The organism is Pseudomonas sp. SB113 (assembly GCF_040754745.1).
Classification (GTDB): domain Bacteria; phylum Pseudomonadota; class Gammaproteobacteria; order Pseudomonadales; family Pseudomonadaceae; genus Aquipseudomonas; species Aquipseudomonas grimontii.
Genome location: NZ_JBFMHW010000001.1, coordinates 171,070 through 607,565 on the forward strand (window position 1 = coordinate 171,070; position 436,496 = coordinate 607,565).

At 60.5% G+C, this 436,496-nt stretch carries 401 protein-coding genes, 1 other RNA gene, 4 pseudogenes and 1 riboswitch; of the genes and pseudogenes, 182 read left to right on the plus strand and 224 right to left on the minus strand.

What is annotated here, in order from left to right:
• Positions 1-45: 45 nt before the first annotated feature.
• The 15 genes from AB1462_RS00800 to AB1462_RS00870 all read right to left on the minus strand — a co-directional run bounded on the left by AB1462_RS00800 (position 46) and on the right by AB1462_RS00870 (position 16,240).
• Complete coding sequence (locus tag AB1462_RS00800; RefSeq protein ID WP_090408608.1) at positions 46-372, minus strand: hypothetical protein; 327 nt, start codon at positions 370-372, stop codon at positions 46-48.
• Positions 369-1,274: an alpha/beta hydrolase gene (locus AB1462_RS00805; RefSeq protein WP_090408611.1), complete on the minus strand. Its 906-nt coding sequence runs from the start codon at positions 1,272-1,274 to the stop codon at positions 369-371. The genes AB1462_RS00800 and AB1462_RS00805 overlap by 4 nt, the downstream gene beginning before the upstream one ends.
• A 27-nt stretch (positions 1,275-1,301) precedes the next feature.
• Positions 1,302-2,579, minus strand: coding sequence for a flavohemoglobin expression-modulating QEGLA motif protein (locus AB1462_RS00810; protein ID WP_090408614.1), 1,278 nt, complete (start codon positions 2,577-2,579; stop codon positions 1,302-1,304).
• Positions 2,580-2,600: 21 nt separating this feature from the next.
• Positions 2,601-3,161 (minus strand): hypothetical protein, encoded by a 561-nt coding sequence (locus AB1462_RS00815; RefSeq protein ID WP_146371469.1) that lies wholly within the window; start codon positions 3,159-3,161, stop codon positions 2,601-2,603.
• Positions 3,162-3,176: 15 nt separating this feature from the next.
• A complete protein-coding gene (locus AB1462_RS00820; protein WP_025855094.1) occupies positions 3,177-3,893 on the minus strand; it encodes a TetR/AcrR family transcriptional regulator in 717 nt (238 codons plus the stop codon).
• 106 nt (positions 3,894-3,999) lie between these two features.
• Positions 4,000-5,502: a lysine--tRNA ligase gene (gene lysS, locus AB1462_RS00825; RefSeq protein ID WP_367245978.1), complete on the minus strand. Its 1,503-nt coding sequence runs from the start codon at positions 5,500-5,502 to the stop codon at positions 4,000-4,002.
• Positions 5,503-5,580: 78 nt separating this feature from the next.
• Positions 5,581-6,676 (minus strand): peptide chain release factor 2 gene (gene prfB / locus AB1462_RS00830; protein ID WP_108240705.1). Its coding sequence is split into 2 segments (ribosomal slippage): positions 5,581-6,603 and positions 6,605-6,676, totalling 1,095 coding nucleotides; the frame shifts between segments, so codons are not numbered across the junction.
• A gap of 216 nt (positions 6,677-6,892) precedes the next feature.
• A complete protein-coding gene (locus tag AB1462_RS00835; protein WP_090408618.1) occupies positions 6,893-7,894 on the minus strand; it encodes a PleD family two-component system response regulator in 1,002 nt (333 codons plus the stop codon).
• A 51-nt stretch (positions 7,895-7,945) separates the two neighbouring features.
• Positions 7,946-8,956 carry a chemotaxis response regulator protein-glutamate methylesterase gene (locus AB1462_RS00840; protein WP_090408622.1) on the minus strand — a complete coding sequence of 337 codons (1,011 nt, stop codon included), beginning with the start codon at positions 8,954-8,956 and terminating at the stop codon, positions 7,946-7,948.
• On the minus strand, positions 8,953-11,235 hold the full coding sequence (locus tag AB1462_RS00845) for a hybrid sensor histidine kinase/response regulator (RefSeq protein WP_367245979.1): 2,283 nt from the start codon (positions 11,233-11,235) through the stop codon (positions 8,953-8,955). Before AB1462_RS00845 ends, AB1462_RS00840 begins: the two co-directional genes overlap by 4 nt.
• Complete coding sequence (locus tag AB1462_RS00850; protein ID WP_259192814.1) at positions 11,232-11,933, minus strand: chemotaxis protein CheW; 702 nt, start codon at positions 11,931-11,933, stop codon at positions 11,232-11,234. Before AB1462_RS00850 ends, AB1462_RS00845 begins: the two co-directional genes overlap by 4 nt.
• Positions 11,930-13,183, minus strand: a complete 1,254-nt coding sequence (locus AB1462_RS00855; protein WP_367245981.1) for a CheR family methyltransferase — start codon at positions 13,181-13,183, stop codon at positions 11,930-11,932. Before AB1462_RS00855 ends, AB1462_RS00850 begins: the two co-directional genes overlap by 4 nt.
• Entirely contained in the window at positions 13,180-13,692 is a 513-nt protein-coding gene (locus AB1462_RS00860) for a chemotaxis protein CheW (protein WP_259192816.1), read from the minus strand. The genes AB1462_RS00855 and AB1462_RS00860 overlap by 4 nt, the downstream gene beginning before the upstream one ends.
• Positions 13,692-15,314 carry a methyl-accepting chemotaxis protein gene (locus tag AB1462_RS00865; RefSeq protein WP_367245983.1) on the minus strand — a complete coding sequence of 541 codons (1,623 nt, stop codon included), beginning with the start codon at positions 15,312-15,314 and terminating at the stop codon, positions 13,692-13,694. Before AB1462_RS00865 ends, AB1462_RS00860 begins: the two co-directional genes overlap by 1 nt.
• Positions 15,315-15,532: 218 nt before the next feature.
• A complete protein-coding gene (locus AB1462_RS00870) occupies positions 15,533-16,240 on the minus strand; it encodes a tellurite resistance TerB family protein (RefSeq protein ID WP_259192818.1) in 708 nt (235 codons plus the stop codon).
• 191 nt (positions 16,241-16,431) lie between these two features.
• Here AB1462_RS00870 and AB1462_RS00875 point away from each other — a divergent pair, with 191 nt between their 5' ends.
• The 8 genes from AB1462_RS00875 (at position 16,432) to AB1462_RS00910 (ending at position 26,629) form a co-directional block, all read left to right on the plus strand.
• Positions 16,432-17,343 (plus strand): LysR family transcriptional regulator, encoded by a 912-nt coding sequence (locus tag AB1462_RS00875; protein ID WP_367245984.1) that lies wholly within the window; start codon positions 16,432-16,434, stop codon positions 17,341-17,343.
• Between the two features lie 130 nt (positions 17,344-17,473).
• Positions 17,474-18,931, plus strand: coding sequence for a gamma-aminobutyraldehyde dehydrogenase (locus tag AB1462_RS00880; RefSeq protein ID WP_186731496.1), 1,458 nt, complete (start codon positions 17,474-17,476; stop codon positions 18,929-18,931).
• A 71-nt stretch (positions 18,932-19,002) separates the two neighbouring features.
• On the plus strand, positions 19,003-20,154 hold the full coding sequence (gene ydcS, locus AB1462_RS00885) for a putative ABC transporter substrate-binding protein YdcS (protein ID WP_090408649.1): 1,152 nt from the start codon (positions 19,003-19,005) through the stop codon (positions 20,152-20,154).
• A gap of 182 nt (positions 20,155-20,336) precedes the next feature.
• A complete protein-coding gene (locus AB1462_RS00890; RefSeq protein ID WP_090408653.1) occupies positions 20,337-21,371 on the plus strand; it encodes an ABC transporter ATP-binding protein in 1,035 nt (344 codons plus the stop codon).
• Position 21,372: 1 nt separating this feature from the next.
• Entirely contained in the window at positions 21,373-22,302 is a 930-nt protein-coding gene (locus tag AB1462_RS00895; protein ID WP_090408657.1) for an ABC transporter permease, read from the plus strand.
• Complete coding sequence (locus tag AB1462_RS00900; RefSeq protein WP_090408659.1) at positions 22,292-23,101, plus strand: ABC transporter permease; 810 nt, start codon at positions 22,292-22,294, stop codon at positions 23,099-23,101. Before AB1462_RS00895 ends, AB1462_RS00900 begins: the two co-directional genes overlap by 11 nt.
• Before the next feature lie 169 nt (positions 23,102-23,270).
• Entirely contained in the window at positions 23,271-24,695 is a 1,425-nt protein-coding gene (locus AB1462_RS00905) for a gamma-aminobutyraldehyde dehydrogenase (protein ID WP_090408662.1), read from the plus strand.
• 308 nt (positions 24,696-25,003) lie between these two features.
• Entirely contained in the window at positions 25,004-26,629 is a 1,626-nt protein-coding gene (locus tag AB1462_RS00910) for a glucan biosynthesis protein D (RefSeq protein ID WP_065926500.1), read from the plus strand.
• Positions 26,630-26,653: 24 nt separating this feature from the next.
• Here the strand turns inward: AB1462_RS00910 and AB1462_RS00915 are convergent, their stop codons facing one another.
• The 3 genes from AB1462_RS00915 to AB1462_RS00925 form a co-directional block, all read right to left on the minus strand.
• Positions 26,654-26,839, minus strand: coding sequence for a hypothetical protein (locus AB1462_RS00915; protein WP_090408665.1), 186 nt, complete (start codon positions 26,837-26,839; stop codon positions 26,654-26,656).
• Positions 26,840-27,106: 267 nt separating this feature from the next.
• Positions 27,107-28,213, minus strand: coding sequence for an NADH:flavin oxidoreductase/NADH oxidase (locus AB1462_RS00920; RefSeq protein ID WP_259192820.1), 1,107 nt, complete (start codon positions 28,211-28,213; stop codon positions 27,107-27,109).
• 236 nt (positions 28,214-28,449) lie between these two features.
• Entirely contained in the window at positions 28,450-30,351 is a 1,902-nt protein-coding gene (locus tag AB1462_RS00925; protein WP_090408671.1) for a potassium transporter Kup, read from the minus strand.
• A 414-nt stretch (positions 30,352-30,765) separates the two neighbouring features.
• Here AB1462_RS00925 and AB1462_RS00930 point away from each other — a divergent pair, with 414 nt between their 5' ends.
• From AB1462_RS00930 to tsaA, 7 genes are all read left to right on the plus strand, one after another.
• A complete protein-coding gene (locus tag AB1462_RS00930) occupies positions 30,766-31,089 on the plus strand; it encodes a type II toxin-antitoxin system RelE/ParE family toxin (RefSeq protein ID WP_259192822.1) in 324 nt (107 codons plus the stop codon).
• Positions 31,086-31,421: an addiction module antidote protein gene (locus AB1462_RS00935; protein ID WP_367245988.1), complete on the plus strand. Its 336-nt coding sequence runs from the start codon at positions 31,086-31,088 to the stop codon at positions 31,419-31,421. Before AB1462_RS00930 ends, AB1462_RS00935 begins: the two co-directional genes overlap by 4 nt.
• A gap of 193 nt (positions 31,422-31,614) precedes the next feature.
• Positions 31,615-32,943 (plus strand): 30S ribosomal protein S12 methylthiotransferase RimO, encoded by a 1,329-nt coding sequence (gene rimO / locus AB1462_RS00940; RefSeq protein ID WP_169850727.1) that lies wholly within the window; start codon positions 31,615-31,617, stop codon positions 32,941-32,943.
• Positions 32,944-33,043: 100 nt separating this feature from the next.
• Positions 33,044-33,517: a GNAT family N-acetyltransferase gene (locus tag AB1462_RS00945; RefSeq protein WP_259192823.1), complete on the plus strand. Its 474-nt coding sequence runs from the start codon at positions 33,044-33,046 to the stop codon at positions 33,515-33,517.
• Between the two features lie 71 nt (positions 33,518-33,588).
• The gene (locus AB1462_RS00950) at positions 33,589-34,299 is read left to right on the plus strand and encodes an rRNA pseudouridine synthase (RefSeq protein ID WP_315335507.1); all 711 of its coding nucleotides are present in this window, start codon (positions 33,589-33,591) and stop codon (positions 34,297-34,299) included.
• Positions 34,300-34,367: 68 nt separating this feature from the next.
• On the plus strand, positions 34,368-34,829 hold the full coding sequence (locus tag AB1462_RS00955) for a DUF1456 family protein (RefSeq protein ID WP_053137413.1): 462 nt from the start codon (positions 34,368-34,370) through the stop codon (positions 34,827-34,829).
• Between the two features lie 70 nt (positions 34,830-34,899).
• Complete coding sequence (tsaA, locus tag AB1462_RS00960; RefSeq protein WP_090408681.1) at positions 34,900-35,595, plus strand: tRNA (N6-threonylcarbamoyladenosine(37)-N6)-methyltransferase TrmO; 696 nt, start codon at positions 34,900-34,902, stop codon at positions 35,593-35,595.
• Positions 35,596-35,680: 85 nt separating this feature from the next.
• Here tsaA and fpr read toward each other — a convergent pair whose 3' ends face one another.
• A complete protein-coding gene (fpr, locus tag AB1462_RS00965) occupies positions 35,681-36,460 on the minus strand; it encodes a ferredoxin-NADP reductase (RefSeq protein ID WP_024073760.1) in 780 nt (259 codons plus the stop codon).
• A 124-nt stretch (positions 36,461-36,584) separates the two neighbouring features.
• Between fpr and AB1462_RS00970 the strand changes: the two genes are divergently transcribed.
• On the plus strand, positions 36,585-37,511 hold the full coding sequence (locus tag AB1462_RS00970) for a LysR family transcriptional regulator (RefSeq protein WP_167361133.1): 927 nt from the start codon (positions 36,585-36,587) through the stop codon (positions 37,509-37,511).
• 3 nt (positions 37,512-37,514) lie between these two features.
• Here AB1462_RS00970 and AB1462_RS00975 read toward each other — a convergent pair whose 3' ends face one another.
• The 3 genes from AB1462_RS00975 to AB1462_RS00985 form a co-directional block, all read right to left on the minus strand.
• Complete coding sequence (locus AB1462_RS00975; protein ID WP_065938722.1) at positions 37,515-37,877, minus strand: diacylglycerol kinase; 363 nt, start codon at positions 37,875-37,877, stop codon at positions 37,515-37,517.
• A gap of 75 nt (positions 37,878-37,952) precedes the next feature.
• Positions 37,953-38,603 carry a response regulator transcription factor ErdR gene (gene erdR / locus AB1462_RS00980; RefSeq protein WP_131697345.1) on the minus strand — a complete coding sequence of 217 codons (651 nt, stop codon included), beginning with the start codon at positions 38,601-38,603 and terminating at the stop codon, positions 37,953-37,955.
• Positions 38,604-38,855: 252 nt separating this feature from the next.
• Entirely contained in the window at positions 38,856-39,575 is a 720-nt protein-coding gene (locus AB1462_RS00985) for a tRNA-uridine aminocarboxypropyltransferase (protein WP_259192829.1), read from the minus strand.
• Between the two features lie 179 nt (positions 39,576-39,754).
• Between AB1462_RS00985 and AB1462_RS00990 the strand changes: the two genes are divergently transcribed.
• Together AB1462_RS00990 and AB1462_RS00995 are read left to right on the plus strand one after the other, a co-directional pair.
• Positions 39,755-40,195 carry a PA3611 family quorum-sensing-regulated virulence factor gene (locus AB1462_RS00990; protein ID WP_090408696.1) on the plus strand — a complete coding sequence of 147 codons (441 nt, stop codon included), beginning with the start codon at positions 39,755-39,757 and terminating at the stop codon, positions 40,193-40,195.
• A 377-nt stretch (positions 40,196-40,572) separates the two neighbouring features.
• Positions 40,573-41,685 (plus strand): TIGR00730 family Rossman fold protein, encoded by a 1,113-nt coding sequence (locus tag AB1462_RS00995; protein WP_090408698.1) that lies wholly within the window; start codon positions 40,573-40,575, stop codon positions 41,683-41,685.
• Positions 41,686-41,907: 222 nt separating this feature from the next.
• Here the strand turns inward: AB1462_RS00995 and recX are convergent, their stop codons facing one another.
• From recX to AB1462_RS01045, 10 genes and pseudogenes are all read right to left on the minus strand, one after another.
• On the minus strand, positions 41,908-42,375 hold the full coding sequence (recX, locus tag AB1462_RS01000; RefSeq protein ID WP_090408701.1) for a recombination regulator RecX: 468 nt from the start codon (positions 42,373-42,375) through the stop codon (positions 41,908-41,910).
• A gap of 8 nt (positions 42,376-42,383) precedes the next feature.
• Entirely contained in the window at positions 42,384-43,442 is a 1,059-nt protein-coding gene (gene recA / locus AB1462_RS01005) for a recombinase RecA (RefSeq protein WP_048720087.1), read from the minus strand.
• An 83-nt stretch (positions 43,443-43,525) separates the two neighbouring features.
• On the minus strand, positions 43,526-44,026 hold the full coding sequence (locus AB1462_RS01010) for a CinA family protein (RefSeq protein ID WP_090408704.1): 501 nt from the start codon (positions 44,024-44,026) through the stop codon (positions 43,526-43,528).
• An 80-nt stretch (positions 44,027-44,106) separates the two neighbouring features.
• On the minus strand, positions 44,107-44,607 hold the full coding sequence (locus AB1462_RS01015) for a lysis protein (RefSeq protein WP_259192831.1): 501 nt from the start codon (positions 44,605-44,607) through the stop codon (positions 44,107-44,109).
• On the minus strand, positions 44,595-45,152 hold the full coding sequence (locus AB1462_RS01020; protein WP_367245992.1) for a glycoside hydrolase family 19 protein: 558 nt from the start codon (positions 45,150-45,152) through the stop codon (positions 44,595-44,597). The genes AB1462_RS01015 and AB1462_RS01020 overlap by 13 nt, the downstream gene beginning before the upstream one ends.
• A gap of 22 nt (positions 45,153-45,174) precedes the next feature.
• On the minus strand, positions 45,175-46,185 hold the full coding sequence (locus AB1462_RS01025; protein ID WP_090408715.1) for a contractile injection system protein, VgrG/Pvc8 family: 1,011 nt from the start codon (positions 46,183-46,185) through the stop codon (positions 45,175-45,177).
• A gap of 9 nt (positions 46,186-46,194) precedes the next feature.
• Complete coding sequence (locus AB1462_RS01030) at positions 46,195-46,407, minus strand: tail protein X (protein WP_259192833.1); 213 nt, start codon at positions 46,405-46,407, stop codon at positions 46,195-46,197.
• Entirely contained in the window at positions 46,400-46,783 is a 384-nt protein-coding gene (locus tag AB1462_RS01035; protein WP_090408720.1) for a phage tail protein, read from the minus strand. Before AB1462_RS01035 ends, AB1462_RS01030 begins: the two co-directional genes overlap by 8 nt.
• Positions 46,783-47,151 (minus strand): hypothetical protein, encoded by a 369-nt coding sequence (locus tag AB1462_RS01040; RefSeq protein WP_244176416.1) that lies wholly within the window; start codon positions 47,149-47,151, stop codon positions 46,783-46,785. The genes AB1462_RS01035 and AB1462_RS01040 overlap by 1 nt, the downstream gene beginning before the upstream one ends.
• A gap of 7 nt (positions 47,152-47,158) precedes the next feature.
• A pseudogene (locus AB1462_RS01045) lies at positions 47,159-47,257 on the minus strand (chemotaxis protein); the annotation flags it as partial.
• Between the two features lie 209 nt (positions 47,258-47,466).
• Here AB1462_RS01045 and AB1462_RS01050 point away from each other — a divergent pair.
• Positions 47,467-47,799 (plus strand): hypothetical protein, encoded by a 333-nt coding sequence (locus AB1462_RS01050; protein ID WP_090408723.1) that lies wholly within the window; start codon positions 47,467-47,469, stop codon positions 47,797-47,799.
• A 288-nt stretch (positions 47,800-48,087) separates the two neighbouring features.
• Here the strand turns inward: AB1462_RS01050 and AB1462_RS01055 are convergent, their stop codons facing one another.
• The 8 genes and pseudogenes from AB1462_RS01055 to AB1462_RS01090 form a co-directional block, all read right to left on the minus strand.
• Complete coding sequence (locus AB1462_RS01055; RefSeq protein WP_090408727.1) at positions 48,088-49,050, minus strand: hypothetical protein; 963 nt, start codon at positions 49,048-49,050, stop codon at positions 48,088-48,090.
• Between the two features lie 11 nt (positions 49,051-49,061).
• Positions 49,062-49,247: a Com family DNA-binding transcriptional regulator gene (locus AB1462_RS01060; protein WP_090408730.1), complete on the minus strand. Its 186-nt coding sequence runs from the start codon at positions 49,245-49,247 to the stop codon at positions 49,062-49,064.
• Positions 49,248-49,626: 379 nt separating this feature from the next.
• A pseudogene (locus AB1462_RS01065) lies at positions 49,627-49,798 on the minus strand (baseplate J protein); the annotation flags it as partial.
• The gene (locus AB1462_RS01070) at positions 49,795-50,127 is read right to left on the minus strand and encodes a phage baseplate protein (RefSeq protein WP_367245994.1); all 333 of its coding nucleotides are present in this window, start codon (positions 50,125-50,127) and stop codon (positions 49,795-49,797) included. The pseudogene AB1462_RS01065 and the gene AB1462_RS01070, both read right to left, overlap by 4 nt.
• Before the next feature lie 9 nt (positions 50,128-50,136).
• On the minus strand, positions 50,137-50,748 hold the full coding sequence (locus AB1462_RS01075) for a phage baseplate assembly protein V (protein ID WP_367245995.1): 612 nt from the start codon (positions 50,746-50,748) through the stop codon (positions 50,137-50,139).
• Between the two features lie 3 nt (positions 50,749-50,751).
• Positions 50,752-51,267, minus strand: a complete 516-nt coding sequence (locus tag AB1462_RS01080) for a hypothetical protein (protein ID WP_367245996.1) — start codon at positions 51,265-51,267, stop codon at positions 50,752-50,754.
• A 20-nt stretch (positions 51,268-51,287) separates the two neighbouring features.
• A complete protein-coding gene (locus AB1462_RS01085) occupies positions 51,288-51,632 on the minus strand; it encodes a phage holin family protein (RefSeq protein WP_012722501.1) in 345 nt (114 codons plus the stop codon).
• A gap of 596 nt (positions 51,633-52,228) precedes the next feature.
• Positions 52,229-52,972 (minus strand): XRE family transcriptional regulator, encoded by a 744-nt coding sequence (locus tag AB1462_RS01090; RefSeq protein WP_186731501.1) that lies wholly within the window; start codon positions 52,970-52,972, stop codon positions 52,229-52,231.
• Positions 52,973-53,148: 176 nt separating this feature from the next.
• On the opposite strand from AB1462_RS01090, the gene AB1462_RS01095 reads away from it, so the two are divergent.
• From AB1462_RS01095 to fdxA, 3 genes are all read left to right on the plus strand, one after another.
• Positions 53,149-53,370: a hypothetical protein gene (locus AB1462_RS01095; RefSeq protein WP_090408749.1), complete on the plus strand. Its 222-nt coding sequence runs from the start codon at positions 53,149-53,151 to the stop codon at positions 53,368-53,370.
• 232 nt (positions 53,371-53,602) lie between these two features.
• Positions 53,603-56,194: a DNA mismatch repair protein MutS gene (gene mutS, locus AB1462_RS01100; RefSeq protein ID WP_367245997.1), complete on the plus strand. Its 2,592-nt coding sequence runs from the start codon at positions 53,603-53,605 to the stop codon at positions 56,192-56,194.
• Positions 56,195-56,336: 142 nt separating this feature from the next.
• Positions 56,337-56,660, plus strand: a complete 324-nt coding sequence (gene fdxA, locus AB1462_RS01105; protein ID WP_003208688.1) for a ferredoxin FdxA — start codon at positions 56,337-56,339, stop codon at positions 56,658-56,660.
• Between the two features lie 496 nt (positions 56,661-57,156).
• On the opposite strand, the gene apbC is transcribed toward fdxA, so the two are convergent.
• Positions 57,157-58,251 carry an iron-sulfur cluster carrier protein ApbC gene (gene apbC / locus AB1462_RS01110; protein ID WP_090408758.1) on the minus strand — a complete coding sequence of 365 codons (1,095 nt, stop codon included), beginning with the start codon at positions 58,249-58,251 and terminating at the stop codon, positions 57,157-57,159.
• Positions 58,252-58,423: 172 nt separating this feature from the next.
• On the opposite strand from apbC, the gene metG reads away from it, so the two are divergent.
• The 8 genes from metG (at position 58,424) to AB1462_RS01150 (ending at position 65,057) form a co-directional block, all read left to right on the plus strand.
• Positions 58,424-60,475: a methionine--tRNA ligase gene (metG, locus tag AB1462_RS01115; protein ID WP_090408760.1), complete on the plus strand. Its 2,052-nt coding sequence runs from the start codon at positions 58,424-58,426 to the stop codon at positions 60,473-60,475.
• Between the two features lie 103 nt (positions 60,476-60,578).
• Positions 60,579-61,145 carry an Rnf-Nqr domain containing protein gene (locus AB1462_RS01120; protein ID WP_367245999.1) on the plus strand — a complete coding sequence of 189 codons (567 nt, stop codon included), beginning with the start codon at positions 60,579-60,581 and terminating at the stop codon, positions 61,143-61,145.
• Positions 61,142-62,104 (plus strand): electron transport complex subunit RsxB, encoded by a 963-nt coding sequence (gene rsxB, locus AB1462_RS01125; protein WP_090408766.1) that lies wholly within the window; start codon positions 61,142-61,144, stop codon positions 62,102-62,104. The genes AB1462_RS01120 and rsxB overlap by 4 nt, the downstream gene beginning before the upstream one ends.
• Positions 62,094-63,050, plus strand: coding sequence for an RnfABCDGE type electron transport complex subunit D (locus tag AB1462_RS01130; RefSeq protein ID WP_315335522.1), 957 nt, complete (start codon positions 62,094-62,096; stop codon positions 63,048-63,050). The genes rsxB and AB1462_RS01130 overlap by 11 nt, the downstream gene beginning before the upstream one ends.
• A complete protein-coding gene (locus AB1462_RS01135) occupies positions 63,047-63,616 on the plus strand; it encodes an RnfABCDGE type electron transport complex subunit G (RefSeq protein ID WP_315335523.1) in 570 nt (189 codons plus the stop codon). Before AB1462_RS01130 ends, AB1462_RS01135 begins: the two co-directional genes overlap by 4 nt.
• On the plus strand, positions 63,609-64,103 hold the full coding sequence (locus AB1462_RS01140) for an Rnf-Nqr domain containing protein (protein ID WP_090408773.1): 495 nt from the start codon (positions 63,609-63,611) through the stop codon (positions 64,101-64,103). The genes AB1462_RS01135 and AB1462_RS01140 overlap by 8 nt, the downstream gene beginning before the upstream one ends.
• Positions 64,104-64,128: 25 nt before the next feature.
• Positions 64,129-64,767, plus strand: coding sequence for an endonuclease III (gene nth, locus AB1462_RS01145; RefSeq protein ID WP_315335524.1), 639 nt, complete (start codon positions 64,129-64,131; stop codon positions 64,765-64,767).
• Between the two features lie 107 nt (positions 64,768-64,874).
• Positions 64,875-65,057, plus strand: coding sequence for a PA3496 family putative envelope integrity protein (locus AB1462_RS01150; RefSeq protein ID WP_090408779.1), 183 nt, complete (start codon positions 64,875-64,877; stop codon positions 65,055-65,057).
• An 84-nt stretch (positions 65,058-65,141) separates the two neighbouring features.
• Here the strand turns inward: AB1462_RS01150 and AB1462_RS01155 are convergent, their stop codons facing one another.
• The 3 genes from AB1462_RS01155 to AB1462_RS01165 form a co-directional block, all read right to left on the minus strand.
• Entirely contained in the window at positions 65,142-65,774 is a 633-nt protein-coding gene (locus AB1462_RS01155) for a response regulator transcription factor (protein ID WP_090408782.1), read from the minus strand.
• A 622-nt stretch (positions 65,775-66,396) separates the two neighbouring features.
• The gene (locus tag AB1462_RS01160; RefSeq protein WP_012722490.1) at positions 66,397-67,614 is read right to left on the minus strand and encodes an argininosuccinate synthase; all 1,218 of its coding nucleotides are present in this window, start codon (positions 67,612-67,614) and stop codon (positions 66,397-66,399) included.
• A 129-nt stretch (positions 67,615-67,743) separates the two neighbouring features.
• A complete protein-coding gene (locus AB1462_RS01165) occupies positions 67,744-68,652 on the minus strand; it encodes an OmpA family protein (RefSeq protein WP_053133441.1) in 909 nt (302 codons plus the stop codon).
• Positions 68,653-68,808: 156 nt separating this feature from the next.
• Here AB1462_RS01165 and pyrC point away from each other — a divergent pair, with 156 nt between their 5' ends.
• Both pyrC and rnt read left to right on the plus strand, forming a co-directional pair.
• Entirely contained in the window at positions 68,809-69,855 is a 1,047-nt protein-coding gene (pyrC, locus tag AB1462_RS01170) for a dihydroorotase (protein ID WP_090408784.1), read from the plus strand.
• On the plus strand, positions 69,852-70,529 hold the full coding sequence (gene rnt, locus AB1462_RS01175; RefSeq protein WP_090408787.1) for a ribonuclease T: 678 nt from the start codon (positions 69,852-69,854) through the stop codon (positions 70,527-70,529). Before pyrC ends, rnt begins: the two co-directional genes overlap by 4 nt.
• Before the next feature lie 64 nt (positions 70,530-70,593).
• Here the strand turns inward: rnt and AB1462_RS01180 are convergent, their stop codons facing one another.
• Positions 70,594-71,196 (minus strand): peroxiredoxin, encoded by a 603-nt coding sequence (locus AB1462_RS01180; protein ID WP_003172097.1) that lies wholly within the window; start codon positions 71,194-71,196, stop codon positions 70,594-70,596.
• A 244-nt stretch (positions 71,197-71,440) separates the two neighbouring features.
• Here AB1462_RS01180 and AB1462_RS01185 point away from each other — a divergent pair, with 244 nt between their 5' ends.
• A complete protein-coding gene (locus AB1462_RS01185; protein ID WP_090408790.1) occupies positions 71,441-71,659 on the plus strand; it encodes a bacterioferritin-associated ferredoxin in 219 nt (72 codons plus the stop codon).
• 200 nt (positions 71,660-71,859) lie between these two features.
• Complete coding sequence (gene bfr / locus AB1462_RS01190) at positions 71,860-72,330, plus strand: bacterioferritin (protein WP_090408793.1); 471 nt, start codon at positions 71,860-71,862, stop codon at positions 72,328-72,330.
• Between the two features lie 69 nt (positions 72,331-72,399).
• On the opposite strand, the gene grxD is transcribed toward bfr, so the two are convergent.
• Together grxD and AB1462_RS01200 are read right to left on the minus strand one after the other, a co-directional pair.
• Complete coding sequence (grxD, locus tag AB1462_RS01195) at positions 72,400-72,738, minus strand: Grx4 family monothiol glutaredoxin (RefSeq protein WP_090408796.1); 339 nt, start codon at positions 72,736-72,738, stop codon at positions 72,400-72,402.
• Between the two features lie 86 nt (positions 72,739-72,824).
• The gene (locus tag AB1462_RS01200) at positions 72,825-74,933 is read right to left on the minus strand and encodes a molybdopterin oxidoreductase family protein (RefSeq protein ID WP_367246003.1); all 2,109 of its coding nucleotides are present in this window, start codon (positions 74,931-74,933) and stop codon (positions 72,825-72,827) included.
• Between the two features lie 431 nt (positions 74,934-75,364).
• Here AB1462_RS01200 and argF point away from each other — a divergent pair, with 431 nt between their 5' ends.
• Together argF and AB1462_RS01210 are read left to right on the plus strand one after the other, a co-directional pair.
• Positions 75,365-76,285 (plus strand): ornithine carbamoyltransferase, encoded by a 921-nt coding sequence (argF, locus tag AB1462_RS01205; protein WP_090408807.1) that lies wholly within the window; start codon positions 75,365-75,367, stop codon positions 76,283-76,285.
• The gene (locus tag AB1462_RS01210; RefSeq protein WP_090408811.1) at positions 76,282-77,391 is read left to right on the plus strand and encodes an ABC transporter ATP-binding protein; all 1,110 of its coding nucleotides are present in this window, start codon (positions 76,282-76,284) and stop codon (positions 77,389-77,391) included. The genes argF and AB1462_RS01210 overlap by 4 nt, the downstream gene beginning before the upstream one ends.
• A gap of 147 nt (positions 77,392-77,538) precedes the next feature.
• Here AB1462_RS01210 and ybaK read toward each other — a convergent pair whose 3' ends face one another.
• Positions 77,539-78,009, minus strand: a complete 471-nt coding sequence (ybaK, locus tag AB1462_RS01215; RefSeq protein WP_090408814.1) for a Cys-tRNA(Pro) deacylase — start codon at positions 78,007-78,009, stop codon at positions 77,539-77,541.
• A 326-nt stretch (positions 78,010-78,335) separates the two neighbouring features.
• Between ybaK and AB1462_RS01220 the strand changes: the two genes are divergently transcribed.
• The 11 genes from AB1462_RS01220 to AB1462_RS01270 all read left to right on the plus strand — a co-directional run bounded on the left by AB1462_RS01220 (position 78,336) and on the right by AB1462_RS01270 (position 90,727).
• Positions 78,336-79,190, plus strand: coding sequence for an MIP/aquaporin family protein (locus tag AB1462_RS01220; protein WP_027604596.1), 855 nt, complete (start codon positions 78,336-78,338; stop codon positions 79,188-79,190).
• Positions 79,191-79,267: 77 nt separating this feature from the next.
• A complete protein-coding gene (glpK, locus tag AB1462_RS01225; protein WP_090408817.1) occupies positions 79,268-80,773 on the plus strand; it encodes a glycerol kinase GlpK in 1,506 nt (501 codons plus the stop codon).
• A gap of 95 nt (positions 80,774-80,868) precedes the next feature.
• Positions 80,869-81,624: a DeoR/GlpR family transcriptional regulator gene (locus AB1462_RS01230; RefSeq protein ID WP_027604598.1), complete on the plus strand. Its 756-nt coding sequence runs from the start codon at positions 80,869-80,871 to the stop codon at positions 81,622-81,624.
• A 234-nt stretch (positions 81,625-81,858) separates the two neighbouring features.
• Positions 81,859-83,397, plus strand: a complete 1,539-nt coding sequence (gene glpD / locus AB1462_RS01235; RefSeq protein WP_367246006.1) for a glycerol-3-phosphate dehydrogenase — start codon at positions 81,859-81,861, stop codon at positions 83,395-83,397.
• Between the two features lie 314 nt (positions 83,398-83,711).
• Positions 83,712-84,638, plus strand: coding sequence for a glutamate/aspartate ABC transporter substrate-binding protein (locus AB1462_RS01240; RefSeq protein WP_090408822.1), 927 nt, complete (start codon positions 83,712-83,714; stop codon positions 84,636-84,638).
• 196 nt (positions 84,639-84,834) lie between these two features.
• Positions 84,835-85,581: an amino acid ABC transporter permease gene (locus tag AB1462_RS01245; protein WP_024073702.1), complete on the plus strand. Its 747-nt coding sequence runs from the start codon at positions 84,835-84,837 to the stop codon at positions 85,579-85,581.
• Complete coding sequence (locus AB1462_RS01250; RefSeq protein WP_090408823.1) at positions 85,581-86,252, plus strand: ABC transporter permease subunit; 672 nt, start codon at positions 85,581-85,583, stop codon at positions 86,250-86,252. The genes AB1462_RS01245 and AB1462_RS01250 overlap by 1 nt, the downstream gene beginning before the upstream one ends.
• Complete coding sequence (locus tag AB1462_RS01255; RefSeq protein WP_065926530.1) at positions 86,249-86,983, plus strand: amino acid ABC transporter ATP-binding protein; 735 nt, start codon at positions 86,249-86,251, stop codon at positions 86,981-86,983. The genes AB1462_RS01250 and AB1462_RS01255 overlap by 4 nt, the downstream gene beginning before the upstream one ends.
• Positions 86,984-87,153: 170 nt before the next feature.
• Complete coding sequence (locus AB1462_RS01260) at positions 87,154-89,055, plus strand: sensor histidine kinase (protein ID WP_090408824.1); 1,902 nt, start codon at positions 87,154-87,156, stop codon at positions 89,053-89,055.
• Positions 89,052-90,389: a sigma-54-dependent transcriptional regulator gene (locus AB1462_RS01265; RefSeq protein ID WP_367246008.1), complete on the plus strand. Its 1,338-nt coding sequence runs from the start codon at positions 89,052-89,054 to the stop codon at positions 90,387-90,389. The genes AB1462_RS01260 and AB1462_RS01265 overlap by 4 nt, the downstream gene beginning before the upstream one ends.
• Positions 90,389-90,727: a GlpM family protein gene (locus AB1462_RS01270; protein ID WP_315335530.1), complete on the plus strand. Its 339-nt coding sequence runs from the start codon at positions 90,389-90,391 to the stop codon at positions 90,725-90,727. Before AB1462_RS01265 ends, AB1462_RS01270 begins: the two co-directional genes overlap by 1 nt.
• A 124-nt stretch (positions 90,728-90,851) precedes the next feature.
• On the opposite strand, the gene AB1462_RS01275 is transcribed toward AB1462_RS01270, so the two are convergent.
• The 6 genes from AB1462_RS01275 to AB1462_RS01300 are packed head-to-tail and all read right to left on the minus strand — an operon-like array spanning position 90,852 to position 98,211.
• Entirely contained in the window at positions 90,852-92,249 is a 1,398-nt protein-coding gene (locus AB1462_RS01275) for a sigma-54-dependent transcriptional regulator (RefSeq protein ID WP_367246009.1), read from the minus strand.
• A complete protein-coding gene (locus AB1462_RS01280; protein WP_090408830.1) occupies positions 92,239-94,008 on the minus strand; it encodes a HAMP domain-containing sensor histidine kinase in 1,770 nt (589 codons plus the stop codon). Before AB1462_RS01280 ends, AB1462_RS01275 begins: the two co-directional genes overlap by 11 nt.
• A complete protein-coding gene (locus AB1462_RS01285; protein WP_259192887.1) occupies positions 94,008-95,132 on the minus strand; it encodes a GNAT family N-acetyltransferase in 1,125 nt (374 codons plus the stop codon). Before AB1462_RS01285 ends, AB1462_RS01280 begins: the two co-directional genes overlap by 1 nt.
• A gap of 31 nt (positions 95,133-95,163) precedes the next feature.
• Positions 95,164-96,123 carry a carboxylesterase gene (locus tag AB1462_RS01290; protein ID WP_259192888.1) on the minus strand — a complete coding sequence of 320 codons (960 nt, stop codon included), beginning with the start codon at positions 96,121-96,123 and terminating at the stop codon, positions 95,164-95,166.
• Positions 96,120-97,514 carry an aminotransferase class III-fold pyridoxal phosphate-dependent enzyme gene (locus AB1462_RS01295; RefSeq protein ID WP_090408839.1) on the minus strand — a complete coding sequence of 465 codons (1,395 nt, stop codon included), beginning with the start codon at positions 97,512-97,514 and terminating at the stop codon, positions 96,120-96,122. Before AB1462_RS01295 ends, AB1462_RS01290 begins: the two co-directional genes overlap by 4 nt.
• Positions 97,507-98,211 carry an MtnX-like HAD-IB family phosphatase gene (locus tag AB1462_RS01300; protein WP_090408840.1) on the minus strand — a complete coding sequence of 235 codons (705 nt, stop codon included), beginning with the start codon at positions 98,209-98,211 and terminating at the stop codon, positions 97,507-97,509. Before AB1462_RS01300 ends, AB1462_RS01295 begins: the two co-directional genes overlap by 8 nt.
• A gap of 228 nt (positions 98,212-98,439) precedes the next feature.
• Between AB1462_RS01300 and AB1462_RS01305 the strand changes: the two genes are divergently transcribed.
• A complete protein-coding gene (locus AB1462_RS01305; RefSeq protein WP_367246011.1) occupies positions 98,440-99,195 on the plus strand; it encodes a MipA/OmpV family protein in 756 nt (251 codons plus the stop codon).
• A gap of 116 nt (positions 99,196-99,311) precedes the next feature.
• On the opposite strand, the gene AB1462_RS01310 is transcribed toward AB1462_RS01305, so the two are convergent.
• The 5 genes from AB1462_RS01310 to AB1462_RS01330 form a co-directional block, all read right to left on the minus strand.
• Positions 99,312-99,716: an EamA family transporter gene (locus tag AB1462_RS01310; protein WP_259192889.1), complete on the minus strand. Its 405-nt coding sequence runs from the start codon at positions 99,714-99,716 to the stop codon at positions 99,312-99,314.
• Positions 99,713-100,093: a transporter gene (locus tag AB1462_RS01315; protein WP_367246013.1), complete on the minus strand. Its 381-nt coding sequence runs from the start codon at positions 100,091-100,093 to the stop codon at positions 99,713-99,715. The genes AB1462_RS01310 and AB1462_RS01315 overlap by 4 nt, the downstream gene beginning before the upstream one ends.
• Positions 100,090-101,010 carry an arginase gene (locus tag AB1462_RS01320; protein WP_259192891.1) on the minus strand — a complete coding sequence of 307 codons (921 nt, stop codon included), beginning with the start codon at positions 101,008-101,010 and terminating at the stop codon, positions 100,090-100,092. Before AB1462_RS01320 ends, AB1462_RS01315 begins: the two co-directional genes overlap by 4 nt.
• 179 nt (positions 101,011-101,189) lie before the next feature.
• Entirely contained in the window at positions 101,190-101,843 is a 654-nt protein-coding gene (locus AB1462_RS01325) for a DsbA family oxidoreductase (protein ID WP_367246015.1), read from the minus strand.
• 55 nt (positions 101,844-101,898) lie between these two features.
• On the minus strand, positions 101,899-102,918 hold the full coding sequence (locus AB1462_RS01330; protein WP_259192893.1) for an alpha/beta hydrolase: 1,020 nt from the start codon (positions 102,916-102,918) through the stop codon (positions 101,899-101,901).
• 182 nt (positions 102,919-103,100) lie between these two features.
• Between AB1462_RS01330 and metR the strand changes: the two genes are divergently transcribed.
• A complete protein-coding gene (gene metR / locus AB1462_RS01335) occupies positions 103,101-104,018 on the plus strand; it encodes a transcriptional regulator MetR (RefSeq protein ID WP_090408854.1) in 918 nt (305 codons plus the stop codon).
• A gap of 114 nt (positions 104,019-104,132) precedes the next feature.
• Here metR and AB1462_RS01340 read toward each other — a convergent pair whose 3' ends face one another.
• From AB1462_RS01340 to AB1462_RS01350, 3 genes are read right to left on the minus strand one after another with little or no spacing between them, the layout of a single operon-like run.
• Positions 104,133-104,639 (minus strand): GNAT family N-acetyltransferase, encoded by a 507-nt coding sequence (locus tag AB1462_RS01340; RefSeq protein ID WP_090408857.1) that lies wholly within the window; start codon positions 104,637-104,639, stop codon positions 104,133-104,135.
• A gap of 5 nt (positions 104,640-104,644) precedes the next feature.
• On the minus strand, positions 104,645-105,058 hold the full coding sequence (locus AB1462_RS01345; protein WP_090408860.1) for an NUDIX domain-containing protein: 414 nt from the start codon (positions 105,056-105,058) through the stop codon (positions 104,645-104,647).
• A gap of 32 nt (positions 105,059-105,090) precedes the next feature.
• Positions 105,091-106,407: an HD domain-containing phosphohydrolase gene (locus AB1462_RS01350; RefSeq protein WP_090408864.1), complete on the minus strand. Its 1,317-nt coding sequence runs from the start codon at positions 106,405-106,407 to the stop codon at positions 105,091-105,093.
• A gap of 219 nt (positions 106,408-106,626) precedes the next feature.
• Here AB1462_RS01350 and AB1462_RS01355 point away from each other — a divergent pair, with 219 nt between their 5' ends.
• The 8 genes from AB1462_RS01355 to AB1462_RS01390 all read left to right on the plus strand — a co-directional run bounded on the left by AB1462_RS01355 (position 106,627) and on the right by AB1462_RS01390 (position 118,749).
• Positions 106,627-108,501 (plus strand): bifunctional diguanylate cyclase/phosphodiesterase, encoded by a 1,875-nt coding sequence (locus tag AB1462_RS01355; RefSeq protein WP_259192895.1) that lies wholly within the window; start codon positions 106,627-106,629, stop codon positions 108,499-108,501.
• 26 nt (positions 108,502-108,527) lie between these two features.
• Complete coding sequence (locus tag AB1462_RS01360) at positions 108,528-109,496, plus strand: cytochrome-c peroxidase (RefSeq protein WP_367246017.1); 969 nt, start codon at positions 108,528-108,530, stop codon at positions 109,494-109,496.
• Between the two features lie 10 nt (positions 109,497-109,506).
• Entirely contained in the window at positions 109,507-111,321 is a 1,815-nt protein-coding gene (locus tag AB1462_RS01365) for a DAHL domain-containing protein (RefSeq protein ID WP_259192899.1), read from the plus strand.
• On the plus strand, positions 111,318-112,697 hold the full coding sequence (locus AB1462_RS01370) for an ATP-binding protein (protein WP_259192905.1): 1,380 nt from the start codon (positions 111,318-111,320) through the stop codon (positions 112,695-112,697). The genes AB1462_RS01365 and AB1462_RS01370 overlap by 4 nt, the downstream gene beginning before the upstream one ends.
• 161 nt (positions 112,698-112,858) lie before the next feature.
• Positions 112,859-114,490, plus strand: coding sequence for a glucan biosynthesis protein (locus AB1462_RS01375; protein WP_367246019.1), 1,632 nt, complete (start codon positions 112,859-112,861; stop codon positions 114,488-114,490).
• A gap of 17 nt (positions 114,491-114,507) precedes the next feature.
• Positions 114,508-116,751 carry a glycoside hydrolase family 3 N-terminal domain-containing protein gene (locus AB1462_RS01380; RefSeq protein WP_367246021.1) on the plus strand — a complete coding sequence of 748 codons (2,244 nt, stop codon included), beginning with the start codon at positions 114,508-114,510 and terminating at the stop codon, positions 116,749-116,751.
• 81 nt (positions 116,752-116,832) lie between these two features.
• Positions 116,833-118,452 (plus strand): FMN-binding glutamate synthase family protein, encoded by a 1,620-nt coding sequence (locus AB1462_RS01385; protein WP_259192909.1) that lies wholly within the window; start codon positions 116,833-116,835, stop codon positions 118,450-118,452.
• 12 nt (positions 118,453-118,464) lie between these two features.
• On the plus strand, positions 118,465-118,749 hold the full coding sequence (locus tag AB1462_RS01390; RefSeq protein WP_090408874.1) for a putative quinol monooxygenase: 285 nt from the start codon (positions 118,465-118,467) through the stop codon (positions 118,747-118,749).
• A 72-nt stretch (positions 118,750-118,821) separates the two neighbouring features.
• Here AB1462_RS01390 and AB1462_RS01395 read toward each other — a convergent pair whose 3' ends face one another.
• From AB1462_RS01395 to AB1462_RS01405, 3 genes are read right to left on the minus strand one after another with little or no spacing between them, the layout of a single operon-like run.
• A complete protein-coding gene (locus tag AB1462_RS01395; RefSeq protein ID WP_367246023.1) occupies positions 118,822-120,303 on the minus strand; it encodes a glucosyltransferase domain-containing protein in 1,482 nt (493 codons plus the stop codon).
• Entirely contained in the window at positions 120,300-121,283 is a 984-nt protein-coding gene (locus AB1462_RS01400) for a glycosyltransferase family 2 protein (protein ID WP_090408876.1), read from the minus strand. The genes AB1462_RS01395 and AB1462_RS01400 overlap by 4 nt, the downstream gene beginning before the upstream one ends.
• A complete protein-coding gene (locus AB1462_RS01405; protein WP_090408877.1) occupies positions 121,280-121,654 on the minus strand; it encodes a GtrA family protein in 375 nt (124 codons plus the stop codon). Before AB1462_RS01405 ends, AB1462_RS01400 begins: the two co-directional genes overlap by 4 nt.
• 221 nt (positions 121,655-121,875) lie before the next feature.
• Here AB1462_RS01405 and AB1462_RS01410 point away from each other — a divergent pair, with 221 nt between their 5' ends.
• A complete protein-coding gene (locus AB1462_RS01410; RefSeq protein WP_367246024.1) occupies positions 121,876-123,009 on the plus strand; it encodes an OpgC domain-containing protein in 1,134 nt (377 codons plus the stop codon).
• Between the two features lie 70 nt (positions 123,010-123,079).
• Complete coding sequence (locus tag AB1462_RS01415; protein ID WP_367246026.1) at positions 123,080-129,577, plus strand: NEL-type E3 ubiquitin ligase domain-containing protein; 6,498 nt, start codon at positions 123,080-123,082, stop codon at positions 129,575-129,577.
• 42 nt (positions 129,578-129,619) lie between these two features.
• On the opposite strand, the gene AB1462_RS01420 is transcribed toward AB1462_RS01415, so the two are convergent.
• Positions 129,620-131,038 (minus strand): amino acid permease, encoded by a 1,419-nt coding sequence (locus AB1462_RS01420; RefSeq protein WP_090408882.1) that lies wholly within the window; start codon positions 131,036-131,038, stop codon positions 129,620-129,622.
• A 376-nt stretch (positions 131,039-131,414) separates the two neighbouring features.
• Between AB1462_RS01420 and AB1462_RS01425 the strand changes: the two genes are divergently transcribed.
• Together AB1462_RS01425 and AB1462_RS01430 are read left to right on the plus strand one after the other, a co-directional pair.
• Complete coding sequence (locus AB1462_RS01425) at positions 131,415-134,513, plus strand: transglycosylase domain-containing protein (protein WP_367246028.1); 3,099 nt, start codon at positions 131,415-131,417, stop codon at positions 134,511-134,513.
• 145 nt (positions 134,514-134,658) lie between these two features.
• Positions 134,659-139,824: a DUF6543 domain-containing protein gene (locus tag AB1462_RS01430; protein ID WP_367246030.1), complete on the plus strand. Its 5,166-nt coding sequence runs from the start codon at positions 134,659-134,661 to the stop codon at positions 139,822-139,824.
• Between the two features lie 66 nt (positions 139,825-139,890).
• Here the strand turns inward: AB1462_RS01430 and AB1462_RS01435 are convergent, their stop codons facing one another.
• The 5 genes from AB1462_RS01435 to AB1462_RS01455 all read right to left on the minus strand — a co-directional run bounded on the left by AB1462_RS01435 (position 139,891) and on the right by AB1462_RS01455 (position 145,586).
• On the minus strand, positions 139,891-140,373 hold the full coding sequence (locus tag AB1462_RS01435; protein ID WP_090410129.1) for a CS1 type fimbrial major subunit: 483 nt from the start codon (positions 140,371-140,373) through the stop codon (positions 139,891-139,893).
• Positions 140,374-140,378: 5 nt separating this feature from the next.
• The gene (locus AB1462_RS01440; RefSeq protein ID WP_315335543.1) at positions 140,379-141,140 is read right to left on the minus strand and encodes a molecular chaperone; all 762 of its coding nucleotides are present in this window, start codon (positions 141,138-141,140) and stop codon (positions 140,379-140,381) included.
• A gap of 61 nt (positions 141,141-141,201) precedes the next feature.
• Positions 141,202-142,446 carry a hypothetical protein gene (locus AB1462_RS01445; protein WP_367246031.1) on the minus strand — a complete coding sequence of 415 codons (1,245 nt, stop codon included), beginning with the start codon at positions 142,444-142,446 and terminating at the stop codon, positions 141,202-141,204.
• Between the two features lie 5 nt (positions 142,447-142,451).
• Positions 142,452-144,971 (minus strand): CS1-pili formation C-terminal domain-containing protein, encoded by a 2,520-nt coding sequence (locus AB1462_RS01450; protein ID WP_367246113.1) that lies wholly within the window; start codon positions 144,969-144,971, stop codon positions 142,452-142,454.
• A 114-nt stretch (positions 144,972-145,085) separates the two neighbouring features.
• Positions 145,086-145,586 (minus strand): CS1 type fimbrial major subunit, encoded by a 501-nt coding sequence (locus AB1462_RS01455; RefSeq protein WP_315335545.1) that lies wholly within the window; start codon positions 145,584-145,586, stop codon positions 145,086-145,088.
• Between the two features lie 499 nt (positions 145,587-146,085).
• Between AB1462_RS01455 and AB1462_RS01460 the strand changes: the two genes are divergently transcribed.
• Both AB1462_RS01460 and AB1462_RS01465 read left to right on the plus strand, forming a co-directional pair.
• Positions 146,086-146,625 (plus strand): PadR family transcriptional regulator, encoded by a 540-nt coding sequence (locus AB1462_RS01460; RefSeq protein ID WP_090408900.1) that lies wholly within the window; start codon positions 146,086-146,088, stop codon positions 146,623-146,625.
• Positions 146,622-147,389: a siderophore-interacting protein gene (locus AB1462_RS01465; RefSeq protein WP_367246032.1), complete on the plus strand. Its 768-nt coding sequence runs from the start codon at positions 146,622-146,624 to the stop codon at positions 147,387-147,389. Before AB1462_RS01460 ends, AB1462_RS01465 begins: the two co-directional genes overlap by 4 nt.
• Before the next feature lie 19 nt (positions 147,390-147,408).
• On the opposite strand, the gene AB1462_RS01470 is transcribed toward AB1462_RS01465, so the two are convergent.
• The 11 genes from AB1462_RS01470 to AB1462_RS01520 all read right to left on the minus strand — a co-directional run bounded on the left by AB1462_RS01470 (position 147,409) and on the right by AB1462_RS01520 (position 156,445).
• Entirely contained in the window at positions 147,409-148,365 is a 957-nt protein-coding gene (locus AB1462_RS01470) for a fimbrial protein (RefSeq protein ID WP_090408902.1), read from the minus strand.
• A gap of 119 nt (positions 148,366-148,484) precedes the next feature.
• A complete protein-coding gene (locus tag AB1462_RS01475; protein WP_090408905.1) occupies positions 148,485-149,033 on the minus strand; it encodes a fimbrial protein in 549 nt (182 codons plus the stop codon).
• 11 nt (positions 149,034-149,044) lie between these two features.
• Positions 149,045-149,524: a fimbrial protein gene (locus AB1462_RS01480; RefSeq protein ID WP_090408918.1), complete on the minus strand. Its 480-nt coding sequence runs from the start codon at positions 149,522-149,524 to the stop codon at positions 149,045-149,047.
• Positions 149,525-149,537: 13 nt separating this feature from the next.
• Complete coding sequence (locus AB1462_RS01485; RefSeq protein WP_090410133.1) at positions 149,538-150,032, minus strand: fimbrial protein; 495 nt, start codon at positions 150,030-150,032, stop codon at positions 149,538-149,540.
• A gap of 10 nt (positions 150,033-150,042) precedes the next feature.
• Complete coding sequence (locus tag AB1462_RS01490; RefSeq protein WP_367246034.1) at positions 150,043-150,624, minus strand: fimbrial protein; 582 nt, start codon at positions 150,622-150,624, stop codon at positions 150,043-150,045.
• Positions 150,625-150,645: 21 nt separating this feature from the next.
• Positions 150,646-151,407, minus strand: a complete 762-nt coding sequence (locus AB1462_RS01495) for a fimbria/pilus periplasmic chaperone (protein ID WP_090408922.1) — start codon at positions 151,405-151,407, stop codon at positions 150,646-150,648.
• Entirely contained in the window at positions 151,404-154,007 is a 2,604-nt protein-coding gene (locus tag AB1462_RS01500) for an outer membrane usher protein (protein ID WP_367246035.1), read from the minus strand. Before AB1462_RS01500 ends, AB1462_RS01495 begins: the two co-directional genes overlap by 4 nt.
• Before the next feature lie 19 nt (positions 154,008-154,026).
• Positions 154,027-154,587, minus strand: a complete 561-nt coding sequence (locus tag AB1462_RS01505; RefSeq protein WP_090408925.1) for a fimbrial protein — start codon at positions 154,585-154,587, stop codon at positions 154,027-154,029.
• A gap of 50 nt (positions 154,588-154,637) precedes the next feature.
• Positions 154,638-155,147 (minus strand): fimbrial protein, encoded by a 510-nt coding sequence (locus AB1462_RS01510; RefSeq protein WP_090408928.1) that lies wholly within the window; start codon positions 155,145-155,147, stop codon positions 154,638-154,640.
• A 436-nt stretch (positions 155,148-155,583) separates the two neighbouring features.
• Entirely contained in the window at positions 155,584-156,207 is a 624-nt protein-coding gene (locus tag AB1462_RS01515) for a Pr6Pr family membrane protein (protein ID WP_090408944.1), read from the minus strand.
• A gap of 4 nt (positions 156,208-156,211) precedes the next feature.
• Positions 156,212-156,445: a VF530 family DNA-binding protein gene (locus tag AB1462_RS01520; RefSeq protein ID WP_016977534.1), complete on the minus strand. Its 234-nt coding sequence runs from the start codon at positions 156,443-156,445 to the stop codon at positions 156,212-156,214.
• A gap of 151 nt (positions 156,446-156,596) precedes the next feature.
• Between AB1462_RS01520 and AB1462_RS01525 the strand changes: the two genes are divergently transcribed.
• The 3 genes from AB1462_RS01525 to AB1462_RS01535 all read left to right on the plus strand — a co-directional run bounded on the left by AB1462_RS01525 (position 156,597) and on the right by AB1462_RS01535 (position 162,307).
• Positions 156,597-158,615 carry a TonB-dependent receptor gene (locus AB1462_RS01525; RefSeq protein ID WP_259192934.1) on the plus strand — a complete coding sequence of 673 codons (2,019 nt, stop codon included), beginning with the start codon at positions 156,597-156,599 and terminating at the stop codon, positions 158,613-158,615.
• Between the two features lie 381 nt (positions 158,616-158,996).
• On the plus strand, positions 158,997-161,408 hold the full coding sequence (locus AB1462_RS01530; protein ID WP_090408950.1) for a glucose/quinate/shikimate family membrane-bound PQQ-dependent dehydrogenase: 2,412 nt from the start codon (positions 158,997-158,999) through the stop codon (positions 161,406-161,408).
• A 263-nt stretch (positions 161,409-161,671) separates the two neighbouring features.
• Positions 161,672-162,307 carry a hypothetical protein gene (locus tag AB1462_RS01535; protein WP_367246036.1) on the plus strand — a complete coding sequence of 212 codons (636 nt, stop codon included), beginning with the start codon at positions 161,672-161,674 and terminating at the stop codon, positions 162,305-162,307.
• Here AB1462_RS01535 and AB1462_RS01540 read toward each other — a convergent pair.
• The 9 genes from AB1462_RS01540 to AB1462_RS01580 all read right to left on the minus strand — a co-directional run bounded on the left by AB1462_RS01540 (position 162,304) and on the right by AB1462_RS01580 (position 172,820).
• Complete coding sequence (locus tag AB1462_RS01540; protein WP_367246038.1) at positions 162,304-164,646, minus strand: putative bifunctional diguanylate cyclase/phosphodiesterase; 2,343 nt, start codon at positions 164,644-164,646, stop codon at positions 162,304-162,306. The genes AB1462_RS01535 and AB1462_RS01540 overlap by 4 nt on opposite strands.
• Before the next feature lie 212 nt (positions 164,647-164,858).
• Positions 164,859-166,031 carry a PotD/PotF family extracellular solute-binding protein gene (locus AB1462_RS01545; RefSeq protein ID WP_090408959.1) on the minus strand — a complete coding sequence of 391 codons (1,173 nt, stop codon included), beginning with the start codon at positions 166,029-166,031 and terminating at the stop codon, positions 164,859-164,861.
• Complete coding sequence (locus AB1462_RS01550) at positions 166,028-167,002, minus strand: GTP-binding protein (RefSeq protein ID WP_367246039.1); 975 nt, start codon at positions 167,000-167,002, stop codon at positions 166,028-166,030. Before AB1462_RS01550 ends, AB1462_RS01545 begins: the two co-directional genes overlap by 4 nt.
• A 2-nt stretch (positions 167,003-167,004) precedes the next feature.
• Complete coding sequence (locus AB1462_RS01555; protein WP_315335549.1) at positions 167,005-167,319, minus strand: hypothetical protein; 315 nt, start codon at positions 167,317-167,319, stop codon at positions 167,005-167,007.
• Between the two features lie 13 nt (positions 167,320-167,332).
• The gene (locus AB1462_RS01560) at positions 167,333-168,082 is read right to left on the minus strand and encodes an SDR family NAD(P)-dependent oxidoreductase (protein ID WP_367246040.1); all 750 of its coding nucleotides are present in this window, start codon (positions 168,080-168,082) and stop codon (positions 167,333-167,335) included.
• Positions 168,083-168,447: 365 nt separating this feature from the next.
• Positions 168,448-169,209 (minus strand): SDR family NAD(P)-dependent oxidoreductase, encoded by a 762-nt coding sequence (locus AB1462_RS01565; RefSeq protein WP_259192090.1) that lies wholly within the window; start codon positions 169,207-169,209, stop codon positions 168,448-168,450.
• A gap of 10 nt (positions 169,210-169,219) precedes the next feature.
• Positions 169,220-170,560, minus strand: coding sequence for an MFS transporter (locus AB1462_RS01570; RefSeq protein WP_090408974.1), 1,341 nt, complete (start codon positions 170,558-170,560; stop codon positions 169,220-169,222).
• A gap of 38 nt (positions 170,561-170,598) precedes the next feature.
• On the minus strand, positions 170,599-171,477 hold the full coding sequence (locus tag AB1462_RS01575; protein ID WP_003234086.1) for a polysaccharide deacetylase: 879 nt from the start codon (positions 171,475-171,477) through the stop codon (positions 170,599-170,601).
• Positions 171,478-171,488: 11 nt separating this feature from the next.
• The gene (locus AB1462_RS01580; RefSeq protein ID WP_367246041.1) at positions 171,489-172,820 is read right to left on the minus strand and encodes an amidase; all 1,332 of its coding nucleotides are present in this window, start codon (positions 172,818-172,820) and stop codon (positions 171,489-171,491) included.
• 336 nt (positions 172,821-173,156) lie between these two features.
• Here AB1462_RS01580 and AB1462_RS01585 point away from each other — a divergent pair, with 336 nt between their 5' ends.
• The 6 genes from AB1462_RS01585 (at position 173,157) to cmoB (ending at position 179,797) form a co-directional block, all read left to right on the plus strand.
• A complete protein-coding gene (locus AB1462_RS01585; RefSeq protein ID WP_090408980.1) occupies positions 173,157-174,146 on the plus strand; it encodes a GntR family transcriptional regulator in 990 nt (329 codons plus the stop codon).
• 207 nt (positions 174,147-174,353) lie between these two features.
• Positions 174,354-176,774, plus strand: a complete 2,421-nt coding sequence (gene lon, locus AB1462_RS01590) for an endopeptidase La (RefSeq protein WP_090408983.1) — start codon at positions 174,354-174,356, stop codon at positions 176,772-176,774.
• A gap of 243 nt (positions 176,775-177,017) precedes the next feature.
• A complete protein-coding gene (locus tag AB1462_RS01595; protein WP_090408986.1) occupies positions 177,018-177,407 on the plus strand; it encodes a protease inhibitor I42 family protein in 390 nt (129 codons plus the stop codon).
• Position 177,408: 1 nt separating this feature from the next.
• Positions 177,409-178,065 (plus strand): lysoplasmalogenase, encoded by a 657-nt coding sequence (locus AB1462_RS01600; RefSeq protein WP_367246043.1) that lies wholly within the window; start codon positions 177,409-177,411, stop codon positions 178,063-178,065.
• Positions 178,066-178,100: 35 nt separating this feature from the next.
• Positions 178,101-178,844 carry a carboxy-S-adenosyl-L-methionine synthase CmoA gene (gene cmoA / locus AB1462_RS01605; protein ID WP_090408992.1) on the plus strand — a complete coding sequence of 248 codons (744 nt, stop codon included), beginning with the start codon at positions 178,101-178,103 and terminating at the stop codon, positions 178,842-178,844.
• Positions 178,841-179,797 carry a tRNA 5-methoxyuridine(34)/uridine 5-oxyacetic acid(34) synthase CmoB gene (gene cmoB, locus AB1462_RS01610; RefSeq protein WP_367246045.1) on the plus strand — a complete coding sequence of 319 codons (957 nt, stop codon included), beginning with the start codon at positions 178,841-178,843 and terminating at the stop codon, positions 179,795-179,797. Before cmoA ends, cmoB begins: the two co-directional genes overlap by 4 nt.
• Before the next feature lie 171 nt (positions 179,798-179,968).
• Here cmoB and tadA read toward each other — a convergent pair whose 3' ends face one another.
• The 10 genes from tadA to lptF all read right to left on the minus strand — a co-directional run bounded on the left by tadA (position 179,969) and on the right by lptF (position 190,396).
• The gene (tadA, locus tag AB1462_RS01615; protein ID WP_367246046.1) at positions 179,969-180,466 is read right to left on the minus strand and encodes a tRNA adenosine(34) deaminase TadA; all 498 of its coding nucleotides are present in this window, start codon (positions 180,464-180,466) and stop codon (positions 179,969-179,971) included.
• Positions 180,466-181,842 carry a multicopper oxidase family protein gene (locus AB1462_RS01620; RefSeq protein ID WP_143513906.1) on the minus strand — a complete coding sequence of 459 codons (1,377 nt, stop codon included), beginning with the start codon at positions 181,840-181,842 and terminating at the stop codon, positions 180,466-180,468. The genes tadA and AB1462_RS01620 overlap by 1 nt, the downstream gene beginning before the upstream one ends.
• Before the next feature lie 193 nt (positions 181,843-182,035).
• A complete protein-coding gene (gene pdxJ / locus AB1462_RS01625; protein ID WP_090409006.1) occupies positions 182,036-182,779 on the minus strand; it encodes a pyridoxine 5'-phosphate synthase in 744 nt (247 codons plus the stop codon).
• A gap of 52 nt (positions 182,780-182,831) precedes the next feature.
• Positions 182,832-183,521: a DNA repair protein RecO gene (recO, locus tag AB1462_RS01630; protein ID WP_259192131.1), complete on the minus strand. Its 690-nt coding sequence runs from the start codon at positions 183,519-183,521 to the stop codon at positions 182,832-182,834.
• Positions 183,522-183,662: 141 nt separating this feature from the next.
• Complete coding sequence (gene era / locus AB1462_RS01635; RefSeq protein ID WP_090409012.1) at positions 183,663-184,565, minus strand: GTPase Era; 903 nt, start codon at positions 184,563-184,565, stop codon at positions 183,663-183,665.
• The gene (gene rnc, locus AB1462_RS01640) at positions 184,558-185,247 is read right to left on the minus strand and encodes a ribonuclease III (RefSeq protein ID WP_027604662.1); all 690 of its coding nucleotides are present in this window, start codon (positions 185,245-185,247) and stop codon (positions 184,558-184,560) included. The genes era and rnc overlap by 8 nt, the downstream gene beginning before the upstream one ends.
• 147 nt (positions 185,248-185,394) lie before the next feature.
• On the minus strand, positions 185,395-186,249 hold the full coding sequence (lepB, locus tag AB1462_RS01645; RefSeq protein WP_090409015.1) for a signal peptidase I: 855 nt from the start codon (positions 186,247-186,249) through the stop codon (positions 185,395-185,397).
• 5 nt (positions 186,250-186,254) lie between these two features.
• Complete coding sequence (lepA, locus tag AB1462_RS01650) at positions 186,255-188,054, minus strand: translation elongation factor 4 (protein WP_027604664.1); 1,800 nt, start codon at positions 188,052-188,054, stop codon at positions 186,255-186,257.
• A gap of 151 nt (positions 188,055-188,205) precedes the next feature.
• A complete protein-coding gene (gene lptG / locus AB1462_RS01655; RefSeq protein WP_090409017.1) occupies positions 188,206-189,285 on the minus strand; it encodes an LPS export ABC transporter permease LptG in 1,080 nt (359 codons plus the stop codon).
• Positions 189,278-190,396: an LPS export ABC transporter permease LptF gene (gene lptF, locus AB1462_RS01660; RefSeq protein WP_090409020.1), complete on the minus strand. Its 1,119-nt coding sequence runs from the start codon at positions 190,394-190,396 to the stop codon at positions 189,278-189,280. The genes lptG and lptF overlap by 8 nt, the downstream gene beginning before the upstream one ends.
• Before the next feature lie 283 nt (positions 190,397-190,679).
• Between lptF and AB1462_RS01665 the strand changes: the two genes are divergently transcribed.
• The 5 genes from AB1462_RS01665 to rlmF all read left to right on the plus strand — a co-directional run bounded on the left by AB1462_RS01665 (position 190,680) and on the right by rlmF (position 197,450).
• Complete coding sequence (locus AB1462_RS01665; protein ID WP_090409025.1) at positions 190,680-192,170, plus strand: leucyl aminopeptidase; 1,491 nt, start codon at positions 190,680-190,682, stop codon at positions 192,168-192,170.
• Positions 192,171-192,321: 151 nt separating this feature from the next.
• Complete coding sequence (locus AB1462_RS01670) at positions 192,322-192,750, plus strand: DNA polymerase III subunit chi (protein ID WP_090409028.1); 429 nt, start codon at positions 192,322-192,324, stop codon at positions 192,748-192,750.
• Between the two features lie 4 nt (positions 192,751-192,754).
• Complete coding sequence (locus AB1462_RS01675) at positions 192,755-193,150, plus strand: DNA polymerase III subunit chi (RefSeq protein ID WP_090409031.1); 396 nt, start codon at positions 192,755-192,757, stop codon at positions 193,148-193,150.
• Positions 193,151-193,348: 198 nt separating this feature from the next.
• A complete protein-coding gene (locus AB1462_RS01680; protein ID WP_367246048.1) occupies positions 193,349-196,195 on the plus strand; it encodes a valine--tRNA ligase in 2,847 nt (948 codons plus the stop codon).
• Positions 196,196-196,433: 238 nt separating this feature from the next.
• Positions 196,434-197,450 carry a 23S rRNA (adenine(1618)-N(6))-methyltransferase RlmF gene (gene rlmF, locus AB1462_RS01685; protein WP_090409037.1) on the plus strand — a complete coding sequence of 339 codons (1,017 nt, stop codon included), beginning with the start codon at positions 196,434-196,436 and terminating at the stop codon, positions 197,448-197,450.
• Between the two features lie 67 nt (positions 197,451-197,517).
• On the opposite strand, the gene AB1462_RS01690 is transcribed toward rlmF, so the two are convergent.
• Positions 197,518-197,799: an HU family DNA-binding protein gene (locus AB1462_RS01690; protein WP_090409040.1), complete on the minus strand. Its 282-nt coding sequence runs from the start codon at positions 197,797-197,799 to the stop codon at positions 197,518-197,520.
• A gap of 396 nt (positions 197,800-198,195) precedes the next feature.
• Between AB1462_RS01690 and yejK the strand changes: the two genes are divergently transcribed.
• Together yejK and AB1462_RS01700 are read left to right on the plus strand one after the other, a co-directional pair.
• Entirely contained in the window at positions 198,196-199,200 is a 1,005-nt protein-coding gene (yejK, locus tag AB1462_RS01695) for a nucleoid-associated protein YejK (protein WP_012722392.1), read from the plus strand.
• Positions 199,200-199,550: a glutaredoxin family protein gene (locus AB1462_RS01700; RefSeq protein ID WP_367246049.1), complete on the plus strand. Its 351-nt coding sequence runs from the start codon at positions 199,200-199,202 to the stop codon at positions 199,548-199,550. Before yejK ends, AB1462_RS01700 begins: the two co-directional genes overlap by 1 nt.
• On the opposite strand, the gene AB1462_RS01705 is transcribed toward AB1462_RS01700, so the two are convergent.
• The 5 genes from AB1462_RS01705 to AB1462_RS01725 are packed head-to-tail and all read right to left on the minus strand — an operon-like array spanning position 199,551 to position 203,313.
• The gene (locus tag AB1462_RS01705; protein WP_090409046.1) at positions 199,551-200,528 is read right to left on the minus strand and encodes a FecR family protein; all 978 of its coding nucleotides are present in this window, start codon (positions 200,526-200,528) and stop codon (positions 199,551-199,553) included. It abuts the gene before it with no gap.
• A complete protein-coding gene (locus AB1462_RS01710; RefSeq protein WP_090409049.1) occupies positions 200,525-201,103 on the minus strand; it encodes an RNA polymerase sigma factor in 579 nt (192 codons plus the stop codon). The genes AB1462_RS01705 and AB1462_RS01710 overlap by 4 nt, the downstream gene beginning before the upstream one ends.
• 9 nt (positions 201,104-201,112) lie before the next feature.
• On the minus strand, positions 201,113-201,439 hold the full coding sequence (locus AB1462_RS01715; RefSeq protein WP_367246051.1) for a DUF3325 domain-containing protein: 327 nt from the start codon (positions 201,437-201,439) through the stop codon (positions 201,113-201,115).
• Complete coding sequence (locus AB1462_RS01720) at positions 201,440-203,014, minus strand: PepSY-associated TM helix domain-containing protein (protein WP_367246052.1); 1,575 nt, start codon at positions 203,012-203,014, stop codon at positions 201,440-201,442.
• Complete coding sequence (locus AB1462_RS01725) at positions 203,011-203,313, minus strand: DUF3649 domain-containing protein (RefSeq protein ID WP_090409059.1); 303 nt, start codon at positions 203,311-203,313, stop codon at positions 203,011-203,013. The genes AB1462_RS01720 and AB1462_RS01725 overlap by 4 nt, the downstream gene beginning before the upstream one ends.
• A 170-nt stretch (positions 203,314-203,483) precedes the next feature.
• Here AB1462_RS01725 and AB1462_RS01730 point away from each other — a divergent pair, with 170 nt between their 5' ends.
• The 3 genes from AB1462_RS01730 to fecA all read left to right on the plus strand — a co-directional run bounded on the left by AB1462_RS01730 (position 203,484) and on the right by fecA (position 207,340).
• Entirely contained in the window at positions 203,484-203,972 is a 489-nt protein-coding gene (locus AB1462_RS01730; RefSeq protein ID WP_090409062.1) for a sigma-70 family RNA polymerase sigma factor, read from the plus strand.
• The gene (locus AB1462_RS01735) at positions 203,969-204,910 is read left to right on the plus strand and encodes a FecR domain-containing protein (RefSeq protein ID WP_315335565.1); all 942 of its coding nucleotides are present in this window, start codon (positions 203,969-203,971) and stop codon (positions 204,908-204,910) included. Before AB1462_RS01730 ends, AB1462_RS01735 begins: the two co-directional genes overlap by 4 nt.
• Before the next feature lie 90 nt (positions 204,911-205,000).
• Positions 205,001-207,340 carry a TonB-dependent Fe(3+) dicitrate receptor FecA gene (gene fecA, locus AB1462_RS01740; protein ID WP_367246053.1) on the plus strand — a complete coding sequence of 780 codons (2,340 nt, stop codon included), beginning with the start codon at positions 205,001-205,003 and terminating at the stop codon, positions 207,338-207,340.
• A 164-nt stretch (positions 207,341-207,504) separates the two neighbouring features.
• On the opposite strand, the gene AB1462_RS01745 is transcribed toward fecA, so the two are convergent.
• Positions 207,505-208,377: a LysR family transcriptional regulator gene (locus AB1462_RS01745; protein ID WP_090409071.1), complete on the minus strand. Its 873-nt coding sequence runs from the start codon at positions 208,375-208,377 to the stop codon at positions 207,505-207,507.
• Between the two features lie 105 nt (positions 208,378-208,482).
• Between AB1462_RS01745 and AB1462_RS01750 the strand changes: the two genes are divergently transcribed.
• Positions 208,483-209,994 (plus strand): MFS transporter, encoded by a 1,512-nt coding sequence (locus AB1462_RS01750; protein WP_367246055.1) that lies wholly within the window; start codon positions 208,483-208,485, stop codon positions 209,992-209,994.
• 52 nt (positions 209,995-210,046) lie between these two features.
• On the opposite strand, the gene AB1462_RS01755 is transcribed toward AB1462_RS01750, so the two are convergent.
• Entirely contained in the window at positions 210,047-210,457 is a 411-nt protein-coding gene (locus tag AB1462_RS01755; protein WP_027604683.1) for an HPF/RaiA family ribosome-associated protein, read from the minus strand.
• 666 nt (positions 210,458-211,123) lie between these two features.
• Here AB1462_RS01755 and AB1462_RS01760 point away from each other — a divergent pair.
• The gene (locus tag AB1462_RS01760; protein WP_090409077.1) at positions 211,124-211,441 is read left to right on the plus strand and encodes a DUF3509 domain-containing protein; all 318 of its coding nucleotides are present in this window, start codon (positions 211,124-211,126) and stop codon (positions 211,439-211,441) included.
• On the opposite strand, the gene AB1462_RS01765 is transcribed toward AB1462_RS01760, so the two are convergent.
• Positions 211,438-211,926, minus strand: coding sequence for a phosphate-starvation-inducible PsiE family protein (locus AB1462_RS01765; RefSeq protein WP_027604688.1), 489 nt, complete (start codon positions 211,924-211,926; stop codon positions 211,438-211,440). The two genes, AB1462_RS01760 and AB1462_RS01765, sit on opposite strands and share 4 nt — an antisense overlap.
• Before the next feature lie 248 nt (positions 211,927-212,174).
• On the opposite strand from AB1462_RS01765, the gene AB1462_RS01770 reads away from it, so the two are divergent.
• Positions 212,175-212,435: a YebG family protein gene (locus AB1462_RS01770; protein ID WP_012722374.1), complete on the plus strand. Its 261-nt coding sequence runs from the start codon at positions 212,175-212,177 to the stop codon at positions 212,433-212,435.
• A 55-nt stretch (positions 212,436-212,490) separates the two neighbouring features.
• Here the strand turns inward: AB1462_RS01770 and AB1462_RS01775 are convergent, their stop codons facing one another.
• Positions 212,491-213,510 carry a Glu/Leu/Phe/Val dehydrogenase dimerization domain-containing protein gene (locus tag AB1462_RS01775; RefSeq protein WP_090409122.1) on the minus strand — a complete coding sequence of 340 codons (1,020 nt, stop codon included), beginning with the start codon at positions 213,508-213,510 and terminating at the stop codon, positions 212,491-212,493.
• A 185-nt stretch (positions 213,511-213,695) separates the two neighbouring features.
• On the opposite strand from AB1462_RS01775, the gene AB1462_RS01780 reads away from it, so the two are divergent.
• Positions 213,696-214,499 (plus strand): SirB1 family protein, encoded by an 804-nt coding sequence (locus AB1462_RS01780; protein ID WP_367246057.1) that lies wholly within the window; start codon positions 213,696-213,698, stop codon positions 214,497-214,499.
• Positions 214,500-214,579: 80 nt separating this feature from the next.
• Here the strand turns inward: AB1462_RS01780 and AB1462_RS01785 are convergent, their stop codons facing one another.
• The 4 genes from AB1462_RS01785 to hmgA are packed head-to-tail and all read right to left on the minus strand — an operon-like array spanning position 214,580 to position 219,225.
• A complete protein-coding gene (locus AB1462_RS01785) occupies positions 214,580-215,950 on the minus strand; it encodes an MFS transporter (protein WP_367246058.1) in 1,371 nt (456 codons plus the stop codon).
• A 53-nt stretch (positions 215,951-216,003) separates the two neighbouring features.
• Positions 216,004-216,639, minus strand: coding sequence for a maleylacetoacetate isomerase (maiA, locus tag AB1462_RS01790; protein WP_259192167.1), 636 nt, complete (start codon positions 216,637-216,639; stop codon positions 216,004-216,006).
• Positions 216,640-216,651: 12 nt separating this feature from the next.
• Positions 216,652-217,938 (minus strand): fumarylacetoacetase, encoded by a 1,287-nt coding sequence (fahA, locus tag AB1462_RS01795; RefSeq protein ID WP_090409133.1) that lies wholly within the window; start codon positions 217,936-217,938, stop codon positions 216,652-216,654.
• A 3-nt stretch (positions 217,939-217,941) separates the two neighbouring features.
• Positions 217,942-219,225, minus strand: coding sequence for a homogentisate 1,2-dioxygenase (gene hmgA, locus AB1462_RS01800; RefSeq protein ID WP_259192169.1), 1,284 nt, complete (start codon positions 219,223-219,225; stop codon positions 217,942-217,944).
• Positions 219,226-219,345: 120 nt separating this feature from the next.
• On the opposite strand from hmgA, the gene AB1462_RS01805 reads away from it, so the two are divergent.
• Positions 219,346-220,125, plus strand: a complete 780-nt coding sequence (locus AB1462_RS01805) for an IclR family transcriptional regulator (protein WP_367246059.1) — start codon at positions 219,346-219,348, stop codon at positions 220,123-220,125.
• Position 220,126: 1 nt separating this feature from the next.
• Here the strand turns inward: AB1462_RS01805 and dacB are convergent, their stop codons facing one another.
• The 7 genes from dacB to AB1462_RS01840 form a co-directional block, all read right to left on the minus strand.
• Positions 220,127-221,572 (minus strand): D-alanyl-D-alanine carboxypeptidase/D-alanyl-D-alanine-endopeptidase, encoded by a 1,446-nt coding sequence (dacB, locus tag AB1462_RS01810; RefSeq protein WP_367246060.1) that lies wholly within the window; start codon positions 221,570-221,572, stop codon positions 220,127-220,129.
• 206 nt (positions 221,573-221,778) lie between these two features.
• On the minus strand, positions 221,779-224,196 hold the full coding sequence (locus tag AB1462_RS01815) for a TonB-dependent siderophore receptor (protein ID WP_367246062.1): 2,418 nt from the start codon (positions 224,194-224,196) through the stop codon (positions 221,779-221,781).
• A gap of 109 nt (positions 224,197-224,305) precedes the next feature.
• The gene (locus AB1462_RS01820) at positions 224,306-225,241 is read right to left on the minus strand and encodes a glutathione S-transferase family protein (protein ID WP_367246063.1); all 936 of its coding nucleotides are present in this window, start codon (positions 225,239-225,241) and stop codon (positions 224,306-224,308) included.
• Positions 225,242-225,316: 75 nt separating this feature from the next.
• Complete coding sequence (locus AB1462_RS01825; protein ID WP_090409144.1) at positions 225,317-225,592, minus strand: GIY-YIG nuclease family protein; 276 nt, start codon at positions 225,590-225,592, stop codon at positions 225,317-225,319.
• A 36-nt stretch (positions 225,593-225,628) separates the two neighbouring features.
• Positions 225,629-226,099 carry a nuclear transport factor 2 family protein gene (locus tag AB1462_RS01830; RefSeq protein ID WP_090409147.1) on the minus strand — a complete coding sequence of 157 codons (471 nt, stop codon included), beginning with the start codon at positions 226,097-226,099 and terminating at the stop codon, positions 225,629-225,631.
• 97 nt (positions 226,100-226,196) lie between these two features.
• Positions 226,197-226,832 (minus strand): response regulator transcription factor, encoded by a 636-nt coding sequence (locus AB1462_RS01835; protein WP_259192175.1) that lies wholly within the window; start codon positions 226,830-226,832, stop codon positions 226,197-226,199.
• A 206-nt stretch (positions 226,833-227,038) separates the two neighbouring features.
• On the minus strand, positions 227,039-227,464 hold the full coding sequence (locus tag AB1462_RS01840) for a hypothetical protein (protein ID WP_090409153.1): 426 nt from the start codon (positions 227,462-227,464) through the stop codon (positions 227,039-227,041).
• A 450-nt stretch (positions 227,465-227,914) separates the two neighbouring features.
• Here AB1462_RS01840 and AB1462_RS01845 point away from each other — a divergent pair, with 450 nt between their 5' ends.
• The 8 genes from AB1462_RS01845 (at position 227,915) to AB1462_RS01880 (ending at position 235,595) form a co-directional block, all read left to right on the plus strand.
• A complete protein-coding gene (locus tag AB1462_RS01845; RefSeq protein ID WP_259192182.1) occupies positions 227,915-228,532 on the plus strand; it encodes a DUF1120 domain-containing protein in 618 nt (205 codons plus the stop codon).
• 35 nt (positions 228,533-228,567) lie between these two features.
• Positions 228,568-229,182 (plus strand): DUF1120 domain-containing protein, encoded by a 615-nt coding sequence (locus AB1462_RS01850; protein WP_259192184.1) that lies wholly within the window; start codon positions 228,568-228,570, stop codon positions 229,180-229,182.
• A gap of 32 nt (positions 229,183-229,214) precedes the next feature.
• On the plus strand, positions 229,215-229,835 hold the full coding sequence (locus tag AB1462_RS01855; protein ID WP_259192185.1) for a DUF1120 domain-containing protein: 621 nt from the start codon (positions 229,215-229,217) through the stop codon (positions 229,833-229,835).
• 81 nt (positions 229,836-229,916) lie between these two features.
• Positions 229,917-230,540 carry a DUF1120 domain-containing protein gene (locus tag AB1462_RS01860; RefSeq protein ID WP_090409165.1) on the plus strand — a complete coding sequence of 208 codons (624 nt, stop codon included), beginning with the start codon at positions 229,917-229,919 and terminating at the stop codon, positions 230,538-230,540.
• A 28-nt stretch (positions 230,541-230,568) separates the two neighbouring features.
• Positions 230,569-231,264 carry a fimbria/pilus chaperone family protein gene (locus AB1462_RS01865; RefSeq protein WP_090409168.1) on the plus strand — a complete coding sequence of 232 codons (696 nt, stop codon included), beginning with the start codon at positions 230,569-230,571 and terminating at the stop codon, positions 231,262-231,264.
• A gap of 80 nt (positions 231,265-231,344) precedes the next feature.
• A complete protein-coding gene (locus tag AB1462_RS01870; protein WP_367246064.1) occupies positions 231,345-233,765 on the plus strand; it encodes a fimbria/pilus outer membrane usher protein in 2,421 nt (806 codons plus the stop codon).
• Positions 233,766-233,774: 9 nt separating this feature from the next.
• Positions 233,775-234,926, plus strand: coding sequence for a DUF1120 domain-containing protein (locus AB1462_RS01875; RefSeq protein ID WP_367246065.1), 1,152 nt, complete (start codon positions 233,775-233,777; stop codon positions 234,924-234,926).
• An 18-nt stretch (positions 234,927-234,944) separates the two neighbouring features.
• Positions 234,945-235,595, plus strand: a complete 651-nt coding sequence (locus AB1462_RS01880; RefSeq protein ID WP_315335574.1) for a DUF1120 domain-containing protein — start codon at positions 234,945-234,947, stop codon at positions 235,593-235,595.
• On the opposite strand, the gene AB1462_RS01885 is transcribed toward AB1462_RS01880, so the two are convergent.
• Together AB1462_RS01885 and AB1462_RS01890 are read right to left on the minus strand one after the other, a co-directional pair.
• A complete protein-coding gene (locus tag AB1462_RS01885) occupies positions 235,592-236,857 on the minus strand; it encodes a CynX/NimT family MFS transporter (RefSeq protein WP_090409177.1) in 1,266 nt (421 codons plus the stop codon). The genes AB1462_RS01880 and AB1462_RS01885 overlap by 4 nt on opposite strands.
• Positions 236,847-237,506: a FadR/GntR family transcriptional regulator gene (locus AB1462_RS01890; protein ID WP_090410142.1), complete on the minus strand. Its 660-nt coding sequence runs from the start codon at positions 237,504-237,506 to the stop codon at positions 236,847-236,849. Before AB1462_RS01890 ends, AB1462_RS01885 begins: the two co-directional genes overlap by 11 nt.
• Positions 237,507-237,797: 291 nt before the next feature.
• Here AB1462_RS01890 and AB1462_RS01895 point away from each other — a divergent pair, with 291 nt between their 5' ends.
• Positions 237,798-238,280, plus strand: a complete 483-nt coding sequence (locus tag AB1462_RS01895; RefSeq protein WP_367246066.1) for a type II toxin-antitoxin system MqsA family antitoxin — start codon at positions 237,798-237,800, stop codon at positions 238,278-238,280.
• Positions 238,281-238,330: 50 nt separating this feature from the next.
• Here AB1462_RS01895 and AB1462_RS01900 read toward each other — a convergent pair whose 3' ends face one another.
• From AB1462_RS01900 to AB1462_RS01915, 4 genes are all read right to left on the minus strand, one after another.
• Positions 238,331-239,095, minus strand: coding sequence for an amino acid ABC transporter ATP-binding protein (locus AB1462_RS01900; RefSeq protein WP_003171943.1), 765 nt, complete (start codon positions 239,093-239,095; stop codon positions 238,331-238,333).
• A gap of 11 nt (positions 239,096-239,106) precedes the next feature.
• Positions 239,107-240,204: an amino acid ABC transporter permease gene (locus AB1462_RS01905; RefSeq protein ID WP_090409184.1), complete on the minus strand. Its 1,098-nt coding sequence runs from the start codon at positions 240,202-240,204 to the stop codon at positions 239,107-239,109.
• Between the two features lie 10 nt (positions 240,205-240,214).
• On the minus strand, positions 240,215-241,396 hold the full coding sequence (locus tag AB1462_RS01910) for an amino acid ABC transporter permease (protein WP_184744597.1): 1,182 nt from the start codon (positions 241,394-241,396) through the stop codon (positions 240,215-240,217).
• A gap of 72 nt (positions 241,397-241,468) precedes the next feature.
• On the minus strand, positions 241,469-242,500 hold the full coding sequence (locus AB1462_RS01915) for an amino acid ABC transporter substrate-binding protein (protein WP_090409190.1): 1,032 nt from the start codon (positions 242,498-242,500) through the stop codon (positions 241,469-241,471).
• Positions 242,501-242,845: 345 nt separating this feature from the next.
• Here AB1462_RS01915 and AB1462_RS01920 point away from each other — a divergent pair, with 345 nt between their 5' ends.
• Together AB1462_RS01920 and rhlB are read left to right on the plus strand one after the other, a co-directional pair.
• Entirely contained in the window at positions 242,846-243,502 is a 657-nt protein-coding gene (locus AB1462_RS01920; RefSeq protein WP_090409193.1) for an alpha/beta hydrolase, read from the plus strand.
• Between the two features lie 96 nt (positions 243,503-243,598).
• A complete protein-coding gene (gene rhlB, locus AB1462_RS01925) occupies positions 243,599-245,062 on the plus strand; it encodes an ATP-dependent RNA helicase RhlB (protein WP_367246114.1) in 1,464 nt (487 codons plus the stop codon).
• Positions 245,063-245,190: 128 nt separating this feature from the next.
• Here rhlB and moaE read toward each other — a convergent pair whose 3' ends face one another.
• The 5 genes from moaE to AB1462_RS01950 form a co-directional block, all read right to left on the minus strand.
• Positions 245,191-245,640: a molybdopterin synthase catalytic subunit MoaE gene (gene moaE, locus AB1462_RS01930; protein ID WP_367246067.1), complete on the minus strand. Its 450-nt coding sequence runs from the start codon at positions 245,638-245,640 to the stop codon at positions 245,191-245,193.
• A 2-nt stretch (positions 245,641-245,642) separates the two neighbouring features.
• On the minus strand, positions 245,643-245,885 hold the full coding sequence (moaD, locus tag AB1462_RS01935; protein ID WP_090409202.1) for a molybdopterin converting factor subunit 1: 243 nt from the start codon (positions 245,883-245,885) through the stop codon (positions 245,643-245,645).
• Positions 245,882-246,355: a cyclic pyranopterin monophosphate synthase MoaC gene (moaC, locus tag AB1462_RS01940; RefSeq protein WP_027604721.1), complete on the minus strand. Its 474-nt coding sequence runs from the start codon at positions 246,353-246,355 to the stop codon at positions 245,882-245,884. The genes moaD and moaC overlap by 4 nt, the downstream gene beginning before the upstream one ends.
• Before the next feature lie 96 nt (positions 246,356-246,451).
• Complete coding sequence (locus AB1462_RS01945; protein WP_032877681.1) at positions 246,452-247,846, minus strand: PhoH family protein; 1,395 nt, start codon at positions 247,844-247,846, stop codon at positions 246,452-246,454.
• A 347-nt stretch (positions 247,847-248,193) separates the two neighbouring features.
• The gene (locus AB1462_RS01950) at positions 248,194-249,318 is read right to left on the minus strand and encodes a polysaccharide deacetylase family protein (protein ID WP_367246069.1); all 1,125 of its coding nucleotides are present in this window, start codon (positions 249,316-249,318) and stop codon (positions 248,194-248,196) included.
• Between the two features lie 119 nt (positions 249,319-249,437).
• Here AB1462_RS01950 and yaaA point away from each other — a divergent pair, with 119 nt between their 5' ends.
• From yaaA to AB1462_RS02015, 13 genes are all read left to right on the plus strand, one after another.
• Positions 249,438-250,217 (plus strand): peroxide stress protein YaaA, encoded by a 780-nt coding sequence (gene yaaA, locus AB1462_RS01955; RefSeq protein ID WP_367246071.1) that lies wholly within the window; start codon positions 249,438-249,440, stop codon positions 250,215-250,217.
• 903 nt (positions 250,218-251,120) lie between these two features.
• On the plus strand, positions 251,121-252,437 hold the full coding sequence (locus AB1462_RS01960) for a nucleotide sugar dehydrogenase (protein ID WP_090409211.1): 1,317 nt from the start codon (positions 251,121-251,123) through the stop codon (positions 252,435-252,437).
• Between the two features lie 83 nt (positions 252,438-252,520).
• Positions 252,521-254,002, plus strand: a complete 1,482-nt coding sequence (alg8, locus tag AB1462_RS01965) for a mannuronan synthase (protein ID WP_167654758.1) — start codon at positions 252,521-252,523, stop codon at positions 254,000-254,002.
• Between the two features lie 38 nt (positions 254,003-254,040).
• On the plus strand, positions 254,041-255,207 hold the full coding sequence (locus AB1462_RS01970; RefSeq protein WP_146371482.1) for an alginate biosynthesis protein Alg44: 1,167 nt from the start codon (positions 254,041-254,043) through the stop codon (positions 255,205-255,207).
• A gap of 2 nt (positions 255,208-255,209) precedes the next feature.
• Positions 255,210-256,601, plus strand: a complete 1,392-nt coding sequence (gene algK / locus AB1462_RS01975) for an alginate biosynthesis TPR repeat lipoprotein AlgK (RefSeq protein ID WP_090409216.1) — start codon at positions 255,210-255,212, stop codon at positions 256,599-256,601.
• Positions 256,598-258,085: an alginate export family protein gene (locus tag AB1462_RS01980; protein WP_090409219.1), complete on the plus strand. Its 1,488-nt coding sequence runs from the start codon at positions 256,598-256,600 to the stop codon at positions 258,083-258,085. Before algK ends, AB1462_RS01980 begins: the two co-directional genes overlap by 4 nt.
• Positions 258,085-259,653, plus strand: a complete 1,569-nt coding sequence (gene algG / locus AB1462_RS01985) for a mannuronan 5-epimerase AlgG (protein WP_090409222.1) — start codon at positions 258,085-258,087, stop codon at positions 259,651-259,653. The genes AB1462_RS01980 and algG overlap by 1 nt, the downstream gene beginning before the upstream one ends.
• Positions 259,654-259,664: 11 nt before the next feature.
• On the plus strand, positions 259,665-261,113 hold the full coding sequence (locus AB1462_RS01990; protein ID WP_090410146.1) for an alginate O-acetyltransferase: 1,449 nt from the start codon (positions 259,665-259,667) through the stop codon (positions 261,111-261,113).
• A gap of 8 nt (positions 261,114-261,121) precedes the next feature.
• Positions 261,122-262,231, plus strand: a complete 1,110-nt coding sequence (locus tag AB1462_RS01995; RefSeq protein ID WP_090409225.1) for a mannuronate-specific alginate lyase — start codon at positions 261,122-261,124, stop codon at positions 262,229-262,231.
• Positions 262,232-262,446: 215 nt separating this feature from the next.
• Entirely contained in the window at positions 262,447-263,979 is a 1,533-nt protein-coding gene (locus AB1462_RS02000) for an MBOAT family protein (RefSeq protein WP_065938586.1), read from the plus strand.
• An 11-nt stretch (positions 263,980-263,990) separates the two neighbouring features.
• Positions 263,991-265,166: an alginate O-acetyltransferase gene (locus AB1462_RS02005; protein WP_259192204.1), complete on the plus strand. Its 1,176-nt coding sequence runs from the start codon at positions 263,991-263,993 to the stop codon at positions 265,164-265,166.
• A gap of 16 nt (positions 265,167-265,182) precedes the next feature.
• Entirely contained in the window at positions 265,183-265,836 is a 654-nt protein-coding gene (locus AB1462_RS02010; RefSeq protein WP_259192205.1) for an alginate O-acetyltransferase AlgF, read from the plus strand.
• A gap of 105 nt (positions 265,837-265,941) precedes the next feature.
• On the plus strand, positions 265,942-267,393 hold the full coding sequence (locus AB1462_RS02015; RefSeq protein WP_027604735.1) for a mannose-1-phosphate guanylyltransferase/mannose-6-phosphate isomerase: 1,452 nt from the start codon (positions 265,942-265,944) through the stop codon (positions 267,391-267,393).
• A gap of 130 nt (positions 267,394-267,523) precedes the next feature.
• On the opposite strand, the gene AB1462_RS02020 is transcribed toward AB1462_RS02015, so the two are convergent.
• Positions 267,524-267,835 carry a hypothetical protein gene (locus AB1462_RS02020; protein WP_367246072.1) on the minus strand — a complete coding sequence of 104 codons (312 nt, stop codon included), beginning with the start codon at positions 267,833-267,835 and terminating at the stop codon, positions 267,524-267,526.
• A gap of 361 nt (positions 267,836-268,196) precedes the next feature.
• Here AB1462_RS02020 and AB1462_RS02025 point away from each other — a divergent pair, with 361 nt between their 5' ends.
• The 9 genes and pseudogenes from AB1462_RS02025 (at position 268,197) to AB1462_RS02065 (ending at position 274,393) form a co-directional block, all read left to right on the plus strand.
• Positions 268,197-268,661, plus strand: a complete 465-nt coding sequence (locus tag AB1462_RS02025) for a multidrug transporter (protein WP_090409233.1) — start codon at positions 268,197-268,199, stop codon at positions 268,659-268,661.
• Between the two features lie 14 nt (positions 268,662-268,675).
• A complete protein-coding gene (locus AB1462_RS02030; RefSeq protein ID WP_259192207.1) occupies positions 268,676-269,488 on the plus strand; it encodes an SDR family oxidoreductase in 813 nt (270 codons plus the stop codon).
• Between the two features lie 91 nt (positions 269,489-269,579).
• Positions 269,580-270,911 carry an AAA family ATPase gene (locus AB1462_RS02035; protein WP_259192208.1) on the plus strand — a complete coding sequence of 444 codons (1,332 nt, stop codon included), beginning with the start codon at positions 269,580-269,582 and terminating at the stop codon, positions 270,909-270,911.
• On the plus strand, positions 270,904-271,533 hold the full coding sequence (locus AB1462_RS02040) for a retron system putative HNH endonuclease (RefSeq protein ID WP_090409241.1): 630 nt from the start codon (positions 270,904-270,906) through the stop codon (positions 271,531-271,533). The genes AB1462_RS02035 and AB1462_RS02040 overlap by 8 nt, the downstream gene beginning before the upstream one ends.
• A 13-nt stretch (positions 271,534-271,546) precedes the next feature.
• On the plus strand, positions 271,547-271,960 hold the full coding sequence (locus AB1462_RS02045) for a DUF4440 domain-containing protein (protein WP_090409244.1): 414 nt from the start codon (positions 271,547-271,549) through the stop codon (positions 271,958-271,960).
• Positions 271,961-272,095: 135 nt separating this feature from the next.
• Positions 272,096-273,397, plus strand: a complete 1,302-nt coding sequence (locus AB1462_RS02050; protein WP_367246073.1) for a hypothetical protein — start codon at positions 272,096-272,098, stop codon at positions 273,395-273,397.
• A gap of 67 nt (positions 273,398-273,464) precedes the next feature.
• Positions 273,465-273,548: pseudogene (locus tag AB1462_RS02055) on the plus strand (DUF4440 domain-containing protein); the annotation flags it as partial.
• Between the two features lie 105 nt (positions 273,549-273,653).
• Positions 273,654-273,878: pseudogene (locus tag AB1462_RS02060) on the plus strand (NAD synthetase); the annotation flags it as partial.
• A 245-nt stretch (positions 273,879-274,123) separates the two neighbouring features.
• Entirely contained in the window at positions 274,124-274,393 is a 270-nt protein-coding gene (locus tag AB1462_RS02065) for a hypothetical protein (RefSeq protein ID WP_244176430.1), read from the plus strand.
• A 67-nt stretch (positions 274,394-274,460) separates the two neighbouring features.
• Here AB1462_RS02065 and AB1462_RS02070 read toward each other — a convergent pair whose 3' ends face one another.
• From AB1462_RS02070 to AB1462_RS02085, 4 genes are read right to left on the minus strand one after another with little or no spacing between them, the layout of a single operon-like run.
• Positions 274,461-275,321 (minus strand): HlyD family secretion protein, encoded by an 861-nt coding sequence (locus AB1462_RS02070; RefSeq protein ID WP_259192211.1) that lies wholly within the window; start codon positions 275,319-275,321, stop codon positions 274,461-274,463.
• A 10-nt stretch (positions 275,322-275,331) separates the two neighbouring features.
• Positions 275,332-275,532 carry a DUF1656 domain-containing protein gene (locus tag AB1462_RS02075; protein ID WP_027604741.1) on the minus strand — a complete coding sequence of 67 codons (201 nt, stop codon included), beginning with the start codon at positions 275,530-275,532 and terminating at the stop codon, positions 275,332-275,334.
• A complete protein-coding gene (locus AB1462_RS02080) occupies positions 275,522-277,699 on the minus strand; it encodes an FUSC family protein (RefSeq protein ID WP_367246074.1) in 2,178 nt (725 codons plus the stop codon). The genes AB1462_RS02075 and AB1462_RS02080 overlap by 11 nt, the downstream gene beginning before the upstream one ends.
• A gap of 10 nt (positions 277,700-277,709) precedes the next feature.
• On the minus strand, positions 277,710-279,245 hold the full coding sequence (locus AB1462_RS02085) for an efflux transporter outer membrane subunit (protein WP_259192213.1): 1,536 nt from the start codon (positions 279,243-279,245) through the stop codon (positions 277,710-277,712).
• A gap of 183 nt (positions 279,246-279,428) precedes the next feature.
• On the opposite strand from AB1462_RS02085, the gene AB1462_RS02090 reads away from it, so the two are divergent.
• The 5 genes from AB1462_RS02090 (at position 279,429) to AB1462_RS02110 (ending at position 283,898) form a co-directional block, all read left to right on the plus strand.
• The gene (locus AB1462_RS02090; RefSeq protein ID WP_259192220.1) at positions 279,429-280,397 is read left to right on the plus strand and encodes a LysR family transcriptional regulator; all 969 of its coding nucleotides are present in this window, start codon (positions 279,429-279,431) and stop codon (positions 280,395-280,397) included.
• A 193-nt stretch (positions 280,398-280,590) separates the two neighbouring features.
• Complete coding sequence (locus tag AB1462_RS02095; RefSeq protein ID WP_090409267.1) at positions 280,591-281,565, plus strand: D-glycerate dehydrogenase; 975 nt, start codon at positions 280,591-280,593, stop codon at positions 281,563-281,565.
• 92 nt (positions 281,566-281,657) lie between these two features.
• The gene (locus AB1462_RS02100; protein WP_090409269.1) at positions 281,658-282,560 is read left to right on the plus strand and encodes a chemotaxis protein CheV; all 903 of its coding nucleotides are present in this window, start codon (positions 281,658-281,660) and stop codon (positions 282,558-282,560) included.
• A 3-nt stretch (positions 282,561-282,563) separates the two neighbouring features.
• Complete coding sequence (locus AB1462_RS02105) at positions 282,564-283,046, plus strand: GNAT family N-acetyltransferase (RefSeq protein ID WP_259192229.1); 483 nt, start codon at positions 282,564-282,566, stop codon at positions 283,044-283,046.
• 108 nt (positions 283,047-283,154) lie between these two features.
• Positions 283,155-283,898, plus strand: a complete 744-nt coding sequence (locus AB1462_RS02110) for a YkgJ family cysteine cluster protein (RefSeq protein WP_259192231.1) — start codon at positions 283,155-283,157, stop codon at positions 283,896-283,898.
• Positions 283,899-283,941: 43 nt separating this feature from the next.
• On the opposite strand, the gene AB1462_RS02115 is transcribed toward AB1462_RS02110, so the two are convergent.
• Both AB1462_RS02115 and AB1462_RS02120 read right to left on the minus strand, forming a co-directional pair.
• Positions 283,942-284,724, minus strand: a complete 783-nt coding sequence (locus AB1462_RS02115) for a transporter substrate-binding domain-containing protein (RefSeq protein ID WP_367246075.1) — start codon at positions 284,722-284,724, stop codon at positions 283,942-283,944.
• A gap of 165 nt (positions 284,725-284,889) precedes the next feature.
• Positions 284,890-285,123: a hypothetical protein gene (locus AB1462_RS02120; RefSeq protein WP_090409281.1), complete on the minus strand. Its 234-nt coding sequence runs from the start codon at positions 285,121-285,123 to the stop codon at positions 284,890-284,892.
• Positions 285,124-285,340: 217 nt separating this feature from the next.
• On the opposite strand from AB1462_RS02120, the gene AB1462_RS02125 reads away from it, so the two are divergent.
• The 6 genes from AB1462_RS02125 to AB1462_RS02150 all read left to right on the plus strand — a co-directional run bounded on the left by AB1462_RS02125 (position 285,341) and on the right by AB1462_RS02150 (position 294,888).
• Positions 285,341-286,507, plus strand: a complete 1,167-nt coding sequence (locus AB1462_RS02125) for an efflux RND transporter periplasmic adaptor subunit (protein ID WP_367246077.1) — start codon at positions 285,341-285,343, stop codon at positions 286,505-286,507.
• The gene (locus AB1462_RS02130) at positions 286,504-289,593 is read left to right on the plus strand and encodes a multidrug efflux RND transporter permease subunit (RefSeq protein WP_367246079.1); all 3,090 of its coding nucleotides are present in this window, start codon (positions 286,504-286,506) and stop codon (positions 289,591-289,593) included. The genes AB1462_RS02125 and AB1462_RS02130 overlap by 4 nt, the downstream gene beginning before the upstream one ends.
• 31 nt (positions 289,594-289,624) lie before the next feature.
• The gene (locus tag AB1462_RS02135; protein ID WP_024073527.1) at positions 289,625-290,302 is read left to right on the plus strand and encodes a heavy metal response regulator transcription factor; all 678 of its coding nucleotides are present in this window, start codon (positions 289,625-289,627) and stop codon (positions 290,300-290,302) included.
• On the plus strand, positions 290,292-291,656 hold the full coding sequence (locus AB1462_RS02140; protein ID WP_090409289.1) for a heavy metal sensor histidine kinase: 1,365 nt from the start codon (positions 290,292-290,294) through the stop codon (positions 291,654-291,656). Before AB1462_RS02135 ends, AB1462_RS02140 begins: the two co-directional genes overlap by 11 nt.
• 322 nt (positions 291,657-291,978) lie before the next feature.
• Positions 291,979-293,307: an OprD family porin gene (locus tag AB1462_RS02145; protein WP_090409292.1), complete on the plus strand. Its 1,329-nt coding sequence runs from the start codon at positions 291,979-291,981 to the stop codon at positions 293,305-293,307.
• Positions 293,308-293,394: 87 nt separating this feature from the next.
• Positions 293,395-294,888 carry a sensor domain-containing diguanylate cyclase gene (locus AB1462_RS02150; RefSeq protein WP_315336754.1) on the plus strand — a complete coding sequence of 498 codons (1,494 nt, stop codon included), beginning with the start codon at positions 293,395-293,397 and terminating at the stop codon, positions 294,886-294,888.
• Positions 294,889-295,001: 113 nt separating this feature from the next.
• On the opposite strand, the gene lpxC is transcribed toward AB1462_RS02150, so the two are convergent.
• The 18 genes from lpxC to rsmI form a co-directional block, all read right to left on the minus strand.
• The gene (lpxC, locus tag AB1462_RS02155) at positions 295,002-295,913 is read right to left on the minus strand and encodes a UDP-3-O-acyl-N-acetylglucosamine deacetylase (protein ID WP_003171886.1); all 912 of its coding nucleotides are present in this window, start codon (positions 295,911-295,913) and stop codon (positions 295,002-295,004) included.
• 112 nt (positions 295,914-296,025) lie between these two features.
• Positions 296,026-297,222 carry a cell division protein FtsZ gene (gene ftsZ, locus AB1462_RS02160; RefSeq protein ID WP_053131424.1) on the minus strand — a complete coding sequence of 399 codons (1,197 nt, stop codon included), beginning with the start codon at positions 297,220-297,222 and terminating at the stop codon, positions 296,026-296,028.
• A 74-nt stretch (positions 297,223-297,296) separates the two neighbouring features.
• A complete protein-coding gene (gene ftsA, locus AB1462_RS02165) occupies positions 297,297-298,559 on the minus strand; it encodes a cell division protein FtsA (RefSeq protein ID WP_027604757.1) in 1,263 nt (420 codons plus the stop codon).
• Between the two features lie 15 nt (positions 298,560-298,574).
• Positions 298,575-299,444, minus strand: coding sequence for a cell division protein FtsQ/DivIB (locus AB1462_RS02170; protein ID WP_090409297.1), 870 nt, complete (start codon positions 299,442-299,444; stop codon positions 298,575-298,577).
• A gap of 4 nt (positions 299,445-299,448) precedes the next feature.
• Positions 299,449-300,405 carry a D-alanine--D-alanine ligase gene (locus tag AB1462_RS02175; RefSeq protein ID WP_090409300.1) on the minus strand — a complete coding sequence of 319 codons (957 nt, stop codon included), beginning with the start codon at positions 300,403-300,405 and terminating at the stop codon, positions 299,449-299,451.
• Complete coding sequence (gene murC / locus AB1462_RS02180; RefSeq protein WP_090409303.1) at positions 300,402-301,847, minus strand: UDP-N-acetylmuramate--L-alanine ligase; 1,446 nt, start codon at positions 301,845-301,847, stop codon at positions 300,402-300,404. Before murC ends, AB1462_RS02175 begins: the two co-directional genes overlap by 4 nt.
• A complete protein-coding gene (murG, locus tag AB1462_RS02185; protein ID WP_090409306.1) occupies positions 301,840-302,910 on the minus strand; it encodes an undecaprenyldiphospho-muramoylpentapeptide beta-N-acetylglucosaminyltransferase in 1,071 nt (356 codons plus the stop codon). The genes murC and murG overlap by 8 nt, the downstream gene beginning before the upstream one ends.
• Positions 302,900-304,123, minus strand: coding sequence for a putative lipid II flippase FtsW (ftsW, locus tag AB1462_RS02190; RefSeq protein ID WP_053131437.1), 1,224 nt, complete (start codon positions 304,121-304,123; stop codon positions 302,900-302,902). Before ftsW ends, murG begins: the two co-directional genes overlap by 11 nt.
• Positions 304,120-305,466, minus strand: coding sequence for a UDP-N-acetylmuramoyl-L-alanine--D-glutamate ligase (gene murD / locus AB1462_RS02195; RefSeq protein ID WP_315336765.1), 1,347 nt, complete (start codon positions 305,464-305,466; stop codon positions 304,120-304,122). The genes ftsW and murD overlap by 4 nt, the downstream gene beginning before the upstream one ends.
• Before the next feature lie 6 nt (positions 305,467-305,472).
• Positions 305,473-306,555, minus strand: a complete 1,083-nt coding sequence (gene mraY, locus AB1462_RS02200; RefSeq protein WP_003171875.1) for a phospho-N-acetylmuramoyl-pentapeptide-transferase — start codon at positions 306,553-306,555, stop codon at positions 305,473-305,475.
• Entirely contained in the window at positions 306,555-307,925 is a 1,371-nt protein-coding gene (murF, locus tag AB1462_RS02205; RefSeq protein ID WP_367246080.1) for a UDP-N-acetylmuramoyl-tripeptide--D-alanyl-D-alanine ligase, read from the minus strand. Before murF ends, mraY begins: the two co-directional genes overlap by 1 nt.
• On the minus strand, positions 307,918-309,381 hold the full coding sequence (locus AB1462_RS02210; RefSeq protein WP_367246082.1) for a UDP-N-acetylmuramoyl-L-alanyl-D-glutamate--2,6-diaminopimelate ligase: 1,464 nt from the start codon (positions 309,379-309,381) through the stop codon (positions 307,918-307,920). Before AB1462_RS02210 ends, murF begins: the two co-directional genes overlap by 8 nt.
• Positions 309,381-311,123, minus strand: coding sequence for a penicillin-binding protein 2 (locus AB1462_RS02215; protein ID WP_164673122.1), 1,743 nt, complete (start codon positions 311,121-311,123; stop codon positions 309,381-309,383). Before AB1462_RS02215 ends, AB1462_RS02210 begins: the two co-directional genes overlap by 1 nt.
• Positions 311,123-311,416 carry a cell division protein FtsL gene (ftsL, locus tag AB1462_RS02220; protein ID WP_003216203.1) on the minus strand — a complete coding sequence of 98 codons (294 nt, stop codon included), beginning with the start codon at positions 311,414-311,416 and terminating at the stop codon, positions 311,123-311,125. The genes AB1462_RS02215 and ftsL overlap by 1 nt, the downstream gene beginning before the upstream one ends.
• Entirely contained in the window at positions 311,413-312,354 is a 942-nt protein-coding gene (rsmH, locus tag AB1462_RS02225) for a 16S rRNA (cytosine(1402)-N(4))-methyltransferase RsmH (RefSeq protein WP_367246116.1), read from the minus strand. The genes ftsL and rsmH overlap by 4 nt, the downstream gene beginning before the upstream one ends.
• Positions 312,355-312,356: 2 nt before the next feature.
• Positions 312,357-312,812: a division/cell wall cluster transcriptional repressor MraZ gene (gene mraZ / locus AB1462_RS02230; RefSeq protein WP_003171868.1), complete on the minus strand. Its 456-nt coding sequence runs from the start codon at positions 312,810-312,812 to the stop codon at positions 312,357-312,359.
• A 354-nt stretch (positions 312,813-313,166) separates the two neighbouring features.
• Positions 313,167-313,520: RNase P RNA component class A (gene rnpB, locus AB1462_RS02235), an RNA gene on the minus strand.
• Between the two features lie 96 nt (positions 313,521-313,616).
• Positions 313,617-314,489 (minus strand): 16S rRNA (cytidine(1402)-2'-O)-methyltransferase, encoded by an 873-nt coding sequence (gene rsmI, locus AB1462_RS02240; protein ID WP_090409320.1) that lies wholly within the window; start codon positions 314,487-314,489, stop codon positions 313,617-313,619.
• Positions 314,490-314,698: 209 nt separating this feature from the next.
• On the opposite strand from rsmI, the gene AB1462_RS02245 reads away from it, so the two are divergent.
• The 4 genes from AB1462_RS02245 (at position 314,699) to AB1462_RS02260 (ending at position 318,145) form a co-directional block, all read left to right on the plus strand.
• A complete protein-coding gene (locus AB1462_RS02245; RefSeq protein WP_090409323.1) occupies positions 314,699-316,510 on the plus strand; it encodes a penicillin-binding protein activator in 1,812 nt (603 codons plus the stop codon).
• Positions 316,510-316,881: a YraN family protein gene (locus tag AB1462_RS02250; protein WP_367246084.1), complete on the plus strand. Its 372-nt coding sequence runs from the start codon at positions 316,510-316,512 to the stop codon at positions 316,879-316,881. Before AB1462_RS02245 ends, AB1462_RS02250 begins: the two co-directional genes overlap by 1 nt.
• A gap of 92 nt (positions 316,882-316,973) precedes the next feature.
• Positions 316,974-317,567, plus strand: coding sequence for a phosphoheptose isomerase (locus AB1462_RS02255; RefSeq protein ID WP_007904374.1), 594 nt, complete (start codon positions 316,974-316,976; stop codon positions 317,565-317,567).
• Positions 317,564-318,145, plus strand: coding sequence for a BON domain-containing protein (locus tag AB1462_RS02260; RefSeq protein ID WP_027604770.1), 582 nt, complete (start codon positions 317,564-317,566; stop codon positions 318,143-318,145). The genes AB1462_RS02255 and AB1462_RS02260 overlap by 4 nt, the downstream gene beginning before the upstream one ends.
• Before the next feature lie 73 nt (positions 318,146-318,218).
• Here the strand turns inward: AB1462_RS02260 and AB1462_RS02265 are convergent, their stop codons facing one another.
• The 3 genes from AB1462_RS02265 to AB1462_RS02275 are packed head-to-tail and all read right to left on the minus strand — an operon-like array spanning position 318,219 to position 321,772.
• On the minus strand, positions 318,219-319,853 hold the full coding sequence (locus AB1462_RS02265) for a GMC family oxidoreductase (RefSeq protein ID WP_259192270.1): 1,635 nt from the start codon (positions 319,851-319,853) through the stop codon (positions 318,219-318,221).
• On the minus strand, positions 319,850-320,368 hold the full coding sequence (locus tag AB1462_RS02270; protein ID WP_259192272.1) for a sorbitol dehydrogenase family protein: 519 nt from the start codon (positions 320,366-320,368) through the stop codon (positions 319,850-319,852). Before AB1462_RS02270 ends, AB1462_RS02265 begins: the two co-directional genes overlap by 4 nt.
• Before the next feature lie 3 nt (positions 320,369-320,371).
• Complete coding sequence (locus AB1462_RS02275) at positions 320,372-321,772, minus strand: cytochrome c (protein ID WP_090409336.1); 1,401 nt, start codon at positions 321,770-321,772, stop codon at positions 320,372-320,374.
• Between the two features lie 415 nt (positions 321,773-322,187).
• Between AB1462_RS02275 and AB1462_RS02280 the strand changes: the two genes are divergently transcribed.
• Positions 322,188-323,828 (plus strand): methyl-accepting chemotaxis protein, encoded by a 1,641-nt coding sequence (locus AB1462_RS02280; protein WP_259192275.1) that lies wholly within the window; start codon positions 322,188-322,190, stop codon positions 323,826-323,828.
• Between the two features lie 64 nt (positions 323,829-323,892).
• On the opposite strand, the gene AB1462_RS02285 is transcribed toward AB1462_RS02280, so the two are convergent.
• Complete coding sequence (locus tag AB1462_RS02285; RefSeq protein WP_367246086.1) at positions 323,893-324,666, minus strand: OmpA family protein; 774 nt, start codon at positions 324,664-324,666, stop codon at positions 323,893-323,895.
• A gap of 216 nt (positions 324,667-324,882) precedes the next feature.
• Positions 324,883-325,527, minus strand: coding sequence for an MBL fold metallo-hydrolase (locus AB1462_RS02290; RefSeq protein ID WP_259192277.1), 645 nt, complete (start codon positions 325,525-325,527; stop codon positions 324,883-324,885).
• A gap of 144 nt (positions 325,528-325,671) precedes the next feature.
• Between AB1462_RS02290 and AB1462_RS02295 the strand changes: the two genes are divergently transcribed.
• Genes AB1462_RS02295 through AB1462_RS02310 form a run of 4 tightly spaced genes read left to right on the plus strand, consistent with a single transcriptional unit; the run spans position 325,672 to position 329,117 of the window.
• Positions 325,672-326,262, plus strand: a complete 591-nt coding sequence (locus AB1462_RS02295) for a paraquat-inducible protein A (RefSeq protein WP_315336778.1) — start codon at positions 325,672-325,674, stop codon at positions 326,260-326,262.
• The gene (locus AB1462_RS02300; protein WP_259192281.1) at positions 326,259-326,903 is read left to right on the plus strand and encodes a paraquat-inducible protein A; all 645 of its coding nucleotides are present in this window, start codon (positions 326,259-326,261) and stop codon (positions 326,901-326,903) included. Before AB1462_RS02295 ends, AB1462_RS02300 begins: the two co-directional genes overlap by 4 nt.
• Positions 326,884-328,539, plus strand: coding sequence for an MlaD family protein (locus tag AB1462_RS02305; protein ID WP_315336781.1), 1,656 nt, complete (start codon positions 326,884-326,886; stop codon positions 328,537-328,539). Before AB1462_RS02300 ends, AB1462_RS02305 begins: the two co-directional genes overlap by 20 nt.
• A gap of 17 nt (positions 328,540-328,556) precedes the next feature.
• Positions 328,557-329,117, plus strand: a complete 561-nt coding sequence (locus AB1462_RS02310) for a membrane integrity-associated transporter subunit PqiC (RefSeq protein ID WP_137211554.1) — start codon at positions 328,557-328,559, stop codon at positions 329,115-329,117.
• Between the two features lie 12 nt (positions 329,118-329,129).
• On the opposite strand, the gene AB1462_RS02315 is transcribed toward AB1462_RS02310, so the two are convergent.
• From AB1462_RS02315 to AB1462_RS02335, 5 genes are all read right to left on the minus strand, one after another.
• Positions 329,130-331,859: a LuxR C-terminal-related transcriptional regulator gene (locus AB1462_RS02315; protein WP_367246087.1), complete on the minus strand. Its 2,730-nt coding sequence runs from the start codon at positions 331,857-331,859 to the stop codon at positions 329,130-329,132.
• Between the two features lie 242 nt (positions 331,860-332,101).
• Complete coding sequence (locus AB1462_RS02320; RefSeq protein ID WP_095183861.1) at positions 332,102-333,466, minus strand: DUF1329 domain-containing protein; 1,365 nt, start codon at positions 333,464-333,466, stop codon at positions 332,102-332,104.
• 42 nt (positions 333,467-333,508) lie between these two features.
• Complete coding sequence (locus AB1462_RS02325; protein WP_367246088.1) at positions 333,509-335,401, minus strand: DUF1302 domain-containing protein; 1,893 nt, start codon at positions 335,399-335,401, stop codon at positions 333,509-333,511.
• 330 nt (positions 335,402-335,731) lie between these two features.
• Entirely contained in the window at positions 335,732-337,414 is a 1,683-nt protein-coding gene (locus AB1462_RS02330; RefSeq protein WP_090409362.1) for a fatty acid--CoA ligase, read from the minus strand.
• Positions 337,415-337,679: 265 nt separating this feature from the next.
• Positions 337,680-338,312: a LysE family transporter gene (locus tag AB1462_RS02335; RefSeq protein WP_223012944.1), complete on the minus strand. Its 633-nt coding sequence runs from the start codon at positions 338,310-338,312 to the stop codon at positions 337,680-337,682.
• Between the two features lie 84 nt (positions 338,313-338,396).
• Between AB1462_RS02335 and AB1462_RS02340 the strand changes: the two genes are divergently transcribed.
• From AB1462_RS02340 to AB1462_RS02350, 3 genes are all read left to right on the plus strand, one after another.
• Positions 338,397-339,362 (plus strand): 2-hydroxyacid dehydrogenase, encoded by a 966-nt coding sequence (locus AB1462_RS02340; RefSeq protein ID WP_259192296.1) that lies wholly within the window; start codon positions 338,397-338,399, stop codon positions 339,360-339,362.
• Between the two features lie 30 nt (positions 339,363-339,392).
• Positions 339,393-340,391, plus strand: coding sequence for a methyltransferase (locus tag AB1462_RS02345; RefSeq protein ID WP_367246090.1), 999 nt, complete (start codon positions 339,393-339,395; stop codon positions 340,389-340,391).
• Between the two features lie 51 nt (positions 340,392-340,442).
• Positions 340,443-340,562, plus strand: a riboswitch (yybP-ykoY riboswitch).
• Positions 340,563-340,651: 89 nt separating this feature from the next.
• The gene (locus AB1462_RS02350; RefSeq protein ID WP_005784895.1) at positions 340,652-341,236 is read left to right on the plus strand and encodes a TMEM165/GDT1 family protein; all 585 of its coding nucleotides are present in this window, start codon (positions 340,652-340,654) and stop codon (positions 341,234-341,236) included.
• Positions 341,237-341,378: 142 nt separating this feature from the next.
• On the opposite strand, the gene AB1462_RS02355 is transcribed toward AB1462_RS02350, so the two are convergent.
• The 4 genes from AB1462_RS02355 to AB1462_RS02370 form a co-directional block, all read right to left on the minus strand.
• The gene (locus AB1462_RS02355; protein ID WP_090409371.1) at positions 341,379-342,197 is read right to left on the minus strand and encodes a M48 family metallopeptidase; all 819 of its coding nucleotides are present in this window, start codon (positions 342,195-342,197) and stop codon (positions 341,379-341,381) included.
• A 153-nt stretch (positions 342,198-342,350) separates the two neighbouring features.
• Positions 342,351-342,971 (minus strand): SOS response-associated peptidase, encoded by a 621-nt coding sequence (locus AB1462_RS02360; RefSeq protein ID WP_090409374.1) that lies wholly within the window; start codon positions 342,969-342,971, stop codon positions 342,351-342,353.
• Between the two features lie 37 nt (positions 342,972-343,008).
• Positions 343,009-343,269: a DUF2007 domain-containing protein gene (locus tag AB1462_RS02365; protein WP_027604786.1), complete on the minus strand. Its 261-nt coding sequence runs from the start codon at positions 343,267-343,269 to the stop codon at positions 343,009-343,011.
• Positions 343,270-343,280: 11 nt separating this feature from the next.
• Positions 343,281-343,463 (minus strand): CPXCG motif-containing cysteine-rich protein, encoded by a 183-nt coding sequence (locus AB1462_RS02370; protein ID WP_053131495.1) that lies wholly within the window; start codon positions 343,461-343,463, stop codon positions 343,281-343,283.
• A gap of 133 nt (positions 343,464-343,596) precedes the next feature.
• On the opposite strand from AB1462_RS02370, the gene AB1462_RS02375 reads away from it, so the two are divergent.
• Positions 343,597-344,760 (plus strand): 1-acyl-sn-glycerol-3-phosphate acyltransferase, encoded by a 1,164-nt coding sequence (locus AB1462_RS02375; RefSeq protein ID WP_367246091.1) that lies wholly within the window; start codon positions 343,597-343,599, stop codon positions 344,758-344,760.
• A gap of 123 nt (positions 344,761-344,883) precedes the next feature.
• On the opposite strand, the gene AB1462_RS02380 is transcribed toward AB1462_RS02375, so the two are convergent.
• Positions 344,884-345,141, minus strand: coding sequence for a hypothetical protein (locus AB1462_RS02380; RefSeq protein WP_090409381.1), 258 nt, complete (start codon positions 345,139-345,141; stop codon positions 344,884-344,886).
• Between the two features lie 183 nt (positions 345,142-345,324).
• Between AB1462_RS02380 and AB1462_RS02385 the strand changes: the two genes are divergently transcribed.
• On the plus strand, positions 345,325-345,534 hold the full coding sequence (locus AB1462_RS02385) for a hypothetical protein (RefSeq protein WP_090409383.1): 210 nt from the start codon (positions 345,325-345,327) through the stop codon (positions 345,532-345,534).
• A gap of 57 nt (positions 345,535-345,591) precedes the next feature.
• On the opposite strand, the gene AB1462_RS02390 is transcribed toward AB1462_RS02385, so the two are convergent.
• The gene (locus AB1462_RS02390) at positions 345,592-346,179 is read right to left on the minus strand and encodes a YajG family lipoprotein (protein WP_053131509.1); all 588 of its coding nucleotides are present in this window, start codon (positions 346,177-346,179) and stop codon (positions 345,592-345,594) included.
• A gap of 194 nt (positions 346,180-346,373) precedes the next feature.
• Between AB1462_RS02390 and AB1462_RS02395 the strand changes: the two genes are divergently transcribed.
• Together AB1462_RS02395 and mqo are read left to right on the plus strand one after the other, a co-directional pair.
• A complete protein-coding gene (locus AB1462_RS02395) occupies positions 346,374-346,607 on the plus strand; it encodes a hypothetical protein (protein ID WP_367246092.1) in 234 nt (77 codons plus the stop codon).
• A 728-nt stretch (positions 346,608-347,335) separates the two neighbouring features.
• Complete coding sequence (mqo, locus tag AB1462_RS02400) at positions 347,336-348,844, plus strand: malate dehydrogenase (quinone) (protein WP_367246093.1); 1,509 nt, start codon at positions 347,336-347,338, stop codon at positions 348,842-348,844.
• Between the two features lie 69 nt (positions 348,845-348,913).
• Here mqo and AB1462_RS02405 read toward each other — a convergent pair whose 3' ends face one another.
• The 4 genes from AB1462_RS02405 to AB1462_RS02420 form a co-directional block, all read right to left on the minus strand.
• Complete coding sequence (locus AB1462_RS02405) at positions 348,914-349,201, minus strand: PA4642 family protein (RefSeq protein WP_003188614.1); 288 nt, start codon at positions 349,199-349,201, stop codon at positions 348,914-348,916.
• Positions 349,202-349,328: 127 nt separating this feature from the next.
• Positions 349,329-349,814 (minus strand): hypothetical protein, encoded by a 486-nt coding sequence (locus AB1462_RS02410; protein WP_090409391.1) that lies wholly within the window; start codon positions 349,812-349,814, stop codon positions 349,329-349,331.
• A 35-nt stretch (positions 349,815-349,849) separates the two neighbouring features.
• The gene (locus AB1462_RS02415) at positions 349,850-350,317 is read right to left on the minus strand and encodes a WbuC family cupin fold metalloprotein (protein WP_090409393.1); all 468 of its coding nucleotides are present in this window, start codon (positions 350,315-350,317) and stop codon (positions 349,850-349,852) included.
• 3 nt (positions 350,318-350,320) lie between these two features.
• Positions 350,321-350,878 (minus strand): hypoxanthine-guanine phosphoribosyltransferase, encoded by a 558-nt coding sequence (locus tag AB1462_RS02420; protein WP_090409397.1) that lies wholly within the window; start codon positions 350,876-350,878, stop codon positions 350,321-350,323.
• Between the two features lie 163 nt (positions 350,879-351,041).
• Here AB1462_RS02420 and upp point away from each other — a divergent pair, with 163 nt between their 5' ends.
• Both upp and AB1462_RS02430 read left to right on the plus strand, forming a co-directional pair.
• A complete protein-coding gene (gene upp, locus AB1462_RS02425) occupies positions 351,042-351,680 on the plus strand; it encodes a uracil phosphoribosyltransferase (RefSeq protein ID WP_027604798.1) in 639 nt (212 codons plus the stop codon).
• A 2-nt stretch (positions 351,681-351,682) separates the two neighbouring features.
• A complete protein-coding gene (locus tag AB1462_RS02430) occupies positions 351,683-352,957 on the plus strand; it encodes a uracil-xanthine permease family protein (RefSeq protein WP_090409400.1) in 1,275 nt (424 codons plus the stop codon).
• Positions 352,958-353,019: 62 nt separating this feature from the next.
• On the opposite strand, the gene hisC is transcribed toward AB1462_RS02430, so the two are convergent.
• The 10 genes from hisC to AB1462_RS02480 all read right to left on the minus strand — a co-directional run bounded on the left by hisC (position 353,020) and on the right by AB1462_RS02480 (position 361,050).
• Complete coding sequence (gene hisC, locus AB1462_RS02435; RefSeq protein WP_367246094.1) at positions 353,020-354,072, minus strand: histidinol-phosphate transaminase; 1,053 nt, start codon at positions 354,070-354,072, stop codon at positions 353,020-353,022.
• 3 nt (positions 354,073-354,075) lie between these two features.
• Positions 354,076-355,395 carry a histidinol dehydrogenase gene (hisD, locus tag AB1462_RS02440; protein ID WP_053131525.1) on the minus strand — a complete coding sequence of 440 codons (1,320 nt, stop codon included), beginning with the start codon at positions 355,393-355,395 and terminating at the stop codon, positions 354,076-354,078.
• Between the two features lie 128 nt (positions 355,396-355,523).
• A complete protein-coding gene (hisG, locus tag AB1462_RS02445; protein WP_003188599.1) occupies positions 355,524-356,159 on the minus strand; it encodes an ATP phosphoribosyltransferase in 636 nt (211 codons plus the stop codon).
• A 213-nt stretch (positions 356,160-356,372) separates the two neighbouring features.
• A complete protein-coding gene (gene murA / locus AB1462_RS02450; RefSeq protein WP_024073479.1) occupies positions 356,373-357,638 on the minus strand; it encodes a UDP-N-acetylglucosamine 1-carboxyvinyltransferase in 1,266 nt (421 codons plus the stop codon).
• 23 nt (positions 357,639-357,661) lie between these two features.
• Positions 357,662-357,901: a BolA family protein gene (locus AB1462_RS02455; RefSeq protein ID WP_027604803.1), complete on the minus strand. Its 240-nt coding sequence runs from the start codon at positions 357,899-357,901 to the stop codon at positions 357,662-357,664.
• A gap of 114 nt (positions 357,902-358,015) precedes the next feature.
• Positions 358,016-358,321, minus strand: a complete 306-nt coding sequence (locus AB1462_RS02460; RefSeq protein ID WP_090409404.1) for an STAS domain-containing protein — start codon at positions 358,319-358,321, stop codon at positions 358,016-358,018.
• Positions 358,318-358,965: a phospholipid-binding protein MlaC gene (locus AB1462_RS02465; protein WP_090409406.1), complete on the minus strand. Its 648-nt coding sequence runs from the start codon at positions 358,963-358,965 to the stop codon at positions 358,318-358,320. The genes AB1462_RS02460 and AB1462_RS02465 overlap by 4 nt, the downstream gene beginning before the upstream one ends.
• An 11-nt stretch (positions 358,966-358,976) precedes the next feature.
• Positions 358,977-359,444: an outer membrane lipid asymmetry maintenance protein MlaD gene (mlaD, locus tag AB1462_RS02470; RefSeq protein ID WP_003171814.1), complete on the minus strand. Its 468-nt coding sequence runs from the start codon at positions 359,442-359,444 to the stop codon at positions 358,977-358,979.
• The gene (gene mlaE, locus AB1462_RS02475; protein WP_090409407.1) at positions 359,444-360,241 is read right to left on the minus strand and encodes a lipid asymmetry maintenance ABC transporter permease subunit MlaE; all 798 of its coding nucleotides are present in this window, start codon (positions 360,239-360,241) and stop codon (positions 359,444-359,446) included. The genes mlaD and mlaE overlap by 1 nt, the downstream gene beginning before the upstream one ends.
• The gene (locus tag AB1462_RS02480; protein WP_003171811.1) at positions 360,241-361,050 is read right to left on the minus strand and encodes an ATP-binding cassette domain-containing protein; all 810 of its coding nucleotides are present in this window, start codon (positions 361,048-361,050) and stop codon (positions 360,241-360,243) included. Before AB1462_RS02480 ends, mlaE begins: the two co-directional genes overlap by 1 nt.
• Before the next feature lie 311 nt (positions 361,051-361,361).
• Here AB1462_RS02480 and AB1462_RS02485 point away from each other — a divergent pair, with 311 nt between their 5' ends.
• The 10 genes from AB1462_RS02485 (at position 361,362) to AB1462_RS02530 (ending at position 368,383) form a co-directional block, all read left to right on the plus strand.
• Positions 361,362-362,336, plus strand: coding sequence for a KpsF/GutQ family sugar-phosphate isomerase (locus AB1462_RS02485; protein ID WP_090409409.1), 975 nt, complete (start codon positions 361,362-361,364; stop codon positions 362,334-362,336).
• Positions 362,337-362,861, plus strand: a complete 525-nt coding sequence (locus AB1462_RS02490) for an HAD family hydrolase (RefSeq protein WP_090409411.1) — start codon at positions 362,337-362,339, stop codon at positions 362,859-362,861. It abuts the gene before it with no gap.
• An 8-nt stretch (positions 362,862-362,869) separates the two neighbouring features.
• Positions 362,870-363,442 carry an LPS export ABC transporter periplasmic protein LptC gene (gene lptC, locus AB1462_RS02495; protein WP_090409415.1) on the plus strand — a complete coding sequence of 191 codons (573 nt, stop codon included), beginning with the start codon at positions 362,870-362,872 and terminating at the stop codon, positions 363,440-363,442.
• Positions 363,429-363,962: a lipopolysaccharide transport periplasmic protein LptA gene (gene lptA / locus AB1462_RS02500; protein WP_027604809.1), complete on the plus strand. Its 534-nt coding sequence runs from the start codon at positions 363,429-363,431 to the stop codon at positions 363,960-363,962. The genes lptC and lptA overlap by 14 nt, the downstream gene beginning before the upstream one ends.
• On the plus strand, positions 363,962-364,687 hold the full coding sequence (lptB, locus tag AB1462_RS02505; RefSeq protein WP_016974288.1) for an LPS export ABC transporter ATP-binding protein: 726 nt from the start codon (positions 363,962-363,964) through the stop codon (positions 364,685-364,687). The genes lptA and lptB overlap by 1 nt, the downstream gene beginning before the upstream one ends.
• Before the next feature lie 197 nt (positions 364,688-364,884).
• Positions 364,885-366,378: an RNA polymerase factor sigma-54 gene (locus tag AB1462_RS02510; protein WP_017526133.1), complete on the plus strand. Its 1,494-nt coding sequence runs from the start codon at positions 364,885-364,887 to the stop codon at positions 366,376-366,378.
• A gap of 75 nt (positions 366,379-366,453) precedes the next feature.
• A complete protein-coding gene (gene raiA / locus AB1462_RS02515; protein WP_090409416.1) occupies positions 366,454-366,759 on the plus strand; it encodes a ribosome-associated translation inhibitor RaiA in 306 nt (101 codons plus the stop codon).
• A gap of 10 nt (positions 366,760-366,769) precedes the next feature.
• The gene (ptsN, locus tag AB1462_RS02520; protein WP_027604813.1) at positions 366,770-367,234 is read left to right on the plus strand and encodes a PTS IIA-like nitrogen regulatory protein PtsN; all 465 of its coding nucleotides are present in this window, start codon (positions 366,770-366,772) and stop codon (positions 367,232-367,234) included.
• Positions 367,235-367,236: 2 nt separating this feature from the next.
• On the plus strand, positions 367,237-368,094 hold the full coding sequence (gene rapZ / locus AB1462_RS02525; protein ID WP_027604814.1) for an RNase adapter RapZ: 858 nt from the start codon (positions 367,237-367,239) through the stop codon (positions 368,092-368,094).
• Positions 368,095-368,110: 16 nt separating this feature from the next.
• Positions 368,111-368,383: an HPr family phosphocarrier protein gene (locus AB1462_RS02530; protein ID WP_047283939.1), complete on the plus strand. Its 273-nt coding sequence runs from the start codon at positions 368,111-368,113 to the stop codon at positions 368,381-368,383.
• Positions 368,384-368,403: 20 nt separating this feature from the next.
• Here AB1462_RS02530 and AB1462_RS02535 read toward each other — a convergent pair whose 3' ends face one another.
• The 6 genes from AB1462_RS02535 to pmbA form a co-directional block, all read right to left on the minus strand.
• On the minus strand, positions 368,404-369,297 hold the full coding sequence (locus tag AB1462_RS02535; RefSeq protein ID WP_259192353.1) for a ZIP family metal transporter: 894 nt from the start codon (positions 369,295-369,297) through the stop codon (positions 368,404-368,406).
• A 33-nt stretch (positions 369,298-369,330) separates the two neighbouring features.
• Positions 369,331-369,942 (minus strand): superoxide dismutase, encoded by a 612-nt coding sequence (locus tag AB1462_RS02540; RefSeq protein ID WP_090409420.1) that lies wholly within the window; start codon positions 369,940-369,942, stop codon positions 369,331-369,333.
• Between the two features lies 1 nt (position 369,943).
• The gene (locus AB1462_RS02545; protein WP_315336827.1) at positions 369,944-370,372 is read right to left on the minus strand and encodes a hypothetical protein; all 429 of its coding nucleotides are present in this window, start codon (positions 370,370-370,372) and stop codon (positions 369,944-369,946) included.
• A gap of 27 nt (positions 370,373-370,399) precedes the next feature.
• Complete coding sequence (locus AB1462_RS02550) at positions 370,400-371,776, minus strand: lyase family protein (RefSeq protein ID WP_090409425.1); 1,377 nt, start codon at positions 371,774-371,776, stop codon at positions 370,400-370,402.
• Entirely contained in the window at positions 371,769-372,164 is a 396-nt protein-coding gene (locus AB1462_RS02555) for a FagA protein (RefSeq protein ID WP_090409426.1), read from the minus strand. The genes AB1462_RS02550 and AB1462_RS02555 overlap by 8 nt, the downstream gene beginning before the upstream one ends.
• 146 nt (positions 372,165-372,310) lie before the next feature.
• Complete coding sequence (pmbA, locus tag AB1462_RS02560; RefSeq protein ID WP_090409428.1) at positions 372,311-373,657, minus strand: metalloprotease PmbA; 1,347 nt, start codon at positions 373,655-373,657, stop codon at positions 372,311-372,313.
• Positions 373,658-373,765: 108 nt separating this feature from the next.
• On the opposite strand from pmbA, the gene yjgA reads away from it, so the two are divergent.
• On the plus strand, positions 373,766-374,287 hold the full coding sequence (yjgA, locus tag AB1462_RS02565) for a ribosome biogenesis factor YjgA (protein WP_017138246.1): 522 nt from the start codon (positions 373,766-373,768) through the stop codon (positions 374,285-374,287).
• Between the two features lie 45 nt (positions 374,288-374,332).
• Here the strand turns inward: yjgA and tldD are convergent, their stop codons facing one another.
• From tldD to mreB, 8 genes are all read right to left on the minus strand, one after another.
• Entirely contained in the window at positions 374,333-375,775 is a 1,443-nt protein-coding gene (tldD, locus tag AB1462_RS02570; protein ID WP_090409429.1) for a metalloprotease TldD, read from the minus strand.
• Between the two features lie 16 nt (positions 375,776-375,791).
• Positions 375,792-376,640, minus strand: a complete 849-nt coding sequence (locus AB1462_RS02575) for a carbon-nitrogen hydrolase family protein (protein ID WP_259192377.1) — start codon at positions 376,638-376,640, stop codon at positions 375,792-375,794.
• A gap of 48 nt (positions 376,641-376,688) precedes the next feature.
• A complete protein-coding gene (locus AB1462_RS02580; RefSeq protein WP_367246097.1) occupies positions 376,689-380,504 on the minus strand; it encodes a YhdP family protein in 3,816 nt (1,271 codons plus the stop codon).
• A gap of 76 nt (positions 380,505-380,580) precedes the next feature.
• Entirely contained in the window at positions 380,581-382,038 is a 1,458-nt protein-coding gene (rng, locus tag AB1462_RS02585; RefSeq protein ID WP_010213134.1) for a ribonuclease G, read from the minus strand.
• A gap of 70 nt (positions 382,039-382,108) precedes the next feature.
• Positions 382,109-382,705 (minus strand): nucleoside triphosphate pyrophosphatase, encoded by a 597-nt coding sequence (locus AB1462_RS02590; protein ID WP_259192389.1) that lies wholly within the window; start codon positions 382,703-382,705, stop codon positions 382,109-382,111.
• A 51-nt stretch (positions 382,706-382,756) separates the two neighbouring features.
• Positions 382,757-383,245: a rod shape-determining protein MreD gene (gene mreD / locus AB1462_RS02595; RefSeq protein ID WP_027604826.1), complete on the minus strand. Its 489-nt coding sequence runs from the start codon at positions 383,243-383,245 to the stop codon at positions 382,757-382,759.
• A complete protein-coding gene (gene mreC, locus AB1462_RS02600; RefSeq protein ID WP_367246117.1) occupies positions 383,245-384,354 on the minus strand; it encodes a rod shape-determining protein MreC in 1,110 nt (369 codons plus the stop codon). The genes mreD and mreC overlap by 1 nt, the downstream gene beginning before the upstream one ends.
• Before the next feature lie 138 nt (positions 384,355-384,492).
• Entirely contained in the window at positions 384,493-385,530 is a 1,038-nt protein-coding gene (gene mreB / locus AB1462_RS02605) for a rod shape-determining protein MreB (RefSeq protein WP_015093487.1), read from the minus strand.
• 210 nt (positions 385,531-385,740) lie between these two features.
• Between mreB and gatC the strand changes: the two genes are divergently transcribed.
• The 6 genes from gatC (at position 385,741) to AB1462_RS02635 (ending at position 390,980) form a co-directional block, all read left to right on the plus strand.
• Positions 385,741-386,028, plus strand: a complete 288-nt coding sequence (gatC, locus tag AB1462_RS02610) for an Asp-tRNA(Asn)/Glu-tRNA(Gln) amidotransferase subunit GatC (RefSeq protein ID WP_003171764.1) — start codon at positions 385,741-385,743, stop codon at positions 386,026-386,028.
• A gap of 16 nt (positions 386,029-386,044) precedes the next feature.
• The gene (gatA, locus tag AB1462_RS02615; RefSeq protein WP_259192453.1) at positions 386,045-387,496 is read left to right on the plus strand and encodes an Asp-tRNA(Asn)/Glu-tRNA(Gln) amidotransferase subunit GatA; all 1,452 of its coding nucleotides are present in this window, start codon (positions 386,045-386,047) and stop codon (positions 387,494-387,496) included.
• Positions 387,497-387,506: 10 nt separating this feature from the next.
• Positions 387,507-388,952, plus strand: coding sequence for an Asp-tRNA(Asn)/Glu-tRNA(Gln) amidotransferase subunit GatB (gene gatB, locus AB1462_RS02620; protein ID WP_090409438.1), 1,446 nt, complete (start codon positions 387,507-387,509; stop codon positions 388,950-388,952).
• A 174-nt stretch (positions 388,953-389,126) separates the two neighbouring features.
• Positions 389,127-389,498, plus strand: a complete 372-nt coding sequence (locus tag AB1462_RS02625) for a septal ring lytic transglycosylase RlpA family protein (RefSeq protein WP_090409440.1) — start codon at positions 389,127-389,129, stop codon at positions 389,496-389,498.
• A 58-nt stretch (positions 389,499-389,556) separates the two neighbouring features.
• The gene (locus tag AB1462_RS02630) at positions 389,557-390,603 is read left to right on the plus strand and encodes a calcium/sodium antiporter (protein ID WP_090409442.1); all 1,047 of its coding nucleotides are present in this window, start codon (positions 389,557-389,559) and stop codon (positions 390,601-390,603) included.
• Positions 390,600-390,980, plus strand: coding sequence for a carboxymuconolactone decarboxylase family protein (locus AB1462_RS02635; protein ID WP_065924306.1), 381 nt, complete (start codon positions 390,600-390,602; stop codon positions 390,978-390,980). The genes AB1462_RS02630 and AB1462_RS02635 overlap by 4 nt, the downstream gene beginning before the upstream one ends.
• Here the strand turns inward: AB1462_RS02635 and AB1462_RS02640 are convergent.
• From AB1462_RS02640 to kdgD, 5 genes are all read right to left on the minus strand, one after another.
• On the minus strand, positions 390,977-391,918 hold the full coding sequence (locus AB1462_RS02640; RefSeq protein ID WP_090409445.1) for an AEC family transporter: 942 nt from the start codon (positions 391,916-391,918) through the stop codon (positions 390,977-390,979). The genes AB1462_RS02635 and AB1462_RS02640 overlap by 4 nt on opposite strands.
• A gap of 176 nt (positions 391,919-392,094) precedes the next feature.
• A complete protein-coding gene (garD, locus tag AB1462_RS02645) occupies positions 392,095-393,648 on the minus strand; it encodes a galactarate dehydratase (RefSeq protein WP_090409447.1) in 1,554 nt (517 codons plus the stop codon).
• 11 nt (positions 393,649-393,659) lie between these two features.
• Complete coding sequence (locus AB1462_RS02650; RefSeq protein WP_090409449.1) at positions 393,660-395,024, minus strand: MFS transporter; 1,365 nt, start codon at positions 395,022-395,024, stop codon at positions 393,660-393,662.
• A gap of 98 nt (positions 395,025-395,122) precedes the next feature.
• On the minus strand, positions 395,123-396,568 hold the full coding sequence (locus AB1462_RS02655; protein WP_027604836.1) for an aldehyde dehydrogenase family protein: 1,446 nt from the start codon (positions 396,566-396,568) through the stop codon (positions 395,123-395,125).
• A gap of 54 nt (positions 396,569-396,622) precedes the next feature.
• On the minus strand, positions 396,623-397,534 hold the full coding sequence (kdgD, locus tag AB1462_RS02660) for a 5-dehydro-4-deoxyglucarate dehydratase (protein ID WP_053131601.1): 912 nt from the start codon (positions 397,532-397,534) through the stop codon (positions 396,623-396,625).
• A gap of 243 nt (positions 397,535-397,777) precedes the next feature.
• On the opposite strand from kdgD, the gene AB1462_RS02665 reads away from it, so the two are divergent.
• Entirely contained in the window at positions 397,778-398,932 is a 1,155-nt protein-coding gene (locus tag AB1462_RS02665) for a phospholipase (protein WP_367246100.1), read from the plus strand.
• Positions 398,933-399,484: 552 nt separating this feature from the next.
• Here the strand turns inward: AB1462_RS02665 and AB1462_RS02670 are convergent.
• Positions 399,485-400,231: a FadR/GntR family transcriptional regulator gene (locus AB1462_RS02670; RefSeq protein WP_090409452.1), complete on the minus strand. Its 747-nt coding sequence runs from the start codon at positions 400,229-400,231 to the stop codon at positions 399,485-399,487.
• Between the two features lie 277 nt (positions 400,232-400,508).
• On the opposite strand from AB1462_RS02670, the gene AB1462_RS02675 reads away from it, so the two are divergent.
• Positions 400,509-402,098: a glucan 1,4-alpha-maltotetraohydrolase domain-containing protein gene (locus AB1462_RS02675; RefSeq protein ID WP_367246102.1), complete on the plus strand. Its 1,590-nt coding sequence runs from the start codon at positions 400,509-400,511 to the stop codon at positions 402,096-402,098.
• A gap of 61 nt (positions 402,099-402,159) precedes the next feature.
• On the opposite strand, the gene AB1462_RS02680 is transcribed toward AB1462_RS02675, so the two are convergent.
• From AB1462_RS02680 to rplM, 7 genes are all read right to left on the minus strand, one after another.
• Positions 402,160-402,579: a ClpXP protease specificity-enhancing factor gene (locus tag AB1462_RS02680; RefSeq protein WP_090409456.1), complete on the minus strand. Its 420-nt coding sequence runs from the start codon at positions 402,577-402,579 to the stop codon at positions 402,160-402,162.
• A gap of 17 nt (positions 402,580-402,596) precedes the next feature.
• Positions 402,597-403,214 carry a glutathione S-transferase N-terminal domain-containing protein gene (locus AB1462_RS02685; RefSeq protein ID WP_027604841.1) on the minus strand — a complete coding sequence of 206 codons (618 nt, stop codon included), beginning with the start codon at positions 403,212-403,214 and terminating at the stop codon, positions 402,597-402,599.
• A 148-nt stretch (positions 403,215-403,362) separates the two neighbouring features.
• Positions 403,363-404,139: a cytochrome c1 gene (locus tag AB1462_RS02690; protein ID WP_259192493.1), complete on the minus strand. Its 777-nt coding sequence runs from the start codon at positions 404,137-404,139 to the stop codon at positions 403,363-403,365.
• The gene (locus AB1462_RS02695) at positions 404,139-405,350 is read right to left on the minus strand and encodes a cytochrome bc complex cytochrome b subunit (protein WP_003171746.1); all 1,212 of its coding nucleotides are present in this window, start codon (positions 405,348-405,350) and stop codon (positions 404,139-404,141) included. The genes AB1462_RS02690 and AB1462_RS02695 overlap by 1 nt, the downstream gene beginning before the upstream one ends.
• A complete protein-coding gene (gene petA, locus AB1462_RS02700; protein ID WP_027604843.1) occupies positions 405,350-405,943 on the minus strand; it encodes a ubiquinol-cytochrome c reductase iron-sulfur subunit in 594 nt (197 codons plus the stop codon). The genes AB1462_RS02695 and petA overlap by 1 nt, the downstream gene beginning before the upstream one ends.
• A 267-nt stretch (positions 405,944-406,210) precedes the next feature.
• The gene (gene rpsI, locus AB1462_RS02705; RefSeq protein ID WP_003171743.1) at positions 406,211-406,603 is read right to left on the minus strand and encodes a 30S ribosomal protein S9; all 393 of its coding nucleotides are present in this window, start codon (positions 406,601-406,603) and stop codon (positions 406,211-406,213) included.
• Positions 406,604-406,617: 14 nt separating this feature from the next.
• Positions 406,618-407,046, minus strand: coding sequence for a 50S ribosomal protein L13 (gene rplM / locus AB1462_RS02710; RefSeq protein ID WP_003171742.1), 429 nt, complete (start codon positions 407,044-407,046; stop codon positions 406,618-406,620).
• Between the two features lie 248 nt (positions 407,047-407,294).
• Between rplM and AB1462_RS02715 the strand changes: the two genes are divergently transcribed.
• On the plus strand, positions 407,295-408,335 hold the full coding sequence (locus AB1462_RS02715; protein WP_090409464.1) for an NADP(H)-dependent aldo-keto reductase: 1,041 nt from the start codon (positions 407,295-407,297) through the stop codon (positions 408,333-408,335).
• Positions 408,336-408,455: 120 nt separating this feature from the next.
• Here AB1462_RS02715 and AB1462_RS02720 read toward each other — a convergent pair whose 3' ends face one another.
• A complete protein-coding gene (locus AB1462_RS02720) occupies positions 408,456-409,592 on the minus strand; it encodes an acyl-CoA dehydrogenase family protein (RefSeq protein WP_090409466.1) in 1,137 nt (378 codons plus the stop codon).
• A gap of 220 nt (positions 409,593-409,812) precedes the next feature.
• On the opposite strand from AB1462_RS02720, the gene AB1462_RS02725 reads away from it, so the two are divergent.
• Positions 409,813-410,733 (plus strand): GlxA family transcriptional regulator, encoded by a 921-nt coding sequence (locus tag AB1462_RS02725; protein WP_259192641.1) that lies wholly within the window; start codon positions 409,813-409,815, stop codon positions 410,731-410,733.
• A gap of 110 nt (positions 410,734-410,843) precedes the next feature.
• Here AB1462_RS02725 and zapE read toward each other — a convergent pair whose 3' ends face one another.
• The 3 genes from zapE to AB1462_RS02740 form a co-directional block, all read right to left on the minus strand.
• Positions 410,844-411,938, minus strand: coding sequence for a cell division protein ZapE (zapE, locus tag AB1462_RS02730; RefSeq protein WP_367246105.1), 1,095 nt, complete (start codon positions 411,936-411,938; stop codon positions 410,844-410,846).
• 79 nt (positions 411,939-412,017) lie between these two features.
• Positions 412,018-413,373: a tryptophan--tRNA ligase gene (locus AB1462_RS02735; RefSeq protein ID WP_090409472.1), complete on the minus strand. Its 1,356-nt coding sequence runs from the start codon at positions 413,371-413,373 to the stop codon at positions 412,018-412,020.
• Between the two features lie 24 nt (positions 413,374-413,397).
• Positions 413,398-414,027 (minus strand): alpha/beta fold hydrolase, encoded by a 630-nt coding sequence (locus tag AB1462_RS02740; protein ID WP_090409474.1) that lies wholly within the window; start codon positions 414,025-414,027, stop codon positions 413,398-413,400.
• Between the two features lie 147 nt (positions 414,028-414,174).
• Between AB1462_RS02740 and AB1462_RS02745 the strand changes: the two genes are divergently transcribed.
• A complete protein-coding gene (locus tag AB1462_RS02745; protein ID WP_003171734.1) occupies positions 414,175-414,612 on the plus strand; it encodes a YhcB family protein in 438 nt (145 codons plus the stop codon).
• Between the two features lie 69 nt (positions 414,613-414,681).
• Here AB1462_RS02745 and AB1462_RS02750 read toward each other — a convergent pair whose 3' ends face one another.
• From AB1462_RS02750 to AB1462_RS02760, 3 genes are all read right to left on the minus strand, one after another.
• The gene (locus AB1462_RS02750) at positions 414,682-416,406 is read right to left on the minus strand and encodes an ABC transporter ATP-binding protein/permease (protein WP_259192501.1); all 1,725 of its coding nucleotides are present in this window, start codon (positions 416,404-416,406) and stop codon (positions 414,682-414,684) included.
• 100 nt (positions 416,407-416,506) lie between these two features.
• A complete protein-coding gene (locus tag AB1462_RS02755; RefSeq protein WP_003171731.1) occupies positions 416,507-417,067 on the minus strand; it encodes a response regulator transcription factor in 561 nt (186 codons plus the stop codon).
• On the minus strand, positions 417,060-418,322 hold the full coding sequence (locus AB1462_RS02760) for an ATP-binding protein (protein ID WP_090409478.1): 1,263 nt from the start codon (positions 418,320-418,322) through the stop codon (positions 417,060-417,062). The genes AB1462_RS02755 and AB1462_RS02760 overlap by 8 nt, the downstream gene beginning before the upstream one ends.
• Before the next feature lie 248 nt (positions 418,323-418,570).
• On the opposite strand from AB1462_RS02760, the gene AB1462_RS02765 reads away from it, so the two are divergent.
• The 11 genes from AB1462_RS02765 to AB1462_RS02815 all read left to right on the plus strand — a co-directional run bounded on the left by AB1462_RS02765 (position 418,571) and on the right by AB1462_RS02815 (position 435,542).
• Positions 418,571-419,281 (plus strand): SIMPL domain-containing protein, encoded by a 711-nt coding sequence (locus tag AB1462_RS02765; protein ID WP_090409480.1) that lies wholly within the window; start codon positions 418,571-418,573, stop codon positions 419,279-419,281.
• A gap of 192 nt (positions 419,282-419,473) precedes the next feature.
• Positions 419,474-422,821, plus strand: a complete 3,348-nt coding sequence (locus AB1462_RS02770) for a DUF6543 domain-containing protein (protein WP_367246106.1) — start codon at positions 419,474-419,476, stop codon at positions 422,819-422,821.
• A 120-nt stretch (positions 422,822-422,941) separates the two neighbouring features.
• On the plus strand, positions 422,942-424,543 hold the full coding sequence (locus AB1462_RS02775; RefSeq protein WP_367246107.1) for an ABC transporter substrate-binding protein: 1,602 nt from the start codon (positions 422,942-422,944) through the stop codon (positions 424,541-424,543).
• Between the two features lie 258 nt (positions 424,544-424,801).
• Positions 424,802-426,430: an ABC transporter substrate-binding protein gene (locus tag AB1462_RS02780; RefSeq protein ID WP_090409486.1), complete on the plus strand. Its 1,629-nt coding sequence runs from the start codon at positions 424,802-424,804 to the stop codon at positions 426,428-426,430.
• A gap of 303 nt (positions 426,431-426,733) precedes the next feature.
• Positions 426,734-428,338, plus strand: a complete 1,605-nt coding sequence (locus tag AB1462_RS02785; protein ID WP_090409489.1) for an ABC transporter substrate-binding protein — start codon at positions 426,734-426,736, stop codon at positions 428,336-428,338.
• Between the two features lie 171 nt (positions 428,339-428,509).
• A complete protein-coding gene (locus AB1462_RS02790; RefSeq protein WP_367246109.1) occupies positions 428,510-429,907 on the plus strand; it encodes an OprD family outer membrane porin in 1,398 nt (465 codons plus the stop codon).
• A gap of 80 nt (positions 429,908-429,987) precedes the next feature.
• The gene (locus AB1462_RS02795; protein WP_090409493.1) at positions 429,988-431,583 is read left to right on the plus strand and encodes an ABC transporter substrate-binding protein; all 1,596 of its coding nucleotides are present in this window, start codon (positions 429,988-429,990) and stop codon (positions 431,581-431,583) included.
• Between the two features lie 76 nt (positions 431,584-431,659).
• On the plus strand, positions 431,660-432,670 hold the full coding sequence (locus AB1462_RS02800; protein WP_003171721.1) for an ABC transporter permease subunit: 1,011 nt from the start codon (positions 431,660-431,662) through the stop codon (positions 432,668-432,670).
• 10 nt (positions 432,671-432,680) lie between these two features.
• Positions 432,681-433,592, plus strand: a complete 912-nt coding sequence (locus AB1462_RS02805) for an ABC transporter permease subunit (RefSeq protein ID WP_027604858.1) — start codon at positions 432,681-432,683, stop codon at positions 433,590-433,592.
• A gap of 10 nt (positions 433,593-433,602) precedes the next feature.
• Entirely contained in the window at positions 433,603-434,571 is a 969-nt protein-coding gene (locus tag AB1462_RS02810) for an ABC transporter ATP-binding protein (RefSeq protein WP_090409495.1), read from the plus strand.
• Positions 434,571-435,542, plus strand: a complete 972-nt coding sequence (locus tag AB1462_RS02815; RefSeq protein ID WP_017138288.1) for a peptide ABC transporter ATP-binding protein — start codon at positions 434,571-434,573, stop codon at positions 435,540-435,542. Before AB1462_RS02810 ends, AB1462_RS02815 begins: the two co-directional genes overlap by 1 nt.
• Positions 435,543-435,735: 193 nt before the next feature.
• Here AB1462_RS02815 and AB1462_RS02820 read toward each other — a convergent pair whose 3' ends face one another.
• Complete coding sequence (locus AB1462_RS02820; RefSeq protein ID WP_090409497.1) at positions 435,736-436,002, minus strand: hypothetical protein; 267 nt, start codon at positions 436,000-436,002, stop codon at positions 435,736-435,738.
• 98 nt (positions 436,003-436,100) lie between these two features.
• Positions 436,101-436,346: a hypothetical protein gene (locus AB1462_RS02825; protein ID WP_259192519.1), complete on the minus strand. Its 246-nt coding sequence runs from the start codon at positions 436,344-436,346 to the stop codon at positions 436,101-436,103.
• Positions 436,347-436,496 lie beyond the last annotated feature (150 nt).

The window sequence follows — 436,496 nt, forward strand, 5'->3', positions numbered from 1 at the left end:
CTGTGGTTTCTTAAGCGATATGGTTCCAGATATGACCGCTGCGAACTACTGCTGCAATTGCGGGGTTTCCTGCCCCATGCAACGGACTGCCTGCTTCTTGTTGTTTACCAGCACACCGCTGAGGCCTTTCTGCTCGGTGTCGAACATCACTAATACGCCATCGACGCACTGTGCCACTTGGGCGGCTGGCGTCAGGGAGATTTTGTACTCCTCTCCAGGCACGGTCTTGAGCATGGTGAAGTCGCTGAGCAGCAGTGCATCTTCCGGCTTGGCGAAGTGCAAATAGCCGTAGTACCACAGGCAGCCGACGGTGCCGATGATGGTGCCAATGCCGGTGAGAATCAGCGGGATCATGTTGCGTTCTTCGCTCATTGCGGGCTCTCTGATGAATCAACTTTAGGAATGGGATAGTTCGGAATCTCGCCCAGGCGGCGCAGACCGTTGAAGTGCTGCGGGTCGTCCAGGTAGCGCAGCATCACGGTTTGCCAGGTCTTGTCGGCAAAGGTCTGCACGTGGCCGCCCCGGGTCAACTGCAACACCCGTGGCGGTGGCGCGGCCTGATACAGGCGGATACCGTTGGCCACGGGCACGATTGGGTCATCCAGGCTGTGGAACAGCAATTTCGGCACGCCGGTCAGTTGCGGCATGGCGTTGATCGCGCTGTCGGCGTCGGGCACCAACCAAGACAACGGCACCTGGAATGGCCATGTTAACCAGGAGGTGCTCAGGGCGAATTGTCCTACGTCACGATAACTGGCGGGCACACCATCGAGCACCAACGCCTTGAGTTGGGACTGACGCTGCGGGTGTTCCGCCAGGTAATGCACCGCCAGCGCACCGCCGAGGCTTTGACCGAGGACGATCAACGGTTGGCCCTGGGTTTGCGGGGCTTTGTCGAGCCAACTGAACGCCGCATCCACATCCTGATAAATCGCCGGCAACGAAGGCTTGCCTTCCGACAGTCCATATCCGCGATAGTCCAGCAGCAGTACCTGGTAGCCCTGCTCCGGCAACCACCAGCTGCCGCCCAGGTGCCAGGCCAGGTTACCGCCGTTGCCGTGCAGGTGCAGCACCGTCCCCTTGACGGGCACTCCGGCCTTGGCCGGCAGCCACCACGCGTGCAGCTTCACGCCGTCGGCGGTGGTGAGGGTGACATCGCGGTATTGCAGGTGCGCTTTTTCGGGCGTGAACGGCAGGCCGGGCTCGGGGTAGAACAGCAGGGAGCTGCAACCGTTCAATGTGAGTAGCAGGCAAAGAATGCCGAGGATTCTCATCCGTTGAAGCCTCGTGAATAACAGCGTTTAAAGGATATTCGAGTAATCCGCCTCGATCCGGTCCAGGCTCAAGTGGTTGAGGAAGTTGGAGAAGCACATCCACGCCGCCAGTGCGTTCATGTCGCGGAACTGTTCAGGCAGGTACTTGGGTGGCACCACCAGGCCTTCGTCCACCAGTTGGCGCAAGGTGCGCATGTCTTCCAGGGTGGTCTTGCCGCAGAACAGCAGCGGCACTTGCTCCAGCTTGCCTTTGCGCACGGCCAGCTGGATGTAGTTGTAAACCATGATAAAGCCCTTGAGGTAGGACAAATCCTTGGTAAACGGCAGACCGTTCGGCACCGAGCCACGGAATACCCGGCTGGCGTTGCCATAGCTTTCGGCCATTTCAAAGCCTTGCTCGCGGAAGAACTCGAACACCTGCAGGAAGTCGGCGCCCTCTTCCACCATGTGGATGGCACGGGTGCGGTTGGTCAGTTTGCGCAAGCGGCTCGGGTAGGAGGCGAACGTGATGATCTCCATCAGGATCGCCAGGCCTTCCTGGGTCACGGTGGACGACGGCGGCCCCTTGGACAGGAATGTGCAGATCGGCTGGTTCTGACCGTTGAGCGTGGTACCCACATGCACCAGGCCTTCGTGGACTTCCAGCGCACGCACGTCGCGGTCGTTGAACATCGCGTCGGCGCGGATCTTGATGTAGTCGGCGCCCGCCGCGGCATCTGCGACGATGCCGTCTGATTCGAACACGCGGATGGTTTCTTCGGCTTCGCCAAACACCTTGTTCAGGCGGGTTTGCAGCAGGGCCACGGCGTCCTTGGCGGTCAGGGTCTTGGCTTCGTCCTTGAGGTCGCCACGGCCGTCGATATTGTTCAGGTAGTCGGAAAGCATCAGGCCCAGGTCAGCCAGGGTCGGGTCGCCGGCGTGGAAGGCATCGGAGGCGGCGCCGTACAGCTCCTGGGAAATCAGACCAAAGTCCTCGGTGCCGCGCGCTTCAAGCATGCGCACCACCATGCGGTATTCACGGCACATGCGACGCATGATCTGCCCCACCGGGCTGAACTGGCCGAGGCGGCGAGTGATGTCACGTTCGATGTTCTGGAATTCCAGCTTCACCGCACTGGAGTCGAACGACAGCGGCCGGTTCAGGTAATAGTCGCGGTCCACGGCGGGCATTGCCTTGCCCTTGGCCTTGAGGAATCCCTGGCGAATGTTGTCGTCCCACTTCACAGCGTCGAGGACGCGAATCGGTGTTTGCGCCAGCACAATGCGATCGGACAAGGTGCGTATCGTCTGCTGGTAATCGTCCACCCGGTGCTTCCTCTTTAAACGTTATTTGCCCGCACGCCGGTAGCGCACGGCTTCAACGAACACATCGGCATTGGCCGGGTCATCCAGGTAGGCAAACACCTGGCTCATGGCGCTGTCGACCAGTACGCCGGCGCCTTCGACGGTTTCCACGGTGCTGCCGTGCAGCACCTGTTGCCCGATGGCCTGGTGAATCTGGTCGAGGTCGAGGTTATAGACCACCAATTCGTGCTTATCGTCGCTCCCCCCCTCAAAGTCGAACCCTGCCAGGAAGTAATGCCCTCCGAACTTGGCCGGCAACGGTGCCGACAGGTACCAGCGGCTGCCATGACGCGAAACGGTAAACAGGTACTCATCGCGCTGGGCCGGCGTGGCTTTAGGGTAGCTCACCGCCTTATAGCGGTGCTCACCGGCACCGCTGATTTGCAGATCGAGCGGTTCGCCCCAGGCATTCTTGCTGGTCCAATGGCCCAGCAATTCATCCGGCGCCGCCTCATGGGCGGGCAACGGGTCCTTGAACGTTACCAGGCAACCGCTGAGCAACAGGAACGACAAGGCAATTACCGCCACACGCCAGGTTTTCATTGGACTCCCCCGGTGTCAGACCGAGGCCAACACCAAATGCATGTAACGCTTGAGGATCTCAAGCATCTCTTCACCGGTCAGAGGCTCTGCGCCGCCCAGCAGGCCCTGATATTCCATCCGACTGATAATCGCCGTCAACACCTTGGCGTCCTGTTGCGGCTCGCGGGAGCCCAATACCTGGAAAAACTGGCCCGTGCCCTGCAATAGAATCTGCTGGTGGGAGCGCACCAGCTCGGCCAGGCGCGGATTCAGCAGCGCTTCCTGGCGAAAGGCCTGTTCGGCCATCAGGTGCTCGCGACGGTTGGTCAGTTGGCGCAGCACATAGTCGGCGGTCAGCCGCGCGATGTCATCGGCCAGTTGCGAGCGCGATTCCGGGCTGCCATCGCCATAGGCGACCATCTCGCGCAGCAGCCCTTCGTTGCGCACCCACAGCTTGCCCATGAAGGCGGCGCTGCGTTCAACGTACTGGGCGAAGGTATCGGTGAGCAAGTCATCGATGTCCTTGAAGTAATAGGTAGTGGCTGACAACGGCACCCCCGCCTCCGCCGCCACTGCGCGATGGCGCACGGCTCGCACACCCTCGCGCACCACGATGCGCATGGCCGCATCGAGAATGTCTTGCCTGCGTTGCTCGCTGCCCCGACGACTGGCCTTACGGCCCTGGTACTGGACGCTTTCAGCCACGGCAGCGGCAATGCCGGCGGCGCCTTCTTGAGCGGTTACGCGGTTCACGACACACATCCTTGAATAGATCAAAACCTGGCGCTGTTTGCTTGACGCTTAAAAACGCCACATAAAAAAGCCGCCTTATAAAAGGCGGCTCTGGATTTCGCTGAGGTTACGCTTGTGGCCGCATGTGCGGGAACAAGATCACGTCGCGGATCGACGGCGAGTTGGTCAACAACATCACCAGGCGGTCGATACCGATACCTTCACCGGCCGTTGGCGGCATGCCGTATTCCAGCGCGCGTACGAAGTCTGCGTCGTAGTGCATGGCTTCGTCGTCGCCAGCGTCCTTGTCGGCCACCTGGGCCATGAAGCGCTCGGCCTGGTCTTCGGCATCGTTAAGCTCGGAGTAGGCGTTGGCGATTTCGCGGCCACCGATGAACAGCTCGAAACGGTCGGTGACGTTCGGGTTGTCGTCGTTACGACGGGCCAGCGGCGACACTTCGAACGGATACTGGGTAATGAAGTGCGGCTGCTCCAGCTTGTGCTCCACCAGCTCTTCGAAAATCATCACCTGCAGTTTGCCCAGGCCTTCAAAGCCCAGCACCTTGGCGCCAGCTTTCTTGGCGATGGCGCGGGCCTTGTCGATGTCGTTGAGGTCGTCGGCGGTCAGCTCAGGGTTGTACTTGAGGATCGAGTCGAATACCGACAGGCGCACGAACGGCTCGCCGAAGTGGAACACCTTGTCGCCGTACGGCACGTCGGTGCTGCCCAGGACCAGCTGCGCCAGCTCGCGGAACAGTTCTTCGGTGAGGTCCATGTTGTCTTCGTAGTCGGCGTAGGCCTGGTAAAACTCCAACATGGTGAATTCTGGGTTGTGACGGGTCGAGACGCCTTCGTTACGGAAGTTGCGGTTGATCTCGAACACCTTCTCGAAGCCGCCGACAACCAGACGCTTGAGGTACAGCTCCGGCGCGATACGCAGGAACATTTCCAGGTCCAGCGCGTTGTGGTGGGTTTCGAACGGCTTGGCTGCGGCACCACCCGGGATGGTTTGCAGCATCGGGGTTTCCACTTCCAGGAAGTCACGCTGCATCAGGAAGCTGCGGATGTGCGCGATGACTTGCGAACGCACGCGGAACGTCTGGCGCACGTCTTCGTTGACGATCAGGTCGACATAACGCTGGCGGTAGCGCTGCTCGGTGTCGGTCAGGCCGTGGTGCTTGTCCGGCAGCGGGCGCAGGGATTTGGTCAGCATGCGCACGCTGGTCATTTCCACGTACAGATCGCCCTTGCCGGAACGGGCCAGGGTGCCTTCGGCGGCGATGATGTCGCCCATGTCCCAGGTTTTCACCGAGGCCAGGGTTTCTTCAGGCAAGGTCTTGCGGTTGACGTAGACCTGGATACGCCCGGTCATGTCCTGGATGACCATGAACGAGCCACGGTTGAGCATGATGCGACCTGCCACCTTGACCGGGATCGCAGCCTCTGCCAGCTCTTCCTTGGTCTTGTCCACGTACTGCTTCTGCAAGGCATCGCAGTAGTTGTCGCGGCGGAAGTCGTTGGGGAAGGCATTGCCCTTGGCGCGCTCGGCAGCCAGCTTTTCCTTGCGCAGGGCGATCAGGGAGTTTTCTTCCTGTTGCAGGGCTTGCGGGTCGAGTTGTTGGTCGCTCATGTCTTTAAATTTTCCATCAGGTTCGTTGTCCCAGGCGTAGGCCGGGGATCGCCGGCATGCCGGCTCCTACAATCTTTATTACAAGCCGGACTTCAGGCTGGCTTCCAGGTATTCGTCGATGTCACCGTCGAGTACCTTGTCGCAGTCGCTGCGTTCGATGTTAGTGCGCAGATCCTTGATCCGCGACGCATCGAGCACATAAGAGCGGATCTGGTGACCCCAACCGATATCCGACTTGGTGTCTTCCAGCGCCTGGGAAGCGGCGTTGCGCTTCTGCATTTCCTGCTCGTACAACTTGGCCCGCAGCATTTTCATGGCGGTGTCCTTGTTCGCGTGCTGGGAACGTTCGTTCTGGCAGCTCACCACGGTGTTGGTCGGTACGTGGGTAATACGGACGGCCGAGTCGGTGGTGTTTACGTGCTGGCCACCGGCACCGGAGGAGCGGTAGGTGTCGATCCGCAGGTCGGCCGGGTTGATCTCGATTTCCACCTTGTCATCGATCTCCGGCGAGACGAACACCGCAGAGAACGAGGTGTGGCGACGGTTGCCGGAGTCGAACGGGCTCTTGCGCACCAGACGGTGCACGCCGATCTCGGTACGCAGCCAGCCAAAGGCGTATTCACCCTTGATGTGCACGGTCGCGCCCTTGATGCCGGCGACTTCACCGGCCGACAGTTCCATGATGGTGGCATCGAAACCGCGTTTGTCGGCCCAGCGCAGGTACATGCGCAACAGGATGTTGGCCCAGTCCTGGGCTTCGGTGCCGCCGGAACCGGCCTGGATGTCCAGGTAGGCGTTGTTCGGGTCCATTTCGTGGCTGAACATGCGACGGAATTCAAGCTTGGCGAGGTTTTCCTCGAGACGGGCCAGCTCGGCGACGACATCGCCCACTGCGCCTTCGTCATTTTCTTCGACGGCCATGTCCAGCAGGTCACGGCAATCGCCCAGGCCGGTGTTCAGTTCGTCGAGGGTGTCGACGATCTGCGCCAGCGCAGAGCGCTCGCGGCCCAGTTCCTGGGCGTATTCAGGTTTGTTCCAGACACTCGGATCTTCAAGCTCGCGATTGACTTCGGTCAGACGCTCATGCTTTTGATCGTAGTCAAAGATACCCCCGAATAGTTTCGGAGCGCTCGGACAGGTCCTTGATGGTGTTAAGGATCGGGTTGATTTCCATGGCGGGCAGCACTCGTTGGCGAACTTTTGAAAGCCGGCGAGTATAACGGCAAACGGGGGGGAGCGGCAGCCCGCCTGGCGAAAAGGCAGACTACGCAGGGTTAAATGTGGGAGGGGGCTTGCTCCCGATGGCAGCCTGTCAGCCAATGATGGTGTGACTGACCCACCGCTATCGGGGGCAAGCCCCCTCCCAGATTGAATTGGGTGCGGCCTCAGGTCACTCGATGCCGACCAGATTGCGGCCGTTGTGCTTGGCCGTATACAAACCCTTGTCCGCCGCCATGATCAACTGGCGGCAATCCGTACCCTGCACCGGCGTCATGGTCGACAGGCCGATGCTGATGGTCAGGCTGGAGCCTTCCGCCGGGGCAATATGCGGGATTTTCAGCGCGGCGACGGCCATGCGCAGCTTTTCCGCCACCAGCCGTGCGCCACCCGGCGAGGTGTTCGGCAGCACCAGGGCGAATTCTTCGCCGCCGTAGCGCGCCGGCAGGTCCGAGGGGCGGCTGCTGGCTTCGCGAATGCTGTTGGCAACTTTGCGCAAGGCTTCGTCGCCTTCGACATGGCCGAAGCTGTCGTTGTAGGTCTTGAAGAAGTCCACGTCGATCATCAGCAGCGACAGTTGGGTCTGGTCACGCATGGCGCGGCGCCATTCCAGCTCCAGGTATTCGTCGAAGTGGCGGCGGTTGGACAGCCCGGTCAGGCCATCGGAGTTCATCAGCCGTTGCAGCACCAGGTTGGTGTCCAGCAGTTGTTGCTGGCTGACCCGCAGCGCACGGTAGGCGGCATCGCGCTGCAACAGGGTCATGTAGGAGCGCGAGTGATAGCGGATGCGCGCGACCAGTTCGATGTTGTCCGGCAGCTTGACCAGGTAATCGTTGGCCCCCGCCGAGAACGCCGCGCTCTTGATCAGCGGGTCCTCCTTGGTGGAAAGCACGATGATCGGGATGTTCTGCGTGGCCGGGTGGTTGCGGTATTCGCGCACCAGGGTCAGGCCGTCGAGGCCGGGCATCACCAGATCCTGCAGGATCACCGTCGGTTTGATACGGATGGCCTGGGCAATCGCCTGGTGCGGGTCGGCGCAAAAGTGGAAGTCGATGTTTTCTTCATGAGCCAGGCCACGCCGTACGGCTTCGCCGATCATGGCCTGGTCGTCGACCAGCAACACCATGGCGGCGTTTTCGTCGGTCTTGAAGCCGTCGATCTGTAAATCATTCATGTGCAGTCACCTGAATTACTGCCTGCAAGCCAGCACTGCTGAAGGTCATGATCATTTTGCAAAGACCTCCAGCAATCGGGGCGCAATTCTGTCCAGTGGGCGAATTTCAACAGCAGCATCAATCGCCGCCGCCGCTTTGGGCATGCCATACACCGCCGAGCTCTGCTGATCCTGGGCGATGGTCAAATAACCTTGTTCACGCATTAACTTGAGCCCCTGGGCCCCATCACGGCCCATACCGGTCAGCAGTACGCCGACGGCGTCGCCATTCCAGTGGCTGGCCACGCTTTCGAAGAACACGTCGATCGAAGGCCGGTAAATCTCGTTCACCGGCTCTGCGGTATAGGCTAGCGTGCCATTCTTCAATAAACGAATGTGGTGATTGGTGCCGGCCAGCAGGACCACCCCGCTTTGCGGCGGCTCGCCTTCGCGGGCCAGGCGCACCGGCAGGCCGGAGGCACTGCTCAGCCACTCGGCCATGCCGGCGGCGAATACCTGGTCCACATGCTGCACCAGCACAATGGCCGCGGCAAAGTCCCGGGGCAAACCCTTGAGCAGGATTTCCAGGGCAGCCGGGCCGCCCGCCGAAGAACCGATAGCCACCAGGCTCTGGCGTTTGCCGGTGCTGCGCTCAGGCGCGGTTTCGGCACGCACACGGCTGCCGCGCTGGCCGATCAGCCAGCCGATGTTGAGGATCTTGCGCAACAACGGCGCCGCCGCATCCTTGGGGTTGCCCACGCCGAGCGCCGGCGTGTCCACCACATCCAGGGCGCCGTGGCCCATGGCTTCGAACACCCGGCTCATATTGGCCTGGCGGTCGACGGTCACCAGCAGGATCGCGCACGGCGTCTCGGCCATGATCTGCCGCGTGGCCTCCACGCCGTCCATCACCGGCATGATCAAGTCCATCAGGATCAGGTCCGGGGTCAGCTCGGCACAGTGCTGCACCGCGTCCAGACCATTACTGGCCACCCACACCACCTGGTGCGCGGGCTCGAAGCTCAACGCGCGGCGCAAGGCCTCCACGGCCAGGGGCATGTCATTGACGATCGCAATCCTCATGCCCGCGCGCCTCCAATCAGCTCCACCACGGCATCCAGCAGCGCGTCATCGTGGAAGCTGGCTTTGGCCAGATAATAATCGGCGCCAGCGTCCAGCCCGCGACGGCGGTCTTCTTCACGGTCTTTGTACGACACCACCATCACCGGCAACGATTGCAGGCGACTGTCACGGCGCAAGAGTGTGACCAATTCAATACCGTCCATACGAGGCATATCAATGTCAGTGATAAGCAGGTCGAAGTCTTCGGAGCGCAAGGCGTTCCAGCCGTCCATCCCGTCGACCGCGACGGCCACTTCGTACCCACGATTGAGCAGCAATTTGCGTTGCAACTCCCGCACGGTGAGCGAGTCGTCCACCACCAGTACGCGTTTGCGCGGTGCCTCGGTGGCCTGCTGGCTGCGCCGGGCGATGCGTTCCAGGCGCCCGGTGTTGAGCAGCTTGTCCACCGAGCGCAGCATATCTTCCACGTCGACGATCAATACCACCGAGCCGTCGTCCAGCAAGGCCCCGGCGGAAATATCCTGGACCTTGCCCAGGCGATCGTCCAACGGCAACACCACCAGGGTGCGCTCGCCGATAAAGCGTTCCACGGCGATACCGTAAACCGCATCGCGCTCGCGGATCACCACCACCTTCAAGGTTTCGTCATTGTTCTGCCCGGGTGGGCGCTGCAACAACTGGCTGGCGGCAACCAGCCCGACATGCCGACCTTCGTGCCAGAAATGCTGGCGGCCTTCCAACTGCACAATGTCGTCGGGCGCCAGGTCGCACATGCGCTCGATATGCGCCAGCGGGAACGCATAGGCTTCTTCGCCGACTTCCACCACCAGGCTGCGCACCACCGACAGGGTCAGCGGCACCTCCAGATGGAAGCGACTGCCCTGCCCTGCCGTCTGCTCCAGCACCACCGCGCCGCGCAGTTGGCGGACCATATGCTGCACCGCATCCAGCCCGACACCGCGCCCGGACACCTCGGTGACCTTGTCGCGCAGGCTGAAACCCGGCAGGAACAGGAACGTCAGCAGTTCCTCTTCGCTCAGGTTCAGGGCCGTGTCCAGGGTCGAAAGATGCCGATCGACAATGGTGCCGCGCAGGCGCTCCAGGTCGACGCCATTGCCGTCGTCGCTCAGTTCCAGTACCAGCAAACCGGCCTGATGGGACGCGCGCAGGCGGATCAACCCTTCGGCAGGTTTGCCTGCCAGCAGGCGTTGGTCGGGCATTTCGATGCCGTGGTCGACGGCATTGCGCAATAAATGAGTGAGTGGCGCTTCAAGTTTTTCCAGCACGTCGCGATCGACCTGGGTCTTTTCGCCCTCGATCTCCAGGCGCACTTGCTTGCCCAGGCTGCGACCGAGGTCGCGCACCATGCGCACCTGCCCGGCCAGTACATCGGCAAACGGGCGCATGCGACAGGCCAGCGCGGTGTCGTAAAGCACCTGGGCACGCTGGCCGGCCTGCCAGCCAAACTCATCCAGCTCGGCAGTCTTTTCCGCCAGCAGCGCCTGGGCTTCGCTCAGCAGGCGCCGGGTATCGGCCAGGGCTTCCTCGGCTTCGAGGCTCAAACCCAGGGTCTTGAGCTGGCTATCGAGAGTATCCAGGGCGCGTACGCTCTGGCTTTGAATTCGTTTGAGACGCTGCATGCTGGCCAGGTATGGCTTGAGCCGCTGGGTTTCCACCAGGGACTTGCTCGACAGGTCCAGCAGGCTGTTCAAGCGCTCGGCGGTCACGCGCAATACGCGCTCGCCCCCTTCGGTCATGCGCTTGCCCTGACGCGGCGGATCGCTGGCGACGGGCGGTGCGGGCTCGGGTTCCGGTGGCAGTTCTTCGATGAGCGGTGCCGGGTCTGGCTCAGGTGCGGCAGGCAGTGGCGCGACGCTGGCGGTGGGCTGCGATGAATCCAGCAGGCGCTCCATCAACGCCACATAGGCGTCGATGTCCGCCGGGCCAACGTCGTTGCCAGGGGTGGCGATACGCATCAGCAGGTCGGTGCCTTGCAACAAGGCGTCGATATGTTCGGGTTGCAGGTACAGGCGACCTTCCTGGGCGCTGACCAGGCAATCCTCCATGACATGCGCCACGCTGACCCCGGCGTCCACCCCGACGATTCGCGCCGCGCCCTTAAGCGAGTGCGCGGCACGCATGCAGGCTTCCAACTGGTCGGCCTGCGTAGGGTTGCGTTCCAGGGCCAGCAGGCCCGCGCTCAGCACCTGGGTCTGCGCATCGGCCTCCAGGCTGAACAGTTCCAGCAGCGAGGCGTCGCGCATCTGGTCGGGGGTCATGTGAGGCTCCGGGTCACGGCGGATAACAATTGCGCCTCGTCCAGCCAACGCAGGCTACGGCCTTTCCACTGCAACACACCTTGGGTGAAGCGCGCGCTGGCCTGGGTGCCCGAGGCCGACGCCGCCTTCAAGGCGCGCTCATCGATGGCATGGATGCCGTCCACTTCGTCCACCGGCACCACCACCGGGCCATCCTGCGCAGCGATGATCAACATGCGCGGCATGATCCGCCCACCGCTGGCGCCCTGATTGTTTGTTTCCAGGCCGAGCAACTCCACCAGCGACAGGCACGCCACCAGCGCGCCACGCACATTGGCCACGCCGAGCAAGGCACGGGAACGCTGGTGCGGCAGCGAGTGAATCGGTTGCAGCGGGGCCACCTCCACCAGGCAGCGGGTGGCGATGCCCAGCCACTCTTCGCCGAGGCGGAACATCAACAGCGAGCGGGTGACGATCTTTTCGTCAACCTCGGCGGCCGTCACCGCACGGCGGTCGTCCTGCTGCAAGGCATAGCGGTCCAGCAAACGCGTGGCGGCAGCCGAGTACACCGAACAGTTGCGGCAGTGAATATGCTCTAACAGCAACGGGCACGACTTGTCGCCATGGATACCGATACGGTTCCAGCAGTCGTCGATGGCTTGGCTGTCGGCCAGGGTCAGGCCCATGCCTGCGGTGTTGAGCGCCTCGGTGTTACTCATCGTTTGGACTCACTGTCTGCGCGCTCGCTACGGGCGGCCCGCGCCTGCAAACGGCGCGCCCCCGCACTGTCGCCCTGGGACTCGAACAAGGCGGCCAGGTGCATCAAGGCCTGCGGATGCTGGGGTTCCAGGTACAAGGCTTTTCGATAAAACCCCTGGGCTTCCAGGGCGCTGCCGGCCACGTCGCTGAGCAGACCCAGCCAGTAGAACACCTGGGCGGCCGGCGGGTGATTGTTCAAATACTGCTCGCAAGCGGCACGGGCCTCGGCACTTTTGCCTTCGTTGGCCAGGGTGGCGATGCGGCTGAGCAAGGTGCCCGCATCGGAGGGCGGCGCCTTGATCGGCACCACCTGGGTGCTGGCCGTGCTGAACGGTCGCGGCTTGACCGGAATCGGCGCCGCGCTGCGCGGTGGCGTCGGCATGGGCACGAATACCGGCTCAGGCTTCACCGGCTCGGCATGCCGGCTGAAGGCAAATGACTGCGGTACACCAATCGAGCGCATACCGTGGCGCCCCAGCAAGCTGCCCTCGGCGGGGCCGATAAACAGCACGCCGTCCACATGGGTCAGGCCCTTGAGTACATCAAAGACTTGCTTCTGGGTCGGCTGGTCAAAGTAGATCAGCAGGTTGCGGCAAAACACAAAATCGTAGCTCGCCTCGTTCGCCAGCAGCGCCGGGTCGAGCAGGTTGCCCACTTGCAGGCGCACCTGTTCGCGCACGCGGTCGGCGATATGGAACCCGTCGCCATGTTCAGTGAAGTGGCGGTCGCGAAAGGCAATATCGCTGCTGCGAAAGGAGTTCTTGCCATACACCCCGCGACGGGCGCGCTCCACCGACAGCGGGCTGACGTCCAGGCCCAACACCTTGAACTGGTGCGGCGCCAACCCGGCGTCAAGCAAGGCCATGGCAATGGAATAGGGTTCTTCGCCGGTGGAACACGGCAGGCTGAGGATGCGCAGCGCGCGCATCTGCTTGATCTCGGCCAGGCGTGCAAGCGCCAGTCGGGCCAGGGTCGCAAAGGATTCGGGGTAACGAAAAAACCAGGTCTCGGGGACGATCACCGCTTCGATCAGCGCTTGTTGCTCGTCCTCGGAGCTTTGCAGGTGCTGCCAGTATTCACACGGCGTTTGCGCCTGCACGGCCTGGCTGCGCTGGCGCACGGCGCGCTCGATGATGGCCTCGCCGACCGACGCGACGTCGAGGCCGATACGTTCTTTCAAGAAGGCAAAGAAACGCGGGTCGTTGCTCATAGGCTCAGCTCGGCAGAAAACAACAGGGCGCGCACGTCATCGGTGAGCACGTCATTCACGCCAATCCATTGCATCAGGCCCAGGGCATCCTCGCGCACCGGCCCCAGGTACGGCGCCTGGCGGTTATCCAGGCCGTAAGGCTGGAATTCGGCCGGGTCGCAACGCAGGGTGTCAGTGGCCTGCTCAAGGATCAGCCCGAGCCAGCGCGATTCGACCCAGGCATGCGGCTGGTAATTGACCAGCACCAGACGCGTACTGGTACGCGCCCGGGCGGCTGTACCGAAGGTCAACTCGCTCAGGTCGATGACCGGCACCAGCGCCCCGCGATGGGCAAAGATGCCCGCCACCCACACGGGCGCATGGGCAATGGGCTTGAGCGGCAGGCGTGGCAGCACCTCGGCCACCTCCGTGGCCTTGAGCGCAAAACGTTCGCTGCCGATGTGAAACACCAGGAACAACGCTTTTTTCGCTGCCGGAACGGCGCCGCGTTTAGACGCAAGGTCGCTCATCAGACTTTGAAACGCGACACGCCGCTGCGCAGACCCACCGCAACCTGGCTCAGTTCATCGATGGCAAAGCTGGCCTGGCGCAGGGACTCCACCGTCTGACTGCTGGCATCGCCCAGTTGCACCAGGGCGTGATTGATCTGCTCGGCCCCGGTGGCCTGGGCCTGCATGCCTTCGTTGACCATCAACACCCGAGGCGCCAGGGCCTGTACCTGATGGATGATCTGCGACAGCTGCTCGCCCACTTGCTGCACTTCGAACATGCCTCGGCGCACTTCCTCGGAGAACTTGTCCATGCCCATCACGCCTGCGGAAACCGCTGACTGGATCTCACGCACCATTTGCTCGATGTCGTAGGTGGCCACGGCGGTCTGGTCGGCCAGGCGGCGCACTTCGGTAGCCACCACCGCGAAACCGCGACCGTACTCACCGGCCTTTTCGGCTTCGATGGCGGCATTCAGGGACAGCAGGTTGGTCTGGTCGGCAACCTTGACGATGGTCACCACCACTTGGTTGATGTTGCCGGCCTTCTCATTGAGGATCGCCAATTTGGCGTTCACCAGGTCGGCGGCGCCCATCACCGAGTGCATGGTTTCTTCCATGCGCGCCAGGCCTTGCTGGCCGGAGCCGGCGGCCACCGAAGCCTGGTCGGCGGCGGTGGATACCTCGGTCATGGTGCGGACAAGGTCCTTGGAAGTGGCGGCGATCTCCCGCGAAGTAGCACCGATCTCGGTGGTAGTCGCGGCAGTTTCGGTGGCAGTGGCCTGTTGTTGCTTGGAAGTCGCGGCAATCTCGGTGAGCGAGGTGGTGACCTGTACCGAAGAGCGCTGGGCCTGGGAGACCAGGGCCGTGAGTTCGGTCATCATGTCGTTGAAGCCGGTTTCCACCGCGTTGAATTCGTCCTTGCGCTCCAGGTTCAGGCGCTTGCTCAGGTCACCGGCGCGCATGGTTTCGAGGATCTCGACGATACGTTGCATCGGCGCCATGATCGCGCGCATCAGCAGCAGGCCACACAGGCCGGCGGCAAGGATCGCCACGGCCAGCGACAGGAACATGCTGACCTTGGCCGAGGCAACGGCGTCGTCTATAGCGGCCGTTGCCCTGTCAGACACACCCTTGTTTTCAGTGATGATGTCATTGAGCCTCATGCGCCCTTCGATCCAGATCGGCGTCAACTGCTCATCCAGCAGTTCGTGCGCGGCCGGCAGGTCATTGGCTTCAATGCGGTCAATCACCTGGACCAGGACCTTGTTGTAATTGAGGTGAGCGGCCTTGAAGTTATCGAACTCCATGCGATCGGCCTGGCTAGTCACGGTTTTTTCGTAATTGGCCATCTGCTGTTCGATACGCGACTCGAAGGCCTTGTAGTCCGACTTATCGCCAGCGGTGAGGGTTTTATCCTCGCGCAGGCCAATGATATCGATGGTCTGCAAATAGCTGTCGACCCACGCGCTGCGAATCATCGAACTGAGGTAAACACCCGGCACCGCATCGTCACGGACCGCTTCCTGGCTGGTTTCGATTTTCAGCAACCGTGAATAGGAGACCACAACCATCAACAGCATGATCGCGATAATGACCGCAAAGCTCGCCAAAATTCGCTGGCGCAAGGTCCAATTCTTCACAGTACTTCCTCGAAGGGCCATTCAAATGGAGGGGAGTATAGCTGAGCAGAAGCCCTCATTTATCAATGGGTTTCGATGTAGCACAGACAGATTGCAAAAACATCCGTGGGAGGGGGCTTGCTCCCGATAGCGATGGGCCAGTCGCAGATATTTCAACTGGACTAACGCTATCGGGGGCCGGCCCCCTCCCTCATTTTGGTTTTGCGTCCCCTCGGTGGTTATTGGTTAAGCCGTACCTGCTTTTCCAGTTCCAACTTCAAGCCGGGCTCGAGTTTCAGTTGGCGCGCCAATTCATCCAGATACGCCTTCTCCATAAAGTTCTCCTCATCCACCAGCATCACGCTGGCGATGTACATCTCGGCGGCCATTTCCGGGGTGCCGGCGGCGCGGGCGACGTCGGCCGGGTCCAGCGGTTTGTTGAGCTCGGCGTGCAGCCAGCTTTGCAGCTCGCGGTCGTTGTCCAGCTTGGTGAATTCACCTTCGATCAGTGCGCGCTCACGCTCGTCCACATGCCCGTCGGCCTTCGCAGCGGCTACCAGAGCCTTGAGAATCCCCTGGCTGTGCTGCTCGACCTGGGCCGGCGGCAGGCGGTCGATGGTTTGCGGCTCGCCCTGAGGCGCGTTGGCCTGGCTGGCCTGCCAATTGCCATAGGCTTTGTAGGCAATCACGCCCAACGCGGCCAGCCCGCCGTAGGTCAGGGCCTTGCCGCCAAAGTTGCGCGCCTTCTTGTTGCCCAGCAACAGGCCCATGGCACCCGCCGCCAGCGCTCCGCCGCCCGCGCCACCAAGCAGGCTGCCCAGCCCGCCACCGCCGAGCAGCCCACCGAGGGCGCCTTTATCATCCTGCTTGCGCTGGCCGCCGGTCTTGTTCTGCAACATGTCCTGGCCGGACTTGAGCAACTGATCGAGCAATCCACGGGTATTCATTCGTAGCCTCCAGACACTAGGGTTCATAGGACCAATAGGCCCTCAGCGTAAAACTAAGTGCCAAAAAGCCGCGATCTAGAGTGCTTCCAGATGTAACGCCGCGCTGGCCGCTTGTAGCTTGTCGCTGCCGTTCGCTAAAACCGATATACACTCGAACACATCTATAAAAGCACCCCACTGGTAATTCCAGCATGATGACCTTGCGTCAAATCCGGCATTTTATCGCCGTGGCCGAGACCGGCTCGATCTCCGCCGCCGCGCAAACCGCATTCATTTCCCAGTCCACGCTGACCCTGGCGATCCAACAACTGGAACAGGAAATCGGCGTCACCCTGTTCAACCGCCACGCCAAGGGCATGACCCTCACGCACCAGGGCCATCAGTTTTTGCGCCAGGCGCACTTGATCCTCGCCACCGTCGACAATGCCACGCGCAGCCTGCAACAGAGCACCAACCAGGTCGCCGGGCAGTTGATCATCGGCGTGACCAGCCTGGTCGCCGGCTATTACCTGGCGGATTTGCTCACTCGTTTCCAGCGTGCCTACCCCAACGTGGAAATCCGCGTGATGGAAGACGAGCGCCCGTATATCGAGCATTTGCTGGTCAGCGGTGAAATCGATGTGGGGGTGCTGATCCTCTCCAACCTCGAAGATCGCCACGCCCTGCAGACCGAGGTCCTCACCCACTCGCCCCACCGCCTGTGGCTGCCGGCGCAACACCCGCTGCTGGAGCACGACAGCATCAACCTCGCCGATGTAGCAAGCGAGCCATTGATTCAACTGAACGTCGACGAAATGGGGCATAACGCCCAGCGCATGTGGGCCGGTGCCGGCCTGCAACCGCGCGTGACCCTGCGCACCGCCTCCACCGAAGCGGTGCGAAGCCTGGTGGCCGCGGGCCTGGGCGTGTCGATCCAACCGGACATGACCTACCGCCCCTGGTCCCTGGAGGGCGACATTATTGAAGCGCGGCCGATTGCCGACCTCAGCCAGACCTTGGACGTCGGCCTGGCCTGGCGTCGGGGCACGGCGCGACCGGCATTGGTGGACCCGTTCCTCACCGTCGCGCGCGAACAGCCACACCCACGCAAGCCATCTATTTAATCGAATGCTGCATTCAGTATTTAGTATTTGTTGACCTCGTGCCTGACCTCTAGTCTCTCTACCCATAGGAGAAGGTCCGGCGCCTTGTAAGAGAACGCCCATGACCACCCAAGAAAAGAGATCACGAAAAATGTCCGGCGCGCCCACCCCGCTGCTCACTGCGTTGCTGATCGACGGCGAACTGGTCCAGGGCCAGGGCGTTGCCGAGCCGATCCTCAACCCGGCCACCGGCGAAGTGCTCACCCAGATCGCCGAAGCCAGCACCGAGCAGGTCGAAAGCGCCATCCTTGCCGCCCACCGCGCCTTTACCGGTTGGTCGCGGACCACGCCGCAGCAACGCTCGAACATTCTGCTGGGCATCGCCGACGCCATCGAGAAACAAGCCGACTACCTGGCCCGCCTGGAATCGCTGAACTGCGGCAAGCCGTTGCACCTGGCGCGCCAGGACGACTTGAGCGCCACCGTCGATGTGTTCCGCTTCTTTGCCGGCGCCGTGCGCTGCCAGACCGGCCAGCTCAGCGGCGAATACCTGCCGGGCTACACCAGCATGGTGCGCCGCGATCCGATTGGCGTGGTCGCCTCGATTGCGCCGTGGAACTACCCGCTGATGATGGCCGCGTGGAAGATCGCCCCGGCGCTGGCGGCCGGTAATACCTTGGTGTTCAAGCCGTCGGAACACACGCCGCTGTCGATCCTCGCGCTGGCCCCGGTCCTAAAGGATTTGTTACCACGCGGGGTCATCAACATTCTGTGTGGCGGCGGCGAAGGCGTCGGCAGCCATTTGGTCAGCCACCCCAAAGTGCGCATGGTCTCGCTGACAGGCGACATCGTCACCGGCCAGAAAATCCTGCAAGCCGCGGCCAAGACACTCAAACGCACACACCTGGAACTGGGCGGCAAAGCGCCGGTGATCGTGTGCAACGACGCCGACCTGCACGCCGTGGTCGAAGGCGTGCGCACCTATGGCTACTACAACGCCGGCCAGGACTGCACCGCCGCGTGCCGCATCTACGCCCAGGCGGGCATCCACGACAAATTGGTCGCCGAACTGGGCGCGGCGGTCAGCAGCCTGCGTTTTGCCGGCAAGCGCGACGCCGATAACGAACTCGGCCCGCTGATCAGTACACGCCAGCGCGACCGCGTGGCCAGCTTTGTCGAACGCGCCCTCGGCCAACCGCATATCGAGCGGGTCACGGGGGCCGCCGTGCATTCCGGGGCCGGCTTCTATTACCAGCCGACACTGCTCGCCGGTTGCAAACAAAACGATGAAATCGTCCAGCGCGAAGTGTTCGGCCCGGTGGTCACCGTGACTCGCTTCGACGGACTGGAACAGGCAGTGGACTGGGCCAACGATTCCGAATACGGCCTGGCCTCCTCCGTTTGGACGCAGAACCTGGATAAGGCCATGCAGGTAGCCGCGCGCCTGCAGTACGGCTGCACCTGGATCAACAGCCATTTCATGCTGGTCAGCGAAATGCCCCACGGCGGCTTGAAGCGCTCGGGGTATGGGAAAGATCTGTCCAGCGATTCACTACAGGACTACAGCGTGGTACGCCACATCATGGCCCGCCACGGCCAGCACCTTTAAAACAACAACTAAGCTCATGCGTTACGGCTTCACACACTGCCCCGACCATAATTAAAGAAGAGGGAACCCCCATGTCCGCGCACAAGACCGCACTGCTCAGTGCCCTGACCACCGCGCTGTTGGCCAGCGTCAGTATCCAGGCCGCCGAACCGCTCAAGGCGGTGGGCGCTGGTGAAGGCCAGCTGGATATCGTCGCCTGGCCCGGCTATATAGAACGTGGCGAAAGCGACAAAGCCTACGACTGGGTCAGCGGTTTCGAGAAGGAAACCGGCTGCAAGGTCAATGTGAAAACCGCCGCCACCTCTGACGAAATGGTCAGTTTGATGGCCAAGGGCGGGTATGACCTGGTCACCGCGTCGGGCGATGCGTCGCTGCGGTTAATCGTCGGTAAGCGTGTGCAGCCGATCAACACCGCACTGATCCCTAACTGGAAGAACATTGACCCACGCCTTAAAGATGCGCCGTGGTACGTGGTCGGCCAACAAACCTACGGCACCCCGTACCAGTGGGGCCCGAACGTGCTGATGTATAACACCAACGTGTTCAAGACCGCGCCCACCAGTTGGAACGTGCTGTTCGATGCGCAGAACCTGCCGGACGGCAAGCCGAACAAAGGTCGTGTGCAGGCCTATGACGGTCCGATCTACATTGCCGATGCGGCGCTGTACCTCAAGAGCACCAAGCCGGAACTGGGCATCCAGAGCCCCTATGAACTGACCGAAACCCAGTACAAGGCCGTGCTCGACCTGCTGCGCGCCCAGCAACCGTTGATCCACCGCTACTGGCACGACACCACCGTGCAAATGAGCGACTTCAAGAACGAAGGCGTGGTCGCCTCCAGCGCCTGGCCGTATCAGGTCAACGGCCTGCAAAACGAGAAGCAGCCAATTGCCTCGACCATCCCCAAGGAAGGCGCCACCGGCTGGGCCGACACCACCATGTTGCACAGCGAGGCCAAGCACCCCAACTGCGCCTACAAGTGGATGGACTGGTCGCTGCAGCCGAAGGTCCAGGGCGATGTCGCCGCCTGGTTCGGATCGCTGCCGGCGGTGCCTGCGGCCTGTAAGGAAAGCGAACTGCTCGGCGCCGAGGGTTGCAAGACCAACGGGTTCGACCAGTTCGACAAGATCGCCTTCTGGAAAACCCCGCAGGCTGAGGGCGGCAAGTTCGTGCCGTACAGCCGCTGGACCCAGGATTACATCGCGATCATGGGCGGGCGCTAAGCCATCTGACCCTCAGGGGCCGCTTCGCGGCCCAACGCAGCCTCGTGCCTCGGCAGCTGCTACGGATCTTTACTGCTCCTACACCGTTGGTAGGAGCTGTCGAGTGAAACGAGGCTGCGATTTCTGAGCACCTCCTACGATTTTATTTTTATCCAAAACGCGCCTTTTTGGAGCACCGCCCCATGACGCTTGCAGTCCAATTCACCCACGTTTCCCGTCAATTCGGCGAAGTGAAAGCCGTTGACCGGGTTTCCATCGATATTCAGGACGGCGAGTTCTTTTCCATGCTCGGCCCATCCGGCTCGGGCAAGACCACCTGCCTGCGCCTGATCGCCGGCTTCGAACAGCCGAGCGCAGGTTCGATCCGGATTCATGGCGAGGAAGCCGCCGGCTTGCCGCCGTATCAGCGTGATGTAAACACTGTGTTCCAGGACTACGCGCTGTTCCCCCATATGAATGTGCGCGACAACGTCGCCTATGGCCTCAAGGTCAAAGGCGTGGGCAAGACCGAACGCCGCAACCGCGCCGAAGAAGCCCTGGCGATGGTGGCCCTCGGCGGCTACGGCGAGCGCAAGCCGGTGCAGCTCTCCGGCGGCCAACGCCAACGGGTGGCCCTGGCCCGCGCACTGGTCAATCGCCCGCGCGTGTTGCTGTTGGACGAACCGTTGGGCGCCCTCGACCTCAAGCTGCGCGAACAAATGCAAAGCGAGCTGAAGAAACTGCAACGCCAGCTCGGCATTACCTTTATCTTCGTCACTCACGACCAGACCGAAGCGCTGTCGATGTCCGACCGTGTGGCGGTGTTCAACAAAGGCCGTATCGAACAGGTCGACACCCCGCGCAACCTGTACATGAAACCGGCCACCGCGTTCGTCGCCGAGTTCGTCGGCACCTCCAATGTGATTCGCGGAGAACTGGCCCAGCGCCTCAGCGGCAGCGTGCAGCCGTTCTCGATTCGCCCGGAGCACGTACGTTTTGCCGAGGGCCCGCTGGGCGCTGGCGAAGTGGAAATCAGCGGCTTGCTGCACGACATCCAGTACCAAGGCAGTGCCACCCGCTATGAACTGAAACTGGAAAACGGCCAGGCGCTGAATATCAGCCAGGCCAACAACCAGTGGCTGGACATCAGCAGCGGCCATCAGGTCGGCCAGTCCATTACCGCCCGTTGGGCACGGGAAGCCATGACGCTGCTGAATGAAAGCACAGGCGAGGTGTGACATGAGCCTGGCCCTTTCCCAACCGCCGATGCGCAGGTTTTCCAACCTGCTGTACCGCAAGCCCAACCTTTACCTGGCGATGCTGCTGATACCGCCGCTGATCTGGTTCGGCGCGATCTACCTGGGTTCGTTACTGACCCTGCTGTGGCAAGGCTTCTATACCTTTGACGATTTCACCATGGCAGTCACGCCGGACCTGACCCTGGCCAACTTCGCCGCGCTGTTCCAGCCGTCGAACTTCGACATCATCCTGCGCACCCTGAGCATGGCGATTGTGGTGTCGATCGCCAGCGCCATCGTCGCCTTCCCCATCGCCTACTACATGGCGCGCTACACCACGGGCAAGACCAAGGCGTTTTTCTATATCGCGGTGATGATGCCGATGTGGGCCAGCTATATCGTCAAGGCCTACGCCTGGACCTTGCTGCTGGCCAAGGGCGGCGTGGCGCAATGGTTCGTGCAGCACCTGGGCCTGGAGCCGGTGTTGCAGTTCGTGCTGGGCATTCCCGGCGTGGGCGGCAGCACTTTGAGCACCTCGCACCTGGGGCGCTTCATGGTGTTCGTCTACATCTGGCTGCCCTTCATGATCCTGCCAATCCAGGCCTCGCTGGAGCGTTTGCCGCCGTCGCTGCTGCAAGCCTCGGCCGATCTGGGCGCCAAGCCACGCCAGACTTTCATGCAGGTGATTCTGCCGCTGTCGGTGCCGGGGATTGCCGCCGGTTCGATCTTCACGTTTTCGCTGACCCTGGGCGACTTCATCGTGCCGCAACTGGTGGGCCCGCCGGGCTACTTCGTCGGCGGCATGGTGTACGCCCAGCAAGGTGCCATCGGCAATATGCCCATGGCGGCGGCGTTCACCCTGGTGCCGATCGTGCTGATCGCGGTTTACCTGTCCATCGTCAAACGCCTGGGGGCCTTCGATGCACTCTGACAAATCCAGTTTGAGTTTGAAGATCGCAGCCTGGGGTGGGTTGGTGTTTCTCCATTTCCCGATCCTGATCATCTTCCTCTACGCCTTCAACACCGAAGAAGCCGCGTTCAGCTTTCCGCCCCAGGGCTTTACCCTGAAGTGGTTCAACGTGGCCTTCGCCCGGCCGGACGTGCTGGAAGCGATCAAGCTGTCGCTGCAGATCGCCGCCATCGCCACCCTGATTGCCATGGTGCTTGGCACCCTGGCTTCGGCGGCACTGTATCGCCGCGAGTTCTTCGGCAAGCAAGGCGTGTCGTTGATGCTGATCCTGCCGATTGCGCTGCCGGGGATCATCACCGGTATCGCCTTGCTGGCGACCTTCAAGACCCTGGGCATTGAGCCGGGGATGTTCACCATCATCGTCGGCCACGCGACCTTCTGCGTGGTGATCGTCTATAACAACGTGATCGCCCGTCTGCGCCGCACCTCCCACAGCCTGATCGAAGCCTCCATGGATCTGGGCGCCGACGGCTGGCAGACCTTCCGCTACATCATCATGCCCAACCTCGGCTCGGCATTGCTGGCCGGCGGCATGCTGGCGTTTGCGCTGTCATTCGACGAAATCATCGTCACCACCTTCACCGCTGGCCACGAACGTACGTTGCCGCTGTGGCTGCTCAACCAGTTGAGCCGGCCACGGGATGTGCCGGTGACCAACGTAGTCGCGATGCTGGTGATGCTGGTAACGATGTTCCCGATCCTGGGTGCCTATTACCTGACCCGCGGCGGTGAAAGCGTGGCGGGGAGTGGTGGTAAATAATTTTTTATTGAAGACACCGAGCTCAAATGTGGGAGGGGGCTTGCTCCCGATAGCAGTGTGTCAGTTGTAGATGATGTGACTGAAAGACTGTCATCGGGAGCAAGCCCCCTCCCACATTCAGAGCCGGTTTACTCAGTGACATAACGATCGCTTTTTGGAGGACTGAACCATGCAAACCAAACTCTTGATCAACGGCCACCTGGTCGAAGGCGAAGGCCCGGCGCAAGCGGTGTTCAACCCCGCACTCGGCCGCGTGCTGGTGGAAATCAACGAAGCCAGCGAAGCCCAGGTGGATGCCGCGGTGCGCGCCGCCGATGCGGCCTTCGAAGGCTGGTCGCAAACCGCGCCCAAGGATCGCTCGCTGCTGCTGCTGAAACTGGCCGACGTGATCGAAGCCCATGGCGAAGAGCTGGCCAAGCTGGAATCGGACAACTGTGGCAAACCCTACAGCGCCGCGCTGAACGACGAGATCCCGGCGATTGCCGACGTGTTCCGCTTCTTTGCCGGCGCCAGCCGCTGCATGAGCGGTTCGGCCGGTGGTGAATACCTGCCTGGCCACACCTCGATGATCCGGCGCGACCCGGTGGGCGTGATCGCGTCCATTGCACCGTGGAACTACCCGCTGATGATGGTCGCCTGGAAAATTGCGCCGGCCCTGGCCGCGGGTAATACCGTGGTGCTCAAGCCGTCGGAACAAACCCCGCTGACCGCGTTGCGTATGGTCGAGCTGGCGTCGGAGATTTTCCCGGCCGGCGTACTCAACCTGGTGTTCGGCCGTGGGCCTACCGTGGGCAGCCCGCTGGTGAGCCATCCGAAAGTGCGCATGGTGTCGTTGACCGGCTCCATCGCCACCGGCGCGAATATCATCTCCAGCACCGCCGACAGCGTGAAGCGCATGCACATGGAGTTGGGTGGCAAGGCACCCGTGATCATCTTCAACGACGCGGATATCGATGCGGCGGTGGAAGGCATTCGTACCTTTGGCTTCTACAACGCGGGTCAGGACTGCACTGCCGCGTGCCGCATCTATGCCCAGGCGGACATCTACGACGCCTTTGTCGAGAAGCTCGGCGCAGCGGTCGCCAGCATCAAGTACGGTTTGCAGGATGACCCGACCACCGAACTGGGCCCATTGATCACCGCGCAACACCGCGACCGTGTCGCCGGGTTTGTCGAACGCGCCGTGGCGCAGCCGCATATCCGCCTGGTCACCGGTGGCAAGGCGGTGGAAGGCAATGGCTTCTTCTTTGAGCCAACCGTACTGGCCGATGCGCAACAGGATGACGAGATCGTGCGCCGCGAGGTGTTCGGGCCGGTGGTGTCGGTGACCAAGTTCACCGATGAGGCGCAAGTATTGGGCTGGGCCAATGATTCGGACTACGGGTTGGCGTCGTCCGTATGGACCGCCGACGTAGGACGTGCCCACCGCCTGGCCGCGCGCTTGCAGTATGGCTGCACCTGGGTGAATACCCATTTCATGCTCGTCAGCGAAATGCCTCACGGTGGTCAGAAACTGTCGGGGTATGGCAAGGATATGTCCATGTACGGCTTGGAGGACTACACCACGGTTCGGCATGTGATGTTCAAGCACTGACGCTTTTGGCAACGGGCCTGCTCGCGATAGCGATTTATCTGTACCCACGCTATCGCAGGCAAGCCCGCACACATTTGATCTTCATAATGTTCAAGTACCGTGTTCACCTGTAGAGCCGGAAACGTCTTGTTTCATATGCAGCGCTATCACCCAGCCATCAATCAATTTTCCTACACCATCGAACCGCTTAAGCTATCCGGCGTCTGTTTAATGTCCGTTGTGTTTGGCCGAAGGCATGTCCGAACCGTAATTTCTGATCCAGCACGTGCCAGGAACGGCGCGGGATTTGCTCACGACAGGTTGTCTCTATGCACCGCAGGAATTTACTCAAAGCGTCCATGGCCATTGCGGCTTATACCGGTTTGTCGGCCAGCGGCCTGCTTGCCGCGCAGGCCTGGGCCGGTAACCGAGCCGCCGATGGCAAAGCCGTGGCGTTCGATTTTGAAACGCTCAAGGCCCAGGCCAAACAGCTCGCCGGGACCGCGTATAAAGACACCAAGCAGGTGCTGCCGCCGACCCTGGCGACCATGACTCCGCAGAATTTCAATGCCATCGGCTACGACGGCAACCATTCGCTGTGGAAAGAATTGAACGGCCAACTCGACGTGCAGTTCTTCCACGTCGGCATGGGCTTCAAGACGCCGGTGCGCATGCACAGCGTCGACCCCAAGACCCGTGAAGCCCGTGAGGTGCATTTCCGCCCTTCGCTGTTCAACTATGAAAAAACCACCGTCGATACCAAACAGCTGACCGGCGACTTGGGTTTCTCCGGCTTCAAGCTGTTCAAGGCGCCGGAACTGGATCGCCATGACGTGCTGTCGTTTCTCGGCGCCAGCTACTTCCGTGCGGTGGATTCCACCGGCCAGTACGGCCTTTCCGCACGTGGCCTGGCGATTGATACCTACGCGAAAAAACGCGAAGAGTTCCCCGACTTCACGCAGTTCTGGTTCGAGACCCCGGACAAGAACGCAACTCGCTTTGTGGTCTACGCCCTGCTCGACTCGCCGAGCGCCACCGGTGCTTATCGCTTCGATATCGACTGCCAGGCCAACCAAGTGGTGATGGCCATCGACGCCAACATCAATGCACGTACCGCCATCGAACAGTTGGGCATCGCCGCCATGACCAGCATGTTCAGTTGCGGCACCCACGAGCGCCGCATGTGCGACACCATCCACCCACAGATCCACGATTCGGACCGCCTGGCGATGTGGCGTGGCAATGGCGAGTGGATTTGCCGCCCATTGAATAACCCGGCCAAGCTGCAGTTCAACGCGTTCGCCGACACCGACCCGAAAGGTTTCGGCCTGGTGCAGACCGACCATGAGTTCGCCAGCTACCAGGACACGGTCGACTGGTACAGCAAACGCCCAAGCCTGTGGGTCGAACCCACCACCGCCTGGGGCGAGGGCTCGATCGACCTGTTGGAAATCCCCACCACTGGCGAGACCCTGGACAACATCGTGGCCTTCTGGACCCCGAAAAAGCCCGTGGCGGCCGGCGATTCACTCAACTATGGCTACAAGCTGTACTGGAGCGCCCTGCCCCCGGTCAGCACGCCGCTGGCACAAGTCGACGCGACCCGTTCCGGCATGGGTGGCTTTACCGAAGGTTGGGCACCGGGCGAGCACTACCCGCCGGTGTGGGCGCGTCGGTTTGCCGTGGACTTCAAGGGCGGCGGCCTGGACCGCCTGCCAGCCGGCACCGGCATTGAGCCAGTGGTGACCTGCTCCCACGGCGAAGTGAAAGACTTCAGCGTGCTGGTGCTCGACAACATCAAGGGCTACCGCATTCTGTTCGACTGGTACCCGACCAGCGACAGCGTGGAGCCGGTGGAACTGCGGCTGTTTATCCGCACCCAGGACCGCACCTTGAGTGAAACCTGGTTGTACCAGTATTTCCCGCCCGCGCCGGAGCAGCGTAAGTACACCTGACAACCTGGCAGGGGCGGTGCGGCATCAAAACCGCGACACACTCTTCATCGCCCCAATCAGATACCGCATCGCCACCTGATCGCTTTCGGTCAGGGCGCGATACTGCGCCAGTAACTCGGCTTCGTCCGAACTCAACCTGCGACCACGCAATGACACCCTGCGGCTGAAAAAAGACGCCACCGCACCCGCTACACCATAGGACTTGGCCATGGACTGTTACTCCTGATATCGATCAAAGACTCCTGTGCCCACAAACCGTTTCCCGTGGAGCGCAATGCCCCCGTGGACAAACAGACTGACTCCCTGGGCCAGAAATCAGTCCTATCCTAAGCGTAGAAACAATCTCGTTACGTGTGGGATTTTTTTAGAGCATTCACTTAAAAAATCACTTCGGTAACAAATACCTACAACCCCATCCCACAGCAGGCAAAAAAAACCCACCGGCTCAAGGTGGGTTTCGATGGCGCTGGTGCAGGATCAATCCCTCAAGTCAGACTCATGAATCGGTTGGTCCCGATGGGTCGCCCGTTGGTACTGAGCCGGCCAAATGGCCTTGCGTCCGCCCAGATCATCATCGGCATGCAACGGCCAGTAGGGATCACGCAGCAGTTCACGGGCCAGGAAGATGATGTCGGCCTGGCAGGTACGCAGGATGTGCTCGGCCTGGGCCGGTTCGGTGATCATGCCGACGGTGCCGGTGGCGATGCCCGACTCCTTGCGTACACGCTCGGCGAAGCGCGTCTGGTAGCCGGGGCCGGTGGGGATTTCGGCGTTGGCGGCAGTGCCACCGGAGGACACGTCGATCAGGTCCACGCCCAGGTCTTTGAGGCGGCGCGCCAGTTCCACGGTTTCATCGGGGTTCCAGCCGTCTTCCACCCAATCGGTGGCCGACACCCGCACGAACAGCGGCAGCTCCTGGGGCCAGACTTCGCGCACCGCTTCGGTCACTTGCAGAACCAGGCGGATACGGTTCTCGAAGGAGCCGCCGTACTGGTCCTGACGCTGGTTGCTGATGGGCGAGAGGAATTGATGCAGCAGGTAACCATGCGCGGCGTGGATTTCCACCACTTCAAACCCGGCGGTCAGGGCTCGCCTGGCAGCGGCGACAAAGTCGGCGATCACCTGCTGGATCTGCGCCTCATCCAATGGCTTGGGCTGCGTGTGTTGCGGGTCAAAGGCAATCGGCGACGGCCCCACCGGCACCCAGCCACCGTCTTGCGGCTTGAGGCTGCCGTGCTTGCCGATCCATGGCCGGTGGGTGCTGGCCTTGCGCCCGGCATGGGCCAATTGGATGCCCGCCACTGCGCCCTGGGCGGCGATAAAGCGCGTGATGCGTTGCAGGGGAGCGATCTGCTCGTCGTTCCACAGGCCCAGGTCTTCGGCCGTGATGCGGCCATCGGCGGTCACGGCGGTGGCTTCGGTGAATATCAGCCCGGCGCCACCAACCGCGCGGCTGCCGAGGTGGACCAGGTGCCAGTCGTTGGCCAAGCCATCGACACTTGAGTACTGGCACATCGGCGACACGGCGATGCGGTTGAGCAGGGTCAATTGGCGCAGGGTATAGGGTTCGAGCAGCTGACTCATGGCGCACCTCTTCTTGGCTTTTGGGCACTTTTGTAGGAGCGAGCTTGCTCGCGAAGGCTTCATAGGCGCCGCGCTTATCCAGGATTAACGCGTTACCGTGACGTTTTTTGCGGGCAAGGACTAGGCGTCCCCCCCGCTCCTACACAACAGTGCTTAGAGCCTAGTCGACAACAGTGGATTGCACAGGGTTCAGACGCAAAGCGGGAGCCGATTGCCGGCTCCCGTACCGCAGAGGCTTACATTTCGACCTGGGTGCCCAGCTCGATCACCCGGTTGACCGGAAGCTTGAAGAACCGCAGGTTGCCGTTGGCGTTCTTGAGCATGAAGGCAAACAACGCTTCGCGCCAACGCGCCATGCCCTTGATGCGGGAGGCGATGACTGTTTCACGGCTGAGGAAGTACGTGGTCCGCATCGGACTGAAATCCAGGCCTTCCAAATGGCACAGCTTCAATGCTTCGGGCACGTCCGGCTCATCGGTAAAGCCGAAGTGCAGGATCACGCGGAAGAACCCTTCGCCGTAGGAATCCACCTCGAAGCGCCGTGAGGCCGGGACACGCGGGATGTCTTCGTAGACCACCGTCAGCAACACCACCTGTTCATGCAGCACCTGGTTATGCAGCAGGTTGTGCAACAGCGCATGGGGCACGGCGTCCGGGCGCGCGGTGAGGAACACCGCTGTGCCCTGCACGCGATGCGGCGGCTGCACGCGGATGCTGCTGATGAAGATCGGCAACGGCAGGCCACCTTCGTCGAGGCGGTCCACCAGCAATTGCTTGCCGCGCTTCCAGGTAGTCATCAGCACGAACAGCACAATCCCCGCGATCACCGGGAAGGCGCCGCCCTGGATGATCTTCGGCACGTTGGCCGCGAAGTACAGGCCGTCGACCAACAGACAGCAGACCAGAACTGGCACAGCCAGGATGGGTGGCCATTTCCACAGCAACAGCATGACGGCCGACACCAGGATAGTGGTCATCAGCATGGTTCCCGTCACGGCCACGCCGTAGGCCGACGCCAGTGCGTTGGAGGACTCGAAGCCCAGCACCAGCAGGATCACGCCGACCATCAGCGACCAGTTCACCGCACCGATATAGATCTGACCCTGTTCGGCGCTTGAGGTGTGCTGGATATGCATGCGCGGGATATAACCCAGCTGGATCGCCTGGCGCGTCAACGAGAACGCACCGGAAATCACCGCCTGGGACGCAATCACCGTGGCCAGGGTGGACAACACCACCAGCGGGATCAACGCCCAACTCGGCGCCAGCAAGTAGAACGGATTGCGCGCGGCTTCCGGGTCGCCCAGCAGCATGGCGCCCTGGCCAAAATAGTTGAGCACCAGCGCCGGCAACACCAGGATGAACCAGGCGCGGGCAATGGGTTTGCGGCCAAAGTGGCCCATGTCGGCGTACAGCGCCTCGGCACCGGTCAACGCCAGCACGACCGCGCCGAGGATCGCCACGCCAATGCCAGGGTGGGCCTCGAAGAAACGCACGCCCCACATCGGGTTCAGGGCATGGAGCACTTCAGGGTGCAGGGTAATGCCATACACGCCGAGGCCACCGAGCACCAGGAACCAGGTCACCATCACCGGCCCGAACAGCTTGCCGATGCGGTCGGTGCCGTGCTTCTGGATCAGGAACAGCGCCACCAGCACCACCAAAGCGATCGGCACCACCCATTTTTCCAGGCCGTCGAACGCCAGTTCCAGACCTTCAATGGCGGACAACACGGAAATCGCCGGGGTGATCATGCTGTCGCCATAGAACAGCGCCGCGCCGCACAGGCCGCACACCACGAGGAAACTGCGTAACTTCTTACGCTCCCCCGCCGCCCGGCGCGCCAACGCAGTCAGGGCCATGATGCCGCCTTCGCCTTGGTTGTCGGCGCGCAGCACAAACAGCATGTACTTGATCGACACCACCCAGATCAACGACCAGAAGATCAGCGCCAGGATCCCCAGTACGCCGTCATGGTTGACCTGCACCCCATAACCACCGTTGAACACCTCTTTGAGGGTGTAGAGCGGGCTGGTCCCGATATCGCCGTAAACCACCCCGACCGCTGCCACCAGCATGCCGATCGGCTTTGCGTTTGAATGCTCGGCACCTGCTGCCTGACTACTTGCCTGACCCATCAACCACTCCTGCCCTTTGACCTGAGGTCTCTTATAAACAACGCGCCTAAGCTGACCCTAGCATGCGCTGTTTTACTTCTCGTAACAGACGTTTTATTGACCCAAGGGTTTTACCCATGCGCAACGGCGCGAAGCATAGCGCAGCGCTCGGCGTATTTCCCTGCTCAAGTGATTCGGGTCTCATTTACTGCATTCATTAATGGAGAGGTCACAGCATTTTGGAGCCTTTTTGCCTGCATTGATCACACGTACGGCCAACCGTATATTCGGGCCCAGCTCAGTCGTGCTGCCTTGCCGGTGTAAGCGCAAACGCACAGGCCGACTTACCTGATCAATAAAGTCGCGCCCTGCATGGCGTGTCCAGTCGATATACAAACTCAATCGCCTCCATGTCTCTTTTAAGGTACATTTCTCATGTGGGAAGTGAAACACGTATTGTCAGTCAACGGCGTGGACATCTACCAAGCCTGGCTAGACACCGTGCAAGACACGCGTTCAAAAGCAAGAATCACCACCAGAGTGGACCGAGCGTCCCTTGGTCACTTTGGCGTTACCGAGCCGGTGGGTGATGGGGTCTTTGAGATGAAACTCGACTTCGGACCTGGGTTTCGCGTGTATTACGCGATCCAGGATAGGAACATTGTTTTCCTGTTGGGCGGTGGTTCAAAAGCCAGACAGCAGAACGACATCGATCAGGCAAAGGCGCTCTGGAAATCTTACAAGGATCAGCAAAAATGACCATTCGTACCCGCCCTCATGAAGACAGCGTTCTTGAAATGCTTCGAGACGACGAAGCATTTGCCCTCGACTATCTATCTGTCGCGCTTGAGGAAATCGATGAAGCAGGGGGAGCGGACGCCTTCCTTGTCGCTATCCGTAGAGTGGCAGAAGCGCGTGGCGGCATGCTCAGCTTGTCGCAGAGCACCGGGCTCAATAGAGCTAATCTCTACAGATCCATCGCTGTCGGCGGCGACCCGAAGCTTTCAACCCTGCTGAAAGTGCTTCAGGCGTTAGGTGTGGGCATGTCTAAAGTTGTATCGCACCGTACAGAGCAAGACCTACGGGCTTAAGATCGTGGCAAGGGCTTTGTGAATTGGCCAGCAAAGCACTCGTCGCATTTCCCCGCATAAAGCTGGTCAAGTGCGTTGCCCGTCGCTAGAATTGCGCACTTTTTGATCAGAGGCGCACCAAGCGCCCGTCCGCAGCCCTGTCGTGCCTGACTGGCGGCGTCATTCAATACCGAGGTTAGACATGTCCACCACCATCGCAAAAGCCAACCCCAAGGTAGGCTTTGTTTCCCTGGGTTGCCCGAAGGCTCTCGTCGATTCCGAGCGCATCCTCACGCAACTGCGTATGGAAGGCTATGACGTTGTGTCCACTTACCAGGACGCCGATGTGGTGGTGGTCAACACCTGCGGCTTCATCGACTCGGCCAAGGCAGAGTCCCTGGAAGTGATCGGCGAAGCGATCAAGGAAAACGGCAAGGTCATCGTGACCGGCTGCATGGGTGTGGAAGAAGGCAATATCCGCAACGTGCACCCAAGCGTGCTGGCCGTGACCGGCCCGCAGCAGTACGAGCAGGTGGTCAATGCCGTGCACCAGGTGGTGCCGCCGCGCCAGGATCACAACCCGCTGATCGACCTGGTGCCGCCGCAAGGCATCAAGCTGACCCCGCGCCACTATGCGTACCTGAAGATTTCCGAAGGCTGCAACCACAGCTGCAGCTTCTGCATCATCCCGTCGATGCGCGGCAAGCTGGTCAGCCGTCCGGTGGGTGATGTACTCGACGAGGCCCAGCGCCTGGTCAAATCCGGCGTCAAAGAGCTGCTGGTGATCTCCCAGGACACCAGCGCCTACGGCGTCGACGTGAAATACCGCACCGGCTTCTGGAACGGCGCGCCGGTGAAAACCCGCATGACCGAACTCTGCGAAGCCCTCAGCAGCCTGGGCGTGTGGGTGCGCCTGCACTACGTCTACCCGTACCCGCACGTGGACGAGCTGATCCCGTTGATGGCCGCCGGCAAGATCCTGCCGTACCTGGACATCCCGTTCCAGCACGCCAGCCCGAAAGTGCTGAAGGCGATGAAACGCCCGGCCTTCGAAGACAAGACCCTGGCGCGTATCAAGAACTGGCGCGAGATCTGCCCCGAGCTGATCATCCGTTCGACCTTTATCGTCGGCTTCCCCGGCGAAACCGAAGAAGACTTCCAGTACCTGCTGGACTGGCTGACCGAAGCGCAACTGGACCGTGTGGGCTGCTTCCAGTACTCGCCAGTGGAAGGTGCCCCGGCCAACCTGCTGGACTTGGCCGTGGTCCCGGATGACGTAAAGCAGGACCGTTGGGAGCGCTTCATGGCGCACCAACAGGCAATCAGCTCGGCGCGCCTGCAACTGCGTATCGGCAAGGAAATCGAAGTGCTGATCGACGAAGTCGACGAGCAAGGCGCAGTCGGCCGTTGCTTCTTCGATGCACCGGAAATCGACGGTAACGTGTTTATCGACGATGCCAGCGGCTTGAAGCCGGGTGACAAGGTCTGGTGCACCGTGACCGACGCTGATGAATACGATCTGTGGGCGGAAAAGCGCGACTGATCAAAAAAACTTGAAAAGCCCTGCCTCTGGACAAGATGCGGGGCTTTTTTAGGTCTATTGTTTTGCCCATCAGCACCCATCATGGCAAGGGGCAGCGGGCATGCGCCAGCATTCGGTTATCCACACACCTAAAATCAGCGACTACGCCGAGTTGGCGCGCATCTGGGAGGACTCGGTGCGGGCCACCCATGACTTTTTGCCGGACAGTTACATCGTATTGCTGAAAAACCTGGTGCTGACCCGCTACCTGGATTCGGTGATGCTGATCTGCACCCGTGACTCGCGCCAACGCATCACCGGGTTTGCCGGGGTGGCGTGCGGTAAAGTGGAGATGCTGTTTATCGACCCGCAGCACCGCGGCCAGGGACTCGGCCGGCAGTTACTGCGCTATGCAATCGAAAGCATGAACGCTGACGAACTGGACGTTAACGAGCAGAATCCCCAGGCCCTGGGGTTCTATTTCAGGCAGGGTTTCGAAGTGGTCGGACGCACCGAACATGACGGCCTCGGGCAGCCTTATCCGTTGCTGCACCTGCGCTTGCGCCAGCAACAACAAAACGCCCGCCAAGGCTAAATGAAATGGGGCCGGGATTAACCGCGCCCACACAGGTACAATAGCCGCCCCCTTTTGTTACGGCCCTTGTCATGACTGACCCCATACGCCTCTCCAAACGCCTTATCGAACTGGTCGGTTGCTCCCGTCGGGAGGCTGAGCTGTTTATCGAAGGCGGCTGGGTCTCGGTGGACGGTGAAGTGATCGACGAGCCGCAATTCAAGATCACCACCCAGAAGGTCGAACTGGACCCAGAGGCCAAGGCCACCGCGCCAGAGCCGGTGACCATCCTGTTCCACGCCCCGGTTGGTGTAGATGCAGAGACGGCAATGGCCTCGATCAGCGCCGACACCCTCTCCGAAGAACACCGCTTCAGCAAGCGTCCGCTCAAGGGCCATTTCCTGCGCCTGACCGCCAGCGCCGACCTGCAAGCCAAGGCCAGCGGCCTGTTGGTGTTTACACAGGACTGGAAGATTCTGCGCAAGTTGACCGCCGATGCCGCCAAGATCGAGCAGGAATACGTGGTAGAGGTTGAAGGCGACATGGTTGCCCACGGCCTCAACCGCCTTAACCACGGCCTGACTTACAAAGGCAAAGAGCTGCCAGCCGTAAAAGCCAGCTGGCAGAACGAAAATCGCCTGCGCTTTGCGATGAAAAATCCGCAACCGGGCGTGATTGCCCTGTTCTGCGAAGCCGTTGGCCTGAAAGTCGTTGCCATCCGCCGCATTCGCATCGGCGGCGTGTCCATCGGCAAAGTGCCGGTCGGCCAATGGCGTTACCTGTCCGGCAAAGAGAAGTTCTAAGCCGCCTCCCCTTTCCAGGCTCCGCCCCACCCGGCGGCGCCCACCGTTGAAAACCAGGATTGCCCACCATGATTCACAACGACGTACTGCGCAGCGTGCGCTACATGCTCGACATCAGCGACAACAAGATGGTCGAGCTTATCAAGCTCGGCGGCATGGACGTGACCAAGGAAGACCTGCTGACTTATCTCAAGAAAGATGAGGAAGAAGGTTTTGTGTTCTGCCCGGATGACGTCATGGCCCACTTCCTCGACGGCCTGGTGATTTTCAAGCGCGGCAAGGACGAAAGCCGTCCGCCGCAACCGATCGAAACCCCGGTGACCAACAACATCATCCTCAAGAAGCTGCGCGTGGCCTTCGAACTGAAGGAAGACGACATGCACGCCATCCTCAAGGCGGCCGAATTCCCGGTGTCCAAGCCTGAGCTGAGCGCGCTGTTCCGCAAGTTCGGCCACACCAACTACCGCACCTGTGGCGACCAGCTGCTGCGCAACTTCCTCAAAGGCCTGACGCTGCGCGTCAGAGCTTAAGAACAGCCATAAGCTTCAAGCTGCAAGTTAAAAGCTTGTGGCTTGCGGCTTGCAACTTGAGGCTCCAGTAATGGCCTACCAGGTCTCGCCCGTCGGCTTCGTACGCTCCTGCTTCAAGGAGAAGTTCGCCATCCCGCGCCAACCGCAACTGGCGCCCGCCGCGCGGGGCGTGCTGGAGTTGGTGGCACCGTTCGATCAGGGCGAGGCGGTACAGGGCCTGGAGCAGGTCAGCCACGTGTGGCTGTTGTTTCTGTTCCACCAGGCCCTGGAAGACAAGCCCCGCCTGAAAGTGCGCCCACCACGCCTGGGCGGCAACACGTCCATGGGCGTGTTTGCGACCCGCGCGACGCATCGGCCCAACGGGATTGGCCAGTCCGTGGTCAAGCTGGACAAGGTGGAGCCGGGCCGGCTGTGGATTTCCGGGATCGATTTGCTCGATGGCACACCGGTGTTGGACATCAAGCCGTATGTGCCCTACGCCGACATCATCGACACCGCCACCAACAGCATCGCCAGTGGTGCGCCGCAGCTGATTCCCGTGCAGTGGCTGAAGACGGCATTGCAGCAGGCACAAGGCCACGCACAGCGCCTTGGGGAGCCGTTGGTGGAGTTGATCGATCAGTGTCTGGCCCAGGATCCACGGCCGGCATACCAGACGCCAGGGCCCGAGCGCGAATACGGGGCGCAGTTCTGGGATGTGGATGTGCGCTGGCACTATCCTGAGGCTGGAATGATTTGTGTGCTGGAAGTGGTTCCAGCTGCATAAACCGGAAACCAAATGTGGGAGGGGGCAAGCCCCCTCCCACATTTAGATCTTCTGTATTGCTCAGTCAGCACATGGCCTGACTGCTTTACTTCTCGACGAACGCGCGCTCGATCAAGTAATCACCCGGTTCACGCATGCGTGGCGAAACCTTCAGGCCGAAGCTGTTCAGCACTTCACTGGTCTCATCCAACATGCTTGGGCTGCCGCACAACATGGCGCGGTCGTCCTCGGGGTTGATCGGCGGCAGGCCGATGTCGCGGAACAGCTTGCCGCTGCGCATCAGGTCGGTCAGGCGGCCTTCGTTTTCGAACGGCTCGCGGGTCACTGTCGGGTAGTAGATCAACTTTTCACGCAGGGCTTCGCCGAAGAACTCGTTCTGCGGCAGGTGCTCGGTAATGAATTCGCGGTAGGCGACTTCGTTGACGTAACGCACGCCGTGGCACAGGATCACTTTTTCGAAACGCTCGTAGGTTTCCGGGTCCTGGATCACGCTCATGAACGGAGCAAGACCGGTACCGGTGCTGAGCAGGTACAGGTGTTTGCCCGGCTTCAAATCGTCAAGCACCAGGGTGCCTGTCGGTTTTTTGCTGATGATGATCTCGTCGCCTTCCTTCAAGTGCTGCAATTGGGAAGTCAGCGGGCCATCCGGGACCTTGATGCTGAAGAACTCCAGATGCTCTTCCCAGTTCGGGCTGGCAATGGAGTAAGCGCGCATGAGCGGGCGGCCGTTGGGCTGTTGCAGGCCGATCATCACGAACTGACCGTTCTCGAAGCGCAGGCCCGGATCGCGGGTGCACTTGAAGCTGAACAGAGTGTCGTTCCAGTGATGAACACTGAGGACACGCTCGTGGTTCATGTTGCTCATGTACGGGGGACTCCTGGAAATGGGTCTGCGCCAAAGATGAAGTGCGCAATTGCACAGCATTCTAATGGCGGCGACAATATCTGTTAACTGGATTATTAAGATAAGGGTTATCGGTTATATCGATATGCGATTTACTCTCCGTCAACTGCAAGTCTTCGTCGCCGTCGCCCAGCAGGAAAGCGTCTCCCGCGCTGCTGGCCTTCTGGCCTTATCTCAATCCGCCGCCAGCACTTCGATTACCGAGCTGGAGCGCCAATCCAGCTGCCAATTATTCGACCGCGCCGGCAAACGCTTGAGTCTCAACGCCTTGGGCCATCAGCTGTTGCCTCAAGCGGTGGCACTGTTGGACCAAGCCAAGGAGATCGAAGACCTGCTCAACGGTAAGTCCGGCTTCGGCTCCCTCGCGGTCGGCGCTACCCTGACCATCGGCAATTACCTGGCCACCCTGCTGATCGGCAGCTTCATGCAGCAGCACCCCGAAAGCCAGGTGAAGCTGCATGTGCAGAACACTGCCAATATCGTGCACCAAGTTGCGCACTACGAAATTGACCTGGGTCTAATCGAAGGCGACTGCAGCCACCCCGATATAGAGGTGCAAACCTGGGTGGAAGATGAGCTGGTGGTGTTTTGCGCGCCTCAGCACCACCTGGCCAAGCGCGGCGTGGCCAGCATGGAAGAGTTAACCCATGAGGCATGGATCCTGCGGGAACAAGGCTCAGGCACGCGCCTGACCTTTGATCAAGCCATGCGCCATCACCGCAGCGCGCTGAATATCCGCCTGGAGCTGGAGCACACCGAGGCGATCAAACGGGCAGTGGAATCGGGTTTGGGGATTGGGTGTATTTCCCGGCTGGCGCTGCGCGATGCATTTCGCCGTGGCAGCCTGGTGCCGGTAGAAACCCCGGACCTGGACCTGGCCCGGCAGTTCTACTTCATTTGGCATAAACAGAAATACCAGACCTCAGCGATGCGCGAGTTCCTGGAGCTGTGCCGCGCCTTCACCGCCGGAGTTCAGCGCAGCGACGAGATCGTGCTGCCGAGCATTGCCTGATCGTTAGATCAGAATCACTGCCCACACCAGTGTGATCATGGTCAGTGCCACGAATTGCGCGGCGCTGCCCATGTCCTTGGCGTTTTTTGACAAGGGATGGCGATCGAGGGAAATACGGTCGATCGCCGCTTCTACCGCCGAATTGAGCAATTCGACGATCAAGGCCAACAGGCACACCGCAATCAGCAGCGCCCGCTCAACACGACTGACGTGCAGGAAAAAGCTCAGCGGGATCAGAATGACGTTCAACAGCACCAGTTGACGGAACGCCGCCTCACCGGTGAAAGCCGCGCGCAGGCCATCCAGCGAGTAGCCCCCTGCATTAAAGATACGTTTGAGACCGGTTTGACCCTTGAAAGGCGACATAGACGTAGGCAACTGAACCAAAGAAGTGGGGAAACTAGATCACGCAAAGTCAAAAAAGCGTGAATCGGTAACAACTTAATGCTGCGAAATTGACTCAAGTTGTTGCAAGAGCAGCGCCGCCTGGGTCCGCGTGCGCACCCCCAGCTTGCGAAAGATCGCTGTGACATGAGCCTTGATGGTCGCCTCCGACACACTCAACTCGTAGGCGATCTGCTTGTTCAGCAAACCTTCACAGACCATGGTCAGCACGCGAAACTGCTGGGGCGTCAGGCTGGCCAAGCCATCACGGGCAGCCTTGGCTTCGTCGGAGACATTGATTTGTTCAAACGCCTGCGGCGGCCAGGACACATCACCGTCCAACACTGCGCGTACGGCCTTCTGAATATCTTCCATCGCGCTGGACTTTGGAATGAAGCCACTGGCGCCAAACTCCTTGGAACGCACCACCACGTCAGCGTCTTCCTGGGCAGAGACCATCACCACGGGAATCTGCGGGTATTGCCCACGCAGGAGCACCAGCCCCGAGAAGCCGTAGGCGCCAGGCATGTTCAGGTCGAGCAGCACCAGGTCCCAATCGGATTTTTCGGTAAGGCGGGCTTCCAGCTCGGCAATGCTGGCCACTTCAACCAGGCGCACATCCGGGCCAAGGCCCAGGGTCACGGCCTGATGCAGCGCACTGCGAAACAGCGGGTGGTCATCGGCTATCAGGATTTCGTATGTGGCCATTGATTAAATGATCCTGTTTTTTATGGCAGCCCCGATGGGTTCGGGGTTCACCAATACACAAGGCGACGGCCAGGCAGCCATCGCCACAGGGTACGTTCAACGTCAAAAGCACTTGGAACGACGTCGAAAACTCACGGTTGCACCCCAATCGGCGCTCAGCATGCCCAGCGCAGCCTGGGGGGTCAAGCACTACGCCCCTGGGCATTTTAGCGGGGTGCAGGTTTACGGTGCCATCATGCAAACGTCGTCTGGTTATAGCCCAGGTATATAGGGTGCGAGACGAGTGTGGACGCTGTCGGTCGGGTCCAGCGACAACTGGAACTTGGCGGCCAGGTAATGGGTGCTGAATACGTCGAGGTAGGCGTCCAGCACTTCGCTTGCAGCGGCGTCATCGGCCAGCTCCAGGCACAGCGCGGCGACTTCGGCGGTGCAGAAATGGTCATCGCGCTTGGAGCGGCGCAGTTTGTAGCGCGAGAGCTGCTCAGGCGCCAGGCTCAAGACCGGCAGATGCTCCAGATAGGGACTCTTGCGAAACATCTTGCGCGCTTCGCTCCAGGTGCCATCCAGCAGGATGAACAGCGGGCGCTTACCTTCTGCCACCGTTACGGCACTGACGACGCGCTCGGGCGCCACGAATTCGCCGGGGAACACGATGTAGGGCTGCCACTGCGGGTCAGCGAGCAGGGTGAGCAAATCCGGGTCGACTTCTGTGCGCGACCAGGCGAATGCCGTGGTGTCTTCGATCACGTCGGCGATCAGCCAGCCAGTGTTGCTGGGTTTCATCGGTTCGACATCATGCATCAGCAGGCACATGGCGGACCTGGCTGCGACCTGGGGGCGCCAGGCGCACAGGCAATACTCGGGAATGACCCGGCAGCCGGGGCAGCGTTCGGCACGGGAGCCTCGATTGACGAAGGGCTTGATCGCGCGTGCCAGGCGCTGGGTACGCAGGCGGGAGACGGCGTGGCTCATCGGATGCGCCGTACAGGAGGGTAGATCGACACGGAGAAAACTCGTGGAAGGCTGAAGTGGCCGCAGTTTACCAGCGATACGCCTGGCTGTAGTGGCAAGGGGTCACCTATAATTGCGCGCCACTGAACGCACAGCGCAGTGGCTGGTCTATGCACCAGTAACCGAATCAGGAGAGTTTCATGCTGCGTTCCATGCTGCGTCTTGCCGCCCCATCCATCGCACTTGCGCTGGTACTGCCCGTGGGCGCCCAGGCGGCCTCGCTGCTGGAGGCCCAAATGAACCGGAAGCTGCAAAGCGTCGCGACTGAAAGCAACAAGGACCTGCCCCGGGAAATCGACGAAAAAACCCTGGAAGTGGCCTACACCGTTGAAGGCATGCAGTTGATCGATCACCTGAGCGTCATGCCCGACCGTGCCGAACAGATGCGCGCCAACCCCAAGGCGGTGTATTTCCAGCTGGGGCAAAGCGTATGCCTGAACAAAGGTTATCGCGAGCTGATGGCCAAGGGCGCAGTGATGCGCTACGAAATCACTGAGAACAAGACCAACCGTCCTGTGGCATCGGTGAAGTTCGTGGAAGCGGATTGCCCGGCACCGGCTGCCGCCAAGAAGAAAAAGTAATCTTCGCTTGCCCTTCGCGCGCTGCTGTCCAGTAGCGCGCACTCCCCCTGCTTCATTTTCCCGCAGGCAGCCAAACTCCCTGCTGAGTGACCAATAAGCGGTTGCCAGCCAAGGGTTTTTCGGCCCATGATCAAGTCATTCCAACCGCCCGTTCACCACGGCTTCCTCGCCGTCCTGTAACATTTTCAGGGCAAAAGAGGGTTGCCCTCCTGCTACTTGCAGTGCAAAGGTTTTTAAATCACAAGGAACATACAGAGCCCGTTAGCCGCCTGGCGAACACGTGCAATGCCTTGGGCATGCAGCGACACATGCAGTGTCGCGGCCCCCGGACGAATCTCTCGCCGTTGGCCCAGCCTCTGTGAAGAAGGAGAAGTTGAATGCCTTACGAACCGAATGACCGCCTGCTCCGGCATTTTGAAGAAAACGGCGCCGACCTTACCCAGCAGGTTGAAGCTCAGCTCCAGCAGATAGCCCCCAACAGCCCGAATATTCCCCTGTATCGCGACATGATCCTGACCGTGCTACGCATGGCCCAGGACGACCGCAACCGCTGGAACGCCAAGATCACCCTGCAAGCCATCCGCGAACTGGACCACGCTTTCCGCGTACTCGAACAGTTCAAGGGGCGCCGCAAGGTCACCGTGTTCGGCTCGGCACGCACGCCAGTGGAAAGCCCACTGTACGCCCTGGCCCGCGAGGTAGGTGCAGCACTGGCACGTTCGGACCTAATGGTAATCACCGGTGGCGGCGGCGGCATCATGGCGGCGGCTCACGAAGGGGCAGGCCTGGAACACAGCCTGGGGTTCAACATTACCCTGCCGTTTGAACAGCATGCCAACCCGACTATCGATGGCACCGAGAACCTGCTGTCCTTCCACTTCTTCTTTACCCGCAAGCTGTTCTTCGTCAAGGAAGCCGATGCGCTGGTGCTGTGCCCAGGTGGTTTCGGCACCCTGGATGAAGCCCTGGAAGTATTGACCCTGATCCAGACCGGCAAAAGTCCGCTGGTGCCGGTGGTGTTGCTGGATGCACCGGGTGGCGGTTTCTGGCAGGGCGCCTTGGACTTTATCCGCAGCCAGCTGGAAGCCCATCGTTACATCCTGCCCACTGACCTCAAGCTGGTGCGCCTGGTGTACAGCGCTGAAGAGGCAGTGGAAGAGATCAATCAGTTCTATGCCAACTTTCATTCCACGCGCTGGTTGAAACGTGAGTTTGTGGTGCGCATGAATCACCCGCTCAGCGATCGAGCGCTGGCTCATTTGCAGAGTGAATTTGCCAGCCTGCGGCTGAGTGGGGAGTTCCAGCAGCTCGCCTATACGGGTGAGGAGCATGATGAACCGACGTTCAGCCATTTGACGCGGCTGGTGTTCAACTTCAATGGCCGCGATCAGGGCCGGTTGCGAGAACTGGTGGATTACATCAACTTGCCGGAGAACTGGGCGCAGGCCCAGGGGAAGACGCAACAGCGGGTAGCGCCGCAGCCGGCGTGAAAGCCAGAAACACAGAATCCAGAAACGCAAAAAGGCCCGCTATTTTCATAGCGGGCCTTTTTTGGGTGCTTCAGTTTTGGTGTTTCAGGGGGGGCCAGGGTGAGGCAATTGGGGCTGCTTCGCAGCCCAGCGCGGGGCAAGCCCGCTCGCCACAACAAGCCAATTCACAACACAACAAGCCCATTCACCACTCACAAGGCCGTTCACGGCACAACAAGGTGCTCAGTCATCCATGTCTCGGCCACTGAGTAAGCGGCTGATCATCTCCATCGAAAAACCGCGATAACTCAAGAAACGCCCCTGCTTCGCACGTTCCCTGGCATCAATGGGAAGGTGACCGGCAAACTTGCGGCGCCAGGTGTCCTCCAGTTGCGACTGCCAACTGATACCGCACTCACGTAGGGCGAGGTCTATATCGGCACGCTGCAAACCGCGCTGGCTCAGCTCTTCGCGAATACGCGCAGGGCCGTAGCCGGAACGGGCTCGGTAGGAGACAAAACTTTCGAGGTAACGGGATTCCGAAAGCAGCCCTTCTTCCGTCAAACGGTCAAGGGCAGTTTCGATCATCTCGGGTTCCGCGCCGCGCTGACGTAGTTTACGCGTCAGCTCGACTCGACCATGCTCGCGGCGAGCGAGCAGGTCCATTGCGGTGCGCCGAACGGCGACGAGTGTATCCAGTACAACAGTCATCGTTTGCTTCAGATGTCAGTGTCGGCTTCTTCTACTTCTTCAACAGGCTCGCGGTTGGCGGCAGCTTTCACGTCTGGCGCCGGGGTCAGCAGCTTGTCGCGAATCTGCTTCTCAAGCGTGGCAGCGATATCCGGGTTGTCCGCCAGGAACTTGGCCGAGTTGGCCTTGCCCTGACCGATCTTGCTGCCGTTGTACGCATACCAGGCACCGGACTTCTCGACGAAGCCGTGCAGCACACCCAGGTCGATCATCTCGCCGTTCAGGTAGATACCCTTGCCGTAGAGAATCTGGAATTCAGCCTGACGGAAAGGCGGAGCCACTTTGTTCTTCACGACCTTGACGCGGGTTTCGCTACCAACAACCTCGTCACCTTCTTTCACCGCGCCGGTACGGCGGATATCCAGACGGACCGAAGCGTAGAACTTCAGCGCGTTACCACCGGTGGTGGTTTCCGGGCTGCCGAACATCACACCGATCTTCATACGGATCTGGTTGATGAAGATCACCAGGCAGTTGGCGTTCTTGATATTACCGGTGATCTTACGCAGCGCCTGGGACATCAGGCGGGCTTGCAGGCCCACGTGCATGTCGCCCATTTCGCCTTCGATCTCAGCCTTGGGTACCAGGGCTGCCACGGAGTCGACCACGATCACGTCGATGGCGTTGGAGCGCACCAGCATGTCGGTGATTTCCAGGGCTTGCTCACCGGTGTCCGGCTGGGACACCAGCAGGTCGTCAACGTTGACGCCCAGCTTACCGGCGTATTCAGGATCCAGAGCGTGCTCGGCGTCGACGAACGCGCACGTGGCGCCCATTTTTTGCGCCTGGGCAATCACCGACAGGGTCAGGGTGGTCTTACCGGAAGATTCAGGGCCATAGATTTCAACGATACGGCCTTTTGGCAGGCCGCCAATGCCGAGTGCGATGTCCAGCCCCAGAGAGCCAGTGGAAATAGCCGGGATCGCCTGACGGTCGTGATCGCCCATACGCATTACGGCACCCTTGCCGAATTGACGTTCGATCTGACCCAGGGCCGCAGCCAAGGCTTTCTTCTTGTTGTCGTCCATTAAAGTCCTCACGTAATCAATAAGGCCTGACGGCCAACACCTGTATAAGTAGACAGTATTGTTCCACAAAGATCAGAGATCGCCTACCCCTGATTTTCTATTTCTGCTGCAGCTCGTCGCAACAAGCCCTCCAAGGCGGCCTTCACCGTTTGTCGGCGGACCTCATCGCGGTTACCAGGGAAGTGCGCAAGCTCGGCCGTGACCTCATCGCCAACACCAAAGGCCAGCCACACAGTACCCACCGGTTTATCCGCCGAACCACCATCCGGCCCCGCCACACCGCTGACCGCCACGGCAAAGCGCGCCAGGCTTTTCTCCTGTGCGCCGCGCACCATGGCCTCCACCACTTCCTGGCTGACGGCCCCAACTTTTGCAAACAGCGTTTCAGGCACATTCAACTGCCGGGTCTTCTGCCGATTGGAATAGGTGACATACCCCGCCTCGAACCAGGCCGAACTCCCCGGGATCCGCGTAATGGCCTCGGCGATACCGCCACCGGTACAGGATTCGGCCGTGGTGACGTGGGCATTGAGCACCTGCAGGCGGCGACCCAGGTCAGCGGCAAGTTGAGTGATTTCCTTCACGGTGGTCTCCAGAAGTGGGCGGGGTTTGCCTACCCTACAGGAGCAAATCGCTCATGCAAGCGACAGACTGGAACAAGAGATTAGCGGGCGACAGCGCGTACATACGCCTGGCAAGCGCGCAGTGCGATCAGTCCTTGATCGCCGGCATCGGTGATGCCGATAATTCGTTGAGCATGCGCCGGGTCAAGTCGGGCTCGCGCGGCTGCATGAACCACGCTGACGGCGGTGGTGGCGGTTGGCATTGCACAGCCACTGGCGGGTTCGGTGGCGTCGAGAAGGACTGACAACCGCACATCAGCAGTGGCCAGGCGGTCGCGCAGAGTAGCCTGGTTATGTTGGGCATCGCTCAACTCCCGAGCATGGTGTTGGTCGCTGACACTGAGCTGTTGCTCCAGGGCCAGCCGTTTGTCCTGTTCAGCCTGTTGTTGATGCAAGGCCGCCTGGCTTTGCTGGCTGAGCGCCTGTGCATGGGCAGAAGCCTGGCGCTCAAGCTGTGCCCCCAACCGCCAGGCCTGTACCTGCCAAGTCACCGCCACCAACAGGCAAACGCCGATCAGTCGATAGGCCGCTAGGAAACGCATAGCACCGCCTTCGCCCGCGCCCACATCCGCAAGCGGTCCTCCAGCCCATTCAGCCCGCCATTGATACGCCGTGTAATGGTGGTGAACTGGTCCTCGTCGGCCAGTTCATTCAGGCCATTGCTCTGCCAGAACCAGGCGGCCGACTCAGCCGCCCATTGGGGTTGCTCGAGCAACATCGGCTCACGCAACAGACGATCATCACCAAACAACGCCTGACTGCAGGCCAGGTAATTGCGCCGACCGGTGATCTGGATCAGCCCCCGCCCCCGGTACAAAGGACCATCGCCATCCGCTTCGGGGCTATTGCCCAGGCGCGCGGCCAGGCTGCCGGTGTCGTATTTGCTCAGGTAGTGATCGCGGCCCAGCTCCCGCACGTAACGCAGTTCGCCGGATTCGTGGCCGATCTGGGCGAGGAAGGCGGCGATGCGCTTCGCACGGTTAATCTCGAAGCGAACGAAAGCCGCATTCAAGGGCGTTAAAAAAAGGCCCGCTCTAAGGCGGGCATCCGGCATAACGTCAAGCAGTTGAGGAAGTGTTATCACCATTGGTTTTACTCTCGAAAAGTATCTATATCGACAACCCACCCGCCGTGATCGAACTGCGGTATCCCGTCGCCGGGTCGCCGACATGAACCACCTGCTTTATCGACCATCGTCCCTGCATATAGGACGGCCAGCTCTCATCCAGCACTAACAGCCCTTCCGCGGCCAACAATGGATTGCCCGGGCAATCGATCAGCAACTTCAAATTTTCACGCCCCGCACGGCGCAGTTCGCCTTCGGCAACGGCGCGGGCTTCGGCTTCGTTCTGATAGCGTTGGCGCAAGGTTTTGAACGGCGCATTCCCCACCTGGACTACGCGCTGCTTGCCAGCGGAGGCATCCCACCAACTGGCGCGGCAGCCTTCGTATTTCGAGCGGGATTTTTCGTCGAGTTTGGCGGTGATGAAGCTCTGTTCACCGGGGCGGTTGTCATCCGTCACGGACAGCTTCACTTCCGGCAGTAACTGGCCGGAGAGCGACTTGGCTCGCCCGGCTTCGGCCAACACATAGAGTTCGTTAAACGGTTTGGTGACCGCACTATAGAGTCGGGCAAGACGCGAAATGAACGCCATGTCACTTTCGTTGGACTGGTCGATATGCGTGATCGCAATCCCCTCCAGCGCCGGCGCCACTCGCGGTGAATAGCCGTGACGACTGACCAGTTGGCGAAACAGCGCGCCAAGGGTTGTCGGGCCGTAACTGGCGGATCGACGCTGGCGGTAACCCGTTGCATCGACCACGCTGAAGGGCGCTGCGGTAGCCACGATCATCAAGCGCATGGGAAACAGCACCGGGGTGCGTTGGGTGACGACAAACTCGCCTTTTTCCACCAAACCCGACTCCAGATAACCGACACGCAAGCCAATCTTGCCGTTCAGAGTGGGCAGGCCGTCCAGCCCCTCGATATTGAGGGTCAGCTCCAGCCGGTCAGTCTCAATGCCCGCCGCGTCGGTGTGGCTCCAGCGCATCAGGCGTTGATTGAGCAGCGCCGCGTTGGCGCCATAAAACTCCACGATAGGCGTAAATCCCTGTGCCATGCAGCCTCCTTAATCCCAGGCCAAAACGGGTCGCACAGCACCCGGCCGAGCGTGCATTTCAGGCACGATCACCCACACGCCGGCCGGTAGCACCGGGCCATATTCGGCAAGCTCGGGGTTCAGGCGCCAGAGGGTTTCTTCCGCTGCGTCATCGCAACGGCCCAACTCCCGATAAAGCAATAGGTTGACCGAATCACCGGCAATACTTCGTACTCTACGCATTGGCGAATTCCTCCAACTCCAGCGTCCAGGCCATGACCATGGCGGTGCCGTCATCGATGACATTGCTCTGGGTTTCCACAATCGAATTGATCCGCCACAAGCCCCAGTTACGGCCGATGCCGTCAACCAGGGGTAACGGCGCCCGCGCATTTTGCAGCGCGCGCAATTCGTCCAGGCGCTGCATGCCTACGCCGTACATGGCCGTGCCGCTGAATGTAAGTTTTTCCAGCTTCTGACCGCTCTGCCGCGACTGTGACTTGCTGGCAATAATCGCCAGGTCACTCCAGCCGCCGTCGCTGGCACGGATCAACGAGGAATAGGCAAATCCTCGGGACAAGCCAAAGATAAAGTCGCCGAGCACCATTTGTTGTCGCATCAGTCACCTCCTGGAGAATCGGCCAGTGCCGCATTGCGTCGGATGCCGAGGGAGTCGGTGACCATCGGCATGCATTGGAACTGCAAGGCTTGGATTACCTGGTTGACGACCTGCTGGGCGTCGGCGGGGTTTACACCGGTGATCTGGATACTCGGGGCGAGGGTGACTTGCACGTTATCCGTGCGCGCCGCGTTGAGTTCCTTTCTCACCGCATTGGGTGCAGGCAGGCGATCCGTTGAGCCGAACAGTTTGTCACCGAGCCAACTGCCTGCCTCGCTGCCGAGCAAACCACCGATTGCGCCACCGACAGCGGTGCTGAGGCCTGAGCCGACGGCGTTTACGCCACCGCTGCGTACGCCTTGAACCACATTGACTTGAAGAGAAATTTCTCAGCCATAACAGACCACTGAGCAGAACAGTGCCGGTACCGCCAAGCCACGCGAACGTGCCTGGCCCCAGGTCGTTAGGATCCATCGCCACTCCATAGAGAAAGGTGGCCGAAGTACGACCTGTACAAATAAGTTAGCCCCAGCACCACTCCCAGCTTGGAGCAATGGGTGTGGTGGAGCCGAAAACGAAAAGGCCCCTACCAATGCAGAGACCTGAAAAGGTAGATTTGGATCGGGTAGAGCGTACCTTCAGCTGGAAAATCTAAATATTTATCCAAGCACAGGAAGAACAACGTGAAGAGAGGGAAAGTTTTCACAGCGCTAACTGTTGTTGCTCTTCTCAATATGCAGGGGTGCGAAACCCATGAGGCGCACGCAGTAAAAATGATTCGGTGCGCCTTGGCGGGGAGCGGTGATCCAAATATTGAACATGTTGTGATAGTAAAGTCGCTGAACACTACCGCTCTTTACATGAAAGAAAGCGGCATGAAGAAAAATCGAGAAGAGTTAGTCGCGATGTTTGAGGGCGTAAAAAACGAAATATTGGGTCCTCCTGGCTCATCGGGAAAGGAGCAAGAAGCCCGAGCAAAGAAATCCTCGATACTAAGTTTTGCACGGATTATCTAAATTCACTGCGGCAGGAGTAGGTTAGCGGTCTTTCCCGACATCAGCCAAAGACAACCCCAGTGTCGACGCCCCAATGCATCGATCTCGCCTGTAATGTCTCGCCCCCCCCCCTGGAAGGGGGGTGAGGTCAGGATGCGCGGGCTGCCGGTGTTTTTCCGTAGCGCTGCACTACCGGCTTATCCGCGTCCAGGCATCCCCCGAAAGGCCACCCTGGCTGTGGCGAGCCTGACTCAGAAATGAAAAAGCCCAGCGCGACGGCTGGGCTCTATTACGCAAGGAGATAGAAGATCATGGAGTCCAGTAAGCAATCTTGCCGCTTGCACCAACAGCTACAAAATTGCCGTTGCCGTAGGCGACGCTCCGGATATCGGTTCCTGCGAAAGTGTTGGCTTGCTGAACCCAGCCGATCCCATCCTCGGAAACGGCTGTCTTGCCGCCGTCGCCGACAGCTACATACTTGCCATTACCGTAAGCAATGTCGCGGATGATGGTTCCACCGAAACTGGTATCTCCAACAGCAGTCCAGGTAAGCCCATCGGATGAATATGCCATCTTGCCATCCGCACCAACGATAAACATTTTCCCGTTGCAAAGCTTCATGGAAAGGATGGTGCTAGTGCCGAAGGTGCTGGTTCTGGTCGCGAATGATTGCAGATTACCCGTCGCAATCTTCACAGCGCTAAGCAGCTTCCCATTCGATCCCGCAATCAACACAAAAACGCCAATGACGTTGACGCAGTACACAGTCTCGTCAGAAGTGAAGGTCGTAGTGCGCTCCACCTGGCCTGACCAATCGCCATAACGGGAAAAGACTTTACCGTTAGACCCAACCAGTATCCAGGTCGCGTCGCTGCCGGAAATTGGCTGATAATACACAATGCCTTGCAAGTCTCCGGACGCGCGAACAGTTGCCGTAATGTCTGTCCAAGCCCTTTCCGGGCGTGCTGTGCTGCCATAGGCCACATTGCCGGATTGAGAAAGGGCTTGAAGCTGTGTCCCAAGACCATTCCAGTACAGGTCGTTGAGGACCTTTCCGCTATCAGAGGTGACGACGCCCTTAAGCTTGGTCCACGTTGTACCAGTCGCGCCTCCGCTGACAAGCTGAGTGGTTGTGGGAAGGCCGTTGCCACCAGCCGCATAAAACTTGCCGTCCCCAAAAACCACGCGCCTAAGCATGCCGGTGTTATCCACCGGTTGCACTTGGGTCCAAAGATCTTGCAAGGTTTGAGACGCCGAATTTACGTTTTCCATTTTAAACTCCGTTACTTAGCTGATTTAAGTTCAGGCCTCTGTATTGGGCGTATGGCGCTCATGGGCGATTGCTCGAGGCTCGTGGCCTTCCCATGATTCAACGTCCCGCATCGGGAACATTTGATCTGGAGCTCTGTAAACCCACCCGTACGGGCGAGAAGTCTTTTGCAGTTACCGCATCTGAATTCTTTCAACATCTGCAAGTCCGTTTATTTATCTGCTAGGCTCCGTCCCGCTCGCGCGAGCAGTGAGGGCCCTGGCTGGCTTGCAGGCTAGATCTGCGATCTGGCGTCTCCTTAGGGTGTTAGTGCACCCTCTGGAGTCGCCCTCTCTTTTTTCGATCTCAACAAAAAGCCCTGAACTTGTCGGGGCTTTTTGCTTTCTTCCGGGCACAAAAAATCCGACACAATGGCCGTTTTTTGTGAATCATCATGATCGGCCTCAAGGGCTCGAGTATCTGCAGTTGCGCGCACCGGCGCTGTGGAACGCATAGTCGATCCAACTTGGGTTCACGCGGCCGTCCAAGCAAGGGCAGGAGTCGGCGTAGGTTTGCAGCAGTTGCTGCGCGGCCGCTTGGGTCAGCAGTCCGCTTTCGTTGTCGATTGAGTCTGGCCGCGCTTTGCGGCGCACGGGTGGCGACGTAGTCGACGACAAACGCCTTGAACTCCGCCAGCAGTGGTTCGAATTCATCGACCGCGATAATCGCCGGCTCCGCCAGTTGGTTCTGGCCTGGGATCAGCATGCTCATGTCACGACCTCGAAGGATTGTTGGCGGTTTTTCCAAGTGCCGGCAAAACGCAGCAATAAACCTGCGCCCTGGCGGGTGGCGACGATGACCTGGGGTTGGAAGTCGGCGATGCCGTTCTGGGTGTTGTAGAACGCTTGCGCGGCGTGGCTTTGGGCGAGGATCAACACGTCGTCGCCGAGGTTCTGGCCGAGCAGTTGCGGGATCATCGAGCCGTACAACGGGCGCTTCTGACGAGTGCCTAAGGGGGTAGTCAGCGCTCGGGTGACACGCTGTACGAATTGCAGCCAGTCATCGACGGCGGCCCCGGTGTTCCTATCGATTCCGATCATGGCAAATCCTTATGCGCTGCTGATCACGCGCCCCTGGTGATCCACCACCGGGCCGCTCAAATGAACGCCGGCGGCATCCAGCGAGAGGCCGGTGGCGCCGAGTTGCAGGGTGATGCTCTGGGCGCTCATGGTCAGGCTGGCAGCGCCGACCTTGATGTCGACCTGTTCGCGAGAACCGCTGAACGTGGTTGGGCCGTTGATCCAGTTGAAGGTGTGGCTGGCGTCGTCGTAGTCACTTTGGGTGCCATCCTGATGGCGCCGCCGGGTCAGCGAGGCCACGCTGGACACCGGTGGAAACAGACTACTGTTCAGCCCGAACAGCGCCACAGACTGCGTGCCCCCTTCCCCACCGCCGTAGTTGAGCAGCAGGCATTGTTCGCCCACCGATGGAATACGGGTTTCGGTCTGCGCACCGGCGCTGGGGTTGAAGAACCGAATCGCCGGGGTGAGCAGCTCACCATGGCTGACCTTGCAGGTATTGCTGGCAGCGTCGACCTCCTGGCACACACCAATGCGGCAGAAACTTTCTGCGCGTCGATACAGGTCTTCGAGCTGGGCTTCCATTTCCGTCAGGCGCTCGACAATCGGCCCCAATTGCATGCGTAACAATGCGTCGAACATGGACTACTCCTGCAGGGGCCGATATTGATCCGGATCGTCGATGTCCGAGACTTCCCAGGTGCGGGCAAACAGCGGTGTACCTGTGGGATCTTGGAGCAACGACGGGCCGAGATAGAGGGTTTGGGTGAAGGAAACGGTCCAGGTGTCGTAGTCCGTTTCGGCGCTGGAAAGTCCGGAAGGCGCCGCAACGACGGCCGTGGGCAAATCGCACTGATCCGGCGGCAGGCCCCAGCGGTTATCCAGGGCCAGGTCCATCAATTGGCTGGCCAGGTCGCACGCGTCAAAAGGTGCCGCCCCGCTGGCGACCGTTGCCCTGAGTGAAACCGACAAGACATGTGCCTTGCGCCCTTCTGGAGAACGAACCCCGGGGCCGTTGCGTTCCACCCTGATCAGCACACCGGTATGATCCCCGGTGCCGGCAAAGTCCTGGTGATTGCCTACCTGTAATTGTGGGAAGGCACGCTTCAGCGCGTCCTCAATCGCTACAAGCAGTTGGGATGGTTTTTCGATAAGTGTCATCAGTTGCGTCCTTGCGGCAGTTACTGCTGATCCGGGCGGGACGTCGGAGCTTCGTTGACCCCGATACGCTTGGCCGCCCAGCGTTCATACAGGCCGATGGCGACATCCGCGCCGGCCATGGCCGTCAGGCAACCAATGGCGCCGGCGGTCCAGATCGACATGCCGGCGGCGTAGCACAGCATCAATGCCGAGACCCCGCAGACCATGCATGCCCCGGACCGCAGGGCCAGGCGCCGGACCAGCGACCAACCGCGGGCGCCCTCCTTGTCGGCGCGCCACATTTCGCCGGATACGCCGCCGATCAGGGCCAGTACGATCACCAGCCAGATAGGCATTTCCGCTAACGCTTGCTGCTCGTTTGTCATGTCACGCCTCCTGGCTGAGCAATGCCGGCTGAATGCCGGTGTTGGGTAAATCCCTTTATAGGTAGGCATTCCAAAAAGCCCGGTCGCCCGGGCTTTTCAGTAATGCGGTCCAGATTCGATCTTTCGGCGCTACTGGCGCGGTACGGATCTTTCCTCAATGTTTTTCCGACCACGATCCCTGTCTGCCGGATAACTGCTTCTGGTGCTTTACGCTGCACACCCGGGTCAGTTGCCAACCCTCTGAACCGTTAAGGCCGGTTCATCGCTGCCTGTTGCTGAAGCGGTGTCACTAAAGAGCGTCGGCATCCTTGCCGGTGTTGCCTGGCATCCCTGCCATCACCCTGATGGCGTCCTTGCCGATATTGCGTGCCTTCCTTGTCTTCCTTGGCAGCGTCCTTGCCGCCTCCACCAGGCCTTGTTGGCTGGCTTGAGATGAAGGATATGCATGTATGCATATACAGTCAATGCACAAATGCATTTATTTTTACCATACACATGCGCTAATGCATTTCAGGCTTTGCGGGCAAAGGGTTTGACGATTTTCTACAGACGAAAAAAAGCCCGCTCGATGGCGGGCTTTCTCTTACGCAAGAAGGTTAACGGGCGTACATACCCCACCAGAACACATGGCCAAGGATGCTGATCTGCTCATCCTGAATATCCTGGAAGCTGTAATCCTCATCCGGGTGTTCATCGCGATTGAAACTGCGCAGGCGAATACCGGAAGGCAGGCGATAGAGCTGTTTCACCCGCAGTTGGCCATTGTGATTGATGGCATACAAGTCGCCATCGACGATGTCGCCGATGCCACTTTTGCCAGCATTCACGCCGACCGTCGCGCCGTCGCGCAATACCGGCAACATACTGTTGCCGCGTACCGTCACACACTTGGCCTGGTCGAACTGCACACCGTTATGCCGCAGGCTGCGCTTTCCAAAACGCAGGCTGGCCTTCTCGCTTTCCTCGATGACGAATCTTCCTGATCCAGCAGCCAATTCAACCTCGCGCAGAAAGGGGATCGACACCTCGTCATCATTAACGGGGGTGTCGTCGTCCCACAGGCTTATATCCTTGAGTTCCGAATGCATCGGGTCGCGCCCGTCATCGCGCAAAGCCCCCACCGCCGCACGCCCGCGCAGTTGGTCGGTGCTGACGCGGAAGTACTCGGCGATGCGCGAGATGTGTTTATCCGACGGATCGACAATCTTGCCGCTGAGGATCCGGGACAACGTGGATTGAGGCACGCCAGTACGCCGGTGAAGCTCCGTGGGGGAGATCCGGTCGCGGTCCAGCAGTTCTCTTAAGACAATAGAAACGTTGCGTTTTTGCATAAAGGCGATAGTGACGGGAGTTTTCGGGGTTGGCAAATGCTAATTTGCATAATTCATGCATTAATAATGTATTTGCTATGCCTGCGTCGCCTTCAACCTTGCGTGCTAACCTTGCCGCCATCACAAAACATGCCGGGCCAAGAGCCTCCTTTAGCCAATTTGAAGCGGTATGCGGAAAACCAAGAATGACCCAATGGCGAAATCAGAGCTTCTGGGGCAAGGCATGGATCTATGCTCTGCTGGCGCTCTTCATGATAATTTCCGATGGCTCAGATCTAAGCTCGCTGGGCGACGGGGGTTCATCCAATCGCAAGCGCGTCTTCAGCCCGGGATTCATTGTGCTATGCGTTTTCGTCGCGGTGATTGAATTGATAGCGCTGAACCATTTTTATGCGGCGAACGGATAAGTCAGGCGCTGTAGCACAGCATTAAAGACGCCCCAATCAAGTAAGGCTGCTCGGCTCCTGCAATGAAGCCTTGCGCATTTAAATTAATCACCGCCCCCTGTGCGTTTTACCTATCCGTTTGCGACCTGCGAAGGGCCGACCTCGCGTGTTAACCTTGCGGCCATTGCAAAATCAGCAGGGCCAAGTGCCCCACCTTTGCCCCACTCCTTTCAACGAATTTGCCTATTATCCAATGAGTAAAAACACGTCCGATCTGTCCTCCCACACCCCGATGATGCAGCAGTACTGGCGCCTGAAAAACCAGCACCCTGATCAGTTGATGTTCTATCGCATGGGCGACTTCTACGAGATCTTCTATGAAGACGCGAAGAAGGCCGCCAAGTTGCTGGACATCACCCTGACCGCGCGCGGGCAGTCGGCGGGGCAGTCGATTCCGATGTGTGGGATTCCTTACCATTCATTGGAAGGTTATCTGGTCAAACTGGTGAAGCTGGGCGAGTCGGTGGTGATCTGTGAGCAGATCGGCGATCCGGCCACCAGCAAGGGTCCGGTGGAGCGCCAGGTGGTGCGCATTATTACGCCGGGGACGGTGAGTGATGAGGCGCTGCTGGATGAGCGTCGAGATAACCTGATCGCCGCGGTGTTGGGCGATGAGCGCTTGTTCGGGCTTTCGGTACTGGACATCACCAGCGGTAATTTCAGCGTGCTGGAGATCAAGGGCTGGGAAAACCTGCTGGCGGAACTGGAGCGCATCAACCCGGTGGAGTTGTTGATCCCGGATGATTGGCCCAAAGACCTGCCAGCGGAAAAACGCCGTGGGACCAAGCGTCGCGCGCCGTGGGATTTCGAGCGCGACTCGGCCCTGAAAAGTCTATGCCAGCAGTTCTCGGTGCAGGACCTTAAAGGCTTCGGTTGTGAAACCCTGACCCTGGCCATCGGCGCTGCGGGTTGCCTGCTCAGCTACGCCAAGGAAACCCAACGTACGGCCCTGCCGCATTTGCGCAGCCTGCGCCATGAGCGCCTGGACGATACGGTGGTGCTCGATGGCGCCAGCCGTCGCAACCTGGAACTGGACACCAACCTGTCCGGCGGGCGTGACAACACCCTGCAATCGGTGGTCGACCGCTGCCAAACCGCCATGGGCAGCCGTTTGCTGACCCGCTGGCTGAACCGTCCGTTACGGGATTTGACCGTGCTGCAGGCGCGTCAGACGTCGATTACCTGCCTGCTGGACGGCTATCGCTTTGAAAAACTGCAGCCGCAGTTGAAGGAAATCGGCGATATCGAGCGCATCCTGGCGCGGATCGGCCTGCGCAATGCACGGCCCCGTGACCTGGCGCGTCTGCGCGATGCCCTCAGCGCCCTGCCGCAACTGCAAGTGGCAATGACCGAGCTGGATACGCCGCACCTGCAACAGCTCGCCATAACGGCCGGTACCTACCCGGAACTGGCAGCGCTGCTGGAAAAGGCCATCATCGACAACCCGCCGGCGATCATCCGTGACGGCGGCGTACTCAAGACCGGCTACGACAGCGAACTGGACGAACTGCAGTCCCTGAGCGAAAACGCCGGGCAGTTCCTGATCGACCTGGAAGCCCGCGAAAAGGCCCGCACCGGCCTGGCCAACCTGAAGGTGGGCTACAACCGCGTGCATGGCTACTTTATCGAGTTGCCAAGCAAGCAGGCCGAGTCGGCGCCCATCGACTATCAACGCCGCCAGACACTCAAAGGTGCCGAGCGCTTCATCACCCCGGAGCTGAAGGAGTTTGAAGACAAGGCGCTGTCGGCCAAGAGCCGTGCCTTGGCCCGGGAAAAGATGCTTTACGAGGCATTGCTGGAAGACTTGATCAGCCAGTTGGCGCCGCTGCAGGACACCGCCGCCGCCCTGGCGGAACTGGATGTGCTGAGCAACCTCGCCGAACGGGCGCTGAATCTCGACCTGAACTGCCCGCGTTTTGTCAGCGAGCCGTGCATGCGTATCGTGCAGGGGCGTCACCCGGTGGTGGAGCAGGTGCTGACCACGCCGTTCGTCGCCAACGACCTGTCGCTGGGCGACGACACTCGCATGTTGGTGATCACCGGTCCGAACATGGGTGGTAAATCCACCTATATGCGTCAAACCGCGCTGATCGTACTGCTGGCACATATCGGCAGTTTTGTACCGGCGGCCAGTTGCGAGCTGTCCCTGGTGGATCGCATCTTCACCCGCATCGGCTCCAGTGATGACCTGGCCGGTGGCCGTTCGACCTTTATGGTGGAAATGAGCGAGACCGCGAATATCCTGCACAACGCCACCGAGCGCAGCCTGGTGCTGATGGACGAAGTGGGTCGCGGCACCAGCACGTTTGACGGCCTGTCCCTGGCGTGGGCAGCGGCCGAGCGTTTGGCGCATCTGCGTGCCTATACGCTATTTGCCACCCACTACTTCGAACTGACGGTGCTGCCGGAAAGCGAGCCACTGGTGGCCAACGTGCATCTGAACGCCACCGAACACAACGAGCGCATCGTGTTCCTGCACCACGTGCTGCCAGGGCCCGCCAGCCAGAGTTACGGCTTGGCCGTGGCGCAATTGGCCGGCGTGCCGAACGACGTGATCACCCGTGCCCGCGAGCACCTCAGCCGCCTGGAAACCACGGCCCTGCCCCATGAAACCGTGGTGGCCAGCCCGGCCAAGGCCAGCCGCAAACCTGCTGCGCCGCACCAGAGCGATATGTTCGCCAGCCTGCCCCATCCGGTGCTGGATGAGTTGGCAAAGCTTGACCTGGACGACTTGACGCCGCGAAAAGCGCTAGAAATGTTATATGCACTGAAGACTCGGATATAACGCTTACGCTTGCAAGCTGATAGACTCTCGCGCGGTTTGGGATGCTGCTGGCTCTTAGCCTGGCCTGCAGACTATCGCTCCCAAACCTCGCGGGCCCTACCACAAAGGGTTTCGCTGCCGCCGCCTGAGGAGAGAATTAGAAATGACCTTCGTCGTCACCGACAACTGCATCAAGTGCAAGTACACCGACTGCGTAGAAGTGTGTCCGGTGGACTGCTTCTACGAAGGCCCGAACTTCCTGGTCATCCACCCGGACGAGTGCATTGACTGCGCCCTGTGTGAGCCAGAATGCCCGGCCGTCGCGATTTTTTCCGAGGACGAAGTCCCGGCAGAAATGCAGGAATTTATTCAGTTGAACGTTGAGCTGGCGGAAATCTGGCCGAATATCACTGAGCGCAAAGACCCGATGCCCGATGCGGCAGAGTGGGATGGCAAAAAAGGCAAGATTGCAGACCTCGAGCGCTGATCGCGTCGATGCCCTCCAAAAGGCCCCTTGCGGGCCTTTTTGCATTTCTGCGGGGCGGGTTTCACTTTTCTACAGGCAAAAAAAAGGGGCGGTATGACCCGCCCACATTTTTTCCCTAGTCCCTGTGTTCCTTTTCATCATCCTGATGAATCGCATCCTGCGACGTTCCTTCAAGCCATCGTTCCTTGATGGCTGTGTCAATCCGTGGACACAGGGCTGATGTTAGAGAGTTCCGAGGGAAGTTCAACGGGATCCAACCCGGGCATTGACGGGCTTCAGCGCACAGACAAAGATAAATAATTCTTATATTTCAAATAGATAGAAAATCGTCTCAAAAATTCGAGACGTTCGCACCCCGCAAAAAAACCAAACACTTACGAGAAAGTAAGTGAATGCTTACACGAGCAATTGCGTAAAAGAGTAAAGGGCCCTGCTGACCGATCTCCAGGCAAGAAAAAGCCCCGACAACGTCGAGGCTTCTTGTCCTTCCGCGGGTTCAGTCGTCGCTGACCGTAATCGTCGGCATTGCCGGGGCAGCCGCTTCCTGCAGGACGATCCGCGCGCCCACATGCCGAGCCAACTCCTGGTAGATCATGGCGATCTGACCATCGGGCTCTGCCGCTACCGTGGGCTTGCCACCATCGGCCTGCTCACGAATGCCCATCGACAATGGCAACGAGGCCAGTAGTTCAACGCCGTACTGGGTCGCCAGCTTCTCGCCACCGCCCTCGCCGAACAGATGCTCGGCGTGGCCGCAGTTGGAGCAGATGTGCACGGCCATGTTCTCCACGACACCCAGCACCGGAATGTTGACCTTGCGGAACATCTCCACGCCTTTCTTGGCGTCCAGCAGCGCCAGGTCCTGGGGCGTGGTCACGATCACCGAGCCGGCCACCGGGACTTTCTGCGCCAAGGTCAGTTGGATATCGCCCGTGCCTGGCGGCATGTCGATCACCAGGTAATCCAGGTCGCCCCAGGCGGTCTGGGTGACCAACTGCAGCAACGCACCGGAGACCATCGGCCCGCGCCACACCATCGGCGTGTTGTCATCGGTCAGGAACGCCATGGACATGACCTCCACGCCCATGGACTCGATTGGCACGAACCACTTCTGGTCCTTGACCTTCGGCCGCGTGCCTTCGGCGATACCGAACATCACGCCCTGGCTCGGGCCGTAGATGTCGGCGTCGAGAATGCCCACGCGCGCGCCTTCTCGGGCCAGAGCCAAGGCCAGGTTGGCCGCGGTGGTGGATTTGCCCACGCCGCCCTTGCCGGAGGCAACCGCCACCACGTTCTTGACGTTGGCCAAGCCCGGGATCTGCGCCTGGGCCTTGTGCGGGGCGATCACGCACTGAATGTCGACCTTGGCGGCACTCACGCCGTCCAGGCCTTCGATCGCCATTTGCAGCATCTGCGCCCAACCTTTCTTGAACAGGCCGGCGGCATAGCCCAGTTCCAACTGGACCGACACCTGATCACCCTGGACCTCGATGGCGCGTACACAGCCGGCGCTGACCGGATCCTGGTTCAAATAGGGGTCGGTGTACTGGCGAAGAACGGCTTCCACCGCTGCGCGATTGACGGCGCTCATGGGCTACTCCCGAAAAAAGACTGACTGAAACAGGCGGCTATCCTAACCGTTCCAGCGGCGTTACGGCATGCTTTCGCAGGTGCGGAAGATTCTGAAACAGCGCCACGGGGTGAAATAAATTTCCCGGCGCTTTATAGTGGCCGACCTCCGTTTCATCAAGTAGCCGAGCCCCATGTCCGAGCCACGCAAGATCCTCGTCACCAGCGCCCTGCCCTATGCCAATGGTTCCATCCATCTTGGCCATATGCTTGAGTACATCCAGACCGATATGTGGGTGCGCTTCCAGAAGCATCGCGGCAATCAATGCATCTATGTCTGCGCGGACGACGCCCACGGTTCGGCCATCATGCTGCGCGCCGAAAAGGAAGGCATCACCCCGGAACAACTGATCGCCAATGTGCAGGCTGAACACAGCGCCGACTTTGCCGAGTTCCTGGTGGATTTCGACAACTTCCACTCGACCCACTCCGCAGAAAACCGTGAGCTGTCGAGCCAGATCTACCTGCGGTTGAAGGACGCCGGGCACATTGCCACGCGCTCGATCACCCAGTATTTCGACCCGGAAAAGAAAATGTTCCTGGCCGACCGTTTCATCAAGGGCACCTGCCCGAAGTGCGGCACCGAAGACCAGTACGGCGACAACTGCGAGAAGTGCGGTGCCACCTACGCACCGACTGACCTGAAGAACCCGCGTTCGGCTATCTCCGGCGCCATCCCGGTACTCAAGGATTCCCAGCACTTCTTCTTCAAGCTCCCGGATTTCCAGCAGATGCTGCAAACCTGGACACGCAGCGGCACCCTGCAGGACGCCGTGGCCAACAAGATCGCCGAATGGCTGGATGCCGGCCTGCAACAATGGGACATCTCCCGCGATGCGCCGTACTTCGGCTTCGAGATCCCAGGCGAGCCCGGCAAATACTTCTACGTGTGGCTGGACGCGCCGATCGGCTACATGGCCAGCTTCAAGAACCTCTGCGACCGTAGGCCGGAGCTGGACTTCGACGCGTTCTGGAGCAAGGACTCCACCGCCGAGCTGTACCACTTCATCGGCAAGGACATCGTCAACTTCCATGCCCTGTTCTGGCCGGCAATGCTCGAAGGCTCGGGCTACCGCAAGCCAACCGGCATCGCCGTACATGGCTACCTGACGGTCAATGGCCAGAAGATGTCCAAGTCTCGTGGCACCTTTATCAAGGCGCGCACCTACCTGGACCATCTGTCGCCGGAATACCTGCGCTACTACTACGCCTCCAAGCTGGGCCGTGGCGTCGACGACCTGGACCTGAACCTGGAAGACTTCGTACAGAAGGTCAACTCGGACCTGGTCGGCAAGGTAGTCAACATCGCCAGCCGTTGCGCCGGCTTTATCCATAAGGGCAACGCCGGCCTGCTGGTGGCCGAGAACGCCGCACCGGAACTGACCGACGCGTTCCTGGCTGCCGCGCCAAGTATCGCCGACGCCTATGAAGCCCGCGACTTCGCCCGCGCCATGCGCGAGATCATGGGCCTGGCTGACCGCGCCAACGCCTGGATCGCCGACAAAGCGCCCTGGTCGCTGAACAAGCAGGAAGGCAAGCAGGCTGAAGTCCAGGCGATCTGTGCCACCGGCGTCAACCTGTTCCGCCAGTTGGTGATCTTCCTCAAGCCGGTGCTGCCATTGCTGGCCGCCGACGCCGAGGCGTTCCTCAATGTCGCGCCGCTGACCTGGAACGACCACGCCACGTTGCTCAGCAATCACCCGTTGAACGAGTTCAAGCCGTTGATGACCCGTATCGACCCGGTAAAAGTCCAGGCCATGACCGACGCTTCGAAAGAAGATCTGGTCGCCAGCCAGACCGACACCGGCGAGTCGACGCCTGCCGGCAACGGCGAACTGGCCAAGGACCCGCTTTCCCCGGAAATCGACTTTGACGCCTTTGCTGCCGTGGACCTGCGCGTGGCGCTGATCGTCAAGGCCGAAGCCGTGGAAGGGGCCGACAAACTGCTGCGCCTGACACTGGATATTGGTGACGAACAACGCAACGTGTTCTCCGGGATCAAGAGCGCCTATCCGGACCCGTCCAAGCTCGATGGTCGCCTGACCATGATGATTGCCAACCTCAAGCCGCGGAAAATGAAGTTTGGTATTTCCGAAGGCATGGTGATGGCGGCGGGCCCTGGCGGCGAAGAGATCTACCTGCTGAGCCCTGACAGCGGCGCCAAGCCGGGTCAACGTATCAAGTAAGCCCTGTCAAACAGCCCTGTCGTTTCGGCGACGGGGCTTTTCAACTAGTACCCCCTTCTCGCTTGCCGGATAATCAGGCCCTGTTTGCTTAACCGGCATGCCCATGACCGATATGCTCCTCACTCTTTTCAGCGCCGCCCTGATCAGCAACTTCGTGCTGCCGCTGGCTGTCGACCCGCTGTTCGCCGCCAGATCACGCTCGCAGGTTCACGCGCTGGGACTTGCCACCACGGTGTTGATGGTGCTTAGCGGTGTACTCAGCTATCTGTTGGATTACTACGTTCTGCAACCGCTGGCGCTGACCGCATTACGACTGCTCGTATTTCTGCCGCTGACTGCACTGCTGATTCGTCCCGTGCTCATCCTGCTGACCCGCCTGCGCCCGACAATGCCGTCTGACGGGCTGTGGCTATTGCTGCTCGGCAATGCGGGTGTGTTGGGGGTGGTGCTGGTGGGCACTCTCAACGGTAAAGGCCTGCTCCATATGATCGCACTGAGCCTGGGCGCCGGCCTCGGCTTCTGGCTGGTGTTGAGCCTGTTCAGCGACCTGCGCCAGCGCATCGCCGAAAATGATATCCCCCTGCCCTTTCGCGGCCTGCCGGTGGAACTGATCAGCGCCGGGCTGATGGCGGTGGCTTTCCTGGGTTTCAACGCAATGATCAAAGCATGAGCCTGATGCAACGTATCGACGCACTGCTGCCGCAGACCCAATGCGGCAAGTGCGGGCACCCTGGGTGCAAGCCTTACGCCGAGAGCATCGCCCAGGGCGAGGCGATCAACAAGTGCCCTCCAGGTGGGCAGGAGACTATCGCAGGCCTGGCGCAATTGCTGAGCGTGCCTGTGCTGGAGCTGGACACCAGTCGCGGCGAAGCTCCAGCGCAGATTGCCTATATCCGCGAGGCCGAGTGCATCGGGTGTACCAAATGCATCCAGGCCTGCCCGGTGGATGCCATTGTTGGCGCGGCGAAGCTGATGCACACCGTCATCATCGACGAATGCACCGGATGCGACCTGTGCGTTGCGCCCTGCCCGGTCGATTGCATCGAGATGCGCCCGCTGACCAATGGGCTATCGATCGTTGGTGACCTGGCAGCCAACGAAGACGAGCGCCGTGAGCGCGGTTTCAAACGCGACCGTGCCCGGCGACGCTTTGAACAGCGCAATGCGCGCCTGCAACGGGAAGAAGAACGCAGGACTGCCGAACGCTTGGCACGGACCCAGCGCTCAGCCCCCGTGCAGGCCCAGCAACTTGACGCCGCGCAGGCCGCCCGGGATGCAGCGGTGAAAAAAGCCAAGATCAATGTGGCGATGAGCCGCGCCCAGCTGCATAAATCCTTGAAGGCATTTGGGCATCCGCCGACCTTCGAGCAGCAGTCCCAGCTGATCGTCCTGCAACAACAGTTCGAGGCCGCAGAGCACGCATTGGCCGCCCTGGACCAGAACAACACATCCGCGAAACCGCTGCCCGCCGCCAACAACGCCGACCTCAAGCGCGCCAAAATTCAACTGGCGATGCGCCGCGCCGAGCTGAAAAAAGCCCAGGATCAACAGGTTGATCCGCAACAATTGGCCGATGCGCAACATAAGCTCGATGAAGCACAGCGCCAGGTGGACGCCCATGGCGCCTGACGCGCAACAGGCATTGAAGCGCGTGCTAGTGGCAACGCTACCGGGTGTGGCCGTGATGTGTTTTTTCTACGGTTGGGGTGTACTGGTCAACTTGTTGCTGGCGGCAGCATGCGCGCTGTTGGTTGACTCGGCGGTACACCGTCTACGCGGGCAACGACTCCGCGACTTGAGCAGCTTGGTCAGCGCGACCCTGCTGGGCCTGGCATTGCCGCCTTACTGCCCCTGGTGGCTGTGTGTGACGGCGGTCGCCAGTGGCTTGCTGGTGGGCAAGCACCTGTATGGCGGCCATCGCAACCCGTTCAACCCGGCCATGGTGGGGTATGCGCTAATGCTGGTGGTTTTCCCACAGCCCATGACCCAATGGCCTGCGGCGCATGGGCTGGACCTGCTGACCGGTGCACAACACATAGTGGGCCTGCATGACGGCGCGCCCGACGCCTGGGCCCAAGCCACCGTCCTGGATACCCTGCGCATCAACCAGAGCCTGACCATCAACGAGCTGTTTGCCGCAAACCCGGCCTTCGGTTATTTCGGCGGCAAAGGCAGTGAATGGGTGGGCCTGGCATATCTGGCAGGCGGCCTCTTGCTGTTACGTCAACGGGTATTCAGCTGGCATGCGCCGGTGGGCATGCTGGGCAGCCTCTTTGTGCTCAGCTTGCTGTGTTGGAATGGCTCGGGGTCCGACTCCAACGGCTCGCCGCTGCTTCATCTGCTGAGCGGTGCCACCCTGCTTGGCGCCTTCTTTATCGTCACAGAACCCGTCTCCGGCCCCAAAAGCCCCAGGGCACGACTACTGTTTGGGGCGGGCGTAGGGCTGCTGACTTATCTGATTCGGACGTGGGGCGGCTACCCGGACGGTGTAGCCTTTGCCGTGCTGCTGATGAACCTGGCCGTGCCTGCGCTGGAACGGCTGGCAGCGTCGAAACAAACCGTGGTGGAGCCATGAAGGGTTGGGCGCTCGTTGGGGCGGCTGCAATCCTGGGGGGTGCGCTGATCCTGGGCCTTCAATACCTGACCGTCGATTACGCAGCCCGCCAAACCCAGATGCAGCACGAGCAAGCCTTGCTCGACCTGCTCCCCAGCGCAAGCTACGACAACCACCCACTGGAACAGCCACTGGCAATCGATTCACAGCCACTGGCCAACAGCCAATTGCACGGCGGCTACCTGGCAACATCAGCCAACCAACCGAGTGCCGTATTGCTGCGACTGCAAGCCAACGGCTACGTCGGGCCGATTGAGCTGCTGATCGCCATCGGCAGCGATGGCAGATTGCTGGGGGTCAAAACGTTGCAGCAATCGGAAACACCCAGCCTTGGCGGCCATATCAGTGAGCCCGGTAATCCGTGGATGGAGGCGTTTAAACGGCGATCACAGGAGGACAGGGCACCGTTCGATCAAATGACCGGTGCCACTGTGACGTCCCGTGCAGTGATCAATGCGGTTCACGATGCGTTGCGCTATTTCGATGAGCATCGCCCGTCGCTGCTGGAGCCAGGCGTCCATGAATAGATCCTTCAACCTGGCCAACTCACTGATGCTCGCACCGCTGATCGGGGTGACTGACACACTGGCCAAGGCCTTGAGTTTCTTAGGACTGTCAGCTTTGATCGTGATGCTTTACGGGCTTGCGATGCACGGCATGCGCCGACGCCTCAGTACCCAATCACAACTGATCGCCAGTATTATCCTGGCCGCGACGCTGATCAGTTGTGTGCAGGTGCTGTTGCAGGCTTTTGCGCTACCGCTGCATCAACAGTTGGGGATTTATCTCGCCCTGATCTGTGTGCAGTGCGTGTTGCTTGAGCATTCAGGCTTTTTCGACCCGGGCCAGAACAAGGCGAGATTGCAACTGTTCGGCCTGTTTGGCGCATTACTGATCATCCTGGGGTTGTTACGGCCCATCACCGGCACCACATTGATGCCTGTCGGGTTTATCCTGCTTGGGTTACTGCTCGCTGGATTCCAGGCCTGGACCCACTATTCGAAACTACGCTGACTGCCTGCAAGGAACCCACCGCCCCATGAACGCCGCAAAACGCCTGGAAATTTTCCGCAGGCTTCACGAAGACAATCCGGAACCCAAGACCGAACTGGCCTACTCCTCGCCGTTCGAGTTACTGATTGCGGTGATCCTGTCGGCCCAATCCACAGACGTCGGCGTCAACAAGGCCACGGCCAAGCTATATCCCGTGGCAAACACGCCAGAAGCGATTTATGCCCTGGGTGTGGACGGGTTGTCGGAGTACATCAAGACCATCGGCCTGTACAACAGCAAGGCCAAGAATGTGATCGAGACCTGCCGCTTGCTGATAGAACGGCATGACAGCGAAGTGCCGCAAACGCGCGAAGCGCTGGAAGCCCTGCCGGGGGTGGGCCGCAAAACCGCCAACGTGGTGCTCAACACCGCATTCAGGCAGCTGACCATGGCCGTGGACACCCACATTTTCCGGGTCAGTAATCGAACCGGTATTGCCCGCGGCAAGAACGTGGTTGAAGTGGAAAAGCAGCTGATGAAGTTTGTGCCCAAGCCATTCCTGCTCGACTCCCACCATTGGCTGATCCTTCACGGACGCTACGTTTGCCAGGCCCGCAAGCCGCGCTGCGGCAGCTGCCGCATTGAAGACCTGTGCGAATACAAGGAAAAGACGTCGGACGATTGAGGGTTCATTGGTTTTCTCGATCAGTCGATTGAAAAAATCTTTTTTACCCATTCATGGATTATCGTTATAAGGAGCGCCAACGGCAGTCTTACTCCGGAGTTAACGTTATGAGCACTGACAAAGAACAGTTGGATGTGGAAGACGACCTCGTTGAGTCGGAGGACGATGGCGCAGAAGCACCTGTGGCAGAGGTGGCCAAGACCAACCTGAGCAAACGCCGCACTATCGACAACCTTCTGGAAGAACGACGCTTGCAAAAACAACTGGCCGACTACGATTTCGACCTCTGATCAAGCGGTCGACAGCCGGAAGCCTCCCTGACGGAGGCTTTTTTCTGCCGGTTACGCGGCCTCTGTGCAGTATTGTGCCCTCACCTATACCAAGCCGTTACGCTGGGCCAACTCGATCAGGTCCACCAGAGAGCGGGCATTGAGCTTGAGCAGCAGCCGAGTCTTGTAGGTGCTGACGGTCTTGTTGCTGAGAAACATGCCGTCGGCAATCTCCTTGTTGGTTCTGCCCCGAGCTAATTGCTGCAACACCATCATCTCCCGGCCCGACAGACGTTCGACCATATCGGCCTCACTGGCATTGCCCATGCTGGAGCGTACCGAATTGAGCGCCTGGTTTGGAAAGTAGCTATAGCCTGACAAAACCGCCTTGATCGCACTCAGCAACTCGGTCAGGTCCTGTTGTTTGCACACATAGCCGGCGGCGCCCGCCTGCATGCAACGCATGGAAAAGTGCCCTGGGGCCTGGGACGTGAGCACCAGCACCTTGAACGGTACAGCCTGCTTGGTAGACGAAAGCCGGCAAATAACTTCCAGGCCATCGAGTTTGGGAATCCCAATATCCAGTATGACAATGTCCGGCATATGCTCCCGCGCAAGTTGCAACGCATCGACACCGTTATTGGTCTCGGCAACGACCTCATAACCATGACGCTCCATTAGCATACGCACAGCAAGACGAATGACGGGATGATCATCTACGATCAGCACTTTATTCATGAGAAAGTCCAATTTCGCTGTTCGAATTATTTAGAGCAAACACAATAGCCTAGTCGTTTCCTAGTTGGCATAGCGTTCCCCCCCGAGCAACAGCAAGCAGAGACGCACCCCACAGCGATAAAGGAAATGCCCTACAAAAAAACACCGATTCGGATGTTTCTAGTTTTATAGAGCCTTTCAGAACTTTCCGGGGCCTCACATATTTTGAGTGAATTTTCCAGAGCATCCAGGGGATAAGGTAAACGTGCCGCACACCACTATCAGGAAATGCCCCTTGCCTGCCGCCTACAGGCGCTGGAGCCGGCAGAGAAAAATCGATAGTTTCAGTTCCATTTAACATATTTACTTACATCCTTATTTCCTACAGAACTTTGAGCTTCTTACATACTCCTCGCACCTACATGAGTGAATTATCTGTAAGACTAGTTCCTACGCGAATGTAAAAAATCATTCCTGCCTACAAAAAATCGCAAATACCCCACAACAACCAACAAAAAACCAGTGAATCACTAAGTGTTAACACTAATTAAACAAAATTAAACAACACGGACTTAACTCAAGTTTTCAGGCAAAAAAAATGGCCCCTTGAACAAGGGGCCATTCTTCACAACCGGCTAAATACTCAGAACAACGAGCGACCTTTATTGGCGGCAATGCGCATGCGCAATGCGTTCAACTTGATAAAGCCTGCTGCGTCCGCCTGGTTGTAGGCGCCGCCATCTTCTTCGAAGGTGGCGATGTTGGCGTCGAACAGCGAGTCATCGGACTTGCGACCGGTAACGATCACATTGCCCTTGTACAGCTTCAGGCGCACAACGCCGTTCACGTGGGCCTGGGAAGCGTCGATCATCTGTTGCAGCATCAGACGCTCAGGGCTCCACCAGTAGCCGGTATAGATCAGGCTGGCATACTTGGGCATCAGCTCGTCTTTGAGGTGAGCCACTTCACGGTCCAGGGTGATGGACTCGATGGCGCGGTGAGCACGCAGCATGATGGTGCCGCCCGGGGTTTCGTAGCAGCCCCGGGACTTCATGCCCACATAGCGGTTTTCAACGATATCGAGGCGGCCGATACCGTGTTCGCCGCCGATACGGTTCAGGGTCGCCAATACGGTGGCCGGGGTCATTTCGACGCCGTCCAGCGCGACGATGTCGCCGTTGCGGTAGGTCAGTTCCAGGTACTGCGGCTTGTCTGGAGCGTTCTCCGGGGAGACGGTCCATTTCCACATGTCTTCTTCGTGCTCGGTCCAGGTGTCTTCCAGCACGCCGCCTTCATAGGAAATGTGCAGCAGGTTGGCGTCCATCGAGTACGGGGACTTCTTCTTGCCATGACGCTCGATCGGGATCGCGTGCTTTTCAGCGTAATCCATCAGCTTTTCACGGGACAGCAGGTCCCATTCACGCCAAGGGGCAATCACTTTCACGCCGGGCTTGAGCGCGTAGGCACCCAGTTCGAAACGCACCTGGTCGTTGCCCTTGCCGGTAGCGCCATGGGAAATGGCATCAGCGCCGGTTTCGTTGGCGATTTCGATCAGGCGCTTGGCGATCAGCGGACGTGCGATGGAAGTACCCAGCAGGTACTCGCCTTCGTAGACGGTGTTGGCGCGAAACATCGGGAAGACGAAATCGCGGACGAACTCTTCGCGCAGGTCGTCAATGTAGATCTCTTTCACGCCCATGGCTTGCGCCTTGGCACGTGCAGGTTCGACCTCTTCGCCCTGACCCAGGTCAGCGGTGAAGGTCACCACTTCACAGTTATAAGTATCCTGCAGCCACTTGAGGATCACCGAAGTGTCCAGGCCGCCGGAATACGCGAGAACGACCTTGTTTACGTCGGCCATGCCATCACTCCACGGGGTTGTACGGAAAGGCGTCGATTCTACCGATCAAAACCGTGGATTTACAGGGGCGCGACAGCAAATGAAGATAAAGCGACAGATTATGTCGAGCGAGCGACCGATGGTCGCAGGTTACGACGTGTGCGCAGGGTTGCTCGGGCCAGTGGCCTGGGGGGCGGGCTTCTCGGGGGCAGCCACACGCTCGAGCTGAATATTCACACGGCGGTTACGGGCCCGGTTGGCGGCATTGGTGTTGGGCGCCAAGGGGTAACTTTCGCCATGGAAACGCAGGGTGATCTGGGATTCCTGGATACCGTTGGCCTTGAAGTAGTCCATCACCGCCAGCGCGCGACGGCGTGAAACATCACGGTTGCTCAGGCGATTGCCGCTGTTATCCGAGTGGCCGTTCAACTCGATATGGTTGACGGTAGGGTCCGCCTTCATGAATTCGAGAATCACCGCCAGCTTCTGTTTCGCCGCAGCGTCCAGCTCGATACCGCCACCGGGGAAGCCCACTTCGGTCTGCTTGACCTGGTCGTAATTCATCGGCAGCAACTTGGCCGTGCACAGCTGATAGTCGCTATAGGCCTTGTTGAATTTCACCGGCAGCAGGCGAATCTCTGAATAGCCGCCCTCGCGTCCGTAGTGCCGCACGGTGGGCGAGCGTCCATCGAGCAAACCGTTGAACAGACGCCCGGCCTGGGCCTGAGAGCTGTTGAACAACACATCACCGCTGCCGGCACGTACGGCACCGAGATTGATGTCACCCCGACCCGGCTGCCACGGGGCCGCGGCGGCCAACAAGGTGGCCGATCCTGCGCCCAGCGATCCGTTATAGGCTTTCAGACGAAACGTCGCCTGCTCGCCGGCCCGGCGCACGAACTCACCCGAACCGAAGTCGGTGATCGGTTGGGTCAAGCGGCACTCGAACTTATCCCCCTCCACCTTCCACTCAATGTTCTCCAGACGTGTCTGGAACGTGAGGGCCATAGCAGGCAGGCTGGCGAACACACTGAGCAGGGCTAGATAATGCTGGCGCACGGGAGGCTCCACTGGTTTCTACAACACTTCAAAGCGTCATACATCGATAAGGCATACGAAAGGCTATCGGATGCATCCTGCAAAACTTGATAGCGAGTGCCTGCAAGAGTCTTTTCCGGTAGCATTCCCACCAGATTGACCCGCCTGGAATCCCCAATGTCCGACCGCCTGACCCTGCTGCGTCCCGACGACTGGCATATTCATCTTCGCGATGGTGCTGCGTTGCCCCACACCGTGGCCGATGTATCGCGCACGTTTGGCCGCGCCATCATCATGCCTAACCTGGTACCACCGGTGCGTAACGCCGCCGAAGCCGACGCCTATCGCCAGCGCATCCTCGCTGCACGGCCGGCCGACAGCCGCTTCGAACCGTTGATGGTGCTCTACCTCACCGACCGCACCCAGCCCTCTGAGATTCGCGAGGCCAAGGCCAGCGGTTACGTGCACGCCGCCAAGCTGTACCCGGCCGGCGCAACCACCAACTCCGATTCCGGCGTGACCAGTATCGACAAGATCCTGCCGGCCATCGAAGCCATGGCCGAAGTCGGCATGCCACTGCTGATCCACGGTGAAGTCACCCGTGGCGATGTGGACGTGTTCGATCGCGAGAAGATCTTCATCGACGAGCACATGCGCCGCGTGGTCGAGCTGTTCCCGACCCTCAAGGTGGTGTTCGAACACATCACCACGGCCGATGCCGTGCAGTTCGTCACCGAGGCCTCGGCCAACGTCGGCGCGACCATCACCGCCCATCACCTGCTGTACAACCGCAACCACATGCTGGTGGGCGGGATCCGGCCGCACTTCTATTGCCTGCCGATCCTCAAGCGCAACACCCACCAGGTGGCCCTGCTGGATGCCGCGACCAGCGGTAATCCGAAGTTCTTCCTCGGCACCGACTCCGCGCCCCACGCTCAGCACGCCAAGGAAGCCGCATGCGGCTGTGCCGGTTGCTACACCGCGTTTGCCGCCATCGAGTTGTATGCCGAAGCGTTCGAGCAGCGCAACGCCCTGGATAAACTCGAAGGCTTCGCCAGTCTCAACGGCCCGCGTTTCTACGGCCTGCCCGCGAATACCGACCGTATCACCCTGGTCCGTGAAGACTGGACCGCCCCTGCCAGCCTGCCATTTGGCGAGCTGACCGTTATCCCGCTGCGCGCCGGTGAAACACTGCGCTGGCGCCTGCTGGAGGAAAGCAAGTGAGTGAAGACCATTACGATGACGACCAGGAACACGTTGGCGGTGGTGGTGGTTCGCGCCACCCGATGGCCGAACGTTTCCGCGGCTATCTGCCTGTCGTTATCGACGTAGAAACCGGCGGCTTCAATTGCGCCACCGATGCACTGCTGGAAATCGCCGCAACGACTATCGGCATGGACGAACAGGGCTTTGTCTACCCGGAACATACCCACTTCTTCCGCGTCGAGCCGTTTGAAGGGGCCAATATCGAAGCGGCAGCCCTGGAATTCACCGGAATCAAGCTGGATCACCCCCTGCGCATGGCCGTCAGCGAAGAGGCGGCACTGACCGACATCTTCCGTGGCGTACGCAAGGCCTTGAAGGCCAATGGCTGCAAGCGCGCGATCCTGGTCGGGCATAACAGCAGCTTCGACCTGGGCTTCCTCAACGCCGCCGTGACGCGGCTGGACATGAAGCGTAACCCGTTCCACCCATTCTCCAGTTTCGACACCGCCACACTCGCCGGCCTGGCCTACGGTCAGACCGTATTGGCCAAAGCCTGCCAGGCGGCCGGTATCGACTTCGATGGTCGCGAAGCCCACTCGGCCCGCTACGACACCGAGAAGACCGCCGAGCTGTTCTGCGGCATCGTCAACCGCTGGAAACAAATGGGCGGCTGGGAAGACTTCGGCGACTGAGGTCAAATCCCGCGCATGAAAAAACCGGCCTTTTCAGGCCGGTTTTTTTTACCTCGAGCCTGGCTTACAGCTTGCCGGCGTTCTCGGTCAGGTAAGCCGCGACGCCTTCTGGAGAAGCGTTCATGCCTTTGTCGCCTTTTTTCCAGTTGGCAGGGCAGACTTCACCGTGCTCTTCGTGGAATTGCAGGGCGTCAACCAGACGGATCAGCTCTTCCATGTTACGGCCCAGCGGCAGGTCGTTGATGATCTGCGAGCGCACAACACCCTTGTCGTCGATCAGGAACGCACCACGGAACGCCACGCCGCCTTCGGACTCAACGTCGTAGGCCTTGGCAATATCGTGCTTCATGTCAGCAGCCATGGTGTATTTGACTTTGCCGATGCCGCCATCGTTGATGGCAGTGTTACGCCAGGCGTTGTGGGTGAAATGGGAGTCGATGGAAACCGCGACCACTTCAACGTTACGTGCCTTGAAATCGTCCATGCGGTGGTCCAGAGCGATCAGCTCCGAAGGGCAGACGAAGGTGAAGTCCAGCGGGTAGAAGAACACCAGGCCGTATTTGCCTTTGATGGCTTCAGACAGCTTGAAGCTGTCAACGATTTCACCATTGCCGAGCACGGCAGGTACGTCGAAATCCGGGGCTTGTTTGCCGACGAGTACGCTCATTGGGTATCTCCTGATGTAAGGGTGACGATTGAAGTAAAAGGACCGGCCTTGAGTCTGCCGCATTCAAGCGACAGCCCTGTGACGCAGTCACGCTTCGTGAAGACCGACCATGATACACTGAAAAAACCGTTCGTCAGCGTGAGGGCGGTGCAGGCAAATACCCTACGAATCTACTTTGACAATCATTCTCGTTAACATTAAGATCCATCGCACTTAAGCCTTAAACCCGCGACGGTTCTCCCTTATGTATGTGTGCCTGTGTACCGGCGTCACCGACGGACAAATCCGCGAAGCAATCTATGAAGGTTGCTGCAGCTACAAGGAAGTACGTGAAACCACCGGCGTTGCCAGTCAATGTGGTAAATGTGCTTGCCTCGCCAAGCAAGTGGTACGGGAAACCCTGACTCAGCTGCAAACAGCCCAGGCCGCACGTCCCTACCTAGCAGAATTTACACACGCATAATTCGCGTGTTTTAAAGAACCGGACTTAGCGTCCGGTTTTTTTATGCCCGCAATTCAATTAGTTAGCGCGAAGACGCGGAACACAAACATTCTTATTCCGATTAATTTTCATTTATTATTCAATAACTTAGGTTTGACACTAGGGAGTTGGCCGCTCAAACTCCGCCCTATACACAGCTATTACAGGGCAGGACCCCAGTCATGAAAGGCGACATCTCAGTCATCCAGCAACTCAACAAAATCCTTGCCAATGAACTGGTCGCGATCAATCAGTACTTTCTGCATGCACGCATGTATGACGATTGGGGCCTGGAAAAGCTCGGCAAGCGTGAATACAAAGAATCCATCAAGGCCATGAAGGACGCCGACGCGCTGATCAAGCGCATCCTGTTCCTCGAAGGCCTGCCGAACGTACAGGACCTGGGCAAGCTGAACATCGGCGAGCACACCCAGGAAATGATCGGCAGCGACCTGGGCTTTGAACGCAAGAGCCACAGCGACCTCAAGGCTGCCATCGCTCACTGTGAGACCAAAGGCGACTTCGGCAGCCGCGAGCTGCTGGAAGACATCCTGGAAGACCAGGAAGAACATATCGACTGGCTGGAAACCCAACTGGGCCTGATCGACAAAGTCAGCCTGGAAAACTACCTGCAATCGCAGATGGGTGAATAACCCCGTCGTTCACAGGTACAAAAAAGCCCCGCTCTCTCACGAGAAGCGGGGCTTTTTATTACAGGCGAATCACGCGTCGGTCTTGGCCGCCGCATTTGCCGCTGCATCCTTGATCAACGCTTGCAACGAACCATCAGTTGCCATTTCAGTGATGATATCGCTACCGCCGACCAGCTCACCAGCAACCCATAGTTGTGGGAAAGTAGGCCAGTTGGCGTACTTCGGCAGATTGGCGCGGATTTCCGGGTTTTGCAGGATATCCACGTAAGCGAACTTCTCGCCACACTGCATCACAGCCTGGGAAGCCTTCGCGGAGAAACCGCACTGAGGAGCGTTAGGTGCGCCCTTCATGTAAAGCAGAATGGTGTTGTTGGCAATCTGCTCTTTGATCGTTTCGATGATATCCATGGAACACCTCGGCTGGAACTTTGCGACTCACAGGTCGGCACGGTGGCGCATTGTAACGCAAAATTCCAATGCGGTGCTCGGGCTCCTTATGCGGCAGCGACTTGGACCGGTACGCCATTCAACGCTGCATTGCCCGATAACTCGTCCAATTGCCGCTCGTCGGTCAAGTCATTCGCGCTCGCCCCCGGCTGCCCGCTGGCGATGCTCATCTGGACGCCCGGACGCCCATGACCCCAACCATGGGGCAGGCTGACCACGCCGGGCATCATGTCCAGGCTGGCGACCACCTCCACCTCGATCATGCCGATACGTGAACTGACGCGCACCCGCTGCCCATCTGCCAGCTGGCGACTGGCCAGGTCGTCGGGATGCATATGCAACTGGTGCCGAGGCTTACCCTTCACCAGCCGGTGATAGTTATGCATCCAGGAATTATTACTGCGCACGTGACGACGACCGATCAGCAGCAACTCGTCAGCCACAGGCATCGGCTGCGCCGCAAAGCGCGCCAGATCCGCCAGAATCACTGCCGGTGCCGCATGCACCTTGCCGTCCAGGGTTTTCAAACGCGCGGCAAGATTGGGCTTGAGCGGCCCCAGGTCCATGCCATGGGGATGATCCGCCAGCTTCGCCACCGACAACTTATGGCTCGACGCATCACCATAAGCGCCGGCGCGTAGGCCGAAGTCGATCATTTGCGCAGGTGGCATGGTGGGCTTGAGCGCCATACCGGTCTGCGCAGCGAATGCCGTGGCGAGGCCGACAAAAATCTCCCAGTCATGCAGCGCCCCTTCAGGCTTGGGCAGAATCGCGCGATTGAAACGCGTGACATTGCGCACGGCGAACATATTGAACGTAGTGTCGTAATGGTCGTTTTCCAGTGCCGAAGTGGACGGCAGGATCAGATCGGCATAACGCGTGGTCTCGTTGATATAGAGGTCGACGCTGACCATGAACTCCAAGCCGTCCAGCGCCTGCTCCAACTGGCGACCATTGGGCGTCGACAGCACCGGGTTGCCCGCCACCGTCACCAGCGCGCGGATCTGTCCTTCGCCGCCGGTGAGCATTTCTTCAGCCAACGCAGACACTGGCAACTCGCCGCCGTACTCCGGACGCCCGGACACGCGACTCTGCCAGCGATTGAAATGCCCGCCACCGGTGGACGCAACCAAGTCCACCGCCGGACTGGTGCATAACGCACCGCCCTCGCGGTCAAGGTTGCCTGTGACCAGGTTGATCAACTGCACCAACCAATGACACAGCGTGCCGAACGCCTGGGTCGAAACCCCCATACGCCCGTAACACACGGCTTTATCCGCAGCAGCGAAGTCCCGCGCCAACTGGCGGATCTGCCCGGCAGGCACTGCACACTGGCGGCTCATGGCTTCGGCGGTAAAACCGGCAATTGCACGACGCACATCCTCAAGGCCTTCTACCGGCAAGTGACTGTCACGCGTGAGGTTCTCGGTAAACAGCGTGTTAAGTACCCCGAACAGCAGCGCTGCATCCCCCCCAGGCCGCACGAACAGGTGCTGATCAGCGATCGCCGCCGTCTCACTGCGCCGGGGATCGACCACCACCACTTTGCCACCCCGGGCCTGGATGGCCTTGAGGCGCTTCTCCACATCCGGCACGGTCATGATGCTGCCGTTGGAGGCCAGCGGGTTGCCGCCCAGGATCAGCATGAAGTCGGTGTGGTCGATGTCCGGAATCGGCAGCAACAGGCCATGGCCGTACATCAGGTGGCTGGTGAGGTGATGAGGCAGCTGGTCAACGGAGGTGGCAGAAAACCGATTGCGCGTCTTGAGCTGGCCCAGGAAGTAGTTGCTGTGGGTCATCAGCCCATAGTTGTGCACGCTGGGGTTGCCCTGATACACCGCCACCGCATTCTGCCCATGCCGCGCCTGGATGCCCGCCAGCCGCTCGGCGACCAGGGCAAACGCCTCATCCCACGGGATTGGCTGCCATTCGCTGCCCACCCGCAACATGGGCTGGTGCAGGCGGTCAGGATCATTCTGGATGTCCTGCAACGCCACTGCCTTCGGGCAGATGTGACCACGGCTGAAGCTGTCCAGCGCGTCGCCCTTGATCGAGGTGATCGCGAGGCTGCCGTCTTCGGCTTGGGTGGTTTCCAGGGTCAGGCCACAAATGGCCTCACACAGATGACATGCACGGTGGTGGAGAGTCTTGGTCATGGCCAGTCTCTTTATTGGGCTTTGGCCTGACTATGGGCCGTGACCATGACAGGCACCAGCATCGTTCGTCCTGTGAATCGACAGCCATCAAGCCAGACCATAAGCAAGCATGAGCAAATGTTACAGAACCTGTAATCAACCTCTGAAACCGACGTAGCCTGGCCCAAGCCCGCCCCCGCGCATTGCAAAAGGTTGCGGCGTCGGTGTACAAATGGCCCGCTGCTGTCTGGAAATCGTCTTCAAAAGCGCTAGCGCGCCCGTCTGAACACCCGTAAAAACCGTAGCCCTATTGGTAAGACGCGACATTTAATTATAAGATCGCGCCTTCCCCTATTTCGTCGCCCCGTGCGGCTTTCGCCGCAGGTCTCGCCCGTTGTCACAATAAACAAGGCTTTGAGTATCTGCGGTCTGTTGCAAAAAGGTAGTTAATGATGAGCGCAAGGCACTTTCTCTCCCTGATGGATTGCACGCCCGAAGAGCTGGTCAGCGTGATCCGTCGAGGCATTGAGCTTAAAGACCTGCGTAACCGCGGCGTACTGTTCGAGCCTTTGAAAAACCGCGTGCTTGGGATGATTTTCGAGAAGTCGTCGACCCGCACTCGCCTGTCCTTCGAAGCCGGCATGATCCAGCTGGGAGGCCAGGCCATCTTCCTGTCGCCGCGAGACACCCAGCTGGGTCGTGGCGAGCCGATCAGCGATTGCGCGATCGTCATGTCGCGCATGCTCGATGCGGTGATGATCCGCACCTTTGCCCACAGCACCCTGACCGAATTCGCCGCCAACTCGCGCGTGCCGGTGATCAACGGCCTGTCCGATGACCTGCACCCGTGCCAGTTGCTGGCCGACATGCAGACCTTCCTTGAGCACCGTGGCTCGATCCAGGGCAAGACCGTGGCCTGGATCGGTGACGGCAACAACATGTGCAACAGCTATATAGAAGCGGCGATTCAGTTCGACTTCCACCTGCGCATTGCCTGCCCGGAAGGCTTCGAGCCGGCCGCCGAGTTCCTGGCCAAGGCCGATGGCCGTGTGCAAATCCTGCGCGATCCAAAGGATGCAGTGATCGGCGCTCACCTGGTCAGCACTGACGTCTGGACCTCCATGGGCCAGGAAGACGAAACCGCCAAGCGCCTGGCCCTGTTTGCACCTTTCCAGGTGACCCGTGCCCTGCTCGACCTGGCCGCGCCGGACGTGCTGTTCATGCACTGTCTGCCGGCCCACCGTGGCGAAGAAATCAGCCTCGACCTGCTCGACGACCCACGCTCCGTGGCCTGGGACCAAGCCGAAAACCGCCTGCACGCACAAAAGGCCCTGCTCGAGTTTCTCGTCGAACCGGCGTACCACCACGCATGAGCCAGCCATTACTGCTGAACTTGCGAAATCTGGCATGCGGCTACCAGGATCAACGGGTGGTGCAGAACCTCAATCTGCACCTCAACGCGGGCGATATCGGTTGCCTGCTGGGCTCTTCGGGCTGTGGCAAAACCACGACCTTGCGCGCGATTGCCGGTTTTGAGCCGGTGCACGAAGGCGAAATCAGCCTCGCGGGCGAAGTCATCTCCAGCGCCGGCTTCACCCTGGCGCCGGAGAAACGTCGCATCGGCATGGTGTTCCAGGACTACGCGCTGTTTCCCCATCTCAGCGTGGCCGACAACATTGCCTTCGGCATTCGTAAGCACGCGCAAAAAGACCGTGTGGTCGCCGAACTGCTGGAACTGGTCAACCTCAAGGGCCTGGGCAAGCGTTTCCCTCACGAACTGTCGGGCGGCCAGCAGCAACGCGTCGCCCTCGCCCGCGCCCTGGCGCCGGAGCCACAACTGTTGCTGCTGGACGAACCGTTCTCCAACCTCGACGGCGAACTGCGGCGCAAGCTCAGCCACGAGGTGCGCGACATCCTCAAGGCACGGGGCACCAGTGCGATTTTGGTCACCCATGACCAGGAAGAGGCGTTCGCCGTGAGTGATCACGTCGGGGTGTTCAAGGAAGGCCGCCTGGAGCAGTGGGATACGCCCTACAACCTCTATCACGAACCGCTGACGCCTTATGTCGCCAGCTTTATCGGCCAGGGTTATTTCATTCGTGGTCAGTTGAGTTCGCCCGAGTCCGTCCACACTGAACTGGGTGACTTGCGCGGCAACCGCGCCTACACCTGGCCTACGGGTGGTGCGGTGGACGTCTTGCTACGCCCGGACGACATCGTCTATGCGCCGGACAGCCCCTTGAAAGCGCGGATCGTTGGCAAGACCTTCCTCGGTGCATCGACCCTGTACCGCCTGCAACTGCCGACCGGCGCGCAGCTGGAATCGATTTTCCCGAGCCATGCCGACCATCAGGTGGGCGCCGAGGTGGGCATTCGCGTAGCCGCTGAGCATTTAGTGCTGTTCCAGGCGTCAGGCAGCGTCGCGGCGCAGGTGCCTCGATCCGAGTCCGGCGTACGGCGCTACAGCCCGGCTGGCTGAGTTGATCAACGTGTGGGAGGGGGCTTGCCCCCGATAGCGGTGGGTCAGCCAGCTTATCCATACCTGACCCACCGCTATCGGTCCATACCTGACCCACCGCTATCGGGGGCAAGCCCCCTCCCACATTGATTCTCCAGCATACCGGGATTACACCCGGCCAATTTCTGCGAATTGGGCCTGGGTATGTTCCGCCAACACCGCGGCGGACAACTCCACTTCCAGCCCCCGTCTCCCCGCACTCACAAAAATTGTCGCAAACGGCTGCGCCGTCACGTCGATAAATGTGCGCAAACGCTTCTTCTGCCCCAATGGGCTGATACCTCCCAGCAGGTAACCGGTGGAACGTTGCGCCGCCGCCGGATCAGCCATTTCGACTTTTTTCACCCCGGCCGCGTGAGCCAGGGCCTTGAGGTCCAGACTTCCGACGACCGGCACCACAGCCACCAATAATTCGCCTTTTTCGCTGCTGGCCAGCAAGGTCTTGAACACCTGCGCCGGGTCGAGGCCCAATTTTTCTGCGGCCTCCAGGCCATACGAGGCCGCCTTGGGGTCGTGTTCATAACTGTGGATGCGATGTTCGGCGCGAACTTTTTTCAACAAATCCAATGCGGGGGTCATGACCTCTCCGGGCGTGGCAAACAGATGGCCAATTCTAGGCCAAGCCCGCACAAAACGCTCTAGTCCGCCCTCCCCGCCAACAATACTTAAGGGAGGAAGCATGATCATTCATCAAACCAATAGTTCGAAAGTGACCGATAGTTCACTTTCGACCTTTGACAGCCGTCATTCTTGTCTATATTTTTTCGTTTCCGAATACTGTAGGAATACACCTGCAGGGTTCCAGCAGTAAGCCGTGCCTTGGATGGGGATCCTCGTCACGGTGAAAATCGCGCAACCGCCCGTTGAGGCAGTGCGCCAGACAAGAACAACAATCGAGGTTTTCCATGACAACTGCTCTTCAACAGCCTTCACTTTCGAGCCAATGCATGGCCGAGTTCCTGGGGACTGCGCTTCTGATCTTCTTCGGTACAGGATGTGTCGCTGCGCTCAAGGTCGCGGGTGCCAGCTTTGGGTTATGGGAAATCAGCATCATCTGGGGGATAGGCGTCAGCATGGCGATCTACCTCAGCGCCGGTATTTCCGGGGCTCACCTCAACCCGGCGGTCAGTATCGCGCTGTGTATTTTTGCCGATTTCGACAAGCGCAAACTGCCGTTCTACATCCTGGCCCAAATTGCCGGAGCCTTCTGCTCGGCGGCACTGGTGTACACGCTCTACAGCAATCTCTTTTTCGATTACGAACAAACCCACCATCTGGTGCGCGGCACCCAGGCCAGCCTGGAATTGGCCTCGGTGTTCTCCACCTACCCCCATGCATTGCTGAGCACTGCACAGGCCTTCCTGGTGGAAATGGTCATTACCGCGATCCTCATGGGCGTGATCATGGCCCTCACCGATGACAACAACGGCCTGCCGCGCGGCCCACTGGCGCCCCTGTTGATCGGCCTGCTGATTGCGGTGATTGGCAGTGCCATGGGCCCATTGACCGGTTTTGCGATGAACCCGGCACGGGATTTCGGGCCCAAGCTGATGACCTTTTTTGCTGGCTGGGGTGAAATGGCCTTTACTGGCGGCCGCGATATTCCTTACTTCCTGGTTCCGATTTTCGCGCCGATTGTTGGCGCATGCCTCGGTGCTGCGGCCTATCGCGGGCTGATCGCCCGCCACTTGCCGAGCGCCGCACCTGCTATAGCTGAAACAACTGACACGGCTGTCAACGGCAAGACTCGTATTTCCTGAAAGCGCCAGCCTGGCCCTCTGCCCTTCGCGGCCCAGGCTGATTTCTGACTTCCTTATTTCCGTGCAAGGCAATCAATATGACCGACCTTCAGAATAAGAACTACATCATTGCCCTTGACCAGGGCACCACCAGTTCCCGGGCGATCATCTTCGATCGTGACGCCAACGTGGTCTGCACCGCCCAGCGTGAATTCACTCAGCACTACCCACAGCCTGGTTGGGTTGAACATGACCCGATGGAAATCTTCGCTACCCAGAGCGCGGTGATGGTCGAAGCCCTGGCACAAGCCGGCCTGCACCATGACCAAGTCGCCGCCATCGGTATCACCAACCAGCGTGAAACCACCGTGGTATGGGACAAGGTCACCGGCCGCCCGATCTACAACGCGATCGTCTGGCAGTGCCGCCGCAGCACCGAGATCTGCCAGCAGCTCAAGCGCGACGGCCACGAGCAATACATCAACGACACCACCGGTCTGGTCACCGACCCGTACTTTTCCGGCACCAAGCTCAAGTGGATCCTCGATAACGTCGAAGGCAGCCGCGAGCGCGCGCGCAACGGCGAACTGCTGTTCGGCACCGTCGACAGCTGGCTGATCTGGAAATTTACCGGCGGCAAGACCCACGTCACCGACTACACCAACGCCTCGCGCACCATGCTCTTCAACATCCACACCCTGGAGTGGGATGCGAAGATGCTGGAGATCCTCGACGTTCCGCGGGAAATGCTGCCGGAAGTGAAGTCGTCCTCGGAGATCTACGGCCGCACCAAAAGTGGCATCGCCATCGGCGGTATCGCCGGTGACCAACAGGCAGCGTTGTTCGGCCAGATGTGTGTGGAGGCCGGCCAGGCCAAGAACACCTACGGCACCGGCTGCTTCCTGCTGATGAACACCGGTGATAAAGCGGTGAAATCCAAGCACGGCATGCTCACCACCATCGCCTGTGGCCCGCGTGGCGAAGTGGCCTATGCGCTGGAAGGCGCGGTGTTCAACGGTGGTTCCACCGTGCAATGGCTGCGTGACGAGCTGAAAATCATCGCCGATGCCACCGACACCGAATACTTCGCCGGCAAGGTCAAGGACAGCAACGGCGTGTACCTGGTCCCGGCCTTCACGGGCCTGGGCGCCCCATACTGGGACCCGTATGCCCGTGGGGCACTGTTCGGCCTGACTCGTGGCGTACGCGTGGATCACATTATTCGTGCCGCCCTGGAGTCGATTGCCTACCAGACTCGCGACGTACTCGACGCCATGCAACAGGACTCGGGCGAACGCCTCAAGGCCCTGCGCGTGGACGGCGGCGCGGTGGCCAACAACTTCCTGATGCAATTCCAGGCCGACATCCTCGGTACCCAGGTCGAACGTCCGCAAATGCGTGAAACCACGGCACTCGGCGCCGCCTACCTGGCGGGCCTGGCCTGTGGCTTCTGGGGCAGCCTGGACGAACTGCGCGGCAAGGCCGTGATCGAGCGCGAATTCGAACCTCAACTGGAAGAAACCGCCAAAGAGAAACTCTACGCCGGCTGGCAAAAAGCGGTGAGCCGCACCCGTGACTGGGAACCGCACGAAGGCGCCGAATAAGCCACGCGCCGGCCCCATATTGGGTTGTAACTGGCAGGGAGCAGATTCCTGCGTCATCATGGGCCACTTTTGTATGGCAGCCCAAAGGACGCCCCATGAATCTGCCTCCCCGCCAGCAACAAATCCTCGAACTGGTCCGCGAACGCGGCTACGTCAGTATCGAGGAAATGGCGCAGCTATTCGTTGTCACCCCGCAAACCATCCGCCGCGACATCAACCAGCTGGCGGATGCCAATCTGCTGCGCCGCTACCACGGCGGCGCGGCCTATGACTCGAGTGTCGAGAACACCGCGTACGCCATGCGTGCCGACCAGATGCGCGATGAGAAACAACGCATCGGCGAAGCCATCGCGGCACAAATTCCCGATCACGCCTCGTTGTTCATCAATATCGGCACCACCACCGAATCCATCGCCCGTGCGCTGCTCAACCACAACCACCTGAAAATCATCACCAACAACCTCAACGTCGCCACCATGCTCAGTGCCAAGGACGACTTCGATGTGTTGCTGACCGGCGGCAATGTGCGCCGTGACGGCGGCGTGGTGGGTCAGGCCAGTGTCGACTTCATCAACCAGTTCAAGGTCGACTTCGCGTTGGTGGGCATCAGTGGCATCGACGAGGACGGCAGCCTGCTGGACTTCGACTACCAGGAAGTCCGGGTTTCGCAGGCGATCATCGCCAATGCGCGCCAAGTGATCCTGGCGGCGGACTCCAGCAAGTTCGGGCGCAATGCGATGATTCGACTGGGGCCGATCAGCCTGGTGGACTGTCTGGTGACGGATCAGGAGCCGGTGCCCGCCTTGGTGCAGTTGTTGAATCAGCACAAGGTTCGTCTGGAAGTCGTATAGCGTCTGCACTGACGCATCGGGGGCGACGATTCGACTTACCCCCGATGGCGATTTATCCAGCGCCTTTTTCTCGAGCCTTGCCCAGGCTTATGTTCACAATTCTTCCTTTCCTAGCCCTTCGATGAGTTTTTTCAATCGAAGTTGGCTGGCTGTGCCCGCGTTTATCAGCTACCATTTTCGAAAATGAACATTAATGTTCGAATTCCAATACGAAAAAGATCGCGAGGCCAGCCGATGAACCCTTCTACCTTGCCTGCTCCACCGCTTGCCGAAGTCTATGACGTTGCCGTAATCGGTGGCGGGATCAATGGCGTCGGCATTGCAGCAGACGCAGCCGGTCGCGGTCTGTCGGTATTCCTTTGCGAAAAGGACGACCTGGCCAGCCACACCTCCTCCGCCAGCAGCAAGCTGATCCACGGTGGCCTGCGCTACCTCGAACATTACGAATTCCGCCTGGTACGCGAAGCCCTGGCCGAACGCGAAGTGCTGCTGGCCAAGGCCCCGCACATCGTCAAGCAGATGCGCTTCGTCCTGCCACACCGCCCGCACCTGCGCCCGGCATGGATGATCCGTGCCGGTCTGTTCCTGTATGACCACCTGGGCAAACGCGAGAAACTCGCCGGTTCCAAGAGCCTCAAGTTCGGCCCCGACAGCCCGCTGAAAAGCGAAATAACCAAAGGCTTCGAATACTCCGACTGCTGGGTCGATGACGCACGCCTGGTAGTACTCAACGCCATGGCTGCCCGTGAAAAGGGTGCCCACATCCACACCCAGACCCGTTGCATCAGCGCCCATCGCAGCAACGGCATGTGGGACATGAACATGGAACGCGCCGATGGCAGCCTGTTCTCGATCCGCGCCCGCGCGCTGGTGAACGCCGCCGGCCCATGGGTCGCCAAGTTCATCAAGGACGACCTGAAGCTGGACTCGCCGTACGGCATCCGCCTGATCCAGGGCAGCCACCTGATCGTGCCGAAACTGTATGAAGGCGCGCACGCGCACATTCTGCAGAACGAAGACCAGCGTATCGTCTTCACCATTCCGTACCTGAACCACCTGACCATCATCGGCACCACCGACCGCGAATACACCGGCGACCCGGCGAAAGTGGCGATCACCGAAGGTGAAACCGACTACATGCTCAAGGTGGTCAATGCGCACTTCAAGAAACAGCTGAGCCGCGACGACATCGTCCACACCTACTCGGGTGTGCGCCCGCTGTGCAACGACGAGTCGGATAACCCGTCGGCCATTACCCGCGACTACACCCTGTCGCTGTCCGGTGGCGCAGGCGAGGCGCCGATCCTGTCGGTGTTCGGCGGTAAGCTGACCACCTATCGCAAGCTTGCAGAATCGGCGATGGCGCAACTGGCCCCGTACTTCACGCAGATGCGTCCCAGCTGGACCGCCACCGCCAGCCTGCCCGGCGGCGAGGACATGACCACGCCAGAAGCCCTGGCCGAGGCCATTCGCAGCAAATTCGCCTGGTTGCCGAGCGAGATTGCACGCCGCTGGTCCACCACCTATGGCAGCCGCACCTGGCGCCTGCTGGAAGGCGTGCAATCGCTGGCTGACCTGGGCGAACACCTGGGTGGCGGCCTGTACACCCGCGAGGTCGATTACCTGTGTACTGAAGAATGGGCAAGCCAGCCCCAGGACGTGCTGTGGCGCCGGACCAAACTCGGCCTGTTCACCACCCCGCAGGAACAGGACAACGTGCAACGCTACCTGTCCAAGGTTGAGCAGAGCCGCAGCAAGATCGAAGCGGCCTGACAGGCCCGTCGTACAAAAGCCCCTGCGCCGTAAGGCCCAGGGGCTTTTTTATACCGGCGTTGGCATTCGGTTTTCCGAACAGCAAAGCCAATCCTATTCGGTTTGCCGGATCAAACAGATACATATTTACCGCCACACAGAATTAATCTTTATATAAATCAAATTGTTAACCTTTTACTTCTGGTCTGGCACGACTCATGCTCTACACTCCTAGACGATTGCCTGAGACGCCTCAGGAGCCGTCACGGGCATTCGCTGCACAAGAGAGCCGCCTAGCCGGCTTCATAAAAAAAACAAATGTCGAGGAAGTATTGATGCGCATCGTTCCCCATATCCTGGGCGCAGCTATCGCTGCTGCTCTGATCAGCACTCCAGTTTTTGCCGCCGAACTCACCGGCACACTGAAGAAAATCAACGACTCCGGCACCATCACCCTCGGGCACCGCGACAGTTCCATTCCGTTTTCCTACATTGCGGATGGCTCGGGCAAACCGGTGGGCTACTCCCACGACATTCAGCTGGCCATCGTTGAAGCCCTGAAAAAAGACCTGAACAAACCCGATCTGCAGGCCAAGTACAACCTCGTCACCTCGCAGACCCGTATTCCGCTGGTCCAGAACGGCACCGTCGACATCGAGTGCGGTTCCACCACCAACAACGCCGAACGCGCCCAGCAAGTCGCCTTCACCACCAACATCTTCGAAATCGGCACTCGCCTGCTGGTCAAGAAAGACAAGGAAGGCAAGCCTAGCTACGCCGACTTCGCCGACCTGAAAGGCAAGAACGTCGTCACCACCGCCGGCACCACATCCGAGCGCATCATCAAGGCGATGAACGCTGACAAGCAGATGGGCATGAACGTCATCTCCGCCAAAGACCACGGCGAGTCCTTCCAGATGCTGGAAAGCGGCCGTGCCGTAGCCTTCATGATGGACGACGCCCTGTTGGCCGGCGAAGAAGCCAAGGCCAAGAAGCCGGACGACTGGGTCATCACCGGTACTCCACAGTCCTTCGAAGCCTACGCGTGCATGGTTCGCAAAGAAGACCCCGCCTTCAAGAAAGCGGTAGATGACGCCATCGCTGGCCTGTATAAATCCGGCGAAATAAACAAGATCTACGCCAAGTGGTTCGAAAGCCCGATCCCACCAAAAAACCTGAACCTGAACTTCCCAATGAGCGACAAGGTTAAGGAACTGATCAAGAACCCGACTGACAAGCCGGCGCCTGACGTAAAAATCTGATTCCTGACTAACCTTATCTCCTGAGAGAGCCAACCCTCTCTCAGGCGTCTGTTACTACCTGCTGGCTATATATTTTGGAACACTCGACCTGGCGGTTTTCGAGCCGATCGCGTGTGCCTGGCGTTCATCGTCAGGCGGGAATGGACTTTCCCCAAGCGGGTGCTTGTACATCGATCGATCTCGAGGGGAGACCCTAATGAATTACAACTGGGACTGGGGCGTGTTCTTCAAGTCCACCGGCGTGGGCAGCGAGACTTATCTCGACTGGTACATCGCCGGCCTGGGCTGGACCATCGCCATCGCTGTCGTGGCATGGATTATCGCCTTGCTGCTGGGCTCCATTCTGGGGGTCATGCGCACTGTGCCAAACCGCCTCGTATCAGGCATCGCGACCTGCTACGTGGAACTGTTTCGTAACGTGCCGCTGCTGGTGCAGCTGTTCATCTGGTACTTCCTGATACCCGACCTGCTGCCACAGAACCTGCAGGACTGGTACAAGCAAGACCTGAACCCGACCACCTCGGCCTACCTGAGCGTTGTCGTGTGCCTGGGCCTGTTCACCGCCGCCCGTGTGTGCGAGCAAGTGCGCACCGGCATCCAGGCGCTGCCACGTGGTCAAGAGGCCGCCGCACGCGCCATGGGCTTCAAGCTGCCGCAGATCTACTGGAACGTGCTGCTGCCCCAGGCCTACCGCATCATCATTCCACCGCTTACCTCGGAATTCCTCAACGTCTTCAAGAACTCCTCCGTGGCGTCCTTGATCGGCCTGATGGAACTGCTGGCGCAAACCAAACAGACCGCCGAGTTCTCGGCCAACCTGTTTGAAGCCTTCACCCTGGCCACGCTGATCTACTTCACCCTGAACATGAGCCTGATGCTGCTGATGCGCGTGGTCGAGAAGAAAGTCGCCGTGCCCGGCCTGATCTCCGTGGGGGGTAAATAATGGAATTCGATTTCAGCGGCATCATCCCCGCCATCCCAGGCCTGTGGAACGGCATGGTCATGACCTTGAAGCTGATGGTCATGGGCGTGATCGGCGGTATCGCGCTGGGTACGATCCTGGCGCTGATGCGCCTGTCGTCAAACAAACTGCTGTCGCGCCTGGCCGGCGCCTATGTGAACTACTTCCGCTCGATCCCACTGCTGCTGGTGATCACCTGGTTCTACCTGGCGGTGCCGTTCGTGTTGCGTTGGATCACCGGCGAAGACACGCCGATCGGTGCATTCACCTCCTGCGTCGTGGCCTTCATGATGTTCGAAGCCGCGTACTTCTGCGAAATCGTGCGGGCCGGCGTGCAGTCGATCCCCAAGGGCCAGATGGCCGCCGCACAAGCGATGGGCATGACCTATGGCCAGACCATGCGCCTGATCATCCTGCCCCAGGCGTTCCGCAAGATGACCCCGTTGCTGCTGCAACAGTCGATCATCCTGTTCCAGGACACCTCGCTGGTCTACACCGTGGGCCTGGTGGATTTCCTCAACTCCGCCCGTTCCAACGGCGACATCATCGGGCGCTCCAATGAGTTCCTGATCTTCGCCGGTGTCGTCTACTTCATCATCAGCTTTTCCGCCTCGCTGCTGGTCAAGCGTCTGCAAAAAAGGTTTGCCGTATGATCTCTATCAAGAATATCAACAAGTGGTATGGCGACTTCCAGGTGCTGACCGATTGCAGCACCGAGGTTAAAAAAGGCGAAGTGATCGTGGTGTGCGGGCCATCGGGCTCGGGCAAATCCACCCTGATCAAGTGCGTCAACGCGCTGGAACCGTTCCAGAAAGGCGACGTGATCGTCGACGGCACGTCCATCGCCGACCCGAAGACCAACCTGCCGAAACTGCGTTCGCGCGTGGGCATGGTGTTCCAGCACTTCGAACTGTTCCCGCACCTGACCATCACCGAAAACCTGACCATCGCACAGATCAAGGTGCTCGGCCGCAGCAAGGAAGAGGCCACCAAGAAAGGCCTGCAACTGCTTGAGCGCGTGGGCCTGTCGGCGCACGCCCACAAGCACCCTGGCCAACTCTCCGGTGGCCAACAGCAACGTGTGGCGATTGCCCGCGCCCTGGCCATGGACCCGATCGTCATGCTGTTCGACGAACCGACCTCGGCGCTCGACCCGGAAATGGTCAACGAAGTACTGGACGTAATGGTGCAGTTGGCCCAGGAAGGCATGACCATGATGTGCGTAACCCACGAAATGGGCTTTGCCCGCAAAGTGGCCGACCGCGTGATCTTCATGGACGCCGGCAAGATCATCGAAGACTGCCCGAAAGAAGAGTTCTTCGGCGACATCAGCGCCCGCTCCGAGCGCGCGCAGCACTTCCTTGAGAAAATCCTGCAGCACTAAGCACCACCTGGCTTCCACTGTAGAAACCGGGCAAATGTGGGAGGGGGCTTGCCCCCGATAGCGGTGGATCAGCGATAGATATACCGACTGACACACTGCAATCGGGGGCAAGCCCCCTCCCACACCGGACCGAGCAGGCTGGCAGCTCTGGTTGACCCAAGGCATCTGTGATGAAATGCGACCCCAACCTTTATCGCGCCGCACCGCCATCACTTGCCGTGAAGCCTCGTCTGATTCGCCAGCTGTTCCTGCCGCCGTTGATCATCGCGCTGATGATCGGCCTGGGTTATATCGGCTTCTGGATCAGTGAGTACTATGGCATCCGCACCCTCAGCGATACCGGCGAACGCCAGCTGGAGCTGCACGCCCGAACCGTCGAAAGTGAACTCAGCAAATACACCTACCTGCCCAGCCTGCTGGAGCTGGAATCCAGCGTCTCCAAACTGCTGGCCGAGCCCAATCAGGAAACCCGCAAAGCGGTCAACGACTACCTCGAAGGCCTGAACCGACGCAGTCGCAGTCGGGCCATCTACGTGATGGACACCACCGGCCGCGTGCTGGCCACCAGTAACTGGCGCGATGCCGACAGTTACCAGGGTGAAGACCTGTCCTTTCGCGCCTATTTCCAGAATGCCGTGCGCGGCCAGCCCGGGCGTTTCTACGGCATCGGCAGCACCAACGGCGAACCCGGTTACTACCTGGCCCACGGCCTGGAAGAACACGGCAAGATCATCGGTGTGGCGGTGGTCAAAGTGCGCCTGGAAGCCTTGGAAGAACGCTGGCAACGCGCGCGTCTCGAAGCCTTTGTGAGCGACGAGAACGGCATCATCATCCTCTCCAGCGACCCCGCCCGTCGCCTCAAGGCGGTGCGACCGCTGAGCGATGAGACCAAGGATCGCCTGGCCCACAGCTTGCAATATTACTGGGCCACGCTGAACGAGCTGGAACCCCTGGCCCGCGAGCGCTTGAATGAACGCAGCGAAAAGCTGACCTTCCCGGCCAACACTGAAGTGGTCAACGACGAGCACGAAGTCAGCTACCTGGCGCAAACCCGTCCACTCAACGACACACCGTGGAATTTCACCCTGCTCACCCCGCTCAACGACCTGCGCCGCGCGGCGATCAACCAGGGCATCCTGGTGGCTGTCGCGTTTGGCTTGGTGGCATTCCTGCTGATTGCCTGGAACGAGCGGCGCAAAGTCATCGCCACCCGCCTCGCCGCGCGCGAAGCCTTGCAGGAAGCCAACAGCCAGCTGGAGCGGCGGATCGCCGAACGTACCGCTGACCTGCGCGCCAGCAACGAACGGCTCAAGGGCCAGATCCGCGAACGCCGCCAGGCCGAAGAAACCCTGCGCCGCGCCCAGGATGAGCTGGTGCAGGCCGGCAAGCTGGCGGCCATCGGCCAGATGTCCACCAGCATCGCCCATGAACTGAACCAGCCGCTGGCCGCGCTGCGCACCTTGTCCGGCAACACCGTGCGCTTCCTCGAACGCGGCGCGCTGGACACCGCCAGCGCCAACCTCAAGACCATCAACGAACTGATCGACCGCATGGGCCGCATCACCGCCAGCCTGCGCTCCTTTGCCCGACGCGGCGATGACCAGGGCGAAGCCAGCCTGGCCAAGGCCGTGGACGCCGCGTTCCAGGTATTGGGCCCACGCCTGGACAGCCTGCCGCTGAGCCTGCACCGCGACTTTGCCCCGGCCCAATTGCAGATCGACCAGACGCGCCTGGAACAGATCCTGGTTAACTTGATCGGCAACGCCCTCGACGCCATGCAGGCACAACCCGCTCCCGAGTTGTGGCTGGAAGGCAGCATCACCGAGGGCAAATACCGCCTGCTGGTGCGCGACAACGGCCACGGCATCGACGCCGAGGCGCGCAAGCATCTGTTCGAGCCCTTCTTCACCACCAAACCCGGCGAGCAAGGCCTTGGCCTGGGCCTGACCCTGTCCGCCAGCCTCGCGGCGGCCACCGGCGGTACCCTCGCCGTGGAGCACCCGGCCGGCGGTGGAACTGCCTTTGTCCTGAGCCTGCCGCTGGTGGGCGCTCAACAAGCTGAGTCGACATGAATATTGATCCTCAAGACCTCACCGTGCTGATCGTCGAAGACGACCCCCATGTGCTGCTCGGCTGCCAACAGGCCCTGGCACTGGAAGACATACCCAGTGTGGGCGTGGGCAATGCCGAAGAAGCGTTGAAATGCATCGGCGAGAATTTCGCCGGCATTGTCATCAGCGATATTCGCCTGCCGGGCATCGACGGCCTGGAGCTGCTCACCCGTCTCAAGGCCCTGGATAAAAGCCTGCCGGTGGTGCTGATCACCGGGCACGGCGATATATCCATGGCCGTCGGCGCCATGCGCAATGGCGCGTACGACTTCATGGAAAAACCCTTCTCCCCCGAGCGGCTGGTCGACGTTGCCCGTCGCGCTCTGGAACAACGTGGGCTGGCGCGAGAAGTCTGGTCGCTGCGCCGCCAGTTGGCTGAACGGGATTCGCTGGAAGGCCGCATCATCGGTCGCTCGCCGGCCATGCAGAACCTGCGTGAGCTGATCGCCAACGTCGCCGACACCTCGGCCAACGTGCTGATCGAAGGCGAGACCGGCACCGGCAAGGAACTGGTCGCGCGCTGCCTGCATGATTTCAGCCGCCGGCATTCCCACCAGTTCGTCGCCCTCAACTGCGGCGGCCTGCCCGAGAACCTCTTCGAAAGCGAGATTTTCGGCCACGAAGCCAACGCCTTTACCGGTGCCGGCAAGCGCCGCATCGGCAAGATCGAGCACGCCCACGAAGGCACGCTGTTCCTCGATGAAGTGGAAAGCATGCCGATCAACCTGCAGATCAAATTGCTGCGGGTGTTGCAGGAGCGCACCCTGGAGCGCCTGGGCTCGAACCAGAGCGTGGCCGTGGATTGCCGGGTGATCGCCGCCACCAAGTCCGACCTCGATGAACTGAGCCGCGCCAGCCAGTTTCGCAGCGACCTGTACTACCGACTCAACGTGGTGACCCTGGAACTGCCGCCCCTGCGCGAACGCCGTGAAGACATCCTGCAACTGTTCGAACACTTCCTGCAGCAGTCGTCGCTGCGTTTTGACCGCGCCGCGCCGGAACTGGACAACCAGACCCTGTCCAGCCTGATCAGCCACGACTGGCCCGGCAACGTACGCGAACTGCGCAACGTCGCCGAACGCTTCGCCCTCGGCCTGCCCGCCTTCAAGAAAAGTGGTACCAGCAGCGGCAGCCAAGGCCTGGCGTTTACCGAAGCGGTGGAGGCCTTTGAACGCAACCTGCTCAGCGATGCCCTGCAACGCAGCGGCGGCAACCTGACCCAGGCCAGCCAGGAACTGGGCATGGCCAAGACCACCCTGTTCGACAAGGTCAAGAAATACGGGTTGAGCCACTGATGGATCTTTTTTTGAAGGCCGCCCTGGGCGCGGCAGTGGTGTTGATCCTGGCGGCGCTGGCCAAGACCAAAAACTATTACATCGCAGGGCTGGTGCCGCTGTTTCCGACCTTTGCGTTGATCGCCCACTACATCGTCGGCAAGGGCCGTTCGGTGGACGATTTGAAGACCACCATCGTGTTCGGGATGTGGTCGATCATTCCGTACTTTGTGTATTTGGCGACGTTGTATGTGATGGTGGATCGGATGCGGCTGGAGGCCTCTTTAGCCGTAGCGGCGGTAGCGTGGCTGATGGCCGCGACGATCCTGGTGAGTATCTGGGTACGCATCCATACCTGACCCGACTCGGTCAAAAAATGTGGGAGGGGGCTTGCCCCCGATAGCGGTGTGTCAGTCACCTTATCTTTAACTGACCCACTGCCATCGGGGGCAAGCCCCCTCCCACATTTTTAATCGAGGCGTGTCAGCGGACTATTTTGTCGACCTGTATGCCCAGCTTCTTCAGGCGATACCAGAAACTGCGCTCAGAGATCCCGATCTTCGCCGCCGCCGCAGCCTGCACACCGTTGCTCTCCTGCAACGCGGCCAGGATATACGCCTTCTCCACCTCCGCCAGCGCCGCATCCAGGTCCTGGGGAATGCCCGGTCCGTCGCTGAGGATCGCGGTCGCGCCGCCTTCGTTGGGTTTGGAAGCAAACAGATAACCCGGTAAATCAATGTCTTCGATCACAGGCGTGGCGGCCACGATGGTCGCGCGCTCCACACAGTTTTGCAGCTCACGGATATTGCCCGGCCAGTGATACGCGGCCATGGCCTGCAACGCTTCAGGGCTGAAACCGGTAATACGCTTGCCGGCAGTGGCGCTGAGGGTCTGGGCAAAGTGACGGGCCAGGGGCGCGATGTCTTCCACACGTTCACGCAGGGCCGGCAGCGGGATCGGGAACACGTTGAGGCGGTAATACAGGTCTTCGCGAAACTCTTTATTGGCAACCGCCTCCAGCAGGTTCTTGTTGGTGGCGGCGATCACCCGCACATCCACCTTGCGCTCGCGGGGGTCGCCCACCGGCTCGATCACCCGCTCCTGCAAGGCGCGCAGGATCTTGGCTTGCAGCGCCAGGGGCATATCGCCCACTTCATCAAGAAACAGCGTGCCCTTGTCGGCCTGCTGGAAACGCCCGACCCGGTCAGACACGGCACCGGTAAATGCGCCCTTACGATGGCCGAACATTTCGCTTTCCAGCAGCCCTTCGGGGATCGCCGCGCAATTGACCGCCACGAACGGTTTGTCGGCACGGCTGCCGTGCTTGTGGATGGCGCGAGCGACCATTTCCTTGCCGGTGCCGCTTTCGCCGGTCAGCAGAATGGTGCTGCTGCTGTCGCGCACCGAATCCACCGCTTGCAGCACTTTGCGAAACGCCGGGCTGTCGCCGACCAGGCTGTCGAACTGTGCGTGTTCGTCCAGCTCGGCACGCAGGCGGGCGTTGTCGCGCATGATGTCGCGAAACTGCAGGGCCTTGGCCACGGTGATGTCCAGCTCGTCGATATCGAACGGCTTGGCGATGTAGTCGTAGGCACCGTTGCGCATCGACTGCACGGCGTTTTTTACCGTGCTGTAGGCGGTCATCACGATCACCGGCACGTGGGGATAACGCACCTTGATCTCGGCCAACAAGGCTGGCCCGTCCATGCCCGGCATCCGCCAGTCACTGATCACCAGGTCGATGTCTTCCTGTTCCAGCACCTTGAGCGCATGCAGGCCGTTGCCCGCAATGAACACCTGCACGTTGTTCTGGCCCAGGGCCGACGCCAGCAGGTCGCAAAGCTTGGGTTCGTCGTCGACTACCAGAATGTTATGCGTCATGACTGTCCTCGTCGTCTTCGCCTATCGCTGGAATGTACAGGCTGAAGGTGGCGCCGGCATCGTTTTCGCTGGCGCATTCGATGCTGCCGTCGTGACTTTCCATGATCGAATAGACTTTGGCCAGGCCCAGGCCCGTGCCCGAGGCCTTGGTGGTGACGAATGGGGTAAAGATGCGCTCGATCATCTCCGGCGCAATGCCCTGGCCGGTGTCGGCGATGGTGATGACGGTGTTGTCGCCCACGCTGCGAATGCCCAGGGTCAGGCGCCCGCCTTCGGGCATGGCATCGATAGCGTTGATAATCAGGTTGAGACAGGCCTGCTTGAGTTGCTTGGCATCGGCGTAGATCGTCGCTCCCGGCGCCTGGTCGTCGATCTGCGCGTCGATATTATGGCTGGCCAGTTCCGGCGCGCAGAAGCCAAGGATCTCCTCCACCAATGGGCGGGCCGGCTGCAGCACGCGCAACGGTGGGTTGGGCTTGGCAAAGTCGAGGAACTCGGTGATCAAGTCGTTGATGCGGCTGACTTCGCTGATCACATATTCCAGGTGACGCTTGTCGGCGTCCGGCAGGTCTGCGCGGCGGTGCAACAACTGGGTGGCGGTCTTGATGATGCCCAACGGGTTACGGATCTCGTGGGCCAGGCCCATGGCGACTTCGCCCAAGGCATGCAGGCGATCACGCCGACGCAGTTGGGCTTCGAGGTGATGCAGCTCGCCCAGGCGCTCGGTCATATGGTTGAAGGTGCTGCTCAATTGCGCCAGTTCGTCGCCACCACTGACCAGCACACGGTGCGCGTAATTGCCTGAGATCACCGCGCTCACACCTTCGGACAAGTCCCGCAACGGCTTGGTCAGGCGCCGTGACACCAGCACACCGGCCGCCAGGGACAGTGCCGAACTGAGCAGGAAAATCAGCACGAACAGGTTGCTCTGGTTCACCAGTCCCACCAGGCTCGTATGGCGCAGCAGGCCGCTGAAAATCACGCCTTGCAGGTCACCGGCGTCGTTGAAGATCGGCCAGTACAACCCACTGTAGCTGTTGGTGAACTGCTCGCTGGGCTGCTTGGTGCTGCGCATCGCGGTCTCGACACTTTTCGGGATGCGTGAAGGGTGATCCACGAAGCGCTGGGTCGAAAATATCTCCGAGAACCCCTCGGGGTTGGCCAGGTACAGGCGCAGATCGAGGGAATGCACATCGGCCACGCTGGTGAGGAAGCTGCTGTCCAGGTAGGTCGCCACCAACAAACGGTAGTCGACGCCGTCCTGGCTGGTTTCGAAGGTCGAGACCACAATGCCCGTGCTCACCCCCGCCACTTGCACGGTCTGCAGCACCGCGTTGCTGGTCAGGCTGATCTGTTTGACGATGTCATCCGAGGCGGTGCTGAACACCACCTTTTGATCGCTGGTGCGGATCAGCGCCACCACGTCGATGTCGGTGGCATCGGCGATGTCGGCGGTCAGCCGGTCATGCTTGGCAGCCTGCTTGCTTGAGGGTGGGCTGGTGTAGCGCAGGAACAACTTGGCCATGCGCGCGTTGTCGTGAAGGATGTCGCCGATCTCATCCTTGACGATCTTGGTCGATTCTTGCAGCCAGATACGCACGTTGCTGTCGAAAATCTGCGACAGCGTGGTCGCCGCCAGCTCCGCCGCGATCATGGTGGGAATCACGCTGACCAGCCAGAACGCCAGCACCAGCTTGCGCTGGACGCTCCAGCGCGAAATGGCAAAGGGGCGGGCTTTCTGGCGGGTCTTGGTGATCATCAGGTTTCGCTTATCGCAGCAGCCATGGCAGGGTCGGAACGATCCGGTCGAATAAACAGTTTTACAAGCTTGAGCAGGCCGTTGACCAGCCGGTTGCGATGCCGGAAAAACACACTGTTGCCCTGGAACTCGCAACCCAGGCGCAGCTTACTGGCATACCCGGCCTGGCCGCACTCATACACCGCAATATTGTGTTGAATACAGTAGTCGACGTTGGTCAGCCAGCTGCGAAAGTACAGGTTGTAGTCACGGGAGAACGCAACGTCATGCCCGAAAAACTTGTCCACCAGCCGGTGCTCGTCCACCAGGATCAGGTTGAACGCCACCAACTGCTCGTCGACCCAGTAAAGAACACAGACGGCGCGATCGCCTAGGCGTTCGAGCACACCGGTGAAATAGCCGGCAGGCAGGCGTTCGAACTGCAACTCGGCCCGCTTCAGCGTGGCTTCGTACAGGCGCATGACCTCAGGCAGCACGTCGTCGATATTGCCTCGCCATTCCACCCGCGGTCCAGGTGCACGCAGCTTGCGGCGCAAGTCCTTGCGCGTGGACTTGCCCAGCGAACCGAGGTAGGCGTCCACCGAGCCGTACGGCAGCGGCAACACCCCGGTGGGCAAGCTCGGCATGCTTTGAAAACCCGCCGCCCAGCAACTGTCGAGCCAATGCGGGTCCTGGCTGGGTGCATCCTTGACCGCCACCAGGCCGATACCGAAATCATCGGCATCCTGGCGCGCGGCTTCCAGCAAGTGTTTAAGCAACAACGGGCGACGCGACGCGGGCACGCCACTGGCAACCCCGGCGTCGCAACGCTCGGCCACCGGGGAGCCAATGGCATACAGGCCCAACTGCAAAACACCCGGCCACAGCCGCTCCACACGTTCGGCCAAACGCTTGCCGGCGCCCGACACCGTGGTGTCGAGCCGATAATGGGTGATGAACGCGGCGGCCACGGCCACCAGCGTTCCATCGTCGTAAACAGCCAGGTAGCGCCATTGGAAGTCATCGATGGCGGCGTTTTCCACGGCGGCGTAATAGTCCCAGTCTTCCAGCGCACCGGGAAAACAGTCGTTCCAGGCGCTACGCTGGAGGGCCCGGATGGTCGGGAAGGCTTGGGTGGTGATCACAGGTATCCCTTATTTCTGTGGTGAACGCCGATCAAATGTGGGAGCTGTCGAGCCCCGGCGAGGCTGCGATGGCATCACCTCGGTGTACCTGAAAGACCGAGGCGCCTGCATCGCAGCCTCGCTGAAGCTCGACAGCTCCCACATCGATCTGTATTGGGTTGACGCCCGTGTGCTGCTCGACAAAGTCGGCACTCAACTCGATCACCCGCCGGTATTGCAGGTCGACGGTGATCATGTGGTAGCAGTTGTCGAGCAGGATCTTGGTCACCGGGCCACCCAGGTGACGCTCCACGTAATCGGCGTTCCAGCGGCTGGTGATGTCGTCCTCGATGGAGTGCAACACCAGCGCCGGGACGTCGATCCGGGGCATGCGTTTCTTGACCACTGCGTTCATCCAGTGCAACTCGCGCACGGTGACGCCTTCCATGGTCAACAACCCCGCCTCGCTGCTCTCCCCCTCTTTCATCTGCCGTTCCACAATCGCCCGCAGGCGTTCGTTCTTGATGCCGTAGGGAGGTTTTTCGGTGAACCGAAACAGGCGCACACCGAAGGGAATCCGGATCAACAGCGGCGTAATAAACGCCATTTTATTGATGCTCCAACCGTCGTACTTCAAGGTTGTGGAGTACATCAACAAACCGGCGACCTGGCCCGGGTGCTCCGACGCCACGTACATCGACATCACCGCGCCCATGGACAAGCCACCGACAAACACCTGCTCATGGCGTTGCTTGACCTGTACGAAGGTCTTGCGCACGCCTTCGTACCAGTCCAGCCAGCCGGTGGCCTGCAAGTCGCTGTTGTCACCGCAGTGCCCGGCCAAGGTGGGCACATACACCGTGCAGTTACCCGCCTTGGCCAGGCCCTTGGCGACCTGGCGCAATTCCGTCGGCGTGCCGGTCAGGCCGTGGATCAACAGGATCCCGACCGGACCTTCACCGAGAACGAAGCCGGCAGTACCTTCACCGAGGTCGATCTCTGCCAGCTTCACCGTTTGGTCGCTCGCACCAGCAACTGCTCGAGCAACTTCAGGCCCAGGTCGATTTCCGGGTAGCTGATTTCCAGGGACGGTGCCAGGGTGATCACGTTTTTGTAGTAGCCGCCCACGTCGAGGATCAGGCCGAGTTTCTGCCCGTCCACCACCATGTCGCCTTTCATGCCTTCTTCGACCATGTAGTCCAGGGTCGCCTTGTCCGGCGTGAAGCCATCCGGGCCGCAGATTTCGCAGCGCAGGGCCAGGCCCAGGCCGTCAACATCGCCGATGATCGGGAAACGTTTCTGCAGGTCCTGCAGGCCTTCGAGGAAGTATTTGCCCTTGGCCATGACCATCGCGCCGTAGTCGACTTCGCTGGTCATCTTGAACATTTCCAGGCCCACCGCCGTGCCCAATGGGTTGGAGGCAAAGGTGGAGTGGGTCGAACCTGGCGGGAAGATCTTCGGGTTGATCAACGCTTCACGGGCCCAGATGCCGCCCAGTGGGTTGAGGCCGTTGGTCAGCGCCTTGCCGAACACGATCACATCCGGTTGTACGTCGAAGTGCTCGATCGACCAGAGTTTGCCGGTGCGGTAGAAGCCCATCTGGATTTCATCGGACACCATCAGGATGCCGTGCTGGTCCAGCACATGCTTGAGTTCGCGGTAGAAGTTCATCGGCGGGATCACGTAGCCGCCGGTGCCCTGGATCGGCTCGACGTAGAACGCAGCGTATTCACTCTGGCCGACTTTCGGGTCCCACACGCCGTTGTATTCGGTCTCGAACAGGCGGGCAAATTGCTGCACGCAATGGCTGCCGTACTCTTCCTTGGTCATGCCTTTAGGCCCGCGGAAGTGGTACGGGAACGGGATGAACTGCGCACGCTCGCCGAAGTGGCCGTAACGGCGACGGTAGCGGTAGCTCGACGTGATCGACGAGGCGCCGAGGGTACGGCCGTGGTAGCCGCCTTCGAAGGCGAACATCAGGCTTTTGCCGTTGGTGGCGTTACGCACCACTTTCAGGGAGTCTTCAATCGACTGCGAGCCGCCGACGTTGAAGTGCACACGACCGTCGAGACCGAACTTGTTCTTGGCATCCACCGCGATCATTTCCGACAGCTCGATCTTGCCTTTGTGCAGGTACTGGCTGGCGATTTGCGGCAGGGTGTCGATCTGCTGTTTCAGCGCGTTGTTCAGGCGCGGGTTGGCGTAGCCGAAGTTGACAGCCGAGTACCACATTTGCAGGTCGAGGTAGGCCTGGTCTTCGGTGTCCCACACGTAGGAGCCTTCGCAACGGCTGAAAATACGCGGTGGCTCGATGTAGTGAACGGTGTCCCCGTAGGAGCAGTACTTGGCTTCTTTATCCAGAAGGATCTGGTCTTCGGCGGAGGCGATACGGATATCAGACATGGTGGAAGAGTTCCTGATTGTCAGAAGAGGTGTTGAAGGTGGTGGCGTTGGCGGCGATGCCCTGAGGCAGTCGGGCCAGCAACGCAGGCACTTCGGCGAAGGTGTCGAAGCGCGCGTGAGGGATGTTGTGGGTTACGCAGTACTGGGCGAGGCTGCCTTTGGCGAACACGAAGTCGGCGGTGGAAGCCACGCACATGTCCGACTTGCCGTCGCCGATCACCAGCACGCGCTTGTTGCGCGGGGTGGATTTGCACTTGCAGTTGCCGGACGCGGCGCGGCAGGCATCGCTGGAGTATGGGAAGTCGATGCGCCAGCTGTTCTGGTCGACCTGGCGCAGACGGTTGGCAAGGATCGGCAGCAAGGTCACGTAGTTGCGCGAGAGGATCCGCGCGATACCCTGTTCGATGCCGTCGCTGACCACTTCGAGGGAAGCGCCCAGGCCGAGCACGTGATCGACGAAGTCGGGGAAATCCGGGTCGATCTCGACACTGTCGAAATACGCCAGCAGTTCACTTGGGGTGGCCTTGATCAGCGCCAGTTGGCGGCTCAGGCATTCGCGTGAACCGATATGCCCATCCAGCCATTGCTGTTCGATGGTTTCCCATTCGGGGCCGGCGAAGCGTTGGAGGACGTTGTCGATGACATCGGTGGGGGTGATGGTCCCGTCGAAGTCGCACACGATATGCCAGTCAATCATTGCGGTTACCCTGAAGGAGTGCGCTGTCTGCGCTTTCAACAGGGGTAGAGCAGGGACTGTGCCAATTGGCCAAAGCCCCGTCAGCCGGGGCTTTTCCCAGTGTTCGCGGGGATTTTGTGTCAGGGGAGCTACAATTTTTGTAGCTTGCTACAAACAAGATGAGTGCTTGCGTGAGCGCGGTGGTTTGCGCGTTCATGCGCGTGTATTCAAACTTTAGGAATTGTGACCATGTTCAGGATCACATGCGCTGCCCTCGCCGGATTGCTGAGCCTCAGCGCACAGGCGGCAGGTATCACCGGTGACGTCGGCGCAGGCGTCAGCTACCAACCCCACGACCCGACCGGCAGCCGCTACGAAACCCGGCCTGTGCCTTACCTCGACCTGGACTGGGGCAATGTGAACCTGAGCACCGATGACGGCCTGACCTGGAGCGCCCTGAACACCAACGGTTTTACGGCCGGCCCCTATATCAACTACCTGCAGGGGCGTACCTCCAACGGTGAGCTGCAAGGCCTGCGCAATGTCTCGGACATGGCCGAGGTCGGCGGCTTCATCCAATACGCGCCAGCTGACTTCTGGCGGGTCTACGCCCAACTGGGCCAGGCCGTCGGCGGCGGTCATTCCCAGAGCGGCGCGCTGGGCAAGGTCGGCGGGGAGCTCGGTTACCCGCTCGGCGGTGGAATCATCGGCAGCAGCGGCCTGGTGGCGCACTTCGCCGACGCGCGCCAGACCCAGACGTTTTTCGGGGTGGACGATAACGAGGCTGCCGCCACGGGATTCAAGGCCTACAACGCCAGCGGCGGTTTCCAGAACGTCACCCTGAGCCAGAGTTTCCAGTTCCCCCTGGCGCCCAACTGGTCCCTGCTGACCAGCGCCAGCTGGGTGCACCTGGTGGGTTCGGCAGCCAACAGCAGCATCGTCAAGGAGACCGGCGACGTGAACCAGGGCCAGGTACAGACGGCTATCAGCTACACGTTCGATTGATTACTTCGGACAACATGTGGGAGGGGGCTTGCTCCCGATAGCGCAGGGTCAGCCAATGCATACGGGACTGATCTACCGCTATCGGGAGCAAGCCCCCTCCCACAGGGGTCCGTGTTTCAGTTTTCTTCACCTTCGGCCAGCAGCGCGATACCGCCGATAATCACCGCCACGCCCACCCAGTGCAGCGGGCTGATGTGTTCCCCCAGTCCCAGCCAAGACCCCAGCAACACCACCACAAACACCAATGAACTCAGGGGAAACGCCAGGGACAAACTGCTGCGCCGCAGGATCAGCATCCACACGAAAAACGCACCGATATAACTGGCGATCGCCGCCAGGATCCCCGGGTTGCGCGCCACCTCGGACAACCACTGCCAATTGAAATCCATCTGCCCCAGCTGGTCGCCGGCAATCTTGGTAAACAGCTGCCCGGCACTCTCGGTGCAGATCAGCAAAGCCCATAGCACCACCGTGCCGAGGCGCCCATGCAACCAACCGGTATGCATCGTTTGCGTACTCATGCCTGACTCCCTGCAATCGCGACCAGCATCACACCCAAGGTAATCACCAGCGTGCCCAGCCAACGGCGGCGGCTGACGACTTCGCCCAGCACCACTTTGCCCGCCAGCACCACGCCGCAATAGGCCAGCGCCGCGGCCGGGAACAACAGGCTCAACGGCGCACGAGACAGCGCTTCGAGCCACACGAAAAACTCAATCGCATAAGCACCGATCCCTGCCCACAGCAGCGGCGCATTGAACACCTGGCCCCAGAACGCATTCAGGCGAAAACTGCCCTCCAGTTCCGGCAAACGGTCCAGGCCGAGTTTGAAACACAGTTGGCCAATCACATCGAGCACGATGGAAAAGGCCAGCAGCAACACCACGGTCAGGGTCACGGGAACAGCTCCTCAAACAGGTCGATCAGGGCTTCATTGGTGGCGGCGTTGCGCTGCAAATCCTCCGGGCTCCAGCGCTCCGGTGGTGGCTGATCGGACTTGGCTTCCCAACGCTTGAACGCGTTACTGAAGGCCGGCGTGGCGAACTCACCGCACACGTCGATGCCGATGATGCGCTTGCTGGCCGCCAACGCCCGCAGGGCTTGCAGCAGGTGGGTCAGGCGCATGCCGCCCTGGTCCCAGTTGGTGGCGGCGTCTTCACTGGCGAGCACGTCTTTGTCGATGGTGATCCAGATCGCTTCGGTGGGCAGGCTGCTGATCATCTGTTCAAGAAACGCCGGCCAGTCCAGCTCCGCCAGGTTGCGCCAGTGCAAGTGGTTTTCCTGCTGCTGGTGGCCAGCGCCATCGCCGACCCGGCCCCAGACTTTCGACGGCGGGTGCTGCCAGGGGAACAGTTGCAAATGCCCGCGCTTGAGGGCGCCGAGGTTACCGCCACGTAGTTGCGGGTTATGCAGGTCATCGCTGCATGGGCCAAGGGTGACGATGCGTTTGATCGCCGGCATTTTCAGCGCGCGGTTGACCCACGAGCCGCAGTGGCGCTTGGGCGCAAAGCGCACCCAGTCGGGGTGGTTGTCGAAGTGGATCAGGCTGATAGGTTCTTTCAGGTCGGCCAGAAACGCCGGGGTCAGGTGGTGATAATCGCCGGAGCCGACGAACAGGATTTCCGGGCGCGCATCCATGGGCCGGGGCCGCTGGGCCAGGCGCTCGGCGAAGCGTTTCCAGGTTTTTTCGGTGGACCACAGGCGCAGCTTGGGGCCCAGGTCCAGCAGGTCGATGCGCGTGGCACGGCCACTGGCCAAACGCCGGGCAATCGGTGCCTGACCGGTGAGGCTGTGGTCGAGGTCAAGAATGTTCAAGGTAGTGTTTCCCCTATGGCTTTAGGGGGTCAATGCAAGGGGCGGGCCAGCGAGATATTCAGATTCACACAGAACTCATGTGGGAGGGGGCTTGCTCCCGATAGCAGTGGTTCAGTCAATACAGATGTTGACTGACACTCCGCTATCGGGAGCAAGCCCCCTCCCACATGGGAACACGGTCAGGCTCGGGATTCGGTGATGATCTGGCGAATCGCACCGACAAAGGCTTCCGGCGGCTGGCCACCGCTCACGGCGTACTGGTCGTTGAACACGATGGTCGGCACCGAGGTCACGCCACGGGAGGTCCACAACTGCTCTTGCTCGCGGACTTCGGCGGTGTATTCATCGGAGGCGAGAATCTCCGCGGCGCGCTTGATATCCAGGCCGACGCTTTCAGCGATGATCGCCAGGGTGGCGTGATCGGAAGGGTCTTGGCCGTCGGTGAAGTAGGCTTTGAACAACGCTTCCTTGAGGTTGTACTGCAAGCCCTCGATCCCGGCCCAATGCAGCAGGCGGTGTGCGTCGAAGGTGTTGTAGATACGGCTCTGGCCATCGGTGCGAAAGGCAAAACCGAGCTCGGCGCCCATGTCGCGGATGCGCGCACGGTTGGCCTGGGATTCTTCGGCCGTGGAGCCGTATTTCTCGGTGATGTGTTCGACGATGTTTTGCCCTTCGGGGGGCATGTTCGGGTTCAGTTCGAACGGCTGGAAATGGATCTCGGCCTGCACCTCGGTGCCGAGCTGGTCGAGGGCTTCGGTCAGGCCACGCAGGCCGATGATGCACCAGGGACAGGACACGTCGCTGACGAAATCGATTTTCAGGGGAGTACTCATGGTAGGCAACCTCGCAGGCTTCAATACGCCGTAAAGGTTGCACGATACACCAATGTCACAGCAGCTTCGAAGGCACGACCGGGTCAATCTGCGCCCAGTGTGCGGCATCTTCACGATGGGCTTGCAGGTACGGCAACACCGCCGTCAGCAGCGGCGCCTTGAACGCTTCCTGGAAACGATGGGCCATGCCGGGAATCAACTTCAATTGGCTGCCCTGGATATGCGCCGCCAGGTGCACGCCGTGCATCACCGGCAGCAACGGGTCGGCGGTGCCGTGGACCACCAGTGTCGGTACGCGCAGTTGGTTGAGCAGCGGCACGCGGCTGGGTTCGGCGAGGATCGCCATGATCTGGCGCTTCACGCCGTCCGGGTTGAAGGCACGGTCGTAGGACAGCGCCGCCTGGTGCAGCAACGCCTGACGATCATCCGCCACATTCGGGCTGCCCAGCGCCGCAAGCAAATCCGCCTGCTGCTCCAGCGCCACTTCACGATTCGGCGCACTGCGTCGCGACAACAACTGCACCAGCGCCGCATTCGGGGCCGGCAAGCCTTCGGCGCCGGAGCTGGTCATGATCAGGGTCAGGCTTTCCACGCGCTGCGGCGCCATCGCCGCCAGGTGCTGGGCGATCATGCCGCCCATGCTTGCGCCCAGTACGTGGAACTGCTGGATCTGCAAGGCGTCCATCAAGCCCACGGCGTCATCGGCCATGTCCGTCAGCGAGTACGGCGCCGATACCGGCAGGCCGAGCTTGTAGCGCAGCACTTCAAAGGTCAGGTTGGCATTCGCCGGTGCCTGGCGCCAGGTGGACAGGCCGACGTCACGGTTGTCATAGCGGATCACCCGGAAACCCTGCTGGCACAGGGCAACGACGACTTCGTCGGGCCAGTGGATCAGTTGCCCGCCCAAGCCCATCACCAGCAGCAAGGCCGGGTCGGACGCACGGCCGATACTCTGGTAGGCGATGCTTACCTGAGCCAGGTCGACCGTTTGGGTCGGGACATTGACATCACATCGAGAAGCCGCAAAAGACGGCAGGCCGAACAATAGAGCGGCCAGTAAAAGCAACACGCGCATGAAAAACACCGAAACGCAGAACCCCAGTAGAGCGCGAGTCTGATGAAGTTTGTTCAAGCGCGCTGCCACAGTTCCATGACAGTTTGATGAAGAGTGCCCGGCGGTCTTGGTCGACATGCGTTGCAACATGAGACAAACTCACGCTATCCCGATTCGCCACAAATTGTCTTCATGGAGAGCCCGTGCTCGAGATCCGTCACCTCAAGACCCTGAATGCACTGCGCGAAGCCGACAGCCTGGTGGAGGCCGCCGAGCGCCTGCACCTGACGCAGTCGGCACTGTCCCACCAGTTCAAGGAGCTGGAAGAACGCCTGGGCATGCCGCTGTTCGTGCGCAAGACCAAACCCGTGCGATTCACCAGCGCCGGCCTGCGCCTGCTACAACTGGCCGACGCCACCCTGCCGCTGCTGCGCGGTGCCGAGCGCGATATTGCGCGTTTGGCCGGTGGCACCGCCGGGCGCTTGCATATGGCGATCGAGTGCCACAGTTGTTTCCAGTGGCTGATGCCGACCATTGACCAGTTCCGCGATGCCTGGCCGGAAGTCGAGCTGGACCTGGCGTCGGGCTTTGCGTTCGCCCCGCTGCCGGCCCTGGCCCGTGGCGACCTCGACCTGGTGGTGACCTCCGACCCGCTGGAGCTGCCGGGCATCACCTATGTGCCGCTGTTTACCTACGAAGCCATGCTCGCCGTGGCCAACCAGCACGCGCTGGCGAACAAGGCGTACATCGTGCCCGAAGACCTGCTGACCGAAACCCTGATCACCTACCCGGTGGAACGCGACCGCCTGGACATCTTCACCCGCTTCCTGGAACCCGCCGACGTGGAGCCGGCCCAAGTGCGTACCTCGGAACTCACGGTGATGATGATGCAACTGGTCGCCAGCGGCCGCGGCGTGTGCGGCATGCCCCATTGGGCGCTGCATGAATACAGCTCGCGCGGCTATGTGAAGGCCAAGCGCTTGGGCGAGAAAGGGTTGTTTGCAACGTTATACGCGGGGATTCGTGCGGACATGCTGGATGCGCCGTATATGCGCGACTTTTTGCTGACGGCCAAGGACACGTCGTTTTCAACCCTGGATGGCGTGAGCGCGGTACGCTGAAACACCACAGTTCCAAATGTGGGAGGGGGCTTGCTCCCGATAGCAGAGTGTCAGCCAACAGAGATGTTGAATGTACAACCGCCATCGGGGGCAAGCCCCCTCCTACATTGGATTTCAGTCGGCCGTGAGTTCGCGCCACATGTGGATTTTGTCGAAGTACTCCACGCCCACCCGCACCGCCAACGGTTCCAGGCCGTACTGGATAAACCCGCAGCGTCGGTACAGCGCAAACGCTGCATCGTTGCCGGCGGTGACGGTCAGCTGGATCACTTTCAGTCGCGGATGTTGGCGCGCTTCATCCAGCGCTGCCTCGACCAATCGCCGGCCCAGGCCTTTCTGCTGGTAAGCCTGGGTCACGTACATGCCAAACAGGGTCACCTTGTGCCGCGCCTTCTCCCGAGGCTCGAAGGCCAGGCCGACAATGCCGGCCAGCTCCCCCCCGGCGTACGCGCCGAGCAAACGATCCAGCGGACTCTCCAGGCGTTTTTCCCACCAGCTCAACGGCATGGCGGCGCGCTCGGCCACACTGGAAGTGAACGCCTGGGGATAGGCACCATAGGCCTCCAGCATCAACGCCCGATAAGCCTCGGCGTCGTTGGGCCCCAGCGCACGGACGCTCATTCGCGTCAGGCCGGCGTGGTCAGTGAAGCGCGATAAAACGGCAGGATCAGGTCACGGGTCAAGGGCGCCAGGACCAGGCCACCGTCGCCAGCGGGGTCGATCCAGCGCACCTCTTCGATTTCAGCGGCGGGGCTGACCGGAACATCGATCTGCACCTGGAACAATTCAGCATCCACGGTGAACCCCGGCTCGTTGGCCGCGGGGGCCGAGAAGTGGCCGAGGTACACGGCGTCGCCGGGCTTGATGCGCAGGTTCAGCTCTTCGTACAGCTCGCGGGCCAGCGCCTCGGCGGGTTGTTCACCGGCGTCGATCTTGCCACCGGGTTGCATAAAGGCCAGGGTGCCGCGTTTGCGCACGAGCAGGGTGTGGCCATCGCTGCCGATCAGCAGGGCGGCGGCGATACGGATAGTGCTGGGCATGAACTGAAAACCTTGAATTCAAAAAGTGAAAATTAATGGAGCACCGCGTCGGTCTCGTCCGGCTCCTTGATAAACACGCTGTACTTGGCGCCTTCCATCGCCTCGAACGCAATCAGCTTGTCCACTAACGGCAGGTTCAGCACCTTGCCGGCATTGAGCAGCAACATGCCGTTATCAGCGTTGAGGTTGCGCGCCAGGACCATGCCGTCTTCCAATTCACGGGTGGAGAGCACCTTGACCGTGGGATCGCCCAGGGTCACATCACTGAGAAACGCGGCGCAGGCCTGGATGAAATCCTCGATCAAATCCGGATCATAGAGGCGCCCGGCATATTTGCGGATATACAACAGCGCTTCATCGCTGTTCAGGTGCCGCTCCAGGATCAGGCCTTTCTGCAACTCGATGAAGTCCACCGCCAGTTTCAGCAGGCGTGAACCGAACGGAATCGCCTCGCCCTTGAGGTGGTCGGGGAACCCGCTGCCATCCCAGCGCTCCTGGTGATGACGAATGATCCGCGCCGCATCCTTCATCGGCTCCAGGGTCATCAACAGCGATTCGCTCTGGGTCGGATAGCCACGGTACCGCTCGCGGTCGGTGCTGTGCAGCTTGTCGGCCGGCTCGATCAACATACTGTCGCTCCAGCTCAGCTTACCGATGTTGTACAACGCGGCGGCCATGGCCATGTCACGGGCGCTGGCTTCGTCGATGGACTGGGCGGTGCAGTACACGCGCACCAGTTCGATCAGTGGACGATTGGTCTGTTTGTTCTTGGGCAGGCGCAGGTTGGCCAGCAACGAAAACACTTCGGTGCCGGTCACGTAGCTGCGCTTGAGCTCATCGTAGGCCAGGTCGAGCATGTCGGCGGTCTGTTGCAGCTCACTGGTCCGCGCTGCCACGCGTTTTTCCAGGGTGGCATTCAATAGCTTGAGCTGGTCGTTCTGCTGATGGGCCAGGCGTTCCAGCCGCTGGAGTTCCAGGGCCTGCTGCAGGATCAGCTTCAGTTCGTCATCGTTCCAGGGTTTGCCGATATAGCGGTGGATCTGCCCTTCGTTGATCGCCTTGATGATCGTCGGCAGGTCGGCGTAGCCAGTGAGCAGGATGCGACTGGTGGCGGGATAAAGGCGATGAACCTCAGCCAGCAATTGCGCGCCGTCCATGCCGGGCATACGCGCATCGCTCATCACCAGGTCTATGGGCTGGGCGGCCATGACCTCCAGGGCCTCGGCGCCGCTGCCCGCGAGCACGACATCGAAAGGTTGGCCGCGCAACAGGCGACGCAAGCTGTTGAGGATCGACTCTTCATCGTCGACCAGCAAAATAGTGGGTTTCGTCGCAAGTTGTTCATCCATGCCTGCTGCGCCTTAACATTGAACTGAGTTGAGCTGATTTGAACCCCTGGGCCAAGCCGTATTCCGTCGCTTATGGCGCGGGGTTGATTTGACGCCAACTGGCCGCCGAATTCAAGGGACCTCGACTACACTGTCACAGCAGGTCTGCGCCCCCCTCAGCCATGGAACCAAGGAAGGAATGGTTATGCAGTCGAACCTTTTGAAGGTCAGGAGCGCGCTATGAACGCCAATTCAGGACGGGCCAACCGTCGCATCCTGATCGTCGATGACACCACGTCCATCCACCAGGACTTTCGCAAGATCCTGTGCGCCGACGCCGACGGCGAGCCCTCCCTGGATACCCTTGAGCAAACCCTGTTCGGCACAACGACCGTGGCTCGCCAGGCCTTTATCCTGGATTCAGCCTACCAGGGCCAGGAAGCCTTGGACCTGGTAAATCGGGCCCTGGCAGCCAACGCTCCCTACGCCATGGCGTTCATCGACATGCGCATGCCGCCTGGCTGGGACGGCCTGCAAACCATCGAGCAGTTGTGGAACGTCGATCCCAACCTGCAGATCGCCCTGTGCACCGCTTATTCCGACTATTCCTTTGAAGCGATCGAAGCGCGCTTGAAGTACAACGACCAGTTGCTGATCCTGAAGAAACCCTTCGATCACCTGGAAATCCGCCAGATGGCCAGCGCCCTCACCTGGAAATGGCAGCTCGCCCAGGATGCCGCCCTCAAGGTGATCGGGCTGGAGCGCACCATTGAGGAACGCGTGCAGGAACTGCTGAAAGTCTCGCACCTGCTGCAATACGACGCGCTCACGGAGTTGCCCAACAGCACGCTGCTGGGCGACCGGCTGACCCAGGCCATCGCCCTGGGCCGGCGCCATGACACCCAACTGGCGGTGATGTTTATCGGGCTCGATCGCTTCAAACGCATCAACAATGCATTGGGTTATCCAGTGGGTGACGAGGTGCTCCAGCAGGTCAGCCAAAGCCTGGTGGCGGCGGTCCGGGAATCGGACTCGGTGTTTCGCTATGGCTCGGACGAGTTTGTGATCCTGCTCAATGATGTCCTGCACCCGCAGCAAACCCAGCACATCGCCCAGAAGATCCTCCAGGCCATCAGCGCTACCCGCCACGTCGCGGGGCACGACCTGAGCGTCACCGCCAGCCTGGGCATCAGCATTTACCCGAATGACAGCAGCACTGCCGTGGAGCTGATCAAGCACGCTGAAACCGCCATGCACACCACGAAGGAGCGCAGCCCGGACGATTTCAGTTTTTACACCGAAGACATGAACCTGCGCGCCCAGCACCAGCAAAACCTGGAAAGCGCAATCCGCCAGGCCCTGGAACACAATGAGTTTGCACTGCACTACCAGCCCAAACTGGATTTGAAAACCGGGCGAATCCTCGGCGCAGAGGCGCTGATCCGCTGGTTTCAACCGCGCTCGGGCTGGGTCCACCCGGCTGACTTCATTCCGGTAGCCGAGGACAGCGGGCTGATCGTTCCCTTGACCCAATGGGTGCTGCGCCACGCCTGTGAACAAGCACAGGCCTGGCGAACCATGGGCCTGGCGCCGCTGCGCATCTCGGTGAACATCTCGGCCATCGACTTCCGCCAGCGGGAGTTTGTCGACAACCTGGCCGCCATCCTGAAGCAGACCGGCCTGCCGCCCAACCAGCTGGAGCTGGAGATCACCGAGAGTGTACTGATGCAGAATGTCGACGAGACCGTCGATATTCTTAACAGAATCAAGGCCATGGGCGTGCGGCTGGCGCTGGACGATTTCGGCACCGGCTACTCCAGCCTCAGCTACCTGCGACGCTTTCCTATCGATGTGCTGAAAATCGACCAATCATTCGTGCGCGGGCTGCACGAAAATAGCCAGGACGCGCAGCTGATCAGCGCTATCATCGGCATGGGCAAGAGCCTGGAGCTGAACATCATCGCCGAAGGGGTGGAAACCGTCGAACAGCTGAACTTCCTGAGGTCCCAGCAGTGTGAGGAAGGCCAGGGCTTTCTGTTCAGCAAGGCGGTACCTGCGAAGGATTTCGCCCAGTTGCTGCAGGTGGGCAGCCCCACGCTGATGCCCGATCAATAGCCCCTATGCCTGCAAGGAGTGCTCGCTTGAGCGACGTCTCAACCTACTGTTTCGGCCTCATCCTCACGTTGGGGTTGAGCCTGGGGATGACCGTGACGGCCGCGCCGCTGGACGAAGCGCTCAAACCGTTGCCACCGGTTGCGCAACTCGACCCGGCCAAGGTCGAACTGGGCCGCCAACTGTTCAATGAGCCGCGCCTGTCAGTCAACAACACGCTGTCGTGTGCCAGCTGCCATCACCTCGAATCCGGGGGCGCCGACAATAAACCGTTCTCCATCGGTTTCGACGGCAAGCCCGTGGAAATCAACACGCCGTCGGTGTTCAACGCCAGTCTGAATTTCAAACAGTTCTGGAATGGCCGGGTGGACACCCTGGAGGCGCAGGTCGAGCAGGTGGTCATCAGCCCGGTGGAAATGGGCAGCGACTGGAAAACCGTGGTGCAGAACCTGTCCGCCCTGCCCGTCTACCTGGCTGCGTTCAAACAGGCCTACCCCGATGGTGTCACCGCCGCCAACGTGCAAAACGCCCTGGCCACCTACGAACGCACGCTGCTGACGCCCAACTCACGGTTTGACCAGTACCTGCTGGGCAACACGGAAATCCTCACGATCCAGGAAAAGTACGGCTACCAGCGCTTCAAGGATTACGGCTGCATCGCCTGTCACCAGGGCATCAACATCGGCGGCAACATGTTCCAGAAGTTCGGGGTGATGGGCGACTACTTCAAGGTGCGCGGCAACCCCGTCGAGTCGGACCTGGGGCGCTACCTGCTGACCAAGGATGAAGAAGACCGGCACGTGTTCAAGGTCCCCAGCCTGCGTAACATCGCGGTCACGGCGCCGTATTTTCACGATGCATCGGCCAAGACCCTGGAAGCGGCGGTGGATGTGATGTTCAAGTACCAGTTGGGGCGCAACCCGTCTCAGGAAGACAAAGACCTGATTATCCAGTTTCTCAAGACCCTGACCGGCGAATGGGCAGGCAAGCCTCTATGAGCATACCGTCATGAACCTTGCCCGCCGCCGCACCAGCCAAGGGTTATTGGGCCTGATCGCCCTGTTGCTGGCCTCGACGCTGGTGTTTCTGTACCTCAAGTCCTCCCGCGACCAGACGGCCAGCTACACCCATTCGCGGGATCTGATCCGCCAGTTGCAGCAGCTCAATGCTCAATGGGACAGCGAAGTGCTCAAGGCCCGGATCGCGATCACTCACAATTACGATCCGCTGGTCACACCGCTCACGGAAATGACCCGGCTCTGGGTCGAGCTGAACAACCGCGAGATCTACCACAGCCCGCAAGACCTGCCCCGCTGGCAAACCAGCCATGAGGCTTATCAGGCCGCGATTCAGGAAAAAGCCCGGTTGATCGACCAGTTCAAGTCCCACAATGCGGTGCTGCGCAATTCCCTGGCATTTTTACCCACAGCCGAGGACGACATCCAGGCCCAGTTCAATCGCATTGATGATGAAGGCCGCCTGCAACTGCAGGATGTGGCCACCGACACCTATGACCTGCTGCTCAGTAGCCTCGAGTTCGCCCAGATCACCAGCAACGAGCGCGCGGCGGATATTCTGGTGGGCCTGGGCAAGCTGGCAATCAACAAGGAGAGCCTGCCCAGTGAGTTCCAGGGCCCGGTAGACATCCTCAGCAATCACATTTCACTGATCCTGCGCGAGCAACCGGTGGTCAACAGCCTGCTCGAACGCATTGCCGCCGTGCCCGTGACCGAACGCCTGGACGAATTGACGACCCACCTCGACCAGGACCAGCAAGCGGCTGACCTGATCGACCATCAATATCACCGCTACCTGCTGGTTTTCTCGACACTACTGGTGGCGCTGTTGCTCTACCTGGCCGTGCGCCTGCTACGCAGTTTCGCCGAAATCAACCGCGTCAACCGTGCCTTGCAGGCGGCCAACGAAACCCTGGAACAACGCGTGGAACGGCGCACCCAACAGCTCAAGGATGCCCAAACCGAGTTGATGGACAGCGCGCGCCAGGCCGGCATGGCGGAGATCGCCACCAACGTGCTGCACAACGTCGGCAACGTGCTCAACAGCGTGAACATCTCCGCCGACCTGGTCACCCGCAAACTGCGCAGCAGCAAGGCAATGGGCCTGGGCAAAGCCATGCAGTTGATCAACGAGCGCCAGGCCGACCTGGGCACCTTTATCACCGAGGATGAAAAGGGCAAGCTGCTGCCCGGCTACCTCAACCAACTGGTGGACGCCATTGCCGTCGAGCAACAAGGCCTGATCGATGAGATGGCGCAATTGAGCAAAAGCGTGGACCACATCAAGGACATCGTCTCCACCCAGCAATCCTATGCGGGCGCGCCCTCACTGAAGGAGCCGGTACAGATCAGCACCTTGATGGAAGACGCCCTGCGCATGAATGCGGGGGCACTGAGCCGGCACAATGTCACGGTGGTCAAGCACTATGGGCAGGTACCGGAAGTCCTCGCGGACAAACACCGCTTGCTGCTGATCATGGTCAACCTGATCAGCAACGCCAAGTACGCCATGTCCAACCTCACCGATCGGCCACGGCAGATGACCCTGACGGTCCAGTCGCTGGAGGACAGTACGTTGCAGATCAGCGTGAAGGACGATGGGGAAGGCATACCGGCCGAGAACATGACCCGCATATTTACCCACGGTTTTACCACCCGCAAGGAAGGTCACGGTTTTGGCCTGCACAGCTGTGCACTGGCCGCCGTTGAAATGGATGGTCACCTCAGCGCCCACAGTGACGGGCCAGGCCAAGGTGCGATATTCACCCTGACGATCCCCCTCACGCCTGCCGGAAGTCCCGCATGAACCAACCTCCCAACCGGCGCATTCTGCTGATTGATGACACGCCGTCGATTCACGACGATTTCCGCAAGATCCTGATGCCTGCCGTTGAATCCAACCAGGTGCTGGATGACATGGAGTCGGCACTGTTCGGCGAATCCAGCAAACCCACGGCGCCCCCCTTCGACCTGCACTCGGCCTACGGCGGCGAAGAAGGCCTGCAGTTGCTCATCACCGCTATGGCGCAACAGCACCCCTATGCCCTGGCGTTTGTCGACATGCGCATGCCCCAAGGCTGGGACGGGGCGAAGACCATAGAAGAACTTTGGAAAGTCGCCCCCGACCTGCAAGTGGTGGTGTGCACTGCGTACTCGGACTATGCCTGGGAAGACCTGCTGGACCGTCTGCACGGCCATGATCGACTGCTGATCCTGAAAAAGCCGTTCGATAACATCGAAGTCCAGCAGATGGCCAACACCCTGGCCAATAAATGGGACATGGCCCGTCGTGCCACCCTGCAAACCACTCAGCTGGAACGGCTGGTGGAACAACGCACGCAAGCGCTGCAGCAGGAAATCGAAGAGCGCAAGCACCTGGAAAGCCAGCTGGTGCAATCGGAAAAGCTCGCCTCGCTGGGGCAACTCGCCGCGGGCGTGGCCCATGAGATCAACAACCCGGTGGGTTTTATCTCGTCCAACCTCAGTACGCTCGACGGTTATTTCAACCAGTTGCAACAGATGCTGGAGGCTTACCAGCAGGCCGAAGAAACCCTCGCCCCGGGTGAACAGCACGCGCAGCTCAAGGCATTGCGTACCCGCCTGGAACTGGACTTTCTACAGGACGACATTCCGATATTGATCCGCGAGACCAAGGAAGGCATCGGTCGCGTGGCGCAGATCGTCAAGGACCTGAAAAACTTCTCCCGCGTCGATAACGACCAGACCTGGCAATTCGCAAACCTGCAACAGGGTATCGACTCCACGCTGAACATCGTTGCCAGCGAACTCAAGTACAAGGCCGATGTGGTCAAGCACTACGAACCGCTGCCAGAGATTGAATGCCTGGCCTCGCAGCTCAACCAGGTGGTGATGAACCTGGTCATCAATGCAGCGCAGGCCATGGGGCCGGAACGCGGCATCATTACCATCAGCAATGGCGTGGAAGGCGAAAACGTCTGGCTGGAGGTGGCGGACAACGGCTGCGGGATTGCGCCGGAGACCGTGCAGAAAATCTTCGATCCTTTCTTCACCACCAAACCGGTGGGCGAAGGCACGGGGTTGGGGCTGTCACTCTCCTACGGCATCGTCAAGAAACACCGTGGCGATATTTCTGTCAGCAGTGAGCTGGGTAAGGGGACGAAGTTTCGCGTGGTATTGCCAATTCGGCAGACGGCGGCGTAGGGCTCGCCGCCGAATCATCCGCCCTTCCCCCACTACCTGTTATTTCTGACAGTAGACAGACACGTTTCCCGACTCGACACTCCACACAAGCAACACAGTTGCATGCCGTGGGGCGTGCTGAACGTGAGGCCTGGACCCTCATCGTCGAAGGAAAGGACACCATGTCTACGCGCCGCGAGTTCCTGACGTACGCTTCACTGGCCGCCTTGCTCACGCCACTGGGCAGGGGCGCCCTGGCGGCCGATACAGCCGACCACCCCAGCGTTTTTTCCTTCGAAGACTTGATCGAACAGGCACAAGCCGATGCCTTGAAACCCTACACCTACCCCAGCACCGCATCGGCCACGCTGCTGGCGAGACTCGACTACGCCACCCACGGCCAGATCCACTTCAAACCCGAGCGCGCCCTGTTCGCCAACGGCCCCGGCAAGTTCCCCGTGACGTTCTTTCACTTGGGGTCGTTTTTTCGCACCCCCGTGAGGATGTATGCCCTGGACAACGGCATCGCCCGCGAGATCGTCTACGACCCGGCGCACTTCGATATGCCAGGCGACAGCCCTGCCCATGCCTTGCCCCGTAACAGTGGGTTCGCTGGCTTTCGCATCCAGGAAAGCCGCCTGGGCAACCAAGCCAAACGGGCGTGGCAACGGAACGACTGGGTGGCCTTCCTTGGCGCGTCGTACTTCCGGGCCATCGGCGAGTTGTATCAGTACGGTCTGTCGGCACGGGCTATTGCCCTGGATGTGGCACAAGCCGGCAAGGCCGAAGAGTTCCCTGACTTCACCCACATCTGGTTCGAGCCGCCAAAGAACGAGCACGCTAACGCCATGACCCTCTATGCGCGGCTCGACGGCCCGAGTATCTGCGGGGCTTACCGTTTCCTGATCCACCGCACACAGGGCGTGATCATGGACGTCGATTGCACGTTTTTCCTGCGCAGGAGTGTCAGCCGGCTGGGCATTGCTCCGGTGACCTCGATGTTCTGGTTCAGTGAAACCGCCAAGCGCACCGCCGCCGACTGGCGCCCCGAGGTTCACGACAGTGACGGCCTGGGGCTCTGGACCGGCAACGGAGAACGTATCTGGCGCCCCCTGAACAACCCGCCACGCACCATGGTTTCGGCGTTCACCGATCATCAACCGAAGGGCTTCGGCCTGTTACAGCGCGACCGCAACTTTGACCACTACCTCGATGGTGTGAATTACCAGCGGCGCCCCAGCCTGTGGGTCGAGCCGTTGGGCGATTGGGGCAAAGGCAGCGTGCAACTGATGGAAAACGGCACCGACGACGAGATCCACGACAACATCGTCGCGATGTGGGTGCCCTCGGCTCCAGCGGAAGCGGGCAACCGCTATTCGCTGCGTTATCGCCTGCACTGGCTGGCCCAGGAGCCCTACGCTTCGCCACTGGCAGTGTGCTTGGCCACACGCTTGGGCAACGGCGGCCAACCGGGCCAGCCGCGCCCTGTAGAGGTGCGTAAATTCGTGGTCGAATTCCAAGGCGCCCCCTTGGAAAAACTCGCGCCGGGCGTCAAACCCGAGGCCGTGATCAGTTGCTCCAGAGGCGAGCTCAGCCAGGTCTTTACCGAAGCGGTGCCGGACGGCATCGCCGGCCATTGGCGAGCACAGTTCGATTTGACTGTCGACGGCAAGGACCCGGTGGAATTGCGCCTTTTCCTACGCCTTGACGGCCAGCCGCTGTCAGAGACCTGGCTGTATCAGTACCACCCCTTCAATTCGGAATCGACGGCAATCGGTACCCCTTCAACGGCTGACACCGGCAATCGCCCGTGAGGCTCTGGAGCAATTTGGTGCTGTTCTACCTGGCGCTCAGTATCAGCGGCAGCGCCCTCCCTGCCAACGAGCAAGACTTCATAGAGGGCTTGTTGCAGCAGATGACGCTCGAAGAAAAAGTCGACCAACTCAACCAACTCGGCGTCCAAGACACGCCTACCGGCCCCGTCATTGACCAAGGCGAACTGGCGCAACTGCCCATGAGCACCGTTGGCTCGGTCCTCGGCGCCTACGGTTTCGAGCAGACCCGCCGGTTACAGGAACAGGTCGTCACGCGCTCGCGCCTGCATATACCGCTGTTGTTTGCTTTCGATGTGATTCACGGCTTTCGTACTGTATTTCCCGTGCCGCTGGCAGAAGCCGCGGCCTGGGATCCTGCCCTGGCACAGCGGACCGCTCGCGCGGCGGCCGTTGAAGCTACGGCCAGCGGCGTGCATTGGACCTTCGCCCCCATGGTCGACATTGCCCGCGACCCACGTTGGGGCCGCGTGGTGGAAGGTTCCGGTGAGGACCCGTTCCTGGGCGCGGCGCTGGCCAGCGCCAAGGTGCAGGGGTTCCACGGCGCGGGGCCTCCAGACCCCTCCTTTATGCTGGCGACCGCGAAACACTTCGTGACCTATGGCGCGGCCGAAGGCGGGCGCGACTACAACGTCGCCGACGTGTCGGAACGCACGTTGCGCGAAGTGTACTTGCCGCCTTTCCAGGCGGCCGTAGCGGCTGGCGTCGATGGGATCATGCCCTCGTTTAACGAACTGGCCGGGGTTCCCCTGCACAGCAACACCGCCCTGTTAACCGGCGTGCTGCGCAATCAATGGAGGTTCGGTGGCCTGATTGTCAGTGACTTCAACGCCATCTGGGAGCTGAGCCAGCAGGGCATCGCACGCGGTCCGGCCGACAGGGCAAGGCTGGCGTTCAACGCCGGCGTGGACATCGACATGGCCAGCCAGACCTACCGTCAACACCTGCCCGCGCTGGTGCGCAATGGCCAGGTTCCCCTGACCGCCGTGGATGATGCGGTGCGCCGCGTACTCCAGGCCAAGCAACGCCTGGGGCTGTTTGAAGATCCTTACCGCTACAGCGATGAGGCCCTGCAACGGGCCAATGTCCTGACACCGCAGCACCGAGCCCTGGCCCGTGAGGCCGCGCAGAAGTCCATCGTACTGTTGAAAAATACCGATGCCCTGCTGCCGCTGCCCAAGCACCTGCGTAACGTGCTAGTGGTCGGCAGCCTGGCCACGGATGCCGAGGCCACGATCGGCCCGTGGGCCTTGGCGGGTCACCCCGAAGAGTCGATCACGGTCTTGCAGGGCATACGCCGCGCCGTCGCCGCTGACACTGAGGTGGTTTACCTGCCAGGCGCTTCGCCCGTCAGCAAAGAGGCTGAGAACCTCAACGAGGTCCGACAGGCCGCCCGGCTTGCCGAGGTGGTGGTCGCCGTGCTCGGCGAGCAAGCAGATCAAAGCGGCGAAGCCCGCAGTCGCGCGGACCTGGGCTTGCCGGGTGCCCAGGAGGCGCTGTTGCGTGCCCTGCTGGACAGCGGCAAACCGGTGGTCATCCTGCTGATGAATGGCCGCCCGCTGGTGCTCTCGCCGACCGTGCGCCAGGCGCCGGCGCTGCTGGAAACCTGGTTCCTGGGCAGTGAGATGGGCAATGCCGTGGCCGATATTCTGTTCGGTGACGTCAACCCCAGCGGCAAACTGCCGATCACGTTCCCTCGCAGCGTGGGACAGATCCCCCTCTACTACGCGCACAAAAATACCGGCCGTCCGCCCAGCGGCGATGGACGTTATGCGTCTGCCTACATCGATGAGCACTGGACGCCGCTGTATCCCTTCGGTTTCGGCCTGAGCTACACCTCGTTCAGCTACTCCACGCCACGGCTCAGCGCGCAGCGGCTGGCGTCCACCCAATCACTGGACGTAACGGTCACGGTCACCAATACCGGAGCGCGCTCAGGGGAAGAAATCGTGCAGTTATACCTGCGCGATGATGTCGCCAGCGTGACCCGTCCGGTTCGCCAATTACGCGGCTTTCGCAAAGCGCATTTGGCGCCTGGCGAGGCTCGGGACCTGACCTTCACCCTTGACCAAGAGGACTTCGCCCTGCTGGACAGCGATTTTTCGCCGGTGGTTGAGGCCGGCACGTTCACCGTCTTCGTCGGGGCAGATTCGACCACCGAAAACCACGCCCGCTTTGAAGTGACCGATAGCCGCGCATTGTCTATTTCGGGCCAGTCCGTTCCATCACAAGGGTCAAACTGAGTACACCCGCAGGTTGTCTGGAGTCTCATTACTGGCGCAAAATGCCGGATCGACCTGAGAGTCCGAACCCAAGGAAACCGTATGAGCCTGTCCTTGCTAAGCCGTTACGCCTTCTTTGCCGTGTGCGTCATTTTCACCCTCGCCAGCCTCCCCTTTATCCAACACGAATGGCTGTGGCCCATCAGCCTGGTCACCGGTGTGTTGAGCCTGATCGGCATTTTCGACCTGCTGCAAAGCCCCCACGCCGTGCGCCGCAATTACCCGATCCTGGGCAATATCCGTTACCTGGTGGAAGCCATCCGCCCGGAAATTCGCCAGTACCTGCTGGAATCCGACAGCGACGCCCTGCCCTTCTCGCGCTCGCAACGCTCGCTGGTTTACTCGCGCGCCAAGAACGAAACCGCCGACAAGCCCTTCGGCACCCTGATCGACGTCTACCAGTCGGGCTTCGAATTTATCGGCCACTCCATGCGCCCCGCGCCGCTGAGCGACCCCAGCGCCTTTCGCGTAATGGTCGGCGGCCCGCAATGCACGCAGCCGTATTCGGCGTCGGTGTTCAATATCTCGGCGATGAGCTTTGGCTCGTTGAGCGCCAACGCGATTCGCGCACTCAACCAAGGCGCCAAGCTCGGCAATTTCGCCCATGACACCGGCGAAGGCAGCATCAGTTCCTATCACCGCGAAAACGGCGGCGACCTGACCTGGGAATTGGGCAGCGGCTACTTCGGCTGCCGCACCAGCGACGGCCGTTTCGACCCGGAGCGCTTTGCCGTGCAGGCGCAGAACCCGCAGGTGCGCATGATCGAAATCAAGATGAGCCAGGGTGCCAAACCCGGCCATGGCGGGATCCTGCCCAAGCATAAGGTGACTAAAGAGATCGCCGAGACCCGTGGCATCCTGATGGGCGAAGACTGCATCTCGCCGTCACGCCACAGTGCGTTCTCCACGCCTATCGAACTGATGCAATTCATCGCGCAACTGCGCGAACTGTCCGGCGGCAAGCCGGTGGGTTTCAAGTTCTGCCTGGGCCACCCCTGGGAGTTCATGGGCATTGCCAAGGCCATGCTCGAAACCGGCATTCTCCCGGACTTTATCGTGGTCGACGGCAAGGAAGGCGGCACCGGCGCCGCGCCCGTGGAGTTCACCGACCATATCGGCGTGCCGCTGCGTGAAGGCCTGCTGTTCGTGCACAACACCCTGGTGGGCCTGAACCTGCGCGACAAGATCAAGCTGGGCGCCAGCGGCAAGATCGTCAGCGCCTTCGATATTGCCAGCGTGCTGGCCATCGGCGCCGACTGGGCCAACTCGGCGCGCGGCTTCATGTTTGCCATCGGCTGCATTCAGTCGCAAAGCTGTCACACCAATAAGTGCCCGACCGGCGTCGCCACCCAGGACCCATTGCGCCAACGCGCCCTGGTAGTACCGGACAAGGCCCAGCGCGTGTTCAACTTCCACCGTAACACCCTCAAGGCCCTGGCCGAGATGCTGGCGGCGGCAGGCCTGGATCACCCGTCGCAGCTGTCGGCCAAGCATCTGGTGCGGCGTATGTCGGCCACCGAGATCAAGCTGTTCTCGCAGTTGCATGTATTCCTCAAGCCGGGTGAATTGCTCACCGGCGAAGTCAACGGCGAGTTCTATTCGCGCATGTGGCAGATGGCGCGCGCAGACAGTTTTGAGCCCCACGAAGTCGCCGCTGCTTAAAGGATTCAGATCGTGTTGAAAGTCATCGCTGAAGATTTCATCAAGCCCGAATACCTCGATACCGTGCGCCCCTGGTATGCCGAGCTGGTGGAAAAGACCCGCCAGGAACCGCTGTGCATCGCCTACGATCTGTTTGTCGATCAAAAAGATCCGGGGCACTTCATTTTCATCGAGCAATGGCCCGACCAGGCCGCGCTGGATGCGCACTGCCAGACCGAACACTTCACCCGGCTGGTGCCGCAGATCAATGAGCACCAGGCCAAGCCGTGCAAAGTGCTGTTGATGGATGCGTTCTAATTCACCCTTTTCCCGCTGAACCGGACCATCGGCGGTATCGTTGAAGCAACTGCCTGGCAGTTGGCAGTTCCTTCATGGATTAACGCGAGGCTGTTTTTTCATGACGATATAACCATCCCCATCCTCCACGTAAATGGAGTAAAACCAGTTATCGATTATGGGTCGAGCATCGGGTTTCAGTCGTACTCCGGCCGAATGTTCATGGCTGGCCTGCACCACATTAGTGATCCCTACCCTGGCCATTGCCTCAGGTAAAAACAGAAAATCAGCAGCCACTAAATACGGCATAACCGGCATGATCGAAACGGTTCCGGCAGAGGCTGGCAACCAATAATCCTGAGCACTGGCATTAAAGTAAAAAACCTCCACCGAGGCCAGCGCCGCATTAGAAGTCAGCGAATAAGCCAAACTACTCATCACGCTGGTTTCCAATTCCTTCTTCAGGCTCAAGACTCGCCCATAACTATAAGAAATTGACAAAAATAAAATTATTGGCAGCACAACAAACACCGTCAACTTGCGCTGCACAGCATTCAACCATTGATAGATCACCAGGACTATAAAGACCAGCAAAGGCCCGCTCCCCAACATCGCCCTTGCATCATTATTCTCATAAAAAAAAACAAGCATGATTCCCGGCACAGACATTATCAGCAGCGGCACTATCGATATATAAGCCAAACTCACCAGCACTTTACTCACCCACCCTGGACGCTCACGCAATGCAGAAAAACCAGCCCAGGCGTAACCCATCCCAAATAGAATCGCCATCACACCAAAAAACCAGGCACTATCGCCCGTATATAAAGGGCGAATCCTTTCTTCCGCATTTTCTAAACGCTGGAACATGACAACCGGCCAATCCTTATCCAAAGCAAGAAGCTGCTGCCGTTCCGTGCCCATAAAGGGAACGATCGCACAAAGATAAAAAAGCGAGGCAACGCCCGCCTGCATGGCCTTTTCCAAACCCAACATCACCCATTCACGGGTTGCTTTTTTATCTTTAATCGCTCTGTACAATTCGATGCAACACAATCCGAAAAACGCATTGATAAGTGGCTGATAAATACACAACGCACTGCCAACCAGTAACGTGCTGCCCCACCACTCCAGCCATTTCCGTTCAGACTTAAAGGTGATAGCAAATACCATCATCGCCAACCCTAAAGTCATCACAGGGCCGTCGTATTTATAAGCAAGATCACTCAAAAACAAGGGACTGAAAAACACCGGCAACACCACCATCGACGAAAACACATTCACGTGACAAAAGTAATGAAATGCGAGCTTCTCCAATGCGGTAGCCATGACCACGCACGCGACCAACAGGCCCAATGGGGATGAGTCTGGGGCGCCATTTGAGAGGGATAAGAAATGATAAAAACCGTCAATTAAAAAACGCCCTTCAGCACGCCATGACGCGTACCCATACGCAGCCCTAAAGCTATCTTCAACGTAAAAGTAGTCAGCCAGGGTCAAGGGATACACATAGACTAAAACAGCCACTAAAAAAAATATAAAACTTTCCTTCCTCGACCATTCATAGGTAATCACTTTTCGGCGCCTCCCTTAAGATCACTCCAAACACCTGCCTCTTCGGCGACTTGCTCGCCCCGACTCACAACGCCTTTAACCACATAACGCGGCCGGTGCTTAGTTTCCATATAGATGCGCCCCACATATTCCCCCAGTATCCCGATCCCAATCAGCTGCACCCCTCCCAGGAACAAGATCGCCGTCATCAACGATGGGTACCCCGGCACCTCATTACCAAACAGCACTTTGTCCAGCACGAGGTACCCGGCATACACCAATGCGATCAGCGAAATCACGCCACCGATATAACTCCACAACCGCAACGGCAAGGTGCTGAACGAGGTGATGCCATCCAATGCCAGGTTCCACAGTTTCCACGCGTTGAATTTGCTCTGGCCCACCGTGCGGGGGGCACGGTCGTACTCGACAATGGCCACGCCGAACCCCGCCCAGGACAACACCCCCTTCATGAACAGTTGCTGTTCGGGCAGGGCCTTGATCACATCCACCACCTTGCGGTCCATCAACCGGAAGTCGCCGACGTTTTCTTCGATATGCGTGTAGGAAATTCGATTAAGCAGGTGATAGAACAACGACGCGCTACGGCGTTTGAGGTAGCCATCGCTGGAGCGGTCCCGACGCTTGGCCAGCACCACATCGGCGCCGTTCCGCCATTCATGGATCAAGCGCGGGATCACGTTGACCGGATCTTGCAGGTCCACGTCCATAGGCACCACGGCCTCGCCCGTGGCGTATTCAAGCCCGGCGAACAGCGCGGCCTCCTTGCCAAAGTTGCGCGACAGATTGATCAACACCATATCGCTGTCAACCATCGCCAGGGCCCGGGCACGCTCGGCCGTACGGTCGGTGCTGCCATCGTCGATAAGCACTATCTCGATGCCGTGAGCCTGCAAACCGGGTGCCTCGCGCACCGCGCGATAGAACGGTTCGATGGCCTGTTCCTCGTTAAACACCGGCACGATCAGCGAAATCCTCATTGCCCACGCTCGCGGAACACCACCCAGCGTGACAACAAAAAACCGCACACCAGGCTGACCAGCGAAAACACCACCACCGTGACGATCCCCGGCGCACGCCAGCGGTCCGCCAGCCAGCCCACGCCCAGGCTCAAACCGCCCATGCACGCCATGAACACCAGGTAGCGGGCCAACGATGCAGACATGGCAAAGGTGTAGATCGCGTTGACATAAAACGAGAAGGACGCCGCCACACAAAAGGCAAGAAAGTTGCTCACGGCCTGGCTAAGGTCCAGTACAGCCCTGAACACAAAAAACAGCTGCCAATGGATCAGCGTATTGGCGACCCCAATCACCGTGTAGCTGGAGAATCCCTTCCACAGTCTGGCCATGCCGTCGCCCTGTTCCGCCTGCCTCCAGCAAGCCACGTCCGTCATTGTTCGTCTACTGTCAGAATTAACAGGTACCCGTCGCGCGGTTGAGACATTCTGTAATACCCGGCCTTTGCAATTGCTTACAAATGTCGCCAACCTGCGCCCGCCCGACGCACGGCGTAAGACTTCACCGCCGCTTGCCTGTCATTACTAAACCCTCAGTTCAAGAGCCCGCTGCCATGCTGAACGGACGCGACCCGCGCATCGATTTTTTTCGGGGCCTGGCGTTGATCTTCATTTTCTGGGATCACGTCCCCCACAACCCCCTCGGCCAGATCACCCTGCGCAATTTCGGTTTCAGCGATGCTGCGGAAGTGTTTGTGTTCCTCGCCGGTTATGCCTGCGTACTGGCCTACGGCAAAATTCTGCAGGCCGAAGGATATTGGGTCACCGCCCTGAAAATCCTGCGCCGAGCCTGGGTGTTGTACGTAGTGCACATCTTTTTGCTGGCGATGCTGATGGGTATCGTGTTCTTCGCCAACAGCCATGTGGAGACCCGCGACCTGGTCGAGGAGATGGGCCTGACGCACTTCGTCACCCACCCACAACAGGCCCTGACCGATGAATTGCTGCTGCGTTTCAAACCCAACCTGATGGACCCGTTGCCGCTGTATATCGTGCTGCTTGCCGGCTTGCCGCTGGTGTTGCCGCTGCTGTTGCGCAAGACGTGGGTGGTGGTGGGGCTGTCGATGACGGTGTATCTGCTGGCGCCCTGGATGGGCTGGAACCTGCGGGCGATTGCCGACGGTGTGTGGTACTTCAACCCGGTGACCTGGCAGTTTCTGTTTATCCTCGGCGGCGCGGCGGCGGTGCAGGCCGGCCAGGCCCGCGCGCCCGATACCCGGCCGCTGCGCCGGCAACCGTTGTTTATCGCGGCGGCAGCCTATGCCCTGCTGGCCGGGGTGATTACATTGTCCTGGCGTTGGCCGCACCTTCACGATGCCTGGATGCCCGCCATCGTCAGCAACATGTTGTACCCCATCAGCAAGACCGACCTTTCACCGGTGCGCCTGGTGCACTTTCTCGCCTTGGCGTATGTCACCGCCAAGCTGCTGCCGGGTCGTGCCTGGACGCAAAACTGGCTGGCGCAACAGAGCTGCCGCATGGGCCGCTATTCGTTGGAGGTGTTCTGCCTGGGAGTATTGCTGGCGCCACTGGCCGATATGCTCAACGCCCAGGTCGAGGATGCCTGGCCGATGCAGGTGTTCAGCGCACTGCTGGGCCTGTTGCTGATGGCTGCACTGGCGGCCTGGCTGGAGTTCATTAAAAACCTGGATGCCTCCCGGCACCGCCCTCTCGCTACGGGTAAATAGTTAACCCCTGGCATCGTGCGCGTGGTGATTACATCGGCCTTCCACTCAATATGTGAAAGGCCACCCATCCATGCCGACTTCTCAATTACTCAACGGCTTATCCGGCAATCTGCAATCGAGCATCTCCTGGGCACAGCAAGAAGCTGTGGAGCAGATCCGGCATAACTTGACGCATGCATTGGGCGCCCTCACGCCCGATGAAAAAAAACGCTATGTGAGACTGCAACGCGAAGCCCTGGCGGCCCTTAACGCGGTTGAAACCGAAAAAGAGCGCGTGGTACAGGCCTTCAAGACCGAAGGCCTGGCCCAATTGCGCAGCCGCATTGACGGGCGTGACCCCGAAGCCTTCCGGTTCAACACCGTTTACCGGGAAAAAGTGGAACAGCCCTTCCCTTGGGAACCTGAACGTAAAGAACGGACCCGATTCCGTCGCCGCTCCTACACGCAAGACTGGCACTACGTCGATCACGTCAAAAGCATGTCCCTGTGGGAGGCGGCCTGCGTCAACTTTGGCTTCACCTACGGCAGGACCACAGAGTCCGGCTACAGCCTGGTACAAGCCAGCCATGTCGCTGGGCCAGGCGATGATCGCAGCCTCTCGGCACAAGCGTTTATCGACGTGGCACGCGAACTGGACCTGGGCGGCCAACTGAAAAGCCGCATCAACGCCACCTTGGGGGACAACGGCACACTGCGCCGCCTGATGAGTGTTTCAGCCAGGACGCTACTGCAGTTCGATGTGCTGGACGCCTGGCGCAACCGTGCCGATAGCGGGCTGACCCGCGAGATGTATACCCTGTTGAATGCGGCCATTGATGAGACAGGGGCTCAACCGGAGATTGACTCACTGGGCCTTACAGCGGGGGTAACGGTGGTGGCGGCCGTTCCCTTCGTGCCCTGGGACACCATAATTCCGGTGCCTCTGCTGCTGATTCGCGTCGCGGCCCTGGGTGTGTTGTCGTACTTTCCGTTCCGCCCTGGGGGCGCACTGCGCTATCACCCCGACGCACGCGCGGCGGAGCAAGCATTCCGCACGCAACTGCTCGAAAGCCATCAAAACGACGACTTGGGCTGGTTTTCCCGGCAATTGCCCCTGGTGGGCATGTCCGTCTTCTCCAAACTGGTGACCAAGAAGCCTCGGCCGGAAGGCCTGAACTGGCTTGCGGGAAAACTGTATGACGGTTTTCACAAAGCCTTCCCGGCGCAGACCCTCAAGGATATCCACTTCGCCGCCGACGCCAAGACGGGACGGCCAGTGAGCCTGGTAGAGGCCATGACTTACCGGCAGATCCAACGCTGCCAGGCAGACCTCGACACACTCGCCGTCAATCGCTCCGAAGCCGATTGGCAAGCCCTCAAGGACGCGGCGCAGGCGATTGCGTCCGAGGTCCTCGACCTGCTCCTGACCCCGGTGCCCGGGGGCGTGACGGGCATGATGCGCACCTTGCAAGTGCTGATGCTGGGCAGCCTGACCTACAGCGTGATCCAGGGCCTGGACCAGGCCGTCAAAGGCGACGCCAGTGCCTTTGCCAGCAGCCTCACGGATGTTGCCGACCTGATCGTCAGCGGCCAGTTGACCGCCACGGCCGGCCGCTTGCAGCGCCAACGCATGCAAACGCTGATGCAGAACCTAGGTAACCCGCGCAAGGTCATCCGCTCGGGCGGTAGCCCTCAGTTGTGGAAACCCGACGCGCAACCTTACGCCCATGATCGACAGTCGCTGCTGGACGGCCGCAGCCCCGATGCCCTGGGCGTCTACAGCGTAAATGGCGAGAAATACGTCAAGCTCAATGAAGGTGACCAGTTTCTGGTGGCACAGGTCAAACACGACGACCAGCAGATGCGCTACGTGCTCAAACATCAACGCAGCGATGGCTACACCCCGCCCATCCTTTTCAACCCGGCAAAGCAGGCGTGGGTCTTCGACCTGCACAATGCCCACACCCTCTCGGACATCGAGCTGCTACAACGCATGCTGCCCAACGGTTCCTCGCTGGCGCCGGCAGCAGACCTGGAAACCATGCTGCGCAGCACCTCTACCACCCGGGAAACACTGGACAAGGTGTGGCGGTCGGAGCCGGCGCCCTTGAACCTGATCGAAGGCGTGCGGCGACTACAGGTCGACCGGGTCATCCAACTGATCATCGACCGCTTCAACGAGCCCGGCTACCTGCCGCCCCACGGTGACAGCGCGATACTGTGCCTGCTGACGCAACTGCCCGACTGGCCAGCGAACACCACCCTGAGTATCAGCGACCGCCAGCGCACGGTGATCGAGAGCTACAGCAAAACCGAGCGCCCGCCAACACCCACCCATGCCATCGACATTATCAGGGCCGAGGATGGCACCTACAGCGCACGGGACGTTGCGCACCTGGTACCCAATGCCGATGAGCCGTTGTTGAATCTGATCATTGCGTTGCAACCCACCCTCTCGCAACTGGGCCTGGAGGGGCATGCTCCCCACACCTCTGCGCAGCGCATCACGGTGCTACGTCGACAGGTCGCGCAACTGGCCAGCGATGAGCGCATGACACTGTTCAGCGCCCTGGTGAACTACGCCGGTTACGAAAAAAGCGAGCAGCTTGTACCGGCGAACGTGCGCCGGTTTCTGCCCGCCACGGCCTTGCCCCCCCTGGTCGCCGTCACACCGCTGCTGAAAAAACTGCGTGACCTCAACCGCCCCTTGTCCCCGGCCAATCTGGAGCGCCTGCTGGAGCAGCATCCACTGACGCCCCAGCAGCAACAGGCCTACTTGCGGCAAGGCACGCTGCCGAGCGCCTTCCATGAACTGCTGGACAACCACCGCACCGCGTTGCGTATCGATGCGGCCATCGACGGCTTGTACCACGCCCGCGCCTACAATGACGACATTGACCAATGGGCCCGGGAGTTCGCCTCGGCGCTGGTGCGCAATACCCTCAAGCGCCCGTTCGTGATGACCGAAATGGTCGCCGGGCACATCGCCAAACCCTACGTATTCAAAGGCCCGCAGGACCCCACGGTGGAGTTGCGCCACTATGGCAACGGCGTATATGAGGCGTACGACGTGGTCAACGGCGGCACGATTCCCGTGCCTGCAACCGTGGACAGTTTTTACCTGGCCATCGCTTCGGTATTGCAGCCCCACGAGCGGCAGTTGCTGGGCATGAGCAGCGCCACCGACGCCCAGGGCCTGCGCACCCGGCTGGGTGACTACATGAGCAGCAAGCGCAGCGCGGCCGGTTATGTCAGCCTGGTCAACGGTTCGCTGATGCAATACGAACACACCCTCACGCCGCCCACCGACCTGGCACCTGACGCCCTTGGTATTTTCGAGTGGAATACCCAGCATTACCTGCCGCTCTACGGCTCCCTGTACCGGATCGTGTTTGACAAAGTCCTGCACAAATGGCGTCTGCGCCACCCTCGGAAAGTCGGGGTCGACACCCCGTCACTCACCCACAACGGCCACGGTGCCTGGCGCCTTGCCAGCGAAAACCCGATGACCTGGGACGACCATGAACTGCTCTACCGTCTGGGCAACCACACCTACGCGTTTACAGAGGCCGAGTCCGCCAATATCCTCGCCCTCACCAACACTCCGTCCAGGCTCTTGCGCCACGCCCACCGTGCCGGCCATGCCGCACCACCGCTGCTGGCCGACACCTGCAAACGCCTGAAAATGGAACAGGAGATCCGGCAGTTCATCGAGGCGATCGGCAACACTCCCACCTCGCGTATCGCCCGTCCCGACTTGCAGCTGCTGGTGCTTTCCAGCCTGCCCAGTTGGCCTGACAGCCACGTCCTGCGTGTGGTCGACACCGACAACCGGGTTGTCCAGCAATACCCTGACCGCAACCGGCCAAACGACAAAGCATTGGTGGTCAAGAAGAGTGACTACGAGAACGCCAGGCTATTGGACACCGTGATCACCGACGATGAGGTGACCCAGGCCGTGCTCGGTGAATTGCCAGATTCCCGCGACGACCGCCTGTTCAAACTGGTGAAGCAGATCGTCGAGTTCACCGAACGGGAAAAGCCGCAGCTCCTGGAGTCGATCTATCAACGCAGTGAAGACCGTGACACTGAGTTGGTAAGGCATTTCAAAGTCCACCACCCAGGCCTGCCCAACAGCAGTGTCGAGGCGATTCTCGGCCAGGCCACGCCCAAGGAACTCAAGCAGCTGCAGCAAAAGAAAGCGCCCGGTTTGCGCCTTGCCGAACAGGCACGCCTGTCCGCCGACGACGTACGTCTGAACCGCGCCTATGAGGGTCTGTACTCCGACGCCTGTATCAACGCCGACAGCGACAAAATCACCTTGCATGTGCTCAAGGACTTGCCCGCATGGCCCGCAGGCGTGCGCATCGACATTCACCAAGGCAACAACCTCGGGCCCCTGCTGCAAAGCGCAGGCCCGATCACCGGCACCGAACGCCGCACGCTCGCCAGGACCGAACGCGGCTACCAGGCCTACGACAGGTCGGGCAACCCGCTCGGCCAGCCATCGAACCTGTTGCTGCGGGTTATTCTCTCCACCTTGTCCGACGACGAAAAGAACGCGCTGGAGGCGACCGATGAGGCAGGCTTGTCAGGGTTGCGCCAACAGATTCTCACGCTTGCACTCAGCCAACGGGTACAGATCAAAAGCCTCCTGGACCTGACCCACCTGCAACCCTGGATGGTGCCGCCCATGGGCGGGGAACGGACATTCCTGGCCTACCCTATGTGGAGCCGGCTCTGGCCGTTCAGTGGTCATCGGCCACCCGACCTGGTCACCAAGGTCCAAGAGCTTTACCCCCGGATGAGAGATTCCGATGCCCGCGATTTCATCCGCTCGCTGAACATGAGCGAGCCGGCTGCATTGGTCGAAATCGAACGCCGGCGCACCGAATACCACGACATGGACATCGAGCTGGAGCGCTGGGCAGACACACCCCAGAGTGCGGATGAACCCACCCAGGATCCGCTGGGCTTGAGACTGGCCAGCCGTCGCTACCTCGCGCAACAGCTGCGAGAAGCCTGGCGCCACGAAAATCGCTCCATTACCTACCTCGCCGGGGTGTTTCACGCCCAATTCCTGGAGTTGCAACTGGATGACGGCGACCTGCCGCCAGCCCATTTCATCAGCGGCAATCAAGGCTTTTCACACATCGACTTTCTGAAAATCTCGGGCAATCACTTTCCTGAAACAGCCAATGCGTTCCTGAGCAAATTCACCGGGCTAAGCGGCCTGCATCTGGATTGCCGGCTGCACGAATTACCCGCAGCCATCACTGACATGACCCAACTCACCCACCTGACTCTCAGTGATAACGATATCCGCCTGACCGAAGCTTCGGCCCAGCGCCTGGCATCCATGGTCAACCTGCAGCGGTTGGTCCTGGAGGACAACCCAGACCTTGGCGTGTCCCCGGATGTCAGCGCCATGACCCACCTGCGGCATCTGAACCTGGCGAATACCGGGCTGACCCAATGGCCCACGGGCGCGGAACTGCTGCCGTCTCTGGAGGAACTGCACCTGCAAGAAAACGCAATCACCGACCTTCCCGAAACGCTGTTCAACGATGAGCGCGTCGGCCCGCCTCGCCGCACTATCCTGCTGCATGAAAACCCGCTCTCGCCAGCCACCCTGGAGCGTATCGAACAGCACCGGCACACCACCGGTATCAGGCTCGGCGGCGCACTTGGGCAACCGCATCAAGCGCCAGTAGCTGACGCTGTTTCATCCTGGTTAAGCGGCGTGCCCACAGCCGATGTCGCGGCGCGCCGAACGTTGTGGGAGCAACTCAAACACCACGAAGGCGCCAATCCCGATGATGCCTTCAGGGTGCTCGCGGACCTGACCAATACCTACGCCTACACCGCCGGGGGCGCTCGTCGGGAGGCCTTGACGCAACGGGTATGGACCTTGCTGCTGGCCATGGGCGAGTCGAGCGAGCTGCGCAATAACGTGTTCCTTAACACCTACGGCTCGGGTGACTGCGGCGACAGTGTGCTGCTGGCCTTTACCAATATGGAGCTTGAACACCGGATCCACATGGCCAAAGCCAAGAGCCGCAGCTACGAGAGTGACCGCGCGCTGATTGACTTGTCCGCCGGACGCTTCTACCTCAACCAGCTCGACCATATCTCCGACAAATTCATTCATGACCGGGAACTGGCCGGCCTGGAAGTCGACCCGGCCGAAGTCACGATTTACTTCCGTGCCCAATTGACCACCGAGTTCAACCTGCCCTTTCACCCATTGGAACTGCTGTACAGCGTCGAAGACTATGTGACCACGGAGGTCATCAATAACGCCCGCCTGCAACTGCGCAGGCTCGGCAACAGCCCGGCCCTGCAGGAATGGCTATTGATGGAAGGGTTCTGGATCGAATACCTGGCCAGGAGCCATCCGGAGACCTTTGCTACCATCAAGGACACCATTCGCTACAAAGTCAGCCTGCTGGAAAAAGAGGTGCCGGACCGACACTCGGACGAGCATCTGGAACGGCGTCAGTCACTGATCGACCTGGAGCAGGACGAGCAGAATCGCCTGGTGCGACAACTGACCGTCGCCACCCAGGCCGCGCTGCAACGCGCCTGAACCAGGCCCCGGCGCCCAAGGCGGGCACCGGGGCTTGCTGCGTCAAGCCGAGCGGGGCGAGCCCTGGCTGACCTGCGTCGGTTGCAACTTGAACACATAGAACAACACGGTCAGCAGCACCAGGAATACCGGCCCCACATACAACGCCACGCGGGTATCCGGGAAGTACGCCATCAGGCCGACTACCAGCACCAGAAATGCCAGCGCCAGGTAGGAACTGACCGGGTACAGCCACATGCGGTACTTCAAAGCCTTCTGTTCGGCCGGGCTCAGGCTCTTACGGAACTTGAGCTGGGCCAACAGGATCATCACCCAGGTCCAGATCGCGCCGAAGGTGGCGATGGAGGTCACCCAGACGAAGACTTTCTCCGGCACCAGGTAATTGAGCAACACCCCCAGCAGCAAGGCAAAGATCGACAACAGCAGCGCCTTGCGCGGTACGCCGTTGCTCGATGTGGTACCGAACGCGGCCGGCGCCTGGCCGTTCTGCGCAAGGCTGTAGAGCATGCGCCCGGTGCTGAAAATCCCGCCGTTGCAGGACGACAGCGCCGCCGTGATCACCACGAAGTTGATGATGCCCGCCGCCGTTTTGATCCCCAGACGCTCGAAGGTCATCACGAACGGGCTGCCCTGGGTGCCGATTTCATTCCAGGGGTAGATCGACAGGATCACGAACAACGCGCCGACGTAGAACAGCAGGATGCGCCAGAACACCGAGCCGATGGCACTGGGGATGGTCTTTTGCGGGTTCTTCGCTTCACCGGCGGTGAGGCCGATCATTTCCACGCCCAGGTAGGCGAACATCACCATTTGCAAGGACATCAACACACCCTGCACGCCATTGGGCATAAAGCCGCCATGGGCCCACAGGTTGGAAATACCGAGCGCCACGCCGTCGTTGCCAAAGCCGAACGCGATGATGCCCACGCCGCCGATCACCATGGCAATGATGGTGACGATCTTGATCAGCGCGAACCAGAATTCGAATTCACCAAAGGCCTTCACCGCGATCAGGTTGATCGTGCCCATGCTGATCAGCGCCGCCAGGGCCCAGATCCAGCGCGGCGTATCGGGGAACCACACGCCCATGTACACCGCCACGGCGGTGATTTCCGCCACGCAGGTCACCAGCCACAGGAACCAATAGTTCCAGCCGGTCAGGAAACCGGCCAACGGCCCGAGGTAGTCCTGCGCATAACGGCTGAACGAGCCGGCGACCGGATTGTGTACGGCCATCTCGCCGAGGGCACGCATGATCACCAGGATGGCCAAGCCACCGATGATGTAGGACAGCATGATGGCCGGGCCGGCCATTTCAATGGCCTTGGCCGAGCCGAGGAACAGGCCGACACCGATACAGGCGCCGAGGGCCATCAGGCGAATATGCCGCTCGCCCAGTTCGCGTTTGAGCGGGCCGCCCGAAGCGGTCTCGCCATGGGGCAGGTGGTTGCCAACTGGCATAGGGGTACAACCTCATTTTGTTATTGGAGTGTCCGTCGAGTCTCCAGGGGGCAAGCCGGTAAGCCTGCGCCCTTGTTGAAACCGGGCCGCCTCATGGACGAGCCCTTCTTGCCAGGCAAGATCAGCGGGGCGTGCAGTATAAAAAGCCAGGAGCAGGGCCTTTCACTATAAAAACGAGGCAATTCAGGGGAAGCGTCGGTCAAAATGCAATTTTACAGGAGTGTCTGACCTGTCTTTGGCGACAAAACGTCGCGGCAGCACCGTAGCAAATCCATCGGAAGATTCCGACACCCAATACACAATTCCCTCACACACAGCCATCAGCGACTAGACTTCAGGCAAGTCCGATCTATCTGCGTGAAGGGATCAATCGACTATGGGCGCACTGTGGCAAACCGAATCGAGCAAGGCTGCGAAAGTACACGGCAGTTCGGACCCAGCGCCTTTACCCCAAAATAAACCCAGGCCCCGTTACGCACGGCGCCTGTTCTGGTTGATTGTGCTGATGGCGTTGGTGGCCCTGGGGTTTGCCGCCGCTAAAGAGATGCGCACCTCACGCCTGCAGGCCCAGGAACTCAGCCGCCTGGCCCGTGACCTCACCTACCAGCTGGAGCCCGGCCCCAGCCCGGCAATCGCCTACCCCGGTGCCGGCCCCTTCGACCGGCGCCTGGGTTACAGCGACCTCGCCACGTTCCTGCCGCGCCTGCTCAAGCGCGGTTATGCGATCGAAAGCCAGGCGCGCTTTTCGGCCGAGTTGATGGACTACAGTGCCAAGGGCCTGTTCGTGCCTTATGCGGAAAAGATCCAGGCCGGGTTGTCCATCACCGACTGCCGCGCCGTGCCGCTCTACCAGCACAACTATCCGCAGCAGCTGTACGAAAGCTTCACTGCGATTCCGCCGGTGGTGGTCAACAGCCTGCTGTTCATCGAGAACCGCGACCTGCTCGACCCGGCCCAACCCGAAGCCAACCCCGCAGTGGACTGGCCACGCTTCGCCAAAGCCGCCTGGTCACAAGTGGCCAGGCTCCTGCATTTGCCCGGGCAGACCGCCGGCGGCAGCACCCTGGCGACGCAACTGGAAAAATACCGTCACTCCCCTGACGGCCTGACCTTGTCGGGCGGCGAGAAGCTGCGCCAGATGTTTTCCGCCAGCGTGCGTGCGTACCAGGACGGCCCGCAGACCTTGCAGGCCCGCCAGAACATCGTGCGCGACTACCTCAACAGCGTGCCGTTGTCCGCCGTGCCCGGCCACGGTGAAGTGCACGGAATGGCCGAAGGGTTGCGGGTGTGGTACGGCGCCGATTTCAACCGCACCAACGCGCTGCTTGCCGACAACAGCACGCAAACCCTCGGGCAAAAAGGCCTGGCCTTGCGTGAAGTGTTGTCATTGATGATTGCCCAGCGCCGGCCTTCGCACTACTTGTCCAAAGGCCACGCCGAACTGGCGGAGCTGACCGACAGCCACATTCGCCTGCTCGCGCAGAACGCGGTCATCGACCCGGCCCTGGCCCAGGCCGCCCTGGCCAGCAAGGTCAGCTATCGCGACTGGCAGCAACAGCCGACGATCCAACCGATTGAAACCAACAAAGGCATCAGCGTTGCCCGCAGCCGCCTGGCCGCCCTGCTCAATCGCCCGCTGTACGACCTCGACCGCCTGGACCTGTCCGCCACCAGCACCCTGCAGGATGAGCTGCAAACCCAGGCCACCGCCTACCTCAAGCAGCTGGCCGACCCCGCCTTCGCCGGGCAAATCGGCTTGCTCGGCCCGCGCCTGCTGACGCCCGCCAGCACCGCGCAAGTGCGCTACAGCTTCACGCTTTATGAGATGACCGCCGATGGCGCACGGGTGCGGGTACAGACCGACAACACCGACCAGCCCTTCGACATCAACGAAGGCAGCAAGCTGGAACTGGGCTCCACCGCCAAGCTGCGCGTGCTGACCACCTACCTGCAAATCATCAGCGAACTGCACGACCGTTATGCCGGCCAGACACCCGCCGAGCTGAAAAAAATCAACCTCGATGAGCAGGATCGCCTGTCGCGCTGGGCCGTGGATTACCTCGCACAAAACCGCGACCAGAGCCTGCCGAAGATGCTCGACGCGGCGCTCGAGCGGCAGTATTCAGCCAGCCCCGGCGAACGCTTTTTCACCGGCGGCGGCCTGCATCACTTCAATAATTTTCGTAACGAAGACAACGGCCGCAACCCCACGCTGCGTGAAGCCTTGCGTGAGTCGATCAACCTGCCGTTCATTCGCCTGATGCGCGACCTGGTGCGCTACAGCACTTATCAGGGGCCCAACAGCAGCGCCGAGTTGCTCAAGGACGACAACGACCCGCGCCGCCAGGAGTACCTGGCGCAATTCGCCGACCGCGAGGGCACTACCTTCCTGTTGCGTTTCTGGAAGCGCTACCGCAACAAGGACACCCAGGCGCGGCTCGACACGTTTCTTGACGGCATGCACCCCACTGCCATTCGCCTGGCTGCCGTGCACCGTTACCTGCTGCCCCAGGCCAGCCAGGAGAGTTTCAACCGTTTTGTGCGCGCACACCTGAACACCAAGGCCCCGGAAAAACTCACCGACGAACGCCTGGCCAAGCTCTACAAGGACTACGGCCCCGGTACCTACGACCTGCCGGACCAGGGCTATATCGCCAAGGTCCACCCACTGGAGTTGTGGCTGCTCGGTTACCTGCTGGACCACCCCGACGCCACCTTCGCCGAGGCTGTCGCCGCCAGTGAGCACGAACGTCAGGAAGTCTATGGCTGGCTGTTCAAGAGCCGCCACAAGAGCGCTCGCGACAGCCGCATCCGCACCATGCTGGAGGTCGAGGCATTCCTGGATATTCATCAGCGCTGGCAGGCGGTCGGCTACCCGTTCGACCATCTGGTGCCATCCCTGGCCACGGCCATCGGCAGCTCCGGCGACCGTCCGGCGGCCCTGGCAGAGTTGGTCGGGATCATCCTCAATGACGGCGTGCGTGAACCGACCCTGCGTATCGACAGCCTGCACTTCGCCGCCGACACGCCCTATGAAACGCGCCTGGTCAACCAGCCTGATCGCGGCAAACGGGTGATGCCCAGCGAAGTCGCGGCGGCCCTGCGCGGTGCGTTGTCGCAAGTGGTGGATGCCGGTACCGCCAAACGCGTGGCCGGCAGTTTCAAGCTGGCCGATGGCACGCCCCTGACCATGGGCGGCAAGACCGGCACCGGTGACAACCGCATTGAAGCCATCGGTGCCGGGGGGCGCATACTCAGTTCCAAGTCGATCAACCGTACCGCGACGTTCGTGTTCTACATCGGCGAGCAGCACTTCGGCACACTGACGGCGTTTGTGCCGGGCAGTTCGGCGCAGCACTTCACGTTTACATCAGCCTTGCCCGTGCAGGTGCTCAAGGGCATGGCGCCGATCCTCACCCCCTATCTAAAGCCAGGAGCCCAGACGTTGTGCCTGCCGTCGATGGCCAACCACTGACCCTGGGCAGGGTGTTATCCCGCTGTTTTTCAGTTCTGAATAGTGCATCGAATACCACCGATTCCCAGCTGGATTTCAAGCTTTTAACCGGCGGTATCCCGCGCATAATTCAACGACCTCACTCAGTTTAAAAGGTCGTTTTGTCATGCCCCCCGCTCTCACGGATCGAGTCTTTCCGGTTGCAGGAAAAACCCCGGATTCCTACACCTTCATCACGCAACAACTCCCACCCTGGCTGATCGACGCCCATGCGCGGCACATCGGCGCACTGAAAGCCCTGACCCCGACGATCCCACACAACCTTTCAATACCTGCAGCTCGCGCGCCGTTGAAACAAGCACTGGCCGAACAGTGGGCCGCTCAGAACGCCGTCGACAAACAATTGGCCCACTTGAGCGACCTTCGGGCCTTTGCCGAGCCACTGCTCAAGGAAGCGCTGCGGGACTATGGCGAGATCGAGGTAGCGCAGACTTCAATCCGCTTGTACTCACCGGCCAATTTGCCCTGGTGGACAATCAATGCCGCGCCCGGCGTCACTAGCCGCACCGTCACATTGCTGGATGCCGCATTGCACAATTTCTCGTCCTCGGAAACCTTCGCTGACTTTGCCTTTTTGTCCGCCGCCAACAGTCAGGGGCAACAGCGCACGCTGACCCTGACCCACGCGGTGACCGGCCAGGCGCTGACCGCCGAGACCTTCAAAGCCCTGTGCCGCACCCTCGATATCGGCGCCCGTTACCAACAGCAACTGCGCACCACCTTCGGCCTCGACAATCCGCAGGTCGCAGAACGGCTGCGCGTCACGCTCGTCAATCAGCAGAAGGCTGCCCTGAACAGCGCGGCTCACTTGGCGCTGGCCAACCGGCATATCAGCGATGAAACCTACGCCCTTGTCCAGTCCATGCTGGCGGGGCGCCCCAACCTGCGGTGGAACGGCCAGCCGGTAGATTTCTACACCCTGAACATACTGGACACCCGCGTGATCGGGCCGTGGATCATTGCGCCCCGACAACCGGATCCCCCCTCGCCTTTGCAGACCGTGATCGAAAGCCTCGCCGGGCATACCGCTGCGGTCGTGAAAATACTGGTCTACATCCCGGAGGACCCTGACCACCCACTCAAGGAATACGACTCCTCAGCCGCATTCGTCAAAGAGCTGATCCTCCAGCTGCGTTCGCCGGAGCCAGGCGCGTCGCGTCCCAGCTACCAGCCGTTTTTCAGTCAATTCATCGAACATGAACAGCGCGGCCGCTTTTTTGGACAACTCAATAACCTGCTCCAGACCGTACGCTGGCATCCCAGCCAGCCCGGGGACAGCCGCCCCAACTGGCGAGAAACGCCCGTGGAAACCCCGAACCTGCGGGTCAGCGTCCTGGCGACCCGCAACGATACCGCCAACCGCGCCGCCGTGCCTGCCTCCGATGATCTGTGGAATTACCTCTGTCGGGTCAAGCTGAACAAGATCATCAATGACGCCCGGCAAATCGCCGTCTCCACCGCCTACGCCGACCGCATGGCGCGCTGGGAATGGTGGGACAACCTGGAAAAAATGCTCTCGGACCTGTTCAACGCAGCGCTGCTGGTGATCACCCCGGTCGTGCCGGTACTCGGTGAACTGATGCTGGCCTACACCGCCTACCAATTACTCGACGACACCTTCGAAGGCATTGTCGACTGGGCCGAGGGACGGCAGCTTGAGGGATGGCAGCACATCATCGGCGTGGCTGAAAACGTTATCCAACTCGGTATCTTCCATGCCGGCGGGCAGCTCAGCCAGGTCGCCGAGACAAAGCTGTCGCCCTTTATAGCGGGACTCCAACCGGTACAAACCGCTTCAGGCGAAAACCGTCTGTGGCACCCGGACCTGACGCCCTACCAGCACCGGAATCTGAGCCTGCCCTCGGATTTCCCGCCTGAAGAGAATGGCCTGTATCACCACCGCGGCAAGAAGATTGCGCGCCAGGGCAACCGCCATTATGAAATCGTGCAGGATCCGCTGTCTCAACGCTTCCACCTCGCTCATCCCACACGTGTCGATGCCTATCGACCCTCCGTGGCACTCAACGGCACCGGCGCCTGTGTACTGGAAGGCGAACAGCCGCGCGCCTGGAGCAATCAAACGTTAATGCGTCGGTTAGGGCCGCAGACGGAGGGCTTGAGTGCCGGTGAACTGGAGCAGATTCGTATCATCAGCGATGTCGAGTTCGGCGCCTTGCGCCACATGTACGTCAACAATCAACCGACGCCACCGCTGCTGGCCGATACGTTGAAACGCTTCAAGAACGACAAGCAGATCAAAACCAGCGTCGAAAGCCTTCGCATGAACCAGCCACTGGACCCGGCGTCCTACTGGTTTGAACAAATGGTCACCGAACTGGAAGGCTGGCCAGCGGACAAGGCCTTGCTGGTTTATCAGCAGTCCGATCTTTCGGGTACCCCCCGTCGTTATGGCAGTCCGACGGCCCAGGGCAGCGATACCCTCAGCCTCAGCATCGCCGACGTCATGTCTGGCCGCCTGCCGGAGAAAGTCGTGATGTTCCTGGACGAACATCAACTCACCGCACTGCTGGCGGATATGGTGCCGGAACCGGAACGGGCCCAGGCACTGCGCGAACGGCTTGCCGAGCACATAGAACAGCAAAGTGAGTCGCTAAGACTGCACCTCTACAGCGCGCAGGAAGCTTCAGGCGACCCGCATGTCCAATTGCTTCGCAGCGAGTACCCGGACATACCGCGGAACATTGCCCAGCGCCTGCTCGAGCACACCCGCAGACGCCATCTGAAAGTGATGGATGAAGACCGACGCGTGCCGCTGGAGGTGAAAAACCAGGCCGAAGAACTGGGTTTCGAAGTCACCAGCACCCGGGTATTCGAGCAGATCCATCAGGATTGCCCCCTGTCGGTAGACGCGGAGACCCTGGCACTCAATAGCTTAAGGATGCACACCGATGCACTGGACCGGCTGCGTATCGAAATACGTGACCGAACCCCCACCGGCAACTTGCGAACCCACGTCGGCTCACTCGATGCTCCGAACATCCGTATCCTGGTGCGCAACAAAAAAGCCCAGTACCGCATCGTCAATGCCCAAGGCAGGCAGCTGCATGGCCCCACCGACTTTTACACTGCCGTTTTCCATACCCTGACAACCGACAAACACTTTATCGACGGCGAGCGATTCAGGTCATGGCTGATCGAAAAAAACAAAGCCGCCGCGCAACGACGCCTGATCCTTGCTGAACCGCCGATCCGCCCCCAGGCGCAACGTGAAACCCTGATACTGCTGGGGGGCGGCAACTTCCTCAGCACCTTGCGCCGCCTATCGCACGCAGACACCTCAACCGTGGCCCTGCAGGACCGCATTAAACGGTGGCTGCCCGAGATGTCCGAACAAGGTGTAAGAGACTTTGCTCACCAGGCGCAAAGCGAAGACGGCCTGGCCCTGCTGGTGCGCCTGGAAACCGAAGGGCAAACGCTTGAAACGACGCTGGACCGCTACGTCAGATCCAGTACCCGATGGCCAAGACGCAGCCGCCTGGAAGCGGTCGAGCGAGAACACCGTGGCAATTTTGCCCATACCCTGATGGAGGCCTGGCGCGAAGGCAGCACTCGGCTGCACGACAAGTTCGGTCAGCGACACCGCAGAGTTCAACTGGACCTGTCTGAAATACCCTGGCCCGAAAAAATTCCGGAGTTGCCAGCGGACCTGCGACAAGTCACACACCTGATCATAAACGGTGTTGATTTCACCCCTGAGCGAGCGCGTTTCTTGCAGCACTTCCCCCATCTGCGCAGCCTCGACCTGGGAGGCAACGCGTTAACAGCGTTGCCAGCGGCCCTTTCACACATGAGCCTGCTCAGGGAGTTGAACCTGGCGCATAACAAGATCGTCCTGGATGGCCCGGCGCTGGCGCATCTGCGTGGCCTCAAGCGCCTGCGCCTGTTGAGCCTGGAGCACAACCCGTTGGATGCAGTGCCGGATGTCAGCTTGATGCCCGATCTGGATATGCTCCTGCTCAACCACACCCATATCCAGGAGTGGCCCGCTGGACTCTTTGCACAATCGCGTCCCGAAACATTCATCCTGGAGCTGCAAGGCACTTCCATCACCGACGTCCCCGATGTCGCGGTTGATTCCGAAACGGCAACCATGATTGCCCTTACCCGGCTGGACCGCACAAGCCTGAGCCTGGAAGCGCAGAACCGCTTGGAAGCCTACAGAATAGCCGCCGGGCTTGACCCTCATCGGTCCTATGAGCCCCTGGGTAAAAGCGATTTTTGGGTTGAAGACCTGGATGATGAAAACCGCGACAAATATCGAACGCTTTGGGACGCGCTGGAACATGAGCACGACTCCCAAGGCTTCTTCGAAGTGATCCGGGCGCTCGAACCTCCGGAGTTCTTCGAAGACTCAAGCGATGAAGCGCTCTACACACACAACAACGCGCAGATGAGATCACAACTACGAACCATGCTCTCGGCCATGTACGGCGACGCCGATCTACGCAAAAAGTTGTTCAGGATGTCCAGTTTTCCAGGCCTGTGCCCGGATGCAGGGTTACAGATTTTCACCAACATGGGCATCGAGGTAGAAGCCAACCAAGCACAGTATTTCAGCCGCACGCCCGCCGAACGCGAAACGCGTATGGTCAAGCTGGCAAGGGGCGCCGCCAACCTCAAACTGCTGAACCACGTGGCGCGCTCCGACATTGCCCACCGCCTCAAGCCTGTCGAACAAGGCGGGCTGGGACTGCGACTGACCTCACAGGTGGTCGACGGCCAGCCGGGGACCGTCGACGAAGTGGAAGTCCATTTGGCCTACCAGACACGCCTGGCCGGTCGGCTCGGGCTGCCCTGGGTCAGCGAACACATGCTGTATCGCGCAACGGCCGAGGTCAGCGAAGCGTCCATCACCCAGGCCTACACGGCGGTACTGGCGTTAAGCGAGGGTGACGGCCTGGTGGACCAAATGCTGCTGGAACCGTACTGGGAGCGCTTCCTCAAGGAGCAATACGCAACGGACTATGAAGCGAACCAAATGAGCACCGAAAAACAGTTGGCACTGCTCGATAAGCTCAGGGACGAACTGCACGCCTATGCTCATTCCACGGAGTTAACCGACGAACAGCGCGCGCAAAAACAGCAGGCATTGCAAGAATGGGTGCAACAGCTGCTGGTCGAAGACCGGGTACCGCTCGACGAGGCAATGTCCGATGAACTCTATGGCCAACTGCTCAGCGACGTGAGCGAACGCAGCAAGGAATGGTCCCGTGAGCAGACCCACCAGTTACTGCGAAGAAGTGCCGAATAACGCTACAACGAACCGGCGCGTCGTTTGACACGCCAGACGTTGCAGGGCGCAGCCGGCTCAAGCGCGTCACGGTGCCAGGAAATCAAACACCAGGTGCACCGTGCCGTAATACTCACCGCCGCGATAACCGCCTTCGGGCTCAATCGCGGCGATGTTCAGCTCAGCGCGGCGGCCCACGCGAGCCTCATCGGCGTTGACCACCTGCGTGGGCTCCAGGGTCAGCGCAACCTGGTTGAACAACACCTGCAGGTCGATCCGGTTGCGGCCGTTGAACAGGTAAGCTTCAGCCCCCAGTCGAGCAGCGACCCCGCCGTTGAGGTTTTTTACGTCGAAGTTCTTGCGCAGGCGGCCCAGTTCCGACGTCACCAGGTTCCAGGCCAGCAATTGCTCCTGGCCCATCCAGTCCGGCTCGGACGGCAGCACGTAGGCCTCATGCACCGGTATGGTCACCGAGACGTCGAACGAGTGGCGCTCCTGGATCGCTGCGGTGTGGTTAGCCGCCAGCATGCAGGCCGCCAGTACCCCTAGTCTTGTCAGCTGCTTGAACATCATGATCACCCGTTACTTTTTTCGACCTTCATCGGTTTTTTATCCAGCCCTTCCACCAGCACGAAGCTGTAGCGCCGGCCAGGCTTTTTCTCGAACGTCAATTGACGCTCGGGCAGGATGTGGTGCTTGGTGGTGGGCACGCAGTCGCTGGCGTCGGTGGCCGAGCAATCGTGAAACTCATCGAGCACCACCGTGCTGTTGCCGGCGTTGCGCACTTGGTATTGCTCGGCCGTCTCGTTGATCCGGGTGTCAAAACGCGTGTCTTTGGGGCGCACGAAAAACACCGTGCCGTAGCCGGCCATGACGTTGATCCCGGCTGCCAGATGGTCCTTGTAATCGGCACGCTCTTCATCGCTGATGCCGAAGTTGTCGTCTTTTTCCGGTACCACGGGGATGAAGCGCAGGCGGAAATAACGCTCCTTGTCCCGCGGCCCCATGTACAACAGGCGGGTGCCCTGGCGCCCGTTCACCGGCACGATCAAGCGCGACGGGCTGGCCATCAGGCCGTCGCGGCTGGTGGTGATGCCCTTCTCATCAGTCATCGAAGCCACCGGCACTTCGCGGGTAGTACCGTCGGCGTTGTAGAGGATCTCCAGCACGTTGACCTTGACGAACGCGGTACTGGTGCCGCCATTGAACACGCGCTTGAGGTAGGAGCTGCGATCGCCCTCGAGGTAGTCATACACCACCCCGACATTGATCAACGGCCCGGCGTGGGCCGTGAGGGACATCAGGCACAACCCGATCCATAACACTGCTTGTTTCATGTTTACTACGCCTCATTGATTGAATGCGGCGGGCCGGGCCCGCCGATGGTGCAGGGCCGGGCTAAATTTCTGAGTCCCAGATCACGGTCGCCACGCCCGTATAGGTGCTGCCCGGCTGCTTGAGCATCTCGGCCATGTCGTCACGCAGGACTTCAAAGTGCAGGGTGCCGGGTCGATTGTTGACGTAGAACAACGGCTGGAACAAATCGGTACCGTCGCCATCCAGGCGCAAGGGGCGCTTTTGCACGGCCTGGTTGCCCCGCCCGTCGATGCCGCTGGGCAGCGTCACGGCGATCTGCAGCGGCACCTCGTCGCCATTGGCGTTGCGCAGGCCACAGGTGTTGCCCATGACGATCGAACACTCCAACTGCATCTTGAACCGCGAACTGGCGGCGATGCGGAACGTCTGGTCGCGGTACAGCCGCGTGGGCGCACGGCCGCGGTTGAGCCAGGCTTGCCAGCCGCCGTCGGGGAGCAGTTCGATGCGGTTGCCGCCTGGGGGGATGTCGACCTTGAGGTCGTGCTCCACGCTGAGGATGAAGTCGAAAGTGAGGGCGTTCTTATTCAGGACCATCACGTCGCCAAAGTCGTAATCGCCGCCGGGCCCCATGGTGTAGGTGATGCTGCCGTGGTATTGACCACCGGACATGGTCAGGGGGTTGGGTGTTCGGAGTTCGTAGGCGTACTCCATGGAGTTGTACCTCATAGCACTAAAACCTACCGAGGGTTTTCGACCACAAGGCCCCGCCCCTTCGGGTGTCAGCCAGAAATAGGAAGCCCAACGATCACTGGCAGCAAGGTGACCAGTGCGTTGACAGGGGCTTGGTGCATTCCGCCATTGAGATGACCAACCAATACCCGGCTGCGCCCAGCCCGATACGCCGGGTGGATGGGACACGGTCCACAATGAACCGACACCTGCGATACGCAGTTGTACCGTCTCGGTTTCCCCGGTGGCGGTATGGGTCACTTGCAGGTCTCGCCAGTCCGACGGCACCTTGACCATAAAGCCCTTGCGGTCATCTTCATGATTGGCTTCGATGGGCTGGTTGGACTGTGCAGTGAAGTCGTTATCGCGCAGGCTGAAAATGCCCAACGCCCGGCACTGGGTCGGAATATGCGCCGCACAGATCGAGCTGATCGGCGTGGTGTTTTCGAAGTCGTTCTTCATCGGGTTGGCAGGGTCTGGCCGAAACCGCGCGGTGATCTGCTCGGCCGCCTGCAACGCGGATGAGCCGAGCCACAACGCAGCGCCCATGGACAGGATCAAGGTGTTGAGGGGTTTCATCGTCAGAGTTCTCGTCATGGCACTCAACCTGCGGTCTGGGTGCTGGAGGTGTTTTCAGCCAGGGTGTCCGGCGTGCAACGCAGGTCACCGATCATCAACACGTCGTTTTCATTGGCGGTGGTGGCCGGATCCAGGCGGAACTGGCACAACAGCTGGTTGCGGTAGCGCACTTCCAGGGTCGGTGAGCTGGCGCTCATTTCCATGGAGAAGAACCCGTCGACTTCGCTGATCCCACGGCTGGCGTGGTTGATCACGTGATGCCCCTTGAGCGGCTGGCCCTGGGCGTCGATCAAGCGACCGAGCACCGATACGGTCTTCATCACTGTGATTTTCCGGTAGTCCACCCCGCCCCTGTTCAGGTGGTAGGTGGTCCGCCCCGGCTGGATGTTGGCGGCCGGCGGGTGATTGCCTTCGAAGTCGAAGTTCACCGTGCTGCTCTTGTAGGCCGCCACCGGCACGAAGTTGCGCCCGGGCCGCAAAATGGCGCCGCCACCGCTGAAGTCGTCGGCGCGCAAGGTGATCTCATCCAGGTCGGTCTCGACGTCAACGATCATGCCGGCGCCATTGGTCTGGTACTGGCTGGTCATCAACATCTGGTCGCCACCGGCGACGAAGGTGCTGTGCAGGTTCAGGCCACCGCTGAGATCGCCATTGAATGAGCTGCGCTGGATAAAGCCGTCGCCGCTGACCACATCGCTGTCAAAGCTGGCCATGCCTGACAGGCCGACGCCGTAGGTGTCGGTGATTGCTGTGGCCGAGACGCTTTGCAGCAGATGGTCGGTGAGGTCCTGGCGGTAGGTGACCGAGGCATTGTTATCACGGCCGCCATCGCGCGCGGTTCGGGTGCCGATGCTGCCGGATATCTGCCGACCATCGCCGCCCAGGGCCAGGTTTACGGAAAGGTCCACGCCACGGTTGCGCTGGTCGTTGGTGCCGGAAGTGCCCGGCCGGTCGAACACTGAGAAACGCCAGTTGGCATCGCTGCCCCACAAGGTGTCGCGGCGGCTCCAGCCCAGGTCCAGCCCGGTGCCTTCAATGTTGCCTTCGCTGTGGGACAGGCGCATGTTCCAGGAGTTTTTCGCGTCGATCCGATGGTTGACCGAGAGTGCCGAATTACTGGTCTGGCCGACAAAGGTATTGCGCCGCAGGCGTGTGCCGTCGGGCAGGGTTTCATAGGTATCGCGGGTATCGAGCCAGCTGCGGTTATGACTGAGCACCAGGTTGGTGGCGCCAAAGGTGTACAGCCCCTGCAGGTCCATGCCGGTGCCGTGTTCGCGGGTCTGGTAGACATTCGTGTAGAGACTGGTGTTGTTGGCAACCGTCCAGTCCACCGAACCGCCGTATTGCAGTTGCTCGCGCACTTCACGTGCCGACAGGCCGAGGATCACTCGGGGGTGCACCAGGTAATTGACGGACGCGCCGGCCGTGATCGCGCCGGTGGCCTGTTCATCCCAGTTGCTGAACAACTTGGTTTCACGCCCGGCGAACACGTTGTAGCGCCAGCGGTCATCGACATTGCGCCAGTTGCTGGGCTTGTAGACCAGTTCCTGGGTGGTGCCGACGGTCAGGCCGTCCTCCACCAAACGCACTTCCACTTCATAGATACCGCCGGGCAAAGGACGCGTGTCCAGCGTCTGTAACCCTGCGGCTACCGCCTGGGTGTTGATCAGCAGGCCGTTGCGGTAAATCTCCACGGCGGCCTGGCGGTTGGCGGTCACGTAGATCGGGTAGACACTGGCTTTGGAATTGTTGATAGACAGGCTGTCCGAACTGCCATACATGACACCCAACGCCGTATCGGGGCTGGCGCCAAAGCTGCGCAACTGGCGCGTCAGGCCATCGGAGTTGGGGGTGAAATGCCCCAGGCGCAAAAACTGGCCTTCCAGTTCACGCTGGGTATACAGCTCATGGATCGCGTGGCGCAGTTGCTCTTCATCACCGCTCTGGCGCGCCAGTTGCAGATTGAACACCTGGGTCCAATTGCCCAGGCTGGCACTGGCCTGCAAACCATAACGCCCGCCCAGGTCTTCGTCCTGGCCGCCGTTGAGGTTGAGCTGGTTGTTGATGATCAAGCCACGGCTGCCGCCTTCGGGCTGCTGGTAAAAGCGCGGCGCATCGTTGGCGTGTTCGACGTTCTGGGTGATGATCGACAGCAGCGAGTTTTCAAGGTTGTAGTGCACGGACACCAGTTGCTGCGGGCACGACTGGGTGCAGGCGCCGAGGGCTACGCCGCTCTCCAGCACCGCCTGCCAGGTATCGCGGATGGCGGCGGGGACTTTGCTGTCACCGAAGTCGGTGAACTCCAGCAGCGTCACACGCTCGTCCTGGGACAACACAATCAGCGCTTCACCCAGTCGTTGCTGATCCAACTCAACCTGTACCGCCAAGGGCACATCGAAGAAGTGGTCGCTGAACCCGGCCGGCAAATCCTGGGCCTGGGTCAGCAGACTGGCAGGCGTGAGCGTGCCTGGCGCGGGTGCAGCCAAGGCACTCGTACAAATCAATAGCGCAAGCGCAACCGCGATGGGCGTCATCGGGAACATGAAAGGCATACTCTGAGGGCCTGGAAACAAGGTGAAAAAGCAGGCCGGACAGTGGGGAAAAATCATCCGGCCCGAACGCCCGTTGGCCTGATGGCCCAACGGGCACTGACACCCTTAAAGTGCAGGTGTTGGCAACACCGCATCGAACACCAGCGCCACAGCGGAGGTATAGGCACCGCGCTGGGTCGCCGACGGCTTGGCCGCCACGATGCGCAGTTCTGCACCCACGCCTGGGGTGGAGTCCGCCTCGCTCACCACTTCTTTTGCCGTGCCATCAAGCACGACACCGTGCAGGGTGGTGGTCAGTGCGATGTTTTGCGCGGCGTTACCGTTGAACAGCACGGCCGGGCCGCCTTCGATGTAGGCGTGAATCGAGCCATTGGTGTTCTTCAGGTCGTAGATCGCGCTCAGCGGTGACAGCTCGCCGCTGACCAGGTTGTAGGCCATGGTTTCATCGAGACCGAAGTTCGGGTCACGTGGCTGCGCATGGAACACTGTGGTCGGGATAGTCGCCTTGATGTTGACGGTGTGGTTGGCTTCGCCGGCAGCGAATGCCATCGACGAGTTCAATGCCAGGAGGGCCAGGGGAGCAGCAATTGCGAACTTCTTGAACATGGTGATTTCCTGTTTTTTTCGGACAAGTAAGTACCTCACTGAAGGTTGACCAAAACATCAACGCGCAATGAGATCCGTTGCAATGAACTCAAGTGAGTGCAACGCGAAACAAATGATCCACTAACTTAAAAAACAGGGATGCAGGCTGGTTCCCGTACCTTCGTAGCCATTGGATACAGGGCTCGAGTGAAAATCATGGCATTTTGCCAAAACTTAAATTACATCCGTAAGACATAGACTACATGAACTAACAACAGGCTTAAGTTATGAATAAACTGTAGGAACAGTACCACAACTGTCATTAAACCAAGCAACAGCGCACCCAATAAAAGTTCGAGTATTAACTCTAATGCCCGTAATGGAACTTCACCACAAAGAATGGATTTCCAACGGACGGAAAAGGGCCCGTTGGCAGCGAATGACCGTTGGTCGCATGCCTCTGTTCGCGCAATAAGATATATCTTACGTTATGTCTAAACCAAACACAGAGAGCACCAAAATGAGAGACCATCATTCCCACCGTGACCCCGGTGACGGCTTCGAAAAACGCCCCGGCCGCGAACGCGGCGGACGTGGCCCCCGGGTATTCGCCCCCGGCGATTTGAAATTGCTGCTGCCGGCGCTGATCGCCGAGCAGGCCTGCCACGGCTATGACTTGATCCGTAAGATCGAAGCCCTCTTCGACGGGGCCTACAGCCCCAGCCCCGGGGTGATCTACCCCACGCTGACGTTCCTTGAAGAAAGCGAATTGATTACCGGCGACGCCGAAGGCGGTAAAAAACGCTACACAATCACCGACGCCGGTCGTCTCTTCCTAAGCGAACAAGCGGTTGCCCTCGAAGGTATTCGCATGCGCATGGATGTGAGCAAACGTTCGCTGCGCGGCCACGACCGCCCGCCGGAAATCCATGAGGCGGTGCACAACCTGCGCCACGCCTTACATTCGCACCACGGGCGCTGGAGCCCGGAAGAAATCACACGTGTCGCAGCGCTGCTCAACGGCACTGCCCAAGCCATTGCTGACGGGAAAGCTCAATGAACACTCAAGCCATCCATCGCGTCACCCACGAAATCAAACGCCGCCGCCTGGACGTCCTGCGCGTGGTCGACATCACCCCGCGCATGCGCCGCATCACCCTGGGCGGGCCGGAGCTGGCGGGCTTTATCAGCCTGGGCAGTGACGATCACATCAAGCTGCTGTTCCCGCAGAACGCCGCCGAACAAGCGGCGCTGGAAAGCCCGACCTTCAGCATCAAGGGCGACGGCCCGCAACCGGCGATGCGCGACTACACACCGCGCCGCTATGACCTGGCCAGCGGCGAACTGGACATCGACTTCGTGCTGCACGGCGATGGCCCTGCCTCCACCTGGGCCGACCAGGCCAAGGTCGGACAGCACCTGTACATCGGCGGCCCACGCGGCTCGATGATCGTGCCGGACATCTTCGACAGCTACCTGCTGATCGGCGACGAAACCGCCCTGCCCGCCATTGGCCGCCGCCTGGAAGAACTGCCGGCAGGGCGCAAGGTCCTGGCGGTGATCGAGATCGAAACTGCGGCGGAGCAGCAAACGCTACGCAGTGCTGCCGATGTGGACGTGATCTGGGTAGTGCGCGGTCAGGACGATCTGTTGCAAACGGTGCAGAACCTGACGCTGCCAGGCGGCACGCTTTACAGCTTCGTCGCGACCGAAACCAAGCTGTCGCGCCAGGTACGCCGGGTACTGCTGGACACGCACAAGGTCAATGAGGAATTCCTCAAGGCCGTGGGCTACTGGCGTGCGGACGGCAGCGAAGAGGAGTAAGCGTCACGGTGCGAGTACGTCATGGCACCCCCATTACGAGCACACCGCTGCCGCTTACAGCCCCAGCGGCAGGCAAGGACCCGGCGCGCCTTACCAGGGAAAACGTCACATCGTCGCCGCCCACACTGTTGGTAATTTGGGTCAGGAATGCCCCCCCGACTTGAACCGCACTGGCACCCCGGACAAGGGCCGTCCCCACGTCCGGGTTGGTCATCAGCAGCAGGCGCGTGTCGAACGACGAGGGGCTGCCTTTGTAAGTGATGGTGATCGGCGTGGTGATCCCGCCGTCCGGGCATGAATAAGTGAGCCGGCGGTTGCTGCGCACGGACGTGGTCAGCGGATCGGTACCGATTGCTCTCTGGTGAACATTGCCGAAGTTGATCTCGATCGGGTTGTTATTGTTGATCGTGCAGGTTGACGGGGAAATGGTGAAGTTGTTGGCGGCCGTATAAGTGACGGTGAGTTGCGGCCGAGTGGCGTCGTAATTGTTCGAGCTGGTGAGACGCAACAGGCCGAGGGTGTCTCCCGCTCGAATATTGATCGGATTGGAGGGGCTGTGGCGTACCTGGATATAGGGGGTGATATTGATGGGGTAACCGACCCCGTTGTTGGGCATGGTGGCCACCCGTATACCCGCCGGAACCGGGGTATTGAGGAACGCGCCATTGATGCGTAAACCACTCTGTTCACCGGCGAACCTGGGGCCGGGTGTCCAAGGCGTCCCAGAGGCATTGCCAGTTTCCCAATAATCCGCTCCCCAGACGGGGCCTGCGCCAGCCGTAAACCGACATTCGAGCCGAGCACCTTCCATCAGAATCCTCGTGCGATCGGTATCGAGTCGTACAGCTACGGGGACGGTCAGATGAGTGACGCGCGCCCACTCACCGCCATTGACCCGACAGTCTACGGCCTGCACGGTCGTGCTGACGCCAATCAACAGCAGAAGCCCAAGGGCTCTGTCATATAGTCGTTTCATTTTTGATCTCTCGTTGCTTCTCTACCCAGGCGCTATCCAGCAAACAATCAGCCCGTGTAAACCGGGTTGACCTGAAAGCCAATGCCAATGCCGATGCACCCGGTTCTTGAGCGTTTGGATTACGGATAGTCCAGCGTAAAAGTAGAGGTCACGGTGTATGCGCCATGGCCAATGGTCTGGTCCCTGATGGCATTCGGCTCACCCTGCACATAGGCTTTGAGCTCAATCACATTGCTGCCATTGCTCAGCACCTGTTCGTCGCTGACCTTATTCAGGGGCAATGGCTTATTGCTCAGCGTCTCCAGCCCCAGCCCGATACCCGAGGCACCACTGCCACCATCCAGCGCGAACAATCCGGGTAGCGCCCGGTTTTCCACACCACTGAATGTGATGGTCACCGTGTTGCCGATGGTGGTGTCACAGTCCTCCAGATGCAGCTTGAAACCTTTGCCCACCGAACGCGTATTGATGTAGAGGTGCTTGCTGGTCAGGTCCCAGAGCTCCAGGGTGATTGCCTCGTCGCCAGGCCGGATAGTGCAGGCCTCTTCAACCAGGTTGCCCTTGAAATTCAGGTTGTCCGCCGCATGCGCTTCGGGGATCAGGCTGAAGGCTGTCACCCACGCCAGCAAGGCACACAGCCACCCTCGATGAACACTCTCATGTCCCATGGATTCAACTCCTACTGGTATTCGGCCAACAGCGTGGCCACCGCTGTAAACCTTGCGGGGGCCAGCGTTGCACCCGGTTGTTTGACCGGCACGACTTCCAATACCGGTGGTGACGACACGGTTATGTCCAGTGGCGTATTGAGTCGAAACGGCAGGTTATTCTGAAATATCCGAATACCCAGGTCTGGCGCGCTGGTCTGCAATGCCGCGCCGTCGAACGTCGTCGGTGTGCCGTTGACACTCAACTTCAGCACCCACGGCAGCGTGTCGGTACCACAGCTGATGGTGTAGCCGACCCCGCGACGGTATCTCACGCCATCGACGCGCTTTACCCCGACATCCCCGAAATCGACTTCAATTTTGTTCCCCGCATCGATGGTGCAGGGCGGCGGTTCGTTGAGCGTCCCGCTGAACGTCAAGTTGGCCGAGGCGCCGCTGCTGAGGCCGATGGAACACAAGGCGAGCAAGGCTCGCTGCTGCCAACAGATCATTGATCGTTCCTCATCACTGGTAATCGACCACAAGGGTGGCGGCGGCATCAAACGCGCCCCCCGCCAGTCGGCTGCCCGCGCGTTTGACAGGCACCGCCTGCACGACGGGAAAGTTGGGGTGCGTAAAATTCACGGCCGCATTCAGGGGCCAGTCAGTGCCGTTAACGAACAGTTTTACCCCTAGATCCGGGTTGCGGGTCGAGAGTACGCGACCATCAAACGAAGCCCCTGTGCCCCTGAGTTCAAGTTTCATCGCGTTGCTGAACGGGGCGTCACAGGTGACGGTATAGGGCACATTGCGGCGATAGTTGACGCCGTCCACCCGTGACGTCAGAAGGTCATTGCCAAAGGGCACATTGAGCGTACTCCCGCCGTTAATGACGCATGGAGGAGGCGCAATGATGACCGCGCGGATGATCAGGCTGGTGTCGGCCTGCACACCCTGGCTGACGGCCCACAGCAGGCCTCCCCCTATAAGAATGGCCCGCGAGCCGACTGCCTTCGTCATTAGATTGCCCTCACTCATAACTGAGCCTGAAATCCACCACGGCCCGAAATGCCCCACTGGTCAACGGAGCGGAGGTGCGCGTGGGTTGCACATGCCAGGTCTGGAGACCGCTGCCCTCGTTCAAAAACAACGGCTCACCCCGGGAGCCCAGCTGTACATCCCGCCCCAGGGTATCGGTCAAACGCAGCCCCATCCCGGTGATGCCTTGCACTTTGACCAGCCGTGGATCATCGGCGTCGGCAGGCGCGACAAACGTGACCGACAGCACCGGTTGATGGGAGCTCCATGCCAGGTTCCCGGTACGCTCACTGCGGATACTGCCTGCGGTGCGCTGGCAGTCCTGGAAGCGCAGCTGAAAGGGCCTCGATGGCGCCTGATCGCCAGGTCGTTGCAACTGGCTGGCCGACACGGCGCCCAGGTCAATCGTTTGATGGCGCGATGTCATCTCCAGGCTGCAAGGCGATTCATGCATGGACCCGTTAACGTTCAACCGGCCACGCTGGCCATCGATACCGTCGTCATCCTCGGCGCCCACGCGCGCCGCCAAGGCCAATAACACGCAGCCCAGGACCTTCACGTTGTGCGACTTCATGGCCTTCTCCCGCAGCAGACGCTACTCATTAGGCGATGAGACTTGCGCGTTCACCGTGCAAGTCTCGCCACTGCAGGTGAACGCCAGGAGCGGGCGTCCACCGTAATCGTTCACATAGGCCAGATAGGGGGCCTCGCCAAGTGCCTTGGCCGTTGGCCCCAAAGCCAGCGTGCCCTTGGGCGGGATCATCACCGGTTCAAAGCCCGCCACGGTTTTGCCGTCTTTGCTGCTGCGCGCGTCCACCAGGGACACGTAGTAAGGCGTGGGGTTACTCACCTGGTAACGGTCACCTTGCCGGGTGAGGGTGAGCTTTTCCTGCCAGGGATTGGCCAAGTCCTGCTGGCTGGGCATGATGGCTTGCGGGCGGTAAAACAATTTGATACGGGTCTGCAGCGCAATTTGCAGGGTGTTGGATTTGTCGCTGCGCGGCGGAATTTCCCGCAGGTTGAAGTAGTAGACGGTCTCGCGATCCTGGGGCAACGATTTGACCGCCGGCAACGCCTGGACTTTCACCTGGCTTTGTTTACCGGGCTCCAAGCGTTGAACCGGCGGCAGCACGATCAAGGGCGAGGTGATTTTGTTACCCTGCTCGTCCTCGATCCACCCCTGGGCGAGGTACGGCAACTGGGTGTTGTTATTGGTAATGTTCACGCTGGTGGCATCCTTGCCCCCATCAAAAACCACACGGGTCCGGTCCAGGCCAACCGCAGCGTCAGCGTTCGGGTTGAGGCCCAGAGCCAGCAGTGCGAAGACCAGGAGTGTAGGGCGCGTATTGAGCATCATGAGGCGGTGTTCTCCGTATCGGTGCGCTTCCCGGTCAGCGCTGCTGGCTCGGGTGAGGGTTGATCAGTGGCGACACTCTGGCAGTACAGTTGCAGGGCATCGGTCAAGCTGTCGGCTGGCAAAACCACAGGCAGCGTGAGCAGGCATTGGTCGATGCCGCCCCAACTGACGATCATCTGCTCGCCGGCCTGGATGCCGCTCAGGTAAACGGCGCCGCCGTCGTTCACAATTCCGGTGTCCTGCTGTTTTATGTTTTTCACCGTCGCGCCGAAAGGCGGTGAACTGCCATCCGGCAGGCGCAGGACTGCCATGGCCTTTTCACCGGCAATCACTTCCAGCGATCGATAACCAATGGCCCCGTCGGTGAGTGTCAGTTGCGTCACCGACTGAGTGGCCTCGACGTTGCTCGGCAAGCTCTCCAGGTCAACACTGGCGGCCGTACGCTGGTAGCTGCTGATATCGGAGATCACCGCTTTGCCGAAGGCATTGGTGCGGGTCGACACGCCGTAACCCCGCACAGGCACGTCAGGTACCCCACCGGTGTCGAGCATCAGGCGGGTCCCGCCAACGGCATTGGTTCGGTGCAGGGCCGCACCGTAGGGCGTGAGCGTGCCGCCACCGCGAATAGACGCACTGAGGGTTCTGCCATTGCCTTGTTGTGTGCTGGCACTGAGATCGATATCAGCCTGGTCGCCAATGTGGCTCAGATAACCACTGGCAGAGCTGTCGCTGGCACTGAGCTGGTAGCTGTTACGTTCATCGATGCGGTCACTGTAACGCGTGGAAAAGCTCTCTTTGCCCGAGGTCCTGCTCCCATCCATCGACAGTGTGCCGCTGCGCCCCAATGGCAGGCTGACCGTCAGTGCCATCCCGTTATCCTTGTAGGCGTACTCCTGACTGCGGTACATGTTCAGGGACAGGCTCATGTTCCTGACGGAGCCCACATTGAAGTAGCGCGACATCGACAGGTTCCAGCGCTGCGTGTCCGGGCGCCCCCAATACGTCTGTCTGTTGTAACTGGCGTAGACGGTTGTCCCAAGGTCACGAAACTGCTTATTGAGCGTCACCGTATACAGTGCCTTGCTGTCGCCAATCGGTTTCCAGCCCTCGATGAACTCAACGTTATCGATTTCGCCGCGCTCGCCGTTCAACCCGTAATGGCGAGCGTCCAGGTACTCACTCATGCTCAAGTAGTTTTTCTCGGAAAACCGGTAACCGGCAAACGTCACCTGGCTGTCGTACTGCTCGAAGTGCTTGGAATATTGAAGGCGGTAGGATTTGCCCGAGAGTGTCTGATTCCACACACTGGCGTGGGACTGAGTGGCATCCAGCGATACGGCTCCAAGCGCCAACAGGTCACGACCGACCCCGACAGACAACGCACGGTAGTTGTTATCGGTGATAGCGCCGCCGAACAGCGACCAGCCATTGCTGACGCCCCAGGAGAACTCGCCGGTACCGAAAACATTGCCATCGGCGCCATATTGAAGATCGGAGGGTCGCCCCGCCGCCAGCTTGTAACGAACCTGGCCAGGGCGCGTCAGGTAGGGAATGCCTGCCGTATCGATCTGGAAGGTGTGTACCGAACCATCCTGCTCTTCCACCCGCACATCCAGGGTGCCGCTCACGGCGTCATTGAGGTCCTGAATACGATACGGGCCTGCCGCGACCAGCGTTTCATACAGCACGCGGCCCTTCTGGCTGATAACAACCCTGGCATTTGTTTTGGCGACCCCTACCACTTCCGGCGCGTAACCACGCAAGTTGGGGGGCAGCTGGCTTGCATCCGAAATGAGAGAGGCGCCGGTATAGCGGAAGCTGTCAAACAGGTCCGAATACAGGTAGTCCTCTCCCACCGTCAGGCGCGCCTTCAGTGCAGGCACTGCGCGATAAGCGTAGTAACGACTCCACTCCAGTTGTTGTTGGTCCCCGTACCCGCTGTTGAGGCCTTTTTCGACACGCGCCTGCCAGTCCGCCCTCAAGCGCCAGGCCCCGGCATTCGCTCCCAGGGTGCCGTTACCACTGAGATTGTTACGGGTGCCGTCATTCTTCTGATAACTGGACTGCACCGTCATGTTGTAATCGACCAGCAGCCCCGGCACGCCCTCATCCCAACGGGAAGGCGGATCCCAATTGATGGCGCTGTATTCAAGGTAGGCCTGGGGCACGCTGATGTTCAGCGTGGAGGTGGCCAGGTCGCCACCGACCTCCATGCCCGGCAAGCTTTCTATATCCAGGCAGTCGCTGCCTTTCCACCACTTGAGTTCAGCAGCGCCCGACGCCTTGAGGCCCAACAGGCCCACCAGGGCCGGCGACAAACACGCCTGGCTGCCTTTAGGATCATTATCGGGAGGATAGAAAGCCACTGATTGCTCGGCAATCGCCTGGTTATTGATCTGCACCACCATCGAGTAAGTGCCAGGCAGAATAAAACCGCTGCGCGCGAACTGAGACAAGTCAATATTAGTTCGATCACTCAGATCAAGAACGTCCGTATTAAACTCAATTTCCCCGGCAGCCATCGCAGTGGCCGGCAATAATATCAACCCACTGAAAAAGTTCGAGCGCAGCGTATTTTTGACCTTCGCCGTATTCAACATGCAAGCAACCCATCAAAGTTCAGAAATATTCCAACTTGAACCGCACTGCAGCACGGTGCGCTCCGGCCACTATGGGCAATCCGTTGCCAACAAAATGAAGCGTGAAGTGAAGCGTCATGTCGCCTTCCGACAATGGATGCGGCGTCATCGGCTGACCGGGAATACTCAATTGGCCAACGGAATCCTCGATATTGAGGGCAACACCTTGCGAGCCACCAAACACCGCAAAAGAGCGACCACCTCTGTCGGTGGGGCCGTCAAATGTCACCCGTAGGTGCTGCCAGTCGGGCAGCGTTACCCCAGGGCGCAACGGGTCGGTGCGACTCAACGTACAATTGACCAGGCGTAACTGGAAGGATTGGTCCCCTCCCCTGGCGCGTCGCAAAAACCGGCCAATGGGCTCGGGGTCCACATCGATGGTTTGATCGACACTGACCAATTCCAGCCCACAGGCCGAGTCAACAACCTCTCCTCCCAGCGTGACGAGCCCATCACCTTGCGCAGGCACCTGGGCAGCCACCCAAGGGCTGATGAACATCGTCAATGAAGAGGTAATAGCGAGACTTATGAATGTTTTCACCTATGCCTCCACCAGCCTCCCCCGCCACGCTGGGTGGCGGGGGAAAAAGCTTACTGATAAGCCAAGGTGAAATTGGTCACCGCGCTGAAATCGCCCGGTACGATGTCGCCCGTAGCAGCGCCTTGCACATAGGCACCGAACTCCAGCGTGTTATCACCGGCGGCAATGACCTGCGGGGTGGTAGCCACACCCAACTGAACGGGTTGGCTGCCATGGGTCATCATGATGCCCACATTGCCCGCGCTACCGACGGTGCCCAGCGCACCCGGCACGACGCTGGAAGGCGCACCCGTGAAAGTGGTGGTCACGGTGTTATCGGTGAGGCCGGCCAGATCGCAACCTTCGAGTTCAATCAGCACGCGCCGAGGCTCGGACTTCCCTCCCGTCTGCAGTTGATGCTTGGCGATCGCGCCAAGGGGAATGGTTTGATCGACGGAGTCAGGCTTGATGGAGCAGGCTCCGGAATGGACCGAGCCCAAAAACGTGATCGTTCCATCCGCAGCCTGAGCAACAGACATCGACCCTACCAACAGCCCGATAGATAACAGCACGGTGTTCATTTTAGCTTTCATGTATAGAGGCTCACATAGTAATAAACGTCATTTAGTCATTCCGCCGCCTTAGCACGCAGAACGTCCTACCTTTTTTCCAATTACTTGCATTGCAACTCAGCTCATTTGGTGCCCGGCGATTATCCAGTTCAACTTTTAGAAGTTAAGTCGGCTAATTCATTTAATTTCGTAGCCTGCAACACCAAGAAATGTAGGAAAATTACGATGACCAGCTAAAACTTTAAATGCATCTGTAAGAATCGGATTACACGAAGTTTAACGAGAGGGTTTTATGCATAAACAAACTTCAGGAAAATGATTACATCACCTGAAAAACCAGAGTATTTATGTGAAAAGATTAACTAATGAATTGAAGAGCTCGAGAGGAAGCGCGCAACCGTTCGACGAGACGGTGCGCGCCCAGGAGGGGTAAGGAAAGAGTCAATCAGGCGCGGGGTTTGATGAGCTTATCCAGCCCCACCACAGCCAGTGCAACCAGCACAAACCCCGCCAGAATGCCCCCGGCATTCACAAACACCTGTGGATAACCGAGGGTGCCGACGTCGATGAACGGGTATTGATACTGCCCGAGCAAATCCCCGCGCAGCAGCGCATAGGCGAAGTACACCAGCGGGTAGATCACCCACGCGCCGATGTGTTTGAGGCGCAGGGTGCCCTTGGGCACGCACCGCCACCAATAGATCAAGAACAGTACCGGCATCACGTCGTGCAGTAATTCGTCGGCGATCAATTGAAAGCCTTCGGGCTGCCACAAATGCCGCAGCAACAGGCTGTAGGCCAGGCCCACCACGACGATGCTCACCGCAATGCCACTGCTGACACTGGGGGCGAGGAAGAACCGTTTGGCCGCTGAGTCGCGCTTCACCCACGCATAGCTCAACACCACCGCCGCCAGGGTGTTGGTCAGCACCGTGAAAAAACTGAAAAAGTTGATCAGCCCGCCCAGCAGGCTGGCGCCGGCGTCCCAGCGCGAATAGAAAATCAGGTACTGCTGAATCGCCAACCCAACCCAACCGGCCAGCGCCGCTGCCGCCACATACCGCTTCATGGGCTCAGTCCAGCGGGCGTTTGGTGCGCATCAGCTTCACGTACAACCCTTCGACTTTCTCCCGTGCCCACGGTGTTTTGCGCAGGAATGTCAGGCTCGACTTGATGCTGGGGTCGCTCTTGAAACAGCGGACATCAATGCGCTCGGCGAGGCCTTCCCATTCGTAGTGTTCCACCAGGGTGGTGAGGACGTGCTGCAGGGTTACGCCGTGGAGGGGATCGTTGCTTGTTGCGGTCATGCCGGGCCTATGAAAAAAGTGCTCACGAAGGCGCACACCTTATCACCCCGCTCGCTCAGTTATAAAAAGTTCCCGTGGCCCACGAAAAAGAGATGTTATATTGTAACCATTACTTTCAAATCTTTTTGCCGTTTTGCCAAGGAATGTGCCGATGTCCCTCTCCTCCCTGTGGCGCCTGACCCCGCTCGCCGCCGCCCTGTTGATCTGCTCCGAAGCCCACGCCCTCGAACTGCAACCCCAAGTCATCACCGGCAACCCGCTGGGCAGCGAGCAACTCGCATCGCCGACCACCGTGCTCGAAGGCGATGACCTGACCCTGCAACAAAAAGGCAGCCTCGGCGAAACCCTGAACAAGCAGCCGGGCGTGTCGTCTTCGTACTTTGGCCCGGGCGCCAGCCGGCCGATCATCCGTGGCCAGGACGGCGACCGCATTCGCGTCCTGCGCAATGGCGTGGGCGCGCTGGATGCGTCGTCACTGTCCTACGACCACGCGGTGCCGCTGGACCCGGTCAACGTCGAACGCATTGAAATCGTGCGCGGCCCGGCGGCGCTGTTGTACGGCGGCAGCGCCATCGGCGGTGTGGTCAACACCTTCGACAACCGCATTCCCACCGAAGCCATCGAAGGTATCCATGGTGCGGGCGAACTGCGCTACGGCGGCGCCGACACCACACGCAGCAGCGCGGGCAAACTGGAAGCCGGCAACGGCACCTTCGCCTTGCACCTGGACGCCAACGCGCGGGAATTCAACGACCTGAAAATCCCCGGCCAGGCCCGCAGCCGCCACGCCCCGGCAAGCGATGACGCCCCCGGCAAAAACGGGCGCCTGGGCAACAGCGACGGGCGCCAGGACGGCGGCGCGGTGGGCGGTTCCTACACCTGGGACGACGGTTACGCGGGGCTGTCCTACAGCAACTACGACAGCAACTACGGCTCCCCCGCCGAGCAGGATGTACGCATCCGCATGCAGCAGGATCACTATGCGTTTGCATCCGAAATCCGCAACCTGCAAGGCCCGTTTACCTCGGTAAAAGTCGACGCGGGCTACACCGACTACGAACACCGTGAAATCGAAGGCGGCGAAACCGGCACGATCTTCAAGAACAAGGGCTATGAAGCACGGGTTGAAGCGCGCCACCAGCCTATCGGCCCGTTCGACGGCGTAGTCGGGGCGCAGGTGACCCGCAACGAGTTCTCGGCCCTCGGTGAGGAGGCCTTCGTGCCGCAGACCGACACCAATGCCGGCGCGCTGTTTATCCTCGAAGAAATGCACGCCACCGAACGCCTGAAACTCAGCCTCGGCGGGCGCCTGGAACACACCAGCATCGACCCCGACGCTAAGGGCAACGAACGCTTCGCCGGCGCCGACAAGCGCAATGACTTCACCGCCGGCAGCCTGTCGTCGGGCGCGGTGTACACCCTTACGCCGATCTGGTCGGTGGCCGCGACCCTGGGCTACACCGAGCGCGCGCCGACCTTCTACGAGCTGTACGCCAACGGCGCCCACGTCGCCACCGGCACCTATGAGCTGGGCGACGCCAACCTGAAGAAAGAAAAAGCCGTGTCCAGCGACTTGGCCCTGCGTTTTGACACGGGCACCCACAAGGGCAGCTTGGGTGTGTTCTACAGCCACTTCTCCAATTACATCGGCTTGCTGGGCACGGGTCGTACGCTGAACGATGAAGGTGGAGAGGACGCGGACGGCATCCCTGAGTACGAATATTCCGGCGTGCGCGCCCGTTTCGCCGGCTTCGAGGCCCAGGATCACTGGAAGCTCGGGGAAAGTGCCTACGGCAAGTTCGCACTGGAACTGTCGGGCGACTACACCCGCGCCACCAACCTCGACACCGGCGAAGCCTTGCCGCGCATAGCACCGCTGCGCTTGAACAGCGGCTTGCTGTGGGAACTGGATCGCTGGCAGGCGCGCATCGACGTCGAGCACGCCGCCGGCCAAGGGCGTGTGCCGGATAACGAAAGCGGCACCGATGGCTACACCACCTTGGGCGCGAGCGCGGGTTATCACTTCAATGTGGGCGGCAGCCAGTGGCTGGCGTTCGTGAATGGCGAAAATCTGACTAACCAGACCGTACGCTATGCCAGCTCAATCCTGCGTGATATTGCGCCGGCACCGGGCCGCAGTGTGCAATTCGGCATCCGCACCACGTTCTAAAAAACACCAAAATTCCCCTGTGGGAGGAGGCTTGCCCCCTCCTACCCTTATTTGGCAGCGACGATCTGTCACTGTTACCAAATCTGAAATGATGCATCTTGAGATTCGTGCTTTCTCTTGGTGCGCCAGCGCTTTATCCTTGTCGGCAATAACCTGAAACGTTTCACTCCCCCGGCCGACCCCATTTTGCTGATTATTCCTACATTTAAAGACAGCGCTGTCTTACGCCGCCCCGCGCCTGGGAATAAATCGCCCGCCTGTGGATAACGCCGTTATCCCCAGAAAAACGTAATTAACGCTGAACCAAGCCCGTGCCGAATCGTCATCTACAGTGAAGAAACACGGGGATACATAATTCCAACGTAACGGAGAAACACAACTATGAGCACTGACGGTGCTTCAAGTCCAAGCCGCCTGCTGCCCAGGCTGCTAGGCGTCTTGCTGCTGATCATGGGGCTGGCCTTGCTGGCCGGTGGTATCAAGCTGAGCCTGCTCGGCGGGTCGTTGTATTACCTGCTGGCCGGTATCGGCATCACCCTGACCGGCCTGTTGCTGCTGGCCACCCGTCGCGCCGCGCTGGGCCTGTACGCACTGGTGCTGTTTGCCAGCACCGTGTGGGCCCTGTGGGAAGTCGGCCTGGATTGGTGGCAGTTGGTGCCGCGCCTGGCGCTGCTGTTCGCCCTGGGCATCGTCATGCTGCTCCCGTGGTTTCGCCGTCCGTTGCTGCGTGGCGAACCTGCCCCGCTGGGCACCGGCGCGCTGAGCGTGGCCGTGGTGCTGGCCGGCGCTGCTGCCCTCGCCAGCCAATTCACCAACCCTGGTGAGATCAAAGGCCAACTGGACCGCGACGCGGTACCGGGCATGGCCAGCGCCGCACCGTCCCAGGCGGATGGCGACTGGAACTCCTACGGTCGCTCGTCCTTCGGTGATCGTTACTCGCCGCTGGCGCAGATCACCCCGGAAAACGCGCACAAGCTGGTACCGGCGTGGACCTATCGCACCGGCGACATCCCTGGCCCGAACGATCCAGGCGAGACCACTGCGGAAAACACCCCGCTGAAAGTCAACGGCATGCTCTACGTGTGCACGCCGCACAGCCAGGTGATCGCCCTGGACCCGGACACCGGCAAGGAAATCTGGCGCTTCGATCCGAAGATCAGCAGCCAGGGTGCCGAGAACTTCAAGGGTTGGGCGCACATGACCTGCCGTGGCGTGTCGTATCACGATGACGCCGCCTACGCCTCCGAGCAGAGCCCGACCGGCAGCGCCAGCCCGGCCGCCGCGCCGAATGCCTGCCCTAAGCGCATCTTCGTACCGACCGCCGACACCCGCCTGATCGCCCTGAACGCCGACACCGGCAAGATGTGCGAAGACTTCGGCGACAAAGGCCAGGTCGACCTGCGTGCCAATATCGGCAGCTTCGCCCCAGGCGGTTACTACTCCACTTCGCCACCGGCCGTGACCAAGAACCTGGTGGTGATCGGCGGCCACGTGACCGACAACGTCTCCACCGACGAGCCTAGCGGCGTGATCCGCGCGTTCGACGTGCACACCGGCAAACTGGTGTGGAACTGGGACAGCGGCAACCCGGACGACACCACCCCGTTGGCCGAGGGCAAGACCTACACCCGTAACTCGCCGAACATGTGGTCCATGTTCGCCGTGGATGAAAAACTCGGCATGCTCTACCTGCCGATGGGCAACCAGATGCCCGACCAATACGGCGGCGACCGTACCGAAGATTCGGAAAAATACAGCGCCGGCCTGACCGCCCTGGACATCGACAGCGGCCACGTGAAGTGGACCTTCCAGTTCACTCACCATGACCTGTGGGACATGGACGTGGGTGGCCAGCCGTCGCTGATCGACATCAAGACCGACGCCGGCGTGAAGCAGGCGGTAATGGCGTCGACCAAGCAAGGCAGCATCTACGTACTGGACCGCGCCACCGGCCAGCCGGTCGTGCCGATCCACGAAGTGGCCGTGCCGCAAGGCGCTGTCGCCGGCGACCACACCTCGCCGACCCAGCCGAAGTCCGACCTGAACTTCATGCCACCGCCGCTCAAAGAGCGTGACATGTGGGGCGTGACCCCGTTCGACCAGATGCTGTGCCGCATCGATTTCAAATCCATGCGCTACGACGGGGCGTTCACCCCGCCTTCGCTGCAAGGTTCGATCGTTTACCCAGGCAACTTCGGCGTATTCGACTGGGGTGGCATTTCCGTCGACCCGGTACGCCAGATCGCGTTTGTGAACCCTAGCTACATGGCGTTCAAATCCAAACTGATCCCGGCTGCCGACATCGCCAAGCAAGGCCCACGGGTCAGCGAAACCGAAGGCGTGCAGCCGAACAAAGGCGCGCCGTACGGTGTGATCCTCGAAGCCATGCTCTCGCCAATGGGCCTGCCGTGCCAGGCTCCGGCCTGGGGTTATGTGGCGGCGGTCGACCTGACCACCCACAAAACCATCTGGATGCACAAGAACGGCACCGTGCGTGACAGCTCGCCGGTTCCGATCCCCCTGAGCATGGGCGTACCGAGCCTGGGCGGCACCTTCACGACAGCCGGTGGCGTGTCCTTCCTCAGCGGTACCCTCGACCAATACCTGCGTGCGTACGACGTGAAAAACGGCAAGCAGCTGTGGGAAGGCCGCCTGCCAGCCGGCGCGCAAACCACACCGATGACCTACACCGGCAAGGACGGCAAGCAGTACGTGCTGGTCGTGGCGGGCGGTCATGGTTCCCTGGGGACCAAGCAGGGTGACTACGTGATGGCGTTTAAACTGCCGGATTAAGCAAGACTGGCGGTAAAACAAAGGCGGCTACCTTCTGGGTAGCCGCCTTTTTCATGACCAAGCCCCCTCCCACATTTTTCATCCGTGCTCGATCAGCTTGCAGCGCAGGCGCTGGAGATCGATGTGCTCGCACACTCTGAACGCGTGAATTTTTCCCACTGCCATTTAAGACACTGGCCAACGCTGGTAATGCGCCAGTCCTACGCTGATTTTGCTCACACCGCACCACTCAGGGCCAGGACAACCTAGAGTGAGTACATCCAATGCCAGTTTCCCCATTATTACTAAACTTCACTACCCCCCCCCTCCAAATGCACTCCTTGCCGCCCTCGCGCTCCTCGGGACTCAACCACCACGGGCCCTCTATCGAGGCAGGCTCCAGAGGCAAGGTAGAACGGTGCGCAGACCGGGCCATCAAGACCTTCAATGAGTTCGACCCCAAAGCCATCAAGCATGAACTGAACATGTGCAACGGCTACCTGAGGGCAACCGATAGCCGTACCCAGGCGGCGTTCCTGGACGGCGGCAAACTGAACATGCCCTACATCGCCGGCCAAACACCCACACAGGAAGAGGTTAAAGAGGCCGTGCGGGACCTCTTCAAGCTCGACTTCATGATGGGCGATCCTGCACCGGAAAATTTCAAGAAAACCGCCGAAGGGAAAATTGTGCCCGTGGACTTCGGGTTGATGTTCAAGCGGCACTTGACGAACAGCATCGCACCGCACATCAAGATTGAAATTGTTCGCGATTACGCCAAAGGCGGGTTCAAGTGCATTCCGGACGCGTTGAGGGGTGACTATCAAAACGCGATCAACGCAATGGATGATCAATTAGGCAGCCGCGGCCCATTGGGCCGACTGAATATCCCGCAACTGAGGCGCGCCGGGTTGTTTTAACCGTCGACCGGTGTGCGCTCTCGGCGCATCCACCTTTCAAACGCCATGGCGTTCAACGGCCGGCTGATCAGGTAGCCCTGGGCGGTGTCGCAGCTCCACTGCTTGAGCAGCTTGAGGCTGGGTTCGAATTCCACGCCCTCGGCCACCACCTTGAGCCCCAGGTTGTGGCTCATTTCGATGGTCGAACGCACGATCACGCCGTCACCGCTGGTGCTGTCGAGGTTGCGCACGAAGGATTGGTCGATCTTCAACTCCTGCACCGGCAGTCGCTGCAGTTGCGCCAGCGACGAATAACCGGTGCCGAAGTCGTCCACCGACAGGCTGATGCCGCATCCGCGCAGTTGCTCCAGCACGCTCAAGGCTTGTTGCGGGTTGTGCATGATCGCGCTTTCGGTGATCTCGAAAATCAGCTGCTGGGCCAGCACACCGTATTGCATCAGCAGGGTGGTGACGCGGATCGCCAGGTCATCGTCGGCCAGGTCATCCACCGAGATGTTCACCGACAACTGGATGTGCATGCCCCGTTGTGCCCACTCGCCGATCTGGCGGATGGCTTCTTCGATCACCCATTGGGTCAGGCCGCCCATGCTGCCGGTGCGCTCGGCCAGGGGGATGAATTCGGCAGGCGACACCAGCCCCAGGGTGGGATGCTGCCAGCGCAGCAAGGCTTCGGCCTGGCACACATGGCCGTGCTTGAGGTCGAGTTTGGGCTGGTAGCAGAGGTGCAACTCGCCCTCGACGGCGGCCCGGCGCAGGTCGCGGATCAGGGTGATCTGGCGCTGGTGGGCGAGGTCGCGGTCCTGCTGGTAGATCTGCAGATAGCCCGGCAGTGTCGCCGCATCGTGCCGGGCGATGGCGGCACGGCTGATCAGTTCTTCAACCTGCTGGCCGTCAGCGGGATAAGCGGCGATGCCGATGCTGACTTCGTGGCGCACCTCATCATTGCCGATGTGCTGGGGTTCGGTAAGCAGCCCGTAGAGACGGTCGGCGCGGGCCACGGCGCGGTCGATCTCGGTGTTTTCCAGTAACAGCAGGAACTCGCTGCCGGTGATGCGCGCCGCCGTGTCGCTGGCCAGCAGGCTCATGGACAGGCAGCGGCTGGCTTCGCGCAGCATTTCATCCACGCCCTCGGGACCGAAGCCCTCATTGATCACCCGGTAGTTCTCGATCCCCAGGTACAGCAACACCACCGGCCGCCGCGCACTGATCGCACTGCCCAGGCGCTCCATGGCCAGGGCTCGGTTCGGCAGGCCGGTGAGGGAATCATGCAGGGCGTTATGGGCCAGTTGCCGTTCGCGCACGGCGATGCCGCTTTGCATGGCATTGAAGGCGCGGGCCAGCAAACCGAACTCATCGTGGCTGCGTACCCGCACCGGCGTGCGGTAATCACCCGCACCGATACGCCCGGCCGCCTCGACCAAGGCGTTGAGCGGGCGCGATACACGTCGCGCCAGGAACAACGCACCGGCCAATGACACCACCAGCACCGCCAGGGCAATCCCGAGGAACTGCCGGTCCAGCGGCGCAAAGGATTCCAGCGCATGGTCCAGCGGGCTTTGCAGCAATACGCGCACTTCATCCCCGTCGCCGGTGTTGGCCAACGCAAGCACTCGGCTGAGCACGCGCTGACCGTGAAACACATGGATCTGCGCCTCAGGGTTGAGCGGTGCGTCGCGCAGCAGGCTGAGGGCGGTGGCCTGGTATGTAGCGGGCTGGGTGCTGAACAGCGGGCCGGGCGTGCCGTCCTGCACACTGAGAAACGACACTTCCAGGTTGCTCATGGAGCGCAGTTCATTGGCGAACAGTTGGTCCATGGCGAAGCCCATCACGATACGCGCGATGGGCAACGGGTCGCGCACTTCATCCTGCACCAGCAAGTAAGGCCGCCCGTCCAGGGCCACGATCAACATTTGCAGGCCATTGCGCCGCGCATGGCGCAAGGCGGCGTCATAGGGGAAACGCTGGCCACGGGTGAGGATGGGTAATGTGCTGACCATGACCTTGCCATCCAGGCCCAGCACAAACACCTCGCTGGAACGGATCCCGGTGCCGTGCCGACGCAGTGCCGCCAGGATCGGCGCGGGCTTGCCCTCGGCCACGGCCTGCTTGAACGGACCATCGCCGGTGAGCCAGGCCAGCCCGTATTGCAGGCGCCGCCCACGCAGGTCCAGCAGACGCTCGAATACCTGGGTCCCGGTTTTCAGTTGGACTTGTGCCTGGTTTTCCACCGCACGGGTGGTGGCGCTCTTGACGGCGAAATAGGTTGCGGCGACCACCACCAGCAACAACAGCGCCAGCACCCCGGCGATGCGGGTTTGAAAGGTATGGCGCCATGTCATGGCTGTGCCCTCTGGCCGCGTTCGCCGCTCTCTGCCGCCGCGTCCCTTAGTCATGTGCAGTCCCTGCGCCCAGACCCGCCGTCAAAAAAACATCTATTTAGACTAGAAATTTTGTTTTAGCAGATTAGCTGGGACAACGCACAAGTGCACCGAATAAAACCGGGGTTTCCACTGTCATTTTATTGGCGACAACCGGTTGGCCATATCCGCTATCAGCCGCGGGCGCGCATGAAGTCCCCCCAACGCCGCACCAGATAGTTGTGCTCATCCATGACGGAGTTCCACACCGCGATATGCCCCATGCGCTGTTCATAGGAGCCGCCGTCGCGCACCTCGCCGATATCGATCAAAGGCAACCCATCGCTGCCGAGCAACTCCTCTCGAGCAGGCTTGCCGGCGTACCAGTAATCCCACTCGGCACTGCTGAGGTGATCACGGCTGCGCGCGGGGTTGCCGATGTAATAACCCTGACGCGCCATCACCGCGCCCGGCCAGCCGGACAGCCACCAATTGAGGTACGCGTACGCCGCATCCAGCACCGGGCCCTGGGCATGGCGCGACAATGACAAGCCGCCGAACCAAGCGCGATAGCCTTCGCTGGGCACCGCCAGGCGGTATTTCACCCCGGCGCGGTGCAGGCGCATCAAGGTCGGCGACCACAGGCTCTGAATATCGATGCTTGGGCTGAGCATCAGTTGCGCAGCCTCTTCATCGTCGGACCAGAACGCAGCGAAATGCCCTTCCTTCTGTTTGCGCACCAGAATATCGGCGAGCACGTCGATCTCTTCGATGCTCATATTGCCGATGTCGTTGAAGCGCGCCAGCCCCGCGCCCTGCACGGCCAGCGCAGCATCCAGGGCGCCGATGGCAGCATCGCTCTGCAGGGCCGTGCGTGCGCGCCAGGCCGGGTCCAGCAACCAGCCCCAGCTTTCGTTACCATGGCAAAAACCCTCGGGCAGACGCTCGGGGCGATAGGCGAAGCTGTCGGCATTGTGGGTCAGCGGCAGCATGCTGATGCGTTCGGTGACGGCGCTGCCGAGGCTGCCGTCGTGCTGCACGAACAAACGCTCGCTGGGCACGCTGCCGCTGCCCAGGCGGTCGGTGGGCGACAGCCGACCGCGCTTGGGCAGGTCGTTGATCTCGTGCCACAGCGCGATACGCCGCGTGTCGATGGGCTGGATCGCCCGGGCCGGCCACACGAAGTCGACGTTGTGAAACCATTGGTCGTACAGGTCATAACTGTCGGGCTGCATCACCGCGATGCGCTGGGCCTGTTCGACGTCGTGCACCTGGTACACCAGGCGAATCCCCAGTTCCTGTTCGGCGCGCACGCGCAGGCATTCGAGCAAGGTGACCGAGGTGCCGAGCACACGTAAGGTGATCATCCGGCGAACCGCCGTGAGAACACCTCAAAGGAACGCCGCAGCAGCGCGGGGTCAAGGCCACGCAGGATAAACACCAGGCGCGATTGCCGGTCGGTGCCAGGCCACGCAGGCAGATGAACCGGGGCATGCAGGCAATGCTGCACGCCATGAATGACGATGGGGGCGTTACTGGCGTTCACGTTGAGCAGTCCTTTGACGCGAAGGATTCGTTCGCCATGGCATCTTAACAGCATCGACAACCACACCCCGAAGCCGACCCAGTCCAGCGGCTGGTCGAAGGTCATGCTGCACACTTGGGCCGCTCCGTGGCTGGCGCTGGTGGTCCGATGCAATTGCCAGCGGCTGACTTCCATGGCGGGTTCGGCACTGCGCAGGCCTTCACCGAGCAACAGTTGGTCGCCGCTGTGGATGGCGTGGGTATCGAGGATCGGCGTACCGGCGTTAAGCGCCTGCAGGTGCGCACGCAGCGGTTCGCAGTCATCCACAAGGTCAGTCTTGCTCAGCAGCAGACGGTCTGCCGCCGCAACCTGGGCCAGCCATTCCGGGTGCAGGCGCTCTTGCAACGCGGCGTGGCTGGCGTCGACCAGCGTCACCACCAGGCCGATATGAAAACGCCCGCGCAGTTGCACGTCGTTGTTCAAGGTCGCGAGGATCGGCGCCGGATCGGCCAGGCCGGTGGTCTCGAGGATCACCCGTTTGAACGCGGGGATTTCACCACGCTCGCGGCGTTGCAACAGACCGAGCAACGCGTCCTTGAGCTCGCCACGGATGGAGCAGCAAATGCAGCCGCTGGGCAGCAGCACGGTGTTCGGCGCGACTTCTTCCACCAGCAGATGATCGATGCCGATGTCGCCGAATTCGTTGATCAGCAGTGCCGTGTCGCCCAGGCTTTCGCCTTGCAGCAGGCGCTGGAGCAAGGCGGTTTTGCCGCTGCCGAGAAAGCCGGTGATGACATTTAGAGCAATGCTCATATTTACCTCCGCTCCGACAGTGGGGTGTTTTCCAGGTGGTCAAGTAGACGCGGGTCGAGGGGATCCAGCGGCCGGCCGAGCATGGTCTCGGCGGCCTGCCAGAGTTGATCCAGTCCGCTCGCCAGTTCCTGTTTGCCGGTGGCGCCCAACAGCAGATAGGACGCGCCCTGGAAGTCTTCGACCTTGAGGCGGAACACCGCCAGCACCTGGTTGATCGCGGCGATGCGGCGCAGGCGTTCGCGGCGCCGGGGCAGTTCATCGCCCAGGGGGTCGCTCCAGTGCAGGTCTTCGCCGAGCAATCCGCAGAGTCCGCACATGGCTACACCTCACTCATGGCATGACATCGCCCGAGTTCGGGCCCAGGGTCTGGCCGACGAACAGGTTGCCGCCCGGCTCGGTGGCCAACAGCACGGCGGTGGGCGCCACTTCGTCCGCCAGGCCGAAGCGCCCCAAGGGCAGCTCCTTGGCCTTGGCGCGCTTCCAATCGTCACTGATACCGCCCACTAACGGCGTCTCGATCGGGCCGGGGGCGATGGCGTTGACCAGCACGTTGTCCTTGGCCACTTCCAAGGCCAGGGATTTGGTAAAGCCGATCACCCCGGACTTGGCGGCCGCGTAGTGAGTCAGTTCGGCGCCGCCCTTGATGCCCAGCTGCGAAGCCACGTTGATGATCCGTCCCCAACGCTGCGCGAGCATATGGGGCAAGGCACGTTGGCTGGCGACGAACACGCTGGTGAGGTCGACGCGCAGCATGTCGTTCCACATGTCGATGGACAGGTCGACGCACCGCGCCTGGGTGAGCATCCCGGCATTGTTGACCAGGATATCGATGCCGCCGAAGTGTTCGACACAACGGTCGACACTGGCCTGGGCGCCTTCGACAGTGCCCACATCGGCCACGCACTCGACCACTTCGGCGCCCAGGTTACGGCAGGTGATCGCGGTTTCGGCGAGGCTGGCGGCGTGACGGTCGGCCAATAACAGACGCGCGCCTTCAACGGCGTAGGCGCGGGCGATGGCGGCACCGATGCCGCTGCCGGCGCCGGTGATCACGGCGCGGCGGTTGGTCAGTTGGTTCATGCAAAAACTCCTGAAAAAATCCACTTCCAATGTGGGAGGGGGCTTGCCCCCGATGGTCATAGGTATCTACACAATTTTCAGAGACTGGCGAGTTCCCCTGTGGCGAGCGGGCTTGTCCCGCGTTGGGCCGCGTAGCGGCCCCAAAACAGCCGCTATGGAGTTTCTGACACACCGCATTCTGCTTTACTGGGGCTGCTACGCAGCCCAACGCGGGACAAGCCCGCTCGCCACAGGGAGATTTGTCAGGGGCTGAAAAGTTGTGTAGATACCCATGCCCCGATGGCAGTGGGTCAGTCACAGATGGGCTAACTGAACCACCGCCATCGGGGGCAAGCCCCCTCCCACATTTGGATCAAGTACATCAGTCAGTCAGGCCAGCGAACGGTGAGGCCGCCATCGATGATGATGCTCTGCCCGGTCAAATAACTCGACGCATCACTGGTCAAGAACTGCACCAGCGACGCCACTTCATCCGCGCGCCCTACCCGCCCCAGCGGAATCGCGCGCGCGGCCTTGGCCAGGCCTTCCGGGCCGAGGGAGTTCTTTGCATCCAGCGATTGCGGTGTTTCGATCAACCCCGGGATCACCGCATTGCAACGAATGCCCAGGGGCGCCAACTCCACCGCCAGCGAGCGGCATAACCCCGGCACACCAGCCTTGGCCGCTGCGTAATGGCTGTGTTCCTGCCAGCCATATACGCCGCCGGCAATCGAAGAGATCGCCACCAGCGCGCCGCCTTCGTTCATATGCCGCGTCGCCGCGCGGAAGGTGCGCATCACCCCCGTCAGGTCGACATTGAGCATCTCGTTCCACCGCTCATCGGTCATCTCCAGCAGCGGCGCACGACGCAGCAAACCGGCGTTGGCCACTGCATAATCCAGCCGGCCGAAATGCTGTATCGCCTGTTCGGCCAGGGCATCCACCGAGGCGGTATCGCCCACGTCCAGCGGTAACATCAGGCACTCGCCCCCCGCCTCTTCCACCTGTGACACGGTGGTGCTCGGGTCGTGAGGATCAGCCGGATAATACCCGCCCACCACCGCCACACCGCTGCGGGCATAGGCCACGGCGAGGGCTTGGCCGATGCCGCTGGCGGCACCGGTAATCAAGGCAACTTTACGGCTCATCAAACACTCCTTACTGAATGGTTTCCGGACGCACATGGCGTGCGGCAAACATCAGCGCGCCGGACAAGAAGCACGGCAGCGCGCCGAACCACAGCGCGGCGGTCTGCCAGTCACTGCCGGCGGACAACACCTGGGTCGCACCAAAGCCCGCGACCACGGCACCAATCGGGCCCATGGCATGGATGATCGCGCCGCCGGTGGCGCGGATGCTGGTGGGGAAACTTTCACTGATGAAGAACAGCGCCGCCGAGTATGGCCCGATCAGGAAGAACAGGCCCAGGCTGTACAGCCCGACCACCATCGGCATATTGCTCGGGCCAAACAGCATGCCGGCAAACGCCAGGCCGCCGAGCATCCAACCCAGGCCGATCACATTGCGACGGCCGATCTTGTCGCCCATCCAGCCGTGGCTGAGGTAGCCGCAGTAACCCACCAGGTTGGACAGCACGAGGATGATCAGCGAGTTCTCGAACGAGATGTGGTGCACGCTGACGATCACCGAGGTGCCGAGCACGCTGAACACCTGGATCGCTGCCCAGTTGAGCAGCAGCGCAGCGCCGATCACCAACGTGGCGCGACGGGCCGGGCCACGGAAGGCCGCCTTGAGGCCGGCCTTGCTGTGTTCGTCGTAGTCCACGCCGTAGGTCACGGCAACGTTTTGCGCTTCTTTCACCGCGCCGCTTTTACGCAGCTCGCTGATGCGCTGGTGGATCTGGAACTGCGGGCTCTCCTTGAGCTTGCGCGCCATGATCGCGATCACCACCGCCGGGATCGCGGCGAAGATGAAGCAACCCTGCCAACCAATGATTGGCAGCAACAGCGCGGTCAAACCGGCGGCGATCAACGCACCGACCGGCCAGCCGCCCTGCACCAGGCTGTAGATGAAGCCGCGACGCTTGGTCAGTCGCGGGTCTTCTGACGCACCATACAACTCGGTCAGATAGGTGGCGTTGACGGTTTCTTCGGCATATCCCAGGCCACCCAGCGAACGGATCAGAATCAGCGGCGACTTGCCCCACGCCCCGCCGATGGCGGTCAGCGCCGAGCACAGCGCGGAACCGGCCACGGTGAAAATAATCCCTTTGCGCCGCCCCAGCTTGTCGACGATCGGCCCGATGGCCAAGGCGACGACGGCGGTACCCACCGCCACCCAGGTCGCGATTTCAGCTTGTTCCACCTCACCCCAGCCAAAGTGCCGGCCGATCTCCGGCAGCAAGGTGCCGAACAGGATGAAGTCATACACCGCAAACACCCAGGCGAAAAACGCGATCCAGGTGGCGAAGCGTACTTCCTGGGACGTCAGTTGCCGGGGTTTCCAGCCAGTCAGGTCAAGCTTGTTGTAGATGGACATAATCGCGCCTCGGGAGGTGGGGGCTGCTTGGGTTGGGATCAGGTACGCGGTTGGCGGCGGATAAAGTCGTCGGCGATTTCGTCGAAGGTGACGAAACGCACGCCGGCATGGCTCTGGATGTGTTCGATCAAGCGCTCGAGCATCAACAGCACTTGCGGGCGGCCGGACACGTCGGGGTGGATGGTCATGGTGAACACCGCGTGTTCGTGCTCGCGGTAAACCCAGTCGAACTGGTCGCGCCACATTTCTTCCAGGTGACGCGGGTTGACGAAGCCGTGGCTGTTGGGGGCTTTCTTGATGAACATCATCGGCGGCAGGTCGTCGAGGTACCAGTTGGCCGGGATCTCCACCAGGTCGGTTTCTTCGCCGCGAACCAAGGGCTTCATCCAGGTGTCGGGGTGCTGGCTGTAGTCGATCTTGGTCCAGCTGTCGCCCTTGCGCACGTAGTAGGGGTGGAAGTCGTTGTGCATCAGGCTGTGGTCGTACTTGATGCCTTTTTTCAGCAGCAGCTCGTTGGTGACCTTGCTGAACTCCCACCACGGTGCGACGTAGCCGGTGGGGCGCTTGCCGGTGACTTGGGTGATCAGTTCGATGGATTTATCGAGGACGATCTCTTCCTGCTCGGCGGTCATCGCAATCGGGTTTTCGTGGCTGTAGCCATGCACGCCGATTTCGTGGCCGGCGTCGGCCACGGCCTTCATCTGCTCGGGGAAGGTTTCCATCGAGTGGCCGGGGATAAACCAGGTGGTGCGCAGGCCGTAGCGTTCGAACAGTTTGAGCAGGCGCGGCGCGCCAATTTCACCGGCAAACAGGCCACGGGAGATGTCGTCGGGCGAGTCTTCGCCGCCGTAGGAACCGAGCCAGCCGGCGACGGCGTCGACGTCGACGCCAAATGCACAGAGGATGTCTTTTGCCATGGTGTGTCTCCTTAAATGTTAAGTACGGATTCGACGGACAAGGCCGCGCGCAACAGCCGCGCGTCTTCTCCCGTCGGGGCACTGAGCAGCAGCCCGGTGGGCAGGCCCTGGGCATCGCGGCCGCTGGGCAAGCTCACGCCCGGCATGTCGAGAAAGCTGCCGGGCATGGTCAGGCGCAGGGTGGCGAGGTTGGTTTTCACAAACAGTTCGTCGTCGGCTTCAAGCGGTGCCAACGCCGGGGCGACATGGGCGACGGTGGGGGTGATCAGGATCGCGCCGTCGAGCGCGTCGAGCAGTTGCTGTTGCAAGCGGCGGCGCGCGTCGGTCAGGTGGATCAGTTGGCTGGCCGGCAATGCGCGGGCAGCTTCAAGGCGGCGGCGCACGCGGGGGTCGAGTTGCTCGGCATCGGCGCTGTCGAGCAAGGCCTGGTGCAGGGCGAAGGCTTCGAACGCGCCGAGCCAGCCTTGGTGCTTGATCAGGTCCAGGGTGGCCTGGAACGGGGTGCTTTCACGCTCTTCAATCAGCGCACCTTCAGCCTTCAGTCGCTCAACGGCGCGCAGCAGGTTGTTGCGCACGGCAGGCTCCACGTCGGCCAGCACGCCTTGTTCCAAAACAAACCGCTGCCCTTTCAGGCGGCGGGCACTGTGGCGCTGGGTGCGGCCATGGAGCAGGTCGTCGACGGCCAAGGCATCGCGCACGCTGCGGGTCAACGGGCCGAGGCTGTCGAGGGAGTGGGCCAGGGGAAACACACCGTCGCGGCTGTAGCGTCGGCTGCTGCTGCGGTAACCCACCAGTCCGTTGAGCGCCGCCGGAATGCGGATGGAACCTGCAGTGTCGGTGCCCATGGCGATTGGCACGATATGCGCGGCGACGGCCACCGCCGACCCGGACGACGAGCCGCCGGGAATGCGCGCCTGGTCCGTGCCATGGGGATTATGCGGCGTGCCGAAATGCGGGTTCAGGCCCAAACCGGAATAGGCCAGTTCGCTGAGGTTGGTTTTGCCGACGCTGACCATCCCGGCGCGGCACAACAGGCCCACGCTGGGAGCATCGAGCAACGCGGCGGGCGCAGTGCGACGATAGGCGGCGCCGGCGGTGGTGATGCTGCCGGCCACATCGAACAGGTCTTTCCAGGCCAGGGGCACGCCATCGAACACGCTCAAGGGCTGGCCGGCACGCCAACGGGCGGCGGACGCTTCGGCTTCACGGCGGGCGCGTTCGGCGGTCAGGGAAATAAATACGCTGGTCGAGCGGCTCGCTTGATCGAGTGCCTGTTCAAGGGCTTGCACCGGGTCACTACGACCGCTGGCGAAATCCTCGGCCAGTGAAGTGGCGTCTGACATCAGAGAAACCTCATAAAACGTACATATTCATAAAATGTACATTTTACAAAGGCAGCTTTCGTGCCAGTCTCTGTGTAGCGCTCCTGGCGCGATTACGCTTTTTTACCCAGATCTACGGGATAGATGGTGTTGATCGGTGGAAAAAAGTCTTGTGTCACGGCTGCGAAGCGCTCTCAATGAAATAATGTATCTTTTATTAATAAGTACATTTTGGTGCAGAAAAGTAACATTCCTACATTCAAGGCCCCAAAAAAGTGCCACCGACGTGGCGCAGAGTGACAGGCGTAACTTATGAGAGAATCCTCGGCCATCGTCCTACATGCCTTTGAGAAATCGATGAAAGCAGTGTCCGCCTCGGCCTCCCGTTACGCGATGATTCACCAGGTGTTGCGCGACGCGATCGTCAACGGCACCGCCCGCCATGGCCTGGTATTGCTGGAAGCGCCCCTGGCCGAGCTGTTCGGCACCAGCCGCGTGCCGGTGCGCAAGGCGCTGGACCTGCTGCACGCTGAAGGCTTGATCTGCCGTTTCAACGGCCGGGGTTACCTGATCAACCCCGACGGCCTGGCCATGGAGCCACTGCGCCTGCCCTTGAGCCATGCGCACCTTGGCCTCAATGGCGAAGCCGAACTGGTGGACACCCGGCCGTTGGGCGAGCGTATCGTCGAGGAAATCGGCGCGGCGCTGTCCACCTGCATCGCCTTCGGCCATTACCGCCTGGATGAGCAAGCCGCCGCCGACCACTACGGCGTCAGCCGCGCGGTGGTGCGTGAAGCACTGATGCGCCTGCGCGACCGGGGCCTGGTGGAAAAAGAGCCCTATTCCCAATGGCTGGCGGGGCCTTTGACCGCGCGGGAGGTCACCGAGGATTACGAGCTGCGCGCCTGTCTCGAACCCGAAGCCCTGCGCCAGAGTGCCCCGAACCTCGACCGCGACATGCTGGAAGCCATGTTGCAGCGCGTGCTGGATGCCCAGGACAGCCCCCAGTGCAGCCTGGAAGCCATCGAGCAGATCGAAGAGGACCTGCACCAGCGCTGTCTGGCCGGCCTGCAAAACCGCAAGATTGCCGCGCTGATTCGCCAGGGCCAGAGCCCGATGATCATCAGCCGGATTTTTTACCGATTGCTGGGGATCGGCGCTGATCCGGCGATGCTTGCCGAACATCGCTTGATTTTGGAGCTGCTGCTGCATGGCGCATTCGATGCGGCGGCGCTGAATTTGCGCGAGCATTTGCAACGGGCGCGGCAGCGGATGTTGCAGCGTTTGAAAGTGCTATCGGTGCTGCCAGAACAGCCACTGCCCGCCTATCTCCACAAAATCAGCTGACTCAATGTGGGAGGGGGCTTGCCCCCGATGGCGGTGTATCAGTCAGCGTTGTTTTATCTGAACCACCGCTATCGGGGGCAGGCCCCCTCCCACATTGACCGAGTCGCTGCAGTAATTTCATGCAATATGTTGCTATCTCACCCCCACCATTGAAACCACTGCGACCCCGCCCCATCTAACCTGCATACTTCCTTATGCAGGTGCCCCATGAGCGACCAGCAAGAATTCCCTGATTACGACCTCAACGATTACGCCGACCCCGAAAACGCTGAAACCCCTTCGTCCAATACCGGCCTGGCCCTGCCTGGGCAAAACCTGCCGGACAAGGTCTACATCATCCCGATCCACAATCGGCCGTTCTTTCCGGCGCAAGTGCTGCCGGTGATCGTCAACGAAGAACCGTGGGCCGAGACCCTGGAGCTGGTGAGCAAATCCGACCACCACTCCCTCGCCCTGTTCTTCATGGACACGCCGCCGGAAGACCCACGCCACTTCGACACCTCCGCCCTGCCGCTGTACGGCACCCTGGTGAAGGTGCACCACGCCAGCCGCGAGAACGGCAAGCTGCAATTCGTCGCCCAGGGCCTGACTCGCGTGCGGATCAAAACCTGGCTCAAGCACCACCGTCCACCGTACCTGGTCGAAGTGGAATACCCGCACCAGCCAAGCGATCCGACCGACGAGGTCAAGGCCTACGGCATGGCGCTGATCAATGCGATCAAGGAGCTGCTGCCGCTCAACCCGCTGTACAGCGAAGAGCTGAAGAACTACCTCAACCGCTTCAGCCCCAACGACCCGTCGCCCCTCACCGACTTCGCCGCCGCCCTCACGTCGGCCACCGGTAATGAGCTGCAGGAAGTGCTGGATTGCGTGCCGATGCTCAAACGCATGGAAAAAGTCCTGCCGATGCTGCGCAAGGAGGTGGAAGTCGCGCGCCTGCAAAAAGAACTCTCCGCCGAGGTGAACCGCAAGATCGGCGAGCACCAGCGCGAGTTCTTCCTCAAGGAACAGCTCAAGGTCATCCAGCAGGAACTGGGCCTGACCAAGGACGACCGCAGCGCCGACGTCGAACAGTTCGAACAACGCCTGGAAGGCAAGGTGCTGCCGGCCCAGGCGAAAAAACGTATCGATGAAGAACTGAACAAACTGTCCATCCTCGAAACCGGTTCGCCGGAATACGCAGTGACGCGCAATTACCTGGACTGGGCCACCTCGGTGCCATGGGGCGTGTATGGCGAGGACAAACTTGACCTCAAACACGCGCGCAAGGTGCTGGACAAGCACCATGCCGGCCTGGATGACATCAAGAGCCGCATTCTCGAATTCCTCGCGGTGGGCGCCTATAAAGGCGAAGTCGCCGGTTCCATCGTGCTGCTGGTGGGCCCGCCGGGCGTGGGCAAGACCAGCGTGGGCAAATCCATCGCCGAGTCCCTCGGCCGACCGTTCTACCGCTTCAGCGTCGGCGGCATGCGTGACGAGGCCGAGATCAAGGGCCATCGCCGCACCTACATCGGCGCGCTGCCGGGCAAACTGGTGCAGGCGCTCAAAGATGTGGAAGTGATGAACCCGGTGATCATGCTCGACGAGATCGACAAGATGGGCCAGAGCTTCCAGGGTGACCCGGCGTCGGCACTCCTGGAAACCCTCGACCCGGAGCAGAACGTCGAATTCCTCGACCACTACCTCGACCTGCGCCTGGACCTGTCCAAAGTGCTGTTCGTGTGCACCGCCAACACCCTGGACTCGATCCCCGGCCCGCTGCTCGACCGTATGGAAGTGATTCGCCTGTCGGGCTATATCACCGAAGAAAAAGTCGCCATCGCCAAACGCCACCTGTGGCCAAAACAGCTGGAAAAAGCCGGCGTTTCGAAAAACAGCCTGAGCATCAGCGACGGCGCCCTGCGCGCACTGATCGACGGTTACGCCCGTGAAGCCGGGGTGCGCCAGCTGGAGAAACAGCTGGGCAAACTGGTGCGCAAGGCGGTGGTCAAGCTGCTGGATGAGCCGAACTCGGTGATCAAGATCGGTAACAAGGACCTGGAAAGCTCCCTGGGCATGCCGGTGTTCCGCAACGAGCAGGTGTTGTCCGGTACCGGTGTGATCACCGGCCTGGCCTGGACCAGCATGGGTGGCGCCACACTGCCGATCGAGGCGACGCGTATCCACACGCTCAATCGTGGCTTCAAGCTCACCGGGCAGTTGGGTGAGGTGATGAAAGAGTCCGCCGAAATTGCCTACAGCTACATCAGTTCCAACCTGAAGTCGTTTGGCGGCGATCCGAAGTTCTTCGACGAAGCCTTCGTACACTTGCACGTACCGGAAGGTGCCACGCCGAAGGACGGCCCGAGCGCCGGGGTGACCATGGCCAGTGCGCTGTTGTCCCTGGCGCGCAATCAAGCGCCGAAAAAAGGCGTGGCCATGACCGGCGAACTGACCTTGACCGGGCACGTGCTGCCAATTGGCGGCGTGCGCGAGAAGGTGATTGCAGCGCGGCGCCAGAAGATTCACGAGTTGATCTTGCCGGAGCCCAATCGCGGCAGCTTCGAAGAGCTGCCGGAGTACCTGAAGGAAGGCATGACCGTGCACTTTGCCAAACGCTTCGCGGATGTGGCGAAGGTGCTTTTCTGATAGGTCACTCGCCTGAGCGGCCCCCTGTGGAGAGCAGGCTTGCCCTGCGTTGGGCTGCGCAGCAGCCCCAAAACTAACGACCCCATTCTTCCAGAAAGAATGGGGGTCTTTTTAAAAGGGTCTGCTTCGCAGCCCAACGCAGGGCAAGCCTGCTCGCCACGAAGGGCACTCTGAGCCCCTCTTGCCACACCTTGTCTCATCTTCGGTTATGCTCGGTCTTCGTCGCCAAACAACGGAGCCTCCATGATCGCTGCCCGCCTGCTTCTCCCCTTGAGCCTTGCCCTGCTGACCGCGTGCGCCAGTGCGCCGAAGCAAAACGTCACCGTGGAAAACCAGAGCGCCTGCCCGCTCCAGCTTAAAACTGGACAAAACCTGATCCTCACCCTGCCGAGTAACCCCACCACCGGCTACCGCTGGGCCATCCAGGATTCCGCCGGTGGCGTGCTGCGCGCGCTGAGCCCCGAGGTCTACAGCAGTACTGAGTCCGGAGTGATCGGAGGGGGAGGTCAATCGACCTGGCGCTTCCAGGCATTTGCCGCAGGACAAGGCCGTTTGCGCCTGACCTCCCAGCAACCCTGGGAGCCGGAAGCCGAACCCGTGGAGACCTTCGACTGCGCCATTACGGTGAACTGATATGCCATGGCTGATACTCGCGTTGATGGGAGCCTTCACTTTTATCTACGGCCTCGCCACCCATGCGATGTTGCTGTGCCTGCTGGTCAAGCCGCTGCCGGTACTGGCGCTGCTGGGCTGGCTGCATGATGCGCCGCCTACCGACTATCGACGCTGGATCAGCCTGGGGCTGATTTTCTCGCTGGTGGGCGATGTGTTGCTCGCCTGGCCCGGTGACCTGTTCATCTTTGGTCTCGGCGCGTTCTTGTTCGCTCACCTGGCCTACCTCAAGGCGTATTTGAGCGACTGTCGTCGCCCGGCACTCTTGCCGTTGGTGCTGGCGTTGGTGGTTGGCGCGATCTTGCTGAGCATCCTGATTTCCCACGGCCTCGGCGACCTGCTGATTCCAGTGGTCGTTTACGCTTTGGTGATCAGCGCCATGCTCTGGCGTGCCCTGGCGCGAGTGGGCAGCGAGGTGCCAAAACGTTCAGCCCTGCTGGCAGCAGCCGGTGCGGCGTCGTTTGTGTTTTCCGACACGCTGATCGGCATCAATCGGTTCGTGCTGTCGTTCGAGGCCGCGCCGTATTTGTTGATCACAACTTACTGGCTCGGCCAATGGGGAATCACGGCGTCGGCTTTCCATCAGACAACCCGCGCATCCGCTGACCAACTTGGCTAAAATGCCGGCCTTTCCCCCTCGTCGCCGGAACAACCGTGAGCAAACAACCCGATCGCCTATTCGCCCAGCCCCTGCCCCAGGTGCCGGACTTCGCCTTCAACGAGGACGTGGTGCGGGTGTTCCCGGACATGATCAAGCGCTCGGTGCCAGGTTACCCGACCATCGTCGAAAACCTCGGCGTGCTCGCGGCGCAGTTTGCCCAGCCCAACAGCGTGCTCTACGACCTGGGTTCGTCCCTGGGTGCGGTGACCCAGGCCTTGCGCCGTCACGTGCGCACTGACGGTTGCCGAGTGATCGCTGTGGATAACTCGGCGGCCATGGTCGAGCGTTGTCGCGAGTACCTCAATGGCCAGGACTCGATGTTCCAGGAGCTGCTGCCGGTCGAGGTGATCGAGGGCGATATCCTTGCGCTGCAATTTCAACCGGCGTCGGTGGTGGCGCTGAATTTCACCCTGCAATTCATTGCCCCCGACGAGCGCCTGGCGTTGCTGTCGCGCATTCGTCAGGCGCTGCTGCCGGGCGGTGCGTTGATCCTCTCGGAGAAGCTGCGCTTCAACGATGTTGAGGAACATGCGCTGCTCACCGACCTGCATATCGCGTTCAAACGCGCCAACGGCTACAGCGAACTGGAAATCGCCCAGAAGCGCAGCGCCATCGAAAACGTCATGAAGCCCGACAGCCTCGAAGAACACCGCGAACGCCTGCTGGCGGCCGGGTTCTCGAAAGTCGTGCCGTGGTTCCAGTGTCTTAACTTTGCCTCGTTGATTGCCTTGCCATGATTGATCTGTCCCCCCTTGCCCGCCATCTGGTCGGCACTCCCCTGGCCGTATGGGCCCAAGGCCTGCAAGCGCAGCTCGATAGCAAGATGGAAAAGGGCCATGGCGACTTGGAGCGTTGGCAGAGTGCCCTGGACGCGCTGCCAAAGATCCAGCCCAGTGAAGTCGACTTGCTCAATGGCCTGGTGCTGGACACCGATTGCGACGACGCCACCCGCGCGCAAATGCACACCGCGCTGATGGGCTTGAGCCCGTGGCGCAAGGGCCCGTTCCATCTGTTCGGCGTGCATGTGGATACCGAATGGCGCTCGGACTGGAAGTGGTCGCGTGTGGCCCCACACCTGAACCTGAAGGGCAAGCGCATTCTCGATGTCGGTTGCGGCAACGGCTACTACATGTGGCGCATGCTCGGCGCCGGGGCCGACAGCGTGATAGGCGTCGACCCGAACTGGCTGTTCTTCTGCCAGTTCCAAGCCGTACAGCGTTACCTGTCTGAGCCTAAAGCCTGGCACCTGCCGTTCCCGTTTGAAGACCTGCCGGCGAACATGGAAGGTTTCGACACGGTATTTTCCATGGGGGTGTTCTATCACCGTCGCTCGCCGATCGAGCATCTGCTGGCGCTGAAAGACACCTTGGTCAAGGGCGGGGAGTTGGTCCTGGAAACCCTGGTAGTAGAAGGCGACCAACAACAGGTGCTGGTGCCGGAAAACCGTTATGCGCAGATGCGTAACGTGTGGTTCCTGCCGTCGGTGCCGGCGTTGATGCTGTGGCTGCGGCGGGCAGGCTTCAGTGATGTGAGGTGCGTGGATGTAAGTGTGACCACGGTGGAGGAACAGCGCGGGACGGAGTGGATGAAGTATCAGTCCCTCAGCGACTTCCTCGATCCGCAGGATCACAGCAAGACGATTGAAGGGCTGCCGGCGCCGATGCGGGCCGTGATCATCGCCAAGAAGTAACCGCTAATCTCCCTGAAAAAATGGAGATCAAAAATGTGGGAGGGGCGGTGCGACGATTCCACTTGCTCCCGATAGCGGTGTATCAGCCATAGATGTGTTAGCTGATACCCTGCAATTGGGAGCAAGTGGAATCGTCGCACCGCCCCTCCCACATTTGCTCATCAGTGTTCTTTAGAGCGGGGGCTTAGCCCGGCGGGCCTTGAAGAATTCGCTCAGCACCGCGCCGCACTCCTCGGCCAGCACACCGCCTTCAAACAACACCCGATGATTCAGAAACCCCTGGGTAAAGAACTGTCCCTGGCTTTGCACAATCCCCGCCTTCGGCTCCAACGCGCCGTACACCACCCGCGCAATCCGCGAATGCACGATCAGGCCGGCGCACATGCTGCATGGTTCCAGGGTCACGTACAGCGTACTGCCCGGCAGGCGGTAGTTGCTGACAGCTTGCGCAGCTGCGCGAATGGCGACCATTTCGGCATGGGCGCTGGGGTCATTGCCGCTGATCGGGCAGTTGAAGCCGCGGCCGATGACTTCACCGTCCTGCACCAGCACCGCGCCCACCGGCACTTCGCCCAGGGCCGCACCTTGTGCCGCAAGGGCCAGGGCTTCGCGCATGAAATCCTGGTCGCGGCTGCGGTCGATAATCGCCGTGGGGCGAAACTGGCGCATCACGCCACCTCGATAGCGGCCATCAGGCCGGTTTCCATGTGGTCGATCACATGGCAGTGGAACATCCACACCCCCGGGTTATCTGCCACCAAGGCCACACGAGCGCGTTCGTTCTTGCCCAGCAGGTAAGTGTCGGTGAAGTACGGGATCACCTTGTGGCGGTTCGAGGCGATCACCTTGAAGCTCATGCCGTGCAGGTGGATCGGGTGCTGGTACTGGGTCATGTTCTTCAATTCGAAAATGTAGCTCTTGCCCTTTTCCAGCTTGGCAATCGGCCGGTCGGCGCAGGTCTTGTCGGTGATGTCCCAGGCCTGGCCGTTGATCTGCCACAGGCTCGGCGGCTTGCCGTTATCCACCGATACGGAGCCGACCCACTCGAAATTGAAGTTGAGTTTCTCCGCATTGGCCAGGTCCGGCTCGGCAATCGGGTTGGCGGGCAATGCCGGGGGCCATTCGGTCGGTGCATCGGTGTTGGCGACCGAGCGGAAAGTGCCCAGGCGCACCGGACCGTTGCGGATCGACAGTTCTTCGCCCTCCGGCGGTGCCTTGATCGCCAGGCAGATACGCATGCCCGGACCCAGCCAGTATTCCTTACCCATCGGCCGTGGTTCGACGGGGTTGCCGTCCAGCGCGTAGATCTGCGCGTCGACGTCGGGGATGTTGATGCGATAGGTCAGGGTGTTGTCGAGGTTGAGCAGGCGCACGCGGGTGATCTGCCCGGCGGGCAGGTCGATTACCGCCTGGGAGACGCCATTGATCGTCGACAACCGCCCGGCCGTACCGCCACGCGCGGCTTCACGGGGAATGCTGAAAGCGACGAAGGCGCCCTCTTCGTCCACATGCCAGCTCTTCAGGCTCAGGGTGCGTTCGTGTTTGAAGCCGGTGGGCTCGCGCTCTTCGATGATCAGCGGGCCGACCAGGCCTCGGCCGAGTTCTTCGCTGCTGTTCACATGGGGGTGATACCAGTAGCTGCCGGCATCGGGCACGCGGAATGTGTAGTCGAAGTATTCGCCGGGCAACACCGGCAATTGCGAGACATAGGGCACGCCGTCCATTTCCAGCGGCAGGCGGATGCCGTGCCAGTGAATCGTGGTGGCGACCGGCAGGTGGTTGATAAAGCGCACCCGCAGCCACTCACCCTGGCGCACGCGCAACTCGGTGCCCGGTGCCGAAGGGCCGAAGGCCCAGGCTTCGGTCTTGTGCCCCGGCACCAGTTCTACATCGAGCGGCGCGGCGATCAGTTCGTAATCGTGCCCTGCTTCGGCTTCGGCGACTTTCCCCAGCCAGTAGCGGTAGGCGCCACCGGCACCAACACCCACTACGGCCAGGCCTGCAAGACCACCCAGGATTTGTCGACGGGAAAAGGATCGGGACACAACAACCTCACGTATCTGCCGCAGGCGCAGGGCCTGCAAAGGGCAGATACGATACACCTGCATTGGCTAAACAGTAAGGCTTCTCATGTGGGAGGGGGCTTGCTCCCGATAGCAGTGTGTCAGCCACCACATTTATGGCTGATACACCGCTATCGGGGGCAAGCCCCCTCCCACATTGGTTCTTCATTATTTTTTAGGGTTTGGCAGCGGCCAGGATCAACGCTTTCATCTCGGCAACCGCGCCTTTGAAACCGACGAACAACGCATGAGCCACCAGCGCGTGGCCGATGTTCAGCTCGTTGATACCCTTGATCGCAGCCACCGCTTCGACGTTGTGGTAGTGCAGGCCGTGGCCGGCGTTGACGATCAGGCCTTCATTGAGGCCGCAGTTCACACCGTCAATGATGCGCTGCAATTCATCCGCTACTTCGGTCGGTGTGGTGGCATCGGCGTAACGGCCGGTGTGCAGCTCGATCGCCGGCGCGCCGACACGGCGGGACGCTTCGATCTGGCGCTCGTCGGCGTCGATGAACAATGAAACTTCGCTGCCGATCTTCGACAGGCGCTCCACGGCAGCCTTGATCCGCGCTTCCTGGCCAGCCACGTCGAGGCCGCCTTCGGTGGTCAGTTCCTGGCGGGTTTCCGGGACCAGGCAGATGTGCGCCGGGCGGATGCGCTCGGCGAAGGCCATCATTTCTTCGGTGACGCCCATCTCGAAGTTCATGCGGGTTTGCAGCACGTCCTTGAGCAGCAGCACATCGCGCTCCTGGATGTGGCGGCGGTCTTCGCGCAGGTGCACGGTGATGCCATCGGCGCCCGCTTCTTCGGCGTCCAGCGCGGCCTTGACCGGGTCAGGGTAACGGGTGCCCCGGGCCTGGCGCAGGGTAGCGACGTGGTCGATGTTGACGCCAAGAAGAATGCGATTGCTGGTGGTCACGGAAGCGCTCCTGAAAAGGGGAAAGAAACGCTGCACAGCATACACGGGGATGTCAGGGCTTTCGAAACAACTCGCGACTGACCAGCGGCCTTCCGCCCAAGTGCACGGCCAGGGCTTGGCGCATCAAGCGTTTGGCGGCGGACAACGCACCGGGTGCGCTCCAGTCAGCCTCGCTCATGGCCAGCAACTCGGCGCCCTGGAACAAGCCCGGTTGCAGCAGGTACACACGCTCCAGGCCAGCATCCACTTGCAGGCGGTACATGCCGTCGGCGGCGACGGGGTCGCCATGCAGGTCGTTGTTCAGTTCGAAGCCGTAGCCCAGGTCGTCGAGCAGGCGCCATTCGAAGGCGCGCAGCAGCGGCTCCAGGGGGCGACCTTCTGCCAGGGCCAGCAAGGTGGCGGCGTAGTGATCGAAGACAGCCGGGTGCGGGTCTTCGGCGGGCAACAGGCGGATCAGCAGCTCATTGAGGTAGAGGCCGCTGAACAGTGCATCGCCATTGAGCCAGGCGGAAGTGCCGACGCTTTCCAGGCGCCCGACGTTTTTCAGCTCACCCTTGCCGCGAAACTCCACATCCAACGCCACGAAGGGCCGCGCCAATGTCCCCGCCTTGCCCCGCGCGCTGCGCAACACCGCGCGCAGGCGGCCTTGGGGCGTGAGGAAGTCCACCAGGGCGCTGGTCTCGCGGTAGGCGCGGCTGTGCAGGACGTAGGCGAGTTGGCTGGGGGGTGGGGATTGGGACATGGGTTCTCTATCTTGAAAACAACACAAACCTAATGTGGGAGGGGGCTTGCCCCCGACGGCGGTGGTTCAGTCACTTATCTATTAACTGACCCACTGCTATCGGGGGCAATCCCCCTCCCACATTTTTGCCCTGCGGTGTCCTTAGAGGTCGCCGTAGCCGAGGGAGCGCAACGCACGCTCATCATCGGACCAACCACCCTTAACCTTCACCCACAGGTTGAGCATGATCTTGGAATCGAACAGCAATTCCATGTCTTTGCGCGCTTCGGTGCCGATACGCTTGATGCGCTCGCCCTTGTCGCCAATGATGATTTTCTTCTGGCCGTCACGTTCGACGAGGATCAGTGCATGGATATGCAGGGTCTTGCCCTGCTGCTTGAACTCTTCGATTTCGACGGTGATCTGGTACGGCAGCTCGGCGCCCATCTGGCGCATGATTTTCTCACGCACCAGTTCGGCGGCGAGGAAACGGCTGCTGCGGTCAGTGATCTGGTCTTCCGGGAAGAAGTGCTCGTTCTCCGGCAGGTAGCCGGCGATCACGCGCTCCAGGGTTTCGAGGTTGTGACCGTGCTGGGCCGAGATCGGCATGATCTGGGCGTTCGGCAGTTGCTCCTGCAGCCAGGTCAGGTGCGGCATCAGCTCGGCTTTGTCTTCGATACGATCGGTCTTGTTCAACGCGACGATCAAAGGGCCGGTGACGTACTGCACACGCTCCAGAACCATCTGGTCTTCGTCGGTCCACTTGGTGCGGTCGACGACGAAGATCACCACGTCGACGTCTTTCAACGCCGCCGAGGCAGTCTTGTTCATGTAGCGGTTAAGGGCTTTCTCGCCGCCTTTGTGCATGCCCGGGGTGTCGACGTAGACCGCTTGCACGCTGCCTTCGGTCTTGATGCCCAGCATGTTGTGGCGGGTGGTCTGCGGCTTGCGCGAGGTGATCGCGAGTTTCTGGCCGAGGATGTGGTTCAGCAGCGTGGACTTGCCCACGTTCGGGCGGCCGACGATGGCAACATAGCCACAGCGTGTTGCGGTTGAATCAGTCATGGCCATTCTCCACGCCCAGGGCAATCAGTGCTGCAGCGGCCGCTACCTGTTCGGCAATACGACGGCTTACACCCTGACCTCGGCTTTTTTCATTCAGTAAGGTGATTTCACATTCCACGAAGAACACGCGGCAATGGGGCTCACCCTGGATATCCACCACTTCGTAGCGTGGCAGGTCACAACCGCGCGATTGCAGGAATTCCTGCAGGCGGGTCTTCGGATCTTTGTTGGTGTCGACCAGCGTGAGGCTTTCGATCTCGGAGGTCAGCCACGCGGTGACGCGCTCCTTGGCCGCTTCCATGCCTGCATCGAGGTAGATCGCACCGATCAGCGCTTCAAGCGCGTCGGCCAGGATCGACTCACGGCGGAAACCGCCGCTCTTCAACTCACCGGACCCCAGGCGCAGGTACTCGCCCAGACCAAACCCACGGGCCAGCACGGCCAGGGTCTCGCCCTTCACCAGGCGTGCGCGCAAACGCGACAGCTGACCTTCACGGGCTTGCGGGAAGCGCTCGAACAAGGCTTCACCGGCGACGAAATTGAGGATGGCATCACCGAGGAATTCCAGGCGTTCGTTATTACGCCCTGCAAAGCTGCGGTGTGTGAGGGCAAGGACCATCAATTCCTGATCCTTGAAGGTGTAGCCGAGCTGGCGCTCGAGACGACTTAGAGAAACGGTCACGGTTTACCCATATCTGTGTGGTGGCACCGGCGGCCATCGACGATTGACGCAGTGTTCAAATTCAAATCCTGGTTGGTATTGCATGGGGACGGAAAATGTCCAAGCCCCAGAAAAGCATTCGGCGCTGTGTTCACAGCGCCGCTTGTATTACTTGATCAGCCCGACCCGCGAGAAGTTCGGCAGGTGGCTGAGCTTGGGTTCCGGCCAGCTCATCCAGACCGCGAAGGCCTTGCCGACGATATTCTGGTCGGGAACCATGCCCAGCAGATCCTTGGGAATGCTGGGGTCATCCCAATAGCGACTGTCATTGGAGTTGTCGCGGTTGTCGCCCATCATGAAATAGTGCCCGGCCGGCACTTTCCACTCGCCATCAGGCATCGCGCGGTAGCGGCTCATTTCCTTGCGGATTTCATGCTCTACCGCACCGAGTTTTTCCTGGTACAGCTCGGCACTGCCCAGGCTGTTCGGTTCGGAACCGAGCAACTTCTCGGCCACCGACTCGCCATTGATGAACAGGCGCTTGTCGCCGGTGTAGCGAATCACGTCGCCCGGCAGGCCTACCACACGCTTGATGTAGTTGACGTTCGGGTCGCTCGGGTAGCGGAACACCATCACATCGCCGCGCTGCGGATCACCGACTTCGATGACCTTCTTGTCGATCACCGGCAGGCGAATCCCGTAGGAGAACTTGTTCACCAGGATGAAATCGCCCACGTCCAGGGTAGGTTTCATCGACCCCGACGGGATCTGAAACGGCTCCACCAGGAACGAACGCAGCACCAGCACGATGAACAACACCGGGAAGAACGACTTGCCGTATTCAACCAGCAAGGGCTCTTTGTTCAGCTTCTCGATCACCACGACATCGGGCTGGCTGACGCTGCCCTGATAGGACGCGATAGCCGCCCGCCGACGCGGGGCGAAGAACACCAGATCGAGCAACGCCAGGAGACCGCAAACGGCAACGGCGATGACCAGCAACAGCGGGAAATTTAGCGACATAGGACCTAACTATCCAACCTGAGCACCGCAAGGAAGGCTTCTTGTGGAATTTCCACGTTGCCCACTTGCTTCATGCGTTTTTTACCGGCCTTTTGCTTCTCAAGCAGCTTGCGCTTACGGCTGACGTCGCCACCGTAGCATTTGGCCAGTACGTTCTTTCTGAGTGCCTTGACGGAGGTTCGCGCAATGATCTGCCCGCCAATGGCGGCCTGGATCGCGACATCGAACATCTGGCGCGGAATCAGTTCTTTCATCTTCTCGGTCAACTGGCGACCTTTGTAGTGCGCGTTGTCCTTGTGCACGATCAGTGCCAGGGCATCGACCTTGTCGCCGTTGATCAACACATCCAGTTTCACCAGATTAGCCGATTGGTAACGGTCGAAATGGTAATCCAGCGAAGCATAGCCGCGACTGGTGGATTTGAGACGGTCAAAGAAGTCCAGGACCACTTCGTTCATCGGCAAATCGTAGGTCACTTGCACCTGGGTACCGAGGAACAGCATGTCGTGCTGCACGCCACGCTTTTCGATACACAGGGTAATGACGTTGCCCAGGTGTTCCTGCGGCACAAGAATATTGGCCCGCACGATCGGTTCGCGCATGTCTTCGATGGAAGACAGGTCTGGGAGCTTGGACGGGTTGTCGACGTAAATCGTTTCACCGTTTTTAAGCAGCAGCTCAAAAATAACCGTCGGCGCCGTGGTGATCAGGTCCAGGTCGTATTCGCGCTCCAGGCGCTCCTGGATGATTTCCATGTGCAGCATGCCGAGGAAGCCGCAGCGGAAGCCGAAGCCCAGGGCGTCGGAGCTTTCCGGGGTGTACTGCAACGACGAGTCGTTGAGGGTCAGCTTTTGCAGGGCTTCGCGGAAGTCTTCGAAGTCGTCGGAACTGACCGGGAACAGGCCAGCGTAGACCTGCGGCTGGATGCGCTTGAAGCCCGGCAGCACGTCGACATCAGGGGTGGAACTCAAGGTCAGGGTGTCACCCACCGGTGCACCGTGGATGTCCTTGATACCGGCGATGATGAAGCCTACTTCACCGGCTTTCAGATCAGTGGTCGCGGTGTGCTTGGGGTTGAATACACCGACGCTGTCCACCAGGTGGATCTTGCCGGTGGACTTGACCAGGATCTTGTCGCCCTTCTTCACACGGCCGTGGCGCACGCGTACCAGGGAGACAACCCCCAGGTAGTTGTCGAACCAGGAGTCGATGATCAACGCTTGCAGCGGATCTTCGTAGTTACCGGTGGGGGCTGGAATGGTCTTGACCAGGCGCTCGAGCACTTCGTCGACGCCCAGGCCGGTCTTGGCGCTGCACTCGACGGCGTCGGTGGCGTCAATGCCGATGATTTTTTCGATTTCTTCTTTTACGCGATCCGGATCGGCCTGTGGCAGGTCGATCTTGTTCAGCACCGGCATGACTTCCAGGCCTTGCTCGATGGCGGTGTAGCAGTTGGCCACGGACTGGGCTTCAACGCCCTGGCCCGCGTCCACCACCAGCAGCGCGCCTTCGCAGGCCGCCAGGGAGCGGCTGACTTCGTAGGTGAAGTCAACGTGGCCCGGGGTGTCAATGAAGTTCAACTGGTACTTGATACCGTCTTTGGCGGTGTAGTACAGGGTAACGCTGTGGGCCTTGATGGTGATCCCGCGCTCGCGTTCGAGGTCCATGGAGTCCAGTACCTGGGCTTCCATTTCACGCTCGGCAAGGCCGCCGCACATCTGGATGAATCGATCGGCCAGCGTCGACTTACCATGGTCAATGTGGGCGATGATGGAGAAATTGCGGATATGACTCAAATCACTCACGGATCAACACTCAAAAAGGCTGCAGGCAGATTGCCCGCTGAAAAATAGCCGGGAATTGTACCTGATGCTCAGGCCAGACGTCATCTTTGCTGACCAGAACAAAAATGCCCCACTCATTCGAGTGGGGCATTTTTTGTGCAGGAGTGCGGTATCAGCCTGCCCGGCGCAGCAGCCAGAACCCGGCCAGGGCGCAGATGGCCGTCGGCACCAGCACCGCAAACAGCGGCGAGAACCCGAACACCAGGCTCGACGGGCCGAGCAGGTCCTGGGCGATGCGGAAGGTGAAACCGACCAGCACCCCGGTAAACACCCGCTGGCCGAGGGTCACGGAGCGCAACGGACCGAAGATGAACGAGATCGCCATCAGCACCAGCGCGGCGGTCACCACCGGCTGCAACACCTTGACCCAAAATGCCAGCCAGTAACGACCGTTATTCAAGCCTTGGTCCTTCAGGTAGTGAATATAGCCCCACAACCCGGAGATCGGCAGGCTTTCGGGGATCATCACCACCGTATTGAGCAGTTCCGGCTTGAGGGCGATGTCCCACTCTTCACTGGGCACATTGATCACTTCGGTGCTGGCCTTTGTGCCTTGGCCGACATTACGGAAGTGAGTGGTGGTGATGTCGGTCAATTGCCATTTTTCGTCGCTGTACTGCGCGCGTTTGGCGAAGCTCGACGACAGCATGTGGCGTTCCTTATCGAACGTGTAGCGCGTCACACCGATCAACAGTCCGCCCGGTTGCACGGCGTTGATGTGGATGAACTCATCACCCTGACGGTGCCACAGGCCATGCTTGGCGCTTTGTGCATCGCCCGAGCCCTGGGCCAGGGCGCGATTGGCCTGGGCGGTGCTTTCGGCCGGCGGCGCTACGTATTCACCGATCAGCACGCTGCACAGCATCAGCAGCAACATCGGCTTCATGACCGCCCAGACAATACGACCAATGGACACCCCGGCGGCGCGCATGATGGTCAGTTCGCTGTTGCTGGCCAGGCTGCCCAGGCCGATCAGGCAACCGATCAGCGCAGCCATCGGCATCATGTCGTAGAGACGACGCGGCGCGGTGAGCGCCACGTAGCTCAGCACGTCCCACACGGTATAGGTGTCGCTGACGTTGCCGACTTCATCGATGAAAGCGAACAACGAGGCCAGGCCCAGGATGATGCCCAGTACCGCCAGGATGGCGATCAGGACGCTGCTACCAATGTAGCGATCGAGCTTAGCCACGAGCCAACTCCTTCTGGCCACGACGGCTCATCATTTTCAAACGAATAGGCTCCCAATAAAGCAGCCCCAGGCCGATCAGCAGGAACATCCCGTGCACCCACCACAGGCCCAGGGTCGGCGACAACTTGCCTTTTTCCAGGGAGCCACGGGCGGAAATCAGGATAGTGAGGTAAGCCATGTACAGCAGGATCGCCGGCAACAGCTTGAGGAAACGGCCCTGGCGCGGGTTGACGCGCGACAGCGGCACGGCCATCAGGGTCACGATAAACACCAGCAGCGGCAGGGAAATCCGCCATTGCAGCTCGGCGATGGAGCGCAGTTCCTTGCTACCGAGCAGGTCCGTCGTGGGGATGGCGTCGCGGTCGGTGACTTCGTCGCTGATGTCCGGGCGGGCCAGCATCACGCCGTAAGTGTCGTACTTGATCGCGCGATAGTCAGCCATGCCTGGACTGCCATCGTATCGATAGCCATTTTCCAGAATCAGGTAGCGGCTGCCATCAGGACGCACTTCCTGGCGACCCGAATCCGCCACCAGCACGGAAATGCCACGGTCTTTCTTGTCTTGGCCAAAACGCTTCTCGGAGATGAACACACCGCCCAGGTTGGCGCGGTCGTCGGTCAGGGTTTCCGTGTAAGTCACCCGCGAGCCATCATTAAGCGCCTGGAAACGGCCCGGCTCGAGGGTGTCGAACTCGGTCATCGCGTCCTGTTTGTTCAGCACCAGCTGGAATTGCATGGCACCCTGCGGCGCCAGGCTCAGGCTCAACCAGGCCACGATCAGCGCGACACCGGCGGCAGGGATCATGGTCATGCCCAGCAGGCGCTGCTGGCTCATGCCGGTGGCCGAGAGCACGGTCATTTCACTTTCAAGGTACAAGCGGCCGTATGCCAGCAGGATCCCAAGGAACAGGCCCAACGGCAGGATCAGTTGCAAAAAACCCGGCAGGCGAAAGCCCATGATCAGGAACAGCGAGCCTGGGTCCAGGGCGCCGGACGCAGCCTGGGCCAGGTATTTGACGAAACGACCACTCATGATGATGACCAGCAGGACCGCACTCACGGCACTCAGGGTCAACAGGACTTCGCGGGACAGATAACGGAAGACGATCAAACCAGACACTCCAGGGTTGTCAGGCTAAGGCGGCCAAACAAGCAAGCATACCGAGTCAGCCCGTTTACACCGGGCCGGCTAAAAAGATGGCGCATTATCCTGTGATTGACCGCGCCTGTCACTGCGCAACCTCACGTGCACCTACAAAGCATGCGCCAAGGGTTGTCAGGCTCCGTCGGCGAGGTTCAAACTGCGGCCTTTGTCGCTGGCGGTTTACACAGCTGCCAAGCTTTAAAGCCTGCGTACAAACGCAGGCTCTCAGACCTTTATAAGGGACCCGAAAATGGAATTGGTTGTAAAAAGCGTTAGCCCCGAAACGTTGAAAACCGCCACCCTCGTGGTCGCCATCGGCGAAGGCCGCAAGCTCGGCGTTGCCGCCAAGCAACTCGACGAACTCAGCGGCGGCGCAATCAGTGCGGTCCTCAAGCGCGGCGACCTGGCCGGCAAAGTGGGCCAGAGCCTGCTGCTGCAAAACCTGCCCAACCTCAAGGCCGACCGCGTATTGCTGGTGGGCGTGGGCAAGGACGCTGAACTGGGCGACCGCCCGTTCCGCAAGATCATCAGCGCCATCCTCAACACCCTCAAGGGCCTGGGCGGCAGTGATGCAGCACTGGCACTCGATGAAATCGTGGTCAAAGGCCGTGACAGCTACGGCAAGTCCCGCCTGCTGGCCGAAACCCTGGTGGACGGCGGCTACCTCTTTGACCAGTTCAAGAGCCAGAAAGCCGAACCCCGCGCCCTGAAGAAAATCACCCTGCTGACCATCAAGGCCGCCCAGGCTGAAGTCGAGCGCGCCGTGACCCACGCCCAGGCCATCGCCAATGGCATGTCGTTCACCCGCGACTTGGGCAACCTGCCGCCGAACATCTGCCACCCAACCTACCTGGGCGAGCAAGCCAAGGCGCTGGGCAAAGAGTTCAAGGGCCTGAAAGTCGAAGTGCTGGATGAGAAGAAGATCAAGGAACTGGGCATGGGCTCGTTCTATGCCGTGGGCCAGGGCAGCGACCAGCCGCCACGCCTGATCGTGATGCAATACAACGGCGGCAAGAAGTCCGAGAAGCCCTACGCCCTCGTCGGTAAAGGCATCACCTTCGACACCGGCGGCATCAGCCTCAAGCCCGGCCTGGGCATGGACGAGATGAAGTACGACATGGGCGGCGCCGCCAGCGTGTTCGGTACCCTGCGTGCCGTGCTGGAGCTGAAGCTGCCGATCAACCTGGTGTGCATCCTGGCCTGCGCCGAGAACATGCCGAGCGGCGGCGCAGCCCGTCCGGGCGACATCGTCACCACCCTCAGCGGCCAGACCGTGGAAATCCTCAACACCGACGCCGAAGGCCGCCTGGTGCTGTGCGATGCCCTGACCTACGCCGAGCGCTTCAAGCCGCAAGCCGTAATCGACATCGCCACCCTGACCGGCGCCTGCATCGTTGCCCTGGGCTCCCACACCTCGGGCCTGCTGGGCAACAACGACGAACTGATCGAGCAACTGCTCAGCGCCGGCAAGGCCGCCGATGACCGCGCCTGGCAACTGCCGCTGTTCGATGAGTACCAGGAACAGCTGGACAGCCCGTTCGCCGACATCGCCAACATTGGTGGCCCGAAGGCCGGCACCATCACCGCCGCGTGCTTCCTGTCGCGCTTTGCCAAGAACTTCAACTGGGCGCACCTGGACATCGCCGGCACTGCCTGGACCAGCGGCGGCAAGGACAAGGGCGCCACTGGCCGTCCGGTGCCACTGCTCACCCAATACCTGCTGGACCGCGCCAAAGCCTGAAACTGAAAACGCCTGGGTGGTACTGATCACCCCGGTCGTAGCAGCTGCCGAGTGCAAGCGAGGCTGCGTTGGCGGAGTTCTTGACACACCGCAACGCAGCCTCGCTTGCGCTCGGCAGCTGCTACGGGATTTTTACTGTGGTGAATAACCAATGACCCAAGTCGACTTCTATATAGTGCCCAGCGCCGATCCCCTCGCGCGCCTGGACTTTGCCTGCAAACTCACCGAAAAAGCCTGGCGCATGGGCCACCGCATCTACCTGCATTGCAGCGATGCCACCCAACGCGACGAGCTCGACGCCCGCCTGTGGCGCTTCAAGGGCGAAAGCTTCGTGCCCCACGGCCCCGCAGAATCCGAACCCGAAGGCCAGGTTGTCCTGGGCTTGGGCGACAGTTGCGGCAATCACCATGACCTGCTGGTCAACCTCGACCTGAAAGTACCGCCTTTTGCCAAGGCCTTCGCCCGCGTGGCGGAAGTGGTGGTGGAAGATCCGGCTATTCGTCAGGCCGCGCGGGAGAGTTTCCGTTTCTACCGCGAACAGGGCTATCCTTTGCAAGATCACCGGCTACAACGACTTTGAGTACATGATGGACACTCCCAACTCTACAAAAAAAGATGACCACCTGCTGGACGACCTCGAGTCGATCCGTCAGTTGCTGGGTGATGATGGCTTGCAACCGCCGCTGCTGACCGAACAGGCCGATGGCGAGGTACAGATTCCGCTGTTGTTCGACATGGTCGGCAGCAAGCAGGCTGCATCGGAGCCAGTCGTCGAAGCCCCCGTTGCCGTGGACGCTGCGCCTGCGCCCGCCGAAAAGGGGCCCGACGCCCTGCTGCTGCACCTGGACAACGAACTGCGTGCCGCCGCGCAATTGATCATGCAAGACGTGATCGACGACTTTGCCCCGCATATCGAAACCGAAATCAAGCGCCGGATGGATGCGCGGATGGAGCGGTTGCTCAGCCAGTACCAGTCCTGAATCGTAATTAGATCCCCTGTGGAAGGGGACTTGCCCCCGATGGCGGTGTATCAGTCAGCCCATATATAGCTAACACATTGCCATCGGGGGCAAGCCCCTCCCACATTTGATTGCCTGCACCTTAACTCGCCCTGCGCCCTATCCCCCGTTATACTCGCCGGCTTTCCTGAATAAATGCCAACTAGGGTCCCGCCGCGCATGGATAAGACCTACCAGCCGCACGCTATTGAAACTTCCTGGTACAACACCTGGGAGTCCGAGAACTATTTCGCTCCGCAAGGCGCGGGCGAGTCCTACACCATCATGATTCCGCCACCGAACGTCACTGGCAGCCTGCACATGGGCCATGGCTTCAACAATGCGATCATGGATGCGCTGATTCGCTTCCGCCGCATGCAGGGCCGCAACACCCTGTGGCAACCGGGTACCGACCACGCCGGTATCGCCACCCAGATGCTGGTGGAGCGCCAACTCGAAGCCACCGGCCAGAACCGTCACGACCTGGGTCGCGAGAAATTCCTGGAAAAAGTCTGGGAATGGAAAGACCAGTCCGGCGGCAACATCAGCCGTCAGATCCGTCGCCTCGGTTCGTCCGTCGATTGGAGCCGCGAGCGCTTCACCATGGACGACGGCCTGTCGGAATCGGTGAAAGAAGCCTTCGTGCGCCTGCATGAAGACGGCCTGATCTACCGCGGCAAGCGCCTGGTCAACTGGGACACCAAGTTGCACACGGCGATTTCCGACCTTGAAGTGGAAAACCACGACGAGAAAGGTTTCCTGTGGAACCTCAAGTACCCGCTGGCCGACGGCGCCAAGACCGCTGAAGGCAACGACTACCTGATCGTCGCCACTACCCGTCCGGAAACCATGCTTGGCGACGCCGCCGTCGCGGTTAACCCGAATGACGAGCGCTACCAGGCACTGATCGGCAAGTTCGTCGAGCTGCCACTGGTTGGCCGCCGCATCCCCATCATCGCGGACGACTACTGCGACCCTGAATTCGGCACCGGCTGCGTGAAAATCACCCCGGCCCACGATTTCAACGACTACGAAGTCGGCAAGCGCCACAACCTGCCGCTGCTGAACATCTTCGACAAGAACGCCGCCGTATTGCCGGCCTGCCAGGTGTTCAACCTCGACGGCACACTGAACGACAGCATCGACGGCAAGATCCCGGCCGAATACGCCGGCCTCGACCGTTTCGAAGCACGCAAGCAGATCGTTGCTGCCTTCGACGCCGCCGGCCTGCTGGTCAGCGTTGACGACCACGGCCTGAAAGTACCGAAGGGCGACCGTTCCGGCACCATCATCGAACCGTGGCTGACCGACCAATGGTACGTGTCGACCAAACCCCTGGCCGAGCCTGCGATTGATGCCGTGGAAGACGGCCGCATCCAGTTCGTACCCAAGCAGTACGAAAACATGTACTTCTCGTGGATGCGCGACATCCAGGATTGGTGCATCAGCCGTCAGCTGTGGTGGGGCCACCGCATTCCGGCCTGGTACGACGAGTCGGGCAAGGTCTATGTCGGCCGCGACGAAGCCGAAGTACGCGCCAAGAACAATCTGGGTCCGGACGTCGCGCTGCAACAGGACAACGACGTACTCGACACCTGGTTCAGCTCGGGCCTGTGGACGTTCTCCACCCTGGGTTGGCCGCAGCAGACCGAATTCCTGAAGAAATTCCACTCCACCGACGTGCTGGTGACCGGCTTCGACATCATTTTCTTCTGGGTTGCCCGGATGATCATGCTCACCATGCATTTGGTGAAGAACGAGGATGGCACGCCGCAGGTACCGTTCAAGACCGTGTACGTGCACGGCCTGGTGCGTGATGGCCAAGGCCAGAAGATGTCCAAGTCCAAGGGCAACGTCCTGGACCCGTTGGACATCATCGACGGCATCGACCTGGAAACCCTGGTGCAGAAACGCACCTCGGGCCTGATGCAGCCGAAACTGGCGAAGAAGATCGAGAAGCAGACCCGCGACGAGTTCGCCGACGGCATTGCCAGCTACGGCACCGACGCCCTGCGCTTTACGTTCTGCTCGCTGGCATCCACCGGTCGCGACATCAAGTTCGACATGGGCCGCGTCGAAGGCTATCGCAACTTCTGCAACAAGATCTGGAACGCCGCGCGTTACGTGCTGGACAAAGGCGAAGACTGCGGCCAGAACGGCGAAGCGGTCGAACTGAGCCTGGCCGATCGCTGGATCATCTCGCAGCTGCAACGCACCGAAGCCGAAGTGACCCGCCAACTCGACCAGTTCCGTTTCGACCTGGCCGCACAAGCCTTGTACGAGTTCATCTGGAACCAGTATTGCGACTGGTACCTGGAACTGTCCAAGCCCGTGCTGTGGGACGAAAACGCGCCGATCGAACGCCAGCGCGGTACCCGTCGCACCCTGGTGCGCGTGCTGGAAGTGGCGCTGCGCCTGGCGCATCCGTTCATGCCATTCATCACCGAAGAAATCTGGCAGCGCCTGGCGCCGCTGGCCGGTATCGAAGGCAAGACCATCATGCTGCAACCTTGGCCGGTGGCCAACGAAGCACGCATCGATGAGGCGGCCGAAAGCGACATCGAATGGCTCAAGACCCTGATGCTCGGCACGCGCAACATCCGCGCCGAAATGAACATCGGCCCGGGCAAGCCACTGGCGGTATTCGTGAAGAACGCCAGCGCCGAAGACCAGCGTCGTCTCACCGAGAACGATGCGCTGCTCAAGAAGCTGGCGAAGCTGGAATCGATCACTGTATTGGCCGATGGCGCCGAAGCACCACTGTCGGCGACCGCACTGGTCGGCGACATGGAAGTGCTGGTGCCGATGGCCGGCCTGATCGACAAGGGCGCGGAACTGGCCCGTCTCGACAAGGAAATCCTGCGCCTGCAAGGCGAAGTGCAGCGGGTGGGCGGCAAGCTGTCCAACGCGGCATTCGTCGACAAGGCACCGGCTGAGGTGATCGACAAAGAACGCGCCAAGCTGGCCGAGGCCGAACAGGCCCTGGGCAAGCTGGCGGAGCAACATGCGCGGATTTCCAGCCTGTAAGGCTTGATTCGCGTGGAGAAAGAGACCTTCGGGTCTCTTTTTTTGCCTGGCGTTTCCCAATCCCTTGCTGGCAATACAGTCAATGCGGGAGGGGGCTTGCCCCCGATGGCGATCTGTCAGCCAGGCTAGTATTGACTGATCCACCCCTATCGGGAGCAAGCCCCCTCCCACATTTGACCGAGTTATCCTCGGGAATGTGTGACAATGCCCACCACTTTGAGCCAACACCAGAATCATCATGACCGCCCCCACTACGCCCAAACCTCCACGCAAGAAGCCTAAAACCGCAGCCACGGCCAAACCCGTCGCGCCGCGCAAAGAGGCCACCCTGCACCCGCGCAACCGCCACCAGGGCCGTTACGACTTCCCGGCGCTGATCAAGACTACGCCGGAACTGGCGCAATTCGTAATCATCAACCCCTACGGCAAGGAAAGCATCGACTTCGCCAGCCCGGACGCAGTGCGAGTGTTCAACCGGGCGTTGCTCAAGGCCTTCTATGGCATCCAGCATTGGGACATTCCGGCGGATTACCTGTGCCCGCCGGTGCCAGGGCGTGCCGACTATGTGCACTTCCTCGCCGACCTGCTGGCCAGTACCAACGACGGCAAGATTCCCCGGGGCTCAATCGTCAAGGTGCTGGATATCGGCATGGGCGCCAACTGCGTCTACCCGCTGATTGGCTATATGGAGTACCGCTGGAATTTCCTCGGCTCGGAGGTCGACCCTACCGCCGTAGCCGCCGCCAAGGCCATCGTGCAGTCCAACGACCTGAGCAAGGTCATCCAGCTGCGCCAGCAAACCAATCCCAAGCACATCCTGCTGGGCCTGCTGGAGCCGGGCGAGCGTTTTGACCTGACCATGTGCAACCCGCCGTTCCACGCGTCCATGGACGAAGCCACCAAGGGCAGCGAGCGCAAGTGGCGCGCCCTGGGCAGGGCCGATCCCAAGCGCAAATTGCCGGTGCTGAACTTCGGCGGCCAATCAGCCGAGTTGTGGTGTGAAGGCGGTGAAGCGCGCTTCGTGACACAGTTGATCGCCGAGAGCGCGCACTTTGCCCACAAGGTGTTGTGGTTCAGCACCCTGGTGTCAAAAGCGTCAAACTTGCCCGCGATCGAGACCGCCCTGAAAAAAGCCGGCGTGCTGGAAAGCCAGGTGGTGGAAATGTCCCAGGGCCAGAAGCAGAGCCGTTTCGTGGCCTGGACCTTCCAGACCAAGAACGAACAGCAGATCTGGCGCCAGCGCTGGGTGCGATAGAGACAAATCGCAGGCAACAAAAAACCGTGCCCGGATCACTCCGGAGCACGGTTTTTTTTGCTGCGTCTTACTTGTTAACAGAGTCGCTCAGGCCTTTGGCCACAACCAGCTTGATAACTTTCTTGGCAGCGATTTCGATGGCAGCGCCATTCGAAGGGTTACGGCCAGTACGGGCAGGACGCTCGGTCACTTTCAGTTTGCCAACGCCTGGCAGAGTGATTTCGCCGCCGTTTTCCAGCTGGTCAGCAACAACTTGGCTCAGTTGGTCCAGCAGAGCGCGCACGGTGGTTTTCGGTGCGTCTACTGCTTCAGCCAGGTCAGCGATCAGTTGGTCTTTAGTAATAGCCATTGTGGTGTTCCTTCCCTATCAAATTCATATGGATTGCAGAGTGCAGTGTCAGCCGTCGAGCCCGACCGTCATGGCCTGGCACCCCCGGCTATAACCACGGAGATCGGGGTTATAGATGCTTGAAACGGGGATTGGTTCGACCTGACAGATGCTGAATGCACGCTTAACGCCGAGACATGGCGCAAGACGGGGCAAAACTAGCACAGAGACGGGGAAATATCCGCCTCAACATACCCATTTGGTCAGCTTTATCGCTCTAAACAGTGAAAAAAAAGCATATGGCCCGTAGGAGAGCATCCAAAATGGCCTTCAACGCGTGTCTTGACCAATGGGTGCGGTACACTGGGCAACTTTTCGGGGAGGCCAACCGCTCCCCTTCAACCAGCCGAGAAGCCCATGCCGATCCGTCATTGCATCGTCCACCTGATCGACAAGAAACCCGACGGCACACCCGCAGTTCTCCACGCCCGCGACTCCGAGCTTGCCGAGTCGGCCGCCATCGAGAACATGCTTGCCGACCTCAACGAGAGCTACAACGCCAAACAAGGCAAGGCCTGGGGTTTCTTCCATGCCGAGTCCGGCGCGCACCCGTTCAGCGGCTGGTTGAAGGAATACTTCGAGGGTGGCCAGGATTTCACCACGTTCAGCCGCACCGCCGTCGAACACCTGCAAAAACTGATGGAAGAGTCCAACCTCTCCACCGGCGGGCACGTGCTGTTTGCCCACTACCAGCAAGGCATGACCGACTACCTGGCCATCGCCCTGCTGCACCACAGTGAAGGCGTGGCGGTGACCGACGAGCTGGACGTGACCCCGTCGCGCCACCTCGACCTGGGCCAACTGCACCTGGCAGCGCGCATCAACGTATCCGAGTGGCAGAACAACAAGCAGTCCAAGCAGTACATCTCCTTTATCAAAGGCAAGAACGGCAAGAAGGTCTCGGAGTACTTCCGCGACTTTATCGGCTGCCAGGAAGGCGTCGACGGCCCAGGCGAGACGCGCACCCTGCTCAAGGCCTTCAGCGACTTCGTCGAAAGCGAAGACCTGCCGGACGAATCCGCCCGCGAAAAAACCAAGACCCTGGTCGATTACGCCAGCAGCCAGGCCAAGCTCGGCGAACCCATGGGCCTTGAAGAATTGTCGGGGTTGATCGATGAAGATCGGCCTAAGGCGTTCTATGACCATATCCGCAACAAGGACTACGGCCTGTCGCCGGAAATCCCGGCCGATAAACGCACCCTCAACCAGTTCCGCCGCTTCACCGGCCGCGCCGAGGGCTTGTCCATCAGCTTTGAAGCACACCTGCTGGGCGACAAGATCGAGTACGACGAAGCCGCCGGTACCCTGATCATCAAGGGCCTGCCAACCCAACTGACCGACCAGCTCAAGCGCCGTAACTGATGCTCGGCGGGGTACTCAAGAAAGTCCTGCTGGTGTTGCTGGTGGTGGTGGTTATCCAGAACTGGGGCAAGATCGAGCGGCTGTTCAACCCGTCCCAGGTGGTCTCGGAGCAGACGCGAGCATCGGCGCGAGTGGCGCTGTATGCCACCGAATGGTGTGGCTACTGCAAGCAGATCCGCCGCTTCCTGGACCAGAAGGGTATTCCCTACCAGGCCTTCGACATCGAGAAGGACGCCCAGGCGCGCAAGGCGTATGAGGCGCTGGGCGGTGGTGGGATTCCGTTTGTGGACGTCAATGGGACGCTGATTCGCGACTACAACCCTGACGCGATCATGACAGCGCTGAAGTAATCAACGCACCACGATCACCCGCCCCAACAGGCTGTGCTGCTCGAACCCCAACACCGCCTGCAAGGCGTTGAGTACCGCCTGCGGGTCCTTGCTCGGGAAACTGCCGCTGACGCGCCTGGCGCCCATCTCTTCGTTGAGCAGCAGGATGCGACCAGGGTAGTAACGCCCCAAGTCGTTGACCACCTGCGCCAGCGGCGCCTTGTAGTAGTTGAGCCAGCCATCACGCCAGGCCAGGCGGGATTCGCTGTCGACCGCGTGCAGGGGATCGGCGATGCCATCGGCGTAGGCCACTTGCTGGCCTGCCGTGAGAATTTGCTGCTGGCCCTGTTTCGACGCGGTCACACCCACCCGCCCCGACAACACCGTCACCTCGGCCCCCGCCGGTTGCAGGCGCACTTCGAACTGCGTACCCAGCACCCGCGCTTCGCCGCTGCCCGCCTCGACCACAAAGGACTGGCCGGTGTGGGTGACGCTGAAAAAACCCGCACCGCGACGCAATTGGATATGCCGCTCACCGTGACTGAAGTCCACGGCAATTGCGCTGTCCGCATCCAGGGTGACCTGGGACTGGTCGGCCAGGGTGACGGTCTTCACCTCTCCCGGTGCGCTCACGTAATCGGCGCCGATGTCATCGATCCAACGCGAAGGCTGCCAACCGGCGCCCACGCACACCATCAACACCAGGCACGCCGCCATGGCCAAGGCGCCGGACCAGCGCACTACCCGCGAGCGCGTCGGGGTGTTCATCGCCTTGAGGTAACCCTGCAATGCCAGCGCGTCTTCATCCGCCAACTGGCGCGCCGGTACTTCGCTCAACTCCCAGAGCACCTGGGCCTGGGCGTACGCTTCGACGTGCGCAGGATCAGCCCTAAGCCAGCGGCTGAAGGTGGCCTGGTCGCCACTGGTGGGCTGGTCGTGCAACAGGCTCAGCCAGGCCAGTGCGGCTTGTTCCTGGTCGGGCGTGGGGGTGACGTTCACGGTGCTTTCCTTGGCGTGCGCGGTGGCGATGGTTCGCGAAGGCTGGCTTTGCAGGCTTCGAGGGCACGCATCATATGTTTTTCCACGGCACTTTGGGACAGGCCCATGGCCTTGGCGATTTGCGCGTACTTGCGCCCATGAATGCGGTTGAGCAGGAAGATCTGCCGGGTGCGCTCCGGCAAGCTGCGCAGGGCGGCTTCGACATGGCGCAGGTCGTTGCCCGCCTCGAGCGCCGCCTGGGGTTCGGAGCCCTGGTTATCCTGCTGTTCCGGCAGCCAGCCTTCATTGCTGCGCACCCGTGCGCCTTCGCTACGCAGGTGGTCGATGGCGATATTGCCGGCGCAACGCAACAGGTAGGTGCTGAGTTCTTCGACCTGCACCAATGGCCGACGCCAAAAACGCAGGAACAGGTCCTGCACCAGGTCGGCCGCCGTGGCGCGACAACCTACGCGTCGGCTCACCAACGCTTCCATCTGCGAACGCTGGGACAAGAACACTTGCAGGAAATGCGCACGCCCACCCGCCGCGTCAGCCGGCGGGCTGTCCTGGGAATCGGGTGGGGTGCTGATCATCATGGCAGGGGCTCAGAGGGTGGCGAAGGCCGCAACAGGGCTGGCCAGCAGGCCGACGCCCGCCAGGATCAAGGCCAGCCTTGGCCGATACGGCAACAACAGCACCAGCAACAGGGCGCTGAGCATCAACACCGCGCACCACTCCACCAGGCCCTGGCCCCAACCGGCGATAGCCACTGCGGGCCAGATCGCGACGGTCAGCAGCAGCCAACCGATGACGCGCAAAGCAAGCCGCCGCCGAGGCGATGGCTTGCTGTGCAGCAGTTCGCCGTGGTGGCGGTCGGTGGACAGGCATAAGGCAGTGAACCCGGCGTAACACATCAGCAGCGCGAGGAGCATTCAGTTCGCCTCCTGCTTGAGGTGGAGCGGCCTTGCCCGCTCGGTCTTGGGCTGCGGCGCCTTGCGGTGTTGCATCTTCCAGGCCGCCCAGGCGAGGAACACGCCGCTGGCCAGGCAGGTCAGGTCGAAGCCGGCCATGGCCCAGTCGCCCGCTGCCAGTGAAGCGCCCAAGTGCTGCGACGTGGTCAGGGCATTAAGCAACGGGATTGCGGCAAACAGCAGCGCTGCGAAGCTCAACTGCTCAACCCAGCCCTGGCGGCCTCGACGCAGGATCGCGTGCAACAGGCTCAGGCCCCAAGCGATAAAGAAGGTCTGCACTTCCCAGTCAGAACGTTCGGCGAAGCTCACCGGCAATAAACGGTTGGCCCAGAAGAACGCTGCAATGGCGATCAACAGCCCGGACATGCTGGCGATGTTCAGCACATCCACCAGCCGCAGTTCAAACGGCATCACCGCGGATTTTGCATGCTTGAGTTGACGCTTGCCGAGCCAGATCACCAGCCCCGTACCGATCATGGCCGTGCCCGCCAGGCCGCAGATAAAGTACAACCAGCGCAGCACCGGGCCGGCGAAATGGCCCATGTGCAGGCCGTAGAAACTGCCACCGATGACCGCCGGCAACGACTGCTCGCCGCTGACCCGCAGCAGCTCGCCGGTGGTGCCGTTGAACGCCACGGTGCTGCCGAAATCATGCACCACGCTGTCGGAACCGGCGCGGAACACATTCACCGATGCATTCACATCGCTCGGGTTATTCACCGCCAGCCGTCCGACATGTCCGCCGGCCCACTGTGCCCGCGCTTGCTCGTACATCGGCAGCAGTGGCAACAGTTTGCCCGGCTGCCCCAGCGCCGGCGCATTGTTGGTCGCCGGGAATACCTCGCTGAAGAAGGCGCGGCTGTCGTTGCCGTAAGAGGCCAGGATCGGCGCAGGCATCACCATGCTCATGAAAATCACCAGGCTGCTGTAGGTGATCATCAGGTGAAACGGCAGCACCAGCACCCCCACCGCGTTATGCCCGTCGAGCCAGGAGCGCTGGCCTTTGCGGGGGCGGAAGGTGAAGAAGTCCTTGAAGATTTTCTTGTGGGTGATGATGCCCGTGATCAGCGCCACGAACATCACCATCGCTGCGATGGTCGACAGCCAGCGGCCCCACGGGTACGGCATTTGCAGCTGGAAGTGGAAGCGATAGAAGAAATCTCCGCCCATGCTTTCACGGGCCTCTACGGCCTGCCCACTGACGGGGTCGAGGGTTTTCTGAATGAAATTGCCGCGTTTGCCGGGGTCGACTTTGTCTTGCCACATCACTGACAGGCCAGGGTCGCGACTGTCCGGCAAGGTGATGAACCAGCGTGCGGCCGTGGGCGCGACCTTCTGCAGGTAGTCCTGGGCGACGCTCAGACTGCGCGCATCATCCAGGGGATGGGCCAGCACCTCGGGCTGCATCCAGTGGCTGATTTCATCCTTGAAATAGGCCAGGGTGCCCGTCAGGAAAATCGCAAAAAGCAGCCAGCCAAAAATCAGCCCGGCCCAGGTGTGCAACCAGGCCATGGCCTGGCGAAAGCCCTCTTTCATGGGCGTGCCAACCACAAGCCCACGCCCGCCAGGGTGGCAAACGCCGCACTCGGCAGCATCACGCCACACCAGGCACGCCATGCCGTACGACAGGCAAAGCACCACAGCACCGCCAATAGATAGAACACAAACGAACTCATCATCCCGGTGATCACCGCATCGGCGCGGGAGGTCGGCATCCACAGCGCCAGGCAGATGCTGGCCAGGGACGCGATCAAGTAACCGCCGACCACAGCGGCGAGCACCCGCGATGTGACAGCGAGACGATAGGAGGCGGGCAGTGAGGTTTTGCTTTTCATGCGGGAGGCGCCAGGTTCATCAGTGCGCAATATTAATGATAAATATTCTCATAAGCAAAACAGAACGGATGAATCACCTGCCCTGCCGGATTGCCGAAGCGTGTCTCGCACCCTACAATGCGAACAATTCTTGTTCTCTAAAGCATGCCGAAGCTTGTGGAGTGTTCGCGTTGAGCCCGTCCAACACCGTCGAAGTTTTGTACAACGACCATCACCACTGGCTCACCGGCTGGTTGCGACGCAAGCTCGGCTGCCCGCAAAGCGCTGCGGACCTGGCACAGGACACCTTCATCCGGGTCCTGACCGCACGGGAAGCGCCGACGCTGATCGAGCCTCGCGCCTTCCTCACCACGGTGGCCAAGCGCGTGTTGTTCAACTTCTACCGCCGCCAGGACCTGGAACGCGCCTACCTCGACGCATTGGCGCAGATGCCTGAACAGGTAGCGCCATCCGAAGAAGAGCGCGCGATCATCCTGCAAACCCTGGTCGAGCTGGACCAGTTGCTCGACGGCTTGCCCACGCTGGTGAAACGCGCGTTCCTGCTGGCCCAACTCGACGGCCTGACGTATGCGCAGATCGGCGCCGAACTGGGCATCTCCATCGCCACCGTCAAACGCCACCTGAATAAAGCCGCCCTGCGCTGCTACTTCGCCCTATGAATGTCTCGACCCAGGTTGCCGAACAGGCCGTGCACTGGCTGATGGAAATGCAGCAAGGCACGCTCAACCCGCGCCAGCAAGCGGCCTGGCAGCAATGGCTGAATGCCCACAGCGAACACCAGCGCGCCTGGGACCATATCCAGCGCGTCAACCAACGCCTGCGCGGCATGCCCTCGCCCCTGGCCCATGCGGCGTTGAACGCGCCGAAGTCCAGCAGTCGGCGCCAGGCGCTGAAGTTGTTGCTGATCCTCGGCGCCGGTTCGGCCGCCGCCTGGAGCCTGCGCCAGCAACATATCTTGCCGCCGCTGACCGCCGACTATCGCAGCCCCGTGGGCCAACGGCGCAAGGTGCAACTGGCCGACGGCAGCCAGTTGCAGCTCAATACCGGCAGCGCCGTGGATGTGCATTTCGACGGCCGGCAACGGCTGATCCGCCTGCTCGAAGGCGAGATCCTGCTCACCGGCATTGCCGGCGACACGCCCTTGCAGGTGTTGACCGGCCAGGGCCTGCTCAGCAGCCAGGCGGCGCGCCTGAATGTGCGCCAATTCAACGACCACACCCAACTGGCGGTCTTCGACGGCCACGTCGACGTAATGCCCAACCGCTACAGCGGCCTGCCCTTGACGGTCGAAGCGGCGCGCCAGGTCAATTTCACCCGCAAAGGCTGGGACACCCCGCGCCCTGCCGACGCCAATAGCGGCGCCTGGGCCGACGGCATGCTGGTGGCCGCGCATATGCGCCTCGAGGACTTCCTCGCCGAACTGGGCCGCTATCGCCGTGGCCAACTCAATTGCGATCCGCAAGTCGCCAACCTGCTGCTGTCCGGCAGCTACCCGCTGGACGACAGCGAACGCATTCTCGACCTGCTGGAAGTCAGTCTGCCGGTCAAGGTGCGGCGTTTTACCCGCTATTGGGTGAACGTCCAGGCACGGGCGTAAATTATTTTCAGCCACCGTGAGCCGTTTTCCGCACCTCGCGTGACAGAGAAGGAAAGCCACCTTGATCCTTCCTTCTCAGGACCGCCCTTCATGCCCCAGCAACCCACCCTTCTCGCCCGCACCTTGCGTCATCTGCTACTGGGCGCCAGCCTCAGTTTCACCGTACTGCCTTGCGTGATGGCGGCCGATGCCAAGCCGTATCACATCGCGCCCAGCTCGCTGGAAGCAACCCTGAACCAGTTTGGCCGTGAGGCCGGCGTGTTGATTTCCTTCGGCTCCGAAGTCACGGCCGGTATGCAGAGTCGTGGGCTGTCCGGCAACTACAGCGCTGCCGAGGGCCTGCAGAAGTTGCTGGAAGGCACCGGCCTGCAAGCCCGCGCCGAAGGCGACAATGCCTACAGCCTGCAACCGGCAACAGCGCCGGCGGCTGTCGAGTTGGCGACCTCCAGCGTGGTCGGCGACTGGCTCGGCGATGCGGCGCAAACCAATGTATTCGAACACCCCGGCGCCCGTGATGTGATCCGCCGCGAAGCATTCGAACGCCAGGGCGCCACCCAGGCCAAGGACGTGCTCAACCGCATCCCCGGCGTCAACGCCCCGGACAATAACGGCACCGGCAGTCACGACATGGCGCTGAACTTCGGCATTCGCGGTCTCAACCCGCGCCTGGCATCACGCTCCACGGTGTTGATGGACGGCATCCCCGTACCCTTCGCGCCGTACGGCCAGCCGCAGCTGTCCTTCGCGCCGATCAGCATGAGCAACATGGACGCCGTGGACGTGGTACGTGGCGGCGGCGCGGTGCGCTACGGCCCGCAGAACGTCGGCGGCGTGGTCAACTTCGTGACCCGTGCGATCCCGGATGCACCCACCGTCAAAGGTGGCTTGCAGACCGAAACCAGCCCGTCTTCCAGCCATGACGGCTTCAAGACCACCGGCAACCTGCTGGCCGGCGGCACTGCCGAGAATGGCCTGGGCGGCGCGATTTTGTATTCCGGCACCCGTGGCGGAGACTGGCGCGAAAACAGCAACACGCGTATCGACGACCTGATCCTGAAAGGCAAATACCAGCTCGACGACGCCAACAGCTTCAACGCCATGGCGCAGTACTACGAAGGCCGGGCCGATATGCCTGGGGGTTTGAACGTTGCGGACTACAAGGCCGATCCGTATCAGTCCACCCGCCCCTACGACAAATTCTGGGGCCGTCGTACGATGTTCAACGTCGGCTATCGCTATGAGCAGGACCGCCGCGAATTCACCGTCAACAGTTTCTTCACCAAGACCCTGCGTAGCGGCTACCTGGACCAGGGCACCTTCCTGTCGCTGTCCCCGCGTGAATACTGGGTGCGCGGCGTGGAAACCCGTTTCGCCCAAGGCTTTGACCTCGGCCCGACCAGCCATGAAGTGGGCGTCGGCTACCGCTACATCAACGAAGCCGGCCACGAGTTGCGCTATCGCACGCCGATTTCAGCCAACAACCAACAAATCCCCACGACTGACAGCCGCAACGACCGCGACACGCGCGGCGGCACCGAAGCCAATGCCTTCTTCGTCGATGACCGGATTGATATCGGCAAGTGGACGATCACCCCAGGCATTCGCTACGAGATGATCGAGTCCCAGCAAAGCAACAACCTGACCAACGTCAAATACAAAGGCGACTACAACACCGCACTGCCGGCGTTGAACGTGCTCTATCACGTGACCGACGACTGGAACCTGTACGCCAACACCGAAGGTTCATTCGGCAGCGTGCAGTACAGCCAGATGCCCAACCGCGTCACCAGCGGTGAAGTCAAACCGGAAAAAGCCCGCACCTGGGAACTGGGTACCCGTTACGATGACGGCACCTTGCGCGCGGAAATCGGCGCGTTCCTGATCAACTTCGATAACCAGTATGAAAGCAACCAGACCAACGACTCGGTCATCGCCCGCGGTGAAACGCGCCACCAGGGTATCGAAACCAGCGTCAACTACGCCCTCGACGGCTTGAGCCCGGCGCTGGCCGGTTTCGATGTGTACGCCACCTACGCCTACGTCGACGCCACCATCCGCGAAGACGGTCCGAACAAAGGCAACCGCGTGCCCTTCTCGTCCAAGCACAAAGGCACCCTCGGCGTGGGTTACACCGAAGGGCGCTGGAAACTCAATGTGGACAGCAGCTACCAGAGCAGCCAGTTCGCCGATAACGCCAACACTCAGACGGAAAGTGCTGACGGCGCCAACGGACGCATCCCCGGCTACATGCTGTTCAGCAGCCGCGCGGCCTATGATTTCGGCCCGCAACTGTCGGATTTGAACGTGGCGGTCGGCGTGAAGAACATCTTCAACAAGCAGTACTTCACGCGCTCGTTCGACGATAACAACAAGGGCAAATACGTCGGTGAACCACGCACGGTGTATGTGCAGACGTCTATCGCGTTCTAACTGTCCAAGCAACACACCACCTGTGGCGAGCGGGCTTGCCCCGCGTTGGACTGCGTAGCAGGCCCGGCCTTTTCAAACGAAGAGCTGGGGTCGCTTCGCTACCCGACGCGGGGCAAGCCCGCTCGCCACAACAAACCCGTTTTGCTCGCCCTGACCTGCCGGTTCTAACTGCCCGCCAGGCAACTGGGGGTGGCCGCGACCAACGCATCGATTGCACAGCGCGTCTTGGCCGGCATATGGACGGCCGTGGGCCAGATCACATGAATGGGCGCAGGTTGCTCGCGATAGCCGGGCAACACTGCGACCAACTGCCCACGCAGCACATAGTGCGCAATCAACCAACTCGGTAACCAGGCCAGGCCGACGCCCGCGATGGCGGCATCGGCCACGGCCTGGAGGTCGTCCATCATTAACGGCGAGGCCACGCGATTGCGGTGTGGGGTGCTGCTGCGATAGGCGATGCCGCGATGGTCGGCAAGGTCTTCGATGCATTCAATCGGCCCGACGCGCTGCAAGTACGCCGGTGACGCCGCCAGTCCCACGGCCTGCTCGCCCAGACGACGAGCACTGAGGCGGTCGGTGTCGGGCAGCGGGCCGATCCGCACGGCGACGTCGAAGCCTTCCTGTGCCAGGTCCACCAGCCGATCGGCGAAGCTGATCTCGATCTCCAGTTCCGGATAACGCGCCATCAATCCCCACAATGCCGGAGCCGCGTAGTGGTGCCCGAAGGCCAGGGGCAAGCTGGCCCGCAAGCGGCCGCGTGGCTGCTGGCGGCCGCTCTCAAGTACGGACTCGGCCGCCTCCAGCTCCGCCAACGCACGCAGGCAATGCTCGTAATACGCCTGCCCGTCTTCGGTCAAGCGCTGCCGGCGGGTGGAGCGCTGCAACAGACAAGTGCCAAGCCGCGCCTCCAGTCGCGCCAGGCCCTTGCCCACCGCTGAGCGCGTGAGATTGAGCCGTTCGGCAGCCTCGGTCAGGTTGCCGCTTTCGACGATTTGCAGAAACAGCTCAACACCATCAAAACGTGGAGTGGCCATGCGGTAATTGTCGCCTTTGAGTCCCTTATTAGAAGAAAACTTATCACGAATAAAGAACCAGATTCCCCTGAAAATAACGCGACACGTCATCTTCAGGAGAACCCCATGCCACCCGCCGCCACGTTAACCGCCGCCAGCCGCCCACATACCGCCAGGAATGGGCTGGCCCTCACTGCCGTGTGCCTCGTCGCCCTGATGTTCGGCCTGGAGATTTCCAGCGTCCCGGTGATCCTGCCGACGCTCGAGCGAGAATTGGGCACGGGCTTTCAAGACGCCCAATGGATCATGAACGCCTACACCCTGGCCTGCACCAGCGTGCTGATGGCGGCGGGCACATTGGCGGATCGCTTTGGCCGTCGCCGCATGCTGGTGTTGTGCCTGTGGGTGTTTGGCCTGGCCTCGCTGGCCTGCGGGTTGGCTGAGGATGCCTCGCTGCTGATCACGGCGCGGTTTGTCCAGGGCATCGGCGCCGGGGCAATGATGATTTGCCAGTTCGCCATCCTCTCGCACCTGTTCCGCGAACCGGCAGCACGGGCACGGGCGTTTGCGATATGGGGCGTGATTGCCGGCGTGGGCCTCGGCTTCGGGCCGATGATCGGCGCATTGATCCTGGCGGTCGCGGATTGGCGTTGGGTGTTCCTCGTGCACGTGCCGCTCACCCTGTTCACCCTGGTGCTGCTGCGCATCAGCGTGCAGGAGTCCCGCGACCCGGCCGCCCATCGCCTGGACATCGCCGGCATGCTCACCTTGACCCTGGCGGTGTTTGCCCTGGTGTACTTCATCACCCAAGGCAGCGAGCGCGGCTTCGGCACACCGGCCATGCTCGGTTGGGCGGCCTTGTCGGGGCTCGGTTTGCTGCTGTTCATCACGGTCGAGCTGCGCAGTGCGCACCCGATGTTCGACTTCTCGGTGTTCCGCATCCAGCGTTTCAACGGCGCGTTGATGGGCTCGATCGGCATGAACTTCAGCTTCTGGCCGTTCATGATCTACCTGCCGTTGTACTTCCAGGCGGGCCTGGGTTACGACACCTTGACCACCGGCGCCGCGCTGCTCGCCTACACCCTGCCGACCTTGCTGGTACCACCGCTGGCCGAGCGCCTGGCCCTGCGCTATGGCGCCGAACGCATCATCCCCCTAGGCCTGGGCCTGATGGGCGCGGGCTTTCTGGCCATGGCTGCCGTCAACGGGGCCGGGCACCCGCGTATCGGGCTGGTACTGCTCAGTTGCGTGATCGCCGGCGTGGGCCTGGCGCTGACCAACTCGCCCACTACCAACACCACCACTGGCTCGGTGTCGGCCGACCGCGCGGGCATGGCGTCAGGCATCGACCTCAGTGCGCGGCTGATCACCCTGGCGCTCAACATTGCGCTGATGGGGCTGGTGCTGTTGCTGGGTATCAGCCATCACCTGGCCCAAGTACTGCCCGCAACCACGGCAATCGATTGGCCGGCTATCAGCCAAAACATTGCCGCAGGAAAGTTGGAATCGATGGGGCTGGCCTTCAACGATGCCCAGGCAGCCCTGCGCCATGGCGCCGGATGGGCGATGCTGTTTGCCGGGTTGGGTGCTGGTGGGTTGGCGATGCTGAGCCGGTATTTTTTCCGACGCGGCCGCTAAACGAAAACGGGCCTGCAGATGCAGGCCCGTTTGTAGGAGGGTGAAAAAACGGTCAGCCGTTGATGACAGCGTTTTCGTTTTCCAGGAATTCCTGTTCCAGCGCGTCTTCATTCACTTTGTTGATTGGCTGGTTTTTCGCGGCAGCGCGGGGCTTGCCTTGCAGTCGGCCGAACAGATGTTCCAACGCGTGATCCAGCTTGGTGGCCGCACTGTCAATCGCCTGTTCCAGGGTATCGCCCTTGGCCGATACCGACAGCGGTTGATGGCCTTTTGGTCGCGCTTCCAGGCGGCAACTTAAATCGTGGGGACCCGGCTTGTCGCCGTTCTCATCCCGCAGGTAGACCTCCACTCGGGTCAGGTCTTCTTCATAACGTTCGAGCGTGCTCTCAATGGTAGTACGTACCCACTCCTCCAGTCGGATGCTGCTTTCAATATGGTTATCGCTATTGACTTGGATTTGCATAGTTCTTCCCTTATTTCAGCTAGCTCGCGGGAGGTCACAAACTGCAACACCGGGGTGGTGAAACCATGACCTCTTGATTACACAATTGAGCAGCCAGAGAAACATTTCAACCCCTTTGCAAAGATAAATCCTACATTACAAATTAACCCTGACGACAAGCAAAAACGCTGTTAGGGTGGGGAGTTAGTTACATCTTCTTACGCCCCGCGATCCTCACCATTGCCCCTCTCCCAGCGGGTGCATTGCGCGAAAAATCCCCGCGTCCTCTACCAGCCAGTCATGCACCGCGCGCACCGGGGCGGCCTGGCGGTCAGCTGGGTGGAGTGCTGATTGCGCTGTCAGCGATCGTTTTTTCCGTGCTGCCCTGAAACGGATCACCGATTTCAAGAACAACATAGAACCCATGTGGGAGGGGCTTGCCCCCGATAGCGGTCTTTCAGCCGAGCATTTATTGGCTGATTCACCGCTATCGGGGGCATGCCCCCTCCCACATTGAGATCCCGGTGCCTGGAAGGCTGCTGTACGGCACGCCCTTTGCTGTACAGCTCATGAGGTAAACGGAATTTGTACAACCTCAGCGACGGAGTGGCCGGTGGTCAGGCAACGCGAACTAATCACGACACCGGTCGTCAATGACTGCATGTTCTTATCAGGCGGTAACGCACCATGGACAATCCTTTTCAGATCATCACCGACACCTTCACCCCAAAATACCGCGTCAACCTGAGCATCCAGCGGCTCGACGGCAGCATCATGCTCACCCTCTCGGATGAGACTGGCGTAGTCGCCAAACGCATGATCAGTGCCGAACAACGCAACGACCCGCAACGGCTCAAACGCCTGGTGCAAAGTATTCAATTCGGCATCGCCATCGAGCAGGGCCACAGCGCCATGGAGATCCTGGCGGTGATGACGGACGGCGACAGCCACAAATTGTTGCAGCGGCCACCGACCCGCACCCTGCCCTTCAGCGTCGGGCTTTAAAGCTCGCCCTTCTCGGTTTCCAGGCTCGCCTCGCCCTTGCGACGCGGGCCTTCGACCTTCACCGACGGAAACGCCGATGACGCGTAGCGCACCACCAGAATCGCAAACGCCAACAGCAGAATCCCGCCGCACAGGTAGATGATGCCGAGGTCGGGCGGGTTGTGGTGGGACACGTTGGAGATCAGCAGGCGCGTCAACGCAGTGATCGCCACGTAGATCAGGAAGCGCACCGGCATGTGGTTGGTCTTGAAATAAATCCCGACCATCGCGCCCAATTCCAGGTAGATGAACAGCAGCAAGATGTCATCGATCTTGATATGCCCGTTCTCCAGCATCCCCAGAAATTCCATCACCGCTGCCCAGGCGGTCACCGCACCGATGGCGAATAACGCCAGGTAGTGGAACGACTCGACAAACAGATTACCCAGGGACTCGGCCAGCCCATGGACTTGATGGCGCAGCTTTTCGGCCCAATTAAATTTCACGATGGTGCTTCCTTAGGTCGGTTCGACCGGATAATGCGGGTTGGACGTGACGGTTGTTTTGCATGCAGAAAAAAGGCCAGAGGCGGGTATAAGATGATGGCGGGGTGACATGAGGCACGCCTAACCTGTATTTACGGGCTACATTAAAAAACTGCTACCCAAACCACACGGTTTGGCTTACCCTTTTCGCTGTATATAAATACAGTAGTCGCAAAAGACAACTATCGTGAAGGCATGTGAGGTGGTGAATGGCCGTCGAAGTGGTATACCGCAGCAGCCGAGATCTGGAGCGTTTGTTCATGGATAAAGCCGAAGCTGACCGTCATGACAAGATGCTTGAACTCGCTGAGTTGCTCGCAGAAGTGTTACAAAAAGCCGTGCCGTCCCTGAGTGAACAGCAGGTGGAAGAAGCCGGGATCTACATGGCGAAGAATCGCGATGTATTTGCCAAGGCCTTCAAGAGCCAACCGGACGCGCTGTCCGAGTTGTTGAACGCGCCGGCGGAATAAAGCCCGAATTGAACAGGCCCTGAATTATCGATTCAGGGCCTTTTTAATGCCTGGCCTATTTGTAGAGCAAGCGCTCGGCCAGTTCGTCCGCGACCCGTGCGGGCGAGCGTTTTTCGGCCTGGGCGTGGGCGAAGATTTCGGTGAGGCGCGTGCCGATGTTGGACAGGTGCGCGGTGATGGTCGGTAGTTCGGCGCCGCTGTGTTTGAGCGCGACGTAGATCAGGCCGCCGGAGTTGATCACATAGTCCGGGGCGTAGAGGATGCCGCGGCCTTCGAGTTGGTCGGCCACTTGCAGGTTGGTCAGTTGCGCGCTGGCGGAGCCTGCCACAGCGGCGCAGCGCAGTTGGCCGACACTGGTGCGGTTGAACACGGCGCCCAGCCCGCAGGGCGCGAGGATGTCACACGGGGTGCTGAGCAGGGCGTCGTTGGCGATGGGGTGTGCGCCCAGCTGTTCCATGGCCAGTTGCACCTTGCCGTGGTCGATGTCGCTGACCAGCAGTTCGGCGCCAGCGGCATGCAGTTGTTCGGCCAGGGCGAACCCCACGTTGCCCAGGCCCTGGATTGCCACGCGCAAGCCTTCGAGATTGTCGCTGCCCAGACGGGCCATGGCGGTGGTGCGGATCCCGGCGAACACGCCCATGGCCGCATGGGGCGAAGGGTCACCGGCAGCGGTGGTGCTGGTAACGAAGCGGGTGTGTTGGGCGATGCAGTCCATGTCGGCGACCGAGGTGCCGCTGTCGGTGGCGGTGATGTAGCGACCGTCGAGTTGCTCGATGCAGCGGCCAAAAGCTTCAAACAGCGCCGCACGGTTTTCCACATGAGCGGGGCGCAGGATCACCGCCGTGCCGCCACCCACCGGCAACCCGGCCAGGGCGGCTTTGTAGCTCATGCCTTGGGCCAGGCGCGCGGCATCTGCCACGGCGCTTTCGTCGTCGGGGTAAGCAAGGTAGCGACAGCCGCCCAAGGCAGGGCCCAAGCGGCTGTTGTGGATGGCTATGACCGCCTTCAACCCCGTCACCGGGTCGATGCTCAGGTGCAGCGATTCAAGGCGGGTGCTGTGCATGAGAGCAAACATCGTCGAGCTCCCGAATCACTTCTTGTGTCGCCAAGTATAGGCTTGCGGTGGAAAACTGCCGAAGTGCGCTGGAATAAGACGTCCGGTTTTGTAGGTCTTGCGACATAAGCGCGCAGGATATTTCTTAAGCCACTGGACGAAAATTCCCAGCAAGGCTAAAACGGGGGCATCCGCCGGAGAATGCAATGAATCCCCGTCACGCTTTTTTCGCCTGCCTGGAACGTTCGCCCCCTGCGCTGTTTGAAGCCGCGCTGTGGATTGCTGCCGAGCACGACCCGGCGGTGCAACCGGTGTTGATCCTGCAGGACCTGAAACTGCTCGAGCAACAGGTCAGCCTGGGCATGCCCCTGCTGCCGGCGGACGAACTGGGCCAGCCTTTGCTGCGGTGCATGAATGACCTCGGGTTCGCCCAGGATGACTTCACCCCGCTGCGTCCCGCCGCCGCCCTGTTGGACAAGGTGTTGCAACGCAAACGCGGGCAGCCCCTGGCCATGGGGCTGATTGCCCTGGAGCTGGCTCGACGCTTGGGAATCCCTATGGTCGGCGTCAACTTCCCCGGCCACTTCCTGCTGCGGGTGCCCGGCGCCGATCATCTGCTGGACCCTTGCGGCGGGCGCCGCCTGTACCCCAACGACTGCCGCGAACTGCTGCAGCGCCAATACGGGCCCAACCTCAACTTGCAGGCCGACCACCTGCACACCGCCGAACCCCGTTCGATCCTGCAACGGCTGTCACGCAACCTGCGCCAGTTGCACTTGGCCAATGACAACCCCTTGGCCGCGCTGATCGACGCCGAGCGCGTGCTGGAACTGGGCAATGCCAGCGCCGCCGATTACCTCGCACGGGCCAGCCTGTACCAACGTCTGGACTGCCCCAACGCCGAGCGCTTCGACCTGGAACACGCGTTGATGCTCAGCGAAGACCCAATCCAACGCTTGCGCCTGACTGAGCGGCTGGGGCACCTGCCGCCCAACTCCGTGGTGCATTGAACACATTATTTTCAGGCGCACATTTTTCCTGTGGCGAGCGGGCTTGCCACAAAAGCCCGCTCGATGTAGATGCAGCATCGTCAGTGACTGGCCGGTGTCTTGAGGATATCGCCCTGCAACGGGCTCTTCGGCGTGTCAGTCGCGGGCGAGCGCACTTGAATGATCAACACCGCCGCGATCACCGCCGGAATCGCGCAGAAGAAGAAAATCTGCTGCACCGGAATATGCATCGCCAGCAGCATGCTGCCAAACAGCGGCCCCAGGATTGAGCCGAAGCGCCCCACACCCAATGCCCACCCCGTACCTGTGGCGCGTACATGTGCCGGATAAAAGTTGCTGGCGAAAGCGTTAAGGGTCAATTGCCCGCCGATGATGCAGAAACCGGCGGCGAACACGCAGGCCACCAGGTAGCGGGGAGTGTCGTGGTTCAACCCCAGCAAAATCGTGCACACCGCAGCAGCAGCCAGCACCGCAGACAACAGCCGCACCTTGCGCTTCAACCGGTCGGCAAACCAGGCCATGCCGATGGCGCCCAAGGTGCCGGCAAACAGGAACATCGAGGTCACCAGGTTGGCTTCATTCAACGCCATGCCACTTTCCAGCAGCAGCGACGGCAACCAGCTGATCATGAAATACAGGAGGATCAGGCTGACAAAAAAGGTCGCCCAGATCAGCAACGTAGGACGCGCATAGCCATGGCGAAACAGCTCCACCACCGTCAATGGGCTGCCCTGCTCGCGGTGGTTTGCTTCCGCGCTCGCCAGAGGCGCACGCCACTCAGGCAACATGCGCGCGGTGACCTTATGCAAGCGTGCATACGGCGGTGCATCGCGTAGCAGGCGCGGCAGGGACTCCGGCAGCAGCCACAGCAGGAAAGGGAACAGCAGCAACGGCGTCACGCCGCCGGCAAGAAACACCGCCTGCCAGCCGAAGCCGTCGATAAATCCCGCGGCCACAAACCCACCGGCTGCGCCGCCGAACGAGAAGCCGCACGCGGCCAACGTCACCATCAAGGTGCGCAAACGGGGTGGGGAATACTCCGACATCAACGCCATGGCACTGGGCATCGCGCCGCCCATGCCGATGCCACAGATAAAGCGCGCCGCCATCAGCGTTGTCAGCGAGTTGGCAAACACCATCAACACCGTGAGGCTGGCGTAGATCAGCACACAGCCCAGCAGGATGCGGCGTATGCCAAACCGATCCGCCAGGGGTGTCACCAGCAGCGAGCCCAAGGTCAGCCCCAGCAGGTTGGCACTGAACACCGGGCCGAAGGCGGCCTTTTCCAACCCCCAGTCCTTGGCCAGTGCCGGCACCACATAGCCCAGCACCTGGGCATCGTAGCCATCGGTCACCAGCAGCAGCGCCAGCAATAGGAGAATCAACCACTGATAGCGCGACACCGGACGGGCATCGAGTGCCGCGCGAAAGCTGGCAATCTGATTGTGCATCGCAAGGTACCTGTTTTTATTATTGTTCCCACGCTCTGGGTGGGGAAAATCGATCAGGGGGTGTCGGGTTGGTTGGCAGGATGGGCCTGGATAAACGCCGGATGCTGCGCCGCCAACGCCGCCACCCTGCCAATGCGCGGATACGTCGCCAACGGCACCTTGAAGCGCTCCGCCGCATACAGCTGGGGAATCAGAAACACATCCGCCAACCCCGGCTGCTCGCCAAAGCAGAATCCCTTATCGCCAATCAACTGCTCCACCGCGCCCAGCCCCTGGCTGATCCAATGAGCGATCCACGCCAGCACCTGCACCTCATCATGCCCCCACTGGCGCAACAGGTTCTGGGTGCTGGAGTTGTGCAACGGGTGAATGTCGCAGCCGATGATCGACGCGACCGCGCGCTCATGGGCACGGGTGGCCAGTTCTTTGGAAAGCAGCGGCGCCTGTGGATAACGTTCCTCGAGGTACTCGATGATCGCCGTGGACTGAATCAGCACCGCGCCCTCATCGGTGCGCAAGGCCGGAACGCGGCCTTGCGGGTTGATGGCCAGGTATTCCGGCTGGCGATGCGCGCCGCCCGCCGGCACCAGCAGGTTGACGGGCACCGCAGTGAAATCCAGGCCCTTGAGCGCCAGGGCGATGCGCACCCGATACGACGCCGTTGAGCGGTAGTAGGTATAGAGTTCCATCGCCCTGCCCTCCTAGCGCGCCGCGACCACAGTGCCACGGCATTCGCCGAAGCCGATGGAGGCGAAGCCTTCGCGGTTGCAACGGGCGCGCAGGATGACTTCATCGCCATCCTCGAGGAACCGGCGCACTTCGCCGGAAGGCAGTTCGATGACCTTCTTACCACCTTCGGTCATCTCCAGCAGGCTGCCGAACTGCCCGGCCTCAGGGCCGGACAAGGTGCCCGAACCAAACAGATCACCGGCCTGCAATTGGCAGCCGTTGACGCTGTGGTGCGCCACCAACTGCGCGACGGTCCAGTACATATGCAGGCTGTTGCTCAGCGCCAGGCGATGAGCCGGCAGGTTTTGCTCACGCATCGACGCCGTGGTGATCAGTACTTCCAGCTCAATATCGAGCGCGCCGGCCGCCTGATCGCGTTTATCCAGCAGGTACGGCAGCGGTTGCGGATCGCCTTCGGGCCGCGCTGGTTGTGCTTTGCGGAACGGTTCCAAGGCTTCGGCCGTGACCACCCACGGTGAAATGCTGGTGATGAAGCTCTTCGACAGGAACGGCCCCAGCGGCTGGTACTCCCAGGCCTGAATGTCCCGCGCCGACCAGTCATTGAGCAGGCAGAAACCGGCGATATGCTCGGCCGCATCGCCAATGGCAATCGAGTCGCCCATGGCATTACCCTGGCCAATCCAGATGCCCAGTTCCAGTTCATAGTCCAGGCGTGCGCAGGGGCCGAAGGTCGGTTCGGTCTGTCCGGCCGGCAAGGTCTGGCCTTTGGGACGACGTACGTCGGCACCCGAGGTGCGAATGGTCGAGGCGCGGCCGTGATAACCGATCGGCACGTACTTGTAGTTCGGCAGCAGCGGGTTATCCGGGCGAAACAACTTGCCGACGTTCTGCGCGTGCTCGATGCCGACGTAGAAGTCGGTGTAGTCGTTGATCTTCGCCGGCAGGTGCATCTGGCAATCGGCGGCGCGGTGCAGCACCTGCGCTTCACGGGTCTGCAGTTTGCTGCCCTCCGCCAACAGTTCCAGCAGGCGCTCGCGCAAGGCCACGCGCGGGCCACGGCCCAGCTCGAAAAAGGCGTTCAACTGGCCGCCTACGGTAGCTTCAACGGCGCGGCGGGCTTCGCCTTCAAACTCATCCAGAGCGGCGTGCAGGTCGAGGATCGCGTCGCCAATCGCGACGCCACTGCGCGGCGCCGAGCCATTGATGCTGAACACACCCAGCGGCAGGTTTTGCAGGGGGAAATCGCGGTGACCGTTGGCGGAGGCTACCCAGCTGCGGGTAAGGGTTGGCTGCGTCATGGGTTATCTCCGGTTCGGGTTGAAGGTGGCGGGCAACGAGGCCCAGCACGCGTCATAAGAAGGTTGCAGTTGCGGGCACTCCAGGGCGAACTGGCTGGGACGCAGCACTTGGCTGGTCTCGAACATGAAGGCCATGGTGTTGTCGATCTTGTGCGGCGCCAAGTCCACGTTGATGGCCTTGGTGCAGGTCTCGCCGTCCGGGCCGTGGGCACTCATGCAGCTGTGCAGCGACGCGCCGCCGGGCAGGAAGCCTTCGGCCTTGGCGTCATAGGCGCCCTGGATCAGGCCCATGTATTCATTCATCAGGTTGCGGTGGAACCACGGCGGACGGAAGGTGTTCTCGGCCACCATCCAGCGCGGCGGAAAGATCACGAAGTCGAGGTTGGCCAGGCCATGGGTGCTGGTGGGCGAGGTCAATACAGTGAAGATCGACGGGTCGGGGTGATCGAAACTTACCGTGCCAATGGTGTTGAAACGGCGCAGGTCGTATTTGTACGGCACGTTGTTGCCGTGCCAGGCCACCACGTTCAGCGGTGAATGGTCCAGTTCGCACGCCCACAGTTCACCAAGGAATTTCTGCACCAGCGTGGTCGGTTGCTTGAGGTCTTCGTAGTGGGCTACCGGGGTGAGGAAGTCACGCGGGTTGGCCAGGCCGTTGCTGCCGATGGGCCCCAGGTCCGGCAGGCGCAGCGGTGCACCATGGTTTTCGGCGACGTAACCGCGCGCCTGCGCATCCAGCAGTTCAACGCGAAATTTGAGGCCACGGGGCAACACCACAATTTCCAGCGGCTCGACCTCCAGCACGCCCAGTTCGGTGGCGATGCGCAGGCGGCCCTGCTCGGGCACGATCAACAGTTCGCCGTCGGCATTGAAGAACACGCGGTCCATCGAGCGGTTGGCACGGTAGTGGTAGATGCTGATACCTGAGGGTTTTTCCGCCCCTGAGTTGGCCACCATGCCGACCAGGCCGTCGATAAAGTCTGTCGACTCACTCGGAATATCCAACGGGTTCCAGCGCAGGCGATTGGGCGTCACCGCGCCCAAAGGGCCACCGGCCAACTGCCGCTCCAGCTTGACGAACGCCGGGTGATTGGCCGACGGCTGGATACGGTACAGCCAGGTGCGCCGGGCTTCGCTACGCACCATGGTAAAGGCAGTGCCGGAAAACAGTTCGGTGTACAGCCCGTAGGGCGCTTTTTGCGGGGAGTTCTGGCCGACCGGTAAGGCACCGGGCAAGGCTTCGCTGGCGAATTCATTGCCGAAGCCCGACAGGTATTCGAGGTTCATGGATCATCCTCTATGCGGAAGTTGTTTTTATCGTAATCCAGTTACGCATAACGTAATTTGATCACTATCGACCGTCAAGCTATAAAGACGCCCATTCATCTCTCGGATTCTCGCCCTTCCATGGAAAAGCCTCGCGACACCGGTAAACAGAAAGTCCGCTCGGCCGAAGTGGGTACCGACATCCTCAAGGCCCTGGCCGAACTGTCGCCCTCCACGTCATTGTCGCGGCTGGCCGAACATGTGCAGATGCCGGCGAGCAAGGTGCACCGTTATTTACAGGCGCTGATCGCCTCGGGCTTTGCCGAACAGAACACCGCCACCAACCATTACGGCCTGGGGCGCGAAGCGTTGCGTGTAGGCCTGGCCGCGCTGGGCAGCATGGACGTGCTGAAAGTCGGCGCGATGCCTCTGGCAGAGCTGCGCGACGATTTGAATGAAACCTGCTTTCTGGCGGTATGGGGCAACCAGGGCGCGACGGTGGTGCAGATCGAACCGGCGGTGCGTGCGGTGACGGTGGTGACGCAATTGGGTTCAGTGTTGCCCCTGCTCAGCTCATCCACCGGGCTGGTGTTCAGTGCCTTCCTGCCGTCGCGGGAAACCGTCGAGTTGCGTGAGCGTGAAATCCAGGCCGGTATCGCCCATGCCCTGGCCGACGACGAGGCCTATGCCAGCACCTGTGAACTGATCCGCCAGCGCGGCCTGCACTTTGTACATGGCCTGCTGATGCCGGGGGTGGATGCGCTGTCGGCGCCAGTGTTCAACGCGGCCGGGCAAGTGGCAGCGGTGATGACCGTGGTCGGCCCCACCTCGCTGTTCCACGCCGACGAAGATGGCCCGGCGGCGCAGCGCTTGCTGGCGGCGACCCAGGCCGTGAGTTGGCGGATGGGCTACCAGCCCTGAACTAGTCGTGCCACTGGGCCAGGGCCAGTGCCAGGCGGTTCTCGAGGGCGCGGACAGGGGCTGCGTCGCTGACGTAGTTATTGCTGATCATCGAAAACACCAGGCGCCGTCCCTGCGCATCGGTGATATAGCCGCTCAGCGAGGAGACGCCGGCCATGGACCCGGTCTTGGCGTGCAGGTTGTTTTCCGCAGCCGTCCCGCGCAGGCGATAACGCAGGCTGCCGCCGGTCATGCGGTCGGCATTGCCGGCAATCGGCAAGGCGTTGTACCAGGCGTCGAACCACGGTTGCTTGGCGGTGACCAGCAGCAGGTCCGTCAGGTTCTGCGCCGACACCAGGTTGCGCCGCGACAGACCTGAGCCATCCACCTGGCTGAGCGTGGTCGGGTCCAGGCCCTGGCGCTGCATGAACGCCGCTACCGCCGCCACGCCCGCCGCCGCCGTGCCGGCATTGGCCGTTTTGCGGCCCATGGCCTTGAGCAACGCTTCGGACATGTTGTTGTTCGAGAGTTTGAGCAGCGGCGTGATCAGCGCTTGCAGCGGTGCCGACTGATGCTCCGCCAACAGCGTGGCCGTGCTGGGGCTGACGCCACCGATCACCCGCCGCCCCAGCACCTGGATGCCCTGCTGCGCCAAGGCCTGTTCAAACAGATTGGCCACCAGTTGCGTCGGTTCCCACACGCTCACCCATTGCCGGCTTTGCTTGCCCGGTGCGAGCGCGCCGGTGAGTTGCAGCAGGTTGGTGCCGTGCTGGCGGGTGATGCCGTAGCTGTTGCCGGGGCCACTGACGGCGCGGTTGCTCAGTTGCACGTAGTCGGTGGACGGGCTCACCACCACGCTCACTGGCTGGCCGAGCGCGACGGGAGCCTTCGCCGTGACCAGCAAGGTGCCCGCGTCAAAATCCGTATTGGGGGAGACCGTCAACGCCGAGATCTGCGCGCCGTAATAGGTACTTTCATCGTCTTGAGCCCAGTCCACACCCAGGCGTTCGGCGTCGAACCACGTGTCGTCAAACACCAGATCGCCTTGCACCTGGCGCACGCCCTGGCTCGCCAACTGGGCGGCCAGTGCCTGGTAGTCGGCGAACTGCGTGGTCGGGTCGCCGAGGCCACGCAGGTACAGGTTGCCGGCCAGGCGCTCACCTTGCTGGGTGCCGTTGCTCAACAGCTGCGTGGAAAAGCGGTATTGCGGCCCCAACACATCCATCGCCGCAGCGGTGGTGAGCAACTTGAGGTTGGACGCCGGGATCAGGCGTGCGCGCGGGTTGTGTTGATAGAGGGTGCTGCCACTGCGTGCGTCGCGCACCATGACGGAAACCGTGGCGCCATTGAGAGCAGGATCGGCCAGCAGATGGTCCAGTGTCGAAGACGTGGACGGCTGCAAAACACTCGCACAGCCGCCCAGTAAAACGCTCAGGCACAGCAGGTGTAGCCATCGTCCAAAGTGCATCAGTACTGTGTTCCGCAAAGCCATTAATGGCCGCAACGCTAACAGCTCCGTACCTTTGTGGCGAGCGGGCTTGCCCCGCGCTGGCTGGCGAAGCCGCCCTTACTAATGCCGCCGCGTTTTTTCAGGAACACCGCAGAGACTGTTTTGGGGCCGCTTCGCAGCCCAACGCGGGGCAAGCCCGCTCGCCACAGGGAGCTTGCCAGGTTTTAGAACTCCAGGGTGCTGGACACCGACACCTGCCGCGCATCACCCATGGACACAAACAGGCGGCTGGCCGCCGAGGTGTAGTAGACGCGGTCGAACAGGTTCTTCACGTTGACCTGGAATTTGACCTTTTGCCCGTCGATCCTGGTGTCGTAGGTGGCGAAGGCATCCGCCACGGTGTAGCCCGGCAGGTTGAAGTCGTTGGCGGCGTCGCCTGCACGCTCGCCGACATACCGCGCACCGGTGCCCACGCGTAGCTGATCGCCGCCAAAAATATTGCCGAAATCGTAGGCCACCGACAGCGAACCGGTGTGCTTGGCCACGTTTTGCAGGCGGTTACCTTCAAGCGCCGGATTGTTGTCCTTGATGTCTTCGGCGTCGGTAAAGGCGTAGCTGCCGATCAGGCTCCACTTGTCGGTCAACTGGCCGGTAGCGTCCAGTTCCAGGCCACGGGAACGTACTTGCCCCGCGATGCTGTAGACGGTGTTCGCACCAGAGCCCACCGACACCAGCACATTGCGCTTGTCGATAGTGAACAACGCTGCGCTGGCGGTAATGCGCCCCGAAATGTCGAGCTTGGCGCCCAGTTCCCACGACTTGGATTCCTCCGGCGTGAGGTCACCGGTCAGCGTGCTGCCATCGGCCAAGGCAGCGATGGTGGAGTTGGGTTTGAACGATTCGGTGTAGCTGCCGTAGAACGACAACTCATCGGTATAGCGATACACCAGGCCGGCACGCGGCACCCAGGCCTGGCCGTTGCCGTCGGTGTTGGCCTTGAATGGCACGCCCTTGCCAGCGTACTGGTCATACATCTGGTAGCGCGCGCCAGCCACAAAGATCCACTGGTCGGTCAGGTGGATCGCGTCCTGGAAGAACAGCGAATCGCTGCGCAGCAAGTCGGTCTGGGCGCTGTCGGCGGCACTGACGTTGGTACCCGCGACTTCGTTGCCGTACACCGGGTTGTTGTAGTTGAACGTGGAGCGCGAGTCCTGGCGAATCAGGTCGGCGCGGTAGATCTTGCGGTACTCGTCGTCCAGGCCGAACACCAGGTCATGCTGCATGCCCAGCACACTGACCTTGCCTTCCAGGCTGGCCGTGGCGAAACGGTCAGTGGTGATCGCGCCCTGGGTGCCGTCCATCTTGCGGGTCAGGGTGCCATTGGTGTTCACCGCGCTGACGCGCACTTGGCTGGCGTCGTAGGTCTCACGGTTCCAGCTGTAGCCGAAATGGGCTTTCCAGTCGTCGTTCAAGTCGTGGTCGGCTTCAAAGCGGTACAGGTCGGAACGCCCTTCCATGTTGTTGAACGGCTCATCCAGACGGCGAGTGGCCGGGATGTCCAGCGGGTGGTTGGACTTGTCGATGGCCGTGCCACGGTCGAACGGCGAGAGAAATTCGCGGTGCTCGTAGGCGAACAACAACTGGGTCGTGTCGCCATACCAGGCCAGGGATGGCGCCACCAGCGACTCGCGGTGAGTACCGAAGTTGCGCCAGTAGTCCTCGTCTTCATGATCGACGATCAGGCGATACGCCAGGCCCGAATCGCCGATGGGGCCGGTGGTGTCGAGGTTGCCGCCGCTGCCGTTCTTGCCGTCGCCGAAGGTCGAGCCGCGCACGGTCAGGGACGTGGCCTGGGTCAGTTGCGGTTTTTTACTGACGATATTGACCACGCCACCCGGGTCCTGGATGCCATACAGCAGCGACGACGGGCCCTTGAGCACTTCGACCCGTTCAGCGGTTGAGTTCAACGCCCGGCCCTGCACCACCGGCATGCCATCGCGCATGATCGAGCCGTTACGGTTGTCGCCAAAGCCGCGCAGCATCACCGCGTCCTGGGTACTGGCCAAGGTGTTGGCCTGGGTAATGCCGCTGACGTTGGCCAGGGCATCATCCAAGTTACGCGGGGTTTGGTCGCGCAGCACTTGGGCGGGTACCACATTGACGGTTTGCGGGGTTTCCAGCAGCAAAGCACGGGAGCGCATCACCGAACTGGTGGGCGGCGGCTGGTAGCTGGTGCTGTCCTCGGTTTGGCCGACACCGCTGATGGTGGTCGCGCCGAGGTTAAGCGCGCCCTCGGTGGGTACCGGCTCCAGGGCCAGGGTGCGGGCATCGATCTGGCGGAAGGTGAAGCCGGAGTTGCCCAGCAGACGTTGCAGCGCCTGGGTCGCGCTCATTTGCCCGCGGACGGCCGGGGCGTTGAGGCCGTAAGGCGCTTCATCGGTATAGATCACGCTGATTCCGGTGACCCGGCTGAAATCGCTCAAGGCCTGGGGCAACGGTTTGGCAGCCAGGGAAAAGGTGAACTGGGCGCTTTGCTGCTCCTGCGCCTGAGCCACGCCGAGGGGCAGCAATGCCAGCCCCGACACCGCCAATACCGAGGCTCCCAACCACTGTTTAACCAAACCGCCTGCCGTCGACTTCATGCTGTGAGAACCCGTGTAGAAAACGCTGTTAATGCGAATAGATCGCAGTTTCAAGCACTACACGGATGGGCTGGCGATTTACCTCACCTGTATTTGCAAATATTTTTATTTATTGCGCGTGAATGCGAAACCCGAAGCGTGGGAAATGCACGTGAACGGTGCCGGCACGTTCGTCGGTGCGGCGCAGGATCAGCTCTTCGCGCCCGGCAAACAGCAATTCGCCGGCGACCGGGTCGACACCGTAATCGATGGCGCTGATGATCACCTGCTGGCCCGCCACGAAGCCATTCAAGTCCTCGAACACTTCTTCCGGTAACGGGGCCGGTGTGGCCTTTTGTGCGATTTCCAATGCTTGCACGGCGGTCATCTGGCTCGCCGTGCCGTGGCCAAAACCGAGCACTCTGCCCAACCACGCCGACACGGCCGGATACGCCTCCACCAACGGCGCAGTCACCGGTGTGGCCTTGAGAAACCACAGCGGGTGGGCCAGGGCAAAGTCGGCAATCGACGGTTCACCAAACAGGAAGTCCCCCGGTTCTCTCTGCAATTGCTGCTCCAGCCGCGCCATGATCGCCGGCCATTGGTGCTTGGCCAACTCGGCCGGGAGCTTGCTCGCCGTACCGCCGCTGAACAGCGCGGCGCGGTCGGCGAGAAACGCCTTGATCGCTTCCGGCGGCAACTTGCCAAAGCGCACCGCCACCGATTCCGGCTGGAACACCAGGCTCACCGCATGGGCAAATACCACGCTGTCGGCCCAAGCGGCGAAGGTTTGGGTGATCATCTCCTGGCCGAGCGGGAACAGCGGCGGCGAGGACTTCTCTTGCTCCAGGCGCCGGGCGATCAGGGCTGTGTCGCAATAAATATCGGCACCGACCTGCAGCACCGGCGTCTTGCGATAGCCACCGGTCAGGGCGGTCAGGTCAGGCTTGGGCATCACCGGCGAGATGTGCACGGAGTGCCAGGACAAGCCTTTGAAGCCCAGCAGCAGTCGCGCCTTCTCGGCAAATGGGGAGGTGGGGTAATGGTGCAGGATAAGTTCAGACATGCTGGCGTCCGCTTGGCAGGTGGACCCGCAGCTTAGCGCGCAAAACGCTTCGCGGGTGTGATGGGAACCCATCAGTCAAATCAATGACCCGCTCGCCGCCAGGCACTCCTTGGCGCTCTTCTTCAACTTCTTGATCAAGCGCTCCTGGCGCAGTGCCTCGCCTTTGCTCGCGCATTGCTCGGTATACACCAGCGCCACCGCCGGGCTGGAGAGGAAAAACCGCGCGCCCTTGCCGCTTTGGTGAGAGGCAAAGCGGCGCACCGGGTCATTGCTGATCCCGCAATACAGCGCGCCATTGGCGGCCCGTACCAGGTAGACGAACCAGGGTTTGGGTTCAGAAGGATCAGTCACGGGTCGATTCGGTAAACCAGAGGAACGCCAAGCTTATCAACGACTGGCCTGAAATGCCTTCAACCCTTTGAGCGCCTGGGCGCGCACGGCGTTTTTCAGCGCGGGCGACCAACCCAGCAACAGGCCCTTGAGGCCCAGGGCCTGGCGGGACCAGCGCCACAGGTCGAAGTGATCGTGGTGTTCGCAGATCTTGCCATCGCGGAACACGAAGCGCGCGCCGATATCGTTGACCACCGTGTTACCGGTGGCGCTGAACAGATAGGTCGCGACCCAGTGCGCGCTGCCGCTGGTGTCATCGCTGCGCACATGGTCGAAGGTCAGGGAAAAGTCCTTGGCCCGGGTGGTGAGCATGCGCCACATATCACCGGCGTCACGGCCGCGCAGTTCGCCGAAGGCCGGGTCGCTGAACAGCACATCCTCGGTGTAGCAGGCCGCCATGGCCTCGGCATCCAGCCGCTGGAAGGCGCTATAGAACTCGGTGATCAGGGCGTTGTGTGCATCGCTCATGGGCAGGTTCCAAACCAGGGGGTTATGAGCCGTCCAAGATAGTCTGCGCACCGGTAAAACTCTATCGCCATTTACGCGGGGAATGGCCCGCCAACTGCTACGGCACCATGCCGCAGCTGCGCGCGTAGGCGAACAGGTCAACGTCGGTGGAAATGCACAGCCGGCTCATGGCCGTGCTTTTCTGTTTGCTGATCGTGGAAATACTGCGGTTGACCCGTGCTGCAATCTGGCTGACGGTCATGCCGCTGGCGAGCATCCTGACCACTTCGCGCTCCTTGCTGGAGAGCTGGGGCTGTTGCAGCTGGTCGCCGGTCCCGGCCTCTGTCAACTGAGCCCGCAGGCACTCACTGGCAAACGTCTCGCCCTTGATCACCGCATTGATTGCAATGGGCAGTTCGCGGGCCGATGCGCTCTTGGCGACAATGGCCCGTGCGCCATGGGCAAACGAAGCGCGTAGGGTTGCCACGTTGGCAAACATGGTGACCAGGATCACCGGCAATGTCGGGTACTGGCGACGCAACAGGCCCAGCAACCCGTAGCCGTCGGCCTGCTGACCGCCCGGCATGGCGAAGTCAGTCACCAACACATCACAGGCCACGGTACTCAATAACGTGAGCAACTCATCGGGACCATCGGCTTCGCCGACGACTTTGCACCTGCCGCCCGCCTCAATCACCACCCGCTGCCCGATACGCACAATCGGATGGTCGTCGGCAATAATCACACGAAACATAGATACCCACGAAAGATGGCAATTGGAATTGGCGCAAAATACCGCTGTCCACGGCCCTCAACAACCACCCGACGCGGCACCTAACGAACCGCGTCCAGCATTTGGTAGACGACAACCTCCGTCCCACAATATAAAAAGAAATGCCCTACACAAAAAACCTCAGGCACGCGGGAATGATGTCCTACAAACTTCTCTAATCCAACGATTTACAAGCGGCTCAAATAAGTGATGTACACACGTAACTTGCGCTGAAATGCCTGCAACTCCAGCGTATTTTCCTCTACGCCCGCGGCTTGGACGCGAGCAATCAGCTGCTCGCCGCAACGCTCCAGATCGGCCATACCGACAAACGCCAGGCTCCCCACCAGACGGTGCAGCCGCTCCATCACCAACAACGCATTGGCACTGAGCCGAGCCTGGTCCAGCAAGACATCGTCTTCCCGTGCTTCGTTCATGAGGCTGACCAGCACCCGGCTCACCACCTCATCACTGCCAAACATTTCGATCAGGCTGGCACGCGTCGGCCACCCATCCCCACGCGGACGAAAAGCCTGCTCCGCCACCCGCGGTGGTGAGAGCGAGGGTGCCAACTTCAGGACAGGTACTGGCTTGGTAAATACCCTTGTCACCATGGTCACCTCATTGCGCTTACATTGATATGCAGACCATGAGTTCACCCATACTCACTTGAGTGGATGCAGAGGATGCAATAGCCAAATACATAACGGCGTGAACATCTTCATGGCACTCACATGGCTGCTACAAGCAGCAGTAGATAGCTTCCTGGATACGAAGATGACGATACAACAACTACGAAAAAACTAACTTTCCTACAAATAGGACCATCAATTCCCACGCATCAACGCCCGAGCACATGTCACTTTCATTGTCGTAATAGTTGTATTTCCCCGACTCCATACCCCGGCTAAATTGCCCCCCACCCCGCAAAGAGGGAATGGACGCGCAGCCTGCGGCGCTCCCAACCAAATACAACCGGCCGCTCTGCTCTGCGCCTATCCCTAAAGATAGGACGATGCCGTGCGCGCGCCGTATCAGCCAGCCTTACAGTGGAATGCATTGAAATGAGTAAGTCCCTGACCCTGTTGAGCACCGCCCTGTTACTCAACATGTTCTCACCCGTCCAAGCCGCAAGTTCGATAGACCTGGCCGTCAAAGGCTTGATCACCCCCAGTGCCTGCGCACCGACCTTGTCCGGCGCAGGTGTTGTCGACCATGGAAAGATCTCGGCCAAAGACCTCAAGCCGGACAATCCCACGTTCCTGCCCAGACATTTCCTGCGGATGAACGTGAGCTGTGAGGCGCCAACCCTGTTTGGCCTAAGGGGTATCGACAATCGCGCCGGCAGCGGCCTCACGAGTAATTACGGACTGGGTTTTGTCAACGGTGACAAGAAGCTGGGGTGGTTTTACCTGTACCTCAACAATCCCATGATGGACGGCCTACCCGCCCGCTCGATTGTTTCCTACGACAACGGCAGCACCTGGCAGCCGGAAGACAACTTGGAACCCATTGCACTGTTTGCGATGAGTGACCTTTCGGACACCAATACCCCCATTGCTGCCCGTGAACTGGCCGTAGAGCTGGAAGTCGAAAGCGGCATTTTTGCCACCAAAGGAATGGACTTGAGCCAGGAAGTGCCAATCGATGGCTCGGCCACGATTGAAGTGAAGTACCTGTAACGCCCCCCGATCACTGTGACCAAAGGCCCTTGCCCATGAACGCTTTCGCCTCTCGCCTCATGCTCACCTTATTACTCGCCCCTCCGGCGTTCGCCGCCAGCAACACCGACCTGTCCGTCAGGGGCAGCATCACGCCCAGCGCCTGTTCCCCACTGATTTCCGGCGGCGGCATGGTCGACTTCGGAAAGATGTCGGCCAAGTCGCTCAATGCCGAGCAACACACTTCGTTGCCCAATCAGAGCATGCAGTTGAGCGTGCGCTGTGAAGCGCCGACCTTTTTCACCCTCAGCACCATTGATAACCGCGCCGGTACTTCGGCCAACCACGATCGCTGGCATGGCCTGGGCATGACGCCGAACGATGAAAAGCTCGGCGGCTCCGCGTTTCACCTCTACACCCCAGTGGCCGACGGCGTCGCGGTACGCATGATTACCTCAGTGGATGGCGGCGTGACCTGGAGGCCCGCCAACGAGTTGAACCATCTGTGGATGACCACGGTTGCGAGAATCAATCAAGAAACACCTATCGCCGTGCAGGATTTTGACGCCGAGATTCGCCTGTACACCCACATCGCCCCCGCCGACCAGTTGACCCTGTTGGATGAGGTCCCCATCGACGGGCACGCCACCGTCCAACTCAAGTACCTGTAACCGCCCCCCTTAGCGAAAGGAGTTCGTCCGTCATGAAAACCCTGCTCAATAGCGTCGCCGCCAGCGTAATGCTACTTACCTGCGCCACCTCCTACGCCGCCTCCACCGTGGACCTGGCGGTCAAGGGCCTGATCGTCCCCAGCGCCTGCACCCCCAGCCTGTCCAGCGGTGGCATCATCGATCACGGCAAGATTTCCGCCAAGGACCTGCGCCCGGACAACCCGACCCTCATCGGCACCCACACCATGACCATTGCGGTGATCTGTGATGGCGCAATCCCGTTCGCCTTGAACTCGATCGATAACCGCGCGGACTCCGCGCTGACAAGTTCGCACTTCGGCCTGGGCTTCATCAACGGCACGCAAAAGCTCGGCTGGTTCCAGCTGATGCTGCAAAACGCCGTCGCCGATGGCGTGCAGGTGAAAACCATCGCCTCCGGGGACGGTGGCAACACCTGGTATGACGAAAAATTCTGGGATCCAAAGCTGTATATGTCGGTCGCCGACACCAGCAACGGCACCCAGCCGCTGCCCGTCAAGGAGTTGGTCGCACAGATGGTGGTAGACACCTCGATCGCCCGCACGGACGGCCTGGATCTGAGCAACGAGGTCACCCTGGATGGGTCGGCCACCCTGGAAGTGAAGTACCTGTAATCCTGTGAGGCCATGCCAGGCAATTTTCCGGCATGGCCTCGCTGACGTGTCGGCCACCTTCCGCCCAGCCAGTGATCCGCCATGAACCCGCACCCCAAGCTCTTCGCCACCCTGCTTGCTCTAACCTTCGCCACCCCGGCTTGGACGGCCAGTATCGTCGACATCACCGTGACCGGCCGATTGACCCCGGATGCTTGCCACGTCGAACTGTCGGAAGAAGGCATCGTCGATCACGGCAAAATTCCCGCGCATGCCCTGAACAGTGATGAGTTCACCGCACTGCCCAGCCTGTTGCTGGAGCTGTCCGTGCAATGCGCCAGGCCCATGCTGTTTGCGCTGGTGGGTATCGACAATCGTTCGGAGTCTGCGCTGACGCCCGGTTTATACGGGCTGGGACGAAATATCCACGCCCCCGAAGAACGTCTGGGCAGCGTGGCGCTGTCGTATCAAAACCCCGTGGGCGATGCACAGCCCATGCAGGTGCTGATGTCCAGCGACAACGGCGAAACCTGGACAGCACAGCCGGATGCCAAGCCCAAAGCCTATGCAGGTTTTGCATTGCCTGGTGACCGTCAGCCGGACTTCATCCGCCAGTTGACCACCCAACTTCAAATCGAAACGGCCATCAACTTTTCCAACTACCTGACCCTGGATCAAGAGGTCCCCCTGGACGGGTCCATCGTTCTGGATTTGCGCTACCTCTGATTCTTATCCTGCCCATGGAACTCTCGTCATGACGACGCAACTTTTGAACATCGCGGCCCTGACACTCCTGCTCAGCATGAACGCTCAGGCCGATGGCATGGTCCCGGATACCTCCGTGGTGATCGTGTACGAAAACGACGGCGAAGCCAGCGTTTCGGTGACCAACACCGACAGTCAACTGGCCTTGCTGCATGTCACCCTGGAGGATATCCCGGAGGACAACGAACCGCTGCTGGTCGTCACCCCGCCGTTGTCGCGGGTGGAGTCGGGAAAATCGCAACTGGTGCGCTTCATCCTGCAGGATCATTTGCCGCTCAAGAGCCAGCGGCTCAAACGCGTGATTTTCGAAGGCATGCCCAAGGGTCGCCCGGCCGCCGAAGCCGGGCATGCCCGTGTCGGTGTGACCGTGCGCCAGAACTTGCCAGTGATCATTCATCCCAAAGGCCTGGCGACCAATCGCAGCCCCTGGACCGGCTTGACCTGGGCGTTCGACAACCACGAGTTGCTGGTCACTAATGACACACCTTACGTGGTGCGGCTGGCCCAGGAACTGCGCCTGCTGCCCGGCGATGGCAAGGCGATGTTGCCGCGCACCTATGTATTACCGGGCGAACGCTTGCGTATACCGGCAAGCGCCACAGGCGCCAGCACCGTGCGCCTGCAACCGGCCACCCTCTATGGCTTCGCCGTAGCGGCCTACGATGCGCCGATCGCCCGCCCCTGACTAAAACGAAGTGACGGCTTGACGACCGCCACCGCGACGCGCAGCCGTCGAACATTTGATTGCCTTTGGTGAAAACAGTCGTGAATTACCGTGACGGCAAAGCCGTGCCCGCCGCCCCCGCCCAGCTTGCTTTACCTGCGTGGCTGTTAACCTGTGCCCTGCTCCCTGAGGGGGCCTGGGCCGATGAATATTCGGGCTTTGACGCCAAGACCCTGAACCAGCGCGGCATCGATCCGCAACTGGCCAGCCTGCTGCTGGACACCCCACGCTTCAGTGCCGGCAAGCACGCCGTGAGCGTGCAGGTGAACGGGCAACGCCGGGGTCGCCTGGACGTCAGTTTCGACCAGCAAGGCGCCTTGTGTTTTGACCGCGCCTTGCTGGACGCCACCCACCTCGTGATCCCGGCAGACAGCGGGCGTTGCCATGACTTTTTGGCCCAATTCCCACAAAGCCTGGTGGAAGCCGATCCAGCCACCCTCACCGTATCGCTGGTGGTGCCCACCGAAGCCTTGCGTCCGGTACAACAGGATGTCTCGGGCTATCAAGCCGGCGGTGTCGCAGCCTTGCTCAACTATGACCTCAGCGGGTTCTACAACCGGTTCGGCGATGACGCCAGCCGTTTCGGCTCGGCCAATACCGAGGTTGGCTTCAATGCCGGCGACTGGATCGTGCGCAGCCGCCAGGTACAGACCTGGCAGGACGGCATGTCACGCAGCACGCATCTGGAGGCCTATGCCCAGCGCACCTTTGCGCGCTATCAGGCGGTGCTGCAAGCCGGGCAGGTCAGCCTCTACAACCCAGTGCTGCCGGGTGCGCAGATCAATGGCGTCCAAGTGTTCACCGAGCAAGCCCTGCAAGACCAGGAGCAAGGCGCGACCATCGAGGGCATCGCCAACAGCCCGGCACAGGTCGAGGTGCGGCAGAACGGTGCGTTGATTCACTCGACGGTGGTGCCTGCCGGCCCGTTCGCCCTGACCGATGTGCGACGCTTGAACACCCGCTCGGACGTCGAAGTAACCGTCAGGGAAAGCACCGGCGGCGAGCGGCGCTTTACCGTCCCCGCGGCCATGCTCGGCCTGGGACTGCCCGCAGCGGGTTACTCGGTGGCAGCCGGGCGCGTGCGCAATATCGGCAACGCCGAGGGTGACGATCCGTGGGTGGTCAGCGCGGGCTGGAACGGTGCTGTGCACGCACAAATGTCCGTGGGCGTCGGCATGTTGGCCGCCAACCAATACCGCGCCGCCGGTGCGAGCCTGGCCTGGCTAGCCGGCCTGGACAGCCAGGTTCAACTCGCCAGCCAACTCTCCGATGCACAGGGCCGGGATAAGGTGCGTGGCGTGCAGACCGACCTGTCATGGTCCCAACGCCTGAGTGAACAGTGGTCATTCAGCGCCGCCAACTCCTGGCGCACGCCGGGCTATCGCGAGCTGGAAGAAGCCACCTACGAAGCACAACCCGATCTCTACCGCGGCTCCCGTTATCGTGATCAGCAAAGCGCCACGCTGGGCTGGTCGCACCCGTGGCTCGGGGCATTCAGCGCCGGCCTATCGCGCTCCAGCAATTTTGCCGGCGCCAGCAGCGGCCGCGCGCTGGCAGCTTGGGGCACCAGCGTCAACGGCGTGTCGCTGTCGGCCAGTGCCGAATGGCAGATGGGCGGGCGCCAGCAGCAGGATAACGCCGTGTACCTCAACCTCAGCCTGCCCCTGGGCGAGAACCGTCGGGCACGCGCCTGGGTGCGCAACTCGGGTGGTGAACATCGCTCCGGGCTGGGGCTGAACGAACAGCTCAACGATCAACTCGGTTATCGGGTCAGCGCCGAGTACGACACCCGTGACCGGCAGGTGGAGACCTCCGTGGGCGTCTCCGCATTGCCTCGCTACAGCCAATTGGACTTGAGCTACAGCCGCAGCGACGCCGAACGTTCGAGTTATCAGGGCGGGGCCCGAGGCGCGATGGTGCTGCATGGCAGTGGCCTTACCCTGTCGCCCTACCCGGTACGCGACACGTTTGCCCTGGTGTCCGTGGGCGACATGGGCGGCATCAAGCTCAGCACGCCCAGCGGCCCGGTCTGGACCGACTGGCAGGGCCAGGCGGTGGTGCCCCAGGTCAACGCATATGGGCGCAGCCCGGTCGAGGTCCAGACCCGCTCGCTGCCACGCAATGCCGATATCGACAATGGCCTGGCGATGATCACGGCCGGGCGCGGCGCGGTGGATCGCGTCGACTTCGGCGTGGCGCTCACCCGGCGACTGCTGCTGACCGTGCGTACCGATCAGGATCAGCCGCTGCCCCGCGGCGCCATGGTGAGCACCGCGCAGGGCGAGTTTGTCACCCTCGTCCAGGATGGCAGCCAGGTGTTCCTGCCCAATGTGCTGGAGCACACGCCGCTGTGGGTCAGCACCGCCGACAGCCGGCGCTGCGAACTGCGCTATGAACTACCGGCCAAGGCTGATCCGACGGTGTATTTCGAAACCGCCCCGGCCCGTTGCCATACACCTTGAGGATGCTCGATGACTGCCCTATTGCTTGCCCCCCACGCGCGACGGCTGAGCGCTGCCTGCGTGCTACTGGGTGCGTTCAGTGCTGCCCAGGCCCAGGATGAATGCCAGTTGAACGTCAGCGACTCACGGCTGGATTTCGGCTCGATGAACCGCGCCGCGCAAAACGACGCCGCCGCGCAACGCTTACTCGGCGAACGCCGCCTGAGCCTAACGTTCAACTGCCCGAACCCCAGCGACCCGAGCCTGTTTTATCGCGCCGTGGCGACGAGTGCGCAGCGGCTGCAGTTTACCGAGCATGGCAGCTATGCCATTCACGCCAGCGACGGTGTACTGGATGGCCAGGCGGTGACCTTGGGGCTGTTGCCCGCCAGCGGTCAGCCGCCCATCGTCACCGGTACCACGCTGGACTGGCGACCGGGCCATGGGATTGCTCCGGTCGAGAACGGCACGCTGCTGACGGGCAAGCACTTCACACTGCAATTGAGCGTCAGCGCCTGGGCCGATTCCGCCGCCACGCGGGTCAGGGAGGCAACCACCTGGGAAGTGTCCGGAACTCTCTACAACCTGCCCAGCGATCGGTACCGCGAGTTGACGCTGCTGGCCCAGTTCGCCCCCGTGGCCTGCGTGCCACAGTTGTCCAACGGCGGGCTGGTGGATTACGGCACCTTACTGGCCAAGGATCTGGGCGCTGACAATGAAACCCCGCTGCCCACTCGAACGTTGCAGTTTTCGGTGAGCTGCGACGCTGCTACCCCATTCGCCTTGAAGATGCATGACAACCGCAACGGTTCGGCCACCGGCGGCACCGATGAAACCGCCTACGGCCTGGACCTGGACAACAGCGGGAACAAGATCGGGCGCTACTACGTGAACATCGACCCGGCGGAGTTCAGCGCCGACGCCCTCGGCACACTGTATCGCACCGATTCCACCAGTGGCGGTGCCGCCTGGAGCAGCTCCAGTTCCCGGCAGATCCCCATCGCCGCCAACAGCCTCATGGGTTTCACCGACCGCGCCGCCAGTACGCTGGGGCCGGTACCTATCCAAAACCTGGCCGGAACGGTGCGCATCAAAGCCTACCTGGCCCCGACACAGAACCTGGACCTGCGCAGCGTGGTGCGGATCAACGGCTCCGGCACACTCGAAATCATCTATTTGTAACCCCTGGGAATCAACCTCATGAAACCGTACGACATCGCCTTTTTCTCCCTGCTGCTGCTCGGTGCCACGCCCGTTGCGCAGGCCGCCTCGGCCGTCGACGTGACGGTCAAGGGCCGCATTACGCCTATGGCTTGCACACCGCTGCTGTCCAACGGCGCGCTGATCGACTACGGCAAGATTTCCCGCCAGGATCTCAACCAGGACAAAAGCACACGCCTGCCGGTTAAGTTGCTGCAAGTCAGCATCGACTGCAACGCGCCGAACCGCTTCGCCCTGCGCATGCGTGACAATCGTGAAGGCTCAGCGACCGTCAACAGCGAGATTTACTACGGCCTCGGGTTTGATAACAGCGGTAACCGCATCGGCTTGTACTCCATGACCTTCGACCCCCGGCAAACCCAGGTCGACAGCACCACGCAAGTGTACGGCACCGAATCCACCACTGGCGGCCTGGCCTGGCGTACCGCCAACCTCAACCCGATCAACATCGGCGCCAACAGCTACCTGGGTTTCACCGACACGCCAGGCAGCACAGCCGGCCCCTCGGCGATCCGTGAGCTGATCAGCACGGTAAAGGTTGAAACCGTGATCAACGCCGCGCAAAACCTCGACCTGAGCAGCGACACCCAACTCGACGGCCTGGCCACACTGGAGGTGGTGTATTTCTAGAGTTTCTCGCTGCTCACCTGCACATACAGCGCACGCCCGGCCCCCAGGCCGGCGATGATCGCGCCCACGCCGATCACCGCGAAGATCCAGCCGATGGCCGTCCAGCCGCCGGTCCAGTCGTGCACCAGGCCCACCGCGAACGGGCCGAGGGAGGCCAGGGTGTAACCAAAGCCCTGGGCCATGCTCGACAGATTGGCCGCCACATGGGAGTCGCGCGAGCGCAACACGATCAAGGTCAGCGCCAGGCTGAACGTACCGCCCTGCCCCAGGCCAAGCAGAATCGCCCAGCCCCACAGACCGTCCAGCGGTGCATACAGGCAACCGAACAGGCCGCCGAGGGTCAGCAGCATCACCAGCACAATCGCCAGGCGCTGGTCCTTACCGCGTGTCGCCAGCCACGGTGCGGCCAGGGAACTGAACAATTGCATGACAATGGAGCCGGACAACGCCAAACCGGCTTCGGTCGCGCTCAGGCCACGACCGATCAAAATCGACGGCAGCCAGCCAAACACGATGTACGACAGGGACGATTGCAGGCCCATGTACACGGTGACCTGCCAGGCCAACGGGTCACGCAACAGGCCCTTCACTCGGTAGGCGACCTGATGGGCGCCGTGTTTCTGGCCGACCTGCGGTAACCAGAACAACGCTGCCACCAACGCCGGCAGAATCCAGAAGCCCAGGCCAATGGTCCAGCGGTCGCCGAAGTAATGACTCAGCGGCACCGTGGCGCCCGCCGCCAACGCTGCGCCCAGACACAGGGCCATGGTGTACACACCGGTCATGGCGCCGGCGTGTCTGGCGAAATCGCGCTTGATGATGCCCGGCAGCAATACGCCGATGATGCCGATGCTCGCCCCGGCAATCAGGCTGCCGGCGAACAACCCCACTTCGCGAAACGAACTGCGCAGGATGATGCCGGCGGCCAGCGTCAACAGGATCCCCAGCACCACGCGCTCGGCGCCAAAACGCCGGGCCAGGATCGGCGCCATGGGAGCGAACAAGCCGAGGCACAACACCGGCAAGGTGGTCAGCAAACCGGCCTTGGCCGCCGACAACCCCAGGCTGCTGGAAACCTCGGCCAGCAACGGCGCCACGCTCGACAACGCCGGGCGCAGGTTCAACGCCACCAGGACCAGGCCCAACAGCAACAGCCATGGGCGACTCACCATCGGGTGGCTGTGTTGCACCACCTCGTCGTCGGCTTCGGCGTCGATCAACAGTTCTTCCAACTCGGTCGTGCGCTTGGTTTCAGGGCTCATTGATCAACTGCCGGCAAAGGGATTTGGCGCGTTCCGGGTCCTGATGTTGCACGGCTTCGAGCAGGGCGGTATGCAGGTCGAACACCGCCTGGCGGCGCGGCGAAATGTTCAGGGTCTGGCGCAACTGCGCGCCGACAATCGCGGAAAAGTACTGGTACAGCTCGCTCAATGCCGGGTTGTGCGCGGCATCCACCAGGCGTTTGTGGAACACCAGGTCGGCGCTGATATAGGCCTCCAGGTCACCGTGGTACAGCACCGCGCTGGCCTTGAGTGCCTCATGCAAAGCGGTGAGGTCGGCTTCGGTACGGCGCACCGCCGCGAGCCCGACGGCCTCCACTTCCAGAATTTGCCGCGTCTCCTGCGCCTGCTCCAGGCTGCAGTGGGATAACGCGCGCATGGCGCCCAGCGGGTCGGTCATCGAACGCAGGTAACTGCCGTCGCCCTGGCGGATTTCAATCAACCCGGAAAACGCCAGCACGCGCATGGCCTCGCGCACGGTATTGCGGCTGATGCCCAGCTCGGCGGACAGCTCCGGCTCGGTGGGCAGGCGTTCGCCGATGGCCCACTTGCCCTCGGTAATGCGCCAGCGCAACTGCTCCAGGGCCTGGTCCACCAGGGAGCGTTTGATCAGGGGGGCGATGTCTGTCATGGGATGCAGGTTTTCGTCCAATCATAGGATGAATTTTCCTACAGCCTATTCAGAGTTGCCTAAAAAGGCAACGCACCAGGGTTCTTAGGCAGGAAAAGGAGCAGTATTTTCGATGGGTAAAATTACCCTTAGAGGGTAATTATTCAGCTCAGGTGTCTTATGGAAAAGTACACACCTCATTACGATCTGGCGGTGATCAAGGCGGATGTCAGGCGGCTTGGAGATTTACATAAAGGTCACTTACCACTCAGGCGGTAACCCACCGGTAATCTCCTTCAAGGAGTGCAACTCATGAAGACTCAACAGTGCTTTATATGCGGTACGCCCGATGGCATGAATCGATTCGAGGGCCGTAGCGAGACCATTAGCGTCAAAGGGATGGAGCGTCGTGTCGATGACCTTTCTGGCTGGGAATGCCATGCATGCGGCGACGGCATGTATGACCCGGAGAGTTCAGAGCGCCACGCAAAAGCAGGGGATGAACTCGTCCACGCCGCGCGGACAATGATCGGCAACGAGATGAAACGCATCCGTCGCAAGCTGCACCTTACGCAAAAAGAAACCGTGCAACTGCTGTCCGGTGGCGGTCACAACGCTTTTTCACGTTATGAACGCGGTGAGCTTCTGCCACCGAAGCCACTGGTTCTGTTGATGCGATTGTTGGACCGTTACCCTCATTTGCTCGCCGACGCCAAGGTATTGGCCGAAGGCGCTGACCTGCGGGGGTTCACTCATACCGTGAACACAGGGCATGAGGCGCTCAAGGCCTGCTGAACAGACAAAAACAAACCCGGCCTGGCCGGGTTTATTTTTTCAAACGTCAATCAATGCAGGATCTGGCTCAAGAACAACTTGGTCCGGTCATTCTGCGGGTTGTCGAAGAAGTCATTCGGCGCCGCCTGTTCCACGATCTCGCCCTTGTCCATGAAGATCACGCGGTTGGCCACGGTGCGGGCGAAGCCCATTTCGTGGGTTACGCACAACATGGTCATGCCGTCTTCGGCCAGGCCGATCATGGTGTCGAGCACTTCCTTGACCATTTCCGGGTCAAGGGCCGAGGTCGGCTCGTCGAACAGCATGATTTTCGGTTTCATGCACAGGGCGCGGGCAATCGCCACACGCTGTTGCTGGCCGCCGGACAATTGCCCCGGAAACTTGTGGGCCTGCTCCGGGATGCGCACACGCTCCAGGTAGTGCATGGCGATTTCCTCGGCCTTGCGCTTGGGCATCTTGCGCACCCACATCGGCGCCAGCGTGCAGTTCTGCAGGATGGTCAGGTGCGGGAACAGGTTGAAGTGCTGGAACACCATGCCGACTTCACGGCGGATCGCTTCGATCTGCTTGAGGTCGTTGGTCAGCTCCACGCCATCGACCACGATGCGGCCCTGCTGGTGCTCTTCCAGACGGTTGAGGCAGCGGATGGTGGTGGACTTGCCCGAACCCGACGGGCCGCACAGCACAATACGCTCGCCCTGCTTGACGTTGAGATTGATGTCTTTCAACACGTGGAACTGGCCGTACCACTTGTTGACGCCCTGCATCTGGATAATGCCTTCAGGGCTCACAGGCTGTTTGATCGCTTCGCTCATAACAACAACTCCTAACGCTTGTGGCCTGTGTCGAGCTTATGTTCCAAATGAATGGAATAGCGCGACATACCAAAACAGAAAATCCAGAACACCAGGGCGGCGAACACGTAGCCTTCAGTGGCCATACCCAACCATTTCGGGTCGGCGGCGGCTTGCTTGACGCTGTTGAGCAGGTCGAACAAACCGATGATGATCACCAGGCTCGTGTCCTTGAACAACGCGATAAACGTGTTGACGATGCCCGGGATTACCATCTTCAGGGCTTGCGGCAGAATCACCAGGCCCATGCTGCGCCAGTAACCCAGGCCCATCGCCGCAGCCGCTTCGTACTGGCCTTTAGGGATCGCCTGCAAACCACCACGCACCACCTCGGCCACGTAGGCCGACTGGAACAGGATCACGCCGATCAACGCCCGCAGCAGCTTGTCGATGCCCATGCCTTCGGGCAGGAACAACGGCAGCATCACCGAGGACATGAACAGCACCGTGATCAACGGCACGCCGCGCCAGAACTCGATGAAGGTCACGCAGACCACACGAATCGCCGGCATGTTCGAGCGCCGTCCCAGCGCCAGCACAATGCCCAGTGGCAAGGCACCGGCAATGCCGACAGTGGCGATGACCAGGGTCAGCATCAGGCCGCCCCATTGGCTGGTGGCCACGTTGGTCAAGCCGAAGATCCCGCCGTGCAGCAGGAAAAACGCGATGATCGGGTACAGCACCAAAAAGCTCAGGCCGTAGACCGCCTTGCGCGGGAAACGCGAGATGAACAACGGCGCCACGCCCACGATGGCCAGCCACACGGTCAGGTCCACACGCCAGCGCAGGTCGCCGGGGTAGTAGCCGTACATGAACTGCCCGAAGCGCTGTTGGATAAACACCCAGCAGGCGCCTTCCTTGGTGCAATCGGCGCGGGTGGTGCCGACCCAGTTGGCATCGAGGATGGCCCACTGCAGGATCGGCGGCACCACCAGGTAAATCAGGTAAAACGCCAACAGCGTCAGCAGGGTATTGAGCCAACTGGAAAACAGGTTGGCGCGCATCCAGGCCATCGGTCCGAAGACTTTGCTCGGCGGCGGCATATCAGGTTTGAAAGTATGCGAACTCATGTGCGTTTCCTCACCGCTCGATCAGCGCAATGCGCTTGTTGTACCAGTTCATCAGCAGGGAAATGCTGATGCTGATCGCCAGGTACACGCTCATGGTGATGGCAATAACCTCGATCGCCTGGCCGGTCTGGTTGAGCACCGTGCCGGCAAACAGCGAAACCATTTCCGGGTAGCCGATACCGGCGGCCAGCGACGAGTTCTTCGCCAGGTTCAAGTACTGGCTGGTCAGCGGCGGAATGATCACCCGCAGGGCTTGCGGGATGATGACCTTGCGCAGCGTCGGCCCAGGGCGCAGGCCCAGGGAGCGCGCCGCTTCGGTCTGGCCGTGGCTGACGGACTTGATGCCCGAGCGCACGATCTCGGCGATAAACGCCGCGGTGTACACGGTAAGCGCCAGGGTCAGCGCCAGCAGTTCAGGGATCAGCACCCAGCCGCCGACAAAGTTGAAACCTTGCAGCTTGGGCATTTCCCAGTGCAGCGGCGCGCCGAAGATCAAGGCACACAATGCCGGGATCACGATAAACAGCGCCAGGCCCGCCCAGAACTTGTGGAACGGTACGCCGGTCGCCTCAAAGCGCTTATTGGCCCAACGCGCCATCAGTACGATTGCGACGATGGCAACCACGATGCTTGCCACAAACGGCCAGAACCCGTCAGCGGCCAGCGCTGCCGGCATGTTCAGGCCACGGCTGCTGACAAAGAAGGTGTCGCCGAAGTTATGGCTGTTACGCGGCCCCGGCATGGTCAGGAACACCGCGAAGTACCAGAACAGAATTTGCAGCAGCGGCGGAATGTTGCGGAACACTTCCACATACACGGTCGCCAGCTTGTTGATCATCCAGTTCGGTGACAGGCGCGCCACGCCAATGATGAAGCCGAGCAGCGTCGCCAGGACCACACCGATCACGGTCACCAGCAAGGTATTGAGCAAGCCGATTACAAAGACGCGGGCATAGCTGTCCGATTCGGTGTAGTCGATCAAATGCTGCGCGATACCGAAGCCGGCACTGCGCTCAAGAAAGTCGAAACCCGAGGTAATGCCCCGGTGTTGAAGGTTGGTCTGGGTATTGTCGAAGAGGTACCAGCCCAGCGAGATCACCGCCACAATCGTGATGATCTGGAAGAGCCACGCACGCACTTTGGGATCGCTGAAGCTGAGCTTCTGCTTTGGTGCGCCGATTTGTTTTTGCATGAAGTGCCCCGAAAATAATGGAACAGAACATCACCCGGCGGTTGGCCCACCGGGTGACAGAACCATCAGCGATCAGCGCACAGGGGGTGCGTATTGAATGCCGCCAGCGTTCCACAGCGCGTTCAGGCCACGGTCGATTTCCAGCGGGGTGCTCTTGCCCAGGTTACGCTCGAACACTTCACCGTAGTTACCGACTTGCTTGACGATCTGTACGACCCAATCTTTCTTCACTTTCAGGTCTTTGCCGTATTCGCCGTCAGCACCGAGCAGACGTGCAACGTCCGGGTTCTTGGTGGACTTGGCTTCAGCTTCAACGTTTTTGGAGGTGATACCGGCTTCTTCAGCGTTGAGCATGGCGTAGCCAACCCAGCGCACGATGGCCAGCCACTCGTCATCGCCGTTACGCACGACCGGGCCCAGCGGTTCCTTGGAAATGGTTTCCGGCAGAACCACGTAGTCCTTCGGCGCGGCCAGCTTGCTGCGCTGGGCGAACAGTTGGGACTTGTCGGAGGTCAGTACGTCGCAACGGCCGGATTCCAGCGACTTGGCGCTTTCATCGGAGGTGTCGAAGGTGATCGGGGTGTATTTGAGGTTGTTGCCACGGAAGTAGTCGGAAACGTTCAGCTCGGTGGTGGTACCGGCCTGGATGCAGATGGTTGCACCGTCCAGTTCCTTGGCACTTTTGACGCCCAGCTTGTTGTTAACCAGGAAGCCGATGCCGTCGTAGTAAGTGATGAAGCCCGGGAATTTCAGACCCATGCCCGCATCGCGGGAGCTGGTCATGGTGGTGTTACGCGACAGGATGTCGACTTCGCCGGACTGAAGCGCGGTGAAACGCTCCTTGGCGTTCAACTGGCTGAACTTGACCTTGGTGGCGTCGCCGAAAACGGCAGCGGCCACAGCACGGCAAACGTCAGCATCGATCCCGAGGATCTTGCCGCTGGCATCCGGTACCGAGAAACCCGGCAAGCCGTCACTCACGCCACATTGCACAAAGCCTTTCTTCTGCACGGCGTCCAGAGTGGCGCCAGCCTGGGCGAAACCACTGACACCCAGTACGGCCGCCGCGCAAACGATGGCCAGGGTGGATTTCAATACCTTCATTCAAACCTCCAGTTGCTCTTGTTGTGTCGAAGCTCCAACCTCAGCGCACCCTTATGAGGCGATATCGACCCGTGTTGGCTTTTTTTAGGGTCAAGCGGCATGAGGCTTTCGCGATAATTCCAGCTGCTATCCCGAAAGCGGCAGTCACTGATAGTGTTACCGTCCCGAAAAAGTTCTGACATCGACCTACACATAGCAAGGCGCGTACCAGAGTGGCGGCTGAGTCGTTTCAGCCCCTCGTCAATAGAAAAAGATTCACCCTTGCGACATTCTCTTAACAGATCAACCTGTCGCGCACCGTTCCGACGCACCCAATCGGAGCGCACGCACATTTATGGAGCAGACATGACCGAACCCTTGATTCTTCAGCCCGCCAAGCCCGCAGACGCCTGCGTAATCTGGTTGCATGGCCTGGGTGCCGATCGCTACGACTTCCTGCCAGTGGCCGAGGCGCTGCAGCAGACCTTGCTGTCCACCCGCTTTGTATTGCCCCAGGCGCCGACCCGCCCGGTGACGATCAATGGCGGTTACGAGATGCCAAGTTGGTACGACATAAAGGCCATGAGCCCGGCGCGCTCGATCAGCCTGGAAGAGCTGAAAGAGTCAGCCACAATGGTCACGGATTTGATCAAGGAGCAAAAAAGCAGCGGAATAGACGCCTCAAGAATTTTCTTAGCCGGCTTTTCCCAAGGTGGCGCAGTGGTTTTCCACACAGCATTCAAGAAATGGCAAGGTGCCCTGGGCGGCGTGATCGCCCTCTCGACCTACGCGCCAACCTTCGATGACGAATTGGAGTTATCCGCCAGCCAGCAACGCATTCCCACCCTGTGCCTGCACGGCCAGTACGACGAGGTAGTACAGAACGCCATGGGCCGCAGCGCCTACGAGTATCTGAAAACCCGTGGTGTCACCGTGACATGGCAGGAATACCCAATGGGCCACGAAGTGTTACCCGAGGAGATACGCGATATCGCTACTTGGCTGATCGCTCGCCTGGGCTGAAAACCCACGTTTATGTAGCCGTATGACAGACGCACTACGCCGCGCCCGATTCTTGCATTACACTGGCCGGCGTATATTCCTTAACCAATTAATGAGATCACCGTGCTCAAAGCACTCAAGAAGATGTTCGGCAAAAGCGAGGCTGAGCCGCTCGCGCCTGTTCCCAGTGCTCCTGTCCCCTCCTCCGGCAGCCGCAATGACGGTCAACAGCCAGGCCGGACTGCACCTGTCGCCCAGCCGAAGACACCGACGGTGACACCGCCCGAACAGGCAAAACCTGAGGCTGAAGCCACACCCGCCCCCAAGCCTCGCCGGGAACGCGCGCCGAAACCGCCGGTGATCCCGTGGAAACTCGAAGACTTCGTCGTCGAGCCCCAGGAAGGCAAGACCCGCTTCCACGATTTCAAACTGGCCCCGGAACTGATGCACGCTATCCAGGACCTGGGGTTCCCGTACTGCACGCCGATCCAGGCACAGGTATTGGGCTTCACCCTCGCCGGCAAAGATGCCATCGGCCGTGCCCAGACCGGCACCGGCAAGACCGCCGCGTTCCTGATCTCGATCATCACCCAGCTGCTGCAAACGCCGCCGCCGAAAGAACGCTACATGGGTGAACCGCGCGCGCTGATCATCGCGCCTACCCGTGAACTGGTGGTGCAGATCGCCAAGGACGCCGCCGACCTGACCAAGTACACCGGCCTCAACGTGATGACGTTCGTGGGCGGCATGGACTTCGACAAGCAGCTCAAGCACCTCGAAGCCCGCCATTGCGACATCCTCGTAGCCACCCCTGGCCGCCTGCTGGACTTCAACCAGCGCGGCGACGTGCACCTGGACATGGTCGAAGTGATGGTGCTGGACGAAGCCGACCGCATGCTCGACATGGGTTTCATCCCACAAGTGCGTCAGATCATTCGCCAGACCCCGCCAAAGGCCGAGCGTCAGACCCTGCTGTTCTCCGCAACCTTCACCGAAGACGTGATGAACCTCGCCAAGCAATGGACCACCGACCCGTCCATCGTCGAGATCGAAGCACTGAACGTCGCCAGCGAAAACGTCGAACAGCACATCTACGCCGTGGCCGGTGCCGACAAGTACAAGCTGCTCTATAACCTGGTCAACGACAACGGTTGGGAGCGCGTGATGGTATTCGCCAACCGCAAGGACGAAGTGCGTCGCATCGAAGAACGCCTGGTGCGCGATGGCGTCAACGCCGCGCAACTGTCCGGCGACGTGCCGCAACACAAGCGCATCAAGACCCTGGAAGGCTTCCGCGAAGGCAAGATTCGCGTGCTGGTGGCCACCGACGTGGCCGGGCGCGGGATTCACATCGACGGCATCAGCCACGTGATCAACTTCACCCTGCCGGAAGTGCCGGACGACTACGTGCACCGTATCGGCCGCACCGGCCGGGCGGGCGCAGCGGGTGTGTCGATCAGCTTTGCCGGGGAGGATGACTCGTATCAGTTGCCTTCCATCGAGACCTTGCTGGGGCGCAAGATCAGCTGCGAGACACCGCCGACGCATCTGTTGCGGGCCGTAGAACGCAAACGCCCGTAAGCTGAAATGCAATAAAAATGTGGGAGGGGGCTTGCTCCCGATAGCAGTGGGTCAGTCACAGATAAAGTGACTGACACCCTGCTATCGGGAGCAAGCCCCCTCCCACATTTGGTTCTGTGTTCGGCTGGCTATTTCCAGCGATCCGCTGCAGCGTGGTCGCTGTCTCGCCCTTCCACCCAACGCGCCCCTTCGCGGGTATTTTCCTTCTTCCAGAACGGCGCACGGGTTTTCAGGTAATCCATCACAAACGCACAGGCGTCGAACGCCGCCTGGCGATGGGCACTGGCGGCCGCCACGAACACAATCGGCTCACCCGGCTGCAGCGCACCGATACGATGCAGCACTTCGAGCTTGAGCAGCGGCCAGCGCTGTTCAGCTTCGACGGCGATCTTGGCCAAAGCTTTTTCAGTCATGCCGGGGTAGTGTTCCAGGAACATCCCCGCCACCTCGCGGCCCTCGTTGAAGTCGCGCACATAGCCGACAAAACTCACCACCGCGCCCACGCCCACATTCGCGGCGTGCATGGCGTTGACTTCCGCGCCGGGGTCAAAGGCCTCGACCTGTACACGAATGGCCATGCTCAGCCTCCGGTCACGGGCGGGAAGAACGCGACTTCATCACCGGCCTGCAACGGCTCGTCGAGAGCGCACAACTCCTGGTTGCGGGCACACATCAAGCTGGTTTCGTTGAGCACTTCAAAGCCCGGATCGCCGGCCAACGCCTGGCGCACGGCATCGACAGTGGCGAAATCGCCTTCCATCTCAAGTGAATCCAGGCCTATTTTTTCGCTGTAACGCGCGAAAAACAGTACGTTGATGCTCATTGTCCATCCGCCTTGAAATGCCCGCTTTTACCGCCGAGCTTTTCCAGCAGGCGAATGTTTTCGATGGTCATGCCGCGATCCACGGCCTTGCACATATCGTAAATCGTCAGCGCGGCGACACTGGCCGCCGTCAACGCTTCCATCTCCACGCCGGTCTGCCCGGACAGCTTGCAGCGCGCGACGATGTGCACCGAGTCTGCGCCATCGGCACTCAGTTCGACCTTGACCCCGGTCAACATCAGCGGGTGACACAGGGGGATCAAATCACTGGTTTTTTTCGCGGCCTGGATCCCGGCAATGCGGGCCACGGCAAACACGTCGCCCTTGGGATGGGCGCCGTCGACAATCATTTGCAGGGTTTCGGGCAGCATGCGCACCCGCGCTTCGGCCACCGCCTCACGGAACGTCACGGACTTGTCGGTGACGTCGACCATATGGGCGCGACCTTGGGAATCGAGATGAGTTAGCACGAGGCCTCCTTGAGGCAGCAAAAAAGCTACAAGCTGCAAGCGGCAAGTGAAAAGCTCACAGGACCCACTTGCAGCTTGTAGCTTAAAGCTTGCTACTCAGAGATGCGACTCTGCGTATTCGGCCAGAATCGAGCGAGGCACCCCTTGCAGCGCAATATGCACGCCGTTCGGGAAATCCTTGAAGCGTTCCGTCAGGTAAGTCAGCCCGGAGCTGGTCGCGGACAGGTAAGGGGTGTCGATCTGTGCCAGGTTGCCCAGGCACACCACTTTGGAACCGGCGCCGGCACGGGTGATGATGGTTTTCATCTGGTGCGGGGTCAGGTTCTGGCATTCATCGATCAAAATCAGGCTTTGCTGGAAGCTGCGACCTCGGATGTAGTTGAGGGATTTGAACTGCAACGGCACTTTGCTGAGGATGTAGTCGACGCTGCCATGGGTGTTTTCGTCATCCATGTGCAAGGCTTCGAGGTTGTCGGTGATCGCCCCCAGCCACGGCTCCATTTTTTCCGCCTCGGTACCGGGCAAAAAGCCGATTTCCTGGTCCAGGCCCTGCACGGAGCGAGTGGCGATGATGCGGCGATAGCGCTTGGTCACCATGGTCTGCTCGATGGCGGCGGCCAGGGCGAGGATGGTTTTACCGGAACCGGCAGCGCCGGTCAGGTTGACCAGGTGGATGTCCGGGTCGAGCAGCGCATACAGCGCCAGGCTCTGGTAGATGTCACGCGGTTTCAGGCCCCAGGCTTCCTGGTGCAACAGGGGTTCCTGATGCAGGTCGAGAATCAGCAGCTTGTCGACCTGGATCTCTTTGATCCAGCCCACGAAGCCCTGCTCGTCGACGATGAATTCATTGATATGCACAGCCGGCAGGTTGTCGATCAACTGCACCTGGTGCCAGGTGCGGCCATGGTCCTGACGGGTTTCGACCTTGCTGACACGGTCCCAGAACGAGCCGGTCATCATGTGATAACCACGGGACAGCATCGACACGTCGTCGACCAGTTGGTCGGTACTGTAGTCCTCGGCAGCGATCCCACACGCTCGTGCCTTGAGGCGCATATTGATGTCTTTGGTCACCAGCACCACGCGCAGGTCCTTGTCGCGAGCGTGCAGGTCGATCAATTGGTTGATGATTTTGTTGTCGTTGAGGTTTTCCGGCAGCAGGCTGTTGGGCTCGCTGCGCTTGCTCATCAGAATCGACAGCAAGCCCTTGGGTCCGCTCTTGCCGCGCTGGATCGGCACGCCGACTTCAACGTCCTCGGGTGACGCTTCGCCCAGGGTCTTGTCGATCAGGCGGATAGCCTGGCGGCATTCGGCAGCCACGCTGTGGTGCCCGCTTTTGAGTTTGTCGAGCTCCTCAAGCACGATCATCGGGATAGCGACGTGGTGTTCTTCGAAGTTAAGCAGTGCGTTTGGATCGTGGATCAATACATTGGTATCAAGCACATAAAGGATTGGCTGGTCGGAAGAAGGGGTGCGTCCATGATCATCCATACTCGGTCACCTTTGTGGGAGCCAGTCGACGCAATACCACGACAGTGCTGCGCCTCGATTCGACCACCGACTGCACCTGAGTGACGTCAAGCGCAGTGCCCACATGAGGAGTCTTGGAAGACGCCACCTGTGTTGCAGGTTTCGGCGATCTGACTTCGTAATACCGCAAAACCCATGACAGGAAAAAGCACTTTGACGCTTTTTTGAAGTTTATTTTTCAGGATGACGAATAGCACTAGCCGAGTGCTCGATGCACCGTTAAAGTCGGAAGTCCGCCTGCATCGAAATGTCGCAAAAAATCAGTGCAAAAATGCCTCGCACCCAACAGGGCCGGGCACTTCATCTTTTTAACGAAATGCTTCCCGGCAGTCCTGCCAACCCAGCCCGCTTTGCGCCGTTGCCTGCAGCAACATCGGCAAGGCCACCCGCGCCTTGTCCTGGGTGTCGTGAAACACAATCACGCCTTTGCGCCACAACAGCATCAATGTGAGCACCCGCTGCGCCGACTCATCGGCCTTGAGCTTGCCCGGCTCGTCCTGGGAATCGATGTCCCATAACGCCACCTGCAAGCCCTGGGACTGGAAGAAGCCCTGGCTGTCCGCGCGACGTTGCCCGTAAGGCGGACGGAACAGCGGCACGTAGTTTTCCGGCATCAGGTTCTGCACCAACTGCGCGCTGCGGGTGATGGAGCCTTGCCAGTCCACCCAATGGCTGTGGGAACGGTACTGCCAGCCTTGGGTACCGACGCACTGGCCCTGGTACAACGCCTCCACCTGCGCGGCGGAACTGCGCTCCACGCGGTTTTGCAGGCTGCTGCCGAGGACAAAGAAGGTGGCGTTCATCTTCTGCTTGCGCAGGTAGTCGGCGAGCCAGTCGGTATTACCGCTGACGGGTGCCGGACCGCCGTCGAAGGTCAGCAGGAAGAGGCGGTCGTTGAACTCATCGCCATTGCGCTCATGGTCGCCAAACCGCGCGACTTCGCTGCTGATCTGCGGAAACAGCGCGGCCTTGCGCAGCAGTTCGTCCAGATAGCGCTCATGGAAGGCATGGCTGGGTGCTGCCCAGCCTATATAGAAGGAGTCTTCGCTGATCGCCAACTTGCCGGCCTGCTCTCGCAGGTCGTCCATGCTCTCCACCAGGTAGCAGAACGAGGCGTCGACTTCGCAACTTTGCTGGGCGAAGGTGTAGTTCTCCAACAACCGCTGCCAAAGCTCGCGGCGCAGGTCGTCAATGGCGGCCAGGTTGATGATCTTCAAGCCCAGGCGCTGCTTGAGTGCGGCTTCATCCAGGGATTCACTGGCCAGCAGGCTGTGGGCGAACATCAGTATTTCCGCGCGCGAAGCCACATCGAACAGCGCGGGGCTGCTGAGTTTTTCCGGCCAGGTGCCACGGTCCAGGCTGGCTACATCCACCGGTGCCGCCTGGGCATTCAGGCACAGCAGGCAAGCCGACAACAAAAGCGCTATTCGCACGCAGGGTCTCCCTCTCCAGAGTCGTCGGCCATCATAGCGGATCGCGCCTATCGCCATCATAGGTGGAGTCAAAACGCCCGAGCCCCTAGAATCCCCGCACGATTACAGGAGACGACTTCATGCTGATGGTGATTTCCCCCGCCAAAACCCTCGACTTCGAGTCAAAGCCGGCGACCCAGCGCTTTACCCAGCCACAGTACCTGGACCACTCCCAGGCGCTGATCGAGCTACTGCGCGAACTGAGCCCGGCGCAGATCAGCGAATTGATGCACGTGTCCGACAAGATCGGCGGCCTCAACGCCGCCCGCTTCGGCAGCTGGACCCCGGCCTTCACCCCTGAGAATGCCAAGCAGGCCTTATTGGCGTTCAAGGGCGACGTGTACACCGGCCTCAACGCCGACACCTTCACCGATGCCGACTTCAGCTACGCCCAGGACCACCTGCGCATGCTCTCGGGCCTCTACGGCCTGCTGCGCCCCCTGGACCTGATGATGCCGTACCGCCTGGAGATGGGCACCAAACTCGCCAACGCCCGCGGCAAGGACCTGTACGCCTTCTGGGGCACGCGCATCAGCGAATGGCTGAACGAAGCCCTGGCCGAACAAGGTGACGACGTCCTGCTCAACCTGGCGTCCAACGAGTACTTCTCGGCGGTCAAGCGCACGGCCCTGAACGCGCGGATCATCAACACCGAGTTCAAGGACCTCAAGAACGGCCAGTACAAGATCATCAGCTTCTACGCGAAAAAGGCCCGGGGCATGATGAGCCGCTTCGTGATCGAAGAGCGCGTCAACGATCCGGCCAAGCTCAAGCAGTTCGATGTGCAGGGTTACCGCTTCAATGCGGAGCAGTCCAAGCCGGACAATCTGGTGTTCTTGCGCGATCACGCACCGGAATAAGGCCGTACCAGCCTCCTTCAGACAATGAAATCCAAATGTGGGAGGGGGCTTGCCCCCGATGGCAGTGCATCAGTCGATACATAGGCGACTGACACAACGCAATCGGGAGCAAGCCCCCTCCCACATTTTTGTCCGCGCTCCACACCAAAAATCGTCATTTATTTGACGTCAAAAAATATACCGACACATCCCTAACAATTCTTTCACTCGACATTTCCGATTTTTTTTCGTAGTGGCACCACTTTTTTAAATCACTAGTGGCACAAAACTATCCCTACGCGCCAACTACCTGTAACTACTGGCCCAAATAGCAAGTGCTATCAATATAGTACCAGTGCCATCTTTGCCCATATTTCAAGAAATTTCCGGAAACAGGATGAGCGGCCAGGAACTTCGTCCTAAAGCACCGCTCATACCACCGGTAACGAAATTCTCTGTTTCTGTAGGAGATGACTTACAAGGCAGACCAACGGAAGTAGCGAAGTTGTCATATTCAACTTTGACTCAGTGGTCACATTACCAACCGATTAGTTGAGAGCGGCGATAAGGATCCATTGCCACGAACTATAAGGCCAAGGCTGTGCTTACCCTAATGGGTCAGTGAGACAACCCAAGGCATTGATACTTAAAGGCTTATAGCCTCTATCAAGGCCCTGTGGCACTGGCGCCAAGCCCTTCTCCCAGGAAGGCTGGCTGCATTTCAGGGCAGGCCCCAATAACAAGGCCAAGTTGCGCACAACTTGAGTGCAATAGTTAGTCACTCGTTATTCAACATGCCTGTACGCGGCAAGTCGGCGTCTATTCGCCCAACTTTCGCGGCATTTGTGACGTTTGCAAACATGAACTCCGGCCATCTAATGGCATGATTTTAATACCGTCTTCAATGACAAAGAGGTAATTGCGATGCGCATCAGCATATTTGGTTTGGGTTACGTTGGCGCAGTGTGTGCCGGTTGCCTGTCTGCCCGTGGCCACGAAGTGGTCGGCGTAGACATCTCCAAGGAAAAGATCGACCTGATCAATGCCGGCAAATCGCCGATCGTTGAGCCGGGTCTGGGCGAACTGTTGAGCCAAGGCATCGCAAACGGTCGACTGCGCGGCACCACCAACTTCGCCGAAGCCATTCGTGATACTGACCTGTCGATGATTTGCGTCGGCACGCCAAGCAAGAAAAACGGCGACCTGGAACTCAACTACATCGAATCGGTATGCCGCGAGATCGGTTTTGTCCTGCGTGACAAGACCACCCGCCACACCATCGTGGTCCGCAGCACCGTGTTGCCGGGCACCGTCGCCAACGTGGTGATCCCAATCCTCGAAGACTGCTCCGGCAAGAAAGCCGGCGTCGACTTCGGCGTTGCGGTCAACCCGGAATTCCTGCGCGAATCCACCGCCATCGCCGACTACGACCTGCCACCGATGACCGTCATCGGCGAATTCGACAAAGCCTCCGGCGATGTCCTGCAGTCCCTGTACGAAGAACTCGACGCACCGATCATCCGCAAGGACATCGCTGTGGCCGAGATGATCAAGTACACCTGCAACGTGTGGCACGCCACCAAGGTCACCTTCGCCAACGAGATCGGCAACATCGCCAAGGCAGTCGGCGTCGACGGTCGCGAAGTGATGGAAGTGGTCTGCCAGGACAAGACCCTCAACCTGTCCCAGTACTACATGCGCCCAGGCTTCGCGTTCGGCGGCTCCTGCCTGCCTAAAGACGTGCGCGCCCTGACTTACCGCGCCAGCTCCCTGGACGTGGAAGCGCCGCTGCTCAACTCGCTGATGCGCAGCAACGAATCCCAGGTGCAAAACGCCTTCGATATCGTCGCCGGCCACGACAAACGCAAAGTCGCCCTGCTGGGCCTGAGCTTCAAGGCCGGTACCGACGACCTGCGCGAAAGCCCGCTGGTAGAACTGGCCGAAATGCTGATCGGCAAGGGTTACGACCTGAGCATCTACGACAGCAACGTCGAGTACGCCCGTGTGCACGGTGCGAACAAGGACTACATCGAAGGCAAGATCCCGCACGTGTCGTCCCTGCTCAACTCGGACTTCGATGACGTGATCAACAACTCCGACGTGATCATCCTCGGCAACCGTGACGAGAAGTTCCGTGCCCTGGCGCAGAACGCACCGCACGGCAAGCAAGTGATCGACCTGGTGGGCTTCATGTCCAAGGCCACCAGCTCGACCGGCCGCACCGAAGGCATTTGCTGGTAACAGCAACGGTAAGTTTCGAGCTGCAGGCGTACCAATCCCCAGCGCTTGCAGCTCGAAGCCTTCTTCACCTTCGGATGACGCTTATGTCCAAGTTAAAACACGTACTGCTCCACTCCGCCGGCTGGCTGTTCTTTCTGAGCCTGCTGATGGGTCTCGCCCTGCTGTTGCCGGCGAGTACGTTCGACTCCGAGTCGAAGAATTTTATTTTCCTGATTGGCGCCGTCGGTATCTGGCGCTACTCGATGGGTGCTACGCATTTCTTTCGCGGCATGCTGTTCCTGTACGTGGTCTACCCACACCTGCGCCGTAAAGTGCGCAAGCTGGGCAAGGCTGCCGACCCGTCCCACGTGTTCCTGATGGTCACCAGCTTCCGTATCGATGCGCTGACCACTGCGCAGGTCTACAGCTCGGTGATTCGCGAGGCCATCGAATGCGGCTTCCCCACCACCGTGGTCTGCTCGCTGGTGGAAATGTCCGATGAGCTGCTGGTCAAGAGCCTGTGGGAACGCATGAACCCGCCGGACCACGTCAAACTCGACTTCGTGCGTATCGCCGGTACCGGCAAGCGCGACGGCCTGGCTTTCGGTTTCCGCGCCATCTCCCGCCACCTGCCGGACGACCGCGCCGTGGTGGCCGTGATCGATGGCGACACCGTGCTTGCCGAAGGCGTCGTGCGCAAGACCGTGCCGTGGTTCCAGCTGTTCGGCAACGTCGGCGGCCTGACCACCAACGAATTCTGCGAAGTGCGCGGCGGCTACATCATGAGCGAGTGGCACAAACTGCGCTTCGCCCAACGCCACATCAACATGTGCTCCATGGCCCTGTCCAAGCGCGTACTGACCATGACCGGTCGCATGTCGGTGTTCCGTGCCAACGTCGTAACCGACCCGGGTTTTATCGCCGACGTGGAAAGCGACTCGCTGCAACACTGGCGCCTGGGCCGCTTCAAGTTCCTCACCGGTGATGACAAGTCCAGCTGGTTCAGCCTGATGCGCCTGGGTTACGACACCTTCTACGTGCCCGATGCGGCGATCCACACCGTAGAACACCCGCCGGAAAAGAGCTTTATCAAGGCCAGCCGCAAGCTGATGTTCCGCTGGTACGGCAACAACCTGCGCCAGAACTCCCGTGCCCTCGGCCTGGGTGTACGCCGCCTGGGCCTGTTCACCAGCATCGTGTTGTTCGACCAGCGCGTGTCGATGTGGACCTCCCTGCTCGGCCTGACCGTGGCAATCATCGCCACCTTCAAGTACGGCGGCGCGTTCATCCTCGCGTACCTGCTGTGGATCGGTATCACCCGCCTGATCCTGACCCTGCTGCTGTCGTGCTCCGGCCACAACATCGGCCCGGCTTACCCGGTGATTCTCTATTACAACCAGATCATGGGCGCGCTGGTGAAGATCTACGTGTTCTTCCGCCTTGATCAACAGTCCTGGACCCGCCAGGACACCAAACTGACCCGCGATTTGGCCAGCTTTCAACGTTGGTTCAACACCTGGTCGTCTCGGACCATGACCTTCTCCGCCGGCAGCATCTTCGTTGCCGTGTTGCTGATGATGGTCTGACCCTGCCAAGCCTGAATTAACCAAGGAATTACACCGTCATGAACAGCCAAGTAAACGCCAACGTTGTCCACGAATCCGAAGCCCAGCGTCAACATGCCCGGGTCAAAATCCCGGCCAAGCTGCGCTTCTTCAACACTGACCGCACCCAGACCGAAGCACGGGTCATCGACCTGTCCGCCGGCGGCCTGGCGTTCACCGCCACCCAGCCGTTGACCGTGGGTGAAGTGCACAAGGGTCGCCTGCAATTCGTCATCGATAACCTCGGCCTGGCCATGGATGTGGAGTTGCAGATCCGCTCCTACGACCGCCAGAGCGGCCGTACCGGTTGCCAGTTCCAGAACCTCGACGCCCAGGATATTTCCACCCTGCGCCACTTGATCACCTCGCACTTGTCCGGCGACATCGTGACCATGGGTGATGTACTGGCGACCCTGCAACGCGACAACTTCACCAAGGCGCGCAAGGTCAAGGACGGCGGCAGCAACATGAGCGCCTTCGGCCGCCTGCGCGCCGTGACGTTCAGCCTGGCGATCTTCCTGGTGGGCCTGGCGGCCTTCGGTTTCGTGTTCAAATCGGTGTACGGCATGTACTTCGTCAGCCACGCCCAGGCCGGCCTGGTGAGCGTGCCTGGCATGAACGTGACCATGCCGCGCGACGGCACCGTGCAAAGCCTGCTCAAAGGTGATTCGGTGGCGGCCAAAGGCGCGCCACTGGCGACGTTCAGCACCAGCATGCTGGATGTGCTCAAGGGCCACCTGGACGAAGACCAACTGCAACCGGCCAAGGTCGAAGAACTGTTCGGCAAGCAAATGACCGGCACGCTCACCTCGCCGTGCGATTGCGTGGTAGCACAGCAAATGGTCGCCGACGGCCAGTACGCCAGCAAAGGCGACGTGATCTTCCAACTGGTGCCACGCGGCAGCCAGGCTAACGTCGAAGCTCGCTTTACCTATCGCCAGTTCGGTGACGTGCGCCCAGGCACCCCGGTGAGCTTCCAGGTAGCCGACGAAGAACAAGTACGCACCGGCACCATCGTCAGCAGCACCAGCCTGAACAGCGCCGACCTGTCCTCCGACATCCGCGTACAGATCAAGCCTGACGCCCCGCTGGACAGCGCCTACGCCGGCCGCCCGGTGGAAGTGACCAGCGACCGTGGCCCATCCCTGAACTGGCTGATCGATAAAGCCATGGCTGCGGGTCTTTAATCATGAGCGCCCTTCGAACCCTGCCTGTGCCCCTGGCGCTGGCCATCGCCCTCGCCGGTTGCGCCGGCCTGCCCGACCAACGCCTGGCCAATGAAGCGCTCAAGCGTGGCGATACCGTCACCGCGCAGCAGAATTACCAGCAACTGGCAGACCTGGGCTACAGCGAGGCCCAGGTGGGCCTGGCCGACATCCAGGTAGGCACCCGCGATCCGGCGCAAATCAAACAGGCCGAGGCCACCTACCGTGCAGCGGCGGATACCTCGCCGCGCGCCCAGGCGCGCCTCGGTCGCCTGCTGGTGGCCAAGCCAGGCTCCACTGAAGCCGAGCACCATGAAGCCGAAGGCCTGCTGAAAAAGGCCTTTGCCAATGGCGAAGGCAATACCCTGATCCCGCTGGCGATGCTGTACCTGCAATACCCGCACAGTTTCCCCAACGTGAATGCCCAGCAGCAGATCAGCAAATGGCAGGCCGCCGGTTACCCGGAAGCCGGCCTGGCCCAGGTGCTGCTGTATCGCACCCAGGACACCTACGACCAGCATCTGGATGACGTTGAGCGCATCTGCAAGGCCGCGCTGAACACCACCGACATCTGCTATGTCGAGCTGGCCACGGTCTACCAGAAAAAAGCCGAGCCGGAAAAACAGGCCGAATTGCTCAAGCAGATGGAAGCCGGCTACAGCCGCGGCACTGTCACCGCACAACGCGTCGACAGCGTAGCCCGCGTATTGGGCGACGCCACGCTGGGCAAGACCGACGAGAAAACCGCCCAGGCCCTGCTGGAAAAAATCGCCCCCGGCTACCCCGCTTCCTGGGTCAGCCTGGCGCAACTGCTCTACGACTTCCCCGAACTGGGCGACGTCGACCAGATGATGAAGTACCTGGACAACGGCCGCGCCGCCGACCAGCCGCGCGCCGAACTGTTGCTGGGCAAGCTCTACTACGAAGGCAAGTGGGTGCCGGCGGACGCCAAGGCGGCTGAAGCGCACTTCCAGAAAGCAGTGGGCCGCGAAGTGGCTGCCGACTACTACCTCGGCCAGATCTATCGCCGTGGTTACCTGGGCCAGGTCTATTCACAAAAAGCTCTGGACCACCTGCTGACCGCTGCGCGCAACGGCCAGAACAGCGCCGACTTCGCCATCGCCCAATTGTTTTCCCAAGGCAAGGGCACCAAGCCCGACCCATTGAATGCCTATGTCTTCAGCCAATTGGCTAAAGCCCAGGACACGCCAGAGGCCAATGACCTGGCCACGCAGCTCGAAGCTCCGCTCACGCCAGAACAACGCGCCCAAGGCCAACGCCTGGTGCAACAGGAACTGGCCGCACGCGGCACCCTGGCCCAGAGCACGCTGCAACTGCACGCCCTGGAAGAAGAAGACGGCGAGGAATCCCTATGAAGCTCAATCCATTCGTGCAGGCCGGCATCGGCCTGACCTTCGCCCTGCTGTGGTCGTGCCCGACCCTGGCCGCGCTGACCGAAGCCAAGAACTTCGGCCTGGAAGTCAAAGCCACCGCGCAGTCCGAAGATGACCGCGACCTCGGCACCCAGAAAGGCGGCGACGTCAACGGTATCGGCCTCGACCTGCGCCCGTGGATCTACGGCGAAAGCGGTAACTGGAGCGCCTATGCCATGGGCCAGGCGGTTGCTTCGAGCGACATCATCGAGACCGACACCCTGCAACAGTCGGCGGATGACGAAAACCAGCAAACCACCAACAACGACCGCAAGACCAAGAAAAACTACCTGGCCATGCGCGAGTTCTGGGTCGGCTACAGCGGCTTCACGCCCTACCCCGGCGAGATCCTCAAGCTCGGTCGCCAACGCCTGCGCAACGACGACGGCCAATGGCGCGACACCAATATCGAAGCGCTGAACTGGACCTTCGACACCACCCTGCTCAAGGCCAACGTCGGCGTCGCCGAACGTTTCAGCGAATACCGCACCGACCTCAAGGAACTGTCGCCCAAGGACAAGGACCGTCAGCACCTCTACGCCGATGCGTCCTACCAGTGGACGCCAGGCCAGTGGATCGGCCTGCGGGGCCACCACACCCATGACAACGGCAAGCTCGACTACCCGGAACCGGGCGTCGCCACCGACTCGCTGGACAAGCGCGAGAACGGCGACCTGACCTGGCTCGGCATCGAAGCCAACAGCGACGCCTACAACTGGCGCAACACCAACACCGTCAACTACTGGGCCAGCATCACCGGCATGAAAGGCGACCGCGACTCGGTCAATGCCTTGAACGCCGATGGCACCCGTCCGACAGAAGCCAAACGCAGTGATGACGTCAGTGGCTGGGCTACCGACCTGGGTATCCGCCTGCGCCTCGACCCGCAGTGGCAAGTGGGCGCGGCCTATGCCCGCGCCAGTGCCGAATACGAACAGAACGGCCTGCAAAGCAACCGTTCGAACTTCACCGGCACCCAGTCCCGCGTCCACCGTTTCGGCGAAGCGTTTCGCGGCGAGATGAACAACATGCAGTCCATGAGCCTGTTCGGTTCCTGGCAGCTGCGTGAGGACTACGACGCCAGCCTCGTGTACCACAAGTTCTGGCGTGTCGACGGCAACAAGCCGGTGGGCAGCAACGGCATCGATGCGGTGCAGAACAACACCGATGACGTGACCGGCGCGATCCTGTCCAGCACTTCCCTGCCCCTTGAAGACGGCAAGAAAGACCTGGGCCAGGAGATGGACCTGGTGGTCACCAAGTACTTCAAGACCGGCCTGCTGCCGGCCGCGCTCAGCCAGTCGGTTGAAGAGCCGTCAGCCCTGGTGCGTTTCCGCGCCGGTGTGTTCAAACCGGGTGACGCCTATGGCAGCCAGGTCGACTCGTACATGCATCGCGCGTTTGTCGACGTGATCTGGAAATTCTGATGGGAGCCTGTGCAATGAATGCTCAAAGCCTACTCGTCGCGGCAATGCTAGTGGCCAGTGCCACAGCGTTTGCCGATACGGCGGCCAAGGCGCCGACCATCGCCAAGGAACTGCAACAGGCCAAGACCTACACCATTTCCAGCCCGCCGACCGCGCCGCTGGAAATGGCCAAGCCGGCCCTGCCTGACCTGTCGGGCTATACCGCCGCAGCGATGGAAAAGAAGATCGTCCGCACCAAGCCCGGCAAGATCAGCATCCGTCGCATGATGCAGGAAGATGCCCTCAAGGACTTTATCGGCGGCGACAACAAGATGGCCGAATGGGTGGTGCGCCAGCACGGCATTCCCCAGGCGATCTTTGTCGACGACGGTTACATGAACCTCAAGGACCTGCTCGGCAAAGTGCCCAAGCAGTACTTCAGCGAAACCTCGCCGGGCGTATTCCTGGCCAAGTTGCCGATCGTGGTCGGCCGCAAGGGCATCCTGGACATCGACAAGCAGACCAAAGAACTGCGCCTGTCCCAGGAAGCCGGTTCGTTCCTGATCAACGACGGCCAGCTGTTTGTGCGTGACACCCGGATCACCGGTTGGAAAGAGAAGGCCAACGGCCCGGCGACCTTCCAGTCGCCCAAGGAATTCCGCCCGTTCCTGCTGGCCTGGGGCGGCACCGAAACCTACATCTCCAAAACCAAGATGGCCAGCTTCGGCTATGCCAACAGTAAGTCGTACGGGGTGAGTATTTCCCAGTACACGCCGAACATGGCCAAGGTGCTCAAGCGCCCTGAGCCGACCGGCTGGATCATCGACTCCGAGTTCTCGGACATGTGGTACGGCTTCTACTGCTATGAGACCACGGGCTTCGTGATCAAGGGCAATACCTACAAAGACAACATCGTCTACGGCATTGACCCCCATGACCGTTCCCACGGCCTGATCATCGCGGACAACACCGTGTACGGCACCAAGAAGAAGCACGGCATCATCATTTCCCGGGAAGTGAACGACAGCTTCATCTTCAACAACCGCAGCTACGACAACAAGCTTTCGGGCCTGGTGATCGACCGTAACAGCGTGAACAACCTGATCGCCGACAACGAGATCTACCGCAACCACACCGACGGCATCACCCTCTATGAGAGCGGCGACAACCTGTTGTGGGGCAACAAGGTGATCAGCAACCGTCGCCACGGCATCCGCATACGTAACAGCGTGAACATCAAGCTGTACGAAAACACCTCGATGGCCAACGGCCTGACCGGCGTGTACGGCCACATCAAGGATTTGACCGACACCGACCGCGACATCGCCCTCGACCCATTCGACGCCAAGGTCTCGCTGATCGTGGTCGGCGGTGAACTGGCGGGCAACGGCAGCGGGCCGCTGTCCATCGACTCGCCATTGAGTATCGAGCTGTACCGCGTGTCGATGCTGGCGCCGACCAAATCCAGCGGCATCAGCTTCTCCGGCGTGCTGGGCGATCGTCAGGAAGAAATTCTCGACCTGCTGGTGCGCCAGCAGAAAGCCGTGCTGATCGACCCTGTCGAACGCCAGACCGAAATGCAGGACTGAGGATGACCCTTATGCACCCACACATGATCAAACTGCTGAGCCTCTCGGGTCTGACCCTCGGCCTGCTCGCGGCCAGCCAGGGCGTACGCGCCGATGAAGTGAAAGCCCCAACGTTCAGCGCCGAACCGTGCTGCAGCCTGTGCCCCGCCGCGCACGACGCGAAGAACTACACCACGCGCTACCAGCAGAACTTCACCACCCTGGTACAAGCCCAGGGCGACTGGCTGTTCCGTACCCAGGAAGACCTGCGCACCGAATTCGACACTAGCCCTTCCGGCTACAAACGCATGCAGCAGCTACACGATGCGTTCAAGGCCAAGGGCGTAGAACTGGTGGTGGTCTACCAGCCGACCCGTGGCCTGGTGAACCGCAACAAGCTCAACCCTGCCGAAAAAGCTTCGTTCGATTTCGACAAAGCCCTGGGCAACTACAAAACCATGCTCGGCCGTTTCGCCAAGATGGGCTACGTGGTGCCGGACCTGTCGCCGTTGACCAATGAGCAATTGCCGGATGAATTGCCGGCCCACGATTTCTACTTCCGTGGCGACCAACACTGGACCCCATACGGCGCCCAGCGCACGGCGAAAATCGTCGCGGCCAAGATCAAGCAGATGCCTGAGTACGCCGAGATACCCAAGCGCGAATTCGAGACCAAGCGCTCCGGGCGCATGGGCAAGACCGGCACCCTGCACAACATGGCCGGGCAACTGTGCGGCACCAGCTATGCGATCCAGTACATGGACCAGTTCACCACCGAGCCGAAAGGCGAAGCCGGTGATGGCGACCTGTTCGGCGATTCAGGCAACCCGCAGATCACCCTGGTGGGCACCAGCCACAGCGGCAAGAACTACAACTTCGCCGGGTTCCTGGAAGAAGAAATCGGCGCCGACATCCTCAACGTCGCCTTCCCCGGCGGTGGCCTGGAAGGCTCGATGATCCAGTACCTGGGCAGCGACGAATTCCAGAAGAGCCCGCCGAAAATCCTTATCTGGGAGTTTTCGCCGCTGTATCGCCTGGACCAGGAGACCATCTACCGCCAGATGATGTCGCTGCTCGACAACGGCTGCGAAGGCAAGACCGCGCAGATGAGCGCGAGCACTACATTGAAACCCGGCAAGAACGAATTGATGGTTAACAGTTCGAACAAAGACCTGCGTAATGCCAATCACCAGGTTGATATCCGCTTCGCCGACCCGTCGGTGAAAACCTTGCAAGCCACCCTCTGGTACATGAACGGGCGCCACGAGGACATCAAGATCGAGAAACCCGAAACATCCGATACAGACGGGCGTTTCGCCTTTGAACTGCGCACCGATGAAGACTGGGCCTCGCAGAACTTGCTGGCCGTGGAAGTGCAGGGCCCCGAAGCGGGTGCTGCCGCGCAGAAGGTCGAAGCGAAAATTTGCACACGCAACGTATTCCCAGCGGGTGGTCAACAGACTGCCTCGACAGGGCAATGAGGTTACTTATGCAGAAGTTATTGATTCCATCGTTGCTGGGCCTGGCGATCTTCGCCGGTGCAGCCAACGCCGCCGCGCCACTGCGTCCGCCCCAGGGCTATTTCGCACCGATTGAAGCGTTCAAGACCGGCGACTTCAAGAATGACTGCGATGCCATGCCGGCGCCGTACACTGGCTCGCTGCAATTTCGCAGCAAGTACGAAGGCTCCGACAAGGCCCGTTCCACGCTGAATGTTCAGTCGGAAAAAGCCTTTCGCGACAGCACCGCCGACATCACCAAGCTGGAAAAAGACACCAGCAAGCGCGTGATGCAGTTCATGCGCGACGGTCGTCCGGAACAACTGGAATGCACGCTCAACTGGCTGACCAGTTGGGCCAAGGCCGATGCGTTGATGTCCAAGGACTTCAACCACACCGGCAAGTCCATGCGCAAATGGGCACTGGGCAGCATGGCGTCGGCCTATGTACGCCTGAAGTTCTCCGACTCGCACCCGTTGGCCAACCACCAGCAGGAGTCGCAACTGATCGAAGCCTGGTTCAACAAACTGGCCGATCAGGTGGTCAGCGACTGGGACAACCTGCCGCTGGAAAAAACCAACAACCACTCCTATTGGGCCGCCTGGTCGGTGATGGCAACCTCCATCGCCACCAACCGTCGCGACCTGTTTGATTGGGCCGTGAAGGAATACAAAGTCGGCGTGAACCAGGTCGACGACCAGGGCTTCCTGCCCAACGAATTGAAGCGTCAGCAACGCGCCTTGTCGTACCACAACTACGCATTGCCGCCACTGTCGATGATCGCCAGTTTTGCCCTGGTCAACGGGGTTGACCTGCGCCAGGAAAACAACAGCGCGCTCAAGCGCCTGGGCGACAAAGTGCTGGCCGGGGTCAAGGACCCGGAGATCTTCGAACAGAAGAACGGCAAAGAGCAGGACATGAAGGACCTCAAGGAGGACATGAAGTATGCCTGGCTCGAACCGTTCTGCACCCTCTACACCTGCGCGCCGGATGTGATCGAGCGCAAGCATGGGATGCAACCGTTCAAGACCTTCCGCCTCGGGGGTGACCTGACCAAGGTCTACGACCCGGCGCATGAAAAAGGCAACAAAGGCAGCTGACGGAACGCGGTTAGAAATGTGGGAGGGGGCTTGCTCCCGATGGCGGTGTAACAGTCGCCATCTGTGTTGAATGACACACCACTATCGGGGGCAAGCCCCCTCCCACACTTGAACCGCGCTTGACAGTGAAATTGTTGTACCGCCCTCCCCGGAATTCGTGGGGGGGTTTGGGGGGCTGCGGCCCTTGACTGTTGGTTAAACATGGAGAGATCGGGATGGTTTTCTCGTCCAATGTGTTCCTGTTTCTGTTCTTGCCGATCTTTCTCGGCTTGTACTACTTGAGCGGGCAACGCTATCGCAACCTGCTGCTGCTGTTGGCCAGCTACGTGTTCTACGCCTGGTGGCGAGTGGACTTCCTGGCGCTGTTTGCGGCCGTCACGCTGTGGAACTACTGGATCGGCCTCAAGGTCGGTGCCGCTGGCGTGCGCACCAAGCCGGCCCAGCGCTGGCTGCTGCTCGGCGTGGTGGTCGACCTGTGCATCCTCGGCTACTTCAAGTACGCCAACTTCGGCGTCGACAGCATCAACGTGATGATGAAGTCGGCGGGCCTGGAGCCATTCATCCTCACCCACGTGCTGTTGCCGATCGGGATCTCGTTCTACATCTTCGAGTCCATCAGCTACATCATCGACGTGTACCGTGGCGATACCCCGGCGACCCGCAACCTCATCGACTTCGCGGCGTTCGTGGCGATCTTCCCGCACTTGATCGCCGGCCCGGTGTTGCGTTTCCGCGACCTGGCCGACCAGTTCAATAACCGCACCCACACCCTCGACAAGTTCTCCGAGGGCTGCACGCGGTTCATGCAGGGTTTCATCAAGAAGGTCTTCATCGCCGACACCCTGGCGGTGGTGGCCGACCACTGTTTTGCCCTGCAAAACCCCACCACCGGCGATGCCTGGCTGGGGGCGCTGGCCTACACCGCGCAGTTGTACTTCGACTTCTCCGGCTACAGCGACATGGCCATCGGCCTGGGCTTGATGATGGGTTTCCGCTTCATGGAAAACTTCAAGCAGCCGTACATCAGCCAGTCGATCACCGAGTTCTGGCGCCGCTGGCACATCAGCCTGTCCACCTGGCTGCGTGACTACCTGTACATCACGTTGGGCGGCAACCGTAAAGGCACGCTGACCACCTACCGCAACCTGTTCCTGACCATGCTGCTCGGTGGCCTGTGGCACGGTGCGAACATCACCTACATCGTCTGGGGTGCCTGGCACGGCATGTGGCTGGCGATTGAAAAAGCCATCGGCCTCAACACCGCACCACGCAGTTTCAACGTCCTGCGCTGGGCCTTCACGTTCCTGCTGGTGGTGATGGGCTGGGTAATCTTCCGCGCCGAAAACCTGCACGTCGCCGGCCGTATGTACGGTGCGATGTTCAGCTTTGGCGAGTGGTCGCTGTCGGAACTCAACCGCGCCAACCTCACCGGCCTGCAAGTGGCGACCCTGGTGGTGGCGTACGCAACGTTGGCGTTCTTCGGCCTGCGTGACTTCTACACCAACCGCCCTGCGGAAAAAACCAAGCCGGCCGACCCGAGCCTGATCAAGGCCGTGCCGGGCGACAACCCTGGCAGCATCCACGAGCCAGGTTTCACCGTTGGCCGTGACGCTGCCGTGCAACCGGCCTACTGGACCGCTGACTGGCCACGCTACGCCATGCGCGCTGCGGTGCTGCTGCTGTTCGTGGCGTCGATTCTCAAACTGTCGGCGCAGAGTTTCTCGCCGTTCCTTTACTTCCAATTCTGAGGGAGCCGACCATGACCCGATCATTGCGCGTCCTCTATATCGGCCTGTTCCTGGTGGTGCTGCTCGCCCTGGGCGCCTGGTCGCTGCGCAGCTTCCTGGGCTTCAGCACCAACGCCGACGCGACCGTGCTCAACGGTCGCTGGACCAAGGCCGTCGAGACCCATTACGACGAGGCGTTCCCGATCAAGCGATTGGGCACCAACCTCTGGGCTGCACTGGACTACAAGCTGTTCAATGAAGGCCGCCCTGGCGTGGTGCTGGGCCGCGATCACTGGCTGTACAGCGACGAGGAGTTCAACCCCGCCGTCAACGAAGACCAGAACCTTGAAGGCAACTACGCGCTGGTCGAAGGCGTGCGCCAGAAGCTCAAGGCCCAGGGCATCCAACTGGTGATGGCGATCGTGCCGGCCAAGGTGCGCCTGTACCCGGAACACCTGGGTGAAGTGAAACCGGCGAGCATCCACGCCAACCTGTACCAGGACTTCCACGCCCGTGTCGCCGCCGACAAGATCATCGCCCCGGACCTGCTCGGCCCGTTGCAACAGGCCAAGCTGGGCGGCAAGCAAGTGTTCCTGCGCACCGACACCCACTGGACCCCGGACGGTGCCGAAATCGCTGCCAAGCAGTTGGCTAAAACCATCGCCGACAAGACCCCGCTCCACGGCGAGCCGCAGCGTTTTGTCACCGAGGCCGAGAAGACCGAGCCGCACAACGGCGACCTGCGTCTGTTCCTGCCCCTGGACCCGCTGTTCGAAAACCTGATGCCACCGAAAGAGCCGCTGGAAAAACGCGTCACGCAACTGGCCGAAACCAAAGGCGACGACGCGCTGTTCAGCGACAGCGAAACCCCGGTGGCACTGGTGGGCACCAGCTACAGCGCCAACCCCAACTGGAACTTCGTCGGCGCCCTCAAGCAAGCACTCGGCAGCGACGTGGTCAGCTATGCCGAAGACGGCCACGGCCCGATCCTGCCGATGCTCAGCTACCTGAAAAGTGACGACTTCAAGAACAGCCCGCCACAGGTGCTGATCTGGGAGTTTCCTGAACGCTATCTGCCCGTAAACAACGAAATCGGTGATGCCGACCCCAAGTGGGTTGCGCAACTTAAACAAGCCGGTTCGCGCCAACAAAACATGGCACAGAACACCCTTAAAAAATCCGAGACGCCCGACCGGGCGCAAAACTGAAAGAGAGGTAACTCACATGACTTTCACTACTACTCCGCGTCGTCTCGCTAAGACTCTGGCCCTGGCTGCCGGTATGAGCTTGGTATCCCTGTCCGCCTTCGCCGGTGACGCAGCCTTGTACGGCCCAGTCGCACCGAAAGGCTCAAGCTTCGTGCGTGTCTACAACGCCTCCAACCAGGAAGTCAGCGCGACAGTTGGCAGCACCAACCTCAACGAAGTGGCCCCGCTGGCCAGCAGCGACTTCAGCTTCATGCCCGGCGGCGACTACAGCGCCAAGATCGGCAGCCAGACCGTGCCGGTCAAACTCGCCGCCGATCACTACTACACCCTGGTCAACAACAGCAGCGGCCAGCCACAGCTGATCGAAGAACCGCCGTTCAAGAACAAGCAGAAATCCCTGGTGCGCGTGCAGAACCTGAGCGACAAGGCCCTGACCCTGAAGACCGCCGACGGCAAGACCGACGTGGTCAAGTCGGTGGCCGCCAAAGGTCGTGGCGAGCGCGAAATCAACCCGGTGAAGGTCAGCCTGGCGCTGTATGACGGCGACAAGAAAGTCGGCGACGTCAAGCCGGTGGCCCTGGAACGCGGTGAAGCCGCGGTGCTGTACGTGACCGGTTCGGGTTCGAGCATTTCGCCAGTCTGGGTAAAACGCCCGGTATCGACCCGCTGAATGAATTCTCCGGGTCGGCTGCGGCCGACCCGGACACGAGACAAAAACAAGAGTGAAACGACAAACCTTCGTAGCTCTGACCCAAATTGATTCAAGGAGAAACACATGATCCCAGTAATCCTTTCCGGTGGTAGCGGCTCACGTCTTTGGCCGCTTTCCCGTAAACAGTTCCCAAAACAATTCCTGGCCCTGACCGGCGAGCACACGCTGTTCCAACAAACCCTGGAACGCCTGGTGTTCGAAGGCATGGACTCCCCGATCGTGGTCTGCAACAAGGACCATCGCTTCATCGTCAACGAGCAACTGGCCAACCGTAAGCTGGAGTGCCAGCGCATCCTGATGGAACCGTTCGGCCGCAACACCGCGCCGGCCGTGGCCCTGACCGCGATGATGCTGGTCAACGAAGGCCGTGATGAACTGATGCTGGTCCTGCCGGCCGACCACGTGATCGACGACCAGAAAGCCCTGCAACGCGCCCTGGCCCTGGCCACCGTGGCCGCCGAGCGTGGCGAGATGGTGCTGTTCGGCGTGCCGGCGACCCGTCCGGAAACCGGCTACGGCTACATCAAGTCCACCAACGATTCGCTGCTGCCCGAAGGCGTGAGCCGCGTACAACAGTTCGTGGAAAAACCCGATGAAAAACGCGCCGTCGAGTTCGTCAAAAGCGGTGGTTACTTCTGGAACAGCGGCATGTTCCTGTTCCGCGCCAGCCGCTTCCTGGAAGAGCTGAAAAAGCACGATCCGGACATCTACGACACCTGCGTGCTGACCCTGGAACGCAGCCAGCAAGACGCCGACACCGTGACCTTCGACGAAGCCACCTTCGCCTGCTGCCCGGACAACTCCATCGACTACGCCGTGATGGAAAAAACCCAGCGCGCCTGCGTGGTGCCGTTGAGTGCAGGTTGGAGCGACGTGGGTTGCTGGGCCTCGCTGTGGGCGGTCAACGACAAAGACGCCAACGGCAACGTCACCAAGGGCGACGTGGTGATCCAGGACAGCAAGAACTGCATGATCCACGGCAACGGCAAACTGGTGTCGGTGATCGGCCTGGAAAACATCGTCGTGGTGGAAACCAAGGACGCGATGATGATTGCCCACAAGGACAAGGTCCAGGGCGTCAAGCAGATGGTCAACACCCTCAACGAACAGGGCCGCAGCGAAACCCAGAACCACTGCGAAGTCTATCGTCCGTGGGGCTCCTACGACTCGGTGGACATGGGCGGCCGCTTCCAGGTCAAGCACATCTCGGTCAAGCCGGGTGCGTGCCTGTCGCTGCAAATGCACCACCACCGCGCCGAACACTGGATCGTGGTCAGCGGCACTGCCGAAGTCACCTGTGACGAGAACGTGTTCCTGCTCTGCGAGAACCAGTCCACCTACATCCCGATCGCCTCGGTGCACCGCCTGCGCAACCCGGGCAAGATCCCGTTGGAGATCATCGAAGTGCAATCGGGCAGCTACCTGGGCGAAGACGATATCGAGCGGTTTGAAGATATCTATGGTCGCTCGACGCCGGTTGAACGTGGCGTTTCGGTGAAAACTATCGCGCAGTAAAACAGTCGTAAAAAGAAGCCCTCGCCCAGCCCATTGCGTCCCCTATCCGCAGTGGGTTGGGTGGGGGCTTTTTCGTTCAATGCCCGTCAAAGCGTACCGACGAACCAGGGCATGCTGTCATGCCTGGTTTTTAACGAGCCCAGTTACGCGCGGCAAAGGCGTTATAGTTGCCATCTTTTTTGGGTTCAGCATTTTGGTAGGTGTTCTTGCCAACTTTCTCGGCAGCTTTGCCCCCCCACATAAGAACCGAACCTGCGACTTTCGAGGAAACGCCACCCAAGCCTGCCAGCTGTTTACCGGCCACTTTTGCCGCCGCACCACCCACCGCCAAGACTGCCCCAAAAGCTTTATCTTTAGTCGAATCTTTGATGTGAAGCGCCATGGATGGCAAAAAATGCGAACGGACCTGATCGTTGATACCTTGCAGTACAGTTTGCTTCAAGCTCGTGAGCCCCAGACTCTGCATACGAGGTCCCGAGCGCAATTCGCTGGGGTCGGCACCCGCTTGAGTGACGCTTGCCGAGTGACTGGGTGCCGCTGCGCAAGCGGATACATTGAGAGGGGTGGACAGGCTTACAGCAGCGTCTGAAACGTTCATAAAATAGTTCACCTGGTATAAGTGTGAGGTTGAGCTCCCTCATAAATCAGCCAAGCCTCCTTGCACAAACTCTGTGGAAAACTATTCAAATCAGTTCCCAGTATCGCCGGAGGTAAATACCTGCCTACGAGGAAAAAGCCCCCCACGATAGGCAACCGGGTTAACCCGCGAGTAGGATGTTTTATCCCTGTGCGAGGTTGTTGTTATGTTCTTCGGTGTTTTGCTGATCATCACCTGGCTGGTCCTCCTGCTGCGCTACCCGGCCAAAGCCCTTCCGGTTTCCCTCGCTGCCTTGGCTGGCCTGGGTTGCGTAGCCGTTTGGGTGGTCTGGTTGGACAACCGTGAAGCCTCACAACTGGCGCGCCTGGAACTACGCATCACCTACGCCCCGCAGGAATGCCCGGCCGACCGACCGCTCAAGCTGACCCTGAACAACGGCAACGACGTGCCCCTCACCGAACTGCGCTGGCGCGTCGCCGCCTATGCACCGGGCGACACCGTCAACCTGGCCGACAACGTCTACGCCGCTCCACGCTATCGCGGCCCCGGCGAGTTGCAGGCCGGCGCCACCTGGGACGACTGCCTGCCCACCCCGCCGCTGCGCCCCGGCTACCGTCCGCAAACCCTGGAATTTCGTGCCGAGCACCTGCAAGGCAGTTTCTCGGACTGACAAAGGACTGATCCATGCCCAACGTACTGATCACCGGTTGCTCCAGCGGTATTGGCCGCGCCCTGGCCGATGCTTTCAAATCCGCCGGTTTCAACGTGTGGGCCAGCGCCCGCCGCCCGGAAGACGTAACCGCCCTCGCCGCCGCGGGTTTCAATGCAGTCGAACTCGACGTCAACGACAGTGCCGCGTTACAGCGCCTGGCCGAACAACTGGGTGAGCTGGATGTGCTGGTCAACAACGCTGGCTACGGCGCCATGGGCCCGCTGCTCGACGGCGGCACCGAAGCGATGCAGCGTCAGTTCCAGACCAATGTATTTTCCCTCGTCGGCGTGACCCAGGCGCTGTTCCCGGCCCTGCGCCGCAGTAAAGGCCTCGTGGTGAATATCGGCAGCGTCTCCGGCGTATTGGTCACGCCGTTCGCCGGCGCCTACTGCGCCTCCAAGGCGGCAGTGCATGCGTTGAGTGATGCATTGCGCATGGAGCTGGCACCCTTTGGCGTACGGGTGATGGAAGTGCAGCCCGGCGCCATCGATACAAGCTTTGCAAAAAACGCCGGCGCCCAGGCCGAGCTGTTGATCAACGAAAAATCGCCGTGGTGGCCGTTGCGCGAAGGTATTCGCGCACGCAGCCAGGCCTCTCAGGACAAGCCCACCCCGGCCAGCGTGTTTGCGGCGGATGTGCTCAAGGCGGTGCAACAACCACAACCGCCGCGCCTGTTACGCTCGGGCAATGGCAGCCGGGCGTTGCCGTTGATGGCGGCGTTGTTGCCTAAGGGGTTGTTGGAGACGGTGTTAAAGAAGCGCTTTGGCTTGGGCGGTGTGTTGTAAGCAAGGGTGAAGCCCACCTGCCAAAACCCAGGATGAGTGCCATAATCGCCGCCTGCCTCTAGAAACTGACTGGCCCCACAAGGGTAATGCGATGGAAATCAGAAAAATTCGACTGAATAACGTCGGTCGTTTTACCGACTTGGAAGTCGCCTTTGCGCCTACTGATAAGCACGCGTCGAAGGTGACGGTGTTTGTGGGGAACAATGGGGCGGGGAAGACGACGATACTGAAATCGTTGGCGACGTCTCTCAGTTGGTTCGTAGCGAGGATACGTTCCGAAAACGGGAGTGGAAGTCCGATTGATGAGGACACCATTCATAACGATTCGAATAGTGCCTTCATACAAATTCAAATTTCTGAATACGGTCTTTCCGCTCAATGGACGCTGGCAAAGTCTAGAAAAGGCCGAAAATCAAACGCTGCCAGTGACCTCTCAGAGTCTTCCAAGCTCGCAGATCACTACCGAAAAGAGTTATCCGCTTTAGATGATGCTTCGCTGCCTCTGATTGCTTACTACCCGGTTGAACGCTCAGTTCTTGAAATTCCGCTCGCCATAAAGTCTCGCCAAACATTCGATCAGATTGACGGCTACGACAATTCCTTAAATCGAGGCGTGGACTTCAGTCGATTCTTTGAGTGGTTTCGTGAGCGAGAAGATAGCGAAAACGAATCCGGCCCCTCCAGCAATACGTTGAATTCGATGAAGAATATGCTTGGAGAAAATGACGAAGCCGTCTGGGAGTACATTAAAAAAGTGTTCGTTTCATCCCGTGACCGGCAGTTGAGCGCAGTGCGGTCAGCCGTTAGTGAGTTCATGCCGGGGTTTAACAACCTTCGCGTCCAACGCAAGCCACGTCTACACATGGCTATCGATAAAGCTGGTAAAACACTGAACGTAGCGCAGCTCTCCCAAGGCGAGAAGTCGATGATGGCCTTGGTCGGAGATATCGCACGACGTCTCGCGATGATGAATCCTTCACAGCTAAACCCACTGCACGGTTATGGCATTGTTTTGATTGACGAGGTAGACCTCCACCTCCATCCCAAATGGCAACGCCGCCTGATCCACCAACTCACCGAAACCTTCCCCAACTGCCAATTCATCCTCACCACCCATTCTCCACTGGTGATCAGCGATACCAAGAACGTTCTGTGCTACGTCCTTGACGACGGCGAACTGGAAGAACGCAACGGTCTCTATGGCCTGGACGCCAATCAAGTACTGCTCAGCGTCATGGACACCGATGTGCGCAACAGCGAAGTTCAGGCGCGCCTTGATCGTTTGCTGGAGCTGCTGCAAGACAAAAAACTGAAAGAAGCCAAGACACTTTTTAAAGAGCTGTCTGCAGAGCTTGAACCTGGCCATATCGAACTTGCCAAAGCCGCCCTGCTGATTCGCAAGTTGGAGCTGCGCAGTGCGTAAGATCACCAAAGGAGAGGAACCAGCAGCCCTGACGCAATGGAAGCGCAAACACCCGACGGGCCGCTACTCAGATTTAAGTCCTGAAGAAAGAACCCGCATCCGCCAAGCCTGCGTGGAAGAACAACATGGCTTATGCGCATATTGCTGCCACGAAATCTCATCAGACAGCGCCCACAACGAACACGTTGAGGCCAGAGAGGTCGCACCCCGCCGCTCGTTAGACTTCTCCAATATCGTCGCCAGTTGCAACCGCAGCAAACAGTGCGGACGAGCGCACGCACATCAGGTTTTGCCGCTGACATCCCTGATGGATGAGTGCGAAACCGAGCTGAAATTTTATCTGTCTGGCCGTGTAGAAGGCCTAAGCCCCAGAGCAGTGACCTCCATCCAAGTGTTAAACCTTGGCGACTGTCGCGAAAACAATCGCGCCTTGTTCGGCGCTAGAAAGTCGATCCTGGATGCACTGCTCTACGACAGCGGGATGGAGGGCGACGGTCTTGAAGTGGCCGACTTCGACTTACTGACGCTGCTCAAGGAAGAGCTGGAACAGCCCGACACCAACAACCGTCTAAAACCCTTCTCCCCCGTTCTGGTGAACGTGATTCGTCAGCTCGGCGCCTAACAGCGAGTGCCCAATGATCGACTACAGCGATTTTTTTGAAGAAGTGATCCAGACCCACGTCGAAATCGAACAATGGTTTGCCGGTGTTGCGCCAGAAGGCACCCTGAAAAGTCTGCTTGCGCGCTTCTCGCCCGAGTTCAGCATGATCGCCCCCGCCACCGGCGCACGCGTCAATGCAGCCGGGGTCAACGCGCTGTTCACTCGTCTGGGAGGAATGCGCCCGGGGTTGAAGATCACCTTGAGTGAAATGACCGGGATTGACCGGCATGCGCGCGGAGCGACGGTGACTTATCGCGAGCATCAGGTCGACGCCAGCGGCACACAGACGGATCGCCGTGCGACGGTAGTGTTCGAGAAGCTGGCCAGTGGCACGATGCTTTGGCGTCATCTGCATGAGACATTTGTGCCTCAGGCTCGTAGCCAATAATGGCCACTAGCACCTGTTAGATTTGACAGTAGACGAGGTATTGCACCGAGAACAGACTTGAACGGTATTCCAGCCAAAGCCTGCTGCTTATCGACTTGGCACATCGTCCTCTTCACTGCGCGAAGGAATGCTGCGATGAGTTCATCCAACAGTGATTCATTGGAACAACCCGGTACCCCGGACCCCGGCTTTGGCATCAATGGGAACACAACCCTGTCTTCGATTCTCAACGATATTCCTGGCCTGACCGTTCGTTTTCGACTCAAGGGGCTTGCTACGGATAACGACGGCAAGCTTCTGTTCAGTGCCAGCCTGTTTAAAAAAGATCATTACGTCTATGGTTTAGGGCGCCTGAACCTCAACGGGAGCCTGGATACGACGTTTACGCAAAATGCACTGGTCACCGGTGATTTTGTGCCGTCGTTACCGGCCGGAGGTTCAGGGCTGACTCTACAGGCCGACGGAAAAATCCTGATGGCTGGCTGGACATCGCGCAGCTCATACGATAACTGGGCAGACTTGGTTGTTGCGCGCTTCGACAGCAAGGGCAGCCCCGACACAAATTTTGCCGAACAAGGCTGGTGCATTCTTCAAACCAGGCCAGATGAAGGGCTGACAGAGGACTCGGTAAAAGTGCATGTCCAACAGGACGGATGCATTCTGGTGAGCGCCAATTATTCAAAACGCAACAATCCAGCCCTGACCGTAGGTGTGCTGTTTCGCCTATTACCCAATGGGGCGCTGGATACTGGGTTGAACGGCAATGGCAAGCTCGACTTCAAACTTCTCGACCCCGCTGCCGCAACTGCCATCAACGCATGCATCAGCCAAGGTAGCGATTACAAAATAGTGATTGCGGGCCATGCCCAGTTCACCCCAGGGCTCCAAACAGCCTTCTTCGCCCGCCTCAACCCTGACGGAACCACGGATACCGGTTTTGGCAGCCCGCAGACCCCTGGTTTTCACCGCATTGATAGCATTGCGGATCACACCACGCTTTACGATCTCGTTGAACGAGCGGACAAGAGTCTTATTGGCGCCGGTCAAGTTGGCCTGAACGACAATAGAACGACGAAAGGCCTGATCCAGGCCATTACCCCCAATGGCGCAGCGCATCAACTGTTCAATAAGGGCAAACCGATGGTCAGCCAATTTGATGACAACCGCGACATTGGCTGGCAGCGCATCATGAACACACACTCTGGGAACCTTACGACCGCATCCGAAGGCGCTTGGATATACGTCGCTCAATTCAAAGCCGATGGCTCGCTGAATATAGACTTCAACAATAAGGGCTACATCGATCTGGACGCCCCCGTCATGTCCACCCCTTTGGTGTTAACCGAGCGGGGCGACCAACGCGTTATCGTTGGCGCGAACGTGGTGGGTACAGATCCAGCTGGCGGCATTGGCGCTCTATTTAGTTTCTTTGGCTAACAAGGCCGGGCCAATCTCATGCTGTGCTCGTGGCCCTGTCCCAGGTTCAACGAACGCTATCGACAATCGCCGTGCCACCGCAGTGTTTGAGAAACAGGCCAGTGGTGCACTCCTGTGGCGTCATCTGCATGAAACTTATGTAGCGCAATGAAATAACTGCCTGGCCAAATCCTACAAAAAACAGCGAACGACCTGACATCATTACAAGGAAACTATCCCCAGGCTCTTTCACCTCGGTCTACTCACAGGTGAAAGGATGCCAAGCAATTTCCTGCGAAGCGGTGTGCCGGATGCGCACACCACGACTCGCCAGCGACTGACGAGTCTGCTGGACCTGCCCAAACTGTATCGAACCATTGACGCCGACCCGGCCATCGTCGGGGCCGGGGTAGTGCATATCAACAGTGACTATCAGGTGACGGTGCTGCGTGAGTTTGTGCCGTTGTGCAGTATCAGGCCCAAACGGGTGATTTTGCGGGAAGTGGCAGGTCCGGAAATATCAACCCTATTGTTATCAGCCTTTATGAAGAGTTCAGCAGCCATGAACAATGACATCAATACCCTGCAAGCCCCCCGAACGTTAACTCGATACACCCGACGTTTTGCATTCACGGTAGGTATGGGGGTCTCAATGAACTTAGTCAGCAGTTCAGCAACCTGTCACATAGCCTGTCGTATTACGCACGAATAAATTATCTCCCTGGCGAATATGCGGTCGTGGCGAGCATGGCACTGCTACTGGCCATGTGCATTGGCCTGACCTTGGTGGCGGTGGGGTTTCGCTCTGGGCCGCCACTGCTTGCAGGCGTCGCGGCCTTGAACGCCTTGCTTTCGGCAGGCTACCTGGGGAACAACCCAGTTACGTTGTTTGCACTATTCCCACTATTTCAATCGCTGTTCTGCCTGCTGATTCTTAATACAAGAAACCACCGCCGCTTCGTCAGCATGCTGCGGGTCAAACGTCGACGAAAAATCAGAGCCAACGCACAAACCTGAAGCGGTGCCCAATCTGCCTATCAACAAAAATCGAATGTGGGAGGGGGCTCAAGCCCCCTTCCACATTTCAGTTCGGCGTTTGGTTAACGATCACCGTGCACGTAATCCCCGCCGCCAACAACACCCCCTCAGGCACTTCATCAATGTGAATCCGCACCGGCACCCGCTGGGCCAGCCTTACCCAGTTGAACGTCGGGTTCACATCGGCGATCAGCTCGCGACTCTCCGGGTTGTCACGGTCGTAGATGCCGCGCGAGATGCTTTCTACGTGCCCCTTCAACGTCTCGCCGCTCATCAGTTGCATGTCGGCTTTGTCGCCGACTTTCACATGGGGCAACTTGGTTTCTTCGAAGAAGCCATAGACCCAGAACGAGTTCATATCGACCACGGCCATCTTGGCTTCGCCGATGCGTGCGTAGTCGCCGCGATGCACGTTGAGGTTGGTGACGTAGCCGTCCACCGCCGCCACGACCTGGGTGCGTTTCAAGTTGAGTTCGGCCGCTTCGAGTTGTGCCAGCGCGTGCTGGTAGTCCGCCAGGGCCGAGTCGGCGATGTTGCTGGCGTCGTCGCGGTTTTCCTTGGAGATCACCAGGGCGTCGAGGTCGGCGCGGCGGTGGGCGTTGACCTTGCGCATTTCCCAGGTGGCTTTGCGGGAGGCCACGAGGGATTGCGCCTGTTTGACGGCAATGCGGTAGTGCTCGGGGTCGATCTGCATCAGCAGGTCGCCCTTTTTCACCAACTGGTTATCGCGCACCGGGACGTCGACCACTTCGCCGGTGACGTCGGCCGCCACGTTGATGATGTCGGCGCGCACCCGGCCGTCGCGGGTCCATGGCGTTTCCATGTAGTGCACCCACAACGTGCGGCCAATCCAGATCGCCAAAGCCAGTACCAGCAAGGTCGCGAGCAGGCTGAAAAACTTTTTCATCGGGGCATTCTCAACGGTAGACGGTCAGCGCCAGGGCGCCGAACAGGCAAACGAACAGGCTCAGGCGCAACAACGCCGGGTGCCAGAAAAAACGGTACAGGTCGAACCCGGCCAGGAAGCGGTCAAGGGCCCAGGCCAGCGCGGCCGCGATCAGGAACATCAGGGTCATGGTCGGCATATAAATGCCGTGGAATGCGATTTCACGAGGCATTCGGGGTTCCTTTGAGGGCCGCCAGCGGTGATTGCGGGTCCAGCAACGAGGTGCGGATAAAGTGCAGGTAGCTTTTCACCCGGCGCAGGGCCGAGGTGTCGAAGTGCGGGGCGAAGGGTTCGTCGGTGGCCTGCACGCGGCTGATGGCGTGGTCGACGGCGATCAGGCCACGCTCCAGGTTGCTGGCGCTGGGTTGCAGGAACAGTCGCACCAACGAGCGGCCCATCACCCGGATCGCCTGGCGCCAGGGCTGGGACTCGGCGTAGGCCGGGTGCACCGGCAGGATCGCTTGTTCCTTGCGCAACTCGATGATCGCGTGGCCGATTTCCAGCACCACGAACATCCAGCGCAGCAGGTCGCGTTGCACTTGCGGCTGGCCGACAGCGAGGCCATAGGCCTGGTGCAGCAGGTCACGGGTGCGGCTTTCGAAACTCGACGCCAACCCCTTGAGCTTGCCGCTGATGGCATACACCACCTGTTCGCGCAGGTCCTGCTCCAGGCGGCGCCACAGCCAGCGGCTATTGGGCGGCAGGATGATCGCTCCCGCCGCCGCACACACCAGCATGCCGATGATCATGGCGATGTAGTCGTTGATAAAGGTGTAGGGGTTGTAGACCGTGAGGTTGTCCGGCACCGAGCCGGTGCTGAAGAAAATCAGCAGGCCCACGCCGACCCCGGCGTATTGCGGGCGTGAAGCGAGGAAAGCACCGAGGATGATCACCGGCGCGAGCATCACGCACAGCAGCGGGAAGCCGTCGATCCACGGGAACACGAAGAACATGTCGACAAAGCCTACCAACGCACCGATCAAAGTGCCGCAGGCCATCTGGAAGGCCATGCGCTTGGGGTTGGGCGTAGCGGCGGACAGGCCGACCGTAGCAGCGGCGATCATGGTCATGGTGGCACCGCTGGGCCAGGCCGTGGCCACCCAATAACTGCCCAGCACGATCAGGATGAACGACGCGCGAATCCCCGAGGCGGCGCAGGCCAGCCAGTTGGTTTTCGGGCTGAAGGTTTCGTCCCATTGCTCCCGTGCATGGCTGTGATCGGCCAGGGAGGCATGGGTTTGCGCGTAGTTGTGCAGGTCATCGACGAAGCGGTAGAGCAGCTCATAAGCGGTGTGAAAATCCAGTTGCTCGGCTTCGCTCGGGCAGCCCTCCTGGAAGGTCGCGCGCAGGCTGCGCACCTTGGCGGGCAAGCCGTCTTTGTAGGCGCTGAGCTGGTAGACCAGGCGCGCGGCATCGGGACTGGTGAGGGCACGACCGGAGAAGCCGTCGAGCACTTCGGCCAGGTCCTGCAGGCCCGGTTTGATCGCCGCCACCACATGGTCCGCGGAGTCCGTACGCAAGCGTTCGAGCAATTGGTGCAAGGCATTGAAGCGCGTGGTGATGCTCATGAACTCGCTATTGAGGCGGCTGAGCCGGCCATTGCGCCGGCGCATATGCGGGTCTTCGAACACCGTGAGGCTGCGCAGCCCTTCCAGGCCCACGGCCTCGGCGATAAAGCGCACGTTGCTGGCCTCGAAACCCTCACGTTGGCTGCGCCCACGCAGGCCGTCGGTGACAAACAGCGCAAACACGCCAAAGCGCTGATAAAGCGCATTGCGCATGGCGGCGCTGGAGGTCTGCGGCAGGATCGCCGCGCTGACCAGCGTAGAGCACAGAATCCCCAGGGAGATTTCCAACACCCGCCAGACCGCCGCCATAAAGGCACCGTCGGGATGGGCCAGGGCCGGCAGGCCGACCATCGCTGCCGTATACCCCGCGAGCACGAACCCATAGGCGCGAAAGTTGCGGTTACGCGTCGCGCCAGCGGTGCAAATACCGACCCAGATCGCCAATGCGCCGAGGAACAACTCGGTGTTCTGCGCAAACAAGGCGATCAACAACACCATCACCGCCGACCCCGCCAGGGTGCCGAGGAAACGATAGAAGCTCTTGGCGAACACCTGGCCGCTCTGCGGTTGCATCACGATAAATACGGTGATCATCGCGGTGCGTGGTTGCGGCAGTTCCAGGCGCATCGCCAGCCACAGCGTGAGGAACGCGGCGATCAGCACCTTGAAGATGTATACCCAAGTCACGCCGTCACTGCGTGCCCAGTCAAAAAAACCACGGCGCCACTCAAGGGAATGCAGCCAGCGCAGCGGTGCAGGCAAGGGAGTCATTAAATCCTACTCAGTGATCAAACACGGCAAGCGCCGCCGGGGTCTTGCTCGGGAGGGTTCTGGCGTCTTGCGGTACGTCTTTGCCGGCGTCGAGGCCGCCACCCAGTGCGGTTACCAGTTCGGCATGGGCGCCAAGCCGCGCGGCCTGTACCTGTTGCTCGACCTGTTGTTGGCGAAACAGCAAGGTCTGGGCGTTGAGCACATTGAGGTAATCGGTGAGGCCGCGCTGGTAGGCGATCATCGCGATGTCGTAGGTCTTCTGCGCCGAGGCCACCGACTGCGCGGCAAATGCGGCTTGCTTGTCCATGGACTCACGGCGGATCAACTGGTCGCTGATGCCCTTGAGCGCGTTGACCAGGGTCTGGTTGTAGCGCGCCACGGCGATGTCATAGCCGGCGCTGGCTTCACCCAGCTCCGCACGCAGGCGGCCACCGTCGAAGATCGGCAAGGTGATCGCCGGGCCGACGCTGTAGTTGAATTTCTTGCCGGCGAGAAACGCCAGCATGCCACCGCCGGTGGCCATGTAGCCTAGGCTGCCGACCAGGTCGACGTTGGGGTAGAAACCGGCGTGGGCGACATCGATGCCACGGGCTTGCGCCGCCACCTGCCAACGGCTGGCGACCACATCCGGGCGCTGGCCGAGCAATTGCGCGGGCAGGCTCGAAGGCAGTTTCAGCGGTGCGGCGAGGGACAACGTCGGACGCTGTAACGTGGCCCCCTCCCCCGGACCTTTACCGGCAAGCGCCGCCAGCTGGTTACGGCTCAGGGCGATTTCTTCGTCCAGGGCATCCAATTGGCGATGGGTTTCCGGCAGTGGCGTTTCGGCCTGGCTCACGTCGAAATGCGTGCCGATCCCGGCGTTCAGGCGTTTGTTGGCCAGGTCGAGGATCTGCTGTTGCTGGGCCAGGGTCGCTGCGACGATATCGCGATTGGCGTAATGCAACGACAGCTGGATATAGGCGCGCACCACGTTGTTCTGCAGTTCGAGTTGGGCCTGGCGTGCTTCGGCGGCGCTCATGTGGGCCAGGTCGACGGCACGTTCAGTGGCGTTGCTTTCGCGGCCCCACAGGTCGAGGGCGTAGCTCAAGCCCAGGGATGCATTGTTGTCCCAGGTGTTGGCACCGCTCAATTCACCAGGGCCGTAGAACTGATCCTTCGGCCAATTGTGGCGTTTGAGGCTGGTATCACCGTTGATCTGCAGCGACTCGGCCGACTCGACAACCCCGGCCATGGCCCGCGCTTCCCGCACCCGCGCGGCGGCCATGGCCATGCTCGGGCTGCTTTGGGTGGCGAGTTCGACCCAGTGGTTGAGTTGCGGGTCGCCGTAGGCCTGCCACCATTGCGCGGTGGGCCAGTGGGCGTCCTGGGCGGCGCTGCGGATCGCTTCGTCGGTGGCCAGGGTAGTGGCGTTGAGAGCCTGGCCTTGGGGGGCGATTCCTCCGGTTCCGATGCAGCCGCTGATTGCTAACGATAAGGCGCAGACACTGAGAGCCTTCAGCTCCCTGTAAATGAGAGTCTTCAGCTCTCTGCTGATGCGACGCGGCACGGCGAACGAATTCCTGAGGTGGTGTTGCGGGGAGAGGTGGCGCAATTCTAGGCGGCGGCATGGAGGACGATAAGCTGGCATTCCTGTGAATCTTTGTTACCGTTCAAGCGATAATCCGTTGGTAGGGATCACTGGACAGCGTAACTTTCTGTCACAATTTGGTATCTCCCCTGAGAACTCTCCATGGACACTTTGCAAAACATGCGCGCCTTCAGTTGCGTGGCTGAAGCGGGCAGCTTCACCGCCGCCGCCGCACAACTGGACACCACCACCGCCAACGTCTCGCGCGCGGTCTCCAATCTTGAGGCCCATCTGCAAACCCGCTTGCTCAATCGCACCACCCGCCGAATTGCCCTCACCGAGGCCGGTAAACGCTACCTGCTGCGCTGTGAGCAGATCCTGGCCTACGTCGAAGAAGCCGAAGCCGAAGCCAGCGACGCCCACGCCCGCCCCGCCGGGCAGTTGAAGGTGCACACCATGACCGGCATCGGCCAGCATTTCGTCATCGACGCGATTGCCCGCTACCGCCGCACTCACCCCGACGTGACCTTCGACCTGACCCTGGCCAACCGCGTGCCGGACCTGTTGGACGAGGGCTACGACGTGTCCATCGTGCTGGCCAGTGAGCTGCCGGATTCGGGCTTCGTCTCCCAACGCCTGGGCATCACCTACAGCATCGCCTGCGCCTCGCCGGACTACGTCAAGGCCAAGGGCTGTGCCCATCGCCCCCACGACTTGCTCAACCACGCCTGCCTGCGCCTGGTCAGCCCGGTGATCCAGCTGGACAAGTGGACCTTTAACGGCCCCGAAGGCCAGGAAAGCGTGGCGATCAATACATCGCCGTTCCTGGTCAACTCGGCCGACGCGATGAAAACCGCGATCACCAGCGGCATGGGCGTCGGCCTGTTGCCGGTATATGCGGCCATCGAAGGCTTGCGCAACGGCACATTGGTGCGGGTCATGCCCACCTACCGTTCCCAGGAACTGAACCTGTACGCCATCTACCCCTCGCGCCAGTACCTGGATGCGAAGATCAAGACCTGGGTGGAATACCTGCGCGGCTCGCTGCCGGAGATCCTGGCGGCGCACCAGGCGGAGCTAGTGGCGTATGAGTTGAGCGGCAGCCTCAGCGGTGCGCGGCTGGTGAACTGATTTCCAACAGATAATGTGGATCAAATGTGGGAGGGGGCTTGCCCCCGATGGCGGTGTGCCAGTCGCCAGATGTATTGACTGATCCACTGCTATCGGGGGCAAGCCCCCTCCCACATGGGTCCGTGTCCTGACAATTGCCGGCAGGAATGTTAGCGTGCTTGGCATTCTTCCGTAGTCGATGAGCCCGCCTGCAATGAAAAAGACAGTCCTCGCCTTCAGCCGTGTCACCCCGGAAATGATCGAACGCCTGCAACAGGATTTCGACGTGATCGCCCCCAACCCCAAGCTGGGCGATATTAACGCTCAATTCAATGAAGCCCTGCCCCACGCCCACGGTTTGATTGGCGTGGGTCGCAAGCTGGGCCGCGCGCAACTCGAAGGCGCGAGCAAGCTGGAGGTGGTCTCCAGCGTGTCGGTGGGCTACGACAACTACGACGTGCCGTACTTCAACGAGCGCGGGATCATGCTCACCAACACCCCCGACGTACTCACCGAAAGCACCGCCGACCTGGCCTTCGCCCTGCTGATGAGCAGCGCGCGCCGGGTCGCCGAGCTGGACGCCTGGACCAAGGCCGGCCAGTGGAAAGCCAGCGTCGGCGCGCCGCTGTTTGGCTGTGACGTGCATGGCAAGACCCTCGGTATCGTCGGCATGGGCAATATCGGCGCGGCCGTGGCCCGTCGTGGGCGCCTGGGCTTCAATATGCCGATCCTGTACAGCGGCAACAGCCGCAAGACCGCGCTGGAACAGGAGCTGGGCGCGCAGTTCCGCAGCCTGGACCAGTTGCTGGCCGAGGCGGATTTCGTCTGCCTGGTGGTACCGTTGAGCGACAAGACCCGCCACCTGATCAGCACCCGCGAGCTGGGGCTGATGAAATCCAGCGCAATCCTGATCAATATTTCCCGTGGCCCGGTGGTCGACGAACCGGCGCTGATCCAGGCCCTGCAAAACCAGACCATTCGCGGTGCCGGGCTGGATGTGTATGAGCAGGAGCCGCTGGCCGAATCGCCACTGTTCCAGCTGAGCAATGCAGTGACCCTGCCGCACATCGGCTCGGCGACCCATGAAACCCGCGAAGCCATGGCCAACCGCGCGTTGGACAATCTGCGCAGCGCCCTGCTGGGCCAGCGCCCGCAGGACCTGGTGAACCCGCAGGTGTGGAAGGGCTGATGTTAAGGGCCTTGATCGCTCCTACAGTTTCCGGCGAATGGGTCGATAACACTCAATAGAAGTTCGTCATCCCTGATCCACAGAAGGTTTTTATGTCCACCACCAAAGCCCGCGCAGACTCACTCTCGCTTCTGCTCTTTACCTTGCGCAGCGGCAAGCTGATGGCCATCAACCTGCTGAAAGTCAGCGAAATCATCCCTTGCCCGCCGCTGACCAAGCTGCCGGAGTCCCACCCGCACGTCAAAGGCATCGCCACCCTGCGTGGCAACTCGTTGGCGGTGATCGACCTGAGCCGCGCCCTGGGGGAAATGCCCCTGGAAGATCCGGACGGAGGCTGCCTGATCGTCACCGACGTGAGCCGTTCCAAGCAGGGCCTGCATGTGCAGGCCGTCAGCAAGATCGTGCACTGCCTGACCACCGACATCCGCCCGCCGCCCTACGGCTCCGGCGGCAACCGTGCGTTCATCACCGGGGTGACCCAGGTGGAAGGCGGCCTGGTGCAGGTGCTGGACATCGAAAAAGTCATCCACGGTATCGCCCCGGCGCCGATTGAAGCGGCACCCACCGACCTGACCATGGAAGAGGCGGAAGTGCTCGGCAATGCGCGGATCCTGGTGGTGGATGACAGCCAGGTCGCCTTGCAGCAGTCGGTGCACACCCTGCGCAACCTCGGCCTGACCTGCCACACCGCACGCAGCGCGAAGGAAGCCATCGATGTGCTGCTGGAGCTGCAAGGCACCGCCGCGCAGATCAATGTGGTGGTGTCGGACATCGAGATGTCCGAAATGGACGGTTACGCCCTGACCCGCACCCTGCGCGAAACCCCGGATTTCCAGGATCTTTACGTGTTGCTGCATACCTCGCTGGACAGCGCGATGAACAGCGAAAAGGCGCGCCTGGCCGGTGCCAACGCGGTGCTGACCAAGTTCTCCTCGCCCGAACTGACCAAGTGCCTGGTGATAGCCGCCCAGACTGTGGCGCAACAGGGACTTTAACCCGTGGCGGAGTATTTCCAACTGCTGCGCCGCGATCTCACCGGCAGCCTGCCTGCGCCGCAATGGCCGGCCCATACGCAGTTGGATCATTACCGCGACGAGCTGGCCCCGGCGATCCATGCTGTGCTGCGCATGACCCAGGAGCAAGGGGGTGGCCGCGTTCCTCATCTGCAAGCCTGGCAGCATCAGTTCATCACCGATGCCGAATTCGACCCCACGCTATGCCTGGTAGCCAGCAACGGCGATGGCATTCTCGGCGTGGCGCAGTGCTGGACCAGCGCGTTTATCAAGAACCTGTCCGTGCATCCTTGCGCTCAAGGCCAAGGCTTGGGCCGGGCGTTGTTGCTGCACTGCTTCCAGGTGTTCAAGCAACGCGGCGAACCCTACGTCGACCTGAAGGTGCTGGAGAGCAACCTGCGCGCCCGACAACTGTACGAAAGCGCGGGCATGGTCTTTGTGTTGCGCGATGTGGTCGCCGACGACTGACAGGTGCTGGCGCATAACTTGCTTCCAGAGCAGCACTACGGTGGATAGAGGTAAAAACCCGTCACCGTTCCTGCGTGCCCTCTGACCTAGCCTGGTGACAGATCCGCCATGAACACCCATTTTTCCTGCGTCGGTTGCGGCAAATGCTGCAGCGATCATCACGTGCCCCTGACCCTCCAGGAAGCCCGCCAATGGGCGGCTGACGGCGGTAACGTCATCGTTTTGGTGGAAGGCTTCCTGAGCAGTGGCCTGGGCCTGCCTCAGCAGCAGCGCGAACATGCCGAGCGCCGCTCGGTGGTGGTACCCAGCGGCAACACCGAGGCGTTTGTGGCAATCACCTTTGCCGCCTACAACGCCGGGCGCTGCCGGAATCTTGACGCAGATAACCTGTGCCGCATTTATGAGCGTCGCCCGTTGGTGTGCCGCATCTACCCGATGGAGATCAACCCGCATATCCCGCTCAGCCCCGCTGCCAAGGATTGCCCACCGGAATCCTGGGAACAGGGCCCGGCGTTGATCGTCGGTGGTGAATTGGTGGACCAGGAGCTGGCGGACCTGATCCAGCGCTCGCGCCAGGCCGACCGAGACGACGTGCAGACCAAGGAGGCGGTGTGCGCCTTGCTGGGCATTCGCACCACGGCGCTCAAGGGGGATGGGTTTACCGCGTACCTGCCGGACATGGGCGCGTTTGCCCAGGCGATTGAACTGGCGGTGGATCAGCCGTCCATGGCCAATGAGTGGGTGTTCCATGTATCGGGAATGGACATCGCCGAACAGTTGCTGGATGCCGGCGCGCAGATTGCCACCGAGGTGCCGGCCAACTATGCGTTTATCTCGCTGCGGGCGGCGTAAACCTTGCCGGCCACGTCGCGCGGCGGTCACGATTAATCAGCCGTCACTGCTCGGCAGGAAAGGCGTCAAGGCGGTAGGGTTGGATAATCCTCAGGTACTCGCCGCTCTGCTTCAGCTGTTCAAGGGCGCAGTTGAGTTCGTTGCGCAATGCCGTGTCGGGCTTGCGCACCGCGATGGCCACGCCATCCCCCAAAAGCGCGGACGAAACGGCGGGGCCTGCGAAGTCGAAATCGTGACCGTCTTCAGTGTCGAGCAGGGCTTCACGAATTTCCACGGTGCCTTGCAGGGTCGCATCAATTTCGCCGGCTATAAGGCTGCGTACCAGTTCACTATTGAGCCAGAAACTCTTGACGATGACGCCCCCGGGCGCCCACGCCGACAGGGCAAAAGCCTCGCGATTGCTGCCCAGCAACACGCCGACGCGCTTGCCCCTGAGCGACACTGCACGGGGCTGCAAGCCGGACGTACTGCGCGCCACCAGGCGCGTGGTGAACGGGTAGAGGTTATCGGTGAAGCTCACCCAACGTCGCCGTTGCGACGTTGGCGCCATCCCCATGATCGCGTCGAATTTCCTGGCTTCAAGGGAGGTGAAATCTTCGGCAAGTACCTGGTCGACCCAGATGCAACGTGCATTCATCTGCACGCACAGGGCGTTGCCCAGCTCGATATTCAAGCCTATCAGCTGCCCTTGCGGGTCGCGGCTCTGGAAGGGGGGAAATTGTGCGGCAACGGCGAAACGGATTTCACGCTGCGGTTGATCATCGGCCGCAGAGGCATCAGTCGAAAGCAACAGCGCAAACATTACACAGATGTGTATCAGGGCCAAGGGCGTCGTCCTTTTCCGGAAAGACCAGCATCACCCCACTCCCCCTGAAACCACTGGGGCAGAGCAAAGGCTGTGCAAGCTTTCAAGAAACGGTCGTAGGCCTACAATCAGAAATTTCAGCAGAAGCTGTAGGCAATAGTCGACAAAACGTGCGACTTGTTAACCTCAGCGTTTACCCATCGAACGACGCGTACCCGGCGGCGCCATGCCTGGCGACTTGGTATGGCCATTCTTGGCGCCGTTTTTGTACCACGGTTGGGCCGCATTCCTCGCCCCCGCCAGCTCACCCGGCTTGAACGGAAACTTGAACGCCGGGATCTCGGCTTTTTCAACGCCTTCGGCGCTGGCCGAATCGACGATGTCGGTCGCTTCAACAGGGGGTTGTGTCGGGGAAGTCATAAGGGCTCCGGCGCAGCGATTGGTGTAAAAGCGCGAGTATAGCGGGGCCGGAGGTGCAAGCGGTAAGCTTCAAGCGGCAAGTTAAAAGCCTTAGCTGTCATGGCTGTCAGTTTGCCGTCACGATCCTGACCGGTTATCCCCGCTATAAAGCTGCTATCCAAACTTCAACTTGCAGCTTGCAGCTTGACACTTGCAACTGCGCCAACGGCGTCTTTCCATGCACATTCAACGAAAAACTGCCCTGATCGTGGGTGTCCTCGTGGTCGTGGCGATTGCAGCATGGGCACTGACCCGGCCAGCCAAGGCCAAACTGGCGGCACCGACCGCGATCCCGGTGCGGGTGGTGAGCGTAGCGCAGCAGGACGTTCCACGCTTTGTCAGCGGCATCGGCACAGTGTTGTCCTTGCACAGTGTGGTCATTCGCCCGCAAGTCGACGGCATTCTCACCCAGTTGCAGGTCAAGGAAGGCCAGTTGGTCAAGGTCGGCGACTTGCTGGCCAGAATCGATGATCGCTCGATCCGCGCCAGTCTCGACCAAGCCAAGGCGCAACTGGGCGAGAGCCAGGCGCAGTTGCAGGTGGCGCTGGTCAACCTCAAGCGCTACAAGGAATTGAGCGTCGACGACGGCGTGTCCAAGCAGACCTACGACCAGCAACAAGCCCTGGTCAACCAGCTCAAGGCCACCGCCCAAGGAAACCGGGCCGCAATCGATGCAGCCCAGGTCCAGCTTTCCTACACCCAGATTCGCTCACCCGTCAGCGGCCGCGTCGGTATTCGCAATGTGGATGAAGGCAACTTCCTGCGCACCAGCGATACCCAGGGCCTGTTCTCAGTGACCCAGATCGACCCGATTGCCGTTGAGTTCTCTCTGCCGCAACAGATGCTGCCGACCCTGCAAGGCCTGATCGCCGCACCGACCCAGGCCAGCGTCGACGCCTACCTGGGTGCCGACACCGACGGCCAGACCGGTGATTTGCTGGGGGAAGGCCACTTGAGCCTGATCGACAACCAGATCAGCTCCACCACCGGCACCCTGCGCGCCAAGGCCGAGTTCAACAACGCCTCGCAACGCCTGTGGCCGGGGCAACTGGTGACCATCAAGATCCAGACGGCCCTCGACAAAAATGCCTTGGTGGTGCCGCCGACCGTGGTGCAACGCGGCCTGGATTCGCACTTCGTGTACCGGGTCAACGGGGACAAGGTCGACGTGGTGCCAGTGCAAGTCACCTATCAAAACAGCGACGTGAACATCATCAAGGGTGTGCAGGCCGGTGACGTGCTGGTCAGTGATGGGCAGTCGCGGCTCAAGGCCGGAGCCCAGGTGGAGGTGCTCAAGGAACCACCGCAGGTGATCCAGACCGTCGACGCCAAGGTGCAGCCATGAGCCGCTCGCCGTCAGCCTGGTGCGTCGACCACCCGGTCGCCACCCTGCTGCTGACCTTCGCCCTGGTGCTGCTCGGGATCATTGCCTTCCCGCGCCTGGCCATCGCGCCACTGCCGGAAGCGGAATTTCCGACGATCCAGGTCACCGCACAATTGCCCGGCGCCAGCCCGGATACCATGGCCTCCTCGGTGGCGACGCCGCTGGAAGTGCAGTTCAGCGCCATCCCCGGCATGACCCAGATGACCTCCAGCAGTGCCTTGGGCTCAAGCCTGCTGACGCTGCAATTCACCCTCGACAAGAGCATCGACACCGCCGCGCAAGAAGTGCAGGCGGCGATCAACACCGCCTCCGGCAAGCTGCCCAGCGACATGCCAAGCCTGCCCACCTGGAAGAAGGTCAACCCGGCGGACAGCCCGGTACTCATCCTCAGTGTCAGCTCCGACAGCATGCCCAGCACCGAGCTGAGCGACTATGTGGAAACCCTGCTGGCGCGGCAGATCAGCCAGATCGACGGTGTCGGCCAGATCAACATCACCGGCCAGCAACGCCCGGCGATCCGCGTGCAGGCTTCCCCCGACAAACTCGCGGCCATCGGCCTGACCCTGGCCGATATTCGCCTGGCCATCCAGCAATCGAGCCTCAACCTGGCCAAGGGCGCGATCTACGGGCAGAACAGCGTGTCGACCCTGTCGACCAACGACCAGCTGTTCCATCCGGAGGACTACGCGCAGTTGATCGTGTCCTACAAGGACGGTGCACCGGTGCAATTGCGCGATATTGCCAAAGTCATCAACGGTTCGGAAAACGCCTACGTGCAGGCTTGGTCCGGCGACACGCCGGGCGTCAACCTGGTGATTTCGCGCCAGCCCGGCGCCAACATTGTCGAGACCGTAGACCGCATCCAGGCCGAACTGCCGCGCCTGCAAGGCATGCTGCCGGCCTCGGTGCAGGTCAGCGTATTGTCTGACCGCACCAAGACCATCCGCGCGTCCCTGCATGAAGTTGAGGTGACCCTGCTGATCGCCATCCTGTTGGTGGTGGCGGTGATGGCGCTGTTCCTGCGCCAGTTGTCGGCGACGCTGATTGTGTCCAGCGTGCTCGGCGTGTCGCTGGTCGCCAGTTTTGCGCTGATGTACCTGATGGGCTTCAGCCTGAACAACCTGACCCTGGTGGCAATCGTGATCGCCGTGGGCTTTGTGGTCGATGATGCCATCGTGGTGGTGGAGAACATTCACCGCCACCGCGAAGCCGGGCTCGACAAGCGCGAAGCGGCGATCAAGGGCGCCGGAGAGATTGGCTTTACGGTGGTGTCCATCAGCTTCTCGCTGGTGGCGGCGTTTATTCCGCTGCTGTTCATGGGCGGTGTGGTCGGACGGTTGTTCAAGGAATTCGCACTGACGGCCACCTCGACCATCCTGATTTCGGTGGTGGTCTCGTTGACCCTGGCGCCGACATTGGCAGCGCTGTTCATGCGCGCCCCGACCCATCCCGCCCACGACAAACCCGGCTTCAGCGAACGCCTGCTGGCCGGCTATGCGCGCAACCTGCGCCGCGCGCTGGCCCATCAACGCACCATGGCCGCCATTTTCGTGGTGACCCTGGCCCTGGCCGTGGTCGGCTACGTGTTTATTCCCAAGGGCTTCTTTCCGGTACAGGACACCGGTTTTGTGCTCGGCACCAGCGAAGCGGCGGCCGATGTGTCGTACCCGGACATGGTCGCCAAGCACAAGGCCCTGGCCGAGATCGTCAAGGACGACCCGGCGGTCCAGGCGTTTTCCCATTCGGTGGGCGTGACCGGCAGCAACCAGACCATCGCCAATGGCCGCTTCTGGATCGCCTTGAAAGACCGGGGCGATCGCGACGTGTCCGCCAGCCAGTTCATCGACCGCATCCGGCCCAAGCTGGCGAAAGTGCCGGGCATCGTGCTGTACCTGCGCGCCGGCCAGGACATCAACCTCAGCTCCGGCCCCAGCCGCGCCCAGTACCAGTACGTACTCAAGAGCAATGACGGCCCGACACTCAACACCTGGACCCAACGCCTGACCGAAAAACTGCGCGCCAACCCGGCCTTTCGCGACCTGTCCAACGATCTGCAACTGGGCGGCAGCATCACCCATATCAGCATCGACCGTCAGGCCGCCGCGCGCTTTGGCCTGACCGCCACCGATGTCGACCAGGCGCTGTACGACGCCTTCGGCCAGCGCCAGATCAACGAGTTCCAGACCGAGATCAACCAGTACCAGGTGGTGCTGGAGCTCGACACCCAACAGCGCGGCAAGGCCGAAAGCCTGAATTACTTCTACCTGCGCTCGCCGTTGACCAATGAGATGGTGCCGTTGTCGGCGGTGGCCAAGGTCGACCCGCCGACCGTGGGGCCCTTGTCCATCAGCCATGACGGCATGTTCCCGGCCGCCAACCTGTCGTTCAACCTGGCCCCCGGTGTGGCGCTGGGCGATGCGGTGATCATGCTCAACCAGGCCAAGAATGAAATCGGCATGCCGACCACCATCATCGGCAACTTCCAGGGCGCGGCCCAGGCGTTCCAGAGTTCGCTGGCCAGCCAGCCCTGGCTGATCCTCGCGGCGCTGGTGGCGGTCTACATCATTCTGGGCGTGTTGTATGAGAGCTTCGTGCACCCACTGACGATTATCTCCACCTTGCCCTCGGCGGGGTTGGGCGCGCTGATCATGCTGTCGCTGATGGGCCAGGACTTTTCGATCATGGCGCTGATCGGCCTGGTGCTGCTGATCGGCATCGTGAAGAAGAATGGCATCCTGATGATCGACTTCGCCCTGGACGCCCAGCGGGTACGCGGGTTGCCGCCGGAGGAAGCGATCTATGAAGCCTGCGTCACGCGGTTCCGCCCGATCATCATGACCACCCTCGCCGCCCTGCTCGGCGCGGTACCGCTGATGCTCGGCGCCGGCCCCGGTGCGGAAATGCGCCAGCCCCTGGGCATCGCGGTGGTCGGCGGCTTGCTGGTGAGCCAGGCGCTGACGTTGTTCACCACACCAGTCATATACTTGTACCTTGAGAAAATTTTCCACCGGCCCAAACCAGCTGCCGAGCTGGCGACCACACACTGAGGCCAAGGCACCGCCCTGGAGCAAAAGGCTCATGCGCGTACTGATTGTTGAAGATGAAGAAAAAACCGCCGACTACCTGCACCGTGGCCTGACGGAGCAAGGCTACACCGTCGACGTGGCGCGCGAGGGCGTCGAGGGCCTGCACCTGGCGCTGGAGAACGATTATGCGGTGATCGTGCTCGACGTGATGCTGCCCGGCCTCGATGGCTTTGGCGTATTGCGAGCCTTGCGTGCGCGCAAGCAGACGCCGGTGATCATGCTCACCGCCCGCGAGCGCGTGGAAGACCGTATCCGCGGGCTACGCGAAGGCGCCGACGATTACCTCGGCAAACCGTTTTCATTCCTTGAACTGGTGGCGCGCCTGCAAGCCCTGACCCGCCGCAGCGGCGGCCACGAGCCGGTACAAGTGACCGTCGCCGACCTGTGGATCGACCTGATCAGCCGCAAGGCCAGCCGCAACGGCGTGCGCCTGGACCTGACCGCGAAGGAGTTCTCGTTGCTCAGCGTATTGGCGCGGCGCCAAGGCGAGATCCTCTCCAAGACCTCGATTGCAGAAATGGTCTGGGACATCAATTTCGACAGCGACGCCAACGTCGTGGAGGTGGCGATCAAGCGCCTGCGCGCCAAGCTTGACGGGCCGTTCGAACACAAGCTGCTGCACACCATTCGCGGCATGGGTTATGTGCTGGAGAATCGTAGTGTCGGCTAACTCCATTGCCCTGCGTCTGAGCAGCATGTTCACCCTGGTGGCGGCGCTGATATTCCTGTTGATCGGCGGCGTGCTCTATCAGCAGGTGGATCGCAGCCTGGGCTTGCTGCCAGGGGCGGAGCTGGATGCGCGCTACAGCGTGTTGGAGTCCTCTGTGAACCGCTTCGGTACACCGGACCATTGGGTGAAGATTCAAGCCAAGCTCAAATTATTGGGTGAGGAAGACAAGCGTATCCGCTTCTGGGTGGTCAGCAGCGATCCGAACTACGAGTATGGCAACCCCGATGCGCAGATCCGCGCCTTCGCCGAAGGCCCGACGGGTAAGCGCGATCTGCGCCTGCCGGGGCGCGAATACCCGTTCAAGGTGCTGGTGAGCCAGTTCCCGGCCAAGGACCAACGCCCACCGCTGCGTTTCATGATCGCCATCGACACCGAAAACTTCCGCGCCACCCAGCACCATCTGCTGGTGGCGCTGGTCAGCCTGGCGCTGGTCGGCGTGGTGCTGGCGGCGCTGCTGGGGTTCTGGGTGTCGCGCATTGGCCTCAAGCCGCTGAGCAAACTCTCGGATGAAGCACAGAAGCTGGCGCCGCCGAAGCTCTCCGGGCGCCTGCAACTGTCGCCGCTGCCGCCGGAGCTGAGCCAGTTCGTCAACTCGTTCAACTCCACCCTGGACCGCGTGGAACAGGCCTACTCGCGCCTGGAGTCGTTCAACGCCGACGTCGCCCACGAACTGCGCTCGCCGCTCACCAACCTGATCGGCCAGACCCAGGTCGCCCTGACTCGCGGGCGTTCGGCCGAGCATTATTTCGAGGTGCTGCAATCGAACCTCGAGGAACTGGAGCGCCTGCGTTCGATCATCAACGACATGCTGTTCCTCGCCAGCGCCGACCAGGGCAGCAAGGCCACCAAGCTGATTGAAAGCTCATTGGCCGACGAGGTAGCCACCACCCTCGACTACCTGGACTTCATCCTCGAAGACGCCCAGGTCCGGGTGCAGGTCCACGGCGACGCCCAGGTGCAGATCGAGAAAGCCCACCTGCGCCGCGCGCTGATCAACCTGCTGAGCAATGCGGTACAACACACTGCGCCCGGACAGGTGATCGAGGTAAACATCGACGTGCTGGAACATCATGTGGCGATCGGCGTGACCAACCCAGGCGATGTGATTGCCAGCGAACACCTGCCACGCCTGTTCGAACGCTTCTATCGGGTGGACGCGTCGCGCAGCAACAGCGGGGCCAATCACGGTTTGGGGCTGGCGATCGTCAAGGCGATTGCGCTGATGCATGGCGGCGATGTGTTCGTGCGCAGCGACGTGAGTGGTAATACCTTCGGCATTACCCTCCCGGTTTAGACAACTCGTTCAAATGTGGGAGGGGGCTTGCCCCCTCACACATGGGAACCCCACACCAGCACTGTTGCGATTTGGGCAACAGTGATTATCTTGTTACACTCTGTATCGTACCGCTCGCCTGCGTTAATTTGACGCATCGATGAGCGCGACGGCAAAGGCAGCTGACCCGCTTACCCGAATTTCCCTCGACTTATTTCCAGGGCTCTACACTGGGAATCTGTCTTAAAGCCGCTGACTTCAGCGGCTTTTTTTTGCCGTAAAAAAAGGCCAGGCACACCCCCACGACATTGGCCGTTTTCGATTGACCAAAGGAGCTGTACCGGTGAAGAACTCGCTGACGTTCACCCCGTTATTCCTCGCGATTGCAGCAACGATCGTCCCCTTTGCCCACGCGGCAGACACTACCCCCACCGACGGTTTCGTCGAAGGCTCGCACCTCAACATCAACACCCGCAACTACTACATGAACCGCGACCGTCGCGACATCCACACCGATGACAGCAAGGAATGGGGCCAGGGTTTTATAGGCACCTTCGAATCCGGCTACACCCAGGGCACCGTCGGCTTCGGCCTGGACGCCCACGCCATGCTCGGCCTCAAGCTCGACGGCGGTGGAGGCACCGACGGTTCCAGCATCCTTCCCTACGGCAGCACTGACGGCAGCGGCAAAGCGCCCGGGTCGTTCTCCACCGCAGGTGGCACCTTGAAGATGCGCGCCTTCGACACCGAGTTGAAGGCCGGCGACCTGTTCCTCAACAACCCGGTGATCGCCGGCGGCATGACCCGCATGCTGCCGCAGACCTTCCGGGGCGTAAGCCTGAGCAACCACAGCTTCGACGGCTGGATGCTCGAAGGCGGCCAGGCCAGCTTCACCAAGCTCTACAACCAGAGCGGCCACCGGCGCATCGGCACCAGCTATGGCGCATTGCCGAGCAACACTGACAGCCAGCACATGAACTGGGCCGGTGTGTCTTTCAGCGGTATTCCCGGCCTGACCAGCAACCTGTATGCCTCCGAACTCAAGGACGTGTGGCACCAGTATTACTACGACCTGGACTACACCTACGCGTTGAACGACCTGGTCAGCCTCAACCCGGGCCTGCACTACTACCACACCCAGGACACCGGCCAGTCACTGCTGGGGGGTATCGACAACAACACCTACAGCCTGCACTTCACCGTCGGCGTCGGTCACCACAGCGTCACCGCCGCGTACCAGCGGGTTAACGGCAACACGCCGTTCGACTACATTAGCCAGGGCGATAGCGTGTACCTGGACAATTCCCAGCAGTACTCGGACTTCAACGGCCCCAACGAGCGCTCGTGGAAACTCAAGTACGCCTATGACTTCGCCGGCCTCGGCCTGCCTGGCCTGACCTCGGCGGTGTCCTACATCAGCGGCAAGACCGACCTGACCAAGGTCGACCCGCAAAGCCGTGGCTATAGCGCCTGGTACAGCGCCGATGGCAAGGACGCCAAACACTGGGAAAGGGATATCGATTTAAAGTATGTGGTGCAAGGTGGCAAGGCCAAGGACCTGGCCGTGCGCCTGCAATGGGCGACCAATCGCGGCAGCAACGGCTACTCGGCGGTGGATCGGGATGTGGATGAATACCGGGTGATCGTCGACTACCCGATTAACGTGTTCTGAGTCCACGGATCTTTCTTTTTAACTAACGATTTAATTTTCATCGGGTAGAACTAAACTGCCAGCATTCACCCCGCTGAAGTCTGCCCGATGAGTCAACGCCGTGTTCGTACCGCGCCTGCACACCCCGAATTGCTGCTGATCCTCGGCAGCGGTCTCACCGTTGTCCTGATTGTGATCATCGTCGCAGTATTGCTGGTCCGTGAACACGCCAGCACCCTGCAGGCCGCCACGCGTTCAACCACCAATATTGCCCAACTGATCAACGCCGACGTGCTGCGTAACGTCGAACTCTACGATCTGGCCCTCAAAGGGTTGATTGCCGCCAAGCAACGTGAAGATCTGTCGCAGGTTGCCGAGAATATCCAGCACCTGGTGCAGTTTGACTTGTCCACGGCAGCACCTTTCAAGGGTGAAGTGCTATTGCTGGACGCCAATGGCGCGGTGATCGCCGACTCCTCCACCCTGCACCCCACCCCGCGCAACTTTGCCAGCCGCGATTATTTCCAGGTGCATGCCAAGGATGCCCAGGCCGGCTTGTTTATCAGCCGACCGTTCCAGATCCATTGCGACTGCGACCAGGTCTGGCGCATGGCATTCAGCCGGCGTGTGTCAGGGCCTAATGGCGAGTTTGCCGGCGTTGCGGTCGCGACCATGCGCCTGGCGTATTTCGACCAACTGTTCAATACCCTGACGATCGGCAACAGCAGCAGCGTGAATCTGCTCAACACCAAAGGCATTTTGTTGGCCCAACAGCCGTTGCTCGAACGCGACATGATCGACAAGGACCTGAGCGAGCGGCCGAATTTCAAGAGAATCCTGCGTGAAGGCAGTGGCAGCTTCCAGGCCCTCTCAGCCATCAGTGGCAAGGAGCGCCTGTACACCTTCACCAATGTGGGTGAGCTGCCGCTGATTGTGGTGGTGGCACTGTCCAGTGAAGATGTATTCGCCCCTTGGAAACGCGCCGCTTTGCTGACCGGTGGCGCCACAGGCATTCTCTGTATCGGTTTGTTATGGCTGACCTGGATGCTGCGCCGGGAACTGCGGCGTCGCTATCGCGCAGAGCGTGTGCTGTCAGAACTGGCAGCCACCGATGCCCTGACCGGCCTGGCCAACCGCCGCATCCTGGACGAACGCCTGCGCCTTGAATGGGACCGCGCGCAACGTTCGCTCGAACCACTGACCGTGCTGATGATCGACGTGGATCACTTCAAGGCCTTCAACGACCGCCATGGCCATCACGGTGGCGACGCGGCATTGCGCACCGTGGCCCAGGTGATCGGCGCCAATATCCGCCGCCCGGCTGACCTTGCGGCGCGCTATGGCGGCGAGGAATTTGCGGTGGTACTGCCCCATACGGATGCCAAGGGTGCCTGGGTCATCGCCGAGCATATCCGCAGCAGCATCGAGCATTTGCCAAGGGTGGCAGGGGACGAGCGGCCGATCACGGCGAGCATCGGCGTGAGCACTTGGGACAAGCGCAGCCGCATGTCCCTGGAGGCTTTGCTGCTCAGTGCGGATCGTGCGTTGTATGAGGCCAAGCACACGGGGCGCAATCGGATTGTGGACGCCTCTGCAGTCTGAATAACGCAAACGGCCCTTGTGGCGGGCGGGCTCGCCCGGCAAGGGAAGTGTCCAGGCAATAAAAAAGGCCACCCGAAGGCAGCCTTTAAAAACTAAAGAAAGAGAGTTGTTACTTACACCGCCGCAACGGGACGCATGTAAGAGATCGGTGCGGTGCTGGCATCTTCGAAGGTCACGACTTCCCAAGCGTCTGTCTGCTCAATCAACTTGCGCAGCAGCTGGTTGTTAAGGGCGTGGCCCGACTTGAAGCCTTTGAACTCGCCTATCAGGCTATTGCCCAGCAGGTAGAGGTCACCGATTGCATCGAGGATCTTGTGCTTCACGAATTCGTCTTCATAGCGAAGGCCATCTTCGTTCAGTACACCATCCGCGTCGACCACAATGGCGTTTTCAACGCTGCCGCCGAGTGCGAGGTTGTGCTTGCGCAGGTACTCGATGTCACTCATGAAACCAAAGGTACGGGCGCGGCTGACTTCTTTTACGAACGAAGTGCTGGAAAAATCCACGCTTGCACTTTGGGTGCGGTCACGGAATACCGGGTGATCGAAATCGATCTCAAAGCTCACTTTAAAGCCTTCGAACGGGACGAAGGTGGCGCGCTTGTCGCCGTCTTCTACTGTCACTTCCCGCAGAATGCGTATGAACTTCTTGGCTGCGTCCTGTTCTTCCAGGCCGGCAGATTGAATCAAGAATACGAAGGGTCCAGCGCTGCCATCCATGATAGGGACTTCGGACGCGGAGAGCTCGACGTAGGCGTTATCGATGCCCAAACCGGCCATGGCCGAGAGCAAGTGCTCCACCGTGTCCACTTTGACGTCACCGTTGACCAACGTGGTCGACATCGTGGTTTCGCCAACATTTTCCGCGCGAGCAGGAATCTGCACCACAGGGTCCAGGTCGGCACGCACAAACACGATGCCGGTGTCGACAGGTGCAGGCTTGAGGGTCAGGTATACCTTCTCCCCGGAGTGCAGACCTACACCTGTGGCACGAATAATATTCTTCAGGGTGCGTTGTTTAATCATGGCTTGGACCGCTTCAGCGCAAATTGCGAACTGGTATCAACAAAGGCTGGCGATAATAGCAGACCAGACCTTTGCTGAACACCAATCACCTTCATAGCCCTGATACATTCCATTAATCGGCCTGACGACGCAGGAATGCCGGGATGTCCAGGTAGTCCAGATCATCTTGCGGATTCGGGCTACGGGACGCCGCAGCACCGGCCTGAGCCTGGTTGCGCATCACGGTCGGACGGTCCAGGTCACGGTAGTTCACCGACGGCAGTTCCTGGCGCGAAGGCGCTGGAGCGGCAGCCGCTTGGCTGGCGTGGCTGGTATGAACGGTATTGTCGATGACCTTCACAGGCTTCTCGATTTTCGCGCCCAGGCCGGTAGCAACCACGGTCACGTGCAGTTCGTCGCGCATGTCCGGATCGATAACGGTACCGACTTTGACCATGGCGTGCTCGGAAGCGAAGGCTTCGATGATGCTACCCACGTCGGAGTACTCACCCAGGGACAGGTCAGGACCGGCGGTGATGTTCACCAGGATGCCGCGTGCGCCTTGCAGGTTCACGTCTTCCAGCAGCGGGTTGCGAATGGCCGCTTCAGTGGCTTCGCGTGCACGGTTAGGACCGCTGGCGCAGCCAGTGCCCATCATCGCCATGCCCATTTCGCTCATGACAGTACGTACGTCGGCAAAGTCGACGTTGATCATGCCCGGACGCTTGATGATGTCGGAGATACCGCGAACGGCACCGGCCAGTACGTCGTCAGCCTTGGCGAACGCGGACAGCAGGCTTGCGTCCTTGCCCAGGATGGTCAGCAGTTTCTCGTTGGGAATGGTGATCAACGAGTCGACGCTTTCAGACAGCAGACGGATACCTTCGTCGGCGATCTGCATGCGCTTGCGACCTTCGAACGGGAACGGACGAGTCACGACTGCGACGGTCAGAATCCCCATTTCCTTGGCCACTTCGGCAATGATTGGCGCTGCACCGGTACCGGTACCGCCGCCCATGCCAGTGGTGATGAACACCATGTTGGTGCCCTGCAGCACTTCAGCAATACGCTCGCGGTCTTCCAGCGCGGCTTGACGGCCGACTTCCGGATTGGCGCCAGCGCCGAGGCCTTTGGTCACGGCTGTGCCCAATTGCAGGATGGTCCGCGCGCCGATGCTTTTCAGCGCCTGGGCATCAGTGTTGGCGCAGATGAATTCAACGCCTTCAATGTTGCTCTTGACCATATGGTTGACAGCGTTGCCGCCGCCACCGCCGACACCGATCACTTTAATGACCGGGCTGGCGGGGATGTTGTCTACGAGTTCGAACATGTTCCCTCTCCTTTCGTTTTCTCTAGTTTTTTCGCCTACTACTTGTTTCGGTGCTGCGGTGTTGCGGTAAATCTTTAGAAATTGCCTTTAACCCAAGCCTGCAGCCGCTCGAACAACGGCGCCTTGGCCTCGTCGTCGCTGCGGTAGCTGTCACGGTTGCTCGGGCCCGACAGGGAAATGCCGTCGGTCTGCTTTTGCAGCCCGTACAACAGCAAGCCCACACCGGTGGAATAAATCGGGTTGCGCACCACGTCGCCCAAGCCTTTCACGCCATGGGGAACACCCAGGCGTACGGGCATGTGGAAGATTTCCTCGGCCAGTTCGACCGCGCCTTCCATCTTCGAGGTGCCACCGGTCAGCACGATGCCGGCCGGGATCAAATCTTCGTAGCCGCTGCGGCGCAGTTCAGCCTGGATCAGGGTGAACAGCTCGTCGTAGCGCGGTTCGACCACTTCGGCGAGGGCCTGGCGCGACAGCTCGCGCGGTGGACGGTCGCCCACGCTCGGCACCTTGATGGTCTCGCCGGCACCGGCCAACTTGGCCAGGGCGCAGGCGTAGCGGATCTTGATTTCTTCGGCGTACTGGGTCGGCGTACGCAGCGCCATGGCGATGTCGTTGGTCACCTGGTCGCCGGCAATCGGGATCACGGCGGTGTGACGGATCGCACCCTCGGTGAAGATCGCGATGTCGGTGGTGCCGCCGCCGATGTCCACCAGGCACACGCCCAGTTCTTTTTCGTCGTCGGTCAGTACCGAATACGCGGAGGCAAGCTGCTCGAGAATGATGTCGTCGATTTCCAGCCCGCAGCGGCGCACGCATTTTTCAATGTTCTGTGCGGCGTTGACGGCACAGGTCACCACGTGGACCTTGGCTTCCAGACGTACGCCCGACATGCCCAGGGGCTCGCGAACGCCTTCCTGGTTATCGATCACATAGTCCTGCGGCAGGGTGTGCAGCACGCGCTGGTCAGCCGGGATCGCCACGGCCTGGGCGGCGTCGAGGACGCGTTCAAGGTCGGCCGCGCTGACTTCACGGTCGCGGATCGCCACGATGCCGTGGGAGTTCAGGCTGCGGATATGGTTACCGGCCACGCCGACGAACGCCGAGTGAATCCGGCAACCGGCCATCAGCTGCGCTTCTTCGATGGCGCGCTGGATCGATTGCACGGTGGACTCGATGTTGACCACCACGCCCTTCTTCAGGCCCCGGGACGGATGCGTGCCAATACCGACGATTTCGATCGTGCCGTCTTCCCCGACCTCGCCCACCAGCGCCACCACCTTGGAGGTGCCGATATCGAGACCGACGATCATTTTGCCGCTTTGCACGTTTGCCATGGGTCCTGCCTCTTCTTAATTCTTCGCGACAGCGGGTTGCGCTGCCGTGGGCGCAGCCGGTTCACGCCAGCCGACGGCAAGGCCGTTGGCGTAACGCAGGTCGACGCTCGCAATGTTCGTAATCTGTTCTTTCAAGGTCTTGTCATAGATGGCGATGAAGCGGCGCATCTTTTCCACCAAGCGGTCGCGTCCAAGCAACAACTGGATGCCCGGGCCGGAACTGCCTGCCCCGGTCGTCAAAAACCAGCTCCCCCGTTCACGCAATTCCAGGCGTGCAATGGAGAAGCCCATTGGCCGCAGCATCTGGCTCAAGGCCTGGTACTGCTGCATCACTTGCTGCTGCGCCCGCTGCGGCCCGAACAACTGCGGCAGGTGCTCGTAGTTAGCCAGCTCACGCGGGGTGAACGCCTGGCCCTGGTTGTTCAACAGCGCCTCATCACCCCAACGGGCCACGGGCAGTTGTTCTTCCAGGCGGATCGTCACCTGGTCCGGCCACACACGGCGGACTTCGGCGTGGGCGATCCACGGCATCTGCTCCAGCTCCCGGCGCATACCGGCCAGGTCGATGGTGAAGAAGCTCGCCGCCAGGTACGGGCCGATGCGCTGCTGAACCGCTTGCTGACTGATGTAGCTCAAGTCGCCCTGCACGCTGATCTTGGTGATCGGCCGGTCGGCATACGGCAATAGACGCTGTGCACCTTCGTAAGTGCCAAAGCCCAGCACCACCAGCAACACCGGCCAGTACAGCGCCTTGAGGAAACCAAAGTTGGCTTTCGGCAGGCGCGCCGACATCGGCTCTTTAGCCACCATTCGACTGGCACCCCGTGGCACCGGCTTGCGGCTCGGTGCTTGTGGGGGCTGATGACGAAGCGATGCGCCTTTCATGTCCTTAGCCTCTTGGCTCAATGCTGGCGGCAAGAATTGCCAGCACCAACTGCTGGAAATCCAGGCCGGCTGCGCGAGCGGCCATAGGTACCAGGCTGTGGTCGGTCATACCCGGCGCAGTGTTGACTTCCAGGAACCAGAAATTCCCTTGGTCATCCTGCATCACGTCTGCCCGTGCCCAACCGGCAATACCCAACGCCTCACAGGCTTTCGCCGTGAGGTCCATCAATTCCTGTTCTTTGGTTGCGTCCAGGCCGCACGGGATCCGGTACTGGGTATCGGAGGCCACGTACTTGGCGTCGTAGTCGTAAAAGGTGTGGGGCGTGCCCAAGGCGATAGGCGGCAATACCTGGCCACGCAGGGTGGCGATGGTGTACTCGGGACCCTGGATCCACTGTTCCACCAACACTTGCGAATCGTAGGTACTTGCCGCTTTCCATGCGTCGATCAATTCGGCGGCCGAGTTCACTTTAGCCATGCCGATACTGGAGCCTTCATGGGCAGGTTTGACGATCAAAGGCAGGCCCAGTTCCTTGGCTGCAGAAATACAATCGTCTTCGCTGCACAGAACGCTGTGACGCGGGGTTGGAATACCCAGGCTGTGCCACACCTGCTTGGTGCGCAACTTGTCCATGGCCAGCGCCGACGCGAGGATGCCGCTGCCGGTGTAAGGAATGCCGGCGCACTCCAACAGGCCCTGCATGCTGCCGTCTTCGCCGCCACGGCCGTGCAGGATGATGAAGGCACGGTCGATCTTCTCGGCCTGCAGGCGGGCGAGGAAGTCATCGCCCACGTCGATCCCGAACGCATTCACACCGGCACTTTGCAGCGCTTCGAGCACGGCATTACCGGACTTGAGCGACACTTCGCGCTCGGCGCTCTTGCCGCCAAACAGCACGGCCACGCGGCCGAAGTCGGCAGGCGTGAGGGTGGAGAACAGGGAGCCGTAGTCGGTGGTCATTTCGACTTCCCCTTCTCGGCGGCAAACAGCGGGCTCGCCAATAGTTTAGGGGCAAGGCCACCGATATCACCGGCACCCTGGCACAGCAGGATGTCGCCGGCGCGCAACAGCGGCTTGACGATCGGCGCCAGGTCCACACCGCGCTCGATGTAGATCGGGTCCAACTGGCCGCGCTGGCGAATGCTGTTGCACAGCTTGCGGCTGTCGGCGCCCGGGATCGGTTCTTCACCGGCCGGATAGACTTCCATCAGCAGCAGCACGTTGGCATCGGCCAATACATTGACGAAATCGTCGTACAAATCGCGGGTGCGGCTGTAGCGGTGCGGCTGGTAAATCATCACCAGGCGACGCTCCGGCCAGCCACCGCGTACGGCCTTGATCACCGCAGCGACTTCGGTCGGGTGGTGACCGTAATCGTCCACCAGCATCACGTCACCGCCTTCTACCGGCAGTTGGCCGTAGACCTGGAAGCGACGGCCGACACCGGCAAAGCGCGACAGGCCCTCGACGATGGCTTCATCGCTGACGCCTTCATCGGAGGCGATGCAGATGGTCGCCAGGGAGTTCAATACGTTGTGGTTGCCCGGCATGTTCACCGACACATCCAGCGGCTCACGGTCGGGACGCAGCACGGTGAAGTAGGTCTGCATGCCTTCCTGGCGCACATTGATCGCGCGCACATCGGCGTCTTCGCTGAAGCCGTAGGTCACGGTCGGGCGCTTGACCTGCGGCAGAATTTCACGCACCACCGGATCGTCCAGGCACACCACGGCCAAACCGTAGAACGGCAGGTTGTGCAGGAACTCGACGAAGGTTTTCTTCAACTTGTTGAAGTCACCGTCGTAGGTGGCCATGTGATCTTCATCGATGTTGGTGACGACGGCGACCAGCGGCTGCAGGTGCAGGAAGCTGGCGTCGCTTTCATCGGCTTCGGCGATCAGGTAACGGCTGGTACCGAGCTGGGCATTGGTACCGGCTGCATTCAGGCGGCCACCGATCACGAAGGTCGGGTCCAGGCCACCGGCGGCGAACACCGAAGCGATCAGGCTGGTGGTGGTGGTCTTGCCATGGGTACCGGCAACGGCGATGCCGTGGCGATAGCGCATCAGCTCGGCGAGCATCTCGGCGCGTGGCACCACGGGAATGCGCCGCTCGAGGGCAGTGGCCACTTCCGGGTTGGAGGTGTTCACGGCGCTGGACACCACCAGCACGTCAGCTTCGGCGGCGTTCTCGGCGCGGTGGCCGATAAAGATCTGCGCGCCAAAGGACTTCAGGCGCTCGGTGACCGGCGACTCTTTCAAGTCCGAGCCGGACACCTGATAGCCCAGGTTCAGTAACACTTCGGCGATACCGCACATGCCCACGCCGCCGATACCGACGAAGTGGATGCGACGGATGCGGCGCATTTCCGGTTGTGGCATGGCTTTCTGATTCTCAACCATGGGCCACCTCCAGGCAGATATCGACCACGGTGCGGGTTGCGTCAGGTTTGGCCAGGCGGCTTGCGGTGCTCGCCATGTTGTTGAGTCGTTCCGGTTGCATCAAAACCTCGGTCAGGCGTGCGGCCAAATCGGCGGCGCCAGTCGTTCTTTGCGGCAGCAGGAAGGCAGCGCCCTCCCCGGCCAAATATTCGGCGTTGCGGGTCTGGTGATCGTCGATGGCATGGGGCAAAGGCACCAGCAAGGACGGCAGACCGGCGGCGGCCAGTTCACTGACGGTCAGCGCACCAGCGCGACAGACCACCAGGTCGGCCCAGCCATAGGCATGGGCCATGTCTTTGATGAAGGGCTGCACATTGGCCTCCACACCGGCCTCGCGATAACGCGTGGCGGTGACTTCATCGTGGTTCTTGCCGGCCTGGTGGAAGATCTCCGGGCGCAATTCCACAGGGAGTTGCGCCACGGCTTGCGGCAGCAATTTATTCAGCGGCTCGGCGCCCAGGCTTCCGCCCAGGATCAGCAGGTGCGCCTTGCGCCCCGCCAGTGCTTCGCGGGCAATGTCCATAAACAGCTCGGTACGCACCGGGTTGCCGGTGGTACGGCGCTTATCCGACACACTGAAGGTGTTGGGAAACGCTTCACACACCCGTGCAGCCAACGGCACCAGCAAACGGTTGGCGGTACCGGCCACGGCGTTCTGCTCGTGCACGATCACCGGCACGCCAGCAAGCCTGGCGGCGACGCCACCCGGGCCGGTTACATAACCACCGAAGCCGAGCACACACACCGGCTGCAATTCACGGATGACCTTGCGCGCCTGCCACACCGCCTTGAGCAATACGAACGGTGCCTTGAGCAGGGACAATTTGCCCTTGCCGCGCAGGCCCGTGACGTTGATCAGATGCAACGACAAGCCGGCATTCGGCACCAGTTCGTTTTCGATGCCGCGCGGAGTACCCAGCCAGTGCACGGTGTAGCCACGGTTCTGGAATTCCCGCGCGCACGCCAGGGCAGGGAACACATGCCCCCCGGTGCCGCCGGCCATGATCAGCACGTTAGCGCCCATGGGTCGGCTCCTCGGCGAAGTCGCTCTCGCTGAACTCCATCTCTTCGCTGCCCAGGTGGGTTCGACTCTCCCACTCGATGCGCAGCAACAAGCCAAGACAGGCGCAGCAGATCACCAACGAACTGCCGCCGTAACTGAGGAACGGCAAGGTCAGGCCCTTGGTCGGCAGCAGGCCGACGTTCACCCCGATGTTGATCAGGAACTGGCCGATCCACAGGAACGACAAGCCGTACGCCACGTAAGCGGCGAAATACTGTTTGGCCCTCTCGGCCCACAAGCCGATGTACATGCCGCGTACACACACGAACACGAACAGCGCGACGGTGCACAGCGAGCCGACCACGCCGAGTTCTTCGGCGAGTACGGAGAACACGAAGTCGGTGTGCGCTTCCGGCAGGTAGAACTGCTTCTGCACGCTGTTGCCCAGGCCCACGCCCAGCCATTCGCCGCGACCGAAGGCGATCAATGCCTGGGTCAATTGGTAGCCGGAGCCGAACTGGTCGGACCAGGGGTCGGTAAAGGTGATCAGACGCGCCATCCGGTAGGGTTGCGCCTGTACCAGGATGGTCACCGCAGCCACCGCCAGCACTACCATCAGGCTGAAGCGGAACAAGCCCACGCCGCCGAGGAACAGCATCGCCGCCGCCGCGCCCATCATCACGACGGTGGCGCCGAAGTCGGGTTCCATCAGCAACAGGCCGGCCATGGGCAGCAGCACGATGAATGGCTTGAAGAAGCCCATCCAGCTTTCGCGCACTTCTTTCTGGCGACGCACCAGGTAACCGGCCAGGTAGATCACCACGAACACCTTGGCGATTTCCGACGGCTGCACGTTGAACGCGCCGAAGCCGATCCAGCGCATCGAGCCGTTCACCTCGCGGCCGATGCCGGGCAGGATCACCATGATCAGCAAGCCGAACGCGCCGATCAGCATCAGCCAACCCAGGCGTTGCCAGGTGGCGATGGGGATCATCATGGTCACGATGCACGTGCCCAAGCCGATGATCAGGTACACCAGGTGACGGATCATCATGTACAGGGTGTTGCCCGACTGCACGGCGGCCACTTCGGAAGAGGCCGAGGTGATCATCACAAGGCCCAGGCCCAGCAGCGCGAGGCAACCGGCGAGCATCGGGAAATCAAGATCGATGCCACGCCCGGTAATGATCGGCGACGGGTATGGCTTGATGATGTTTCTGAAATCAATGCTCATGCCAAGCCCTCCACGGCGCGGGCGAACAACTGGCCGCGCTCTTCGTAGTTCTTGAACATGTCGAAACTGGCGCACGCCGGCGACAGCAGTACCGCATCGCCTGGCTGGGCCAGGGCTTTGCACTGGACGATGGCGTCGTCCAGGGAGGTGGCACGCACCTGTGGCACGGCGTCGCCCAGCGCGGCGGCGATCAAATCGGAATCGCGGCCCATCAACACCACGGCGCGGCAATGCGCAGCCACCGGTGCCTTGAGGTCTTTGAAATCGGCACCCTTGCCGTCGCCACCGGCGATCAGCACCAGTTTGCCTTCGATATCGGCACCCAGGCCTTCGATAGCAGCCAGGGCAGCCCCCACGTTGGTGGCCTTGGAGTCGTTGTAATAGCTGACGCCATTGAGGTCGCGCACCCACTGGCAGCGGTGCTCAAGGCCGCCGAACGTGCGCAGGCTTGAGAGCATCGCATCAAATGGCAAACCAACTGCGTGGCCGAGCGCCAACGCCGCCAGGGCGTTGGACTGGTTGTGCGCGCCACGGATTTTCAGCTCGCGCACCGGCATCAGGTTCTGGAATTCGAAGGCCAGGTATTTCTCGCCGTTCTCTTCACGAATGCCGAAGGCCTTGAAGTCGGGTTTGCTCAGGCCGAAAGTCCAGCATGGCATGCCCTCGCCCATCAGCGGACGGCTCAGTGCATCCTGGCGGTTGACCACAAATTGCTTGGCGCCGCGGAAGATCCGGTGCTTGGCCAGGTGGTAGGCCGGCAGGCCGCTGTAGCGGTCCATGTGGTCTTCGCTGACGTTCAACACGGTGGCCACTTCAGCGCCCAGGTCGTGGGTGGTTTCCAGCTGGAAGCTCGACAGCTCCATCACGTACAGCTCGATGTCGTCGCTGAGCAGGTCCAGCGCCGGCGTGCCGAGGTTACCGCCCACGGCCACGCGCTTGCCGGCCGCTATCGCCATCTCGCCGACCAGGGTGGTCACGGTGCTTTTCGCGTTGGAACCGCTGATGGCCACGATCGGCGCCTTCGCATTACGCGCGAACAGGTCGATGTCGCCGGACAGCTTCACGCCACGGGCCGCTGCGGCTTGCAGGGCCGGTGTCGCCAGGGCCAGGCCCGGGCTCACGTAGAGCTCATCGGCGCGGCACAGAAACTCGACATCCAGCTCGCCACAACGCACTTCCACGTGCGGGTAGTCACGGCGCAGCGTGACCAGCTCCGGTGGATTTTCCCGCGTATCGGCCACGGCAAACGACGTGCCCCGGTTCGCCAGGAAGCGAACCAGGGACATGCCGCTCTTGCCGAGGCCGACAACGATGCGGAAGTGGTCTGAAGCGATCAGGGACACTCGTTTCTACCTCAGTTTCAGGGTGGCAAGGCCGACCAGTACCAGAATCACGGTGATGATCCAGAAACGGACAATCACACGCGGCTCAGGCCAGCCCTTGAGTTCAAAGTGGTGGTGAATCGGCGCCATGCGGAACACGCGGCGCCCGGTCAACTTGAAGGACGCCACCTGGATGACCACCGACAGGGTTTCCATCACGAACACACCGCCCATGATGAACAACACGATTTCCTGGCGAACGATCACCGCGATGGTGCCCAGGGCCGCGCCCAGCGCCAGTGCGCCGACGTCACCCATGAAGACTTGTGCGGGGTAGGTGTTGAACCACAGGAAGCCCAGGCCAGCACCGATCAATGCGCCGCAGAACACGATCAGCTCACCCGCGCCCGGCACGTAGGGGATCAGCAGGTACTCAGCGAATTTCACGTTACCCGACAGGTAGCAGAAGATGCCCAGCGCGCCGCCTACCATCACCGTCGGCATGATCGCGAGGCCGTCGAGGCCGTCGGTCAGGTTCACCGCGTTGCTGGAGCCGACGATCACGAAGTAAGTCAGCACCACGAAGCCGATGCCCAGTGGAATACTGGCGTCCTTGAGCATCGGGATGATCAAGGTGGTTTCCACCGCGCTTGGCGCAGTGGTGTACAGGAAGATCGCGGCGGCAAGGCCGAACACCGACTGCCAGAAATACTTCCAGCGGCTTGGCAGCCCCTTGGAGTTTTTCTCGATCACTTTGCGGTAGTCATCGACCCAGCCGATGGCGCCGAACAGCAGGGTCACCAGCAACACCACCCACACGTAGCGGTTGTGCAGGTCGGCCCACAGCAAGGTGCTGATACCGATGGACGACAGGATCAGCGCGCCGCCCATGGTCGGGGTGCCGGACTTAGACAGGTGCGACTGCGGGCCGTCATTACGAACCGATTGACCAATTTGCAGGTTCTGCAGGGTGCGGATCATCCACGGCCCCAAAAACAGCGACAAAGACAGCGCAGTCAGCACACCCAGGATCCCGCGCAGGGTCAGGTACTGAAAGACCGCGAAGCCTTTGTGGAACTGTTGCAGATACTCAGCCAGCAGCAGCAGCATTAATGTTTCTCCGTACTTGAGCCACACAAGGCCGCGACGACGTTTTCCATCACCGCGCTGCGCGATCCCTTGATCAAAATGGTTGTGTGTTTGTCTTGTTCTGCCACGCCCAGCGCCTGGATCAGCTCGGCCTGGGTGGCGAAATGTCGCGCACCTTGGCCGAAGGCAGCCACGGCATGGGCCATGTTCGCGCCAACGGCGTAGAGGGCGTCGACTTTGCCTGCGGCATAGGCGCCGACTTCGCGGTGGCCTTGTTCAGCCCAGTCGCCCAATTCGCCGATATCACCCAGTACCAGCACCTTGCGACCGTCAAAACCCTTGAGCAGGTCTACAGCGGCATTAACGGAAGATGGGTTGGCGTTGTAGGTGTCATCAATCACACGCATGCCGTTGGTTGCCAACTGCGCCACGGTACGGCCCTTGACCGGTTGCACCGCGCCCAGGCCTGTGGCGATACCGAACAGCGACACGCCCAAGGCATGGGCGGCAGCGGCGGCGGCCAAAGCATTGGCGACGTTATGGTTGCCCAACAAATTCAGTTGCACGTGTTCGTCACCTTGCGGGGTATGCAAGGTGAAGGACGGGCAGCCACGGGCATCGACGGTGATGTTGGATGCATGGAAATCAGCCGCTGCGTTAAGCACGGCAAACGTCAGGACCTTGCGACCGGCGGCGCGTACACGCCAGGTCTCGAAGGCCTTGTCGTCCAGATTCAAGACTGCGGTGCCCGATGCATCGAGGCCCTCAAGGATCTCGCCCTTGGCTTCGACGATCTTTTCCGGGCCGCCGAACTCGCCAACGTGGGCAGTACCGGCGTTGTTGATAATCGCAACGTGGGGCTTGGTCAGCGCCACGGTGTAGGCGATTTCGCCGATGCGCGAAGCCCCCAGTTCGATCACCGCCGCCGTGTGTTCCGGGGCCAGTTCGAGCAGGGTCAGCGGAGCGCCGAAATCATTGTTCAGGTTGCCACGGGTCGCCAACACGGGGCCGCGCGTACGCAGGACACCGGCGAGCAGTTCCTTGACCGTGGTCTTGCCGCTGGAGCCGGTGATGGCGGCAACGGGCTTATCGAAAGCGGCGCGGTTCAGCGCCCCCAGTTGGCCGAGGGCCAGGCGGGTATCGGCGACCAGCAGTTGCGGCAAGGTGGAATCGGCCACTTCGCGCTGTACCAAGGCACCTACGGCACCTTTGGCGGCGACTTCGTTGAGGTAGTCGTGACCGTCGAAACGCGGGCCGGCCAGGGCGACAAACAGTTGCCCCGGTTTAATCGCCCGGCTGTCGATGCTCACGCCGCTGAAGCTGCAATCGCTCGACAGTACGCGGGCCGACAAGGCTTGGGTCAGTTCGCTGAACGTCATCGCCTTAAGCATGGGCAACCTCCCAGGCGGTCAAGGCGTGATCGGCCTCGACCAGATCGGAGAACGCATGACGTTCGCCATTGATTTCCTGGTAATCCTCATGCCCCTTACCGGCCAGCACGACCACGTCGTCAGCGCTGGCACTGGCGATCAACTGGGCGATTGCAGCGCCGCGACCGGCGACGAAGGTGGCCTTGGACGCGTCTTTGAAGCCGGTGCGAATGTCCTCGAAAATCCGGCTCGGGTTTTCGCTGCGCGGGTTGTCGTCGGTCACGAGCACACCATCGGCCAAGCGCTCGACGATCTCGGCCATCAACGGACGCTTGCCGCGATCACGATCACCACCGCAGCCGAACAGGCAAAGCAATTTACCCTTGGCGTGAGGGCGCAGGGCTTCGAGGACTTTTTCCAGGGCGTCCGGCGTATGGGCGTAATCGACCACCACCAGCGGTTGAGTACCGCCGCCCAGGCGCTGCATGCGACCGGCCGGGCCGTCCAGCTTCGGCAGTACCTTGAGGATTTCGTCGAGGGCGTAATCCAGGCCGAGCAACGCGCCGATGGCGGCGAGGACGTTGCTCAGGTTGAAACGCCCGAGCAGGGTGCTGCGCAAGTGGTGCTCGCCCTGAGGCGTCACCAGCGTAGCGCGCACGCCTTCATCATTGAATTGGGCTTCACGGCAATACAGGTACGCGCTGGAGTCTTCCAGGCTGTAGGTGATCAGGCGCGCTTCGCTGTCTTGCGCAGCCAATTGGCGACCAAAGGCGTCGTCCAGGTTGACCACCCGGCACTTGAGGTCATTCCAGGCAAACAGCTTGGCCTTGGCGGCGGCATACGCCTCCATGGTGCCGTGATAATCCAGGTGATCGCGGGACAGGTTGGTCATCACCGCTACATCAAAGGCCAGGGCGGTGACGCGGCCCTGGTCCAGGCCGTGGGACGATACTTCCATGGCAACCGCCTTGGCACCGGCCTTCTTCAGGTCGGCCAGGGTCGCTTGCACGGCGATAGGGTTCGGCGTGGTGTGCAGGCCGCTTTGCAGCGCGCCGTAAAAACCGGTGCCCAGGGTGCCGACGATGCCGCAGTGCTGGCCCAGCAGGTCGAGGGCCTGGGCGACCAATTGGGTCACGCTGGTCTTGCCATTGGTGCCCGTCACGCCCACCAGGTTGAGGTGGCGGCTCGGGTCGCCATAAAAGCGCCCGGCAATATCGGACAGCTGCTTGGCCAAACCCTTGACCGGAATCAGCGGCACGTCGGTGATCGGCAGCACGGTGGCGCCTTCCACCTCATAAGCCACGGCAGCCGCGCCGCGCTGCAACGCGTCGGCGATGTGCGCACGGCCATCGTACTTGCCGCCCGGCACCGCCAGGAACAGGTCGCCAGCGCGCACGTTACGGCTGTCCAGGGTCAACTCGCGAATCAGCAGATCGCGGCCGGCGTGGGCAAAAATCTTGTTCAGGCTTAGAGACATCAGCCGCGCCCTCCATTGGCTTTTACTGCAGCGGCCGGTGGTCCGGCATTCGCTTGTTGCGTCGGCGGCAGGTTATCCGGCGTGATGTTCATCAGGCGCAGGGTGCCGGACATCACTTTGCTGAACACCGGCGCCGATACCAGGCCACCGAAGTAACCGGCTTTGCTCGGCTCATCAATCACAACGACGATGGCGTAGCGCGGGTCGCTCATCGGGCCGAAGCCGGCGAACAGCGAGCGGTAGGAGTTTTCGGCATAGCCCTTGGTGCCGACCGACGTTTTACGTGCGGTACCGGACTTGCCAGCCACGTGATACGCCGGCACCTGGGCACGGAATACCCCACGCGGAGCTTCGATCACTTGTTGCAGCATGCCTTGCATGGTCTTGGCGACGTTTTCCGGGATCACCTGGGTAGCTTTCGGCGCCTCGTCGACGTGGATCAGGCTGAGCGGCACCATGCGGCCGTTATTGGCCAGCACGGAGAAGGCATGGGCCAGTTGGATCGCGGTCACCGATAGGCCATAGCCGTAGGAAAGCGTGGCAGTCTCGGCTTTTTTCCAGTCGCGGTAGTTGGGCAGGTTGCCGACGCGCTCACCCGGAAAGTCCAGGCCGGTGGGTTGCCCCAGGCCGATCTTCTGCGCCAGGTGATAGATGGTTTCGCCGCCGATATCGAAGGCGACCTTACTCATGCCCACGTTACTGGAGTTGATCAGGATACCTGTCAAATCCAACACCGGGCCTTCAGTACGGGACACGTCACGGATGGTGTATTTGCCCAGTTGCAAAGTACCCGGATACACCTCGACCTTGTCGCTGGGCTTCCAGCGTCCGGTTTCCAGGGCGGCACTCATGGAGATAGCTTTCATGGTCGAACCCGGCTCGAACACGTCGATCATTGCGCGGTTACGCATCATCGCCGGTTGCAGGTTGCGACGGTTATTCGGGTTGTAGGTCGGCTGGTTGACCATGGCGAGAATCTCGCCGGTCTTCACGTCCATGATCACCAGGCTGCCAGCCTTGGCGCCGTTCTCGATGATCGCGTTACGCAGCTCGCGGTTGGCCAGGTATTGCAGGCGCAGGTCAATCGACAACGCCAAGGGCTTACCGGCCTTGGCGTTTTTGGTGACCTGGACATCCTTGATCAGTCTGCCGCGCCGATCCTTGATGACTTGTCGTTTGCCGGGAACCCCGGCGAGCCATTCATCGTAGGCGAGTTCCACGCCTTCACGACCGTGATCATCGATGTCGGTAAAGCCGACCATATGGGCAGTGGTTTCACCGGCCGGGTAGAAACGACGGAATTCCTCGATGCCGTAGACACCGGGGACTTTAAGGTCGAGCACCTGCTGGCCTTGCTCGGGAGTAAGGCCGCGAACGAGGTAGATAAATTCTTTATTTGCCTGGGCTTCAAGGCGCTCAGCCAAGGCTTTTGGGTCCTGGCCGAGGGCGGCAGCCAGTTGTGGCCACTTGTCCTTGGCAACCTGCAATTCCTTGGCGTTGGCCCACAGGGTGGTCACCGGCGTACTCACCGCCAACGGCTCGCCGTTACGGTCAGTGATCAGGCCGCGGTGCGCAGGAATCGGGATATGACGCAGGCTACGGGCATCCCCCTGGCCGATCAGGAAGTCACGGTCGACCACTTGCAGGTCGATGATCCGCCAGGCAATCGCCCCCACCATCAATGCCAGCAAACCGAGCATCAGGCGGAAGCGCCATGGGTAGAGTGCGCCTTCGAGCTTCATCATGGCGCCACCATGCGAACTTCGGCCGCGCCAGGGATGTGCATTTTCAGCTGTTCGGTGGCCAGCACTTCGATGCGGCTATGGGCCGTCCAGGTGCTTTGCTCGAGGATCAACCGGCCCCACTCCGCCTGCGCTTTGTCACGCACGCTCAATTCCCCATAGAGGGTATTGAGCAGTTGGCGGTTGTAGTGGGCACTGTAGGACACCGCAATTGCGGACACGAGCACGCCGACAAACAGCAGCAACATAAAGAAGCTGCCGCCCGGGAGGGGCTTGGCGAAAAGCTTGCTCACCGCAACTTCTCCGCGACGCGCATGACGGCGCTACGGGAACGAGGGTTGGCCTTGAGTTCGGCTTCGGAAGCGAACTGCGCTTTGCCATGGATTTTGATTTTCGGCACAAAGGCTTCGAAACGTACCGGAAGGTTGCGCGGCAGGTTGTCGGACTCCCCCTTGACCAGACGGCGCATGAACAGCTTGACGATGCGGTCTTCCAAGGAGTGGAAGCTGATCACCACCAGGCGACCGCCCACTTCCAGCGCCTCGAGGGCAGCCTCAAGGCCAGCCTCCAGGTCACCCAATTCGTTGTTGACATGAATACGCAAGCCCTGGAACGCACGGGTCGCCGGGTTCTTGCCTTTTTCCCAAGCAGGGTTGGCGACTTTCAGCACTTCAGCCAGGTCGGCAGTGCGTTCGAACGGCTGGATTTCGCGGCGCTCGACCACGGCACGGGCCATGCGGCCGGCGAAGCGTTCTTCACCGTATTCTTTTAACACGCGGGCGATTTCTTCCACCGGCGCGGTGGCAATGAACTGCGCGGCACTGACGCCACGGGTCGGGTCCATGCGCATGTCGAGGGGGCCATCATTCATGAAGCTGAAGCCGCGCTCCGGGTCATCGAGCTGCGGCGATGACACGCCCAGGTCGAGCAAAACCCCGGCCACCTTGCCCGCCATGCCGCGCTCGGCGACTTCGGCACCCAGCTCGGCAAAGCTGCGCTGCACAACGACAAAGCGGCCGTCTTCGGCCGCTAGCGCTTGCCCGGTGGCAATCGCTTGGGGGTCTTTGTCGAACCCGAGGAGCTTGCCGTCGGACCCGAGCTGGCTGAGTATCAACCGGCTATGCCCGCCCCTGCCAAAGGTGCCGTCCAAATAGCAGCCATCCGCGCGTACGGCGAGAGCCTCAACGGCTTCGTCAAGCAGTACGGTGATGTGGTTAAAGCCGCTATCAATAGTCACAGGATCAAATCACGCAGTTCATCAGGCATGGCGCCCGGTTGTTGAATAGCAGCCAGGTCAGCTGCAGAAACAGCATCCCAGGCATCTTCGTCCCACAATTGGAACTTGTTCAGTTGGCCGACCAGCATTGCGCGCTTATCCAGCTTGGCGTACTCGCGCAAACGCGGTGGCACCAGGAAACGACCACTGCCATCGAGCTCGAGGTCGACGGCATTACCAATCAGCAAACGCTGCAGACGGCGGTTTTCTTCACGCAATGAAGGCAGGGCACGCAACTTGGTCTCAATCAACTCCCACTCATCGAGGGGGTAAACACATAAACAAGGGTCAACGGCATCAATGGTGATGATCAACTGTCCGGAACTTCGCGAAATCAGCTCGTCACGATACCGGCTCGGCATGGCGAGACGGCCTTTTGCATCGAGACTGATAGCGTTAGCTCCGCGAAACACAGATGCGTTTCTCCAAATTTTAGCGTTTTACGTTCAAAAAACCCACTTTGTGCCACTTTCCGCCACTTGCGCACACTATAGGAATGCGCCCACCACACCGTCAAGGCGCGGATTCAAGGAAAAGCCTTACAGATCGGAGATTTAGGAGCGTAAAAGGAGGAGAAACCAGAGTTCGGCAGTGTTTTTGGCTCGACAAGCACAAATAGCTCAAAGAGCTAGAGCTCAAAGTTAAAGTAATTTATTAAGAGTAAGATTTTTTTGGTATTACGAAGATGCATCTGCCAATGATTCGGCAGGGAGGGATTCTTGCGTTACTACCGGTTTTCTGCCCGAGATTCGGACAGAAGAAAAAAGGTGGAGAGTCGATCTGTAAGCCGGGTTCTGTCTTGAACAGTCATTCGTCTACGATGGCCATCACTGGACATCTTTAGCAACCTACCCGGTCCCAGCGCGGGCCACGCCTTGGGACCCTATTTGGTCTTGCTCCAAGTGGGGTTTACCTAGCCACGAACTGTTGCCAGTCGTGCGGTGCGCTCTTACCGCACCTTTTCACCCTTACCGGCACCGAAGTGCTTAGGCGGTTATTTTCTGTGGCACTTTCCGTAGGCTCACGCCTCCCAGGCATTACCTGGCACTTCGCCCTATGGAGCCCGGACTTTCCTCCCCCCCCTAATTTTCATAGAAGGCAGCGACTGTCCAATCGACTCTCCGCCGCGCAGGTTAACGGCACGGCGGCCTCAGGACAAGTATTAAAAGTGCAGCATTGCCATCACGTTCGGACGGAATACCGGTTTAACCCCGGAACTATTCGGCTTTCTGTTTATCCAGCGCGACTTGATACAACACATTCTTGCGCACACCGGTAATTTCCGCCGCCAACGCCGCAGCGCGCTTGAGGGGCATCTCCTTGAGCAGCAGGTCGAGGATACGCATGGCCTCGCTGCCGACCGCGTCTTCCGCCTCCGGCGCCGTCCAACCCGCCACCAGCACCACGCACTCTCCACGCTGCTGATTGCTGTCGCCTTCGACAAACGCCCGCAGGTCTTCCAGCGGCAAGCCCTTGAGGGTTTCGAACGTCTTGGTCAGTTCACGCGCCAGCAACGCAAGACGCTCACCACCAAACACCAGCTCCATGTCCTGCAGACATTCAAGGATACGGTGCGGGGCTTCGTAGAAGATCAGGGTACGCGGCTCTTCCTTTACCGCCTGGAGCCGCGCGCGACGCCCCACCGCCTTGGCAGGCAGGAAACCTTCGAAGATAAAGCGATCCGATGGCAGGCCCGCCGCCGACAATGCTGCTATGAGCGCGCACGCCCCCGGAACAGGCACTACATTGATACCAGCAGCCCGCGCCTGGCGAACCAGGTGGTAACCCGGATCGGAGATCAGCGGCGTACCCGCATCGGAGATCAGCGCTACATCGTCACCGGCCAGCAGGCGGACAATAAAGCGACTGCCTTCTTCGCGCTCGTTGTGCTCATGACAGGCCGCCAATGGCGTGCTGATACCAAAATGCTGCATCAACCGTTGGGAGTGCCGTGTGTCTTCGGCCGCGATCAATTTAACCTCGCGCAACACTTTCAATGCCCGAGCACTGATGTCGTCCAGGTTGCCAATGGGCGTCGCCACGACAAAAAGCGAGCCTGCAGTGGAATTCAAAGGACCTGGAGCAGTCAAAGCGCACACCTCGATGGTTGGCAAAAGCCATATTGTAGCGCGTAGGCGCCTTGAAAATATGCCATCACGGCCGATGCCTTTTCTGCCATCAATTGCCAACAGCAACATTTGCACGATCTAAATCAAAGGTTTCACGCCAGTAACATCGCGCCTGGGCCAGTGCTTGGGTACAATTCCACGCTAATTTGATCGGTATCAGGAACACTTACATGATCGCTTGCCTGCGGCTGCTCTCCGCCCTCTGCCTCGCTGCCTTACTGGCGGCTTGCGCCAGCTCGCCCTCGTCCAGCCTTGGCGAACTTCCACGGACCCCGGATGCCAGTATCGAGCAACTGCTCGAACAGGCCACTACCGCCAAGACGCCGGAAAAGGCCGCATTGCTGCGCCTGAGTGCGGCAGACATGGCCTACCACCAGAACAACCCTGGCCGCTCGTCGCAGATTCTTGCGCAAGTGTCCCTGGATGTTCTAAAGCCAGCCGCACAAGTCTTTGCCAGCACCCTGGCGGCCGAATTGGCCATGACGCGCAACCAGCCCAAGGCCGCGTTGACCGCGCTGAACCATCCGAGCCTGCAAAGCCTGAAGGAGCTGCCGACCGAACAGCAGATCCGCACCGGTACCGTACACGCCCGCGCTTATGAAGCCGATGGCCAGACCCTGGCCGCTGCTCGCGAGCGCGTTGCCATGGCGCCACTGCTCAGCGGCGATGCCGCTAAAAGCAATCACGAAGCCATCTGGATCTTGATCGCCGCACTGCCGGCAGAACAACTGCAAGCCAGCGGCAACCCGACCCTGGACGGCTGGATCACCCTGGCCCAGGCGGTCAAGGGCGCCGGTACGCTCGAGCAACAACAGGCCGCTATCGACACCTGGCGCGCACAGAACCCGGGCCACCCGGCCGCCGTGCAACTGCCAACACCGCTGACCAAGCTCAAGGAACTGGCCAGCCAGCCCTTGAACAAGATCGCCCTGCTGCTGCCGCAGGAAGGCCCACTGGCCTCCGTCGGCAAGGCGCTGCGCGAAGGTTTCATGGCCGCCCACTACCAGGCTGAACAAGCCGGGCAGAAGCCACCGGTCATTGAGTTCTACGACAGTTCGCGCCTGACCTCCATCGACGACTTCTATGCCAAGGCCCAGGCCGCCGGCGTGCAACTGGTGGTTGGCCCGCTGGAGAAGCCACTGGTCAAACAACTCAGCGCCCGCCCTCAATTGCCGATCACTACCCTCGCGCTGAACTACAGCGAGACCGACCAGAGCCCGCCGCAACTGTTCCAGTTCGGCCTCGCCGCTGAAGACGAAGCCCGCGAAGTGTCGCGCCGCGCCCGTGCCGACGGCCTGCATCGCGCCGCTGCCATGGTGCCCCGTGGCGAATGGGGCGAGCGTGTCTACCGGGCTTTCCGCCAGGATTGGGAGGCCAACGGTGGCACGGTTGTCGGTGTCGAGTATGTCGACCAGCCGGTCGCCCTTGCACAGCAAATCGCCGACCTGTTCCAACTGCGTAAAAGCGAAGGTCGCGCCAAGAGCCTGCAAAGCACCGTCGGTACTGACGTAGCGGCACAACCGTCGCGCCGCCAGGACATCGAGTTCATCTTCCTGGCCGTCACCCCGCAACTGGCACAACAGATCAAGCCGACCCTGAACTTCCAGTACGCCGGTGATGTGCCGGTGTACGCCACGTCCCACGTGTTCAGCGCCAGCGGTGACAAGAACCAGTACCTGGACATGACCAACGTGATGTTCTGCGAAACCCCTTGGCTGCTCAACACCACCGACCCGCTGCGTAACCAGGTTGCGGCACAGTGGCCGCAAGCCAACGGCAGCCTTGGCCGCCTGTATGCGATGGGCGTTGACGCCTACCGCCTGGCGCCGCGCCTTGGCCAGCTCAAGGCACTGCCGGATACACGGGTTGACGGCCTCTCGGGCAACCTGGGCATCAGCACCAACCAGCGCGTCGATCGTCAGATGCCATGGGCGAAGTTCGTCGGTGGCGAGATCCAACGCCTGCCGGACACCCCGCGCTGATGCAGGAGCGGTCTACTGCACAAAGCGGCAAGGATGCCGAACTTAAAGCACTGAAACACTTGCAACAACAGGGTCTGCGCCTTCTGGCGCAGAACTGGTTGTGTAAACGCGGCGAGCTTGATCTGGTCATGCTTGACGGCGATACAGTAGTATTCGTCGAAGTCCGCTACAGAAAACACGCACAATGGGGTGGCGCGCTCGCCAGTATCGACGGGCGCAAGCGTCAGAAGCTGATACTCGCTGCGCAGTTTTTCCTGCAAAAAGAGCATCGCTGGGCCGACGCCCCCTGCCGTTTCGATGTGGTTGCCATGGAAAGCACACCGTCTGGTCAAGTTGATCTGAACTGGCTGCAAAATGCCTTTGACAGCTGATTCCCCGGACACCTTCATCACACACTTTTGCTCTTTGCTTTGCGGGCTGCACATTTCTGTGCCAAACAGCCGCGCTACTTAAGGTCACACAGATGGACATGCAATCCCGAATTCGCCAGCTTTTCCAGGCCAGCATCGACACCAAGCAACAGGCGATGGACGTACTTGCACCGCACATCGAGCAAGCCAGTCAGGTCATGGTCAATGCCTTGCTCAACGAGGGCAAAATGCTTTCGTGCGGCAACGGCGGTTCGGCCGGCGATGCCCAGCATTTTTCGTCCGAGCTGCTCAACCGCTTCGAGCGTGAGCGCCCGAGCCTGCCGGCCATCGCCTTGACCACCGATTCGTCAACGATCACCTCGATCGCCAACGACTACAGCTACAACGAAATTTTCTCCAAGCAGATCCGCGCCCTGGGCCAACCAGGCGATGTGCTCTTGGCGATTTCCACCAGCGGCAACTCGGCGAATATTATTCAAGCGATCCAGGCCGCACATGATCGCGAAATGATTGTCGTAGCATTGACCGGACGCGACGGCGGCGGCATGGCCTCGCTGCTGCTGCCCGAAGATGTGGAGATTCGCGTCCCGGCCAATGTCACCGCACGTATTCAGGAAGTCCACCTGCTGGCGATCCACTGCCTGTGCGATCTGATCGACAGCCAACTGTTTGGGAGTGAAGAATGACCGTTAACCGCCTCGGCCTTTTGGCCATTACGCTGTGCCTCGGCATCAGTGGCTGCAGCACGGCAATCACTGCGACACGTGACACCCCTATTCAGGATGACAAGGGCACCCGTACCTTCGGTAGCAAGATCGACGACTCGTTGATCGAAACCAAGGTCGAAGTCAACATCGCCAAAGCCGCCACGGACCTGGGCAACGGCGCGTCGCGCATTGTCGTGACCAGCTTCAACGGCGTGGTACTGCTCGCCGGCCAAACGCCGCGCGCCGACCTCAAGGCCCAAGCAGAACAAGCCGCCTCGGCCGTACAACGGGTCAAGAAGGTCCACAACGAATTGCAGGTCATGGACCCGATCACCCTGTTGGCCATCAGCAACGATGCCCTGCTGACAACCAAGATCAAGGCGCAGATGCTGACCGACAACGCCATCCCCGGCTCGCGAATCAAAGTCGTCACCGATAACGGTATCGTCTACCTGATGGGCCTGCTGACCCAGGCCGAAGCCACGCGTGCAGCCAACCTGGTGCAGGGCGTCTCGGGCGTACAGAAGATTGTGAAAGTGTTCGAATACATCGACTGATGTAAATCCCGTACAAAAAAAGCCCCCTGCGCCATTGGCGTCAGGGGGCTTTTTTATCGAGCGGCCTGGTGACTCAGACTTCACTCACCAGCACGTCGGCGATACGAATGCTCAAGGCGGCACCGGTCAGCGTCGGGTTCACGCAGGATGACGACGGCATCACGCTGGTGCCCGCAATAAACAGGTTCGCGTGATCATGGCTGCGACAATCCCGGTCAACCACCGAGTCCTTCGGGTCATCACCCATGATGGTCGTGCCCATGATGTGCTGACGGTTCTGGAAACCGACGTCCGTACTGAGGATATCCGCATCCAGCAGCTTGGCGAACTGCTTGAAGTCCTCCAGGGCCTTCTCTTTACCGGCATGCCAATAGGCTGGAACGCTGTAATAGATCTCCGGTACCGGCAGGCCTATGGCATCGAACTTGGTCTTGCTCGGGGTGACGCGGTTTTCCGGCAGCGGCAAGGTCTCGAAGTCCACCGCCCAGTTGAGTGAGCGTGCGGACTGCAGGCGAATCTGCTCATCCAGCTTGGAACCCAGCACGCCCTTGGCGATCAGGTTGGAAGTGATTTGCGACGTCGGCACGGTGTTGCGGACCTTGATCTTGTAGCCGGGGTAGTCCTTGCGGAACGCACCGTCGCGACTGTTCAGGTACACCAGTAGTTGCGTGGGGCCCTCTCCGGGCCACATGTCTTCCTTGGTCATGACGTTCATGCTGATGCCAGTGTGGTCCATCAGGTTGCGGCCCACCTGGTCGGACGAGTTAGCAATGCCATTAGGGTATTTGTCGGAGGTCGACATCAGCAACAGCTTCGGCGATTCGATGCCATAGGCGGCCAACACGAAATAACGCGCCGTCAGCTTGTGGGTCGACTTGTCGGGGCGCATGTACCAGACAGCAGTGATCTTGCCGTCCTCCCCCGCCTCGATCTTATACACCACCGAGTTTTCCAGAACCTTGGCGCCATGACGCTCGGCCTCGTCGATGTGCATCGAGCCGTCGTACTTGGCGGCAATCGGGCACACCGGGTTGCAGTTGTTATTGCCGGCGCACGGCGGTCGCTTGCCGTACGGGCGGGTCGCGCGGCCGTTGGGCTCCAGGATCGGGTTATAGCCGCCCTTGCCGAGCATTTCCGAAAGGCGCGTGAACATATAGCTGGGCTTGAGGCCTTCCATCGGGTACGGGATCGAACGCGGCGGGTAAGCCTCACCGCCCTGCCCGCTCTCGTCCTGGCCGTCGACGCCGGAGACGCCCAGCTCAGTTTCGGCGCGGGCGTAGAACGGTTCCAGCTCGTCATAGCTGATCGGCCAGTCGCGGCCCTGGCCATACAACGATTTCAGGCGAAAATCGTTCGGCAACATGCGCCATAACGATGAGCCGAAGTGCCAGGTGGTGCCACCCACCACCCGCAAATACGAGGTGTTGTATTTGACCGGGCCGACCTGCTGCAGGTAATCGCCATAGGTCGACGGCGCGTGGGGCAGGCTCGGGTACGGCGAACCTGCGCCCTGCAGTTTGGCGTTGGCCAGTGACAGCTTGACCGGCGCATTGCGAAAGGTTTCCACCACATCGCGGCGATTGACCCGAGGGCCGGCCTCAAGAACGATCACCGACTTGTTCGCCTTGGCCAAGCCGGTGGCAATCAGCCCGCCCATGACACCGGAGCCGATGATGACTACGTCGGCATCGAAATCAGCCTTGCTCATAGTTTGAAATCCTGTGGCGCTTTAGGTTTGGGGCCCCATGAGTCCGGGCCGCCACCGTAAGTGGGGATGATGAGAGTGCCGTGAGTGGGTCGGTACATCAGCGCTTCGCTGTAGCTGACGAGTTCCGCGTCGGCCGGCTCGCCGACGATGCCCAGATACCAGGCCGAAATGATGCTGGTAGCCGTTATCTTCAACGACGGATCGGCATCGGCCAGCGCCAGGTAATCATCGACATGCTTGAGGCCACGTTCGGCGATCAACTGCTTGAGGGCGATCACATGGGCCGAAAAGTTCGGCGCACGTTTATCCAGGGCCGCGTAGTAACGAGCCGCCAGAACCGCGTTGACCGGACGACTGACCAGAAACTGCGACAGGGCCGCAAAGTCGGCGTCCGACTGAGCGGCCGCCATAACCGACTGCCAGGGCACCAGGCCGCTGACCAGCGCGGTCAACCCCAACGTGACCGAGCCGCGCAACAAGCTGCGGCGTGAGAGTGCATTGATTGATGAGTCCATGGTTCAAACCTCCAGACGTCGGCGACGGACAATTAGGATCACCGCCAAGGCAATCAGGATGCAGGCAAGGATGATCGCCGGAGGCGCGAACTTGGCCATCACCGCCAACGGCGCCTTGGGGCCACCCGCGCGAACCTGAGCCACATCGGCGGCGGACACCTTCTGCGCATCATTGCCGTAGCGGGACAGCACATAGTTGCTCACGTCGGCAATCTGCTGGTCATTGAGGCGATCGGTAAACAACGCATCCGGGCCGAACGCCGGCATGTCGATAGCCACGCCATCCACCTCGCGGTGCACGCCATAGACGATTGCGGCGATCAGGTTGTCGCTGCGGCTGGTGGCGGTGTTGTGGAACAGCGACGGGTATTCACGGGTGCCCTGGCCATTGGCCTGGTGACAGTTGGCGCAGGTGCCGCTGAAAATATGCCAGCCAGGGTTGTCTTCGGGTTTGCCACCGCGCAGGGTCAACTCATCGCTGGAGGCTTGGCCGAACTCATGCCGAGCTTTGGTCTCACCGGTGTTGATCGGCTGGGTTTGCAGCAGGTAAGCGGCGATGGCCTTGAGGTCGACATCGTCCAGATGTTGCAGGCTGTGCTCGACCGCTTCGGCCATTGGCCCGGCGGCCTGCGCCTTGCCTTCCACATGGCCGGTACGCAGGTAAGCCACCAGATCATCGCTGGACCAGGCGCCGATGCCGCTGGTTTTGTCAGAAGTGATGTTGGGCGCGTACCAACTGCCCAATGCGCCACCGGCGAGTGGCTTGCTGTTATCGGCCGCCATCAGCACATTGCGCGGGGTGTGGCAGGTGTCGCAGTGGGCCAGGGCATTAACCAAGTAGTCGCCACGGTTCACTTCGGCGGATTTCCCGGGATCCGGGGTGAAGCGCTTCTGGCTATGGAATAACGCATTCCAGCCAAGCATCGACGCGCGAATGTTGAACGGGAAGTCCAGATCGGTCTTCTGTGTCGTGGCGTCGACGGGCTGCACTTCGTGCATGAAGTAGTGGTAGAGGTCCGCTACATCGGCATCGGTCATCTTCGCGTAGGAGGTGTAAGGCATTGCTGGATAGAGGTGCGTGCCATTCGGCGTGACGCCGTCCCTTACCGCACGAGCGAATTGCTCAGCGGTATAGCCGCCGATACCCGCAGATTTGGACGGGGTGATATTGGTCGAATAAATCACCCCCATCGGCGAGCTGAGCGGGTAGCCGCCCGCAAAAGGCTGGCCGCCTGGCGCGGTGTGACACGCCACGCAATCCGCTGCGATCGCCAGGCGCTTGCCGGGTGACGAAGTGTCATCCAGCGCCTGGCCCTGAGCACTGCTGGCGATACACGCGACAAGCGTGAGCACGCTCGCCAGCACATACCTAGTGCTTGTTCCCCTACCCGTTTTACGCGGCATGACTTTTACCTTAAGCACTGTATTCATGACTTTCGAGGACTCACACGTTGCTGTGAATCATCGAAAATTCGAGATGTCATAGGACGTCATATGACAGCACGCCGCGAATATTTCACGCGACGCAATATTTGGCAACAAATTTAAAGGCCAAATGACATCAGTCGAGCATCCATTCAGACGCGTCTAAATCAATGCTTTCGAAGCATCACCGGAATTCTTCGTGGTCACGTTAATGATATTTTTGAAAAAAACAGACGAATTTCTTTAAATTTTCGTGATGCTTGAACGTGTGTGCTGTCATTTAGCCTTCAGTCCTGTAAAACGCTGTCGATAGAGGTACGACAACTGCCGTCACCGCCGAGGTGCCGGCCCTCACTTCGTTGATGAATCCATCAGCATCTCCCAGGACGAACCGATGAGCTGGCTTAACGATGCAAAACTCTCAACCAAACTGATCACCTCCTTTTCACTCTGCGCCCTGATTACCCTGGGCGTGGGCGTGCTGGGTAGCCGGGGGGTATCTGCGCTGTCGGAAAGCCTCAGGTCGGTGTTCAACAACAACCTGGTCGCCATCGCCAACAGCGCTCAGACCAAGATCAAGGCCGTGGGGCAAAGTCGCGATCTGTATCGCCTGTATATCGCCCACGCCAGCGATGCATCCCAGTCGGTGAAAGACGAATTCATCGCCTCGATGAACGCCAATCGACTGGCAAGCGAGAAGGCATTTACCCTCTATCGCCAGCGCCCTCTGGCGGATGATGAGCGCGCAGCCGGCGATAAAATGGAGCGTGACTGGCCGGTGTATCAAGCCATGGTCCAGCAGTACATCGCGCTGCTGAATGCGCATGAGCTGGATAAGGCGCGAACGCTGCTGTTCGGTGACCTGCAAAAAAACTATCGCACCGTGATGGATGAACTGACCATCATGGTCGACTCCAATGATCGCCAGGTTGCAGAGAACGCAACGGATGCAACGGTGCAAGAATCTTTGGCGAAGAACACCCTGTACTCGGGCATTGTGCTGGCGTTTATTGCGGCGATTCTTTTGGGCCTGTTTATCAGCCGCCTGATCAGCCGCCCAATTGCCACGGCCGTGACCAGCGCACGACGCATTGCCGATGGCGACCTGACCCAGGCCATCGTCAGCACCAGCCGCGACGAAACCGGCCAACTGTTGAGCGCACTGGGCGATATGCAATCGAGCTTGAAGCAAACGATCCAGCAAATTGCCAGCGCCTCTGACCAATTGGCGTCTGCCGCAGAAGAACTCACAGCGGTTACCGATAACGGCAGCCGCAGCCTGGTTCGCCAGAACGACGAGATCCAGCAAGCCGCGACGGCGGTGACCGAGATGACCTCAGCGGTAGAAGAAGTGGCGCGTAATGCGGTGTCCACCTCCGAGGCTTCCCGCACCACCAGTGAACAGGCCACCAACGGCCGCGACCAGGCGCGCAAGGCTGTCAACGCGATCAACCACGCCACTGGCGAGATCGACACGTCGACCACCATGGTCAAGGACCTGGCCGGCCAGGTGCGTGATATCGGCAAGGTCTTGGACGTGATTCGGGGCATTGCCGAGCAGACCAACCTGCTGGCCCTCAATGCCGCCATCGAGGCTGCCAGGGCCGGGGAGCAAGGTCGCGGCTTTGCCGTGGTCGCGGATGAAGTACGCGCCCTCGCCGCCCGCACCCAGGCCTCGACCGGAGAGATCGAAAGCATGATCAATGCTGTGCAAAGCAGTGCCGACCAGGCCGTAGGCGCCATGGGCAAAAGCCAGGCATTGGTCAACGACACTCAGACCCTGGCCCAGGCCACGGGCGAGGCGCTGGAACAGATCGCCGAGGGAATTTCCCAGATCAACGAGCGCAACCTGGTGATCGCAACAGCCTCGGAAGAACAGGCCCATGTGGCGCGCGAAGTCGACCGCAACCTGGTGAATATCCAGGACCTGTCGACACAAACAGCAGCCGGCGCGCACCAGACCAATGCATCGACCCAAGAGTTGTCGAACCTCGCGACGTCTTTCAACACCCTCGTCAGCCGGTTCCACCTGTAAAATATCCGGCGACAAAAAGGGCGCCATGCATTGACTGCATGGCGCCCTTTTTAGTGGTCAGCGTTTATTGGTATTGCTGATACGGGTTGCCCTGGAACTGGTTGTTCTGCTGCGGCGCTTGTTGCTGCGCGCCAGGCTGGCCGTACTGCTGGCCGGGGATCGGGCCGAGGTTTACTTCTACGCGACGGTTCTGCGCACGACCGTTCACGTCGGCGTTGCTGGCAATCGGGTTATCCGGGCCGGCACCGCGCGCGCTGAGGTTCGCACCGTTGACGCCTTGGGAAGTCAGGTAGTTGGCCACGCTCTGGGCACGACGCTGGGACAGGTCCATGTTCAGTTGGCGGCTGCCGGTGCTGTCGGTGTAGCCGACGATCTGGATGGTGTTCTGGTTGAACTGCTTGAGGGAGTTGGCCAGGTTGTTCAGCGGCTGGTAGAAGCTGCTGGAGATCGCGTCCGAGTTGGTGGCGAACGTGATGTTACCCGGCATGATCAGCTTGATCTGGTCGCCCTGGCGCTGAACTTGAACCCCGGTATTGGCCATGCTCTCGCGCAGTTTCTTTTCCTGCTGGTCGGCGTAGTAGCCGTAACCCGCAGCGCCGGCACCCGCAACCACCGCACCGATCAGCGCGCCCTTGCCACGGTTGTTATGGTCGATGGCAGCACCCGCCAATGCACCGGCCAGGGCACCCAGGCCACCGTACTTGGCGGTCTTGCTCATACCGCTGGATTCATTATTCGCCTGTCCCTGGCTGCTGCCGTCATAAGGATTAGGTGAAGCGCAGCCGGACAACAGGGCTACGGCGGTAGCAACAACAAGCAGACGACGCGGAGTGAACATGAAGGGAGCTCCTACTTTTTGCATTCTGTGGTGCAAAGGACATTGGCAATGGACCCGTGCCGAGTTTGGAACGCGACAAACGGTAAAAATTCCGTGGGCGCGCCCCGAGCTGTAACAAAACGTTCGGGACTTGCGCTACGACAGAAACCGTAGCAGACACACGCTGAACGCGGCCTGAGTTTTTGCTACAGCGGATTGCCGTTTGAACACTTCCTTTCACGCCCGCACAAACGGGTTCTCACGCATCTCGTCACCCAGGCGCGTATCCGGGCCATGACCGGTCACCACCGTCGCGCCTTCGTCCAGCGTGTAGAGCCGCTGCTTGATCGAACGCACGATCGTCGCCTGGTCCCCACCCCACAAATCCGTACGCCCTACGCCGCGCCGAAACAGCGTGTCCCCGGCAATCAGCAGTTTGGCATCGGCAAACCAGAAGCTCATCGAACCTGGCGTGTGCCCCGGTGTATGCAGCGCAACACCGCATCCGCAGGCCAACGCCTCATCATCGGCCAGCCAGCGATCCGGCGACGGCACCGGGGTGTAGGGCACACCAAACATCTGGCACTGCATCTCCAGGTTGTCCCAGAGAAACTGGTCTTCCTTGTGCAGATGCAGGGTGGCACCGGTCTTTTCCTTCAATTGTCCCGAGGCCAGGAAGTGATCGAGATGGGCATGGGTGTGGATGATGCTCACCACTTTCAGGCCCAGCGCATCGAGACGTGCCAGGATCAACTCATGGTTGCCACCCGGGTCGACCACGATGGCCTTTTTGGTGATGGGGTCGCCAATGATCGTGCAGTTGCACTGCAAAGGGCCGACCGGGAAGGTTTCGCGGATCAGCGCGGCTTTTTCAATATTCATCGGTGCTCCTGCGGGCTCTATGGCATATTCCGCACAGTATGGTTGACGAGGCGCCAGACCTGAAGAGCAGCGACTGCTAAGCTTGCCAGCGCCATCGAAAAACAATCCAGGCCCCCACAAGCATGCCGCGTTGGAGCGAGCCCCATGGCGAATCAACTGATCATCTGCGAGCACTGCGATTGCGTTTACGAAAAAGTCACGCTCGCCAGACATCAAAAAGCCTTCTGTGTACGTTGCGCCGGGGTGCTCCAGCGCTACAACGGCCTGTCGGTGCAACAGCGCCTAGCCCTGACGCTGACGGCTGCGGTGCTGTGGACGTTCGCCAATTTCTATCCCGTGATGAGTATCAGCCTGCAAGGCCTGAAAAGCAGCGCCACGTTATGGGATTCGGTGGTAGCGCTGAGCCTGGGGCCGATCACGTTTATCGCGTTGGTGGCGGCCATTTCCATCATCATCGCGCCGGTGTTCCAGTTACTGCTACTGATGTGGGTCCTGAGTTTTGCCCTCAGGGGCAAACGCTCACCCGCATTCCGATTGTGTATGCGTTGGCTGGAGGCGCTCAGGCCCTGGAGCATGCTGGAGGTATGCCTGCTCGGTGCGATGGTGGCGGTGTTCAAGCTGGCCGGCATGCTTGATGTGATACCCGGCACCGGCCTGTTTGCCCTGGCCGTGCTCAGCCTGTTGCTGATCCGCATTGCCGGACGCGATGTGCGCGACCTGTGGGACAGCGTATGAACACACCGCCGACGGCCAGCGAGCTCGACCTGTGCCTCTGCCACAGCTGCGGATTGTCCTGTGACATGCGCACCGGGCCGACCGAATGCGAGCGCTGTGGCGCGTCCTTGCACCGGCGCAAGGTCAGCTCACTGACGCGCACCTGGGCCTACATGCTCACCGCACTGGCGTTCTATGTGCCGGCCAATCTGCTGCCGGTGATGAACACCACGATGTTCGGCTCGGGGGCGGACAGCACCATCATGAGCGGCGTGCTGGAATTCTGGCAGCATGGCGCGTGGGACATTGCGCTGATTATTTTCATCGCCAGCATCGCAGTGCCCGGCATCAAGTTTGTGTCCCTGACCCTGCTGCTGGTCACCGTGCAGCGCAATAGCCTGTGGGCACGCAAGGAACGGTCGAAGCTGTTCCGCTTCGTCGAGCTGATTGGCTACTGGTCCATGCTCGATGTCATCGTGGTCGCGCTGGTGGCCGCGCTGGTGAAGTTCCAGGCCCTGGGCACCATCGAGCCGCGCCTGGGCATCCTGTTTTTCGGTCTGGTGGTGGTGTTTACCATGCTGGCCGCCATGAGCTTCGATCCGAGGCTGATCTGGGAAACCCCACACAACAAGGAGACCGCGGATGACGTCACATCCCACTGACACCCCGCAAGCCCCAGGGTCGCCTGCGATCAAGACACGACGCTTCAGCGTTTCGCTGGTGTGGATCGTGCCGATCGTCGCGGTGCTGGTGGGGATTTCGCTGGTGGTACACAGCGTCCTCCAGCAGGGCCCGACCATCACTCTCAACTTCAAGACTGGCAGTGGCCTGACCGCGAATAAAACCGAGGTCAAGTACCGCAACGTGGTAATAGGCCAGGTGACCGATGTCGCCCTGAGTGACGACCAGAAAAGCGTCAACGCGACCGTTCAATTGGCCAAGCAGGCCGAAAGCTTCACCCGCGCCGACTCGCAGTTCTGGGTAGTGCGCCCGCGTATCGGCGCCGGCGGTGTATCCGGCATCGACACCCTGCTCTCCGGCGACTACATCGGTGCCGACATCGGCCAATCCGACACACGCGCCAAACACTTCAAAGGCCTGGAAAACCCGCCGCCCATCACCTACGGCGAACCGGGCAAGCGCTTCACGCTGCACACGCAGACCCTCGGTTCGCTGGATATCGGCTCACCGGTGTACTACCGCAAAATCGAGGTCGGCCAGGTGGTGGCCTACGAGCTGGACGCCGAAGGCAAGGGCATCAATGTCGAGGTATTCGTGCATGCACCGAATGATGCCTATGTCACCGAAAACACGCGTTTCTGGAACGCCAGCGGAATTGACCTGAGCGTAGGCGCCAATGGCTTCGCGCTGAAAACCGAATCGCTCTCGTCCATGCTGGTGGGTGGCATCGCCTTTCAGGCGCCGCCGTACAGCCCCAACGACAAACCAGCCGACGAAGCCCGTACCTTTGAGCTGTTCGACGACCAAGTCAGCGCCCTGGCCCCACCCAATGGCGAGGGGCAATACATGGCCCTGCGATTCGACCAGGCATTGCGCGGGCTCAAGGTCGGTGCGCCGGTGGAGTTCCTCGGCGTTGAATTTGGCAAAGTGGTGTCGATCAACCTGGACTACGACGCAAAAAAACGCAGCTTCCCGCTCAACGTCGGCATCGTGATCTACCCACAGTTGCTCGGGCAGGCCCACACCAAACTGCTCAAGGTCATGAACCATAACCCCAACGATGAGGCCGCCGGCGTTCGGCTGATCGGCTCGTTCATCGAAAATGGCCTGCGTGCCCAGGCGCGCAGTGGCAACCTGCTGACCGGCCAGCTATACATCGCGCTGGACTTCTACCCGAAAGCCGAGAAGGTCAAGTTTGACCCCAGCCTGCGCCCTGTCAGCATTCCAACCATTCCCGGTAACCTGGAGCAGCTACAGGAAAAACTCGAGAACATCGTCAACAAGATCAACCAACTGCCGATCGAACGCATTGCCGGCAACCTCGACAGCAACCTTGTCGAGCTGCGCAAAGGCCTGACCCAGTTCAACGCCAAAACCCTGCCCAGCGTTCAGAACACCCTGGCTGATGTGAGCAAGACGCTGCAATCGGCCAGTTCGACCCTGGCCGAGGATTCACCGCAGCGCGAACAGCTGACCCAGACCCTGGATGAACTGAGCCGCATGTCGCGCTCCCTGCGCGAGCTGTCGGACTACCTGGGCCGTCACCCGGAATCGCTGATTCGCGGACGCCCCGACAACGCCGCGCCCCTGGACCTGCAAGGACCTCCGCGCAAATGACCCCTGGAGCAAGCGCCATGACGTTTCCGTTGAAAATCACAGTGGTCGGCATGCTGCTGTTGCTGGCGGCGTGCAGCAGTACTCCGATTACCTTTCATACGCTGACACCGGCGCACTGGAATACGGCCACTGGGGCCGACGCGGGCAGCATCCGGATCGAAAGCATCACCGTTCCACCCCAGGTCGACCGACCGCAGATCGTGATTCGCCAGGGCGACAGCGGCGTGGCGATCCTGGAAACCCAGTGGTGGGCCGCGAGCCTCGCGGATGAGCTGAGGAGTGCGCTGGTGGACCAACTGGCCAATAGCAACCCTCGACAATCGATGTTGTTGCGTCTTGAAGTGCAGCGCTTTGACTCAGTACCCGGCCAGTACGCGCTGCTCGACGTCAAATGGCGCCTGCGCCCGGCCGGGGGCACCGAGCGCCCACCGCTGACCTGCCGGACCACGTTGCAGTCGCCCGCCGGGCCGAGCATCGACAACGTGGTGCTCGCCCATCAAAACAATCTCAAGCGCTTTGCCGCGCAGGTCAGCCAGGCGGTCGACAGGTCAACCGGCCAGTGCCCGACGGCACCGTAAACCGCCCGGCACTTACGCCAGCAAGCCCATCGCCTTGGCTCGGGCCACGGCCTGGGTGCGTCGCTCCACCCCGAGTTTGCTGTTGATGTGGCTGGCGTGGGTCTTGACGGTGTGCAGGGAGATAAACAGCTGGTTGCTGATTTCCTGGTTAGAACAGCCTTGGGCGATCAGTTGCAGGACCGCCAGCTCGCGCGTGCTCAGGGTTTCGTGGGTGGTCGTAACCTCGGGAGTCACCACCGCTGGGAGAAGTGCGAGCAGGCTCTGGTGCAGCGGACCTTGCGGGTCTTTGCCCAATTGCTCGCGCATCCAGTCCGGATACCCGTCCAACAAGCGCTGGAACGGCTGTAACGCCCCCCCGGCGCCCGCCTCAAACGCCTGGGCCAGTACCGGACGCGCCTTGGCATCCTGACCGCACTCCAGCAGCAACTGCGCCTGCTGGGTCAGCGCCATCAGGGCAATCATCTGGCGCCCGCAGTTGTGAGCCTGTTGCGCCAGTGCTTCGAGCCGCTCCAGCGCCGCCTGGGGTTGATGGCGGACGGCATCGAGGGCGGCTTGTTGCAGCCCGATATGTTGCGGCAAGTGCGGGTGGAATTCCGGTGCAGCGGCGGCCTGTTCGCCGTGGTAAGTCTGCCCCAGCCGCGTCAGCCAGGCATCCGCCAGGTCGGTGCGGCCTTGGGCCAGCCACAGTTCGCATTTGATCAGGGTAATCATCGCCAGGTAGTAGATCGGCGGCACATCCCAGATATGCATCAGGCGCTCGGCTTCGGCGAGTTCGGCGAAGGCTTTGGGAAAGTCATTGCGCCGCCCTTCGAAGCTGGCGATCACACAATGGCCGATCAGCACGCTGATGTCGCGACAGGCGCGCGCCTCGGCCAGGCCCGCGCGCAGGTGGGCGATGCCGGTTTCAGGCTGGTTGCGCACCAACAGCAAATAGCCTTCGTAGAGCGACAACCGCGCACGCACCGCATACAACCGCTGCGGTGCCAGGCCGTGCAGGCGTTGCAGGCCCTGGCGCACTTCATCGAGGGCGCGCAGGATTTCGCCACGTGCCTGCAGCACCCGTGCACGGTCGTAATGGGCCAGGGCTTCGAACAACGGGTTGCCGACGCGCTGCGCCAGTTCCAGGGATTCGCGGTTCAGGCCTCGGGCGCGCCACAAATCACCATCGGCGATGGCCAGGTTGGACAGGGTCGACAGGCACACCAGACGCTGGCCGTAACGCCGTTGCGGCAGGCTTTCCAACGCCTCGCTGCAATAGCGCTGAGTCAATTCACGATCCCCGCGGCCCCGGGCGATAATCCCGCTCAGCGCAAGCCACTGGGCCAGCATCGAGCGCTGTGCAGTGGCCGAGGGCGCCGGCAGGAAGCGACTGAGGTACGCGGATAATTCCTCCGCCGCATCCAGCTGGCAGGCCAACCCCAATGCCCAGCTGTACAGCACAATCAGGCGCGGCGTGCTAATCAGCAGGCTGTCGGGCAAGTCCATTTTCCAGCGCAGCAACATGCCGACATTCTGCTCGGCCAGCAGTTGTTCTTCGGACAGGTTCTGCACCAGGTTGGCCGCCACGTCGAGGTGCCCGGCGCGCAACGCCTGCTCCACCGCCTCGTCGATCAAGCCCTGGGCGTTGAACCAACGGCAAGCGCGCAGGTGCAGGCTGGCGGCCGGCAATACATTGCTGCTCGCGCGGCGGGTGCGCAGCAGGTCGGAGAACAAATGATGATAACGGTACCAGTGCCCCTGCTCGTCCAACGGCACCAGAAACACCTGGTGGGCTTGCAGGTAACGCAGGATCTCGGCGCTGTCATGGGCTTCGCGCACGGCATCGCACAACTCGCTGCAAAAACGGTCCTGGGGCGCAGTGTCGAACAGGAACGCCTGCACTTCGGGTGGCAGGCAGTCGATCACTTCTTCCAGCAGGTAGTCGCGGATCAGCCCTTCCCCACCGTGCAGGCTTTGCGGCAAGGCGCTTTCGTTGCCGGCTTCGGAAGCCGCCAGCAGCCAAAAGCGCAGGCCGGCCACCCAGCCTTCGCTGCGGCGGATCAGGTTGTCGAGGGCTTCACCACTCAAGGAACTGCTGTGGCGATCCAGCAACGCCTGGGATTCGGCATGGGTCAGGCGCAGGTCTTGCTCGTGCAACTCCAGCAAGTGCCGTGACAACCGCAAGCGCGCCAGATGCCAGTCCGGGCGCTGGCGGCTGGTGACCAGCACCACCAGGCCATCGGGCAGATGGTTGAGGAAAAATTGCAGGCAACGGTCCAGCACCGGTCCCTGGGCCAGATGGTAGTCATCCAGCACCAGCAATAATGGCGCACGGGTGGACAGGTGCACGGTCAGTTCATCGAGCAGGCCATCGAGCCATTCTTCAAACGCGAAGGGTTGGTGCCGCTGGCGCATTTTCAGCAAGCCCAGGGAGTGGGCGCCGAGTGCGGGGAAGTAATGCTGCAACCCTTCGAGCAGGCGCTCAAGAAAACGCCCCGGGTCGTTGTCCCGTGGGCTCAGGCCCAACCACAGGCTTTGCCAGTGAGCCGGCAGGCCCTGGCAGAACTCCACCGCCAATGAACTCTTGCCGAACCCAGCCGGTGCGCTGACCAACAGCAACCGCCCTTCCAGCCCGGCACTCAGCCGTTCACACAGGCGCGGGCGCGGCACGTAGCCGTCAGGCAGCGGAGGCCTGTAGAAGCGACCTTCCAGGGTCGGGATTACCCTACTGGCAGGCCCTTGGATTCGGGACAGATCAGTCATCGCCGGGCTCTTGTAGAAGGCTGTTGTCGGCATTGCAGATGTCCGCAGACTAGCGGTAAAAGCGGTGGGTTTGTAGATCTTTGCAACATTTGCCTGAAAAAGAACTGAGACAAGAAATATCGCCACAAACAAAAAGTGGGAGGGGGCTTGCTCCCGATAGAAGCGGATCAGTCAATACATGCGTTGACTGTCACACCGCTATCGGGAGCAAGCCCCCTCCCACATTGAGTCACTCGTGCAGCTTAGCGAACACCGTCCTGGCGCAGGGCCGCTGGGGTGAAGTCGCTGGTGGTGGCGGTGAAGCCGAAGTCATAGGCCTGTTTCTCTTCGTTCTTCATGCCCAGGGCCAGGTAGCGGCCGGACTGCAGGTCGTAGAGGGTTTCCAGGGCGTACCACGGCACTTGCTTGTCGTAGTAGTTCTCGGCATGGGCCTCGGCGACGCGCCACAGTTGACCACGACCGTCGTAGTGGTCGATCACCGCCGCTTGCCAGGTGTCTTCGTCGATGAAGAAATCACGCTTGGCATAGATGTGGCGCTGGCCTTCCTTCAAGGTCGCGACCACGTGCCAGACACGGCGCAGCTCGTAGCGTGTCAGGTCCTGGTTGATGTGGCCGGCCTTGATGATGTCGGCGTACTTGAGCTTCGGATCGTCGATCTTGTAACTGTTGGAGGCGATGTAGATTTCCTTCTTGCCTTCCAGTTTCCAGTCGTAGCGATCCGGCGCACCGTTGTACATGTCAAGGTTGTCGGAGGTCCGCAGGCCATCGGCGGCGGTACCTGGCCCGTCATAGGACACTTGCGGCGCCCGGCGCACACGGCGCTGGCCGGCGTTGTAGACCCACGCCGAACGCGGCTCCTTCACCTGGTCCAGGGTTTCGTGCACCAGCAGCACACCACCGGCCAGGCGTGCCGGCGCGGTCACTTGCTGCTTGAAGTAGAACAGCACGTTGCCCGGGTTCTTCGGGTCGAAGTCCTTCATCTTGTCGCGGAACACGAACTGGTCGCGGAAGTACACGAGGCTGTAGGAACCGTTGGTTTGCGGCGTGGCCTGGGTCACCAGACGGGTCACGCTGCCGCCGCGATAACGGGTGATGTGGTTCCAGATAACTTCCACACCGCTTTTCGGGATCGGGAACGGTACGGCGGTTTCAAAGTTTTCCAGGCCGTTGCCGCCCGACACCAGGTTGGTGGTGGTGGCGTTCTTCTTGATGGCCGCGAACACATCGGCCGGCACGGTAGCGCCGCGATGGGTCGGGTAGACCGGCATCTTGAAGGTTTCCGGGTAACGCTTGAACATCGCGTACTGCCCCGGCGCCAACTTGTCTTTGTACTGCTCGACGTTCTGCGCGGTGATGGTGAATTGCGGTTGTTCGCTGGCGTACGGGTTAGCCAGGAAACCACGGGCGTCGACGGCGCCGGCGTTGGTAGGCATAGGCGACCATTTAGGGATGGTGCCCGCTGCGTTACCGGCCATTTCCGCGCCCATCGGCGTCAGGGTCGTGCCCAGCTTGGCGGCTTCATCCGCCGACACCGCCGCCATGACGTTACTCGCCAGGATCGACAGCCCAAGCACACCGACGTGCAACAGACTTTTGGTTATTTTCATGTTCTGGTTCTTCCTGAAAACATACTGCTAATGAGAGTGTGCTTAGAAGTTCATGCCCGCGCTCAAGGCGATAAAATCACGATCGTCCACGGTGCTGAACTTGCCACCAAAGAAGTTGGTGTAGTTCAAGCCCACGGTGTAGGTGTTCTGGTACTCCGCATCCACACCCAAACTTACTGCCTTGCGACCTTCCTCGAAGTTGCCGCCAGGACCAGGCGAGTAACCTTTGACGTCATGGGACCATGCCACGCTCGGCTTGAGGTTTACACCGGCAAACATATCCGGGTACTCCCAAATAGCGCGTCCACGATAGCCCCATGAGGTGGCCGTGGTGAAACCATCGTTATCGCAATACTTGGATACATTGCTGGCGTCAGCACCCGGGCCAGCCCCACCGATAGTGGACGGGTTGAGGATTTGCGAGCAGGTATTACGGCCGCCGGTAGACGGTAAAGCGCCAGGCCCGAAGACAGGATCGCGGCCATAACGAACCTTGGACTTGCTCTCAAGCCCGCCCACATGCGTCACACCCACCTCGCCCACCAGAGTCAAGCGACTCGCACCCATCACCTGATCAAAAAAGTGCGTCAGTGTGGTCTGGAACTGAGTGATTTCCTTACGACGGTAACCATTCAAGTCCTGCCCCCTGGCACCGCTGAGTAAGGAGGCATTCGAAAATGTACCGCCCAAGTCTTTGACGCCGGCATAAAGGATGTCGGTTGTATTGAGCTGCACCGGCGCGTTAGGGCGATAGCTGAGTTCACCGCTCCAGGCAGTTCCCGTGGGCAATGTGGTCGAGAAGCTCAGACCGTACAGACGAATATCTTCAGGGTACTCGATAAAGTACTTGGAGTTACCGGCGATAAACACCGGCGCCAACGCGCCGAAGGCGGGTGCAATTGCATAAGCCGAGGCAGGAGCCGCGGTTGCGCTGAAGATCGGTGCACGACTGTGATAGTTCATGAAATAGGCGCCGAACTCGGTGTCCAGCGGCTCAAAGTTATAGTGCATGGCCACACCAAACTGGCCACTGTCGCGCGCATCCCGATCACCGCCTCGACGCACCAAGGTACCTTCTTCGTTGGTGTCCACGCCCCGAGCAGCAAACTGAGCGAGCGCCCCGCGACCCGGCGCGGTGGCCGCAATAGTCGAGCGCTTGGCCAGCAAACGCAGGTTATCGCTGCAACCGTCTGAAATCACATCCGGCTGGGAGAAGAACGTCCCGCAGTTATCGGTAACGGTCTGGTCCCACTCCAACTGGTAGAACGCTTCAGCCGACAGGTTATCGGTCAGCGTCTGCGAAACGTAGAACATGTTGACGGGAATCAAGCCTTCCTTGATTTCGGCCCCCGGGCGACGGAACGCAGACACGTCTATCGGGTTAATGGAGTTGATGCCGCCACCAATAAACGTACTTTCTCCCCAACTGACCACCTGTTTACCGAACCGCACGTTGCCCGGCTGATCAGCGATGGTGTAGTTGTGGTAGATAAATGCATCGAGGATCTGCCCGCCCGAGGACTTGGCGCCCTCTTTGCGGTTGTCATTGCTGACGTTTTTGAAGTCTAAGTCTTCGTTTTGCAGCGCGAAGTCATACCAGTACTTGCCCCGTACAAAGATGCCGGTATCGCCATATTTCAACTCAAGGTCATGGACCCCTTTGAAGATCTTCGAGAATGCATCGCCCTTGTCGAAGTTCAAGTGACCGTCATCGGAGGTTTGCGACAACCCCTTGCCACCGTTGTTGACCCCGATTAGGTCTTTATTTCGACCCGCCGTCGACCAGCTCGTCCCCACCGACAGGGAGGAGTCAAAACTACCTTCGATTTCACCGATATTGAAACTGACGCCGAATGCGGGCCCGGCGAGCGTAGAGGCGAGGCTGACGGCCAGGGGCAACTTTGCCCGGCGCCAGAACTGGTTTACTGAGGTCATCGACGCTACTCCATGTGCATTATTGTTATGGCAGTGAGTTCTGTCTGTGATGCTTGTAACGGCCGGAATACAACGATTCCAATGCCGCCTGGCAACTGAACCTCCATGGCCCGAAGCGACGCATCCTTGAAAAACTCTGGGTGGGACTATAGCCAGCAGGGGGTACCGCTTGATCCCTCTAAAGTGTGATTTGCATCACCAACCCGTCTGCCACAGCCCTTTCGCCATGTCGGCGAAGGCCGACGCGGCAAGGATGGCTGAAAATTGGCAAATCACAAGTGAAGGCGCGAGATAGAGCATCGCCGTGCCACGAAGGCACGGCAAATCAGCTCAGAGGGTGGACAGGAAGGTGCTGTTGTTGGCCTGCCATTCAATGATGTCAACGCGGATACGTTTTTTGTCGAGCTTGCCGACGCTGGTCTTGGGAATTTCCGTAACAACGGCGATCTGGCTCGGGATCGCCCACTTGCTCAAATGGCCCAATTCGACAAAAGGCTTGAGGTGCTCCTTGAGCTCGCGGGCCCCAATCTCATGACCATCACGCACCACCAGCAACGCAAATGGGCGTTCGCCCCACTGCGGGTCGGCGATGCCCACCACCGCTACTTCGCGTACCGCCGGGTGACGGCTGACCAGGTCTTCGAGGGCCAGGGAGGAGATCCATTCGCCACCGGTCTTGATCACGTCCTTGATGCGGTCGCGAATATCGATCACGCCAAATGCATCGAGGGTGGCCACGTCGCCCGTGTGCATCCAGCCACCCGCCCACAGCTCGGCGCCCTTCTGCGGTTCGTTGTAATAACCCTCGGTCAGCCACGGCGCGCGCAGCACCAACTCGCCCTGAGACTCGCCGTCGGCGGGCAGGAAGTTACCCTCGGTGTCCATGATCGCCGCTTCCACCAATGGCCCAGGCACACCGGCCTTGATGCGGTAGGTGATGCGCTCGTCCTCGGTGCCGGCCATCAGTTCTTCGTTGAGGTGGGCGCAGGACACCAGCGGGCCCGTCTCGGACATGCCGTACGCGGCGGTCAGTTGAATCCCACGCGCCTTCGCCGCCTCATACAGCGTACGGTTGAGGGCGCTGCCGCCGATGACGATTTTCCAGCCGCCAAAATCCACGCCCTGGGCGGCCTTGGCGTTGAGCACCATTTGCAAAATGGTCGGCACGCAGTGGGAAAAGGTGACCTTCTCCTTGCGCCACAGCTCCACCAGGTATTCGGGGTCGTAGCGACCGGGGTAGACCTGTTTGAGACCGAGCATGGTCGCCACATACGGCAAGCCCCACGCATGCACGTGGAACATCGGCGTGATCGGCATGTACACGTCGTTGGTGCCCAGCAGGCGCACGCTGTCGACGCTGCCCATGATGGTCGCCACGCCGATGGTGTGCAGCACCAGTTGGCGATGGGTGAAGTACACGCCTTTCGGGTTACCGGTGGTGCCGGTGGTGTAGAAGGTAGTGGCGACGGAATTTTCGTCGAAATCCTGGAAGTCGTACTTCGGGCTGGCAGCGGCCAGCAGGGTTTCATACTCACCCACCAGGTTGGGCAACTCGGCGGTCTTGGCTTCGCCGTCGGTGAGCAGCAGGGTCTTTTCGACGGTGGTGAGGTGCCCGGCGATGGCCTGGTAAAGCCCCACAAACTCGCTGTTGACCAGCACGAAGCGGTCCTCGGCGTGGTTCATGGTGTAGAGAATCTGTTCCGGCGACAGGCGCACGTTGATGGTGTGGATTACCGCGCCGATCATCGGAATGGCGAACATGCATTCCAGGTAACGATGACTGTCCCAGTCCATCACCGCCACGGTATCACCGGCCTTGACCCCGGCTTCGCTGAGCACGTTAGCCAGGCGCGCGACCCGCTCGATCAGGGTCGGGTAGGTGTAGCGCAGTTTGTCGCGGTAGACAATTTCCCGGGTCTTCTCGTAGCGGGTTCCGGACATCAACAGGCGCTTGATCAACAACGGATATTGGTACGCACCTTCAGCGGGCGGAATAACACGGGTCTGCAACATACGAATCCCTTTTATGACTGCACGGTCTTGGCTTGAAGACCTGCACTGTAGAGAGGTTATGTTTCAGCTAAATCAGCCAAAGGAATGATTTGCGGAGGCTGGGAAATGCTAGCTTTACGCCACCACCCAGGAGCGATAGAAGTCAAATGTGGGAGGGGGCTTGCTCCCGATGGCGGTGGATCAGTCACTGCATGTGTCGACTGAAACATCGCCATCGGGAGCAAGCCCCCTTCCACACTGGATTGTGTTTACTTGAGAACAGCGTTTATTTCGCGCTGGTAAACGCCAGTTTCACGCCGATGGCAATCAACACCGCCCCCATGGTCCGATCAAACCAATGCCCCATCCGCGCAAAGCCTGCGCGTACGCGCTGCTGGCTGAACAGCATCGCCACCAGGCAGAACCACAACGCCGTCGCCACCGCCAAGTACACGCCGTAACCGGCCTGAATCGCCAGCGGCGTGTGCGGGTTGATCACTACGGTGAACAGCGACAGGAAGAACAACGTTGCCTTGGGATTCAAGCCGTTCGTTACGAAGCCTGCGGTAAACGCACCGCGCGGGGTGCGCTCGCCCGCTTCGCGGTGCAACTCGCCCTCGGCGACAGGCTTGGCCGGTTGCGCGCGCAGGGCCTTGAAGCCGATATACAGCAGGTAGGCGGCCGCCGCCCATTTCAGTGCGTTGAACAATACGATGGACTGGGACACGATCAGGCCGATGCCGAGCAACGAATAACCCACATGCAGGAAAATCGCCGAGCCCACGCCCAGCGCGGTCCACGTCCCGGCGCGACGGCCGTGGGTCACACTTTCGCGCACCACCACCGCGAAATCCGGGCCGGGACTGGCCACCGCCAACAGGTGAATCAGGGCTACGGTCAAAAACTCGGCGGCGTACATACTCACTCCATTAAGTAACGGATTATTTCATCTGATAGGCTCGGCAGATTACGCCTTCGAACCCTGTCGCAAAAGGTACAGTTGATGACGAACAATCGCCGCGCCGTCTTCCTTGATCACCCGTCCCTGGATCTGGGCGACCTCGATCTCAGCGAGTTGCGAGACAGTTTCAGCGACTTGCAGTTGTTGACAGGCACCACGCCGCAGAATGTGGTCGAGCGCCTGCAAGGCGCGCAGGTGGCGATCAGTAACAAAATCCCGCTCAACAGCGAGACCCTGGCGGCCTGCCCGGAACTCAAGCTGATCCTGGTATCGGCCACCGGCACCAACAACGTTGACCTGGAGGCCGCCCGCGCCCATGGCATCACCGTGAGCAACTGCCAGGGCTACGGCACGCCCTCGGTGGCGCAGCACACGATCATGCTGTTGCTCAACCTGGCGACGCGCCTGAAGGACTATCAACGCGATGTGAGCGCCGGCAAATGGCAAGAGGCCAAGCAGTTCTGCCTGCTGGACCACCCGATTGTCGAGCTGGAAGGCAAAACCCTCGGCCTGCTGGGCCATGGCGAATTGGGCAGTGCTGTGGCGCGCCTGGCCGAAGCCTTCGGGATGCGCGTGCTACTCGGCGCGATTCCCGGGCGCCCCGCCCGTGCCGACCGCGTGCCGCTGGATGAATTGCTCGCGCAGGTGGACGCACTGACCTTGCACTGCCCGCTCAATGAACACACCCGCGACTTTATCGGCGCCCGTGAACTGGCGCTGCTCAAGCCCGGCGCGTTCATCGTCAACACCGCGCGCGGTGGTTTGATCAACGAACAGGCCCTGGCTGACGCGTTGCGCGGCGGCCACCTGGGCGGCGCAGCGACCGACGTGCTGAGTGTTGAGCCACCGGTCAATGGCAACCCGCTGCTGGCCGGCGATATTCCTCGACTGATCGTCACCCCGCACAATGCCTGGGGCAGTCGCGAAGCGCGGCAGCGTATCGTCGGCCAACTGGCGGAAAACGCACGGGGCTTTTTCTGCGGCGCCCCGCTGCGCGTCGTCAGTTGATAAACTGCGCCCCTTTTCAAGGAGCAGACCATGGATCCGCGCAGTGAAGTACTGCTTCGTCAGGCCGAACTTTTTCAAGGCAACCTGCTGCTGGTGGGCTTGCCCGCCGACGACCTGCTGGGCCGCCTGCCCAACGCCCACGGCTGGTGCTGGCATGCCGGCGACCAGGCGGCGCTCGACGCACGCTTCCCGGAGCGCAGCCAATTCGGCGTGAACGTGCCCGAGCGCGCGTTTGATGCAGCGGTGATCTTCCTGCCCAAGTCCAAGGACCTCACCGATTACCTGCTCAACGCCGTGGCCGCGCGCCTGCCTGGCGCCGAGCTGTTTCTGGTGGGGGAGAAAAAAGGCGGTATCGAAAGCGCCGCCAAGCAGATGGCCCCCTTCGGCAAACCGCGCAAGCTCGACAACGCGCGGCATTGCCAGCTGTGGCAGATCACCGTGGCCAACGCCCCGCAAGCGGTCGAGCTGGAGAGCCTGGCGCAGGTGTTCGACGTACCGCTGGCCGAAGGGCCGCTCAAGGTGGTGAGCCTGCCGGGTGTATTCAGCCACGGCCGCCTGGATCGCGGCACCGAGCTGTTGCTGGAGCACCTGGACAAACTGCCGAGCGGTCATTTGCTGGACTTCGGTTGCGGCGCCGGTGTGTTGGGCGCGGCGGTCAAACGTCGCTACCCGCACAACACCGTAACGATGCTGGATGTGGACGCCTTCGCCGCCGCCAGCAGTCGCTTGACCCTGGCCGCCAACGGGCTGGAAGCCGAGGTGCTGACCGGTGATGGCATCGACGCCGCGCCGATGGGTTTGAACGCGATTTTGAGCAACCCGCCGTTCCATGTCGGGGTGCATACCGATTATTTCGCCACCGAGAACTTGCTGCGAAAAGCGGCGAAACACCTGGCAAAAGGTGGCGAACTGCGCCTGGTCGCCAACAGTTTCCTGAAGTACCAGCCGTTGATCGAAGAGCATTTGGGCGTGTGTGCAATCAAGGCCGAAGGCAATGGTTTTCGCATCTACCGTGCCAAGCGCGGTTGACGGGCGTTTGAAAAAGAAGGCTTGCCGAATGGATTTTGCCTAGGCAGAATCCGCTCCGTCCTAGGGGAGTAGTCTCCCACGAGCGCCACGCTCGTCCGGCATACGTCAACATACTTGGTCAACAGGCCATGGCGTATGCGACCCAGGAGTCCGCACAGACGGACCGGGGTTTGACAAGACCTATGACACGCACACCTTACCCGGGGCGGGAAGGCTGTACGTGTCATAGCCGTGTCGACCCGCCCCTGGAAACCTACCTGATGCTGGATTCATTGCTTGTTCCTACCGCAATCGTTGCCTTGGCCGAAATCGGCGACAAGACGCAACTGCTCGCACTTATCCTTGCCGCGCGCTTTCGCAAGCCCTGGCCGATCATCGCCGGCATCGTTGCCGCGACCCTGGCCAACCATGCGGCGGCCGGTGCCGTGGGGGCGTGGTTCGGAAGTTTCTTCTCGGATGCGGTATTGCACTGGATTCTCGCGGCCAGCTTCTGCGCCACCGCGCTGTGGACCCTGGTGCCAGACAAACTCGACGATGACGAAGCCAGCACCACCCGCAAGTTCGGGCCGTTCCTGACCACGTTGATTGCATTCTTCCTGGCGGAAATCGGTGACAAGACCCAGATCGCCACGGTGATGCTCGCGGCGCAATACCCGGAACTGTGGCTGGTGATTATCGGCACCACCCTGGGCATGTTGATTGCTAACGTACCGGTGGTATTGGCGGGGAATTTTGCGGCGGAGAAACTGCCGCTGACGTTGATTCGTCGACTGGCGGCTACGGCGTTTTTTGTCCTGGCGATTGTGGCGGTGTACAAGGCCATGCAGAGCAGCGGCTGGATCTAGGGATCCAAGCCTGCAAACCCAATCCAATGTGGGAGGGGGCTTGCTCCCGATAGCGGTGGATCAGCTAATGAATATTTGGCTGAGAGACCGCCATCGGGAGCAAGCCCCCTCCCACATTTAGATCTTCACATGACCTGGATTGTCAGGACTTCTTAGCCTTCTGGTAGAGCGGCATCACCTTCGGAATCGCCGCCTGCAACGAGGCGATCCGGCTGTCGGAGGCCGGGTGAGTGCTCATGAATTCCGGTGGCGCGCCTTCGGAAGCCTTGGCCATCTTGTTCCACAGCGTGATGGCCGCGTTCGGGTTGTAGCCGGCGCGGGCCGCCAGTTCCAGGCCGATCAGGTCCGCTTCGTTTTCATTGCTGCGGCTGTTGGGCAAGGTCATGCCGTAGTTGGCCACGGTATCGGCCAGCGCCAGGCTGTCCTGGCCCAGGCCGAACAACGCACCGGCGCCCTGCTTGGCCATCTCGATGCCGTAGGCCTTGGACATGGCTTCGCGGCCGTGCTCACGCAATGCGTGGGCAATTTCATGGCCCATCACGGCGGCCAGTTCATCATCGGTGAGCTTGAGGTTGTCGATCAACGCGCTGTACACGAAGATCTTGCCGCCAGGCCCGCAATTGGCGTTCATCTCATCGCTTTTGATCAGGTTCACTTCCCACTTCCACTGCGCCGCATCCGGGCGGAAGGTGGGCGCCTGGGCGATCAGGCGATTGGCGATAGCCTGCACGCGCTTGGCATTGGCGCTGGTCTTGTCCAACTGACCTTTGCTACTGGCTTCGCCCAAGGTCTGCTGATAAGACTGGGCGTACATCTGGTCGACTTCCTGGCTCGACAGCATGCTGAACATATATTGCTTGCGCTCAACCCCAACGGCGCCGCCGCTGGTGGTGTTGACCGACTGACATCCGGCCAGCAATACGCCTGCTGCCAATACACTTACAGCCAATGATTTCTTCATCAATACACTCTCCCTGAAAAGACGCCCTGAAAACATGGCGCGTATCGTAGGCGCTCATTTGTATCAGCGCTAGATACACCAGACGTGTAACCGCTGATTTTCAGACACATCCCACAGCACTCGACAACGGCGCTTGACCAATCAGTTCAAGGCTCAAGCCGGGGTCAGGCACTCCGGCCCGTTGAGCTTGGGATCATTGACCATGTTGGCCAGAACCCGCTCGCGCAACGCGACCGGCTCACTGGCCAGCAAACCTTGCAACACATGCAAGGGCGTCTCGGGATCGAGCCAGGCGGCCTGCCCCGCCGCGTCCAGAATCAACGGCCGGCGCTGACTCTGGGCGGCCTGGGTCACTACCGCCGTGCTCAGCCACACCTGCTCCTGCACGGGGTACGCCTCCCAGATCGCTGCAAAAAACAGGGTAGAGCCCTCCCCCGGTGTCAACCAGTACGGGCGTTTGCGCTGGGTGCCGCGCCATTCGTAGAAACCGTTGGCCGGCAGCAGGCAACGGCGCTGGCGAAACGCTTCGCGAAACATCGGTTGCTCGGCCAGGGTTTCGGCACGGGCATGGGCCGGAGTGCGTGAAAGGTCCGTCAGCCAGGGCGGCGTCAGGCCCCAGCGAGCGCGGGCCAGGGTGCGCTGGCCGTCGCTCTGGCGCTGGATGAGCACCGAATCATTCGGGGAGATGTTCCACTGGGCCTGCTGGTCGGGCGGGAAGCCCGGCAAGGCAGCAAAGGTGGGGTTCCAGCGAAACAGGGCATAACGTCCACACATGGGGCAACACGACTCTTGGGGTAAACCGACCGACAGCCTAACAGACCAATACGTCGGGGAAGCTGTCGGGTTCATCACCGGGCAGGGGTTGCGCACCGATATAGGCGGTAATCAACTCGCGGGCTTCAGCCGCCCGGTCGTTATCCACTTCCAGCCCCAGCAGGCCAAAGATCGGCAACTCCCCCGTGCCGCCGAGCAGATGGCGCCCTACCAGGTGCGCTTCAATGCCCTCGCTGGCGAGCATTTGCTGCAACAGCTCGCCTTCCATCAGGTTTTCCGGTTCGTAGATTCGCTGCATGGGCGTACCTGTCATTCGTTTTCACTGCGGGTTTCGAGCATCCACTCTTCACCATGGACCTGCAGGTTGAAAATGATCGGTCGGCAACACACCTGACAGTCCTCTATGTAGGTCTGGTCACCGCCGGATAAATCCACCGAGGTCTCTACCGCTTCACCACAATAAGGACAATCGTACAGCGCAGTTTCCAGCATCGCAGTCTCCCAAGTGACTTGTGCGTATAATCGCCGGTCTATTTACAGGGCTATTTTCCGGCCGGGCCAATTACCCGGACCGCACCCTGGTATTTCCTCTACTTACCCTAGCCGTTTCTAACAAGAGAGCATGATGGGCGAATTCGATACCATCCGACCTTACAACGACAGCGAAGTCCCGGCAGTGCTGGCCCGGCTGTTCAGTGACAAGGCCTTTCTGGACATCCTGACCCACTTTCGCTTCCCGCGCTTTGCCGGCGCCCTGGGCTGGCTGCTCAAGCCGATGATCGCGCGCAAATTGCGCCGTGAGTTCGCCGGTGTCACCACCGTGGCCACGCTGCAGGACAAAGTCGAGTATTACGTCGACCATACCATTGACCGGGCGACCGACGGCGTTACCTATACCGGCGTGGAACAGCTCAAATCGGGCACCGCCTATGTGTTTTTAGCCAACCATCGCGACATCGTGATGGACCCGGCCTTCGTCAACTATGCCGTGTACCACGCCGGCCTGCCGACGCCACGCATCGCCATCGGCGACAACCTGCTGCAAAAGCCGTTTGTCAGCGACCTGATGCGCCTGAACAAGAGCTTCATCGTGCACCGCTCGATCACCGGGCGAAAGGAAAAAATGGCGGCGTTCAACCTGCTGTCGGCCTACATCAACCATTCGATCCGCAACGACTGCCAGTCGATCTGGATCGCCCAGGCCGAAGGCCGCGCCAAGGATGGGGATGACCGCACCGAGTCGGCGATCCTCAAGATGTTCCATGTCAGCCGCAAGGACGAGCCGTTTGCCGAGGTGATCCAGTCCCTGAACCTGACGCCGGTGTCCATCAGCTACGAGTACGACCCGTGCGATGCAGCCAAGGCCCGCGAGTTGTATATCCGCGCCACCACCGGCACCTACGTCAAGGCGCAGGGCGAAGATGACGTGAGCATTGCCCTGGGCATCACCGGCTACAAAGGCCGCGTACATATCAACTTCGCGCCGCCGATTACCGAGCGTTTCGAAGACACCAAAGTGCTGGCCGTGGAAATGGATCGGCAGATTCTCGGCGGCTACCGGCTGTTCCCGGTGCACTACCTGGCGTACGCCCAGTGGAGCGATGCCGACCCGCAGTTGCAGGTGCCGAAGGCGGCCGACATGTTCCCGGCCGATGAACTGGCCAAGGCGAAGGCTGAGTGGGAGCGACGCTTGAACGAGTGCCCACCCGAGCATCGGCCGTTCCTGGTGGTGCAATATGCGACGCCGGTGCGCAATCAGTACCGGGTCAAGGCTGGTATCCCGCTGTAAACACCGATCAAAAAAATGTGGGAGGGGGCTTGCTCCCGATGACAGTGTGTCAGTCGACATCTTAATTGACTGATACACCGCTATCGGGGGCAAGCCCCCTCCCACATTTGCTTTGCAGTGTTCTTAAAGATGAGTGCTGATCCAAGAAATCAGCAGCGCCAGCCCAAGGCAGGCGAACCCGATGCGGTAAGCCACACGATTTGCCCGCTCGGCGCGCACATCCAGGAACAGCATGGGCTGGTCGATCGCGCGCTCTTCACTTTGCGCAGCCAGGTCAGCCATGGCGCGTTGCTCGCGCAGGCGGGTGATGAACAGCAGCGCTGCACCTGGGCAGGCCACCAATAAAGCCACGGCATTAATCAATAGTGCGGGAAGCGCCATCGCAGACCTCAATAAAACAGTGTTGTGGTATCGATTCAGATACAAACCTGAACGATAGTGGCCTCCGGCGCTTGAAATGCTCCCTCCCCCATTGACGGCTAATGTATCCAGTAATTTACGGCGTCACCTGAACGTCACCTTAACAAGCCACTCTGTTGCCCTTCGAACATTCAGGAGCTTGTCATGCTGCACGCGCACAACCAGGATCGGCTGTATCTGATAGCCCCAAGCGATGAGCAGGAAGCGCTGATCGGCGGCCTCGCGTTCAACGTGCAGGACCGCCACTGGTTGGTGTATTGCGCCCTTGGCGGGCACCAGCATGCGGACTTGCCGGAGGCCGATCTGTTGACGGGGGTGAGCATGCTGGACTTTTGTATCGACACCGCGGCGTGAAACTGAAGGCATAAAAAAACCGGGCTCATCGCTGAGCCCGTTTTTTTGTTTGAGCGGTTACTGCGAGCTGAGCAATGAACCGATGCTTGGATCCTTGAACAGGCGGGTCAAGGCGTCACTCAGGACGTCGCTGACCAGCTTGGTGTTGGTTTCCTGGTTCGGCGACATGCCAAAGCGCTGGTTCAGCGACGCACCGTAACGGCCGCTGTAGCGACGGGTACCGGCGGTGACGTCGGACTTGAACGTTGCGCCGATGGCCGCTTCAGTCACATACAGGCCTTCTTTGGGCGACTGGTACTTCAGCTCAGCCAAGGTGATGGTCAACTGGGGAGCGCCTGGGGCGTTGGGGCTCGGGGTGAAGCCCAACAGGCGCACGGCCGCTTCAGCCTGCGCTTGCAGCTTGGGCAGCACGTCCTGGCCGGTCACCGAGATGAGCGCGGTCTCCGGATACAGGCCGCCGCGAGAGCCCAGGGTCGGCGACGGACGACCGTCCACCACACGCACCGACACCGGCTGACCGTGACCCACCGGGGCCAACTGCGTGGTGAGTTTCGGTTGCGGGCTGAGTTGTTGCGGGCTGTTGGCGCAGCCAACCAGGGTCAAACTGGTCACAGTGATCAAACCGAACAACAGGCGTTGCAACATGCGCTTCTCTCCAGAAATCAGGTACCGACAGGCCGGCAGTATAGCGGGGCGCCACTGCAGTGAACTAGCGTCAGTTACAAGCTATGACCCAGCGCCGCCGCTGCGGTTCGATGTAACCCAGATGTCACAGGCCTTACATGGGCTCGTCATCCCGGGCTGGCATGCTTGGTCTCAATCTCAGGAGGTTGATCACCATGCATTTTCTCTGGTCGCTGTTTACGCGCAAGCCCGCCCTTCGCCAGTTTGCCCTGCTCGATGCGCAAGGCCGCTGCCAGGCGTTCAAAGAGTGCAGCCAGCCTCCCGTCGGCGACGGCTGGGTGGAAATCGAAGAAATTCGCCTGAGCTGGATGCATCGTCCGTTGCCGGCCCGCGCCCGTGTAAGCCCACGCCCTGCGCGGTCGCCCCGTCACCAGCCGTTGGCCGCCTGACCAAACGCCTAATAAAAGTCATAAAACACGCCCATTTCTCCGGCGTTCTTCGCTACAATCTCCCCCCGATTATAAGGACGTCTCCTGATCGGGCCTCGCAGCATCGTTAATGCCTCGGTATTAACCCCAAGAATCGCCCACAGAGAGCCGCCCACACAGATCGAGTGAAGCTGGCGCGCTTGCTGTTTCCTTTGCAAACCACCCGTCTTTACCGAATCTGCCAGAGCTGCCATTGCGCTCGGCCACTTGAGTTGTTTGCCCGTTTTGCCGCATGTCGGCAGAAGTTTGCGGGCCAGGTGCCAGGCTGGGGCAGCCCTTTTTTGAGGTTCACGTCTTCAAAAGAGCGTGAAAAAAACGGGTTTTCACAACTTCACAAGAGTGTGGCGAGCAAATGAATAGTTTGGCGTTTGTACAAGCACCATCAGCGTCTGGAACAGCCCAACCACACAGGACCGAGTACTCCGCAAACACCGGAGCTTGAGCCTGTCCGCTACGGATTGATTGCACGAATCGCACGCTTTGACCATAAGTCGAATTGCCACAGGCGCCCATGAATGCGTTCATAGGCAGATTAGGCCCGGCAGGAAGCGTGTGCTGAACTTGCAAAGAATTGCGAAACGGACATGGCGATCCTGGCCATGGGTAACCTGGGGCAACACGTGAACCGCCCCGTCACTCCTGGCAGCCATGCCGTCAATTTGGTGCTGCAGATTTTGGAGACGCGTTAAATGGCGCATAACGAAGCAGTCGACGTAGTACTGGTAGGGGCCGGCATCATGAGTGCCACCCTGGCCGTACTGCTCAAAGAGCTCGACCCCGGCCTCAAGCTGGAAGTCGTTGAGCTGATGGATTCGGGTGCCGCGGAAAGTTCCAACCCGTGGAACAACGCCGGTACCGGCCACGCCGGGCTGTGTGAGCTGAACTACACGCCCCAGGCCGCCGATGGCTCCATCGACATCAAGAAAGCCGTGCACATCAACACCCAGTTCGAGGTGTCGAAGCAGTTCTGGGCCTACCTGACCAAGAAGGGCACCTTTGGCTCGTCCAAGTCCTTTATCAGCCCGGTGCCGCACCTGAGCTTCGTGCAGGGCGAAAAAGGCGTGGACTTCCTCAAGAAGCGCTTTGAAACCCTCGGCCAGCACCATGCGTTTTCGGACATGCACTACACCGAAGACCGCAACGAGATGGCCGAGTGGATGCCATTGATGATGCCGGGCCGCCCGCTCGACGAAAAAATCGCCGCCACCCGCGTGATGAATGGCACCGACGTCAACTTCGGCGCCCTGACCAACCAGTTGCTCAGCCACCTGACCAGCTCACCGGACGCCCAGGTCAAGTACAGCAAGCGCGTCACCGGCCTCAAGCGTAACGGCGCCGGCTGGACCGTGAGCATCAAGGACGTCAACAGCGGCAACAGTCGCGAAGTGGACGCCAAGTTCGTATTCCTCGGCGCCGGTGGCGCGGCCCTGCCGCTGCTGCAAGCCTCGGGTATCGAAGAAAGCAAAGGTTTTGGCGGCTTCCCGGTCAGCGGCCAGTGGCTGCGTTGCGACAACCCGGAAGTGGTCAAGCACCACCAGGCCAAGGTCTATAGCCAGGCCGCCGTGGGCTCGCCGCCGATGTCCGTGCCGCACCTGGACACCCGCGTAGTCGACGGCAAGAAATCCCTGCTGTTCGGGCCATACGCCGGCTTTACCACCAAGTTCCTCAAGCACGGCTCGTTCCTCGACCTGCCGCTGTCGGTTCGCGCCGGCAATATCGGCCCGATGCTGGCCGTGGCCCGCGACAACATGGACCTGACCAAGTACCTGGTCAGCGAAGTGATGCAGTCCATGGAACAGCGCCTGGAATCCCTGCGCCGTTTCTACCCCGAGGCGAAAGCCGAAGACTGGCGCCTGGAAGTGGCCGGCCAACGGGTGCAGATCATCAAGAAAGACCCGAAAAAAGGCGGCGTGCTGCAATTTGGCACCGAGTTGGTCGCGGCCAAGGACGGTTCGCTGGCCGCGCTGCTGGGGGCCTCCCCAGGCGCCTCGGTGACCGTGTCGATCATGCTGGAACTGATCGAGCGCTGCTTCCCGGAGAAAACTGCCGGTGAGTGGGCGACCAAGCTGCACGAGATCTTCCCGGCTCGGGAGAAGGTCCTGGAGACTGATGCTGAGCTGTATCGCAAGATCAACGCGCAGAACAACATCAGCCTGGAGCTGGTTGAGCAGAGCAACCAGGCCGAGAGCTACGCCTAAGGCATTGCCGCAATAAAAAACGCCCCGCTCTCACGATGAGAACGGGGCGTTTTTTATGGCCAGGAAGAATCAGCCGCGGGCGTTGTCGATCAGCTCGATGTACTCGGCGGCGTTACGCTGGTCCTTGATCAGGTCGACGAAGGTCTGACCGTGCTCATCCTTGCCATCCAGGTCCAGGCCGGCCTCCTTGAAAAAGCCCAGGAAGCGCTCGAAGTCGTCGATACGCAGGCCGCGGTAGGCCTTGATCAGTTTGTGCAGGGACGGGGAAGTCGCGTCAACCGGCTCGAAGTCCAGGAACAACTTGATCTGATCGTCGCCGATCTCGTCACCAATCACCTGTTTCTTATCTTTACGCATTACCGACTCCAGCCAGCAGACATTTACACGGGGTTTGAAGTCTACCTGCGAGGCGCGGGCTTCGAAAGCGCTGAAGAACCAATGAGGGAGCAAGCCCCCTTCCACAGTTGGATCTTCAGTGTTGTTGCTATTTGGTACGAACAGCACCGGTATGCAAATCCGCCCAGATATGCCCGTTGGCGTAACTGAGGAACTGCACATACACCGTGTCATTGCGCAGCAGGTCGACAATCACTCGGTACTGGGTCAGCGGGTACGACAGGGTCAAGGTTTTACTCTTGTCATCGTATGCCGGCTTTTTCAGGCTTTTGCTTTCGGCATCGAAGTTGAGCACCACCTGATTGATGCTCGCGCCTTTGTTCAGGGACTTGCCCTTGAGGCGGATCATCAGCGGGGAGGTCACCGGAATCGGCTGTTGCGTGGATTGACGCTGGTTGCCCACCACCACCGCGTACTCGGTGACTTGCAACAGCTGTTGCTGGTCAGGGCTTTCGGCGCGCAGGGTGAGATCGTCCGGCGGCAGGAACTGCGCATGCATCGGCGCAGGCGCCGCAGCCAGCGGCAGACTGAAGGTCAACGCCAGGGCGGCGCAGGTGCGTATCAACAGGCTCATGGGCCGCTCCGCAAGAGGTGGCCCAGCACTGTAGCTCAATCGAACTGGGCAAGCATCCAACGTTGATACTCGGCCACGTTGGCGTCGCCTTCACGGGGCGCCCAATCGGCCAGTTCGCCTTCGCCCACCGGCCGATAAGGCCCGGCCTTGCACTCGAACATCACCGTATCGGGCGCCAGCACCACCAGGCCATGGAACACGCCGGGCGGCAGGTCGACGCCCGAACATTCACCGCCGGCCTGCATCACACGCTTGGCGAGCACCTCGCCGGTATCGCTGAACACCAGCAAGCCCAAGCGGCCCTGGAGAACCAGCAAGGTTTCCGCCTTGTCCGCGCTCAAGTGCCGATGTGGCGGCACATACGTGCTGGGCTGCAGGCCCACGGCCAACCGATGGCACGGCTCGTCCATCTGATGGAAGTTGTGATGATGCCGGCCACGGGGGCTGGCGGCCGCTTTCTCGGCCAGCTCGGCAAACAGTGTCTGATCAAGAAAGCGAGTCATACGTTACATACCTTTGACGGCGTAGATCCCATTGGCGTTGCGCCAGTAGCCTTTGTAATCCATGCCGTAACCGAAGATGTAGCGATCGATGCATGGCAGGCCGACGAAATCGGCTTTCAACTCTGGACGGGCCTTGCGGTCGTGGTCTTTGTCGATCAGCACGGCGGTGTGCACTTTACGTGCGCCAGCGTGTTTACAGAAGTCGATAATCGCACCCAGGGTGTGGCCTTCATCGAGGATGTCATCGATGATCAGCACGTCGCGGTCGATGAACGAGACTTCCGGCTTGGCTTTCCAGAACAGGTCGCCGCCAGTGGTTTCGTTGCGATAGCGAGTGGCGTGCAGGTAGGACGCTTCCAGCGGGAATTGCAGGTGAGTCAGCAATTTGCCGGCGAAGATCAGGCCACCGTTCATCACGCAGAAGACCACCGGGTTGGTGTCGGCCATGTCGCGGGTGATGTGTGCGCCAACCTTGGCGATCGCTGCTTCGACTTGCGCTTCGGTGTACAGGCAGTCAGCCTCGCGCATGATTTGACGGATATGCTCGAGATCAGCGGACATGGCGCTCTCCAAGGGGTGCTGTGGCAAGAAAAGCGGGCAAAGGTACGCATGTGAGGCGCAACGATCAAGCCTTAATGGACTAACGTACTAGATGTCTATAGGACAACACCCTCGGATAGATTAATCTAGGCCGGTTTTTTTGCCCGCCGCCGGAGCCTTTCCCATGCCCACTCGCGAGATCCGCCACCCGCTGATCCGACACAAACTCGGCCTTATGCGCCGTGCCGACATTAGCACGAAGAATTTCCGTGAGCTTGCTCAGGAAGTCGGAGCGCTGCTCACTTACGAAGCCACCAAAGATTTGCCTCTGGAAACCTACGACATCGAAGGTTGGGCGGGTACCGTCCAGGTCGAGAAAATCGCCGGTAAGAAGATCACCGTGGTGCCGATCCTGCGCGCCGGTATCGGCATGCTCGAAGGCGTGCTCAGCCTGATTCCGGGCGCCAAGGTCAGCGCCGTCGGCGTAGCCCGCAACGAAGAAACCCTGCAGGCCCACACCTACCTGGAAAAACTCGTACCGGAAATCAACGAACGCCTGGCCATGATCATTGACCCGATGCTCGCCACCGGCAGCTCCATGGTTGCCACCATCGACCTGCTGAAAAAAGCCGGTTGCCGGGACATCCGCGCCATGGTGCTGGTGGCCGCGCCCGAAGGCATCGCCGCCGTCGAGAAAGCCCACCCGGACGTGCAGATCTACACCGCCTCCATCGATGAGCGCCTGAACGAACACGGCTACATCATCCCAGGCCTGGGCGATGCCGGTGACAAGATCTTCGGCACCAAGCAGAAGGACGCGTGAACATGCAGGATGAATTCAACGACCCGCTTTGGCGCCAGATCCTGTCTGGCGCACAAATGCTCTTCGTAGCATTTGGCGCGCTGGTGTTGATGCCGCTGATCACAGGTCTGGATCCAAACGTCGCACTGTTCACCGCTGGCCTGGGCACGTTGTTGTTCCAGGTGGTGACGGGGCGGCAGGTGCCGGTATTCCTGGCGTCGAGCTTTGCCTTCATCACCCCGATCATTCTCGCCAAGGACCAGTTCGGCCTGGCGGCGACCATGGGCGGGGTGATGGCAGCCGGTTTTGTCTATACCTTCCTCGGCCTGGCCGTGAAGATCAAAGGCACCGGCTTCATCGACCGCCTGCTGCCACCCGTGGTGATCGGCCCGGTAATCATTTCCATCGGCCTGGCCATGGCACCGATTGCCGCGAACATGGCGATGGGTAAATCCGGCGATGGCGCCGAGTTGATTCATTACCAGACAGCGATGATGATCTCGATGCCTGCGCTGCTGACCACGTTGATCGTGGCGGTGTTCGGCAAGGGTATTTTCCGCCTGGTGCCGATCATCTCCGGCGTGTTGGTGGGATTTGCCATGGCGTTCTACTTTGGCGTGGTCGACACGGCAAAGATCGCCGCAGCACCGTGGTTCGCCCTGCCCCACTTCACCGCGCCGGAGTTCAACTGGCAGGCGATCCTGTTTATCGTCCCGGTGGCCCTGGCCCCAGCGATCGAACATATCGGCGGTGTGATTGCAGTGGGCAGCGTGACCGGTCGCGACTACCTGAAGAAACCTGGCCTGCACCGCACCTTGCTCGGTGACGGTATCGCCACCACGGCAGCCGGCCTGTTTGGCGGCCCGCCGAACACCACCTACGCCGAAGTGACGGGCGCGGTGATGCTGACCAAGAACTACAACCCGAAGATCATGACCTGGGCGGCGGTGTTTGCCATCAGCCTGGCGTTCATCGGCAAGTTCGGTGCACTGCTGCAAAGCATCCCGGTACCGGTGATGGGCGGGATCCTGTGCCTGCTGTTCGGCTCGATTGCCGCGGTGGGGATGAACACGTTGATCCGCCACAAGATCGACCTGGGTGAAGCGCGCAATCTGGTGATTGTGTCGGTGACCCTGGTGTTCGGCATTGGCGGCGTATTGGTGGGAACCGGGACGGGTCCGGATGACTTCGGTCTGAAGGGCATCGCCCTGTGTGCGGTGGTAGCGATTGGTTTGAACCTGCTGCTGCCGGGCAATGATGGCTGGAAGAACAAGAAGCCGGATGAGCCGCTGATCTAACTGCCAATACAAACCAATGTGGAAGGGGGCTTGCCCCCTCCCACATTTGATTTCAGCGCCCGTTAAAGCTCGCCGAGACCATCGATCAGCGCCTGGTTCTGCTCCGGCGTACCGATGCTGATCCGCAGGAACTGGGCAATCCGCTCCTGCTTGAAGTGCCGCACGATCACCCCCTGCTCACGCAGCTTGGCCGCCAGGCCGGCAGCGTCGTGCCGTGGGTGGCGGGCAAAGATGAAGTTGGCCGCTGACGGCAACACTTCAAAGCCCTTGCCTTCCAATTGCGCGACTAGCTTGTTACGGCTGTCGATCACCAACTGGCAAGTCTTCTCGAAATACTCACGGTCCTCGAACGCCGCCGCCGCGCCGACAATCGCCAGGCGATCCAGCGGGTAGGAGTTGAAGCTGTTCTTGACCCGCTCCAGCGCTTCGATGAGGTCCGGGTGGCCCACGGCCAGGCCTACACGCAAGCCGGCCAGTGAGCGTGACTTGGACAGGGTCTGGGTCACCAGCAGGTTCGGGTAGCGGTCCACCAGGCTGATGGCGGTTTCGCCGCCAAAGTCGATATAGGCTTCATCAACCACCACCACCGAATCCGGGCTGGCCTTGAGGATCTGCTCCACGGCATCCAGCGCCAGGACGCAGCCTGTCGGTGCGTTCGGGTTGGGGAAGATGATCCCGCCGTTGGGCCTGGCGTAGTCGGCCACGCGGATCTGGAACTGCTCGTCCAACGGCACCGGGTCGGACTGGATGCCGTAGAGACCACAGTACACCGGATAAAAGCTGTAGCTGATATCCGGGAACAGCAGCGGCAGTTCGTGCTGGAAAAGGCCGTGAAAGATGTGCGCCAGGACTTCATCGGAGCCGTTGCCGAGGAACACCTTGCTGGCGTCGATCGCGTAATACTTGGCCACGGCCTGCTTGAGCAAGTCGCTGTTGGGGTCCGGATACAGGCGCAGGTTGTCGTTCAACTCGGCCTGCATCGCCGCCAGCGCCTTGGGCGATGGGCCGTAGGGGTTTTCATTGGTGTTGAGCTTGACCAGCTTGGTCAGCTTCGGTTGCTCGCCGGGCACGTAAGGCACGAGGTCCTTGACGAAGGGGCTCCAGAATTTGCTCATGTGTTATTTCCCCTCTTCCAGGATTCGATACTCGGCACTACGGGCGTGGGCGCTCAGGGATTCACCACGGGCCAGCACCGAGGCAGTCTTGCCCAATTCGGAAGCGCCTTGTGGCGAGCAGAAGATGATCGACGAACGCTTCTGGAAGTCATACACCCCCAGCGGCGACGAGAAGCGCGCGGTGCCGGAAGTCGGCAGCACGTGGTTAGGACCGGCGCAGTAGTCACCCAGCGCTTCGCTGGTGTGGCGGCCCATGAAGATCGCACCCGCATGGCGAATCGACGGCAGCCAGGCCTGTGGATCGGCCACGGACAGCTCCAGGTGCTCCGGCGCGATACGGTTGGCCACTTCGATGGCCTGCTCCATGTCACGCACCAGGATCAGCGCGCCACGACCATTGATCGACTTCTCGATGATCTCGGCGCGGTCCATGGTCGGTAGCAGCTTATTGATGCTGGCGGCGACCTTGTCGAGGAACTCGGCGTCCGGGCTGACCAGGATCGCCTGGGCGTCTTCATCGTGCTCGGCCTGGGAGAACAGGTCCATGGCGATCCAGTCCGGGTCGGTCTGGCCGTCACACACCACGAGGATTTCCGACGGGCCGGCGATCATGTCGATCCCCACCTGGCCGAACACATGGCGCTTGGCGGTAGCAACGTAGATGTTGCCGGGGCCGACCACCTTGTCGACCTTCGGCACGCTTTCGGTGCCATAAGCCAGGGCGGCAACCGCCTGGGCACCGCCGATGGTGAACACGCGGTCGACACCGGCAATGCAGGCGGCAGCCAGTACCAGCTCATTGATTTCACCGCGCGGGGTCGGTACCACCATGACCACTTCGGTCACGCCGGCCACTTTGGCCGGGATGGCGTTCATCAATACTGAGGACGGGTAAGAAGCTTTGCCGCCCGGTACGTACAGACCCGCACGGTCCAGCGGTGTGACCTTCTGGCCCAGCACCGTGCCATCGGCTTCGGTGTAGCTCCAGGAATCCTGCTTCTGTTTTTCGTGGTAGCTGCGCACTCGGGTCGCGGCGACTTCGAGGGCTTCGCGCTGCGGCGCGGTGATGCGCGTCAGGGCCAGTTCCAGGCGTTCGCGAGGCAGGATCAGGTCGGACATGGACTTGACGTCCAGACCGTCGAACTGGCGGGTGAAGTCCACCAGCGCCGCGTCACCGCGCTCGCGCACGGCCTTGATAATGTCGAGCACCCGCTGGTTGACCGAGTCGTCGGACACGCTTTCCCAGCTCAGCAGATGATCCAGATGATGGGCGAAATCCGGGTCGGCAGCGTTGAGTCGGGCAATTGCAGTGGACGTGGTCATAGCGAGGGCCTCAATAGAATTGGCAAAAACTCAGGCGCCCTAAACTAGCAGTCGTTTCCGCTTGGGCACCTGAGAATTCTGGCTATGAGGCGGATAGACGGGCGCAGCTTTTCAGCTACGCGGGTGAGTCAACCGCGGTGTCGAGACTCCACTGCCTTGCGCAGGGTGTCGATCAACGCCTGGATACGGGCGTGCTGCATCTTCATCGACGCTTTGTTGACGATCAGCCGAGAGCTGATGTCGGCGATAAAGTCCTGTGGTTCGAGACCGTTGGCACGCAGGGTGTTGCCGGTGTCGACCACGTCGATAATCTTGTCGGCCAGGCCGATCAGCGGCGCCAGCTCCATCGAGCCGTAGAGCTTGATGATGTCAACCTGGCGGCCTTGCTCGGCGTAGTAGCGCTTGGCGACGTTGACGAACTTGGTGGCCACGCGCAGGCGGCCTTTGGGCTCAACATCACCGACACGGCCGGCCGTCATCAGCTTGCACAGCGCAATGCGCAGGTCCAGCGGCTCGTACAGGCCTTGGCCGCCGTATTCCATCAGCACGTCTTTACCGGCGACACCGAGGTCGGCCGCGCCATGTTCAACGTAAGTTGGCACGTCGGTAGCCCGTACGATCAGCAGGCGAACGTCGTCCTGGGTCGTGGGGATGATCAGCTTGCGGCTCTTGTCCGGATTCTCGGTCGGCACGATGCCCGCTTCAGCCAGAAGCGGCAAAGTGTCGTCAAGGATGCGGCCCTTGGACAGTGCGATGGTCAACATGGGAAACGTCAGTCCTTCATCAGGCTATTGCTGTCCGGTCGCAAACGGCGCCAGACACAGATCGAGACCATGACAGCCTCGATTTGAAACAAACCAGTGTATGTAGGAGCGAGCTTGCTCGCGAAAAACGTCAACGATAACGCGTTTATTCAGACTCAACGCGGTGCCCACGAGTTCTTCGCGAGCAAGCTCGCGCCTACAATGCAGTGGGGACTAGCCCGGTACGCGGCGGATTTTCGCGCCGAGCATCTGCAGTTTTTCCTCGATGCACTCGTAACCACGGTCGATGTGGTAGATGCGGTCGATCAGGGTATCGCCTTCGGCGATCAGCGCCGAGATCACCAGGCTGGCCGAAGCGCGCAGGTCGGTGGCCATGACTGGCGCGCCCTTGAGCTTCTCGGTGCCGGTAACGATGGCGGTGTTGCCTTCGACCTGGATCTTCGCGCCCATGCGGTGCAGTTCATAAACGTGCATGAAGCGGTTTTCGAAGATGGTCTCGATCACTGCACCGGTGCCTTCGGCAATCGCGTTCAAGGAGATGAACTGCGCTTGCATGTCGGTTGGGAACGCCGGGTATGGAGCGGTACGCACGTTAACGGCTTTTGGCCGCTTGCCATGCATGTTCAGCTCGATCCAGTCTTCACCGGTGGTGATTTCGGCACCGGCTTCGCGCAGTTTTTCCAGGACCGCTTCCAGGATGGTCGGATCGGTGTCCTTGACCTTGACGCGACCACCGGTGACGGCGGCAGCAACCAGGTAGGTACCAGTCTCGATGCGGTCCGGCATCACTTTGTAGGTGGCCGGGTGCAGGCGCTTGACACCGTCGATGGTGATGGTGTCGGTGCCGGCGCCGGTGATGTTGGCACCCATGGCGATCAGGAAGTTGGCCAGGTCGACCACTTCAGGCTCGCGCGCAGCGTTTTGCAGCACACTGCGGCCGTTGGCCAGGGCAGCGGCCATCATGATGTTCTCGGTACCGGTCACGCTGACGGTATCAAAGAAGAAGTTCGCGCCACGCAGGCCGCCTTCCGGCGCCTTGGCCTTGATGTAGCCGCCTTCGACGTCGATGGTCGCGCCCATGGCCTCAAGGCCACGGATGTGCAGGTCCACCGGACGCGAGCCAATGGCGCAACCGCCAGGCAATGCGACTTCGGCTTCACCGAAACGGGCGACCATCGGGCCCAATACCAGGATCGACGCACGCATGGTTTTCACCAGTTCGTACGGGGCGATCAGGGTCTTGATGGTGCGCGGATCGATTTCGACGGACAGTTTCTCGTCGATTACCGGCTCAATACCCATGCGACCAAACAGCTCGATCATGGTGGTGATGTCGTGCAGGTGCGGCAGGTTGGCTACGGTTACCGGGCCATCGCACAGCAGGGTCGCGGCCAGGATTGGCAAGGCAGAGTTTTTCGCACCGGAAATGCGAATCTCGCCATCAAGGCGGGCACCGCCGGTAATAATCAATTTATCCATAAGAATCTCGACGCCTTGGGGGCTCAGGTGCGCTCGGCCCAGGCCGCGCGGCTGAAAAATTTCATAGTGACCGCATGGATGCTGCCATCGGTGATCCACGGGTTCAAATGGGCATAGATCTGCTGCTGACGCTTGACCGGGCTGAGTGCCGCCAGTTCATCGCTAATCACGTTCAGCTGGAAGTTGCAGCCTTCGCCTTCAACTTCTACGTTCGTATCCGGCAGCTTTCCTTCAAGAAAGCTCTTAACTTCTAGGGCCTGCATGATCAACCTCTATCGGCGCCCAGTGCGCACGGGTCGCACATCATACAAAAAAGCCCCGCGCCTGCGAACCCCGCATAGCAGGACTCTGACGGGGGGCTTCATCGATAATGTGTATTAAGGATGTGCCAACAGCTCGGTCAAACCGGAAACCTCGGCAATTTCGCGCATGTCTTCGGGTAATGCACGGATGCTGACCGGTTTTTTGGCCGCTTCGGCATCGCGCATAAAGCACAGCAGCAGCGATAAGCCGACGCTGCTGGACTTGGTCACCGCCGAGCAATCGAGCACCAGCGCAGGGGCGGCGCTGGTCTTGATCAGCGCCTGGCCCTGCTTGCGCAGGTCAGGCCCGGTGCGGTAATCCAGCACGCCGCTGAGGAACAGCTCGCCAGCGTCACCGAGACGAACACCCGACTCGGTCATTGCGCAGGCTTCCCGGCAGCTTTGTCGGTCTCTTCCTTGGCCTTGGCGACTTCACCGGCCCAACCATTGATGGTTTTGTCCAGGTCGTTGCCATTGCGCTGCATGGCGTCGGCGAACTGGTCACGGAACAGCTTGCCGATGTTGATACCGTTGATAATCACGTTGCGCAGCTTCCACTCGCCATTGATCTTCTCCAGCGTGTACTGCACCGGGTAGACAGCGCCGTTGGAACCCTTGACGCTCATGTTGACGCTGGTGCGATCACCCGACTCATCCCCGGCGGGAGCGACGGTAATGCCCTGGTTGTTGTACTCAAGCAAAGCGTTGCCATAGAACTGGAAGAGGCCACGCTTGAAGTTTTCCTGGAACGTTTGCATTTGCGCAGGGGTGGCCTTGCGCGAATACTTGACCGTCATGATGCTGCGCGAAATACCTTCAGCATCGACGACCGGACCGACGATGGTATTCAGCGCTTCGTAGAATTTGCTCGGGTCTTGCTTGTACTGCTCTTTATTGGCAGTCAGGTCAGCCAACATCTTGTTGGTAGTGTCCTGCACCAGTTCGTGCGCAGAACCTGCTGCGTTGGCCATCAACGGCAGCGCTGCAAGCAGTACCAGGAGGCCACGTCGCAAGGTAGAGATCATGTACAGATTCCTCATTTGGCGTCTTTATTGACCGTATTGAGCAGGAATTTACCGATCAGGTCTTCAAGCACCAGCGACGACTGAGTGTCGTGGATGGTCGAACCATCCTTGAGCAGGGCTGTTTCCCCGCCCACGCTGACACCGATGTACTTCTCGCCCAGCAGACCCGCAGTGAGGATAGATGCAGTGGAGTCGGTCGGCAGATTATCGACCTTCTTGTCCAGTTGCATCGTCACTCGCCCGGTGAAGCTGTCGCGATCCAGATCGATTGCCGTGACCTTGCCGATGGTCACACCGGCCATGGTCACTTTAGCTCTGACAGTCAAACCGGCGATATTGTCGAAGTACGCGTAAAGTTTATAAGTATCGGCGGTGGGGCTGGCCGAAAGGCCGCTGACTCGCAGGGCCAGCAACAGTAAAGCCAGGATGCCAGCCAGCAAGAAAAGGCCGACACCGATTTCCACAGTGCGGTTTTGCATCAGAAATCTCCAAACATCAAGGCGGTCAAAATGAAGTCAAGGCCCAGTACTGCCAGTGAGGCGTACACAACGGTCTTGGTGGTGGCGCGACTGATCCCTTCTGAAGTGGGCTCACAGTCATAGCCTTGGAATACGGCGATCCAGGTCACTACAAAGGCGAAGACGATGCTCTTTATGATGCCGTTGAGCACGTCACCGTTGAAGGTCACGCTGTTTTGCATGTTGGCCCAGTAGGAACCCTCGTAGACGCCCAGCCAGTCCACCGCCACCCACGAACCGCCCCAGATACCGACCACGCTGAAGATCATCGCCAGCAAAGGCAGGGAAATAAAGCCGGCCCACAGGCGCGGGGCAACAATGTACTTGAGCGGGTCCACGCCGATCATTTCCAGGCTGGACAACTGCTCGGTGGACTTCATATTGCCGATTTCGGCAGTCAACGCGGAACCCGCGCGACCGGCGAACAGCAACGCGGTCACGACCGGCCCCAGCTCACGCAGCAGCGTCAGGGCAACCATCTGCCCCACCGCCTGCTCCGAACCGTAGCTGGACAGGATATTGAAGCCTTGCAACGCCAGCACCATCCCGATGAACACCCCGGAGACCACAATGATCACCAGGGACATCACGCCCACCGAATGCAGCTGCTTGATCAACAGGCCAAAGCCGCCACCAATGCCGCCGCGGCCAAGCAAGGCGTGAAACAGGAAAATCGTCGAGCGGCCCAGCACTTCGACGATGTCGATACCGGAGCGACCGAAAAGGCGAACCTTCTCGATAAGAGATGTCTTGCGCATCAGCGCTTCCCCAGAAGGTCTGAGCGGTAATCCGCTGCCGGAAAGTGGAAAGGCACAGGGCCATCGGGATCGCCGGTCATGAATTGGCGAATACGCGGGTTGTCGGCGTTCATCAGTTCTTCTGGCGTGCCCTGCCCCAGCACCTGGCCATCGCCGACTACATAGAGGTAATCGGCAATGCTCGCGGTTTCTGCAAGGTCGTGGGAAACCACAATGCTGGTGATACCCAACGCGTCGTTGAGCAAACGGATCAAGCGCACCAGCACGCCCATGGCAATCGGATCCTGGCCGACGAAGGGCTCGTCGTACATGAGGATCTGCGGGTCGAGGGCGATGGCACGCGCCAGGGCCACACGACGCTTCATACCGCCGGACAGTTCGTCGGGCATCAGGTCGATGGCGCCGCGAAGGCCTACGGCCTGCAATTTCAGCAACACAATGTCACGAATCATTTCGTCGGACAGCTGGGTATGTACCCGCAGCGGAAACGCCACGTTCTCGAACACATCGAGGTCGGTAAACAGCGCACCGCTCTGGAACAGCACGCCCATATGCTTGCGCGCGTCGAACAGATCACTGCGCGACAGCGTCGGCAGGTTCTGGCCGTTGACCCACACCTCACCGGCGCTGGGGCGCAATTGCATGCCCATCAGACGCAACAGCGTGGTCTTGCCGCAACCGGACGGACCCATGATGCCCGTGACCTTGCCGCGGGGAATGCGAATATCGACGTTATTGAAGATGCTGCGCGTCCCGCGCTTGAAGGTCAGTCCCTTCAGCTCGACCGCGTAGGCGTTATCGGCACTCATCTAAACTCCTTGGGATGCAGCCTCTCACTCAGACACCATGCATGCGACAAACGTTTGCAACGGTGACGCATATAGATAGCCACATGGGCTGGGCGAACCGAACTGGCGGCGAACTATATCACTGCTGGTACAAGGCGCCCAAGGCCGGAACAGCGCTAGTTCAGTTTAGGGGCAGGGAAAAAACGTTGCGGGCGATGTTACTGAGGATCGATCTCAGGCATCCGTTGAATAAAGCCTGACGAACTTGCGTGAGGGATTTGATCATTACCGCTATAATCGCCGACTTTTCGTCAGGCTATACGACTTCAGACATGAGCCAATCCAGCGACCTTATTCAATCCGCACAACGCACCATCCGCCTCGAAGTTGAAGCCGTGGAAGGCTTGCTGGCCCATATCGACGCAGATTTCGTACGCGCCTGCGAGATGATTCTGGCCAGTAAGGGCCGCGTTGTCGTGGTCGGCATGGGCAAGTCGGGCCACGTCGGCAACAAGATCGCCGCCACCCTGGCCAGCACGGGGACCACCGCATTTTTCGTGCATCCTGCCGAAGCCAGCCATGGTGACATGGGCATGATCACCAAGGATGACATCATCCTGGCACTGTCCAACTCCGGCACCACCAACGAAATCGTGACCCTGCTGCCACTGATCAAGCGCCTGGGCATCAAGATGATCAGCCTCACCGGCAACCCGGACTCTACGCTGGCCAAGGCCGCCGACGTGAACCTGAATGTTCACGTGGACCACGAGGCCTGCCCGCTGAACCTGGCGCCGACCTCCTCCACCACCGCCGCCCTGGTCATGGGCGACGCCTTGGCCGTGGCGCTGCTGGAAGCCCGCGGATTCACCGCTGAAGACTTCGCGTTTTCCCACCCTGGTGGCGCCCTGGGCCGCCGCCTGTTGCTGAAAGTGGAAAATGTCATGCACTCGGGCGACGAATTGCCTCACGTCCAGCGCGGTACCCTGCTGAAGGACGCGCTGATGGAAATGACCCGCAAGGGTTTGGGCATGACCGTCGTCCTGGAAGCCGATGGACGCCTGGCCGGGGTATTCACTGACGGTGACTTGCGCCGCACCCTGGACCGCACCATCGATATCCGCACCGCGACCATCGACGCCGTGATGACCCCACATGGCAAGACTGCACGCCCTGAAATGCTGGCAGCCGAAGCATTGAAGATCATGGAAGACCACAAGATCGGCGCGCTGGTGGTGGTCAATAGCGACGACCACCCGGTTGGCGCCTTGAACATGCACGACTTGCTGCGTGCAGGAGTGATGTAAATGACCAGCGACCTGTTGCAACGCGGCAAAAACATCAAACTGGCGATTTTCGACGTTGACGGCGTGCTGACCGACGGCCGCCTGTACTTCCTCGAAGACGGCAGCGAATTCAAGACGTTCAACACCCTAGACGGCCAGGGCATCAAGATGCTGATGGCTGCGGGCGTGCAAACGGCGATTATCAGCGGCAGAAAAACTCCCGTTGTGGAACGCCGCGCACAAAACCTCGGTATTCCTCACCTGTATCAGGGCCGCGAGGATAAACTGGTGGTTCTGGACGAGCTTCTTGGCCAACTCAACCTAAGCTATGAGCAGGTCGCCTACCTGGGCGATGATCTGCCCGACTTGCCGGTCATTCGCCGAGTGGGCCTGGGCATGGCCGTTGCCAATGCGGCGACGTTTGTTCGCGAGCACGCCCATGGCATCACCATTGCCCGTGGCGGCGAAGGTGCCGCCCGCGAGTTCTGTGAACTGATCCTGCGAGCCCAGGGCAGTCTTGAAGCGGCCCACGCCGCCTACCTATAGAGCGTTTTATGCTGAGTAAAAAGATTCGCAACTTCCTGCTATTCGGAGTCATCGCCGCGCTGTTCCTTGCGGTGGGCTACTGGAATATCAGCCCGGGGCGCTTCCTCGACCAGCCTGCGGCGCAGGTTGACGGAGGGGCTATCGACTATTACGCAACCAATGCCTACAGCGTGCAGTTCCTGCCCGACGGCAAGGTGCAGTACGAGATGACCTCGGACAAGGTCGAGCATTTGAAGGCTACCGAAGTCACCCTGCTGACCAACCCGGACCTGAACCTCTACCGCGGCACCGAGTTCCCATGGCATGTCACGAGCAAGCGTGGCGAGGTGAATCCGGACGGCACCGAGGTAGAACTGATTGACTCGGTACGCGTCGCGCGTACTGACGCCAAAAACCGTGACACCGTGATTACCAGCAGTCGCATGACCGTATTCCCACAGAAGCAATATGCGCAGACCGAGCAAGACGTTAGAATCGACGGCGCTGGCGGTGTATCGACTGGCAAGGGAATGAAAGCGTATTTGAAAGAAAGCAGGATACACCTGCTATCGAACGTAAGAGGACAGTATGAGGCTCGTTAAAACTCTCCCTATTTTGCTCGGTCTGGGCGCAGCACTGGGAAGCGTGAGCGCCTGGGCTCTGCCGAACGATAGCCAGCAACCGATCCACATCTCGGCTGACGATGCGCAGCTGGATGACAAGCAAGGCGTCGCCACCTACACCGGCGGCGTGATCATCACCCAGGGCTCGATGAAGATCACCGGCAACACGGTGACACTGACGCGCACCCAGGCGGGCGATATCGACGTGGTGACGTCGGTGGGCAACCTGGCTTACTTCGAACAGAAGCAGTCAGCTACCGATACCGGCCCGATGAAGGGCTACGGCAAGACCATCCAGTATCACGCCCAACAGAATCGCATCGTGCTGATCGACCAGGCCAAGGTGCTCAGCCCCGATGGCAACTCCACGGAAGGCGAAAAGATCACCTATGACACCGTGAAGCAGATCGCCAACGCCGGTCGCGCCAATGGCAGCAAAGTCACTGCGCCACGCCCACGTATCGACATGGTTATCCAGCCGAAGAAGAAGGCCGAGTAATGGCAACCCTGAAAGCCCAGCATCTGGCCAAGGCCTATAAAAGCCGTCAGGTCGTGCGCGACGTCAGCCTGTCGATCGACAGCGGCCAGATCGTCGGCTTGCTTGGCCCCAACGGCGCCGGCAAGACCACATGCTTCTACATGATCGTCGGCCTGGTCCAGGCGGACCAAGGTCGCGTCCTGATCGACGACCTGGATGTGAGCCACCAGCCAATGCACGGCCGCGCCCGTGCTGGTATCGGCTATCTTCCGCAAGAAGCGTCGATCTTCCGCAAGCTGTCGGTATCCGACAACATCATGGCCATCCTTGAAACCCGCAAGGAACTCGACCGTGACGGCCGCCGCAAAGAATTGGAAAGCCTGCTTCAGGAATTCCACATCAACCACATTCGCGACAACCTTGGCATGAGCCTGTCCGGTGGCGAGCGACGCCGCGTGGAAATCGCCCGCGCCCTGGCCACTGCCCCCAAGTTCATCCTGCTGGACGAACCGTTTGCCGGCGTCGACCCCATCTCGGTCGGCGACATCAAGCAGATCATCCATCACCTCAAGGCAAAGGGCATCGGTGTGCTGATCACCGACCATAACGTGCGTGAGACCCTCGACATCTGCGAAACCGCCTATATCGTCAACGATGGTCAGCTGATTGCCGAAGGCGACTCTGCCACCATCCTGGCCAACGAGCTGGTCAAGGAAGTGTACCTGGGTCACGAGTTCCGCCTGTAAAGCCGCCTGCAAAAACAAGGCGGTGGCAGGTCGCTTGCCTGATGCGCGGGAGTCAATGAAAACCTCCGGATTTTTATTGTTACCGCGCTCTAGGCAAAGCCCCCGATATCAGGCATATAATTTGCTTATGTTTGGCGCTCACGCGCCCTGTCGTGGATGGCGCATTGCGCCGGCGAATAAGGTGTTAAGCCCCTGCCATGAAACCATCGCTAGTCCTGAGAATGGGCCAGCAGCTGACGATGACACCGCAGCTGCAACAGGCCATCCGCCTGCTCCAATTGTCGACCCTGGACCTGCAACAGGAAATCCAGGAGGCCCTGGAGTCCAATCCGATGCTCGAACGCCAGGAAGAAGGCGACGACTTCGATAATGCAGACCCGCTGGCTGACAACATCGAGCAAAAACCCAATTCCGACGTACAGGAACCCTCCTACCAGGAAACCGCTCCCACGGTGGATAACCTTGAGGAAGGCGATTGGAACGAACGTATTCCCAACGAACTTCCGGTGGACACCGCCTGGGAAGACGTCTACCAGACCAGCGCCAGCAGCCTGCCCAGCAATGATGATGACGAGTGGGACTTCACCACCCGCACTTCCGCCGGCGAGAGCTTGCAGAGCCATCTGTTGTGGCAACTGAACCTCGCGCCGATGTCGGACACCGATCGCCTGATCGCCGTGACCCTGATCGACTGCATCAATAACCAGGGTTATCTGGACGAGACGCTCGAAGAGATTCTCGAGGCCTTCGACCCGGAGCTGGACATCGAGCTGGACGAAATCGAAGCCGTCCTGCACCGTATCCAACAGTTCGAGCCCGCCGGCATCGGTGCCCGCAGCCTGAGCGAATGCCTGCTGCTGCAACTGCGTCAGCTGCCTGCCAAGACTCCATGGCTCGCCGAGGCCCAGCGCCTGGTCACCGACTACATCGACCTGCTGGGCAGCCGCGACTACAGCCAGTTGATGCGGCGCATGAAGCTCAAGGAAGACGACCTGCGTCAGGTCATTGAGCTGGTGCAAAGCCTCAACCCGCGTCCAGGCTCACAGATCGAGTCCAGCGAAGCCGAATACGTCGTTCCCGACGTGATCGTGCGCAAGGACAACGAGCGCTGGCTGGTAGAACTGAACCAGGAATCAGTGCCGCGCCTGCGGGTCAACCCGCAGTACGCCGGTTTTGTTCGCCGCGCCGACACCAGTGCCGACAACACCTTCATGCGCAACCAGTTGCAGGAAGCGCGCTGGTTCATCAAGAGCTTGCAGAGCCGCAACGAAACCCTGATGAAAGTTGCCACCCAGATCGTCGAGCACCAGCGCGGCTTCCTGGAATATGGCGACGAGGCGATGAAGCCACTGGTTCTGCACGACATCGCAGAAGCCGTGGGCATGCACGAGTCGACGATTTCCCGGGTGACCACACAAAAATTCATGCATACCCCACGGGGTATTTATGAGTTGAAATACTTTTTCTCCAGTCATGTCAGCACCTCGGAAGGCGGTGAATGCTCGTCCACGGCGATCCGCGCGATCATCAAAAAACTGGTTGCTGCGGAAAATCAGAAAAAGCCGTTGAGTGACAGCAAGATCGCTGGTTTACTGGAAGCACAAGGCATTCAGGTCGCCCGTCGAACCGTCGCCAAGTACCGCGAATCCCTTGGGATCGCGCCTTCCAGCGAGCGTAAGCGTTTGATGTGACGGGCGGGCCACAGCGTTCCAGTGGCGGGTATTCCTACCCGCCGCTTTATGCACTGGCAACGAAGGAGAAGCTGTATGCAAGTCAACATCAGTGGACACCATATAGAAGTCACCCCTCCACTACGCGACTACGTCGAGCAGAAGCTGAGGAAGCTTGAGGGCCATTTCGACAAGATCACCAACGTGCAGGTCATCATGAAGGTCGACAAGCTTCAGCAGAAAATCGAAGCGACACTTCAGATACCCGGCGGCGAAGTGGTCGCCAATGCCGAACATGAAGACATGTATGCATCAATCGACTTGCTCACAGACAAGCTTGACCGCCAACTCAAAAAGCATAAGGAAAAGAATCTGAGCCTGCTTCAGGGCACAGGTCGTTAACTCTCCCCCCATGATCCGACTTGAAACCATCCTGACCCCCGGCCGTTCCCTCGTGAACGTGCCGGGCGGCAGCAAGAAGAAAGCCCTCGAACAAATTGCCAACCTGATCAGCAGCCAAGTGCCTGAACTGGAGATGCAAGATGTCTTCGAGGCTCTGATTGCCCGTGAAAAACTCGGCTCCACCGGTTTTGGCAACGGCATCGCCATTCCTCACTGCCGCCTCAAAGGCTGCGAGACACCTGTCAGCGCCCTGCTGCACCTGGACGCGCCTATCGATTTCGACGCCATCGACGGTGCCCCGGTCGACCTGCTGTTCGTTCTGCTGGTTCCACAGGCCGCCACCGATGCGCACCTGGAACTGCTTCGGCAGATCGCTAGCATGCTCGACCGCAAGGAAGTACGTGACAAACTGCGCAGCGCCAGCAGTAACGAAGCGCTGTATCAAGTTGTTCTGGATGAACAAAACGGGCAGTAATCATGCGCTTGATCATCGTCAGCGGCCGCTCCGGCTCAGGTAAAAGTACCGCCCTCAACGTTCTTGAGGACAACGGTTTCTATTGCATCGACAACTTGCCGGCCGGTCTCCTCCCGGAATTGGCGGAGCGCGCGCTGATCCATACCGAATTGGCGCAGCCTCTGGTTGCCGTCTCGATTGACGCCCGCAACTTGCCGAGCCACCTCACGCGTTTTCCGGAATTGCTAGAAGAGGTGCGCGCCAAGCACATTCATTGCGATGTGCTGTATCTGGACGCCGACGAAGAAACCCTGCTCAAGCGTTTCTCCGAGACACGTCGACGCCACCCTCTCAGCAGCCCACACCGTTCTCTGGCCGAAGCCATCGAGGACGAAACCAAGCTGCTGGGGCCGATCATTGACCTCGCCGACCTCAAGATCAACACCACCAGCCTCAACCTGTACCAGCTGCGCGATGCCATCAAGCTACGCCTGCTGAACCAGCCGGAGCCTGGCACGGCATTTCTGGTCGAGTCGTTTGGCTTCAAGCGCGGCATGCCGGTGGATGCCGACCTGGTGTTCGATGTGCGCTGCCTGCCTAATCCTTATTGGAAGCCGGAGCTGCGCGACCAATCGGGGCTGGATCAGCCTGTAGCCGATTACCTGGCCGCGCAACCGGATGTGGAGGAGATGTTCCAGGACATTTCCAGCTACCTGCTCAAATGGTTGCCGCGCTTTGCCGCGAGCAACCGAGCCTATGTCACCATTGCTATCGGCTGCACCGGCGGCCACCACCGCTCCGTGTACCTGACCGAGCGCCTGGGCCAGGTGCTGCAACAAACCCTCAAGAATGTCCAGGTTCGCCACCGCGACCTTAGCTGAAAGGAACACCCCCGCGATGCCCGCTCTGGAAATTGAAATCATCAACAAACTGGGCCTGCATGCCCGCGCCTCGGCCAAATTCGTCGGTGTTGCCGGGCAGTTCCCTTGCCAGATCCGCGCCGGGCGCACACCGGACAGCATGGTCGATGGCAAAAGCATCATGGCGATGATGATGCTGGCCGCCGGCAAAGGCACCAAGATCCACCTGAAGACCGAAGGCGAGCAAGAACAGGAAGCGATGGACGCCCTGGTGGCGCTGATCAATAACTTCTTCGATGAAGGCGAATAACCCCTCTGCAGGAGCAGGTTTCACCCCAAAGCAGTATCCATCACCATCATCAAGCAGAACCCCATGCACAACCCCAGGCTGGCAAGCTTTTCGTGACCATTGCGGCGCGACTCCGGGATCACTTCATGAGTGACGACCAACAACATCGCACCAGCGGCCAGCGCCAGGCCCAACGGCAACAGCACCTCGGCCAGGGTCACCAGCCAGGCGCAAAGCACCGCGAACACCGGCTCCACCAAGCCTGACGCAGCGCCGATCAGGAATGCCTTGACCCGCGACATCCCGGCCCCTGCCAATACCAGCGCAATCACCAGACCTTCGGGCACATCCTGCAAAGCAATGCCCATGGCCAAGCTGTCGGCATCCGGCATGCCACCACCGGCCGAGACGCCAACAGCCATGCCTTCGGGAATGTTGTGGGCGATGATGGCAAACACGAACAGCCAGATGCGCGGTGGAATCACTGGTTTATCCGGCGTGCCCACCAACATCTCCGGGCTGGCGCCGGAGACCTTGCGGTCCACCAGATACAACCCGAATGCCCCCAGCATGATGCCGAAGCTGATCAGCCCACCAGCGCCCCACGGCGAAAGACCAAGGGCTTCGGCAGCGGCAATACCCGGCACGACCAGCGAAAAGGCAGTCGCTGCCAGCATTACACCGGCACCAAAGCCCAACAAGGTATCGCTCAACGCCACCGGCATCCGCCGAATCACCAATACCGGAACCGCACCCAGTGCCGTGCCGAGCGCGCAAATCGCTCCGCCCTGCAAGGCGCGCATGATGCGCGGCTCCAGGTCCAGCCAGGCCAGCCCGTGGGCCACCAGCAATGCAGTACCTGCCAATAGCAGCAGCGAGCCAAACGCATAACGAAACATTCGCACGCTGCTGATCGCCAGTGTTTCAGTGCCCATAGTCGGCCTTAGATCTTGTTATCGAGGTGAATGTCAGGCCAACGCAGCCTGATAGCGTGCGGCAACTTCCGGCCAGTTAATGACACTGTAGAAGGCATTGATGTATTCAGGGCGACGGTTCTGGTACCGCAGGTAATAAGCATGCTCCCAGACGTCCAAGCCGAGGATTGGCGTATTGCCATTCATCAGCGGGCTGTCCTGGTTGCCGCTGCTTTCCACTATTAAAGTCTTCTGCGGCGTGACGCTCAGCCAGGCCCAGCCGCTGCCAAAACGGGTCAAAGCAGCTTTGGTGAAGGCTTCCTTGAAACTGTCGAAACCACCGAGTTGCTCTTCAACGGCTTTTCCCAGCGCGCCGTCGGGCTTGCCGCCACCTTTAGGCGACATCACTGCCCAGAACAGCGAATGGTTGGCGTGGCCACCGCCTTGGTTAATCACAGCCGCACGCAGTTTCTCCGGTAATTGCTGCACGCTGGACACCAGCTTCTCCACTGGCCAATCCGCAAACTCGGTGCCCTCAACCGCCGCATTGAGGTTATTGATGTAGGTCTGGTGGTGCTTGGTGTAGTGAATCTCCATGGTTTGCGCATCGATATGCGGTTCCAGGGCATCGTAGGCATAGGGCAAGGCAGGCAAGGTGTAGGTCATATCAATGTGCTCCGTATTGAGACGTGGTCGGCTGCACCGCAGTACCGCCCAGTAAGCGATGGGTGCGCGGGTACTCGCCGTGATCGCTGATGAAATTCAGCAGTTCGACGTACGTCTTGCTGCTCTGGCGCAGGGCCGCTTCGCGTAGCTGCGGGCTCAGACGCTCGTCCTGCATGGTCTGCAGCAAGCGCTGATGGATAGCGCAGAGGTATTCGGCGCTTTCCTCGGGCTGATTCAGGCGCAGGTGCAAGTCCGCCAGGTTGTGATGGGAAATGACGCAAGCCGCCACTGCTTCGTCGGCATTCGCCCAGCGCTCGAACAGCACTTGAGCCAGGGCCAGGGCTTGCAGATAGGCCTCGCGAGCGTCAACCAATTCGCCCTGCATAAAACAGCGATTGGCCCGCTCGATCGTGCGCTTCCAGTGCTCCATGGTGAGCCTCCAAAGCAGGGTCGGTGATTACACGCCGCCAGCCGTGAGTTTTTCCGGATCCAACAGGATTTCCAGTTGGCTACGGGGCAGATCGGTGTGCTCAAGGGCCACATCAATCACCGGGCGGCCTTGCTGATAGGCCTTCTTGGCAATTTCAGCGGCCTTTTGGTAACCAATGATCGGGTTGAGTGCGGTAACCAGGATCGGGTTGCGCGACAACGCTTCCTTGAGCTTGGCTTCGTTGACCTTGAAGCTGGCGATCGCCTTGTCTGCCAGCAGACGGCTGGAATTGGCCAGCAACTCGAGGCTGCTGAGCAAATTCTGGGCAATGATCGGCAGCATCACGTTTAATTCAAAGTTGCCGGATTGGCCGGCAACGGTGATCACCGTGTCATTGCCGATGACTTGTGCAGCTACCATGGCGGTGGCTTCCGGAATCACCGGGTTGACCTTGCCTGGCATGATCGAGGACCCCGGTTGCAGTCCTTCCAGCTCGATTTCCCCCAGGCCGGCAAGTGGGCCCGAGTTCATCCAGCGCAGGTCGTTGGCGATTTTCATCAGCGAGACGGCGGTGGCCTTCAACTGGCCGGAGACGGCGACGGCAGTGTCCTGGGAGCCAATCAGCGCGAACAGGTTCTTGCCCGGCGTGAATTTCACGCCTGCCAGGCTGCTGAGTTGTTGACTGAAACGCGCGGCGAATTCCGGGTGCGCGTTAATCCCGGTACCCACCGCCGTACCACCCTGGGCCAAAGCCTGCAGGCTCGGCAGCAAATCTTGCAGATGGCCGATGTTGGCCTTGAGTTGCTGGGCCCAACCATTGAGCACCTGGCTCATGCGTACGGGCATGGCGTCCATCAGGTGCGTGCGGCCGGTCTTGATGAACGGGTGAACCTCTTCGGCCTTCTGCTCGATCACCTGCACCAGGTGCAGCAATGCTGGCAATGTCTGCTCATGTAACACCAGCGCTGCGCTGACGTGGATGGTGGTTGGGATGATGTCGTTGCTGCTTTGGCCACAGTTCACATGATCGTTGGGGTTGACCGCTTCGCCGAGCAAACGGCTGGCGAGCGTCGCAATCACTTCGTTGGCGTTCATATTGGAACTGGTGCCGGAGCCGGTCTGGAAGATGTCCACCGGGAAGTGCCGCATGTAATCGCCTTCGAGCAAGCCTTGGGCCGCGTCTACGATGGCTTTGCCCTGCCCTTCGCTGATCTGCTTGAGGTCGACGTTGACCTTGGCCGCCGCCGCCTTGGCCAGTATCAGCGCGCGAATGAATTGCGCCGGCATGCGTTGGTGGCTGATCGGAAAGTTGTTCACCGCGCGCTGGGTTTGCGCGCCGTACAAGGCCTCGGCGGGGACTTGCAGTTCGCCCATGCTGTCGCGTTCGATACGGGTGTTACTCATCGGAAGATCCTTGCACCAGGTCAGAAACGGAAATGGAAGGAAGCAATTCGCAGGTGGCCAATTGCCAGGCAAAGGTCTGCCAGCGCTTGAGGCGGCAGGCACAGTGAGAGAGTTTTTCCAGGTCGCTTAATGGGCGCCAGGCCTGGTCAAGGCACATGGAGCGCCAATGCCACGGCAGTGCAATATCGCTGGCGGTGTCGATCAGCAGGCGGAATGAGGTTTCAGCGATAGTCCACGGATGGGTCGCGGTGCAGCACGCCAGGTATCGGCCCTCATTGAGGTAATGTTCGATCAGGCGAGGCTCATTGGGATCCAGACCGCAGCGAATCTGACGACTCATCCAGCGCCAGCTTTCCAGATACGGATCCTCATGCAGGACAGAACTCATGATCCACACTCGCTCGGTAATGATATTTATTATTAAATGATATTGAGAATCAAAACAAGAGTGGCGCAGCAATCCGCCTGAAACCCGCTACAAAAAAAGGCGCGCCATCCGTAAGATGGCGCGCCTTTTGTGAAGCTGTCGCGGAATTAGCTGCCCGCGACGGTCATCCGCTCGATCAGGACCGAGCCTGTGCGAATATTACTGCGCAGCTCCAGGTCGTTTCCCACAGCAACGATCTGCTTGAACATATCGCGCATATTGCCGGCAATGGTCACTTCCTGGACAGCGAACTGAATCTCACCGTTTTCCACCCAGAAACCCGCCGCGCCACGAGAATAATCCCCAGTGACCATATTCAGGCCATGGCCCATCAGTTCGGTCACCAGCAGGCCACGTCCCATGCGCCGCAACAGCGCCGCCTGGTCTTCGTCACCATGGGTCACGAACAGGTTATGCACGCCACCGGCGTTCGCGGTACTGGGCAGTCCGAGTTTGCGGCCTGAATAGGTGCCGAGTACGTAAGACACCAGCTCACCATTTTCGACGAACGGCTTGGCATACGTGGCCAGGCCGTCCCCATCGAACGCCGAACTGCCCATGGCCCGCATCAAGTGCGGACGCTCATCGATGGTCAGCCACTCGGGAAACAACGTCTGGCCGATCGCCCCCTCAAGGAACGAGGACTTGCGATACAGATTGCCGCCGGAAATGGCCCCCAGGAAACTGCCAAACAAACCGCCTGCCAGTTCCGCCGAAAACAGCACAGGCACTTCACACGTCGGCACCGGGCGCGCGCCCAAGCGACTCGCGGCACGTTGTGCAGCACGTTGACCAATGCTGACCGGGTCTGCGAGCAATTCGCCCTGACGACTTACGTCGTACCAGTAATCACGCTGCATTTGGCCATTGGCCTCGGCGATCATCACGCAGCTCAAACTATGGCGAGTGGACGCATACCCCCCGATAAACCCGTGGCTGTTACCGTATACGCGACAGCCCTGGTGAGTGTTCAACGTGGTGCCATCGGCGTTCTTGATGCGGGCATCGGCATCGAACGCAGCCGCTTCGCAGGTCAGCGCCAGCTCGATGGCCCGTTCAGGCGTTATATCCCAGGCATGGAACAGATCGAAATCCTTCAAGTCCTTGGCCATCAGCGCCTTATCGGCCAAGCCCGAGCTTTCATCCTCGGAGGTGTGCTGGGCAATCGCCAACGCGGCGGCAACCGTTTCGCGAATCGCCTCCGGGCCGCTGGCCGACGTACTGGCCGAACCTTTACGCTGCCCCACGTACAAAGTGATGCCAAAGCCTTGGTCACGGTTGAATTCGACGGTTTCCACTTCCCGCTGGCGCACCGACGTCGACAGCCCCTGCTCCAGCGACACCGCCACTTCACAGGCACTGGCCCCCTGGCGCTTGGCCTCGGCAAGGATCTGCTCGACTTGTTCCTGCAGGGCCGGTAACGCTTGCGGACCGACGCTTTGGGCTGCACTCATGGTTTTCTCCACTCAAATTCTGCTTTCGGTTAAGGCCATCGAGCGACCGGGCCGGACAAGCGGCCCCCGACTGGTTATCATGGCGGCGTTTCTTTGCGGACTGCCACCATGGTTGATTCTTACGACGACTCCCTCGATGGGGAGAAAAGCAAAACCCAGGTCAAACGCGAGCTGCATGCGCTGGTTGACCTCGGCGAGCGCCTTACAACGCTCAAGAAAGACTTGATTGCAAAACTGCCACTGACCGACGAAATGCGCCGGGCGCTTGCGGATGCACCCAAGCACACCGCGAATATCGCGCGTAAACGGCACATCATGTTTATCGGCAAGCTGATGCGCGATCAGGACACTGACGCCATTCTCGCTTTGCTTGATCAAACCGATGCCTCCACTCGCCAGTACAACGAACGTTTCCATAACCTGGAACGTTGGCGTGACCGCCTGATCTCGGGCGATGACGCGGTGCTGGAGAAATTCGTGTTGGACTACCCGGACGCGGACCGCCAGCAACTGCGCTCCCTGATCCGTCAGGCCCAGCACGAGCAGGCGCATAACAAGGCGCCGGCCACCAGCCGTAAAATCTTCAAATACATCCGTGAGCTGGACGAGACTCAACGCGGCCTGCGTTGATGCCCTTCCCCGGGTGGCGGTCTTCGCCACCCGAAGCTCCACCCCTTACGACCCCGTACCACCCACGGTGATCGCATCAATTTTCAGCGTTGGCTGGCCGACACCTACCGGCACCGACTGCCCATCTTTCCCGCACATGCCCACACCACTGTCCAGGGCCAGGTCGTTGCCGACCATCGACACCTTGCTCATGGCTTCCGGGCCATTGCCAATCAACGTTGCCCCTTTGACCGGCGCAGTAATCTTGCCGTCTTCGATCAGGTACGCCTCGCTGGTGGAGAACACGAACTTGCCGCTGGTGATATCCACCTGGCCGCCGCCGAGGTTGGCGCAGTAGATGCCGCGCTTCACCGAAGCGATGATCTCCGCCGGGTCGCTTTCGCCACCGAGCATGTAGGTGTTGGTCATGCGGGGCATCGGCAGGTGCGCATAAGATTCGCGACGGCCATTACCGGTGCGCGCCACGCCCATCAGACGGGCATTGAGCTTGTCTTGCATGTAGCCCTTGAGCACACCGTTTTCAATCAAGGTGGTGCACTCGGTCGGCGTGCCTTCATCATCGACGCTCAGCGAGCCACGACGACCGGCCAGGGTGCCATCATCGACAATGGTGCAGAGCTTGGACGCAACCATCTCGCCCATACGCCCACTGTAGGCGGAACTGCCCTTGCGGTTGAAGTCGCCTTCCAGGCCATGACCCACGGCTTCGTGCAGCAATACGCCGGACCAGCCCGAGCCCAATACCACCGGCAATGTGCCGGCCGGCGCCGGAATAGCTTCCAGGTTTACCAACGCCTGGCGCAAAGCCTCACGGGCATAGCCCATCGCACGGTCGTCGGTGAGGAAGTAACGGTAGTCGGTACGCCCGCCGCCGCCATGACCACCGCGCTCGCGGCGACCGTTCTGCTCGACGATCACACTGACGTTGAAACGCACCAACGGCCGCACATCCGCCGCCAGGCCACCGTCGGTGGACGCCACCAGGATGCGTTCCCACACACCGGCCATGCTCACGGAGACCTGCTGGATACGCGGGTCCAGGGCGCGGGTGGCCGCATCGATACGCTTGAGCAGCTCGACCTTTTCCGCACGGCTGATCACTTCCAGAGGGTTGTCCGGCGCATATAACTGCGCCACGTCCTGGGTACTGAACGCCTGCACCGTGCCATTTTGGCCGGCACGGGAGATCGAACGCGCGGCACGCGCAGCGAGGCCCAGCGCCTCCAGGGTGATCGCGTTACTGTAGGCAAAACCGGTCTTTTCACCGGATTGCGCGCGTACGCCTACACCTTGGTCAAGATTGAAACTGCCTTCCTTGACGATGCCATCTTCCAGGGCCCAGGACTCGGAGATCTGCCCCTGGAAATACAGGTCCGCTGCATCGATGCCCGGCCCGGCCAGATCGCCGAGCACGGTTTGCAAGCTTTCGATGGTCACGCCACCGGGTGCCAGGAGGTGTTCACTGACTGAGGACAACAACTCGCTCATAGGTTTGGCCTTAAATTCATCGTTCTGAAGCAGGCCGCTGTGCGCCCTGCGAGAAAAAGCGCCGATGGTTGACCACCGGCATGCGCGCCCGTATCGACGCCTGTTCACTGCTATTGCGTTCGGCCAGCAACACCGCTTCGCCTTGATCCTGTTGTGTCAGCACCTGGCCCCATGGGTCGACGATAGACGCATGACCATAGGTTTCCCGTGGCCCTGGATGTACACCGCCCTGGGCGGCCGCCAGCAGGTAACACTGGGTTTCGATGGCCCGCGCACGAATCAGTACATCCCAGTGGGCGGCACCGGTCACGGCAGTAAAGGCCGAGGGCGCGGTAATCAATTCAGCCCCCGCCGCGCGCAGCTCGCTGTACAGCTCGGGGAAGCGCAGGTCGTAACATACCGTCAGGCCCAAACGGCCGACCGGCGTATCCGCCACCACCACGTTGTTCCCGAAAGCATAGTCATCGGACTCCCGATAGCGACCCCGGGCATCCGCCACATCCACATCAAACAAATGCAGCTTGTCGTAACGGGCAACGACTTCGCCGCAATCATCGATCAGCAGCGAGCAGGCATTGGATTTGGCGTGCGGTTGATCCTTGGGCGGCAACGGCAGTGTGCCAGCCACTATCCATAAGGTGAGGTCGCGGGCGGTCTGTTTCAACCATGGCAGGATCGGACCTTCACCCAGCGCCTCGGCACGACCAATATCCACCACGTCGCGGCGGCCCATGGCGGCAAAGTTTTCCGGCAGCACCGCCAGCTTCGCACCGCCGGCCGCCGCTCGTTCCAACAAGCGCCGGGCCTGGGCCAGATTGGCCAGCACATCGCTTTGGCTGACCATTTGAATTACCGCAAAGGACATGGGCCGATACTCCGCAAAAGGCATGCGGCCATGCTACTCCACAGGCTCTCAGTTTGGTTTTTCAAATGGTTTGTCGAAGGTGATTTTTGGATCCTTCCAAGGGCCTTCCACCTTGTATTGCACGCTGGCGAAACGCGAAACACGGTCACCGATCAGCTTGTCGATCAGGAACAGTGCGCCACCAATCGCCGGCGCACCCACGATCAGCGCGGCAATCGGCAGGTTGTTGGTCACCGGCAACGTCACCAGCAACTTGGCATCGACACGATCAGCCACCAGGTCCAGTGTGCCATTGAGCTCCAGGTTACTCGACGGGCCGGTCATGGTGATCGGCTCGCGCGTCACGAACACACCATTGCTGGCGGCCAATTGACCCTTGACGCGGTCATAACTCAAGCCTTTGCCCAGCAAGTCGGAGAAGTCCAGGCGCAGCCGGCGCCCAATGGAATTGAAGTTGAGCAGGCCGAACACCCGCAGTGCCTGGGCGCCACCTTCCACCTCAACAAACTGACCCTTACGGAACGTCGCATCCAGGCTGCCGGAGAAACGTTTAGGCCCGACCCAGGCCGGCGAACCCGGCCAACGCCCATCCACGTCCAAGTGGAAGTCCTCGCTGGTTACCGTGGGCGCATAGCCCCAGCCTTTGAGTACATCGGCGATGTTCTTGCCGTCCAGGCGGCCCTTGTACCAACTGCTGCTGTCACCCGGAACCCCTTCCCATCCGCCGGCGCCCTTAAGTTGCATGCCCTTGAGGCCCAGGTCCAGATTATTGAAGGCCAGGCCTTTGGCAGTGGGTCGGATCTTGAGTGACCAGGCGCCTATCAGGTCCGGCCCCTGAAACAGTTGGTCAATAGCAATATCCAGCGCCGGAATATCCTTGGGATCAATACTGGCCAACGGATCCGGTGCATTTTCATCAGCCTGTACCGTCGGGTCCACCGCCGGCAGCTTCACATATTGCAGGTTGACCGCAATCGGCGCGCCCTTGGCATCCGGCAAGTTCACGGCACCCTTGGCCTGCTGGCTGTCGAACTGTAAGCCCCAGGCAGCGGACTTTCGATCCAGCAACAGGTTGACCTGATCGAACTGGGTACCCAGGCCGGTGAGCTTGCCAATCTTGAATTCGGCACCGCTCAGCAGTTGCTTGGCACTGCCACCAGGGTCATTGCCAGCATACTGGTTCACCAGTTTTTTCCACGGGTCGACATCCAGTTCCGAGAGCACGCCACGGATGCGCAAGCCCTTGGCTGCTGGCAGTACGGCATCGCCATCGCCGAGGAACAACTCGCCACGGCCGTCATTGAGTTTGTCCGGCGGTGCGGCAAAGGTGAAGTTGGCCAACTCACCGTAATCAAACCAATAGCGGCGTTCAGCTCCCTGCAAGGTCATGCGAAATACGCTGTCACGTCCCTGGCTGGCCGGCATGCCGAACGGCGCAGGCAAGTCCACCGCAACGCCCTTGAGGTTGGAGCTGACCATCAGTTGGCTGTCGGCACCGTCCAGATTGAGCTGCAACTGATATGAAATATCACCGGACACCGGCAACGGCTGGCTGACTTTCAACCAATCCGTCAGGCGCTTGACCGTCACCTGCCCCCTGGCGGCGACACGGGTGCTGATGTTGCCCGGCTTGCCATCGGCAAAGATCTGCGCGGTGATCGGCCGGTCAAATGCCTGGGCTGTAATCTTTTCGCCGCTCAGGCCTTTGGCGCTATCGAAGCGGAAACTGCCCTTGAGCTGCGTCAGGTCCAAGGGCGGTTCCGCCAATTGCAGACGGGCCTTATCTGTCTGGAAATCCACCACGATCTTGGGTTCGATGCCCTTGACCAGCGGAACGTCCAGATCCAGTGAACCTTGCAGGTCTCCTTCGCCTTTCCAGCCGGCGAAGGTGGATGCAGTACCAATTGGCGCATCCTGGAGGATCCTCAGCCCATCACCCAGGCCACCGGCAAAACCACCGGTCAGCAGCAGATGGCTTTCCTTTCCGGACGGCGCGTGGGGAATATTGACGTAGACGTCCTTGACCTTGGTGTCGAGCAACTGCCCCTTGCTGGCCAGGATGCGCACGCCAGTCTCTTCGACAAACACTTCACCATTGACCTTGTTCACATGGGGCCAGCCCGGCTGGAACGCCAGTTCGGCGTCATGCACCTTGAAAAACAGGCTGATATTGCGCGCGGCCGGCAACGCGTCGTGGTTCAGCGACCCCTGGTACTGGAAGAACCCCTGATCCACTGCGCCCTTGAGAATCGCCGTGCGCAGCCACTCATCCAACGCGGGACTCAGCACGGCCGGCAGGTATTTAGGGGTAAAGCGTCCATCACCATCGACCATACCGACCCGCAGGTCCATATAATCTTCCTGGCTTTGGTCGAAATGCAGGCGAATCAGGAAATCGGCGGCGATCTTGCCTTCTTCCCCCAGCACCTTGATATACGGGGCGATCAGGGTGAAGCCTTCTTTATCCAGCTTCCACGTCAGGCGGGCATTAGCCTGAAGGTACTGCCAGGGCTTAGCAAATATCGGATCGAGGTGCAGGGAGAAATCCTTGCTGTCCATGCGCAACTCGCCATGGCCCAGGTCGCCGCTGATGCTGCCGGAAACGTTGCGCGCGGCCGGTGCACCGAAGTAAGCGTCAAACCCGACCCGCTCCAGGTTGGCGGCAAAGCTGACTTTTTGATCGGTAGTGTCCTGAGGACGGAAATCCACCAGCACATTACGCAGCAGGCCGGTGGCCTTCAGATGCTCGACGGTCTTGGCGACGCCTTCCGGCAGCGGTGCCAGGGCGTTGAGCAACGGTGTGATGGGGGTCAGGTCGAGGCGATCAGCCTGCAGCTGCCAGGCTTCCTGGTCCTTGTCGGTAGCCAGGGTCTGCTGCAATTGCAGGCGCGATTCCCATCGGGTCTCGCCCAGGTTCATCGCCAAGGAGTCAAACAACACCTTCAAGCCGGTATCACTGCGCTGCAGATAGGCCGTGAGTGCAAGGTTTTCGATATGGACCGGCTTGCGCTCGGCGTAGCTGCCCTTCACTTGCGGCGAGTTGAGGCGCACTACCGCACTTTGCACAGTGCCTTTACCCCAGTTCAGCCAGAACTCACCGCCAGCCTTGAACTGCGTGAGTTTCCACTGCTGGGTCAGCCTGGCGGGAATCCACTTGGCCCAGTCGCTCTGCGGCAGGCTCAGGTAGGCCTGGACTTCGGCGTCCTTCCACTGGCTCGCGCGAATGCGGCTGCGCAGGCTCAGGGCAAGGGGCTGGCCGTCGGGCAAGGTCAGGCGAACGTCCAGGCGCTGGCGGGTGACGCCCGTGTGCAGGCTCAAGCCTACATACGTCAGGGTCAGCGGGGCCTGGTCGAGCGGTTGCAGGGTGACCTGGCTGTCGAGCAGCGACACGCGCTTGACCATCTGCATGCGCTTGAGCAATTGCTCAGGATCCAGCGGCTGGTCGTCCTGCATCGGCAGGCCTTGCAGCGCCCAATGGCCGTCCTTGTCTTCCTTGGCGCTCAGTTGCAGGCCACTGACTTCCAGGTGCGCAATACGTACTTCGCGCGCCATCAGGCTGGACCACATGTCCGGCACCACTTCAACCTGGTCCAGGCGCAAGGCACTGCTGCCCTCGCCGACCATCACGTCGTGGGCCAGCAACACGGGCGCGAAGCCGCTCCAACGGCCTTCGAGGCTGCCGATGTGCACAGGCATGTCCACCGCAGCCTGGGCCTTGGCTTCGATTTCCGCGCGGTATTCGGCCACCAGCGGGGTCAATTCACGACCAAGGCTCACATACACCGCCGCCAATACCAGAAGCAAGGCGCACAGGCCGAGGCCCCAACGGGTCAAAGCGGCAAAAAAGCGTATCAGACGCTCCATGTCAGGCGACCCTCAAGGCAGTAGTCGGACTGCAGATCAAGGTCTGCGAGTCTCGTAAAAAGAAAGCGAATGGGGATCAGAGCAGCACCACGTCGTATTGTTCCTGGGAGTACATGGTTTCGACCTGGAAGCGAATCGTACGTCCGATAAAACCCTCCAGTTCAGCCACGTTACCGGACTCCTCATCCAGCAGGCGGTCAACCACTTTCTGGTTGGCAAGCACTCTATAGCCTTCGGCCTGATAGGCCCGTGCCTCTCGTAAGATTTCCCGGAAAATCTCGTAGCAAACCGTTTCCGGGGTCTTCAACTTGCCACGGCCCTGGCAACTGCTGCACGGCTCGCACAGCACCTGCTCCAGGCTCTCGCGGGTGCGCTTGCGGGTCATCTGCACCAGGCCCAGCTCGGTGATACCGATGATATTGGTCTTGGCGTGGTCGCGCTCCAGCTGCTTTTCGAGCGTGCGCAGCACCTGGCGCTGGTGCTCTTCATCTTCCATGTCGATGAAGTCGATGATGATGATGCCGCCCAGGTTACGCAGGCGCAGTTGGCGGGCAATCGCCGTGGCGGCTTCGAGATTGGTCTTGAAGATGGTTTCTTCAAGGTTGCGATGGCCAACAAACGCGCCGGTGTTGACGTCGATGGTGGTCATGGCTTCCGCCGGGTCCACCACCAGGTAGCCACCGGACTTGAGCGGTACCTTGCGTTCCAGGGCTTTCTGGATTTCGTCCTCGACGCCATACAGGTCGAAGATCGGCCGTTCACCAGGGTAGTGCTCCAGGCGGTCGGCAATTTCCGGCATCAGCTCGGCAACAAACTGCGTGGTGCGCTGGAAGGTTTCCCGCGAGTCGATGCGGATTTTCTCAATCTTGGGGCTGACCAGGTCGCGCAAGGTGCGCAGGGCCAGGCCCAGGTCTTCGTAGATCACACTCGGCGCGCCGATGGTCTTGATCTGTGCGCCGATCTGGTCCCACAAACGCCGCAGGTAGCGAATGTCCATGAGGATTTCGTCAGCACCGGCGCCCTCGGCGGCGGTGCGCAGGATAAAACCACCCGCTTCCTTGATGCCTTCGGCGGCCACGCAGTCGCTGACCACCTTTTTCAGGCGCTCGCGCTCGGCTTCGTCTTCAATCTTCAGGGAGATGCCGACATGGGCGGTGCGCGGCATGTAAACCAGGTAGCGCGAAGGAATCGACAGCTGAGTCGTCAGCCGCGCCCCCTTGGAGCCGATGGGGTCCTTGGTGACTTGCACCACCAGGCTTTGCCCCTCATGCACCAAGGCACTGATGCTTTCCACCGCCGGCCCTTCGCGCAGGGAGATCTCCGAGGCGTGGATAAACGCCGCCCGGTCCAGGCCGATGTCGACAAATGCCGCCTGCATCCCCGGCAACACCCGCACCACCTTGCCCTTGTAGATATTGCCGACGATCCCGCGCTTTTGGGTGCGCTCGACATGCACTTCTTGCAGAACACCGTTCTCTACCACCGCCACGCGCGATTCCATCGGCGTGATATTGATCAGAATCTCTTCACTCATGGCTGGGTCTCGTTCAGGCGTTTTCACAATAGTGACCGGTCGCTTAAGGCTGGGCGCTGGAGTAACGCGTTCAGCGCGCGGTAAGGTTTTGCCAACAGGGTATGCCGAATTGGTCGAGCAGTAGCGCGGTTTCGCACACCGGCAGCCCTACCACGGCGGAATAGCTGCCGTTGAGCCCGGCCACAAACACCGACCCAAGCCCTTGAATAGCATAGCCGCCCGCCTTGTCCTGGGGTTCGCCACTGTGCCAGTAGGTTGTAGCCTCCTCGACAGAAATCCCACGAAAAAGTACACGACTACTGACACATCGGGTTTCACAGCGCGGGCCGTCGGTGAGCGCGATGGCGGTGAGGACTTCATGCTCACGCCCAGCCAAAGCCATCAACATCGCCAGGGCATCAGCCTGGTCCACCGGCTTGCCAAGGATCTGGCCGTCCACAACCACCGCCGTATCGGCGCCCAGTACGCAAGCACCTGGGGTTTCCCCAAGCGCAGCAAATCCCGCCGCCGCCTTGCCGCGCGCAAGACGCTCAACATAGGCAACAGCCGATTCATTGGTAAGGGAAGTTTCATCGATAGCGGCGCTGACCACGGTGAAAGGCACACCGATCTGGGTCAGCAGTTCACGCCGTCTCGGGGAGCCTGAGGCCAGATAAAGCGAATTCATTGCAGGCTCTCCCTGTGGAGTTCGATAACCAGGCAGAGCCTCGCAATCCATTCAATTGATTTTATAGCGACGACGTAACCCGCGCAGGCCGAAACTGATCCACGGCCACAGCAGCGCACTGACCAGGGCCGGCAACACCAGCGCCAGGGTTGGCTGGCGGTTACCGGTCAAGGCACTGAGCCACAGCTGTACCAACTGCGCCAGGCCGAAGATCACCAGGATCACCAGGCATTGCTGCCACATCGGGAACATCCGCAGGCGCTGCTGCAACGACAGCACCAGGAAGGTGATCAGGGTCAGGATCAACGCGTTCTGGCCCAGCAAGGTGCCATACAGCACATCTTCCGCCAAGCCCAGGAACATGGCGGTAACCATGCCCACTTTATGCGGCAGGTTCAGCGACCAGAATGCCAGCAGCAATGCCAGCCAGAGCGGACGCAGGATCTCCATGAACTGCGGCAGCGGCGAAACGCTGAGCAGCAGGCCGATGGCGAATGTCAGCCAGACGATCCAGCCATTGCTCGAATGAGTACCGGCCATTATTCCTCCCTCTGCCGTGTGGTTGCCGGGGCTGCGGCTGGAGGCTTCGCAGCGGGCGTCGTGGTGGCAGGTGGTTTCGCTGCAGTCCGCTTCACCGGGTGCACGCTATGGGCCGCCGGCTTGACCGGTGTGGCCACAGGCGCAGTAGCTGCCGGAGTTGCCGCCGGTACAACGGGGGTAGTCGACTGAGGCTTGGGCACGGTCGCGGGAATGATCGGCGCAGTGCCGTTCTTCTTGTCTTCCGCTTCCTGGGCCTGGGCGGCGTCGTTGGCGCGCTCTTCCGGAGTGCGATTGTCGCTGAACACCAGCAACAGGTAGCGGCTGCGGTTCAGGGCGGCAGTGGGCACGGCGCGCACAATGGCGAATGGCTGGCCGGAATCGTGGATCACTTCCTTGACCGTTGCCACCGGGTAACCCGCCGGGAAGCGCTGGCCCAGGCCGGAGCTGACCAACAGGTCGCCTTCCTTGATGTCGGCCGTGTCCGCGACGTGACGCAATTCCAGGCGCTCAGGGTTGCCGGTGCCGCTGGCGATCGCGCGCAAGCCGTTACGGTTCACCTGCACCGGAATGCTGTGGGTGGTGTCCGTCAGCAACAGGACCCGCGAGGTGTAGGGCATCAACTCTACGACCTGCCCCATCAGTCCCCGAGCATCCAGTACCGGCTGACCAAGGACCACTCCGTCACGTTCACCCTTGTTGATGATGATGCGATGGGTAAAGGGGTTGGGATCCATGCCGATCAATTCGGCCACTTCGACCTTTTCGTTGACCAACGCGGAAGAGTTGAGCAACTCGCGCAGCCGAACGTTCTGCTCGGTGAGGGCCGCCAGCTTTTGCATGCGCCCCTGCAACAGCAGGTTTTCGGTCTTGAGTTTTTCGTTCTCGGCAACCAGCTCGGTGCGGCTGCCAAATTGGCTGGCCACGCCCTGGTAGAGACGTTGCGGCAGGTCGGTGATCCAGTAGGTCTGCATCAACACCAGCGACATTTGGCTACGCACCGGCTTGAGCAGTGCAAAGCGGGCATCGACCACCATCAATGCGACCGAAAGCACGACCAGCACCAATAAGCGCACGCCCAATGAGGGGCCTTTGGCGAAAAGCGGTTTAATAAGCCGCTCCTCCCAGGCAAATATTCTCTTTATTCATACGGCATCTAACCGGCCTGGATGCAGATTGAAGAAGATAAACGCCAACAGGCAGCACTGCAAAGTGCTGCCTGTGGGCGAAACATGGTGCAACCAACGATCTTATTCGCTGGAGAGCAGGTCCATGGTGTGTTTATCCATCATTTCCAGTGCACGACCACCGCCACGGGCAACGCAGGTCAGCGGGTCTTCGGCGACGATCACCGGCAGGCCGGTTTCCTGGGCCAGCAATTTGTCGAGGTCGCGCAACAAGGCGCCACCACCGGTCAACACCAGGCCTCGCTCGGCGATGTCGGAAGCCAGTTCCGGCGGCGATTGCTCCAGGGCACTCTTCACAGCCTGAACGATGGTGGCCAGGGACTCTTGCAGAGCTTCCAGCACTTCATTGGAGTTCAGGGTGAAGGCACGTGGAACGCCTTCGGCCAGGTTGCGACCGCGAACATCGACTTCGCGAATTTCGCCGCCCGGGTAAGCGGTACCGATTTCCTGCTTGATGCGCTCGGCGGTGGATTCGCCGATCAGGCTGCCGTAGTTGCGACGCACATAAGTGATGATCGCTTCGTCGAAGCGGTCGCCGCCGACACGTACGGATTCGGCATACACCACACCGTTCAGGGAAATCAGGGCGATTTCAGTGGTACCACCACCGATATCCACCACCATCGAACCGCGGGCTTCTTCAACCGGCAGGCCGGCACCGATCGCAGCAGCCATCGGCTCTTCGATCAGGAACACTTCGCGGGCACCGGCGCCAAGGGCCGATTCACGGATGGCACGACGCTCCACCTGGGTGGACTTGCACGGGACGCAGATCAGCACACGAGGGCTGGGCTGCAGGAAACTGTTTTCGTGAACTTTGTTGATGAAGTACTGCAGCATCTTCTCGCAGACACTGAAGTCGGCGATCACGCCGTCTTTCATCGGACGAATGGCAGCAATATTGCCTGGTGTTCGGCCGAGCATGCGCTTGGCCTCGGTGCCGACGGCAACGACACTTTTCTGATTACCATGGGTCCGAATGGCCACAACCGATGGCTCATTCAGGACGATACCGCGCTCGCGCACGTAAATAAGGGTGTTGGCAGTGCCCAGGTCAATGGAAAGATCGCTGGAAAACATGCCACGCAGTTTCTTGAACATGGGGAAAGGACCCTAGGCAACGCGTGGGTAAAAAAGTGCGGCAAACTCTAACAACGACAGGGATTTTGGGCAAGGCGCCAATGTGCTAAATTGGCCGACTTTCTGTGCACCAACCCCCACAATCGCGGCCGTAAGACCGTAGAAATGCGGTAGTGTTCCGACAATCTAACACACGGACAGCCTCCGTTCTGTTTTCCACTGGAGATTCCCATGGCGCTTGAACGCTCCGACGTGGAAAAAATCGCTCATCTGGCCTCGCTTGGCCTGAATGAAGCCGATCTTCCACAGACCACCGCAGCCCTGAACAGCATTCTAGGGCTGGTTGACCAAATGCAGGCCGTGAATACCGACGGCATCGAGCCCCTGGCTCACCCGCTGGAAGCCAGCCAGCGCCTGCGCGCAGACGTCGTGACCGAGCGCAATAATCGCGAGGCCTACCAGTCCATCGCGCCAGCGGTCGAAAACGGCCTGTACCTGGTTCCGAAAGTCATCGACTAAAGGGAAAGAGCCTGCAATGCATCACATGACTCTGGCCGAGATCGCCCGCGGTCTCGCCGACAAAAAGTTTTCTTCCGAAGAGCTGACCAAGACCCTGCTTGCGCGCATCGCCGAGCTGGATCCCAAGGTCAACAGCTTCATCAGCCTCACCGAAGAGCTGGCCTTGAGCCAGGCCAAGGCTGCGGATGTACGCCGCGCCAACGGTGAAAACGGTGCCCTGCTGGGTGCACCTATCGCCCACAAGGACCTGTTCTGCACCCAGGGCATTCGCACCAGCTGCGGCTCGAAGATGCTCGACAACTTCAAGGCGCCCTACGACGCCACCGTGGTATCCAAGCTGGCCGCTGCCGGGGCCGTGACCCTGGGCAAGACCAACATGGACGAATTCGCCATGGGGTCGGCCAACGAGTCGAGCTACTACGGCGCAGTCAAGAACCCGTGGAACCTGGAACACGTGCCCGGCGGTTCGTCCGGCGGTTCGGCTGCGGCCGTTGCCGCGCGCTTCCTGCCGGCCGCCACGGCCACCGACACCGGCGGCTCGATCCGCCAGCCGGCGGCCTTCACCAACCTCACCGGCCTGAAGCCGACCTACGGTCGCGTTTCCCGTTGGGGCATGATCGCCTACGCCTCCAGCCTCGATCAGGGCGGCACCCTGGCCCGCACGGCCGAAGACTGCGCAATTTTGTTACAAGGCATGGCAGGCTTCGACGCCCAGGACTCCACCAGCATCGATGAACCGGTGCCGGACTACAGCGCCAGCCTCAATACCTCGCTCAAGGGCCTGCGCATCGGCGTGCCGAAGGAATACTTCAGCGCCGGTCTCGACCCGCGCATCGCCGAATTGGTGCACAACAGCGTCAAGGAGCTGGAAAAGCTCGGCGCGGTGATCAAGGAAATCAGCCTGCCGAACAACCAGCATGCGATTCCTGCCTACTACGTGATCGCGCCGGCAGAAGCCTCCTCCAACCTGTCGCGTTTCGACGGCGTGCGCTTCGGCTACCGCTGCGAAAACCCGAAGGACCTGACCGACCTGTACAAACGCTCCCGAGGTGAAGGCTTCGGTGCCGAAGTTCAACGCCGGATCATGGTCGGTGCCTACGCCCTGTCGGCCGGCTATTACGACGCGTACTACCTCAAGGCGCAAAAAATCCGGCGCCTGATCAAGAACGACTTCATGGCTGCCTTTGAAGAAGTCGACGTGATCCTCGGCCCAACCACGCCGAACCCGGCCTGGAAAATCGGCGCCAAGACCGGCGACCCGATTGCCGAGTACCTGGAAGACCTCTACACCATCACCGCCAACCTCGCGGGCCTGCCGGGCTTGTCCATGCCTGCCGGTTTCGTCGATGGCCTGCCGGTGGGCGTGCAATTGCTCGCCCCGTATTTCCAGGAAGGCCGCCTGCTCAATGTGGCGCACCAGTACCAGTTGAACACCGACTGGCACACTCGCACCCCTACCGGCTTCTGAGGAAAACACTATGCAATGGGAAGTTGTGATCGGGCTGGAGATTCATACCCAGCTCGCCACCCAATCGAAGATTTTCTCCGGTAGCGCCACCACGTTCGGTGCCGAGCCGAACACCCAGGCCAGTCTGGTCGACCTGGGCATGCCCGGCGTACTGCCGGTGCTGAACCAGGAAGCGGTGCGCATGGCGGTGATGTTCGGCCTGGCGATTGACGCCGAGATCGGCCAGCACAACGTGTTCGCGCGCAAGAACTACTTCTACCCGGACCTGCCCAAGGGCTACCAGATCAGCCAGATGGAATTGCCGATCGTCGGCAAGGGTTACCTGGACATCCCGCTGGAAGACGGCACCATCAAGCGTGTCGGCGTCACCCGTGCGCACCTGGAAGAAGACGCCGGCAAGAGCCTGCACGAAGAGTTCAACGGTGCCACCGGTATCGACCTGAACCGTGCCGGCACGCCGCTACTGGAGATCGTGTCCGAGCCGGACATGCGCAGCGCCAAGGAAGCCGTGGCCTACGTCAAGACGATCCACGCGCTGGTGCGTTACCTGGGCATCTGTGACGGCAACATGGCCGAAGGCTCGCTGCGTTGCGACTGCAACGTCTCGGTGCGGCCAAAAGGCCAGGTCGAGTACGGCACTCGCTGCGAGATCAAGAACGTCAACTCGTTCCGCTTCATCGAGAAGGCGATCAACACCGAAGTGCGTCGCCAGATCGAACTGATCGAGGACGGCGGCAAGGTGATCCAGCAAACGCGCCTGTACGACCCGAACAAAGACGAAACCCGCGCCATGCGCAGCAAAGAGGAAGCCAACGACTACCGTTACTTCCCCGATCCGGACCTGTTGCCGGTGGTGCTTGAAGATTCGTTCCTCAATGACATCCGCGCTACCCTGCCGGAATTGCCACCGCAAAAACGCGAGCGTTTCCAGGCGCAGTTCGGCCTGTCGGTCTACGATGCCAGCGTGCTGGCTTCGAGCCGTGAGCAAGCCGACTACTTCGAAAAAGTCGTGAGCATTGCCGGTGACGCCAAGCTGGCGGCCAACTGGGTGATGGTCGAGCTGGGCAGCCTGTTAAACAAACAGGGCCTGGAGATCGACGAAGCGCCGGTGTCGGCCGAACAATTGGGCGGCATGCTGCTGCGCATCAAGGACAACACCATCTCCGGCAAAATCGCCAAGACCGTGTTCGAAGCCATGGCCAACGGTGAAGGCAGCGCCGACGAGATCATCGACAAGCGCGGTCTCAAGCAAGTCACCGACAGCGGCGCCATCTCCGCCGTGCTGGATGAAATGCTGGCGGCCAACGCCGAGCAGGTCGAACAGTACCGTGCGGCAGACGAAGCCAAGCGCGGCAAGATGTTCGGCTTCTTTGTCGGCCAGGCGATGAAAGCCTCCAAAGGCAAGGCCAACCCGCAACAGGTGAACGAACTGCTGAAAAGCAAGCTCGAAGGCTGATTGCAATGATTAGCCCGAGGCAGATTTCATAATTGCCTCGGACCCTGTGGGAGGGGGCTTGCCCCCGATAGCGGTCTATCAGCTTGCACATCTGTGTCTGACAGAACGCTATCGGGGGCAAGCCCCCTCCCACATAAGCCCGCGCCCATATTCGATACAGGGGTAAGCTTGGAAATGAAGCGTTTACTTGGCCTTTTAGCCCTGTTCTCCCTACTGGCCGGCTGCGCCAGCGGCCTCATCGACCCCAACGGCTACAACGAAACCGGCACCGCCTCTTATTACGGCGCCAAGCACCATGGCAAAAAAACCGCCAGCGGTGAACCTTTCAACCAGAACGCCCTGACCGCCGCCCACCGGCAACTGCCCTTCGGCACCCAGGTCAAGGTCACCAATCTCGACAACGACAAATCCGTCGTGGTCCGCATCAACGATCGCGGCCCGCATACCCGCGGGCGCTTGATCGATCTATCACGCAAGGCTGCCGAGCAACTGGGCATGCTGAGCAGCGGCACTGCACGGGTTCGCGTGCAAGCCCTGAGCAACTGAAGAGGGAGCCCTGGCCATTTTCGGATTAACCGCCCTCTCGCCCTGGAGCCTGCTTGAACTGGTCAGCGGCCTGTTGCTGCTGATCCTGGGCGCCGAAATCCTGGTGCGCGCCGCCGTGCGCCTGGCCGCCAGCCTCAAGGTGCGGCCGCTGATCATCGGCCTTACGGTCGTCGCGTTCGGCAGCAGCGCGCCACAGATGACCGTCAGCCTGCAGGCCACCCTGGCCGGCAATACCGACATTGCCGTGGGCAGCGTGATCGGCAGCAGTATCTTCAACATCCTCGTGACCCTGGGCCTGTCGGCGCTGATCATCCCCCTGCGCGTCTCGCGGCAGCTGGTGCGCCTGGATATTCCGATGATGATCCTCGCGGGGTTGCTGGTGTTTACCCTGGCGGCGAATGAAGAGCTGACACCGGTCGACGGCCTGCTGCTGCTGATTGCGCTGCTGGCCTACCTCGGCGTGCTGCATTACCAGACTCGCCATTCCCGCCGTCCGCGCACCCTGGATACCGTCGCCCGGGCGCCCTGGCTGAGCAGTGTGCTGCAGATGCTGGGCGGGCTGTTGATCCTGGTGCTGGCCGGGCACTTGCTGCTCGGCGCAGCGGTGGATGTGGCGGCGGACCTGGGCCTGTCGGAGCGCATCATCGGCCTCACGCTGATCGGCGTCGGCACATCGCTGCCATGCCTGGCCACCTCACTGGTTGCCGCCCTGCGCGGCCAGCGGGAAATTGCCGTGGGCAACGTGATCGGCAGCAACCTGTTCAACCTGCTGGGCGTATTGGGGCTGACCGCGCTGCTCGCGCCCTCGCCGCTGTCGGTGTCGCCCAACGCCCTGGACTTCGACTTGCCGGTGATGCTTGGCGTGGTGGTGCTGTGCCTGCCGGTGTTTTATACCGGTTACCGCGTCACCCGCGCCGAAGGCCTGGTGCTGTTGGGCCTGTACCTGGCGTATGGACTGCATGTGATGTCGTTCACCACCGGCATGCCCCTGGCCAACAAGCTTGAACAACTGATGCTGTATTACGTCCTGCCAGTGCTGGTGGCTTTCCTGTTGTTCAGCACGCTGCGAGCCTGGCGCCGCCAACACAAGAGGGAATCGCAATGACCGATCAGAAAAAGCCCGGGGTTGAAATGCGTCGCCAGGTGATGGGCGATGTATTCGTCGACCGCGCCCTGGGCAACGCCACCGAGTTCACTCAGCCACTGCAGGACTTCGTCAACGAACACGCCTGGGGCAGCGTGTGGACCCGCGAAGGCTTGCCGCTGAAGACGCGCAGCCTGATCACCCTCGCCGCCCTCACCGCGCTCAAGTGCCCGCAGGAGCTCAAGGGCCACGTACGCGGCGCGCTGAACAATGGCTGCACCGTGGAGGAAATTCGCGAAGCGCTGCTGCATTGCGCGGTGTATGCCGGCGTACCGGCGGCGATTGATGCGTTTCGGGCGGCGCAGGAAGTGATCGACACCTATCAGAAAGAAGGTTAGATCCAGCCACCCGCCTGCAACACGAAAATCCCGATATTCGTGGTCACTGCCGCCATCAGCGTGGTGATCACGATAATCGCCGCCGCCAGTTCATGATTGCCCTCGGCCGCCCTGGCCATCACGAAGCTCGCCGCGGCGGTCGGTGCGCCGAAGTACAGGAACAGAATCCCCAACTCCGGCCCGCGAAAGCCCAGCAGCCACGCGCCCAGAGTCGCGACCACCGGCAGCCAGACCATCTTCATCAAGCTCGCGCTCAGCGCCATATTGCCGCTCTTGCGCAACGCCGCCAGGGACAAGGTGCCACCAATACAGATCAATGCCAGCGGCAAGGTGGTGTCCGCCAGGTACTGCATGGATTTTTCCAGCCAGCCGGGCAGGCCGAGCTGGAAATAGGCAAACGGTGCCGCCACGATCACGCTGATGATCAGCGGGTTGGCCACCACACTTTTGAAGATGCTCCACGGGTCGGACTTGATCACCGGGCTGTACACCGCCAGCACGATGGTCGAGAGCGTGTTGTAGAAGAGGATCACCAGCGCCGCGAGGATCGCGCCGAGGGAGATGCCGTAGTCGCCGTACATGCTGGCGGCCAGGGCCAGGCCGATCACCCCGTTATTGCCGCGAAAGGCGCCCTGGGTGTAGATACCGCGGTCTTCACGCTTGCAGCGAAAGATCGCCCAGCCCCAGGCCAGGACAAAGCTCACCAGCGTGGCAACGGCAAAATAGATCAGCAAACCCGGCTTGAGCGCCGAGTGCAGGTCGGCATGCAGGATGCCCAGGAACAGCAACGCCGGCATGGTGACGTTGAACACCAGGGACGAAGCCGTGTGGATAAAGTTGTCGTTGATCCAGTTGATGCGCTTGAGCAGCACACCCAGGAACAGCATGGCGAATACCGGCGCGGTGATGGTGAGGGTGGTGAGGAAGATAGCCAGCATGCCGGGGAGAACCTTGGTGAGCGTCGTTAGGTGGCTAATGATAAGCCATACAAACGCGCAGTGCCCGATAGACCGCTATCGGGGGCAAGCCCCCTCCCACAGTTTGACCGCATTTATCCTGTAGGAATGCGGTCGAGTGTGGGAGGGGGCTTGCCCCCGATGCAGGCGGCTCGGTCTCAGGTAATCGGCGCCGGGTTGAACAACGTAATGTCGTTATGCAGCTTGTGATGCTCCGCCCAGGTCTGCTTCTTACCGCTGGCCACGTCCAGATAGAAGTGGAACAACTCCCAGCCCAGCTCCTCGATGGTCGCGCGCCCGGTGGCAATGCGCCCGGCGTCGATATCGATGAGGTCCGGCCAGCGCTGTGCCAGCTCTGTACGCGTCGAAACCTTCACCACCGGCGCCATCGCCAACCCGTAAGGCGTGCCACGCCCAGTGGTGAACACATGCAGGTTCATCCCCGCCGCCAATTGCAGCGTGCCGCAGACAAAATCACTGGCCGGCGTCGCGCAAAAGATCAGGCCCTTGCTTTTGAAGCGCTCGCCCGGGCCCAGCACACCGTTGATCGCGCTGCTGCCGGACTTGACGATGGAACCCAGGGACTTCTCGACAATGTTCGACAACCCGCCCTTCTTGTTGCCCGGCGTGGTATTGGCACTGCGATCCGCCTCGCCCTTGGCCAGGTAACGGTCGTACCAGTCCATTTCCCGCACCAGCTCCTGGGCAATTTCCTTGGTCTGCGCACGCGAAGTCAGCAGATAGATGGCATCACGCACTTCGGTGACTTCGGAAAACATCACCGTCGCCCCCGCCCGCAGCAACAAATCCGAGGCATAGCCCAGCGCCGGGTTGGCGGTGATACCGGAAAACGCATCACTGCCGCCGCACTGCATGCCCAGGATCAGCTCGGACGCCGGCACGGTTTCCCGGCGGCGCTGGTCGAGCTTCTTCAGGCGGACTTCGGCCAAGTCCATGATCTGCTCGATCATCTCGGTAAAGCCATGGCTGGAATCCTGCAATCGATACAGCCATGGCTCGCTGAGGTCGACGGAGCTGTCGTTGTCGTGCATCACCTGCCCGGCCTGCAATTTCTCGCAGCCAAGGCCGATCACCAGGGCTTCGCCGCCCAGGTTCGGGTTGCGCGCCAGGTTGCGTACGGTACGGATCGGGATGTAGGCATCCGTCGCAGTAATCGCCACCCCACAGCCGTAGCTGTGGGTCAGCGCCACCACGTCATCGACGTGGGGGTACTTGGGCAACAATTCGTCCTTGATGCGCTTGACCGCATGGTCCAGCACACCCGTCACGCACTGCACCGTGGTGGTGATGCCGAGGATATTGCGCGTGCCCACGGTGCCGTCGGCGTTGCGATAGCCTTCGAAGGTAAACCCCTCCAACGGTGCCTGGGTTTCAGGTACCTCGGTGGACAGCGGCAAGCTGTCCAGCGGCGGCGCGGTCGGCATGCGCAGTTGATCTTCCTGGACCCAACTGCCGCGCGGAATCGGCGCCAGGGCGTAACCGATGGTCTGGCCGTAGCGAATAATCTGACCGCCTTCGGGGATGTCTTCCAGGGTCACTTTGTGGCTCTGGGGGATGAAATCCACGGTCACCAGGCCGTCCGGGAACTCGGTCCCGGCCGGTACGCCCTGGTCGTTGACCACGATCACTACGTTGTCGCGCTCGTGCAGGCGAATGGAGCGCGGCGAGTCGGCATGTTCAATCAACTGCATCACGGGGCCTCTCAGGAATGCGCTTCGGTTAGGTTGGTCAACTCAGGCCCCTTGCTTGGCGGCTCTTTGAGTACTACACGCTTGATCGGACCGACGATGACCAGATAGCTGAACACCGCCACCAGCGCGTTGGCGCCGACGAACACCAGTGCCCATTTGAACGAGCCGGTGGTGCTGATGATGTAGCCGATGACAATCGGCGTGGTGATCGACGCCAGGTTACCGAAGGTGTTGAACAAGCCGCCACTGAGACCGGCGATTTGTTTCGGCGAGGTGTCGGACACCACCGCCCAGCCCAGTGCGCCAACGCCTTTGCCGAAGAAGGCCAAGGCCATGAAGCCCACCACCATCCATTCAACGTCAACGTAGTTACACGCAATGATGCTGCTGGAAACCAGCAGGCCCGCGATGATCGGTGCCTTGCGGGCGAACGTCAGCGAATGGCCTTTGCGCAGCAGGTAGTCGGAAATCACCCCGCCCAGCACGCCACCGATAAACCCGCAGATCGCCGGCAACGAGGCGATGAAACCGGCCTTGAGGATGGTCATGCCACGGTCCTGCACCAGGTACACCGGGAACCAGGTCAGGAAGAAGTAGGTGATGCCGTTGATGCAGTACTGGCCCAGATACACGCCAAGCATCATGCGGTTGGTCAGCAACTGACGGATGTAATCCCACTTCGGACCGTCGGTTTTCTTACCCTTTCCTTTGTCCTGGTCCATATCGACCATCGCGCCATTGGCGGCGATGTGATTGAGCTCGGCTTCGTTGATCATCGGGTGCTGGCGTGGGCTGTGGATAACTTTCAGCCAGATCAGCGAGAACACGATGCCGATCACGCCCATCACGATAAACACGTGCTGCCAGCCGAAGCGGTAGACGATCCAGCCCATCAACGGTGCGAACAGCACCGTGGCGAAGTACTGCGCCGAGTTGAAGATCGCCGACGCCGTACCGCGTTCGGCGGTTGGGAACCAGGCGGCGACAATACGCGCGTTACCGGGGAAGGACGGCGCTTCGGCCAGGCCCACCATGAAGCGCAGCATGAACAGCGCAACAACCGCAGTGGAGACACCGAACTCACCGACATAGCCTTGCAGCACGGTGAACAGCGACCAGGTGAAGATGCTCAGGGCGTAGACTTTTTTCGAGCCGAAACGGTCCAGCAGCCAGCCGCCGGGAATTTGCCCGGCCACGTAGGCCCAACCGAATGCGGAGAAGATATAACCGAGGGTGACCGCGTCGATGCCGAGGTCTTTTTGCAGGCTGGAGCCCGCGATGGCGATGGTGGCCCGGTCGGCGTAGTTGATCGTGGTCACCAGGAACAGCATGAACAGGATCAAATAGCGGACATGGGTCGGCTTGGTCGCTTGCATGTAGAAGTACTCCCACTAATTATTTTTTTTGCGGGTAATGGTTTTCTGTTTTTGTCGTGGAGACCGGCAGGCATCCGGCCCCCACTGGGTGTTGCGTATTACGAACCGATGTAGCTGGTTTTCACCACGGTGTAGAACTCTTGCGCATAGCGACCTTGCTCCCGCGAGCCATAGGAGGAGCCTTTACGGCCACCGAATGGAACGTGGTAATCCACACCTGCCGTCGGCAGGTTCACCATCACCATCCCCGCCTGGGAATGACGCTTGAAGTGGTTGGCGTACTTCAACGACGTGGTGGCAATGCCCGCCGACAAACCAAACTCGGTGTCGTTGGCCATGGCCAGCGCCGCCTCGTAGTCCGCCACGCGCACGACGTTGGCCACTGGGCCGAAGATCTCTTCACGGCTGATGCGCATGGCGGCTTCGCTGTCGGCAAACAGCGTCGGCGCCAGGTAGTAGCCTTCGGTGTCACAGGTCACCAGACCGCCACCGCTCACCAGCCGCGCGCCTTCGCTTTGGCCAATGTCGATGTACTTCATGTCCTGGTCCAGTTGGGCCTGGGAAACCACCGGACCGATGTCGGTCCCGCTTTTCAGCGCGTGGCCGACCTTGATCGACTTCATACGCTCGGCCATGGCCGCGACGAACTGATCGTGAATGCCAGCAGTGACGATCAGGCGGCTGGACGCGGTGCAACGCTGGCCGGTGGAGTAGAACGCACTCTGTACCGACAACTCGACGGCCTGCTTGAGGTCGGCGTCGTCAAGAATGATCTGCGGGTTCTTGCCGCCCATTTCCAACTGCACTTTGGCCTGGCGAGACACACAGCTGACAGCGATCTGACGGCCCACACCGACGGAACCGGTGAAGCTGATGCCGTCGACTTTCGGGCTGTTGACCAGCACGTCGCCCACCACACGACCGCTGCCCATCACCAGGTTGAACACACCGGCAGGGAAGCCGGCGCGGGAGATGATCTCCGCCAGGGCCCAGGCGCAGCCCGGTACCAGTTCAGCCGGTTTGATCACCACGCAGTTGCCGTAGGCCAGGGCCGGGGCGATCTTCCAGGCAGGAATGGCAATCGGGAAGTTCCACGGGGTGATCAGGCCGACCACACCCAGGGCTTCGCGGGTGACTTCAACATTGACGCCCGGGCGCACCGACGGCACGTAGTCGCCGGACAACCGCAGGCATTCACCGGCGAAGAACTTGAAGATGTTACCGGCGCGGGTCACTTCACCGATGGCTTCAGGCAGGGTCTTGCCTTCTTCACGGGCCAACAGGGTGCCGAGTTCTTCGCGACGGGCGAGAATTTCGCTGCCGACTTTATCCAGGGCATCGTGGCGAGCCTGGATACCGGAAGTGGACCAGGCCGGGAACGCGGCGCGGGCGGCGTCGATGGCGGCGTTGACCTGGGTGACGTCAGCCTTGGCGTATTCACCAATGACATCGGACAACTCCGACGGGTTGAGATTGACGCAATAGTCGGCGCCGGCAACCCATTCACCGTTGATGTAGTTCTCAAAACGCTTTACTTGGGACACGAATCTTCTCCTGACGCAAAAGGCCGCTGATTGCTCAGCGGCCTTGTGGATAATTTATTGCGGACCTTGCTTGTCGATCAGCGCGGCCAGGGCTTCGTATTCTTCCGGCAGCAGATCGGTCAGCGGCGTGCGCACAGGGCCTGCGTCATAGCCGACAATTTTTGCACCTGCCTTGACGATGCTCACGGCATAGCCGGCCTTGCGGTTACGGATGTCCAGGTAAGGCAGGAAGAAGTCATCGATGATCTTGGCGACGGTGGCGTGATCATCCTTGGCAATGGCGTGGTAGAAGTCCATCGCGGTTTTCGGGATGAAGTTGAACACCGCCGAGGAGTACACCGGCACGCCCAGGGCCTTGTAGGCAGCGGCGTAAACCTCTGCGGTCGGCAGGCCGCCGAGGTAGCTGAAACGATCGCCCAGACGACGGCGGATCGACACCATCAACTCGATGTCACCCAGGCCATCCTTGTAACCGATCAGGTTCGGGCAGCGTTCGGCCAGACGTTCCAGCAGCGGAGCGGTCAGGCGGCACACGTTGCGGTTGTAGACCACCACACCGATTTTGACCGATTTGCACACGGCTTCAACGTGGGCGGCAACGCCGTCCTGGCTGGCTTCGGTGAGGTAGTGCGGCAGCAGCAGCAGGCCTTTGGCGCCCAGGCGCTCGGCCTCTTGCGCGTACTCAATGGCCTGGCGAGTGGAACCACCGACACCGGCGAGGATCGGCACGCTGGTGGCGCAGGTATCAACGGCGGTCTTGACCACTTGGGAATATTCGCTGGCGGCGAGGGAGAAAAACTCACCGGTGCCGCCCGCTGCGAACAAAGCGGTGGCGCCGTAAGGGGCCAGCCATTCCAGGCGCTTGATGTAGCCCGCCTGGTGGAAGTCACCCTGGGCGTTGAAATCGGTCACCGGGAAAGACAGCAGACCGTGGGAGAGGATGGACTTCAGTTCTTGTGGATTCATTATTCGAACACCCTGGGCGAAGACTTTCTATTGAAAGGTTGTTGGTTTTGTTGATGTCGTACGTCATCGTACAACTATAAATAATTTCGTCAACTGCAATTCATCGGCGTTGAGCACTTGTGTGAGCTGAATAGCGTTGGCGGCCGCGTTCTTGACGTAGGAAATTATTCCTCTATGCTCGGCATTAACTGTATATGCATACAGCAATCAAGGAAGATTCCTACGACATAGCAAGGAGCTAACATGTCAGGTCTTGAACTCGCAGCACCCGAAGAAAATCCGCCCACCCTGCGTTTCGAAGGGGGTGAACACACCGCCATCGGCGACGACACGTTGTTGCGTTTTGCCAAGGACGCGCCGGCGATTCCCGCCCGCCAAGTCGAACTGCACCTGCCCAACGGGCTGGCGCTGACCTACGGCCAGGTGATCGCCCTGGGCGGTGATTTTTATGGCATTCCCGGCCAGTCCATCAACGAGGGCACCTCACCTGCCGATCGCGTGCAACGCTTTAGCGCAGCGTTCAACTCACTGGCCGTGCTACCAGCCTCACGGGACGAAGCGCCGAAGATCCTGGCGGTGATGCAAAAAGAGATCAACGCGGTCAACCAGGCGATCAAAGACGGCAAGCAAGCCCACGAGGCCTATGACGCCCTGGGTGATACGTTGTCCGAGGAATGGAACCGCATCACCGGTGGCGGCAGCGCGGTTTCGGCACTGATCCCACTGGGGCGCTACCTGAAACTGGCGGCGGACAATGCCGACCACTTCGGCGAATGGGCGCTGGCAGCTTACCTGGCGGGGCATACAGCAGCGTTGCAACAGGCCGTGGTGGCCCATCAAACCGGTACCGACCAAGCGTTGGAGCTGGCCTATGCCATGAACAGCTTTGCTGATCACTTCTTGACCGATTTATTTTCTGCCGGGCACCTGCGAGTGCCGCGCAAACAGCTGGCAGCGGTCGTCACACCGGGCGAATTGGGTTCTCTGATCAGCCGCTTCATGCACGATGAAGACAGCAAGTTCGGCCTCAAGGTGCGCAATGCGTTGAATGACGAGTGGCATGCCTATGGCGACAAACGCTATTTCGACACAATCGACGCGGCCAATCGGGTGCAGGTCAAACGCGCGGTGCAGGCTTCGGCCGATGAGATCTTCGAGACCTTTATCAGCGGTGTCGCCCCCTCCCCCGCCAACTTCAAGGCGCCGTTGCATGTGCCGGACCTGAACGCGGCGCAAAACCCGGCAAATAATTTCTCGCCGCTGTTCAAGATGGAGGGCGACAAGGTGCTGCGACGCAAGGACGTGAATGACCTCAACGACCAGCACTGGACCAATGATTGGTGGGGGTGGAGTACGTATTTGTTGCTCAAGGATTACAAGCCAAATACCCCGGCTTAAGCGGTATCGCCTGTCGATACTGTGAGTTCTAACAGTTATGCACCGTTCATCAAGGGCGGATAACACACCTCAGGGGCTTAGGAATTGGCTCCTGAGGCGATTTGTTGCAGCCCTTCCGATGCCTGAAGCCTCAGGCCACCGCATCGTAGGCCGGCAAGGGAATGGGCCCCACGACAATCAATGCAACTGAACATCAAAGGCCATAACGTTGCGCCAGCTCCAGTCTGTGCTTGATTTTTGCTTCTTTTACTAAGGTTGATGAGAGAGGTGCGTCATGAAAACCACTGATGAAATTTTCGGCCTACTGGCCTCCAGTTTCGAAGCCAATCGGGATAAAGAATCAAGACTTTGATCCCGATATGCCTTTGGCCGAGCTGATTGCTGACGAGAACGAAAGGCGTCGTGTGATTGACACGTCCGTGAAGGCGCTTCAGTTGAACCTTCCTGACGACGTGGCGAATGAAGCGACACTAGACTCGTTAGCGTCCTACATCCAATCAATGCAAGCGTCATGGAAAAACGCTGAACGGCACATGAGCCATCTGCTGACAATCAGCCTGCCCTTTCAGCCTCTTCATGAGCATGGCGCAGCCGCTCGCGGCTGTTGGTCAGGTGCAAACGCATGGCCGCGCGCGCCGCATCCGAATCCTGGCGGGCAATCGCCTCGTAAATCTCTTCGTGTTCGCGGCTCAGGCGTCCCATGTAGTGCTGCTGGTCATCATGGGCCAGGCGCGCCGAGTTCAGGCGGGTACGCGGAATGATGCTGGTACCCAGGTGGGTCATGATGTCGGTGAAATAGCGGTTGCCGGTGGACAGCGCAATTTCCAGGTGGAAGGCGAAGTCGGAAGCAACTGCATCGCCAGCATGGGCCGCGCTTTCATTCAGCGCATCGAGCGCCGCGCGCATGGCTGCCAGTTGTTCATCGCTGCGACGCAGCGCAGCCAACCCTGCCGACTCCACTTCCAGGCTGATACGCAGTTCCAGGATCGCCAACACGTCCCGCAGGGTAACGACGGTAGCCGGGTCGATGCGAAAGCCGCTGGGGCTCGGCGTATCCAGCACAAAGGTGCCGATACCGTGACGGGTTTCCACCTGCCCCGCTGCCTGCAAACGTGAGATGGCTTCGCGCACCACGGTGCGGCTGACGCCATGGGCTTCCATGATGGCTGACTCAGTGGGCAGCTTGTCGCCCCGTTTGAGCTCACCGTCCCTGATCTGCTCGGACAACACCGTGACCAATTCCTGGGCAAGGCTGCGGCGCTTGCGGGGAAGACGAGGGGCGGTGCTGGCGTTTTCCATTTGGGGTCATCTATCTCGGTGGACTAAAGCAGCATCATAGCCCATGGCGGTTGTACGATCACCGTTTGTACCGCACTTTCATATACACGCCGTCAGCTTTCAGCCCCAGCCACCAACGGCACCCGCACAAACGGGTTCAAACTCGAACATAACGCACGGCTACTTCAAGCCTGGGTATTAGTGCCAAATGTTCTCGCGCACCTGGCAATTATGACAGCAGACGATGTTCCCTCCCCGTAGCAGAGTAAAGCCTGTTCCAGCAAACAGGTGACGGGTGATGAAACGCACAGGCTGGTATTGCACAACGATTGTCTGGCTGCTGGCATGCACCGTCCACGCTGCGTCGCCGAGTGTGCGCAATGGCGGTGGCGAAGACATCCTGCTGCAAGGCTTCCACTGGAACTCCAGCCGCAATACCCCGCAGAAATGGTATGAGGTGCTGGCACAAATGGCCCCCACTATCGGCCAGGACGGCTTCACCAAAATCTGGCTGCCGCCCGCCTGGACCGATCAATCCAGTTGGAGCGACGCGGCGTCGGGAACATCCGGCGGCGGTGAAGGTTACTTCTGGAGCGACTTCGACAAGAACAGCCGATACGGCAGTGACAGCCAGCTCAAACAGGCGGTCGCCGCCTTGGCAGGTGCCGGCGTTCAAGCGATATACGACGTGGTGCCCAACCATATGAACGACAAGCTACCGAGTCAACAGATACGCTTCCCCAGGGGCCTCAAGCTGTGGCGCGATGACTGCACAACGCCCATCGTCTGTGATGAGGGCGACGCGTTCATGAGCGGCTCGGCCGACCTCAACACAAGCAACTCGGAAGTCTCGCAGCGCTTCATGCAGGAATTCAGGAACCTGCGGGACAACTACAGCGCCAAAGGCTTGCGCTTCGATTTTGCGCGCGGCTACGCGGCGGAGCGGGTCGATGTGTGGATGAAAAACTTTGGTGACCAAGCGTTCTGCGTCGGCGAGTTGTGGAAAGGCCCCAGCGAATATCCGGCGAACGACTGGCGCAGTCAGGCCAGTTGGCAGGATGCGTTGAAGGACTGGTCGGATCGCTCCCACTGCAGCGTGTTCGATTTCGCCCTCAAGGAGCGCATGCAAAATGGCAGCGTGGCCGAGTGGCGCCATGGCTTGAATGGCAACCCCGACCCGGCATGGCGACAGATCGCGGTGACCTTTGTCGATAACCACGACACCGGTTATTCGCCAGGGCAATACGGCGGGCAGCACCATTGGTCTCTTGCCGATCCGCAACGCAATATCGCCTATGCCTATATCCTGCTGAGCCCCGGTACGCCGGCTGTGTATTGGCCCGACATGTACGACTGGGGCCGGGGCGACCTGATCCGCGAGCTGATCAGCCTGCGCAAGGGCGCCGGCATCAGGGCCGATTCACCCATCAGTTTCCAGCCCAACTATTCCGGGTTGGTGGCCGCCATCCAAGGCAGCCGCAAGCGCCTGCTGATCGCCTTGGACTCCGACCTCTCCAAGGTGCCTGACGGCTTCAGCCCTGCCCTGTTTGCGGACGGGCAGCGCATCCGCTCGTGGCAGGCCGCCCCAGCATCTTCCGACACCACGACCATTTTGCACTGCGACAACGTCAGGCCGGGGCTCGGCCAGGCAGTCTACGCAGTGGGATCGCCTATCGAGCTCGGCGCCTGGGACCCGGCCCATGCCATCGCACTACAACCCGGCGCATCCAATCGCTGGAGCGGCACCGTCGTGTGGCCGACACAGCAACACATCGAATGGAAATGCCTGATCCGCAGCCTGAGCAATGTCAACGAGGTCTACTGGCAAGACGGCCTCAACACTCAGTTCACCACGGGGGCCGCCAGCGAAACAGCGGGGAGTTTTTGACAAAAAAATGCCCCGGCAGAGCCGAGGCATTTTTTAACGCAGGCCCGGAGACTTACGCATTTTACTTCACCACTTTCAAACTCGGTCGACCGCTTGGACGCGGCGGCTCGGTATCCGGTGGCGGCACATCATCACCGTCTTCGCTTTCAATCGCTTCGTCGTCCTCGAAAGGCGACTCCAGATCGAACACCATGCCTTGGCCGTTCTCCCGGGCATAGATGCCGAGGATAGCGCCAATCGGCACGAACAGCGTGTGCGGCACACCGCCGAAACGCCCTTCGAAGCTGACCGCTTCATTGTCCATGTGCAGGTGGCGCACAGCACTGGGTGACACGTTCAACACAATCTGCCCATCACTGGCAAACCCCTGCGGTACCTGAACCGCAGGAAATTCGGAATTAACCAGCATGTGCGGGGTGCAATCGTTATCCACAATCCACTCATAGAGCGCGCGGACCAGGTAAGGTCGACTGGAGTTCATCAACGGCTCCTTAAGCCTTAGCGCATATCGCGTTCGACACCAGACAGACTTGCCTGGAAAGCCTCACGCGCAAACTGGCGCTCCATGTAATCAAGCAACGGCTTGGCTGGCCGTGGCAGTTCAATACCGAGAATCGGCAAACGCCAGAGTATCGGTAATAGGCAGCAATCCACCAAACTTTGTTCCTCACTGAGGAAAAAAGGCTTATCCGCGAACAGCGGAGAAACGCCTGTCAGGCTCTCGCGCAATTCCTTACGCGCCTGCACACGAGCGGCTTCTTTGCTGCGGGTATCCAGAATCAAATCCACCAACCCACACCAGTCTCGCTGGATCCGATGGATCAGCAGGCGGCTGTTGGCACGGGCCACCGGATACACCGGCAGCAAAGGCGGATGCGGGTAACGCTCATCCAGATATTCCATCACCACGGTTGACTCCCACAACGCCAGGTCACGATCGACCAGGGTGGGCAAGCTGCCGTAAGGGTTCACTTCGATCAGTTTCGGCGGATGACGACCCACCTCCACACTGATGATCTCGGCGCTGACACCCTTCTCTGCGAGTACGATGCGTACTCGGTGGGAATAGTGGTCGGCGGGGTCGGAGTAACAGGCCAACCGATTGGTCACGCCCATGGCGGTCCTCCTCGCTTGTTGAAATTATGGAAAGCTCAAAAACGAGCGCGCCCAGAAAGCATCTCTGCAGCCTCTGGAAAGTCCAGATCGCTACGGGTTAGAGATGCCGCTGGGCGCGCAAGATTAACAGCAATTGCTTACGGTTGGATCAATGCACATCCTTCCAGTATTCGCGCTTAAGCAGATAAGCGAATACGAAGAAGAAAGCCAGGTACAGCAAGACATACGTCCCGATGCGCTGGTGTTGCAGTTTGACCGGGTTAGCCGAATAGGCCAGGAAGGTCACCAGATTCTTGACCTTCTCGTCAAACTGCTCGTCAGTCAACGAACCAGGGGTTTCTATCTTCAGTTGATCGCACGCTTCATGAGTCAAAGGCGTACCGGTCAACGGATCATATTGCTTCTTGCCGTCTTCAACGACCTGAACCTGCTTGCATCCTACCACTTGCTTGCCTTGCAGGCCGACCAGAACGTTAGGCATGCCGACGTTCGGGAATACTCGGTTGTTCACCTGGTAAGGGCGCGTAGGATCCTCATAGAAGGACTTCAGGTAGCCATAGAGCCAGTCGGTACCGCGCACGCGCGCCACCAGGGTCAGGTCCGGCGGTGCAGCACCGAACCAGGCCTTGGCGTCTGTCGGCTTCATGCCGATGGTCATGTGATCGCCGATTTTGGCGCCGGTGAACACCAGCTTATCCAGCATCACTTCATGGGGGATGCCCAGGTCATCGGCGACACGCTCATAACGCTGGAACTTGGCGCTGTGGCAGCCCATGCAGTAGTTGGTGAAGGTACGAGCGCCATCCTGCAACGCGGCCTTGTCTGACACGTCGATATCGACTTTTTCCAGCTCAAGGCCATGCTCGGCGGCGAAGGACAGTAGCGGCAGCGCCGCAAGCATCAATGCAACGAATAATTTTTTCATCAGCCAGTCACCCTTTCCGGAACCGGTTTGGTCTTCTCGAGCCGGGTGTAGAACGGCATCAGAATGAAGTAGGCGAAGTACAGGAAGGTGCAGACCTGCGACAGCAGCGTACGCTCAGGGGTCGGCGCCAATACGCCCAACACGCCCAGAATCACGAATGCAATGCAGAACACCCACAGCCATATTTTGCTCAGCCAGCCTTTGTAGCGCATGGACTTGACCGGGCTTCGATCGAGCCACGGCAACACGAACAGCACCGCAATGGCCGCGCCCATGGCGATTACGCCCATGAGCTTGTCGGGGATCGCCCGCAAGATCGCGTAGAACGGTGTGAAGTACCAGACCGGGGCAATGTGCTCAGGTGTCTTGAAGGCGTTCGCCTGTTCGAAGTTGGGCTTCTCGAGGAAATAACCCCCCATCTCCGGGAAAAAGAACACGATCGAGCAGAACACGAAGAGGAACACGACCACGCCGACAATGTCTTTCACGGTGTAGTACGGGTGGAAAGGAATGCCATCCAGCGGGATGCCGTTCTCGTCCTTGTGCTTCTTGATGTCCACGCCATCCGGGTTGTTGGAGCCCACTTCGTGCAGCGCCAGGATGTGCAGCACCACCAGGCCCAGGATCACGATCGGCAGCGCCACGACGTGCAGGGCGAAGAAGCGGTTCAGGGTGATGCCGGAGATCAGGTAGTCACCACGGATCCACTGGGTCAGGTCGTTGCCGATGACCGGAATGGCACCGAACAGCGAGATGATCACCTGCGCGCCCCAGTACGACATCTGGCCCCATGGCAGCAAGTAGCCCATGAAGGCTTCCGCCATCAGCGCCAGGTAGATCAGCATGCCGAACACCCACACCAACTCGCGGGGCTTCTGGTACGAACCGTAGAGCAACCCACGGAACATGTGCAGGTAGACCACGATAAAGAACGCTGAAGCGCCGGTGGAGTGCAGCAGGCGCAGGATCGAGCCGTACTCGACGTCACGCATGATGTATTCGACGGAAGCAAACGCCTCTTCCGCCGACGGGGTGTAGCTCATCGTCAGCCAGACACCGGTGACGATCTGGTTGACCAGCACCAGCAGTGCCAGGGAGCCAAAGAAGTAGAAGAAGTTGAAGTTCTTCGGGGCGTAATACTTGCTGAGATGGTCTTCCCACATTTTAGTGGCGGGGAAGCGCGCATCCACCCAATCCATGAACTTGCTCATCACGCGTTCTCCTTATCGAGGCCAATGACAATGAGGTCGTCAGTTTCGTAGGTATGCGGAGGCACGGGCAGGTTCAAGGGCGCGGGCTGGGACTTGTAGACGCGACCCGCCAGATCGTAGTGGGAACCGTGGCAGGGGCAGAAATAACCACCGACCCAGTCTTTACCCAGATCGACTGGGGCGACTTCCGGGCGGAAGGTAGGTGAGCATCCCAAATGGGTACACAGGCCGACCAGCAGCAGAATCTCTGGCTTGATCGAACGTGCTTCGTTTTTGGCGTAGGCGGGTTGGTCGGATTTCTCAGATTTGGGGTCAGACAACTGGCCTTCGATCTTTTTCAGATTTCCCAGGATTTCCTCAGTACGACGAACAATGAATACCGGCTGGCCGCGCCACTCAGCAATCATCTGCTGGCCTGGTTCGATCTTGCTGATATTCACCTTCACCGGTGCACCTGCGGCTTTCGCCTTGGCACTGGGAAACCATGACCCCACGAACGGGACCGCAGCCCCCACCGCTCCTGCAGCACCCACCACGGATGTGGCTGCTACCAAGAAGCGACGCCGGCCTGCATTCACGCCGTCATTGCTCATTCAGTCCTCTCCCATCAGCTTTTTGGCCTGTTAAATCAGGCGTCTACTAAGTATTAAATCTGAACTTATAAAAATTTTGCCGAATGGTAATGAAAAGCCCCACGTCTGACAAGGGAATTGCCCGGGCCTCCGCCTCCAGGCCTTGTAGTATAGGGGGTCTACGGATGTGGCAAGTTGTCACGGTGAAAAATGTGCATAAATCGCAGGCAATAAAAAACGCCCAGCTCCATAAAGGAGGCTGGGCGTTTTTGTGGAACGTAAAGCGAATTAACGCTTCGAGTACTGCGGACGCTTACGCGCTTTACGCAGACCGACTTTCTTACGTTCAACTTCACGAGCATCGCGAGTTACGAAGCCAGCTTTGCGCAGAGCGCCACGCAGGGTTTCGTCGTACTGCATCAGAGCGCGAGTGATACCGTGGCGGATTGCGCCAGCTTGACCACTTACACCGCCACCGATAACGGTGACGTAGATGTCGAACTTTTCAACAGTCTCGGTCAATTCCAGCGGCTGACGAACTACCATGCGGGCAGTTTCGCGGCCGAAGAAGTTGTCCAGAGTGCGGTTGTTGATCGAGATGTTACCAGTGCCCGGACGCAGGAAAACGCGTGCGGTTGCGGTTTTGCGACGGCCAGTGCCGTAATTTTGAGTCGCCGACATAATGAACTATTCCGTTAAAACTTCAGTTCTTGGGGCTGCTGAGCAGCATGAGGGTGTACAGCGCCCGCATAGACTTTCAGCTTGCGAAACATATCGCGACCCAGTGGGCCCTTCGGCAGCATGCCTTTGACCGCGATTTCGATCGGGGCTTCAGGCTTCTTGGAGATCAGGCCTTCAAAGTTGGAAGACTTGATACCGCCTGGGAAACCGGAGTGACGGTAGTACATTTTGTCTTGCGCTTTGTTGCCGGTAACACGTACCTGCTCAGCGTTGATGATCACGATGTAGTCACCGGTGTCAACGTGAGGGGTGTACTCAGGCTTGTGCTTGCCACGCAGACGGCTGGCGACTTCAGTGGCCAGACGACCCAGGGTCTGACCAGCGGCGTCGACGACAAACCAGTCGCGCTGAACTGTTTCCGGTTTTGCAGTAAAAGTTGTCATTCTTTAATAGCCTCAGGGGCCGCCCTGTAAATTAGACGGCAGATCTTACTGAATAGTGCTTACTTTGACAAGTCAAAGGCAGCCGGATACAGACGCTATCGGGGGCTCGGGTCGGCGCGTCCGTTCAACGGCAAGATTCTTCGGCAGGCGGCGCATCACTTCCACTGCAGAAAGAGGTGGGCAATTATGCAGATTGCGAAAAAAAATTCAACCTGCTTTTATGATTGTTTTCCCTGAAGGAGTACCCGATGGATTATCGACAGCTGGGCCGTACGGATCTGAACGTGAGCGCGATAGCCTTGGGCACCATGACCTGGGGCGAGCAAAACAGCGAGGCAGAGGCCTTCGCGCAGATCGAACGGGCCAAGGCCGCAGGGATCAACTTCCTCGACACCGCGGAAATGTACCCGGTGCCGCCCAAGGCCGACACCTACGCCACCACCGAACGCTACATCGGTAATTACTTCAAAAGCCGTGGCGACCGTGCCGACTGGATCCTCGCCAGCAAGATCGCCGGCCCCGGCAACACCATCGACTACATCCGCGACGGCCACCTGCGCCACAACCGCAAGCACATCGTCGAAGCCCTGGACGCCAGCCTAAAGCGCCTGCAAACCGACTGGATCGACCTCTACCAGTTGCACTGGCCGGAGCGCAGCACCAACTTCTTCGGCCAACTGAGCTACAAGCACAAGGACGAAGACGACCTGACCCCGCTGGAGGAAACCCTCGAAGCGCTGGATGAACAGGTGAAGGCCGGCAAGATCCGCCATATCGGCCTGTCCAACGAAACCCCATGGGGCACCATGAAGTTCCTGGCGCTGGCCGAAGCCCGTGGCTGGACGCGTGCGGTATCGATCCAGAACCCCTACAACCTGCTCAACCGAAGCTTTGAAGTGGGCCTGGCGGAAATTGCCATTCGTGAGCAGTGCGGCCTGCTGGCTTACTCGCCCCTGGCGTTCGGCATGCTCAGCGGCAAGTACGAAGGTGGCGCCCGCCCGGCCAAGGCGCGCCTGACCGAGTACAGCCGTTTCAGCCGCTACTTCAACCCGCAGTCGGAAGCGGCCTGCAGCCGTTATGTGGCACTGGCGCGGGAGCATGGCCTGGATCCGGCGCAGATGGCGTTGGCGTTCGTGACCCAGCAACCGTTCGTGACCAGCAACATTATTGGGGCGACGAGCCTGGAGCAGTTGGACAGCAACATTGCCAGCGCCGACCTGAAACTGTCGAAAGAGGTATTGGAGGGGATTGAGGCGATTCAGAAGGATCATCCGAATCCTGCGCCTTGATTGACCTGTAGACCGCTATCGGGGGCAACCCCCTCCCACACTTGGAATGCACTCCAATGTGGGAGGGGCGGTGCGACGATTCGACTTGCCCCCGATGACGCACTCAAGACCAGCAAAAAATCAAAGCGCCCGCGCAATAATCTCCTTCATGATCTCGTTGGTCCCCGCATAAATCCGCTGCACCCGCGCATCCGCCCAGGCTCGCGCAATCGGGTACTCCCACATGAACCCGTAACCGCCGTGCAACTGCACGCACTCATCGAGCACCTTGCACTGCAGGTCCGTGGCCCAGTACTTGGCCATCGCGGCGGTGGGCACATCCAGCTTGCCCTCCAGGTGCAGCGCCATGCATTTATCGACGAACACGCGGCCAATCTGAATCTCCGTGGCCATCTCCGCCAGCTTAAAGCGGGTGTTCTGGAAGTCGGCAATCGCCTTGCCGAACGCCTTGCGCTCACGGGTGTATTCCAGGGTCCATTGCAACGCAGCCTCAGCAGATGACAGTGCGTTAATTGCCACCGTCAATCGCTCCTGAGGCAGCTCCTGCATCAAGTAGGCGAAGCCCATGCCGGCCTGGCCCAGCAGGTTTTCCTTGGGCACCCGCACGTCCTGGAAGAACAGTTCCGAGGTGTCCTGGGCCTTCATGCCGACCTTCTCCAGGCGCTTGCCCTTGGCGAAGCCAGGCGTGTCAGCCTCCACCAGAAACAGGCTGGTGCCCTTGGCGCCGGCCTTGGGATCGGTCTTGGCGACCACGATCACCAGCTCAGCCAGGTACCCGTTGGTGATAAAGGTCTTGGAGCCATTGATCACGTACTCATCACCGTCCAGCACGGCGCTGGTCTTGACCCCTTGCAAGTCCGACCCGGCACCTGGCTCGGTCATGGCGATGGCCGTGACCATCTCGCCGGAGATCAACTTGGGCAGGTACTTGTGCTTCAGCGCCTCACTGCCGTAATGCAGGATGTAGGGCGCGACAATGTCCGAATGCAGGGAGAAGCCGATGCCCGTCAGGCCCAGGCGGCTGATCTCCTCGATCACCACCGCGCTGTAGAGAAAGTCCGCACCCAGCCCGCCATATTCCTCCGGCAGATGGGAACACAACATCCCCGCCTCCCCCGCCTTGCTCCACAGGTTACGGTCGATGTAGCCCTGTTTCTCCCATTGCCCGTGGAACGGTGCAGCGTCTTTTTCAAGAAAAGTGCGCACGCTCTGGCGGAAGAGTTCGTGCTCCGGGCTGAACAAGGTTCTCGGAATCATGGGTCACCTGCGTGGATTGTCGGACAAGGACGAGCCCACAGAGCCTATGCCCCGATGGCCTCACAGGACACTGGACACATGCGACAAAAAATAAGACGATCCAGCCGTCTGGTGACCACTTTCCCCTATAAGAATAAATGAAATTATGTCTAACCAAATCTCCACGCCGTTGCGGCGCGTCAGCATTTTGGCGATTGATCGGGTATTCGCTTCTACCCTGATGCAAGCCAAGGATTTCTTCCATCTCGCCAGCCTGCGTTATGGCAAACAGCAAGGCCTGGGCCTGACCCCAGCGTTCGAAACCCGCCTGGTGAGCCCCGACGGAAAATCGGTGTGCAGCTTCAGTGATGTGATCATGCCGGTGGATGGCGGCCTGGAAGACGCCGACATCATCGTACTACCGGCCTTCTGGGATGACTTCGACGCCCTGTGCTCGCGCTACCCGCAAGTGCTGCCTTGGCTGCGCGAACAACACGCACGCGGCGCCGTACTCTGCGGCGAAGCCACCGGGGTGTTCTGGCTGGCCGAAGCCGGCCTGCTCGATGGCAAGGAGGCGACCACCTACTGGCGTTTCTTCAACGCCTTCAGCGAACGCTTCCCCAGGGTCCAGCTCAATCAGGACAAACACCTCACCGACGCCGACAACCTGTATTGCGCCGGCGGTACCACCTCGGCGTGCGACCTCTATATCTACCTGATCGAACGCTTCTGCGGCGCCAACATCGCCCAGGCCGTGGCCCGCGACATCCTCTACGAAGTGCAGCGCAGCTATTCACCCGGACGCATCGGTTTTGGCGGCCAGAAGCTTCACCAGGACGTGATCATCCTGCAGATCCAGCATTGGCTCGAAGAGCACTTCGCCGACAAATTCCGCTTCGAAGACGTCGCCCGGGAACACGGCATGAGCATCCGCAACTTCATGCGCCGCTTCCAGACCGCCACCGGCGACAAGCCGCTGCATTACCTGCAACGACTGCGTATCGAGACGGCCAAGGGCCTGCTCTCGGGCAGCCGCAAGAGCATCAAGACCATCAGTTATGAGGTGGGTTACGACGATGCAAGTTTCTTTGCGCGGTTGTTCAGGCAGCACACGGAGCTGTCACCGAACCAATATCGGCAACAGTTCCAACAGGCCGCGTAGCAAATGTGGGAGGGGGCTTGCTCCCGATAGCGGTGGATCAGTCAGTGCATCTGTTACTGAAAGACCGCTATCGGGGGCAAGCCCCCTCCCACATTTGACCTGCATCGTTCTTAAGGTTTGTGCCCGCGCGACAGGAACTCGTGGGACTGCATTTCCAGCAAGCGGCTCAAGGTGCGCTGGAACTCGAAGTTCAAGCGACCGCCGGTATACAGATCCTTGAGCTCGACTTCCGCCGAGATGATCAACTTGACGTTACGGTCGTAGAACTCGTCGACCATGTTGATAAACCGTCGCGCGATGTCGTCGGTGGTGACGCTCATCTGCTCCACGCCGCTGAGGATCACCGCGTGGAAGATCTTGCCCAGTTCGATGTAGTCGTTCTGGCTGCGCGGGCCGTCGCACAGTTGGCGGAATTCGAACCAGGCCACGTCATCGCAGGTACGCAGGGCGATGATTTCGCGGTTCTCGATCATCAGCTTGTCGTTTTCCACCGCCTGGGTGCATTCCGGCGTGAGGGCGCGGAAGCTTTTGCGCAGGCTTTCATGCGCCGCTTCGTTCAGCGGGAAGTGGAACAACTCGGCTTGCTCGAGGTGCCGCAGACGGTAGTCGACGCCGCTGTCGACGTTGACGATCTCGGTGTTCTGCTTGATCAGCGCGATGGCCGGCAGGAAGCGCGCGCGTTGCAGGCCGTCCTTGTACAAGCCGTCGGGCACGATGTTCGAGGTGGCGACCAGGGTCACGCCGTTCTTGAACAGCTCTTCCATCAGGGTGCCGAGGATCATGGCATCGGTGATATCGGAGACGAAGAACTCATCGAAGCAGATGACCCGCGCTTCGTCGGAGAAACGCTTGGCAATGATGGTCAGCGGGTTTTTCTCGCCCGGCAGGGTCTTCATCTCTTCGTGCACGCGCTTCATGAAGCGGTGGAAGTGAGTACGGACCTTTTCCTTGAAGGGCAGCGCTTCAAAGAACGTATCAACCAGGTAGGTCTTGCCTCGGCCTACACCGCCCCAGAAATACAAGCCTTTGACCGGCGTGCGGTCTTTCTTGCCAAACAGCTTGCTGAGCACCCCCGGCTTGCTTTGCGAGGCCGCGACCAGATCGTCGTACAGGCGCTGCAAATGACGCACCGCCGTTTCCTGGGCCGCGTCATGGAAGAATTCAGGGCGTTTCAGATCAGCTTGGTATCGTTCTAGGGGCGTCATAATTTCGTTAGCAAGGCAACAAAAACGGGCCGTCACTGTAACGACGGCCCTGGATAATGGCAATCAACCCTTGGTCGGGTTAATCCTCGATTGGGGTCAACGCAATACGCAAGGCTTCGACGGCGGCATCACGTGATGCACCATCGGCGAACTCGGCGCTGTCGGCCACTGCGGCACCGTCCAGCCATACGCTGAAGCTCAGGGCGTCGGTGCGTACGTCCAGCGCAGCGCCACTTTGCAGTTGCTTGGTCACCGCGCCGGCCGCTTTACCATCGGCAAAGTTGCGCGACAGCAGCAATTGCTCGCCATCGGCGGCCAACAGGCGGAAGCGGAAGCTGCCGTCAGCTTCACGGAAGCTCACGAAACGCGCGGCTTTCGCGGCCTTCTTCTTGGTCGCGACCGGCGCCGCAGCCTGGTTGACGAACGAACGCAGGCCCACCGCTTCCCGCAGTTCAGCCAGGAAGGGTGCCGCCACCGCACGAGCCTTCTTGGCGCCGACCTGCAACAGGTCCTCCATGTCCGACGGGCGCGACATCAACTGGTGGTAACGCTCGCGCGCTTCGCCCAGCTGGCTGTCCAGCAGCTGGAACAGACGGCTCTTCGCCTCGCCCCAGCCCAGGCCTTGCAGCAGCTCGCCGCGAAATTCTTCTTCCTGGGCCTTGGTCGCGAACGCCTGGTAAAGGGTAAACAAGTGCGAGTTGTCCGGATCCTTGGCTTCGCCGGGCGCGCGGGAGTCGGTGACGATCCGCGAGATCGCGTCCTTCATGTCCTTGGCGCTGGTGAACAACGGGATAGTGTTGTCGTAGCTCTTGGACATCTTGCGGCCATCCAGGCCCGGCAAGGTGGCAACGCTTTCTTCGATCAACGCCTCGGGCATGGTGAAGAACTCTTTACCGTTGCCGAACAGGTGGTTGAAGCGCTGGCCGATGTCGCGGGCCATTTCTACGTGCTGGATCTGGTCGCGACCCACCGGCACCTTGTGCGCGTTGAACATCAGGATGTCCGCCGCCATCAGCACCGGGTAGCTGTACAGGCCCATGGTGATGCCCGCATCCGGGTCTTCGCCGGTCTCCACGTTCTTGTCCACCGAGGCCTTGTAGGCATGGGCGCGGTTGAGCAGGCCCTTGGCAGCCACGCAGGTCAGCAGCCAGGTCAGCTCGGGGATTTCCGGGATGTCGGACTGACGATAAAAGGTCACCCGGTTCACATCCAGGCCACCAGCCAGCCAGGTCGCGGCGATTTCCATGCGCGAGCGCTGGATGCGCTGCGGGTCATCGCATTTGATCAAGGCGTGGTAGTCGGCCAGGAAGTAGAAGGAGTCGGCATTGGCGTCCTGGCTGGCAAGGATCGCCGGGCGGATCGCACCGGCGTAGTTGCCCAGGTGCGGCGTGCCGGTGGTGGTGATGCCGGTGAGGATACGGGTACGAGTCGTCATGGGTAATCGCTTATCAGACTGCTATCAATTCGAGAGGCGCGGCAGCACCAGATCCTTGAGATCGGTGAGCTTGCCATGAAAAAAGTGCCCGCATTCTGCCACTTTCAGCAGCTCATGGGGGCGTTTCAAGGCGGCGGACCAGTCGTAGACGAGTTGCGGGTCGACCACTTCGTCGGTTTCCGGTTGGATCAGGGTCAACGGACAGCCTTGGGGCAGCACATCAGTGTCGCGCAAGCGCATCACCGCAGCAGCGACCATGAACAGGTGGGCCAGCTTTTCGCCCTTGGCTTCCAGGCGACCGCCGAGGCTGGCTGCGACGTAACCGCCAAAGGAAAAACCGAGCAAGGTGATCGGCAGTTCGGGATGCTTTTCCCGCAACCAGGTGGCAGCCGCTTCGGCATCGTCCACTTCACCGGTGCTCATGTCGTGGCTGCCGGCACTGGCGCCGACACCGCGATAATTAAAACGCAACGTGATCAAACCAGCATCGCGGGCGGTGCGTTGCAGGGTCGAAACGACTTTATTGAGCATGGTCCCGCCCTGCACCGGATTAGGGTGGCAGATCAGCGCCAGGCCACGTGGCTCGGGGTGATCCAGGTACAGGGCTTCCAATTGGCCTACAGGGCCATCGATCAAAACGGGGGTTTCACGCATGAGCAAGGAATGAACTCCGTGACCTCTCAAAGGGTCGACTCGTCTAGCTAAAAGTCTGTGCATGGCATCATTGCGAGCTTAATCGCGGTATACAGCGCAGGTTTGAGCCGTTAACGTAAAGCAAAGCCGTTTATAGAGGAAGGACTCGTGGAACACTCGCTCTTAGTTTGGTTGTTGCCGACTCTCGCCTTGGTTGCCGGTGTCGCCATTGGATTCCTGGTTGCCCGCCTGCTGCCGAATGCCGCGCCTAACCGCACGCAGCGTCAGTTGGATGACATTCAGGAACGTTTTGACAGTTATCAGAACGAGGTTGTTACCCACTTCAACAGCACCGCGACCCTGGTCAAGAAACTCACCCAGAGCTACCAGGAAGTACAGGATCACCTCGCCGATGGCGCAAACCGCCTGGCCCTCGACGACATCACCCGTCAGCGTCTGCTGGCCGCGCTGCATTCCGATGCACCGCAAACTCCACGGGAACGCCTGACCCCACCCCGGGAAAACCAGGAACCACCTCGGGACTACGCGCCAAAAACGCCGAACGCCCCGGGCATGCTGGATGAGCATTACGGCTTGAAGAAGTAAGTTATTTTCAAGCAATAAAAAAGCCCGGTTGATCGATGATCAACCGGGCTTTTTATTGGGCCTCACTCTTCAGGACATGGTTTGTTCTTGCAACCAACCGCCCTCGATCCGCACATGCCGTCCATGGAAGCGCTTGAGGCTGCTGCGATGCCCGACACTGACGATGCTCAACCCCGGCAACTCATCGATCAACGCTTGATACAGCGTCGCTTCATCCTCTTCATCCATGGCTGAAGTGGCCTCGTCCATATACAGCCACTGCGGTGCGAACAACAGGGCACGGGCAAAGGCCAGGCGCTGTTGTTCGCCCGGCGAGAGCATGCGTTGCCAGTGGTTGGCTTCATCCAGGCGCGCCACCAGGTGCGGCAGGCGACAGGTTTGCAGGACCTGTGCATAACGTTCTGCCGAGTAGACGCTGTCGTCCTGTGGATAACTCAACACGGCCTTCAGGGTGCCGATTGGCAGGTAGGGCTTCTGCGGCAGGAACAGGTAACGTTTGGCCGGCAGGCGAATGCTGCCGTGACCCGCAGGCCAGAGATGCCCCATCGCACGCAGCAGGGTACTTTTGCCGCTGCCGGAGCGGCCGCTGAGCATGACCCGCTGACCCGGCTCAACGATCATGTTGGCATCGGTGAGCAGGTGACGACCATCCGCCAGGTTCATGCCCAGCCCTTGCACCACAAGACGCTCGCCCTCCGCGCTCACATCAATGGCGGCTGGGCGTTGCTCGTTCTCACTCATGGCCTGCTGAAAACTCAGCAGACGGTCGCTGGTCGCGCGCCAGCTGGCCAGGTCGGCGTACGCGCTGATAAACCAGCTGAAGTTGCCTTGGACATTGCCGAACGCCGAGTTGATTTGCATCAACTCGCCCAGCTCGATCTTGCCGGAGAAATAGCGCGGGGCAGCCACGATAAACGCAAACACGATCGCAATCTGTTCGTAGCCGGCGGTAAAGAACGTCAGGCGCTTGGACACCTTCATGATGTCCCAGTAGTTATGCCAGACCTTCCCGAACCGCGCACTCAAACGCTGATTCTCATTGGGCTCGCCGTTGTACAGGGCGATGCTCTCGGCATTCTCCCGCACCCGTACCATCGAGAAACGCAGGTCCGCTTCGAAACGTTGTTGTTGGTTGCTCAAGCCGATCAAACGCCGACCGATCAGATGGGTCAACCAACTGCCGACCCCGGCATAGACCAGTGCACACCAGAACATATAGCCGGGGATGGTGATCCCGAATACTTCGATGCTGCCCGAAACGCCCCACAGGATGATCGAGAATGACACCAGGCTGACCACATTGCGCAGCAGGCCCAGGCCAAGGCTTAAGGTGTTCGAGGTAAAGCTATTGAGGTCTTCGGAAATCCGCTGGTCCGGGTTATCGGTGTAGCCGCCCTGCTCCAGTTGGTAGTAGTTCTTGTTGCCAAGCCAGCGGGCAAAGTACTTTTCGGTCAGCCATGCGCGCCAGCGAATGGTCAGCATCTGCGTGAGGTAGAGGCGGTAGACCGCGCCGAGAATCGCCACCGTGGCGATACCACAGAAATAAACGATCTGCTGCCAGAAGGCGGCGGTGTCCTTCTTTTCCAGAGCGTTATAGAAATCCTTGTACCAGTGGTTAAGCCACACGGAAATGGCCACGCTGAACAGCGACAGGCCGATCACCACTGCGAGCAACAACCAGGCCTTGCCCTTCTCTTCACTGCGCCAATAAGGCGTGATCATCGCCCACGTTCGGCGAAAAAATTGCCCACGCACCGCGTCGTTGACCGCGGAATACTCAGCGTTCTGATTCATCGTTCAGGCTCGATAGGAGGGAGGTGACAGGCGTTTGAACCGATCATAGATGATCGGTTCAGGTATCCGTGCGGCCTGAAGCGGGTTGTTCAGCCCAGGTTCAGCGTCGTACCGGGCGCTTTTGCAGCTTGCGTTGCAGGGTGCGGCGGTGCATGCCCAGGGCGCGGGCAGTGGCGGAGATGTTGCCTTCGTGTTCGGTGAGTACGCGCTGGATATGTTCCCACTGCAAGCGGTCCACCGACATCGGGTTTTCCGGCACCAGGGTGTCGAGGTCGGCGTGCTCGGACAGCAACGCAGCCAGTACGTCATCGGCATCCGCCGGCTTGCACAGGTAGTTGCAGGCACCGCGCTTGATGGCTTCGACGGCAGTGGCGATGCTGGAGTAACCGGTGAGGATCACCACGCGCATTTCCGGGTCGAGTTCCAGCAGTTTGGGCAACAGCACCAGGCCGGAGTCGCCGTCCATTTTCAGGTCGAGCGCGGCATAGTCCGGCAAGTCGGCCTGGGCGATGGTCAGTCCTTCCTCGGCGGAGCCTGCAGTACTCACGCGAAAGCCGCGACGGCTCATGGCGCGCGCCATCACGCGGGTAAACGTGGCGTCATCATCTACCAGCAACAGGTGCGGCAGTTCTTCGCCTTCGACTTGGATCTCGTCACTCATCGATATCTCCTCGTGCGACACGGGGCAGGCGCAGCTCGGTGAGCGTGCCGCCTTCCTCATGACTATAGAGCTTCACTGAGCCGCCCGCGCGGGTCACGCTGGCCTTGCTCAAAAACAGGCCCAGGCCGAAGCCTTTGCCCTTGGTGGTAAAGAAAGGTTTGCCGATCTGCTCGGCAATCGCCAGCGGCACGCCTGCGCCGTGGTCGCGAATGCTGATCGTCAGGTCATCCACATCCCAATCCAGCCGGACTTCCAGGCCTTCGGGGCAGGCGTCGGCGGCGTTGTTGAGCAGGTTGAGCAAGGCTTGGGTCAGGTCCGGCGGTGGCGCCAGGCGCGGCACAGTGCCCTGCCCCAGCAAATGGAAACGGTAGCTGGCTTCGGGGCGCATCAGGTGCCAGCGGTTCAGGGCTTCGTCGAGCCACTGGGTCACGTCCTGCATATCGACCGCCAAGCGGCGATTGGCTTCAGCCGCGCGCACCAGTTGCTGCAAGGTTTGTTTGCACTGCTTAACCTGTTCGCGCAGTACGCCGAGATCCTCTTGCAGCGCCGGGTCGTGATGGTCCTGGGTCATTTCGTTGAGCAGCACGCTCATGGTCGCCAGTGGCGTGCCCAATTCGTGAGCCGCGCCGGCGGCCTGGGTGGCGACGGCGAGCAGTTGCTGGTCACGCAAGCCTTCTTCGCGGCGAATGGCACGCAGCTCTTCCTGACGGCGCAGCTCCTCGGCCATGCGCGCGGCAAAGAAAGTGATCACGGCGGCAGACAGGGCAAAGCTCAGCCACATCCCGTAGATCTGCAGGTTTTCGCGGGCAATGGGGAATGTTTGCAACGGATAGAACCGCGCCAGTAGCAGGGTGTACAGGGTCAGGGCGATACCCGACAGTACCACCGAATAGCGCCACGGCAAGGTCACCGCAGCAATGGTCAGTGGAACCAGGTAATAAGAAACGAACGGGTTGGTGGAACCGCCGGAGAAATACAGCAACACGCTGTGGATAAACAGGTCGCAAGCCAATTGCAGGGCGTATTCCAGCTCGGTCACCGGCCACGTGGTGCGCAACCGAATGGCGGTAAACACACACAGCACGATGGAGAAACCCAAGGTCACGCCCAGTTGCAGCCAGGGCAGCGGCAGCAGGTCGAACCAATAGGCGAGCCCGACCGAACCGGCCTGTGCGGCCAGTACCAGGGTGCGAATGAACGTCAGGCGCCAGAGGTTCTGGCGGGTGGCGGAAGTCAGTTTTACGGCGGCGAGCATGAGCTCTCCCGATGAGCGCTGCAGGCGGATCGGCAGGAGTATAAACGAAGCGGCGCCTCGGACATTGGGTGTGTGGCTCTTTGACGCATGGGCACCGCGGCAGCAAGCCCCAAGTCAAAAGCTGCAAGAAACCTCTTCGCCGTCAACTTGCAGCTTGCCGCTTGAAACTTTTTTTCTAATTCGTAAACCCGAAGAACCCGATACCACCGTCTACAGTCATACCGATACGAACACCCTAAGGAGCTTCCATGTCTCGTTTCATTCGCAGTGCAGCCGTTCTCACCCTCAGCGCCAGCGCCCTGGCCAGCCTTCCGGCACTGGCCGCCGATGCACTGAATTACAACCAGATTTCCCTGCGCGCCGAGGTCAGCCAGGAAGTGGCGCGCGACAAGATGATCGTCACCCTCTACACCGAGTCCCAGAACCCCGACCCGGCCAAGCTCGCCGCAGAAATCACCACTACCATGAACAAGGCCCTCGGCCAGGCTCGCGAAGTCAACGGCGTGACCTTGCGCCAGGGCAGTCGCAACAGCTACCCGATCTACGACAACAAGAACCAGAAGATCACCGGCTGGCGTGAGCGCGCCGAACTGCGCCTGGAAAGCGCGGACTTCCCGGCGCTGTCCAAACTCACCGGCGAGTTGCTCAACACCCTGAAAATGGAAAACATGGACTTCGCCATTGCCGACACCACGCGCAAGGCCAGCGAAGACGCCCTGCTCAAGGACGCGGTTGCCGCGTTCAAAGCACGCGCACAACTGGCCACCGACGCCCTGGGCGGCAAGGGTTACAAGATCGTCAACTTGAACTTCAACACCAATGGTTATCCACAGCCCTACGCGCGCGGCGGGATGATGATGAAAGCCGCCATGATGGATTCGGCGCCAACGCCGGAAGTAGAAGCAGGTACCAGCCAGGTGAGCATGAGTGCCGATGGGGTGATCGAAGTCTTGCAATAGCCCCTGTCGCGACAAAATAAAGGCGCAGCCCTCACGGGTTTGCGCCTTTTTTGCGCTTGGCCCACACGGCAACGTCATATCCAGCGGCATATTCGGTGGAATCAACCACCCGGTTTTCGTTACACAAACCAGCGCCAAAGCTAACAGGGAGTGCTGTGGCGGTATTTATTTACTTCATGAGAACTGAAAACCATGCTCGCATCTCCCAGCACTACCACCTCGCCTGTTCGACAACACATCAATCCTCTTTCAAACGGTTCGACAACGAACACCGAATCAGCCATCACGCGGGCACCGCAAGACAATCCTGAGCTGTCGACGTCCCCTCACGAAACAGCGCTGCTTAACAACTACCTGGCAGCGGTGCAGAGCAAAGTGCTGGGTAACAATCCCACACTTATAAAAGTCCCCCCCCAGAGCAATTTGGGCCAGTGGCTCGAGGTGTATCGGACGCAATTGCAACACCCTGTGGTCCAAGGCTGGATGCACGATCAGAAGATCGACCAGACCACGATTTTAACCGTCAACCCCCGCACAGGCACGCTGACAGCCGCAGCGGACGGGAAAGTGAAAACCTTCTCCCTCACGGACAACTCCGGCTGGGGCCAAATTAGCCGCCCGCTTCTTGAAGCTGCCAACGTCATTGCGCCGGGAACTGTCGAGCGGTTGCAGGTGCGCTTCGGCGACGACTCCATACAAGTCCGCGCAGGGCTGGTCGCCAACTTCCAGGGTGAACGCCTTCCGACCTCACTGGCCGAGGCGAGGACGCAAATCAGGCGCCTGGAACACAACCACGCCTTCGACCCCATCCCGCCGGATGATCTCGTGCGCCCGGCCAACCAGCGCTCTACGCAAGCCCTTGAAAAGCTCAAACTCAGTGTCGAAACGTTTTATACCCAGGCGCCCCAGGCATTGGCCTATAAACACCTGGCAGTAGAGGTTGCCGAGACGCTGCCAAACGTGCGTGCGCAAGCAAAACAATGGGCGGAATCCGTCATTTTCAAACTGACTGGCAAACACGTGGATGCCGATACCCTTTATGTGAACCGTTTCAATGGCTCGCAAAGCGCTCCCACCGCTACCGGCTGGGAACATATGGACGAGGAGCCGACTGTCTCCCTGCGCCTGCCGGATGCATTGCTGAAGAACTTCTCTGAAAACGATTGGGTCCCCGGCAATCTGGACTCGGAAGCCGGTTTATATATAGACGGCCCAGGTAAAAGTAAAACGGTGGGTTACGGTGCGCATAACCAATTCCCGCTGGCCCCTTCGGCGCTTATGCATACGAGCTGGAAAACCGACTTCCAATCGGTCATGACGCAAAAAATAGACGATTTCTGGAACACCCACAGCAAGGACTACCAGACAGCGATCAAAGGCGAGTTCGCCTACCAGGCTCGAAAACAACTGAAGACAGCCGCCGCCAGGCCGCCGGCCGAGCAAGCGCTGCAAGCACCCGAGCATCGGTTCACCCGGGAGGACTACCGCTTGGTCATGGGCGCGGTGTCCAATCTTCCACTCGACGAAAATGCACCGCTCAACGTCGAACAGCTCAAGGCGGAAGCCCCTGAAAAAGGTGCGGTCCAGGCCCATGCCTTCAATATCAGGGGCTTTGTGTCCAACGACATTCTCCGCTTCACCGATGCCAACGATGGTCGGCAAGTCCTTTACATCCCTGGGGCCGAGCCGGCGTTTCTGCGCTTCGATTCCATGGAGAAACTGGATGAGTGGGTCATCGATCAGACCAAGGCTTCTAAAAAGCGCGCCGCCCTGGCCGCACACTTTCCGCTGCTCACGCGCCAGGACCATGAAGCCAGCACCCTCGTACACACGGCGAAGGTATTCATGCCTATCTTGTGGTTTACGAATGTCGGCGACAAAACAGACGGCCTGGACACGACCCTCGAAAAACTCGCCAACGGGACGCTGGACAAGCCGACCTACCAAGGCGAGCGGGCGAGCATCAAGGGCGATGTGTTCGCGGCAATGACCTCATCCAGCAAAGCGCGGATGACGAGCGATGCCGACGTCATGATCAAATCCAACAGCGAGGTGACGCGGGATACTTGGCTCAACGACATCACTGTGGCTGCCGGCCTGCTGGCCAAACTGGCGCCCATCGCACTGCCCGTGGCCGCGGCCGCAGGGGTCACCGGGCTCGCTGAGCTGGCCCTCGGTGAGGAAAAAAGTTCCTCCGGCGATACACTCGCCGAACGCGAGGACGGCGCGTCCAAGGCATTCGACGGTTTGCTTAACGTCTTGTTTTCAGTAGGGGGCCTGAAGGGCTCTGCCCGCCCCCTGGGCATACCTGAAGGCGAACTGCCAAAGCCCCTCGAAACCCCGGCCACCTCGGAAGGTGCGGAGGTCGTACCTTCCCTTCAGGAAGAACCGGTTCCGGGCACTAGTTCAGGCGTACGCGTGCCAAAAAGCGCACCACAGCCACCTTCCACCAGCCTGGTCAAAATGAGCGAGCACGCGGTGCCCAATGGCGAGCAGTTCATCGAGGGCGTCACGCCCAACGCAGAGGGTGTCTATCAAGTCAAAGACAGCGAAGGCGCGTACTGGCAGTTCATCCGGTGTATCGATGAAACCGCCACCAGCAGGGTGTTCGAAATCGCGCCGGATTATAAGATCGGCGGAAAAGTCACGCAGATCATCAACCCGAAAACCGGAAAACCGGCGCTGCGGGTCGGCCTCGGCGCGGACGGTGAATGGGTGCGCGCTACGGCGGATGGAGGTATCAGACTGCCATGGAGGAGCACGCCTTCGCAGATCCCCAGCAGTGAAACAAAAGGTTTATCCAAGTTTTCCGAGCGCTTTCTCCGGGCCGACGGCTCGAAAAACGAGAGCGCAGAAAAGTTCGACGACTATCTCAACTTCAAGGAAAACACTGACTACCTCTTCAACAATAGCCTTTATCAGGACGGCACTACCATAAAGCGTAGGCTCACCACTTCATGGCAAATCGACGATCGCGCATTTACCGTCTCCCCAGGGGAAAAGGCTCAACCCATCTCCGTCTCTGACAGTGAATACTCTTCCAGCTTCGCCCCCGATTTGAACCGGGAACGCTACAGCGTAATCACAAAACAACCCACTGGGGAGGTGCGGACTAATATCGATTATCAGGGAGAGACGTTTGAAGACACCATCGAGCGTAGGATCGCGACCCTGGAGAAAACGGTTCCTAACCCGGAGCTCCGCGCCCGCATCTCTGAAGTCGCCCACCAGGGGAGTTCGTTCCCGGCCCTCATCGAGCTAATGCCGCCGACCCTTAAAGAGGGTTTTTCCGTAAGTGCCAGGGAGAAGAACTTCATCATCAATTACGACCCTGCTGGCCAGGTTCATACGGTCAAGGCCATGACTCAATGGCAGCTAAGGCAGATCGCCGATGACGTAATGATTAATGTTAAAGACCTGGATATTGTCAGTACAAGAACCTTCACCATACGTGAGAGCAACGAATTGGACAGCGGAGGTTTCAGCATCGACCGATCCGCACCGACCAAAATAGAGGTATCGACACCCTCTGTGGTATGAGCGTCTGAACCGGTGGATAACGTGATTTACCCTACCTGATACGCCATAAACGGCGGTAACCTCGGTGACCGCCGTTTTCGTTTAGGCAGCTTTTATATGCCTGCCACTTCAGGGGTCTCCATGGAAAGAATCGCCTTCAAACCGCTGCTCCTCGCCGCTGGACTTCTAGCCTGTATGCCAATGGCCCAGGCCGCCACTACCCTGGTCTATTGCTCCGAAGCCAGCCCCGCCGGCTTCGACCCCAGCCAGTACACCAGCGGCACCGACTTTGATGCGTCCGCCGAAACCGTATTCAACCGCCTGACCCAGTTCAAGCGCGGCGGTACCGAAGTCGAACCTGGCCTTGCAACCCGTTGGGAGGTGTCCACAGACGGGCTGACGTATACCTTCCACCTGCGCAATGGGGTCAAATTCCACACTACCGATTTCTTCAAACCGTCCCGCGATTTCAACGCAGACGACGTGCTGTTCACCTTCAACCGACTGCTGGATGCCGACAGCCCATTTCGCAAGGCCTACCCTTCCGAGTCACCCTATTTCACCGACATGGGCTTGAACACCACGATCAAGAGCGTCGACAAACTCGACGACCACACCGTGCGTTTCAACCTGAACAACGTGGATGCGGCCTTCGTGCAAAACCTGGCAATGAGTTTCGCCTCGGTGCAATCGGCCGAATATGCCGCCCAACTCCTAAAGGAAGGCAAGGCCGAAGACATCAATCAGAAGCCGATCGGCACTGGCCCCTTCGTGTTCAAGCGCTATCAGAAAGACTCGCAAATCCGCTACGTGGCCAATAAACAGTATTGGAAGCCCGAGGATGTGAAGCTCGACAACCTGGTGTTCGCCATCACCCCGGATGCGGCGTCGCGCCTGCAAAAACTCAAGGCCGGCGAATGCCAGGTCAGCGGCTACCCGCGCCCGTCGGACATCGAAGTGATGAAACAGGACCCCAACCTGCGTGTACTGCAGCAACCCGGGTTCAACCTGGGCTTCCTGGCCTACAACGTGACCCACCCACCGTTGGACCAACTCAAGGTCCGCCAGGCCCTGGACATGGCCATCGACAAGCCGGCGATCATCAAGGCGGTGTACCAGAGCGCCGGACAATTGGCGCAGAACGCACTGCCACCGGCGCAGTGGTCTTATGACCCCTCCATCAAGGATGCCCCGCACGATCCGACCAAAGCCCGCGCGCTACTAAAAGAAGCAGGGATTGCCCCCGGCACCACCATCAACCTCTGGGCGATGACCGTGCAACGCGCCTCCAACCCGAATGCGCGCATGTCCGCGCAAATGATCCAGCAGGATTGGGAAAAAGTTGGCATCAAGGCCAATATCGTCAGCTATGAGTGGGGCGAGTACATCAAGCGCGCCAAAAATGGCGAGCACGATGCGATGATTTATGGCTGGACCGGCGACAATGGCGACCCGGATAACTGGCTCGGCGTGCTCTACAGTTGTGCTGCGGTCAAGGGCAGCAACTACGCCAAATGGTGTAACCCGGCCTACGACAAACTGGTGCAGCAGGCCAAGGTCAGCAGCGACCGCGAGCAACGCATCAAGTGGTATCAACAGGCACAGAAAATCCTTAAGGAACAAGTACCTATAACACCTATTGCGAACTCGACGGTTTTCCAACCCCTGCGAAAGGAAGTGAAGGACTTCAAGATCAGCCCCTTTGGGCTGACGCCGTTCTACGGCGTGAGTCTAGATAAGTAACAGCAACGCCCCAACCGAGTGCGCCAGACGCCTCGGTTGACCCTTCCTGGTGCGCCTCCTGCACCGAAAAAAACCTATAAATATGCTCAAATATGTCAAAACTTTCATAATTGCGACATTCCTGTACGTTCGTACCACTCTTTCCACCTTGCAACGGTTCCGCATCTTGCAATGGGTATGGCGCCTGCATAAGTATCCGCAGGCCGACTCACGAGGTCGCCCTCACCACCAAAAATGACAACAAATCATGAGGCCAACATGCTTAAACACGCAGTCCTTCCGTTATTAGTGAGCGCAGGCCTTTTGGCCGCGGCCCCATTCGCCCAAGCGGCGACTAACCTGGTGTTCTGCTCCGAAGGGAGCCCGGCCGGTTTCGATCCAGGCCAGTACACCACCGGAACAGACTTCGATGCTTCGGCCGAAACCATGTTCAACCGTCTGAGCCAGTTCGAACGGGGCGGCACCGCCGTTGTTCCTGGCCTGGCCACCAGCTGGGACGTATCCCCGGATGGCCTGACCTACACCTTCCACCTGCGCGAAGGCGTCAAGTTCCATACCACCCCGTACTTCAAGCCCACTCGTGAATTCTCGGCTGACGACGTACTGTTCACCTTCAATCGGATGATCAACAAAGACGATCCATTCCGTAAGGCCTACCCCACCGAGTTCCCGTACTTCACGGACATGGGGATGGACACCAACATCAAGAACATCGAGAAAGTCGATGCCCACACCGTCAAGTTCACCCTTGGCACCGTGGACGCCGCTTTCATTCAGAACCTGGCGATGAGCTTCGCGTCGATCCAGTCCGCCGAGTACGCCGCCCAGTTGCTGAAAAACGGCACGCCTCAGGACATCAACCAGAAGCCAATCGGCACTGGCCCGTTCGTGTTCAAGAGCTACCAGAAAGACTCGAACATTCGTTACACCGGCAACAAGGACTACTGGAAACCTGAAGACGTGAAGATCGATAACCTGATCTTCGCCATCACCACCGACCCGTCGGTGCGTATCCAGAAGCTGAAGAAAAACGAATGCCAGATCACCCTGTTCCCACGTCCGGCCGACCTCAAGGCGCTGGGCGAAGACAAGGACCTGAAACTGCCACACCAGGCCGGTTTCAACCTGGGTTACATCGCCTACAACGTGATGCCTGTTCTCAAAGGCCAGACCGCGCCTAACCCACTGTCCGACCTGCGTGTACGCGAGGCCTTGGACATCTCGGTGAACAAGCAGCAGATCATCGATTCCGTGTACCAGGGCGCCGGCCAACTGGCCGTCAACGCCATGCCGCCGACCCAATGGTCCTACGACACCACCATCAAGGATGCCCCGCACGACGTGACCAAAGCCAAGGCTTTGCTCAAGGAAGCCGGCGTCAAGGAAGGTACCGAGATCACCCTGTGGGCGATGCCGGTTCAGCGTCCGTACAACCCGAACGCCAAGCTGATGGCCGAGATGCTGCAGAACGACTGGAAACAGATCGGCCTGAAGGTCAACATCGTCAGCTATGAATGGGGCGAGTACATCAAGCGCTCCAAAGGCGGCGAGAACCAGGCCATGATCATTGGCTGGAGCGGCGACAATGGTGACCCGGACAACTGGCTGAACGTGCTGTTCGGCTGCGATTCCCTGAGCGGCAACAACTTCTCCAAATGGTGCGACAAGAAATTCGACGGCATCGTGAAAGAAGCCAAGGCTACGTCGGACGTCGCCAAACGCACCGAGCTGTATAAGCAGGCGCAACATATCCTCAAAGATGCAGTCCCGATGACACCTATCGCGCACTCGACGGTGTATCAACCCATGCGCAACACCGTACAGGACTTCAAGATCAGCCCGTTTGGCCTGAACTCCTTCTATGGCGTGAGCGTAAGCGGCAAGTAAGGACCAATAACGGCGACGTTTCATAACGTCGCCGTTATTGCATCCGCCAGGCCGTAGGAAAGAGACCACGCTCGCAATCGCCGCTTCCTACAGCTGCGAACTGCGATAAACAGCTCTTTTGCCTACAAGGTCAGTCCGATTTGGCGCATTTACTGCGAAGTCCGCGACCCATACCGTCGTAGGACAGCAGAGGCTCCAATCTGGGAAAGGCACTTGCTGTGTGTGGGATCAGTAATGTCCCCCTGGCCATACGCCGGGGTGATTGCTTGCTGATGACAACTACAAACAAGGATCGGGATCGTCATGCGCCATACCACCGTTCTATCCGCAATTTTTGGCACCAGCCTGCTGGCTGTGGCCACGATGGGCCACGCCGCCGATAAGCGGAGCCTGGTGTTCTGCTCCGAAGGCAGCCCGGCAGGCTTTGACACCGCGCAGTACACCACCGCCACCGATAACGATGCGGCCGAGCCGCTGTACAACCGCCTGGTTGAGTTTGAAAAGGGAGCGACAAACGTCGTACCTGGGTTGGCGACCAAGTGGGATATTTCCGAAGACGGCCTGACCTACACCTTTCACCTGCGTGAAGGGGTGAAATTCCACAGCAACAAGGAATTCAAGCCGACGCGGGACTTCAACGCCGACGACGTGCTGTTCACCTTCAACCGCATGCTTGACCCCGACCACCCGTTTCGCAAGGCCTACCCTACCGAGTTTCCGTACTTCAACGGGATGAGCCTGAACAAGAACATCGCCAAGGTCGAGAAAACCGACCCGCATACCGTGGTGATGACACTCAACACGGTCGACGCCGCGTTTGTGCAGAACATCGCCATGAGCTTTGCCGCCATCCTGTCGGCCGAATACGCCGAGCAGTTGCTCAAGGAAGGCAAACCCAGCGACATCAACCAAAAGCCGATCGGCACTGGCCCCTTTGTCTTCCAGCGCTACCAGAAAGACTCGCAGATCCGCTATGTGGGTAACAAACAGTACTGGGACCCGAGCAAGGTCAAGCTGGATCAGCTGATTTTTGCCATCAACACCGACGCCTCGGTGCGCGTGCAGAAACTCAAGGCCGGCGAATGCCAGGTCACCCTGCATCCGCGCCCGGCCGACGTCGACGCGCTCAAGGCCGACCCGAACCTGCAACTGCTGACCAAGCCCGGTTTCAACTTGGGCTATATCGCCTACAACGTGCGCCACAAGCCATTCGACCAGCTCGAAGTGCGCCAGGCGCTGGACATGGCGGTGAACAAGCAGAGCATCCTCAACGCCGTGTACCAGGGCGCCGGGCAGTTGGCAGTCAATGCCATGCCACCGACCCAATGGTCCTACGACGACAGCATCAAGGACGCCGCCTACAACCCGGAAAAAGCCAAGGAACTGCTCAAGGCTGCCGGCGTGAAGGAAGGTACCGAGATCACCCTGTGGGCGATGCCGGTACAACGTCCGTACAACCCCAACGCCAAGCTGATGGCCGAGATGCTGCAAAGCGACTGGGCCAAGATCGGCCTCAAGGTCAAGATCGTCAGCTACGAGTGGGGCGAATACATCAAGCGCACCAAGAACGGCGAGCACGATGTCAGCCTGATCGGTTGGACCGGCGACAACGGCGACCCGGACAACTGGCTGGGCACCCTCTACAGCTGCGACGCCATCGGCGGGAACAACTACTCCATGTGGTGTGACCCGGCGTACGACAAGCTGATCAAGCAAGCCAAGGTCGTGACCGACCGAGAACAAAGGACTGTTCTGTACAAACAGGCGCAGCAACTGCTCAAGCAGCAGGTGCCGATCACGCCCGTCGCCCACTCGACGGTCAACCAGCCGTTAAGCGCCAAAGTCGAAGGCTTCAAAGTAAGCCCCTTCGGCCGCAACGTCTTTTCGGGCGTCAGCATTACCCCATAAGAAAATAACCGGATTGCAGAGAGCGAAGTTGGCTCTCTCGTAAACGTGCAGCCTTTTGTCGGGATTTTTCCTACAGCAAACGTTTGCACCAGCTTGATCGAGTTACACACCCAATAGCCGGATCACCAAAAAAGACCGGCATTAAAAAGAGAACCAAAGGAGCTTCAACCCATGAAACTGAGCAGCAAAGCGCTTCTGGCCCTGGCCATCAGCAGCATCACGGCCACCGCCTACGCTGAACCCGCCAGCCAGGACTTCGTTCCGACCACACTCGCCGGCGCCAGCGCCCAAAGCGAGGCCAAGGGCTTTATCGACGGTCAAAGCCTGGGCGGTACTACCCGTAACTGGTACTCCACCGAGAAGAAATTCCGTGGCCAGCGTTTCTCCTATGAGAAACACAATCAGACACGCACCGACGCGAACCGCACAAACTGGGTACAAGGCACCATCCTCAACTACTCCTCGGGCTTCACCCAAGGCACCGTAGGTGTGGCGACCGAAGTCGCGGCTTACAACGCGGTGGTCCTGGATCGCAGCAAGCGTGATATCAAGGGCGGCTCCAACCGTACCCTGGCTGACTCCGACGGTGATGCAGTAGGCCAATGGAGCAAACTGGGCCTGGCCAACGTCAAGTTCCGCGTGTCCAACACCACCTTGACCGCCGGTCGCCAGAACTTCAGCAGCGGCATCGTCGACACCATCGGCAACCGTGCCCTGCCTTCGAGCTTCGAAGGTGTGAGCTTCAACAGCGAAGAGTTCAGCAACCTGTCGTTCCAGGGCGGCATCTTTGATCGCGTTTCGCCGCGTACCGAACAAAGCCTGTCGAAATTCCGTTCCGAGTACGGCAATGGCCAGGAAACCGACAAGGTCAAGACCCTGGGCTTCAACTACCAGCCGTTCAAGAGCGTGAAAACCAGCGTGTTCGCGGCTAACGTCGAAGACTTCTGGAACCAGTACTACTTCGGTGCCACCCACGAATTGGGTGATGCACAGACCCTGGCACTGACCACCGGCCTGAACTACTACAAAACCACCGACACCGGCAGCAAGAAGATGGGCAACATCGACAACGACACATACTCGTTGTCCCTGGGGCTGACCCACCAGGCCCACAGCCTGACCTTCTCGTACCAGGAAGTTAACGGTGACGAGTACTTCGACTACCTGCACGAAACCAACGGCATCTACCTGGCCAACTCCCTGACTTCTGACTTCAACAGCCCGAACGAGAAGTCCTTCCAGATCGCCTACGGCATCAACATGGCCGAATACGGCGTGCCGGGCCTGAAGTTCAACGTCTACTCGGCGCGCGGCTGGGGCATCGACGGTACTCACTACAACGGTACCGCCTACGGTACTGCCGGTGAGAGCCGCAGCGACCTGCGCCTGATGGACGGCGAGAAACACCAGGAATACGGCGTTGGTACGTCCTACGCGATTCAGAGCGGCCCACTCAAGGCGACCACCATCCGTGGCACCTACGTGACTCACCGCGCCAGCGCACAACAAGCTGACGGCAACATCAAAGAGTTCCGCCTGGTCACCACCATCCCGTTCAACATTCTTTAATTAGCGCCAGGTAGACGGCGGGCTCAGGACGAGCCTGCCGTCTACGCTTGTCTGGTCCCATCGATTGCAGAGGGCTCTGAATGAAAATGCTCCCGCTACAAGCTGCCGTTGCCGCTGCGCTGTTAAGCGTCGCTATCGGCGTATCGGCCAAACCCCTGGTGGTCTGCACCGAAGCCAGCCCGGAAGGTTTTGACCCGGTCCTGTACACCACCGCCGTCACCGCCGATGCCGCCGCTGAAACCATGTTCAACCGCCTGGTGGACTTCAAGCCCGGCACCACCGAGATCGTGCCAGCGCTCGCCACTTCCTGGGAAATCAGTGACGACGGCCTGACCTATACATTTCACCTGCGCGACGACGTCAAGTTCCACACCACCGACTACTTCAAACCCACGCGCAACATGAATGCCGACGACGTGCTCTGGAGCTTCCAGCGCCAGCTGGACCCAAAACACCCATGGCACAACAAGTCCAACGTGGGCTACCCGTACTTTGAAAGCATGGGCTTCAAGGAACTGCTCAAGAGCGTGGAGAAGACCGATGACCATACCGTGGTCTTCACCCTGACCCGCCCTGAGGCGCCGTTCCTGGCCGATGTCGCGATGCCGTTCACCGCCATCCATTCCGCCGAGTACGCCGACAAGCTACTCGCCGCCGGCAAGACCGAAGAGCTCAACAGCAAGCCGATCGGCACCGGCCCGTTCATTTTCACGCGCTACCAGAAGGATGCTCAGGTGCGCTTCAAGGCCAACCCGGAGTACTTCCGTGGCAAGCCTCCGGCCGATCCGTTGATCCTGGCCATTGCAGTCGACAACAACGTGCGCCTGCAGAAGCTCAAGGCCAACGAATGCCAGATCGCGCTGTATCCCAAGCCCGATGACCTGCCCAGCATCAAGAAAGACCCGAACCTGAAGGTCGCCGAACTGGCGGCGATGACCACCGCCTACACCGCCCTGAACACCACCCACAAGTACATGAGCGACGCGCGGGTGCGTCATGCGATCAATATCGCGTTCGACAAGAAAGGCTACAACGAATCCCTGTACGGCAAAGGCAACGCCGTTGATGCCACCGGTCCGTACCCACCGACGCTGCTGGGCTTCAACGATAAGCTGAAAAACCCTGAGCGCGACCTGGACAAGGCCCGTGCCCTGCTCAAGGAAGCCGGCGTACCGGAAGGCACCGAGTTCACCCTGTTCACCCGTAACGGCGGCGGCCCGACCAACCCTAACCCGATGCTCGGCGCCCAGCGCATGCAGGCGGATCTGGCGAAAATCGGCCTGAAAGTGAACATCAAGGTCATGGAGTGGGGCGAGATGCTCAAGCGCGCCAAAGCCGGCGAGCACGACATGGTTTCTGCCGGCTGGGCCGGTGATAACGGCGACCCGGACAACTTCCTCACGCCGAACCTGAGTTGCGATGCAGCAAAAAACGGCGAAAACTACGCGCGCTGGTGTAACAAAGAGTTTCAGGACTTGATCGATAAGGCCCGCGCAATCGCTGAACCCACCGAACGCGCCGCACTCTATGAACAAGCACTGGACGTTTTCGACAAGGACCAACCATGGATCCCCATGGCTTACCCGAAAATGTTCACCGCCATGCGCAAGAACGTCGAGGGTTATACCCAAAGTCCTCTGACGAACAATAACTTCGCCACTACCCAGGTGAAGTAAATAAGAGAAACGCTCGGCACCGCCCACCAGGACGGTGCCGAACCTGCCTAACCGGCTGATTGAGGTACACCACAAGATGTTTAGTTTTATTGCCCGCCGACTGGGGTTATTGATCCCCACGTTTTTCGGCATCACGTTGCTCACGTTTGCGTTGATTCGCATGATCCCTGGCGACCCTGTCGAAGTCATGATGGGCGAGCGGCGCGTCGACCCCGAGATGCACGCACAGGCAATGGAACGCCTTGGCCTTAACAAGCCGTTGTATGCGCAATACCTGGACTACGTCGGCAAGCTCGCCCAAGGCGACCTTGGCGAATCGCTGCGTACCCGTACCAGCGTGTGGACCGAGTTCACCGCCCTCTTCCCGGCGACTCTGGAACTGTCCATGGCCGCCCTGTTGTTCGCCGGCATCCTGGGCCTGTTGGCCGGGGTGATCGCGGCACTCAAGCGAGGATCCCTGTTCGACCATGGGGTGATGGGCATCTCCCTGGCGGGATATTCGATGCCGATCTTCTGGTGGGGCCTGATCCTGATCATGTTCTTCTCCGTGAGCCTGGGCTGGACCCCGGTTTCCGGGCGTATCGACCTGCTCTACGACATCGAGCCGCGCACCGGCTTCATGCTGATCGACACCCTGCTGGCTGACGAGCCGGACGCGTTCTGGGATGCGCTGCACCACCTGATCCTGCCGGCCATCGTGCTCGGCACCATCCCGTTGGCGGTGATCGCACGGATGACCCGCTCATCCATGCTCGAAGTGCTGCGTGAAGACTACATCCGTACCGCCAAGGCCAAAGGCCTGTCGCCAGCGCGCGTGGTGTTCGTGCACGGCCTGCGTAACGCGTTGATCCCGGTCCTCACCGTGGTCGGCCTGCAAGTCGGCACCCTGCTGGCCGGTGCGGTCCTGACCGAAACCATCTTCTCGTGGCCCGGCATCGGCAAATGGCTGATCGAAGCCATTGGCGCGCGGGACTACCCGGTGGTGCAAAACGGCATCCTGCTGATCGCCTGTCTGGTGATCCTGGTGAACTTCGTGGTGGACATCCTCTACGGCTTCGCCAACCCACGCATCCGTCACCAGCGCTGAGATCATGACCATGACCACACCTACTCAAGTGTCAGCAGTCGATCAAAGCCTGCTGTACCCGTCGCCGTACAAAGAATTCTGGCAAGCCTTCTCCAAGAACAAAGGCGCGGTTGCCGGCCTTCTGTTCATGTTGCTGATCGTGTTCTGTGCGATCTTCGCCCCCTGGGTAGCGCCGCATAACCCCAGCGAGCAATACCGCGACTTCCTGCTCACCCCGCCGTCGTGGCTGGAAGGCGGGCAGATCCAGTTCCTGCTCGGCACCGACGAGCTGGGCCGCGACCTGCTGTCGCGCCTGATCCAGGGCTCGCGCCTGTCCCTGCTGATCGGTTTGTCGTCGGTGGTGATGTCGCTGATCCCGGGCATCCTGCTGGGCCTGTTCGCCGGGTTCTTCCCGCGCCTGCTCGGGCCGACCATCATGCGCCTGATGGACATCATGCTGGCCCTGCCCTCGTTGCTGCTGGCGGTTGCCATTGTCGCGATCCTCGGCCCTGGCCTGATCAACACCGTGATTGCCATCGCCATCGTCTCGCTGCCGTCCTACGTGCGCCTGACCCGCGCTGCGGTGATGGGCGAACTGAACCGCGACTACGTGACTGCCGCCCGCCTCGCCGGCGCCGGCCTGCCACGCCTGATGTTCATCACCGTGCTGCCTAACTGCATGGCGCCGCTGATCGTGCAGGCGACCCTGAGTTTCTCTTCGGCGATCCTCGATGCCGCGGCCCTGGGCTTCCTTGGCCTTGGCGTACAACCGCCAACCCCGGAGTGGGGCACCATGCTGGCTTCGGCCCGTGACTACATCGAACGCGCCTGGTGGGTGGTGAGCCTGCCTGGCCTGACCATTTTGCTCAGCGTGCTGGCAATCAACTTGATGGGTGACGGCCTGCGCGATGCGCTGGACCCGAAACTCAAGAACGCCGCCTGAGGAGATTCCCATGTCACTGTTAGAAATCAAGAATCTCAACGTCCGTTTCGGCGACAAGACCGCCGTGCCGGTGGTCGATGGCCTCGACATTTGCGTCGACAAAGGCGAAGTCCTGGCCATCGTTGGCGAGTCGGGCTCGGGTAAATCCGTGACCATGATGGCGCTGATGGGCCTGATCGAGCACCCCGGCATCGTCACCGCCGACGCCCTGAACTTCGACGGCAAGGACATGCTCAAGCTGAGCAACCGCCAGCGTCGCCAGATCGTTGGCAAAGACCTGGCGATGGTATTCCAGGACCCGATGACCGCCTTGAACCCCAGCTACACCGTGGGTTTCCAGATTGAAGAAGTGCTGCGCCTGCACCTGAAGATGTCGGGCAAGCAAGCGCGCAAACGCGCCATCGAACTGTTGGAAAAAGTCGAGATCCCAGGCGCCGCCAGCCGTATGGACGCCTACCCGCATCAACTCTCCGGCGGTATGAGCCAGCGTGTGGCCATCGCCATGGCGATTGCCGGCGAGCCGAAGTTGCTGATCGCGGATGAGCCGACCACGGCATTGGACGTGACCATCCAGGCGCAGATCATGGACCTGCTGCTGGCCCTGCAAAAAGAGCAGAACATGGGCCTGGTGTTGATCACCCACGACCTCGCGGTCGTGGCGGAAACCGCCCAGCGCGTGTGCGTGATGTACGCCGGCCAAGCGGTGGAGGTCGGCCAGGTGCCGCAACTGTTCGACATCCCGGCGCATCCATACAGCGAAGCGCTGCTCAAGGCGATCCCCGAGCACAGCCTCGGCGCCACGCGCCTGGCCACGCTGCCGGGTATCGTACCCGGCCGCTATGACCGCCCGCAGGGTTGCCTGCTGTCGCCACGCTGCCCGTACGTGCAGGAAAGCTGCCGCCAGACCCGCCCAGGTCTTGACCCTAAATCCAACAGCCTCGCGCGCTGCTTCTACCCCTTGAACCAGGAGGTGGCGTAATGGCCGTCGTTCTTACCGCCCGCGACCTGACCCGTCACTACGAAGTGTCCCGTGGCCTGTTCAAGGGCCATGCGTTGGTACGCGCGCTTAATGGTGTGTCATTTGAACTGGAAGCCGGCAAGACCCTTGCCGTTGTGGGCGAGTCGGGTTGCGGAAAATCCACCCTGGCCCGAGCACTGACGCTGATTGAAGAGCCGTCGTCCGGTTCCCTGAAAATCGCCGGCCAGGAAGTCGCCGGTGCCGACAAGGCCCAGCGCAAGCAATTGCGCAAAGACGTGCAGATGGTGTTCCAGAGTCCCTACGCCTCGTTAAACCCACGCCAGAAGGTCGGTGATCAACTGGGCGAACCATTGCTGATCAACACCAACCTGTCCGCCGCCGAACGCCGCGAGAAAGTGCAGGCGATGATGAAGCAAGTGGGCCTGCGCCCTGAGCATTACCAGCGCTACCCGCACATGTTCTCCGGTGGTCAGCGCCAACGGATCGCCCTGGCCCGCGCGATGATGCTGCAACCGAAAGTGCTGGTGGCGGATGAGCCGACCTCGGCACTCGACGTATCGATCCAGGCCCAGGTGCTCAACCTGTTCATGGATTTGCAGCAGGAATTCAACACCGCCTACGTGTTCATCTCCCATAACCTGGCGGTGGTGCAGCACGTCGCCGATGACGTGATGGTGATGTACCTCGGCCGTCCGGTGGAAGTGGGCCCCAAAGAAGACATCTACGCCCGCCCCTTGCACCCGTACACCCAGGCGCTGCTGTCGGCCACCCCGACCATTCATCCGGATCCGAACAAACCGAAGATCAAAATCGTTGGCGAGTTGCCTAACCCACTGAACCCGCCGCCGGGATGCGCTTTCCACAAGCGCTGCCCGTATGCGACAGCGCGTTGCAGCAGCGAGGAGCCGCAGTTGCGGGCGTTGGATAATCGCCAGGTGGCTTGCCACTACGCGGAGCAATTCGTGGCCTGAAACCCTGGCCCGTAGCCTTGGCGAGGCTGCGTCAGCGGTGTGTCAGACAGACCGAAAACGCAGCCTCGCCAAGGCTCGGCAGCTGCTACTGGAGGTCAGATTAGAAATATGTGAGAAGTGATACAGCGTTCTACAGCCCTTCCCGTCAGGTTGCGCATCAGCCTGGCGGGAGGGGCTTTCTTTTGGCTGGAACCTACGTCTGGCTGTCACCATCATCGTCGTCCGGGTCGTCGCTGTCCGGGTCGTTGGTGGTGTCATCGTCGTCCTTGCTGCCGCCCTGGTCCTGATCACCCGGCTCAGCCTCGGACTTGGCCAATTGCAGGGGCTTGCCCTGCTCGCTCTGCACCGCCGACAAGCCCGCCTGGCTCTGCACCGGGTTATGCGCCCAGGCCGCCGACATTCCCAACGACATCAGCACCAGCACTTTTATCAACAGCACTACTCGCTGAAAAATACTCATGGTCGATTTCCGTCCCGTCAGTAGGTGAGTCCCGCACGACAGCGATTTACCATCGCCAGCCTTTGAAGCTAGTTGGGATACAGGGTTTGCGCCAGCTGTCAGGCATCCCCATCGTCATAGGTTTCGCTGTCTTCCCCTTCGTTGTAGGGGTTTTCTGCATCTTCCTTGGGCGCGGGCTGGGCCTGGGGTTGCCAGCTGCCGGAGTTGACCTCGTTCTGCTTTTTCTTGGTGACCGGGCCGGTGTCTTTCCACTGCGGCGCTCCTGCGCCCGCCAGGGCCGGAAGGGCCGTAAGCCCCAGGGCCACCAGCAACAGCAGGGGGATGGCGCGTTGAGCATTTCGCACGGTGGTCTCCTTTGCAGTTGGTGGGTAAACGCTAGACCCGATGCCGGATTCTCGCCAATCCCATGCCTGGTGGAGACCAAAAATGTGGGAGGGGGCTTGCCCCCGATAGCGTAGTGTCAGCCCCCAAGGTACTGGCTGACACACTGCTAT

Coding starts and splice junctions, on each gene's coding strand:
- AB1462_RS01905 (WP_090409184.1), bottom strand. CDS start 240,204: ATGAGTTCGCATACTTTCAAACCTGATATGCCGCCGCCGAGCAAAGTC.
- fpr (WP_024073760.1), bottom strand. CDS start 36,460: ATGAGCAACATGAACCACGAGCGTGTCCTCAGTGTTCATCACTGGAAC.
- AB1462_RS01565 (WP_259192090.1), bottom strand. CDS start 169,209: ATGAGCCGTAAAGTTGCCTTGATTACCGGTGCCGCCAGCGGCATCGGC.
- ftsA (WP_027604757.1), bottom strand. CDS start 298,559: ATGGCAAACGTGCAAAGCGGCAAAATGATCGTCGGTCTCGATATCGGC.
- tldD (WP_090409429.1), bottom strand. CDS start 375,775: ATGAGCGAGTTGTTGTCCTCAGTCAGTGAACACCTCCTGGCACCCGGT.
- AB1462_RS01780 (WP_367246057.1), top strand. CDS start 213,696: ATGAATCCCCGTCACGCTTTTTTCGCCTGCCTGGAACGTTCGCCCCCT.
- AB1462_RS02045 (WP_090409244.1), top strand. CDS start 271,547: ATGATCGACTACAGCGATTTTTTTGAAGAAGTGATCCAGACCCACGTC.
- AB1462_RS02775 (WP_367246107.1), top strand. CDS start 422,942: ATGGAAAGAATCGCCTTCAAACCGCTGCTCCTCGCCGCTGGACTTCTA.
- AB1462_RS02290 (WP_259192277.1), bottom strand. CDS start 325,527: ATGAATATTGAAAAAGCCGCGCTGATCCGCGAAACCTTCCCGGTCGGC.
- AB1462_RS02255 (WP_007904374.1), top strand. CDS start 316,974: ATGGACATGCAATCCCGAATTCGCCAGCTTTTCCAGGCCAGCATCGAC.
- AB1462_RS00815 (WP_146371469.1), bottom strand. CDS start 3,161: ATGAAAACCTGGCGTGTGGCGGTAATTGCCTTGTCGTTCCTGTTGCTC.
- AB1462_RS00995 (WP_090408698.1), top strand. CDS start 40,573: ATGCCTTACGAACCGAATGACCGCCTGCTCCGGCATTTTGAAGAAAAC.
- AB1462_RS01745 (WP_090409071.1), bottom strand. CDS start 208,377: ATGGCCACTCCACGTTTTGATGGTGTTGAGCTGTTTCTGCAAATCGTC.
- AB1462_RS02075 (WP_027604741.1), bottom strand. CDS start 275,532: ATGCCTCGTGAAATCGCATTCCACGGCATTTATATGCCGACCATGACC.
- AB1462_RS02260 (WP_027604770.1), top strand. CDS start 317,564: ATGACCGTTAACCGCCTCGGCCTTTTGGCCATTACGCTGTGCCTCGGC.
- pmbA (WP_090409428.1), bottom strand. CDS start 373,657: ATGAGTGCAGCCCAAAGCGTCGGTCCGCAAGCGTTACCGGCCCTGCAG.
- AB1462_RS01980 (WP_090409219.1), top strand. CDS start 256,598: ATGAAGCTCAATCCATTCGTGCAGGCCGGCATCGGCCTGACCTTCGCC.
- AB1462_RS02010 (WP_259192205.1), top strand. CDS start 265,183: ATGACTTTCACTACTACTCCGCGTCGTCTCGCTAAGACTCTGGCCCTG.
- AB1462_RS01900 (WP_003171943.1), bottom strand. CDS start 239,095: ATGAGCGAAGCGATCAAACAGCCTGTGAGCCCTGAAGGCATTATCCAG.
- mreB (WP_015093487.1), bottom strand. CDS start 385,530: ATGTTCAAGAAACTGCGTGGCATGTTTTCCAGCGATCTTTCCATTGAC.
- AB1462_RS01130 (WP_315335522.1), top strand. CDS start 62,094: ATGGCGCCTGACGCGCAACAGGCATTGAAGCGCGTGCTAGTGGCAACG.
- AB1462_RS00840 (WP_090408622.1), bottom strand. CDS start 8,956: ATGAGGATTGCGATCGTCAATGACATGCCCCTGGCCGTGGAGGCCTTG.
- AB1462_RS02685 (WP_027604841.1), bottom strand. CDS start 403,214: ATGGGCGTGACCAATCGGTTGGCCTGTTACTCCGACCCCGCCGACCAC.
- AB1462_RS01595 (WP_090408986.1), top strand. CDS start 177,018: ATGATCGCTGCCCGCCTGCTTCTCCCCTTGAGCCTTGCCCTGCTGACC.
- AB1462_RS00860 (WP_259192816.1), bottom strand. CDS start 13,692: ATGAGCGACCTTGCGTCTAAACGCGGCGCCGTTCCGGCAGCGAAAAAA.
- AB1462_RS02015 (WP_027604735.1), top strand. CDS start 265,942: ATGATCCCAGTAATCCTTTCCGGTGGTAGCGGCTCACGTCTTTGGCCG.
- yjgA (WP_017138246.1), top strand. CDS start 373,766: ATGGTTGATTCTTACGACGACTCCCTCGATGGGGAGAAAAGCAAAACC.
- AB1462_RS02280 (WP_259192275.1), top strand. CDS start 322,188: ATGAGCTGGCTTAACGATGCAAAACTCTCAACCAAACTGATCACCTCC.
- AB1462_RS02690 (WP_259192493.1), bottom strand. CDS start 404,139: ATGAAAAAATTATTCGTTGCATTGATGCTTGCGGCGCTGCCGCTACTG.
- AB1462_RS01805 (WP_367246059.1), top strand. CDS start 219,346: ATGGAAAAGCCTCGCGACACCGGTAAACAGAAAGTCCGCTCGGCCGAA.
- AB1462_RS02760 (WP_090409478.1), bottom strand. CDS start 418,322: ATGCTCGCCGCCGTAAAACTGACTTCCGCCACCCGCCAGAACCTCTGG.
- AB1462_RS02285 (WP_367246086.1), bottom strand. CDS start 324,666: ATGTTCACTCCGCGTCGTCTGCTTGTTGTTGCTACCGCCGTAGCCCTG.
- AB1462_RS01760 (WP_090409077.1), top strand. CDS start 211,124: ATGGACAATCCTTTTCAGATCATCACCGACACCTTCACCCCAAAATAC.
- AB1462_RS02245 (WP_090409323.1), top strand. CDS start 314,699: ATGATCGCTTGCCTGCGGCTGCTCTCCGCCCTCTGCCTCGCTGCCTTA.
- AB1462_RS01540 (WP_367246038.1), bottom strand. CDS start 164,646: ATGACATGGCGCCATACCTTTCAAACCCGCATCGCCGGGGTGCTGGCG.
- yaaA (WP_367246071.1), top strand. CDS start 249,438: ATGCTGATGGTGATTTCCCCCGCCAAAACCCTCGACTTCGAGTCAAAG.
- murF (WP_367246080.1), bottom strand. CDS start 307,925: ATGCTTAAGGCGATGACGTTCAGCGAACTGACCCAAGCCTTGTCGGCC.
- lptA (WP_027604809.1), top strand. CDS start 363,429: ATGAGGCTCGTTAAAACTCTCCCTATTTTGCTCGGTCTGGGCGCAGCA.
- AB1462_RS01585 (WP_090408980.1), top strand. CDS start 173,157: ATGAAAGCAGTGTCCGCCTCGGCCTCCCGTTACGCGATGATTCACCAG.
- AB1462_RS01535 (WP_367246036.1), top strand. CDS start 161,672: ATGCCAGTTTCCCCATTATTACTAAACTTCACTACCCCCCCCCTCCAA.
- AB1462_RS01480 (WP_090408918.1), bottom strand. CDS start 149,524: ATGATCTGTTGGCAGCAGCGAGCCTTGCTCGCCTTGTGTTCCATCGGC.
- AB1462_RS01275 (WP_367246009.1), bottom strand. CDS start 92,249: ATGACGCATAACATTCTGGTAGTCGACGACGAACCCAAGCTTTGCGAC.
- AB1462_RS01305 (WP_367246011.1), top strand. CDS start 98,440: ATGTTCAGGATCACATGCGCTGCCCTCGCCGGATTGCTGAGCCTCAGC.
- grxD (WP_090408796.1), bottom strand. CDS start 72,738: ATGGATATCATCGAAACGATCAAAGAGCAGATTGCCAACAACACCATT.
- AB1462_RS01075 (WP_367245995.1), bottom strand. CDS start 50,748: ATGTTCGACGCATTGTTACGCATGCAATTGGGGCCGATTGTCGAGCGC.
- AB1462_RS01420 (WP_090408882.1), bottom strand. CDS start 131,038: ATGCCAGTTGGCAACCACCTGCCCCATGGCGAGACCGCTTCGGGCGGC.
- AB1462_RS01910 (WP_184744597.1), bottom strand. CDS start 241,396: ATGCAAAAACAAATCGGCGCACCAAAGCAGAAGCTCAGCTTCAGCGAT.
- AB1462_RS01180 (WP_003172097.1), bottom strand. CDS start 71,196: ATGAGCGTACTCGTCGGCAAACAAGCCCCGGATTTCGACGTACCTGCC.
- mreD (WP_027604826.1), bottom strand. CDS start 383,245: ATGGCCGGTACTCATTCGAGCAATGGCTGGATCGTCTGGCTGACATTC.
- AB1462_RS02035 (WP_259192208.1), top strand. CDS start 269,580: ATGGAAATCAGAAAAATTCGACTGAATAACGTCGGTCGTTTTACCGAC.
- AB1462_RS02100 (WP_090409269.1), top strand. CDS start 281,658: ATGTCCACCACCAAAGCCCGCGCAGACTCACTCTCGCTTCTGCTCTTT.
- mutS (WP_367245997.1), top strand. CDS start 53,603: ATGAGTAAAAACACGTCCGATCTGTCCTCCCACACCCCGATGATGCAG.
- AB1462_RS01260 (WP_090408824.1), top strand. CDS start 87,154: ATGAAATGCGACCCCAACCTTTATCGCGCCGCACCGCCATCACTTGCC.
- AB1462_RS01080 (WP_367245996.1), bottom strand. CDS start 51,267: ATGACACTTATCGAAAAACCATCCCAACTGCTTGTAGCGATTGAGGAC.
- AB1462_RS01445 (WP_367246031.1), bottom strand. CDS start 142,446: ATGACGAGAACTCTGACGATGAAACCCCTCAACACCTTGATCCTGTCC.
- mraY (WP_003171875.1), bottom strand. CDS start 306,555: ATGCTGCTGCTGCTGGCTGAGTATCTGCAACAGTTCCACAAAGGCTTC.
- AB1462_RS01460 (WP_090408900.1), top strand. CDS start 146,086: ATGAGAGACCATCATTCCCACCGTGACCCCGGTGACGGCTTCGAAAAA.
- AB1462_RS01920 (WP_090409193.1), top strand. CDS start 242,846: ATGACCGAACCCTTGATTCTTCAGCCCGCCAAGCCCGCAGACGCCTGC.
- algK (WP_090409216.1), top strand. CDS start 255,210: ATGAGCGCCCTTCGAACCCTGCCTGTGCCCCTGGCGCTGGCCATCGCC.
- AB1462_RS01575 (WP_003234086.1), bottom strand. CDS start 171,477: ATGGCAAAAGACATCCTCTGTGCATTTGGCGTCGACGTCGACGCCGTC.
- AB1462_RS02490 (WP_090409411.1), top strand. CDS start 362,337: ATGACCAGCGACCTGTTGCAACGCGGCAAAAACATCAAACTGGCGATT.
- AB1462_RS01775 (WP_090409122.1), bottom strand. CDS start 213,510: ATGTTTGCTCTCATGCACAGCACCCGCCTTGAATCGCTGCACCTGAGC.
- AB1462_RS01055 (WP_090408727.1), bottom strand. CDS start 49,050: ATGGAAAACGTAAATTCGGCGTCTCAAACCTTGCAAGATCTTTGGACC.
- AB1462_RS00875 (WP_367245984.1), top strand. CDS start 16,432: ATGATGACCTTGCGTCAAATCCGGCATTTTATCGCCGTGGCCGAGACC.
- fdxA (WP_003208688.1), top strand. CDS start 56,337: ATGACCTTCGTCGTCACCGACAACTGCATCAAGTGCAAGTACACCGAC.
- dacB (WP_367246060.1), bottom strand. CDS start 221,572: ATGCACTTTGGACGATGGCTACACCTGCTGTGCCTGAGCGTTTTACTG.
- AB1462_RS00905 (WP_090408662.1), top strand. CDS start 23,271: ATGCAAACCAAACTCTTGATCAACGGCCACCTGGTCGAAGGCGAAGGC.
- AB1462_RS02125 (WP_367246077.1), top strand. CDS start 285,341: ATGCACATTCAACGAAAAACTGCCCTGATCGTGGGTGTCCTCGTGGTC.
- AB1462_RS01270 (WP_315335530.1), top strand. CDS start 90,389: ATGGATCTTTTTTTGAAGGCCGCCCTGGGCGCGGCAGTGGTGTTGATC.
- tsaA (WP_090408681.1), top strand. CDS start 34,900: ATGGCCTACCAGGTCTCGCCCGTCGGCTTCGTACGCTCCTGCTTCAAG.
- ftsW (WP_053131437.1), bottom strand. CDS start 304,123: ATGAGCATTGATTTCAGAAACATCATCAAGCCATACCCGTCGCCGATC.
- AB1462_RS01915 (WP_090409190.1), bottom strand. CDS start 242,500: ATGAAGGTATTGAAATCCACCCTGGCCATCGTTTGCGCGGCGGCCGTA.
- AB1462_RS01970 (WP_146371482.1), top strand. CDS start 254,041: ATGAACAGCCAAGTAAACGCCAACGTTGTCCACGAATCCGAAGCCCAG.
- AB1462_RS01310 (WP_259192889.1), bottom strand. CDS start 99,716: ATGAGTACGCAAACGATGCATACCGGTTGGTTGCATGGGCGCCTCGGC.
- AB1462_RS02410 (WP_090409391.1), bottom strand. CDS start 349,814: ATGAGCCTGTTGATACGCACCTGCGCCGCCCTGGCGTTGACCTTCAGT.
- AB1462_RS02360 (WP_090409374.1), bottom strand. CDS start 342,971: ATGTGTGGACGTTATGCCCTGTTTCGCTGGAACCCCACCTTTGCTGCC.
- AB1462_RS02175 (WP_090409300.1), bottom strand. CDS start 300,405: ATGACCACCGACTACGGCTCCCTGTTCTCCACCCTCACGCCTGCCGAC.
- AB1462_RS02650 (WP_090409449.1), bottom strand. CDS start 395,024: ATGCAAGCGACCAAGCCGACCCATGTCCGCTATTTGATCCTGTTCATG.
- AB1462_RS02215 (WP_164673122.1), bottom strand. CDS start 311,123: ATGAAGCTCGAAGGCGCACTCTACCCATGGCGCTTCCGCCTGATGCTC.
- AB1462_RS02575 (WP_259192377.1), bottom strand. CDS start 376,640: ATGTCCTTTGCGGTAATTCAAATGGTCAGCCAAAGCGATGTGCTGGCC.
- AB1462_RS01845 (WP_259192182.1), top strand. CDS start 227,915: ATGAGTAAGTCCCTGACCCTGTTGAGCACCGCCCTGTTACTCAACATG.
- AB1462_RS02315 (WP_367246087.1), bottom strand. CDS start 331,859: ATGACTGATCTGTCCCGAATCCAAGGGCCTGCCAGTAGGGTAATCCCG.
- AB1462_RS01890 (WP_090410142.1), bottom strand. CDS start 237,506: ATGACAGACATCGCCCCCCTGATCAAACGCTCCCTGGTGGACCAGGCC.
- AB1462_RS01475 (WP_090408905.1), bottom strand. CDS start 149,033: ATGGGACATGAGAGTGTTCATCGAGGGTGGCTGTGTGCCTTGCTGGCG.
- recA (WP_048720087.1), bottom strand. CDS start 43,442: ATGGACGACAACAAGAAGAAAGCCTTGGCTGCGGCCCTGGGTCAGATC.
- AB1462_RS02765 (WP_090409480.1), top strand. CDS start 418,571: ATGTCTCGTTTCATTCGCAGTGCAGCCGTTCTCACCCTCAGCGCCAGC.
- AB1462_RS01325 (WP_367246015.1), bottom strand. CDS start 101,843: ATGAGTACTCCCCTGAAAATCGATTTCGTCAGCGACGTGTCCTGTCCC.
- recX (WP_090408701.1), bottom strand. CDS start 42,375: ATGACTGTTGTACTGGATACACTCGTCGCCGTTCGGCGCACCGCAATG.
- AB1462_RS01500 (WP_367246035.1), bottom strand. CDS start 154,007: ATGTTGAATACGGCGAAGGTCAAAAATACGCTGCGCTCGAACTTTTTC.
- AB1462_RS01865 (WP_090409168.1), top strand. CDS start 230,569: ATGACGACGCAACTTTTGAACATCGCGGCCCTGACACTCCTGCTCAGC.
- AB1462_RS00835 (WP_090408618.1), bottom strand. CDS start 7,894: ATGAATGATTTACAGATCGACGGCTTCAAGACCGACGAAAACGCCGCC.
- AB1462_RS02265 (WP_259192270.1), bottom strand. CDS start 319,853: ATGAGCAAGGCTGATTTCGATGCCGACGTAGTCATCATCGGCTCCGGT.
- AB1462_RS01840 (WP_090409153.1), bottom strand. CDS start 227,464: ATGGTGACAAGGGTATTTACCAAGCCAGTACCTGTCCTGAAGTTGGCA.
- AB1462_RS02770 (WP_367246106.1), top strand. CDS start 419,474: ATGCTCGCATCTCCCAGCACTACCACCTCGCCTGTTCGACAACACATC.
- AB1462_RS02050 (WP_367246073.1), top strand. CDS start 272,096: ATGAGTTCATCCAACAGTGATTCATTGGAACAACCCGGTACCCCGGAC.
- AB1462_RS00910 (WP_065926500.1), top strand. CDS start 25,004: ATGCACCGCAGGAATTTACTCAAAGCGTCCATGGCCATTGCGGCTTAT.
- AB1462_RS02370 (WP_053131495.1), bottom strand. CDS start 343,463: ATGCTGGAAACTGCGCTGTACGATTGTCCTTATTGTGGTGAAGCGGTA.
- mlaE (WP_090409407.1), bottom strand. CDS start 360,241: ATGCGCAAGACATCTCTTATCGAGAAGGTTCGCCTTTTCGGTCGCTCC.
- upp (WP_027604798.1), top strand. CDS start 351,042: ATGCCCACTCGCGAGATCCGCCACCCGCTGATCCGACACAAACTCGGC.
- AB1462_RS01435 (WP_090410129.1), bottom strand. CDS start 140,373: ATGTTCAAGCAGCTGACAAGACTAGGGGTACTGGCGGCCTGCATGCTG.
- fecA (WP_367246053.1), top strand. CDS start 205,001: ATGCCCCAGCAACCCACCCTTCTCGCCCGCACCTTGCGTCATCTGCTA.
- murC (WP_090409303.1), bottom strand. CDS start 301,847: ATGGTTGAGAATCAGAAAGCCATGCCACAACCGGAAATGCGCCGCATC.
- AB1462_RS02540 (WP_090409420.1), bottom strand. CDS start 369,942: ATGACCTACACCTTGCCTGCCTTGCCCTATGCCTACGATGCCCTGGAA.
- AB1462_RS01555 (WP_315335549.1), bottom strand. CDS start 167,319: ATGTGCGGACTCTGCGGATTGCTCGGCGAAGACCTGCACTGGAGCGAC.
- garD (WP_090409447.1), bottom strand. CDS start 393,648: ATGCAGTTGATTGAACATGCCGACTCGCCGCGCTCCATTCGCCTGCAC.
- gatA (WP_259192453.1), top strand. CDS start 386,045: ATGCATCACATGACTCTGGCCGAGATCGCCCGCGGTCTCGCCGACAAA.
- AB1462_RS01200 (WP_367246003.1), bottom strand. CDS start 74,933: ATGACCAAGACTCTCCACCACCGTGCATGTCATCTGTGTGAGGCCATT.
- AB1462_RS02365 (WP_027604786.1), bottom strand. CDS start 343,269: ATGCAGCGAATCTACGAACCGGAAAACCTGATGGAAGGCGAGCTGTTG.
- AB1462_RS01385 (WP_259192909.1), top strand. CDS start 116,833: ATGAGCCTGTCCTTGCTAAGCCGTTACGCCTTCTTTGCCGTGTGCGTC.
- AB1462_RS00890 (WP_090408653.1), top strand. CDS start 20,337: ATGACGCTTGCAGTCCAATTCACCCACGTTTCCCGTCAATTCGGCGAA.
- AB1462_RS01680 (WP_367246048.1), top strand. CDS start 193,349: ATGGATAAGACCTACCAGCCGCACGCTATTGAAACTTCCTGGTACAAC.
- rpsI (WP_003171743.1), bottom strand. CDS start 406,603: ATGTCGGCGACTCAAAATTACGGCACTGGCCGTCGCAAAACCGCAACC.
- AB1462_RS01690 (WP_090409040.1), bottom strand. CDS start 197,799: ATGGCTATTACTAAAGACCAACTGATCGCTGACCTGGCTGAAGCAGTA.
- AB1462_RS00950 (WP_315335507.1), top strand. CDS start 33,589: ATGACTGACCCCATACGCCTCTCCAAACGCCTTATCGAACTGGTCGGT.
- AB1462_RS01570 (WP_090408974.1), bottom strand. CDS start 170,560: ATGTCCATCTACAACAAGCTTGACCTGACTGGCTGGAAACCCCGGCAA.
- alg8 (WP_167654758.1), top strand. CDS start 252,521: ATGTCCAAGTTAAAACACGTACTGCTCCACTCCGCCGGCTGGCTGTTC.
- murA (WP_024073479.1), bottom strand. CDS start 357,638: ATGGATAAATTGATTATTACCGGCGGTGCCCGCCTTGATGGCGAGATT.
- AB1462_RS00845 (WP_367245979.1), bottom strand. CDS start 11,235: ATGACCCCCGACCAGATGCGCGACGCCTCGCTGCTGGAACTGTTCAGC.
- recO (WP_259192131.1), bottom strand. CDS start 183,521: ATGTCCCAATCCCCACCCCCCAGCCAACTCGCCTACGTCCTGCACAGC.
- AB1462_RS01600 (WP_367246043.1), top strand. CDS start 177,409: ATGCCATGGCTGATACTCGCGTTGATGGGAGCCTTCACTTTTATCTAC.
- AB1462_RS02110 (WP_259192231.1), top strand. CDS start 283,155: ATGAACACCCATTTTTCCTGCGTCGGTTGCGGCAAATGCTGCAGCGAT.
- AB1462_RS02320 (WP_095183861.1), bottom strand. CDS start 333,466: ATGAAAATAACCAAAAGTCTGTTGCACGTCGGTGTGCTTGGGCTGTCG.
- AB1462_RS01525 (WP_259192934.1), top strand. CDS start 156,597: ATGTCCCTCTCCTCCCTGTGGCGCCTGACCCCGCTCGCCGCCGCCCTG.
- hisG (WP_003188599.1), bottom strand. CDS start 356,159: ATGTTGACCATCGCACTGTCCAAGGGCCGCATCCTTGACGACACTTTG.
- AB1462_RS02030 (WP_259192207.1), top strand. CDS start 268,676: ATGCCCAACGTACTGATCACCGGTTGCTCCAGCGGTATTGGCCGCGCC.
- rsxB (WP_090408766.1), top strand. CDS start 61,142: ATGAGCCTGATGCAACGTATCGACGCACTGCTGCCGCAGACCCAATGC.
- AB1462_RS00895 (WP_090408657.1), top strand. CDS start 21,373: ATGAGCCTGGCCCTTTCCCAACCGCCGATGCGCAGGTTTTCCAACCTG.
- ydcS (WP_090408649.1), top strand. CDS start 19,003: ATGTCCGCGCACAAGACCGCACTGCTCAGTGCCCTGACCACCGCGCTG.
- AB1462_RS02680 (WP_090409456.1), bottom strand. CDS start 402,579: ATGAACTCCAGTCGACCTTACCTGGTCCGCGCGCTCTATGAGTGGATT.
- AB1462_RS02455 (WP_027604803.1), bottom strand. CDS start 357,901: ATGCAGGCCCTAGAAGTTAAGAGCTTTCTTGAAGGAAAGCTGCCGGAT.
- AB1462_RS01120 (WP_367245999.1), top strand. CDS start 60,579: ATGACCGATATGCTCCTCACTCTTTTCAGCGCCGCCCTGATCAGCAAC.
- gatC (WP_003171764.1), top strand. CDS start 385,741: ATGGCGCTTGAACGCTCCGACGTGGAAAAAATCGCTCATCTGGCCTCG.
- AB1462_RS02295 (WP_315336778.1), top strand. CDS start 325,672: ATGGCGAATCAACTGATCATCTGCGAGCACTGCGATTGCGTTTACGAA.
- AB1462_RS02555 (WP_090409426.1), bottom strand. CDS start 372,164: ATGAGTTCTGTCCTGCATGAGGATCCGTATCTGGAAAGCTGGCGCTGG.
- AB1462_RS01860 (WP_090409165.1), top strand. CDS start 229,917: ATGAACCCGCACCCCAAGCTCTTCGCCACCCTGCTTGCTCTAACCTTC.
- AB1462_RS02715 (WP_090409464.1), top strand. CDS start 407,295: ATGGATTATCGACAGCTGGGCCGTACGGATCTGAACGTGAGCGCGATA.
- AB1462_RS00900 (WP_090408659.1), top strand. CDS start 22,292: ATGCACTCTGACAAATCCAGTTTGAGTTTGAAGATCGCAGCCTGGGGT.
- glpD (WP_367246006.1), top strand. CDS start 81,859: ATGAACCCTTCTACCTTGCCTGCTCCACCGCTTGCCGAAGTCTATGAC.
- AB1462_RS02250 (WP_367246084.1), top strand. CDS start 316,510: ATGCAGGAGCGGTCTACTGCACAAAGCGGCAAGGATGCCGAACTTAAA.
- AB1462_RS01155 (WP_090408782.1), bottom strand. CDS start 65,774: ATGAATAAAGTGCTGATCGTAGATGATCATCCCGTCATTCGTCTTGCT.
- lysS (WP_367245978.1), bottom strand. CDS start 5,502: ATGAGCGACCAACAACTCGACCCGCAAGCCCTGCAACAGGAAGAAAAC.
- argF (WP_090408807.1), top strand. CDS start 75,365: ATGAGCGCAAGGCACTTTCTCTCCCTGATGGATTGCACGCCCGAAGAG.
- AB1462_RS01710 (WP_090409049.1), bottom strand. CDS start 201,103: ATGATGATCAGCACCCCACCCGATTCCCAGGACAGCCCGCCGGCTGAC.
- AB1462_RS02335 (WP_223012944.1), bottom strand. CDS start 338,312: ATGTACGCCGCCGAGTTTTTGACCGTAGCCCTGATTCACCTGTTGGCG.
- AB1462_RS01735 (WP_315335565.1), top strand. CDS start 203,969: ATGAATGTCTCGACCCAGGTTGCCGAACAGGCCGTGCACTGGCTGATG.
- AB1462_RS02375 (WP_367246091.1), top strand. CDS start 343,597: ATGGGCGAATTCGATACCATCCGACCTTACAACGACAGCGAAGTCCCG.
- AB1462_RS00975 (WP_065938722.1), bottom strand. CDS start 37,877: ATGTCGCCTTTCAAGGGTCAAACCGGTCTCAAACGTATCTTTAATGCA.
- AB1462_RS01025 (WP_090408715.1), bottom strand. CDS start 46,185: ATGGCACAGGGATTTACGCCTATCGTGGAGTTTTATGGCGCCAACGCG.
- AB1462_RS01250 (WP_090408823.1), top strand. CDS start 85,581: ATGGAATTCGATTTCAGCGGCATCATCCCCGCCATCCCAGGCCTGTGG.
- AB1462_RS02815 (WP_017138288.1), top strand. CDS start 434,571: ATGGCCGTCGTTCTTACCGCCCGCGACCTGACCCGTCACTACGAAGTG.
- AB1462_RS01355 (WP_259192895.1), top strand. CDS start 106,627: ATGAACGCCAATTCAGGACGGGCCAACCGTCGCATCCTGATCGTCGAT.
- AB1462_RS01545 (WP_090408959.1), bottom strand. CDS start 166,031: ATGATCACCTTACGTGTGCTCGGCACCTCGGTCACCTTGCTCGAATGC.
- AB1462_RS01370 (WP_259192905.1), top strand. CDS start 111,318: ATGAACCAACCTCCCAACCGGCGCATTCTGCTGATTGATGACACGCCG.
- AB1462_RS02795 (WP_090409493.1), top strand. CDS start 429,988: ATGAAAATGCTCCCGCTACAAGCTGCCGTTGCCGCTGCGCTGTTAAGC.
- AB1462_RS02720 (WP_090409466.1), bottom strand. CDS start 409,592: ATGATTCCGAGAACCTTGTTCAGCCCGGAGCACGAACTCTTCCGCCAG.
- nth (WP_315335524.1), top strand. CDS start 64,129: ATGAACGCCGCAAAACGCCTGGAAATTTTCCGCAGGCTTCACGAAGAC.
- AB1462_RS02380 (WP_090409381.1), bottom strand. CDS start 345,141: ATGGCGCTTCCCGCACTATTGATTAATGCCGTGGCTTTATTGGTGGCC.
- AB1462_RS01295 (WP_090408839.1), bottom strand. CDS start 97,514: ATGTCTGATATCCGTATCGCCTCCGCCGAAGACCAGATCCTTCTGGAT.
- AB1462_RS02090 (WP_259192220.1), top strand. CDS start 279,429: ATGGACACTTTGCAAAACATGCGCGCCTTCAGTTGCGTGGCTGAAGCG.
- yejK (WP_012722392.1), top strand. CDS start 198,196: ATGCCGATCCGTCATTGCATCGTCCACCTGATCGACAAGAAACCCGAC.
- rplM (WP_003171742.1), bottom strand. CDS start 407,046: ATGACAACTTTTACTGCAAAACCGGAAACAGTTCAGCGCGACTGGTTT.
- AB1462_RS01675 (WP_090409031.1), top strand. CDS start 192,755: ATGATGGACACTCCCAACTCTACAAAAAAAGATGACCACCTGCTGGAC.
- AB1462_RS02080 (WP_367246074.1), bottom strand. CDS start 277,699: ATGACTCCCTTGCCTGCACCGCTGCGCTGGCTGCATTCCCTTGAGTGG.
- AB1462_RS02635 (WP_065924306.1), top strand. CDS start 390,600: ATGACCGATCAGAAAAAGCCCGGGGTTGAAATGCGTCGCCAGGTGATG.
- AB1462_RS02095 (WP_090409267.1), top strand. CDS start 280,591: ATGAAAAAGACAGTCCTCGCCTTCAGCCGTGTCACCCCGGAAATGATC.
- AB1462_RS01855 (WP_259192185.1), top strand. CDS start 229,215: ATGAAAACCCTGCTCAATAGCGTCGCCGCCAGCGTAATGCTACTTACC.
- AB1462_RS01755 (WP_027604683.1), bottom strand. CDS start 210,457: ATGCAAATCCAAGTCAATAGCGATAACCATATTGAAAGCAGCATCCGA.
- bfr (WP_090408793.1), top strand. CDS start 71,860: ATGAAAGGCGACATCTCAGTCATCCAGCAACTCAACAAAATCCTTGCC.
- AB1462_RS01135 (WP_315335523.1), top strand. CDS start 63,047: ATGAAGGGTTGGGCGCTCGTTGGGGCGGCTGCAATCCTGGGGGGTGCG.
- AB1462_RS02275 (WP_090409336.1), bottom strand. CDS start 321,772: ATGCCGCGTAAAACGGGTAGGGGAACAAGCACTAGGTATGTGCTGGCG.
- AB1462_RS02210 (WP_367246082.1), bottom strand. CDS start 309,381: ATGTCTCTAAGCCTGAACAAGATTTTTGCCCACGCCGGCCGCGATCTG.
- AB1462_RS01465 (WP_367246032.1), top strand. CDS start 146,622: ATGAACACTCAAGCCATCCATCGCGTCACCCACGAAATCAAACGCCGC.
- AB1462_RS01450 (WP_367246113.1), bottom strand. CDS start 144,971: ATGTTCCCGATGACGCCCATCGCGGTTGCGCTTGCGCTATTGATTTGT.
- AB1462_RS00955 (WP_053137413.1), top strand. CDS start 34,368: ATGATTCACAACGACGTACTGCGCAGCGTGCGCTACATGCTCGACATC.
- AB1462_RS02780 (WP_090409486.1), top strand. CDS start 424,802: ATGCTTAAACACGCAGTCCTTCCGTTATTAGTGAGCGCAGGCCTTTTG.
- AB1462_RS00880 (WP_186731496.1), top strand. CDS start 17,474: ATGTCCGGCGCGCCCACCCCGCTGCTCACTGCGTTGCTGATCGACGGC.
- AB1462_RS01400 (WP_090408876.1), bottom strand. CDS start 121,283: ATGAGGATTTCGCTGATCGTGCCGGTGTTTAACGAGGAACAGGCCATC.
- maiA (WP_259192167.1), bottom strand. CDS start 216,639: ATGGAACTCTATACCTACTACCGCTCAACGGCGTCGTATCGGGTGCGC.
- AB1462_RS00920 (WP_259192820.1), bottom strand. CDS start 28,213: ATGAGTCAGCTGCTCGAACCCTATACCCTGCGCCAATTGACCCTGCTC.
- AB1462_RS01415 (WP_367246026.1), top strand. CDS start 123,080: ATGCCGACTTCTCAATTACTCAACGGCTTATCCGGCAATCTGCAATCG.
- AB1462_RS01510 (WP_090408928.1), bottom strand. CDS start 155,147: ATGAACACCGTGCTGTTATCTATCGGGCTGTTGGTAGGGTCGATGTCT.
- AB1462_RS01560 (WP_367246040.1), bottom strand. CDS start 168,082: ATGAACCAACTGACCAACCGCCGCGCCGTGATCACCGGCGCCGGCAGC.
- AB1462_RS01255 (WP_065926530.1), top strand. CDS start 86,249: ATGATCTCTATCAAGAATATCAACAAGTGGTATGGCGACTTCCAGGTG.
- raiA (WP_090409416.1), top strand. CDS start 366,454: ATGCAAGTCAACATCAGTGGACACCATATAGAAGTCACCCCTCCACTA.
- AB1462_RS01830 (WP_090409147.1), bottom strand. CDS start 226,099: ATGAGCGATGCACACAACGCCCTGATCACCGAGTTCTATAGCGCCTTC.
- AB1462_RS02790 (WP_367246109.1), top strand. CDS start 428,510: ATGAAACTGAGCAGCAAAGCGCTTCTGGCCCTGGCCATCAGCAGCATC.
- AB1462_RS01885 (WP_090409177.1), bottom strand. CDS start 236,857: ATGAGCCCTGAAACCAAGCGCACGACCGAGTTGGAAGAACTGTTGATC.
- AB1462_RS02480 (WP_003171811.1), bottom strand. CDS start 361,050: ATGAGTGCCGATAACGCCTACGCGGTCGAGCTGAAGGGACTGACCTTC.
- AB1462_RS02535 (WP_259192353.1), bottom strand. CDS start 369,297: ATGGGCACTGAAACACTGGCGATCAGCAGCGTGCGAATGTTTCGTTAT.
- AB1462_RS01300 (WP_090408840.1), bottom strand. CDS start 98,211: ATGATTGACTGGCATATCGTGTGCGACTTCGACGGGACCATCACCCCC.
- tadA (WP_367246046.1), bottom strand. CDS start 180,466: ATGCGCCAGTTTCGCCCCACGGCGATTATCGACCGCAGCCGCGACCAG.
- fahA (WP_090409133.1), bottom strand. CDS start 217,938: ATGACGCAGCCAACCCTTACCCGCAGCTGGGTAGCCTCCGCCAACGGT.
- AB1462_RS01485 (WP_090410133.1), bottom strand. CDS start 150,032: ATGACGAAGGCAGTCGGCTCGCGGGCCATTCTTATAGGGGGAGGCCTG.
- AB1462_RS00855 (WP_367245981.1), bottom strand. CDS start 13,183: ATGAGCAACGACCCGCGTTTCTTTGCCTTCTTGAAAGAACGTATCGGC.
- AB1462_RS02135 (WP_024073527.1), top strand. CDS start 289,625: ATGCGCGTACTGATTGTTGAAGATGAAGAAAAAACCGCCGACTACCTG.
- petA (WP_027604843.1), bottom strand. CDS start 405,943: ATGAGCAATGACGGCGTGAATGCAGGCCGGCGTCGCTTCTTGGTAGCA.
- AB1462_RS02070 (WP_259192211.1), bottom strand. CDS start 275,321: ATGAAAAAGTTTTTCAGCCTGCTCGCGACCTTGCTGGTACTGGCTTTG.
- AB1462_RS01150 (WP_090408779.1), top strand. CDS start 64,875: ATGAGCACTGACAAAGAACAGTTGGATGTGGAAGACGACCTCGTTGAG.
- AB1462_RS02740 (WP_090409474.1), bottom strand. CDS start 414,027: ATGCGTGAAACCCCCGTTTTGATCGATGGCCCTGTAGGCCAATTGGAA.
- AB1462_RS02395 (WP_367246092.1), top strand. CDS start 346,374: ATGCATTTTCTCTGGTCGCTGTTTACGCGCAAGCCCGCCCTTCGCCAG.
- AB1462_RS02420 (WP_090409397.1), bottom strand. CDS start 350,878: ATGTCCGCTGATCTCGAGCATATCCGTCAAATCATGCGCGAGGCTGAC.
- AB1462_RS00805 (WP_090408611.1), bottom strand. CDS start 1,274: ATGAGAATCCTCGGCATTCTTTGCCTGCTACTCACATTGAACGGTTGC.
- moaE (WP_367246067.1), bottom strand. CDS start 245,640: ATGGCCATTCGTGTACAGGTCGAGGCCTTTGACCCCGGCGCGGAAGTC.
- AB1462_RS01140 (WP_090408773.1), top strand. CDS start 63,609: ATGAATAGATCCTTCAACCTGGCCAACTCACTGATGCTCGCACCGCTG.
- mlaD (WP_003171814.1), bottom strand. CDS start 359,444: ATGCAAAACCGCACTGTGGAAATCGGTGTCGGCCTTTTCTTGCTGGCT.
- rapZ (WP_027604814.1), top strand. CDS start 367,237: ATGCGCTTGATCATCGTCAGCGGCCGCTCCGGCTCAGGTAAAAGTACC.
- ybaK (WP_090408814.1), bottom strand. CDS start 78,009: ATGACCCCCGCATTGGATTTGTTGAAAAAAGTTCGCGCCGAACATCGC.
- AB1462_RS01280 (WP_090408830.1), bottom strand. CDS start 94,008: ATGATCACCAAGACCCGCCAGAAAGCCCGCCCCTTTGCCATTTCGCGC.
- AB1462_RS01455 (WP_315335545.1), bottom strand. CDS start 145,586: ATGTTCAAGAAGTTCGCAATTGCTGCTCCCCTGGCCCTCCTGGCATTG.
- AB1462_RS01850 (WP_259192184.1), top strand. CDS start 228,568: ATGAACGCTTTCGCCTCTCGCCTCATGCTCACCTTATTACTCGCCCCT.
- lptB (WP_016974288.1), top strand. CDS start 363,962: ATGGCAACCCTGAAAGCCCAGCATCTGGCCAAGGCCTATAAAAGCCGT.
- lptC (WP_090409415.1), top strand. CDS start 362,870: ATGCTGAGTAAAAAGATTCGCAACTTCCTGCTATTCGGAGTCATCGCC.
- AB1462_RS01035 (WP_090408720.1), bottom strand. CDS start 46,783: ATGCGACAACAAATGGTGCTCGGCGACTTTATCTTTGGCTTGTCCCGA.
- AB1462_RS01820 (WP_367246063.1), bottom strand. CDS start 225,241: ATGTCTGAACTTATCCTGCACCATTACCCCACCTCCCCATTTGCCGAG.
- AB1462_RS01240 (WP_090408822.1), top strand. CDS start 83,712: ATGCGCATCGTTCCCCATATCCTGGGCGCAGCTATCGCTGCTGCTCTG.
- AB1462_RS01580 (WP_367246041.1), bottom strand. CDS start 172,820: ATGTCAGACGCCACTTCACTGGCCGAGGATTTCGCCAGCGGTCGTAGT.
- ftsZ (WP_053131424.1), bottom strand. CDS start 297,222: ATGTTCGAACTCGTAGACAACATCCCCGCCAGCCCGGTCATTAAAGTG.
- AB1462_RS02405 (WP_003188614.1), bottom strand. CDS start 349,201: ATGCGTAAAGATAAGAAACAGGTGATTGGTGACGAGATCGGCGACGAT.
- AB1462_RS00990 (WP_090408696.1), top strand. CDS start 39,755: ATGCTGCGTTCCATGCTGCGTCTTGCCGCCCCATCCATCGCACTTGCG.
- AB1462_RS00870 (WP_259192818.1), bottom strand. CDS start 16,240: ATGAATACCCGTGGATTGCTCGATCAGTTGCTCAAGTCCGGCCAGGAC.
- AB1462_RS02590 (WP_259192389.1), bottom strand. CDS start 382,705: ATGAATTCGCTTTATCTGGCCTCAGGCTCCCCGAGACGGCGTGAACTG.
- AB1462_RS01785 (WP_367246058.1), bottom strand. CDS start 215,950: ATGCACAATCAGATTGCCAGCTTTCGCGCGGCACTCGATGCCCGTCCG.
- AB1462_RS01880 (WP_315335574.1), top strand. CDS start 234,945: ATGAAACCGTACGACATCGCCTTTTTCTCCCTGCTGCTGCTCGGTGCC.
- AB1462_RS02485 (WP_090409409.1), top strand. CDS start 361,362: ATGAGCCAATCCAGCGACCTTATTCAATCCGCACAACGCACCATCCGC.
- AB1462_RS00925 (WP_090408671.1), bottom strand. CDS start 30,351: ATGGGTCAGGCAAGTAGTCAGGCAGCAGGTGCCGAGCATTCAAACGCA.
- AB1462_RS00970 (WP_167361133.1), top strand. CDS start 36,585: ATGCGATTTACTCTCCGTCAACTGCAAGTCTTCGTCGCCGTCGCCCAG.
- AB1462_RS02430 (WP_090409400.1), top strand. CDS start 351,683: ATGCAGGATGAATTCAACGACCCGCTTTGGCGCCAGATCCTGTCTGGC.
- AB1462_RS01720 (WP_367246052.1), bottom strand. CDS start 203,014: ATGAAAGAGGGCTTTCGCCAGGCCATGGCCTGGTTGCACACCTGGGCC.
- AB1462_RS00945 (WP_259192823.1), top strand. CDS start 33,044: ATGCGCCAGCATTCGGTTATCCACACACCTAAAATCAGCGACTACGCC.
- AB1462_RS02580 (WP_367246097.1), bottom strand. CDS start 380,504: ATGGAGCGTCTGATACGCTTTTTTGCCGCTTTGACCCGTTGGGGCCTC.
- AB1462_RS01520 (WP_016977534.1), bottom strand. CDS start 156,445: ATGACCGCAACAAGCAACGATCCCCTCCACGGCGTAACCCTGCAGCAC.
- AB1462_RS02785 (WP_090409489.1), top strand. CDS start 426,734: ATGCGCCATACCACCGTTCTATCCGCAATTTTTGGCACCAGCCTGCTG.
- AB1462_RS01875 (WP_367246065.1), top strand. CDS start 233,775: ATGACTGCCCTATTGCTTGCCCCCCACGCGCGACGGCTGAGCGCTGCC.
- AB1462_RS00800 (WP_090408608.1), bottom strand. CDS start 372: ATGAGCGAAGAACGCAACATGATCCCGCTGATTCTCACCGGCATTGGC.
- AB1462_RS02170 (WP_090409297.1), bottom strand. CDS start 299,444: ATGAAAGGCGCATCGCTTCGTCATCAGCCCCCACAAGCACCGAGCCGC.
- AB1462_RS01960 (WP_090409211.1), top strand. CDS start 251,121: ATGCGCATCAGCATATTTGGTTTGGGTTACGTTGGCGCAGTGTGTGCC.
- hmgA (WP_259192169.1), bottom strand. CDS start 219,225: ATGAACCTCGAATACCTGTCGGGCTTCGGCAATGAATTCGCCAGCGAA.
- AB1462_RS01815 (WP_367246062.1), bottom strand. CDS start 224,196: ATGAAGTCGACGGCAGGCGGTTTGGTTAAACAGTGGTTGGGAGCCTCG.
- AB1462_RS01020 (WP_367245992.1), bottom strand. CDS start 45,152: ATGGTGATAACACTTCCTCAACTGCTTGACGTTATGCCGGATGCCCGC.
- AB1462_RS02755 (WP_003171731.1), bottom strand. CDS start 417,067: ATGAGTGACGAGATCCAAGTCGAAGGCGAAGAACTGCCGCACCTGTTG.
- AB1462_RS01490 (WP_367246034.1), bottom strand. CDS start 150,624: ATGAAGTCGCACAACGTGAAGGTCCTGGGCTGCGTGTTATTGGCCTTG.
- AB1462_RS01330 (WP_259192893.1), bottom strand. CDS start 102,918: ATGCGCGTGTTGCTTTTACTGGCCGCTCTATTGTTCGGCCTGCCGTCT.
- AB1462_RS01440 (WP_315335543.1), bottom strand. CDS start 141,140: ATGAAACAAGCAGTGTTATGGATCGGGTTGTGCCTGATGTCCCTCACG.
- cmoB (WP_367246045.1), top strand. CDS start 178,841: ATGATTGATCTGTCCCCCCTTGCCCGCCATCTGGTCGGCACTCCCCTG.
- AB1462_RS01060 (WP_090408730.1), bottom strand. CDS start 49,247: ATGTTGAAAGAATTCAGATGCGGTAACTGCAAAAGACTTCTCGCCCGT.
- AB1462_RS01340 (WP_090408857.1), bottom strand. CDS start 104,639: ATGAGCGTCCGTGCGCTGGGGCCCAACGACGCCGAGGCTTATCGGGCG.
- AB1462_RS02355 (WP_090409371.1), bottom strand. CDS start 342,197: ATGAAGAAATCATTGGCTGTAAGTGTATTGGCAGCAGGCGTATTGCTG.
- kdgD (WP_053131601.1), bottom strand. CDS start 397,534: ATGAATCCACAAGAACTGAAGTCCATCCTCTCCCACGGTCTGCTGTCT.
- AB1462_RS02005 (WP_259192204.1), top strand. CDS start 263,991: ATGACCCGATCATTGCGCGTCCTCTATATCGGCCTGTTCCTGGTGGTG.
- AB1462_RS01430 (WP_367246030.1), top strand. CDS start 134,659: ATGCCCCCCGCTCTCACGGATCGAGTCTTTCCGGTTGCAGGAAAAACC.
- AB1462_RS01220 (WP_027604596.1), top strand. CDS start 78,336: ATGACAACTGCTCTTCAACAGCCTTCACTTTCGAGCCAATGCATGGCC.
- AB1462_RS00850 (WP_259192814.1), bottom strand. CDS start 11,933: ATGAGTAACACCGAGGCGCTCAACACCGCAGGCATGGGCCTGACCCTG.
- AB1462_RS01995 (WP_090409225.1), top strand. CDS start 261,122: ATGCAGAAGTTATTGATTCCATCGTTGCTGGGCCTGGCGATCTTCGCC.
- AB1462_RS00935 (WP_367245988.1), top strand. CDS start 31,086: ATGACCATTCGTACCCGCCCTCATGAAGACAGCGTTCTTGAAATGCTT.
- AB1462_RS02025 (WP_090409233.1), top strand. CDS start 268,197: ATGTTCTTCGGTGTTTTGCTGATCATCACCTGGCTGGTCCTCCTGCTG.
- ptsN (WP_027604813.1), top strand. CDS start 366,770: ATGATCCGACTTGAAACCATCCTGACCCCCGGCCGTTCCCTCGTGAAC.
- AB1462_RS02550 (WP_090409425.1), bottom strand. CDS start 371,776: ATGAGTAACACCCGTATCGAACGCGACAGCATGGGCGAACTGCAAGTC.
- AB1462_RS01185 (WP_090408790.1), top strand. CDS start 71,441: ATGTATGTGTGCCTGTGTACCGGCGTCACCGACGGACAAATCCGCGAA.
- era (WP_090409012.1), bottom strand. CDS start 184,565: ATGACTGATTCAACCGCAACACGCTGTGGCTATGTTGCCATCGTCGGC.
- AB1462_RS02310 (WP_137211554.1), top strand. CDS start 328,557: ATGACGTTTCCGTTGAAAATCACAGTGGTCGGCATGCTGCTGTTGCTG.
- hisC (WP_367246094.1), bottom strand. CDS start 354,072: ATGAGCAAATTCTGGAGCCCCTTCGTCAAGGACCTCGTGCCTTACGTG.
- algG (WP_090409222.1), top strand. CDS start 258,085: ATGGGAGCCTGTGCAATGAATGCTCAAAGCCTACTCGTCGCGGCAATG.
- murG (WP_090409306.1), bottom strand. CDS start 302,910: ATGGGCGCTAACGTGCTGATCATGGCCGGCGGCACCGGGGGGCATGTG.
- lepB (WP_090409015.1), bottom strand. CDS start 186,249: ATGTCGCTAAATTTCCCGCTGTTGCTGGTCATCGCCGTTGCCGTTTGC.
- AB1462_RS01515 (WP_090408944.1), bottom strand. CDS start 156,207: ATGAAGCGGTATGTGGCGGCAGCGGCGCTGGCCGGTTGGGTTGGGTTG.
- AB1462_RS01700 (WP_367246049.1), top strand. CDS start 199,200: ATGCTCGGCGGGGTACTCAAGAAAGTCCTGCTGGTGTTGCTGGTGGTG.
- glpK (WP_090408817.1), top strand. CDS start 79,268: ATGACCGACCTTCAGAATAAGAACTACATCATTGCCCTTGACCAGGGC.
- AB1462_RS01495 (WP_090408922.1), bottom strand. CDS start 151,407: ATGATGCTCAATACGCGCCCTACACTCCTGGTCTTCGCACTGCTGGCT.
- zapE (WP_367246105.1), bottom strand. CDS start 411,938: ATGACGCCCCTAGAACGATACCAAGCTGATCTGAAACGCCCTGAATTC.
- AB1462_RS01725 (WP_090409059.1), bottom strand. CDS start 203,313: ATGAAAAGCAAAACCTCACTGCCCGCCTCCTATCGTCTCGCTGTCACA.
- AB1462_RS01945 (WP_032877681.1), bottom strand. CDS start 247,846: ATGGATGATCATGGACGCACCCCTTCTTCCGACCAGCCAATCCTTTAT.
- AB1462_RS01095 (WP_090408749.1), top strand. CDS start 53,149: ATGACCCAATGGCGAAATCAGAGCTTCTGGGGCAAGGCATGGATCTAT.
- AB1462_RS02340 (WP_259192296.1), top strand. CDS start 338,397: ATGACGAACAATCGCCGCGCCGTCTTCCTTGATCACCCGTCCCTGGAT.
- AB1462_RS02805 (WP_027604858.1), top strand. CDS start 432,681: ATGACCACACCTACTCAAGTGTCAGCAGTCGATCAAAGCCTGCTGTAC.
- AB1462_RS01895 (WP_367246066.1), top strand. CDS start 237,798: ATGAAGACTCAACAGTGCTTTATATGCGGTACGCCCGATGGCATGAAT.
- AB1462_RS02065 (WP_244176430.1), top strand. CDS start 274,124: ATGGCACTGCTACTGGCCATGTGCATTGGCCTGACCTTGGTGGCGGTG.
- AB1462_RS02675 (WP_367246102.1), top strand. CDS start 400,509: ATGAAACGCACAGGCTGGTATTGCACAACGATTGTCTGGCTGCTGGCA.
- AB1462_RS02130 (WP_367246079.1), top strand. CDS start 286,504: ATGAGCCGCTCGCCGTCAGCCTGGTGCGTCGACCACCCGGTCGCCACC.
- AB1462_RS00985 (WP_259192829.1), bottom strand. CDS start 39,575: ATGAGCCACGCCGTCTCCCGCCTGCGTACCCAGCGCCTGGCACGCGCG.
- AB1462_RS02810 (WP_090409495.1), top strand. CDS start 433,603: ATGTCACTGTTAGAAATCAAGAATCTCAACGTCCGTTTCGGCGACAAG.
- AB1462_RS01230 (WP_027604598.1), top strand. CDS start 80,869: ATGAATCTGCCTCCCCGCCAGCAACAAATCCTCGAACTGGTCCGCGAA.
- AB1462_RS02000 (WP_065938586.1), top strand. CDS start 262,447: ATGGTTTTCTCGTCCAATGTGTTCCTGTTTCTGTTCTTGCCGATCTTT.
- AB1462_RS01990 (WP_090410146.1), top strand. CDS start 259,665: ATGCACCCACACATGATCAAACTGCTGAGCCTCTCGGGTCTGACCCTC.
- AB1462_RS01425 (WP_367246028.1), top strand. CDS start 131,415: ATGGGCGCACTGTGGCAAACCGAATCGAGCAAGGCTGCGAAAGTACAC.
- AB1462_RS01375 (WP_367246019.1), top strand. CDS start 112,859: ATGTCTACGCGCCGCGAGTTCCTGACGTACGCTTCACTGGCCGCCTTG.
- AB1462_RS02300 (WP_259192281.1), top strand. CDS start 326,259: ATGAACACACCGCCGACGGCCAGCGAGCTCGACCTGTGCCTCTGCCAC.
- AB1462_RS02120 (WP_090409281.1), bottom strand. CDS start 285,123: ATGACTTCCCCGACACAACCCCCTGTTGAAGCGACCGACATCGTCGAT.
- AB1462_RS02330 (WP_090409362.1), bottom strand. CDS start 337,414: ATGTTGCAGACCCGTGTTATTCCGCCCGCTGAAGGTGCGTACCAATAT.
- AB1462_RS02150 (WP_315336754.1), top strand. CDS start 293,395: ATGAGTCAACGCCGTGTTCGTACCGCGCCTGCACACCCCGAATTGCTG.
- AB1462_RS02800 (WP_003171721.1), top strand. CDS start 431,660: ATGTTTAGTTTTATTGCCCGCCGACTGGGGTTATTGATCCCCACGTTT.
- AB1462_RS02545 (WP_315336827.1), bottom strand. CDS start 370,372: ATGGAGCACTGGAAGCGCACGATCGAGCGGGCCAATCGCTGTTTTATG.
- AB1462_RS01530 (WP_090408950.1), top strand. CDS start 158,997: ATGAGCACTGACGGTGCTTCAAGTCCAAGCCGCCTGCTGCCCAGGCTG.
- AB1462_RS01345 (WP_090408860.1), bottom strand. CDS start 105,058: ATGCCCAGCACTATCCGTATCGCCGCCGCCCTGCTGATCGGCAGCGAT.
- AB1462_RS02390 (WP_053131509.1), bottom strand. CDS start 346,179: ATGTTGCAACGCCTGTTGTTCGGTTTGATCACTGTGACCAGTTTGACC.
- AB1462_RS01665 (WP_090409025.1), top strand. CDS start 190,680: ATGGAATTGGTTGTAAAAAGCGTTAGCCCCGAAACGTTGAAAACCGCC.
- AB1462_RS02465 (WP_090409406.1), bottom strand. CDS start 358,965: ATGATCTCTACCTTGCGACGTGGCCTCCTGGTACTGCTTGCAGCGCTG.
- AB1462_RS02640 (WP_090409445.1), bottom strand. CDS start 391,918: ATGCTGGCTATCTTCCTCACCACCCTCACCATCACCGCGCCGGTATTC.
- AB1462_RS01030 (WP_259192833.1), bottom strand. CDS start 46,407: ATGCGTAGAGTACGAAGTATTGCCGGTGATTCGGTCAACCTATTGCTT.
- AB1462_RS02345 (WP_367246090.1), top strand. CDS start 339,393: ATGGATCCGCGCAGTGAAGTACTGCTTCGTCAGGCCGAACTTTTTCAA.
- apbC (WP_090408758.1), bottom strand. CDS start 58,251: ATGAGCGCCGTCAATCGCGCAGCGGTGGAAGCCGTTCTTCGCCAGTAC.
- rlmF (WP_090409037.1), top strand. CDS start 196,434: ATGACCGCCCCCACTACGCCCAAACCTCCACGCAAGAAGCCTAAAACC.
- AB1462_RS01210 (WP_090408811.1), top strand. CDS start 76,282: ATGAGCCAGCCATTACTGCTGAACTTGCGAAATCTGGCATGCGGCTAC.
- AB1462_RS01085 (WP_012722501.1), bottom strand. CDS start 51,632: ATGACAAACGAGCAGCAAGCGTTAGCGGAAATGCCTATCTGGCTGGTG.
- AB1462_RS01245 (WP_024073702.1), top strand. CDS start 84,835: ATGAATTACAACTGGGACTGGGGCGTGTTCTTCAAGTCCACCGGCGTG.
- AB1462_RS01470 (WP_090408902.1), bottom strand. CDS start 148,365: ATGAAACGACTATATGACAGAGCCCTTGGGCTTCTGCTGTTGATTGGC.
- lon (WP_090408983.1), top strand. CDS start 174,354: ATGAGCGACCAGCAAGAATTCCCTGATTACGACCTCAACGATTACGCC.
- AB1462_RS02670 (WP_090409452.1), bottom strand. CDS start 400,231: ATGGAAAACGCCAGCACCGCCCCTCGTCTTCCCCGCAAGCGCCGCAGC.
- AB1462_RS02460 (WP_090409404.1), bottom strand. CDS start 358,321: ATGACCGAGTCGGGTGTTCGTCTCGGTGACGCTGGCGAGCTGTTCCTC.
- AB1462_RS01350 (WP_090408864.1), bottom strand. CDS start 106,407: ATGGATGAACAACTTGCGACGAAACCCACTATTTTGCTGGTCGACGAT.
- AB1462_RS02415 (WP_090409393.1), bottom strand. CDS start 350,317: ATGACTCGCTTTCTTGATCAGACACTGTTTGCCGAGCTGGCCGAGAAA.
- AB1462_RS01070 (WP_367245994.1), bottom strand. CDS start 50,127: ATGATCGGAATCGATAGGAACACCGGGGCCGCCGTCGATGACTGGCTG.
- AB1462_RS01265 (WP_367246008.1), top strand. CDS start 89,052: ATGAATATTGATCCTCAAGACCTCACCGTGCTGATCGTCGAAGACGAC.
- moaD (WP_090409202.1), bottom strand. CDS start 245,885: ATGAGCATCAACGTACTGTTTTTCGCGCGTTACAGCGAAAAAATAGGC.
- AB1462_RS02625 (WP_090409440.1), top strand. CDS start 389,127: ATGAAGCGTTTACTTGGCCTTTTAGCCCTGTTCTCCCTACTGGCCGGC.
- gatB (WP_090409438.1), top strand. CDS start 387,507: ATGCAATGGGAAGTTGTGATCGGGCTGGAGATTCATACCCAGCTCGCC.
- AB1462_RS01715 (WP_367246051.1), bottom strand. CDS start 201,439: ATGCTCCTCGCGCTGCTGATGTGTTACGCCGGGTTCACTGCCTTATGC.
- AB1462_RS01835 (WP_259192175.1), bottom strand. CDS start 226,832: ATGTTTCGTGTGATTATTGCCGACGACCATCCGATTGTGCGTATCGGG.
- AB1462_RS02820 (WP_090409497.1), bottom strand. CDS start 436,002: ATGAGTATTTTTCAGCGAGTAGTGCTGTTGATAAAAGTGCTGGTGCTG.
- AB1462_RS02510 (WP_017526133.1), top strand. CDS start 364,885: ATGAAACCATCGCTAGTCCTGAGAATGGGCCAGCAGCTGACGATGACA.
- erdR (WP_131697345.1), bottom strand. CDS start 38,603: ATGGCCACATACGAAATCCTGATAGCCGATGACCACCCGCTGTTTCGC.
- AB1462_RS02735 (WP_090409472.1), bottom strand. CDS start 413,373: ATGACGACTCGTACCCGTATCCTCACCGGCATCACCACCACCGGCACG.
- AB1462_RS02695 (WP_003171746.1), bottom strand. CDS start 405,350: ATGAGCAAGTTCATGGATTGGGTGGATGCGCGCTTCCCCGCCACTAAA.
- AB1462_RS01770 (WP_012722374.1), top strand. CDS start 212,175: ATGGCCGTCGAAGTGGTATACCGCAGCAGCCGAGATCTGGAGCGTTTG.
- metG (WP_090408760.1), top strand. CDS start 58,424: ATGTCCGAGCCACGCAAGATCCTCGTCACCAGCGCCCTGCCCTATGCC.
- AB1462_RS02725 (WP_259192641.1), top strand. CDS start 409,813: ATGCAAGCCAAGGATTTCTTCCATCTCGCCAGCCTGCGTTATGGCAAA.
- AB1462_RS01550 (WP_367246039.1), bottom strand. CDS start 167,002: ATGAGCATTGCTCTAAATGTCATCACCGGCTTTCTCGGCAGCGGCAAA.
- lpxC (WP_003171886.1), bottom strand. CDS start 295,913: ATGATTAAACAACGCACCCTGAAGAATATTATTCGTGCCACAGGTGTA.
- AB1462_RS02750 (WP_259192501.1), bottom strand. CDS start 416,406: ATGAATCAGAACGCTGAGTATTCCGCGGTCAACGACGCGGTGCGTGGG.
- AB1462_RS01365 (WP_259192899.1), top strand. CDS start 109,507: ATGAACCTTGCCCGCCGCCGCACCAGCCAAGGGTTATTGGGCCTGATC.
- AB1462_RS02665 (WP_367246100.1), top strand. CDS start 397,778: ATGTCAGGTCTTGAACTCGCAGCACCCGAAGAAAATCCGCCCACCCTG.
- AB1462_RS00915 (WP_090408665.1), bottom strand. CDS start 26,839: ATGGCCAAGTCCTATGGTGTAGCGGGTGCGGTGGCGTCTTTTTTCAGC.
- AB1462_RS02530 (WP_047283939.1), top strand. CDS start 368,111: ATGCCCGCTCTGGAAATTGAAATCATCAACAAACTGGGCCTGCATGCC.
- AB1462_RS01410 (WP_367246024.1), top strand. CDS start 121,876: ATGCTGAACGGACGCGACCCGCGCATCGATTTTTTTCGGGGCCTGGCG.
- AB1462_RS02350 (WP_005784895.1), top strand. CDS start 340,652: ATGCTGGATTCATTGCTTGTTCCTACCGCAATCGTTGCCTTGGCCGAA.
- hisD (WP_053131525.1), bottom strand. CDS start 355,395: ATGACCACGTCCACTGCAATTGCCCGACTCAACGCTGCCGACCCGGAT.
- AB1462_RS01160 (WP_012722490.1), bottom strand. CDS start 67,614: ATGGCCGACGTAAACAAGGTCGTTCTCGCGTATTCCGGCGGCCTGGAC.
- AB1462_RS02325 (WP_367246088.1), bottom strand. CDS start 335,401: ATGACCTCAGTAAACCAGTTCTGGCGCCGGGCAAAGTTGCCCCTGGCC.
- AB1462_RS02270 (WP_259192272.1), bottom strand. CDS start 320,368: ATGGACTCATCAATCAATGCACTCTCACGCCGCAGCTTGTTGCGCGGC.
- AB1462_RS01670 (WP_090409028.1), top strand. CDS start 192,322: ATGACCCAAGTCGACTTCTATATAGTGCCCAGCGCCGATCCCCTCGCG.
- AB1462_RS01750 (WP_367246055.1), top strand. CDS start 208,483: ATGCCACCCGCCGCCACGTTAACCGCCGCCAGCCGCCCACATACCGCC.
- AB1462_RS01015 (WP_259192831.1), bottom strand. CDS start 44,607: ATGCGTTTCCTAGCGGCCTATCGACTGATCGGCGTTTGCCTGTTGGTG.
- pyrC (WP_090408784.1), top strand. CDS start 68,809: ATGTCCGACCGCCTGACCCTGCTGCGTCCCGACGACTGGCATATTCAT.
- AB1462_RS02385 (WP_090409383.1), top strand. CDS start 345,325: ATGCTGCACGCGCACAACCAGGATCGGCTGTATCTGATAGCCCCAAGC.
- mqo (WP_367246093.1), top strand. CDS start 347,336: ATGGCGCATAACGAAGCAGTCGACGTAGTACTGGTAGGGGCCGGCATC.
- rng (WP_010213134.1), bottom strand. CDS start 382,038: ATGAGTGAAGAGATTCTGATCAATATCACGCCGATGGAATCGCGCGTG.
- AB1462_RS01405 (WP_090408877.1), bottom strand. CDS start 121,654: ATGGCCAGACTGTGGAAGGGATTCTCCAGCTACACGGTGATTGGGGTC.
- AB1462_RS00930 (WP_259192822.1), top strand. CDS start 30,766: ATGTGGGAAGTGAAACACGTATTGTCAGTCAACGGCGTGGACATCTAC.
- AB1462_RS02305 (WP_315336781.1), top strand. CDS start 326,884: ATGACGTCACATCCCACTGACACCCCGCAAGCCCCAGGGTCGCCTGCG.